We start from the raw sequence: 362,956 nt of genomic DNA on the forward strand, positions 1-362,956 counted from the left end.
CTCGAGCGGGGCGTGGCCCCCCGGCCCGTGTCGCCCGCCGGGCATATTGTTACCGTGGTGGGGCGGGCCGCCCCCCCCCCCCCCCCAACGACTCACCACTCGCGGGCTTGAACGGGTTCGGGGCCGGGGTCGTTCGCGGGCGGGGTGCCGTGGACCGTCCGCAGCATCGCCGTGACCATGGCGTTGGCGACGGCGATGAGCGGCACGGCGAACAGCGCGCCGGGGATGCCCGCGATCCCCGTGCCCGCGGCGACGCCGATCACGACGGCCAGGGGATGCACCTTCACCGCTCCCCCGACCAGCAGCGGCTGCATGACGTGGGCCTCGAGGAGGTGCACGAGCAACACCCCGGCGAGCATGATGATCGCCTGCACCGGCCCGGCGAAGACGAGCGCGATGACGACCGCGATGATGCCGGAGACGATCGCGCCGATGACGGGGATGAACGAGGCGAGCAGCACGACGACGCCGATCGGGATGGCCAACGGCAGCCCCAGGAAGAACGCGACCAGCCCGATCCCGACGCCGTTGACCACGGCGACGAGGATCTGCACGCGCACGAAGCTCGTCAGCGTGGTCCAGCCCGCGTCGCCCGCGGCGGAGATCGCCGGACGGCCGGTGCGGGGGAACAGCCGGGTGATCCAGCGCCAGATCCCGCCGCCGTCGATCAGCATGAAGATCGTGGCGAACACGGCGATCAGGCCGCCGGCGAGCAGATGCCCGGTGGTCGAGCCGACGCGCACCGCTCCCCCGATGATCTGCGAGCTGTCCTTCGAGATGAGATCGCCCGCGCTCGAGAGGTACCCGGCGAGCTGGGTGTCGCTCACGCTCCACGGCGGCGCGCGCAGCACGTCGCGCGCGCGGTCGTAGGCGGCGACCGACTCGCGCTCCAGCTGCGGGAGACCCGCCCGCACCTGCCAGACGACGAGCGTGACGAGCGCGGCGACCACGGCGGCGAAGGCCACCAGGGTGACCACGATCGCCAGCCACTTCGGCCAGCGGCGGCGGACCAGGGAGGCGACGGCCGGCTGCAGCAGCGCCGAGACCAGCAGGGCGACCAGCAGCGGGATCACGATCTCCTGGAACAGGATGACCAGGTAGATCACGACGGCGGCCAGCCCGATGATCACGAGCAGACGCCACGACCATTCCGACGCCGACCGCACCCCGCTCGGGACGGTCGGGCTCGAGGCCGTGCCGCCTCCCGGCCGCGGACGATTCCAGCGCAGCTCCATCCGTGGTCTCCTCTCCGCGTTCAGGAGTCCCTGCCCACCGCGGGCTCGCCCACGAACTGGTGCGCCTCGGCCGCGAGCTCCGGCCAGTCCTCGGTGGCGGCGACCCGCACCCAGGCGCCCTTCGCCTCCGCGCGTGCAGCGGGGACTCGTGAGGCGACCTCCCGGCCCACGAGGTCGCCGGCGCGATCGTGCGGCAGGTCGACGGCGAGCTCGTCCCCGTCGAGGTAGGCGAAGAGCTGTCCGCGCACGTGCAGGCCGGTGGCGGTCACCGAGACATCGAGGTCGGGGTCCTGCAGCAGCTGCGTCGAAAGCAGGTCGAACGAGGTGGTGGGGCTGTCGGTCATGCGATTCCTCTCGTCGGATTCACCCCCATCCAACCCGTCGGAGCGCTCGTTGCACAGCATCAGATGTCGAGAACCCCCGCTGCGTCCGTCACGGATGCCGCGGGGGTTCTCTCCGGGTGGTGCTTACTCGCCGTAGAAGACGCCGTGGCGGCGCTTGGCGAGGAGGTACAGCACGAGGCTGATCGCGCAGAGCACCGCGACGTAGATCGGGAACACGCTGCCGAGCCCGACGCTCTGCAGCCAGACGAAGAGGTACGAGGCGGTGCCTCCGAAGAGGGCGACGCCGACTCCGTAACCGATGCCGACGGCGGTGCCACGGCAGTACTGCGGGATGAGGGAGTTGGCGACCGTGTTGTAGATCGTGAGGTTGAGCAGGAGCACGAGCGAGCCGCCGAGCATGACCGCTGCGAGGGATCCGACGCCGTTTCCGGTGTAGATCATGACGAGGAAGATGGTCGGGATGGCCAGCGCACGGCCGAGCACGAACCAACGCGAGAGCGCCCACTTGTCCAGGAAGCGGCTGAGGACGAGCGCACCGATGGTCAGGACGATGCTCAGGCTGGTGCTGATGGCGAAGACGCTGGTCGGGTCCCCCCCGTACGAACCGGTCGCGAGCGACGGCAGTCCGGAGAGCCAGGTGTAGTTGTAGGCCTGGATCGCCCCGACGACGAAGATGACCGCGACGATGCTGAGCCAGTAGTGCTTGACGCCGCGCCAGACGCGGATCGACTCCGTACGGGTCGCGATGGTGCCGGGTTCGGCCGGGCCGTCCTCCGAGCCCAGGGTCTCGGGCAGCGAGCGCCGCAGCCAGAGGACGATGAAGCCGAGCAGGCCGCCGACGATGAACGGGATGCGCCAGCCGTAGGCCGTCATGCCCGCCGGGCCGAGCAGTGCGCTGGCGGTGAAGGCCGTGAGGGGGGCGAGGAGGTTGCCCAGGTTGTTGAAGAACGCCATGAACCCGGCGACGTAGCCGGGCCGATCGGGCACCAGCTCCACGCCGTACGCGTTGGAGAGGGGGGCCTCGATGCCCGTGGAGAAGCCCTGCACGAGGCGCAGGATCAGCACGATGACGCCGGCCCAGATGCCGAGCACCTCGTGCGTGGGCAGGAAGCCGATGATCAAGCTGGCCAGCGCGGTCGCCCCGACCGCCCAGAGCATGACCACCTTGCGACCGATCCGGTCGGCCACCAGGCCGAAGACGACGCCGCCGACTGGCCGGGCGACGAATCCGACCGCGAACACGGCGAGCGAGTTGAGGGTGGAGGCGGCAGGGCTGGAGCCGGGGAAGAACGCGTTGCCGATGTAGACGGACAGCAGCCCGAACATCGCCCAGTCGAACCACTCGAGCGCGTGTCCGGCGCTCAGGGCGAACAGGTTGCGCGTGGTGTGCGGCCGGGACGCGGCAGGGGTGGCGGAGGTCGCGGGTGCCGCGGTGTCCTGGTTTTCCAACATTCTGTGAGCTCCTTCGCTCAGGTGCAGATCGGGGGATGGAGGGGTGGCTTCAGGGGGAGGTGGCCTCGCCTGTCAAAACTATAGTATAGCGACAACATCACCAAGAGAAAGGGACCGACGATGGTTCAGACGATCACGGCGACGGACGAGGAACTGATCGCGGAGGCCTCCGCCGCACTGCTGCGGACGCACGATGCCACCACCACGCGCGTGGCTGCGGCGGCGCTGGGGGCGTCGGGAGCGGTGCATCTCGGCCTCAGCCTCCGCTCCCCCCCGCGTGAGCGTGTGTGCGGAGAGCACAGCTGTCGCCAACGCGAAGCTCGCAGGCGAGGAGGGCATCGTCACGATCGTGGCCGTCGGCCTCGGTGAGGACGGCGTCCCGCGCGTGATCAACCCGTGCGGTGTGTGCCGCGAGCTGGTCCCCTCGATCGCTCCGGAGGTGCGCGTGCTCGTCGACGGCGGCGACGGCACCGTGGTGGCCGTCGCCTCCCCCGAGCTCCTGCCGATGCCGTGGGTGCGGGCGCGCTCTTACGACTGAGCCCGCCCGCCCGGCCGGCAGGGGCTCACCGCCAGGGAAGCGGCTTGCGCAGCACATCGCCGATCAGCTCCAGGACGCCGTCGAAGTCCATGTCGAAGATCACCCGGTGGAGTGGACGAGTCTCCCCCTTCACCGGGTGCACGCCGGCCAGGTAGCGGTCGCCTGTCTGCGGATCCTCGAACGTCTGCAGAGGGCGCTGGACGGACCCGGCCACCAGCTCCGGGCGCAGCAGGCTCGCCACCGCGAGGGAGTCGTTGATGCCCATGATGCGCTTGCCGTCGGACTGCGGGTACGAGCGGGTGTAGAAGCCGGCGTAGTCGGCGCTGATCCGTGTGATCAGTTCGGCCGGGGCGTTGCCGGTGGAGGCGGCGATCTCGAGGAAGAAGTCCTCCGGCACCATCGCCTGGCGGGTCACATAGGGGCCGCACCAGGTGATGTCGCCCTCGCGCTTCGCGACCTCCTGTGCCGCATCGATGTCGAAGGACACGTTGGGGTCGCGCGAGACGCGGAAGCGCCGATCGGCCCACGGCTCGGTGTCGTGGTACAGCGCCGGTCCGAGCGTTCCGACGATGGTCGTGCTCCGCAGACGCTGCATGAGGGCGGGGTCGGTCTGCAGGGCGATCGCGAGGTTCGTCTGCGGCCCGAGCGCCACGTAGTCGATCTCGCCCTCGTGCGCGTCGACCAGGTCGAGAAGGATCGGGATGCCGCTCGGCTCGGCCGGTACGGCGGTGCGCGGCCGGAGGCCGGTGTTGCCGAAGCCGTCCTCGCCGTGGATCCCGGCCGAGAGCCGCAGCTCCTGCTTCAGCGGAGCGTCCGCACCCCGGTACACGGGCACATCCTCGCGGCCGCAGGTGTCGAGCACATAGCGGGCGTTGTCGGCCGCGCGATCGCCGTAGGTGTTGCCGAAGACGCTCAGCACGGCCAGGATCTCCACGTCGGGATCGGCCGCCAGCAGCATCAGCGCCAGGGCGTCGTCCACGCCGGTGTCCGTGTCGACCACGACTTTTCTCATCGTTCCTGTTCCTTCTCGTTCGGTTCTGTTCGGTGGAAGCGCGCGGCGGGGATCAGGGTCTGCTCAGCCCGGCCGCGGCGAACGCCTCCTGGGCGGATGCGCCGGACAGCGAGCGGGCGAAGTCCATCGCCGCGTCGGGCGCGCCGGTGCGCGCGCCGATCGCGAAGCGCGCATACGCCTGCAGGTCGTGCGGGATCGGCTCGACGAGGTGCGGTCCGGCGACGGAGCGCAGCTCGCTGACCTGCTGCACCGCGACGTCGGCGCGTCCGTCGACGACCGCTTCGGCGGTCAGTCCCGACTCGAAGCGCACGGCGCGCTCGTCGATCCGTTCGAGCAGACCGCGGCGGCGGAGCACGTCCATGAAGTGCAGCCCGCTGGCGCCCGACAGCGTGTAGGCGACGGCGCGTGCCGCCAGCAGGTACGCCAGGAAGGCGTCCGCGCTGTCGTCCACGGGAGCCGAGGAGTGCGGCAGTCGCGCGAAGCCGACGGCGGAGACCGCGATGTCGGCGATCGCCCCCCGGTCGACGACGCCGGAGTCGGCGAGATCGTGCACCGACGACGAGACCCCGAGCACGAGGTCGGGGCGTTCACCCGCGCCGATGCGCTCGAGGAGCTTGGTGGTCGGCTCGAACGTCGCCAGCACCGGGATGCCGGTCGCCGACTCGAACGCCGGGATGACGGTGTCGACGAGCGGCTGCCGGACGACGAGTCCGCTGTAGAGGGTGATCATGGCGTCGGAGCCTTTCCGGTCCGGGCGCCCGGGTGCAGGGCGGCGGCCTGGGTGTCGGACAGCGGAGCCGTCCGGTGGGCGTGGGTGAGGAAGAAGAGCTGCGCTGTGTGCTCGAGCTCTTCGAGGGCGTCGAGCGCCGCATCGAGGTCGGCACCCGCCACGACGGGGCCGTGGTTGCGCAGGAGCAGGGCGTGGGAGTCGCGCGCGGCCCGCTCGATCGTCGCTGTCGCCTCCGGATCGCCCGGAGCAGAGTAGGGCAGCAACCGCAGGGCGCCGACGCGCATCGCGTAGTAGGCGGTCAGCGGGGGCAGCGGCCGCTCGGTGTCGAGTCCGTCCAGGCACGAGAGGGCGGCCGAGTGCACGGAATGGGTGTGAACGACGGCGTTGACGTCGGGGCGCACCCGCAGCATCGCGACGTGCAGGAAGGCCTCCTTGGTCGGCCGCGGCCCGGCGAGATGCCGGCCGTCCGCATCCAGCACCGAGAGCGCGTCCGCCTCGACCGCCCCGAGGCTGACGCCCGTGGGGGTCACCAGCACGCGCTCCCCCTCACGGACGGCGAGATTACCGGTCCGGCCGTGGGTGAGACCGCGGCGATGGATGTCGTGCGCCACCCGTTCGACGGCCCGGGCGGCGGCAGTGGGCGCGGTCACGAGCGCGCCTCGACCGCGTCGCGCAGGGCGACGTCGACGAACAGGTCGGGGTCGCCGAAGTTGCCCGATTTGAGCACCAGGTGGAGGTCGCGCGCGACATCGTGGATCCAGGGCGCACCGAGCGCGGCCTCCTCCCCCACGACCGCGACCCGCGTCCCGAGGGCCTGGATCACGGCGCCGGAGGTCTCGCCCCCGGCGATCAGCATCCGGGAGACCCCGCGGGCGGCGAGCCCGTCGGCGATCAGTCCCGCGACCTCCTCGTAGAGCTCGGCGGCACCCGCGATCGACGCCTCGCGTTCCTCCGCCGTGCTGGAGGAGTAAAGAAGTCCTGAGGCTTCGCCGGGCTGCGCGTCCCACCAGGCGAGGGCCCGCCCGGCCAGGCCGGTCGCGGTGTCGCCGGGCGCCGCGACGACCTTGTACGCCGGGGCGCCCTCGTCGCGGAAGCGGGCGATCTGCTCCAGCGTGCGGCGTGAGCAGCTGCCCGCGATGATCGCCGTCCGCGAGGCGGGCGGACCCGTGACCGCAGCGTCGGAGGGCGGGCGGCGACGGGCGATCTCGCCGATCAGCCCCGCGGATCCGGCGACCAGCGGTGCGTCGTCGAGCGCTTCGGCGAGCGCCGCGAGGTCGTCCGCCGAGACCGCGTCGGCGACCAGATGCGCCGTGCCGTCCGTGTGCGCCGCCTCGATCCGTTCCCGGATGCGCGCAGCGCCGTGCCGGACGATCTCGAGGGGCAGGAGGCCGACCGTGCCGCCGACCTGCGGCGTCAGCAGGCGTGGCACCGACGAGTCCCGCATCGGGGTGATCGGGTGCTCGCGCATATGCGTCTCGTCGAGCAGTGCGTCTCCGACGAAGAGATGCCCCTGGTAGACGGTCCGGCCGTGCAGCGGGGCGGCGGGCGTCGTCACGACGGTCCGCGCCCCGAGCCGCACGGCCAGAGCTTCGGTGACCGGCCCGATGTTGCCCTCCGCCGTGGAGTCGAACGTCGAGCAGTACTTGAGATAGAACCGGTCAGCGCCGAGGTGCTGCAAGGCGTCGAGCGCGGCGAGGCTCCGGTCGACGGCCTCGGCGGCCGGGAGGGAGCGTGTCTTCAGCCCGATCACCACGGCATCCGCACCGGAATCGGCCTCGTGCGCGCCGATGTCCTCGGTGAGCGACAAGAGGGTGCGCAATCCGGCGCGGCTCAGCGCGGCGGCGACATCGGTCGCTCCCGTCACGTCGTCGGCGATGACGCCGATCATCGTGCGCGCCTGGCGATCTCGGCGCTCAGTCGACGGGCGGCGGCGCTCGGGCCGTCCAGCACCGGTACGCCGAACCGTTCGGCGAGGGCACCGGCCGCGGCGGCAAGCGAGTACTGCGCCAGCACGACCAGCTCGTACGGCTCCGTGACCGTGGCGATGGCCGTGCCCAGCACCTGGTCGAGACTCTCGCCCTGCGGGGGTCGGGCCGCGGTGGGGACCACCAGCGGCGCAACAGTCGCGGTCGCACCGGCGGCGGCGAGGACGGCGGAGAGACGCTCGGTGCTGTCGGCGGCCGCGGACTCGAGGGAGGCGACGAGGAGCACCCGGGCGGGCCTGCGCTCGGCCACCTCGGCGAACAGCGGGCCGTCCGCGGACAGGACGGCGGCCGGGTCGGCCGCACGGTCTCGCACCTCGGCGCGGGTGCCGAACTGCGAGCAGGTCAGCAGCACCCCGTCGGCCCCTCCGGCGAGCGCGAGCTCGATCAGGTCGTCCATCCGCACGGCGAGCGGGTCGGTGATGCCGCCCTGCTGCTCGGCGTCGGCGAGCAGCCGGTCGTCCAGCAGGTTCCACACCGTGCTGCCGGGCAGCGCATCTGCGACCGCGGCGGCGGCCGGCGGGATGGCCAGCGGCGTCGCGCTGATCAGGGCGATCTTCACAGGAGCCGTCGGCTTCACAGGCACAGTCGAATTCGCGGGGGTCATCGGGCGATCCTCTCGGTCCAGGCGAGCCCGGCGCGCGTGTCCGCGACCGGGCCGTACTCGCAGCCGATCCAGCCGTCGTACGTACTGGCGGCGATCCGGGCGAGGACGCGGTCGTAGGCGATCTCGCCGGTGCCGGGTTCGCCGCGGCCGGGGTTGTCGGCGATCTGGATGTGCGCGATGAACGGCAGTAACCGCTCGAAACGCTCGATCAGGTTCCCGCCGTCGACTTGCGCGTGATAGACGTCGAAGAGCACGCCGACCGTCTCGGGGTCGACGGCCTCCGCCACGGCGGCGGCGGTCTCCATCGTGGCGAGGCCGTACCGGGGCTGGTCGCGCTTGTTGATCGCTTCCAGCGCGATGCGCACGCCGGTGCCCCGCGCCTGCTCGGCGGCCCAGCCGATGTTGGCGACGTAGGTCGCGAAGGCGTGCTCGGCGTCGGCCTCTGCGGGGCGCAGTCCGGACATGACGTGGATCACCGACGTGCCGAGCACGGCCGCGTACTCGAGGGCGAGACGCACTCCCTCGCGGAACTCCTGCTGCGCTCCCGGCACGTACGCGGCGCCCATCGCCGTCGGGGAGCCGGCCGGGCCAGCGGGCGTGTTGATCAGCACCTGCTCGAGACCGGCGGCGTCCAGGAGCCCCCTGACCGTCTCGGCAGGGAGACTGTACGGCGACGCGAACTCCACGCCGGTGAACCCCGCCTCCGCCGCGGCGTCGAAGCGCTGCTCGAACGGGAGCTCGGTGAAGAGCCATTTCAGGTTCGCGGCCAGGCGGACGGGACCGCCGGCGGTCTCGACGATCACGCCGGGACCCCCTGATAGTCGGGGTTGACCACGAACTGCGGAGCCTGGCCGGCGAGTACTCCGATGACGTTCGCGGCCGCCATCCGGCCGGATTCGCCGCGCGCCTCGCGGGTCGCGCCTGCCACGTGCGTCGTGGCGAGGATGCCGGGAGTGTGCAGCAGCGGGCTGTCGGCGGGCAGCGGCTCGGCGGCGAAGACGTCGAGCGCGGCGCCGCCGATGACACCGTCGCGCACGGCCTCGACGAGCGCCCGTTCGTCGACGATGCCCCCGCGCGCCGTGTTCACCAGGATCGCGTCGTCCTTCATCGCGGCCAGCCGGCCGGCGTCGATCAGGTTGCGCGTCGAGTCGTCGAGGAAGAGGTGCAGCGTGATGAAGTCGGCCTCAGCCACGACCTCGTCGAGGCTCGCGCGACGGATGCCGTTGGCGACGGCGAACTCCGCATCGAAGTAGGGGTCGTAAGCGATGACGTCCATCCCGAATCCGCGGGCGATCCCGGCGACGGCCTTGCCGATCGATCCGAGACCCAGGATGCCGAGGGTGGCGCCGCGCAGCTCACGCCCGGTCAGCTGCTGCCAGCTGCCCGCCGCGAGGTTGGCGATGTTCTCGGGCACGCGCCGCGCGACGGCGAGCATCAGCGCGAAGACATGCTCCGCCACAGCCTGCCGGTTGGCGCCGGCCGTCACGCAGACGGGCACGCCGCGGTCGGTCGCGGTGGCGACGTCGACGCTGTCGTAGCCGACGCCGGTGCGCACGACGATCTCGAGGTTCGGCGCCTGCTCCAGTACGTCGGCGCGCAGCGGCTGGGTGCCGGCGATGATGGCCCGCACCCGCGAGAGGAGGCGCGCGCGCTCCTCGGCTGGCAGCGCAGTCAGATCCGGCTCGTGCCGGGTGCGCAGGCCGGCCGCGCGCAGCGTCTCGTCGACCTCGTCGCCGGGAAGCAGGAATGCGGTGGTAATCAGGACATCGGTGGATTCGGCGTCGCTCACCAGATCCCTCCCTCGTAATCGGATGCGGTGAACGCCCCGCCGTGGAACTGCGGCGCGGCGGCGTCTGAGCTGATGGCGGCGGCGTGGTCGGCGGCGTCGTCCTGCGGCACGTAGCCGATCGCGTCCCACCCGGCTCGGCCGTCCCACCAGCCGTCTGTGTTGGCCGAGCAGCCGTAGACGACCTGGCAGCCGACGGGGCCGCTCTCGATCGCGCAGCGGGTCAGCTCGATGCCGTCGCGCCAGCTCAGCCAGAGGGCGAGCTGGCGGGCGTCCTCCGGCTCGGGGCGGAACGTCCCGATGCGCAGCAGCACCGACTCCACCCCCCACTTGTCGTGATAGAGACGCGCGAGTGCTTCGCCGAAGGCCTTCGAGACGCCGTAGTAGGTGTCCGGGCGCAGCCCGGCGGTCTCGTCGAGCACCTCGGTGGCGGGATGGAAGCCGACGACGTGATTGGAGCTCGCGTAGACGACCCTGCGCACGGCCGCCAGGCGCGCGGCTTCGTAGACGTTGTAGGTGCCGTCGATGTTCGCGGTTCGGATCTCGGTGAACGGCGCCTCGTCTGCCACGCCGCCGAGGTGCACGATGACGTCGACGCCGGATGCGGCCGCGACCAGCGCGTCGAGGTCGGCGAGATCGCCCACGACGACCTCCTCCCCCGCGTGGAGGGGCTCGGTCGGCTCGCTGCGCGCGTAGAGCACGACGCGGTCGTACCGGCCGGCCAGCCCGTCGCGGATCACGCGGCCCATGCGTCCGGTGCCGCCGGTGTAGAGCACGGAGGTCATCGTCGTCCTTTCGTCGTCATGCGGCTCATCCGATGCTGCGGTCCTGCTCGTCGCCGTCGCCGTCGGCGAAGAAGCCGATGGCGGCGCGCTGCGGGCGCACCCGTTCGACGGACCGGCCGTCGAGCCGCAGGCCGACGTCGTGGCCGGGCACCAGCACGCCCGCGGTGTCGGTCAGCAGGGAGCGCAGCCGGTCGATGGTCGCGACGCTGGCGTCGGCGTCCATCGTCGAGTCGGCCTGCGCGGTGGCGAGCTCGTGGATGTTCTTCACGGCGTCGCCGGCGAAGATCAGCCGATCGTCGGTGCGCTCGGCGAAGAACGCCAGGTGGTGGGGGGTGTGCCCCGCGCTGGCCAGCGCGTGGATGCCCGGGAGGACCTCCTGGCCCGGCGCCATCCGCTCGACTCCCTCGGTGCGTCGGAGCAGTTCGCGCACATGCAGGTCCGGGATGAAGGTCGTACCGGCGGGCTGCTGCGCGGCCCAGGCGAGCTCGGCCTCACCCACCCAGGTGGTCGCGTTCTCGAACATGGTGAAGTTCGCGACGTGGTCCCAGTGCAGGTGGGTGATCAGGACGTCGGTGATGTCGGACGCCGTGAGGCCGTGCCGCGCCAGTCCCTCGTGGATCAGCGGGATGTAGGCGGGTTGTCCCGCATCGACGAGGACGCGCCGGACGCCGTCGTCGAGCAGCCACAGGCTGCTCCAGCCGAACGCGCCGTGCGAGTGCGATTTTCCCGGGAACCCGTCGACGATCGGGTGCGCTGCATAGGTGGTCACGCCGTCGTCCTCCCTCCACGCTGATGTCACAACTATAGTATAGCGATTGAAGGGGACAGTCAAAGCCCTCTCGGGCCGGCCTCGGGTCAGCGCGCGAGCAGGCGCTCGGTCGCTCCGGCGATATGCGTGCGCATCGCGGCGTCAGCCGCATCCGCGTCACCCGCGGCGAGCGCGTCGAAGATCTCCCGGTGCTCCGGGGCCGCGCCCTGCGCTCCCGTGCGGCCGAACTTCGAGAACAGCCGGAACCGCTGGATCTGTCCCCCGAGCGCACCGTAGGCCAGCTCCAGGAACTTGTTGCCCGACTGCGCCGCGATGAGCATGTGGAAGCGGTCGTCCGACCGCCAGTACAGGTCGAAGCCCTCGGTCTCGACGTCGGCGACCTCGGCCGAGCGGTCGAAGTCGTCCAGGGTCTCGCGCAGCGCCTCGACGAACGCGTCCGTGCGGCGCGCCGCGGCCTCACGCGCGAGCCAGGGCTCGAGCTGGAGGCGGGCCTCCTTCAGCTGCTCGACCTCGTCGCGTGTCATCGCCGGGGCGACGCGGTAGCCGCGCAGCGCCTCCCGCTCGACGAGACCGGTGTGCTCCAGGCGAGCGAGCGCCTCCCGCAGCGGCGTCTGGCTCACGGCGAGTTCGCGCGACAGGGCACCGATGTTGAGGCTCTCCCCCGCGGCCCGCTCGCCCGACATGAACTGGTGCAGCAACACCTCGTACATCTGATCGGCGATCGGCTGTCTCAGTGTTATCCGCTCAACCATCCATGACCCCTGTTCGAAAATCAGTCGCCGACCGCCCTGGCGGCACCGGCGGACCGGCATCGCCCGATTCTATCGCCGCCGCATTCGGCGCGGACGCCCGCGCGCAGGTGGACGGAGCGAGGGTGGACGGGTCGCGAGTGGGTCAGAAGATCTCCACATACTCCTCGGGAGGCCCGAGCTCGGGCCGCGCGCGGAACTCGATGCGATCGCCCGAGTGCTCGAGTTCGAGGACCGTCACCGTGTTGCCGCCCGCGCGGAGGGCGGGTGCCGGGACGTACAGCGTCACCTGCGGGCCGATCTCCCAGTACCGGCCCAGGAGGAACCCGTTCACCCAGACGAAGCCCTTGCCGAAGCCCGGCAGGGCGAGGAAGGCGTCAGCAGGCTCGTCACGATCGAGCACGAACTCCGCGGTGGAGAACCCGGCCGGTCCGCCGACCGCGATCGGCGCACCCGGCGCGATCGGCCCTCCCGGGTGGACGCGGCGAGCCCGTCGCTCGACCTCCTCCCTCGTCCACTCGTCGAGCGGCAGCGCGGTCGCGGTCCAGCCGTGCACCAGGCGGCGGCCGAGCTGCACCCCGCCCAGGATGCCCTTGCCCTGACCGAGAAGCGGCCCGTAGTTGATGCGACCCTGGTTCTCGACCAGGAGCTGGAGCTCGACCCGCTCGCCCGAACCGGTCACCGGCACGGAGCCGTCCGCGTCCAGGATCCCGGCGAGCACACCGTCGACGAAGACGTGCGCGCGGTCGTGGAGTCCGGTGACGGTGATGGTGCTCTCGCCGAGAGGGACACGCGGCGTCGCTCGGTAGAGCACCAGGCCCGCGGCGATGCCCAGCTCTTCGAAGCTGGGCGGGGTGGCACGCCGTGCGGTGGACGGCACCGAGCCGAGCGCGTCGAGCAGTGCCGCTCCCCGGGCGACCGGGACGGTGCGCGGAGCCAGGATGAGCGGATCCGCCGGAACGGGGAGCGCCCGGCCGCCCGCAGCGACGAACCGCTCCCGGAACGCGTGGAACTTCGGCGTCACCGCACCGTGCTCGGCGATCGGCGCGTCCGAGTCGTAGCTCGTCACGGTCGGCTGCAGCCGGCCGTCGTGGTTGGCCCCGGCCCAGAGACCGAAGTTCGTGCCGCCGTGCGCCATGTAGAGGCTGACGGAGCCGCCGGCGTCGAGGATCTCGCCGAGCGTCGCGTCCGCGCTCGGCACGGTGCGCACGTGGTGCCGTTCGCCCCAGTGGTCGAACCAGCCGTTCCAGAACTCCGCGCACAGCAGGGGCTCCCCGCTGCGGCGTGAGCGCAGCAGGCCGAACGCCTCCTCCGCCCGCGTCCCGAAGGTCGCCGTAGCGAGCACCCCCGGGAGGCTGCCGCCGTCGAGCATGAGGTCGGTCGGACCGTCCGCCGTGTACAGCAGCTCGGTCGCGCCGCGCGAGACCAGCGCCGCGCGCAACCACTCCAGATACTCCGCGTCGTCGCCGTAACTGCCGTACTCGTTCTCGACCTGGAAGGCGACGATCGGGCCGCCCGCCGACACCTGCAGAGCGGCCAGACGCGGCATCAGCTCGTCGAACCACGCGGCGACGGCGGCCACGAAGGCGGGGTCCGAGCTGCGGGCGCGCATCCCGACCCGGCCGGTGAGCCAGGCGGGCAGGCCGCCGTTGTCCCACTCGGCGCAGATGTAGGGGCCCGGGCGCACGATGACGTCGAGCCCGACCTCGCCGGCCAGGGCGATGAACGCCTCCAGGTCGCACCAGCCGTCGAAGGACGCCGGGCGGTCGGGGCGGCGCTGATGGAAGTTCCAGGCGACGTAGGTGTCGACGGTGTTGAGCCCGAGGGCGGCGAGCCGTTCGAGCCGATCCCGCCACTGCGCGGGATGCACCCGGAAGTAGTGCAGGGAGCCGGAGAGCACCTGGTGGGGCGTCCCCGCCCGCAGCAGCACGCCGTCCTCGTATCTCAGCAGAGGGGAGGTCGCGGTCAGGGTCACTTCACGGCTCCGGCGGTCATCCCGGCGCGCCAGAAGCGCTGCAGGGCGAGGAAGGCGATGATCAACGGCACGACGGAGACCAGCGAGCCGATCACGACGAGCGGCGGCGGCACGGCGACATGGCTGGCGTTCCAGCCGACGAGGCCGACCGTGACCGGCTGCATGTGGTCGTCGCCGAGCACCATGGCGGGCAGGAGGTAGTTGTTCCAGATCTCGACGAACTGGAACAGGAAGATCGTCACGAGGGCGGGCAGCATCATCTTCGTCGAGATGGCGCGGAAGATGCGGAACTCGCTCGCGCCGTCGATCCTGCCGGCCTCGATCACCTCGTCCGGCACCGACTGGGCCGCGAAGACGCGCGCCAGATACACGCCGAACGGGCTGACGATGCTCGGCAGCAGCACGGCGAGCGGGTTGTTGATCAGGTGCACCCCCGAGAACATCAGGTAGAGCGGCAGGGTGAACAGGATCTTCGGCACGAGCACCGCGGCGAGGATCACGCCGAACAGCGCGCCCCTCCCGGGGAAGTCGTATTTGGCCAGCGCGTACCCGCCCATCGCGGAGAGCACGGTGCCGATCCCGGCGCCGACGCCGCAGTAGAGGAGGCTGTTGAGCATCCACTGCCAGAAGATGCCGTCGCCCTGCGCCGTGAGCCGGGCGAGGTTGTCGAAGAGCCCGAAGCCGTCGAACCAGAGGCCGTTGCCCGAGAACTGCTGGCCGAACGGCTTGGTCGCCGACACCAGCAGCCACCAGAGGGGGAAGAGGAAGTAGACGGTGGAGACGGCGAGCAGCACCATCACCACGGTGCGGCTCAGCGGGGTGGTGTCCCGTCGCGGACTGAGGAGGGTCACGCCTTGTCCCCTTTGCTGGTGAGTCGGAAGAACACGAACGAGATCACGCCGACGAGCACCGCGAGGATGACCGATTGCGCCGCCGCGTAGGGATAGTTGCCCGCGCCGACGGCGGCCTGCGCCGACATGATCGGGGTGAAGGTGGACGACACTGAGCCGCCGGAGATCGGCTGGAGCACGGTCGGCTCGTTGTAGAGCTGCGCGGAGCCGATGATCGAGAAGACGGCCGTCAGCACGATCGCACTGCGCACCATCGGGATCTTCACGCTCCAGGCGGTACGGAACGCGGAGGCGCCGTCGAGCTTGGCCGCCTCCAGCACTTCGGCCGGGATGGACTGGAGTGCGGCGTAGATGATGATCATGTTGTAGCCGGTCCAGCTCCAGGTGACGATGTTGGCCACCGACCAGAGCACGGTGCCGTCGTCGAAGAAGGGCAGCTGGATGCCGAGCGGCTCCAGCAGGTGGTTGATCGGGCTCGAGGTGGTCGAGTACATGAACGACCAGACGAGCGCCGCGCTCACTCCCGGGATGGCGTACGGCAGGAAGCTCGACAACCGGAAGAAGCCCTTGCCGCGCGCCGACTTCGAGTCGATCAGCAGGGCCAGTGCCAGGGCGAGGCCGAGCATCACCGGCACCTGGACGACGCCGAAGAGGGCGACGCGGCCGAGCGACGCCACGAAGTCCGGGTCGCCGAAGGCGTGCACGTAGTTCGCGAACGGGTCGAACTCCTGGGTCGGCGCGGTCAGGCCGAGGCCGGAGCGCTTGACCGTGAACAGGCTGCTGACGAAGGCGTAGACGATCGGGGCGATGTTCATCGCGGCGAACAGCACGACGAACGGCCCGAGGAACAGCAGCGGCGCGCGCCAGCTGAACGAGCGGCGCGGCCTGTGCGGCTTCCGCGGCCCTCGCGGGGCCGCCGGCCTCGCCGCCGATGGGGTCGCCGGATGCTCGGCGACGGCCTGGTCGGTCACGTTTCCTTCTCTCCGCGCACGGGATGCCGTGCGCCTTCACGACGGGATGCGGCGGTCCGTCCCGAACCGGCCCGCCGCATCCATCGCCCCCGTTGTCGTCCCGACGGCTCCTACTCGGAGACCTTCAGGCCCTGCTTCTTCAGCTCGGCGACGGTCTTGTCCTGCGCGCTCTTCAGCGCGTCGGCGATCGTCCCCTGGCCCGCCCAGGCCTTGCCCAGGCCGTCGTCGAGGTCGGCGGCGGTCTTGGTCATGACCGGGCCCCACGTCCAGTCCGGGTTGACCTTCGGCGCCGCGTCCGCGAACACGTCGAATATCTTCTGGCCACCGAAGTACGGGTCGCCCTCGCTGAGCGCCGGGAGGTCGGTCAGACCGGTGGCGGCCGGGTAGAGGCCGGCCTTCTGCACGAGCGTGTTGTACGTGTCCTTGTCGGTGCTCATCCAGTGGGCGAACTCCCATGCGGCCTTCGCATTGGAGCAGCCCTTGAGCACGGCGGTCGCCGAGCCGCCGGCGTTGCCGACCTGGTCGTCGCCGGCCGACCACTGCGGCATCGGGGCGACCGCCCACTTGCCGGAGCCGTCGGCGGCGCCGCCCTTGATGACGCCCGCCTGCCAGACGGCGCCGACGACGGTCGCGATGCTGCCGTCGCCGAGGCCGGTGTACCAGGCCTGGTCGTACATCGGGGCGCTGCTGATCAGGCCTTCCGAGGCGAGGCCCTGCCAGTAGTCGGCGACCTTCGCGTTGGCGTCGGAGGCCATCGTCACCTTCCAGGAGTCGCCGTCGACGTCGAACCACTTCGCGCCGGTCTGCCAGGCGAGCCCGGCGTAGTCGTAGTCGAGGTACGGCGACGAGATGAACTTCTTCGGGTCGGACGCGTGGATCTTCTCAGCGTCGGCCTTGTACTCGTCCCACGTCGCCGGGGCGCTCAGGCCGAGGGAGTCGAAGAGCTCCTTGTTGTAGAACAGGCCCATCGGGCCGGTGTCGACCGGGGCGCCGTAGACGGCGTCTCCGATGCTCACCGACTTCCACGCCGCCGGCTGGAAGTCCTTCTCGTCGGCCTTCGCATAGCTCGCGACGTCTTCCAGGGCGCCCTGCGCCGCGAAGCTCGGCAGGGTCTCGTACCCGACCTGCGCGAGGCACGGCGCGTTGTTCGCGGTGACCGCGTTGAGCATCTTCTGGTAGCCGCCCTTGGACCCGGGCTGGACCTCCTGGTACTTCACGACCACGTCTTTGTGGGAGGCGTTGAACGCCTTGACCGCGTCGGCGTAGCCCGGGGCCCAGCCCCAGAACGAGACCGTCGCGGGCGTGGACTCGGATGAGCCGGACCCGGATCCGCCGGAGCACCCGGCCAGACTCATCAGGCCGAGCGCGACCGCCCCCGCCGCGCCGGTCAAACGGATTGCTGCTGACTTCTTCACTGCCTCTCCTTTGAACACAGACACCCTTCAGCGGGTTCGAGAAGCGAGTGTCGCACAGAATGATACCGATAACAACCCAAGTCGGAGATTGCAGGGATAGAGGTGCAGAATCTCCGTAGTCAGTGCGATGCGCCCGTTATCATTGCATTCATGACCAGCACCGATTCCCGGGATGCGGCGCCGAAGCCGCCCGGTATGACGGACGTCGCCCGAGTGGCGGGCGTCTCCGCCCAGACCGTCTCGCGCGCACTCAGCGGCCACCCCAACGTGCAGGAGAAGACGCGCGCGAAGGTCCTCGCCGCCGTCGAGCAGCTGGGCTATCGGATGAACAACGCCGCGCGCATGCTGTCCTCCGGCCACAGCCGCACCCTCGGCATCGTGCTCCTGCAGACGGGCTTCTACTCGCGCACGGCGGTGACCGTGGGGGTGGAGGAGGCCGCACGCGACGCCGGCTACTCGGTCAGTTCCGCCACCTGCCCGTCGCTCGAGCCCTCGGCGATCGAGGAGGCGATGTCGCGCCTGGCCGACCAGGGGGTCGAGGGCATCGTCCTGGCGCTCCCGCTCATCCACGTGACCAAGGGCATCGAGGAGCTCACCCGGGCGATCCCGACGATCACGATCGACGGATCCCGCACGTCGACGACCGAGATCGTCGCCGTCGACCAGTCCCACGCCGCCCGGCTCGCCACGCAGCACCTGCTCGACCTGGGTCACGAGACCGTCTGGCACGTCTCCGGCCCGACGGAGTGGCTGGACGCCGTGAGCCGCAGCGAAGGCTGGCGCAGCACCCTGGAGGCCGCGGGGATCACGCCTCCCCCCGAGCTGAAGGGCGACTGGTCGCCGGCCTCCGGTTACCAGAACGGCCTGATCCTGGGCCGGATTCCCGATGTGACGGCGGTGTTCGTGTCGAGCGACGAGATGGCGTTCGGCGTGATCCGGGCGTTCCACGAGCTGGGCCGGCGCATCCCCGAGGACATCTCGGTGGTCGGCGTGGACGACATCACGCTCGCGGAGTACTGCTCCCCGTCGCTCACCACAGTCGCGCAGCCGTTCGGCGAGATGGGGCGACTGGCCGTGGAGCATCTCCTGCGGTACATCACGGATCCCGGGACGACACTGGCGCCCGCGTCGGTCGAGCCGACTCTCGTCGTGCGCGCCTCCACCGGGCCCGCGCCCGCTCGCGACTGACTCCTCGGCTCGCCTGCGAATCCTGCTAGCGATATCAGGGGGTTCCTGTCATCGCTTTAATCGCCTAGTGTTATCGATGCCATACAGGCAATCCTTCCCAACGATGCAGCTAGGTGGACCTTGTGAGCCTTCCTCCCCCGCGCGGATTCCGCGCCCTCTCAGCCGCGATCGCGGCCGCCGCGCTCGTCGCAGCCGGTGCCCTCGTGCCGATCGCCGCCGCTCCGGCCGTGGCCGCCGACGCTCCGGCACCGGCCGGCGCCGCCATCCCGCAGACCCAGTACGCGCTCGTCGGCGTCGACTCCGAGTCGGCACCGTATCCGGCGCCTCCCGCCCTCGACGGAACCGCGCTCGCGGCCTTCGACGGCGACCCGGACACCCAGTGGGCGACGAAGTACAACGGCGGTGCGCCCGACCCCCTCCCGCATTGGATCACCGTCGACGTCGGCGGATCGTTCCCGCTCACGGGCATCCAGTACCAGGTGAAGAACCAGTCGAACGGGCCGGTCGCCGACGTCGAGGTCTACGTCACGGACAGTGCCGCGGTGGCGCAGGACGCCGCCGCGGACTGGGGCACGCCCGCCGCGACCGGCACCTTCCGCCAGCCGGCCTCCGCCACCGATGTGCAGAACCTCGACTTCTCGCAGCCCGTCACCGGTCGCTACGTCAAGTTCGTCGCGACCAGCACCGTCAACGGCAGCGCCAACGTCTCGGCCGGCGAACTGCGCGTCTTCGCGACAGGAGACACGACACCGCCGCCCGTCACTCCCGATCCGCCCACGGACGCCGCGACACCGGTCGCGATCGGCAACGGCTCCGGCCTCACTGTGCAGGTCGCGCGCGAATTCCCCCAGGTCGTCTCCTACGACCTCGGCGGCCGCACGCTCGGCGGACAGGCGCAGAAGCTCGACGCGTTCACGATCAACGGGACCGCGCACGTCGCCACCACGACGATGACCGCCGCGGCGGATGCGGCGACCTACGTCTCGACCTTCGGCGACCTCCCGGACCTGACGATCACGACGACGATCACGGCCACTGCGAAGGACACCGTCGAGTTCGCCGTGACGAAGATCGAGGGCGGAGCGGCGGCGACGGTCGACCAGCTCGCCATCCCGAACCTGTCGCTGGTCTCCGTCGACTCGTCGGATTCGGCCGCGGCTCTCGCGCGCACCCAGATCTCCACCGACTCCACCACCACCGCCGACCGGTTCCTCGCGATCACGGGCGCGACGCCGGTGGACGCGCGCAGCGTCGGCACGCCCTACGGCTTCGTGAGCGACTCCCAGCTCGCCGCGGGCATCATCACCAACGCGACCGACGACGCCGCACAGGACTCCGACACCAACTGGAACACGCGCCTGCAGTCGCAGATCGTCGACGCCGGCAACGGTGCACGCCGCGCCCAGCTCTCGGTCGGCAACTGGACCTACGCCCCGGCCGGCGCCACGGACCCGCGCGTCGCGGTCTACGCGCTCCCCCGCGCGACCGTCGTGCTCTCGGCCGACGCGAACGGCGACGGGAAGATCGACTGGCAGGACGCCGCCATCGCCTACCGCGACGCCGCGACCCGGCCCCTGGGCGCCGACCGCGTGGCCGAGCGGGTCGTCCAGCACATCCCGTTCAACTTCGCCAGCCAGGCGACGAACCCGTTCCTGAAGACGCTCGACAACGTCAAGCGGATCTCGATGACGACCGACGATCTCGGCCAGTGGGTGCTCGACAAGGGCTACGCCAACGAAGGCCACGACTCCGGGCACCCGGACTACGGCGGCGACTACAACACCCGTGCGGGCGGCCTCGCCGACTTCAACACGCTGGTCGAGGACGGCAAGCAGTACAACGCCGACGTCGCCGTGCACGTCAACGCGACCGAGGCGTACCCGCAGGCCAAGACCTTCAGCGACCGGATGGTGCAGGGCCAGGTCAACGGGTGGGACTGGCTGAACCAGAGCTACCACATCGACCAACGCTACGACCTCGGATCGGGCGCGATCGTCGACCGTTTCGCGCAGCTCAAGCAGGAGGTGCCCGACCTGGCCGGCGTCTACATCGACGCCTACTACTCGAGCGGCTGGCTGGCTGACGGCCTCGCGGCCCAGCTCAGCGACCTCGACCTTCAGGTCGCGACCGAGTGGGCGTACAAGTTCGAGGGCTCCTCGATCTGGTCGCACTGGGCCAACGACAAGAACTACGGCGGTGCGACCAACAAGGGCATCAACTCCAACATCGTCCGCTTCATCGCCAACACCGATCGCGACGTGTGGAACGTCGACCCGCTGCTCGGCGGTGCCGACATCAAGGAGTTCGAGGGCTGGACGGGCCAGAACGACTGGAACACGTTCTACTCGAACATCTGGTCGGCGAACCTGCCCACCAAGTTCCTGCAGCACTTCCCGGTGCAGGCGTGGGACTTCGGGAAGTCCGCGACTCTGACCGGCGGAGTGACCGTCTCGATGAAGGACGGTCAGCGCCAGATCGTGATGGACGGCGCGACCGTCGCCTCCGGCGGCACCTACCTGCTCCCCTGGGGCGAGCCGGACGCCGACGGCGTCTCGTCCCCCGCTCACGCCGACAAGATGTACTACTTCAACCCCGCGGGAGGCTCCGCGACGTTCACGCTCACTCCGCAGTTCGCCGGCACGACGGACTTCACCCTCTACACGCTGACCGACCAGGGCCGGGTGAAGGTGTCCGACGTCCACGCGACGAACGGCGCCGTCACGCTCACCGGTGCCAAGGGCGTGCCGTACGTGCTCGCTCCGGCGGACGGTGCTGCTCCTCACGCCTCCGCCGGGTACGGCGCGGGCAGCGGTCTGACCGATCCGGGGTTCAATGCGGGCGACCTGTCGGCCTGGAACGCGACCGGGGGCGCGAAGGTCGCCACGGCCGACAGCGGCGACAACGTCGCCGTGCTCGGGGCGGCCCGATCGTCGATCTCGCAGAAGGTGACCGGGCTCCAGCCCGGTGCGCGCTACTCCTTCAGCGCGAATGTCGAGATCGGCCCCGGCGAGCGGCGCACGACCTCCGTCTCGGTGGATTCCGGCACCGTCGTCGCGAACACGTTCGACATCACCCCGGCCGCCAACTCGATGGCCTCCGACGCGAAGGTGGGCACGTACTCGCAACGCGCCTCGGTGTCCTTCGTCGCACCGGCGAACGGCACCGCGACCGTCGCGATCGGCGCCGTCGCGGGCACTGCCGCCGTCACGCTCGACGACGCACGCCTGATGCTCGACACCTCCACTCCGCTGCCATCGACAGGCGCGGTCATCGCCGCGGACGACTTCGAGGGCGACCAGCCCGGCTGGGGACCGTTCGTCAAGGGCGACGCGGGCGGCGCCACCGACCCGCGCACCTCGATCAGCGAGCTGCACGACCCGTACAGCCAGAAGGCGTGGAAGAACACGCACTCGCCGTACGACTCCGGGGCTCTGAAGGGGCTCGCCGTCGACGACGTGCTGACGGGCGAGCACTCCCTCAAGGCGCACGAGGAGAACACCGGCCTCGTGTACCGGACGGTGCCGGCCACCGTCCCGTTCGTCGCCGGCCACAAGTACCGGGTGTCGTTCGACTATCAGACCAACCTCGACGGCCAGTGGGCCTGGGTCACCGGGGCGGACACGGTCGGCGGCGGCGACGTCTCCGTGGCGGACGTGAACCGGGATGCGCTCGCGCCCGCCCTTGACACGGCGCACTACGCGAAGGACATCGTCGCGGGCTGCGGCGACACCTGGGTCGGACTCCGCAAGCTGGCCGGCGCGAACGGCGCCGACTTCGTGCTCGACGACTTCCGTGTCGAGGACCTCGGCGAGGAGGCCGGCGGCGCGTCCTGCGGGTCGGTGACCGCCCCGGCGAGCACCGACCTGAGCCCCGGAGCGACGGGCTCCCTGGTCACGACCTTCACCAACAACGAGCCGACCGCGGCGACCAACGTCGGTGTCGAGCTCTCCGGGCTGCCCGAGGGGTGGACCGCACAGGTCGCGAAGAAGGACGGCAACCTGTTCGGCAGCGTCGCCCCCGGGAAGAGCGTGACGACCACCTGGCTCGTCACCCCGCCGGCGTCGGCCGCCGGGACGACGGCGACGCTCTCGGTCGTGGCGACCTACGTCAACGACTGCGTCACGAAGTCAGTCTCCGCCGCGGCGAAGACGAGCGTCTCGGACCGGCCGATGCTGTCACCCGGCTCGATGACGGCGACCGCCGACTCCGAGAACCTCTCGTCCGGCCCCGGCGAGGGACCGGTCGGGAACGTGCTCGACGGCGATCCCGCCTCGATCTGGCACACCGACTACACGAACTCGACGGCGCCGTACCCGCACTGGGTCACCCTCGCGCTGGCCGGGCCGTCGACGGTGGACGGCTTCGGGTACCTCGGCCGGCAGGGCGGCGGTCAGAACGGCCGGGTCAAGGGCTACCAGATCGCGGTCTCGGACGACGGCTCCTCGTGGACCTCCGTCGCCTCCGGATCCCTGATCGACGCTCCGACCATGCAGATCGTGCCGTTCGCGCCGGTGACGGCCTCGTTCGTGCGGTTCACGGCGACGAGTGCGCTGAACGGGCAGCCGTTCGCCGCTGCTGCCGAGATGCGGGTCTACGGCGCGGCCGCCGAGGCGCCGACCGGGTTCGCGCCCGGAACGCGCTCGGCGGACGAGCCCTGCGCCGTCGGCACGCCCGCGATCTCGGCTCCGGTGGCGGTCACGGCGGGGCACGAGCTCACGGTCGGCCTGAGCGGGTTCCCGAAGGGCGCGCGCGTCTCCATCGTCCTGCACTCCGATCCGCTGGTGCTCGGCACGGTGACGGCGGATGCGGACGGTGCAGGTCGTCTGACGGCGACGGTCCCGGCCGGCTTCGCCACCGGTCCGCACACGCTGCAGGCGGTGGTGGCCGATGCCGTGGTCGCCGAGCGGGCGATCACGGTGACGGCGGCCGACGTACCGGGGACCGGCGCGGGGAGCGGCGGCGCGGGAGGCGGCGCAGGCGTCGTCCCGCCCGGCCTCGGCGGTCCGCTCGCCTCCACCGGCTCGACCGACCTGGGCTTCGCGGCGCTGATCGCGCTGCTCGCCGCGGTCGGCATCGGAGCCGGCGTGACGCTCCGCCTCCGGCGCACCCGCCGGGCGTAGTCGAGACGACGGTGCCCCGCCTCCCGGTCGATCACCGGGGGCGGGGCACCGTTCGTTCACGCGGGCGTCCCCGCCACATTTGGACCGAATGACGACTTAGAGGCGCGCTTTCACGACATTCGGGCCAAATGTCGCGCGGGTGGGCAGCGGCGGGGTCAGTGGCGGGGCTTGCGCGCGGGGCGGTCGTCGCGGCCACGGTCGTCGCGACCGCGTGACTCGCGCCGCGCTCCCGCGCCACGGTCGGGTCGCAGCTCGATCAGCTTGCCGCTGATCCGCGTGCCCGAGAGCCGGGAGAGCGTGTCGCCCGGGAGATCGGCCGGCAGCTCGACGATGGAGAAGTCGGGCATGATGCGGATGTGCCCGAAGTCGTCGCGGCTCAGGCCGCCCTCGTTCGCGAGGGCGCCGACGATCTGGCGGGGCTCCACGCGCTGACGCTTGCCCACCTCGATGCGGTACGGCGCCATCGGCTTGTCGCTGCGCTCACGCCGTGCGGCGCGCTCGCCTCGACCACGGTCGTCGCGGTCGCCGGCGCGACCACCACGGTCCGACCGGCTTCCGCGGTCCTCGAAGCGGGAGTCGCGCTCGATGCGCTGCGTGAGTGCGTCGTCCCCGCTGAGCAGGAGCGGCTCGTCGCCCTGGGCCACGACGGCGAGCGCCGCCGCGACGTCCGCCTCGGGCACGTCGTGGTGCTCCACGTAGTGCGCGATGATGTCGCGGAACCGCGAGATGCGGTCCTCCTGCGCGAGCGCCCCAGTGATCGCGTCGTCGAAGCGGGCGAGGCGGGTGGTGTTGACGTCGTCCACGCTCGGCAGCTGCATCTGGGTGAGCGGCTGGCGGGTGGCCTTCTCGATGGCGGTGAGCAGGCGGCGCTCGCGGGGCGTGACGAAGCTGATCGCGGCGCCGCTGCGGCCCGCGCGCCCGGTGCGGCCGATGCGGTGCACGTACGACTCGGTGTCGATCGGGATGTCGAAGTTGACCACGTGGCTGATGCGCTCGACGTCGAGACCGCGGGCGGCGACATCGGTGGCGACGAGGATGTCGAGCTTGCCCGACTTCAGCTGGTCGACCGTGCGCTCGCGCTGGGCCTGGGCGACGTCGCCGTTGATGGCGGCCGCGGAGTAGCCGCGGGCGCGGAGCCGCTCGGCCAGCGTCTCCGTCTCGTTCTTCGTGCGGACGAAGATGATCATCCCCTCGAAGTTCTCGACCTCGAGGATGCGCGTGAGCGCGTCGATCTTCTGCGGGTACGACACGACCAGGTAGCGCTGCGTCGTGTTGGCCGACGTGGTGGTCTTCGACTTGACCGTGATCTCTTCGGGATCGTTCAGGTACTTCTGCGAGATACGGCGGATCTGGGCCGGCATGGTCGCCGAGAAGAGGGCGACCTGCTTGTCCTCCGGGGTGTCGGCGAGGATGGTCTCCACATCCTCCGCGAACCCCATCTTCAGCATCTCGTCGGCCTCGTCGAGCACGAGGTACTTCAGCTGGGAGAGGTCGAGCGTCCCCTTGTCGAGGTGGTCCATGATGCGGCCGGGTGTGCCGACGACGATATGGACGCCGCGGCGCAGGGCGGAGAGCTGCACGCCGTAGCCCTGGCCGCCGTAGACGGGGAGCAGGTGCACGCCCTTCAGGTGCGCGGCGTAGCTCTCGAAGGCCTCGGCCACCTGCAGGGCGAGCTCGCGGGTGGGCGCGAGCACGAGGGCCTGCGGGCTCTTCTGCGACAGGTCGAGGCGGGAGAGGATGGGCAGCGCGAACGCGGCCGTCTTACCGGTTCCCGTCTGGGCGAGGCCGACGACGTCGCGGCCGCTCAGGAGGAGGGGGATGGTGGCCGCCTGGATGGCGGACGGCGTCTCGTAGCCGACGTCCTTCAGCGCCTTGAGAACTGCGCTGTCGAGCCCCAGGTCGGAGAAGGTCGTCGTGTTTTCGGTGGTCTCTGCCTCGCTGGGGGCGGAATCGGGCGGGGTCATCATCCAACGGTAGTCCCTGCGGCCCGTATTCGTGCTGCGAGCGGGAAGCGTTCAGCCGCCGATCGTGGCCGCGGTGACGTCGACGACGAAACCGGAACGGCCCGTCGACACCGCCCACTCGCGCACGACGGAGTAGACGCGACGGCAGACCTCGCCCGCGGCCTCGACGCCGTCGACGCCGATCCGCACGCGGATGCGGTCGCCGCTCACGAGCACGGTGTCCGGTCCGACGGCGCCCGGAGCGATGGCGGATCCGATCGCCGCGACCACCTGAGCGACCGGGGAGGCCGCCGGGTAGAGGGTCGCGACGCCGGGCACCGCGAGGATGAGTGCCGAGAGCGACGCCGTGGAGTCGGCGCGGGCGTCGTCGGCGGCGGGCGTCCCGATCATCGCGCGTCCTTTCCGGCGCGGGGTTCCCGCACGTCCGTCACGAGCACGTCGACCGACGCGATCGTGAGCTCGGCGTGCCGGGCGAGTTCGGCGACCACGGCTTTCCGCACGGCTTCGGCGGTCTCGGTCATCGACACCCCGTAGCGCACCGATATCTCGAGGTGGACCGCGACCGGCGCCCCCGGCGTCTCCGCGTCGCCCTCCAGCCGGCACCGGCCGACGAGCACCCCGTCGATGTCGTCGCCGACGCCGCGCACGAGAGCCCGGACGGCCCCTTCAGTCAGAGCCAGGTCGGCGGTGGGGTCGGGATGGGCGATCGGGATGCGGCGACCCGACTGCACGTCCAGCCGGATGCCCGTGAGGATGCGCCCGACCCAGTCGTCGTCGGTGGGGCTGGCCGCCGCCTCCTGGTCGAGGAGGTCCTGGGTGGCCCGGCCGAGGCGTTCGAGCGCGGTCAAGGCTGCTCGGCATTGAGGGGAGCCGTCGATGGACGGGTCGGCCGGCTGCCGCCCGGCGGCCAGGTAGTCGCTCAGCTCGTCGAGCGTGTGCCCGTCGATCAGTTCGTCGGGCGGGAGCAGCGGATCGGTCATCGCCAGTCCTCCATCGCCTCGAGCAGCTTCTTGCGGCCGCGGGCGAGCTGGCCGCGCACCGTCGATGCGGGGACGCCGAGCTCCTCCGCTATGTCGTCGTAACTGTACTGCCCCACTTCGCGGAGCACCCAGCATCGTCGCTGCAGTTCGGGGAGCAGATCGAGAGCCGCGCCGAGCGCCTCCGTCGCAGTGTGCGCCTCCACCAGCCTGCTCGGCTCGTCGCGGGCCGGAGCGGGTGCGTCCAGCTCGGTGACGTCGTCGTGCTCGTGGCGCACGCGGATGCGGTCGATGCACCGCCTGCTCAGGATGCGCATCAGCCAGCTCTTGACCGCCGCACCCTCGTCGAGCTCGCCGAGCCGTCGCCACGCGGTGACGAACGTCTCCTGCACCACGTCGTCGGACTCGTCGGTCGATCCGAGCATGCGGGCGGCATAAGCGCGCATCAGGGGAGAGTGCCGGCGCACCAGCACCTCGAACGCGACGGTGTCGCCGTCGGCCGCGCGACCGGCGAGGAGCCCGTCGGCCGCCTCCCACAGGTCGGACACGCTGGACCTCGCCACCGCACCCCCTCTGCTCGCGGTCTCTTGAGCGACCACACGCATCATGTTAGACAGGCGATCAGCACGCCGAGCGGAGTGCCGACGAAAAAGTTCGTGCGAGAACGTGACGATTGCGCACCTGCGCCCGTCCCAGCAGTAGGAGTCACCACCGTGACCACCGCGGGACGCCCCGCGGACAGAGGGAAGGACCACGCATGGCCAACACAACCACCACCCCCATCACCACCGGATCGGGCGTCGTGCCGGCGCAGGGCAAGACCGTCATCAACGACGCCGTCGTCGCGAAGGTCGCCGGCATCGCGGCCCGCGAGGTCCCCGGCGTGTTCGCGCTCGGCGGCGGGGCCGCCCGTGCCTTCGGAGCGATCCGCGAGGCGATCAACGCGACCGACCTGGGCCAGGGCATCAGCGTCGAGGTCGGCGAGACGCAGGTCGCCGCCGACGTCACCATCGTCGCCGAGTACCCCGTCGCCCTCCAGAAAGTCGCCGCCGACGTCCGCACGGCCATCACCCGCGCGATCGAGCAGATCGTCGGTCTGCAGGTGACCGAGGTCAACGTCACGATCAACGACGTGCACCTGCCGTCCGACGACGATGACGAGCAGGAGGCGCGAGTCCAGTGACCTCCGCCCGCTTCGGCGTCCTGGTCGCCGGCGCGCTCGCCGTCGTCTGGGCCGTCTTCGGTTTCTGGGTGTTCCTCGGCGTGGCCGCCGCGATGCTGGTCGGCTACCTCGTCGGACGCCTGCTCAGCGGCGAGATCGACGTGGCACGCCTGGCCGACGCGCTGCGCGGCCGCCGTTCGTCGTCATGACGGCCGGGCGCGACCGCATCGCTCCCAAGGCGCTGGAACGCGTCGCGCGGGCGGTCGCGGCCGAGGCGCTGGGCGTCCGCGTCGCGGAGACCTCCGTGCGCATCTCGGACACCGGCGGTGCGCTCGCCGTCCGCGTGCAGTCGCCCGTGGCGCTTCCGCCGCTCGGCGACGCGCCCGGCGGCGGGCTGACCGTCCGGCTGGCCGACGCCGCCGCGGAAGCCCGCCGGCGGCTCGCGGAGCTCACGGGCCTGGAGGTCGCACGCGTCGACGTCCGCGCCACGTCCGCCGTCATCACGGAAAGGAGAGTTCGATGAGCGATCCCGCTCCCCGCATCGTGCGTCGTGAGACGCACTCGCCGCGGTCGACGGCCGCCGTGATCGTCGCACTGTGCCTGGCCGTCGTCATCGCCTGGGTGGCGACCGAGGGCGTGCTGTCGCTCCTGGGCCTCCCGGCGCTCCTCCTGTCGCCGCGCGGGATGCTGACCTCCGTCGCCGGTGCGCCCGACGCGTCGGCCGCCTCCGTCATCGCAGTCGCGGTGGCCGCCGGGCTCGTCGGAGTGGTCTTGCTCGCCATCGCGCTGCTTCCCGGCCGGCGGGCACGTCGCCCGCTGCACGCCGAGCACGCGATCGTCGTCGCCGACGACACCATGCTGGCGTCGGCGCTCGCGCGGACCGCCGCCAGGACCGCAGCCGTGTCCGCCGACGCCGTGAGCGTCTCACTCGGGCGCCGGACCGCCACCGTGCGTATCGTGCCGGTCTCGGGCACGCGCGTCGATCGGGATGCGGTCCGCGGCGCGGTCACCGAGGAGTTCACCCGGGCCGCGCCGACTCGGCCGGCGCGCGTCTCCGTACTCGTCTCCCCGGCAGGAAAGGTCGGATCGTGAACAGCACCAACCGCGCGCTCAACCGCGCACTGCTCGCCGTCGTGGGGCTGCTGGCCCTCGCGGTCGCCGCATCCCTCGCCTGGCTGCTCGTCACTCCGAACGGCGCCGAGCTCTGGCGCACCTGGTCGCGCACAGCCGTGGCCTGGACGGACGACGTGTTCGGCCGGCCGCTGTGGAGCGGGACCACGGTCAGCCTGGCGGCGGTCGTCGCCCTGGCCGCCGCTGTGGTGGCCGTCGTCCTGCTTCTCGCTTTCGCGCTCCGGCAGGGCGGAGGCTCCACGGCCACGGTCGTGCGGGCGCGCGGCGACGACGGCGGGATCGAGATCGACACGGCCGTGCCCGCCCGCCTGCTCGTCGAACGGCTGCGCGGCGTGCCGGGAGTGGCGAGCGTCGCCGTCAGCGCGTACCGCGTGCGGCGGCAACCCGCACTCAAGGTCACTGTGGACTGCCGCCGCGGAGCCTCCCCCCGCACCGTCGTCGACGCGATCGACGACGCCGTCCTCCGGCTCGGGCAGGCCCTCGGCACGCGGCCGACCGTCTTCGCGCAGCTGACCGGAGGGTTCCGGGCCCGCGTCCGCACTCCTGTCCGGGTCGACACAGGTGCGACGGCGGTGCATCCCATCCCCTAGCCTGGTTCGCATGACCGTCGCCGTCGAGAACCTGCCCCCGCTGACCTGGAGCACGGGAGTCGGCCACGCCGAGCAGACCGCCGGCGGGGAGCTCGTGGTGACGGCCGCCGCCGGCACCGACTGGACCAACGACGCGTTCGGCGGTCCCCAGCAGCATGCGGCCACCTCACTGGGCTTCGTGCCGACCGAGGACTTCGCGCTCAGCGCGCGGGTGCGGGTCACCTCGCCTCGGACCACCTTCGACGCCGGCGTGCTCGCCATCTGGGGCGACCGGGACCACTGGGCGAAGCTCTGCTTCGAGTTCTCGCCGCAGGGTCAGGCGATGGTCGTCTCCGTCGTCACCAACGGCTACTCCGACGACTGCAACTCGACGCTCGTGACCGACGAGCACGTGTTCCTCCGGGTGATCCGCTCCGGAACGGGCTGGGCGTTCCACTCCTCCCGTGACGGCGAGACCTGGGACTTCGTCCGCGTCTTCCGGCTCGACCACGACGGCCCGGTCACCGTCGGCTTCATGGCGCAGGCGCCGATGGGCGACACCTGCGTCGCCGTCTTCGACGCGATCGAGTACCGCACGGACGTTCCCGGCGACTTCCGCGACGGCTCCTGACGCGCGCCGGCTCCGGGCTCCCGGGGCCTCCGGCTGCGCTCACTCGAGGGCGGTGAAGTCCGCCGGGCGCCAGGTGCCGTCGAAGACCGCCGCCTGCGGCCCGTAGACGCGGAAGTACACGAACCAGCCCCGGCCCGGGATCGTGCGGATCCAGTGGCCGTCGTCGCCCTCCGGTCGCTCCGGGCCGAAGTGCAACGCGATGGACCCCGACGCCGGGGCGTCCCGCAGCTCGAACATCGACCGCAGTGCCGCATACCCCTGGTCGGTCTGGATCTGGCTGCGCGTCTCGGCGTCGTACACGGTGACGCTCCAGAACAGGCCCGCGGGCACCGGGAGGGGCACCTCGAGCCGGTACGTGCGCGAGCCGTCGAGGTACTCCCCCTGATCGTCCCGCGCCCCGAACCAGTAGAGGGAGCCGAAGCCGGCCTGACGGCGGAACATCGCAGGCGACGTGGCGATGGCCTGGAAGAACCACACCTCCCGCGCCACCGTGTCGGTGTAGTCCGGCGTCTGGAAGAACCCGTTCTCGGGCCGCAGCGTCACCCATTCCCACTGGCGGTCGCTCCACACCGAGCGGTCGGGCCGCCGGTCGGCGAACGACTGCACCCGCAGCTGGTCGTTGCCGTCCTCCGCGGCGGCGACGAGGATGCGCCGGAGCCGCTCGTCGGGCTCGAACGGCGTGCCCTTCTCGATGCCCAGCGCGGCGAGGTCGCCGTACGCGGCCCTGGCCTCCTCCAACGCGGGCTCGGTCGAGATGAAGTCGTGCAGCACCCGCCAGAACTCCAGCGTCCGCTCGACCGAGACCGGGGTGGTGTCCTGCGGCTTGCCCGTCAGGTCGATCCACGTCGGCTCCTCCCACGGCGTCGACGGGTCGAGCGGGTGCACCTGCACCGTGGTGAGCAGGTGCAGCGCCGCGGGGACGTCGCCGTCGACGGGGATGGATCGGACCCCGCCCACCACATGGAACGTGCTGGACCGCGCGACGTAGTACCCCTCGGGCACCTCGCCGTCGTAGCCGGGCGGGAGCAGCAGGTAGCGACCGCCCTTGCCGCCATCCGGACCGGGGAGGCCCATGTCGGCCACCCACCGTTGGTCCAGCGCCAGGAACGCCGCGATGATCGGGCCGGCCGGGATCTCCACCACCAGGGGTCCGACCGAGAGGTCGAGCAGGATCGGACCGTACGGGGTGTCGGAGTTGAGGGTGAACCCCACCTGGAGCGGACGCGTGTCGAGCGTCCCGAAGACCCGGTTGTACTCGACGCCGACGGCGAGGGTGCCGCGCGCGATCATCATCCCCGAGACGGCCGGGTAGAAGTACCGGTAGCAGGCGACCGCACGATTGCTGTCGGCGCGATCATATGCGTCCGCGACGGCCGACTCCGTCGGAAACCCCCCGGGAAAGCCTGTCGATGCCATCGTCCCCTCCATCTGCGCAGGCGGGAGCCGAGCGGCTCCCGTTCAGGGACTGTCTAGTCGGTCGGCGCGGGCGCGAACAAGACCCGATCGCCGACGTCTCGAAGGCCCGCTAGAAGATCAGCAGCCCCGCGAGGTAGCTGGCGCCCAGGGTGCCGACCCCGACGGTCAGGGAGCGGGCGATGGTCCGCAGGACCCCGGTCCGCCCGCTGCGTGCGCTCACGATCGACGTGAGGATCAGCGAGGCGACCGCCGCGAGCAGCACCGCCCACGCTTCGAGCTTGCCCGGCACCAGGATGGTGATCAGGAGCGGGACGAGTGCGCCCAGCACGAATGCGGCGCTCGCGGTGACACCGGCCCAGACCGGAGCCGACCGGGACAGCACCTCCCGGATCCCGTGCTCCGCCTCCAGCTGGGCTCCGAGCGCATCCGCCGCCGTCAGCTGCTCGGCGACCTGGAGGGCGAGGTCGGCGGTCAGCCCCTTGCGCTCGTAGTGGCCGGCGAGTTCGGCGACCTCCTCGTCGGGGCTGAGCTCGAGCTGCGCGGCCTCCTCCCGGATCACGCGGAGCTGCGCCTCACGCTCGGCCGCCTCCTCCGACCACTTCGCCCCGCCCAGGCTGAGACCGCCGGCGACCGTCGCGACGATCGCAGCCGTGAGAAGAGTGGAGTCGGAGGCCCCCGCACCCGCGAAACCCTCCAGCACACCGGCCGTCGCGATGATGCCGTCGTTCGCATCGACCGTCCACGACCGCAACGACGCCGCATCCGTCACCGCATCGCGGAACCGGGTGAGCAGACTGGCCATGCGTCATGCTCTCACGAGAGGGGTCGGGCGAAGCGGAGGGCGTGGGATTCGCACCGTTACGGCGGCCTTGCGAACGACCGCGAGGGCTCCGAGATCCGATGGTTCGCAGGATCGGGCCGACGACAGCATTGCTCGATCGCCTTCAATCGCCTCAACGTGTTGCCGGGCGCCTGCGGGCGGTCCCTCAGCCTGCTCGCTGCATCTCCTCCATCCCCCCGACGAATCCGGCGATGACCTGCGCAGCGTCGCCGTTCAACGAGGCCGATCGCGCTGCGAGATGCGCAGGCACTTCGGGATGGCCGCTGCTGACACGGATCAGACGCGACGATGGCAGCGCGGCGGCGATGCTTTCGAGCGGCCGGCGGATCACCTCGGGTGTGCGGAATCCCGATCCGATCTCGAGCACGACGAGATTCTCTCCGTTGTCGGCGGCGGGCTGAAGCCATCGACGCAGGGACTCGCGCTCGAACTCGAAGTGATCGTCGACGAACCATCGCCCGCCGTTCACGTTGAGCTGGACGGCACCGCCGCAGTTCGGGCAGACGGGTACGGCCGACTCCGACGTGGCCCCGGTCTCGGGATCGTAGCCGGCCAGGGCTCGAGCGATCACATCGGTCGAGTCCCAAACTTGGCGGGTGCACGGCGTGCTGCACTGGAAGAGGCCGTAATCGCCTCGCGGGGTGTAGACGAGATCGGGATCGAACCCGTTTCGCAGGAACAACGCGTCCACGTTCGACGTCACCACGAAGTGCTCCTTGTCGCCCACGAGCTCCCGAAGGTCCTGATAGACCGGGTTCTCGTCGGGGCCGAATCGGACATCACTGACGTGCACCCCCCAGAACCCCCATTGGTGCCGGGGTGACAGAGGCTGTCCGATCACCTCGCGTCGCGATGAGTATCCCGCGCGCTTCAGAGCGGGCAACTGCTCGGCGAAGCGATTCGGATCCGAGTAGTCGAACCCCGCCGACGCCGAGAGGCCCCTCCCGGCGCCGATGAGTACCGCGTCTGCTTCACAAAGCCAGACCATCGCGTCGTCGCGGCTCCCGGCTCCGAGAACCGGCTTCTGCGAACTCCGAGTCAATTCAGCGCGTCCGTTCTATCGTCTCTCAGCCCGAGAGGCCACCCGAGAGCGACGCGCTCCGACGAGACCGGCACCGCCCAGGACCGCGCCTCCTGCAGCCAGGGCGAGCAGCAACCAGTCGGAGCTTCCCGTCTCGGCGAGATCACCGCTGACAGTGGGGCCAGGAGCGCCCGGCTGCGACGTCGGCGTCTGCGTCGGACGGATGTCCACCTTCACCGAGATGGATCCGTTGTCCGGCGCGGGATCCGTCGCCGCGCGAGCCGGCCCACCGCCGACCACGGCGAGCAGCACGGCGACGACGAGCGCCACGGATCCTCCGCCGAGCGCATGCCGTCGCAGGCTCGATTCCTCGGCTTCTGCCCGGCCCTCCTGCCGGGCCTGCTCGACGAGCCGCGAGACTTTCGCGTCTCGGCGCCGACGATCACGCCAGAGCCACCAGACAAGGAGTACCGCTATCGCGATCACGATCAATTGCGACCAGGGGACGGCAGGGATCGTTCCGGTCGCAGTGGCCGGCTCCACCGATACCGGAGCGGAACTCGCACCGGCCACTGCTGCCTTCGCCGATACATCCACCGAGTACAGGAACGCGGGCCAGAGGGAGGGGATGGTGACGGCAGCCGTGCGCGTCTCGCCTGGAGCGATCTCGACCACGGTATCGCCGGGGACGCTGACCGAGACCAGCCCGAAGAGGGTGTGCGCGGAGATGACCGGCTTGACCGAGAGTCGGGTGTTGCCGGTGTTGGAGATCGTGTAGGGGAGCTTCAGCGAGCCGGCTTCGAACGGGTTCCACGAGCCGTCGTACGACCCGCCGATCGTGGCAGCGACACGAGGGGTGAGTTCGCCGGCGACTCTCGTCATCACGCGGAATCCGACCCGCGACTCGACGCCGACCTCGTCGTCGGTCCCCGACCGGATGCTCGCTGCGACGCCGGCGGCATGGTCGCCCGGAGTCGCGTTCTCCGGGACCGTGACCGTGAAGGGGACGACGACGTCCGCGCCCGGTGCCACATCGACTGTCGGCTGGATCGTGATCCACGTTCCGGCATCGACCGACTTCCGGTCGGAGGTCAGCATGTTGAATCGGCCGGTGTCGGTGAAGTATCCGTCGGCAGCCGTGAGCGTGAAGGTGACTGGCTTCTTGCTGAGATTGCGGATGAGCAGATGCTCGTCGACCGATGCGCCGGGGTCGAGCTCGTGCTCGACCCACGAGCGGCCGTCCTCTGCGGTGCCGTCGCTGGGTCGCACCATCCAGGTGACGGTGCCGTCCGGCTGCCCGTCGGCGCTCACCGCTGCGGACGCGGCGGCGGCATTCGGAAGGGCGAGGAGGAGGGTCGCGGCGAGCGTGACGGCGATGCGGAGGAACGGTCGAGGCATGGGCGGCTTTCTGGCGGAGCAGGAGCAGGAGCGGGGACGACGGGAGGCGGGGCGGCGCATCGGATGCGCCGCCCCGCCGTCTCGCGACGTGCTATTCGAACAGCGAGAGGGTCAGGACGGAGGTGTAGCTGCCCGGGGCGACGTCGGCGGCGTTGACCTTGAGCTGCAGACCGGCGGTCGCGCTCCACGAGCCGCTGTCGTACGACTCGCGCTGGTCCCAGTTGACGTAGAGCAGCTCGCCGTCGGCGTAGGAGAGGCCTTCGCTGTCGGTGTCGTCCACCACGGTCGGGATGTCGCCGCCGGGCTCGACCGAGGGGCCGTAGTTGCCCGCGAGGGCCGGGGTCCAGCCGAGGTGATCGGCCGAGATCGTGTTCGCGCCGCTGACGAAGTCGCTCGCCGTGCCGAGCACGTACCAGGGCACGTCGGGGACGTCGGAGCGGGTGTCGGTGACCGTCACCTTCGGCAGTGTCCCCGTGAATTCACGGACCATCGGGTCCCCGCTGCTCACCTCCGACAGGGTGCTCTCGTTCCCGTCGACGCTCATCGCGAGGATGCCGTCGGGGTAGCGGTCGCTCACGTTGACCTTGACGTCGACGTCGCTGTTGCCGACGGTGTCGTCGGCGACCGCGACGGCGGTCCCGGCGGAGAGCATCAACAGCACTCCGAAGGCGGTGGCCGCGGACTGCGCGGCAGTGAATTTCTTCATCGATCTTCCTTACATTTCGGGTTCGTGGTCATGGTGCAGGGCGAGGGGCCCTGACCGGTGCGGGGCGCTGTGCACGCCCCACCCCGGTCGTTCGGGGCGGTTCGACGGCTAGGACGTCGGATACGCCGCGTAGGGAGCGGACTTCGTTTCGGTGAGGGATGCGCCGTTGACCTTTCCGGTCACTGCGACACTCGCCGAGCCGGCGGGCACTGTGGCGAGCTTCGAGTTGATCGAGACGCTCACGGTCGTGCCGGGCTCGACCGCGGTGAACGTCTTGTTGCCGTAGGCCGTGGTGATCACGATGTCGACCGAAGTCGTCGCGTTGTTCGTCGCGGCGACCGAGAGGTACGCCTTGCCGGCGAGCGGCTTCACCGTCGTCGTCGCGGACACGTCGAAGTGCGACACGTCGGCGCTGGCCGTGAGCGGCAGGTTGGCGGACGAGCTGCCGATCCAGAACTGGCGGACGCCGGTTCCCAGCTTCCAGCTGTGCGACGTCGAGTCCCAGTACTCGAACTGGTGCATGTCCAGCGGGATCTCGACGACCTTCGACTCACCGGCGGCGAGCTCGATCTTGTCGAATCCGACGAGCTTGCGCTGCGCCTGCTGGGCGGTGACCGTCGGGCTCGCGCCGGCGTACACCTGCGGGACCTCCTTGCCCGCACGGGTGCCCGTGTTGGTCACGGTCACTTTCGCGGTCACCGTGTCACCGTGCTGCACGACGGTGGGCGCGGAGTACGAGAACGAGGTGTAGGAGAGGCCGTAGCCGAACGGGAAGAGCGGAGTGATGTTCTTCGCCTGGTAGCCGCGGTATCCGACATTCACGCCTTCGGAGTAGTCGACGACGTTGCCGACGCCGGGGTACATCGCGGTGTTGCCCGCGAACGGCGTCTGCGTGTCGGAGACCGGGAAGGTCTGCGACAGCTTGCCCGAGGGGTTCACATCGCCGTAGAGCAGCGCCGCGGTCGCCTGGGCGCCGTTCACACCGGGGTAGTACATGTCGAGCACGCCCGCGACCTTGTCGAGCCACGGCATGGTGACCGCGGAGCCCGCGTTCAGCACGACGATGGTGTTCGGGTTGGCCGTGGCCACCGTGTTGATCAGGTCGTTCTGCTGCGTGGTCAGCGAGATGGCACGGTCGGTGGAGATCGTGTCGGCGACGAAGACGATCGCGATATCCGACGCGGCAGCGGCGGTGCCCGCGGCCTGGAGCGCGGTGGGGGTCGTCGGGATCGCGGGGACGGAAGTGACCGTCGCGCCTGCGCCCGCACGCTCGGTGATCGCCTGGAGCGGCGACTTCGCGTTCGGGGACTTGACCTCGGCGCTGAGCACGCCGCTCACCTTCGGGGTCACCGAACCCGGACCGAAGACCGAGATCGTGTGGCCGGCGGTCAGCGGGAGGGCGCCGTTGTTCTTCAGCAGGACCCCGCCCTCCTCGGCGATCTTCTGCGCCATCGCGGCGCCCGTCGCGAGGTCGAACGTCGGGCGGGTGGCGGCCGCACCGTCGAGCAGGCCGACGGCCTCCATCGAGGTGAGGATGCGCCCGACCGAGTCGTTGAGTGCCGACATCGGCACGGTGCCGTCGGTCAGAGCGGTGCGCAGACCGGTGGTGAACTTGGCGGCCTGGATGCCCACCCAGTACATCTCCTGGTCGAGACCCGCGTTCATATCGGTCACGGCGCGCGTGACGCCCCAGTCGGACATGATGTAGCCCTGGAAGTCGAGCTGGGTCTTCAGGATCTGGTTCAGCAGCTCGTCGCTGCTGCACGAGTAGACCCCGTTGACCTTGTTGTAGGCGCACATCGCGGCACCTGCGCCGGCCTTGACGCCCGCTGCGAAGCCCTCGAGCTCGGTCTCGTGGAAGGCCTGCTCGGAGATGTTCGCGGAGACGTTGCCCTTGTTCGTCTCCTGGTTGTTCAGCGCGAAGTGCTTGATCGTCGCGATGACGCCCGCGTCCTGGATGCCGCTGACCTCACCCGCCGCCATCCTCGAGACCAGGAGCGGGTCCTCACCGAACGCCTCGTAGTTGCGTCCGCCCTGAGGGACGCGGATGAGGCTGACCATGGGCGCGAGGAGCACGTCCTGGTTGGCCGCGCGCGCTTCGGTGCCGTACGTGGAGCCGAAGGTCTGGGCCAGGTCGGGGTCGAAGGTCGAGCCGACCATGGTCGACACCGGGTACGCGGTCGCATCGATCGGCAGGCGCAGGCCGGCGCTCCCGTCGGTGTACCGCATCGGGGGGATGGCCAGACGGGGCACGCCCGGCAGGTAGGCGGCCGAGCCCGAGGTGACGGCTCCCGGGTTCAGCGGATCCTTGGACGGCGTGACGAAGCTGAGCTTCTCGTCGAGCGTCATCTGGTTGATCAGCCCCGACACGCGTGCCGAGGGGGTGAAGGCGGGGCGGCCGGCTGTGGCTGCAGCGGACGGATCCGCGGTGGCGAGGGTGGGCACGAGAGCTCCGGTGGCGGCCAGGACGGCTGCCACGACGAGAGCGTTCAGCGTGCGTCCTCTGGGACGCGTGGTCGATGACACTGCTGACTCCTTTGTCTGGTTTCGGGTAGCACCCGTGTTCCGGCGACGGGCGTGCCTGATCGGCACACGGACGCATCGCCGAATTCGGGGGTGTTTCAGATGCTAGGAGGCCGATTCCGGCGGGCACATACGCAATCGCGCGTATTCTGGCCCGTCATTCCGCCCATATCCGTCCGAAAGAGGGCGTGAATGCGAGTTCGACGATCTGCCGCGTATCATCGGCCCGGTCGACGATGTCGTCGGCCGGCAGTACGCGTGACGTCGAGGTCCACCGCTGCCGATCGGAAGGATGATTGTGATTCGTACGCTCGTGGCCGACGACCAGGCGCTCGTCCGCGGACCCCTCCGCCAGATCCTGGGGCGGACCGACGACATCGAGGTGGTCGGCGAGGCTCTCGACGGGCAGGAAGCCGTCGCCCTCGTTCGCGCGCTGCTCCCGGACGTCGTCTTGATGGACATCAGAATGCCGATCCTCGACGGAATCGCGGCTACAGAGCAGATCTGCTCCGACCCTGCCCTGGCCGCCACTCGTGTTCTGGTGTTCACGACGTTCGACGACGACGACAACGTCGCGGCGGCGCTGCGGGCCGGCGCGAGCGGGTTCGTGGGAAAGGCCTCCGATCCCGCGGATATCGCCAATGCTGTCCGAACGATCCACGCAGGGGACGCGCTGCTCTCCCCGAAGGCCACGCGCGGATTGATCTCCCGCTATCTCGGAGCGACGGCACCCGTGCCGCCCGCGGTCTCAACACTCGATGACCCCCTCACCCGGAGGGAGGAGGAGATCCTGACCATGGTCGCGCACGGGATGTCCAATGAAGGCATCGCCGGAGACCTGCACATCTCGCCTCACACCGTTCGAACCCACATCCAGCGGATCATGACGAAGTGCTCGGCGCGCGATCGCGCGCAGCTCGTCGTCTGGGCATACCGATCGGGGCATATGTCGAGCGCTCACGGAATGGACCATCGATGACGCCTCGGCGCGGAAGCGATCCTGACTCCGCTGTGGCGGCCCGCTACGACGGCCGCCTGGTGATCGTGGACCTCATCCGCGAGATGGGAAGCGCAACGCGAACACAGCTCGCCACACGCGCCGGCTACTCATCGAGTTCGGTGACGAGCCTTGTCGCCGGCCTCCTCGAGGACGGGGTCATCGAGGAGACCGACCTCGTCGGCAAAGGCAGAGGATCGGGCAGCGGCAGGCCGGCCCGCCGCCTCCGCTATGTCGGCAGCGGAGCGCATGTCGCCGGAATCGACTTCGGGCACGCGCATCTCAGCGTGGCCGTCGCCGACGCATCCGGTCAGATCCTTCGCACAGCGCGATCGGAGATCGATGTGGACATCCACGCGGAGGAAGCGCTGGACCGTGCTGCGGCGACACTGCGCGAGCTCGAATCCGACCTCGGGCTGGACGGCGTCGCTTCCGTTGTCGTCGGGGTCCCCGGACCAATCGACCGGAACACGGGCGAACTGACATCACCGAGCATTCTCGCCTCCTGGGTGGGGTTGCGCCCACGCGAAGAGCTGGTCCGCAGACTCGGAGTTCCTGTCCACGTCGAGAACGACGCGGTGCTCGGGGCGTACGGGGAAGGGAGGCGCGGTGCAGGGGAACGCTCCGACGACTTCTTGTACGTCAAGGTCTCGCACGGGATCGGCGCGGCGTTGATGCTCGGCGGACAACCGTACCGGGGCGCGACAGGGCTTGCGGGCGAGATCGGCCACACCAAGGTGCCCGGACGTACGGAGCTCTGCCGCTGCGGCGAGCGCGGCTGCATCGAGGCCGCCGTCTCGACCGGGGCGGTGCGAGATCAGCTCGTTCACACGCATCGGGGGGTGATGAACGAGGTCGTTCCGCTGACATTCGCTGCGGATCCCGCCACGTCGCGGCTCATGCAGGAGACAGGGAGAACGCTCGGCTGGCTCTTCTCCACTCTCTGCAACCTCGTCAACCCGTCGGCCCTCATCATCGGAGGCGAGCTGGGGATCGCGCATCCAGGCATCATCGACGGAGTTCGCGAAGCCCTCGAGCGACATGCGCAACCGGCGATCATGGCGTCTCTCGACGTCGTCCCCGCGGAGCTCGGTGAGAGTGCCGAACTCGTCGGGGCGGTACTGATGGCGGCCGAACGCCAGGCGCGCGTCGGCGCGATGAGTGCCCGATGACCGGCCGGAGCGGTTACCGGCGGCGAATCGCGGCAGGGCTGAAGACATTCGTGTGGATCGTCGTGCCCGCGCTGCTCGCCGCGTTCTTCAGTTGGGAACTCGTCGACAAAGCGCCCGGAGCACCGTCGGCGGTCGGCTGGGCCGCCGCACTCGTGCCCGGGATCGCCCTCCTGTTTCGGCGCCGGGCGCCCTGGCTGACTCTCGCCCTCTGCGTGCTCTGCTATGCGATTGCCGCACCGATGGCTCCCGTGACGTTCGGCGCGGCGTATGCGCCGGCCGTGGCGATCTACACGGTGACGCTGTACGTCCAGCGCCGTCGTGCCGTTGCTGCTGCACTCGTCATGATCGTCCTGATGGTCGCCATCGTCCTCGTGTCTCGCACGGCCGATACCGAGCTGGCCGTCTTCCAGGTGGTCGCCACCATCGGATTCGTCGTCGCTCTGGCCGACTCGATCCGGACGAGACGTGAGTTCGTCGCGGAGGTGACCCAGCGCGCGCGGCGAGCGGAGGCCACCCGGGAGGCGGAATCCCTGCGCCGGGTGGCCGAGGACCGGCTGAGGATCGCTCGCGACCTCCATGATGCGGTCGCCCACCAGATCGCGATCATCAGTCTCAACGCGGGTGCTGTCAGCGAGACGCTGGACACCGACCGCCAGGTCGCACTCGACTCCCTGGCGTCGATCCGGTCCGCCTCCCGCACCCTCCTCACCGAGATCGGGGCGCTCCTCTCAACGCTGCGGGTCGATGAGGGCGACGTCGACCGGGACCCGACGACCAGTCTGAACCGGCTCGACGAGCTGCTGAGAGGGTTCGCGGATTCGGGCTTCTCCGTCACCACTCGGCTCGAAGGCGAGTTGTCCTCGCTGTCACCCGCGGTGGATGTCGTCGCCTACCGGGTCGTCCAGGAGGCCCTCAGCAACGCACAGAAGCATGCGGCGTCCAAGGAGGTCGACCTGCAGGTCGTGAACACCCGCGGCCTTCTCCGCATAACGGCCCGGAACCGGGTCAGCGGCGGACCGCCCTCCCGCCGCGGACGCGGCCTCATCGGCATCCGAGAGCGCCTTTCGAGCGTTAACGGGTCCCTCGAGACGTCGCGGGAAGGGGGCGTCTTCAGCCTCCGCGTGACGATCCCGACGGACGGGTGACCGGGCGGATCCCGGGGCATCGGGCAACGATCGCTCCGCCCACGATGAGGACCATGCCGCGCGTCACCTCGGTCGGACCGTCGGCCACTGCGTGCTGATCGACAACAGGTCGTCACGGACGCTCGTCGGCGACTGCGCCACCTGCTGCCTGCTCCTCTGCGCGAGCACCGGGTGATCCGTGACCAAGCCATCGATCCCCTCCCGGAGCAACTCGCGCATCCGGAGGGCTGAGTCGACCGTCCAGGCGTAGATGGCGCGGCCCTCTCGGTGCGCGGCGGTGATCGTGGCGGCGGTGATCGACGCCTGCTCGACGACGTAGAAGTCGCACGGCGTGCCCGGGAGCGGGCCGGAGAGCATGGCGATGGTCAGGCCGACGCGCAGTTCCGGATGGCGCTCCTTGATGGTCCGCACGACGTCCGGATCGAGGGAATGGAACGAGTTGCCGCGCAGACCGTCGATCGTGGCGAGCTCGGAGAGCACGTTCGCGACATAGTCGGGGCGCTCGTGGCCGGTCACTTTGAGCTCGATCAGCAGGGGCAGCTCCAGTGCTCGCGCACGTTCCACATACTCCGCCATGGTGGGGATGGTGTCGCTGTGTCCCTTCATGGTGACGACCGTCGACGTGGCCTGCGCCGTCGTCATGTCGTAGATGTTCTCGTCCTTCCCGGCGAGCACGAGCAGGTTCGTGTCGTGGCTGGCCACGAAGCCGCCGTCGCTCGTCTGCTGGATGTCGACCTCGACGACGTCCGGGTGGTCGCGGGCCGCCGCCTCCAACCCTCCGATCGTGTTCTCGACTCCCCCGGAGTCCTCCCCGCGGTGCCCGATCACCAGGGCACCGCCATCCGCCGTCGGCACCGCGGCGGCCGCGGGCGACGCCGCGAAGGGATTCGCACCTGCGACGGCCACGAGAGCCACCACGACCGCGATCGGGACGGCCTCGCGCACTGGCGCCCGTCGCGGATCCCGCGGTCGCGCGGCAGAGCCGGCCGGCCGGCCGGCCACGGCACGCGCTCGGTCGATGAGCACAATGGCGACGAGCTGGGCGCTGACCAGGCCGAGCACGGCCACCAGGAGCTCCAGGAGGCCCGAGCCGATCGAGGCGAGGAACGGGAGCCGGCTCGCCACGAGGTCGACGGCCGGCCCGACGGAGGTGGCGACGAGCCAGGTCACCGTCGTCGGGGCCGCACACACCATCGTCAACGCCAGAGCGAAACGGGACGCGCCGAGACCGGTCGCCCGCACGCTCGCCGGCAGGGCATGCCAGCCACGGGCCCCGCCCGCGATCGCCAGCGGGAGCACCAGGATCGCCCGATAGCTGGCGTAGATGAGCACGGCGGCGATCGCGCACCAGGCGAACGCCGTCAGGGGTGCCTTGAGGAATTCACGCCCGATGAACGGCGGAAGCAGGAGCCCGGACGTCAGGGGTGCGAACAGTCCGAACCCGATGAGAGGCCCGACGAACGCGAACTGGATCCCGGCGACGAGCCGAGCCGCCGGCGCCGAACGCCTCAGCATCCCCCCTGCCCGCGAGACGACGGTGCGGATCGACGGGTCCGCACCGGAGAGGTGGACATCCACCCCGGCGAACAGGAGGAGCACCCACGCGAGCGTCACGACCAGGATGATTGCGACGACGCCCAGCAGCATCGCCACCGAACCCGGCGAGGCGAGCAGGACGGAGACGTTGCGATCGCTGAGGTACGTGAGCCCGGCCACGGATACGGCCGCGTCGAGCAGGCCTCGCACCGCCGGTGCGATGACCAGTTCGATCGCGGCGAGCGCCAGCGCGTCCAGCGTCCAGTACCGGAAGGGCAGTCGCACGAAATGGGAGAAGAGGGCGCTCCGCCGCGGAGGGGACGACCGTGGGCGATGCGTGTTCGAACGTCCACGCGTCAAGGATCGGGTGTTCATACAACGTTCTGTCGATTCGGGTTGTGTCGCAGAGGCCGGCGACGGATTTCAGCTTCGCACGCGCGCACGATGCGCGAATCGCCCGCTCGCAGCAGAGCGGGTACACCATCTGCAGTACACGAAGATCGTCCCGTCGCGGGACGCGTGTCTCGACGTCCTCGACGAGGCTTGATGCATACCCAGTAGAGAGGGGCGGACATGCACGCACTGACCACACCGGCGGCCGCGGATCCCACGGAGGACGTGACCTGGACGACACCGGAGAGCCGGCTCTGGGTCGCGACCCGCGCATCCTCGTTCGTCGGGCTGATCGAGTTCACCGAGAACCACTTCCTCGTCACCGACTCGACCAGGACCGTCATCGGGACGTTCGCCGGCCTCGCGCAGGCCAAAGCCGCCCTGGAGGGGTGATGGGCGCCGCGCAGGACTCCTGACGGTTGCGGCTCAGGACGTCGGCGCGACCAGGCCCGTCTCGTACGCGATGATCACCAGCTGAGCGCGGTCATGGGCTTGCAGCTTGGCCATGATCCTGTTGACGTGCGTCTTCGAGGTGTGCGGCGAGATGTACAGGGCGTCGGCGATCTCGTCGTTCGAGAGCCCCCGCGCGACGCGGGTCAGGATCTCGACCTCGCGCGGAGTCAGCAGGTCGAGGGACTCCGACGACGTGCGAGGGGACGGGTCGATCGACAGGTAGTGGCCGATGAGTGCGCGTGTCGCGATCGGGGAGAGCAGGGAGTCGCCGTCGTGTACCGCGCGGACGGCACGAGCGATCTCCTCGGGCTCCGCGCCCTTGCCGACGAACCCGCTGGCGCCGGAGCGCAGCGCCGAGAACACGTACTCGTCCTCTTCGAACGTCGTCAGGATGAGCACCCGGCTCCCAGCGAGCTCCGGGTCCGCTCGGATCGACCGCGTGGCCTCGATCCCGTCCATCTCGGGCATGCGGATGTCCATCACGACGATGTCGGGGCGCAGCTCGCGCGTCAGGGACACCGCCTGCAGTCCGTCCGCCGCCTGACCGACGACGTCGAGATCGGCCTCGGCGTCCAGGAGGTGCGAGACGGCGGTGCGGATCAGCGGCTGGTCGTCCGCGATGAGGACGGAGATCATCGGCCGGCCTCTCCGTGGCGCTCGATCGGAAGGAGCGCCTCGAGGCGGTACGACGTACCGTCCTGACCGTAGGTGACCGAACCGCGCACCGACGCGACCCGCTCCGAGATCCCGGCGAGGCCGTGGCCCGCGGGCGAGGGTTCTGAGTCCGCCCCACCGGGTTCCAGCGGGTTCACCACCGCAACCCTCACGTGATGCCCGTCCGCGGCGACGATCACATGCGCGCGGCCGCGCTGTCCGTGCTTCTGGGCATTGGTCAGCCCCTCCTGGATCACCCGGTAGGCGACGACGTCCACGGCGGACGGCAGCGAGGCAGTGTCGCCCTCGAGCCGGATCGTCACCGTGAGCCCGACGGCGCCGAACTCCTTGACGAGCTCGTTGAGCCGTGCGAGCCCGGGGACGGAGGCAGTCGACGCCGTCTCGTCGGGCGACCTCAGAGTGGCGAGGAGGTCGTGGATCTCGCCGAGCGCGGTCCGTGACGCCGATCGGATCGTCGACAGCGCCTCCCGCGCGGTGTCCGGCTGCTTCTGGATGGCGGTGCTGGCCACGCCCGCGTTGAGGCTGATGACGGCGATCTGATGGGCGACGGCGTCGTGCAGGTCACGAGCGATCCGGAGGCGGTCCTCCGCCACGCGCCGCGACGCCTCGGCCTCCCTGGTGGCCTCGGCACGCTCGGCGCGGGCGGTGATCGCCGCGACGTACTCGCGGCGCGTGCGCACGATGTCGCCGATGGCGGCGGCGAAGGCGATGGTGATGATGCTCTGAACGGTGAGCGGATGCAGCAGTGCCCGGCCGCCGATGAAGACGGTCAGCGTCAGCACTGCGATGACGGCCGCAGCCGTGACGATCGCCCAGCGTCGACTGCGAGTGGCCGCGATGGTGTAGACCGCCACGGCGGTCGCGAGCACCGACACGGGGGTGAGGGGAAAGCTCACCGACGCGACGATGAAGCAGGCCACGCACGCTGCCAGCACCACGACGGGCCAGCGGTTGCGGAGGAAGAGCAGGACGACCGGGAGCAGGACGGCGACGAACCCCACCACCGTCTTGGAGCCGTACTGGCCGGGGAAATGCCCGAACGCGGACGCAAGGATCACCATGCCCACGACGATGGTTCCGACCCATCCGGGGATACGGAGGCCGGGATTGGCCTGCTCGTGCGGCTCGCTCACAGCAACCAGTCTGCCGAGATCCGGCGGATCCCGCGTCCCCCTCGCGTACTACCCGCGGATACCCCATCCGCAGTACGAGGTGACCGTGGTCGCTGGATGCCCTCCCGCGGTGCGTCCGCGAGCCTGGACTGACGGCTCCACAGCAGCCGGCGCCGCCGTGGCGGCGAGACAGAACCGGAAGGAATGCACGGTGAGTTCACCCATCATCGCCGTCAGGGACGTGGTCAGATCGTACGGGCGGGGTGCGAACCGATTCGACGCGCTGAAGGGCGTGAGCCTCGAGATCCTCGAAGGCGAGAGCGTCGCCATCATCGGCAAGAGCGGCTCGGGCAAGTCCACCCTGATGCACCTGCTCGCCCTCATGGACGAGCCCACCTCGGGCGAGATCGACCTCGGCGGCACCGATACGCGCACCCTCGGCGGCCGCCGCCTGAACCGGACCAGGAACAAGACCTTCGGGTTCGTGTTCCAGCAGTTCTTCCTCACGCCGAACATCAGCGTGCTCGAGAACGTGATCCTGCCGCTCAAGATCGCGGGCGTCCCCTCCCGTGAGCGCAAGCGCCTCGGGATGGCCGCGCTGAAGCAGCTCGAACTGGACGACAAGGCCAAGAACAAGGCCGTCAACCTGTCCGGCGGGCAGAAGCAGCGAACCGTGATCGCGCGCGCTCTGGTGAACGATCCGCGGATCATCTTCGCGGACGAGCCGACCGGCAACCTGGACACCGCCACCGGCGCCGTCGTCGAGGACATCCTCTTCGGGTTGAACCGCGAGCATGGGATCACGCTGATCGTCGTCACGCACGACGAGGACCTCGCCGCCCGCTGCGACCGGAGGATCCACATCAGGGATGGTCACATCGTCGAGGACGAGCGCACGGAGGTGGCTGCATGAAGACCGTCGATCTGATCGGGACCGCGATCACCAGCACCTTCCGCTCGAAGACCAGGACGGTGCTCACCGTCCTGTCGATCTTCATCGGCGCCTTCACCCTGACGCTCACGAGCGGGCTGGGCACCGGCATCAATCAGTACATCGACACGACGGTCGCCAGCATCGGCGTCAGCAACGTCATGACCGTGACGAAGCAGGCTCCGCAGACCGACGCCGCGTCCCAGCAGTCCCAGGACGGCCCGCGCACGTACGACCCGGACGCGGTCACCCGCGGAGGCGCCGCCGGAGGCGGTGGAACCGTCCAGTACATGACGCAGTCCGACATCGACACCCTCGCGGCGATCGACGGCATCACCGAGGTCGACCCGGTGCGCAACGTGAACCTGGACTACGTGCAGGTGGGCGACGGGACCAGGTACGTCGCGTCCATCGGCGCTCTCATCCCCGGGCAGAAGCTCGAGATGGCCACCGGCAGCGCGCCCAGCACGGCTGCCGACGCGTACGAGGTCGCGATCCCGCCGAGTTACGTCGAGCCGCTCGGGTTCTCCAGCGACGACGACGCGGTCGGCAAGTCGATCGTCATCGCGCTGACGGACGCCACCCACACCCAGCAGACGGTCACCGCGACCATCGCCGGTGTGACGGAGGACACCTTCAACCCGACGGGCACCTCCAGCCTCACCCCCAGCGACGCGCTGACGACCAAGCTGAACGCCCTGCAGAGCGTCGGTCTCCCAGCGGATCAGGTGGACCGGTTCACGCAGGCGAGTGCGACCTTCAGCGCCGACGCGACGGATGCCGAGATCACCGCCCTCAAGAACCGCGTCCACGATGCCGGATACACCGGCACGACGCTGGCCGACCAGCTGGGTTCGTTCAAGACGATCATCGACGCCATCGTGCTCGTGCTCAACGTCTTCGCAGTCATCGCCCTCCTGGCGGCGAGCTTCGGCATCGTGAACACCCTGCTCATGTCGGTGCAGGAGCGCACTCGCGAGATCGGTCTCATGAAGGCGATGGGGATGGGCAGCGTGAGGGTGTTCAGCCTCTTCAGCCTGGAGGCGGCGTTCATCGGATTCCTCGGCAGCGCCATCGGCGCGCTCATCGCGATGCTCGTCGGGACTGCGGCGAGCAGCGCACTCAGCGGCGCCCTGCTCTCCGGTCTGCCGGGGCTCTCGCTCGTGGCGTTCAACCCGGTGACCGTGGTCGGCACGATCCTGATCATCATGCTCGTCGCCTTCTTGGCGGGGACATTGCCGGCCTGGCGTGCGGCCCGGCAGGATCCCGTGGAATCGCTGCGCTACGAGTAGAGGGACTGTGTGCTGGTGGCTGCGACCTTCCTCGTGGCCACCAGCAGCGCGTCGTCTACCTCGGTGGATGGCACGGCGGCCGGCTCACTTCGCAGCGGCGGATTCCCGCAGCCGTGGATCGAAGCGTCGGTAACCGGGTCGCAGTCGGATCGCCTCTGCCGAGACGCGTTCGATATCGTCCCACCGGACGAGGAACGAGCCGCGGTGCCGCCACCGGAGGAAGCGGGCGATGAGCCAGGGCGACGTTTCCTCGTTGCGCTCGTAGCCGAGAAACGAAGAACCGGAGTGGCTGCTCACGACGAAGCCGTCCAGGCGAGCGTGAGCGAGCAATTGCCCGGGGGCGCCGTCGACGACGAAGCGGGCGTCGATCACGCGACCGAGCCGGCTGCCGTCCGGGTCGTAGACCGGCGCCTGCATCAGGTCACTCAGGATCATGTCGGCCCCCCGGGATGCGCGCGACGATGTGGTCGCGCGCCCAGCGCTCGACCCACGTCACATCGAGTTGCTCGCCGCGCACGCCCAACGAGACGACGATGTCGACACGTGCGACGTCCGACCAGGGGATGCGGTTCAGCCGTGACCGCGGCGGTCTGCCTCCGAACATCCGGGTCCACAGGGCAGACCCGCTGAGAAGGTTGTCGATCACCGGCGGCGGGGTCCCCGGTGCGATCGGCTGGTCGAACGGGATGTCGCTCAGCTCGAGGTCGTCGACGGTCACGACGGGCACGTCATCGGTGTCGAGGATCTGCCGGTCCAGGAGATGAAGCTCGGCATCGATGACCTGACCGGCGTAGTCGCCTGTCTGCTCCAGCGGTACGTCCGTCATGCGCCCATCCCCGTCACGATCATCAAGGGGATCGCGGCGACGGAGGCAACCAGGATGATGGCCAAGTAGACCATCGCGAATGCGTTCGTCACCTTTCCGTTCACCGCCTCTCCCATGTACTGCCGGTCGTTGGCGACGACCAGGATCGGCAGATAGGTCAACGGCAACGCGATCGCGGAGAACACCACCGAGAACTCCGTGACCGCCACCGGGTCGACACCGGTGGCGAGAACACCGACACCGATCAGCAAGGCGACGATCATGGTGATGTGGAAGCGCGCCGCCTGCGCCGGGCGGCGGAATTTGCCCCACGACCAGCCGAAGAACTGAGCAAGTGTGTACCCGCTGGAGAGCGTCGTCTCCAGCGCAGCGCCGAACGTCGCTGCGACCATCCCGACGATGACCAACGCCAATGCGAGTTTGCCGCCTGCCTCGGCGACGGGCAGCGCCACCTGAGCGAGCGACGTGACATCGATCCCGCGTGGCAGGAGGACGATCGTTGCGCATGCGGCGATCGCGAGGGAGAGGATCCCTCCGAGGGGGAAGCCGACCATGACATTGAGGCGGGACTGTGCGATGTCCTTCTTCTTCCATTTCTCCTCGACCGCGCCGGAGGAGAAGAAGAACACCTCGTACGGAGTCATCGCCGCACCGAAGAGGGCGATCGCGTAATACCAGTAGGTCGCCCCGTGCTCGCTGGCCGGCACATGCGGCGCGATGGCCTGGCCTGCGAGTTCTGCCCAGTTCGGATGAAGCAGGAACACGGCGACGGCGAAGACGATCAAGGTCAGGCCGAGAAGCCCGGTCACGTTCTCGAGGAGTGAGAACTTCGCCCGCCACACCACCAGCCAGACGGCGAATGCCGCCACCGGGATCCACAACGTCGGCTCGATGCTGCTGGCCAGCTGCAGCGCGAGCGCGATACCGCCGACTTCGGCGGTCAGCGTCAGGAGGTTGATCAGAAACGAGGCCGAGAGGTTGGCGAGACCGGTGCGCGGCCCCAGCCGCTCGCGGATGATCTCGAATGTGGCGCGCCCGCTGACCGCGGCGACCCGGCCAGACATCTGGGCGAACAAACAGATTCCGACGACACCGACGATGACCACCCACGCCAACGACATCCCGAAGCGGGAACCGACGACGGCGTTCGTGACGAGGTCGCCGATGTCGAGGAACCCGCCGATCGCGGTCAGCACGCCGAGCATCACCCCCAGGAGGCGCTTCATTCTCCGGCCTCAGCCTTCTGGAGCTGATCGGAGAGTGTCGCGAGATCCTCGGTCGAGGAACGCAGCGACGTGACGGCTGAGGGTGCGTCCGTCTGGACGGCACGCTGGGCGGCGAGGACCGCGTCCAGCGCACTTCGGATCGCCGCAAGTGTGCGCCTCTGCTGGTTGGTCTCCGTCACCCCTGCAGGCTCGATCCCGCTCGCCGCCTGCTCTGCCGCCCCCAGCTGTGTGATGGCATCGGCGAGAACCGTCTGCGTTGTAGGAAGGAAAGTGCGATCACGTGCTTGCTGCGTCATCGCCAACGTCGCCGCGCTCGCAGCTGATCGCGCGTCGGTCGCCGCCTGGCGCAGGTCGGAGACGCTACTGGAGCACCCGGCGAATCCCGCGACCGCAAGGCTTGCGGCAAGCACCACAGCGGCGACCCGCGGGGACCGCCGACGCGAACGACTCCTGACCATGACCGGACCGTACGCCGGGAGAAAGCTGAACGCAGGGGGTGGGAAAGAGCTTCGGATGCTGCTAGGCCAGGACGAAGGCCGAGGCCGCCGCGCACGTCGACCGCCCAGTCGCGCCAGATGACGAGGGGGTCGCCGAACAGCTGCTCGAGATCGTCGCGTGCCGACCACAGAACGAGCAGAGGCTGTGACAGGCGCCGACCCGCGTCTCGGTCAGCCCCCTCGTCGGCTCGGTCGACCGTGAGGCCGGCGCGGTAGTCCTCCAACATGGCGCGCACCACCCGGGGGGACCGCATCGCATGTCGCCACTCCCCATGGTTCTCCGCACCCATGGCCTCCGGGTCACCCCGGTACCAGCGGTCCGGGTCGGCGAGGATCACGCGTTCCGGAATCTCGGGCTGCATGAAGAAGAACCAGTGCCACCATTGGGTGGCGAACTCCGGACTCATACGCTCCAGGTGCTCGACGATCGGGATGCTGTCGAGCAGGGCGACCCGCCCGACGGCCTCGGGATGGTCCATGGCCATGCGGAAGGCCACGTAACTCCCGCGATCGTGACCAACCACGGTGAAGCGCTCGTATCCGAGGACACGCATCGCCGCGAGCAGCCGCTCAGCGCTGGCGCGCTTCGAATGAGCGGTGTGGTCAGGGCTGGGGTCGGGCGCGAGAGACGCGCCGTATCCGGGCAGATCCGGCACGACCACTGTGCAGCCGAGCGCGAGGAGCCGCCACGCGACGCGATGCCAGGTGGATCCGGTCCGGGGGTGCCCGTGCAGGAGGAGGACGACCGGGCCTGTGCCCGCATGTCGCACGTGTACGGTCCCTCCATCGACGACGACATCCTCCACCACGAAGCCGGAGAAGATCCGATGCTCGCGTTCCGGCGGCACGGGCACCATGGATGTCCTCCTCACTTCCCGCCGTCAGCGTTTCGAGACCGAGAGCCCAGCCTCCACATCAGGGCGTGGGCATACCTCCGTTGACCGAGAGCGTCTCGCCGATCACGTAGCTCGACTCAGGGGAGGCGAGGAAGACGTAGGCGGGAGCGAGCTCGGCCGGTTGGCCGGCGCGCCCGATCGGCGTCTGCGAGCCGAAGTCGGGCAGCTTCTCCGGCGGCTGGCCGGCGCTGGGCTGCAACGGCGTCCAGATCGGACCAGGGGCCACGGCGTTGACACGGATGCCCTTCGGGGCGAGCTGCTGGGCGAGCGCCTTGGTGAACGCGTTGATGGCGGCCTTGGTCGTCGCGTAGTCGACCAGTTGCTCGCCCGGCAGGTACGCCTGCACCGAGGTCGTGTTGATGATGGTCGCGCCGGGCGCCAGATGCGGGAGCGCCGCCTTCGTGAGCCAGAACATCGCGTACACATTGGTCTTCATCGTGAGGTCGAACTGCTCGTCCGGCAGCTCGGCGAGATCGGTGCAGAAAACCTGCTTGCCCGCGTTGTTGACCAGGATGTCGAGGCCGCCGAACTCGGCGACCGTGCGCGAGACCGCCTCGGCCGCGAACGACTTCTCGGTGAGGTCGCCGGGCAGGAGGAGCGCCGAGCGTCCCGCAGCCCGGATCTGCTCGCCGATGGCCTGGGCGTCCACCTCCTCGTCCGGCAGGTAGACGATCGCGACGTCGGCTCCCTCACGTGCGAACGCGATGGCCGCCGCCGCGCCGATCCCGGAATCTCCCCCGGTCACGAGGGCCCTGCGCCCGTTCAGGCGGCCGCTGCCCTCGTAGCTGTGCTCGCCATGATCTGCGGGCGGGTCGAGCTCGCTGTCGCGGCCCGGCTCCGGCACCTGGTCCTTCGGCGGCGAGATGTGCGGGTAGCGATCGACAGGATTGTCGAAGGTGTACTGGTTGTCAGGCATGGCCCCACCGAACCACGGCGATACGGGTGCCGCCACGGGGCTGCCCAAGCGGGCCGGGAGGGGTACCGTGCCTGGGCAACCGGTCCACGCGGCTACTGCGCGTCGGGGTGCAGCAGCACCTTCGTCCACCCGTCCTCGCGGGCGTCGAAGCGTTCGAACGCCTCCGGTGCCTGTTCGAGCGGAAGCTCGTGGGAGACTATCGCGCTGGGGGTCGCCTTGCCGTGGATGATGAGGTCGCGCAGTTCGCGGTTGTACCGCTTGACAGGGCATTGGCCGGTGCCGAACGACAGCCCCTTCTCCCAGGCGGCGCCGAAGCTCCAGGGCACGCGGCCCTCCTTCGACGACTCGTCGGCTGCTCCGGGGTCCTCGGGCACGTAGACGCCGACGATCCCGATGCCGCCCGTGGCGCGCACCACGCTCACCAGGTTGTCGAGAGCGAGCTCGGGATGCTCATGGCCGCTCGCGTCGTGCGCCTGGTAGCCGACCGCCTCCACGCCCCGGTCGACGCCGAAGCCGTCGGTCGCGTCCATGATCGCCTCGACCGGGTCGCCGTCGGCCAGCGAGACCGCGGTCGCCCCGAACGTCTGTGCCAGCGCGAGCCGGTCCGCCTCCTTGTCCACGACGAACACCTGCGATGCGCCGCGCAGTACCGCACTGTGCGCCGCCATCAGGCCGACCGGGCCGCCGCCGAAGATCGCCACCGACTCGCCGGGCCGGAAGCCGGACATCTCCACGCCGTGGTAGCCGGTCGGGAAGATGTCGGACAGCATGGTGAAGTCCGCCTCCCATTGGTCGCCCGCCGGCAGCTCGAGCAGGTTGAAGTCCGCCCACGGCACGCGCAGGTACTCGGCCTGCCCGCCCCGGTAGGGCCCCATCTTCGGGTAGCCGTAGCCCGCGCCGGGATCCCCGGACGGGTTGGCGCGCAAGCACGCGGACGTGTATCCGAGATTGCAGTTGCGGCAGGTGCCGCAGGCCAGGTTGAACGGTACGGAGACCCGATCCCCGACCTTGATGCGGTCGACGCCGGACCCGACCTCGACGACGACGCCCATGTTCTCGTGACCGAACACCATCCCGGCGTCCATCTCCGCGCGGCCCTCGTAGGGATGCAGGTCCGACCCGCAGATGTTGGCGGTGGTGATGCGGATCACGGCGTCGAGCGGCTGCTCGATGCGGGCGTCCTCGACCTCCTCCACCGACACATCGCGCGGTCCGTTGTAGACGACTGCTTTCATCTCTCACACCTCTTGACTGATTTGGATCTCGCTCTTCCCGGGGACGGTACGAGGAGTGAAGCGCCCGGCACAGAGGTTGCCCGATCACGAGATCTGGCGTAGCGAGCGTTCTCCAGCGCGACATCCGTCACGACCTCGTGGGCGCGAAGCGAGCGACGACGTGTCCGGATCACGCCATCACGTACGCGGCGGGATCTCCGTCTGCGTCGTCTCCGACGGCGGGAGGAGTCGCAGCGGCTTCGACCGGCACATGGTGGCTCGTGACGTGTGGGCTGTCTTCGTCTTCCACGACCAGCCCCCGCGAGCTGTCCGCCGAGTCCGCCAGGGTTTCGAGCCAGTCGCGATTGAGAGACGGTGTGCGAGAGCCGTTGAAGTGGAAACGAAGGTTGGTGGCGGGGTGGATCCAGATACTGCTGCGTCCGCTGCCGGCCGCAGCCGTGTCCTTCCAGGACATGGCGAAGCTTTGTCCGTGGCGGAGCTTGTTGATGATGACGATGTGGAGGTGCGCGAGGGTTCGATCGTCGAAGTCGATGTCGTGGTTGTCGTAGCTGAGGTAGCCCATGTTTCCCCTCCTCGGTTTGTCCGGAAGGGGGCAAAAAGTCGGTTGCCAATCGAATCTTCACGTCAACCGGAGGGTGTTGCCCTCAGTGTGACCCCCTTTCAGGCCCACTTCCAGCAGCACGGACCGAATGTCAGGTATGGAGCAAGGAACGATCCACGAGCGCTGGGCCGTCCACCTCTTCAGCAGCAGCTTCTGCGTCGGCGAGCTCGAAATACACGCCGACGACGACAGGCGCCAGCTCGTGGAGAAGCACGACCGCATACACAGGGACGTCCATGACCCCACTCTCCTCCGAGGGCGATGAGGCGGAGGCTCTTGACAGAAGCGACTTCTCGGCCAGTCCGGTGCTCGTAATGGGCCCGGCGTCAAGCCGTTGCAGCCGTCGCCATCGCCCTGTCTACTGGCGTCCTGACGAGAAGGGTGAGCCCATGCGGACGACGCTCGGAGTGGAGGAGGAGTTCGTGCTCCTGGACCCGGTGACGCTGACCCCGGTCGCCCGCGCGGCCGACGCCGTCACGGCGCTGGGCGGGCCCCGCCGCGAAGGCGGCGCGGTGACGCAGGAGTTCTTCCCGTCACAACTCGAATACGCGACCCCGGTCTGCGACACCGCGGCCGAGGCCTCGGAGGCGCTGGAGCAGTTCCGCCGCGCACTGCGCGCCTGGGCCTCAGACGCCGGCCTCCTGGCCGCCGGGGTCGGACTGCCGTACAGGACAGCACACGTCGCGCAGGTGACGGATGAGGAACGGTATCGCGATATCGCCTCCCGATTCGGTCTCGTCGTTCCCGATCACCAGCTCAACGGGTTGCACGTGCATGTGGGAGTCGGCGATCGGGACGAGGCGATCGTCGCTCTCAACCGGCTGCGCCCCTGGCTGCCGGCTTTGCTCGCCCTTTCGGCGAACTCGCCGTTCTGGCGGGCCGAGGACACGGGCTTCGACAGTTGGCGTGCGATTCACAGCCGCCGGTGGACGACGCACGGCATCCCTCCGGCGTTCCTCGATGCCGCCGACTACGACCGCCGCGCCGGGGCGCTGAGCGGTATCGGGGGCACCGTGGATGCCGGCACCCTCAACTGGGTGGTCCGGCCGTCGGAGCGTTACCCGACGGTGGAGGTGCGAGTCTTCGACGCCCAGCTCGACGGGGTGACGAGCACCGCGCTCGCGGCGCTCGTCCGTGGTCTGGTGACGACCCCTCCTGAGGGCGACGTCGACCTGCTCCCGCTCTCGCCCGAACTGCTCGACGCAGCTCACTGGCACGCTGCCCGGGACGGACTCGGCGGCGAACTCGTCAACCCGCTCGACGGGCGGCTGCGCCCTGCCCCCGAGGTCGTGGAAGCGCTTCTCGCCCAGGCTCGGCCGGGGCTCGTGGAGCACGGCGACGCCTCGCTCGTGGCCGCCGCCGTCGCGCGGCTGCTCTCCGACGGGAACGGCGCGACCCGGCAGCGCCGTGCGCTCGCGCAGGGCGGGACCTCCGGCTTGGCCGATCTGGTCTCCGGGTCGGCCGACGCGATGCACGGAAGGGACGACGGGGCAAGCGCTTGATCCGCCCCCACCGACGCGGCACGGTCGAGTCATGACTCCACGCATCACCCCCCGCGGGACGGTCAGCGCGGCGCTCCTGCAGACGCTGCCCCTCGCACCGCAGGACGCGCGCGACGCTGCGGCCGGCATCGTCGAGGAGGTCCGCGCCGCGCTGGACGCCGGGCCCGACCTGCTCACCGACGACGACCTCCAGCTGGCCCTCTACCTGATCTACGGACTCTCCTACGGCGGCACGGTCGACGCCGACGACGAGTGGGAATGGGACCCCGACATCGTGGTCGCACGTCGGCTGATCGAGCGCCGATTCGAGGAGCAGCTGCGCGAGCGCATCCCGGTCGGCGATCTACCGGAACCCGACGCCGAAGCAGTCGCCGCGCACCTCTTCTCCCTCACCGCCGAGGACGGCGGCCCGAGCCTCTCACGCTTCATCGCGAAGAAGGCAGGCGACGAGCAGCTACGGGAGTTCGTCATCCAGCGCTCGATCTACACGCGCAAAGAGGCGGACCCGCACTCGTGGGCCATCCCGCGGCTCACCGGGCGCGCGAAGGCGGCACTCGTCGAGGTGCAGTCGGACGAATACGGGGGCGGGCGCCCCCACCGCATCCACGCCGAGATCTTCGCTCGCACCATGCGCGGGCTGGGCCTGGACGACACATACGGGGCGTACGTCGACCAGGTGCCCGCCATCACGCTGGCCTCCTTCACGATGATGTCGATGTTCGGGATGAATCGACGCCTTCGTGGGGCGATCGCCGGCCACCTCGCCGCGTTCGAGATGACCTCCTCGATCCCCAACCGCTTCTACGGCAACGGCTTCCGCCGCCTCGGCTACGACGAGGACGTCACGGCGTACTACGACGAGCACGTCGAAGCCGACGCCGTGCACGAACAGATCGCCGGACGGGATCTCGCCGGAGGTCTCGCCGAGGACGAACCCGACCTCCTGCCCGACATTCTCTTCGGCGCCGCGGCCTGCCTCTACGTCGACGGACTGGCCGGGCAGCACATCCTCGACAGCTGGGACGCTGGCCGCAGCTCGCTGCGGACGCTCGAGCAGGTCACCGCGTGACGCGGGACGAAGCGCCCGAGATCGTCGTGTGCCCGAACGGCCCGCTGCTGGTGCGCGGCCGCGTCGACCTCACGACACCGGACGGCGAACCCGTCGAACAACGACGCAAGACCGTCGCCCTCTGCCGCTGCGGAGTCTCCACCATCAAACCGTTCTGCGACGGAACCCACAAAGCGATCCACTTCACCACGGAACCCCCGACCGAATAGGCCGGACACGCGAGCACCGCCGGGTCCAGGCCTGAACGTGCGGCAGAGGCGCCTGGCTTTCGTCGCCGTGAGGCAGGTTGTGCCGGTGCCCTGAGTGGCTCGTTGGGCTTGCGGAATCAGCACCTTCTCCGGGCCATGTCGGTCTGTTATATCAACAAACGGACCTGACTTTCTCAGGTCAACGGCCCCGTGAGATACCGCTGCACGGTCGCTCCGACCGTGTCTATGACCACCTCCTCGTCGAGGTCCACAGCGGGCGCGAAGCGGTAGATGTTGCGAGCGAAGGAGAAACCGAGGATCTGTGACGTGATGAGGGTCGCACGCAGGAGTCGCTCGTCCGTCGGCACGCTCTCCTCGACGGCGTGGATCAGCGTCGACTCGAAGTTGGCACGCAGCAGTTCGAGCGCACGCTCCTCGTGGCCCGCGATGAGGAGCGCGGCCCGGAGGCTCTCGGCGAGCGGGGCGTCCTTCCAGGCCTCGGTGAAACAGCGAACCAGCGCACGGCCGCGCTCCTCGATCGGAGCTTCGAGCGCGGAGCGCACACGTCCGCGGAATTCGTCGGGCACCGTGACCGCGGCATCGAACAGAGCTTCCTTGGTGCTGAAGTAGTAGCGCACGAGCTTGACGTCGACGCCGGCCTCTGCTGCGACGGAGGTGAAGCTGGTGCCGGCGAACCCGTTGACTGAGAACTGGTGACGGGCAGCCCTGATCACGGTGGCAGCGACTTCACCTCGCCCTCCGCGCGGGCCCCGCTTGCCGGCGGCGCGCTGTCGCGTCGGCTCAAGCATGTCGTCTCCGTATCCGTGTGGGTCGTTCAACGACGTCGACCATACCATTTTCTCTCAAAAGGGAAAATACTCTTGCGCGCAGACTCACCGCCGTCATATTCTTCCTTCGCCCACTTATTTCCCTTAAACGAGAAAATAGCGACGAAAGGCATCTCTCATGACCACCCAGCTCACCAACCGCCCTCCCTCAACAGGCACCGCCCTGCGGAGAGCCGCGATCACGCTCCCGCTCTTCCGCCACGCGATCTGGCTGATGCCCGCCGCCTTCGCGTTGCACATCACCGAGGAGTACATCGGTAACTTCCCCGCCTGGGTGACCGAGGACGTCCACGGCAGCTTCGACTACCTCGCGTTCGACCTCAACAACCTCATGTTCATGGCGATCCTCGTCACCCTGGTGTTCCTCAACTCTCGCAAGACCGGTCCCGTGCGTACGTTCGCACTCGTCGCCTTTGCCAGCGGCAACCTGTTCTGGGACGGCCTCTTCCACCTCTTCATGACGCCGGTGCTGCACCAGTACTCCCCCGGGCTCGTCACGGCGATGCTCCTCTACTACCCGATCTGCATCCTGATCGGAATCATCATCGTCAAGCAGGGCATCATGACCGGCCGACGATTCGCTCTCGCCCTCGTCGCCGGTCTCGCCCTCTTCGCCTTCGTCGTCTGGTACGGCCTGTTCCACTTCGCGATCTGACCTCGCCGCACCCAGGAAGCACGCCATGACCACGACAGCGCCCGCCGCGACCGACGTCCTCATCGCCGGCGCGGGACCCGTCGGACTTGCACTCGCCGTCGATCTCGCCCGCCGCGGCATCCCCGTGCGGATCGTCGACACCCTGTCCGCGCCCACCGACGAGTCACGAGCGATCGTCGTGCACTCCCGCACCCTCGACCACTTCGAGACGCTCGGTATGCTGAAGCCGATTCTGGACCGAGCCGTGATCTCGACCGGCATGGAGATCCACGACGACGGCAAGACCGTTGCCTCGGTCGGCTTCGACAGCATCCGCGCCGCGCATCCCTACTCCGTCTCGTTGGTCCAGTCCGAGACGGAGGCGATCCTCGCGGGCCGGCTCGCCGAGTTGGGCGTCAGGGTGGAGCGTGGCACGACGCTCACCGGCTTCACCGGGATCGACGGCGGGATGACGTGCGTCGTGACCGACGCGAACAGCGCAGCCGTAACCATCCGCGCCTCCTATCTCGTCGGCACGGACGGCGCCCGCAGTGCCGTCCGCCACCTCACCGGCGAGAGACTGACCGGCTCGTTCGCCGGCGAGGATGTCGTGCTCGGCGACATCGAGGCCGATCACGACTACGAGCGCTCCCACTTCCACGCCTTCTTCTCCCCCGGCCAGACCAGCGGCCTGCTGTTCCCACTCACCAGCGACCGTGTACGCGTCTTCGCCCAGCTTCCTGACGGCACCGACCCGAAACGAGAGGTGACCGCTGACTGGCTCCAGCAACTCATGGAGGAGCGCGGCATCCGCGCCCGCATCACCGGAACTCACTGGCTCACCCGATTCGAACTCAAACACGGCCAGGTGCCTGACTACCGTCACGGACGGGTGTTCCTGGCCGGCGATGCCGCGCACATCCATAGTCCGGCCGGCGCCCTCGGCATGAACACGGGCATCCAGGATGCGATGAACCTCGGCTGGAAGCTCGCCCGCGCCGTTCGAGATCACGACGGCGAGCGCCTGCTCGACTCCTACCAACGGGAGCGACATCCGGTGGGCGCACACGTCGTCGCACTGACCACCGAGATCACCGACATCGCAACCGTCAGCAACCCCGCCCTGCAGGAACTGCGGAACGCACTCATGCACGTCGGCGTAGAGCTGCGACCCCTGATCGACCGGATGGCCGACGAGATTGAGCAGCAGCGCATCCACTACCGCGACAGCCGGGTCGTCACCGGTTACGGTCGCCGACTTCGCCCGGGCGACTTCCTCTTCCTTGCGAACACCGGGGTCAGTGCCGCCCTGGCCGCGACAGACGACCACGTGATCGTCGCCGTGCCCGAAATGCACGGCGAGCATGCCCTCGCGCCAATCACGGTCGGACTCCCGGTCATTCAGGCCGCTGCATCCGACCTCCCTGCCCTCCGCGAGGCGACCGGCCTCCATCACGGAGGTCTCATCATCGTGCGCCCCGACGGCTACATCGGCAGCATCAGCGCCGACCTCGACCACGCCGTTCCCCAGTACCTCCGCCTCCTCGGCGACAACTGACCGAAAGGATCCCCAGCATGCCTTCCCTCAAGCCGTCCACCTACGGAACCCAGTACGCCGGCTGGACGCCGTCCACCCTCGCGATGCAGGGGCTCGGCAACCGCGTCCTGACCGACCAGCGCATCCCGGTCGCCGGTGCCGAGCTCCACGCCGACGTCTACCTCCCCACTGTCGAGGGCCGGTTCCCTGCGGTGGTCTCGTTCTCCGCGTACAGCACCGAGACACACACCGCCGGCATTCCGACCGGGTCGAACGAGATCGGGTCGCCTCCGGTCTTCACCGATCGTGGCTACGCCCCCGTGATCGTCGAGCGCCGAGGGATGGGGCGCTCGACGGGAGATCAAGGGATGTTCCTCGGCGAGCAGGATGTCGACGACCATCAGGCTGTCATCGCGTGGGCCGCCGCCCAACCCTGGTGCAACGGTGAGGTCGTGCTCTTCGGCACCTCGTATTACGGCATGACCCAGCCCCTCGTCGCGGTGCGCAAACCCCCGGCACTCAAGGCGTTCTTCGGGAACGAGATCTGCACCGACTACTACCGGCAGCTGGCGCAGTTCGGCGGGGTGCCCAACCTCGGCTTCTTCAACGTGTGGATGGGCGCCAACTTCACCCAGGAGCAGTACGACAAACGGTGGTCGCCTCGCAAACGCGCGATCGTGAGTCACGTCACCAACGGGGCCCTCCATCCGTTGGTCGAGAAGGCCGTGCGGGCGAACGTGAACAGGATGTTCGCGAAGTTCACCGCGGCGACACCGGTCGAATCCGTGCGGCGCATCTACGCCGACTGGGTCTTCGGCAGCAAGACCCGCGACGAGCCCGGCACCATCCCGGAAGGGCCGACGCGGATCCTCGACCGTATCGAGATCCCGTTCGCGGTGGTGCAGAACCTGGCAATGTTCAACCTGCACCAGTACGGCAGCTACGACCTGTTCGAGAACGCGGCCACCCGCGCCGACCGCAAATGGCTGATCGTGGCCGAGCACGAGTACGACCTGCCGGCCTACAGTTTCCAGCTGGAGGCGATCGCGTTCTACGACCACATCCTCCGCGGCACCGACAACGGATACGCCCAACGGCCACACGTGCGCTATTGGGTCGACGGCGCCGATCGTTACGAAGGCGCAACCTCGTTCCCGCCGCCCGGCACGACGACGATACGGCTCTACCCGGCCAAGGGTCCTGCCGACCATCACACCCAACCTCTCGCCACGACGCCCTCGCAAGCCGGGTCCGGCACCTGGCACGCCGTACCCTTTGGGGTGCCGATCCTCGGAGGAATAGAGGAGATCGCCAACCAGCTGCTCAGCTACGAATACGCACCGAGCGAGACGGTCGAATTCGCCGGACCCGTCACCGCGAACCTGCGGTTCTCGTGCAACGAGCTCGACTCGTTCGTGATCGCCCGGCTCTCACGCATCGACTCCGCGGGGAAGCGGCACCACCTCTCCATGGGTGTCATCCGCCCCGCCGCGCGCACGATCGAAGCCGACCGCAGCACGAGCGTCGAGATCGCGATCGACACCACCGTCCGCACACCATTGGTGCCCGGCGAACCAGTCACCCTGCGCTTCAGCCTCACCCCAGGTCCCGTGCGCCTCGAGCCCGGCGAACGCCTCCGCCTCGACATCGGCAGCCGCACCGACCTCCTCCGGGAGAGCCCGGCCACCGGATTCGCCCACTTCGAGCTCCCTGCGCCGCCGTACTTCAGCCGCAACACCCTCCACTACGGCGGCGAAAGCTGGATCGAGCTGGCCCAGATGCCCTGAGGGCGTCAGTCAGCGAGATCCTAGGAGCGCGCACGATTCGAACGCTTGTCTCCTGGCTCAGGCAGTGCTTGAACCTCGTTCTCGACCAGGCGTGCTTCATTTGTGCTGAAAATGAGTCACAATATTCGGCTATAAATACCCTTTGATCAGGCATTTAACAGGGCGGAGGGCGTGGGATTCGAACCCACGAGACATTTCTGCCCACCAGTTTTCAAGACTGGCTCCATCGGCCGCTCGGACAGCCCTCCCGGCGCCGGCGGACCGGCGTCGCCCGAGTCTACCGAACCGGGCCGGCGGTCGCCGAGGTTCACGTCGTGGCGGTCATTCCCGCGTAAATGGTCGCCACGACGTGAACTTCGGCGCGCGCGGCGGCGGGTGAGGGCTGCGCTAGTCCTGGAAGGGCTTCGAGCAGGTGACCTGCGCCGCCGTCTGGCCGTGCACGTCCGACGGCAGCGTCACGGAGCTGTCGGTGGCGGCGTCGGTCGAGCCGTCCGTCGGCGCCTGCGTGGCGGTGTCGGTCGGTGCTGCGGGTGCCTGCGTGGCCGTGTCGGTGGGTGCCGCCTCGGAGCCGACGCCGGTGTCGCCGGAGAGGGTCACGGGCTGGTCGTTCTTCAGCGCGGACATCAGGGTGTCGGCCGCGTCGACCGTCGGTGCCACTCCGCCGTCGACGTAGTGGTTCGGGTACTGGACGAAGACGACCTTGCTGATGTCGATGTCCTTCAGCGCGACGGCCATCGAGGCGATGGTCGTGACGTTCTGGAGGCTGGCGGAGAGCTGGATGTTGCTCACCGCCGCCTTCGCCAGGCCGTAGACCTTGAGAGGGTTGGTGAGGGTGTCCGCGCTCTTGATCGTGCGGACCAGGGACGACAGGAACACCTGCTGGTTGCTGATGCGGCCGAGGTCGGAGCCGTCGCCGACGCCGTGCCGGGTGCGGAGGAAGGCGAGGGCCTGCGAGCCCTCGAGGGTGTTGTCGCCGGCCTTCACGTCGAGCCCGGTGTACGGGTCGGTGATGTCGCCCGCGACACAGACGGGCACGCCGCCGACCGCGTTCGACATCTCGATCACGCCGTCGAACTCGATGACGCCTGCGTACGGGATGTCGAGGCCGGTGAGCTTCTCGACCGTGAGCACCGTGCAGGCCAGGCCGCCGTAGCTCAGGGAGCTGTTGATCTTCTGCCGGCTCATCGCGTCGAAGCTGCCGCCCTTGGGGTCGGGGCACGAGGGGATGGAGACGAACATGTCGCGCGGGAGGCTGATGACGGTGGCGTTCTTGTGGTCCGAGGAGACGTGGAGCACCATCGTCACGTCGTTGAGCACTTCGCCGCGGTCGCCATAGGCGGCGTTGCCGCCGCCGCTGTCGGAGCCCGCGAGGAGCACGTTGAACGCGCCGTCCATCGCACCGACCTTGGGGACGACCGCGTTGCCCTTCTCGTCGACGAGGGTGACCGCCTTCTGAGCGGTCGCCGTGCCGGTGACGTCGAGGACCGCGTAGGCGGCGACGCCCGCGGTGGAGACACCGAGCACGGCGATGACGGCGACGAACACCCCGAGGATCGTGCGGAACGGGTGGTGCTGCTTCAGGCGGCCGTGGCGGGCGACGGTCGGTCCTGCGGACTTCTCCTGTGCTCGCGCCTGCGCGCGGGTGGGCACCTCGTTCATTCACTTCCTTCCAGGGATTGCCGGCTTCCAGGGATTGCCGGCTTCCAGGGGTCGCCGGGCACACTATCCCCCAGCTTCGCAGAGGACCCTGGCAGAAATCTGGACGACGCGGGCGAAAGTGCTGATCCGATGCCGGAATCGCGCGATCAGAGGCTGTCGAGCAGCTCCGCGAGACCGTCTTCGACGACCGTTCCGACCACGCGGGAGGCGACCGCTTTGACCTCGGCCGGCGCCTGCCCCATGGCGGCCCCGACACCCTGCGACGCCGCCCAGGTGAGCATGTCGATGTCGTTGCGGCCGTCGCCGACGGCGACGACGTCGGCGGCGGGGATGCCGAGGGCGGCACGCACGCGCTCGAGCGCGGTGGCCTTGTTGACCCCGTCCGGGGCGATGTCGAGCCAGGCCGTCCAGCCGATCGCGTAGCTGACCTTGTGGAGGCCCATCCGCTCGACGATCGAGAGGAACTGCTCCTCGTCGTGCTGCGGCGACACGACCACGACGCGCGTCGCGGGATGGTCGGAGAGCTCCTCGAACGAGACCTCCTCGGCGTTGACCAGCTCCCAGTCGGTCATCCCGGCGGTGTAGCGGCGGAACCCGGTCGGGTCCTCCACCATGAAGCTGCCGCTGGGCAGGTGTGGGCGGATGGTGCGGAGGACCTCGGTCGGGTCGAAGGTCTCGACGAACTCGCGCCGGTAACCCTCTTCGACGGTGTCGTCGCGACGCATGGTGAGCGCACCGTTCGCGCAGACCACGAACTCGCTGTCGAGGCCGAAGGTCTCGTGGATGGGCTTCGCGGTCTCCCAGCTGCGCCCGGTGGCGAGCATGACCTCGTGGCCGGCCTCCCGCGCACGGGTCACCGCCGCGCGGACGGCGTCGCCGAGGGTCTCGTCCTCGTGGATGAGCGTGCCGTCGACGTCGAGCGCGATGAGCAGGCGGCGACCGGGGCCGCCGGGAGCGGAGGCGTTCACCGGGCGATCGGCTCCAGCACCTCGAGGCCGCCGAGGTACGGGCGCAGCGCCTCGGGCACGCGCACCGAACCGTCCTCCTGCTGGTGCGTCTCGAGGATGGCGACGATCCACCTGGTCGTCGCGAGCGTGCCGTTGAGGGTCGCGACCGGCGAGGTCTTGCCGCTCTCGCCGCGGTGGCGCACCTCGAGGCGACGGGCCTGGAAGGTGGTGCAGTTGGAGGTCGAGGTGAGCTCGCGGTAGCGGCCCTGGGTGGGGATCCACGCCTCCACGTCGTACTTGCGCGCCGCACTGGAGCCCAGGTCGCCGGCGGCGGTGTCGATCACGCGGTAGCTGAGACCCAGCTCCTGCATCATCTCCTCCTGCCAGCCGAGGAGGCGGGCGTGCTCGGCCTCCGCCTTCTCGGGCAGGGTGTAGACGAACATCTCCAGCTTGGTGAACTGGTGCACGCGGATGATGCCGCGCGTGTCCTTGCCCGCCGAGCCGGCCTCGCGCCGGTAGCAGGTCGACCAACCGGCGTAGCGCAGGGGTTCGGTCACGTCGATGATCTCGTCGGCGTGGTAGCCGGCGAGCGCGACCTCGCTCGTGCCGGTGAGGTAGAGGTCGTCGGCGGGGAGGTGGTAGACCTCGTCGGCGTGGGCCCCCAGGAACCCGGTGCCCTGCATGATCTCGGGCTTCACCAGCGTCGGGGTGATCATCGGGATGAAGCCGTTGCCGACCGCCTTGTCGAGCGCCATGTTCATCAGCGCGATCTCGAGCCGGGCGCCGATGCCGCGCAGGTACGAGAACCGGGCTCCGGCGACCTTGGCGCCGCGGGCCATGTCGATCGCGCCCAGCAGCTCGCCGAGCTCCAGGTGGTCGCGCGCCTCGAAGTCGAAGGCGGGGATCTCGCCGACGGTCTTCAGCACGACGAAGTCGTCTTCACCGCCGGCGGGCACGCCGTCGACGATGGGGTTGCCGATGCGGCGGAGCACCTCGTCGAAGCGGGTCTCGGCGTCGCCCGCGGCGCGCTGCGCCTCCTTCACCCGGCCGGCCAGTTGCTGCGCCTGGGCGACGAGCTCCTTCTTCTGCTCCTTGGGCGCCTGGGCGACCTGCTTGCCGAACGCGTTCTGCTCGGCGCGGAGCTCTTCGAACGCGGTGATGGCGGCGCGACGCTCGATGTCGGCCTGCAGCGCTTCGTCGACGACCTCCACGGAATCTCCGCGCGCCTCCTGCGATCGGCGGACGACATCGGGGTTCTCGCGGAGCAGGACTGGATCGATCACGTGCCCCAGCTTATCGAGCGCGCACCCGCGTCTCGAAGGTTCTGCACAGGGAACAGGTAGCGTGAACCCCGTGAACGGTCGGGGAGAGGCGCGGGACGCCACGGTCGCGGTGGTCTACAACCCGGTGCGCATCGACGTGCCGCGGGTCCGCGCCGCCGTCGAGGCCGCCGCCGCGCGCGCCGGCGGGGTCGAGCTGATCTGGCTGGAGACGACGCCCGAGGAGGGCGGCCAGGCGCAGGCGCGGGAGGCGCTCGAGCGCGGCGCGACCCTCGTGCTCGCCGCGGGCGGCGACGGCACGGTCCGTGCGGTCGCCGAGTCGCTGCGGGATCGGCAGGCGACCCTCGGCCTGCTGCCCTCCGGCACCGGCAACCTCCTCGCCCGCAACATCGGAGTGCCGTACGCGAACGTCGAGGAGGCGTGCGCCGTCGCCTTCGACGGCGAGACGCGGGCGATCGACCTGGGCGTCGCCACCGCCACGCGGGCGGACGGCGAGCGTTCGGAGCACGCCTTCCTCGTCATGGCGGGCGTCGGGATCGACGCGACGATGATCGCGAACGCCCGGCCCGAGCTGAAGCGACGGTTCGGCTGGCTCGCCTACGTCGACGCCGGGTTCCGCGCCCTGCCCAAGGCGCGCAAGGTGCGCATCCGGTACCGCCTCGACGCCGGGCAGGAGCGATCGGCGCACGTCAGCACCATCCTGATCGCCAACTGCGGCACACTGCCGGGCAACATGGAGCTGATCCCGGACGGAGCGGTGGACGACGGGCTGCTCGACGTCGCCATCCTGCAGCCCGAGTCGGTGTTCGGCTGGCTCGCGATCTGGCGCAAGGTGACGTGGGAGAACCGGGTGCTGCGCAAGAGCGCGCTCGGCCGGCGCATCATCCGCTTCACGGACCGTGCCGTGCGCACCCGGCTCAGCTACCTGCAGGGGGCGGACGTCCGCCTGCGCGTCGAGCAGCCGGAGCCGTTCGAACTGGACGGCGACGCGTTCGGCGAGGTGACCGCGCTCGATCTCGCCGTCGACGAGGGCGGCCTGCGCGTGCGGGTGCCGCGCCGCTGAGCGCTCCGGGCCCGGCTAGAGCTCGTCGTCGTCCGCGTCGAAGTCGCCATCGACGTCGGCCGGAACAGGTGCGCGACGGCGCCCGACGATCGCGCTCAGGAACAGCAGGGCGACCATCGTCAGGATCCCGATCGTGATCATCGGGCCGGCCAGCACCCAGCCGATCTGGGTCAGCACCTGCATGCCGACGTCGCCTCCCGAACCCGTGTAACTGGTCGTGTAGGAGGCGTTGACGGCGACCGCGTAGATCACGACGCCCAGCACCACGAGGCCGGCGCCGACGATCCAGAGGGCCAGCATGAGCGGGTTGCGTCGCGGAGAGAGCTCCGCCCCGGCGAGGATGCCCGGCCCGTACACCGCAGGGGCGGACGCAGGCTCCGCGGAGGCAGCGGTCGACGGCGCCGCCAGGACGTACGATGCCGTCGCCGGGAAGGACGGCGAGGAGAGGTCGGGCGCGACGGACGTCGTCGCCTCCCATGCCGAACCGGCTGAACCGGCCGTCTCGGAGAAGAGGTCGCTGTCGTCTCCCAGGTCGGCTCGCGACCGTTCACGGGCCGGCGCCGTCGTGGTCGCCGGTGCCGCGGCGCGCACCCGGGTGCGGGGCCGTTCGCCGGGCTGCGGCTGATAGCCCCGCTGGAAGGCCGGGTCGTAGCGCGGGTCGATCCCGCCGGGGCGGGCGGTGTCCTGCTCGTCGTCCGCGATCATCGTCGGCCTCCTTCTGCTGCGCAGCCTACCCCTGCGGGGTCTCCTCGGCGGTGCTCTCGGTGAGCGACGCGAGCCACTGCCGCGCCTCCGTGAAGACCTCGTCGCGGTACCGCTGGTCGAAGTCCACCGGCACGCGATCGGCACGAGGGTACGAGCCGAGGAACATCACCGACGGGCTGAAGCGGCGCAGGCCGAGCAGCGCATCCGCGACGCGCTCGTCGTGGATGTGGCCGTCGGCGTCCATCACGAACCGGTACCGGCCGAGGGCGTCGCCGATCGGCCGCGACTCGATGAGGCTCAGGTTGATGCCCCGGGTGGAGAACTGCTCCAGCAGGTCGAGCAGCGATCCCGGGCGGTCGTCCGGCAGCTCGGCGATGAGGCTCGTCTTGTCGGCCCCCGTCGCGGCCGGGACGGTGCGCGCAGTGCTCACCAGCACGAAACGGGTGACGGCGTTGGGGTTGTCGCCGATGTTCTCGGCGAGCACGGTGACGTCGTGGTGGTCGACGATCCCGGGCGGGGCGACGGCCGCATCCGCCGTGCTCCCCTCGAAGAGCGAGGCCGCGGCGGCGACGTTGCTCGACGCCGGCAGGTGCCCGTGCTCGGGCAGGTGGGCGTCCAACCACTGGTGGCACTGCGCATAGGCGACGGGATGGGCGTTGATCGTCCGCACATCGGCCAGCGTCGTGCCGGGCCGGGCCACCAGCACGAAGTTCACGGGGACGAGGTACTCCCCCACGATCCGCAGCCCGGGCACCGTCGCCAGCGCGTCCTGCGCGACGGAGACGCCGCCCTCGATCGAGTTCTCGATCGCGATCATGGCGGCCACGCTGCGCCCGGCGACCACGTCGGCGAGCGCCTCCCCCACGTTGTTCACGGCCCGCCACGCCTTGCCGCGGGCCTCCGGGACCTGCGCGAGCGCCGCCTCCGTGAACGTGCCCGACGGCCCCAGGAAGCTGTAGACCTCGTCGACGGACGCGGGCAGCTCGGCGGTGGGCTCGGCGGGGGGTGTGGACATGGCGTTCAGCTTAGCGAGACGGCGCCGCGCCGCCCGACTGCGCTGCGGCGGTACGAATGCGGCGCGGCGCGAGCGCGCAGTCGTACCAGCGGAGCGCACTCCCCTCTCCCCTCCACCCCGCGACCGTGGAAGCATAGGGGCATGGATCCCCGAGCAGGCACCCCCGCGCAGCCCTCCGACCTCATCGACGTCGACGCCCTCCGGCGGGCGTACTACGAGCTCAAGCCCGATGCGAGCATCCCCGAGCAGCGCGTGGTGTTCGGCACCTCCGGGCACCGGGGCAGCTCGCTCAACACCGCGTTCAACGAGGATCACATCGCGGCCACGACGCAGGCGATCGTGGAGTACCGCACCGGTCAGGGCATCACCGGTCCGCTGTTCATCGGCGCGGACACGCACCTGCTGAGCGAGTTCGCGATGACGACGGCGCTGGCCGTGCTCGTTGGCAACGAGGTGCGCGTGCTCGTGGACGAGTTCGACGACTGGGTGCCGACGCCGGCGGTGTCGCACGCGATCATCGCGTACAACAAGGCCGGGCACCCCGATCAAGCGGACGGCATCGTCGTGACGCCGAGCCACAACCCGCCGGCGGACGGCGGCTTCAAGTACAACCCGCCGCACGGCGGACCGGCCGACACGGATGCGACCAGCTGGATCGCGGCGCGCGCGAACGAGATCATCGCCGGCGGCCTGAAGGACGTGCGCCAGGCCGAGCCGAGCGGCGTCGAGACGTACGACTTCCGCGGAAAGTACGTCGACGACATCGAGAACATCATCGACGTGAAGGCGATTCGCGAGAGCGGGATCCGCATCGGCGCCGACCCGCTCGGCGGGGCGAGCGTGAACTACTGGCAGGCGATCGCCGAGCGCTACGAGCTCGACCTGACCGTGGTGAACCCGCAGGTCGACCCGGCATGGGGCTTCATGACCCTGGACTGGGACGGCAAGATCCGGATGGACCCGTCCAGCCCGTCGGCGATGGCGTCGGTGGTCGAGCGGCGCGCCGACTACGACATCCTGACCGGCAACGACGCGGACGCGGACCGGCACGGCATCGTCACGCCCGACGGCGGCCTGATGAACCCGAACCACTACCTCGCGGTCGCGATCGACTACCTGTTCCGCACCCGCACGGGCTGGCGGGAGGACGCCGCCGTCGGCAAGACGCTGGTCTCGTCCTCGATCATCGACCGGGTGGCGGAGTCGCTCGGGCGACGGCTGTGGGAGGTCCCGGTCGGCTTCAAATGGTTCGTCCCCGGACTGATCGACGGCTCGGTCGGCTTCGGCGGCGAGGAGAGCGCAGGCGCCAGCTTCCTGCGCTTCGACGGCTCGGTCTGGACGACGGACAAGGACGGCATCCTGCTCGCCCTGCTCGCCAGCGAGATCCGCGCGGTGACGGGCAAATCCCCCTCGGAGCTGTACCGCGAGCTGACCGAGCGCTTCGGCGACCCGGTGTACCAGCGCGTCGACGCCCCGGCCACCCCGGCGCAGAAGGCGGCCCTGGGCAAGCTCGACGGCGACGCGATCGCCGCGACCGAACTGGCCGGCGATCCGATCACCGCGAAGCTCAGCCGTGCTCCCGGCAACGACGCACCCCTCGGCGGCGTGAAGGTGCAGACCGCGAACGCCTGGTTCGCCGCGCGCCCGAGCGGCACGGAGGACGTCTACAAGATCTACGCGGAGAGCTTCGTCGGCGAGGACGACCTGCGCAAGGTGCAGGAGGAGGCCAAGCGGATCGTGGGCGACGCGATCGCCTGAGCGGCACGACCCGCCGGAGACACGACCCGGAGAGTCAGGCGCGGCGCACGAGGATGGCGAGCGCATCGCCCACGGGCGCCGCGCCGTTCTCGTCGCGGGCGGCGCCGACGATGCGGGAGACCGCACCGGCCGACGTCGCCGAACCGCGCACCCGGGACTGCAGCACACCGAGGCCGGTCTCACCGCCGAGCGCGTCGAACACGGCGTCGCTGATGACGAGCAGCGCCTCCCCCGCGGCGAGCGCCACGGAGCGTTCGGGGCGTTCGGCGCCGGCGATCCCGAGCGGCAGAGTGGAGGTCTCGAGCCGCTCGATGTCGCCCGTGGCCCGCACGATGAACGCCAGGCCGTGACCGGCGTCGACGAAGCGCACGACCCCGTCGCCGTCGACGCGGGCGTGGAAGACGGAGGTGTACGCGGCGAGGCGGTCGAGCTCCTCCTCGACCATGCGCGACGCCTCGGCGACCGCGGGCACGAGGTCCGCGAAGGCGGAGGCGCTCCGCAGCGCGGCACGCACCGAGGCGGCGATGATCGCGATGGGGCTGCCCGTGCCGACCACGTCGCCCACGGTCACGTGGAACCCGCCATCGGCGTCGTACCAGTCGTAGAAGTCGCCCGCGATGCGCTCGCCCGGCTCGCAGGCGGCCGCGACGTCGTAGCCGCTCGCGGTCGGCTTGCGGCGCGGCAGGAGGGCGCGCTGCACCACGGCCGTCCGGTCGAGCTCCTCGTCGCGGTCCAGCTCGGCCTGCACCCAGTCGGCGAGGTCGCGCAGCAGTCGCAGCTCGCCGGCGGTGAGGATGCGCGGCTCGGTGTCGACGACGCAGAGGGTGCCGACGGCCTCCCCTCCGGGCGCGTGGATCGGCTCACCGGCGTAAAAGCGCAGGTGCGGGTCGCCGGCGACGAACGGGTTGTCGCGGAACCGGTCGTCGGCGATGGTGTCCGCGATGATCACGGGAGAGTCGGTGCGCACGGTGAGATCGCAGAAGGAGTCGGCCCGCGGAGCCTCCCGGGTGAGGCCGAGGTGCGACTTGCGCCACTGGCGGTCGTCGTCGAGCAGGGTGATGCTGACCATCGGGACGCCGAAGAGCTGCTGCGCCATCCGGGTGATCCGGTCGAACCGGTCCTCCGGGGCCGTGTCGAGGATCTCCAGCGCCTCGACCGCACTCTGCCTGCGCAGCTCCGACTCCAGCGCCCCTACCGCCTCGATGGTCATCCCGCCTCCCGTCATCACGTCCTCCAACCCTATCGACGGGAGGTTCGGAACGCGGCGGCCCTGCGGATGTCAGTGGTACTCGGCGCCGCCCGCGCAGTGGAAGAACTCCTCCAGCGTCGTCACCCCGGTTGCGTGCATCTGCGTCGCCAGCGGGACCCCGACGAACCGGAAGTGCCACGGCTCGAACGTGAAGCCGGTGACGGCGACCTTGTCGGCGGGATAGCGCAGCAGGAACCCGAAGCGCCAGGCATTGGCGGCCAGCCACTGGCCCTGCGGGGTGTCGGCGAAGCAGGCCGCGAGGGAGCAGCGCGCCGGGACAGCGCTGATGTCGACGGCGAGTCCGGTCTGGTGCTCGCTGTGGCCGGGACGGGCCGTGTCGGTGTCGGCATACGCCTGCCCGTTGCGGGCGACGTCGTCGTCGTAGACGCGGGTCTGGGAGTCGAACGAGCGGTAGGCGCTCTGCACCGAGAACCCGAGCCCGGCCTCCTGCGTGCCCGCGTGGAACATCGCGACGAGGGCGTCGGCCACCTCGGGTCGCATCGGCTGACGGTTGACGTAGGAGACGTCCGGGTACACGAGCTCGGGAGGCGTGAACGCGAGCGGCTGGAGGGCGCGGGGCTTGTTCACGACCACCCAGCTGCTCGCCGGGTCGTCGAACGAGTGGGCCGTGGCGTCGAAGCCCACGGCGGCCGGGGTCGGAACGGTGCTCGGCGTCGGCCGGGGGTGGGGATGCGCTTCCGGCGACGGCGGGTCGGCGTGCGGTCGGTGCTGGCCGGATCGCCCGCCCGCCACCGCGGACGGATCGGCCGCGCAGCCCCCGAGCGCGAGCAGCACCGCGACAGCGCCGGCGGCCGCCGCAGCGCCCAGCGTCGTCGCCCGTAGGCGGAGTCCCCCCGAGATCACGCGCTGAGCATATCTCCTCCGCGCCGGGAGGTTCCTGCGCGCCGGGCGGCTACTTCGACAGGCTCCAGAAGTGACCGATGGCACCCGGGTGGTCGACGGTGATGGTGGTGTCGAGGTCGCGGTAGTCGGTGTCCTCGTTGTGGCCGACCATCTTGATCTTGATCTGGCCGTCCACGTTCTCGACGGCCGAGACGATCTGCACGTGGTCGAGCGAGTCGTTGTCGTTCCAGTCGAACATGACGATGTCGCCGACCTTGATCTTGTCGCGCTGGTCGAAGGAGTACTCGGTGAGGCCAAGAGCGGCGGCGTTCTCCTGGAAGTACGCGTCCATCGACGGGACGTAGCCCCACGCGGGGCTCCAGTCGGCCGCGGCGTTCTTGTTGTACCAGTCGTCGTTCATCGTCCAGCCGCGGGCGATGAGGGTCTGGCTGACGAAGTTGGCGCAGTCGCCGCCCACCGAGTTGAGGTCGCCCCACTCGGCCGAGTTGTAGTTCTTCCAGTACGTCATCGCGTAGGCGAGCTGCTTGTCGACGGGCGTCTGCACCTGGTAGTCGTACGTCTTGCCGTCGGTGGCGACGGTCTTGCCGGACTTGTCGGTGACGGCGATCGGGACGGCGCCGGCCTGGAAGCTCTGGGATGCGGGCACGGCGACGGTGACCTTGCCGGCGGAGGCCGCGGTCACGACGGCGGGCTGGCTGCCGATCTGCACGCTGGCGACGTTCTCGAGGTTGGACCCGGTGAGTGTGATCGTCCCGCCCGAGACGCTGCCCGCGGCGGGCTCGACCGCCGAGACGCTCGCGGTGTCGGGGGTGGCTTTCGTCGTCGCCCCCACGAGCGCCTTCGTCGCGGGCGACGGCTCGCCGGCGCATCCCGTGAAGAGGAGCGCAGCAGCGGCCGCTACGGCGACGACGGAGGCGATCCGGCGTCGGGAGCGGTGGGGCGGGCGTCCGGGGGAACGCTCGGGGGAGGTGTGTTCAGGGGAGATGAGAGAACTCATACGGCCTTCGGAGGGGATTCGGAGGGTGACGGGTTCGGGTAACGCACACGGTACGCCTCCTACCTATGCGCCACCTGGACGGGGGACATCCGGCGGCGTACCGTCGCGAGAGTTCCGCATGATCACGCGGATCGTGCGCGCGCGTTCGCCCCTCGCGAACGCGCCGTCGAGTGCGATCCCCGCGTTGCCGAAAGACGCGCACCGGGTGTAACTTTGCACCCTCCGCAAAAATCTTCACGACTCTCACACCGGTGTGACGCCCGAGCGCCGGGCGTCCCCATTCGCTCTCGACTCGGAGTTCAATGTCCAGCACTGCCCCCGCGGCCCCGCCCGCACCCAAACCGATCATGTCGCACCGGCAGATCCTCTTCGTGATCTTCGGTCTCATGGCCGGCATGTTCCTCTCGGCCCTCGACCAGACGGTCGTCGGCACAGCCATCCGCACCATCGGCGACGACCTCCACGGCCTCAGCCAGCAGGCGTGGGTGACCACCGCGTACCTGATCGTCTCCACGATCGCAACGCCCATCTACGGCAAGCTCTCCGACATCTTCGGCCGGCGTCCGCTGTTCATCTTCGCGATCGTCGTCTTCATCATCGGCTCGATCCTCGCCTCCTTCTCGACCTCGATGGTCGAGCTCGCGGCGTTCCGCGCCATCCAGGGCCTCGGCGCCGGTGGCCTGATGTCGATGCCGCTGGCGATCATGGGCGACATGCTCGCCCCCCGCGAGCGCGCCAAGTACCAGGGCTACTTCCTCGCCGTCTTCGGCATCTCGAGCCTCATCGGCCCGCTGGTCGGCGGCCTGTTCGCCGGAGCGGACCAGATCCTGTGGATCGCCGGCTGGCGCTGGGTGTTCCTGGTGAACGTTCCGATCGGCCTCATCGCGCTGGCGATGGTCCTGCGGTTCCTGCACCTGCCCAAGCACGAGCGCGGCTCCGCCCGCATCGACTGGTGGGGCGCGACGGCCGTCGTGGTCGCCCTCGTCCCGCTGCTCCTCGTCGCCGAAGAGGGTCGCGACTGGGGCTGGGACAGCCCGGGCGCCATCGGCTGCTACGTGCTCGGCGCGATCGGCATCCTGGCCTTCATCCTCATCGAGATGCGCATGAAGGACGACGCGCTCATCCCGCTGAAGCTGTTCCGCTCGAACACCTTCTCGATGGCGACCATCATCGGCGTCTTCGTCGGCTTCGGGATGTTCGGCGCCATGCTGACCCTGCCGCTGTACCTGCAGCTGGTGCTCGGCGCGACGCCGACCGAGTCGGGCCTGCAGATGCTCCCGATGATCCTCGGTCTGATGATCTCCTCGATCGCATCGGGTCAGATCATCGCCCGCACCGGTCACTACCGCCAATTCCCGATCATCGGCACGGCGCTGCTCTCCGGCGGCTTCTTCTACCTGACGTTCGTCAAGTACGACGGCTCGTACTGGTTCATCGCGGGCGCCATGCTGCTGATCGGCCTCGGCCTCGGCCAGCTGATGCAGACGCTCACCATCGCCAGCCAGAACTCGGTCGGCGTGCGGGACATGGGCGTCGCGACCAGCGCCTCCACGTTCTTCCGCCAGATCGGTGGAACGCTCGGCACCGCGGTGCTGCTCTCCCTGCTGTTCACGGTCATGCCGGGCAACGTCAAGACGTCCCTCGCGGACGAGCCGACGCTGAACAGCGCGCTGAACGCCGCTCTCGACCCCTCGGTGGCCCAGGCCCCCGAGAACAAGAAGATCATGGAGCAGAGCTACAACAAGATCGTCTCCGAGCTGACGGACAAGACGACGTCGGGCATCCAGGCCAACGTCACCAAGGCCCAGGACGCCGCCAAGCAGGCCGTCGCCGACGCGGTGGCAGCGGGGCAGATCCCGGCCGCCGCCCAGGAGCAGGCGACGACCGCCGCCGTCGACAAGGCGACCGCCGCAGCGGGCGCCGCGATCACCGCGAAGGCGCCGTACGCGTCGGTCGCACCCGACGGCACGGTCACGCTGGACTTCTCGAACGACACGGTCCGCCAGGACTTCGTCGACTCGGTGGCACCGACCCTGTCCAGCACTCTGAAGAAGTCGACGAGCGCGAACGCAGGCAGCGGCAACCTCGACGACACGTCGTTCCTGAACGACGCCGACCCGCGCCTGTCCAAGCCGTTCCTCGTGGGCTTCAACGCCTCCGCGGTCCAGGTCTACTGGGTGGCTCTGATGGTCGTGCTGATCGCCTTCGTGCTCACGTGGTTCTTCAAGACCCCGCCGCTGCGCGCGAAGTCGGCCCTCCAGGAGGCGGCGGACGACGCCGCGGAGAAAGATGCGGCCGCCCGGCGCGAAGAGGAGAACGAGGATGTCGGCATCCTCGCCAGCCGTGCTGCCGCCGAGGTCGGAGCATTGATCGAGCCGGGCGCGGACACCGCGTCCGTGCGCGCTCAGCGCCCGCAGGCCTCCGCCGGCGAGTAGCCCCGCACCAGCGCGTCACCCACGACGGCCGTCGTCCTCCGGGACGGCGGCCGTCGCCGTCGGGGCCGGCGGCGGCATCCTCCGCAGCACGAAGGGCGCGGCGACGCCGTGGAGGAGGATGCTGCCCACGACGGTCAGGACGGTGACGGCGAGCACATCCCCGCTGACGGACTCGGGCAGCTGGTTGAAGGCCAGGAGGCCGAACACGATCGACGCCGTCCCACGTGGCCCCATGAGGCCGAGGTAGGTGCGGTCCTTCCAGCCGACGGGCGAGCCGAGCATCCCCACGTAGACCGGGACGGCGCGGAACACGGTGAGGGCGAGCACGGCGACCACCAGAAGTCGCCAGTCGATCCCGTCCGCGATCACCGCCGTGGTCATTCCGCCCAGGATGAACCAGACGAAGTTCGCCGCGACGGCGCTGGCCTCCTCCACGAGCAGCAGCTCTTCGTGCGGGACGGCCCGCAGCTCGGTGCGTCGTGTGCGCGCGACCCGGTAGATGACGCCGGCCACGAATGCCGCGACGAAGCCGTTGGCGGCGAGCTCGTGCACGGTGGCTATGCCGAAGGCGAGCAGGGGCGTCAGCAGCGTGACGAACCGGATGCCGGTCGCGTCGGCCCACCCGCGGCGCGCGGCCCAGCGGGTGAGGAAGCCCAGCGCCCCGCCGAGCAGCACGCCGATCAGGATGGCGATGACCGTCGCGGGCACCGCCCCGAAGAAGGCCTGCAGGAGGTCGGTGATGTTCTTCTCCAGCTGCGCTTCGTCTCCGGTGGCCTCGGTGCCGGTCTCGGCGATGTGGATGAGCGTGGGCAGCGCGACGGCGACGGCCAGCGAGATCCCGAACACGGGCGAGATGAGGCCGTCGTTGTAGCCGCTCTCGACGTTCAGGATGCGCCGCACGCGCGCCGGGATGCGCTCCGACCGGAGCAGTGCGGTCGCCGGTGCGAAGTCGGTCGGCATCACGATGCAGGCGATGACGATCAGCACGAAGACGCCGATCTGGGGCAGGAGCCACACGCCGACGAGCACGACCAGGACGAGCGAGAGCGGCAGGGCGATGAGCACCAGTCGCGCCAGCGAGCGGCCCTCGCCGCCGAAGAGGCCGCCGCGCACCTCGCACGCGTCGACGAACAGCAGGACGGCCAGGATGAGCTCGACCACGTGCTCGGAGACGTCGCTGTCGATGGCGGCGGTGAAGGCGGGCACGGCCGGGATGACGACCGGGGCGCCGAGCGCGGCGAGGCCGGCGGGACCGGCGATCCCGACGCGCTCGAAGCGGTGGGCGACGAGCGACCAGAGCGCGACCGCGGCGAAGCCGATGAGGATGATGACGGGCATCCGGCCCCTCCCCTCGGCATCCGCCCCGACGGTCGGGGAGGTGTCCAGTCTGGTCGGAGCACGGGAGCCGCCTCCACCGGGACACGTGGTCGATCAGGTAACGATTAGATCACGGCGCGAGCGTGCGACCGGGTGAGATCCGCGGAATCCCGCGGCGGAGGAAACCCCGGAATCCCGGGCGTGAGAGCGCGATCACGGATCGGCTTGACATCGTCGCCGGACTCGTTCTAGATTCTCCAACAACGCGTGAGAGCGCTCTCACGGTCGCGAACTGAGAGCGCTCTCACAGCGCCTCATCAGACCCAGCACACACCACAAGGGAGTGAACCGTGAAGCTTTCACGACGCACCAAGGTCGCGGCCGCCATTGCCGGCGCCGCGTCCTTCGCCCTCCTCGCCGCCGGCTGCTCTTCGAGCGGCAGCGACAGCGGGAGCAGCTCTGACCCCATCACGCTGACCGTCACGACGTTCGGCACGATGGGCTTCGACAAGCTCTACTCGGAGTACGAGAAAGAGCACCCCAACATCAAGATCAAGGCGACCAACATCGACACCGGTGACAACGCCCTGACCGACTGGCAGACCAAGCAGGCGGCCGGCAGCGGCCTCCCCGACGTCCAGGCCGTCGAGGAGGGCTGGCTCTCCAAGGTCATGCAGGTCTCCGACCAGTTCAACGACCTCAAGGACTACGGCGCCGACGCGATCAAGGACCGCTGGGTCGACTGGAAGCTGAAGCAGGCCACCGACAAGGACGGCCGCATCATCGGCTACGGCACGGACATCGGACCGGAGGGCCTCTGCTACAACAGCAAGCTCTTCGCCGCCGCCGGCCTGCCGAGCGACCGCGACTCCGTCGCGAAGCTCTTCGGCGGCGACAACGCCACCTGGGCCGACTACTTCAAGGTCGGCGAGCAGTACAAGGCCGCCACCGGCAAGGCGTTCTACGACCAGTCCGGCTTCCTCTGGAACGCCATGGTGAACCAGCAGCCCGAGGGCTACTACACCAAGGCCGGCAAGCTGAACATCGAGAACAACTCCGACCTGAAGGCGCTGTGGGGCCAGCTGGCCGCAGGCGCCGCAGCCGGGCTCTCCTCCAACCAGACCCAGTGGGACTGGGGCAAGGGCAAGGCGTTCACCGACGGCTCGTTCGCCACGTTCGTCTGCCCGGGCTGGATGCTCGGCGTGGTCAAGGGCCAGGTCGAGGCGGGCGGCGGCAACGCCGCCACCGGCTGGGACTTCGCCAACGTGTTCCCGGGCGGTGCGGCCAACTGGGGCGGCTCGTTCCTGACCGTGCCGAAGCAGTCGAAGCACCCGAAGGAGGCCGCCGACCTCGCCGCCTGGCTGACCACCGCCAAGTCGCAGGTCGCCACCTTCCAGGCCGCCGGCACCTTCCCGTCGGTCACCGCGGCGCAGTCCGACCCCGGCGTGACCGGTGAGAGCGACCTGACGAAGTTCTTCAACAACGCTCCGGTCGGGGAGATCCTCGCCCAGCGCGCGAAGGGCGTCGTCGCCCAGTACAAGGGCCCGGACGACTCGGTCATCCAGTCGCAGGTCTTCGGCCCGTCCGTCCAGGAGCTCGACTCCGGCAAGGCGAACGGCGACCAGGCCTGGGCCAACGCCATGACGCTGCTGAACCAGCTGGTCGTCAACAAGTAGCACCGACCCACCCGGGCCTCCGCCGCTCACCGGCGGCGGGGGCCCGGACCTGCACCGACCCGACCACCTCCGGAGATCCGCATGACAACCGTCACCCGCCCCGAGACCGCCAACGCGGTCCGGAGCGACCGGGATGCGCGCAAGGCGCTCACCTTCAAGCAGAAGCTCAACCGCTTCGACGTCAAGGCGTCGCCGTACTTCTACGTGGCGCCGTTCTTCGTCCTCTTCGGGCTCGTCGGGCTGTTCCCCCTCGTCTACACGTTCGTCGTCTCCCTCAACAACTGGAACCTGCTCACGGGCCCCGGTGAATGGGTCGGCTTCAGCAACTACCTCACCGAGCTGAAGGACCCGTTCTTCTGGAACTCGCTCTTCAACACCGTCAGCATCTTCCTGCTGTCGGCCATCCCGCAGCTCATCGCCGCCGTCTTCATCGCGGCCATCCTCGACCAGAACATCCGCGCCAAGACCTTCTGGCGCATGAGCGTCCTGCTCCCCTACGTCGTCACGCCGGTCGCCGTCACGCTGATCTTCTCGAGCGCGTTCGACGAGAAGTACGGGCTGATCAACAACATGCTCCAGGCGATCGGCCTGGACCCGGTGATGTGGAAGACCGAGACCTTCCCGTCGCACATCGCCATCGCGACCATGGTCAACTGGCGCTGGACCGGCTACAACGCGCTCATCCTCCTCGCCGCCATGCAGGCTGTGCCGCGCGACATCCACGAGTCCGCCGCCCTCGACGGCGCCGGATCGTTCCGCCGCTTCTTCTCGATCACGCTGCCGAGCATCCGCCCGACCATGATCTTCGTCATCATCACGGCGACGATCGGCGGCCTGCAGATCTTCACCGAGCCGAAGCTGTTCAACCCGTCGAGCGCCGTCCCGGGAGGCCCGCAGCGGCAGTACCAGACCACCGTGCTCTACCTGTGGGACATGGCCTTCAACCGGCAGAACTTCGGCAAGGCCTCCGCGATCGCGTGGATGCTGTTCCTCCTGATCGTGCTGTTCGGCCTCCTGAACTTCCTGATCTCGCGGCGGATCGCGTCCACCGAGGCGCGGCTCCATACGAAACGGACCGCCAAGCGGCTCGCCCGCAGCCGGGCCGCGGCGTCCACCACCGACCTCGACAGCCGGGAGGCCACCGCCGAAGGGGCTCGCGCCCTGGCCGCGGCCAGTGAGGAGAAGAACCTGTGACCACCGTCGCCAAGCAGCGCGCGAACACCGCGCAGCGCGACCCCAAGCGCCGCGCCCTCGGCATCGACCGCCGCCCCGGATTCCTCACCTACGGCATCCTGCTCGTCATCTTCGTCGGCGGCGCCTACCCGCTCTGGTGGTCGGCCGTGGCCGGCTCCAGCGACAGCACCGTGCTGACCGCCACCTGGCCGCCGCTGCTGCCGGGCGGCCAGTTCTGGAAGAACGTCGGCGAGGTGCTCGGCACGGTGCCCTTCTGGCAGGCGCTCGGCAACTCGATCATCGTCTCCACGGTCATCACCGCCTCGGTCGTCCTCTTCTCGACCCTCGCGGGCTACGCGTTCGCCAAGCTGCGCTTCCGCGGCCGCGAAGGCCTCATGGTGTTCGTCATCGCGACGCTCGCCGTCCCGACGCAGCTGGGCATCATCCCGCTGTTCATGGTGATGAAGCAGTTCGGCTGGACCGGGACGCTGGGCGCGGTGATCGTGCCGACCCTCGTCACGGCGTTCGGCGTGTTCTTCATGCGGCAGTACCTCGTCGACGTCATCCCGGAGGAGCTGATCGAGGCGGCCCGCGTCGACGGCGCCAGCATGATCCGCACCTTCTGGCACGTCGGCGTCCCGGCGGCACGCCCGGCCATGGCGATCCTCGGCCTCTTCACCTTCATGACCGCGTGGACCGACTACCTCTGGCCCCTGCTCGTCGCCCCGCAGAACCCCACCCTGCAGGTCGCACTGAGCCAGCTGCAGTCCGCGAAGTACGTCGACTACTCGATCGTGCTCGCCGGCGCGGTGCTCGCCACCATCCCCCTGCTCATCCTCTTCGTGCTCGCCGGCCGGCAGCTGGTCTCCGGCATCATGGCCGGCGCGGTGAAAGGCTAAGAATGTCCGACTACCGCTGGCCCGACGGCTTCCTGTGGGGTTCCGCCACGGCCGCCGCGCAGATCGAGGGCGCCGCCCACGAGGACGGCAAGGAGGACTCCATCTGGGATGCCTTCGCCCGCGTCCCGAACGCGATCGCCGGCGGCGACACCCCCGAGCGCGCGGTGGACCACTACCACCGCATGCCCGAGGACGTCGCCCTGATGGCGTCCCTCGGCCTCCAGTCGTACCGCTTCTCGACCTCGTGGGCCCGCATCGTGCCGGGCGGCCGCTCGGTGAACCCCGCCGGCCTCGACTTCTACAGCCGGCTGGTGGACGAGCTGCTCGGCGCCGGCATCCTGCCCTGGCTGACCCTGTACCACTGGGACCTGCCGCAGGCGCTGGAGGAGAAGGGCGGCTGGGCGGACCGCGACACGGCGTACCGCTTCCGCGACTACGCGCTCGCGGTCTACGACGCGCTCGGCGACCGGGTCGACCACTGGACGACCTTCAACGAACCGCTGTGCTCCTCACTGATCGGCTACGCCGCGGGCGAGCACGCGCCCGGGCGTCGGGAGCCGGCCGCGGCGCTGGCCGCCCTGCACCACCAGCACCTGGCGCACGGGTTGGCCGCGCAGGCCATCCGCGAGCGGGCGACGATCGCCTCCGTGGGTGCGGCAGGTGACCCGGGACGACCCGACCGCCTGCGGCTCGGGATCACGCTCAACCTCACCACGGCCGTCCCGAACGACCCGGCCGATCCGGCCGACCTCGACGCCGCCCGCCGCATCGACGGGCTCTGGAACCGCATGTACCTCGAGCCGCTGCTGCTGGAGGCGTACCCGGCCGACGTGCTCGACGACCTGCGAGAGCACCGCTTCGAGGAGCTCGTGCACGACGGCGACCTCGCGACGATCGCCCAGCCGATCGACTTCCTCGGCGTGAACCACTACCACGACGACAACGTCAGCGGGCATCCGCTGCCCGCCGGCTCTCCGGCTGCCGTGGTGCCCACCGATCGGCCGAAGTCGTCGCCGTTCGTCGGCAGCGAGTTCGTCACCTTCCCCTCGCGGCACCTCCCGACCACGGCGATGGGCTGGGAGGTCAACCCCGACGGCCTGCGCGCCCTGCTCGTGCGTCTCACCGCCGACTACCCGACCCTCCCGCCGCTTTACATCACCGAGAACGGCGCCTCCTACGACGATGCGACCGACCCGGACGGACGCATCCGCGACACGGAGCGGGAGGCCTACATCCTGGCCCACATCGACGCCGTCGCAGCGGCGATCGACGAGGGCGCCGACGTGCGCGGCTACTTCGTGTGGTCGCTGCTCGACAACTTCGAATGGGCCTGGGGCTACGAGAAGCGGTTCGGAATCGTGTCGGTGGACTACGAGACGCAGCTGCGGACGGTGAAGGAGTCGGGCCACGCGTTCGCCCGCCTCATCGCCGGCGCGCGGGCGGCGGAGTCGTCCGGCGTCGGTGCCGCGGCGGCCCGCGCCTAACATGGACGACGGACGAGAAGGAGACCGATGACCACGGAATCGGCGGACGCCGTGGCCGTGCCCACCCTGGAGGCAGTGGCGGCACGCGCCGGCGTGTCGCGCGCCACGGTCTCCCGCGTGGTCAACGGCTCGACCAAGGTCACCCCCGAGGTCGTCACCGCGGTCACCGCCGCCATCGCCGACCTCAACTACGTGCCGAACCGCGCCGCGCGCTCGCTGGCCTCGCGCCGCACCCAGGTGATCGCCCTGGTCGTGCCGGAGTCGACGGCCAAAGTCTTCGCCGACCCGTTCTTCGCGTCCATCGTGCAGGGCGTGGCGCTCAGCCTCGCCGACACCGAGTACACGCTGAACATGGTCATCTCGTCCGAGACCAACCCCGACAAGACCCGTCGCTACCTCATGGGCGGCAACGTGGACGGGGCGCTCGTCGTCTCGCACCACTCCGGCGACCACTCGTATGTGGAGCTCGGCGCCTCCCTCCCGATCGTCTTCGGCGGCCGGCCGGTGGGCGACGAGACCGGGGAGTCGTACTTCGTCGACGTGGACAACGTGTCCGGGTCGGCCGGGGCGACCGAGCACCTCATCGCCCGCGGACGACGGAACATCGCGCTCATCACCGGGCCGCAGGACATGCCCGCCGGCCTCGACCGGCTCACCGGCTGGCAGAGGGCGCTCGACGCGCACGGCCTCGACGCCTCCCTCGTCGAGCTCGGCGACTTCTCCCCCCTCTCGGGCAAGGAGGCCATGCGCCGGCTGCTCGCCCGCGGGGTGCCGATCGACGGGCTCTTCGCCGCGAACGACCAGATGGCCGCGGGCGCCTATTCGGCGATCCGGGAGGCCGGACTCCGCATCCCGGACGACATCGCCGTCGTCGGGTACGACGACGACAACTTCGGCATCACCGCCGCGCCGCCGCTGACGACCGTGCACCAGCCGTCGATCGGCCTCGGCGAGGCGATGGCGCAGGTGCTGGTCCGCCGCATCTCGGGCGAGCCCGCCGAGCGCGTGACGCTGCTCCCGACCGAGCTGGTCGTCCGCGAGTCCACCTGAGGCGGCACATTCGTGCCGAATGTGGGCTTAGCGCCGCGCTTTCACAACATTCGGCACGAATGTACGCGGGCTCAGCGCAGGAAGGCGGCGAGCTCGGCGGGGGTCGGGTAGGAGGCCTGGGCTCCGGCGCGAGAGGCGGCGAACGCGCCGACTCCGACGGCGAAGCGCGCGGCATCGAGCAGGGCGTCGCCCGCAGCGAGACGCAGCAGCAGCGCGCCCATGAACGCGTCACCGGCGCCGGTCGTGTCGACGGCATCCACACGGACGGCGGGCACGGCCACGGGATCGGCGGAGCCGTCGACGACGACACACCCGTCGGCACCGCGCGTCACGACGGCGCGGATCACGCCGAGCGCGGCGAACCCGTCGCGCAGCGCCTCCGGCGTCGCGTCCTCCGCCACTCCGAGCAGCGCGGCGGCCTCCCCCTCGTTGACGAGGAGGACGTCCACGAGCGGCAGCAGGCCGCGCGCGCCGTCGCGGAACGGGGAGGGGTTCAGCACGACCGTGAGCCCGGCGGCGCGGGCGCGCTCGGCGGCATCCACCACCACCGGCTCCGGCACCTCGAGGCAGAGCCCGAGGGCGGCGGCGCCGGCGAGCACCGCGTCGCCGAGGTCGGCGGGAGTGAGCGTGCCGTTGGCGCCGGGCGAGACCACGATCGTGTTCTCGCCGCGGGCGTCGACGGTGATCAGCGCGGTCCCGGTGGCCACGCCGTCGCGCACCGCGACCGACGAGACGTCGACCCCGGAGCCGGCGACGGCCGAGCGGAGGAGGTCGCCGTGCGCGTCCGCCCCCACGGCGCCGACGAGCGTGACGGCACCGCCGAGCCGCCCGGCCGCGACGGCCTGGTTCGCGCCCTTGCCGCCCGCGCCCGTCGAGAGGTCGCCTCCCGAGACGGTCTCGCCCGGTTTCGGGAAGGCGGCGGTCTGCACGACGAGGTCGGCGTTCAGCGAGCCGACGACGACGATGCGACCGCCGTCCAGGGCCCCGGTCATCGGGAGCCCGCCGGGGCGCTGGACACCTCGGCCGATTCGGGACGGGGGATCAGGAACGACACCGCGAGGGCGACGGCGGTGATGGCGGCTCCGAGCATCATCCCCGCAGAGTATCCGGTCGTGGAGTCCGGTGCCGCCGAGGTCGCCACCTGGAGCGCCGGCAGCAGCGCGAAGCTCAGGCCGGCACCGAGGTTGAACGCACCGGCGTTGAGGCCCGGGAGGAAGCCCGGGTTCTCGGCCGGCGACAGCACGATGCCGAGGCCGTTGAGCATGATGTTGCCGATGCCCGCGTAGCCGATCCCGATGACGACGGTGGTCGCGATGAGCACGGGCAGGGAGTGCACGCCCACGAACGCCATCACCACGGTCGCGACGATCGTGCCCGAGAGGCCGATGCGCAGGATGCGACGGTAGCCCAGCACGGGCGCGAGGCGGCCGGCCAGCGGGCCGACGATCCAGCCGACGATCGCGTACGGGGTGAGGAAGGCGAGGGAGGCCAGGTCGGGCGCCATCCCGAAGCCCGCGTCGGCGTTCTGGGCGAGGGAGGTCACCAGGCCGTTCACGACCGCGAACACGCCCGTCATCGTGAGGAGGGTGGTGGCGAGCAGCGCCCAGGTGGAGCGGCGACGCAGCAGCGGTGTCGGGACGAGGGGTTGCGCGACCCGGTTCTCCACGCGCCAGAAGACGGCGAAGGCGATGACCGCGACGGCGAGAGACAGCCCGACGAGCACCCAGTTCGCGGCGGCGAGACGACCCGCCTCGTTCAGGCCGGTGAGCAGCGCGCCGATCGAGACGACCAGCGGGAGCACGCCCCACCAGTCCATCCGCACACCTTCCGACGGCCGCGACTCGGCGCCCCAGACGACCACCATCACGGCGGCGACGACGGTCACGATCGCGATCGCCCAGAACACGGAGCGGAAGCCGAACGTCGTGGCCAGCCAGCCGCCGGCGATCGCGTCGATGCCCGCGATGCCGCCGTTGACGGCGGTGAGGAGGCCCATCGCCGCTCCGTACTTGCGCGGGTCGGTGATCTCGGCGCGCAGCATGAGGAGGCAGATGGGGACGACCGGGCCGGTGACGCCCTGGATCAGACGGCCGGCGAACAGCATCCCGACGTTCAGGGCGAGTGCGGCGACGATGCTGCCGACGAGCATGACCACGAGCATCGCCAGGAGCACGCGCTTGCGGCCGACGATGTCGCTCAGTCGCGGCAGGAACAGCGAGAACAGGGCCGCGATCGTGAAGAAGAGGGTCTGCGAGAGGCCGATGGTGGCCTCGTCGGTGTTCAGCTCGTGCGCCATCGTCACCAGCACCGGGCTGAGCATGCTCGCGTTGAGCTGGAACGCCACGCAGGCGGCGAGCAGGGCCGCGGTCAGGGCGGCGATGCGGACGGGGCGCCCGGGCGACGTGGAGACGGGGGTGGGGGCGGTGGCGCTCACGCGGCGGCTCCACCGGTCGTGGCGGGCGCGGTCGCGGCGGGCGCGGCCTCGGGGTCGCCGATGCGCTCGAGCGCGTCGACGACGAGACCCCAGAAGCGCTCGTGGTCGAGCTCCATCGCCGCCCAGGTCGGGCAGTCGGCCGGCGGGGCGGAGCGGAGGTCGGCGACGGTCATCCCGGTCGTCAGGCGCCCCTGCGTCTCGATCGCGATGGGCATCTGCACGGCCCGGACGACGGTGGGGTCGATGACGTAGGCGACGGCGACCGGGTCGTGGACCGGCGGGCTGTCGAAGCCCTGCACGTCGGCGTAGGTGCGGCCGAAGAACTCCAGCAGCTCTCCGACGAAGCGCGCGGGGGCGGTGCCGACCTGCGCGATGCGCTCGGCGACCTCGGGGGTCGCGAGCGCCTGGTGCGTGACGTCGAGGCCGCACATGACGACCTTCCAGCCCGCGCGGAACACGATGTCGGCCGCCTCGGGGTCGATCACGATGTTGTACTCGGCGACGGGGCTCCAGTTGCCGACGTGGACTCCCCCGCCCATCAGCACGACCTGCTTGACGCGCTCGACGAGTCGCGGCTCCTGCCGCACGGCGAGGGCGATGTTGGTGAGCGCGCCGGTCGGCACGAGGGTGACCGTGCCCGGCTCGTGCGCCATCACGGTGTCGATGATGAGCTGGACCGCGTGCCGCCCGTCGAGCTCCAGCGCGGGCTCGGGCAGTTCGGGGCCGTCGAGGCCGGACTCGCCGTGGATGCTCGGGGCGACCTCCACCGGCCGGGTGAGCGGACGGTCGGCGCCGGCGGCGAACGGCACGCCCGCGATGCCGGCGACGCGTGCGACGGCGAGCGCGTTGCGGGTCACCTTCTCGAGGGTCTGGTTGCCTGCGACGGTGGTGACCGCCAGCAGGTCGATGTCGGGATTGCCGTGGGCGAGCATGAGCGCGATCGCGTCGTCATGCCCCGGGTCGCAGTCCAGGATGATCTTCTCCATGGGGAGCCTTCCGCTTCGTCGGGGACGTCAAACGCTTGACACCCTAAGCGTAAAGCGCTTGACGCCGCAAACCGACGGCACTGCCCCGATACCATCGAGACCATGTCCTCGCCCCCGACCGCACCGCGCCGCGTGACGGCCGCGATGGTCGCGGAGCGTGCCGGCACGAGCATCGCCACCGTCTCCCTCGTCGTCAACGGCAAGGCGCGCGGACGCATCTCGGACGAGAACGCCGCACGCGTCCTCGCCGCCGTCGCCGAACTCGGCTATGTCGTCGACGGGGCGGCGAGCGCCCTGGCCCGCGGAACGAGCGACATCGTGGTGCTGCTGGCCCCCGACCTCCCGAACCCCTTCTTCGGCCGGGTGATCAAGGGCGTGCAGGAGGAGCTCGGCTCGCGCTATCAGCTGCTGCTCTCCGCCGCGGCGAGCGGGGCGCAGCCCACGGCGACCGACGTGCGCCGGCTCGCCTCGCTGCGACCGGCGGGGCTGCTCGTCTCGGCGCCCGGCGCCGACTTCTTGGACGACATCCCCGCGGGCAGTCCCCTCGTGCTGCTGGACGCGCCCGGATTCGAGACGCGCGCCGCCGTCGTCAACTACGACCTGGCGCCCGGGGTGGAGGCGCTCGCACGGCATCTCGCCGAGCGCGGGCACCGCACCATCGGGTACCTCGACGGCGCCACCCCCGCCGCGACCTACACGCTGCGCCGGGACCTGCTGCGGGAGGCTGCGGCCCGGCACGGCATGACCCTGCTCGCCGAACCGGATGTGCGCAGCGGCCCGGACCTCGCCGAAGCGGCGGCGGCGACGCTCGAAGCACTGCCCTCCTGGCGCGCCGCCGGTGCGACGGCGATCGTGGCCGCCGCCGACACGCTGGCCCACGGCGTGCTGGCCGCCTGTGCGCAGGCGGGGCTGCGGGTGCCGCAGGACATCGCGGTCGCCGGCTTCGACGACCTCCCGGCGTCCGCCGTCACCGCGCCCAGCATGACGAGCGTCGCCCTCCCCGGCGACGCGCTGGGCCGCGCGGCCGCGCACCGGCTGCTGGCCCTGGTGTCGCCCGAGACCGGGGACCCGGAGGCCGACGCCCCGGAGGCGCCTCCCGCCCCCCTCGCGGCGACGCTCACCATCCGCGCCTCCACCTGACACCCATCGCGCCGCGACATTCGTGCCGGATGTGAGGAATGGCAGCGCTATTCGCGACATTCGGCACGAATGTCGCGAGGGGGTGACGCTAGGCGAGCGCGCGGTACACGCGGTTGCCGAGCACCGCGAGCAGGAGTCCCGTCGCGACGATCGCGGCCACCCCGCCCGCGTACGCGATGAAGAGGTGGGACGCGCCCTGCTGGGCCGAGAAGTAGGTGACCAGCAGCGACACGAGCGCCCCGACGGCGCAGACCGCGGCGATCCACACGAGCGGCCACAGCTTGGTGCGCACCGGAGGGTCAGCGGGTCGCAGCCGCAGACCGCTCAGCACGAGACCGGCGATGCAGCCCCAGAAGGCCACCACCAGCATCCCGGCGATCACGTCGCTCGGCCGGTGCCACTGCTCGACGAGGGTGGAGGCTCCCGCCGCGATCGTGAAGACGACCCCGATCACGGCCGCCAGCGGGCGGAAGCGCGGCGACGCGACGAGGAAGACGACGAGCGCCGCCGATGCGGCGACCGACGTGTGGCCGGAGGGCAGCGAGTTGGAGAGGCCCGCATCCACGCCCTTCTCGGGCCGGGACAGGATGGAGTACTTCAGGATCTGGGTGCTCACGTTCGCGCCGATCGCCGCGCCGACGGCCACCGCGAACACCAGCCAGTTGCGGCGGACGATCACCACGATCAGCGCGATGACCGCCCCCACGAAGACGGCCGCGATCGGCAGCGCGTTGAGGAAGGTGTGGGCGAAGTCGATCAGGTCGCCCTTCCAGGCGTCCGCTCCCGCGAAGGCGCGCTCGTCGATGACCTGACCGACATAGCTGCGCACGAACAGCAGGTAGACCCCGGTGAAGGCGAGCGCGGTCCCGATCGCGCCCCACAGGAAGGGCAGGGCTCGCAGGACCGGTCGCATAGTCACCAACCCTTCCACACGCGGCTCGGAAAACTCCGGACGGTGGCCGGGAAGGCGCTTCAGCCGATGAACCGCACGTCGCGGTCGTCGCGGTCGAACCGCTCGCGCATCACCGCGACCGCGTCCGGGTTGCTGTCGACGAGCAGGAACCGCCGCCCGAGTGCCGCGGCGACCGCTCCGGTCGTGCCGCTGCCGGCGAAGAAGTCGAGCACCCAGTCGCCCTCGCGACTCGAGGCCTGCACGATGCGCCGCAGCACGCCCTCCGGCTTCTGCGTCGGGTACCCGGTCTTCTCGCGGCCGGTGGGCGAGACGATGGTGTGCCACCACACGTCGGTCGGCAGCTTGCCCAGCTCGGCCTTCTCGGGCGTGACGAGGCCGGGAGCCATGTACGGTTCCCGGTCGACGGCGGAGGAGTCGAAGTAGTACCCCGAGGGGTTCTTCACGTACACCAGGATCGTGTCGTGCTTCGCGGGCCAGCGGGTCTTCGACTTGGCGCCGTAGTCGTACGCCCACACGATCTCGTTGAGGAAGCTCTCACGGCCGAAGAGCGCGTCGAGCAGCACCTTGGCGTAGTGCGACTCCCGGTAGTCGAGGTGCAGGTACAGGGTCCCGTCGTCGGCGAGCACCCGCCACGCCTCGATCAGCCGCGGCTCGAGGAACTCCCAGTAGTCCTCGAACCGGTCGTCGTAGCTCAGGAGGTCGCCCTTGATGCGCTCGTAGCTGCGGCCTTTGAACCCGATCACGCTCCCGTCCGCGCCCGGCTCGGACCGCACCGCCTTCATCGCGCGGCGCGCCTGCGAGCGCCCGGTGTTGAAGGGCGGATCGAGGTAGATCAGGCGGAACGCCTCGTCGGGCAGGGCGGCGACGACATCGAGGTTGTCGGCGTGCACGACGGTGCTCGGTGCGGCGGGGTGCCACAGGGGCGCCGCGGCGTCGGCGGCGGGGACGGTCTCGAGCATGGGTCCATTCTCGCAGCGCCCCCGCCGCTCGCGCCCGCTCAGAGCGAGGTGACGACGACCCGGGTGATGTTCGGGTCCTTCAGCGCCTCGTAGCCCTGCTCGATCTCGTCGAGCGCGATCTCCTTCGACAGCAGCGCGTCGAGCTCGAACCGGCCCTCCAGATAGAGCTTCGCGTAGAGCGGGATGTCGCGCTTGGCGGTCGTCGATCCCATGTAGACGCCCTGGATGCGGCGCTGCGAGCCGATCAGGCCGACCTGGTGGACGGCGATCTCGGAGGTCGGGTCGATGACACCGATGAGGTAGAGACCGCCGCCGGGGGCGACCATCTGGAGGCCCTGCTCGGCCACCTGCTTGATGCCGACGAAGTCGAACACGGCGTCGGCGCCGCGTCCGGTGATCTCGAGCACGGCGGCGACCGGGTCGCCCGCCGACGAGTTGACGACGTGGGTCGCGCCGAAGCTGCGCGCCTTCTCGAGCTTGTCGTCGGCGATGTCGACGGCGATGATGGTCGTCGCGCCGGCGACGACCGCGCCGTTGATGGCGTTGAGGCCGACGCCTCCCGCACCGATCACGACGACCGAGTCGCCCGCCTGCACGTCCGCCGTGTTGATGACGGCGCCCGCTCCGGTGACCACGCCGCAGCCGAGCAGTGCGGCCTGGGCGAACGGGATCTCGTCCGGGACCTTCACCAGCTGGTTCTCGTGGATCAGGGCCTGCTGCGCGAACCCGGCGAGGCCGAACGCCTGGAAGACGGGGGCGCCGTCCTCGGTCAGGCGGGAGGGCTCGCCCTCGGCGCGGAGCGTCTTCTCGGGGTGGAGGCACTGGTACACCCGGCCGGAGAGGCACTTCTCGCACGCGCCGCAGTACTGGACCAGGCAGCCGACCACGTGGTCGCCGACGGCCAGCTCGGTCACGTCCGGGCCCAGCGCGGTCACGACGCCGGCGACCTCGTGGCCGAAGACCGCGGGCAGCGGGTTGCCCATCTCGTAGCGCGACATCGTGAGGTCGGTGTGGCAGAGCCCCGACGCCTTGACGTCGAGCAGGACCTCCCGGCCCAGCGGCGCCGCGATCTCGAGCTCCGCGGTCTCGAAGCCCGCGCCGATCTCGCGTACGACGACTGCTTTCATGAGTGGTTCCTTTCGGGTGGGATGTCGCCGGCGTCTCCGGCGGCGCGGTGCCCGGCGTGCATCCACGCGGGCATCAGCTGGAGCAGGTGGCCGGCGAGCTGCTGCGGCTCGGCGTCGACCTCGCCGAGCACCCACGAGACGAGCAGGCCGGTGGCCGCGTTCGCGATGTAGGTGGCGGTGAGGTCGAGGTCGAGACCGGCGGGCAGCGTCCCGGCGTCCTGGATGTGGGACCGGATGCTGCCGGCCATGACCCACGCCACGCGCGCCTGCACCCCGCGGCCGGCCGGGAGGCGGTAGACGGCCGCGTAGAGGGCGCGGTGGTCGGCGTAGTGCTCGACGAGCAGGCGCTGCGATTCGAACATCGCCGCGGTGTGGTCGCCGTCGTGGCCGTCGCGCTCGGCGGCGGCGATGGCGTCGAAGGCCGACTCCTGCATCCGGAGCGCGAGCTCGTCGATGTCGGCGAAGTGCGTGTAGAAGGTGGCCCGGCTGACGCCGGATTCGGCGACGATCGCGCTGACCGTCACCTCGCCCGGCTGGGCGGAGAGCCGTTCGACCGCGTCGAACAGCTTCTGGCGGGTGCGCTGGACGCGCGGGTCCGCCGAGTCGCGCAGTCCGCCGCGCACGGCGGCGAGGGCGGGCTCGGACGGCGTCGTCCTTTCGGAGGGGGTCACGGGGTCACTCTACGCCTCTTCTAGACACTCGTCCAGAAAGTCTGTGGCGGGCGCCGGGTGGCGACCGGACGCGGAGTAGCCTGGCCGTCATGAGCCTGACGGTGCAGAACGAGCCCGACGAGTCGCGATACGCGCTCTACAAGGACGGCGAGCGCATCGGCGTCGCCGAGTACGACCTCCGAGACGACGCGATCGTGTTCACGCACACCGAGGTCGACCCCGAGAAGCGGGAGAAGGGGATGGCGTCGACGCTCGTCCAGACCGCCCTCGACGACGTGCGCGACAACTCCGAGCGTCGCGTCGTCGCCTCATGCCCCTACGTGCGGAGCTGGATCAGCGAGCATCCCGAGTACGCCGCCCTGCAACGGCGGTAGCCCGGCCGTCGTCGGTGACCGCGCGCCCCTCGGCGCGCTGGCCGTTGCCCTGGGAGCCGACGTCGATCGTGATCTTGCCGCCCTCCCAGACGCCCTTGTCGCCGTCGCCGGGGAGCGGGGCGGGGGCCGGCAGGATGGACTGCCGGTCGAGCTCCTGCTGGGCCTCGTGGCGGGTGGGGGCGAAGATCTCGTCGAACGAGCCGCCGATGGCGCCGCTCATCGTTCCGGAGCCGCGCTGCGCCTTGTTGGAGAGGTCGATCCAGCCGAGCCTGACGGCCACGACGATCACCACGACGAACGCCACGACGACGCCCACGACCCACCAATTCACCCCTCGATGGTACCGGAGGGTCGCCGGACGCCCTGTGGACGCACAGGAAGCACCAAGGGTGCGCCGCTCTGCGGATGCGGGATGACATCCACGGGATACGCGTAGACGTCGGCCACCCGCTCGGCCGTCAGGACCTCGTCGGGTGGCCCGTCGGCGACCACGCGCCCGTCGCTCAGGAGCACCACGCGGTCGGCGTAGGCGGCGGCGAGGTTGAGGTCATGCAGCACCGCGAGGACGGCGGACCCGGCCCGGGCGAGCTCGGCCGCGAGCGTGAGGACCTGCTCCTGGTGACCGAGGTCGAGCGCGTCGGTCGGTTCGTCGAGAAGCACGATCGGGCAGCGCTGGGCGAGCACCCGCGCGAGCGAGACCCGGGCGAGCTCTCCGCCGGAGAGGGTGGTGACGTCCCGGTCGGCCAGGTGGGCGGTCGACGTGCGCTCGAGCGCGTCGGCGACGATGGCCTCGTCGTCGTCGCTCTGCGGGGTGCGCGCCCACGGCATCCGCCCCATCGCGACGACTTCGCGGACGGGATACGAGAACGAGACGCCCTTCTGCTGCAGGAGCACGGCGCGCAGCCGGCCGAGTTCGGCGGCCTTCATGCGGTGCGCTTCCCGGCCGTCGACGAGCGCGGTGCCGCTGTCCGGCACGGTGTCGCCGGCGAGTACTCCGAGCGCGGTGGACTTGCCGGCTCCGTTGGGGCCGATGAGGGCGACGAGCTCGCCCGCTCGCACGGCGAGGTCGACGCCGTCGAGGATGCGGCGGCCGGCGATCGTCACGCCGACGCCCCGCAGCTCGGCCCCGACCGGGGTGGCCGTCGCGGCGGTCATGCGCTCTCTCCCGAGGCCACGGTGCGGCGCAGCAGGATGAAGAAGACGGGGCCTCCGACGAGGGCCGTGAACATCCCGATCGGGAGGTCGGCAAACGGGATGGCCGTGCGCGCGACGACATCGGCGATGGAGATCAGCAGGGCTCCGCCCAGGGCGCTCGCCGGCAGCAGGGCGCCGTGCCCCGGTCCGATCAGGAGGCGCAGAAGGTGCGGCACGATGAGGCCGACGAAGGCGATGATCCCGGCGAACGACACGGCGACCGCGGTCAGCAGGGCCACCAGGAGGATCGAGATCAGCCGGACGCGCTCGACCGGCACACCGAGGTGGCGGGCGCTGCGATCGCCGAGCGCCAGCGCATCCAGCCGGCGCGACATCAGGCAGGCGCAGACGACGCCGACGATCAGGAGCGGGAGCGTCACGCTCACGGCGGACCAGGTCGCGCCGTTGAGGGAGCCGAGCTGCCAGAACATGATCTGCTCGCGGCTGGCCGTGTCGGCGAGGAAGACGAAGAGCGCGATCACCGCGTTGGCGATCGCGTTCACCGCGATGCCGGTGAGCACGAGCATCAGAACGCGGGTGCGGCCGCGCGCACGCGCGAGCACGTACACGAGGACCGTCGTGATCACCCCCGAGATGAACGCGGCCGCCGGGACGGTGGCGGCGCCGAACGTCTGCAGGCCGAAGACGATCGCGGCGCACGCTCCGACCGCGGCGCCGGCCGAGACGCCGACCACGGCGGGTTCGGCGAGCGGGTTGGCGAACACGCCCTGCATGAGCGCCCCCGCGACGCCGAGGGCCGCACCCACGACGAGACCGAGGACGATGCGCGGGAAGCGCACGTTCCACAGGGCCCCGTCGGCGTACGCGTCGGCCGGGGCGGTGGGCGCGAGCCCCAGCCTCCGGGCGAACGAGGCGAAGATCTCGGCCGGTGAGAGCGAGAACTGCCCGAGCGCCGACGAGGTCAGCACGACCGCCAGCAGCAGCACGATCATCGAGCCGATGACGAGCGTGCGCCGACCCCGTGCCCGGGTCACGGCCGCGACGGCGGGCCGGTCGGCGCGGGAGGCGCGACCGGGGCGACCTGCGCGACCGGCCCGTTCCGTCCGGGTGGCGTGGGCGGTCATCCCGTCGCCTCGGGCCGGTACAGCGCGTCGGCCAGCGAACGCAGCACCGCGGGGGTGGTCGGGCCGAAGGAGAGGATCTGCCCGTCGGACATGTCGACGATGCGCCGGTGCTGACCGGCGAGCGTGTCCGCGACGCCCGGTCGCTTCAGCAGGCCGTCGACGCCGCCGGTCGACTCCAGCCCGTCGGTCATCATCAGGAAGACGTCGGGATTGGTCGCCAGCAGAGCCTCGCTGTTCGCGGGTTTCGCGCCGGTGATGCCCGCCGCCGAGGCGACGTCCACCGCGCCGACGCCCGAGATCAGATCGTCGGCGCCCATCCCCTTGCCGAAAAGGAAGAAGACGCCGGCCGTGCCGCGGACGTACAGGAAGGCGACGCGCAGCTTGTCGGCGTCGGACGCCGGGGCGAGCTTCGCGATGTCGGCCTTCGCCGTCGCCAGCTCGGCGTCGGTCCGCTTCACCAGCGCGTCGCCGACCGCGTCGAGGCCGACCGCGTGCGCGACCGCCTTCGTCTGCGCGCCGATCGTGGCGACGCTGCGCTTCGGGTCGAAGAACACGACCGGGACTCCGGAGGCGCGCAGCTGATCCTGCACCTCGCGCGGGCCGAGCGTCGTGTCCGTCAGCACGAGCGTGGGGCGCAGGGCGAGGATCGCCTCGCCGTTCAGCTCGTGGCCGTTCTGGGTCACGAGCGGCAGGTCCTTCATCACGTCGAGCGTGTTGGAGGAGCCGCGCCCGACAAGCTTGTCGCCGAGTCCGAGGCCGACGACGGTCTCGGCGAGCGTGCCGTAGATGTCGAGGGCGAGGATGCGGCTGGTGTCGGTGATCGTCACCGACGTGCCGGTCGCGTCCGTGACGGTGACCGGCAGCTTCGGCTTCGGGCTCTTCTCGACGGGCTCGATCTGCGCGATCGAGGCCGCGGTCGAGGGGCCGGTGATGGTTCGCGGATCGGGCAGCGCCTCGCCCGTGGTGGTCGCGGAGGCCGTCGGGCTCGCGCTCGACGGCTTGGCGGCGGGCGCACCGGCCGCACAGCCGGTCAGGACCGCCACGAGAGCAGCGACGGCGACGGCACGGGAGGCGCGCCGCCGCAGGGTGCGGGAACGCCCATGGGCGGCGCCGGAAGCGCCGCCCATGGTCGAGGTGTCGCGGACGATCACGCAGCCTCCACGTCCGCACGCGCTGCCCGGCGGCGCACGACCGCCACCGCGGCGATGCCCGCGAGGATCAGCAGCCCGCCGAGCAGCGGAACCGGGCCGGACCCGGTGCTGCCGGTCGAGGCGAGACCCGAGGTGGTGGTGCTGTCGCACTCCACCTCGGCGCCCAGCGGGAACCGGAACGAGATCGGGTCGAGCGCGTCGCCGGCCTTGTAGAAGCCGGCGAACGCCTGAGCGCCGTCCGCGGTCAGCGCGGTGGCCGCGCCGTCCACCGCGAAGGCCGAACCGGAGGCCGTTCCGCCGCCGAGCGCGATCGTCGCGAACGAGACGCCCGAGTAGTCGCTCGGCTTGCCGCCCATGTCGGTCGAGTGGACGTCCGCGATGAGCGTGGCCTGCGTCGGGCTGGTCACCCGGATCGCGAGGTTCGAGAGCACCAGGTTCAGCACCCCGTCGTGTCCCGTGAACGAGACCGAGCCGGAGTACCGCACGAGACCGCGGGTCTCATCCGGGTTGAAGGTGCCCGTGCCGCCGGTCCAGCCGTACTGGCCGCCGGAGTAGGTGACGCCGGCGAGGGTCCACGAGCCGTTCGCGATGCCGCCGCTGATGTAGTTGCGGAAGCTCGTCTTCACGCCCCAGTCGAGGCTCGCGTCGCCCACGGCGCGCGCCACGCAGGTCGGCTGCGCCGCGGCCACGGGGGCCGGGGCCTCCGGGGTGACGACGGCCGCGGGGACGATGACGACGTTCGTGGGAGGCGAGACAACCGGCGTGAACAGGCTGAGGTCATCCGGGGTGAAGCTGGCCGTGAAGGCGTGCGTGCCGGACGTCAGTCCGGGCACGCGTGCCGACACCGACGACGAGCTCGCGGCGAGGGCGGCGAAGGCCGCGACTCGGGCGACCGGCGCAGGCAGGTCGGGGACCAGGCGCAGGTTGCTGGCGACGACCGTGCCGTTGTCCCGGATGGTGATGGTGCCGTCCGCTGCCGGGGTGACCCGCACGGTGACGTCGACCGGGTCGCCGGCGTTGCCGGTGCTGCTCGATGTGGAGACCGCGATGGTCGGGGTGACAGCGGTGCCCGCCGGGGCGTAGCCCACGGCCGTGATGGTGTTCTGCGACGGGTCCGCGAAGCCCTGACCGTGCGCCTTCGACGTGTAGATCGCGTAGGCGGGTGTCGTCGTGCTGGGCGCGGGCACGGTGATCGTGACCGAGAAGGTGCCGTCGGCGTTCATCGGGGCGGTACGCGCGGTGCCCGTGGGGACCGAGGTGTTCCCGACCGCGATCCAGACCGTCTCGGTCGGGATGAGGTCGGCCGCGCCGGCGTAGAAGCCGGCGAGGCCCGCCGGGCCGAGCGCCAGGTAGACGCCGGGGGCCGAGGTCGCGAAGCCGCTGCCCGTGACGGTGATCGCACCGCCGCCGGCCGGGACCTGCGGGACGTTCACGGTCGGGACGCCCGCGGCGTTCACCGTGACGCTCGTCGCCGGGGAGGTGGCCGGGGCGGCCACCGTCGCGTCGGTCGGCGTGAAGACCGCGGTGACGGCGTGGGCGCCCACCGCGAGCGAACTTGTCGCCAGCGAGGCGGTTCCGGCGGTGGCCGTGCTGGAGCCGAGCGACGTCGCGCCGTCGAAGAACTCGACGGTGCCGGCGGCCGCGGGCGAAACGGTGGCCGTGAAGGTGACCGAGGTGCCCGCCGTGGTGCTGGAGGCGCTGCTCGTCACCGACACCGACGTCTGGGCCGGGGCGGCGAAGACGACCGGCGTGTAGGTGTCCTGGCTGCGGTCGGTCGAGCCGTGCGCGGCGAACGTGAAGACGCCGCACTCGACAGCGGCGCAGTCGACGGAGACACCGTTGGAGGTGAACACGCGCTTGAGACCGGAGAGCGCGATCGTGAACGACCCGTCGGCGTTGATCTTCGCTCCGTACGTGCCGGCCGAGGTGGCCCACTTGACGCCCTGGTAGTAGTTCGCCTTCACGAACCAGTCCGCGTTGTCCTTCGCGGACTTCGGGCCGACGCCGATGTAGAAGCCGTTGCCTGCGGTGGCGAAGCCGGTGCCGCTGACCGTGACCGAGCCGGCGGCCGGGTCGATCCCGGTGGTCGGGCTGACGACGACGGCGGGCGTGGCGACGGCGGTCACCGTGACGGTCGTCGCGGCGGCGGTCGACGGTGCTGCGACGGTCGCGTCGGCCGGCGTGAAGGTCGCAGTGATGTCGTGCGTCCCGACGGCGAGCGAGCTGGTCTCGAGCGTGGCCGTGGTGCCCGTCGTGATCGCGGACGTGCCGAGCGAGGTGGTGCCGTCGAAGAACTCGACGGAGCCGACGGCGGCCGGAGAGACCGTCGCCGTCAGGGTCACCGCGGTGCCGGTGACGACGGAGGCGGCGCTGCTCGCGACCGAGAGCGTGGTCGTCTTCGGGGCGGCGAACGCGATCGGCGTGTAGGTGTCCTGGCTGCGGTCGGTCGAGCCGTGCGCGGCGAAGGTGAAGACGCCGCACTCGACGGCGGCGCAGTCGACGGAGACGCCGTTGGAGGTGAAGACCCGCTTGAGTCCGGAGAGCGCGATGGAGATCGAGCCGTCGGCGTTGATCTTGGCGCCGTAGGTGCCGGCCGTGGTGGCCCACTTGACGCCCTGGTAGTAGTTCGCCTTCACGAACCAGTCCGCGTTGTCCTTGGCGGACCTCGGGCCGACGCCGACGTAGAAGCCGGTGCCCGTGGTCGAGAACCCGGTGCCGTTCACCGTCAGGGTGCCCGCGGCCGGGTCGATCCCGGTCGTCGGCGCGACGGTGACGGACGGACCGGTCGGCTGGGGAGCGGCGGTGACCGTCACGGTCGTCGACGGCGACGTCGATCCGGAGTAGGCGGCGGTGTCGCTCGGCGCGAAGGTCGCGGTGATGCCGTGCGCGCCGACGGCGAGCGTGCTGGTGGTGATCGCCGCGGAACCGTCCGACACGGACTGCGTGCCCAGCGTGGTCGAGCCCTCCGCGAAGGTGACGGTTCCGGCAGCCTCAGCCGGCGAGACGGTCGCGGTCAGAGTGACGGTCGCACCCTCCTGAACGCTGGCGGCATCGCTGGTCAGGGTGACGGACGTGTTCGTCGGCTCGGGAGCCGCGTAGGTGAGCGCCGTGATCGAGTTCTGCGACGGGTCGGCGAAACCCTGTCCGTGCGCCTTCGAGGTGTAGATCGCGTAGGCGGGAGTCTCGGCGGTGGCGGCGGGCACGGTCAACGAGACCGTGAACGACCCGTCCTGCGCCATCGGCTCCTGGCGCGCGGTGCCCGAGGAGACCTGCTCGTTGCCGGGTGCGATCCAGACGGTCTCGGTCGGCAGGAGGCTCGAGGCGCCCTGGTAGAACCCGCCCAGACCGGCCGGCCCCACGGCCAGGTAGATGCCCGGGGCGGTGGCGGCGAAGCCGCTGCCGGTCACCGTGATCGTGCCGCCGGCCGCGGGGACCGCGGGAGCCGAGACGGCGGGGCCCGCGGCCATCGCGGGTGCGGCGCCGATGGCGCTCAGACCGGCGGCGGCGAGGAGGGTCGCGAGGGCTGCGGCGAGGACGCGGCGCGCGCGGTGCGGCGCGCGCCTCTCGGGATCTGGGGCTGTCGAAGCATTTCGGGACGCTGTCATGGCACTCCTGGCAGCGGTCGGCACGGGCCGATCCGCAGCGATCTCTGGGGGTGAGGTTTAGGTAAGGCTCAGCTAACTAAGCCTTGGCTAACCTAACAGACCTCTCAGCCCCCGACGCAAGTGGGCCACAAGAAAAAACCCGTATGCCGCGAACGGCATACGGGCTCCCCGCTCGCTCGGCGACCGCTACGGCACGCGGTACAGCCACTCGTCGGTGCCGAATTTGTCCACGACGAGGCGCTCCGCCTCCGCGTACTCCTCGTCGGTGAGGCCACCCTCCGTCGCGCCGTACAGGCTGGTGAAGGTCTGCTTCATCCGGTCGATGATCTCGGCCCGGCTGAGGCCCGTCTGGCTGCGCAGCGGGTCGACGCGCTTCGCGGCGCTCGTGATGCCCTTGTCGCTGATCTTCTCGCGGCCGATGCGGAGCACCTCCGTCATCTTCTGGCCGTCCATGTCGTAGCTCATGGTCACGTGATGCAGCACCGCACCCGATCCCAGGCGCTTCTGCGCGGCGCCGCCGATCTTGCCGGTGGGGCTGGTGATGTCGTTGAGCGGCTGATAGACCGCGTCGATGCCGAGCGACTTCAGCGCGACGATCGCCCACTCGTCGAGGAACGCGTAGCTGTCGGCGAAGCTCATCCCCTGCACGAGGTCCGCGGGAGCGTAGATCGAGTAGGTGACGACGGAGCCGGCCTCCATGAACATCGCGCCTCCGCCGGTGATCCGGCGGACGACCTGGATGCCGTACTTCTCGGCGTTCACCGGGTCGACCTCGTTCTTGACCGACTGGAAGCTGCCGATGACCACGGCCGGCTCGTCCCACTCCCAGATGCGCAGGGTCGGGCCGCGGCGACCGTCGCCGACCTCGTTCGTGAGCACTTCGTCCAGAGCGAGATGCATCAGCGGCGAGACGGCCTTGGCGTGCACGATCTCCCACGGGTAGTCGCGCCAGCTCGTCGCCTTGGCGAGCGCGCGGCGGATCGCGACGGCGACCGCGTCCGGCGAGAAGCCGAGCAGGATGGCGCCGTCGGGCAGCGCCTCCTTGACCGTGGCGGCGATCGTCTTGGCATCGGATTCGGCCGGGAGGCCGTTCACCGCCGCGTCGATCGCCTCCAGCGCCGTGTCGGGCTCGAGGAAGAAGTCTCCGGCGAGGCGGAAGCCGTCGATACGGCCGTCGACGACCTCCAGGTCGACCACCACGAGCTTCCCGCCCGGAACCTTGTACTCACCATGCATGCCCCCAGCCTAATTCCGCGAGGGTCGCGCGCGTCGAGTGGTCGAATAGTCCGCCGCCTCGGCTGATTTAAGTGCACTTTGCGCCGCCTCAGCCGCGGGGCTAGACGCGGGAGGGGAGGCGGGTGTCGAGCCAGGAGGTCAGGTCGGCGATGACCTCGGCGCGGTTGGTCTCGTTGTAGATCTCGTGGCGGGCGCCGGGGTAGACGATCGTCGTGACGTCCGTGAGGCCGGAGCGTTCGCGGTAGGCGCGCTCCAGCTTGCGCGCCGATGCCTCCCCACCGAGCGGGTCGTCGCCGCCGACCTGGATGAGCAGCGGGAGGTCGCGGGCGAGGTGCCGCGCCGGCCGGCCGAGCAGCCGCGCGGCGTCCGCCAGCCCGAACAGCTCCTGCAGCGGTGTCAGCGTGGTGAGCGGGTCGTCCACGAACTCCTGCGCGACGCGTGGGTCGCGGCTCAGCCACTCGGCGCCGGTCGTGCCGAGATGCGCGTGCTTCTTGTTGAGGTCGCCGCTGTTCATCGAGCCCACCATCCGGTACGCCGTGCCCGAGAGCACCGCCGCGTCGTACTCGTCGCTGTGGCGGTTCAGGAGGATCTGGCCGATCAGCGAGCCCCAGCTGTGCCCGAGGTACACCAGCGGCAGCCCGGCGTTCTCGGCGCGGATCAGCCGGCTGAAGGCGCGCACGTCGCGCACCGCGGCGCGCAGCCCGCCCGGCCCGAGCCGCCCGATCTTGGAGGCGTCGCCGCCCCACTGCTCCATGCCCGTGCGCCCGTGGCCGCGGTGGTCGTCGGCGTAGACGGCGTACCCCTCGCCCGTCAGGTGCTCGGCGAGGGCCCGGTAGCGGGCGGCATGCTCCCCCACCCCGTGCGCGATCTGCACGACGGCGCGCGCGGTGCCGCGGGCCGGGTACACGTCGTAGTGGATCCGGATGCCGTCGTCGTCGGTGAAGGTCGTCACGGGCCCATTCTGCTGTACGCGCAGAGCGGACGGGATTTGTTTAGCAAGCCTAAATTGCTAGGCTAAGTATTCATGGCCTCCTCCCGTCTCTCGACGCACGATCTCAGCAGCGCGCTGCGGATCTCCGTCGCACGCCTCTCGCGCCGCCTGCGCGCGGAGAAGGAGGACGACGAGCTCAGCGACTCCCAGACCTCCACGCTGGCCTTCCTGGTGCGCGAGGGATCCGGCACGATCGGACGGCTGAGCGAGCACGAGCGTGTGAAGCCCCCTTCGATGAACCGCATCGTCAACCACCTCGAGCAGGCCGGCTACGTCGAGCGCACCGCCGACGCCGAGGACGGCCGCAAGGTCGTCGTGGTGCCGACCGATGCGGGCCGCGGACTGATCGCCGAGACACGGCGGCGCCGCGATGCGTGGCTGCACCTGCGCCTGCGCGCCCTCTCGCCCGAGCAGCGCGCAGTGCTCGCCGAGGCCGCGACGATCATGCGGGAGGTCGCCGACTCGTGAGCGCGATGTTCCGTTCGCTCGCCGGCGTCAACTACCGCATCTGGGCGGCCGGCGCCCTGGTCTCCAACGTCGGCACGTGGATGCAGCGCACCGCGCAGGACTGGATCGTCCTCACCCAGCTGACCCACAACAACGCCGCCGCGGTCGGATTCGTCATGGCGCTGCAGTTCGGCCCGCAGCTGCTCCTGCTGCCGGTGACGGGATGGGCGGCCGACCATCTCGACCGTCGCAAGCTGCTCATGGCCACGCAGGGGGCGATGGGCGTGCTGGGCCTCGGGCTCGGCCTCCTGACCGTCACCGGCGTCGTCGAGCTCTGGCACGTCTACGTGTTCGCCCTCCTGCTCGGAGTCGTGGCGGCGTTCGACGCTCCGGCGCGGCAGACGTTCGTCTCCGAGCTGGTGACAGGCCCGAACCTCTCCAACGCGGTCGCCCTCAACTCCGCATCCTTCAACGCGGCGCGCCTCCTCGGTCCGGCCGTCGCCGGCCTGCTGACCGCGGCCGTCGGCGCCGGGTGGGTCTTCCTGATCAATGCGGCGACCTTCGGCGCGGTGCTGATCTCGCTGATGACCCTGCGCCGCGAGCAGCTCTACCGCACCGAGCGGGCCAAGCGGACGCGCGGCGGCCTCGTCGAGGGATTCCGCTACGTGCGCCGGCGCCCCGACATCATGGTCATCCTCATCATGGTGTTCCTCATCGGCACGTTCGGCCTGAACTTCCCGATCTTCATCTCGACGATGTCGGTGACCGTCTTCCATCAAGGGGCCGGCGAGTACGGGCTCCTGTCGTCGGTCATGGCGATCGGCTCGGTGGTGGGCGCCCTGCTCTCGGCGCGCCGGGAGCGACCGCGCGTCGCACTGCTCTTCGTCGGAGCTGCGCTGTTCGGCGCGGGGTGCACCATCGCCGCCGTCATGCCGACGTACTGGCTGTTCGCGATCGCGCTCATCCTCGTCGGGGTCTCGTCCCAGACCCTGATGACCACCGCGAACGGCACCGTGCAGATGACGACCGATCCCGTCCTGCGCGGCCGCGTCATGGCCATCTACATGGCGATCTTCATGGGCGGCACCCCGGTCGGCGCTCCGATCGTCGGCTGGGTGGCCGACACCTTCGGCCCGCGCTGGGCGATGGGGGTCGGCGGCGCGAGCGGGTTCGCCGCCGCCCTGGTCGGCGTCTTCTACCTGGTGAAGTACCGCGGCCTCCGCGTGCGGTTCAGCGGGATGCGCCCGCGCGTCACCGTGAACGCGCGCGAAGAGGTGCGCGAAGAGCTCGCCGACACCGAGGCCACGGCCACCCGCACCTCCTGAGCGGACGTCACGGGCGCAGCGGATAGTCCTCGATGCGCCATTCGTCGTGCCAGTCGATGACGGGCCGGTCGCCGTCGAAGCGGATGGGCAGCCAGACGTAGTCGGCGACGGAGGTGTCGACGTCGAGGAACTCGAGCTCCCGCGCGTCCCCCTCAGGCGCGAACATCCGGTCGAACTCGGCGACGCGGTTCGACTCCTCCGGCGGCAGCCCCGGAATCCATCGATCGGCCACGGCGATCAGGAGGTCGCGTTCGGGATGCCGGAAGACGCTGCTGATCTGCGAGCGGAACGACGTGCCGTGCGGGTCTCCCGGGTGCGGGTCCCCGAGCACCGTCCAGGGACCGTGCGGATCGTCGGCGACGGCGGCCTCCGACGGATTCGGGAAGTACCAGGTCGTTCCCGAGGTGATCAGATAGTGCCTTCCGTCGTGCTCGAAATGCGCAGGAGCCTCCCGGACGAACGGCGGCCGCTCCCGCGGGAAGTGGGAGGTGTGCCGCTCCGCGACGCCCGTGTAGTCGTCGGTCAGGTCGGCGCAGACCAGTTCCGTGTGGACGCGATCGAAGTAGTAGTGGGCCGCTCCGGTCTCCGGGTCGATGGCGATGTCGAAGTCTCCCGCGTTCATCCCGTACGGCCGGAAGTCCTGCTGCGCGATCGCGTACGGCCCGAGGAACCGGTCGGCCACCAGCGTCGTCGTGAGCTGGGTGTCGCCGCCTCCCATGACCTTGATCCAGCAGACGTACTTCCCCGTCGCCGCGTTGCGGACGATGTGCGGGCGGTCCAGCTGCCGTTCCGGGTGCAGCGGCGAGCTCGGGTCGTCCGTATCGGGCGGGACGATCAGCCCGAGGTCGGTCCAGTCGTAGAGGTCCGTCGACGAGTAGCAGCGGATCCCCCAGTGCCAGATGCCGCTGCCCGGCGTCGTGCGCTCCTTGTTCTCGCCGTACCAGTAGTAGACGCCGTCTTCGAAGAACAGGGATCCCCCGTGCGCCTGGATGCGCTCGCCCGCCGTGTCGAGCCACACCTCGCCGGGCGTGATGGCCGCCTTCACCCCTGTCAGCCCTTCACCGAGCCGGCGGCGAGGCCCTTCATCACCCGCTGGTTGAGGAAGAGGTAGAGCAGAAGCGTGCCGAAGATACTGACGCAGATCGCGGCGAACAGGGGGCCGTACTGGATCGCGCCGTACTGGCCGGTGAAGTTCAGCAGGCCGACCTGGATGGTGCGCAGGTCCTCGCTGTTGGTGAAGGTCAGCGCGATCAGCAGGTCGTTCCACAGGAAGAAGAACTGCACGAGCCCGACGGTCAGGATCGCGTTGCGCACGATCGGGACGCCGATGGACCAGAACTGGCGGAAGACCCCGGCCCCGTCGATGGTGGCGGCCTCGAACATCTCGCGCGGCACCGCACGGAAGTACGTCGCGATCATGAACACCGTCAGCGGGAGCCCCGAGGCGGCGTAGGTGATGATCAGCGGCCACAGCGTGCCGGTCAGGTGCAGGTTGAAGTAGATCGAGAACAGCGGCAGCAGGACCATCTGCCCCGGCACCATGATGCCGGCGAGGAAGAGCAGCAGGATGGGCTTGCGCCCCTTCCAGACCAGCACCTCGAGCGCGAACGCCGCCGCGACGCCCAGCACCAGGGTGATGGCGAGCGCGGGGAAGACGGTGAGGACGCTGTTCAGGATGTACCGGCCGAGGTTTCCGGTCGTGAACGCGCTGATGTAGTTGTCGAAGTTCCAGTTGGTCGGCAGCGCCCAGAACGGCTGGCTGAGGAACTCGGGCTGGGTCTTGAACGAGCCGAGCAGGATCCACACCAGCGGATAGATCTCGACGACCAGCAGGATGCCGACCAGGATCAGGACGGGCAGCCGGCGCAGGAAGCGTGCTGCCGAGCCCGCGCGCTTCTCGGCGGGCCGCTTGAAGGAGATGTCGCGGTCGAGTTCGTCGGTGACGGCGGTCATGGGTCAGCCCTTCGTCAGGTCGCGCTGCGAGCCGCGGAAGATGAACACGGTCACGATGAGGCACAGGATGGTCAGCATCAGCGCGATGGTGCTGCCGTACCCGTAGTCGCCGTACGTGAACGAGGTCTGGAACATGTAGAGGGTCAACGGCGTCGTGGCGTTGCCCGGGCCTCCGTTCGTCAGGGCGACGACGGAGTCGAAGACTTTGAGTGTGCCGTTGATGCTGAAGATCGCGGAGGAGAGCAGGACGGGCGCGGACAGCGGCAGGATGATGTTGCGCACGAGCTTCCAGCCGCCCGCGCCGTCGAGACGGGCCGATTCGATCAGCTCGTCCGGGATGTCGACCAGGCCGGCGTAGAGAAGCACGGCGTAGAAGCCCATCGACCGCCAGATGTCCATCAGGATCAGGACCCAGAACGCACCGGTCGGCTGCCCGAGGAAGTCGGTGCCCGCGCCGCCGAAGAGCTGCACCAGCGCGTTCGCCGGGCCGGCCTGGGGCGTCAGCTGGAACATCTGCTGGAAGAGCAGGGAGACGGCGACGGTCGGGAGCACGACGGGGAAGAACACGACCGTGCGCACGAAGCTCGACGCCTTGCGCAGGAAGAAGACGTACATCAGCGACAGCAGGTACCCGATGGCGACCTGGCCGATGGTCACCACGATCGCGTACTTCAGGGTGAAGCCGAGGGCGTTCCAGGCGTTCGGATCGGTGAAGAAGTTCTGGAAGTTCTTCAGGCCGGCGAAGGTGAAGCCCTGGATGAGGCCGCCCGAGAAGAACGTGTAGCCGAACGACCACACGATCGGGATCAGGGTGATCGCCGTGTAGACGAAGAGGGCGGGCCCCACCAGCAGGAGGGCGGTGCGTCTGCTTCCGAGCACGGAGTTCATGACGGTGCTTTCTGGTCGGGGGCGGGGGTGCGGCCGGAGCCGGACGCACCCCCGCTGGACTTCTGGATCGGCGGGTCGTTACTGACCGAGAGCGGTCTGGACCTGCTGCATGAAGTCCGCGCCGGAGAGCGAACCGTTTCCGAGCGAGCCGCCGTTGGTCTGGCTGGCGGTGGTGGCCTTGGAGCTGAAGAGCGCCTCGAACCAGAGGACGGCGGACTTCGAGTTCGTGATCGTGTCCTGGACGCCCTTCGTCAGGGCGGAGACGTCGGAGTGGTCCTTGCTGAGCTTGAAGCCGGAGACGACGCCCGACTTGCTGAGCACCTCGTCGCCGTAGTTCTGGGCGATGCACTTCAGCCAGGCGGCGGAGCCGTCGTTGTAGGCGGCCTTGCTCATCATGAGCGGCTGCCCGACGTTGGCCGGCGTCTGGTCGATGCTGCCCTTGCCGCCCGAGACGGCCGGGAACGGCATGAACCCGATGTTGTCGGCGCCGATCTGGTTCTGCGTCTTGTCGTTGAAGTTGGAGACGATCCACGACCCCATGTAGAACATCGCGGCCTTGCCGGTGAGGAACTGGTTCGTCGCACCGTTGTAGTCGGTGGAGGCCACTCCCGCGCCGAACGCGCCGGACTTGCCGAGCTTGGAGACCTCGTCGGCCGCCTTCACGTAGTCGGCGTCGGTCAGCTTGGCCTTGCCGTCGGCGACGGCCTGCATCGCGTCGGGACCGAGGTCGCGGAAGATGTACGCACCCACGAGGCGGGTGATCGGCCAGCCGTCCTTGCCGTCTCCGGCGAAGGGCTGGATGCCCTTGGCGAGCAGCTTGTCGCTCGCCGCGGTCAGCTCGTCCCACGTGCCCGGGACGTCGATCCCGTTGTCCGTGAAGATCTTCTTGTTGTACCAGATGCCTTCGATGTTGAGCTCGTTGGGCAGGGCGTAGAGGTCCTTCTCGCCGTAGAGCTTCTGCATGGTGGAGGCGGCGACGGGCAGGATCTGGTCTTCGAGGCCGGCCTTCTTGAGCTCGGTCGAGATGTCGACGAGCTTGTCGCCCGTGATGAACTGCTTCGCCAGCGCGGGGGTGCCGACGCCGACGAACAGGCTCGGGAGCGCGTTCTGGCCGGCGAGCAGCTGGAGCTTCTGGTCGTGCTGCGTCTGGTCGTCGGCGTCCGTCTTGATCGGCGCCGCCTTCTGGGCGGCGTCGCACGTGCCGGTGCTGAGCGCCTTGAGCGTGTCGTTCGGGGTGGTGTTGCTGGTGAGGCCGAGGGTCGTGAAGTTGCCTCCGCTGCTGCTGCCTCCTCCGCCTCCCGTGCCCGAGCACGCGGTCAGAGCGAGTGCTCCGGCGGCGAGGACGGCGCCGATGACGGCGATGCGCCGGTGGCGTCGATGTGCTGTGATCACTTTTCCTCCTTGAAAAGGGTCGCGTCCGGAGTCGCGAACGTGATTAGAACGTTTCAACGGGTATGAAAGCACACGCTTCGCCGGAGTGTCAACAGGTCCACCGGTCGAATGGTGCAGCCGCATCCACCGACTGGCGTAAATCCCTTGAAACGTTCTAAGGTTGCCGGAACCACCACTCGAGGAGGAGTACATGACCGTCGTCGTCGACCGGCCGCGCTTCGAACGCCGCGCCGCCAGCCCCGCTCGCACGCTCGGGATCGGCGTCGCCGCCCCGCGTCTGAGCTGGCGATCCTCCTCCCCCGACCCCACGTGGACCCAGGCCGCCTACGAGGTGGAGGTCGCACGCGCCGGCCGCATCGAGGTGTTCGCCGTGGCATCGGCCGAGTCGGTCTTCGTCCCGTGGCCCGCCGCACCGCTGCGATCGCGCGAGGAGGCCGAGGTGCGCATCCGCGTGCGATCCGACGACGACGCGCCGTGGTCGGAGTGGTCTGCGCCGGCGCGCGTGGAAGCCGGAGTCCTCGACGCCGGCGAATGGACGGCGCTGGCCGTCGGACCCGGGCGTCAGCCCTCCGACAGCGACGGCCGTCCCGCGTTGCTGCGACGGGAGTTCGACGCCCCCGCCGGACTCGCCCGGGCCGTGCTCCGCGCCACGGCGCACGGCGTCTTCGAGGCCGAGATCAACGGTCGCCGCGTGGGCGACGACGCACTCGCGCCCGGCTGGACGGCATACGAGCACCGGCTCCGCGTCGCCTCCTACGACGTGACCGACCTGCTGCAGCCCGGGCGGAACGCCATCGGCGCGTGGCTCGGCGACGGCTGGTACCGCGGACGCATCGGCTTCGAGGGAGGGGTGCGCGAGCTGTACGGCGAGCAGACCGCCTTCTTCGCCGAACTCGAGCTGACCACGACCGACGGGGCGACGCAGGTCGTCACCACCGACGCGTCGTGGGCGACCCATCCCTCCCCCATCGTCACCTCCGGGCTCTACGACGGCGAGCGTTTCGATGCGCGCGCCCAGCTGCCCGGATGGTCGCGGCCCGGGTTCGACGACGCGGCGTGGTCTCCGGTCACCGTGACGGACCTCGACACCGGACTGCTGGTCGCTCCGGACGGCCCGCCGGTCCGCTGCACCGGCGAGCGGGCGCCCGTCTCGATCACGCCGCTCGACGGCGGTCGCCTCCTGCTCGACTTCGGCCAGAACCTCGCAGGCCGGCTCCGGCTGCGGGCCGCGTCGTCGGCCCCGGGCGAGACGCTCACCCTGCGTCACGCCGAGGTGCTGCAGGAGGGCGAGCTCTACACCCGGCCGCTGCGGCAGGCGGCGTCGATCGACGAGTACATCGCGGACGGCGGCCCGATCGACTGGGAGCCGCGCTTCACCATCCACGGCTTCCGCTACGCCGAGGTCGCGGGCTGGACGGGCGACCCGCGCGACCTCGAGGTCGTCGCCCGCATCCACCACTCCGACATGACGCGCACCGGCACGTTCGAGTCGTCGAACCCCCTCGTGAACCGTCTGCACGAGAACGTGCTGTGGAGCATGCGCAGCAACTTCGTCGACATCCCGACCGACTGCCCGCAGCGCGACGAGCGTCTCGGGTGGACGGGAGACATCCAGGTCTTCACCCCGACCGCGGCCGGCCTGTTCGACGTCTCCGGATTCCTGTCGTCCTGGTTGAAGGACGTCGCCGCCGAGCAGCTGCCCGACGGGACCGTGCCCTGGTACGTCCCCGTCGTCCCGGGCGGGCCGTACTGGACCCCGATCCGCCCGGGAGCGGTCTGGGGGGACGCCGCCGTGCTCACCCCGTGGGACCTCTTCCAGCACTACGGCGACCGGCGGGTGCTGGCCGACCAGTACGACAGCGCACGGGCCTGGGTCGACCTGGTCGAGCGCGAGGCCGGCCCCTCCCGGCTGTGGGAGTCGGGCCAGCAGCTCGGAGACTGGCTCGACCCGACCGCGCCCCCGGAGGATCCGACCGTGGCGAAGACGGACAAGTACCTCGTCGCCACCGCGTACTTCGAGCACTCGGCGCGGACGCTCGGGCGGATCGCGGCCGAGCTCGGCCACGATGCGGACGCCGCGCGATACACCGCCCTGGCGGACGAGGTCCGCGCTGCATTCCGGAACAAGCATGTGCGCCCGGGAGGCTCCCTCGTCAACCACGCACAGACGGCGTACGCCCTCGCGATCGCGTTCGGCCTCTTCGACGACGAGGAGGTCCCGCTGGCCGGCGAGAGCCTGCGCGACCTCGTCGCCGAGAACGGCTACCGCATCGGGACCGGCTTCGCCGGGACGCCGCTGATCGCGGGCGCGCTCAGCGCCGCCGGCCAGACGGCCGCCGCGTACCGGCTGCTCCTGGAGCGCGAATGCCCGTCGTGGCTGTACACCGTGCTTTCGGGAGGGACGACGATCTGGGAGCGGTGGGACAGCCAGCTGCCCGACGGCACCGTCAACCCGGGCGACATGACCTCGTTCAACCACTACGCGCTCGGCTCCGTCGCCTCGTGGATGCACGACACCGTCGCGGGCGTCTCGCCGCTGGCGCCGGGCTTCCGCCGGTTCCGCGTCGCCCCGCAGCCGGGCGGCGGTCTGACCTGGGCGCGACGCACGCTCGAGACCCCGTACGGCCCGATCGCCTCCGCCTGGACGCTCTCGGACGGGGTGTTCGACCTCGTCGTGGACGTGCCGACCGGTACCACCGCCGAGATCGTCCTCCCGAGCGGCGACGCCATCGAGGCCGCGCCCGGTCGCCACCGCTTCGCCGAGCCGGCCACCGCCGTGGAACCGGTCCCCGTGCCATGACCTGGTACTACCCGCCTCATCAGCGCGAGCTCGGGATGCTGCACACCCTGGTCCGCGCCGGCTTCGCCGCCAACCGCAATGTCGACTACGCACTGAACTTCGCGAGCACCGCGCGTGCCGCGGAGTTCCGTGTCGACGGCGGGGCGCCGATCCTGGTCGAGGCGGAGGAGGGCGAGCCTCCCGCGCTGTATATGCCGCATCCTGCATCTCTGGTGGAGACCCGCGAGCCGGGCACGTCGGCCTGGATGGCGGCATCGCCGGTGAGCGGCGACGAGGAGGCTCCCCCGCACGTGGTCCTCGAGCCGCGGGTGCCGATCCCCCTGACCCTGCGTGACGGGCTCTGGGAGTCGGACCGGCCGGTCCTCGGCCGCCCGGTCCTCCGCAGCGCGGCCCGGCCGCTCGTGTCGTCGGGCGAGTCGCGGGAGGAGGCCCTCGCCGATCCGGACGCGGCCGAGACCCGCCACGATGTCGTCGCACTGGGCGACGGGCGATGGACCACGGCGCACCAGCTCGGCTTCCGCTACTTGCGGGTGGAGTCCCCGGCAGACGACGTGGCGGAGGTGACGGTCCATGCGTCGCAGCGCCCGATCGCGCGCGCCGGCTCGTTCACCTGCTCCGACGACACCCTCACCCGGATCTGGCAGGTGAGCGCCGACACGCTGCACGCCTGCATGCACGGCCTGATGATCGACGGCGTGAAGCGCGACCGGATGCCCTGGATCGGCGACCAGGCCCTGAACACCCTCTCGAACGGTTACGCGTTCGGCGACCGCGGCATCGTCACCGACGGCCTCGTCGCACTGGGCCGTCCGCGTCACGGGTACGTGAACGGCATCGCCGACTACTCGCTCTGGTGGCTGATCGGCACCGCACTCCTCGCACGCACCTTCGACGCCGCCGACTACCTCGCCGCCGAAGCCGGCCACATCCACGCCTTCACCGAACGTCTCGCCGCGGACGCCGGAGCGGACGGGCTCTTCCGTCCGCAGGCGACGGGCGACGACTTCCATCGGCTGGTGTTCATCGACTGGGGGGTCGAGACCGATCCGACACGGGATTCGACCGCCCTGCAGATCCTCTGGCTCTGGGCGCTGCGCTCCGCCGCCTCGACCCTCTCGAACGCCGGCCACGACGGCGCCGCCCGCTGGGCGGGTCTGGCCGACACCGTTCTGGCCACCCTCCGCGCGACGGCGTGGGATCGGGATGCGGGCGCGTGGCGCGAATACGCCGATCGCGGCTCCGCGCCGTCGCCGTACCCGAACCTGCTCGCCGTCCTCGCCGGCCTGAACGGCGCCGACGACGCAGGGATCCGGGCACTTCTACTCGCCACGCCGCGTGCAGGCACCCCGTTCATGACCGCGTTCCTGCTGCGCGCCCTCATCGAGCTCGGCGAGTCCGACGCGGCTCTCGAGCGCATCCGCTCGCTCTGGGGCGGCATGCTCGACAGCGGCGCCCGCAGCTTCTGGGAGGAGTTCGGCGACGACGGGCCGGCGTACGCGATGTACGGCCGCCCCTTCGGCAAGAGCCTCTGCCACGCCTGGTCGTCGGGACCGGCCGCGCTGCTGCCCGACGCCGTGCTGGGGATCCGCCCGCTGGCGGACGGCTGGTCGAGGTTCGCCGTCGCTCCCCGGCTCGGCGCACTCGCCTGGGCCGAAGCGAGGGTCCCGGCCCCGCAGGGCGACATCATCGTGGCCGCACAGGGCCGCACCGTCACCGTGGAGGTGCCCGCGGGCGCGACGCTCGTGACCGGGGGCGCAGAGCATCCCGGACCGGCCTCGGTGGGGTGGACCGTGCCCTAGCATGATCGACATGACGCGGAGCCCCTCCGCCCGGGCCGAGACCTCGGGCCCACCCAACATGCACCACGTGGCCGAACTGGCCGGGGTGTCGGTGGCGACCGTCTCGAACGTGCTCAACCATCCCGAGAAGGTGGCGGAGTCGACGCGCGCCAAGGTCGAGGGGGCCATCGACCAGCTCGGCTTCACGCTCAACCAGACCGCGCGAGCGCTCCGATCGGGCGAGGCGCACACCATCGGGCTCGTCGTCATCGACCTGACCAACTCGCTCTTCGTCGACGTCGCCCGCGGCGCGCAGAGCCGGGCGCAGTCGAGCGCCTTCAGCCTCCAGCTCGCCAGCGCCAACAACGACCTGCGGATGCAGGACGACCACCTGCAGTTCTTCGACAGCGCTCGGGCGTCCGGCATCATCCTGGCGCCGATGCAGGAGTCGGACGACCAGATCCGCCGCGTGCGTCGCCACGGCCGACCGGTCGTCGTGGTCAACTTCGACTCGCACCTCACCGACTCCTGCCGCGTGCTCATCGACAACGAGCGCGCCGGCTACGTCGCCGCCAAGCACCTCATCGACCAGGGACGCACGCGCATCGCCTTCGTCGCCGCACGCGACGACTACCAGCCCGTGCGCGATCGGCGGCGCGGCGCCCGTGCGGCGGTCGAGGAGGCGGGAGGCTCCGTCGAGCTCGTCGAGGTGCAGACCACCGACCTCGACCCGCCCGGCGGCGTCGACGCCGGCAAACGGCTGGCCGCGATGCCCGACGCGACGCGCCCCGATGCGGTCCTCGCCGTGACCGACCTGCTCGCGATGTCCATCATCAACGAGCTCACGAACACGGGCGTCCGCGTCCCGGAGGACGTCGCGGTCATGGGCTGCGACCACAACTCGGCGGCGTGGGGCGGGGCCATCCCGTTGAGCTCGGTCGCCATGCAGGGCGAGGAGATGGGGCGTGCCGCCGTCGACCTCCTGCTCGGCGAGCTGCGGGACGGCCAGGAGGGGCACGTGCACCGCCGCGTGCTGCTGCAGCCGCACCTCGTGGTGCGGGAGTCGACCGTCGGCCGCGACCGCGTCGCCTCCGCGGCGGCCACCTGACCCGATCCGTCCCACGCGCCGCTGCCCCGGCGGGCGGGGGCGATACGATTGCTGATCGATCCGCCGGACGGGGGAAGGAGCACCGATGGCCGCAGCCAAGCGCCCGAGCGTGAAGGACGTCGCCGCGCTGGCCGGCGTGGCCGTCGGCACGGTCTCCAACGTGCTCAACCGGCCCGACATCGTCGCCGAGCCCACCCGTCGCGCCGTCGAGGACGCGATCGCGACCCTCGGCTTCACCCGCAACGAGTCGGCCCGTCAGCTGCGCGCCGGGGCGAGCCGCAGCATCGCGATGGTCGTCATGGATGTCGCCAACCCCTTCTTCACCGACCTCTACGTGGGCGCCGAGAGCTTCGCCCTCGAGCGCGGCTACTCCATCCAGCTCGGCAACAGCGGCAACAGCGGCGACCGGGAGCAGCAGCAGCTCGCGGCATTCGAGCAGCAGCGCGTGCGCGGGGTGCTGCTCGCCCCCATCGCGGGCGCCGAGTCCGTCGTCGAGCGATTGCGCGAGCACGGCATCCCGACCGTCCTGGTCGACCGCGTCGCCTCCGACCTCGAAGCCTGCTCGGTCGCGGTGGACGACGTCGAGGGCGGCAGGCTCGCCGTCGGCCATCTGATCGCGGAGGGCCACCGCCGCATCGCGTTCGTCGGCGGCCCGGCCGATCTGCAGCAGATCCGGGATCGCGTGGAGGGCGCCCGCCGGGCGGTCGCCGAAGCGGAGGGCACAGCGGAGGGCGCTGGATCCGGCCCGGTCGAGCTCGTCATCGTGCCGGTCGAGCGCCTCGACGCCGGAGACGGCCGCGACGCCGCCGGGCGGATCGTCGCCCAGCCCGTCGGCGAGCGCCCCACCGCCGTCTTCGCCGCCAACGACCTCCTGTCGCTCGGCCTGCTGCAGGGCTTCGTCGCCGGCGGCCTGCGCGTGCCGGAGGACATCGCGCTCATCGGCTACGACGACATCGACTTCGCCGCCACCGCCGCGGTGCCCCTCTCGGCGGTGCGGCAGCCGCGCCGAGAGATCGGGTACGCCGCAGGGGAGCTGCTCTTCCGCGAGATCGAGGACATGGAGGCCGGCGCGCCGCACGTGCACCAGCACGTGCGGTTCGTGCCCGAGCTCGTGGTGCGCCGCTCCTCCTCCGCCGAGGCCCCTGCCGCGTAGCCGAGGCATATCACAAAAGAGCCGACATCGGAGGTATTGTGATAGATGGTGATACTGGCAGGGAGGTGCGGCGGTGGCGGATCTGACATCGTCGGAGGTGGCGCGGCGCATCGCGGTCGGTGAGCGGTATGTGCGCGAGCTGCTGACCGAGCGGATCCTCTCGGGGCGCCGCCTGCCCTCCGGCGAGTGGCTGATCGACAGCGACTCCGTCGCGCGGTTCGAGGTGAGTCGACGGCCGGCCGGCCGTGCACTGAGTCCCGGGGCGGCGTGGGCGGTCGTGTTCGAGCTGTCCGGCGTGCGGCCGCCGACACCACTGCCGAGCGCGACGTATGCGCGAGTGCGGCAGCGGATCCGGGCCTCCTCGGCGCTGACGCTGTCACTGGTGGTCGCCGGGCGCACCAAGCGGCACCAGTACCGTTCGGCGAATTCGGCGCTGGCGCAGGCCGGCCTGATCGCGACCGCACGCGCCGCGTCCGGGGCCATCGACAGCGGACTCCTGTCGGATGACCGGCGTGTGGCTGGATACGTTCCGATCGGGGTGAGCGTGGAGGACTACGCGCGATCGCACTTCATGGTGCCCGACCCGGCTGGTCCGGACACCCTCTACGAGAACACCGCGCCGGGTGGACTCACGGCGGTGCTGCCCGGCGTCGTGGCTGCCGACCTCTCCGTTTCGACGGACCAGCGCGAGCGCGGTTCCGGCTTGCGGGTCCTGGACGAACTGAGGGACGCATGGCTGCAGGCACACACACGCTGAATCTCGGCGATGACGAGCTGCTTCCGGCGTGGAAGTCCGTCATCGAGCTCTCCGGCGCCATGGAGACCAGCGAGCTGACGATCATCGGCGGCCTGATGGTCTACCTGCACGCGAGCAGGGGCGGCGTCGCGATGCCGCGTTCGACCGACGACGCGGATTTCCTCGTGGATGCGCTCGTCAACAACGCGGGCCTGATCGCGTTCGCGGCCGCGGCACGCACACTCGACTTCGAGCTGAAGGTCAACGGGCGCCATGCGTACCGCTTCGTTCACGCCGATGGGCGGAAGCTCGACGTGATGGTGCCCGATCACCTGCCCGAGCGGATCCGGCCCCGGCTCTCTCGACTGCCGGCCCTCGAGGCAGCCGCCGGACAGCAGGCGATCGACCGCCGCGATCTCTACGAGCTCGGCTTCTCTTCGGGCCGCAGGGTCGTCATCGGCGTTCCCGATGAGCTCGGCGCACTCGTGGCGAAGGGCGCCGCGTTCCTCATCGATCAGCGCGACCCGGAACGGCACGTGCAGGATGCCGCAACCATCCTCGCGTCGATCACCGACGCCTCGGTCCTCGACTACGGCCGATCGACGAGATCGGATCGACAACGCCTCCGCGTGCTCGGCACGCAGCTGAGCGACTCCGCGTCTCGGCACTGGGTCGGACTTCAACCCGACGATCGCAGCCGCGGCCTCCTGAACCTCGCGCTCGTTCTGAGAGCGATGCGCGCCGACTAGCCGCAGTTCCCCGACGCGTTTCGGCGGGCGGTCAGGGGCCGCTTGTGCGTCTGTGAACTCCACGCTAGTCTTGAATCGTTTCAGAGCCGCATGACGAAGGAGTCCCCGTGTCCGAATCCCGCCGCGTCTGCTTCACCATGCGGCTGAAGCCGGAGCGCATCGACGACTATCTCGCCGCCCACACCACCGTCTGGCCCGAGATGCTCGACGCCCTCCGCGAGACCGGCTGGCACGACTACTCGCTCTTTGTCGACGCGGCGAACGGGCTCGTCGTCGGCTACCTCGAGACCGACGACTTCGAGGCCGCGACCGCCGGGATGAACGCCCGCGAGGTCAACGACCGCTGGCAGGCCGGGATGGCCGAGTTCTTCGCCGAGGAGACCGCGCCCGACAGCACGATGAACCGGCTGACCGAGTACTTCCACCTCGACTGAGGCGACCGCCTCCCTCCGACACCGATCCGTCCGACAGAAAGCGATATCCATGACCCTCACCGACGACATCCGCTCGCAGCTCGCGCTGCAGGCGATCGAGCTGCCGAGCTGGGCGTTCGGCAACTCGGGCACCCGCTTCAAGGTGTTCAGCACCGCCGGCACCGCGCGCGACCCGTTCGAGAAGATCTCCGACGCCGCCCAGGTGCACAAGCACACCGGCCTGGCGCCCTCGGTCGCGCTGCACATCCCGTGGGACAAGGTCGACTCGTACGCCGACCTGCGCAAGCACGCCCAGGACAACGGCGTCGAGCTCGGCACCGTGAACTCGAACACGTTCCAGGACGACGACTACAAGTTCGGCTCGGTGACCCACCACGACGACCGGATCCGCCAGAAGGCCATCGACCACCACTTCGAGTGCATCGACGTGATGAACGAGACCGGCTCGCGCGACCTGAAGATCTGGCTCGCCGACGGCACCAACTACCCCGGCCAGGACTCGCTGCGCGCCCGCCAGGACCGCCTGGCCGACAGCCTGCAGAAGATCTACGAGCGCATCGGCGACGACCAGCGCCTCGTGCTCGAGTACAAGTTCTTCGAGCCGGCTTTCTACCACACCGATGTTCCGGACTGGGGCACCAGCTTCGCCCAGACCTCCGCCCTCGGCGAGCGGGCGCTCGTCTGCCTCGACACCGGCCACCACGCGCCGGGCACGAACATCGAGTTCATCGTCATGCAGCTCCTGCGCCTCGGAAAGCTCGGCTCGTTCGACTTCAACAGCCGCTTCTACGCCGACGACGACCTGATCGTGGGCGCGGCCGACCCGTTCCAGCTGTTCCGCATCGTGTTCGAGGTGATCCAGGGCGGCGGCTACGCCAACCCGGACGTCGCTTTCATGCTCGACCAGTGCCACAACCTCGAGGCGAAGATCCCGGGCCAGATCCGTTCGGTGCTCAACGTGCAGGAGGCCACGGCCAAGGCCCTCCTGGTCGACACCGAGGCCCTCGCCGCCGCTCAGCGCGCGAACGACGTGCTCGCCGCCAACACGGTGTTCATGGACGCCTTCAACACCGACGTGCGCGCCGACCTCGCCGCCTGGCGCGAGACGCGCGGCCTCCCGGCCGACCCGATGGCCGCCTACAAGGCGTCGGGCTACCAGGAGGCGATCGAGGCCGAGCGCGTCGGCGGCACCCAGGCGAGCTGGGGAGCCTGACCTCCGTGACCGACATCGTCATCCGGGACTCCGTGGCCGAGGGGCCGCACGGCGCCATCCCGATCCGGGTGTACACCCCGGCCGAGGGCGGCACGCGCCCCGGCTTCGTGTGGAACCACGGCGGCGGGTTCGTCGGCGGCGACCTCGACATGCCCGAGGCCGACTGGGTCTCCCGGTCGCTCGCGGAGCGGGGCTTCGTCGTGGTGTCGGTCTTCTACCGTCTGGCCGTCGACGGCGTGCACTTCCCGGTGCCGTCGGACGACGTCGTCGCCGCCTTCCGCTGGGTCGCCGCCCACGCCGCCGAGCTGGGCATCGATCCCGGCCGGCTGACGATCGGCGGCGCCTCGGCGGGAGGCGACCTCACAGCGGGTGCGCTGCTGCGGCTGCGCGACGAGGGCGGTCCGCTCCCGGCACGCGCGCTGCTCGCCTACCCGATCGTGCATCCCGAGCTGCCGCCGTTCTCGGCCGAGCTGGAGGCCGCGGTCGCGCTGCACGAGCCGGACGACCCGCGTTTCGAGCGCGACGCCGTCCGCGAGATGAACCTGAACTTCGCCGGCGACGAGGCCACGATGGCGGATCCGTACGCCTTCCCTGGCCTCGCGGACCCGACGGGCCTGCCGCCGGTCTTCGTCCTCAACTCCGAGGTGGACACCCTCCGCGCGTCGGGTGAGGCGTTTGCCGCCTCCCTCGCCGCACACGGGGTCACCGTGCTCTCGCTGTTCGAGCCCGGCAGCAGGCACGGCCACCTCAACCGTCCCGATGAGGCGGCCGCGCGCCGCAGCATCGAACGCATCACCGCGTGGCTCTCCACCCCCGCGCTCCCCTGAACCCCGACCACCTCCCTCCTCGCTAAGGAATCACGCATCATGACGAACGAGACCGTCGCGGCGCTCATCGCCCGCTCGAACCGCCTCGGCGCCGACCCGAAGAACACGAACTATGCGGGCGGCAACACGTCCGCGAAGGGCGTCGAGACCGATCCCGTGACCGGTGAGCCGGTCGAGCTGCTCTGGGTGAAGGGCTCGGGAGGCGACCTCGGCACCCTCACCGAGTCCGGCCTGGCCGTGCTGCGCCTGGACCGCCTGCGCGCCCTCCAGGGCGTCTACCCCGGCCTCGACCGCGAGGATGAGATGGTCGCCGCGTTCGACTACACGCTGCACGGCAAGGGAGGCGCGGCCCCCTCCATCGACACCGCGATGCACGGACTGGTGGATGCGGCCCACGTCGACCACCTGCACCCCGACTCCGGCATCGCCATCGCGACCGCCGCCGACGGCGAGGAGCTGACGAAGACGATCTTCGGCGGCAAGGTCGTCTGGGTGCCCTGGCGCCGTCCGGGCTTCCAACTGGGCCTGGACATCGCCGCGATCAAGGCCGCGAACCCGCAGGCCATCGGCACGATCCTCGGCGGCCACGGCATCACCGCGTGGGGCGACACCAGCGACGACGCCGAGGCCAACTCGCTCTGGATCATCGAGACCGCGGCCGACTACATCGCCGCCAACGGCCGCCCCCAGCCCTTCGGAACCGCGTTGGCCGGTTACGGGGCCCTTCCCGAGGCGGAGCGCCGGGCGAAGGCCGCAGCCCTCGCGCCGCACCTGCGTGCCATCGCCTCCACGGACCGCGTGCAGGTCGGGCACTTCACCGACTCCGACGTCGTGCTCGACTTCCTGGCCTCCAGCGAGCACCCGCGGCTCGCCGCGCTCGGCACCTCCTGCCCGGACCACTTCCTGCGCACCAAGGTGAAGCCGTTGGTCCTCGACCTCCCGGCCACCGCCTCCGTCGAGGAGTCGGTCGCCCGTCTCGAGGAGCTGCACGAGCAGTACCGCACCGACTACCAGGCCTACTACGACCGTCACGCCACCCCCGACTCCCCCGCGATCCGCGGCGCGGACCCGGCGATCGTGCTCATCCCGGGCGTCGGGATGTTCTCCTACGGCACGAACAAGCAGACGGCACGGGTCGCCGGCGAGTTCTACGTCAACGCGATCAACGTGATGCGCGGCGCCGAGGCCCTCTCGACCTACGCGCCGATCGACGAGTCCGAGAAGTTCGCCATCGAGTACTGGGCGCTGGAGGAGGCCAAGCTGGCCCGCCTGCCCAAGCCCAAGCCCCTCGCCGGCCGCATCGCACTGGTCACCGGCGCCGCCTCCGGCATCGGCAAGGCCATCGCCACGCGTCTCGCCGGCGAGGGCGCGTGCGTCGTCATCGCCGACCTCGACCTCGAGAAGGCCCAGGCCGCCGCCGCCGAGATCGGAAACACGGACGTCGCCATCGGCGTGGTCGCGAACGTGACCGACGAGGACGCCGTGCAGGCCTCCATCGACGCCGCCCTGCTCGCCTTCGGCGGCATCGACCTCGTCGTCAACAACGCCGGCCTCTCCATCTCCAAGCCGCTGCTGGAGACCACGACCGCCGACTGGGACCTCCAGCACAACGTCATGGCCAAGGGGTCGTTCCTCGTCTCGCGCGCCGCGGCGAAGGCGCTGATCGACCAGAAGCTCGGCGGCGACATCGTCTACATCTCCTCGAAGAACTCGATCTTCGCCGGCCCGAACAACATCGCGTACTCCGCGACCAAGGCCGACCAGGCCCACCAGGTGCGCCTCCTCGCCGCCGAGCTCGGCGAGTACGGCATCCGCGTCAACGGCATCAACCCCGACGGCGTCGTGCGCGGCTCCGGCATCTTCGCCGGCGGCTGGGGTGCCAAGCGCGCCGCCGTCTACGGCGTGCCCGAGGAGGAGCTGGGCCAGTACTACGCCCAGCGCACCCTGCTCAAACGCGAGGTGCTGCCGGAGCACGTCGCCAACGCGGTGTTCGTGCTCTGCACCAGCGACCTCGACCACACGACGGGCCTCCACATCCCCGTGGACGCGGGCGTCGCGGCGGCCTTCCTGCGATGAGCGCCGCCTCGCGCACGGGCGCCGTCGCGGCCGTCGACCTGGGGGCCACCAGCGGGCGTGTCATGCACGCCCGCGTGGGCGCGGACACCCTGGAGCTGACGGAGGCCGCCCGCTTCCTCAACACGCCCGTGCGGCTGTGGGAGGGCGATCGGTCCGCGTTGCACTGGAACCTCGCCGGCCTGTTCACCAGCATCCTGGACGGACTCGGCGCGGTCGCGCGCACGGAGCCCGGTCTGGCGAGCATCGCAGTCGACTCGTGGGCGGTCGACTACGGTCTGCTGCGCAGCGGGCGACTGCTCGGCGAGCCGTACCACTACCGCGACGAGCGGTCCGCCCTCGGCGTGGAGCTCGTGCACGCGGCCATCGCCCCGGACGAGCTGTATCGGGAGGGCGGGCTGCAGTTCCTGCCCTTCAACTCCCTGTACCAGCTGGCGTCCGACCGCGCGGCCGGCAACCTGGACGACGCCGACCGCTTCCTCCTGGTGCCCGACCTGGCGACCTACTGGCTCACCGGGCACGAGCTCGCCGAGCGCACCAACGCCTCGACCACCGGCCTGCTCACGGCGGACGGCGCGTGGAACGACGCCCTCATCGAGCGCCTCGGACTGCCGCGCGGCCTGTTCGCGCCGCTGCTCGACGCCGGGACCGCCGTCGGCCCGCTGCTGCCGTCGCTCACCGCCGACCTCCCCTTCGCCGGCTCGGGGCCCACCGTCACCACGGTCGGCTCGCACGACACCGCCTCCGCGGTCGTCGCCGTGCCGATGGACGCCTCCCGCGCCGCCTACATCTCCTGCGGCACCTGGGGTCTCGTCGGGGTGGAGCTGGAGCACCGCGTCGTCAGCGACGAGGGCCGCGCGGCCAACTTCACCAACGAGGGCGGGGTGGACGGCCGCATCCGCTACCTGCACAACGTCATGGGCCTCTGGCTGCTCAGCGAGTCGCTGCGGGAGTGGCAGCGGCGCGGCCTGCACGTCACGCTCGAGTCCCTGCTCGCCGAGGCCGCGGGCCTGCCGCGTCCCACCGACCTGTTCGACGCCGACGACCCGCGCTTCCTGGCGCCCGGCGACCTCCCGAGCCGCATCGGCGACTGGTTCGCCGAGCACGACCGCCGCGCGCCCGCGAGTCCGGCCGGAATGGTCCGGGTGATCATCGAGAGCCTCGCGGAGGCGTTCGCGCGTTCGGTGCGGCGCGCGTCTGAGCTCTCCGGCGTGCCGGTCGAGACGATTCACATCGTCGGCGGCGGCGCCCGCAACGCTCTGCTCTGCCAGGCCACCGCCGACCGTGCCGGCGTCCCCGTGCTCGCGGGCCCGGTGGAGGCGACGGCCCTGGGCAACGCCCTCATCCAGGGGCGGGCCGCCGGGCTGCTGGGCGGCGACCTCGAGACGCTGCGGGCGCTGGTCGCGCGCCACTTCGCACCGGTGCGGTACGAGCCCGCGCTGCGGGCGGCGGGGTGAGCGCGGCCTCCGCACCCTCCGCTTCGTCCTGCACCGCCGGCCGCACCGCATCCCCCAAGATGGACGGATGACCCTCGACGACCTCGTGCACCGTGCCCTCGCCCTCGCCCCGGAGGGCACGCGGGCCGTGCTCGGGGTCGCGGGGAGCCCGGGGTCGGGCAAGACCACGCTCGCCCGCGCCGTCACCGAACGGGTCAACACGTTGGCGGGCGACGGGATCGCCGTGCACGTCCCGATGGACGGGTTCCACCTCGCGAACGCCTCCCTCGACACGCTCGGCCGGCGGGACCGCAAGGGGGCGATCGACACCTTCGACGCCCGGGGATACGTCGCCCTGCTGCAACGACTCGCGACCGAGCAGGGTCACGCCGTGTACGCCCCGGCGTTCGAACGGGCGGTGGATGAGCCGGTCGCCGGATCCATCGCGATCGGCCCCGAGACCCGTCTCGTCGTGACGGAGGGCAACTACCTCCTCGTGGACGCCGAGCCGTGGGCGCGCATCCCGTCGCTCCTCGCCGAGAGCTGGTTCGTGGCGACCCCCGCGGCCGAACGGGAGGCGCGGCTGGTCGATCGGCACACCCGCCACGGCCGCACCCCGGAGGCGGCGCTCGCCTGGGCGCGCGATGTCGACGGCGCGAACGCCGACGTCATCGAACCGACCCGCGGGCGGGCGACGCTCGTGGTGGACGGAATGCTCCCAGGGATCGGCGCTTAGGCTGGCGGGATGACCGACACGTTCGACAAGGTGACCATGTTCGGCGCGGACTGGTGCCGCGACTGCATCCGCTCCAAGGCTCTGCTCGACCGGCTGGGCGCCGACTACGAGTACATCGACCTCGTGGCCCGCCCCGAGGAGGCCGACCGCGCCCAAGCCATCAGCGGCCGCACGAACATCCCCGTCGTGGTCTTCCCCGACGGACGCCACTTCACCGAGCCCTCCGACCAGGAGCTCGAGGCGGCGCTGGCGCAGTAGCGCCCGGACTCACTCCGAAGCGGCCAGCACGCGCAGCCGCTCCAGCACCCGGCGCACGCGCTCGGCCAGCGGGCCGGGCGCGTCGTCGCCGATCCATGCCGCGAACGCGACCTTGAAGGCGGCCACCGCCGTCTCGGCCGCGATCGACGCCTCCGGTTCCGCCACCCCGCGCTCGCGCAGCGCGGCCGCGACGGCCTCCCCGAGCTGGGCGAGCTTCAACAGCTCCCGCTCCTGCAGGCTCGCGTTCGCCGCGATCGCCGCCGCCCGCCGCCCCGCGTACTCGCGGCGGTCGTCCAGCAGGGCCGTGCCGTCGGCGAGCGCCTCCCCTGCCGCCTCCAGTGCCGGGAGGGACGGGTCGGCCGAGGCGAGCACCGCGAGCACGTCGTGCTCCATCTGCCCGGTCGCGTCGAAGAGCACTTCGCGCTTGTCGGTGAAGTAGCGGAAGAAGGTGCGTTCCGTCACGCCGGCGCGCTCGGCGATGTCGGCGACGGTCGTCTGCTCGAAGCCGGGGTCGAGGTACAGCTCGAGCGCGGCGAGGCGCATGCGCCCCTGCGCGTCCGGCTCCCAGCGTCCCATGCTCACAGTCTAGTGATGACAGACCCTGACATCGGTGCTACTGTCGATGTCAGTCACTGACATGACCTGAAAGGGATGATCCCATGCGCGTATTCGTCACCGGAGCCTCCGGCTGGATCGGCTCGGCCGCCGTACCCGAACTCCTCGCCGCCGGACACGAGGTGGTCGGCCTCGCCCGGTCGGACGCCTCGGCCGCGGCCCTCCGCGACGCCGGCGCCGAGGTGCGCACCGGCAGCCTCGACGACCTCGACAGCCTCCGCGCCGGCGCCGCCGACGCGGACGCCGTCGTCCACCTGGCCTTCAAGCACGACTTCTCGGACTACCAGGGCGCCGGCCGCACAGAGCGCGCCGCCGTCGAGACGATGCTCGACACGCTCGCCGGCACCGACAGCCCGTTCCTGCTCGCCTCCGGCATCGCGATGCTCGCTCCGGGACGCGTGGCCACCGAGACGGACGCCGCGCACTCCTCCGACCCGGAGTCGCCGCGCGGAGGAGCCGAGGGCTTCGCGCTCGCGTCGGCGGCCCGTGGCATCCGTCCGGTCGCCCTGCGCTTCGCCCCGACCGTGCACGGCGTCGGCGACCACGGCTTCAGCGCGGTCCTCGCCGGCATCGCCCGCGAGAAGGGTGTCGCCGGCTACGTCGGCGACGGCGCGAACCGCTGGCCCGCCGTCCACCGCTCCGACGCCGGGCGCCTCATCGCCCGCGCACTCGACGCGGCTCCGGAGGGCGGAGGCGTCGTGCACGCCGTCGGCGAGGAGGGCCTCCCGGCCCGCGAGATCGCCGAAGCGTTCGGACGCGCGCTCGGCGTCCCGACGGCCTCCATCGCCCCCGAGGACGCGGCGGCCCACTTCGGCTGGATCGGCATGTTCTTCGGCGCCGACATCCCCGCCTCCAGCGCCCTCACCCAGGAGCGCTACGGCTGGACCCCGACCGGCCCGACCCTCTTCGAGGACATCGCGGCGGGCGCATACCCGGGCGCCTGACCCGGCAACGGCCCGGCCCCGCCACTCCGGGCGCGCCTCTCCGGTCGCGGGCAACGGAGGAGTTCAGTCCGCCCTCGCGCCCTGAACTCCTCCGTTGCCGGTCACGACGCGGTGTGTCGCGACGCATCCCCTCCGCTGCCGACCAGCCGATCCGGCGCCCCGTGCCCCGGGCACACCAGCCGGGGCCGGGAGGCCGCGATCGCGGCGAGCGTCGCGTCGGCCTGAGTGCGGTCGCTGATCAGGAATCCCGGAAAGTGCACGAGCTCTCCGTGGGAGATCCGTGCGGCGTCGCCGATGAGCGAGACGCCGCGCCAGCGCACGAGATGGTGACCGGGCGTGTGTCCCGGCGCGGGGACGGCCACGACGCCCGCGGCGATCTCCACCTCGGCATGACCAGGCAGCTCGTGCAGACCGGCAGGGACCTCGGGACGCCCGAGCCAGCCGAGACGCTGCATCGTGCGCCGCGTGCGCGTCGGCGGCTCCTGCTCTCCGCGCAGGATGCGCGCATCGGCCGCTCCGATCCACACCCGCGCCCCGGACGCCCGCTGCACGGCGGCCGCGGCTCCGGCGTGGTCGGGGTCGTAGTGGGTGAGCACCACATCCGTCACCGGTGGGATGCGGGCGGCGGCGAGCTCGGCGACCAGCGCCCGCGCCCCGGACGCGAGACCGGTATCGACCAGCACCGAGCGACCGCCCTCCTCGATGAGGTACGCGTTGCCGGCCCGAGCGCTCTCGAGACGGAACAGACCGTCGATCAGCTGCTTCATAAGGGGATGCTATCCCCGCGCCCGGATTGACAACCTCCATCGAACAATCCCATTTGCACCCCCTGTTGGACTTCCCGCGCGCGGAGGCGGAAGCTGACGACATGGAGTACACCCAGCTCGGCCGGTCCGGCCTGAAAGTATCCCGCCTCGTCCTCGGAACGATGAACTTCGGCCCGCAGACGTCGTCGGAAGACGCCCACACGATCATGGATGCCGCCCACGAGGCCGGCATCAACTACTTCGACACCGCGAACGTCTACGGGCAGCACGTGGGCAAGGGGGCCACCGAGTCGATCCTCGGCGACTGGTTCACCCTCGGCGGCGGCCGCCGCGAGCGCACCGTGCTCGCGACGAAGCTCTACGGCGAGATGGGCGACTGGCCCAACGAGGGCCGCCTGTCGGCGCTCAACATCCGGCGCGCCCTCGACGCGAGCCTGAAGCGGCTCCAGACCGACCACATCGACATCTACCAGTTCCACCACGTCGACCGGAACACGCCGTGGGACGAGATCTGGCAGGCGATCGAGACCGCCGTCGCGCAGGGCAAGATCCTCTACACCGGCTCGAGCAACTTCGCCGGCTGGCACCTGGCGACCGCACAGGCCGAGGCCCGCAAGCGCAACCTCCTGGGACTGGTCAGCGAGCAGTCGATCTACAACCTCCTCACCCGCCAGGTGGAGCTGGAGGTACTGCCGGCCGCACAGGCGAACGGCATCGGGGTGATCGCCTGGTCGCCCCTCCACGGCGGACTGCTCGGCGGCGTGCTGCGCAAGCAGAACGAGGGCAAGCGACGGCTGGAGGGCCGCGCGGCCGACACGCTCGCGAAGCACCGCGACGCGATCGAGGCCTACGAGGCGTTCGCCGACGAGCTCGGACAGGAGCCCGGCGACATCGCCCTGGCGTGGCTGCTGAGCCGGCCCGGCGTCACCGGCCCGATCATCGGCCCGCGGACGCTCGACCAGTTGAACGCCGGCCTGCGTGCGCTGCACGTGGAGCTGGACGACGCGGCCCTGGCGCGTCTCGACGAGATCTTCCCGGGGCACAAGACCGCCCCCGAGGACTACGCCTGGTGAGCGCCCCGCGCACGACGACCACGACAACCACCCAGAGAGGAACAGAGTGAAGACACGCAGGATCGCCGACGTCGAGGTGAGCGCGATCGGCCTGGGCGGCATGCCCATGTCGATCGAGGGCCGCCCGGACCGCGAACGCTCGATCCGCACGGTGCACGCCGCGCTCGACGCCGGCGTCACATTCATCGACACCGCCGACGCCTACCACCTGCACGCGGACGAGGTCGGCCACAACGAGGAGCTCATCGCCGAAGCGCTGCGCTCGTGGAGCGGTGACGCCTCCACGGTGCTCGTCGCGACGAAGGGCGGTCACCTGCGGCCGGGCGACGGACGCTGGACGCTGAACGGCCGTCCCGAGTACATCAAGGAGGCCGCCAAGGCGTCGCTCGCGCGGCTCGGCGGCGACGCGATCGGGCTCTACCAGTTCCACCGCCCCGACCCCGAGGTGCCGTACGCCGACTCCGTGGGCGCCGTGCGCGACCTGCTCGACGAGGGGGTGATCCGCCTCGCGGGCATCTCGAACGCGAACCCGGAGCAGATCCGTCTCGCGCAGGACATCCTGGGCGGCAGGCTCGCGTCGGTGCAGAACCAGTTCTCGCCCGCGTTCCGCTCGAGCGCGCCCGAGCTGGAGCTGACCGGCGAGCTCGGCATCGCGTTCCTCCCGTGGAGCCCGCTCGGCGGCATCACCAGCGCCGCCGACCTCGGCTCCCGGTTCGAGCCGTTCAAGGACGTCGCGGATGCGCGCGGGATCAGCCCGCAGGTCGTCGCCCTCGCGTGGCACCTGGCGCAGGGCCCGCACGTCATCCCGATCCCGGGCTCCTCGCGTCCCGAGACGATCCGCGACTCCGTCACGGCCGTCGACGTGATCCTCACCTCCGACGAGCTCGCGCGTCTTAACGCCGCCTGACCCGCCGCCGAGAGGGCGAACCATTCGCCCTCTCGGCGAAAAAGCGTGCACTTCTTGCCGCCTCGGTGGCGGTCAGGAGGCGATGGTCGCGGTGAGGTCGGCGAGCTCGGCCTCGCGGTCGGCGCGGTCGCGCGGGGCGCCGGGGATGCCGGGGCGCTGCTGCCACGGCATCGGGCCGTCCGCGCGGCGGTACTCGACCCCCACGGCGTCGAGCCGCTCGAGGTGGGCGTCGAGCCGGGGCGCGAACGCGTCCCACGACCGCTCCCCCGCGGCATCGGCGGTCCACAGCGCCTCGGCCAGCGCCGCCAGCCGCGGGAACGCGAAGTAGTCGAGGCCGCGCGGCTGGTCGATGTACTCGGTCCACAGGTTGGCCTGGGCGCCCAGCACGTGCCTCCGCTGCTGTGGCGTCAGCCCGGACGGCACCGGGTCGAGCTCGTACACGTCGCGCACCGTCGTGACCGTGACCAGCGGGATGGGCTCCTCCGGCGACTCCGACTGCCGGTAGTTGAAGTACAGGACGCGGTCGGGGCAGAACACCACGTCGTGCCCGTGGCGCGCGGCAGCGACGGCACCCGTCTCCCCGCGCCAGCTGGCGACGGTCGCCCCCGGCGCGAGTCCGCCCTCGAGTATCTCGTCCCAGCCGTACGACCGGCGGCCCCGGGCGGTGAGGTGCTCGTCGATCCGGCGGACGAACCAGCTCTGGCCCTCCTCCTCCGACGCCGCACCGATCTCGCGCAGCCGCTCCTGGGTGCGCGGGTCGGCACGCCACTGGTCCTTGCGGCACTCGTCGCCGCCGATGCCGATGTACACCGAGGGGAACACGTCGACGACCTCGTCGAGCACGTTCCGGAAGAACTCGACCGTCGACTCCTCGAGGTTGAGCACGTTGCGGCTGATCCCGTAGCGGGTCCAGACCTCGCGCGGCTCGTCGCCTCCGGCCACTCCGAGCTCGGGATACGCAGCGATCGCCGCCTGGACGTGCCCGGGCGACTCGATCTCGGGGATCACCGCGATGCCGCGGGCGGCGGCGTAGGCCACGATCTCGCGCAGGTCGTCCTGCGTGTAGAAGCCGCCGTGCGGGCGTCCGTCGGCCGGGGCGTCGGGCCCGAAGCCGACCTGCGACTCCCGTCGCCACGCACCGACCTCGGTGAGGCGCGGATAGCGGTGGATCTCCATCCGCCAGCCCTGGTCGTCGGTGAGGTGCAGGTGCAGCACGTTCATCCGGTGCATCGCGAGCAGGTCGACGAAGCGCAGGATGTCGTGCTTCGGCAGGAAGTGCCGGGCCACGTCGAGCATCATTCCGCGCCAGCGGAACGCCGGGCGGTCCTCGATCAGGCACGCGGGGGCCGCCCAGCGGATGTCGTCGAGCGCTCCGCGCCGATACACCGCGGAGGGCAGCAGCTGAAGGAACGTCTGCGCTCCGTGGGCGAGCCCGGCGGCCGAGCCGGCCCGGATGCCGACGCCCGACGACTTCACGTCGAGCCGGTACTCCTCCTCCGCGAGGGCGGGATCGGCGGCGAGGGTGATCGCGCCGACGCCCTCGCCGCCCGTCTGGTCGGCCAGCGGCAGCCCTGTCGCCGCCGCGAGCTGCGCCCGGAGCCACGCCGCGATCGGCGCGCCCGCCTCGTCGGCGACGACGCACGTGCCGGTGCCGAGCACGAAGTCGCCCGGGTGCTCCTCCACGCTCGCAGGGCACGGGAGCAGCCGGTCGACGAGAGCCCCGCTCATCGCTCGGCGCGCTCGGGACGCGCGGGACGCTGACTGCGCACCGCCTCGTACGTGAGCCGCAGGGACTCGGTCATCCGGTCGTGCATCTGCTGGGCCACGCGCACGAAGAGGAAGTCGACGAGGGCGAGCTGGGCGATGCGGCTCGACATCGCGCCCGAGCGGTAGAGGCTCTCGCGCGCCTGCGTCGTCAGCACGTGATCGCTGACGCGCCCGATGCTGGAGTCGGGGAAGTTCGTGACGGCGACCGTGGTCGCGCCCGCCGCGTGCGCGACCGAGAGCGCGTGACTCGTCTCGATGGTCTCGCCCGAGTGGGAGAACCCGATGGCGACGTTGCCGGGCTTCTGCAGCGCGGCCGACGCCAGCGCGAGGTGCGAGTCGACCGAGCAGAACGCCGTCAGCCCGATGCGGGAGAGCTTCTGCTGGAGGTCCTGGGCGGTGAGGCTGCTGGAGCCGACGCCGTAGAGGTCGATGCGCTCGGCGGCGACGATGGCGGAGACGACGCGGTCGAGGGCCTCGAGGTCGAGCTCGCGGGCGGTCTGCTCGACGGCGAGGGCGTCCTGGTAGGCGATCTTGGCGACCACCTCCTGCACGCTGTCGGTCGGGTCGACCTCACTCTCGGTGAGCGCGAACCGCTCGCGCGCGGCCTGCTCCCGGCTGGTCGCGGCGGCGACGGCGAGCCGGAACTCCCGATAGCCGGTGAACCCGATGCTCTGGCAGAACCGGGCGATGGTCGCCTGGGAGGCGTCGCACACGGCGGCGAGCTCCGAGATCGTCAGGTCGACGACGTGCTCGGGATGCTCGATCACCACCTGGGCGATGCGCGCCTCCGTCGCACTCAGCCGCGGCACCGCCTGGCGGACCGCGGAGAGGACGTCAGCCACCATGCTCGACCCGCGCGGTCTCGGAGAGGGCGTCGCGCAGCCGCCCGCCGTGCTCGGCGAGGAGCCGCACGGCGGCATCCGCGTCGAGGGTCGTCTCGCTCATCAGGATCGCCGCCTTAATCCACCCACCGGTCGCGTCGAGCACCTCCGCTGCCTGCTGCGCGTCGGTGCCCGTCGCCAGCATAACGGTCCGCTCGGACCGGGCGCGCAGCTTGGCGTTGGTGGCCCGGAGGTCGACCATCAGGTTGCCGTAGACCTTGCCGAGCCGCACCATCGCGCCGGTGCTGATCATGTTGAGGACGAGCTTCTGCGCGGTGCCCGCCTTGAGCCGGGTCGAGCCGGTGAGGATCTCGGGTCCGACGACGACCTCGATGCCGACCTCGGCGTCCCGGCCGAGCGGGGAGCCCGGGTTGCAGGCGAGTCCGACCGTGAACGCGCCCGCGCGACGGGCCTGGTCGATCGCACCGAGGACGAACGGCGTGCGTCCCGATGCCGAGATGCCGACGAGGGCGTCGAGCGGGCCGATGGTGATCCCGCGGACCGCCGCACGTCCGGCCTCCTCGTCGTCCTCCGCGTTCTCGACGGCGGTGTGCAGTGCCTCGGGGCCGCCCGCCATCAGGCCGACGACGAGCTCAGGAGGGGCGCCGAACGTCGGCGGGATCTCGCTGGCGTCGAGTACGCCCATCCGGCCGGCCGTTCCCGCGCCCGCGTAGATCAGGCGGCCGCCGCGGCGCATCCGCTCGGAGACGCCGGTCACGGCGGCGACGATGCTCGCGCTCTCGCGCGCGACGGCGACGGGCACCTCGGCGTTGGCGACGTTCATCGCGTCGACCAGCTCTTCGATCGACATGATGTCGAGGTCGCCGGTGGAGTCGCTCACCGCCTCGGTCGCGAGCGTCCCGAGCGTCTCGCGGAGGTCGGCGAGGGGATGCGGCTCAGCCACGGATGGTCCTTTCGTCGGTGCGTCGGTCACCTGCCACCGCCAGGGCGGGGTCGGCGGCCAGTGTCAGCCCGGCGACACCGCGCAGGCGGCGGCCGGGGACGGAGTCGGGGGCGAGGGTCAGTCGGCCCAGGACGCGCGCGCGACCCGCTGGGGTTCCCGGGAGGTCGGCGGGCACGCCGTGCCAGCTGAGGAAGCCGACGAACGCGAAGAGCAGCGACTCCTTGTGGTCGGCGTCGATGCCGAGCGCGTCGCTGCTCGTCACCGCGACGCCGTGCAGCCCGAGGACCGCGGCGAGGGCGCGCATCAGGGCCGGGTTGCGGGTGCCTCCGCCGGAGACGATCGCCCGGCTCGGGATGTGCGACGACGACGAGCGCACCGCGTCGGCGACGGTGCGCGCCGTCAGGGACGTGAGGGTCGCGACCAGGTCCGGGAGGGCGGGCTCGGCTCCCACCCGCGCGGCCGCCGCATCCACCAGCGCAAGGTCGAAGGTCTCGCGGCCGGTGCTCTTGGGCAGCGGGGCCGAGAAGTAGGGGTGGTCGAGCAGCTCGCGCAGCAGGCGCTCGTCGACCCGGCCGGTGGCGGCGAGCAGGCCGTCGGTGTCCTGGCCCTGGCGTCCGCCGGTGGCGCGGGAGACGGCCGCGTCGATGAGCGCGTTGGCCGGTCCGCTGTCGAAGGCGATGAGGCCGCCGTCCGGCTCGACGATCTGCACGTTGGCGATGCCGCCGAGGTTGACGGTCGCGACGGGGCGCCCCTCGCGCGCGGCCTCGCCCGCGAGCCACGCGCGGTCGAAGAGCCCCATCAGCGGTGCGCCTTCGCCGCCGGCCGCGATGTCGGCCGACCGCACGTCGGAGAGCACCGGGACGCCGAGTCGTTCGGCGATCCATGCCGGCTGGCCGACCTGGAGGGTCCCGCGGGCGTGTCCGTCCTCGACCCAGTGGTGCAGGGTCTGGCCGTGCGAGACCGCCAGCTCGACGCCGCCGGCCTCCTCCGCCGCGACGGCCGCGGCCTCCGCGAACTCCTGCCCGGCGAGGGTGTCCATCCGCACGAACTCGGCCGGCGTCAGGCTGCGGCCGTCGACGGCGGCCAGCAGCAGGGCGCGCGTCGCGTCCGACCAGGCGACGGTGCGGGCGACCACAGGGGTCAGCCGCACGACCGGCCGATCGCTCTCATCGACGGGGTCGATGTCGACCACGGCGACGTCGATCCCGTCGACGCTGGTCCCCGATTGCAGCGAGAGGATCCTCATACCGCCACCCCCGTGAGCGTCTCGGCGACGACCGCGGCGGTCGCACGGCTGGAGCCGTAGGTGTCGAGGCCGGGCAGCACAAGAGCGTCGGGAGCCGGGAGCCCGGTGTTCACGACCACCGCCGAGGGACGCGCGACGGCGAGGATGCCGAGGGCGCGGCGCTGCGACGATCCCGGCTGCACCGCGTCGACCAGGGCGATCACGGCGCCGTCCTCAGGAATCTGCCCGAGGGCGTCGCTCATCACCGCGACCGCGTCGCGCGTGCCGAGAGGCCCGGCGACGACCCGTTCGGCGCCGAGAGCGACGCTGAACGGTTCGGCGGTCGAGGCGACGGCGGCACTGGCCCGGTCGCGCAGATCGAGCACGACGCGGTCCCCGGCCGGAACGGAGACGGAACCGCGCACGGCGATCGCCTCGCGGACGACCCGTGCCGTGTCGAAGGCTTCGCCGTCGTCGCTGGACGCGCCTCCCGCGCGCGACGCCGCCTCGGTCCACTCCGAGAGTCCGGCGACCGAGCGGGACGCGCGTTCGAGCGCGGCGATCGGCAGCGTTCCGTCGTCCACCGCCGCGAGGAGCGCGTCGCGCACCTCCGCGTAATCGTCGAGATCGCTCGTCGAACCGTGCTTGGGGCCGAGGTCCGAGGGGTTGCCGATGCAGAGCAGATCGGCGCCGGCGAGGATCGCCCGCACCGCGCCGGCGCCCGCGCCGAACTCGGCGCGGATGGCGGCCATGTCGAGCGCGTCCGTGATGATCGTGCCCGAGAACCCGCGCTCGCGCAGCATCCCGAGCACCCGGGGGTCGAGTGTGGCCGGGAGGTCGCCGAACGCGTCGACGACCACGTGCGAGGTCATCACGGCGGCGACGCCCGCGTCGATCGCGGCCTGGAACGGCGGCAGGTGCTCCGACTCGACGACGGCCGCCGGGAGGGTCACGTGCGGCAGCCCCAGATGCGAGTCGACCGCGGTGTCGCCGTGACCGGGGAAGTGCTTGACGCAGGCGGCGATGCCCCCGGCCTGGATGCCCGCCACCATCGCGGCGACGTGCCGACCGACCAGCTCGGCCGTCGCGCCGAAGGCACGGGTGCCGATGACGGGATTGCGCGGGTTCGTGTTGACGTCGGCCACCGGCGCCAGCGCCACCGTCGCACCGGAGGCGCGCACGCGGCGCGCGAGCTCGACGCCCGCCGCACGCGTGATCGTGGTGTCGTCGACCCGGCCGAGCTGCGATGCGCTGGGCAGGGTCGAGCCGGTCGCGGCCTCGAGCCGGGTGACCGGTCCGCCCTCCTCGTCGATGCCGAGGAGGACGCCGGGGCGCGCCTCGCGCAGCCGTGCGGAGAGGGCGGGCAGCTGGGCGGCGTCCGTCTGGTCGATGTTCTGGCCGAAGTAGACCGCGCCGGCGAGACCCTCGTCGAGGGCGTGCAGCAGCCAGTCCGGTGCCGTGCGCCCGCTGAAGCCGGGCCACAGCACGCTCGCGACCAGCGAGCGGACGCCGGGATCGGAGCTCGCGCTCATCCTGCCTCCCCTAGCCCTTCACGGCGCCGGCGACGAGGCCGCTCGACAGGCGGCGCTGGACGAGCACGAAGAACACCATGACGGGGATCGTGATGATGGTCGATGCCGCCATCACGTAGCCCCACTCGTTCGTGTGCTCGCCGAAGAACTGCTTGAGGCCGATCGCGACGGTGTAGTTGTCACTCGCGCCGCCGAGCAGCGTCATCGCGAAGATGAACTCGTTCCACGCGGTGATGAACGAGAAGACGCTCGTCGCGACGAGGCCCGGCATCACGAGCGGCAGCAGCACCGAGCGGAACATCCGCCACCAGCTGGCGCCGTCGAGATACGCGGCCTCCTCCAGCTCGACCGGGACGGCCGCGACGAAGCCGCGCAGCATCCAGATGCCGAAGGGCAGCGACAGCGCGACGTACACGACGATCAGGCCGAGCAGCTGGTTCAGGAGGCCGAGGTCGCGCACCTGCACGAACAGCGGGATGACGAGCGCCTCGAGCGGGACCATCTGGACCGTGAGGATCATGAACAGCATCGCCGTGCGGAACTTGAAGTTGAAGCGCGCGACCGCGACCGAGGCCAGAAGGGCCAGCACCGCCGAGATCACCACGACCGCGACCGCGACGATCAGCGAGTTGCGGAGGAAGACGTCGAAGCCGCCCTTGGTGAGCACGTACGCGAAGTTGTCGAACGTGAACTCCTGCGGCACGAGCGACTGGCCGCCGCTCGACGCGCGCTTGTCGAACGCGCTCGACAGCATCCAGTAGACGGGGAAGAGCGTGAAGACGAGCAGCAGGGCGACGAGCACGCCCTTGCCGATCCTGCCGCCGACCGAGCGCTTCACAGCTTGTCCTCCTTGAGCATCGTGCGGACGTAGACGACGGTGATCGCGAGCAGGACCAGGGTCAGGAGCACCGCGATCGCGGACCCGAACCCGTAGCGGTTCTGACCGAACGACTCGACGTACGACCACACGCCGAGGTTGAGCACCTGGCGGTTGGAGCCGGAGCCTCCCGGCATCAGGTAGACCTGCGCGAAGACCTTGAAGTCCCAGATCGTGGACAGGATGATCACCACGGCGAAGACCTGCTTGAGCGACGGGACGATGATCGAGAAGAACCGGCGGACCGCGCCGGCCCCGTCCATCGCGGCCGCCTCCAGCATCTCCTTCGAGACGCCGAGCAGCCCGGCGAGGACCGTGATCGCCACGAACGGGAAGCCGTGGTGGATGATGTTGAGCAGCACGATGCCGTAGAACGTGAACGGGTTGGTGAACCAGTTGAACGACTCGTGCATCAGCCCGAGGTTCTTGAGCACCTGGTTGACGATGCCGTTGTCGGCGTCGAAGATCCAGACCCAGACGTAGGTGCCGGTCACGGCGGGCATCGCCCAGGCGATCATGATCGCGCTGCCGACGATGGTCCGCCAGGTCGGGCCGAGGCTCTGCATCAGCAGGGCGACGAGCGTTCCGAGGGCGACGGTTCCGGCGACGGACAGGATGGCGAACACCACGGTGTTCGGCAGCGCGACCGTCCACAGCGTGGAGTTGCCGAAGATCTCGGCGTAGTTCTCGAGGCCGATGAAGTTCGTCTTGCCGCTGACGATCTCGCGCAGACCATAGTCCTGCAGGGAGATGATCACCACGCGGATGAGGGGCCACAGCAGCAGCCCGGCGAGCACGACCAGCGCGGGCGCGAGCAGCAGCCACGGCCGGCTCACGGCGATGAGCGAGCGCTTGCGCTTCGGGGCGGGGGCGCCGGGGCGCCGGCCGCGCGCGGTGCGCACGGCCGGCGTCTCGGGACGAACGTCGATGGCCATCGGGCTACTTGTCGTTCAGCAGCTGGGTCATCTCCTTGGCCGCGTCGGTCGTCGCCTGGTCGACCGTCTTCTGCCCGGAGAGGATGGACTGGATCATCGAGTTGGTCGTCTGCTTCGCCTGCACGGCGCCGAACTGCGGCGTGACCGGCACGGATGCGCCGCCGTCGACCATCTGCGTGGCGAACGGCTTGACCAGCGGGTCGTCCGACTCCATCGCCTTCTTGACCAGCGAGTTCAGGCCGGAGAAGTAGCCGGTCTGCGACGCCCACTCCTCGGCGAACTTGCCGGTGGTCATCAGCTCGACGAACTTCCAGGCCAGATCCTTGTTCTTGGCCGTGTTGAAGACGCTCAGGTGCGAGCCTCCCAGCACGGAGGGGCTGATGCCGCCGTCCTTGCCCGGGATGGGCGTCGCGGCGATCTTGCCCTCGAGGTCGGGGGCCTTCTGCACGATCGTGGCCGGGGTCCAGGAGCCCTGGATGGCCATGGCCACCTTGCCCTGGTTGAAGTTGTCGAGCACGTCGGTCTCCTTCCAGGTGGTGGCGCCGGAGGTGGAGAAGCCGTACTTGGTGGCGAGGTCCGTGTAGAACTGGATGCCCTCACGCGACTTGGCGCTGTCGAGACCCGAGGTCCAGGTGCCGCCCTTCTCGGTGGCGACCTGGCCGCCGGCGCCCCAGACCCACGGGTACACGCCGAACTCGGCGGTGCCGGGCACGGCGAAGGGGATCATGTCCGGCTTGGCGGCCTTGATCTTCTCACCCGCGGCGACGATGTCGTCCCAGGTCTTGGGAGCCTCGATGCCGAGCTCCTTGAAGACGTCGGCGCGGTAGACCAGCGAGCGGACGCCGGCGTACCAGGGCATGCCGTAGAGCTCGCCGTCGTAGGTGCCGGACTCCTTGAGGCCCTTCACCAGGTCGTCCTCCAGGCCGGCCTTCTTGACGTCGTCGCCGATCGGGGCGAGGGCGCCCGCGTCGGCGAACTCCGCGGTCCAGGTGGTGCCCGTCTCCGCGACGTCCGGCGTGGTGTTGCCGGCGATGGAGGTGACGAAACGGTCGTGCGCGTCGGCCCACTGGACGAACTGCACGTCGAGCGTGGCTCCGGTCTCCTTCTTGAACTCGTCGCCGACCTCCTTGAAGAAGGCCGTGGAATCGGGGTTGGTGCCCTGCATGATCCACACGCTGAGCTTCTGGCCCTTCGCGTCGACCGAGCCTCCATCGCCGCTGCCACCGCTCGAGCAGGCCGTGAGGGCCAGCGCGGCGATCGTGACTGCGGCGACGGAGAGGTAGCGCTTCTTCATGGTGCTGTCTCCTCTTCGAAACCGGGAATGTGTCGATGGACGCTGGTGCGTCCGGTATGAAACTATCCTTCACACATCGGTGTGTGCGTGCAAGTTATTTCCACTCTACACATGTAAAAGGTATGTAACAGCCCAGGACCGAGGCCGTGGAACCGATCTCAGGCGATGCTGACCTGCCGCAGGAACGCCGCCGCCGCCGGGCTGGGCTCCTCTGCCGCCGCCACCGCCACGTTCCACTTCGGCACGTCGCCCGACAGGGGAACGGCACGCAGCAGGTCGGGGCGCTTGCGCGCGAAGCTCGTCGGCACGACCGCCACCCCGAGGTCGTAGCCGACCAGGTCGAGCAGCGGGTGCACGTCGTTGACCTCCATCGCGGGGCGGTAGTCGAGACCGGCCGCCGCGAACGCCCGGCGGGTCAGAGCCTGAGCGCCCCACCCCTCCTGGAACCCGATCATCGTCTCGCCGCGCAGGCTCTCGATCGGGAGACTCTCCTCACCGGAGTAGCGGTGGTCGGGGTGACAGAGCACGAGCAGATCCTGCGTGCTCAGGCGGCGCAGCCGCACCCCGGCCGGAGTGTGGCCGGTGTCGACGACGAGGGCGACGTCGACCTGGCCGTTCCCGACGGCGTCGACCAGGTCGACGGAGCCCGTCTGCCGGAGGCGCACCTCCACCCCCGGGTTGGCGGTGCGGAAGGCCGCCAGCTCGGCCGGGAGGTCGACGGAGCCCAGGCACGGCTCCGCTCCGATCGTCAGCCGGCCGCGCTGCAGCCCGCGCACCGCGGCGACGGCGTCGCGGGCGGCCGCGGCACTGGCCAGCGTGCGCACCGAGTCGGCCAGCAGCGCCTGGCCGGCGGTCGTGAGCTCGACGCGTCGCGTGCTGCGGACGAAGAGCGAGGTCCCGAGCTCCTGCTCGAGGGAGCGGATGGAGGCGGAGAGCCCCGACTGGGAGATCTGCAGGAGCTCCGCCGCCCGGGTGAAGTGCCGCTCCTCCGCGACCGTGACGAAGTGCTCGAGCTGACGCAGTTCCATTCAGCAAGGATACTGCTGAATGGATCACCCTCCATCTGCTCGAGTCATGCGGGCACCGGGGCGGCGTCCCGCGTCAGCGGTCCTCAGCGCACTCCGCGCATCATCCGGAGCACCCAGGGGCTGAGCAGCGCGAGCACGGCACCGATCGCGACCGCGACGCCGCCGATGATCCCGAAGTAGATGCCCTCCGTGGCCGGAGCGTACAGCTTGGCCAGCTGCCCGGCCATGGCCGTCCCGAGCGCGACGGACAAGAAGTAGAGGGCGACCATCTGAGCCTGGAAGGCACGGGGGGCGAGCTTGGTGGACGCGGACAGCCCGACCGGGGAGATCAGGAGCTCGGCGACGGTGAACGCGAACAGGATGCCCACGATCGCCAGCAGCGGCGTGCTGTTCTTGCCACCGCCGGCCCAGAACAGGAACAGCCAGAAGGCCAGCCCCATGAGGATCGTCCCCGCGGCGAACTTCAGGGGCGTCGAGGGCTGCTTGTCCCCCCACTTGGTCCAGATCGCGGCGAAGACGCCCGAGAGGATGATGATGAAGACCGGGTTGATCGACTGCACCCACGAGACGGGGAACTCCCAGCCGAACAGGTTCCGGTCGAGTCGCTCGTCGGAGTAGATCGTGAGCACCGTGAACTGCTGCTGGTAGAGCGACCAGAACGCCGCGTTGGTGATGAAGAGCGGGATGAAGGCGACGATGCGGCTGCGTTCCTCGCCGTTCACCAGCCGAGACGACAGGATGACCGCGAAATAGGCGACGGCGGCCGCGATCGTGAGCGCGATCACCACGAGGGCGAGGTTCTGCGCCGTGATCACGCCGGTGAGCACCAGGGCGAGCACGATGACCAGGCCCGCGACGGCGATCCCGATGACGAGGGGGTAGCGCTTGGCCGGGAGCGGGTTCGGAATCTGCTTCGCCTCGGCCGGGAGCCGCTTGCGGCCGATCGAGTACTGGATGAGCCCGATGGCCATGCCGACGGCGGCGAGCCCGAATCCGTAGTGGAAGCCCCACGTGGTCTGCAGGAGCCCGGTGAGCAGCGGGCCGAAGAACGCGCCGAGGTTGATGCCGAGATAGAAGAGCGAGAATCCCGCATCCCGGCGCGAGTCGTGCTCGTCGTACAGGGTGCCGACGATGCGGGTCGCATTGGCCTTCAGCCCGCCGCTGCCGACGGCGACGAAGATCAGGCCGACGATGACACCCGCGAACCCGGGAAGGAGCGCCAGCGCGACGTGGCCCGCCATGATGACGACGGCGCTCCAGAACAGCACCCGTTCCGACCCGAAGAGACGGTCGGCGAGCCACGCTCCGAGGATGGTCGACAGGTAGACCGCGCCTCCGTAGGCGCCGACGATCCCCGCGGCCGTGGCCTGGTCGACCCCGAGGCCGCCCTTCTCCGCCGAGTAGTAGAGGTAGATGAGCAGGATGCCCTGCATACCGTAGAACGAGAACCGCTCCCACATCTCCACGCCGAAGATGTTCGCCAGCGCACGGGGCTGGCCGAAGAACCCGTGGCTCTCCCTGTCGTCCGGCCGCGGTGCCGGCTTCAGTTCGCTGGTGTCGCTCATGCCCACATGGTCCCACCGCGCCCCTGCATGCGGGAGGGCGTGTCACCCGAATGAATGCATTCGGCGAGGGCCGTCTGCGCGGGATGTCATCCCGCCCGGAGCTCCGTCAGCACCTGCTCGAGCTGCTCCACGGCCCAGTCGAGGTCGGCCGGGTCGATGACGAGCGGCGGCGCGAGCCGGATCGTGGATCCGTGCGTGTCTTTGGCGAGCACGCCGCGCTCGAGGAGCAGCTCGCACACCTCCCGACCCGTCGCGAGGGCCGGGTCGATGTCGATTCCCGCCCACAGTCCGGCGCCGCGCACCTCGAGCACGCCGTGCCCGACCAGCCGTCCGAGCCCGGCGTGGAGCCGCGCGCCGAGGAGGCGGGCACGCTCCTGGGGCTCGCCGGTCGCGAGCAGAGCGACGACCGCGCGCCCCACCGCGGCGGCCAGCGGGTTGCCTCCGAACGTCGAGCCGTGCTCGCCGGGGCGCAGCACGCCGAGCACCGCCCGGTCTCCGACGACCGCCGACACGGGCACGATGCCGCCGCCCAGCGCCTTCCCCAGCAGATAGAGGTCAGGGACGACGCCGACGAGATCGCAGGCGAACGTCGCGCCGGTGCGGCCCAGTCCCGACTGGATCTCGTCGGCGATGAAGAGGACGCGGCGCTCGTCGCACAGCGCCCGCACGGCGGGCAGGAAGCCGGCCGGCGGGACGACGATGCCGGCCTCCCCTTGGATCGGCTCCAGGAGGACGGCGACCGTGTCGTCGTCGACGGCGTCGGCGAGAGCGGCGATGTCGCCGTAGGGGACGGACCGGAAGCCCGGCGTGTACGGCCCGAAGCCGTCCCGGGCGTCCGGGTCGTCGGAGAAGCTCACGATCGTCGTCGTGCGGCCGTGGAAGTTGCCCGCCATCACGATGATGTTCGCCGCGCCGTCCGGCACCCCCTTGACGCGGTATCCCCAGGCGCGCGCCACTTTGATCGCCGATTCGACCGCTTCGGCGCCGGTGTTCATCGGGAGGATCATGTCCTTGCCCGCGAGTGCGGCGAGCTCGTCGGCGAACGGGCCGAGCTGGTCGTTGTGGAAGGCACGGCTGGTCAGCGTGATCCGTTCGAGCTGCGCCCGGGCCGCATCCAGCAGCACCGGGTTCGAGTGGCCGAAGTTGATGGCCGAGTACGCCGCGAGGCAGTCGAGGTAGCGACGGCCGTCGACATCGGTGACCCACGCCCCGTCGCCCTCCGCGACGACGACCGGGAGCGGATGGTAGTTGTGGGCGGTGTGCGCGTCCTCGCGCTCGATCGCCGATTCCTGGCGCGCACTCGGAGCGAACGCACGCGGGTGGACGCGGTGGGCCACGGTCTCTCCGTCGCTCGTTGTGGGCGTCATCGCCATCCTCTCCGCGGTGGCCCGAGGGCATGGCCCGGGGACAGTGCCCGGGATGGGATACCGGATAGTGTCACACACGAATGTCGGCGATTGGATGCGTTCTCACGCACGAAATCACCGTAATCGGCAAGGAGGTGCCGGTTCATTGCACGATGGCTAAGCCGGCGGGAGGGGCGCTCGAGACGTCGACCACCAGGGCGCGCACGATTCCCGCGTAACACTCCCGTCGACGCAACGATCCACCCTATGCTTGCGCCGTGGACAACCTCGATCGCAGCATCCTCGACCTCCTCCGCCAGAACGCGCGTGCAGGGTACGGCGACATCGGCTCGGTCGTCGGGCTGTCCGCCTCCGCCGTGAAGCGCCGCGTCGACCGCCTGGTCGCCGACGGCGTCATCCGCGGCTTCACCATCCAGGTCGACCCCGCGATCGACGGCATGAGCACCGAGGCGTACGTCGAGCTCTTCTGCCGCGGCACGGTCTCGCCCGAGGAGCTGCTGCGGATCCTGTCCGCGGTGCCGGAGGTCGTGGACGCCGGGACGGTCACGGGGAGTGCCGACGCGATCGTGCACATCCGCTCGCGCGACATCCCGAGCCTGGAGGCCGCTCTCGAGAAGGTGCGCCTGGCGCCCAACGTCGATCACACGCGCAGCGCGATCGTGCTGTCGCGGCTGATCAACCGCGGCAACTCCTGATCCCGAGGGCTCGCGGCGCATCCTGAACGTCTTCTGCGAGATTCCTCAGCCCGGGCGCCCTCCAGGAACCTCGGAATCGAGCGCCGCCACGGCGAACAGTGGCACGATGGGCGCATGAAGCTGCTCGTTGTGGAAGACGACCCGGACATGGGAGGCCTCGTCCAGCGCGGTCTCGCCGCCGAAGGATACGACGTCACCCTCGTCACCAACGGTGTGGATGCACTCATCGCGCTGCGCAGCGATGCCTACTCGGCCGCGGCGATCGACGTGATGCTCCCCGGGATGAGCGGCTTCGAGCTGTGCCGCCACATCCGCGAGGCGGCGAACCCCATGCCGATCCTGCTGCTGACCGCGCGGGATGCCATCGAGGACCGCGTCCACGGCCTCGACTCGGGCGCCGACGACTACCTGACCAAGCCGTTCGCATTCGCCGAGCTCGCCGCCCGCGTGCGCGCGCTGCTGCGCCGCGAGCCGACCGGGATGCGCCCCCAGGTCACGGTCGGCCGGCTCACCGTCGACTCGCACGAGCACCAGGCGCTCGTCGACGGCCACGAGATGCCGCTGAGCCGCCGGGAGTTCACCCTGCTGCGCCTCTTCGCGACGAACCCCGACAAGACGCTCTCGCGCGCCGACATCCTCGAGTCCGTGTGGGGCACCACCGAGAACATCGGCACCAACGTCATCGACCAGTACGTCTCGTACCTGCGCAAGAAGCTCGACCTCGCCGAGGCCGGCCTCTCGATCGTCACCGAGCGTGGCCGCGGCTACCGGCTCGACGCGAAGAACGCGCTCGATGCGAAGGCGGCTGCGGAGGTCAAGCAGGACGAGAAGCTGGAGAAGTCGACGTCGTGAGCTGGCTGCGGCGGCTGTCGATCACGGCGCGCATCACCATCGGCAGCCTCCTCGTCGCCTCCCTCTTCGGCCTCGCGGCGGTGGTCGTCATCCGTATCGGGGTCGCCTCGATCCTTCACAACGCGACCGTCACGCTGCTCGACAACGACATCGCCGGCCCGGCGGAGTCGGTGCAGAACGATCCGCGCGGCCCGTTCGACCTCCCCGGAGGCGGGCAGGAGCTCGCCGTGGTCGACGCGAACGGCAACCTCCTCGCCTCCACACTGCCCGCCGCCATGGAGCCGAAGGTGGACAAGCTCATCTCGTTCGGGAACACCCCGACGATGTTCCAGCTCGGCGACGACCAGTACCTGGTGCTCACCGAGACGGTGACCACCTCCGACGGGGTGGTCCACATCGTCGCCGCGCGCAACGACGAGACGACGGCGCTAATCCTTGACCGGCTGACGGCCGCCCTCCTCATCGGCGCCGGCGTGCTCATCCTGGGGTTCGGCGGCGCCTCGTGGCTCCTCGCCCGCGCTGCACTGCGGCCCGTCAGCCGGATGCGCGAGCAGGCCGAGCTGATCGCCGGGGAGGAGCGCTCCGGCCAGGAGGCGTCGACCGGTGTGCTCACGGTCGGCCCGGCCCGGGACGAGCTCTCCGAGCTCGCCACCACGCTGAACGACCTGATCCGGCGCCTGCGTGCTTCCGCCGATCGCGAGCGGCAGATGGTCTCGGATGCCAGCCACGAGCTGCGGACCCCGCTCGCCGTGCTGCGCGGTCAGCTGGAGCTCGCCGAGCTCGACGCCGGCGACCCCCACGCCCTCCTCGACGACATCCGTTCCTCGCACGCGACCGCACTGCGTCTGGGACAGCTCGCCAACAACCTGCTCGAGCTGTCACGGATCGAGGCGGGACCGACGAGCGGGCGCATCGACTGGCGCACTCTCGTCGACGAGCTCACCGACGCGATCGACCGGGCCCGGCTGCTGGCCAGTGGAGACGACGACGCGGGCAGCATCTCCGTCGACTTCGCCTACGACCCGCGTCGTCGGCCCGACGCGGAGTCCCGGATCGCGCTCAGTCCGACCGATGTCGGACGCATCCTGGACAACCTGCTCGGCAACGCGATCACCGCCATCCGTTCCGTGCCCGCGCACGGCGACGCGACGGTCACCGCCGAGGTGGCCGTGGCCGGCGATCGCGTCGTGCTCACGGTGCACGACACCGGCCCTGGGATGCCGGAGGAGTTCATCCCTGTCGCCCTCGACCGCTTCACGCGGGCGGATGGGGCGCGCACCTCGACGTCGGGAGCGGGAGGCGGGCTCGGCCTGGCGATCGTCGCCGCTCTCGCCGGCGCGGCAGGCGGGGACGTCGTCCTCGCCAACGCGCGACCGAGCGGGCTCATCGTGACGGTGTCGCTCCCGCTCGTGCGCGCGATCGAGTAGCGCTGCGGTCGGTCTGCGCTGCGGAGGGCGACGGCTGCGTTCAGTGCCCGCTGCGGTCCGAGTCGACGCCCGCGTCCGGGCCCTCGTCGAGGGTGTCGAGAGCGGCGAGGTCGTCGGCGTCCAGCGAGAATCCGAAGATGTCGAGGTTCTCGGCCATCCGCTGCGGGTTCGCCGATTTCGGGATGACGACCAGACCGTTCTGGACGTGCCACCGCAGCACCACCTGACCGGGGGTGCGGTCGTGCTTCTCGGCGAGACGGGCGAGCACGGCGGACGACAGCAGATCGCCCGACCCGCCGCCGAGAGGACTCCACGACTCGGTGAGGATCCCCTGCTCGGTATCGTATGCGCGCTGTTCGCGACGGGTGCTGGCCGGGCTGAGCTGGATCTGGTTGACGGCGGGCACGACCCCCGTGGCGCCGATCAGCTTCTCGAGATGCGCCGACTTGAAGTTCGAGACGCCGATGGCCCGCGCCTTGCCGGCGTCGCGCAGGCGGATGAACGTCTCCCAGGTCGACACGAACTCGTCACGCCCCGGCAGCGGCCAGTGGATGAGCAGCAGGTCGACGTAGTCGAGCCCCAGGCGGTCGAGGCTCGCGTCGAGTCCGGCGACGGCGCGGTCCTGCCCCTGGTACTCGCCGTCGAGCTTCGTGGTGACGAACCACTGGTCGCGCTCGAGGCCGCTCGCCGCGAGACCGCGGCCGACGCCGACCTCGTTGCCGTACTTCACCGCGGTGTCGACGTGCCGGTAGCCGAGCTCGGCCGCGGCGACGATCGCCTTCTCGACCGCCGCGTCGTCGAGCGGCCAGGTGCCGAGCCCCAGTTGCGGGATGCTCCCACCCGAGTTGAGGGAGAGGGACGGCACGGCGGACGGGACGGAGGCGGGGGTCGTCATGGGTTCAGCCTACGCGCGCGTCAGATCGCGTCGTCGGAGAACGTGGTCGGGTTGCCGAATCGGTGGTGGGTGATCGAGATGGCCTGTTCGTGGAGGAACGGGAGCACCTCGATCCGACCGGACGGGGTCACGGCGCCGGAGTAGACGGCGACGTCCGGGCTCCCGTCGAGCGCCGTCGAGAGCGCGACGGCGTCACCGCCGATCAGGCGGATGCGATGTGCGTGCACCGTGCCGGCCCGCACGCGCGCGAGCCATTGCGCGTCGCCCTCCACCGTGACCTCGATCTCACGCTCGCGCAGCAGCTGGTGCGTTGCACGCGGCAGCTTGATCGCCGAGCTCACCGCGAACGGAGCGCGGGCGATGGTGCCGGCCGCGACGATGCGGAGCAGCTCGGCGAGCGTGCTCCCCTCGGACAGCCGGATGGTGACCGGGACGGGACGGTAGCGGAAGAGGTTCCGCTCGACACCGAGCGCCGAGACGTCCGTGACCTGCCGGTACTCCGTCGCCACCGCGATCGTGTCGCTGAGGGCGGACCGTCGGACCAGGTCGAACGCCGCGTAGTCCATCGACGACTGGCCGGACTCGATGAGGTCCGAGACCCGGTCCTCGAGGCCGCGGAGGTGGAGGCTGGCACTGGATCTGCCCGTCTCGGGAAGCCAGTCCCCGAGCCCGATCAGGTAGTTCGGCCCTCCCGCCTTGGTCCCCGCGCCCACGGAGGACCGCTTCCAGCCGCCGAACGGCTGGCGCCGGACGATCGCGCCGGTGATCCCGCGGTTGACGTAGAGGTTGCCGGCCTCGACGGTGTCGAGCCATTCGTGCAGCTCGTCCTCGTCGAGGGAGTGGAGGCCCGCCGTCAGACCGTACTCGACCGCGTTCTGGTAGCGCACCGCCTCGTCGAGGGTCCGAGCCGTCATGATCCCGAGCACCGGGCCGAAGAACTCGGTGAGGTGGAAGTACGATCCGGGCTGCACGCCGGTGCGGATGCCGGGCGACCAGAGGCGGCCGGTGTCGTCGAGCCGCTCCGGCTCCACGAGCCACTCCTCGTCCGCACCCAGGGTGGTCAGTGCGTGCAGGAGCTTTCCCGCGGCCGGTTCGACGAGCGGGCCCATCTGGCTTGTCGGGTCGGCCGGGTAGCCGACGCGCAGGCTCGTGGTGGCGTCGACCAGCTGGCGCCGGAATCGCTCCGAGCGCGCTACGGATCCGACCAGGATGACGAGGCTGGCGGCGGAGCACTTCTGTCCGGCATGGCCGAACGCGCTCTTCACGATGTCGGACACGGCGAGGTCGTAGTCGGCGCTGGGGGTGACGATGATCGTGTTCTTGCCACTGGTCTCGGCCAGGAGCGGCAGGTCCGGTCGCCACGACCGGAAGAGCTTCGCCGTCTCGTAGGAGCCGGTGAGGATCACCCGGCCGACGCGAGGATCCGCGACGAGCGCGCGGCCGAGGTCGTTCTCGGGGACGTCGGCGAGCGCGAGGAGTTCGCGCGGGATGCCCGCCTCCCAGAGCGCCTCGACGAGCACGGCTGCGCAGCGTCGGGCCTGCGGTGCCGGCTTGATGATCACGCCGCTGCCCGCGGCGAGCGCCGACAGCACCGAACCGGCGGGGATGGCGACCGGGAAGTTCCAGGGCGGTGTCACGACCGTGAGCGGGTGGGGGACGAATCGCGCCCCCTGCACCGCGTCCAGATCGCGCGCGAGCGCGGCGTAGTAGTGGGCGAAGTCGACGGCCTCGCTCACCTCCGGGTCGGCTTCCGCGATGGTCTTGCCCGTCTCGGCCACCATGATCTCGATCAGCCGGTCCCGGTTGGCCTCCAGCGAATGGCCGGCCCGGTCGAGCACTGCGGCGCGGTCGTACCCGCTCCGCGCACCCCAGGCGGAGCCCGCGGCCGCGGTCTGCCGGAGAATGGTCTCGAGCCGCCGGGCGTCCGTCACCGCTGCGGCCTCGATCGTCACGATGCCGAGGTCGGACGCGGTCGAGCGGCTGAGGATGCGGCGCCCCCACGCGCGGTTCGCCGCGATCGAGGGGTCGGTGTCGGGGGCGTTGCGGAACGCCGCTGCCGCTGCGCCGGGCGGGGCGGCCGGAACGGGTGCGGGCTCTGCAGAGGGGAGCGCGGGGTCCTCGATGTCGAAGAGCCCGCCGCCCGACGAACCGCGGGAGAGTCCGAGCACCACGCTCGTGAGTCCTTCGTCGGGCTGCGTCGCGGCGTGCCCGGCTGGGGGGCGGGTGAACGACGGAGCGGTCGCCTCCTCCCATTCGCGGGTGCGGTCCTGCTGGCGGTGCGGCACGGGAGCGGCGCCGCGCGGGAGCTCATCCGCTTCGAATGCCGCGACCGAGGCGAGGAAGCGGTCCTTCTCCCGCTCGAACAGCGCCGGATCGGCGTCGAGCTCGAACACGGCGGACATGAAGTTCTCCTGGCTCGCGTTCTCTTCCAGTCGGCGGATGAGGTACGAGATCGCCACGTCGAACTCGCCGGGGTCGACCACCGGCGTGTACAGGAGGAGCTCCCCCACCGTGCGCTTGACGGCCTCGGCCTGTGCCGTCGCCATCCCGAGGAGCATCTCGAAGTCGATGCGCGAGGTGACGCCCCGTTGCGATGCGAGCAGCCAGGCGTATGCGACGTCGAAGAGATTGTGGCCCGCCACGCCGATCTTCACGGCGTCCGTGTGCTCGTGGGTCAGCGCCCAGTCCAGCACGCGCTTGTAGTTGGTGTCGGTCTCGAGCTTGCTGCCGTAGGTGGCGAGCGGCCAGCCGTGGATGGCGGCGTCGACCCGCTCCATGGCCAGGTTGGCGCCCTTGACGACGCGGACCTTGACGGGGGCCCCGCCCTGGGCCCGGCGCTGCGATGCCCACTCCGTGAGTGTCTGCAGAGCATCGAGGGCGTCGGGCAGGTAGGCCTGGAGGACGATGCCGGCCTCGAGCCCGCGGAGGGCCGGCTGTCCGAGGATGCCCGTGAACACCGCGATCGTCAGGTCGAGGTCGCGGTACTCCTCCATGTCGAGGTTGATGAACTTCGGCGTCGGGGACTCCGCGGCCAGCTCGTAGAGGGGCGTGAGCCGCTCGATCACCCGCCGAACCGTCTCGTCGAACGACCACATGGACAGCTGCGACGCGATCGAGGAGACCTTGATCGAGACGTAGTCGACGTCGTCACGGGCGAGCAGGGCTCTAGTGCCCTCCAGCCGCCTGGCAGCCTCCGCCTCGCCGAGCACGGCCTCGCCCAGCAGGTTCAGGTTGAGTCGCGCACCGTGGCCCTTCGGGTCGGCGGGCGCGCGCAGGTGTGCGATCGCCGGCCCGAGCCTCTGCGGCGTCGCGTCCACCACGAGGTGGCCGACCATGCTGCGGAGCACCCGGCGGGCGATGGGGATCACGATCCACGGCAGCACCGGCCCGAAGACGCCGCCGAGCCAGATCGCGAGACGCATGTACCAGGGCAGGAAGCGCGGGATGCGCTTGGCGACCCGTTGGAGGTTGTATCCCGCGACGAAGAGGTCTTGCGGGCGGGCGACGCCGTCCACGAACCCGACGGCGAAGTCGAGCCCGTCGGGGTCTCCGAGGACGCCGGCCAGTCGCTCCGCCGCCGGGTCCTGTCGCACGCCCTCGCCTCCACGTGCACTCTCGGCGAGCCAGACGCGCACCAGCTCGACGGCCTCGTGGGCCAGCTGAGCGGGGCGCGGGTCCGCGCCGTCCGTGTCATCCACCATGACCACGACTGTAACGACCTGGGCCGAGCGGATGCCGACGGCGCTCGAACATGTGGAGAAGTCGCAGCAGCGCGAGGCGTTGTGGAGAGCATTCGTCTCGCCGGAGGCGTCCCCTAGGCTCTCTGGCATGACGGACAGCGCACCCACTTCTCCCGCCGCGACGCACGACGTCGTGATCGTCGGCGGCGGCCACAACGGGCTCACCGCCGCCGCCTATCTGGCGAAGGCGGGCAAGAGCGTGATCCTCCTCGAACGGCTCGACGACATCGGGGGTGCGGCCGTGAGCGCCCAGGCGTTCCCGGGCGTGGAGGCACGACTCTCCCGCTACTCGTACCTCGTCAGCCTGCTCCCCGAGCGGATCATCGACGACCTGGGGCTGGACATCCGTCTCGCCCGCCGCCGCTACTCGTCGTACACCCCGGTGCCGGGCGCCGCAGACGGCGCAGGGCTGCTCATCGACAACACCGACGAGGAGGCCACCGCGGCCTCGTTCGCGCGCATCGGCGCTGCGGACGACGCCGAGGCCTTCACCGCCTTCTACGAGTCCACGGGCGAGGTCGCCCGCGCGCTCTGGCCGACGGTGACCGAACCGCTGCTCACACGCTCCGAGGCGCGCACCCTCGTCGGCGACGACGAGCTCTGGGACGCCCTGATCGAGCGACCCATCGGAGGGTTCATCGAGTCGCGGCTGACGAGCGACCTGGTCCGCGGCGTCGCGGCGACGGACGCCCTCATCGGCACCTTCGCGAGCGTCTCCGACGAATCCCTCGATCAGAACCGGTGCTTCCTGTACCACGTCATCGGCCAGGGGACGGGCGAGTGGGATGTCCCCATCGGCGGCATGGGCGCGGTCACGGGGGAGCTCGCCCGGGCGGCGCGCGAGGCCGGCGCCCGCATCGTGACCGGTGCCGAGGTGACAGGGATCCACCCGGACGGGTCCGTGGAGTACCTGCGCAACGGCCACGAACGGCACGTCGTCGGGCGGCACGTGCTGGTGAACGTCGCTCCGGAGGTCTTCGACCGCCTTCTCGTGGCCGACCCGTCCGACCCGGCGCGCACCTCCGCAGACACCCCCGACCGCCCGCGCGCCGAGGGCGCCCAGGTCAAGGTCAACCTGCTGCTGAGCCGACTCCCGCGTCTGCGGGACGAATCCCTCGACCCGCGGGCGGCATTCGGCGGGACGTTCCACATCAACGAGACGTACACGCAGCTCGAAGCGGCCCACTCCGGGATGCTGAAGGGCGTCATGCCCGAGTTCCTCCCCTGCGAGATCTACTGCCACACGCTGGCCGACCCGAGCATCCTCGACCCGGAGCTCGCCGAGAGCGGCGCACAGACCATCACGGTGTTCGGCCTCCACACCCCGGACCGATGGCTGACCGACGAGAACAACGACGCGACCCGCCAGCGGCTCCAGGATGCGGTGCTCGCCTCCCTCGACTCCGTGCTCGCCGAGCCGATCGAGAGCCTGCTGCTCACCGACGGCGACGGCAACCCGTGCATCGAGACGAAGACCACGCGCGATCTCGAGCGCGCCCTGAACATGCCGGGTGGCAACATCTTCCACGGCCCGCTCTCCTGGCCGTTCGCCGAAGACGACGAGCCGCTCGACACCCCGGCCCAGCGCTGGGGCGTCGCGACGCCGCACCCGCGGATCCTCATCTGCGGGTCGGGCGCGCGACGCGGAGGCGCGGTGAGCGGCCTCGGCGGGCACAACGCGGCCATGGCCGTCCTCGAAGGCTGAGGAGACGGACGCGACGGTCTGAGCGATGCGGCTGCGGGCTGAGAGGACTCGCACCGACCGCCCACCGTGCGCCCAGCGCCCCCACTGCCGGAACCGCCTGGCGATGACTATGGTGAGGGACACGAGGGTCGGACTCTTTTGGAGGTCATCATGACACCGCAGCCGACGGGAAGACTGGTCAGGAAGGACGACGGGGTCTACGTGGTCCTCGACCGCATCGTCCATGCTCCGATCGAGGAGGTGTGGGCCTACTTCAGCCGGTCCGCGTACCTCAGCAAGTGGATCGGCGAGTTCACCGGCACCCCGTCGACCGGGGCCGTGAAGTTCCGGATGAACGCGGAAGGCGACGGCGCCGCCTGGGAGAACGTCACGATCCGCCTGTGCGAAGCACCGCACCGTCTGCACGTCGACGTCGGGACGGACCCGGCCCGTCGCATGTTCGTGCATCTGACCCAGTCGAGCGGGCACACCACGATCACGTTCGGCGACCTGCTGCACACGGTCGCCGAGGGCGCGGACTACGGCGTCGGCTGGGACTACTACCTCGATCGGATGATCGCCGCGCACGACGGCAAGCCGCTGCCCGTCTGGGACGACTACTACCCCGACTTCCTCGACCACTACGCGACGCTGTGCCGCGAGCTCGACCACGATCTGAAGGTGGAGCACGCCGAGGCGCTGCGCAACGGCACGACCGGCTGAGTGCCGACCTCCCGCTCCCGGAGACGACAGGGCGCTCAGTGCCAGCGGTGGTCCTGCACGGCCATCCGCGGGCCGCGCCGCTCGAAGCGGAAACCGCTCGCGAGGATCAGCCGCACCACGCGCTGGCGGTGCCCGGCGTAGGGCTCGAGGAGCTCGAGCATCCCGTCGTCGTCCACCCGCCTCCCGATGAGCGCCTCCCCGACGTAGTGGGCGAGGTGGTAGTCGCCGACGCTGACGAGATCGGGGTGCGCGTGCGTGCGCTGCAGGGTCTCGGCCGTCGTCCACAGGCCGACGCCCGGAATCGTCCGTAGCGCGTCGGCCGCGGCCTGAAGGGTCTGCGCGCGTTCGGTCGCGCGCTCCAGCGAGGTCGCCACGGCGAGCACCGCCTGCGCCGCGCGCGCCCGCCGCGGGTCGACGCCCGCCCGATGCCAGTCCCAGGAGGGGATGCCACGCCACTGCTCGATGGTCGGGATCACGCGCATGCCGTCCGGAGCGGGTCCGGGCGCCGGTTCGCCGTACCAGCGGAGCAGCCGTGCCCACGACCGGTAGGCCTCGAGGCTGGTGACCCGCTGCTCGATGATCGCGGGCAGGAGCGCCTCCAGTAGGCGTCCCGTTCGCGCGAGCCGGAGCCCCGGGTTGCGGTGGAGGCTGCCGCGGAGCAGTGGATGCGCGCTCACGTCGAGCCCGGACCAGTCGTCCTCGCGGCCGAGCAGCGCAGGCACCGCCTCCACGGCCCAGGCGGCGCCGGGCCCCCAGGCGTCCGCCCCTACCGACCCGTCGCCGGCGGGCCGGTGGACCCGCAGGGTCGCCGGTCCCGCCGGTGTGCGCCACGTGCGCCAGACCCCGCCGAGGTCCCACTGGGTGGTGGGGTCGTAGGGTCCCCGCCCGAGGAGGGCCAGCGTTCCGGGGAGGTCCACCGGGACCTCGGGCCGGTACACCGTCCGTGCGTCCGGGGGCGCGTGCCGTCCCGCGGCGACGGGCAGCACGGTGGTCATGCCGGAATGCTACGTCCTCCGCCTGACAGCGCCGACCGGCCCGGGCCCCTTCCCGCGTGTCGGCGGTGTGCCCTACATTCGGCGCCATGGGAATCGAACTCGACGACGAACTCGTCGCGCAGCTGCGCGGATCCGTCCGCGGCACCGTCCTCCTCCGCGGCGACGACGGCCTCGCCGCCGAAGCCGCGTGCTTCAACCCGACCATCCGGCACGACCCCGACATCCTGGTCGCCGCCCGCGACGAGGCCGACGTTGTCGCCGCCGTGCGGTTCGCGCGTGAGAACGACCTGCCGCTGCGCATCCAGGCGACCGGCCACGGCTCCGAGGCACCGATCTCGGGGGGTCTGCTGCTGATCACCCGTGACCTCGACACCCTCGACGTGGATGCCGACGCGCGTCGCGTCCGCATCGGCGCCGGCCTGCGGTGGGCTCCGGTGATCGCGGCCGCCGCCGAGCACGGCCTCGCCCCGGTCACCGGGTCGTCGACGAGTGTCGGCGCGGTCGGGTACACGCTCGGCGGCGGCCTCGGCCCGCTCGCCCGTAGTCACGGCTTCACCGCCGACTGGGTGCGCGGCTTCCGGGTCGTCACCGCCGACGGCGAGCTCGTCACCGCCGATGACACCACGCATTCCGAGTTGTTCTGGGCACTGCGGGGAGGCAAGGGCGGCCTCGGCGTCGTCACCGAGATGACGCTCGAACTCGTCCCGCTCGCCACCCTGTACGGCGGCAGCGTGTTCTTCGAGGGCGACGCGATCGACGACGCCTTCCGGGCGTGGGTCGACTGGTCGTCCGAGCTCGCCGACGAGGCGACCACCTCGGTGGCGTTCCTGCGCATCCCCGACATGGAGGGGCCTCCCCCGCCGTTGCGCGGCCGGTCGCTCCTGAACGTGCGGTTCGCCTACCCGGGCGCTGCGGAGGAGGGCGAGCGGCTCTTCGCCCCCATGCGTGATGCAGCACCGGTGTACCTCGACTTCGTCGCCGAGATGCCGACGACCGCCGTGGCCACCATCCACAATGACCCGGAGGAGGGCGGTCCGACCTGGATCCGCGGGCACATGCTCGACTCGTTCGACCGCGAGCTCGCCGAAGCGCTCCTCCCCTTGATCGGGCCCGGCGCGGAGTCGCCGTTCCTCGCCGTCGAGGTGCGCCAACTGGGAGGCGCGACGCATCGCGATCCCGCCGACGGCACCGCGGTCGGCGGCCGTGCGAGCTCGCACACCTTCAGTTCGATCGCGGCCGACCCGTCGACCTTCGCGGAGGCTGCGCCGGCCCACGCGGAAGCGATCGCGGCGGTGCTGGGCGACCGGGTCTCCGCCGTCACGAACGTCAACTGGGTCACGGATCTGAACGATCCCGTCCAGTTCGAGGGGATGTGGCCGGAGGAGATCTTCGACCGGCTCTCCACGACCCGCGCTCAGTGGGATCCGGAGCGCGTGTTCCCGTTCGGCCCGGCGTAGGCCGGACCGAACCGGCCGGGCCCGGCCGTCGCGGCCGTGCCCGGCGTCACTCGTTCCAGACGCTGGGCGCGGAGGCCCGCGTGGACGGGAGGGCGGCGTCCGCACCCCATTCGATGAGCCAGTCGGGCACGGCGACGTCGGACGGCGCCGTGCCCACGGCCTCCAGCAGCTCGTCGATCGTCACGATTCCGCCGCCGCGCTTGAGGAACCGGCCGCGGATGAACGCCTGCGTGTAGATCTCGCCGTCGACCGTGAAGCGCTGCTCGACGTAGACGGCCTTCTCGTCGAAGCCGAGGATGCGCGACTCGACGACGAACGGCTGCCACAGCTCCAGCGACTTGCGGAACGAGATCGTCTCCGACGCCACGACCGGGTACCAGCCGCGCTTCTTGAAGACCGCCCACACCCCGTTGCGACTCAGCAGGTCGAAGCGCCCGATATCGGCGATCGACAGGTACACCCCGTTGTTCATGTGCTTGAGGATGTCGAGGTCGGTCGGCACCACCCGGAACTTCGTGCGCGCCACATCCCAGTGCCCGAGCCGCGGGCCGAAGCGGGAGAGCCAGAAATGGAGCATCGTCCGGAAGATCATGTGCACCGAGCCAGAGTAGCCACCGGCCAACGATCCTGCGCAATCGTTGTGCCCGACCTCCAAGTCCAGTCAGGCCACGGTCTTCCCGCGTTGTGCGATGTCACGCGGGTAGCCGCCCGAGGTTCGTCGCGCTGTCACCGGCCACCACGTCGCCGACGCGTGCGCGCGGCTCGCCAGACGCCACCCACGGCGGTCACGACTCCCGCCGCTCCCAGGGTCACGCCGAGCACCATCGTCGCCGCTTCCCCCGAAGCGACACCGAGCCAGAGCAACGCGGCACCGCCGGCAGCGGCCAGCGCTCCCGCGCCGATCCAGACGACCGGTCCCGGAGTCGGCTGATGCTCGTAGTCCACCATGGTGGCCCACCTTAGCCGCCCGTCGCGGCGGCACCCAGCGCTGCCGTCACGCGCAACCACCGTGCGCGTCCAGGACAGCATCTCCGCGCACCCTGCCGTAGCGTCGCACCATGACCACCGCACCGGCGCGCGCGGCCCGCACGGCGCCTTCGGCGAGCGCCCTCGCGTCGGCGGTCGCGGTCGTGTCGCTGCTGGCGACCGCGGCCATGTCGGCGCGGTTCCCGATCGTCCCGCCTCTCGCCTGGGCCGGTGCTCTCATCGGCATCGCCGTGGGATGCGCCATTGCGGCACGGACGTCACGCGCCGCCCCGACGGCTCACCTCGCGGTCGAGCCGTTCGCGATGGCGCTCATGGTCGTGCTCGATCTCATCCACTCCCACGGATCGGCGGCCACAGCCGCGACGGCGACGGCGGCTCATGTGGGCCACGAGGGCTGGCTCCCCGTCGTCGTGCAGCTCGCGGTGGCGGTGCTGGCGATCGTGTGCCCGCTGCTGGCCGTGCGCCACGCCACGAGGGTCGGCCTCGCCCGCGGAGCGCTCCCCCTCGTCGCCGCGGCAGCGATGGCGGTCATGGCCGCCGGGATGCTCCTCCCGCACTGACCACCGCCCTCAGTGCTCGCCCCTCAGTGCTCGCAGCTGCACTCCCGGCCCGCACAGCAGCTGCCACCCGCGGCGGCGCCGTCGGGCAGGTCCAGCGCCGGGTTCCGGTCGAGGAACCCGTAGGGCTTGAAGTGGAAGCCCGAGTAGTCCACGGGCATGATCGGCCAGTCCTCGGGGCGCGGGATGTGCGTCGGCCCGAAGACGTGCCACAGCACCAGGTCGGTCTCCTCGAGCGAGCGATCTGCCGCTGTCCACGCAGGCAGCCCGGCTCCGCCCGCGTGCGCGTTCGGGTAGTCGCCAGAGGGGAACCGCTCGGCCGGGTCGAACGGCGTCGCCCAGAGGTGCTTGGTCGCGAACGTCGCACGCCCCCACACCGTCGACTCCGGCTGGGCGAGCAACGTCGCGCTCGGCTGCGGGAGGAGGTGGTAGGCGGTAGGGGCGCCGACGGCGTTGGTGCGCGATGCGCTCCGCACCTCCCACACCCGCGCCCGAGACGGATCGGCGAGACGCTGGGCCTCCGACTCGCTCGTGAGCGGGGTATTGGTCCAGGTGAAGGCGTTGCCGTGAGGGTTGTCCGGGCCGATCGGGATGCCGACCGCGTCGATCTCGGAGAGCGAGTTCGCCTCGCCGTCGATGGCGACATCGAGTCGCGCGCAGAACAGGTGCTGGTGCACGGGGGCGAAGAGCCCCGGGGCGATCTCGGGCGCGTGCGGATCGGTCGAGCCGGGGATCCCCGCGCCCGCGAAGACGATGCCGGTGGCCTTCGCCTCCACCTGGATCGTGCCGTCGAGGTAGAGGTACCAGAAGAAGCCGTAGTCGTAGTTGCCGATGGTCGAGAAGTACGAGATGACGAGGCGGCGGGAGCGCCGCACCTCGGTCTTGCCGTCGAGGTCGGTGTGCTTCCAGAGGATCCCGTAGTCCTCCTCGTGCATGCAGACGACCTGCGGGATGGTCACCGGGTTGCCGTGGTCGTCGGCCACGACGCCGTCGAAGTAGTGGATGACGCCGAGGCAGTCGCAGCCGAGGGTCAGGGTGTTCGCGTTCTTGCCCAGCAGGTACTCGCCGGCGTCGAAGTAGCTGATCCAGAACCGAGTGGACGTCGTGTCGCCGTAGGGGACGACCATCTCGGGCACCGAGCCGCGGTAGAGCACGGAGCGGTCCTCGTCACCGTCGCGGAACGTCACCTGGTTGAGCACGAGCCCCTCGCGGGCGTTGAAGCCGACGCGCAGCTTCCAGTTCTCCCACTCGACGTGCTGCCCGTCGACGCGGAAGCTCGGCCCCTCAGGCTGGGAGATCTCGATGGGCTTGAGGGAGGTGCGCGCGGCGCCGATCGTCGCAGCGTCGTAGTTGCCGTCGAGGTCGGGGACGGGCACGTCACCATCGTCCTCGACCCGCAGCACCTCCCCGGTCGTGAGGTCGATGTGCACGATGAGGCCCTCGACCGGGTGCGACCAGGGAGAATCGGCCGGGGTGGAGCGCAGGAAGGTCAGCGAGCGGATGACGCGCCGCCCGGTCTCCTCGGCGCGGTTGTGGAAGCCGGGGGCGAGAGGGGCGCAGAAGGCGAGCTCGATGCGGTCCTCTAGGCCGCGCCGGGCCATCGCCGCCCGCCACTGGGGCGATGCCTTCGCGATCTCCTCGGCGCGTTCGTACTCCTCGAAGAGGTACTGCGGCTGGCCGTAGGGCGCCTCCGCGGTGGACAGGGGGCGGTGCTCGACGAGTTCGCGCGTGGTCACCGAGACGATCGCCTCGGCCGACGCGCCGGTCGCGGTGTCGAGCAGCACGAACAGGAGTCGGCGATCGATCGCATCGCCCTCCTGGAAGCTGGCGACGGCCTCCTTCGACGGCTCGACGGGCAGCACCGACGGGAACCGCGTCGTCTCCCCCACGAGGCCCGCCGCCACCAGGATGTCCCGGCCATCGGCGATCTCCTGCGCGGTCAGCGCGTCGAGGGGATGCCGGACCTCGGTCGGCGCCGTGGTGGTGGAGGTGTGCTGGTGGGACATCGGTGTTCCTTACGTCGAGCTCGTCCGTTCAGTATCCGGGGTCGCCGCCACGAGCCGGAAGGCGCGTGCGGCCGACCGTTCCGATTCAGACAACCGCTCTGCGTCGCACGCCAACCCCGGCGGGCCCGCACCCTGTTCAATCGTCAGCAATCGCGCATCCCCTGCTCACCCTTCCAGCGCGCCGATCGAGGAGAATCCGTTGACCTCCACCCAGTTCGCCGACACCGCCGTCGGCACCCGGACCGCCGCCCACCGCCGTCTGGGCGTCCCCGCCGTCACGTTCATGATCGTGGCGGCCTCCGCACCCCTCACCGTTCTCGCGGGCGGCGTGACGACCACGTTCGCCGTCACCGGCGTGCTCGGCGTACCCCTGTCGTTCCTCATCCTCGGCGCCACGCTCGCGATCTTCGCCGTGGGATACGCGGCCATGAGCAGATTCGTCACGAATGCGGGCGCCTTCTACTCCTATGTCGCGCAGGGCCTCGGCCGGCCCGGCGGTGTCGGGGTGTCGATCGTGGCGCTCATCTCGTACAACGCGATGCAGATCGGCGTGTACGGGATGTTCGGCTTCCAGGTGTCGTCCCTGCTGTCCAGCAAGTTTGGGTGGGACGTGCCGTGGTGGATCCCGGTGCTCGTGTGCATCGCTCTCATCGCTGTCCTCGGGGTCAATCGCGTCGACCTGTCGGCCAAGGTCCTCGGTGTGCTGGTCGCGCTCGAGTTCGTGGTCGTGATCGTCTACGACATCGCCTCGTTCATCGTCGCGCCGGAGGGCGTGAGTGCGCAGGCGCTCAGCCCGTCCTCGCTGTTCGTGCCCGGGATCGGAGCGGTGTTCGCGTTCGGCATCGCCGCGTTCATGGGCTTCGAGTCGGCGGCCATCTACGGGGAGGAGTCGAAGGACCCCAAGCGCACGGTCGCCCGGGCCACCTACACGGCCGTGGGCGTCATCGCGATCTTCTACGCGCTGTCCTCCTGGGCCATGACCGTCGGCACGGGCCCGAGCGCCGTGATCAAGGCCTCCACCGAGCAGGGCCCCGACCTCATCTTCAACTTCCTCTCGTCGCACATCGGCGTGGTGATCAGCGACATCGCCCAGCTGCTCTTCATCACCAGCCTCTTCGCGTCGCTGGTCAGCTTCCACAACGCCGTCGCCCGGTACTTCTTCTCGCTCGGCCGGGAGGGCGTGCTCCCGGTGCGGCTGTCACGCATCCGCGCGAAGAGCGGCGCCCCGTGGGCCGGCTCCCTGACCCAGACGGTGCTCGCCGCCGTCGTCATCATCGCCTTCGCCATCGCCGGCGCGGGATGGACTCCGCCCGAGGGTGCCCCGGCCGCCTTGTTCCCCGTTCTCACGCTCTTCTCGTGGCTCACGAACAGTGGCGCTCTCGGGCTGGTGCTCCTCATGGCGGTCGTGTCGTTCTCGGTGATCGGGTTCTTCCGTCGCAACGGCTGTGGTGTCGGGCCGTGGCAGCGGATCGTCGCGCCGGTGGTGTCGGGAGTCGCGCTGACGGTGGTGTTCGCGCTCATCCTGATCTACTTCAACACGCTGCTCACGAGCGACCCCACGGCGCCGCCCACCGCGACGACGTTCATCCTGCCGGCGATCGTCATCGTGCCCGGGATCATCGGCGTCTTCTGGGGCATGGCGCTGAAGCGGCGCAATCCGAAGGTCTACGCCCAGATCGGGCACGGGACCGAGGAGGCCGGCGCTCCCGAGCTCGGCGCCGACGACGACTGACCCTCCCGGTCGCGCAGCCGCCGGTCGACACAGAGGCGCCCTCCGAGGAAGGCGCCTCTATCGTGGTCGCGGCCGGTTTCGTGGTCGCAGCCGGCGGTCAGACCCGCGCCGCGGCGCGGACGTCCGACGGCGACTCGGAGTACGCCGCCTTGAAGACGCGGCTGAAGTGCGCCGCGTCGACGAATCCCCACCGCGAGGCGATGGAGGCCACGGACTGGTCGGCGTGCAGCGGGTCGACCAGGTCGCGCCGGCAGCGCTCGAGCCGCCGAGTGCGGATCCACGCGGAGACCGTGGTGCTCTGCTCCTGGAAGAGTCCCTGCAGGTGGCGGGTGGAGATGAAGTGGGCGGCTGCGATCTGCGTCGGCCCGAGGTCGGTCGACGCGAGATTCGCGTCGATGTACATCCGGATGCGCTGCATGAGGGCACGATGCGGGTCGACCGTCTCGGTCCGCGCGTCGAGCTCGTCGGCGAAGAGGGTGGTCACGAGGTCGATCGCGCTGTGCGCCAGGCGGGTGCCCGTCGGCCCGGAGAGCTGGTCGAGGTTGCCGACCAGCTGCGCCAGGAACGGGACGATGATGCCGCCGACGCCCGAGCGTCCATCGAAGCGCACTGCAGTGAGCTGCGCGACGAGCTCCCGCGGGAGGTCGATGAGGTTCTTGGGGAACATGACGACCATCGTGCGGAAGTCGTCGTCGAAGACGAGCGAGTACGGCCGGTGGGTGTCGTAGACGGCGAGATCGCCGGGGCGCAGCACCGCCTCCCGGTTGTCCTGGATGAGCAGTCCGGTGCCCGAGAGCATCATGCTGAGCTTGTAGTAGTCGCGGTCGGACCGGGCGATGAGCTCCGGGGTGCGCTCGACGACGTGCTGCGACGCACTCACCTCCGAGACGTGCACGGTATCGGCGGTGGCCATCCTGATGCGCCCCCAGAAGGGGTCGGGTCGCTCGCTGGTCACGTGCAACGGCACGAACGACTCCGAGACGGCGGTCCGGAACGCGCTGAAATCGCGCGTCGCGCTCGATGAAATCCTGCTCTCTGCGGAGCGGACGGGTGCCTGCGGCTGCTGGGCGATGATCACGGTCGACCTCACTGCGGATCGGGGACGACGTTGTATACGATCCGTGATGTGGACCGTATCATCCCGTCCTGGGCAGGTGCCAGGACGTCGAGCGGACCCGCTCGTCCAGGTCTGCACCGCGCGTCATCGGCCGTGCGTGCACGGTCAAGCGGCTCGCAGGCCCCGGATCGAGACTGGACCGAGGACCGTTCCACTGGAGGAGACCCGATGTCGGATTACACCGAACTGCTCGCCCGCGTCAGCGCGCCGGAGGGATCGGGCCGACCGATCCACGATCCCGCGACCGGCGCCGAGCTCGGCCGCGCCCCCGAGGCGACCGTCGACGAACTGGATGCCGCGATCGCCCGCGCCCGCGCCGCCCAGCCCGACTGGGAAGCGCTCGGACACGAGGCGCGCACGGAGATCCTCCTGCGCGCCTCCGACGCCATCGATGCGAACGCGGAGGCGCTCGCGCAGCTGCTGTCGCGCGAACAGGGCAAGCCGCTCAACGGCCCGAACGCACGCTTCGAGATCGGCGCCTGCTCTGCCTGGCTGCGCACGTCGGCGACGCTTCCGATGGAGGCCGAGGTCATCATCGACGACGGCGAAGTCCACGCCGAGCTCCAGTACCGGGCGATCGGGGTCGTCGGGGCGATCGGCCCGTGGAACTGGCCGCTCATGATCGGCATCTGGCAGCTCGCTCCGGCGCTCCGGATGGGCAACACCGTCGTGCTCAAGCCGTCGGAGTACACCCCGCTCAGCGTCCTGGCGCTGGTGAGCGTGCTGAACGAGGTGCTCCCCGCCGACGTGCTCATCGCCGTCTCCGGCGGCCGCGACGTCGGTGCCCGGCTCGCGAGCCACCCCGACGTCGACAAGATCATGTTCACCGGGTCGACGGCGACCGGCCGCCGGATCATCGAGAGCTCGGCCGGCAACCTCGCCCGGCTCACCCTGGAGCTCGGCGGCAACGATGCCGGGATCGTGCTGCCCAGTGCGGACCCTCAGGCCATCGCGCAGGACCTGTTCTGGGGCGCGTTCATCAACACCGGCCAGACCTGCGCCGCGCTCAAGCGGCTGTACGTGCACGACTCGATCTACGACGCGACCGTGGATGCGCTGGCCGAGATCGCGCGGTCCACTCCGATGGGCAACGGCCTCGACGAGCAGAACGTGCTCGGCCCGCTGCAGAACAAGCAGCAGTTCGACATCGTGAACCGTCTCGTCGAGGACGCGAAGGCGAAGGGCGGCCGCATCGTCACCGGCGGGGCACCCGCGACCGAGCTCGGTGAGCTCTTCTACCCGATCACCCTCGTCGCCGACATCGCCGACGGCACCGACCTCGTCGACGAGGAGCAGTTCGGTCCGGCGCTGCCCATCATCCGCTACACCGAGGTGGCCGACGCCGTGGCCAGCGCCAACCGGCTCGACGTCGGTCTCGGCGGCTCGGTCTGGGGCGACCGCGACGAAGCCCTCGCCGTCGCCTCCCGCATGCATGCGGGCACGGTCTGGATCAACTCGCACGGCGGTGTCCACCCGATGATCCCGTTCGGCGGCGTGAAGGGCTCCGGCTACGGCCTGGAGTTCGGCGTCGAAGGCCTGAAGGCGGTCGCCGTCCCCCGCATCATCAACGGCTGAGCGGGACCTCGACGATGCTGACGTCCGCGGGCGGAGCGGAGAGCGCCTGGTCGAGCTCGCCCTTCGTCCGCGCGGCGCGGTACTCCCAGCCGTAGGCCGCGGCGAGCGCACGCACATCCACGTCGTGAGGCGTGTAGAGCACCCGGTCGAACGCGGCGGTCCCCGCGGTCGATGCGACCTCGAGTCCGTCGAAGATCGTGCCTCCGCCGTCGTTGCCGACGACGAGCTGCAGGTGCGGGCGCTCCTCGCCCGCCGCGCCGAGCAGGGCGCCGGCATCGTGGAGGAGGGCGAGGTCGCCGAGCAGGACCCGTGTCACGCCCGCCGGATTCCCCGCCTCCGCCGCAGCGGCCTGGCTGGCGATCGCGATGCCCGTCGCCGTGGCGATCGTCCCGTCGATGCCGGCGAGGCCGCGGTTGGAGTGCACGTGGATCTTCTTGCCCGGCACGATCCGGTCGGCGTCGCGGATCAGTCGTGACGCCGCGAGGACGAGACGGTCGTGCGGCCACGAGTACCGCCAGAGCGCCTCTGCGAGCAGGGGACGCGTGATCGGGGCGCGGACCGCGGCGAGCTCCGCCTTGGCGAATGCGAGTGCGTCGGCGGGATCGTACGAGCGCGCCTTGTCGACATCGGGTGCGATCGCCGCCGGGTCGGCCGCGCGCTCCGCTTCGTCGATCAGCCGACGGCTCGCGAAGACCCAGCTGCCGACCCAGCCGCGCACCTCCGGCGAGCGCAGGTCGATGCCGGCCGGTGCGTGCACTCCGCCGACGATGCGGGCCCGGTGCCCGGGGTCGTAGGCCTGCGCGCCCGTCGGGGCCACGACGATCAGCTCGACGTCTTCACGGGTGAGGAGCGCCGGGACCTCCCGGCTGAGCGTCGGGTGACCGAAGACGATCGCGCGTTCGACCCGCCCACCGAAGGCGTCCTCACGCAGGAGCTCGCGGTAGGCGACCACCAGGTTCGGCCCGAATCGCGCGCCGCTCGAGACCTCGGCGAGGAGCGGGTAGCCCGCCTCCCGGGCGAGTTCCTCTGCTGCCGGCCCGGCGTCCGCCCCGGCGACGACGACGGTGCGGAGCCGGTCGGACAGCTCGACGATCTCGCGTCCGAGCGCCTCCGGGCCCGCGGTCGTGGGGAGTTCTCCGGCGATCGGCTCGAGGAGCGTGGGGGCTGCGACGGACAAAGGCTCACGGAAGGCGACGTTGAGGTGGACCGGTCCCGGGTCGGCGGTGTCGGCGCCGACGGCGGCTCTGACCGCAGCGGCGGCCACGGCCTCCGCTGCCTCTGCCTCGGCGGCGCGCCCGGCTTCGTCGGTGGCTCCGGGAGCGTCGACGTCCTGCGACCAGCGGACCGCGACGCCGTAGAGGCCGTCCTGCCGGGTGGTCTGGTTGGAGCGGATCCCGCGGAGCTCTGCGGGCCGGTCCGCCGTGAGCACGATGAGCGGGATGCCCGCCTCGTGCGCTTCGAGCACGGCCGGGTGGAGGTTGGCCGTGGCCGTCCCGCTCGTGGTGATCACGACGGCCGGCGCTCCGGTCTCGCGCGCGAGGCCGAGAGCGAGGAATCCGCCGACCCGTTCGTCGATCCGCACGTGCAGGCGCACGTGTCCGCTGTGCTCGAGTCCGGCGGCGACGAGCGCGAGCGCCTGCGACCGGGAGCCGGGGCTCACGACGAGGTCGCGCACTCCGTTGCGCACGAAGGCTCGCAGCAGTGCCGTCGAGTAGTCGGTGGCGGGATTGCCCGTCGTTCCCTCCTCGGACGCGAGGAGGGGGTCACCCATCCCGTCGGCCGGTTTGGTCGGTGTCGGGTCCGTTGTCGTCGAGATCGGCGAGCTCCTTCTCGAGCTGCCGGATGCGCTCCTCCTGGTCACGGTCGAGCTTGAGCTTGCCGAGGAACTCGGGGTCATCGTCCGGGGCGACCAGTCGTCGGTCGCCTGCGCGTCGCCGGCCCCGGCCGATCAGGAACCAGAGGATCCCCCCGATGACCGGGAACAGGATGATGATGAGCAGCCAGAGCGGCTTGGGAAGGCCGCGCACTCTCGTTCGATCGAAGAGCGCGCAGTCCACCACCGAATAGATGTAGAAGACCGCGGCTGCGACGCCGAGGACTATCCAGAGGCGAACCATGGGTCAATCGTAACTCTCAGAGTCCGTCTCTAAGCTGGGAGGGTGAAGCGGATTCCCTCTTGGTTGACTTACACCGTCCTGCGCCTGCTGGTGTTCGCGATCCCGCTCGCCGTTTTGCTGCTCCTGGGCATCGTGTGGTGGGCGTCGGTGATCGCCGCTGCGCTCATCGGTCTCTGCCTGTCGTACATCTTCCTCAGCAAGCCGCGGAACGCCGTCTCGACCGACCTCTACGAGGTCCGGCACCGTGAGAAGCCGGTCCCGTCCGTCGACGACGAGGTGGAGGACGCCGCTGTCGACTCCGTTCAGCCGGCAGCCGACTCGGACTCGAAGCCTCCGGCCGCCTGACCGCTCCCCCGCTCAGAAGCGCCCCTGTCAGACGCTCCCCTGTCAGACGCTTCGGTCAGAACGCGAAGGCCACGCCCAGCGCGATCCCGACCAGGAGTCCGGTGATGCTGGTCAGCTGCAGCGCCGTGATCAGCTCCCGCGAGGTCTTGGCGAACAGGGTGATGGCGCACGCCGGCAGGGCGGCGAGCAGCGCGAACATCCCGAACCAGGCGAGCGGATAGAAGAGCGCCAGGAGCGCGACGATCGCGAACGGCACGAGCAGCAGCACGCAGAACACGATCCGCGATGCGACGTTGCCGATGAGCACGGCGAGCGTGCGCTTGCGAGCCGCCTTGTCGGGGGTGATGTCGCGGATGTTGTTGACCATGAGCACCGCGCACGCGATGAGGCCGGCCGCGACGGCTCCGTACCAGGCCTCCTGGTTGACGGTCCCGGCGAGCATGTACGTCGTACCCGCAGTGGCCACGAGCCCGAAGAACACGAAGACGAAGAGCTCACCGAGCCCGAAGTAGCCGTAGGGCCGCTTGCCGCCGGTGTAGAACCATGCGGCGGCGATCGCTGCCGCACCGACCAGCAGCACCCACCAGTGCTGGGTGAGGATGACGAGCACGAGACCAGCCACCGCTGCGAGCCCGAAGAACACGAGGGCGACGGTCAGCACCTTCTTGGGGGAGGCCTTGCCCGATCCGGTCAGACGACCCGGGCCGACCCGGTATTCGTCGGTGCCTCGGATGCCGTCGGAGTAGTCGTTCGCGTAGTTCACGCCGATCTGCAGCAGCACTGCGACCGCGAGGCAGAGCAGGGAGCGCACCGGGTGCCAGACTCCGGGGTCCTCGGCGACCTTCGCCGCACCGACACCGATGAGCACCGGAGCGATGGCGAGGGGCAGGGTGCGGAGGCGGGCACCGGCGATCCAGTCGGCCGCGGTCGCGGGTCGCGCCGCCGCCACTGCCTTCGCGCCCGGGCGGCCGCTCTTGCCGCCGCGGGGTCCGCGTGCCTGGGGCGGGGCCATTCTCTGCATCCGTGGCTTGTTCTCGCTCATCACAGTGCGAATCTTAACAACATCGGCTATGCCTCGTTCGCGCTCGTGGCTGCGGCCGTGTCCGCGTCCGTGTCCGCGACGATCAGGGCGGCCGCCCTCCGGTCGGGTTTCCCACTGCTCAGCAGGGGCAGCTGGTCGACGGCGACGATTCGAGCGGGGGCCGCTGCGCGGCCGACGCGCTCGGCGACGGTGCTCCGCACTTTCCGGAGAGCATCAGGGCCGGCCCACCGGCGTGCGTCAGCTGCCACCACGACGACAGGGACCTGACCCCATTCGTCATCGTCCGACGCGACGACGATCGCGGCATCGAGGCCCGGGATGCTGCGGACCGTGAGTTCGACGGAGTCCAGCAGCACCTTCTCCCCTCCGGAGATGATCACGTTGTCCGCTCTGCCGAACACGGTGACGCGACCGTCGTCCACTCGACCCAGGTCTCCCGTGCGGTACCAGCGATGGCCGTCGGCCTCGTGGAAGGTCGCGCGCGTCCGCCCCTCGTCGCCGAGGTAGCCTTCCGCGAGGGTGGGGCCGCCGATCTCGAGCAGCCCGCCGACCTCCCGCACCGTCGTCGTACCGATCGGGACCCCGTCGTACACGCAGCCCCCTGCCGTCTCGCTCGATCCGTACGTGCTCAGGATGCGTGCGCCTGCGCGCTCCGCGCGCTCCCGCAGCTGTGACGTGAGGGCCTGACCGCCGACCAGGATCCCGTCGAACTGTCTGAGCGCACCTGCGACGTCCGTGGCCCCTTCCTCGACCGCCTCCACCAGCCGCGCCAGCTGCACCGGGACGAGCGACGTGTAGCGCAGATCGTGCGTGAGAGCCGCGGCGAGAGTCGCGAACCGCACCGCATCGAAGTGCCCTGGCCCGTAGTAGAGCGGTTCGGTCTCCGCCGCGAGGGATCGCACCAGCACCTGTGCTCCGGCGACGTAGTGGGCGGGGAGGGCGAGCAGCCACTGCCCCTGTCCACCCATCGCTCCGGCGGATGCGGCCGCGCTCGCCAGGAGCGCGTCGGCCGAGAGCGCAACGCGCTTCGGCACCCCCGTCGAGCCGGAGGTCTCGATCACGAGGGCGACGTTCTGAGGCACGGTGTCCGGTTCGGCCTGCTGGTTCTGCTTGTTCGTGGCCTCCTGTCCGTTGAGCGATTCCGCGGCCTCTCGCGGCACGACCGCCGGTCCGGAACCGGCCAGCGCATCGCGTAGCGCTTCGAAGACATCCCGCGGCTCGCCTGCATCCACCGCCCGCACCGTGCGCGTCATGCCGAGCCTCAGTACTGCCAGGGGAAGGGCGACCAGTCCGGTTCGCGCTTCTGGAGGAAGGAGTCCCGCCCTTCGACCGCCTCGTCGGTGCCGTACGCAAGACGCGTCGCCTCACCGGCGAACACCTGCTGGCCGACCAGTCCGTCGTCGACGGCGTTGAACGCGAACTTCAGCATCCGGATGGCCGTCGGCGACTTGGTCAGGATCTCCCGGGCCCACTCCAGAGCCGTCGCCTCCAGCTCCGCGTGGGGAACGACCGCGTTGACCGCCCCCATCTCGTAGGCACGCTGGGCGGAATACTCGCGAGCGAGGAAGAAGACCTCGCGGCCGACTTTCTGGCCGACCTGGCGTGCGAAGTACGCGCTGCCGTATCCGGCGTCGAAGGATCCGACGTCGGCATCCGTCTGCTTGAAGCGGCCGTGTTCCTCGCTCGCGATCGACAGGTCGCAGACGACGTGGAGCGAGTGCCCGCCTCCCGCAGCCCAGCCCGGCACGACGGCGATGACGACCTTGGGCATGAAGCGGATCAGCCGCTGCACCTCGAGGATGTGCAGCCGGCCGCTGCGGGCCGAGTCGATCCCGGCCGCGGTCTCCCCTTCGGCGTACTTGTAGCCGTCGCGCCCGCGGATGCGCTGGTCGCCTCCCGAGCAGAACGCCCAGCCGCCGTCCTTCGGGCTCGGCCCGTTGCCGGTGAGGAGCACCACACCGATCCTCGAGTTGGTCCGTGCGTCCTCCAACGCCGCGTAGAGCTCGTCGACGGTGTGCGGTCGGAAGGCGTTGCGCACCTCGGGCCGGTTGAATGCGACGCGAGCGATCCGCCCGGACACGTCGTGATGGTAGGTGATGTCCGTGAGCCCGCCGAAACCGGGCGCCTCCACCCACTGCGTCGGATCGAAGATCTCTGAGATTGCCGCTGCCATGCATCAAGCCTATGGTCGGCGGCCTCATCGGGGGTCGGCCGTGCGAAACTTGTGGAATGGTGCCGGAGCTGCGCGACGTGTTGATGACAGCGCGCGTGGTGAGCGTGCCGATGACCTCCCGCTTCCGCGGTATCACCGTGCGCGAGGCAGTGCTGTTCGAGGGCCCGGAGGGCTGGACCGAGTTCTCGCCGTTCGTGGAGTACGCGGACGAGGAGGCCGCGGCCTGGCTGCACGCCGCGATCGACTTCGGCTGGCGTCCCGCACCCGCACCGCTGCGCACCCGCGTCCCCGTCAACGCGACCGTGCCCGCCGTCCCGGCCGCCGAGGTCGACGCGGTCCTCGACCGCTACCCCGGCGCGCGCACGGCGAAGGTCAAAGTCGCCGAGCCCGGCCAGGCCCTCGCCGACGACGTCGCCCGCGTGAGGGCCGTCCGCGAGAGGCTCGGCCCTGAGGGGCGGATCCGGGTGGACGCGAACACGCTCTGGAACGTCGATGAGGCCGAGCACGCCATCCATGCCCTCGCGCCGTTCGACCTCGAGTACGTCGAGCAGCCGTGCGCCACCGTCGAGGAGCTCGCCGAGATCCGCCGGCGCACCGCGTACATGGGCATCCCGATCGCCGCCGATGAGAGCGTCCGCAAGACCGATGACCCGCTCGCCGTCGCCCGTGCCGGTGCCGCCGATCTGCTCGTCGTCAAAGCCCAGCCGCTCGGAGGCATCCACTCCGCTCTGCGGATCGTCGCCGAAGCCGGACTTCCGGTCGTCGTGTCCAGCGCCATCGACACCTCGATCGGCATCGCGATGGGGGCGCATCTCGCCGCCGCGATCCCCGAGCTGGAGTACGACTGCGGTCTGGGGACCGTGGCCATGTTCGTCCAGGATGTCGCGATCGAGCCGCTGCTCCCGGTCGACGGATTCATCCCGGTCGTACGGCCCCGAGTGGACGAGTCTCGTGCCGCCGCCATGGACGCGCCCGCCGATCGCCGGGACTGGTGGCTCGAACGCATCCGCCGGTGCTACCGCATCATCGAGCACGCGACGGCGCTCTGACGAAACGACCGATCGGGCCGATCACATCGAGCCTGCCGTTCGGACCGGTCAGGCGTACAGCCGCTCCGGCACTTCCAGCCCGTAGATCGCACGTCCCGAGTTCCAGATCGCGGCGCACGCGGCCCGGAGCAGGTTGAGCGCGTCGGAGCCCTCCGCGCGGATCCGGACGTCGTTCCCCTCGATCGCCACGGTCGCATCGCCCACGGTCACTGCACCGTCGCGCGCGATGGTGGCCGCGGGATACGGCTGGGCCAGCCCGCGAAGGTCGTCGAGGATGTAGGTCGGACGGGAGTTCGCATCGGCTGCGATGAGCTGTTTCGCTCCGTCGATCCCGGTCAGGACGAGCACCGAGTCGATCCCCGCACGGTTCGCACCGAGGATGTCCGTATCGAGGCGATCGCCGATGAAGAGGGGCTTCGCGGCACCGAAGCGCGACACAGCCTCCTCGAAGATCGCCACCTCGGGCTTGCCCGCGACCAGGGGAAGCCGGCCGGCGGCCGTGTGAACGGCGGAGACGAGCGTCCCGTTGCCGGGGGCGATGCCGCGCGCCACGGGAATGGTCCAGTCCGTGTTCGTCGCGATCCATGGCCGTTCGGTGTCGGAGCGTCCTTGCAGCGCGAACGCGGCCTCGGCCAGCTGGGCCCAGCCCACCTCCGGCGCGAATCCCTGGATGACCGCGGCTGGGTCGTCGTCGGCAGACCGCGTGACCGAGAATCCACCCTTCTGCACCTCGTCGACCAGCCCGTCCCCGCCGATCACGAGGATCGTCGATCCCGGTTCGACGTGGGAGCTCAGGAGGCGCACGGCGGCCTGTGGCGACGTCACGACGTCGCTCGGCTGCACGTTCAGGCCCAGTTCGCTGAGGTGAGTGGCGACCGACGCGTCCGTGCGCGATGCGTTGTTCGTGATGTAACCCACACGAACGGTATCAGCGGCAGCGTTGAGGCTGTCGACGGCGTGCGGGATGGCGCTGGCGCCCTTGTAGACCACGCCGTCCAGGTCGGCGAGCACGACATCCACTCCATCGAGCGGGGTGGTTGCGTCAGTGCTCCGTCGGAACAGCGCCATCGTCGGGCTCGCCCTTCTCCTCATCGGCCACGACCTCGTCGTCGACTTCGGCCGCACTCTCAGCGTCATCATCGGCTTCGGCATCGGCTTCGGCGTTTGCCGGCTCCTCGTCGTCAGCGAGCAGCTCGTCCACCTCCGCCTCGATGGACACCGCAGAGAAGTCGCCCGGATCGAGGAAGATCTCTTCCTCGATCACGTCGATGGTCTCGTGTTCGTCGATGTCGAGCGCGTCGGCGAGTGCCTCGTCCGCACGGTCCGCGCGCTCACGCCAGGACGCCGCCTGCTCGTCGCGCCCGAGTTCTTCGAGGACTTCGGCGTACGCGTGGAACAGGTCGGGGCTCCAGCTGAACGCGCGGTCGGGGTCGAGCTGGGGGATCTCGAGCTCGGCCAGCGCCGCTTCCGGCTGTCCGAGGTCGAGGCGCGCACCGGACATCGCGATCGCCAGCGATACCTGGACGTCGGCGGCGAGCGTCGCCTTATCGACGGAGCGTCCGAGCTCGAGCGCACGGTCCGGACGGCCGACGCCGCGCTCGCTGTCCACCATGAGCGGAAGCTGGTCGTTCGACCCGGAGATACGTCGGTAGGTGCGGAGCTCGCGAAGGGCGAGGGCGAAGTCACCGGTCGCATACGCAGTGATCGCAAGCGTCTCGCGCACGACGCCGATACGCCCTGCTCGACGCGCAGCCGAGAGTGCGTGGCGATGCGCCTGGTCGGGGTCGCTCTCGATCAGGCGCGACACCATGACGAGGTGCTGCGCGACCCACTCCGCGTTGTCCTTGGACAGAGTCTTGAGCTCGACACGCGCCGGCCCCGGGAGATCGCGGGCGACGACGCCTTCGGGGATCTCTGGGTCGTCGTGGTGGGGCCGTACCGACCGGAGTTCGCGCGAACGCTCGATCTCCTCGTCGCTGCGCAGCTCGCGCTCGCGCGCGTCCCGATCACCCCGGGCCGGCGCACCATCGCGGGTCCACAGCTTCTCATCACGTCCACCACGATCGCCGTCGCGGCCGCGATCATCACCGGAACGCCGTCCGGTCGGACGCTGTCCATCGCGCGAGTACCCACCGCGCTCACCACCGTAACGCTGACCGTCACGCGAGTACCCACCACGCTCACCACCGGAACGCTGTCCGCTCGGGCGCTGACCGTCACGCGAATACCCACCACGCTCACCACCGTAACGCTGTCCGTCACGCGAGTACCCACCACGCTCACCACCGGAACGCTGACCGCCCGGGCGCTGACCGTCACGCGAATACCCGCCACGCTCACCACCGTAACGCTGTCCGTCACGCGAGTACCCGCCACGCTCACCACCGGAACGCTGACCGTCACGCGAGTACCCGCCACGCTCACCACCGGAACGCTGTCCATCGCGCGAGTACCCACCACGCTCGCCGCCGGAACGCTGACCGCCCGGGCGCTGACCGTCACGCGAGTACCCGCCACGCTCACCACCGGAACGCTGTCCATCGCGCGAGTACCCACCACGCTCGCCACCCGGGCGCTGTCCGCTCGGGCGCTGACCGTCACGCGAATACGCGCCACGCTCGCCACCGGAACGCTGACCGCCCGAAGACTGGCCATCGCGCGAATACCCGCCGCGATTCGAGCCCCCGCCGCGCTCGGCGTCCTTGCCATAGCTGCGGCCGGCGCCGTTCGCGCGCTGGTCTCCTCGACCGGAAGCTCCTGCTCCGCGGCCGCCCTGACCAGAGGAGGGTCGTCGTCCATCGCCGCTCGATGCAGCTCCGCGATCGCTACGCCCCTTGTTCCGGGCGTCCTTGTCATCTGGTGTATCGCTCACGACGTCTCCTGTCGGATGGCGGACTATCGAGCCCAGCCTACGTTGGGTGTTCACGCGCGGGTCTGCGAGCGCGGAAAAGGACTTGTTAACGCGAAATGGCCACCCATCACTGGGTGGCCATCTCACAAAGAAGTCCGGCGGTGTCCTACTCTCCCACAGGGTCCCCCCTGCAGTACCATCGGCGCAGAGAGTCTTAGCTTCCGGGTTCGGAATGTAACCGGGCGTTTCCCTCTCGCTATGGCCGCCGAAACACTATTGATGTATCAAAGTGAACGAACAATCATCACGATTGTTTCAGTTCTCGACCGTACATCGAGAACCACATAGTGGACGCAAGCAATCTTGGCTCCTCATACCAGCCTTACAACAGTATGAAGATAGTGATTATCAAATTATCGGCTTATTAGTACCGGTCAGCTCCATGGGTCTTTAGTCCCCACTTCCACATCCGGCCTATCAACCCAGTAGTCTAGCTGGGAGCCTCTCGCCCGAAGGCATGGAAATCTCATCTTGAGGCCGGCTTCCCGCTTAGATGCTTTCAGCGGTTATCCATCCCGAACGTAGCTAATCAGCGGTGCTCCTGGCGGAACAACTGACACACCAGAGGTTCGTCCAACCCGGTCCTCTCGTACTAGGGTCAGATCCTCTCAAATTTCCTGCGCGCGCAGCGGATAGGGACCGAACTGTCTCACGACGTTCTAAACCCAGCTCGCGTACCGCTTTAATGGGCGAACAGCCCAACCCTTGGGACCTACTCCAGCCCCAGGATGCGACGAGCCGACATCGAGGTGCCAAACCATGCCGTCGATATGGACTCTTGGGCAAGATCAGCCTGTTATCCCCGAGGTACCTTTTATCCGTTGAGCGACAGCGCTTCCACAAGCCACTGCCGGATCACTAGTCCCGACTTTCGTCCCTGCTCGACTTGTCAGTCTCACAGTCAAGCTCCCTTGTGCACTTACACTCGACACCTGATTGCCAACCAGGTTGAGGGAACCTTTGGGCGCCTCCGTTACTTTTTGGGAGGCAACCGCCCCAGTTAAACTACCCATCAGGCACTGTCCCTGAACCGGATTACGGTTCTAAGTTAGATATCCAGAGTGACCAGAGTGGTATTTCAACATTGACTCCACGAACACTGGCGTGCCCGCTTCAAAGTCTCCCACCTATCCTACACAAGCCACACCGAACACCAATACCAAACTATAGTAAAGGTCACGGGGTCTTTCCGTCCTGCTGCGCGTAACGAGCATCTTTACTCGTAGTGCAATTTCGCCGAGTTCGCGGTTGAGACAGCTGGGAAGTCGTTACGCCATTCGTGCAGGTCGGAACTTACCCGACAAGGAATTTCGCTACCTTAGGATGGTTATAGTTACCACCGCCGTTTACTGGGGCTTAAATTCTGAGCTTCGCCGAAGCTAACCCTTCCTCTTAACCTTCCAGCACCGGGCAGGCGTCAGTCCGTATACATCGTCTTGCGACTTGGCACGGACCTGTGTTTTTAGTAAACAGTCGCTTCCCACTGGTCTCTGCGGCCTTCAAACGCTCCAGGAGTAAATCCCTTCACGCCTCAGGCCCCCCTTCTCCCGAAGTTACGGGGGCATTTTGCCGAGTTCCTTAACCACGATTCTCTCGATCTCCTTGGTATTCTCTACCTGACCACCTGAGTCGGTTTGGGGTACGGGCGGCTTGAACCTCGCGTCGATGCTTTTCTTGGCAGCATAGGATCACTGAATTCGCCTTGACGGCTATGCGTAAGATCTCAGGCTGTATGAGAGACGGATTTGCCTATCTCTCGCCCTACATCCTTGCCCCGGGACAACCATCGCCCGGTACAGCTACCTTCCTGCGTCACACCTGTTAATACGCTAGCCGCACCAGCATGGGGTCGAGCGTTAGGCCAGGAGCGTCACCCCGAAGGGATCAGTCACCTGGATTAGGACTCTTAGCACCACTGGATTAGCTTGGGCGGTTCTTCGCCGGTACGGGAATATCAACCCGTTGTCCATCGACTACGCCTGTCGGCCTCGCCTTAGGTCCCGACTTACCCAGGGCGGATTAGCCTGGCCCTGGAACCCTTGGTCTTTCGGAGGACGGGTTTCTCACCCGTCTTTCGCTACTCATGCCTGCATTCTCACTCGTGTGGCCTCCACGGCTGGTTTACACCGCCGCTTCGCTGGCCACACGACGCTCTCCTACCCATCAACACGGCTGGACCACGAAGGCCTACCAATAATGTCAATGCCACAACTTCGGTGGCGTGCTTGAGCCCCGTTACATTGTCGGCGCGGAATCACTTGACCAGTGAGCTATTACGCACTCTTTCAAGGGTGGCTGCTTCTAAGCCAACCTCCTGGTTGTCTGTGCAACTCCACATCCTTTCCCACTTAGCACGCGCTTAGGGACCTTAGTTGGTGGTCTGGGTTGTTTCCCTCTCGACGATGAAGCTTATCCCCCACCGTCTCACTGCTGCGCTCTCACTTACCGGCATTCGGAGTTTGGCTGACGTCAGTAACCTTTTGGGGCCCATCGGCCATCCAGTAGCTCTACCTCCGGCAAGAAACACGCAACGCTGCACCTAAATGCATTTCGGAGAGAACCAGCTATCACGAAGTTTGATTGGCCTTTCACCCCTATCCACAGCTCATCCCCTCAGTTTTCAACCTAAGTGGGTTCGGTCCTCCACGACGTCTTACCGTCGCTTCAACCTGGCCATGGATAGATCACTTCGCTTCGGGTCTAGGACATGCGACTGAATCGCCCTATTCAGACTCGCTTTCGCTACGGCTACCCCTCACGGGTTAACCTCGCCACATATCGCTAACTCGCAGGCTCATTCTTCAAAAGGCACGCTGTCACCCCTACAAGGAGGCTCCAACGGTTTGTAAGCAAACGGTTTCAGGTACTATTTCACTCCCCTCCCGGGGTACTTTTCACCTTTCCCTCACGGTACTTGTCCGCTATCGGTCATCTGGGAGTATTTAGGCTTATCAGGTGGTCCTGACAGATTCACACGGGATTTCTCGGGCCCCGTGCTACTTGGGATACTCTTCACGCCATTGGACCATTTCGGTTACGGGGCTGGCACCCTCTGTGGCTGGCCTTTCAATGCCATTCACCTATGATCCTTTGTAACGTTCGCTGTTCGGCAGAAGCAGCAGAAAAGTCCCACAACCCCGACCATGCAACGCCTGCCGGCTATCACACATGATCGGTTTAGCCTCTTCCGGTTTCGCTCGCCACTACTAACGGAATCGCTTTTGCTTTCTCTTCCTGTGGGTACTGAGATGTTTCACTTCCCCACGTTCCCTCTACCCGCCCTATATATTCAGGCGGGAGTCACTGGGTCACCCAAAGGGCCCAGCGGGGTTTCCCCATTCGGAGATCCTCGGATCAAAGCTCGTTTATCAGCTCCCCGAGGCTTATCGCAGATTACTACGTCCTTCTTCGGCTCCAGATGCCAAGGCATCCACCGTTTGCTCTTAGAAATTTGAAATCACATGAGTTTGAATCGATCGGCTCACCTAAGTGAGCAGATTGACCAATGATCTAATAAATCAGATCATCTTTTGTGATCCGAACCCGAAGGTTCGAATCTAAGATGCTCGCGTCCACTGTGTAGTTCTCAAAGTACGGGCGGTACCTTCTCCGCCGGCCGAGTTATGGCCGACAAGAAAAGGTCCAGAGGATTCGGTACTCATTCATTCGAATGAGGTCCGGTCCCTCAGGACCCAACAGCGTGCATGTGCGGGGCTTCCGGGTCCGAACCGTTCCTATCTACAAGAGATGTACTGAGTTCGAGCCGTTCGGCTCCGCACCAATGTCAATGTTCCACCCATGAGCTAACCGGCTGAGACGTTCGCTCAGATCCGGCGCCTGGACACCCGAGGGTGCCAGATGCTCCTTAGAAAGGAGGTGATCCAGCCGCACCTTCCGGTACGGCTACCTTGTTACGACTTAGTCCTAATCACCGATCCCACCTTCGACGGCTCCTTCCACAAGGGTTAGGCCACCGGCTTCGGGTGTTACCGACTTTCATGACTTGACGGGCGGTGTGTACAAGGCCCGGGAACGTATTCACCGCAGCGTTGCTGATCTGCGATTACTAGCGACTCCGACTTCATGAGGTCGAGTTGCAGACCTCAATCCGAACTGAGACCGGCTTTTTGGGATTCGCTCCACCTTACGGTATTGCAGCCCTTTGTACCGGCCATTGTAGCATGCGTGAAGCCCAAGACATAAGGGGCATGATGATTTGACGTCATCCCCACCTTCCTCCGAGTTGACCCCGGCAGTCTCCTATGAGTTCCCACCATTACGTGCTGGCAACATAGAACGAGGGTTGCGCTCGTTGCGGGACTTAACCCAACATCTCACGACACGAGCTGACGACAACCATGCACCACCTGTTTACGAGTGTCCAAAGAGTTGACTATTTCTAGCCCGTTCTCGTATATGTCAAGCCTTGGTAAGGTTCTTCGCGTTGCATCGAATTAATCCGCATGCTCCGCCGCTTGTGCGGGCCCCCGTCAATTCCTTTGAGTTTTAGCCTTGCGGCCGTACTCCCCAGGCGGGGCGCTTAATGCGTTAGCTGCGACACGGAAACCGTGGAATGGTCCCCACATCTAGCGCCCAACGTTTACGGCGTGGACTACCAGGGTATCTAATCCTGTTCGCTCCCCACGCTTTCGCTCCTCAGCGTCAGTTACGGCCCAGAGAACTGCCTTCGCCATCGGTGTTCCTCCTGATATCTGCGCATTCCACCGCTACACCAGGAATTCCATTCTCCCCTACCGCACTCTAGTCTGCCCGTACCCACTGCAGGCCCGAGGTTGAGCCTCGGGTTTTCACAGCAGACGCGACAGACCGCCTACGAGCTCTTTACGCCCAATAATTCCGGACAACGCTCGCACCCTACGTATTACCGCGGCTGCTGGCACGTAGTTAGCCGGTGCTTTTTCTGCAGGTACCGTCACTTTCGCTTCTTCCCTACTAAAAGAGGTTTACAACCCGAAGGCCGTCGTCCCTCACGCGGCGTTGCTGCATCAGGCTTTCGCCCATTGTGCAATATTCCCCACTGCTGCCTCCCGTAGGAGTCTGGGCCGTGTCTCAGTCCCAGTGTGGCCGGTCACCCTCTCAGGCCGGCTACCCGTCGTAGGCTTGGTGAGCCTTTACCTCACCAACTACCTGATAGGCCGCGAGTCCATCCTTGACCGAAGTTCTTTCCACCCGCTGGAGATGCCTCCGCGGGTCGTATCCGGTATTAGCTTCCGTTTCCGGAGGTTATCCCAGAGTCAAGGGCAGGTTACTCACGTGTTACTCACCCGTTCGCCACTAATCCCCAAGAGCAAGCTCCTGGTTCATCGTTCGACTTGCATGTGTTAAGCACGCCGCCAGCGTTCGTCCTGAGCCAGGATCAAACTCTCCGTAAATGTTTAGCTCCACAGTCGCAAGCGACTGGGAAACATTGTGCAGGCAGGACAGGAAATGTGTCCAAGCACTGCGAGTTTGTCTTGACTAGTTTCGAATATCTACTGACATTCTGTTCTAATCCAAAGGAATCTCGTATCGACCTTCAGACCGAAGTCTTTCGAGTCAATACCGAGGTTATTTGGCATTTGACATTGTGCACGCTGTTGAGTTCTCAAGGATCGGACGCTCTCACCTTTCACCCTCTCGGGCTGCTCTGTGAGGCAACTTCTCTACCTTACCACTCTCAGTCAGTTTGTCAAGTCGGCCGTTTCGCGCTCTCTCGTTCATCCATCGTGGGATACATCCGATTTGCACGAACCGAACCGGTTAGACCTGCTCAGTGAGTGGGGTGTTAATCCTAAGCGCAACAAAGGAACTCTTACAAGTTCAGATTTGCCGCTAGGCTTAGGATTTGGTCCCTCTTGAGGCCGGGAAGCTCTTCCGCTTCCCGCACCTTTGGGGTGACAAGTAAGTACTTTACGCAGGTCCCCGGGAGCGTGCAAATCTCGGGTTCATCCCGGGCGTGTCGCGCTTGACTTCCGCGGAATCACGCGGATTTCTCCCGGCCCTGCCATCGGCGACCGGCGGCTCGGGTATCCGTTCGCGCGGCCGAACTGGGACCGAGATGCAGAAAGCGCCGGCCGGAATCCTCTGCAGGATTCCGGCCGGCGCTTTTCTCGTGGGCGACGCGTGCCCGGGTCACAGACCCGAGTACGCGTGCAGTCCCTTGAAGAAGACGTTCACGACTCCGAAGTTGAACAACACTGCCGCGAAACCGATGATCGCCAGCCAGGCCGACCGCGATCCCCGCCATCCCCGGGTGGCGCGCGCGTGGATGTATCCCGCGTAGATCACCCAGATGATGAACGTCCAGACCTCTTTCGTGTCCCAACCCCAGTACCGGCCCCACGCCTTCTCCGCCCAGATCGCCCCGGCGATCAGAGTGAAGGTCCAGGCGATGAAGCCCACGATGTTGATCCGGTAGGCGAGGTTCTCGAGCGCGACCGAACTCGGCAGTGTCGCCAGGAAGCGGAACTGCTGCGGACGGGACTCCGCGACCTGGCGCTCGCGTCGGTACTGGAGCAGCTGCAGACCAGACAAGGCGAAGCCCAACGCGAAGAACGCCGTGCCCAGCACGGCCACGATGATGTGGATGACGAGCCAGTACGACTGCAGCGCCGGCTGCAGCGGCACCACAGGCACGTAATACCTGAGCAGCGCGATCCCCTGCAGGACCAGTACCAGCCCGAGGATGAACGTGCCGAGGTACTTGATGTCCCACTTGAGGTTCGCGACCAGGAAGACGCCGATGATGACCAGGGTCCCGGTCATCGAGAACTCCCACATGTTGGCCCACGGCACCCGGGCGGCAGCGATGCCGCGGAGCACTGTGGCCACGAGGTGGAACGCGAAGCCGATGATCGTGAAGGTGAACGCCCATCGGATCGACACCGACGACACGGATCCGTTCATCACGTCGTCTTCGATGCGGGTGCTGATCCGTGACGAGAACCGGCCGAGTGCCGAGCTCGGCGGCGGGTCCGTCACCGAGGGACCGCCGGATTCCGCGGTGATGGTCGTCCGGGCGCCGACCTGCGCCGGCACCGCCGATCGTCGCGCCACGGCGCTCGGCACCGATGCCGCTTCGACGGCGGTCACGCGCGCTCCGCGTCTGGCGAGATCGAGTGCGAACGCGATGAACGCGGCGGCATAGACCCCCATCGCCACGTAGATGAAAACGGTGGAGAGCTGGGACAGGGTCTCGGTCACGATGACAGCCTAATTCTTGTGTTGGCGGGTGAGGGAGGCCGCATGTTCGTCGGCGACGGCCGAGACAGCGGCGATCAGGTTGGGGTCCTCACCACGGGCGAGGCCAGCGTACTCCAGGGTGAGGGAGCCGTCTTGATTCTCGACGGTCTTGACCCAGATCCGGCGTCGCGGGACGAACAGGGCGGTCAGCAGTCCGGCGAAGATCAGCACCGCGAAGGCGAGCACCCATCCCTGCGCAGGGTCGTGGTGCACGTCGAGCGAGGCGTAGCGCTTCACGTTGTCGAGCGAGATCGTGCCGAGTCCGTTCGGCAGCTCGACGGTCTCGCCCGGGCGGAGCTGCAGAGCCTTGGTCTTGGTCGGCGGCCCGGCCAGCTGCTTGAGCTTGTCGGTGTTCAGGCTGTAGACGGACTGCGGCACGCCGCTGTCGACTCCGAGGTCGCCCACGTAGACGTTGAGACTCAGGAGCGGATCGTTCAGTCCGGGGAACGTCGAGGTGAGCGCGCCGCTCGCGGTCTGGCTGTCGCCGACGGTCGGATAGAAGAAGCCGATCATGCCGAGTTGCTGTGCGAGCCCGTCCGGCACCTTGATGAACCCGAGCGAGGTGAGCCGGGCGTCCTGGGGCAGGAACGGCACGGAGTCGGTGAACACGACGTCCCCCGCAGGGTTCCGGACGGTGATCGTCGGCGCGTATCCATTCCCCAGGAGGTAGACGTTCGTCCCCCCGATGGCCAGCGGCTCGTTCACTTTGATCGTGGTCGAGCTCGAGGCATCCCCCGGACCCGTCGTCGTGACGTGCGCGGTGTAGTCGAGCGGCGTACCGACCGCGTTCTCGTTCTTGGTCTCGTAGGAGACGTCGAGCTTGTCGACCCGGATCGAGAACGGCTCGAGTGCCGCATCGCTGAAGAACCGGCCGGGGTTGAACGAGTTGTAGGACGGCAGGCTGTTGACAAAGCTCTGCCCCTCGACGACGACCTTCTGGCCTGTGTAGCCGAAGCCGCCGCCCACTCCGATCGCGACGAGGACGCCGAGCAGGGCGATGTGGAACACGAGGTTGCCGCTCTCGCGCAGGTAGCCCCGCTCGGCCGAGACCGACACGGACCGGCCGTTCTCGTAGATCGCCGTCCGGTACCGGGCCTTCCGCAGGACCTCCTGAGCGGCGGCGATGGGCTCGGGCGCTCCGTCCCGCAGGTCCGCGGGCAGAAGGCGGGCCTGGAAGCCGGCCATCCTGGTCAGCCGGACCGGCGTCTTCGGGGGCTTCGCACGCATCGCCTGGAAGTGGTGCTTGGTGCGCGGGATGATGCAGCCGATGAGCGAGGCGAAGAGCAGTAGATAGATGGCCGAGAACCACGACGAGGTGTACACGTCGAAGAACTGCAGCTTGTCGAGCACCGGTGCGAGCTGCGGGTTGGCGGTGAAGTACTGGGTGACACCGTTCGGGTCCGAGCTCCGCTGCGGGACCAGCGAGCCGGGCACGGCCGCGATCGCGAGCAGGAGGAGCAGGAACAGCGCGGTGCGCATGCTCGTGAGCTGGCGCCAGAACCAGCGCAGCCATCCGAGCGGGCCCAGCTTCGGCTGGACGACGTCGGGGTCGACGTGCGGAGGCGCGGAGTCGATGTGATCAGAGGGCCGGCTCAAAACCTTGGATCACCGCCAAGAACTGGGACATGATGGCGCTCCACAGGCCAGAGGCCATCAGCACGCCGATGACCACCAGCAGGACACCGCCGATGATGTTGATGGTGCGGATGTGCCGCTTGACGAAAGCGACGGACCCGGCGACCCAGTCGAAGCCGAGGGCGACGAGGAGGAAGGGGATGCCGAGGCCGATGCAGTAGAAGAGCCCGAGGAGGGCTCCGCGCCACGGCGAACCGGTGCCGACACTGAGCGCACTGATGGCGGCGAGCGTCGGGCCGATGCACGGCGTCCAACCCAGGCCGAAGACGATGCCGAGAAGAGGGGCGCCGATCAGTCCGGTCGCTGGTCGCCAGCCGGGCTTGATGGTGCGCTGCAGGAACGAGAACTGCCCGATGAACACCAGGCCCATCACGATGACGAGGACTCCGAGGATCCGGATCACCGTCTCCTGCCAGCGCACGAGCCAGAGCCCGAGGGCACCGAAGGCGGCGCCGTACGCGATGAAGACGATGGCGAAGCCCAGGATGAACAGGGCGACACCCGTGATCACGCGGGAGCGGTCGCGCTTGGCCCCCGGGTCGCTGATCCCCCCGACGTACGCCAGGTAGCCGGGGACGAGCGGAAGCACGCACGGCGACGCGAACGACACCAGCCCGGCGAGCAGCGCGATCGGCAGCGCCACCACGAGCTGGCCGCTGAAGACGATCTCTCCGACGCCCACGTCAGTTCTCGGCAACGGCGTCGGAGATCAGCGAGTCGAGGATGCTGCGGTCGGGAATGGCACCCAGGATGCGCGCGGAGACGCGCCCCTTCTTGTCGATGACGAGGGTGGTCGGAGTCGCCTTCGGCGGGACCGTCTTGCTGAAGGCCAGGAGGACGGAGCCGGTGTCGCGATCGAGGACGGACGGGTACGTGACGCCCTTCTCCTTCTCGAAGCTCTCCGCGGTGCTGGCCGAGTCGTAGAGGTTGACGCCGAGGAAGCCGACGCCCTCCGCCTTGTACTTCTGGTAGAGCGCCTCGAGGTCCGGGGCCTCGACGCGGCAGGGCGGGCATCCGGCGTACCAGAAGTTCACGACCAGGACATCGCCGCTGTAGTCCTTGGAGGAGACCGGGGAACCGTCGGCGAGTGTGCCCTGGAAGCTCACCGCATCGCCGCGGTTGTTCGCCGCGAACTCGCTCACGGTGCCGTCACCGGCGATGTAGTTCTGCCCGCTGCCGGAGCGGTACTGCTTCGCGAGGCTGTCGTCGGCCGTGCAGCCGCTGAGCAGCAGGGCGGTCGCGGCCGCCAGTGCGGGCAGCGCCAGCGTCATGCGCCGTCGGATTCGAGACGTCGGTGTGCGCATCACACGGCTCCCACATCGGTCGCCGAGGCGTGCAACTCGGAGGCGGGCTCGACGTACCCGACCTCGATGAGGCGAAGGACTGGGGCTGCGACTTCGGGGGCCCCGATTTTCGACTCGGGCTGTTCGACCGATCCGGGCTGGTCGACCGATCCGGGCTGGTCGACCGGCTCGGTCGTGCGCTCGAAGGTGGTGATGCTCGACAGCGCGCACCGTCGGGACCGGGGATCGTGCCAGAAACGCTCGCCCGCGACGGAGAGGTGCGAGATCCAGATCGGGAGTTGATGGCTCACCAGCACGACATCGCCCGCGTCGACGGACTCGAACGCGTCGTCGATGGCCGCTCGCATGCGCTTCTCGATGCTCTGATAGGCCTCGCCCCAGCTCGGGCGCAGCGGGTTGACGAGGAACGGCCAGTTCTGCGGCTTCTTGAGCGCGCGCCGCATCACCGTCCCCTCGAAGTGGTTCGTGGGCTCGATGATGCGGTCGTCGATCGTCGGCTCCATCCCCATCGCCGCCAGGATCGGCGCCGCCGACTCCCGGGTGCGCTGCAGCGGGGAGACGCGGACGGACGCGACCGGGCGGCCGCGCGAGACGATCTCGTCGGCCGCGGCCTGCGCCATGCGGTGACCGAGCTTGGAGAGGCCAAAGCCCGGCAGCCTGCCATACAGGATGCCGTCGGGATTGAACACCTCGCCATGGCGGACGAGATGAACCTGGCTTGCTACCACAGCCCCAGTCTACGGAGGCGTTTCCCTTGAATTCACTGAGCGCGGGCACGGGCGCCCGCTTCGGGCCTCGTCTGAGCGGTAGATGCGGGCGGTAGGCTTGCTGATCGTGACCGAACGCGTTTTGATCAAGGACCTTGCCGCCCACCCCGACGGCCCCGTCAGCGTCGCCGGATGGGTCGAGACCGTCCGGGACCAGAAGAAGGTGCAGTTCGTCGTGCTGCGCGACGAGTCCGGGGCGGTGCAGCTCGTCAATCCGAGGACCGTCGCGGAAGACGGCACGGTCGTCGCAGACGAGCCGGCCACGACCATCTCCGGTCTTTCTCAGGGAAGCTTCGTGCGGGCCTCCGGCGAGCTGAAGCACGATGAGCGCGTCAAGCTCGGCGGCATCGAGATCAAGCTGAGCACGCTCACGGTCGAGACCGCCGCCATCCCGGAGACTCCGATCGCCGCGGACAGCGGTATCGACAAGCGCATGGACTGGCGCTTCCTCGACCTGCGCGAGCCGAAGAACAACCTCATCTTCCGCGTGCAGACCACGTTCGAGCACGCCCTGCGTCAGTACTGGGTGGAGAACGGGTTCGTCGAGATCCACACCCCCAAGCTGATGGCCTCCGCCTCCGAGTCGCGAGCGGAGCTCTTCGAGCTCGACTACTTCGAGACGACGGCCTACCTCGCGCAGAGCCCGCAGATCTTCAAGCAGATGGCACAGGCCGCCGGCTTCGGCAAGGTGTTCGAGATCGGCCCGGCGTTCCGCGCCGACCCGAGCTTCACCAGCCGCCACGCGACCGAGTTCACGAGCATCGACACCGAACTCAGCTGGATCGACAGCCACGAGGACGTCATGAAGGTGCACGAGGAGCTCCTCGTCGCCGGCTTCACCGCGGTGAAGGAGAAGCACGGCGAGGAGATCGAGGCGCTGTTCGGCGTCGAGGTGACCGTGCCGTCGACCCCGTTCCCCCGGATCCCGCTCGCCGAAGCGAAGCGCATCGTGGCCGAACGCGGCTACGAGGTGCCGCGCGACGACGACGACATGGACCCGGAGGGCGAGCGTCAGATCTCCGCGTACGTGCAGGAGGCCTACGGACACGAGTTCGTCTTCCTGACGGACTACGCGTCGACCATCCGGCCGTACTACCACATGCGTCATGAGGACGACGAAACGATCACCAAGAGCTACGACCTCATCTTCAACGGGGTCGAGATCTCCACGGGTGCTCAGCGTGAGCACCGTGTCGACGTCATCGAGAAGCAGGCCCGGGAGAAGGGTCTCTCCGTCGAAGAGCTGGAGGACGTGCTCGCGTTCTTCCGCTACGGAGTGCCGCCGCACGGCGGTTTCGGGATGGGTCTCGCCCGGGTGCTGATGCTCATGCTGCACCTCTCGAACCTGCGCGAGACGACCTACCTGTTCCGTGGGCCGACCCGCCTGACCCCGTAACGGCTGCTCCGTTGGTCGCGATCGCCGCCCAGCGGTCGCCGGCGACCAGGATGTGACCGAGGAACCGGAGCCCCATCGTCGCTGCGGCTTGATCGAGCCTCCGGGTGAGTACTAGGTCGGCGACGGACGGGTCAGTGACGCCGGACGGGTGGTTGTGCGCGACGGCGAACGACCTCCCGCCCCGCGTGAGGACCGACTGGAGCACATCCGCAGGCTGGATCCGCGAGTCGTCGACCCCACCGTCGCGTAGGAGTACCAGCTCGAGCGGTCGAGCGGCACGGTCGGCGACGACCACCAGGAATCGCTCGCTGTCGCGATGGAGGAGCTCCGGCCTGACGATGTCGGCCACGGCTCGATCGTCGACGAGGCGCGTCCAGGAGGACGACGCACCGGCCCGTCGCCAGATCTCGATGATCGCGACCAGGCGCCCGGCGGTCGCCGGACCGACGCCGGGAAGCGTCTCGAGGCGCGCGAAATCCATCGTCGCGAGCCCGGGGAAGCCGCCGGTGCGCCGAAGGATCGAGCGGGCGAGAGCGCGCACGCTCCGGCCGGTCTGACCGGAGCCGAGCACGAGTGCGAGAACTTCGTCGTCGGTGAGCGCCCCGACGCCGAGCCGCCGCATCCGCTCGCGCGGGCGATCGTGAACGGGGACATTCGCAAGGGACTCCTCCTCGTCAGGTGCATCGTGGGTCATGCGATCACGCTACGAAGCACACGGAACCCCGAGACCTACATCTGCGAGATCTGTGGACAAGTCGACCTTCGGCCGAGCCTGTGGAGAACGCGACGAAATCTCTCCCCAACCGTGTGGATGAGCGATCTGTCCACGGATTCTGTCGATCCTCGGAGCGCCGACCATCCCGGAGACACAATGGAGTCACGCACGCAACACGAAGGAGCAGCACATGGCCAGCCCGGACGACGTCGTCATCCTGTCCTCCGCCCGAACCCCGTTCGGCAAGATCAAGGGCGCACTCGCATCGCAGAGTGCAGTGCAGCTCGGAGCGGTCGCCCTCGCCCGCGCCCTGGAGCGCTCGGGCCTCGATGCCGGCACTGTCGATGCGGTGATCTTCGGACAGGTCCTCCAAGCGGGCGCCGGACAGAATCCCGCCCGTCAGACCGCCATCGCGGCAGGGATCGGCTGGGACGTCCCGGCGATCACCATCAACAAGGTGTGCCTGTCTGGACTCACGGCCGTCATCGATGCCGCGCGGCTTATCCGGACGGGTGAGGCGACGGTCGTCGTCGCCGGCGGCCAGGAATCGATGACCAATGCGCCGCACGTTCTGCCCGGCTCCCGTATGGGCTGGACATACGGTTCCATCCAAGCGCTGGACTCGGCTGCCCATGACGGGTTGACCGACGCGTTCGAGGGCATCTCGATGGGCGCCTCGACGGAGAAGTACACAGAGCGCCTGGGTCTCACGCGAGAAGCGCAGGACGCGTTCTCCGCCTCCTCTCACCAGCGGGCCGGGGCGGCCGCGGCAGCGGGTGTGTTCGACGAGGAGATCGCCCCCGTCAGCATCCCCCAGCGCAAGGGCGACCCCGTCGAGGTCACCGCCGACGAAGGCGTGCGACCCGATTCGACGGCGGAGACACTCGCCCGGCTGTCGCCGAGCTTCGCCGAGGGGGGCACTCTGACGGCGGGGAACTCGTCGCCGCTGAGCGACGGCGCCGCCGCGCTGGTACTGACGACTCGGGCGAACGCCGAGCGGCTCGGTCTCGAATGGCTGGCCGTCGTCGGGGCGAGCGGTCAGGTCGCGGGCCCCGACAACTCGCTGCACTCGCAGCCGTCCCACGCGATCCAGGCCGCGCTGTCACGGGCCGGCTGGGAGACCGAGGAGCTCGACCTCATCGAGATCAATGAGGCGTTCGCTGCGGTCGCGCTGCAGTCGATGGCCGACCTCGGAGTGGACGCAGAGAGAGTGAACGTCCACGGCGGGGCCATCGCTCTCGGCCACCCGATCGGCGCGTCGGGCGCGCGGCTGGCCGGCCATGCGGCCCATGAGCTCGCGCGACGGGGTTCGGGTCGCGCGGCCGTCGCCCTCTGCGGAGGCGGCGGACAGGGCGAGGCACTGCTGCTCTGGCGCTGAGAGCTCCCCCGGGCCGGTGGTCGATGTGGCGGCCGCCACGATTCAGCGGTCGAGGTGGCGCTCGTCGGGGCCGGTGTACTGGGAAAGGGGGCGGATGAGGGAATTGGCGGCGTACTGCTCGAAGACATGGGCGGTCCAGCCCGTGACGCGTGCAGCAGCGAAGAGGGGGGTGAAAGTGTCGGTGTCGAAGCCCATGAGGTTGTAGGCGGGCCCGGACGGATAGTCGAGGTTCGGCTTGATGTTCTTGCGCTCACCCATCGCGGCCTCGAGAGCGTTGTAGAGGTCCAGCATCTCCTGGCGGTCGTAGTGCTCGACGAGGGCTTCCAGGGCGGCCTTCATGGTGGGGACCCGCGAATCGCCGTTCTTGTAGACGCGGTGACCGAAGCCCATGATCTTGCGCTTCTCGGCCAGAGCGGAGTCGAGCCAGGACTCGGCGCGGTCGGCGGTGCCGATCTCGTCGAAGGCGTGCATGACGGCCTCGTTGGCTCCTCCGTGCAGAGGACCCTTGAGAGCGCCGATCGCGCCGGTGACGGCGGAGTACACGTCAGAGAGAGTGGAGGCGATCACGCGGGCAGTGAAGGTCGAAGCGTTGAAGGAGTGCTCGGCGTACAGGACCAGGGAGACGCGGAACGCATCGACGACCACGTCGTCCGGGACCTCCCCGAACGTGAGCCAGAGGAAGTTGCGGGAGTAGTCCAGGTCATCGCGAGGCTCGACCGGCTCGAGGCCGCGACGACGGCGCTGGATGTACGCGACGATGGTGGGGAGCTGGGCGAACAGGTAGATCGCGCGGCCGGCGTTCAGTTCGGGGTCGAGGATGCCATCGGTCTGCTGGAGGGTGTCGTCCAGACCGCCGAGCTGGCTGACCGCGGTGCGGAGAGCATCCATCGGGTGCGCCGACGCGGGGATGTCGTCGAGCGCTCGGCGCGTGCGATCGTCGAGGCGACGGAGGGAGCGCTCCTGCGACTCGAACGCCTCGCGCTGATCCGGGGTGGGCAGTTCGCCGTTCCACAGGAGGTACGCAACCTCCTCGAACGAGCACTGGGCGGCCAGCTCCTGCACGGGGTAGCCGCGATAGAGCAGCGAATTGGTCTCCGGGTTCACGGACGAGACGGTGGTCGTGTCCACCACGACGCCGGCGAGGCCCTTGTGGATCTGCGGATCGGTCATGTGAGCTCCTTCGCTACAGCTGCCTGGCAGGTGAGGTGGCACCGCACCGGCGGTTCGCACCGCCGGCCGGGGTGTGTGGCTAGCGGCGCACGTCGAAATTGAAGACGGAGGTGTCGAACGCGTTGTATCCCTCGTAGTCAATCAGGTCGTACAGGTCGGCGCGATGCTGCATCTCGCCAAGCATCGGCTTCAGCGTGCCCTCGCCGAGAAGCTGGTCGAGACCGCGCTCGGCGGCGCCCATCGCGAGACGAAGCAGAGACACCGGCCAGATGACGATGTTGACCCCGACATCCCGGAGCTGGTCGACGGTGAAGAGGTCGCTCTTACCGAACTCGGTCATGTTGGCGAGCATCGGCACATCGATGGCGGCACGGACGGCCTCGAACTCGGAGAGATCGGCCATCGCCTCCGGGAAGATGGCGTCGGCACCGGCATCGACAAGTGCTTTGGCCCGGTCGATCGCAGCGGCCAAGCCGTCGACGGCACGGATGTCGGTGCGCGCCATGATCAGCAGGTTCGGGTCGCGCCGGGCGTCGGCGGCGGCGCGGATGCGCTTGAGAGCGGTGTTCTCGTCGACGACCTGCTTGCCGTCCAGGTGGCCGCAGCGCTTGGGGTTGACCTGGTCCTCGATGTGCAGGCCGGCGACGCCGGCATCTTCGAGGGTCTGCACGGTGCGGGCGACGTTCATGGGCTCGCCGAAGCCGGTGTCGGCGTCGACCAGGGCCGGCAGGTCGGTCATCCGCGCGATCTGGGCAGAACGGCCGGCGACCTCGGTCAGAGTGGTCAATCCGATGTCCGGGAGGCCGAGGTCGGCCGAGAGCACCGCACCCGAGATGTAGACGCCCTCGAACCCCTTGCGCTCGATGAGCCGAGCCGACAGCGGGTTGAACGCCCCGGGCATCCTGACCAGCTCGCCCGACGCCAGACGGGCACGGAACGCCGCACGCTTCTCGTGGGCGGGAACGGAGGAGTAGAGCATCAGAAGAGTCCCTTCGGCGTGGGCACGGACGCGAGCACCCCCGGCGCAGCGGTGATGGTGAGGCCGCCGAGCTCGGCGGCCGACAGCTCGGGCAGGCGCTCGGCCAGAGCGAGAAAGCGTTCGACCTCCGCCTCTTCCAGCACGCCCGTCGCGAGCGCACGGAACTTGGCGACGTAGTCGGCGCGGGCGAACGGCCGGGCTCCGAGCGGGTGGGCGTCGGCGACGGCGATCTCATCGGTGATCATGCGGCCGTCGGCGAGGCGGATCTCCACGCGCCCGCCGAAGGCCTTCTCGGCGGGATCGATCGAGTGGTAGCGGCGCGTCCACTCCGTGTCCTCCGTCGTGGTCACCTTGCCCCACAACGCGACGGTGTCGGGCCGGGCGGCGCGGGACGGCAGGTACGACTCCAGGTGATGCCACCCGCCGTCCTGCAGGGCGACGGTGAAGATGTACGGGATGGAGTGGTCCAGCGTCTCCCGCGACGCCGTCGGATCGTACTTCTGCGGGTCGTTCGCACCCGAGCCGATCACGTAGTGGGTGTGGTGCGACGTGTGGATGAGGATCGACTCCACCCGCGACGGATCCGCGGCCTCGGGGTGCTCCCGATGCAGCTTGCGAGCCAGGTCGATCCAGGCCTGCGCCTGGTACTCCGCCGAGTGCTCCTTGGTGTACGAGTCGAGGATGGCGCGCTTGGCCTCCCCGGCCTCCGGCAGCGGGACGTCGTACGACGCGGAGGGACCGTCGAGCAGCCAGGCGATGACGCCGTCCTCGCCCTCGTAGATCGGCGTCGGACTGGTCTCGCCGCGCATCGCCCGGTCGATCGCCTCGACCGCCATCTTGCCGGCGAAGGCGGGGGCGTGCGCCTTCCAGCTGGAGATCTCGCCCTTGCGGGACTGCCGGGTGGCCGTCGTGGTGTGCAACGCCTGCCCGATGGCCTGGAAGATCGTCTCGGGCGGCAGGCCGAGCAGCGTCCCGATGCCCGCCGCGGCGGACGGCCCCAGGTGCGCGACGTGGTCGATCTTGTGCGCGTGCAGGCTGATCGCCTTCGCCAGGTCGATCTGGATCTCGTACCCGGTCGCGATGCCGCGCACGAGGTCGCGGCCCGTGAGGCCGAACGCACGGCCGGCGTGCTGCGCCACGGCGGTGATCGGCGGGATGTTGTCGCCGGGATGCGAGTACTCCGCGGCGAGGAAGGTGTCGTGGTAGTCGAGCTCCCGCACCGCGACGCCGTTGGCCCAGGCTGCCCACTCGGGCGAGACGCGCAGAGCCTCCTGCTCGCCGAACACGGTCGCGCCGTCCTGGGGGCGGTCGGCGGCCTCGGCCAGCTCCTCGAGCTGACGCTGCGGCAGCGGGTGAGCCAGCGCCTGAGACCGTGCGGAGACGACCGGCCGGCGGGTGAGCGAGGCTGCAGCGACCGCCGCGTTGTCGATCACCCGGTTGATCACCATGTCGGCGACCTCGCCGTCGACCTCCACCGGGTCGGCGGCGACCTGGGCGATCTTCCAGGCGAGCTGGTCCTGTCGGGCGAGGTTCTCATCGCTGCGGTGCACACGGACGTTGTGGATCTTCACGTATCGAACCTACCTCGCTACGCTCTGCTCATGGTTCCCGCACCGTCGCTCCTGGCGTTCGCGCTGGCCTCGGTGGCGCTCATCGTCATCCCCGGGCCGAGCGTGCTCTTCGTCATCGGCCGCTCCCTCGCGCTGGGCCGCGCCGGCGGTCTGCTCAGCGTGCTGGGCAACGCCCTCGGGATGCTGCCCCTGGTGGCCGCCGTCGCCCTCGGGATCGGCGCGGTCGTCGCGCAGTCCGCGGTCGTGTTCACGGTGATCAAGCTCGCCGGAGCGGCCTACCTGGTGTACCTCGGCATCCAGGCCATCCGGCACCGTCGGCACACCGCCGTGACCCACGAGGCCGCACCCTCCCGTTCCCCCTGGCGCATCCTGGGCGAAGGATTCCTGGTCGGACTGACCAACCCGAAGACCCTGGTCTTCTTCGTGGCCGTGCTGCCCCAGTTCGTCGACTACCGGGCGGGGGCGATCCCCGTGCAGCTGTTCGAGCTCGGAGTGGTCTTCCTCGTGCTCGCTCTGCTCTGCGACAGCGTGTGGGCGCTCGTGGCGGGGACCGCGCGCGCGTGGTTCGGCCGATCGCCGAAGCGGGTGGAGCGCCTCGGCGCGGCCGGCGGCGTGATGATGATCGGGCTGGGCGGCGTGCTCGCCCTCACGGGCAGCAAGAGCTGACGCGCCGCACGAGCGGACGGTCAGATATCCCCTGCGGTCGCGACGGGGGTGAGCACGGCGCGCGCGAGGGTGTGGAAGTGCGCATTGAAACCCAGCACCGCCGGCGTCGACTCGGGGTCGAGATCGAGGTGGTCGACATCCAGGGCGTGCACGACCACGTGGTAGTGGTGGGTGCCCGTCCCGGGCGGCGGGCCGGCTCCGGTGAAGCTCTTCGAACGCAGCTCGTTCGAGAGCATCGCGGCTCCCTGCGGCAGGGCCGCCCCGCCTTCCGCTCCGGCTCCCGCCGGAAGTGACGTGATGTCGGCCGGGATATCGAACACGGCCCAGTGCCAGAAGCCGGACCCGGTCGGGGCGTCCGGGTCGTGGATGGTCACGGCGAAGCTCCGGGTCTCTGCGGGGAATCCGCTCCAGGACAGCTGCGGCGAGATGTCTCCGCCGCCTCCGCCCGCGCCCCACTGCTCACGGGAGAGCGGCCGATCGTCGGCGATGTCGTCGCTGGTGAGGGTGAACCGGGGGACGGCGCCGAAGCGCTCCAGGGGATCGTTCGAGGTCATATCCGTAACCTACGCTCAGGCGACGGCAGGCGTGCGGGCGATCTCAGACGCGTTGAGCGGATTCGGAGACGGCGGACGGAGCCGGGCGGCGGCGGAACCGCGCGGGGAGCCCGGTGATGCCCCATCCCGTGACCCGGAGCATGGCCTCGGCCACGATCCCCCCGGTCATCTTCGAGGCACCGTGTTCGCGCTCCACGAAGGTGATCGGCACCTCGGCGACGGTCAGGCCCGCACCGTAGGCGCGACGCAGCATGTCGATCTGGAAGCAGTAGCCCTGGCTCTCCACATCGGCGAAGTGGATGCGGCGGAGGGCGTCGGCGGTGAACGCGCGGTACCCCCCGGTCACGTCGCGGGCCGGGACACCGAGCGCGATCCGGGAGTAGGCGCTCCCGCCACGCGAGAGCAGGCGTCGCCGGGCCGGCCAGTTGACGACGCCGCCGCCGGCGACCCAGCGCGAACCGAGCACCACGTCGGCACCCGCACCGGCCGCCTCCGCACCGGCCGCCTCCGTCCGCAATGCGTCCAGCAGGCGCGGGAGCTCTTCGGGGCGGTGCGAGCCGTCCGCATCCATCTCGACGATGCGGTCGTACCCCGCGTCGAGCGCCCAGCGCATCCCCTCGCGATAGGCGGCGCCGAGGCCGTCCTTGCCCGCGCGGTGCAGCACGTGCACGTTGGAGTCGGTGGCCGCGAGGGCGTCCGCGATCTCCCCGGTGCCGTCTGGAGAGTTGTCGTCCACCACGAGCACCTCGACCGCGGGGACGGACGCACGCACCCGACCGACGATCGGGCCGACGTTCTCCCGCTCGTTATAGGTGGGGATGATGACGAGGGTTCGCAAGGAACCGCCTTTCTGCCGGAGTGCGCGCCTGGGACGCTACTCCCACCTTGCCGGAACTGCCTGAACAGTTGGCGAACGAAACTTCGGGCGTTCGAAGTTTCGCGCGCGCGGCCCACTGCCCGACGGGTCGCCTACCATCGATGGGTGCCCGTCCCCAAGATCCTGCTCTACTACGCGTTCACGCCGCTCGCCGACCCCGAGGCGATCCGGCTGTGGCAGCGCGATCTCTGCGAGGGGCTCGGGCTGCGCGGCCGGATCCTGATCTCGAAGGACGGCATCAACGGAACGGTCGGCGGGGAGCTCGACGCGGTGAAGCGCTACCTGCGCTCGACGCGCGAGTACGCAGGGTTCCGCGGCCTGGATGCGAAGTGGAGCGAGGGATCCGGTCTCGACGAGGACGGCCGCAGCCTCGACTTCCCGCGCCTCTCGGTGCGGGTGAGGGACGAGATCGTGTCGTTCGGCGCTCCCGGCGAGCTGCAGGTGGACGCGTCCGGGGTCGTCGACGGCGGCGAGCGCCTCGCCCCGTCGGAGCTGCACCGGCTGCTGGAGGAGCGCGACGATGTGGTGCTCTTCGATGGGCGCAACCGCTTCGAGGCCGAGATCGGGCGCTTCCGCGGAGCGGTCGTGCCGGACGTGTCGAACACCCGCGAGTTCGTCGCCGAGCTGGAGAGCGGCGCGTACGACCACCTCAAGGACAAGCCGATCGTCACCTACTGCACAGGAGGGATCCGCTGCGAGGTGCTGTCGGGCCTGATGAAGTCCCGCGGGTTCGAGGAGGTGTACCAGCTCGACGGCGGCATCGTCCGGTACGGGGAGACGTACGGCGACGAAGGTCTCTGGGAGGGTTCGCTCTACGTCTTCGACGGGCGCGGCTCGATGACGTTCGGTGCGCAGCCCGCGGTGCTCGGCCGGTGCGCGGGCTGTGGGGCCGCCACCAGCCGGATGCGCAACTGCGCCGACCCGTCGTGCCGCGAGCAGCTCGTCGTGTGCGAGGGGTGCGACGTGCTGCGGTGCCCCGCGCACGCCTGACGCTCCGCATCTCTGAGGGCGAACGGGTTATCCACCGACTCGCGGGAACCATTGCTGGTCTCTTCGCGTTGCGGCCATCATGAACAGCATGGATCCGGTAGCCGCCATCGTCTGGATCGTGTCGTTCGTCCTCGTCACGGTCACCGTCACCGGCCTGTCCCGCCGCGTCGGCTGGTCGGCCCCGGTGGTCTTGGTGGTCGTCGGCGCCATCGCGTCGTTCATCCCCGGTGTGCCGCAGATCGCCCTGGAGCCCGAGGTGGTGCTCTTCGGGCTCCTTCCTCCGCTGCTGTTCGCCGCGGCCATCCAGACGTCCATCGTGGACGTGCGGGCCAGGCGCGACGGCATCCTGCTGCTCTCGGTGGGACTCGTCGCGTTCACCGTGATCGTCGTCGGGTTCGCGACCTGGCTGGTCGTGCCGGCCATCACGCTGGCGGCGGCGTTCGCGTTCGGGGCGGTCGTCGCACCGACGGACACGGTCGCGGTGACGGCGATCGCGGGACGCGGGCACCTCCCCCGCCGGCTCGTGACGGTGCTCGAGGGCGAGAGCCTGCTCAACGACGCGACCGCGCTCGTGGCCCTGAACGCCAGCATCGCGGCGATCGTCAGCGTCATCAACCCGTGGGCGATCGCGGGCGAGTTCGGTCTCGCCGTGGTCGTCGGCATCGGGGTCGGGCTCGCCGTCGGCTGGGTGCTGGCGATCATCCGCAAGCAGCTGCGCTCCCCCGTGCTCGACACCTCCCTCGGTCTCATCACGCCGTACCTGGCGTTCATCCCGTCGCAGTTCCTGCACGGGTCCGGGATCCTCTCCGTGGTCGTGGCCGGCCTCTACCTCGGCTACCGGTCGCCGACTATCCAGACGGCGGAGGCGCGCATCGCCGAGACGATCAACTGGCGCACCATCCAGTTCCTGCTCGAGAACGCGGTGTTCCTGTTCATCGGGCTGGAGTTGTCCAGCATCCTGAACGGCGCGTTCCGCTCGGGCATCACCGTGTGGGAGACGGTCCTCATCAGCGTGGTGGTGCTGCTGGCCCTGTTCCTGGCCCGGTTCGCGTGGATGGTCGGCACGACCGCCCTCTACCGCTACGGCCCGCAGAGGCTGCGCGAGCGCGGCTGGTCGTGGCCGACCGGGATCGCCGTGTCGTTCGCCGGCATCCGCGGGGTGGTGACGCTCGCGGCGGTCTTCCTGCTGCCGACCGGGACGCCGCACCGCGAGTTCCTGCAGTTCCTGGCGTTCGTGGTCGTGGTCGCGACCCTGCTGGAGGGGCTGGCCCTGCCGTGGATCATTCGCCGCCTGCACCTCCCTGCCCCCGACTTCGCCCAGGAGGCCAGCGAGATGCAGCGCCTTCTCGCCGAAGCGCAGACCGCAGGGCTCGAGCACCTCGACAGCCAGGTGACGGGCAACGAGGATCAGCGCGTGATCGAACGGCTCCGGATCAACGCCGTGTTCCTCTCGGACGCCCTGGAGAACCCGTCCCCCGACGAGAACGAGGACACCCCGCTCGAGTACCGTCACCTGCGCCGCACCATGATCACGGCCGAACGGCAGGCGGTGCTGAGCGCCCGGGCGGAGGGCCGCTACCAGGAACCCGCCGTGCGTTCGGTGCTGGCCTTCCTCGACGCGGAGGAGGCGGCGCTCAAGTCGTCCGGCCCGGGAGGCAAGAAGACGTTGATGTAGGGGCTGGCGCGGAGGCGCCGCCTATGCGGTGGTGGTGTCGTCCGCGGGCGCCCGGGCCGCGGCGAGCGCCTGCGCTTCCGCCGCGGCGGTGCCGGTGCGGCGCGATCCACGCGGGCGGCGCGCCCACTGGCGAGCCCGCTGCGACGACAGCGCCAGCACGACCAGGATGTCCAGCGGCAGGCCGAACAGGTTGTTGCGGAGCGAGATCTGCGGGCCCCCGTTGAAGAAGTCGATCGCCGCGAACACGATGAGCGCCGAGCTGAACGACATCGAGGCGATCCGGGCCCAGTTGCTGCCGAAGAACACCAGGAGCGCGAGGAGGAAGTAGAAGACCAGGCCGGCGCCGAAGATCCCGAGCAGCACTCCGAAGACGACGTCGGCCTGATGCCGGTCGACGCCGACGAGGTCACCGGAGGCATACAGCGAACCCACCCAGACGCGCCAGCTCAAGACGGTGAGCACGATGAACAGCACGCCGGCCCCCACGCGCAGGAGCATCAGGAGGAAGCCGAGGGCGGTCGGTGTGGGGCGGCGCTCGGCCAACGCGATCCGCCGGGCCTCCGCCTGCTGGACGATCCGCTCGGCCTCCGCGTCGACGGGTACGCGTCCCAGATCGATGATGGGGAGGTCGCCGTCGGTCTCGATGCTGTCGCCGCCGCCGTTGCGCGAGTGATAGCCGGTCGAGAAGTCGCGGATGACCTCCACCTCCACCCCGATGTCGGCCGCACGGAGGGTGGAGACGATGTGATCGCGCTCGATGTCGGTGTTCGCGTCGATCTTGTGCGTGATCTGCAGGGTGAACAGCGAGAAGCCGACCGATTTGTCGAACGTTCCCGCCGCCAGCCAGTCGACCTGGTGGCCGCCCGGGAGGAGCCAGCCCTCCGGGCACTTCCAGAAGCGCACATGGTGACGCTTGGCCGGATTGCCCAGCACCTCCTGCTGATAGGCGGCATCCTGCTGGTGTCCGAACAGGAACAGCGGGCTCACGGGGGCTTCGTCGTAGCTGCGCCGCAGCAGGGTCGAGGTGACGATGCGGCGACTCGACGCCAGCGTCACGTCGTCGGCCCGGGTCCAGCCGGCGGCACGCATGGCGTCGTCGAGCTGCTCCTCCGAGCCGAGCAGGGCGAGGTTCACCGGATCGCCCAGCAGGCCGTCGCTCGTCCGGGCGCGGCCGATGAAGTAGTCGGGCACGTAGATCTGGGTCAGGATGCGATGCAGCCGCGGCAGCACCAGGTACGCGAGCACCAGCCAGAACAGCACGAAGAACAGGACCAGGAACCAGCCCCAGCCGAAGCTCTCGGTGAGCACCAGCCACGCCAGCCAGACGGCGGAGACGCCGCCGAAGATGAAGAAGGCGTAGTCGAGAACGGCATTGACGGAGACGCGACGGGCCGTCGCCGAGCGGGTCTTGCGACCCTCCGCCGGGGCGTCGCGAGGCGCTGGGCCGGGAGCCTCCACCTGCGTCATGGGGACATCCTAGAGGGCACGGGCGCACCGTCGTAGGGTGGCGGCATGGCCACCATCACCGAACGCGGCACCGAGCTGCGCCGCCTCCACCACGCCCCCGAACTGCTCCAGGTCGTCAACGTGTGGGACGCGATCAGCGCCTCCGCGATCGCCGCCCTGCCCGACACCCGCGCGCTCGCGACGGCCAGCCACTCGATCGCGGCGACCCTCGGCTACGAGGACGGCGAGAAGATCCCGCTCGATCTCATGCTCGACATGGTGGGACGGATCGTCGCCGCGACCGATCTGCCCGTGAGCGCGGACCTGGAAGGCGGTTACGGCGACGCCGGCGAGACCATCCGCCGGGCGATCGGCGTCGGCGTGGTGGGCGCGAACCTGGAGGACAGGATGCGGCCCTTCGACGAGGCGGTGGCCGTCGCCCGCGACGCGGTGCAGGCTGCGGACGCGGAGGGTGTGCCGTTCGCGCTGAACGCGCGCACCGACGTCTTCCTGCGCGACGCGCACCCCACGGTCGAGGAGAAGATCGAGGAGGCGGTCCGACGCGGTCGCGCCTTCCTCGACGTCGGGGCCACGAGCGTCTTCGTGCCCGGACTGCTCGACGAGCCGACGGTTTCAGCGCTCGTCGCAGGGCTGGGCGAGCGCACGCTGAGCGTCATCGCCGTGCCGGGTTCGCTCGCACCCGCTCGCCTGCAGGAGCTCGGTGTCGCCCGCGTCTCGTACGGCCCGTGGACCCAGCGGGTCGCGTTGACCGCGCTGCAGGACGCCGCACAGGCGATCTACGCCGGCGGAGCCCTCCCCGAAGGCACCCGTGCACTCAACTGACGTCCGCCGCCCCGCGAACACCACGAACGCCCCGCGTAGGCTGCCGTCATGAGCGACTTCCGGGCGATCGTGATCGAGCAGGAGATCGAGGGCGGCGCGATCGTCGCCCACACGGCGGAGGTGCGCCGGGTGACCGACGCGTTCCTGATGCCGGGCGACGTGACGGTCGCCGTCGAGTACTCCGACCTCAACTACAAGGACGGCCTCGCCATCGGAGGCCGCCCCGGAGTCGCGCGCACGTCGCCGCTCATCCCGGGCATCGACCTGGTGGGCACGGTCGAGAAGAGCGACGACCCGCGCTGGCGACCGGGCGACCGCGTCGTGCTGAACGGCGACGGCATCGGGGAGTCGCATCACGGTGGTCTGGCCGAGCGCGCCCGGGTTCGCGGCGACGCGCTCGTGCGCATCCCGGACGCGATCTCGTCGGCGCAGGCGGCCGCGATCGGCACGGCCGGATTCACCGCGATGCTCTCCGTGCTGGCCCTCGAGCGCAACGGGGTGGACCCGGAGGAGGTGCGCGCAAGCGGCAGCAGCGTGCTCGTCACCGGAGCGGCAGGAGGCGTCGGCTCGGTGGCCATCGCGGTGCTGGCCGGGCTCGGCTATCCGGTGACCGCCTCCACCGGTCGCACGGACGAGCTCTCGGGATATCTCACCGGCCTCGGGGCGACGTCGATCATCGACCGGGCGAAATTGAGCGACCCGGGGCGGCCCCTGCAGAGCCAGCGCTGGGCCGGCGTGGTGGATGCCGTGGGCAGCCACACCCTCGTGAACGCGCTCGCGCAGACCCGCTACGGCGGCACGGTGACGGCGTGCGGGCTGGCGCAGGGAGCCGACCTCCCGGGGACGGTGCTCCCGTTCATCCTGCGCGGCGTGACCCTGGTGGGGATCAACTCGGTCGAAGCGCCCGCCGCGCTGCGCGAGACCGCGTGGCGCCGGCTCGCGACCGACCTGGAGGAGGAGACGCTGGCGGCGATGACCAGCGTCATCCCGCTCGCGCAGGCCGTCCCCGCCGCCGACGAGATCCTCGCCGGCCGGCTGCGCGGCCGCACCGTGGTCGACGTGCGCGCCTGACGACGCATCCGCCCGGCGTCCCCGTATGCTGGCGGCATGATCGTCCTCGCCACCGTCGTGGTCACGCTCGCCGCCGCCCTGCACGTCGCGATCTTCTTCATGGAGAGCGTCGCCTGGGGCCGCCCGGCGGTGTGGAAGCGCTTCGGGGTCGCCGACCAGCAGGCGGCCGACACCACGAAGCCGATGGCGTACAACCAGGGCTTCTACAACCTGTTCCTCGCGATCGGCGCGGTCGTCGGGCTGATCCTCTACGGCGTCGGGCTGCACCCGGCCGGGCTGGCGCTCATCCTGTTCACGATGGCGTGCATGTTCGCGGCGTCGGTCGTGCTGCTCACCACCGGCAAGGGGTACTGGCGCGCCGCCATCACGCAGGGGACGCTGCCGCTGATCGGCTTCATCCTGATGCTGCTCTCCTAGCGACTGTCCTAGCGACTCCTGGAGACTGCTAGCGTCTCCTGGCGCAGCTCGGGCAGCACCGACTCCGGCCGCAGCCCGCGCCCGATCAGCCGCGCGGTCACCCGCTGCAGCACAGGGGTCGCTGCGGCGAGCGCCGCCCGCACGGCCGGCGGCAGCGGGTCGGGCAGCCCCTCCGGCCCGCCGGGGCGCGCGATACCGCGATGCGCGGCGAGCTGGATGCGCTGCATCGTGGCGACGGGCGGCAACCGGCGACCCTGGATGCCGTCGAGCACGCGCAGGTCGACCTCGCCCACGCGCAGGGGCGCGACGAGCGCGTTCGCCGCGGCCACCGCATCCTGCACGGCGTAGTTCACACCGACGCCGAACGCCGGCGACATCGCGTGTGCGGCGTCGCCGATCGCGAGGAAGCCGCGGCGGTACCAGCGGTCCAGCCGGTCGATCTGCACGCTCAGGAGCTTGACGCCGTCCCAGTCGTCGATCATCTCCAGGGGCTCGCGGAGGAAGGGCGCGGCCGCGGCCACCGCATCCCGGAACGCGGGCAGCCCGGCCGCCTTCAGCTGGTCGATGCCGCCCTTCGCGATGACGAGGCCCGTCTGGAAGTAGTCGCCGCGGTCGATGGTGATGACCATCGACCCGTGCCGCAGATAGGCCAGGGTGCTCGGCGGGGTCTCCGCCGGCTTCGGGACCCGGAACCAGAGCACGTCGATCGGCACTCCGAACCGCCGTGGCCGCAGACCGGCCGCCTCGCGCAACGCCGAGTCGCGCCCGTCGGCCGCGACCGTCAGCGGCGCGGCGATCGCCAGCTCGCCTTCCGGACCGGTCGCCGTGAGTCCCGACACGGCTCCTTCGGACCAGGTGAGTCCGGTCGCCGTCGTCTCCATCAGCAGCCGGAACCCGGGACACCGGGCGCCCTCCGCGGCGAGGAAGGACAGGAAGTCCCACTGCGGCGCCAGCACGAGGAAGTCGTCGGGCGGGCCGAGCCGCGCGAAGTCGACGGGATGCAGCCGCGTGCCGCTCACGACGGCGTCCAAGGTGCGCACGCTCGTGTGCGGCAGACCGAGGAACCGTTCGCGCAGCCCCAGCTCCCCGAGCACGCCGACGGTGGAGGGATGGATGGTGTCGCCGCGGAAGTCGCGGAAGAAGTCCGCGTGCTTCTCCAGCACGACGACATCGAGCCCGTTGCGGGCGAGGAGGAGACCGAGCATCACGCCGGCCGGACCGCCTCCCGAGATCACGCAGTCCGCCTGAAGCAGTTCCATGCCTCCGCAGCGTATCCTCCCGCCATGGCCATCGTTGCGTCCGTGTTCGTCTCACTCGCTGCGATCGTGCATCTCGCCGTGTTCGCATCGCAGACGATCGCGTGGTCGACTCCGGCCGTCTGGCGCCGCTACGGCGTGGCGTCGCAACGGGACGCCGACGTCACGCGACCCCTCGCCTACACGCAGGGATTCCACAACCTGTTCCTGGCCGCGGGAGCCGTGGTGGGGCTGGTCCTGTACTGGACCACCCTGCATCACGTCGGCTTCGGGCTGGTCTTCTTCACGTGCACCTGCATGGTGCTCGCCGCGGTCGTGCAGCTGACCGTCGGCGGCCGCACGCCGTCGGCCGCGCTGGTGCAGGGGCTCCCCCCGCTCATCGGGCTGGTGCTGTTCGTCGTCGCACAGGCCGGTTGACCCGCGGTCTACTCGATGATCTCGCCCTCGGCGGGGATGTCGCCGACGTCGACCCGGAGCGCTTCGACGAGCTTCGCGGCGTGCGGCGTCGAGACGATCACCCGCGAGTAGTCCTCGCCGTCGAGGTCGATCACAACGGCGGCGCGCTGCTTGCCCTTGATGAGCAGGAAGTCCTGGCCTCCGTGGAACTTCCAGGTGCCGACCGACAGCGTGAGCGGCACGGCGGCGCCGGGTGCGCGGATGCCGCGGATCCAGATCCACGGGTCCTCCGTGATGGCGACCGAACGGATACTCTCGCGCGGGATGACCAGGTCGTCGCGTTTGAGCGCGAGCACCTTCTCCGCTCGCGTGAGATGGATCTCCAAGCGATCGGGGTGAACGTGCAGGTCGGCCATACGTCTATCCTGCCAAGCACTCGGAGCGTGCGGCAGTGCCGAACCTCACAAAGCCATAACCGTTGGCTTGTGGGCGACGGGTCCGAGCGCCGACGCTGCATGTATCCTTCTCGTCGTGGCAACCCAGAGACGGACTCCGGGCTCGCAGACTTCACTTCGTGAAGCCAACCGGGCTCGAATCGTCGACGCCATCAAGAAGCACGGCGGCCTGACGCAGGTCGAACTCGCCGGAGCGACCGGCCTCTCCCCCGCCACGGTGTCGAACATCGTGAAGGAGCTGTCGACCTCCGGCGTGCTGCACACCACCCAGAGCATCCGCAGCGGCCGGCGCGCCCAGCACGTCACCCTGGCGCACGCGCTCGGACTCGTCGTCGGCGTGCACTTCTCCACGCGTCACATGCGCGTGGCACTCGCCGACGTGGCGCACACGGTCGTGGCGGAGAACCACATGCCGCTCGCCCGCGACCACCGGGCCGACAACGAGCTCGACAAGGTCTCGATGCTGCTGAGCGACATGCTCGACTCGGTGGAGGCGTCGCGCGACGAGGTGCTCGCCGTCGGCATCGCGCTCCCCGCCCCGCTCGATCGCGCGAGCGGCACCATCGCGCGCAGCGGGATCATGCGCGGCTGGGACGGCGTGGTCGTCGCCGAGGCCATGGAACGCCGCGTCAAGCGTCCCGTCTTCGTCGACAACGCGGCGAACCTGACGGCGCTCGCCGAGTCCCGGTTCGGCGCGGGCCGGGGCAAAGGCAACTCCATCACCCTCGACGTGGGCGACGGGATCGGGGCCGGGCTGCTGCTGAACGGCCAGCTCTTCCGCGGGAACAACGGCGTCGCCGGCGAGTTCGGCCACACGACCATCCGCGAGAACGGGCCGCTCTGCCGGTGCGGCAACCGCGGCTGCCTGGAGGCGATCGCGGGCGGTCCGGCCATCCTGGACGAGCTGCGCGACCACCTGGGCAGCCTCAAGCTGGGCGATGTCGTCCTGCAGGCGATGGCGGGGGATGCGCGCTGCATCCGTGCCATCGCCGACGCGGGAAAACACATCGGGGTGGCGACGGCGAACCTCTGCAACCTGCTCGATCCGGAACGGGTCGTCGTAGGCGGCGAGCTGGCACGGGCGGGCGAGCTGTTGCTCGGGCCGATGCGGCACGCGGTCGAGCGTTCGATCATCGTCGGCGAGGAGCTCATGCCCGACATCGTGCAGGGGCAGCTCGGCACCCGGGCGGCCACCCTCGGGGCCGTGGCGTACGCGGTCGACCGGGTCTCCCTGACGCCCCAGAGCGCCTCCAACTGACCACCCCCACCGCACTGCCCCCCACTGTCCCCCAAACGTGACGAACCGTTATCGAATGCGTTGGCTTCAAGTATTGACGCCAAGACTCGCACCTGACACACTCAACCCAGCCGCCAAGGACGGCGGGCTCGAACCGGAGGTTTTTCAATGAAGATCGCCACCAAGAGAGGAATGATCGCGGCGTCCGCGGTCCTCCTCGCAGCACTCAGTCTCACCGCGTGTTCGAACGGCTCCGGCAGTGGAAGCTCCTCCACGGCGGACGCCTCGAAGGCCCAGATCGGCCTCCTCCTCCCTGATTCCGTGACCGCCCGCTACGAGGCGGCCGACAAGCCCTTCTTCGAGGCGAAGATCAAAGATCTCTGCCCCGACTGCAAGGTCCTCTACGCGAACGCCGACGGCGATGCGAGCAAGCAGCAGCAGCAGGCGGAGTCCATGCTGACCCAGGGCGTCAAGGTCCTCGTCCTCGACCCGTTCGACGGCGAGGCCGCGGCCTCCATCGTCGGCGAGGCGAAGGCCAAGAACATCCCGGTCATCTCCTACGACCGCCTCATCAACAGCAAAGACGTCGACTACTACATCTCCTTCGACAACGAAGAGGTCGGCAAGCTGCAGGCCACGGCCCTCGTCGACAAGCTCAAGAAGGACGGCGTCGCCGCCGGCAGCGGGATCCTGATGGTCAACGGATCCCCCACCGACAACAACGCCACCCTGTTCAAGAAGGGCGCGCACAGCGTGATCGACTCGAGCGGCTACAAGGTGCTCGCCGAGTACGACACCCCAGGATGGGACCCGGCGCAGGCCCAGAACTGGGTGTCCGGCCAGATCACGCAGTTCGGCAGCCAGATCAAGGCCGTCTACGCGGCCAACGACGGCACCGGCGGCGGCGCGATCGCCGCGCTCAAGGCGGCCAACGTCTCGCCGATCCCGCCGGTCACCGGTCAGGACGCCGAACTCGCGGGCATCCAGCGCATCCTCGCCGGCGACCAGTACATGACCGTCTACAAGGCCATCCAGCCGGAGGCCGAGAAGGCGGCCGAGCTCGCCATCGCGCTCACCAAGGCCCAGAAGCCGGCCGGTGACACGAGCGTCGACACCGCGGGCGGCGCGAAGATCGCGTCGTTCCTCCTGAAGCCGGTCGCGGTCACGACCGACAACATCGAGAGCACCGTCGTCAAGGACGAGTTCTACGGTGCCGACTCCGCGGCGAAGATCTGCACCGCGGACTACAAGGCGGCGTGCGACAAGTACGGAATCAAGTAACGCCTAGCAGCGCGGCCCTCCAGATGCGACCGAACGCACCTGGAGGGCTGCGTGCACCCGCCCTACGATTGACCCGAACCACCCAGCTCACCTCGAAGGAGAGAACGCCGTGACCATGGAAACCGCGATCGCCGAGGAGGAGCGGACCGATCGCCGGCCCGTGCTCTCGCTGAGCGGCGTCTCGAAAGGCTTCGGCGCCGTGCAGGCGCTCACCGACATCCACCTCGACGTCTACCCCGGCGAGGTCGTCGCCCTCGTGGGCGACAACGGCGCAGGCAAGTCCACGCTCGTCAAGATCCTCGCGGGTGTGCACCCGCAGGACTCGGGCACGGTCACCTTCGACGGGCAGGACGTCAGCATCCCGTCGCCCGCCGCATCGCGCGAGCTCGGCATCGCGACCGTGTTCCAGGATCTCGCGCTCTGCGACAACCTCGACGTGGTCTCCAACCTCTTCCTGGGCCGGGAGATCACCCATGGCACCCTCGACGAGGAGGAGATGGAGAAGCGCTCGTGGAGCCTGCTCCGGCAGCTCTCGGCGCGCATCCCCTCGGTGCGGATCGCGGTCGCCTCGCTCTCCGGAGGCCAGCGCCAGACGGTCGCCATCGCCCGCTCGCTGATCGGCGACCCGCGCGTCGTGATCCTCGACGAGCCGACCGCCGCCTTGGGCGTCGCGCAGACCGCCGAGGTGCTCAACCTCATCGAGCGTCTGCGCGAGCGAGGGCTCGGGGTGCTGCTCATCAGCCACAACATGGCCGACGTCCAGGCCGTCGCCGACCGTGTCGCAGTCCTGCGGCTCGGACGCAACAACGGCGATTTCCATGTGGCGGACGTCAGCTACGAGGAGATCATCTCCGCGATCACCGGCGCGACGGACAACGTCGTGAGCCGCCGTGCCGGCCGCGCCGTTGAACCCGACATCAGCGAAGGGAAGGCCGACGCATGACGAAGACAACAGCGGAGACCCCCGCGGAGGCCGCGGCCGACCTGCAGGACGAGCGCCTGATCCGCGACGAGGGGCTGGGCGGCGCCATGCGCGCCTTCGGGCGCCGGGTACGCGGAGGCGACCTCGGCTCGCTGCCGGTCGTCGTCGGGCTCGTCGTCATCTGGGTCGTGTTCCAGGTGCTCAACCCGAACTTCCTGAGCGCCAACAACCTGGTGAACCTCACCCTGCAGTGCGCGGCCATCGGCACGATCTCCATCGGCATCGTCCTGGTGCTGCTCCTGGGCCAGATCGACCTGTCGGTCGGATCGGTGAGCGGCGTCTCGGCCGCCATCCTCGGCGTCGGCTTCACCCAGCTGCACTGGCCGCTCTGGGCGACCGTGATCGTCGCGATCCTCGCCGGCGGTCTCATCGGCTACGTCTACGGGCTGCTCTTCACCCGATTCGGCGTCCCGAGCTTCGTGATCACACTCGCCGGCCTCCTCGGCTTCCTCGGGGTGCAGCTGTGGATCCTTGGCCCGAACAGCTCGATCAACATCCCCTACGACTCGTGGATCGTGCAGTTCGCCCAGCAGACCTTCCTGCCGCCGTGGGCGGCGTACGCCCTGGCGGTCATCGCGGCCGGAGGGATGTTCCTCGCCGACTGGCGGCGCAATACGCGTCGTCGCCGCGCGGGACTCTCCGAAGGCTCCGCCTCCGTCATGATCCTGAAGGCCCTCCTGCTGCTCGTCGGCCTCTGCATCGCCGTCTGGTATCTCTCCACGGACCGCGGCACGGGCGCGATGTTCCTGTTCTTCGTGATCCTCGTGATCGTGATGAACTTCTTCCTCACCCGCACCCGATGGGGACGCTCCGTGTTCGCAGTCGGCGGCTCGGTCGAAGCGGCGCGGCGAGCCGGTATCAAGGTCAACCGCGTGTTCATCAGCGTGTTCATCCTCTGCTCCACCTTCGCAGCGGTGGGCGGCCTTCTCGCGGCGGCCCGGCTCGCATCCGTCGGCGCCGGATCCGGCGGCACGGACACGAACCTCAACGCGATCGCCGCGGCGGTCATCGGCGGGACGAGCCTCTTCGGCGGGCGCGGATCCGCGTGGTCGGCGCTGCTCGGCATCCTGGTCATCCAGTCCATCTCGAACGGCCTGACCCTGATGAACCTCGACTCGTCGTACCGCTTCATGATCACCGGCGCCGTGCTGCTGCTCGCGGTCATCATCGACTCGCTGTCCCGCAGGTCGAGGGCCTCGCACGGCCAAGCCTAGGCGGAGGCGGGTGTGAGAAGGTGGTCCGGTGACCCGCACCACCACCTTCCGCGCCCGCCTTCTGCGTGAGGGCGAGACACCGCGCACGGTGACCGAGCGCGCCCCGTCGGACGTGCCGCCCCGCACGCTGCGCCGGAGCGCATCCGGAGGCGGCATCTACGACATCTACGCCCTGCTCGACGCCGACGGCTGGCCGGCGACGGCGACCTACAGCTACGTGCAGACGCTCTCCCCGCCGCGCTCGGCGGCGGACGACTAGACGGCCGGCGCCGTAGCCGCCGCGGCAGCCCGGGCCGCACCGGGGAGCGCGTCCAGGATGCGGCCGACCGCGGCGTCGTCGTGGGCCGCGGTCACGAACCACGCCTCGAAGACGCTCGGCGGGAGCGAGACCCCCGCGTCGAGCATGGCGTGGAAGAACGCACGGTAGCGGAGCGCCTCCTGCGTCTGCACCTCGGCGTAGGTCCGCGGGGCCGCGGGGAAATCGCCGAAGACGAAGCTGAACAGGTTGCCGGCGTGCTGCACGCGATGCGCGACCCCCTCGGCCGCGAGCGCGTCGGAGACGGCCGATGAGACGGTCTCGGCGACCACGTCGAGCCGGTCGTAGACGGCCTCGTCGGCGTGTGCGAGGGTCGCGAGTCCCGCAGCGACGGCGACCGGGTTCCCGGAGAGGGTGCCGGCCTGGTAGACGGGGCCGGTCGGCGCGAGGAAGTCCATCAGCTCGGCACGACCGCCGAGTGCCGCGAGCGGCATCCCCCCGCCGATGACCTTGCCGAACGTGACGAGATCGGGCGTGTAGCCCCGATCGAGACCCCAGAACCCGGCCTCGCTGACCCGGAAGCCGGTGAGCACCTCGTCCAGGATGAGCAGCGCGCCGAACTCGTGCGCGAGGTCGGCGAGGGCGGCGTTGAAGCCGGGATCCGGCGGGACGACCCCCATGTTCGCCGCCGCCGCCTCGGTGATGACCGCGGCGATGTCGGGACCGTTCGCCTCGAAGGCGGCGCGGACCGCGTCGAGGTCGTTGTACGGCAGCACCAGGGTCTGGGCGGCGGTCGCCTCGGTCACGCCGGCCGAGCCGGGGAGCGACAGCGTCGCGAGGCCGGAACCGGCCTCGGCGAGGAGGCCGTCGGAGTGGCCGTGGTAGTGACCGGCGAACTTGATGAGCAGCGGGCGCCCCGTGAAGCCGCGCGCGAGACGGATGGCCGTCATCGTCGCCTCCGTGCCGGTGGAGACCATGCGCAGCTTCTCGATGAACGGCACGCGGCCGAGCACGGCCTCCGCCAGTTCGGTCTCGGCCGGGGTCGACGCGCCGAACGAGAGGCCCTTCGCGGCGGCCTCCTGCACGGCGGCGACCACCGCCGGATGGGCGTGGCCCAGGATGGCCGGGCCCCACGACGCGACGAGGTCGACGTACTCGCGACCTTGCGCGTCCGTGATGTACGGCCCGCGGGCCGAGACCATGAAGCGCGGCGTGCCGCCGACGGACCGGAACGCGCGCACCGGCGAGTTCACGCCACCGGGGATCACCCGCTGCGCACGCTCGAACTGTGCGAGGTTCACGTCGCCGAGTGCTGCCCCGTCGGCGAGACCCTGGATGTCTCCGCCATCGATGGATCCGCCATCGATGGATCCGCCCTGGTCGTCGCGTGCGTGCTCGTCGCTCATCGCAGCCATCCCGCCACCTCGGTCGCCCAGTAGGTCATGATCGCATCGGCTCCCGCTCGACGGGCGCCGATCAGCGTCTCCTCCACGATGCGGCGACGGTCGATCCAGCCGTGGGCGGCCGCGGCCTCCACCATCGCGTACTCGCCCGACACCTGGTACGCCCAGACCGGCACGTCGCTGATCGCGGCCACATCGCTGAGCACATCCAGATAGCTGAGTGCGGGCTTGACCATGAGGATGTCCGCGCCCTCGTCGAGGTCGAGCCGGGCCTCGCGCAGCCCCTCGCGGCGATTGGCCGGATCCTGCTGATAGGCGCGGCGGTCGCCGGAGAGCTGGGAGTCGACGGCCTCGCGGAAGGGGCCGTAGAAGGCGGACGCGTACTTCGCCGCATAGGCGAGCAGCACGACGTCGTGCCGGCCGGCGGCGTCCAGCGCCTCGCGCACCGCGCCGACCTGACCGTCCATCATCCCGGAGAGCCCGAGCAGCTGCGAACCGGCCTCCGCCTGGGCGAGGGCCATGTCGCGGTAGCGCTCGAGGGTCGCGTCATTGTCGACGTGGCCTGCCGCGTCGAGCACGCCGCAGTGGCCGTGGTCGGTGAACTCGTCGAGGCACAGGTCGGTCTGCACCACGAGCGCGTCGCCCACCTCGGAGACCAGGGCGCGGGTGGCGACGTTGAGGATGCCCTCCGGGTCGGTCGCGGAGCTGCCGACGGCATCCCGCACCTCCGGGACGCCGAAGAGCATCACGCCGCCGACGCCGGCCTCGGCCGCAGCGACCGCGGCCCGCTTGAGGGAGTCGATCGAGTGCTGCTGCACCCCCGGCATCGAGCCGATCGGGACGGGCTCGTTCGTGCCCTCGCGGACGAACATCGGCAGGATCAGCTCCGCCGGGTGGAGCCGCGTCTCCGCGGTCAGGCGACGGAGGGCCGGAGACTGCCGGAGGCGACGCGGGCGGATGACGGGATGCAGCTCACTCACTCTCACAACCCTACGCCCGTGCGGCTGTGCGCCTGCCGGGGACGTGGGGTCAGGAGGCGCGGGTGACGGCCACAGCGGCGACCGCGTCGATGAGCGAGGCGGCGGTGCGCTCCTCGGCGATGACGTCGACGCGGAGGCCGAAGGAACGGGCGTCGCGGGCGGTCTGGGGGCCGATCGCGGCGACGAGGGTCGTCTCGGGCACCGGGCCGAGCTGGAGCTGGACCTGCTCCGCGACGGAACCGCTGGTGACGAGGATGGCCTGCACGAGCCCGTCGTGCACATCCGTCACCACGTTCTCGGGGACCGAGACGCCGACGGTTCGGTAGGCGACGACGGACTCGACGTCGTGCCCGATTCGCTTCAGGCCCTCGGTGAGCAGGGGCTTCGCGATCTCGGAGCGGAGGGTGAGGATGCGCAGCGGCACGACACCCTGCGTGGCCGCCTCCCACTCCTCCAGGAGGCCGCGGGCGGAGTTGTCCTCCGACGGCACGAGGTCGACCTTGTAGCCGGCAGCCGCGAGAGCCGCGGCGGTGGTCTCGCCGACGGCGGCGACGCGGGTGGTCGGGGGGACGACCACGCGGGAGGCGCTCAGCACGTCGACCGTCGTCGCGCTGGTGACGGTCATCCAGTCGAACCCGCCCGCGGCGAGCCGCTCCAGCGCGCGCTCCAGCGCCGGCGCATCGGCCGTGGGGGCGAAGTTGATCATCGCTGCGACGACCGGGGAGGCGCCCTTCGAGCGCAGGTCCGCCGCGACGGAGTCACCCCAGGGGCCGCCGCGCGGCACGAGCACGCGCCAGCCGGCGAGGGGCTTGGGGGCAGCGGACGGCTGGGTCATCGGGTACTCCCCAGGGGGGCCAGGCCGGCGGCCCCGGCGCCGAGCAGTTCGGAGACGACGCGCTCCCCCACGTCGCGCGCGGCGGCGTCGAGGTGGCCGGCGCTGAGCGAGTCGGGAGTCGCGGCGTGGGAGGCGGTGATCCGCTCGGAGCCGTCCGGCCGGTAGACCGAGGCGGTGAGGAAGAGCAGGCCGTCGTCGACGAGGGCGGTCGCGCCGATCGGGGCGGCGCAGCCGGCCTGCAGCCCCGCGAGCACGGCACGTTCGGCGGTGACGACGGCATGGGTGGTGACGTGGTCGACGGCGTGGAGTGCGCGGGCGATCGGGCCGCGGCCCTTCTCGTCGCCGGCCCGCACCTCGAGGGCGAGAGCCCCCTGACCCGGGGCGGTCGGCATCTGCGAGAGGGCGAAATAGTCGGTGACCGCTTCGAGGCGGCCGAGGCGGCCGAGTCCGGCTGCGGCGAGGACCACCGCGTCGAGGTCGCCCTCGGCGACCCGGCCGAGGCGGGTGTCCACGTTGCCGCGGATGTCGACGATCTCGAGGTCCGGGCGCTGGGACTTCAGCTGGGCGATACGGCGCGGCGAGCCGGTGCCCACCCGTGCACCCTCGGGCAGGTTCTCGAACGTGAGGCCGTCGCGGGCGCAGAGCGTGTCGCGGGCGTCGGCGCGCTTGGGGACGGCGCCGATGACGAGGCCGGGCGCGGCCGCGGTGGGCAGGTCCTTGAGGGAGTGGACCAGGAGGTCGCACTCGTCGGCGAGCAGGGCCTCCCGCAACGCCGTGGCGAAGACGCCGGTGCCGCCCAGCTCGGAGAGCGATTCGCGCGAGGTGTCGCCGTGCGTCGTGATCGTGATCAGCTCGACGTCCAGCCCGGTCGCACGCGCGATCGCCTGGGCGACCACCGTCGTCTGGGCGACGGCCAGTGCGCTGCCGCGCGTTCCCACGCGCAGCACGCCCTCGCGACGCTCGGCCGCCCCGTCGGCACGGCGCACGGCGCCGGTCACGGCGCGAGTCCCGCAGCGGCGGGCTTGAACCCGAGGCGGACGTTCTCGCAGCAGCCCGGGCGGCAGACGTCGTACCAGGGGCCGAGCGCCGTCATCGCGGGACGCTGGCCGACCGGGACGCCGTCGCGGCGCTCCAGCACGAGATCGACGAGCCCCTTCACGTACTTCGCGTGGGTGCCGGGGGTGGGCACCCGCACGGCGACGAGCCCGTTCTCCTCGCTCGACTCCATCGCCTCGTTATCGAGATCCCAGAGGACCTCCATGTGGTCGCTCACGAAACCGAGCGGCACGATGATGACGGCCTTCACGCCCAGGGCGGGCAGCTCGGCGATGCGGTCGTTGATGTCGGGTTCGAGCCACGGCATCGACGGCGGACCGGAGCGCGACTGGTAGACCAGGTCCCACGCGATGACGCCGTCGGTCGCCGCCTGCGTCACGACCTCCGCCACGGCGAGATGCTGAGCCGCGTAGGCGCCGCCCTCGCCGAAGCCGCGCTCCGCCGGCCCGGACTTCGCGGCGTCCGTCGACGGGATGGAGTGCGTCGAGTACAGGATGCGGATCTCGGTCGCCGGGTCGATGCCCGGGATCTTCTGCTCCAGCTCCGCGACCGCGTTCCTCACGCCCTCGATGAAGGGCTCGACGAAACCGGGGTGGTCGAAGAACTGGCGGACCTTGTCGATCTGGATGGTGCCCTCGAGGCCCGTCTCCTCCAGCACGCGCGCGAAGTCCTCGCGGTACTGCCGGCAGCTGGAGTACGAGGAGTAGGCGCTCGTGGCGATGGCGATGAGCTTCGTGAAGCCCTGCTCCTGCGCCTCCTTGAGCGCGTCCTCGATGTAGGGGTCCCAGTTGCGGTTTCCCCACAGCACGGGCAGGTCGATGCCGCGGGAGGCCAGCTCGGCCTCGAGCGCCGCCTTGAGCTCGCGGTTCTGGTCGTTGATCGGGCTCACGCCGCCGAAGTGGCGGTAGTGGTGCGCGACCTCCTCGAGGCGCTCCTCCGGGATGCCGCGACCGCGGGTCACATTGCGGAGGAACGGGATGACGTCGTCCTGGCCCTCGGGGCCGCCGAAGCCGGCGAGCAGGATGGCGTCGTACGCGACCGGTTCGGTGACGTGCTCGGGACCGTCGGCAGCGGCGGGCGTCGCGCCGATCACGCGCGCGGCGGTCTCGGCGCCGCTCACTGCAGGACCTCCACGACCTCGGCCGGCTCGATGCGGCGTCCGGTGAAGAACGGCACCTCTTCGCGCACGTGCAGGCGGGCGTCGGTCTGCCGCAGGTCGCGCATCAGGTCGACCAGGTCGACCAGCTCGTCGGACTCGAGCGGGAGGATCCACTCGTAGTCGCCGAGGGCGAACGACGCGACCGTGTTGGCCAGGACCGTGCGGAACGCGGCCCCCTTGCGGCCGTGCTCGGAGAGCATGCGCCCGCGCTCCTCGTCAGGGAGCAGGTACCACTCGTAGCTGCGCACGAACGGGTAGACGCACAGCCAGCCCTTCGGCTCCTTGCCGCGCAGGAAGCCGGGCACGTGCGCCTTGTTGAACTCGGCGTCGCGGTGCACCCCCATCGCGTTCCAGGTCGGCAGGAGCGCCTTCAGCAGACGGGTGCGCCGCAGCTGGCGGAGCGCCCACTGCAGCCCTTCGGCGTCGGGGCCGTGCAGCCAGATCATGAGGTCGGCGTCGGCGCGGAGGCCGGAGACGTCGTAGAGGCCGCGGGTGGTCACACCCTGGAGCGTGATGTCCGCGATCACGCCCTCCAGCTCGGAGACGGCCTTGGGCACGTCGGTGCCGTCGAGATCGTCGGGACGGGCCGGGTCTCGACGGAGCACCGCCCAGAGGGCGAAGCCGGTCGGAGTGTCGCTGGATTCTTCGGGGGCGGTCGACTCTGCCGGTGCGGCAGCCGGGGTACTCATACCCACAGTCTCTCTCTCAATCCTGAGAAGGCCAAAACCACGCGGCCGATCCACGGGAGGGACGGCCCGCGGGAGGCGCGTCAGCGTCGAGTGAGCCGGACGATGCCCCAGACGACGCCCGCCACGGCGGCGGCCGCTCCCACCACGACGCCGGTGAAAGCGAGCGGGTTCTGCGTCGCGAGGGTCTTCACCCGTTCAGTGGCACGCTTGGGGGCGTTCAGCTTGTACTGGATGGCGTCGAGGGTCGCGGCCAGCTCGGCGCGGGCGGCGTCGACGTCGCTGCGGTCAGTGGTCATACTTGCCCAGTCCCTTCAGAGCGTCGGCGTCTTCCTTGATGCTGTCGATCGTCTTCTGCGGCGCGACGCCCTGGATCTTCTTCAGCGAGCCGACACCCAGCAGCACCAGCAGCGCCGCCAGGATCAGGAGGGCACCGAAGACGATCAGCGCGGCCGCCCATCCCGGCAGCACGACGGCGAGACCCAGGATGGCCGCGGCCACCAGCACGCCCAGCGCGAAGAACAGGAAGGCGGCGGCGACGGCGAACAGGCCTATGCCCACCCCGGCATACTTCGCCTTGGCCGCGAACTCCGCCTTCAGATGAGCGAGCTCCGCCTTGATCAGGTCGATCAGCAGACGGGGCAGGTCCGAGATCAGCTCGACGAGGGATTTCGTGCGGGCACTGTCACGATCGGTCATTCCGCTCACTCCTCTCGGACGGGCGCGCTCACGCGTCCCGTTCGGCTCGCAGTGCGGCTTCGGCGGCCGGGGACGGATACGTCTCGCGCGACTCGCGGCGGCGCTCGTTGGCCCGGACGACGAACTTCTTGACGGTCACGAACACCGTCTCGGGGAACTCGCCGACCTTCTCGGCGACGAAGTCCTCGACCGCGTGCACCTGCTTCTGCACGCCCGGCGACTCCCAGACCTTCGTCGCGGCCGACTTCATCTGGTCGTAGCGCTTGCGGCCGGCGCGCGTGCCGAGCACGTAGCCCACGGCCGCACCCGTGACGAAGAGAAGCTTTCCGCGCATGTGGTCCCCTTTGCTCGGCCTACAGGTTGTCGGTCAGTGCCTTCCAGCGTAGACCCCGTGCGTTCTCGGCGACCCGGCGTGCATCCGGGACGACCGAGGCGAGGCCCGTACCGGTCAACCAGGAACCGGTGACCTCGAGGCCCTCGACGGCATCGGCTCCCTCGCGGACCCGCTGGATGCGGTCCCGCTGCCCCACTGTCGCATAGGGAAGGGCGTTCGTCCAGGGGGTGCGGGCGAATGCGACGAGATCGGATGCCCGGAGCGGAATATTCAGCAATCGGCCGGCATCCTTCAGCGCGAGCTCGCGCAGTTCGGCATCGCCGAGCGCGCGCGATTCGGCGGGCCGACCGGCGCGGCCGTAGGACAGCCGTACGACATGGCGTCCCTCCCCCGCCGCCTCGGCCACCCACGCCCACTTGGCGCTCGAGTGGGTCATCGCCTTCGCGGTGACGTCGGCGTCGGCGGTGTCGGCGACGAGCACTCCTGTCCCCTGCGGGGCCGCGGCCAGGCGGTCGTCGGCGAGCACGAGGGTGACGAGCTCGACGCTGGACCCGGCGGGCCATTCCAGTGTCGCCAGCTCCGCGAGGGCGGGGTCCGCGGTCGCGAGGAGCTCGAGCGCCGGGTCGGCGGGCGCGGCGACCACGACGACATCGGCGGGGATCTCCTCCCCGCCGGCGAGACGGACCGTCCAGCGGGCGGGCGACTCCATCTCGTCTCGTGCGGTGGATTCGAGGGCGCCGGGTTCGAGGGCGCCGGGTTCGAGGGCGGCGTCGACGGCATCCGCCGCGAGCTCCTCCTCGGAGCGCATCGGGTACGGGTCGATACCGGCCACGGGCGCGTCGACGCGGACGACGCCGCCGCGCTTCTCGATGTCGGCGGCGAGCGCCGCCGGCAGACGCCACATCCCGCCGCGGATCCCGCCGACGGCGCTGCCTGCCTTCGCCGTCGCGCGCAGCTCGCCGACGGCGCCGGAGAGGGAGCCGAGACGGGTGAGGGCGGCGTTCAGGCCGGGGGCCACGACATCCACGTCGAGATCGTCGGGGCTCGCGGAGTACACGCCCGTCACGACGGGGGCGACGAGCAGTTCGAGCACCTTGTCGCCCATCCGCGAACGCACGAGGTGCCCCAAGCGCTTCTCCTGGCCGATCTTGAGCACCGGCTTGAGACGGTCGAGGTACGCGCGGAAGGCGCCGCGCCTGCCGATCGCCGCGACGACGTCGCTCGCCAGCGGAGAGCTCGGGATGCCGAGCAGGCCGGCCTTCGGCAGCGGGACGGAGCGGCTCCCGTGGCGCACCCAGGCGCCCGCCGCGGCCGGCTGCACGATGTCGTCCGACAGCCCGAGCGATTCCAGCAGCTCGGCGACGTGGCCGCCGCGCGTCGCGAAGCTCTCGGCGCCGGCGTCGAGGGTCAGGCCGTCGAGCTCCAGGGGGGCGACCGATCCGCCGACGCGGCCGGAGGCCTCCAGCAGCGTGACCGCGAAGCCGGGTCGCGCGCACTCGCGGGCGACGACGAGGCCGGCGACCCCGCCGCCGACGACGACGATACGGGTCGGCGGCGCCTCGACGGCGTGCCGGATCTCGTCGGCGAGCGCGTCGCCGCTCATTCGGGGCGCCAGCTGTGCACGTACTCGACCAGGCGCGTCAGCACGGTCGGATCGGTCTCGGGCGGGACGCCGTGGCCGAGGTTGAGGACGTGCGACGGGGCGTCGCGCCCGCGCTCGAGCACATCGGCGACGTGCGCCTGGAGCACCTCCCACGGCGCGTCCAGCATCGCCGGGTCCACGTTGCCCTGCAGCGGCACCACGTGCCCGAGGCGACGGCTGGCCTCGTCGAGCGGGATGCGGTAGTCCACGCCGACCGTGTCGGCCCCGACGTCGTGCATCGCCTTGAGGAGCTCGCCGGTGCCGACGCCGAAGTGGACGATCGGGACGTTGCGGGGCTCGGGCTCCCCCGCGGCATCCGCATCGCCGCTCGGGACGTCGTACGTCAGGTCGCGCACGTGCGACAGGGCGCGCGCCGACGCCGGGGCGACGTGCTGCACGTAGTCGTGCAGCGACAGAGAACCGGCCCAGGAGTCGAACAGCTGGGCGGCGCTCGTGCCGGCGAGGACCTGCGCGCGCAGGAACGCGCCGGTGATGTCGGCCGTCCAGGCCATGAGGCGGGCCCAGGCGTCCGGATCGGCATGCATCAGGGTGCGGGCCCGGATGTGGTCCTTGGACGGGCCGCCCTCGACCAGATAGGCGGCGAGGGTGAAGGGCGCGCCGGCGAAACCGATCAAGGGGGTTTCACCGAGCTCGGCGATGGTGAGGCGCACGGCCTCGGCGATCGGGGCGAACGCGTCGAGCCCGAGGGCGACCGGGTCGACCGCGGTCAGCCGGTCGACGTCGTCCGCCGTCCGCACCGCCTGCGCGAAGACGGGCCCCTTACCGGGCTGGATCTCGACCTGCACGCCCGCGAGCTTGAGAGGGACGACGATGTCGCTGAAGAAGATGCCGGCATCCACGCCGTGACGGCGCACCGGCTGCAGCGTGATCTCGCTCGCCATCGCCGGGTCGAGGCAGGCGTCGAGCATGTCGGTGCCGACGCGCAGTTCCCGGTACTCCGGCAGCGAGCGCCCGGCCTGACGCATGAACCAGACGGGCGTGGTCTCGGGACGATCGGCCTGATAGGCGCGGACCAGCCGGCTGGAGGCGGTGAGGCCGGAGGCGAGGGGGTGGGCGGGGGCGAGTGCGGTCACCCCCTGATTCTGCCAGGGTGCAATCTGCCAATCCCCCGGGAATCCGCGCGACGGCTCGGACGGAGGGCTTCTCGGATTCGAGGTTCGCGCCGAGCGAGCGTAGGCTTCCGTCCGTGCTTCTCTGCTTCTCGTCGAGCCACCGGACGGCGGATTTCGACCTCCTCGAACGGCTCGAGCGATCCGCTCCAGCCGTCACCGCGGCGCTCGCGGAGCACAGCGAGCTCGTCGCCGGATCGGTGGTCGTCGCGACCTGCAACCGCTTCGAGGCCTACCTCGACATCGACGACCCGCTGCCGTCGGCCCGCGCGGTGTCGTCCGAGACCGTGATCGACGCCGTCAGCGCCGCCAGCGGCATCCCCGCCGACGAGCTGCGCCGGGCGAGCGCCGTCTACTGCGACCACTCCGTCGCAGAGCACCTCTTCGCCGTCTCCAGCGGACTCGAGTCCGTCGTCGTCGGCGAGGGCGAGATCGCCGGCCAGGTGCGGCGCTCGCTCGAGTCCGCCCGCGCCGCCGGCACCGTGACCAGCGACCTCGAGCGGCTGTTCCAGGTCGCCTCCCGCACCTCCCGGGGCGTGAAGAACCGCACCGGCATCATGACCGCCGGCCGATCCATGGTCCGCCTCGCGCTCGACCTGGCCGAGAGCCGGGTCAGCGACTGGGCCGGGACCCGCGTGATGCTCGTCGGCACCGGCAAGTACGCCGGCGCCAGCCTCGCCGCGCTCCGCGACAAGGGCGCCGAGGACGTGCGGGTGTACTCCGCCTCGGGCCGTGCCGCGAAGTTCGCGCTGTCCCACGACGTGCGGCCGGTGGTCGAAGGCGGCCTGCTGGAGGCGCTCGCCCGCGCCGACCTCGTCGTCACCTGCACGACGGTGACCGACTACGTGCTCACGCGCGAGCTGCTCGCCGAGGCCCTCGCGCAGCCGGGAGCCGCCGAGCGTCGCCTCGTCGTCGACCTGGGTCTGCCCCGCAACGTCGACCCCGCCGTCGCCGAGCTGGACGGCGTCGAGCTGCTCGATCTGGAGACCATCAGCATCCACGCGCCGCTCGAGGAGCTCTCGGCCGCCGACGACGCCCGCAGCATCGTCGGCGAGGCCGCCGCCGAGTTCGCCGCGCAGACGGCCGAGCAGGCCGTCACGCCGGCCCTCGTCGCCCTGCGCAAGCACGTCTTCGACGTGCTCGACGCCGAGATCGAGCGCGCCCGCTCCCGCGGCGCCGACGAGCAGACCGAGATGGCCCTGCGCCACCTCGCCGGCGTGCTGCTGCACACCCCGTCGGTGCGCGCGAGGGAGCTGGCCCGCGGAGGCGACGCCGAGGCGTTCGTCGCCGGTGCCGCCGCGCTCTTCGGGCTCGAGATCGACACAGAACCCGCACGACCGCGCCTCAGCGCGATCGACGACCAGACCGCCTGACCCACCCCGAACCGGAGGATCCGTGAGCAACGACGCCGCAGCCCCCACCGAGACCCTCGAGCCGCACGGCGCGACCGGCCTCCCCTACGCCGCGCAGGAGCTGCGCACCGAACGACTCGTGCTGCGTCCGCTGAACACCGGCGACCTGGACGACGTGCACGCCTACCAGAAGCTCAAGGACGTCGTGCGCTACCTCTACTGGGAGGTGCACGACCACGAGGAGTCGGCGAAGCACCTGCGCAAGCGCATCGCGATGAACCGCCTGGAGAAGGACGGCGAGGGCATCGTCTACGCCGTCGAGCTGCCGGACCCGGCGGGAGGCCACGGCCGCGTCATCGGCGACATGAGCGTCTTCCTGAAATCGGCGGCGTGGGGCAAGTTCGAGATCGGCTGGGTGTTCCATCCCGCCTTCCATGGCAACGGCTTCGCGAGCGAGGCGGCCGAGGCGATCCTGGGCCTGTGCTTCGACACCCTCGGCGCGCACCGCGTCTTCGCCCAGCTCGACGCCCGCAACGAGGCGTCCGCCCGGCTCTGCGAGCGCATCGGGATGCAGCAGGAGGCACTGCTGCGCGAGACCCAGATCTTCAAGGGCGAGTGGTCCGACACGGCCGTCTACGCCCTGCTCGAGCAGGAGTGGCGCTCGCGCTGAGCCGGCCGCCCGGCGCGGGCACCGGCGCATCCTCGTTAGGATGGTTGCGGAGTTCTCCACCCACCCGCACCGACCCCACGAGCAGGGAGCACCATGGCCGCCACGTCGAAGCTGGATTCCGTCATCACGCTGGCACAGCACCGCGGATTCGTCTTCCCGTCCGGTGAGATCTACGGCGGCACCCGGTCGGCGTGGGACTACGGCCCCCTCGGCGTGGAGCTGAAGGAGAACATCAAGCGCGAGTGGTGGAACCGCTTCGTGCGCGGCCGCGGCGACATGGTCGGCCTCGACTCGGCGATCATCCTGCCGACCGCCGTGTGGGAGGCCTCCGGCCACGTCAAGGTGTTCAGCGACCCGCTCACCGAGTCGCTCATCACCCACAAGCGCTACCGCGCCGACCACCTCTTCGAGGCGTACGAGGCGCAGCACGGCCACCCGCCGGTGAACGGACTGGACGACATCGCCGACCCGGACCACCCGGACAAGGTGGGCCAGTGGACGCCGATCCGCCAGTTCTCCGGCCTGATGAAGACCTACCTCGGCGTCGTCGACGACGAGTCCGGCCTGCACTACATGCGGCCCGAGACGGCTCAGGGCATCTTCACCGACTTCGCCTCGGTGCTGCAGACCGCGCGCAAGAAGCCGCCGTTCGGCATCGGCCAGATCGGCAAGGCGTTCCGCAACGAGATCACGCCCGGCAACTTCATCTTCCGCACCCGCGAGTTCGAGCAGATGGAGATCGAGTTCTTCGTCGAGCCCGGTACGGACGAGGACTGGTTCCAGACCTGGATCGACCTCTGCTGGGACTGGTTCGTCGACCTCGGCATCGACCCGGCGAACATCCGCCGCCTCGAGCACCCGAAGGACAAGCTCGCGCACTACTCGAAGCGCACCATCGACATCGAGTACAAGTTCGAGTTCGCCGGCAGCGAGTGGGGCGAGCTCATGGGTGTCGCCAACCGCACCGACTACGACCTCAAGACGCACATCGAGAACTCCGGCAAGGACCTCAGCTACTTCGACCAGAACAAGAACGAGCGCTACGTGCCGTTCGTGATCGAGCCGTCGTTCGGCCTGACCCGCGCCCTCATGGCGTTCCTGGTCGACGCGTACGACGAGGAGGAGGTGCCGAACGCCAAGGGCGGCACCGACAAGCGCACGGTGCTGCACCTCGACCCGCGCCTCGCGCCGGTCAAGGTCGCCGTGCTGCCGCTGTCGCGCAACGAGGCCCTGTCGCCGCTGGCCCGCTCGCTGGCGGACCGGCTCCGCCAGCGCCGCAACGTCGACTTCGACGACTCCGGCGCGATCGGCCGCCGCTACCGCCGCCAGGACGAGATCGGCACGCCGCTCGCGGTGACCGTCGACTTCGACTCGCTCGAGGACGACGCCGTGACCGTGCGCGACCGCGACACGATGAAGCAGGAGCGCATCCCGCTCGAGGGCCTCGAGCGCTACCTCGCGGAGCGGCTCCGCGAGATCTGAGACGCCCTGCGGCGACACGCGACGGCGCCGTCGACGATAGGCCGGCGGCCCGCCTCGGGCCATACTCGTCATCAAGGATCCGCTGAGGGTCCGCCCGCCGACGACCGGAACCGAGCATGAGCAGCGCACCTCCCGCGAGCGACCGACGCGCGGACGCCGAACCGGCGCCCGTGCCGCCGGGCCGCGACCGCAGGCCTCCTGCGGCGTTCTGGGTGGCGCTCGGCCGCTTCTCGCGCGTGGCGCCGGCGAGCATCGTGCTCGCGCTCCTGACGACCGTCACGTCCGTCGTGACCGGGACGATGTGGAGCCCCGCCGCCGAGAGCGGCACGGCCCTGGTCTGGGCGGCCGGTGTGACGACGACGATCCAGGGCGGCTTCTGGTGGACGCCGCTCACGGCGCTCTTCGTGCCGGAGAACACGGTGCAGCTCGTGGTGGCGGTCGTGCTGGCCCTCACCCTGATGGCCGTCGCGGAGCGGCTCCTGGGCACGCTCCGCGCCTCCCTCGCGTTCCTCGTCACCGGGGTACTCGGCATCACCATCGGCGTCGTCGGGCAGTGGGCGGCGGCCAGCATCGGCGAGCTGTGGGCGTCGGCCACCGAGTACGACTTCACCCTCGACCCCACGATCGGCATCGTCGGCGCCCTCGTCACCGCGAGCGCCTTCGCCTCGGCTCTGTGGCGCCGGCGCATCCGCCTGCTGACCTTCGCGACCGTGCTCGCCTTCGTGCTCTACAACGGCGACCAGAACAACGTGTACCGGCTCTTCGCGGCACTGCTCGGTCTGGCGCTCGGCGCGATCCTGCGCGGCGGGCGCATCCAACGCATCCGGCGCAGCTCCCACGGGGAGACGCGCAACCTGGTGGCGGCGATCGTCGCGATCACCGCGCTCGGGCCGCTCGTGGCGCTGCTGCCGCCCGGCGGCCTCGGGCCGTTCTCGTTCATCGCCACACTGTTCCAGCACCAGCAGCTCGACGCGGCGACCGTGCTGAACCAGTGCGACCAGGTGTACACCTCGAACTGCCACCTCGAACTGGCGGTGGTGTCGGTGCAGGGGCTCGGCCCGCTGCTGCTGACGCTCCTCCCCCTGGTGCTGCTGCTGGTCACCGCGATCGGCCTGCGGCGCGGGCGGCATTTCGCGCTCATCCTGGGCATCGTCGTCAACGCGGGGATGCTCGTGCTGCCGTTCACGGCCCTGCCGGACGGCGACCTCCGCATCGATGTCGACGGCATCGACGCCCTCGCACCGGCGATCGAGGCGCTGGCGTGGCTGCTCGCTGTCGTCGTGGTGCCCCTCGCCTCGATCGTGCTGCTGGTGCTCACCCGACGGCAGTTTCAGATCCGTGCCCCGCGCGACGCCGTCGTGCGGTTCACCCTTCTGACGGTCTCGTCCTTCGTGCTTCTCGCCGTGGCCTACCTCATCGCCGGACTCGCCTCCCTGGTCGAGTTCGTCCCGGACGCGACGATCGGCGACGTCTTCGCCTCGACCGTGCGGCGGTTCGTGCCGTCGGGCTTCGAGTCGGTGCTCGGGCAGGTCATCGTGCCCACCTCCCCCCTCGTCATCGTGCTGTACCAGTGGGTCGGACCGGTCTTCTGGCTGATCTTCGTGCTGGCCACCCTGCGGCTCTACCGTGCGACGTCGACCGGCCGCACCATCGGGGACGAACTGCACTTCCGCGAACTGCTCCGTGCGGGCGGCGGTGGAACACTGGGCTTCATGGGCACCTGGCCCGGCAACGTCTACTGGTTCAGCGAGGAGAACGACGCCGCGGTCGCCTACCGGGTCATCAACGGCATCGCCATCACGCTCTCGGACCCGGTCTGCCACCCCGACCGCGCCGAGCGCACGATCATCGAGTTCATCGGCTTCTGCGACGCGAACGGCTGGACGCCCGTGTTCTACAGCGTCCACGGCCAGTACCTCCCGGTCTTCGACTCCCTCGGCTGGCAGTCCGTGTCCGTCGGCGAGGAGACGCTGATGCACCCCCAGACCTTCGACATGCAGGGCAAGCCGTGGCAGAAGGTGCGTCAGGCCCACAACCGCGGGCTCAAGGAGGGCATCACGACGGTCTGGTCCACGTGGGAGGACCTGCCGCCGCTGCACCAGACCCAGATCGCCGCGATCAGCGAGCAGTGGGTGGCCGAGAAGGAGCTGCCCGAGATGGGCTTCACGCTCGGCGGGATGGCCGAGCTCAAGGATCCGGACGTCAAGCTGTACCTCGCGTTCGACCCCTCCGGCGGCCTGCAGGCGGTCACGAGCTGGATGCCGAGCTGGCGGGACGGTCATGTGGTCGCCTACACGATCGACTTCATGCGCCGGGCCGACGGCAGCATCCCCGGGATCATGGAGTTCACCATCGCCTCCGCCGCGCTCCGCATGCGCGAGGACGGCGTCGAGGTGCTCAGCCTCTCGGGCGCACCCCTCGCCAGCAAGCCGCTCGCGCCCGGAGAAGAGCCCGGCGAGCCCGACACGATGGATCGCCTCCTCGGCTTCCTCGCGCGCACGCTGGAGCCCGCGTACGGCTTCGCCTCGCTCTTCACATTCAAGAGCAAGTTCAATCCGACCTACGAGACCATCTACATGGCCTATGCCGACCCTCTGGCCCTCCCGGCCATCGGCAACGCCCTCGGCAAGGCGTACCTGCCCGACGCGAACGCGCGCGAATACGTCGCGCTGGCCCGCACGCTGCTTCGCTGACGGCAGACGCCGCTCCTGCGCCGCTCGGCCCGGCGTACGGTGGTGCCATGTCGGACACCACGCGCACGGCCATGCTCATCGGTGGCACCGGTCAGATCGGCTCGGCCGTGGCCAGGAGGCTCGTCGCCGACGGCTGGTCGGTGCTCGTCGCCCACCGGGGTGAGCACCACGGCGACACCGAGCTCGCCGAACACGACGTCACGAGCATCCGGCTCGACCGCGACGACACGGACGCGCTGATCGAGCGGGCACGCGGCCACGACCTCGTGCTCGACACCGTCGCGTACGAGCCACGTCACGGCGAGCAGCTCGCGCGCCTCGCCGGGGAGGTCGGCTCGCTCGTCGTGATCTCGACCGGCTCGGTCTACACCGGGCGCGAGGGCGGCTACCTCGACATCGTCACCGGGCCGGACGACTTCCCCGACTACCCGGTCCCGCTGCGCGAGACGGACCCCACGATCGACAACGCCGAGCGCACGTATTCTCCGCTCAAGGCGGCGCTGGAGCGCACGCTGCTCGCCGTCGACGACCTGCCGGTCAGCATCCTGCGCCCCGGCGCGGTGTACGGACCCTTCAGCCCGGCGCTCCGGGAGTGGTACTTCATCAAGCGGGCGCTCGACGGCCGCGACCGCGTCGTGCTCTCCGACGACGGGGCCAACCGGTTCAGCACCTCCTCGACCGTCAACATCGCCGAGCTCGTGGCCCTGTGCGCCGATCGGCCGGGCACGCGCGTGCTCAACGCCGTGGACACCGACGACCTCAGCGTGGCCGACATCGCCGGCGCCGTGTACCGCGCACTCGACCGCGACCTGGAGGTCGTCGGCTTTCCCGGTCCCCCGGTCGACGGCGTCGGGAGCACGCCCTGGACCGTCGCACGCCCGCTGCTCCTCAGCATGGCGGGAGCGACGGTCGAGCTCGGCTACCGCCAGCAGGTCCACTACGAGGAGGCGGTCGCGGCCGCCGTCGACTGGGCGGTGCGGGAGGTCACGGCGGCCGAGCGGCGCCAGGAGGACTGGACGGCGGCCTTCCCCGGGCTCGCTAAGCGGGCGGAGGCCGACCGCTGGTTCGACTACGCGGCCGAGGACGCGTTCGTGGCGGCCCGCTGAGCGGGCACGGCGCACGCGCTCAGAACACGTACTCCAGCAGATCGATGCCGACGGTGCGCATGCCCTCGATCACCGCGAGGCGGTCGGGGAGCTCGGTGTCGTCGAAGTACGTCGAGACCGCGTAGGTCACGCCGGCGTTCGGGCCGCGCAGCACACCCACCTCGCTGCGCACCCCGGCGTCGATGCCCGTCTTGTTGACGAGCAGGATGCCGTGCTCGGCCGTGCGGTGCGAGTGCGGGTCGAGACCGAACGCACTGGAGACGAGCGAGAAGTCGCTGTTCAGGGAAAGCCAGGAGATCACGCGCTGACTGGTCGCGGCGTCCACGATCTCCCCGCGCGCCAGCGACGAGAACAACCAGGTGAGCTCGTTCGCGCTGCCGACCGACAGCTGCGGGGCGTCGTCCGGGCCCCGGTGGTCGCGCACCAGGTCGAGCAGGCCGGTACGGGTGAGTCCGAGGGCCTCCGTGCGCGCGCTGACCGCTTCCAGCCCCACGCGGCGCAGCAGGACGTTAGTGGCGAGGTTGTCGCTCGACGCGCCCACGAGCGCGGCGAGATCGGCCACCGGGAGCGCCGGCACCTGGAGGTGCTGCCAGATGCCCGAGTCGCCCGCGGCGTCCTGCGGCAGGCGGTCGAGCTGGGCGAGCGGGCTGAGCTGGCCGGACTCCAGACGTGCGGCGACCTCCACCAGCAGGAGCACCTTGCCGATGCTCGCGGTCGGCATGACGACGTGATCGTCGACCGAGAAGAGCACGGCGCCCGTGCTCAGATCCGTCGCGCGGGCCGAGACCTGAACGCCCTGCAGGGCGAGCTGACCGAGGCTGTTGAAGCTGCGCGAGAACGGGTCGTCGGACGTCGCCGGTCCGCGGTGACGCGCACGCCGGGCGGTGGCGTGGCGCCGGCGGCGCTCGGACTCCTGGGTCTGCATCGTCACGTGGTTCGGGTTTCTCCTGCGAGCGTTCGTCGGGTTCGCGCGGTCCCCCCGAACCCGCGGCTGGGGTCGATGCTACCCCGATCAGGGGACACGTGCGTCGCCGGCCGGCGACGCACGCGCCCACCTCACCAGATGGTGACGCGCGACTCGGGGTCGAGCCAGAGGGCGTCGCCCGCCACGACGCCGAACGTGTCGTAGAACGCGTCGATGTTGCGGACGATCTGGTTGCAGCGGAACTCGTTCGGCGAGTGCGGGTCGATCGCGAGGAGGCGGATCACCTCGGCGTCGCGTCCCTTCTGCTGCCAGGCCTGCGCCCACGAGAGGAAGAACCGCTCCGCGCCGGTCAGACCGTCGACGACCGGCGGCTCCTGGCCGTCGAGGGAGAGCAGGTACGCCTTCCACGCGATGCCGAGACCGCCCAGGTCGCCGATGTTCTCGCCGATCGTGAGCGCGCCGTTGACGTGGTGCTCGGGCACCTGGGCCGGGGCGAGCGCGTTGTACTGCTCGATCAGGCTGCTCGTGCGCTTCTCGAACGCGGCACGGTCGGCGGCCGTCCACCAGTCCTCGAGCCGGCCGTCGCCGTCGAACTTGGACCCCTGGTCGTCGAAGCCGTGTCCGATCTCGTGGCCGATCACCGCGCCGATGGCGCCGTAGTTGGCCGCCGCATCCCGCGTCTCGTCGAAGAACGGGTACTGCAGGATGGCCGCGGGGAAGACGATCTCGTTGAAACCGGGGTTGTAGTACGCGTTGATCGTCTGCGGGGTCATGAACCACTCGTCGCGATCCAGGGGCTTGCCGATCTTGCCGAGCTCGCGATCGAACTCGAAGAGGGCGGCGGCGCGCACGTTGCCGACGAGGTCGGTCGGGTCGATCTGCAGGGCGGAGTAGTCGCGCCACTTCACCGGGTAGCCGATCTTGGGCGTGAACTTGTCCAGCTTGTCGAGGGCGCGGTCGCGGGTGTCCTCGCCCATCCACTCCAGCGTGCGGATGCTCTGGCGGTAGGCCTCGATCAGGTTCGCGACCAGCGCGTCCATCGCCTCCTTCGCCGCGGGCGGGAAGTGCTTCTCGACGTAGATGCGACCGACGGCCTCGCCCATCGAGCCCTCTACCAGCGAGACGCCGCGCTTCCAGCGGGCGCGCATCTGCGGCGTGCCGGTGAGCGTGCGGCCGTAGAAGTCGAAGTTCGCGTCGACGAAGTCGCCCGGCAGGTAGGGGGCGGCGCCGTGGATGATCTGCCAGGCGAGCCAGTCCTTCCACGACTCGAGACGGGAGTCGGTGAGCAGGCCGGCCAGGCCGGAGGTGAACGACGGCTGGCGCAGCACGACCTCGGCGAGCGCACCCTCCGGGGCGCCCAGAGCGGTGGCCCACAGGTCGAGGCTCGCCGCCGGGTCGCCGCCGCCACCGGCGAACAGCGCGTCGGCGTCGGCCCAGCTGAAGAGGTTGTAGGTCTTCTCGGAGTCGCGCGAGGTCACGTTGTCCCAGTGCTGCGCCGCGATCTCGGTCTCGAGGTCGAAGACGCGCTGGGCGCGCTCCGGGGCGTCCTCGAGCCCGGCGAGCTCGAACAGGCGCTGGATGTGCGCGAGGAAGGCCTCGCGGATCGGCGCGAAGCGCTCCTCGCGGAAGTACGACTCGTCGGGCAGCGAGATGCCGCCCTGCTCGGCGAACACCAGGTAGCGCTCCGGGTCGCCCGGGTCGTTGTCGACGAACAGCTGGTAGAAGCCGCCGACACCGTGGCGCTCCAGCCGCCCGAGGGTCTGCAGCAGCTCGGAGACCGAGCTCACGTCGCTCGCGAGCGCGAGCTGCGCGTCGATGGGAGCGGTGCCCAGCGACTCGACGCGGTCCTCGTCCATGAAGCTGGCGAACAGGTCACCGAACTTGCGCTCCTCGGTGCCCTCCGGGGCGGTCTGGGCGGTCTCGATGATCGCGCGCACCGCCGCTTCGGACTGCTCGGCGAGGACCATGAACGAGCCCCAGCGGGCCTTGTCGTCGGGGATCTCGGTGCGGTCGATCCACTTGCCGTTCACGTGGCGGAAGAGGTCGTCCTGCGGGCGGATCGTGGGGTCGAGTTCGTCGGAGGCGATACCGGAGGCGAGCGTCATGCCCCCAGCCTACGGCTCAGGCCGGGACGCGGGCCAGGGCGCGCAACCGCGTCGCCGAGGTGAGGAACAGCGCGGCGAGCGCGGCCTGCCCGAGGATGGACACCCAGCCCGAGACGCTGCCGAAACCGGCGAACGAGAAGAACGCGTTCGCGATCGCCGACACCGCGTAGACCGCACCGAGCACGCCCGACAACAGTGGCCGGTTCGTCATCCGCCACCAGGGCCGCGCGGCCTCCGGCGGCTCCCCCGGGCCGCGGAACACGCGCGTGGCGAGGTACCAGCCGAGCACCTGCAGCACGGTGAGGGCGATGGATCCCGCCTCCGAGTGCAACGCGTCGAACAGCAGCACGAGCAGGATGTCCACCGCGACCAGGACGGCGATGACGATCGCCTTCTGCGTGGGCGTGGTGAAACGCATGGGTCCCCCTGGATGGTGCGATGGTGCCTGGTGCGATGAAGCCTGGTGCTCCGTCCAGTCTGGCGGATGGGAGGCCTCCCGCCCGGGAGGCGGGCCGTCAGCTCGTCGTCAGGTCCTGCGCCAGCATGACGATGATCCCGCTCGGCCCGCGGAGGTAGGTGAGCTTGTAGACGTCTTGGTAGTTCGCGACGCCGCGCAGCGGGAGGCAGCCGTGCTTCGCGGCGATCGCGAGCGCCTCGTCGATGTCGTCGACCGAGAAGGCGACACGGTGCATGCCGATCTCGTTGGGCCGCGTCGGCTCCGTCTCGATCGCGTCCGGGTGGATGTACTCGAAGAGCTCGAGCCGACCGTGACCGTCCGGCGTCTGCAGCATCGCGATCCTGGCGTGGTTGCCGTCGAGGTCGACGGCCGTGTCGGCCCACTCCCCGCTGATCGTGTCGCGGCCCACGACGGTGAGCCCCAGGTCGGTGAAGAAGGCGATCGTGGCGTCGAGTTCGCGCACGGCGATCCCGACGTTCTCAAGTGCGATGGACATGCGGTGGATCGTACGCCGCGCGCACGCCCTCCCATTCTCCGATCAGCTCCGGGAGGCGGCCCTGCAGGAACCGGTAGAAGCCGGCCATGTCGCGCAGCCGCTCGGTGGCCGGGGACTCCGGGTCGCGGACGGCGGCCAGCCCGAGGTCCGCCTGGTCGGCGAGTGCTGCGTAGATCGGGCTGTTGCGCACCATGAGCGAGTACCAGTCGGCGGGCAGTTCGTAGCGGTCGCGGCGGCTGGTGGACTGCGAGACGCGGCGGATGATGCCGAGGGTCTGCAGGTAGCGGACGGCGCCGGAGATCGCCGCCGCGCTCGCGGAGAGGGTCTCGGCCAGCTCGGCGGCGGTCAGCCCCGCCTGCTCGGTGACGGTGAGGGCCATGAGCACCCGGGCCGGCATCTTCGGGAAGCCGGCCGCGGTGAGGATCGCTGCGGAGTGCTCGCGCACGTCTCCGAGGGCGATCGGGTCCTTCGCCATGCCTGCTCCTTATCCGATCGCGACGTCGCGGCGGCGGATGAGCACGGCGGCCGCGGCCAGGGCGACGATCGCGATGCCGAACATCCAGTATCCCCCGCTCCAATCCACGTCGCCCACGACGACGGGGGCATCGGCGAAGGGCGACAGGTGCCGGATGGGGTCGGGCAGGTCGATGAGCCCGCCGAAGATGCCGATGAACGCGCCGAGACCGAGGGTCGCCCAACCGACGGCGACGGTCCAGCTCGGGAGGACGACGAACACGAGCGTCAGCACGCCGAGGTAGACCAGGGCTACCGGGAGCTGTGCGGCCGCAGCGACGAACGAGTCGCCGATGCGGGCCGCATCCTCCCCCGCTGCCAGCGCCGAGAGCCCGGAGGCGAGCGCGGCCGCCACCAGCACCAGCACCACGGCGACGACCCCGACGAGCACGAACGAGAGCAGCCAGCGGATGCGGGACACCGGCGTCGTGAGGAGGACCTCCGCGGTGCCCGCGGCCTCCTCCTGCCGCAGCCGGATGACGGACTGCACGGCGCACGCGGCCGCCAGAACACCGGCGATCGCGAAGATCGCCGAGATGAAGAGCTGGGTGAGCGGCCCCGAGCCGCCGGCGCCGATGCGGCCGATCGCGGAGCGGATGTCCGCGAGGCTGGGGTCGTCGGCGATCGAGTTGCTGACCACGCTGCCGAGGGCGCCGGCGAGGACGCCGGTGAATGCTCCCCCGACGGTCCAGCCGAGGATGACCGGCCACTGCAGCCGCCAGGCGAGGCCGAGCGGGCCGCGCAGCATCGGGAGGGCGTCGCGGCGCCCCGCCCGCTCCGGGATGACGCCGGCACCGGAGTCGCGCACCGTCTGGATCCAGAACGTCACGGCGAGGAGCACGGCGGCGAAGCCGAGCTGCAGCAGCAGCGGCCACCAGTTCGCTCCCGAGTACGGGGAGAACTGCTCCCCCCAGCCGATCGGGCTGAGCCAGCTGAGCCATCCGGTGACCATGTGCGTCCCGTCGCCGACGACCGTGCCCGTGGCGTCGCCGATGCCGCGGAGCACGTAGGCGAGGACGACGAGGGCGGCCGCGAACCCGTTGGCACCGCGGGACGTGCTCATGATCTGCGCGAGGAGCAGACCGACGGCGAGGAAGACGATCCCGACGCCTCCGGTCGCGGCCCCGGCTGCGAGCGATCCGCCGATCGGGAGGCCCGCCGCGATGAAGCCCAGAGCCGTCACGAGCGCCAGGGCGATGTCGGCGAGGACCCCGTGGACGACCGTCGCGACCGTAGGCAGCAGGCGCCCCGCGGGCGTCGAGCCGATCAACTCGGCCCGGCCCGACTCCTCCTCCGCCCGCGAATGCCGCACGGCCAGGAACGTGTTCATCAGGCCCGCGAGCAGCGCGAGGAAGGTGAAGATCTCGAAGAAGGTCAGAGCCGCGAGACCCGTGCCTTCCGGGAGGCCGCGCAGCAGCAGCACGGTCGGGTTGGCGATCGCCAGTCGCACCAGCTCGGTGCGGCTCGCCTCGTCCCCGTAGGTCTGCTTGATCGCTGCCGCCGAGAAGAGGGCCAGGACGGCGATGCTGACGAGCCAGATCACCAGCTGCCAGCGGTCACGGCGCAGCCGCTGCCGCAGCAGCGCGGCGAGAGTACGGCCGGCGCCGCCCGGGTGGGCGGAGGGAGCGGCGGCGTGGTGCCCGGCCGGACGATCGGTCGCGGTCGCGGCGCTCATCGCCCCGTCGCCTCCTCCGCGTCGTAGTGCCGCAGGAACAGCTCCTCCAGCGAGGGCGGCGCGACCGTCAGGCTCTTCGCGTCCAGCGCGGCCAGCGCCGTGAGGACCGGCGGAAGGGCATCGCTGTCGGCGGTGAAGGTGACGCGCCCGTTCTGCACGCGCAGATCGTGGGCGTCCGGGATGCTCGCGAGCGACGCCTCCGCGACGCCGTCGGCCGCGAACGACACCTCGGTACGGGTCAGGTGCCGCAGCTGGTCGAGGGTCCCGGTCTCGACCGTCCTGCCCGCCCGGATGATGCTCACGCGATCGCAGAGCTGCTCCACCTCCGAGAGGATGTGGCTGGAGAGCAGCACGGTCGCGCCCTCTCGGGCGATACGGGTGATCTCGGCGTCGAACGTCGCCTCCATCAGCGGATCGAGACCGCTGGTCGGCTCGTCGAGGATGTAGAGGTCGGCCGGGGTGGCGAACGCCGCCACGAGGGCGACCTTCTGCCGGTTGCCCTTCGAGTACGCGCGTCCCTTCTTCGTCGGGTCGAGCTGGAAGACGTCGATCAGGCGCTTTTTGCGCTCGGTGTAGGCGGCGCGGTCGGCTGCTCCCCCGCGCAGGCGCGAGAGGAGGTCGATGGCCTCGCCTCCGGAGAGGTTGGGCCAGAGGTTCACGTCGCCCGGCACGTACGCGATGCGCCGGTGGAGGTCGACCGCGTCGGTCCACGGGTCGCGGCCGAACACCGTCGCCGTGCCGCCCGAGGGGCGGGCGAGGCCGAGCAGGATGCGGATGGTGGTCGACTTGCCGGCGCCGTTCGGGCCGAGGAAGCCGTGCACCTCGCCCGCTGCGACGGACAGATCGAGCCCGTCGAGGGCGCGCACGCGCCCGAACCGCTTCTCGAGGCCGGCGGCCGTGATCACTGTGTCCATGCGCGGGACTTTACGCTTGTTTCAGTAATTTGTGAAAAGTTCTAACGGAATTCTTACGGGGCGGCCCTGCGGTGCATCGGCGTGTGTCTCACGTCCCGCAGTCGATCGCGTCGATGCTCGCGTACTGCCGGTTCGAGGCGTCGTACGGCACGGAGTAGATGTGAGGCTGCCCGGCGACGAGCGGGACGGTGTCGGTGAACTGCTCCTGCGACGGACCGCTCTCGTCGTCACTGAACCCGACGGTCACCGTGGCGGCCGGGCAGTCCCGCGGGGAGGTGAGCGTGAAGTCCCAGCCGTCCTCGTTGTACTGCACCCGCACGCCGTCGACGTCGTACTCGCCGGACGCCGACGTGCTGTATCCGCCGCCCGCATCGCTCGATGGCGCCTGCGACGCGACGGAGCCGACGATCACGACGACCGCGACCACCACCAGCACGAGGAGCACGGCGAAGCCGCCGAGCACCCAGCCGACGATCGCACCCGTGGAGGGCCCGCGGCGCGGCGGTGCGTATGGCGGGTAGGGCTGGGCGGGTGGATAGGGCTGGGCCTGCGGATAGGGCTGGGCCTGCGGATAGGGCTGGGCCTGCGGATAGGGCTGGGCCTGCGGATAGGCGGGTGCGTAGCCCGGGTGGGACGCCGGCTGGGCGGGGTAGGGCTGGGACGGATACGGCTGCTGCTGCGGATACGGCTGCGACGGCACCGGATACGGCTGCTGCTGCGGCGGCGCGGCCACCGGCTGTCCCGGCGCGACGCCGGGCGCCTGCCACCAGGCCGCGGCGACGAGGGCGTCTCGCGCGGCGGTGAGGCGGTCGCGCGCCTCGATCTCCGACTCCGGCACGAGGCTCAGGCGGGCGACGTACGCGCTCTCGACGTCGTGAGGGGCGGCGGACGGGCTCACTCCGAGGAGCGCCGCGGCCTCGACAGGGCTCAGCATGGCTCGATGCTAGTGGCCGGGGCGGGCGGACATCCGCTGCCGCGTCAGAACGATTCCGGCCACGACCGCGATCGCTCCGATCGCCGCCACCGCGACGCCGATCCAGAGGCCGGTGTAGTCCGGCGCGACCAGGCGCTGGGTGTACTGCGTGTACACGAACACCGGGAGGGTCCGAGGGGCCCCGTCCTGCGACAGACGGGCGGCGGACGTCGCGACGATGAGAGCGCCGGCCACGCCTCCGATCGCCAGCACCGCGCCGAGCGCCACGAGGAGGACGGCGGCGGGGCTCCAGCGCCCGAGCGGGGCGTGCGCGCCACTCTGGCCGCTCTCACGAGGTGCGTCGGTCATGGGATGACGCTAGACGATCGCCCGGCGGTGGGCACACCCCCGAAAAGTGACATCCCCGATCAGGGCGGCGAGCGTCAGCAGGCGGCGAGTATGCGGTCGAGCGCCGCGCGCTCGGCCGGCACGACCCACAGAGCGTAGGCGGCCTTCACGGCCACCTGCCGTGCGGCGTAGGTGCAACGGTACGCCTTCGCGGGCGGCAGCCAGGTGGCCGCGTCTCCCGCGCCCTTCCTCTGGTTGGTCGGCCCGTCCACCGCGACCAGGTTGAGCGGGTCGTTCGCGAGCCGCACCCGTTGCTCCTGGGTGAGCGCCCGGGCCCCCGTGCGCCAGGCGTCGAGCAGGGGGACGACGTGGTCGATCTGCACCCGCGCGGAGGTCTCGGGCCCCCGGGTGAAGGCGATGCGCGTGCCCGTGTACGGGTCGTCGAGCGTGCCGGAGACCACGGTGCAGTCGCCGCTGCGGACGACGTCCACCAGGTCGCGGGCCAGGATGTCGTCCCGGGTTCCGCAGCCGTTGCCGTCGACATCCCGCCACGCCTCGCCGAACCGTGCGACGCGGTCGTAGCCGGTCTTCGGGGCGCTTCCCTTGACCGGCAGGCCGGCCAGGAGGGCGCGCGCGTCGGAGGCCGTCGGCACGCCGGCGTCCCGCGCGGCGGGATCGGACGCGACCGCTGCACCTCCCGCAGCTCCCGCACTTCCCGCACCTCCTGCACTGACGACCGCGTACCCGCAGAGACCGAGCACGGCGGCAAGAGCCATCCCCGCCAGGGTCGTCACGAGCCGGGCGGGGGAACGCCGCCGCGTCACCGGAGGCTGTCGCTCGGGATGCCGCGGTGCAGGCCGCGGCCGCCCAGGTGCACGCCCGGTCGCTCGCTGGTGGCGATCTCGCCGAGCTCGCGCATGACCCGGCCGTAGTAGGGGGCGGCCTTCGGGTTGCGGTACGCGCCCGGGTGCAGATCGGCCTCGTTGCGCAGACGGATCTCGGCCCGAGAGGCCTCGACGGGAGCGATCACCTTGGCGCCGCTGCGGTAGCGGATGAGACGGTGCACCCACTCGTCGAGCATCTCGGGCAGGCCCGCCGGAACGCGATCGTGCTCGGCTGCGAGCGAGACACGGCCACGATCGCTCGACGCGGTCACCGCACCGTCCCCCTCGCGCCGTCGGCGCTCGGTCGAGAGCACGGACAGCAGGTCGTCGCGCCGGTTCTGCTGCTGCGAGAGCACTTCGAGTGCCTCCAGGGCCGCCGCGTAGTCCTCCGCGTAGTCGGCATAGGACTCGGGCTGCGCGGCGCGGTCGTTGACCAGGTCGACGCGGGCGGTCCGGGCTTGCGAGCGGCTGAGGATGGTGCGCCCACTGCTCACGCGCTCCAGACGCCAGGTCCAGGTGGCGAGGAGTTGCGGCATGAGGGTGCTCATGACTCCACTGTAGGAAGGTCCACCGACATCGGCACCCCCGACACGACAGCGGCCGCGACCGTGCCCCCGAAGCGCGCGGATGCGCGGCGGACCGCCTCGTCAGGGGCGAGCCCGAGAGCCAGGTGGATCAGCAGCAGGCGCTTCGCACCCGCCCGCTCGGCCAGCTCGCCGGCCTCCTCCGGCGTGAGGTGCACGGGCATTTCGCCGGGCGCGCGGCGATCCGTGCCGGCCTCGCTCACCAGCAGGTCGCAGCCCTGCGCGAGCTCGTCGAGCGCGGCGCACGGCGCCGAGTCGCCGGTGTAGACGAGGGAGGCGCCCCCGCCCTCGGCACGGAGGGCGAAGCCCGGGGCGTCGTGGCGCACGGCGGCCCAGCGGAGCGCCAGGCCGTCCGGGCTCGTGGCCGGGACCTCCGTCCGGCCGCCGTCGGAAAGCGGATCGAACGCGAACACCCGATCGAGCTCCGGCGGCGACGACGGGCCGAGGAACCCGGCGAGGCGGCCGCGCACATCCTCCGGCGCGAGGACGGGAAGGGCGGCCCGGGCAGGCACGTCGCCGTAACGAAAGGCGTAGAAGGCGGGGAGCAGATCGGCGGCGTGGTCGGCGTGCCCGTGCGAGATCCACACGGCCGAGAGGTCCTCCAGCGCGACGTGCCGCTGCAGCTCGGCGAGGGTGCCCGGACCGGCGTCGACCCAGACCGAGGCGCCGCCGTGCTCCAGCAGCAACCCGGTGCAGGGGGCGCCGGGCTTCGGGTAGTGGCTGGAGACGCCGAGGATGGTGAGCCGCATCGGGCGATCGTACCGGGCGCCCGGTCGTCGAGCGGGCCGGATGTCGGGGTTCCGCGCTAGCGTGGACCTCGCCGTGAAAGCCGTCCTCCGCCGCCCGGTCGACCGGGAGATCCTCCGCCTCGCCGTCCCCGCGCTCGGGTCGCTGATCGCGGAGCCCGTCTTCCTGCTCGCCGACTCGGCGATGGTCGGGCATCTCGGGGTCGCGCCGCTCGCCGGGCTCGGCATCGCCAGCGCGGTGCTGCAGACGATCGTCGGGCTGATGGTGTTCCTGGCCTACTCCACGACGCCCGCGGTCGCGCGCCGGCTCGGAGCAGGCGACGAGCGCGGCGCCGTCGCAGCGGGCGTCGACGGGACGTGGCTGGCGCTCGGCCTCGGCGTGGTACTGGCGGCGGCGGGATGGTTCGCCGCACCGGCGCTCGTCGGTCTCTTCGGCGCCTCCGCCGAGATCTCCGCGCAGGCGACGCGCTACCTTGAGCTCTCGATGCTCGGCCTGCCCGCGATGCTGATCGTCTTCGCGGCGACCGGCCTGCTGCGCGGGCTGCAGGACACCCGCACTCCGCTGGTCGTGGCGGTCGCGGGCTTCGCCGCCAACATCGTGCTGAACTACCTCTTCATCTACGTCGCGGGCTGGGGCATCGCCGGGTCGGCGGCCGGCACCGTCGCCGCCCAGTGGGGGATGGTCGCGATCTACGTGATCGTCGTCGCGCGCCACGCGCGGCGAGCGGGCGCCCCGCTCCTCCCCCACCACTCCGGCATCGGCCGCAGCGCCCGAGCCGGCGGCTGGCTGCTGCTGCGCACCGCGAGCCTGCGCGCCGCGATGCTGCTCGCGGTCTTCGCAGCGACCCGTCTCGGGCCGGACGAGCTGGCCGCGTTCCAGGTGACGATGACGATCTTCGCGACGCTCGCCTTCGCCCTCGACGCCCTGGCGATCGCGGCCCAGGCGCTGATCGGCAAGGGGCTCGGCGCCGGCGACCTCGAGCAGGTGCGCGCCGTGCTGCGCCGCTGCCTGCAGTGGGGCGTCGGCGCGGGGGTTGTCCTCGGGGCGGTGACCGTGCTCCTCAGCCCGATCGCGGCCGGGCTGTTCACGAGCGACGCGACAGTCGCCTCCCTGCTCCCCGTCGGCCTCGCCCTGGTCGGGATCAGCGCACCGCTCGGCGGGTACGTGTTCGTGCTCGACGGGGTGCTGATCGGCGCCGGGGACGCCCGCTATCTCGCCCTTACGGGGCTCGCGAACGTGGCCGTGTTCGTTCCCCTGGCGCTCGCGGTCGTCGCGTGGGGCGGCCACGATGCGGCCGGCCTGGCCTGGCTCACCGCGGCGTTCGTGTTCGGCTATCTGGGCGCGCGCGCCGTCACGCTCGGGCTCCGCGCCCGGGGGCGCGTCTGGATGCGCGCGGGCGCGGAGCTCTAGCGAGCGCCGGCGGGGGTCAGCCCAGCCACTCCCGCGCGGCCACGACGAGGGCGCGGACCCCGGTCGGGATGGTCGGCTGCGCGAGCGGCGCGAAGTGCGGCGAGTGGTTCGAGGGGATGTCCGTGTCGACCGTGCCCGCCGCGATCGCCGCCTGGACGACCTCCGGGTCGCCTCCGCCGAGCATCCAGTACACGAGCGGCGCGCCGGCCGCGGTGGCGAGGTTGCCGACGTCTTCGCTGCCCGAGAGCGCACCGGGGTCGAAGATGCGGTCGGCGCCGAACTCGGCGGTGAACGCCGCCGTCACCCGAGCAGTCGCCTCCGGCTCGTTGACCGTGACGGGGTAGCGCTCGCCCCACACCAGATCGGGGGCCTTCGGCGCACCGGAGGCATCGGACTCCGCGCGCAGGATGCGGTCGACGGCCCCGAGCACACGCTCCCGCACCTCTTCGTTGAAGCTGCGCACGCTGATCCCGAGAGTGGCCTCGGCCGCGATGATGTTGTTCTTGGTGCCCGCGTGCAGGGTTCCCACGGTCACGACCGCGGTGTCCTGCGGGGCGATCTCGCGCGAGACGACCGTCTGCAGGCGCATCACGGCCGAGGCCGCCATCACGACCGGGTCGATCGTCGTCTCGGGGCGGGAGCCGTGCCCGCCGCGACCGTGGAGGGTGACCTCCATGGTGTCGACGGCCGCCATGGCCGCGCCGGAGTGCGCGCCGAGCATGCCGGCGGGCAGCGGGGTGACGTGCTGGCCGAGGACGACATCCGGCGTCGGCACGGTGTCGTACAGGCCGCTGTCGACCATCACCTGCGCGCCGCCCCCGTGCTCCTCGCCGGGCTGGAACACGGCCACGAGCGTGCCGGACCAGGCGTCGCGCGAACCGGCCAGCTCCTCCACCGCACCCAGCAGGCACGTGATGTGGATGTCGTGGCCGCACGCGTGCATGACGGGGACGGGGTGTCCCGTCTCGTCCTCGGCGGTGACGGTGGAGGCCCAGGGCAGGCCGGTCTGCTCGCGGACGGGCAGGGCGTCCATGTCGGCGCGCAGGAGCACGGTCGGGCCCTCGCCGTTGCGGAGCACGCCCGCGACGCCGGTGCCGCCGATGCCCGTGTGCACCTCCACCCCCAGTGCGGTCAGGTGGTCGGCGACGATGCCGGCGGTCCTGTGCTCGGCGAACGAGAGCTCGGGGTGGGCGTGGAGATCGCGGTAGAGGGCCTCAAGATCCATACCCCTCACCCTACGCACCCCCGTGTGCACCTCGTCAGGGAGCGCACATTTGGACCGAATGTCGACTTAGGGGTGCGCTTTCGCGACATTTGGTCCAAATGTCAGCGGGTGGAACGGGGCAGCGGTGGGAGGGAGGTCAGCGGCGGGCGGGGGCGGCGGTCGTGTTGCCCTGGTGGAACTCGGAGGTGAACGACTCGGGAGTGATCTCGCGCCCCTCGAGCATGTCGACCACGGCGCGGCCCGCGGCCCGTCCCTTGTCGACGGCGGGCTGGACGAGCGTGGTGAGGTCGTAGGGCCACAGGCCGTCGACCCGCACGCCGTCGAAGCCGACGACGCTCACATCCCACGGGACCTCGAGGCCGAGCTCCTCGGCCGCGCGGATGACGCCGGCCGCGAGGAGGTCGCTCTGCGCGATGATCGCGGTCGGGCGCCCCTGCGCCTTCTCGAGCAGCGCGGCGCCGGCGATCCGGCCCTCCTCGACGAACGATCCTCGGGTGACCCAGCCCTCCACCCCGGGGAAGACGTCCTGCGCGCCGGCGAGGCGGTCGACGGCGGTGGTCGAGCTGGCGGAGCGGGCGGACTCGGTCGTGAACCGTCCGCGCGCGCGGTCGCGGGTGAGCGGCAGGGCGACCACGGCGACATCGCGATGGCCGAGGTCGTGGAGGTGCTGCGCGGCGATGCGCGTCGCCTCCCGGTTGTCCTGGCCGATGACGGGCACGCCGACGGCGGGGTCGCCCTCGATGGCGATGAGCGGGATACCGCGCTGGCGCAGCATCCCGACCGACTCGTCGAGTCGCGGGCTGCAGCCGACGAGCACGACGGCGTCCATCGGGGCGTCCTCGATGCGCTGGGCTCCGTCGCCCGCGTCGGTGAGGATGAGGAGGCCGGCGTCGATCGCGCCGATCTCCTCCGTGATGCCGTCGAGCAGAGCGATCTTGATCGGGTCGCGGAAGGCGTCGCCGACGCGCTCCTCCATCACCACGCCGACGATGCCGGAGCGGCCACGACGCAGCGAGCGGGCACGCGGGTCCGGGCCCGCGTAGTTGAGCTGCTTGGCGGCCGCGAGCACGCGGTCCCTGGTCGTATCGGAGACCGGGCCGGTGCCCGAGAACGCGAGCGAGGCGGTCGAATTGGAGACGCCGGCCAGGCGCGCCACCGCGGCCAGCGTCGGCCGGGCGGGGGCTGTGCTGCTTTCCTTCACGTGTGCTAGCTTAGTCGAATCGTTTCGATCGAAACGATTCGACAGCACAAAACCCGCCCCAGACCCCTCGATCACCAGGACAGCCGATGACGCAGCCGACCCCGACTCCCTCCTCCGCCGCACCGGCCCGCAGCCGCCGCGCACTCGTCGCCTGGCGCAACGCGATCTTCGCCGTGTTCGTGCTGAGCGGGCTCGCGACCGCGACCTGGGTCGCCCGCATCCCCGGCGTCCGCGACGACCTCGGCCTCGGCAAAGACCCGTCCTCCATCGGACTGCTCATCCTGGGCATGTCGGCAGGCGCGATCCTCGGCCTCGTCATCTCCTCCCTCGTGCTCGTGCGCTTCGGTCCGCACAAGGCGATGTTCGGCTCGCTGGCGATCGCCGCGGTCGGCACGGTGGTCCTGGGCCTCGGCTCGACGGTCTTCCACGCCGTCCCGGTCGTCGCGGTGGGGCTCATCCTGCTCGGCTTCGGCAACGGGATGCTCGACGTCATGATGAACGTCGAGGGGACCGCCGTCGAGCGCGAGATCGGCAAGACCCTCATGCCGCTGATGCACGCCTGCTTCAGCCTCGGCACGGTCTTCGGGGCGGGCATCGGCGCCGCCGCCGCGGCCCTCCACGTCTCCGTCGCCTGGCACCTGGCCGGCATCGCGGTCGTCCTGGTGGTCGGCATCGCGGTCGCCATCCGCTTCATCCCGCGCGAGGCCGACCTCGGCGACGAGGTGGAGGCCGAGAAGCCGCGCGTCCCCTTCGGCGACCGTCTGCGCGCCGCGCTGTCGGTGTGGGCGGATTGGCGCCTCATCCTCATCGGCGTCGTCATGCTCGGCATGGCGTTCGGCGAGGGGTCGGCGAACGACTGGATCTCGCTGGCCGTCGTCGACGGTCACGGCCAGGCAAACTCCACCGGCGCCGTCGTCTTCGGCTGCTTCGTGGCGGCCATGACCGTCGGCCGCGTCGCCGGCGGCCCGGTCGTCGACCGCATCGGGCGCGTCAACGCCATCCGCATCACGGCCGGGATGGGCGTGGCCGGGCTGCTCCTGTTCATCCTCGGCGGCCCGATGTGGGTCGTCGTGATCGGCACGGTGCTGTGGGGCTTCGGGGTCTCGCTGGGCTTCCCGCTCGGGATGTCCGCGGCCGCCGACGGCGCGAAGAACCCGGCCGCGCGCGTCTCCGCCGTCGCGATCATCGGCTACTGCGCGTTCCTCGTCGGGCCGCCGGTCATCGGCTTCCTCGGCAAGGACTTCGGGCTGCTCAACGCGCTCTACCTGATCCTGGCCCTGCTGCTCGCGTCGTTCCTGGCCGCACCGGCCGTTCGCCCGCAGAAGGAGCGCGCGGCGGCCTGACGGCCGCAACGCTGAGCCGGTCGGCAACGGAGGAGAATCTCGGTCTTTTCCGCCCGACACGCGCGGAACGGAGGGGATCTCGGCTGACGTAGCCGGGATCCCCTCCGTTCGTTGCGGGGCTGTGGGTCGGCGGGCCGGGTCAGACGAAGGCCAGGCACACCGGGGTCGGGACGGGCGACGCGCCCACGAAGCGGAGCACCCGCGTGCGCGCGTCGAACGCGAAGATCGTGACCTCGTCGCTGTCCTGGCACGCGACCAGGACGCGGTCGCCCTCGGGGGCGACGACGAGGTCGCGCGGGGCCCGGCTGCGTGCCGGCTCCGCCGCGACCAGGGCCGCGCGGGAGACGTCGGCGTCGAACGAGAAGACGGCGATCGTGTCGTCGCCGCGGTTGGTGACGAGCACGGTCCCGCCGTCGTCGGTGACCCGCACGGCGGCGGGCAGGTTCTGCCCCGTCGCACCCGGCTCGCGCGTCGAGACGGTGGAGACCCGCACGAAACGGTCGCCGTCGCGGCGCAGCACGTCGAGGGTGCTGTCGAGCTCGTTGAGCACGAGGGCGTGGCGGCCGTCCGGATGGAACGCGAGGTGCCGCGGGCCGGCCGCACCGGAGGAGATCGTGGCCTCGGGGCGCAGCACGAGCCCGCCGTCGTCGTCGAGGGCGTACCAGCGGGTCTCGCCGAGACCGAGATCGACGACCACGACATCGCCCGACACGGGATCGACGCTCAGCTGGTGGACGTGCGGGGCCTCCTGGCGCGCATCGTCCGGCCCGCGGCCCTCGTGCTGCACGAAACCGGTGCGGGCGCCGATCGACCCGTCGCCGTTCAGGGCGAAGACCGAGACCGTCCCCCCGCTGTAGGTGCCGGCGATCAGATACGCGCCGGAGGGGTGGAGGGCCAGGTGCGCCGGATCCGCGCCGCCGCTGGAGACCTCGCCGAGCAGCCGGAGCGTGCCGTCGCCCCCGCGGGCGAAGGCGAGCAGGCCGCCGTCCGGACCGGTCTCCGAGACCGCATAGACGCGGGTGCCGTCCGGGCTCACGGCCACCCACGACGGGTTGCGCACCCGGGCGGCGACCGAGAGACCCGAGACCTCCGCACCGTCGAACCGGGCGGCGAGCACGCCCTCGGCGTGACCGTCGACGTGCGGGAGCTGCTCGGTGTACGTGCCGATGACGAGATCGTGAGGCATGCCCCCATCCTGCCAGGGCGCCCCCGTAGGATGTTCCGGTGCGTCTCGTCATTGCCAACTGCTCCGTGGACTACGCCGGTCGCCTGAGCGCGCACCTGCCGCTGGCGAAGCGACTGCTCATGCTCAAGTCCGACGGGAGCCTGCTCGTCCACTCCGACGGCGGGTCGTACAAGCCGCTCAACTGGATGAGCCCGCCGTGCACTCTCGCGGTCGGCGAGCCGGACGAGCTGCAGCGGGAGGCCGGCGTCACCGAGGTCTGGCGCGTCACCCAGGCGAAGACGGCCGACATGCTGATCGTCTCGATCCACGAGGTGCTGCACGATTCGGCGCACGAGCTCGGCATCGACCCGGGTCTGCAGAAGGACGGCGTCGAGGCGCACCTGCAGAAGCTGCTCGCCGAGCAGATCCACCTCCTGGGCGACGGCCACGTGCTGGTCCGCCGCGAGTACATGACGGCGATCGGGCCGGTCGACATCCTGGCCCGCGACGCGGCGGGCGCCTCGGTGGCGGTCGAGCTGAAGCGCCGCGGCGACATCGACGGCGTCGAGCAGCTGACCCGCTACCTCGAGCTGATGAACCGCGACCCCCTCCTCGCCCCCGTCTCCGGCGTCTTCGCCGCGCAGGAGATCAAGCCCCAGGCGCGCACCCTCGCCGAGGACCGCGGCATCCGCTGCCTGGTGCTCGACTACGACGCGATGCGCGGCATCGACGACAGCGACAGCAGGCTCTTCTGATGGCACCCGCCCCCCGCTTCCCGCAGACCTACGAGAACACGCCGGTCCGCACGGCGCTCGCGACCATCGCCGCCGAGCCCACCCTCCCGAACCTGGAGGCGCTGCTCGCCGCCGCGGTGAAGGGCGGACTGGTGGTCGACGTCACCGGATCCACCCCCGAGGACACCCGCCTGCGCACGATCAGCTCGACCGCGGGCGAGCCGGTGCTGCCGCTCTTCACCTCGATGAAGGCCCTGCGCTCCGCGGTCGGGCAGACCGCCGAAGGGGCGGGGACGAAGGTGCAGGCGGTCATCGTCCCGGCCGTCGAGGCGCTCGGCTTCGTGCGCACCGCGGAGTTCGTCGCCGTGCAGTTCGACCCGGGTTCCGAGCAGACCATGGTCGTCGCCCGTTCGCACATCGAGACGGCACTCGGCGACCGCTGAGCGAACGTTCACAAACGCCGCATACGATGGGTGGGCTATGACCACCCCCATCACCCCCACCGTCACTCGGACGTGGACCTGCGTGCTGTTCGACCTCGACGGCACCCTCACCGACTCCGCACCGGGCATCACCGGCTCCCTCGTCAGCATGTTCGAGGAGCTCGGCCGCCCGGTCCCCACCCCCGCCGAGCTCGTCGAGTACGTCGGCCCGCCGCTGCTGGACTCTCTCGAGAAGTTCGCCGGCATGGACGAGACCGAAGCCCGCGCCGCCCTCGCCGTCTACCGCACCCACTACGCCGCGCACGGCGCGTTCGACAGCGCGGTCTTCCCCGGCATCCGCGGGCTGCTCGAGCGCCTGCAGGCCTCCGGGATCCCGCTCGCCATCGCGACCAGCAAGCCCGAGTCGCAGGCGACGCGCATCCTGGAGCACTTCGACCTGGCGAAGTACTTCACCGTGATCACCGGCGCGAGCGAGGATGAGTCCCGCAGCGCCAAGGCGGACGTCGTCGAGGAGGCGCTGCGCCGTCTCACCGCGGGGGGCGTCGACCTCGACCACACGGTCATGGTCGGCGACCGCCAGTACGACGTGGAGGGCGCGGGCGCCCACGGGCTGCCGACGATCCTCGTCGAGTGGGGCTACGGCTCCCCCGCCGAGGCCGCCGGAGCGATCGCGGTCGTCCACTCGGCCGACCAGCTGCGGAGTCTGCTGCTCGGCTGAGCGGAGGCAGGGGCGCGATCGGGGCGCGAGTACGCTGGAGTGTTGTTGCAACACCGCACCACCCAGACATACAGCACTAGGAAGATCATGCGCATCCGTACCACTCTGCTCGCACCCGCCGCCCTCGTCGCGGCCCTCTCCATCGCCACCCTCGCCGGCTGCTCCAGCACCGGATCGGACTCCTCGTCCACCCCGAGCTCGTCGCAGACCCAGGCCTCGGCCTCGCTGCCCTCGGACTTCCCGAAGAGCGACGTCCCGCTCGTCGACGGCCAGATCGTCGTCGCCCGCGGAGACAAGGACAACGGCTGGTCGGTCACCGTCCAGCCCACCACCAAGACCGGCTTCGCCGACGCGTCCGCCGCGCTCGAGAAGGCCGGCTTCACCAAGCAGGCCGGCTCGACCGACTCGAAGGCCGTGTACACGAGCGACAAGTACACCGTCTCCGTCGGCACCCCCGGCGTCTCGGTGACGTACACCGTCACGGCGAACTAGGCTTCGCGCCTCCCTCGCTCCCGGACCGCCGGTCGCCTCGCGCGACCGGCGGTTCGTCGTCTCGGCGGGCGTGCGACGGTCGTCAGGTGTCGATGATGCGGACGAGCTCGTCGATGAAGGCGGTGAAGGTGTCGGCGCGGCGGATCAGGCCGAGCACGGCCTCCCGGTCGCCGAAGACCTCGACGAACTGATCGAACACCGTCTGGAACGACGCCCGCCCGCCCGCGTCGAAGGCGATGAAGGCGATGACGTTCACGCGCGCATCGCCCCAGTCCATCGCCGTGTCGTTCACGACGATGGCGATCGCGGTGCGCTTGGCGCTCATGGTCATCGCGTGCGGAACGGCGAGGGAGTCGGTGAAGGCCGTCGACGACATCTGCTCGCGCTCGATCGTCTGATCGATGTAGTCCTGGTCGATCGCGCCGGCGGCGATCATCCGGTCGCCCAGTGCCCGGATCATCGTGATCGCGTCGCGCGCGTAGAAGTTGCGCAGGAACAGGCTCTCGTCGAAGTACTCGAGCAGGTCGTTCTTGATGCGCGCGCGGCGGCGCTGCCGGCGGATGCGCGCGACGGCCTGCCGGATGTGCTCCACGTCCGTCTCGGTCACGAACGGCTGCACGATGACGGCGTTCTCGCGGCGGCCCCGCGGGTCGATCGTGGTGAGCACGAGGTCGGCGTCGATGGCGGCCCAGTCGGCGTCGGCCGTGGTGATGACGCTCGTGACGTCGAGGTCGTCGCCGAGGGCGCTCTCGAGCCGGTCGCGCAGCAGGATGTGCATGTCGTAGTAGTTCGGGCACACCACCGCGCAGGTCACGGCGTCGCGTCGCCGGGACTGCTGCTCCAGATACGCGCCGACGTGCATGGCGATGTAGGCGATCTCGTCCTCGTTGACCTCGATGCCCTCGGCCGCCTGCAGCCGGCTCGCGATGTACACGGCGAGCTCGTAGATCATCGGGTACGAGCTCTTGATGGAGCGGGTCAACGGGTTGCGGGAGTACGACTTCTGGTGCGCGCGGGCCACGAGGTTCTGCACGTGCAGGGTGAGGCGCACGATGAAGTTCTCGTCGCGCAGGTCGACCAGGTACTCGGTGGAGGCGCGCGCGACGATGCCGCGCACCACCTCCAGGTCGGCCTCGCTCACGAACTCCTCGACCGTGTCGCGCCCGGCGCCCGGCGCGATGACGCGCGTGCGGAGCAGGATGGCCAGGTAGCGCAGCTCGGTCGGGTCGAGCACCACGTCGAAGTGCTTCGCGACGAGCCCGCCGAGGTCGTCGGCCAGGGAGCGGATGGTCTCGCTCACCTCCGGGTCGCCGGCCGCGGGCAGCACGCGGTCCTTGGCGACCCGGTCGAGGGCGACGGCCATGTGCAGGAGCACGTCGTTGATGCCGTACTCGTTGACGAAGAAGCCGCGGGAGTCGAGCATCCCGACCAGGTCCGACTTGAACTCGGTCAGACCGCGGGAGGAGAACGCCTCCTGGATGCGCGCGATGTCGACGACGCCCTGCCGCATCTCGTCGCGGAACAGCCGGCTGATGAGCTTGCGGCGGGCGATCTCCGGGCCGGTGAGCTGCACGACCGGCCCCTGCCGCTGCAGCGCGAGCTCCGTGTCGGCGAGGATGCCGCGCAGCCGGGTGAGATCGGATTCGATCGTCGACTCGCTGACGAACAGGCTCTCGGCCGCCTCGTAGACGTCGACCCCGTCGGGCTCGTCGAGCAGGCGACGTGCGACGAAGACCAGGCGCTCCTGCGGCGAGCCCGCGCCCGGGTCCGTCGGAGACCCGCCGTCGAGGTGGGCCGCGTACGCCTCCGGTCGCACCCGGTAGCCGCTGGCGCCCGATTCGACCAGGTCGCCCAGCGCGGCCGAGTAGGTGCGGATGCTGCGCGTGGTGACGCCGAGGTCGTGCGCGAGCTCGGCGGCCGTCACCCAGGCAGCACGGCGCACCAGGATGTCCAGCATCCTCGTCTGCTGTGCCGAGAGCGCCACCCGCACCACCTTCCGCCTACGAGTCAATCACCTACCGCACCGTAGACCGAGGCGCATCCCACCGATCTTCCTGTCCCCCCGGAAGCCGGGCAGGGGCGGCTCGGCCTTCCGCAGGGCTTCCGCACCCCCGGAAGAAACCCTGCTGGAGGCGGCGGCCGAACGGGACGACCATGGCAGACGATCCACCGGAACCACCAGATCCCTCCGCTCCACCCAGCAACTCCGCGTTACCGAAAGGCACAGGTCGATGAAGATCGTGGTCGTCTGCGGCGCGGGTGCCTCGAGCACCTTCGTCGCCGTCAAGCTCCGCAACGCGGCAGCCGCGCGCGGCATCCCGGTGACCGTCGAGGCGGGCAGCGTCTCGCAGCTCGACTCCCTGGACGGCATCGACGTGATCCTCGTCGGCGCACATCTCGAAGCCTCGGTCCCCGCCCTGCGCGACCGCGCCGCCGCTTCGGGGACCGCGGTCGCCGTGCTCCCGCCGATCTCCCCCGCCGCCCTCGACGGCGCCCGGACGCTGGACCTGGCTCTCGACAGCCGGACGACGGCACTATGAGAGCACGAGCCTTCCCGGTACCCCGGGGCATCGAAACATCGAAGGAGAACACCCATGGCTGAGCGGATCATCACTGTCGGATCGACCCACGGACTGCACGCACGACCGGCGAAGCTCTTCGTCGAGGCCGTCAAGAGCTCCGGAGCCTCCGTGCAGCTGTCGAAGGAGGGCGGCAAGTCCGTCGACGCCGGGAGCATCCTGGGCGTGATCTCGCTGGGCATCGACCACGGCGACAAGATCGTCCTCACCACCGACGCGGCCGACGCGGATGCGGTGCTCGACGACCTCGCCGACATCCTCACCACGGACCACGACGCCTGATCATGTCGACCGTGCCGAACGAATCCGCGACCGCGCAGCTCACCGGCGCCGGAATCGGCCAGGGCGTCGCCCTCGGCCGGGTCCTGCGCATGTCCGACCCGCTCCCCGAGCCGGCCGAGACCCCCAGCACCCGCACCCCCGACGAGGAGAAGGCGCGTGTCGCCGACGCCGTCGCGACCGTCGCCGCCGATCTGCGGTCCCGCGCCGCGAAGGTCACCGGCATCGCCGCCGACGTGCTCGAGGCGCAGTCGATGATGGCGGAGGACTCCACCCTCGCCGACGACGTCGCCACCCGGATCGACGGCGGCACCACCGCCGAGCGCGCCGTGTTCGAGGGCTTCGCGGTGTTCCGCGACATGCTCATCGGCCTCGGCGGCTACATGGGCGAGCGCGCCACCGACCTCGACGACGTCGCCCAGCGCGTGATCGCCGCACTCTCGGGCCGGCCCGCTCCCGGCGTCCCGGAATCGGACGAGCCCTACGTGCTCGTGGCCCACGACCTCGCGCCCGCCGACACCGCCCTGCTCGACCTGGGCAAGGTCCTCGGGCTGGTCACGCGCGAGGGAGGCCCGACCTCCCACACCGCGATCCTCGCCCGCGAGAAGGCCATCGTCGCGATCGTCGGCGTGGCCGGAGCGGACACGCTCGCCGACGGCACCGAGGTCATCGTCGACGCGGCCTCGGGCACCGTCACGGTCGCGCCGTCCGACGACGCACGCACGGATGCGCAGCGGCGCATCGAGGAGCGCGCGGCGGCCCTGTCCGGCGGCCTCGAGCCCGGCGCCCTCGCCGACGGCACGGCGATCCCCCTGCTCGCCAACCTCGGCTCGGCGGAGGGCACCCAGAAGGCGCTCGACGCGGGAGCGGAGGGCGTCGGCCTGTTCCGCACCGAGTTCCTCTTCCTCGACCAGCGCATGGCCCCGACCGTCGAGCAGCAGCGCGAGCACTACATCGCGCTCCTCTCGGCCTTCCCCGGCAAGAAGGTGGTCGTGCGCGTGCTCGACGCCGGCGCCGACAAGCCCCTCGCGTTCCTCAACGACGCGCACGAGGACAACCCGGCGCTCGGCCTCCGCGGCCTGCGCGCGCTGCGGGCCAACGAGGATCTGCTGCGCGAGCAGCTCACGGCCCTGGCCGAAGCGGACGCCGCCACGGAAGCCGACCTGTGGGTCATGGCGCCGATGGTGTCGACCGTCGAGGAGACCCGCTACTTCGTCGAACTCGCGAGCGGGTTCGGGCTGAAGACCGTCGGCGTGATGGTGGAGGTCCCCTCCGCCGCACTGCTCGCCGACCGCGTGCTGCAGACGGCCGCGTTCGCCTCCATCGGCACGAACGACCTGACGCAGTACACGCTCGCCGCCGACCGCCTGCTGGGCTCGGTCGCCGGCTTCCAGGACCCGTGGCACCCCGCCGTCCTCCGCCTCATCGGCGAGGTCGGCGCTGCGGGCGCGGCACAGGGCAAGCCGGTCGGCATCTGCGGCGAGGCCGCCGCCGACCCGCTGCTCGCCGTCGTGCTCGTCGGCCTCGGCGCCACCACCCTCTCGATGTCGCCGGCGGCACTCGCCGACGTGCGGCTCTCCCTCACCCGTCACACCCTCGCCCAGGCCCGAGCCCTGGCCGAGATCGCCTTGGCCGCCGACGGCGCGGCCGAAGCCCGGGACGCGGTCCGTGCGGCCGCCTCCCTCTCCCCGCAGTGACACCTCCCCGGTGATCACCGACAGAAACGAGGCCCCATCATGACATCGGCGACAGAGACGTCGGCGACGGCGTCGACCCCGAAGAAGCCCGGCGGCGCCCGCGTCGCCGTGCAGCGCTTCGGCACCTTCCTCTCGAGCATGGTGATGCCGAACATCCCGGCATTCATCGCGTGGGGCATCATCACCGCCCTGTTCATCGCCGAGGGGCCTCTCCCGAACAAGGACATCGCCAGCCTGGTCGGCCCGATGATCACCTACCTGCTGCCGCTGCTGCTGGCGAACACCGGTGGACGCCTCGTCTACGGCGTCCGCGGCGGCGTGGTCGGCACGATCGCGGCGATGGGCGTCATCGTCGGCTCCGACATCCCGATGTTCATCGGTGCGATGATCATGGGCCCGCTCGGCGGCTACCTGATGAAGCTGGTCGACAAGATCTGGGAGGGGAAGATCAAGGCGGGCTTCGAGATGCTCGTCAACAACTTCTCGGCCGGCATCCTCGGCTTCATCCTCGCGATCGGCGCCTTCTTCGGCATCGCGCCGCTGGTGGAGGGCCTGAGCAAGGCGCTGGAGGCCGGGGTCAACTGGCTCGTCTCGGTGCACCTGCTGCCGCTGGTCAGCATCCTGGTCGAGCCCGGCAAGGTGCTCTTCCTCAACAACGCGATCAACCACGGCGTCTTCACCCCGATCGGCACGCTCGAAGCGCAGCAGACCGGCAAGTCGATCCTGTTCCTCATCGAGACGAACCCCGGCCCCGGCGCCGGAATCCTGCTCGCGTGGGCGATCTTCGGTCTCGGCGCCGCCCGGGCGAGCGCTCCCGGAGCGTTCATCATCCAGTTCTTCGGCGGCATCCACGAGATCTACTTCCCGTACGTGCTGATGAAGCCGATCCTCATCATCGGCGCCGTCCTCGGCGGCATGACCGGTGTGGCGGTGAACGTCGCCTTCCAGACCGGCCTGCGGGCGCCGGCGGCGCCGGGATCGGTGTTCGCGATCTTCGCCCAGGCACCGGTGGCGAACATGTTCGGCATCGCGGTCTCGATCGTCGCCGCCGCGGCCGTCTCGTTCGCCTTCAGTGCGATCGTGCTGCGCTCCACCCGCAAGCGCGACCTCGCCTCCGGCAACGCGGGCGACCTCTCGGCAGCGGTCGCGCAGACCGAGGCCAACAAGGGCAAGTCGTCCAGCGTCCTCGAGGGCCTGGTCAACGAGGGCGAGCACGACACCGGAGACGCCCAGGGCGACGCCACCGATCGACTGGTGCGCAACATCGTCTTCGCGTGCGACGCTGGGATGGGCTCGAGCGCGATGGGCGCATCCGTCCTGCGCAACAAGATCAAGAAGGCCGGAGTGGAGGGGGTCACGGTGACGAACCAGGCCATCGCGAACCTCGACGGCACGGCCGACCTCGTGATCACCCAGCAGCAGCTGACCGATCGCGCGAAGGGTCAATCGCCCGACTCCGTCCACGTGTCCGTGGACAACTTCATGAACAGCCCGCGCTACGACGAGGTCGTCGACCTCGTCAAGACGCAGCAGGCCCAAGCAGCACCGGAGGACGCCAGCAAATGACCGACACGATTCTCGACCGGGCGAACGTCGTGGCCGCGGGTTCCGCGACCACGCGGGAGGACGCGATCCGCGAGGCGGGCGCGCTGCTGGTGAACGCCGGCGCCGTGCTCCCCGGGTACGTCGACTCGATGCAGGACCGCGAGGACACGGTCTCCACCTTCATGGGGAACGGGCTCGCCATCCCGCACGGCACCAACGAGTCCAAGGACGAGATCACCCGTTCGGCGCTCTCCTTCATCCGCTACTCCTCGCCGCTCGACTGGGGCGGCGAGGAGGTGCGGTTCGTCGTGGGCATCGCCGGGCAGAACAACGAGCACCTCGAGATCCTGTCCAAGATCGCCATCCTCTTCTCGGAGGAGGACGACGTGCAGAAGCTCATCGACGCCCCGGACGCGGACGCCCTGTTCGCGCTCCTCGGCGACGTGAACGAGTGAGGTGACCGAACGCATGAAGGCCGTCCATTTCGGAGCCGGCAACATCGGCCGCGGCTTCGTGGGGCTCCTGCTCCACGAAGCCGGGTACGAGGTCGTGTTCGCCGACGTCAACGCCGAGCTGATCGACGCGCTGGCCGCGGCCGACTCGTACGACGTGCACCTGGTCGGCGAGCAGTCGCAGACCAGGACCGTGACCGGGTTCCGCGCGATCAACAGCGCGACCGACGAGGAGGCGCTGGTCGCCGAGATCGCGACCGCGGACGTGGTCACCACCGCGGTCGGCCCGCGCATCCTGCGCTTCGTCGCCCCGGTGATCGCGAAAGGCCTCGCGGCGCGCGCGGACGACGCGACCCGGCTCGCCGTCATGGCCTGTGAGAACGCCATCGGCGCGACCGACCTGCTGGCCGCCGAGCTGATGGACGGACTGCCGGACGACGAGACGCGGGAGGCGCTGGGCGCCAAGGCGGTCTTCGCCGACACCGCCGTCGACCGGATCGTGCCCGCACAGGATCCCGGCGCGGGCGTGGATGTGACGGTCGAGACGTTCTACGAGTGGGTGGTGGATCGCAGCCCCTTCGCCGGTCATGAGCCGGTCATCCCGGGCGCGCACTTCGTCGACTCGCTGGCGCCGTACATCGAGCGCAAGCTCTTCACGGTGAACACCGGCCACGCCACTGTCGCCTACACGGGCTTCCTGCAGGGCGCCACCACGATCAGCGAGGCCATCGCCATCCCGGCCGTGCGTCAGGCCGCCGAGTACGCCCTGCTCGAGACCTCCGCGGCGCTCGTCGCCAAGCACGGTCTCGACGAGGACGAGATGGCCGCGTACCGCGCGAAGATCCTGGACCGCTTCACCAACCCGCACCTGGTCGACGAGGTCACGCGCGTCGGCCGGGAGCCGCTGCGCAAGCTCGGCCGCAACGACCGGTTCATCGGGCCGGCCATCGACCACGTCGCCTACGTGGGGACGGTGCCACAGGCGCTGCTCGCCGCCGTCGGCGCCGCCCTGCGCTTCCGCGTGCCGTCGGACACGCAGAGCGTCGAGCTCACGCACCTCCTCGAGGAGGCGTCCGCAGAGGACATCGTCACCGAGGTGACCGGCGTCATCCCGGGCGAAGTGCTCTACGAGCCGCTCGTCGCGATCGTGCGCGAGGTGCAGGGCTGAGTTCGGCCCTGTCGAGACGACGGAGGCGCTCCGGCCATCGCGGCCGGGGCGCCTCCGTCGTTCCGGTCAGCGGGGCTGCAGCGTGGTGGTCGGGTCGAAGCACCACGCCAGCATCGACGGCCATTCGCCGTAGCCCGCGCTCAGCTCGAGATGGCCGCCGCCGGGGATGACCTGGATCGGGATGCCCAGCGGCGCACCGTAGGCCGCCTGCGCCCCCTCGGGGCAGAACGGGTCGTCATCGGAGGCGACGATGGTCGTCGCGTAGGCGGGACGTGCCGGGTCGGGCGAGGCGAACGCGGCGATCTCGGGGATGCCGGCCACGACCTCCCGCGACGGGGGCGCGACCAGGACCACACGGTCGACCGCGGTGTCCAGCGGGCGCGCGCCGAGCCACAGCAGGCACGCGAGGCTGTGGCAGACGACGGTCACCTCGGCCCCGTCGGCGGCGGCCGCACGCAGCGACACCGCGGCTGCATCCCGCCATGCCGCGACCGACGGTGCGGCCGCACTCGGGAGCTGCGGATACTCGACGCGCTCACCGCGCGCCCGCAGGGCCGTCGCGAGCTCGTGCTGCCAGTGCCCGGGCGGTCGGTGGTTGTCCCAGCCGTGCAGGATCAGGAAGCTGCGCATGCCGTCGAGCGTAGCGCGCGGTTCAGGTCCCGCCCGAGGCGTACCGGTAGCCCTCTTCTACGGTGAACCCGTCGCCGAGCTCTACTCTGAGATCGTGTGCGAGACGGCCCCCTTCGGCCAGCCACGCTCTTCCGAGGTCGGGATCATCCCATCCACCGTCGGGATTGAAGTGGTCGAACCATTCGTCATACCACCGCCGCATTCTCACGGTGAGGCCCGGCGACAGGCCGTAGTCCTCGGGGGACATGTCCGGCCCCGGCTCGGCCTCCCACAGCGGCCACCGGTGACCCCAATCGGGGAAGAGGCGGACATCCCGCGGCTTCTGTTCCATCGGCTGCCTAACTGCAGAAGGATCCGCCGTCTTTCAATGGGAGGGCTGTGATCACGCGGTCATTGCTGTTGGAGGCGACCGCTCGAACGTTGTAGGCGTCGAGCAGCACGTTGTTCTGATTGTAGAAGCCCATGACGTAGCGCGCGGCCTGGGCGGGACCCGGTCCGCTGCCCGTCCGCGAGGACCGCCTCGCCCGCGACGAAGACCCAGGGGATACCGGTCGCCTGCCGCCGGGGCTCGGCGAACGTCGCGCGGTCGGCGACGGTCGACGGGTCGAAGAGCACGACGTCGGCGACCATCCCGGGCGCGATGCGGCCGCGATCGGCGAGGCCGAGGAGGGCGGCCGGGCGCGCGGAGAGGTGGACGATCGCGTCCTCCAGCCGTAGCACCCCCTCGTCGCGGACGTAGTGGCCGAGGTAGCGCGGGAAGGTGCCCCAGGCGCGGGGATGCGGCTTGTCGCCGACGAGGATCCCGTCGCTGCCGCCCGTGTGCCGGGGATGCGCCATCATCGTGCGCACGTTGGCCTCGTCGCCGACGTGCTGCAGGATGCCGGTGCCGAGCCGGTCGGCGACGAGGAGGTCCAGTGCGACGGTGGAAGCCGGGTGGCCCGACTCGATCGCGAGGGCGGCGACGGTGCGGCCGACCCGGCCGGAGAGGGCGGGGTCGCGCACCCCGGAGATCTCGATGGTGTCCCACTCGACCGGCACGCCGTGGCAGCCGTCGCTGCCGACGACGTCGAGCTCGTATGCGATGCGCTCGCGGGCCGCAGGGTCGAGCAGGCGGTCGAGGGTCGCCGCAGGGCCGTCCGCTGCGGCCCACGACGGCAGCAGGGCGGCGAGAGTGGTCGAGCCCGGGAGGTACGGGTAGGTGTCGAACGTGAGGTCGACGCCGGAGGCGACGGCGTCGTCCAAGAGCGCCACCAGCTCTCGCGCCCGGCCCCGGTTGACGCCGAAGTTCATGGTGGCGTGCGCCAGGTGCAGGGCGACGCCGGAGCGGCTGGCCACCTCGATCATCTCGGCGTACGCCTCCAGCGCGCCGGCGCCGTAGGACCGCTGGTGGGGGACGTAGACGCCGCGGTGGGCGGCGACCACCTCGCAGAGCGCCACGAGCTCGTCCGTGCCGGCGAACATCCCGGGCACGTAGGTGAGGCCGGACGACATCCCGAACGCCCCGTCGCGCATGCCCCGGTCGACGACCGCGCACATCGCGGCGATCTCGGCGGCGGTGGCGGGGCGGTCGGCGGTGCCCACGACGTCCAGTCGCACGGTGCCCTGCGGCACGAGCGCAGCGACGTTGGCCGCCGGTCGCGCCCGGTCGACCGCGTCGAGGTAGCCGCCCACCGTCTCCCAGCCGAGGTCGAGACCAGGCGGGATGCCGTTCCAGCCCGCGAGCTGCTCGCGCAGCACGTCGATCGCCGCCGGTGTCGCGGGCGCGTACGAGAGACCGTCCTGCCCGACGACCTCGGTCGTCACGCCCTGCGAGACCTTCGCGAGATGGACGGGGTCGGTCAGCACGGCGAGATCGGAGTGCGCGTGCATGTCGATGAGCCCGGGGGCGATCGCGAGGCCGTCGGCGTCGATCACCTCGGTCGCGGAGGCGCGCAGCTCATCGAGGCGTCCGCCGACCCGCTGGATGCGCCCGTCGGCGAGCAGCACATCCCCGGTCTCACCGGGACGGCCGGTGCCGTCGAGCACCAGGGCGCCGCGGATGAGCGTGGGCGCCGGCCCGGTCATGCGCCCGTCGCGGCGGCGCCGAACTCCCGCGCGCGCTCGGTCACGGAGCCCCAGGCCGCCGCCTCGATGTCGGCGGCGCTCACGACGCTGGAACCCGCGGTGACGGCCAGGGCGCCCGCATCCATCCAGTGCCGCGCGCTGTCCGCGTCGAGGCCGCCCGACGGCACGAAGGGGACGCCCGGGAAGGGCCCGCGCAGGTCGCGCAGATAGCGGGGCCCGACGAGCGAGGCCGGGAAGACCTTCACCGCCGCCGCGCCCAGCTCGACGGCGCGCATCACCTCGCTCGGGCTCAGCGCGCCGAGCAGGATGGGCACACCGGCCTCCCGCGCCACCCCGGCCGCGCTCTCGCTGAGACCGGGCGTCACCAGGAAGCGCGCGCCCGCGGCGATGGCCGCTTCCGCGGTGCGCGCGTCGGTCACGGTGCCGGCGCCGACGAGGGCGTCGTGCTCTCCCGCAACGGCTGCAGCGATCACGTCTTCGACGCCTGGAGTCGTGAAGGTGAACTCGACCGTGCGGATGCCGCCCGTCGCCAGCGCGCGGCACAGCGCGACGGGGTCGTCGATCCGCGGCGCGCGCACGACGGCGAGCGCGCGGTCGGTGCGGAGGGTGTCGATGAGCATGCGGGGTCCGTTCAGCCGAAGGCGGTCTCGAGCAGGCCGGTGACCCGCGGCTCGGCGGCGAGCGCGTCGTCGACGACCGCGAGGGCGCGCCACTTGTCGAAGGTCGTGCACGGGTGCGAGAGACCGAAGCGGATCACGTCCCCGACCTCCACGCGGGCATGGGAGGGCAGGCGCACGAAGGTGTGCTGGTCGTTCATCGCGGTGACGACGGCGCCGGCGAGCGGGAGGTCGCGTTCGGTGCCGAAGGGGCGCACCGCCTGCGGGACGGGCATCCCTTCGTCGTAGGGGAAGTCGCGCTTGCCGGCGTCGACGAGCGCGAGCCCCGGCTCCGGACGCGACACGACCGTGGCCCAGCCGTGGATCGCCGAGCGGAACTCACCGCCGCCGACCCGGCCGAGCGGCGTGATCACGCTGTAGAAGCCGTCGTCGTGCGTGATGTAAGCGCCCGAGCGCAGCAGGATCTCGACGACCCGGCCGCCCGCGCCGTCGAGGTCGCGGCGGGGCGCGAGCACCTCGGCGACGACATCGAAGTAGGCGCTCCCCCCGGCCGTGAGGACGACGGACGCACCCGGCGGGTAGAGGCCAGCCGATTCGAACCCGTCGTGCAGGGCTCCGAGGGTCTCGAGGTAGGCACGCACCGTCGCGAGGGCCTCGGGACGGGCGTCGTGCGCGAGCGCGCCCTCGTAGCCCGCGACCCCCGCGAGCCGGAGCGCCGGAGAGGCGGCGACCGCGCGCCCGACGGCGAGCGCCTCGTCGATCGTGCGAGCGCCCGTGCGCCCGCCGGGTGCGCCGAGCTCGACGAGCACGGCGAGCGGCTCCGGGAGGTCGAGGCCGGTCAGCGACTCGGTCATGATCTCGACGGCGCGCAGGGAGTCGGCCCAGACGGTCAGCCGATCGGCGTCGGGGGCGAGGGCGCGCAGCGCGGACGGCTGCACGAGGGCGTTGGCGAGCAGCACGCGCGGGACGCCCCAGCCGAGGGCGACGGAGGCCTGCCACGGGGTCGCGACGGTGATCCCCCAAGCACCGGCGTCGAGCTGCCGCTGCCAGAGCTCCCGGCTCATCGTGGTCTTGCCGTGCGGAGCGAGCCCGACGCCCGCGTTGCGGCCCCACTCGGCCATCGTCGCGAGGTTGTGCGCGACGGCGCTCTCGCTGAGCGTGACGAGCGGGGTGGGGAAGTCGTGCAGCGGCGGTCGAGACTCGCCGAGCGCGGCGACCTCGGCGGCGGCGTAGCCGAGGGGCACGGCCTTGTACTCTCTCACGTCGATCCTCCGGGATAGGCGTCGTTGCGTATGTTGCAACGCTCGTTGCAGTGTGTGCTCGTTCTGTTCTAGCATGCCTCTGGACGTCCGCCAAGACGACGTCCGCCGCCGAGAGACGCCGCAGAGAGGAGGGGCCGTGCCGTCACCCCTGCTCGTCACCCTCGGCGAAGCGCTCGTGGCGCTCTACCCCGACCGGCACCGCCCGCTCGCGGAGGCGGAGACCTTCGGCTCCGACGTCGGCGGCGCCGAGTTCAACGTGGCGACCTCCCTCGCCCGGCTCGGACTGCCGACGGCCTGGATCTCCCGGCTCGGCGCGGACGGCTTCGGCGAGCGCATCCGCCGGGTCGCCGCCGAGGCCGGACTCGACACCGCGGCCGTGGAGGTCGACGAAACACGCCCCACCGGCCTCTACATCAAGGAGTCGACGCCCGGAGCCGACGGCATCGCCACGCGGATGCACTATTACCGCCGCGACTCCGCCGCTTCGGCCCTCGGACCGGACACGCTCCGCGCCGCTCCGGCCGCCGGCCTGCTGCACCGGGCGAGCCACCTCCACACCAGCGGTATCACGGCCGCTCTCTCGCCGAGCACGGCGGAGGCGGTGGCCGGACTCCGAGCCACCGCCGGCCCGGACGCCCTCATCAGCGTCGACCTCAACTTCCGCCCCCGGCTCTGGCACGACCGCGACACCGCACCGCTCGACGCCCTCGTCGGACAGGCCGATCTGCTGTTCGCAGGCCACGACGAGGCGGCCGCCCACTTCGGGCACACCGACCCCGCCCGGTTCTTCGCCGCCTTCCCCCACCTCGACGCCCTCGTCCTCAAGGAGGACGCGCACCGCGCCTCCGTGCACCGCCGCGACGGCCGCGAGACACACGTGGCCTGCCTGACGGTGGAGGTCGTGGAGCCGGTCGGCGCGGGGGACGCGTTCGCGGCGGGCTTCCTCGCCGGGCTGGCCGACGGCCGCGACGACGAACAGGCGCTGCGTCTCGGGCACGCTCTCGCCGCCCTGACCCTGATCGGGCACGGAGACCGCCCGGTCTCCGTGCCCGCACCGGCCGAGCGCGCGACCATCGCCGACGCCGCCGACGCCGCCTGGGCCGGGTGGCACGTGCATCCCGGCGAGATCCCCTGGAGGTCCGCATGAGCCAGTCCCTCGCCCGCGCCCTCGACGTGCTCGATCTGGTCTCGCGCGGTGTCGCCACCCTCGACGCCCTGGCCGAGCAGGTCGGCGTGCACAAGACCACCGTCCTCCGCCTCCTGCAGACCCTGGAGCAGCGCGGATTCGTCGGCCGCGACCGTTCGCACCGCTACCACCTCGGCCCGGCCGTGTTCGCCCTCGCCGAGAGCGCCCTCGACGCCCGGGACGTGCGCTCGGCCGCCTCCGCCGCGCTGCGGGAGCTCGCCGCCGAGACCGGGCAGACGGTCCACCTCGCGACCTACCAGGACGGCGTCGTCACCTACATCGACAAGGTGGAGTCGCGCCAGCCGTTGCGCATGTACTCCCGCGTCGGCCTCCCGGCCGCCCTGCACGCGACCGCCGTCGCCAAGGTGCTCCTCGGCGGCCTCGAGGCGACCGAGCTCGACCGCATCGCCTCCGGAGTCGACTTCGAGAAGTACACGGAACGCACCATCGCCACCCCCGCCGCCCTCGTCGACGAGGTGCGCCGGAGCGCGGAACGCGGCTGGGCCGAAGACCACGAGGAGCACGAGACGTTCATGAACTGCGTGGGCGCCCCCGTCTTCGGCGCCGACGGACGGATCGCCGCGGCCGTCTCGGTCTCCGTGCCGAACGTCGTGCTGCCCTACGACGGGGTCCTCGGGCTGCTCCCCGCCCTCCTCGCCGCCACCTCCCGCATCTCCGCCGAGCTGGGGGCGCCCGCCTCCGGCCTCCCGACCGTCTCGAAAGGCACCCCATGACCGACCGCATCGCCGTCTCCACCGCCGACGCCCCGGCTCCCGCCCACACCTTCTCGCAGGGCGTGCGGCGCGGACCGTTCCTGCAGGTGTCGGGACAGGGGCCGGTCGACCCGGCCACCAGCGAGTACCTGCACCCGGGCGATGTGAAGGCGCAGACCATCCGCACCCTCCAGAACGTCGAGGCCATCCTCGCCGCGGGCGGCGCGACGTTCGACGACGTCATGATGCTGCGCGTCTACCTCACCACCCGCGACGACTTCGGCCCGATGAACGACGCGTACGGCGAGTTCGTCGGCGCGCGCGTCGCCTCGGACGTGCTGCCGGCGCGCACCACCGTGTTCACCGGGCTGCCGCGCGCGGAGATGCTCGTCGAGATCGACGCGCTGGCCGTCCTGGCCTGAGGCCGTCGCGATCATTCGTGCCGAATGTCGCGAAAGCGGCGCGCTGAGCCCGCATTCGTCACGAATGATCGCCCTCGATGTGAGGCGGCCGTGAGCGACCGTCGCCGGGCGCGCCCCGGGTGTACGTTTCGCATGTGAGCCGAATCGTGTCGGTGGCGCCGGTGCTCCCGGCCCGCAGCTACCCCCAGCAGGAGATCACGACCGCGCTGCTGGGGATGATCACTCCGGACCCGCAGCGCCAGGCCGTGATGCGCCGCATCCACGCGTCGAGCGGGGTGGAGACGCGCAGCCTGGTCATGCCGCTTGAGCGGTACAGCTCCATCGCGTCGTTCCAGGAGTCGAACGACTTCTTCATCGCCGAGGGAACCACCCTCGCCGAGCGCGCCATGACAGGCGCGCTCGCGTCGGCCGGTCTCGAGCCCGCCGACGTCGACTTCCTGCTCTTCACCTCGGTGACCGGTATCGCCGCGCCGTCCATCGACGCCCAGCTGGTCGCCCGGCTGGGGCTGCGGCCCGACGTCAAACGGCTGCCCAGCTTCGGCCTCGGCTGCGTCGCCGGGGCGGCGGGAATCGCCCGCGTCCACGACTATCTGACCGGGCATCCCGGGGAGGTCGCGGTGCTGCTGTCGGTGGAGCTGTGCTCCCTGACCATGCAGGCGAGCGACGACTCGATGGCCAACATCGTCGCCAGCGGGCTCTTCGGCGACGGGGCGGCCGCTGTCGTGATGGTCGGCGACGAGAAGGCGGCGACGCTCGGCCTCGCGGGACCGGAGGTGGTGGACACGCGCAGCCGCATCTACCCCGACACGGCCGACGTGATCGGCTGGGACATCGGAGGGACGGGGTTCCGCATCGTCCTGAGCGCGGGAGTGCCCGCCGTGATCGAGAGCAACTTCGCCGGCGACGCCCGGGGCATCCTCGCCGCGCACGGCCTCGACGTCGCCGACGTGGGAGCGTGGGCCGCGCATCCCGGCGGACCGAAGGTGCTCGAGGCGTTCGCGCAGGCCCTCGACCTGCCCGAGGGAGCACTCGACGCCAGCTGGAGGTCGCTGGCGCGGGTCGGGAACCTGTCGTCCGCCGCGGTGCTGCACGTGCTCGCGGAGCAGCTCGACGCCCACGAGCCCGGCACCATCGGGCTGCTGTTCGCCCTCGGCCCGGGAGTGACGAGCGAGCTGGTGCTGCTGCGCTGGGCCGACGGCGCACCGCGGGTGCACGACGCGATCGGCGCGGCCGCGTGAGCCGGGCGGCGCGATGATCTGGGCAGAACGATGATCTGGTATGGCATCCTCGTCCTGGCGACCGGCGGCGAGCGCATTGCGGAGCTGGTCGTCTCAGCCCGCAACGCCCGCTGGTCGTTCGCGCGCGGCGGCGTCGAGTTCGGGCGCGGGCACTTCCCCCCGATGGTCGCGCTGCACACCGGCCTCCTGCTCGCCTGCCTGGCCGAGGTCTGGTTCGGCGACCGCCCGTTCCTGCCGTGGCTCGGCTGGCCGATGCTCGTGCTCGTTCTCGCCAGCCAGGCGCTGCGCTGGTGGTGCATCGCCTCCCTCGGGCCGCGCTGGAACACGCGCGTGATCATCGTGCGCGACCTCCCCCTGGTGGAGCGCGGGCCGTACCGCTGGCTGAAGCACCCGAACTACGTCGCCGTGGTCGTCGAGGGCTTCGCCCTCCCGCTCGTGCACACCGCGTGGATCACCGCCATCGCCTTCACCGTGCTGAACGCGGTGCTCCTGCTCGCGGTGCGCATCCCGTGCGAGGATCGGGCACTGGCCACCGTCCTCCCCGCACGGGCATGAGCGCACCCGACCTGGTCGTCATCGGCGGCGGACCGGTCGGACTGGCCTGCGCGATCGAGGCGCGCCTCGACGGGATGGACGTGCTGGTCGTCGAGCCGCGATCCGGCCCGATCGACAAGGCCTGCGGTGAAGGCCTCATGCCGGGTGCGCTCGCGGCGCTCCACCGCATCGGGGTCGACCCGCAGGGGCACCCGCTGGCCGGCATCGCGTATGTGGACGGCTCCTCCCGGGTCGAGCACCGGTTCGCCGAGCGACCGGGTCGCGGCGTGCGGCGCACCGTCCTGCATTCCGCCCTCGAGGCACGCGCGGAGCAGCTGGGTGCACGACGTGCGGAGGGACGGGTCGTCGGCCTGGACCAGCAGCGCGACCGCGTGAGGATCACTCTCGCCGACGACACCGTGCTCGACACCCCCTGGGCGATCGCGGCCGATGGCCTGCACTCGCCGGTGCGCCGCCTGCTCGGGCTCGAGAGACGGCCTCAGGTCGAGTCGCGACGGCGATTCGGCGTGCGCAGGCACTACGCCATCGCGCCCTGGAGCGATCTGGTCGAGGTGCACTGGTCCCCGCTGGCAGAGGCGTACGTCACCCCGGTCGACGAGCACACCGTCGGAATCGCCGTCCTGGGGCGCCGCCCGCTGGATCAGGAGGCAGTGCTCGCGTCGCTTCCCGCGCTCGCCTCCCGGCTCGACGGCGCCGAGACCGTCGGGTCGACCAGGGGCGCCGGGCCGCTGCTGCAACGGGCGCGGTCGCGGGCGTCCGGCCGCACTCTGCTCGCCGGGGACGCCTCCGGCTACGTCGACGCCCTCACCGGCGAGGGGATGCGCGTCGGGTTCTCGCAGGCCCGCGCCGCCGTCGCGGCCGTTCGCGCGGGCGACACCGAGCAGTACGAGCGCGCCTGGCGGGCCACGACACGGGACTTCCGGATGCTCACCTCGGGCCTCGTGATCGCGGCGCGCTCCCGATTTCGGTCGCGGATCGTGCCGACCGCGGCGGCCCGGCCCGAGCTGTTCGGCTCGATCGTCGAGCGCCTTTCGCGCTGAAAATGCATGCATAGGACAGCGTCAAGGGTGTATTCGACCGGCATCCCTGCGTAGAATGTAGACGACTTACCATCACGTACTGATATTTGCGAGGTCTTCATGAGCCGCTCCGCCGACGAGAGTTCACCAGCCCGTCGCCGCACGTCTCCCGAGGCCTCACCCTTCCGCGCCCAGCCGAGCGCGGTCGGCGGCCCGACCGCCCGGAACCGCACCACCATCACGTTCTACTTGACCGAGGCGCTGCGCAACCGCGCCCGGTCGGTCTATCGGGCCACGTCGTTCGCCGAGCGCGACAGCAGTTGGTCCGAGATGCTCACCAAGGCGCTCCTCGCCGAGGTGGAGCGTCGAGAGATCGCTCACAACGACGGCGAGAGCTTCACCGTCACCGACGAGCCACTGACTCCCGGCAGACCCATCGGGTTCTGACCGGGACGAGAGGGCGTCTCGCGGGGATCCCCCCAACTACGCCGCGAACGCCCTCTCACTCACCGGTCGGCACGCTCAGCCCTTGGCGAGCGTGCCGACCTTCTCTCCGCCGTTCGCATAGACGACGAGGTCGCCGTCGGAGATCTTGGCCGTGTTCGCGCGGCTCAGCCACGGGTTGACGCCGTCGCAGGCTTTGAGCGTGGAGGCGAAGGGCCCGAACGTGAACGTGTCTCCGCTGATCGTTCCCTTGCCGGACATGGCGTTGCAGCCGTCGGTGCCGCTGAACGACCCGTCGTCCGTGATCGTGAGGTTGGGCTGGCCCGAGCTCGACGATCCCCAGGTCCCGGTGAAGGACGACGCGGACGACGAGCATCCGCTGAGGGCGACGACCGCGGCGACGGCGGCGAGGGCGAGGGCGGCGCGGGCAGGTCGCAGGCTCATCATGACTCACACCGTAGTGGTCGGCGGACGACGGGCGGAAGAGGGATCGCCGACGCCTCCCGGGCAGCGCGGAGCGGGCCGCCGATGCCGGATGGACCGGCGGCCCGCTTGCCGTGCACGCGCGACTACCGCGTGCGGTTGTGCCGCCGCTCCCGGCTGGCAGCCATGAAGAGAGCCAGCACTCCGATGAGAGCGAGCAGTGCGGCGAGGCCGCCGACGGCCAGCTCGTTCGAGCCGGTCGAGGCGAGCATCGCCGAACCGCCCGAGCCCAGGGCGACGACGGCACCGACTGATGCGGTCGTCATCCCGGCACCGATGCTCCCTCCACCGGGGACGACCGGAGTCGTCGGGGTGGTGGGGGTGGTCGGCGTGGTCGGCGTGGTGGGCGTCGTCGGGGTGGTCGGGGTCGTGGTCGACCCGGTCGTCCCGCTGTCGCCGACGACGCTGATCGCGTTGCCGCCGAGGGTCACGGGGATGCCCGCGTCGATCGGCAGCTGCACCCCGCCGACCAGACCGCCCAGCAGGCCGCCTCCCAGGAGGCCGCCCCCGGTTCCCGAGCCGGTCCCGCCGCTGGTCGCGGTGGTCCCGCCGGCCGCGGGAGGAGCGGTGGTGGTCGAACCGGTGGAGGACGAGTCGCCCAGCACACTGATCGCGTTACCGCCGGCGGTCACGGGAACACCCGCGTTCACCGGAGCCTGCACGTTCCCGAGCAGACCGCCCAGCAGACCCGAATCACCCGAGCCGGAGGCCGGCCCGGTCGACGTGACGGTCGATCCGGGAGTCGCCGCCGGAGCGGACGTCTGCGAACCCGCCGACGACGAGTCGCCCAGCACACTGATCGCGTTACCGCCCGCGGTCACCGGGACACCCGCGTTCACCGGCGCCTGCACGTTCCCGAGCAGACCACCCAGCAGACCCGAATCACCCGAACCGGAGGCCGGCCCGCTCGACGTCACCGTCGAACCGGGAGTCCCCGCCGGAGCGGACGTCTGCGAACCGGACGACGACGAGTCACCCAGCACACTGATCGCGTTACCGCCCGCGGTCACCGGGACACCCGTGTTCACCGGAGCCTGCACGTTCCCGAGCAGACCACCCAGCAGACCCGAATCACCCGAACCGGAGGCCGGCCCGCTCGACGTCACCGTCGAACCGGGAGTCGCCGCCGGAGCGGACGCGTGCGAGCCGGCCGACGACGAATCGCCCACCACACTGATCGCGTTACCGCCGACCGTGACAGGCACGGCCGCATTCACCGGCGCCTGCACGGCGCCGACCAGGCCCCCGTCGCCCGACGAATCGACGGCGGTGGCAGCCGGCGCCGGGGCCGCGGCGGCGGGTGCCGTCTGCGACTGGGCACTGCCGGCATCGCCGACCACGCTGATCGCGTTGCCGGTGACCGTCACCGGCACCGCGACGTCGGCGACCGCCTGGGTGCCGTCGAGGACGCCGCCGACGGCGGACGGGTCGATGGTGAGCGACGGCGCCGCCGCGGGCGCCGGAGCGGCCGTGGTCGCCCCCGCCGAGGAGGAGTCCCCCAGGAGGGAGATGCCGTTGCCGGAGATCGTCACCGGCACGGAGAGCCCGACGACCGCTTGGGCGCCGGAGCCGGCGCTGTCGCCGGTGGGAGCCTCGGCGGCGTTCGCGGCCGCGGTGCCCGCCAGCCACAGCCCGCCGGCGCAGAGGGTGATCCACAACCCTCGCGAGACGTACTTGTTCATGGTTCAGCCTTTCGAATGAGTGATGTCGCCTCCGGAGGGGAGGCATGGTCGCGTTCTGCCCGAGGGCAGACGGGACCCACTCAGTCGGGGCTGGTGTCGTGGTCGGCGACGGGGGACGCCGGGATCCGGTCGTCCGAGACGGCATGGTTCGAGGCTCCGAGGGCCCGCGCGGGCAGGGCGCTGCTGTCGGCGACGGCCGACAGCGCGAGTCCCCCGCCGGCCGCCGAGGCGGAGCCGGCTCCGGCGCTTCCCGCGGGCACCGCGGGCGGCGGCGCCTGGCCGTTCCCGCCCGGCTGTCCCGGCGAGGGCGCCGCGGGATCCGCGGTTCCGCCGGACGCCGCGCCGTTCGGCACGGCCGCAGCGTCCGTTGCGGCCGGGTCACCGGCGGATCGGGCGGCGAGCGGCCCGCTGACGGTCGCCGCAGGCGAGCCCGCAGCGGTGGGCGTGGTCGAGGTGGTCGCGATCGCGCCTGGTCCACCGTTCCCGGCGGGCGGCTGCGACACGACGGGCGGCCCGGAGACGCCGGGCGCGAGGGGGGCGACGGCATCGGTGACGACGCCTGCGACACCCGAGACCGTCTGATCGACGAGTCCGGTGACCGGAGCGGTGACCGACTGGACCGGGGTGCCGCTGCCGAGCAGGCCGGTCACCACGTCGCCGACGACCGGTGTCGAGGTGACCACCGTGTCCACCGCCGACGCCACGGGCTGCACCACGGCGGCCACCGGGGCCGAATCGGCGATGCCCGAGACCGCGGATGTCACCGGGGTCACGACCGCGGAGACGACCTGCTTCACCGGCTCCGGGAGCACGGGCGCCACGCTCGACGTCACCGCGCCGACCGTCTGACCGAGCCCGCTCGTCAGCCCCGTGACGACACCCCCGAGTCCGGAGGACGCAGCGGGCGGAGGCGGCGGTGGCGCAGTCTCGTCGGCATGCGCGGAGCCTCCGCCGAACAGGAGTCCGAGGGCGATCAGTCCCGCTCCGCCGATGACGGAGCCGAGGAGGACGCGGAGGGGAAGGCGCGAGGGGAGTAGGTCATCAGCCGCATCCACCATCACGATCACCCCCTGATCGTCACGCTGTTCGGTACTTCAGGGATGTCCAGTTCGTTCGAGACACCGGTGAGTGTACGCCTCCGTCTACTAGACGGGAAGGGTCACTTCCGCGGCCCCCTGCGCTGCGGATCGGCGACGGGAGGCGGCGGACGACCCGGCGGCGATCGTCACGACGACGACGGCCGCCACGGTCATCCCCGCTCCGACCCAGAGCGGAGAGGTGTAGCCGAGCCCTGCAGCGATGGTGAGTCCGCCCAGCCACGCGCCGATCGCGTTGCCGACGTTGAAGGCGGCGATGTTCGCCCCCGACGCCAGAGTCGGCGCGTGATCGGCGTAGGTCAGCACCCGCAGCTGCAACGCGGGGACGGTCGCGAACCCGGCAGCGCCCATCAGTACGAGGGCGATGACCGCCGGGACGGGCATCCCGGCCACGAGTGCGAATCCGACGAGCACGAGCGCGAGCACGGAGAGCAGCACCAGGAGCGTCCGGTCGATCGAGCGATCGGCGAGGCGTCCGCCGACCCAGTTGCCGACGAAGAGGCCGAGGCCGAAGAGGATGAGCAGCCACGGGACGGCGCTCGCCTCGAACCCGGAGACCCCGGTGAGCGTGTACGCGATGTAGGTGAACGCGCCGAACATCCCGCCGAAACCGAGCACCGTGGCGACGAGGGAGAGCCAGACCTGACCCGAGCGGAACGCGCTGAGCTCGCGACGCAGGCTGGTGCCGCCGGCGTCCGCCGCATCCCGTGGCACGAGCACGGCCACACCGATCAGGGCGATCACTCCGATACCGGTGATGGCCCAGAACGTGGAGCGCCACCCGGCCGCCTGGCCGAGCAGGGTGCCGAACGGGACGCCCAGGACGTTCGCGGCGGTGAGGCCGGTGAACATGATCGCGATGGCACGCGCGCGCTTCTCGGGCCCGACGAGCCCGGCCGCGACGACCGAGCCGATGCCGAAGAACGCGCCGTGGCAGAGCGCGGCGACGACACGGCCGCCGAGCATCATCGCGTAGGTGGGTGCGAGGGCCGAGAGCAGGTTGCCGATGATGAAGAGCACCATCAGGCCCAGTAGAGCCGCCTTGCGCGGGATGCGGGTGGCGGCCGCGGTCAGGGCGATCGCGCCGACCGCGACGGCGAGCGCGTAGCCGGAGATGAGCCATCCGGCGGCGGCTTCGTCGACGTGGAAGTCGGCGGCCACCTCGGGCAGCAGCCCGGCGATGACGAACTCGGTCAGGCCGATGCCGAATCCGCCGAGTGCGAGGGCGATCAGGCCAGCAGGCATGTGAAGACTCCGTGAGTGAGGGGGGTGGGTGGGAAGAACGCGTATCCTGTTAGTTGCAGACGCGCTATAAATAGTTGCACGTGCAAGTACATTGCGCAAGCCCGGCGCGTCGGCTTCAGCAGACAGGAGACCCCGTGGGGATCGGAGACGACGCGGTCGAGGTGCGCGCCCAGGGGTGGCGCACCCTCGCCGCACTGCACAACTTCATCGAGAACGGGCTGGAGCGCGCGCTGACCCGCGACGCCGGCCTCTCGGTCGTCGAGTACACCGTGCTGGATGCCCTCAACCGGCAGGACGGCTGGCACATGCGCATGCAGCAGCTCGCCCGGGCGAGCGCCCTCAGCCCCAGCGCCACCACGCGCCTGGTCAACCGGCTGGAGGAGCGCGGCCTGCTGACCCGCGTCGACTGCCTCGACGACCGCCGCGGCACCTACACCGAGCTGACCCGCGCAGGCCACGCCCTGCTCGACCGGGCACGACCGGTGCACGATGCCGCGCTCGAGCACGCCCTGGCCGAGGCGACCGACCTCCCCGAACTGGCAGCGCTGGTGGCGGCCCTGCCGCAACTCGCGCTCGCGACCCGCTGAGAGGCCCGGCCATGCTCCGCACGATGTTCACCTCCAAGATCCACCGCGCGACCGTCACCCACGCCGACCTGCACTACGTGGGCTCGCTCACCGTCGACCTCGACCTCCTCGACGCCGCCGACCTGCTGCCCGGGCAGCAGGTGTCGGTGGTCGACATCGCCAACGGCAACCGGTTCGAGACCTACCTCATCCCCGGCGAGCGCGGCAGCGGGGTCATCGGCGTCAACGGCGCGGCCGCGCACCTGGCCCACGTCGGCGATCTGGTGATCGTGATGGCCTACGGGCAGATGGACGAGGACGAAGCCCGTTCGCACATCCCGCGCGTCGTGCACGTGGACGAGGCCAACCGCATCGTCGCCGTCGGCTCGGACCCGGCCGAGGCTCTCACGCCGGGCGTCGAGACGCCGCCCTTCGCGCTCCGCTGACACCGCGCGGCACGGTCAGCGCAGCACCTCGATCAGCGCCACCCAGGAGAAGAGCACTGTGGCGATGATCGCGAGGATGGTGGCCACCCCCACGAGCACGAGCCCCACGCCGGGCTCGGCGATCAGCAGGAGCACGCCGCCGGCGAGGTAGGCCAGCAACGGGATCACGAACGGGACGATCTGCGTCGCGTCGTACTGGTGGTACCCGGACCGCGTCTCGTCCTGGCGGATCGCGCGGGCCGCGAGCACGGCGACGATCCCGCAGGCGAGCGCCCCGGCCAGCACCTGGATCCCGAACCCGGTCGCGCTCTGACCGGGTATCAGCGCGAGGCAGCACAACGCGACGCCCAGGATGAGCGAGGCGATGGAGGCGCCCGCCCGGGCCGCGAGTCCGCGCGACTCCGCGATCTGCTTGATGTTGACGGACAGGGCGACGATGAGCAGGCCGCCGAGCGCCGCTCCCGCACCCGCGACGGCGGTGTTGAAGGCCGCCCACTCCTCGAACGTCGGGGTCATGGCGCATATCGTATCGATCGCCCGTGCGCCAGGCTGGCGGGTCGGGGCGGGCAGGGCGTATAACGGGGACATGGCCGACGCGATCACCCGCTGGATCGACGACTACCGACGCGCGTGGGAGACGAACGACCCCGACGACATCCGGGGGCTCTTCACCGAGGACGCGAGCTACCGCACCGAGCCGTTCGCCGAACCATGGGACGGCCACATCGAGATCGTCGAGGGCTGGCTGGACGCCCGCGACGAGCCCGGCGCCGCCTCGTTCGAGTGGCGGCTGGTCGGTCAGGACGGCCCGCAGTACTTCGTCGAAGGCGTCACGGACTACCGCGACGGCCCGACCTACAGCAACCTGTGGATCATCCTGCTGGCGCCGGACGGCCGCGCCGAGGAGTTCACCGAGTGGTGGATGGAACAGGACTCCACCGAGGAGTGAGCGCCGCGGAGTAAGCGCCGAGGAGTGAGCCTCAGAGCTCCCCGAGCCACAGGCCGAGCCCCGCTGCGGCGAGCGCGAGCAGCAGCATCCCGACGCCGTTGAACGCGGCCGCGCGGTACCGGCGCTGCTGCGCGAGCCGCACGGTCTCGAAGCTCGCCGTGCTGAAGGTCGTGTAGCCGCCGAGGAACCCGGTGCCGAGGATCGCGCGCCACTCGGCGGGCAGGCCGTTCGCGAGGGCCAGCCCGGTGACGAGGCCCAGCAGGAACGAGCCGGTCACGTTGATGACCGTGGTCCCGAGCGGGAAGTTCACGCGCACCAGGCTGCGGGTGACCCCGTCGAGCACGAGGCGGGCGACCGCGCCGAGGCCGCCGGCCACTGCGACGGCGAGGACCAGCAGCGGCGTCACGCGTCTCCCTCCGGGCGACGGAGGCGCTCGGCGCGGCGGCGGCCGAGGGCGGCGCCGACGGCGATGCCCGCGATCGAGGCGAGCGCGCCGACGGCGATCGTGGCCACCGCGTAGACGATGCTCCCGCCGAGGTTCTGCGCCACGATCAGGCCGTCGGTGTCCACGGCGAACGCGCTGTACGTCGTGAAGCCGCCCAGGATGCCGGTGCCGACGAAGAGGCGCAGGGAGCGCCGGCGGCCCTCGTCGGGGCCGCGCAGCGCCAGCGCCTCCAGCAGCCAGCCGAGGACGAACGCACCGACGACGTTGATGCCGAAGGTCGCGAGCGGGAGCCCGAGCACCGGGGGAACGGCTGAGGAGATCAGGTACCGCACGGTCGTTCCGACGGCGCCGCCGACGAAGACGAGCAGCACGGAGCGCCAGTGCAGGTGCACGGGGACGGGGGTTCGCGGCGTCACTTCGTCGTGGGGTCTTCCCACGGCAGCGTCTCGGCGCCCGGCACGGGCGCGAGCGGCACCACGATCACCGGGCGGTGCTGGCGGTGGGCCAAATGCACAGCGACCGAGCCGTTGAAGAACTCGCGCAGGCTGCCGCGCAGGCCCGCCTCGCGGGTCCCGACCACGATGTACCGGGCGTCGATCTCGTCGGCCAGCCGGGTCAGCGCCCACGCCGGGTCTCCGGCCAGCTGCCGGAGCGCGAACGGGACGCCGCGACCCTCCAGCACCGTCCGGATGCGCTCCTCCAGTTCGGAGTCGAACTCCTCCTCCTCGGCCTCGGGGAGGTCGGGGTCGTACGGGAGGGCGACGACTGTGCCGTCCACGTAGTTGGAGACGAGGTAGCGGTTCGGGTCGACCGTGGCGCACACCAGCGGCACGTGGAGGTCGGTCGCCAGCCGGGCCGCCTGCTCGAGCACCGCGACGGGCTGCCCGGCGACCACCGCCACCAGCACGCCGCCGCGACCGAGGGAGTCGTTGCCGCTCATGTCCCTAGTGTGCACCATCCCATCGGGGTACGGTCGGCGTACAGCGAAAGGTGAGACGACACAGGATGAGTCACGACAGCACGAGCACCGGCGGCCCTTCGGCGGGGTCCGCCTTCCCCCGAGAGCGGCGGCGCACCACCCGCGGCCTGAGGCCCCTGCCCGAGCTGACCCGCGACCTGGTCGCGCAGCTGAAGCGGCTGGTCACGGCCGAGCTCGCGCTGTTCAAGGCGGAGATGTCGGCCAAGGCGAAGGCCGCGGGCATCGGCGCCGGCCTGCTCGTGGGCGCCCTCGTGTTCGTATTCTTCGCCCTCGGCGTGCTGGTCACGGCCGCGGTGCTCGCCTTCGCGCTGATCGTGCCCGGCTGGCTGGCCGCCCTGATCGTGGCGGGCATCCTGATCGTGCTCGCGATCATCGCCGCGCTGATCGGCCGCGCCAGCCTCAAACGCGGCGTCCCGCCGATCCCCGACGACCTCGGCTCCGAGCTGCGGGCGGACGCCCACGCACTGAAGGGGGAGCAGGCGTGAGCGCACCCACCGCATCCACTTCTTCGGCCGGTTCCGCCGCGTCCGCTTCCGCGCGCCCGCCGCTGCCGAAGGGCGCCGGGATGAACACCATCCAGCTCGACCTGGAGGTCACCCGCAGCGAGCTGGCGCACACGCTGGACGACATCTTCGCGACGTTCAATCCGCGCATCCAGATCCGCTCGCACCCGGTCGCAGCCGGCGGGGCCCTCCTGGCCCTCGCCGCGGCAGCCGCCGGAGTGGCGGCGCTGCTGATCCGGAAGCGCCGGCGTGACGGCTGAGCGCACCGCGATCCCGTGGATCCGGCTCCCCTGGGGCTTCATCCTGAAGGGCACGCTACGCGGCTTCTCCCGCGACGCCTGCACCGACCTCGCCGCCGGGCTCACCTACTTCGGCGTGCTCTCGCTCTTCCCGGCGATGATCGCGCTGGTCAGCATCCTGGGGCTGGTCGGGCAGAGCAAGACCGGCATCGACGCACTTTTCGGGATGGTGAACGAACTGGCGCCGGGAATGCTCGACGTCGTCCGCGGGCCGATCGAGGCCCTCGCGGGCTCCCCCGCCACCGGCCTCGCACTGGCCATCGGAATCGTCGGCTCGATCTGGTCGGCCTCCGGGTACGTCGGCGGGTTCGGGCGGGCGCTCAACCGGATCTACCACGTGCAGGAGGGCCGCACGGCCTTCGCCCTGCGCCCGGCCCAGCTCGTGGTCACCGTCGCCGCCCTCGCGCTCGTCGCCATCGTCGCGATCCTCCTGGTCGTCTCGGGCCCGATCGCGCAGGCGATCGGCGACGCCATCGGATTGGGCGATGCCGCTCAGACCGCGTGGTCGATCCTGCGCTGGCCGGTCGTCGTCGTCGCCCTCGTCGTGCTGGTGGCCCTGCTCTACGGGGTGTCGCCGAACGTGCGCTACCCGCGGCTGCGCTGGCTGACCACCGGGTCCATCGCCGCGATCGTCGTCATCGGCATCGCATCCACCGGCTTCGCGTTCTATGTCGCCAACTTCGGCAGCTACGACAAGACCTACGGCGCCCTGGCCGGCATCATCGTCTTCCTGCTCTGGATCTGGATCGCGAACGTCGCCCTGCTGCTGGGCGCCGAGCTCGACCGCGAGGTGGAGCGCGCCCGCGAGATCCTCGCCGGCGAGGAGGCCGAGTACGGCCTGAGCCTCCCCCTCAAGTCCGACGCTGCGATCGTGAAGGCGCGCGACGCCGAGGCCGGCGCCATCCTCGCCGCCCGCGCCCTCCGCAAGCACGCCCGCGCCCTCCCCCACCGAGACGGCGAATAGTCCGCCCTCTCGCCTGTTTTCGCGGCAGTTCGTGCCGCCTCGGCGGCCGCTAGGCTCGGGGATGTGAGCGATGCGCGCCGAGGACACGACGAGCCGGACGGCCGCGGGCGCACGGGGCTGCACCGAACCGGTCGCGACCTGACCGGCAACCCGGACGTCCGCGTCCGCGACGTCGAGGTCACCTCCGACGGCTGGCACGTTCTGCGGCGCACCACCTTCGACTACCGGGGCCGCGACGGCTCCTGGACCACCCAGTCCCGCGAGACCTACGACCGCGGCAACGGCGCGACCGTGCTGCTCTACGACCCCGCGGCCCGCACGGTGCTGCTGACCCGCCAGTTCCGCCTCCCCGTCTACGTGAACGGGCACCCCGACGGGATGCTGGTGGAGGCCGCGGCCGGCCTGCTCGACGGCGACGCCCCCGACGAGGCGATCCGGCGCGAGGCCGCAGAAGAGCTCGGTGTGCGCATCGGCGAGCTCGAGCACCTCTTCGACCTCTACATGAGCCCGGGCTCGGTGACCGAGCGCGTCCACTTCTACGCCGCCCCCTACCGCCCGGCCGACATCGAGGGCGGCGGCGGCGTGGAGGCCGAGGGCGAGGAGATCGAGCCCGTCGTCGTGCCGTACGACGAGGCCCTCGCGATGGTCGCCGACGGCCGCATCGCGGACGGAAAGACGGTCATCCTGCTGCAGTGGGCGGCGCTGAACCTGTTCTGAGGAAACACAATCCTGGACACCGACACGCCCGGGCGTGTATGTTCGGTCTCCTGCGCCGATCGGCGCAGACGCCCCGATTCCACGGAATCAGCCGACCGGAGAGGACACGCAGTCATGGCGAGCAAGCCCAGCCTGCAGCGCGAACAGCGCACCTACCGGACGCTCGAGACCGTTCGGGGACTGTAGAGACCGCATCCGCCCGGATGCCGCAGCCCCGTCCACTCGAGGACCGGGGCTTTTTCTCTGTGTGCCGTCATCGTGCGGGATGCGTGGGCCGCCCCGGCCGCACCCTTCACGAAAGACGAAAGGATCATGGAGAGAATCTCGAACCGCCTGCTGAACTGGGCCTCCCTGTTGGAGGACTCCACGCGAGCGCAGGCGGTCACCACATCGACGATGCCGTTCATCCACCCGCATCTCGCCCTCATGCCGGATGCCCACCTGGGCCTCGGCGCGACGGTCGGATCGGTCATCCCCACCCTCGGCGCGATCATGCCGGCCGCGGTGGGCGTGGACATCGGCTGCGGGATGATCGCGGTGAGGACCGGCTTCACGCGGGAGGACGTCGCGGCACGGTCCGGCGTCGCTCCGCTCGCGGAGCTGCGCCGCCAGATCGAGCGCGCCATCCCTCTGTCGGCCGGCGGCCGCAACAACAAGGTCGTCGCCACTGCGGAGCCGCGCCTGGAGGAGCTGACGCGGATGGCCGACGCCATCGGCCTCGAGCCCGGCGCCCACGCCAAGGCGTGGGAACTGCAGCTCGGGTCGCTCGGATCGGGCAACCACTTCATCGAGGTGAGCCTGGACGAGGAGGACGCCGTCTGGCTGTTCCTGCACTCCGGATCGCGCGGGGTGGGCAACCGCATCGCGGGACACCACATCCGCGTCGCGCAGGAGCTGATGAAGAAGTGGTGGATCGAGCTGCCCGACCGCGATCTGGCGTACCTGGTCGAGGGTACGGCGGAGTTCGACGCGTACATCGCCGAGCTGCGCTGGGCTCAGCACTTCGCGCTGCTCAACCGTGAGGAGATGATGGACCGCGTGATCCGCCAGACCGCCGAGTACTTCGGCGAGCCGGTGGAGGAGCTCGAGCGGATCAACTGCCACCACAACTTCACCGAGCGCGAGAGGCACTTCGGCAAGGACGTCTGGCTCTCCCGCAAGGGTGCGATCTCGGCGAAGGCCGGCCAGCCCGGGCTGATCCCCGGGTCGATGGGCACGGCGTCGTACGTGGTGTCGGGTCTCGGCAACCCGCTCGCCCTGGAGTCGTCGCCGCACGGCGCCGGGCGGCAGTTCTCGAGGTCGGCGGCGCGCAAGCGCTTCACGGTGGAGGAGCTGCGGGAGGCCATGGCCGGCATCGAGTTCCGCGACACGGACGCGTTCCTCGACGAGATCCCGCAGGCCTACAAGCCGATCGACCAGGTCATGGCCGACGCCGCGGACCTGGTGGAGGTGCGCCACACGCTGCGCCAGATCGTCAACGTGAAGGGCGACTGAGCAGTGAAGGGCGACTGAGCAGTGAAGGGCGACTGAGCAGCGGACGTCGACCTCGGAGGTGGGTCGCGTCGCTCCGGCGGCGCGGCCCCGACCCGGTCAGTACTTGATCGTCGTGCCCTGCGAGTTCAGGAAGTCGATGTGCACGTGGTTGCACGTGTCGTCGAACGGCTTGAAGTTGTCGAGCCCGATCGAGCTGCGGCAGTTGAGCTGGCCGAGTCCGGTGCCCGCAGGGACGATCGGGTCGAGCAGGCGGATCAGCTCGAGCGACTTGGCGTCACCGCCGGTCAGCGGGGAGCCGTTGAGCAGGTAGAAGTCGAGGGCGTGACCGCCGCCGTCGGCATAGTGGGCCGACTCGGTTCCGGCGCCCTCGATCTGGCCGGTGCAGCGCCGGTTGATGTCCGAGACGCCGACCTGGCTGTAGTGCGCGAGGGCGAACGAGATGGTCTGGAGGACGCGGTAGTCGATCCCGCAGCCCTGGACCGCCTTGCCCTCGGCGAGGTTCGCGATCTCGGGGAGGTGGTTCGGCGTGGAGCCGACGAGCCGACCGGAGGCGACCGCGCCCATCAGCTGGATCGCGAGGGCCTGGACCGTGGGCGACACCGTCGAGTTGGTGGTCGAGTCGAGCGCCTGCGGGCTCTCCTGGATGTCGACGCCGTCGCGAGCGACGACCTGAGTGGCGTCGGCCTTTCCTCCGGTCAGGGTCTGCACGGCGAGAGCGGTGCGGGCGGCGCCCACCGGCGAGGCTTCGCTCGTCGTGGCGTACGCGGGAAGGGCGGCGGTGCCGAAGAAGGCGGTCAGAGCGAGCATCACGACGACGTGGAAGCCACGGCGGCGGTGCTCACCGGGGCGGCCGGTGCCGCGCAGGAGACGGAGGATGCCACCGCGGGGGGCGGGGGCCGTCGCGACGGCCTTCTCTCGCGGGGCGGCCGCGACGGCGGGGCGACGGGGACCGGTGGTGGGCTTGACGACCACGCGCTCCCGCTTGCGGGGACGCGCGCGCTCGGCCTCGAGACGGGCGCGCCGGCTGCCGAAGACCTGCTCGGCCGGTGCCTCCCCCGCGGAGAGGTGCTCGCCGCGGGTGAAGTCCTCGACCGGATCCGCCGTCAGCTCCGACTGCCGTTCCACATCCACCACGAGGGGTGCACGAGACCCGCGGCGAGGCCGCGGGGAGGCAGTGGAACGGGGCAAGCTGATCTTCCTGTGGGGGCAGGGGCGGGGACGTACCCGATCATTTCTACCCCATTTCGCCTGAACGTTCTATCAATGCAGACGAATGGATTTCACATTCCTACGCATGGACCCCGGCGCAAAGCGGCGTCGGCCCCGGTGCGGGGGCGCATCCCGCACGTTCGGGTCGTGCGGAAGCGCCCCGGCGCGGATGGTGCGCGGAAGCGGGGCTCCGATGGTCAGAACCTATTCCGGCGGACCCGGGCGGGGCGGGCTCCAGTACGGCTGCTACGACAGGGATTCAGGGGACCACGACGGCGAGTTCGACGCGCCCGTCGAGCTCGCTCAGCTCGACGGAGGCCTGCTCGGAGAGCTGGCGCAGGCCGATCCCCGACGAGGCGACCGCGAGGGCCCCGCCCGAGGAGACGACGACGGACACCCCCGCCGCATCCGTCGGGCGGACATCCAGCGTGACCGGGCTTCCGTCGCCGTGGCGGACCGCGTTGGCGAGCCCCTCCGAGATGGCGTCGACGACGGTGTCGCATCGTGCCGGCTCGCGGAGGCGATCCCAGGCGTCGGGCGCGACACTCGCCTGCAGCGCGATGGCCGAGCGCCAGCTCTCCACCAGGGCGCGCACCCGGGCTTCGGGATCCGGGGCCTCCGGCGGTGCCAGGAGCTCGCTCCGGATGCGGTCGACCACACGGCGCAGTTCGCCGGAGGCGTCCTCCCCGCCACCGGCGCCGAGGGCGAGGGCGGCGGCGATGAGCTCGGACTGCACTCCGGAGTGGAGCAGACGCGCGAGGGTCGCCCGCTGGTGCTCGTAGTCCGCGCGGAGCCGGGCCGCATCGAACACGCTCGCCTGCACGGCCGCTTCGAGCCCCTGCTGGTCGAGGCGGATGCGTGCGGAGAGGGACACGACGAGGGCCATCCCGAGCGCGATCAGCGGGAACGTCCCCGCTTCGAACCAGATGAAGTGCGGTTCGAGGCCCTGCGACCGGATCGCCAGGTCGGTGGTCAGGGACAGCACCGCACCGACCACGACGTAGCCGACGACCAGCACCCCTGCACGGAAGCGCCGGGCGGAGCCCTCGGCGACGCGTGAGACGGCCAGATTGCCGGCGGCGACGACGATCAGACCGCCGACGATCGCCGGCAGACAGGGCAGGAGACCGTATTGCGACAGTCCGAACGGCGTCACGAGCGCCGCGAAGAGCACGGCGAGCAGGAGGGGCGGCGCCGGCTGCATCCCGCCGAGGACCGAGACCACCCAGTCACGCCTGCGCACCTGCGGAGCGTCCGCATCGACCACCGCGGGCAGCTCCTCCGGCTCGTACAGCCAGTGGCTCACCGGCCGCACGACGTCGGCCGCGAGTCCGCGCAGCACGCGGGCGGCCTCGCTCGGCCGCAACGGGGCGTCGGCGACCGCGGCGGCACGTTCGATCTCGGCGAGCACATCGTCGACCGCGGCGTGCCGGAGGCTGCTGACCCGCAGCGCCGCGCGCTCCGCATCCAGCTCCGACGCGCGCTGGGCCGCCCGCAGGCGGCGGAAGACGCCGAGGTGGTCGCGGACGAGGTCGACCCCGACCGCGATGAGGGTGAAGATGGTGACCGTCGTGACGACGTTGATGCCGATCCGGCCGCCCAGGTCGCCCGTCTGCACCCCGATGCCGAGCAGCTGCCCGACCGCGAGGAAGAGCAGCGGACGCAGCACGCCGATGACGGCGAACAGGACGAAGACCGTGGCGACGCGGATGCGTTCGGGGGTGACGCGCAGCAGCGCCCACGCCGCCGCCAGCAGGAGTCCCACCGCGAGATGCTGGGTGATCGAGAGGGCGAGCACGGCACCGGGGCCGCCATCGACGTACTGCAGCCCCGACATGACGGTGAGGGCGAACGGTGCGGTGATGGCCCACGTCCACACCGTGATGGCGGAGCGGCCGGTGGCCCGTGCGAGCAGCCGGCGCGCGCGCACCCGGGGGAGGTCGGTCACAGGCCCGAGGCGGGATCGCCGAACGTCGTGACGTACAGCGTGGCGGCGGCGACGCGTGGAGTCGTGCCCTCGCCCGCGGAGAGGCCGAGGGCGTGGAAGACGCGTTCGACGCTCTTCTCGACGGCGCGCACCGAGATGCCCCGGCGCCGCGCGATCTCGGCGTTGGTCAGCCCCGCGGCGAGCAGTCGCGCGGTCTCGAGCTGCGCCTCGCTCAAGCGCAGGAGCGCCTCCCGCTGATCGGTGCCGGCCCGGTCGTGGGACACCGGGCGATCGGCGAGCACGGCCTCCGCGGCATCCACCAGTTCGTCGACCGACTCGACGGCCGACTTGTTGACGTACGACGCGTCCGCCACGGTGTCCTTGGCTCGGGAGGCGGCCGCCTCGCGGGAGAGGTTGCTGAGGAAGAGCACCGCCACGTGCGGCGCCCTTTCCCGGACGATGGTCGCCAGCTCCACCCCGTTGGGGCGCTGTCCCAGGTCGATGTCGGTGACGAGGAGGTCGGGGTCCACCTGGTCGAGAGCGGCGAGCGCCTCCGGAGCCGAGGCCGCCGCCGTCGCCTCGAAGCCGCGCTGCCGGAAGGCGTCCGCCACGAGCGAGCGCATGAGAGCGTGGTCCTCCACCACGAGCACCCGCCTGCTCCACACGCCCTTGCTGCTCTCCTCGGCCATCCTGCACAGGATAACCGGCGCGACGCCGGCCGACCGCGCGCATCGCACCCCCTATAAGAGGAGCACGCGCCGCGCGGGGACGCCGTCAGCCGCCGAGCTCCCCCAGCACCGCCGCGACGCGCCGGGCGCGGGTGTCCGCCGCCTTCGCACCCTCCACGGCGAGCGCATGGCGCTTGCGGTTGCTGGGCGAGAGCGCGTCGAATCGTTCGCGGACCCCGGCGGCGTCGAGCGCCGCGGCCAGGTCGTCCGGCACCTCGACGGTGCGCGGCTGGTCGTCGCGGACCAGTTCGACCTCGACCTCGTCCCCCGCGGCGATGCCGGCCCGAGACCGGATGTCGGCGCTGACCGGCAGCTTCGCCTCGCCTGCCCGCATCGCGATCGTGCTGGGGTACTCCACGCCGGCGACGGTCGCGCGCACGGCGATGCGGCCTCCGCCGCCGAGTGCCGCCACCACCTCGGGCGGGACGACGATCCCGGTCGCGGTCTTGCCGTCGAGCTGCAGCAGGGCTCGGAATGTCATGCGGCCACCTCCACGATCCGCACGATACTGCCGCAGCGCGGTGGGCCACCACCCCCGAGCGGTCCGCGACGATCCGTTCCGTAGACTTGCTCCGAACGCCCCACGACAGTCGAGGGCGGCCCACGAGGGCGACGAGTGAGGACGGACCGATGGGATCGAGGCCGGCGCGCGCGATGCGCGGCACCCTCGCGTCCGCCGTCGCGATCTTCGTCGCAGCCCTCTTCCACGTCGCGGGAGGGGGCGCCGCCCCCGGTCTCGTCCCCGTCGCCCTGAGCCTGGCGTTCGCGACCCTGGCCTCGATCGCGCTCACGGCACGGAAGCTGTCGCTCTGGAGGCTGACCCTCTCGGTCGTGCTGAGCCAGTTCCTCTTCCACGCCCTCTTCAGCCTGGGCGACGGCACAGCGCGCTTCGCCGCCGCGGACGGCGGCCCCGCACTCGACCATCTGCACACCGGCGCCCATCTGACGATGACCGCGGCCGCCATGCCGGCCGCGCACGCCGATCCCGCAGCCCCCTCGATGTGGCTGACCCACGCCACCGCGGTGCTCGTCACCGTCGTCGCGCTCCGATTCGGCGAGCGCGCGTTCTGGAGTCTGTTCGTGACGGCCCGCGTCGGGGTGCTCCGCTTCGCCCGGCTCATCGCGGGGGCCGCCCCCGTTCCGGTCCTGGTCGTCGCCGTCGTCTCCGCCGTCGCCGCGGCCGAGCCGGCCCGGCTGCGCGACCTCGGCCTCCCGCTCGCCCGTCTGCGGCATCGCGGTCCTCCGGCTCTCGCCGGCGCGTTCTGACGGACACCCCGACCGCGGTCGGGGGCGCCCGCGCACGCGCATGCGCATCCAGACGACCCTGCAGACAATCAAGGACCCTCATGAAGAAGACGACCTTCGCCGCCTCCGTCGCGGCGACCACCACCGCCCTCCTGCTGCTCGCGGCACCGATCGCCGCCAGCGCCCACGTGCACGTCACCCCCGACTCGGCGACCCCGGGCAGTTACGCCACCCTCACGTTCAAGGTGCCCACCGAGTCCGCCACCGCGGGCACGGTCAAGCTCGTGGTCGACCTGCCGACCGAGACGCCGTTCACCTCGGTCAGCTACCAGCCGATCCCGGGATGGACCGCGACGGTCGACACCGAGAAGCTCGCGACCCCGGTCAAGACCGACGACGGCACGATCACCCAGGCGCCGGTGCGCATCACGTGGACGGCCGAGAGCGGCACGCAGATCGCTCCCGGTCAGTTCCAGGAGTTCACGATCTCGGCCGGTGCCGTCCCCGACACCGGATCGGTCGTGCTCCCGACCCATCAGTACTACTCGGACGGCAGTGTGGTCGACTGGGCGGAGCCGACCCCCGCCTCGGGCACGGAGCCGGAGCACCCCGCGCCGACGCTCTACATCAACGATCCGGCGCCGGCGGAGGACGGCGGCACCATGACCACGCAGGTCGCGACGAGCACGTCCGCACCCGACCCGGCGGCGGGCACCACCGCGACAGCCGTGTCGATCGGTCTCGGGATCGGCGGGCTCGCCCTGGGCGCGATCGCCCTGGTGATCTCGGTGCTGGCGCTGGTGCGCCGCGGTAAGGTGCGGGCATGATCCGCCGCACCCTCGCCGCGTCGGCCGGCCTCGCCGCCGCCATCGCCCTCGCCCTGCTGCCCGCCGTCGCCGCGTCGGCTCACGACTACCTCGTGGGCAGCGATCCGGCGGCGGACTCGACGGTCACCGCACCGCCCAGCACCGTGACCCTGACGTTCAACGACCGCGTGCTCGACCTGGCCGGCGACGGCTCGAGCACGCTGCTGACGGTCACCGGTCCCGATGCGGCCACGCGCCACTTCGAGACCGGGTGCGCGACGGTCGCGGACGTCAACGTCAGCACTCCCGTCGCGCTCGGTGCCGCGGGTTCGTACACGGTGACCTACCAGATCGTGTCCGCCGACGGCCACACGGTGTCGAACTCGTACGCCTTCTCCTACCAGCCGCCGGCCGGCACGGTGGAGGCGCAGGGCACGGAGAAGACCGCCTGCGGCGCCGCCTCGACCACCCCGGCGACGGAGAGCCCTGCGGCCTCCGACCCGGCGACGCCGGAGGCGACCACCGGAGGCTCGGAGCCCCTGGTCACCGCCTCGACCCCGCAGCCGACCCAGGCGGCGAACGACTCGGGACTCGGGCTGGTCATCGGAATCGGCATCGCGATCGTCGTGCTCGCGATCATCGGCGTCGTGATCGTGATCCTCACCGCCCGGCGCAAGCCGCCGGTCAGTGCGACGGATGCCGCGGAGGAGGCGGACGCGCCTCCCGCATCCGACGACGACACCGCGAAGTAGGCCCCGCGGAGGAGGCGGGCTCGCCGTCTCCTCCGCGGCCCGGGATGCTCGGAGCCGAAGGCCAGAGGATGCTCACCCGGGGTTGAGCCTCCGCACAGCCTGGTGGGGCATCGTAATGCGGGTGGAGATCGTGGTCGACGTCGTGCTGCTGGTGCTCGGCGTGCTGGCCGTCGTCGCCGGCTACAGCAACGGCGCCATCCGCGCGGCCGGCTCCCTCGTCGGCCTCGGCTGCGGCATCGCGCTCGGCCTCTTCCTCGCCCCGACCGTCGTCGGCTGGGGGGTCTCGTACGGCCTCACCGGCGTCACGCAGCGTTCGATCGTCGCCGGTGTCACCATCCTGATCTGCGCCGGCGTGATCTACGCCATCGCCGGGGGGATCGCCGCTCTGCTCGGCAAGGTGCTGCGGCGCGGTCCGATCCGCTGGCTCGACTCGCTGATCGGCGCCGTGCTGGGCCTCGCGACCTGGGCCGTCGTCGTCTGGCTCGTCGCCGCCTTCGCGATGTCGACGAGTCTGGCGACCGTCGTGCAGGCGGCGAACTCGTCCCGGGTGGTCGCGACGCTCAACGGGATCGCCCCGATCCCCGCCTCCACCGTGCTCGGCGCGATGGACGACGCGCTCGCCAGCGCGGGCCTGCCGAAGGTCTTCGAGGGCGACGAGTCGATCAAGACCATCTCGGCGCCCGACCCCTCGGTGCCGGCCGACATCGCGAAGTCGGAGCAGTCGGTCGTGACCGTGCTCGCGTCGAAGCCCGCGTGCGGCGTCGACTCCGAGGGCAGCGGGTGGGTGGTGCAGCGCGGCCGGGTCGTCACCAACGCGCACGTCGTCGCCGGCGCCTCCTCGATCGTGGTCCGCGAGTCCGGCAGCAACACGGTCGACCGTGCCACGCTCGTCGCGTTCGACCCCTCCCGCGATCTGGCCGTGCTCGACGTGACCGGGCTCGGCGCCCCGGCGCTCGACATCGGCCAGGACCTCGCCTCGGGCGCCCAGGCCTATGCGGTCGGCTATCCGGGCGACGGCCCGTTCACCGTGAGCCCGCAGCGTGTGCGCGACCAGCTCGTCGCCCGCGGGACCGACATCTATCAGAGCGGCTCCGTGGAGCGCGAGATCTACTCGTTGCGCGGCACCATCCGCCCGGGCAACTCCGGCGGGCCCCTCCTCGACTCGGCCGGGGATGTGGTGGGCGTCGTCTTCGCCCGCTCGACCGTCGATCCCGATACCGGGTATGCGCTCGCGCTGTCCGAGTTGCGGCCCGTGCTCTCCTCCGTCGGCAGCGCCCCGATCAGCTCGGGGGCGTGCTCGGCGGGCTGACCCGTGGTTGGCTAGGGGCATGCAGGCTGTCACGTACTCCTCCACCGGCGACTCCGACGTTCTCGTGCTCGGCGAGCGGGACGAGCCGCACGCCGGCCCCGGCCAGGTGCGCGTGCGCATTCACGTCTCGGGCGTCAACCCGACGGACTGGAAGTCGCGTCGTGGCGGCGGCGACCCCGCGCCGCTCCCCCGGCCGCAGGTCCCTAACCAGGACGGCGCCGGCGTCGTCGACGAGGTCGGCGACGGGGTGACCGGGCTGCGCGCGGGCGACCGGGTCTGGGTGTGGGATGCGGCCTACCAGCGGCCGGACGGCACGGCGCAGGCGCTCGTCGTCCTGCCCGAGCGGCAGGTCGTCGCCCTGCCGGACGAGGTGGGCTTCGACGTCGGGGCGAGCCTCGGCATCCCGGCGCTCACCGCCCATCGCGCCCTCACCTCGTACGAGCACGCGCCCGCCGAGCTCTCGCGCGGCAGCCTCGACGGGCGCACCGTCCTCGTGGCCGGGGGCGCCGGAGCGGTCGGCCACGCAGCGATCCAGCTGGCGGTCTGGGCCGGCGCGACCGTCGTCTCCACCGTGAGCAGCCACGAGAAGGCAGAGCTGGCCCGTGCGGCCGGCGCCCATCACGTCGTCGACTACACGGACGGCGACACCGCCCGGGCGATCGGCGCCCTCGCCCCGCGCGGCGTCGACATCGTGGTGGAGGTGAACCCGGCCGCCAACGCCGGGCTCGACGTCCGCGTCGCGGCGACCGGCGCCACCGTGGCGATCTACGCGGACACCCCCGGCGAAGCCGAGGTGAGCGTGCCGGTGCGCCCCAGCATGTCGAAGAACCTGCGCTGGCAGTTCGTGCTCACCTACACGACGGCACCGGAGGTGAAGGATGCCGCGGTGCGGGCCGTGAGGGCCGCCGTCGCCGACGGCGCCCTGCCCGTCGGCGCCGAGCACGGCCTCCCGCTCACCCGGTTCCCGTTGGCGGAGACGGCCGCCGCCCACGACGCCGTCGAAGGCGGCATCGTGGGCAAGGTGCTCATCGACCTGACGTGAGGTCCTTCCGCACCCGGACCGCCTGGACGACCAGCGCGACGATCGCCGCTGCCGCGATCGCGACGGAGTAGCCGAGCACCGTCGGCAGCAGTCCGACGGTCGCGATCAGCTCGCCCGCGACGAGCGCGGGCACGCCGTAGGCGAGGTAGCTGACCAGGAAGATCCCCGCGAAGAGCTCGGCCCGCTTGTCGTTGGGCGCGAGCGGCGCGAGGATGCGCAGCATCGCCGAGAACCCGGCGCCGAAACCCGCTCCCGCGACCGTCGCACCCGCGAACAGCAGCGGGAGGACGGCGCCAGCGATCCCGACGCCCGCGAGCACGATCCCGGCGACGATCGCGGCCATCGCCCACACGGTGGTCCGGCGGGCCGGCGCCCGGGTCAGCGCGAGCCCCGCCACGGCCCCGACGGCGGGAGGGACCGCGACGATCGCGCCGTTCAGCAGCCCGCTGTCGAGGTGGAAGACCCCGTGCAGGATGGACGGCGAGAGTCCGATGAAGAGCCCGGCGAGCATCCAGGTGGCGAGGAAGAGCGGGATGGCTCCGGCGAACTCCCCGCGAGCGGCCCGTGGGATCACGAGCCGGGGCACGAGCGACCGCACCGCTCCCGCGCGGCGGCGGACCGTCTCGGGCGACGCCGCGACCACGAGGATCCCGGCGGCGAAGAGGAGCGCGAGGGTCACGAAGACGAGCGTCGTCGGGGCGGAGGTGAACTGCACGGCCAGACCCGTGAAGAACGCACCGAGTGCGATGCCGCCGACGGGCGCGGTGCTGCCGATGGTCGCGCCGAGCTTCTTCTGCCGCTCGGGCGCGAGCTCCACCAGCGCAGCGGTGAAGGTGCTCATGGCCGCGCCGGTTGCGACGCCCTGCACCGAGCGGGCCGCGATGATCCAGCCGATGTCGCTCGCGAACAGGAACATCAGCATCGCCACGACCTGGAGCGCCAGCGCTCCGATCAGCACGGGACGGCGCCCGATGTGGTCGGAGAGCGAGCCCGCCACCAGCAGGGTGATGAGGAGGGTGACCGCGTAGATCGCGAACGCGACCGTCAGCAGCCACGGCGCGAAGCCCCACTCCTGCTCGTAGAGCACGAACAGCGGGCTGGGCGCCCCGACCGCGAGGGCCACGGCGACGAACGCCAGGGCCGTGCCCGTGAAGGCGGCCACCGGTCGCAGCCGGAAGGCGCCACGGGATGCCCGCGCGGCGCCGGGCTGGGCGGCGGTGGCGCCGGTGGCGCAGATCTCGTCCGCAGTGGTCATGACTGCCTCCTTAAAGCAAATACGGTTGCTTTAGTGGACTCTAAACGTTCGATCGAGTTAAAGCAACGGAATTTGCTTTAAGCTATTCCCATGTCCGAATCGACCATCGACGAGGCCGCCCCCAAGCGCACGGGCGGCCGGAGTGCAGCGGTCATCCACAACGTGCGCACCGCGGTCGAGGAGCTCGTCAAGGAGAAGGGCAGGTATCGCGTCACGGTCCCGATGATCGCCGAGCGCGCCGGGGTCAACCCCACGAGCATCTACCGTCGCTGGGGCGACCTCTCCACCCTGATCAACGACATCGTGACGTACCAGCTCGACCCCGAGCGCCCCCTCCCCGCGACCGACAGCCTGCACGACGACCTGGTCGGCTGGGCGCGGGAGATCGTCGCGCACTACCGCAAGCCGGTCAACGCGGCCCTGCTCCGCGGCGGCGCATCCGGTGCGGGCGAGCGGCAGTCCGACTGCCTCCGCAACCGGCGCGCCGAGGCGGGGATGCTGCTGGCACGGCACCCCGACGCGACCCAGACCGTCGACGACATCGTCGACGTGGTCGTCGCTCCCATCGTCTACCGGGTGATCTTCCTGCCCTGGACGCTCGACGACACGACCGCCGACCAGGTCGTCGCCCGGCTGTTCCGCTAGCCGTACGATCGGGCGGGCGAGCCCGCGCACGTCGCGCTAGTCTCGCAGGATGGCCGGCGATCGCTCCCCCGAGGTCCGCAGCGCGGCGCGCTCGGGCTGGGCGGTCGGACTCGCGACGGCCGCCTACGGGATCTCGTTCGGCGCCCTCGCCACCGCGTCGGGCCTCGACGTCTGGCAGGCGTGCGTCCTCAGCCTGGTGATGTTCAGCGGCGGATCGCAGTTCGCGATGATCGGCGTGCTGGCCTCCGGAGGCGTATCGGCCGGCGGTACGGCGATCGCGAGTGCGGCCCTGCTCGGCGTGCGCAACTCGTTCTACGCGCTGCGCCTCTCGCGCATCATCGGCCCCGGGTTCTGGCGGCGCTCGGCCGCGGTCCAGCTCACCATCGACGAGTCGACCGCGGTCGCGACCGCCCAGTCCGATCGACGCGCCCAGCGGATGGGCTTCTGGGTCACCGGGCTGGTGGTCTACGTGGGCTGGAACGTGATGACGCTGGCGGGCGCCCTCCTCGGCAACCTGATCGGCGACGTGCGCGCCTACGGACTCGATGCCGCGGCCGCCGCCGCCTTCCTCGGGCTGCTCTGGCCCCGGCTCAAGGCGCGCCAGACCCAGGCGGTCGCCGTAGCGGCAGGATTCGTCGCGACGCTGCTGACCCCCTTCATCCTTCCGGGGCTCCCGGTGCTCGCGGCCGCGGCGGTCGCGATCGTCGTGGGCGTGCTCGACCTGTTCGGGAGGCGCGACGACCCGCCGCATCCCGAAGCGATCCCGATGGAGCGGGAGGTCGAACCATGACCACCTGGAACATCATCCTGCTCGGCTCCATCGCGGTGCTCGCCCTCAAGGCCGTCGGCTGGCTGGTGCCGCCCAAGGCGCTGGACCACCCCACCGTCGCCCGCGTCAGCGATCTGCTGACCGCAGCACTCCTCGCGGCCCTCATCGCGGTTCAGACCTTCGGCGCAGGCCAGTCGCTGCAGCTGGACGCCCGCCTGCCCGCCGTGGCGATCGCGGCGGGGCTCTACGCGCTGCGCGTCCCGTTCATCGTCGTGGTGCCGGCAGCGGCCGTGGTGGCCGCGCTCATCCGGCTGTTCACCTGAGGCGGTGTCGGCGGCCTTCCGTACAGTTTCGCCGTGACCGCATCCTGGCATCCCGTGGCGAACGCGCATCCCACCGAGTGGGTGCTGCGCCAGGGGGCCGCGGGCGAGGCCTACGCGGTCGTCCGCCGTTTCGCCTTCGGCGATCCGGGCCGTCCCGACGTCTGGTTCCGGGTGGTCACCTGGGCGGCCGCCTCGGCGCAGCGGGAGCTCATCGGCTGGTGCCGCACCCTCGAGGCCGCCGCGAAGGTGGCATGGGACTACCGCTGCGCCGCGGAATCGTGGCGGCATCACATGGCCTCGCGCAGGACCGACGCGGTCGCGATGGCCGCTCAGCGCCCCAGCGCGACCGAACTGGTGCGCTTCTACCGCGCCTCGATGGAGCGCGCGGCGTCGTCGAGCACGTCCTCGACGATCACGGCGGCACGTTCGTCGCGATCGCCGAGCGCGGCGGCGAACCCGAGCACGCGTTCGCGCGTCAGCACTCCGGCGGCCTCCGGGACGAGCCGCAGGTAGCGCAGCACGCGCAGGTGCACCGTGTCGATCGTCTCGACGAGCACCCCGTTGGACAGCGCGTCGAGGAGTACCTGCACGATCCGCCGGAACGTGTCGACGGGATTCTGATCCGGGGCGCGCTCGAGACGCCCGGCGAGCAGCCCGATCTCGAGCTCTCTGTCCGCGTCGAGTTCGCCGATGCCGTCACGGATCGCATCCGGGTAGAGCCGGCGGAGCACGCCGACCGCGTCGGCGGCGTCGCTGTCGACGAGGGGAGCGACGATCGTGTACCGGTTGGGAGACGTCTCGACGAGTCCGATGGCGCTCAGCCTCCCGAGCGCCTCGCGGACCGGGGTGCGCGACACCCGCAGCCAGGCGGTCAGATCGGAGTCTTTGAGCCGGGAGCCCGGCTCGAGCGAGCCCTCCATGATGCGCTCCAGGAGCATCTCGAAGACGTCGTTGCGCAAGAGGCGCCGGTCGGGGATGCGGGTCGGCGGGAGGTGCGGAGGGGTGGCGCTGTCGAGGATCATGTCTCGTGCTTTCGCCGGGTGAGGCGGTCAGGATGCGGGTACCCTGATATATGTTTAGTTCACATCGCGTTGTTCGTCAAAACAAACCTTTCGGTACGGGCTGCCACGGCCACGGAATCCGTGGTGGCCCGGATGCCCGCCCCTCCCCCGCGCTCATAGGGTGGTCACAGGATTTCGGCCAGGGGGACGAAAACAGGGGGATACCGAAAGGGCCGGAGCGACATCGTCGCTCCGGCCCTTCTCGCCTGTCCGCCTCGCGGCGGAAGACCGTTACTGCTTGGTCAGCGGCTCGAGAGTCGGGTCGTTGGCGTACGCCTCGGCCGCGTTCTCCTTGGTCACGACGACCGGGGTGAGCAGGTAGGCCGGGACGACCTTGACGCCGTTGTTGTACGACTTGTCGTCGTTCGTCTCGGGCTTCTCACCCTTCTGCAGGGACGAGACCATCGCGACGGCCTGCTTGACCAGCGCGCGGGTGTCCTTGTTGATGGTCGAGTACTGCACGCCGGCCATGATCGACTTGACCGACTCGGCCTCGGAGTCCTGACCGGTGACGATCGGGACCGGCTTGCCGGCACCCTGGACCGAGGTGATGATCGCGCGGGCGAGGGTGTCGTTCGGCGACAGGACGCCGTCGAGCTCGGTCGACGCGTAGTTGGCCGCGAGGAGCGTGTCCATGCGGGTCTGCGCGTTGGCCGGCAGCCAGCCCTGGGTGGCGGTCTGCTTGATGTCGGTCTGGCCCGAGACGACCTTCAGGGTGCCGTCGTCGATCTTCGGCTGGAGGACCTTCATCGCACCGTCGAAGAAGACCTTCGAGTTGGCGTCGTCCGGCGAACCGGAGAACAGCTCGATGTTGTAGGTCTTCTTGTCCGGGAACTTGGCCTTCATGCCGTCGAGGAGGGCCTGGCCCTGCAGCTCGCCGACCTTCTCGTTGTCGTACGCGACGTAGTAGTCGACGTCCTTCGTGTTGAGGATCAGGCGGTCGTACGCGATGACGACGGCGCCGGCGTCGTGGGCCGCCTTGGCCTGAGCCGCGAGCTGGCCGCCGTCGACGGCACCGATGATGATGACCTTCGCGCCGTTGGTGATCATCGACTGGATCTGCGACTGCTGGTCGGCGACGGCGCCCGAGGCGCCGGCGTACTGCACGTCGCCCTTGAAGCCGGCGTCCTTGAGGTCGTTGGTGAAGAGGTCACCGGCGAGCACCCAGTTCTCCGACGTCTTGGTCGGGAGGGCGACGCCGATCGTGGCGCCCTTGTCGAAGCCGGCAGCCGTCGACGAGCCGGACGAGCCGTCACGGCTCGAGCAACCCGTCAGGGCGAGCGCGGCGGCAGCTGCGACAGCCACTGTCGCGAGTGCGAATTTGCGCATGGCGTTTCTACTTTCTGTGTGTTGGATGGTGCAGGTGGGAGGTGGAAGTCAGTTCGTCAGTGAACGGGACGAGGCCTCGGCGGAGTCGTCGGCGGGGACGACGGCGGGCTGGTCGGCGCCCACGGCGTCGGCCTCCTGCTTCTTGCCGCCGCCGAACATCCGGCCGATCAAGGAGGGTCCGCCGCGACGCTTGGAGTAGACGTCGATGCCGACCGCGATGAGGAGCACGAGGCCCTTGATGATCTGGACCTTGTCGGTGGTAACGCCGAGCAGCTGGAGGCCGTTGTTGAGGACGGCGATGACCAGACCACCGACGATGGAGCCGGCGACCGTTCCGATGCCGCCCGAGACCGCGGCGCCACCGATGAAGACGGCCGCGATCGCGTCGAGCTCCCAGCCGAGGCCGTCCTGCGGGCCGGAGGAGACCGAGCGGGCCACCGAGATCATGCCGGCCAACGCGGCGAGCACCGACATGTTCATCATGACGAAGAAGTTGATCCGCTTGATCTTGACGCCGGACAGCTCCGCCGCGTGCCAGTTGCCGCCGACCGCGTAGATGTGGCGGCCGAAGATCGTGCTGCGCGTCACGAACGAGTACAGGATGATCAGGATGCCGAGGATGACGCCCGAGACCGGGAACGAGGTCCCGACGCGACCGCTGGCGAACAGGAAGGTGAAGTAGATCACGACGGCGTCGAGCACGATCACCTTGAACACGCTCACCCAGAGCGGCGCCTTCTCGGAGCCCATCTTGGTCTGGTTGCGACGGGTGCGGATCTCGAGGACCACGATCACCACGGCGATCACGAGACCGAGCAGCAGGGTCGAGTTGTTGAAGCCGGTGTCCGGCCCCCACTCGGGCAGGAAGCCTCCGCCGATGAAGGTGAAGCCGTCGGGAACGGGGATGGTGTTCGCGTTTCCGATGAACTGGTTCAGGCCGCGGAAGATGAGCATGCCGGCCAGGGTCACGATGAATGCGGGGACGCCGACGTAGGCGACCCACCAGCCCTGCCAGGCGCCGATCACGGCGCCGATCGCGAGACCGAGCACGATGGCGAGCGGCCAGGGCATGTTCCATTGCGTCATGGCCTGGGCCACCACGATGCCGACCACCGCCGCGACCGAGCCGACCGACAGGTCGATGTGGCCGGCGATGATCACCATGACCATGCCGATCGCGAGGATCAGCACGTAGGCGTTCTGGTTGACCAGGTTGATGAGGTTCACCGGGTCGAGCGTCTTGCCGCCGGTGAGGATCTGGAAGAGCACCACGATGACGACGAGGGCGCCCAGGATGCCGAACTGGCGTCCGGTGGACTGGCCGTTGCCGAACATCTTGCCCAGGTCGCGGATGCCCCCGGACTTCTTCTTCTCGGGAATCTGTGTGGTCATGATTATGCGGTCACCCTCTTCTTGGCGGATGTCATGCTCTTCAGGAGCGTCTCGGGGGTCGCTTCCGCGATCGGGAACTCGTTGGTGATCTGACCTTCGAAGATCGTGTAGATCCGGTCGGAGATGCCGAGGAGCTCGGGGAGCTCCGAGGAGATGACGATGACGCCCTTCCCCTGCGCGGCGAGCTGCTGGATGATGCCGTAGATCTCGTACTTGGCGCCGACGTCGATGCCGCGGGTGGGCTCGTCGAGGATCAGCAGGTCGGGGTCGGTGAACATCCACCGGGCCAGGACGACCTTCTGCTGGTTGCCGCCGGAGAGCGTGCTGACGCCGCGGTCGACGTCCGGCGTCTTGATGCGCAGGCTCTTGCGGTACTGCTCGGCGACCGCGTACTCCTGCAGGTCGTCCACGACGCCGCGCTTCGCGATCTTCGTCAGCTTGGCCGCGACGATCGACTGCTTGATGTCGTCGAGGAGGTTGAGGCCGAGCACCTTGCGGTCCTCGCTCACGTAGGCCATGCCGTTGTGGATCGCGTCGGAGACGTTCCGCACCTGGATCTGCTGGCCGTCCTTGTAGATCTCGCCCGAGATGAAGTTGCCGTACGAGCGGCCGAAGACACTCATGGCGAGCTCGGTGCGGCCGGCGCCCATGAGGCCGGCGAAGCCGACGATCTCGCCGCGGCGGACGGTGAAGCTGGAGTTCTTGACGACCAGACGGTCGGGGACCTGCGGGTGCTGCACGACCCAGTCGCGCACCTCGAAGAAGGTCTCGCCGATGTCGGGCGTGCGCTCGGGGAAGCGGCTCTCGAGCGTGCGGCCGACCATCCCGCGGATGATGCGGTCCTCGTCGACGCCGTCGGCCTTGACGTTCAGCGTCTCGATGCTGTGGCCGTCGCGGATGATCGTGATCTCGTCGGCGACGCGCTCGATCTCGTTGAGCTTGTGGCTGATGATGATCGAGCTGATGCCCTTGCTCTTCAGCCCCAGGATCAGGTCGAGCAGGTGGGCGGACTCGGCCTCGTTCAGCGCGGCGGTCGGCTCGTCGAGGATGAGCAGCTTCACCGACTTGTTGAGCGCCTTGGCGATCTCGACCAGCTGCTGCTTGCCGACGCCGATGTTCTTGATCTGGGTCTCGGGGTCGTCCGAGAGGCCGACGCGGGCGAGGAGCTCGACCGCGCGCTGCTTGGCCTCGTTCCAGTTGATGACGCCACCGCGGCCCGGTTCGTTGCCGAGGAAGATGTTCTCGGTGATCGAGAGCTCCGGGATGAGGGCGAGCTCCTGGTGGATGATCACGATGCCCTGCTGCTCGCTGGACTTGATGTCCTTGAAGCGCATCACCTCGCCCTGGTAGACGATGTCGCCGGAGTAGGTGCCGTACGGGTACACGCCCGAGAGGACCTTCATGAGGGTGGACTTGCCCGCACCGTTCTCGCCGCAGATCGCGTGGATCTCATCGGCCTTGACGGTCAGGGACACATCCTCCAGCGCCTTGACACCGGGGAACTCCTTGGTGATCGCGCGCATCTCGAGGATGACTGCGTTCGACGACATCGTCGCTCCTTGGTTTCGGATTCCTGCCACGCATGTTCGGTCATGCGCCTAAGTAGTAAACGCTATGTCTGGTCTTGGCGTCAAATAGTGAAGACAACGAGACGATAACGGTTTTGCGTGACCGGCCCGGAATGCGCGATCGGGAGCGGGCTACTCGGCTCCCGCCAGCGCGTTCTGGATCACCAGGGCAGCCGCCCCCAGGGACTCCGCCCGGTCGCCGAGGGACGACACGCTCACCGTGGTGGTCTCGGCGATGATCGGGATGGCGTTGTGCTGGATGCCGCGCCGGATCGGCTCGAGCAGGGCCTCGCCGAGCCCGACGAGGGGCCCGCCGATCAGCACCAGCTCGGGGTTGATGACGTTGGCGATGCTGCCGATCGCCTGGCCGATCGCCTGGCCGGCGTCGCCGACGACGCGCAGGGCGGCCGGGTCGCGTTCGAGGCCGCGACGCAGGATGTCCGCCGTGGTCACGGGCCCCGTCCCGCTGCGGCCGAGCGATTCGATCATGACGGTCGTGGAAGCCACCGTCTCCAGGCACCCCCGGTTGCCGCACCGGCAGATCACCCCGGGGTCGACGACGGGCGTGTGCCCGAGCTCGCCCGTGATGCCGAGGTAGCCGTAGTAGGTCTGGCCGTTGATGATCAGCCCGGCGCCGATGCCCGAGCCGATCTTGACGAACAGGATGTTGCGGGCGCCGCGATGGGCGCCCCAGGTGACCTCGCCGAGCGCGCCGAGGTTGGCGTCGTTGTCGAGCACGACCGGGAAACGGAAGGCGTTCTCGAGGTCGCGCAGGTTGACGCCCACCCACTCGGGCAGGATCGCCCCCTGCAGCACGGTGCCCGTACGGCGGTCGATCGGGCCCGGGATGCCGATGCCCACCGAGAGCACGGACTCCCTGTCGTGGCCGCCGTCGGCGAGCATGCGGTCCAGCAGGCTCGACGCGTCGGCGACGGCCTCGGTGACGTCGTAGCCGAGCGGCAGCGCCAGCGCCTGCTCGGCCAGCACTTCGTAGCCGAGGGTGCACAGGACGATCCGCACATGCCGGCGTCCGAAGTCGACGCCCGCTGCGATGTCGCCCGTGTCCGTGAGCTGGACGAGCAGGGCGCGACGCCCGCTCGACGTCACCGGCGACGTGGTGACGACGCCCTTGACCGCCATGTCCCGGACGATGTTCGAGACGGTGGCGGTGGACAGCCCCGTCCCGCGCGCCAGCTCAGCCTGGGTGGAAGGACCGTTCGCCAGCAGGAACTCGACGAGCCGCTCCTGGTTCAGGTGCCTCAATGCGCCCTGCGACCCGGGATTGCGAGCGCCACGGGGCGCGAGGCCCGGAGTGGCGGTCATAGGGACAAGCGTGAATCATCCTCGTGTTGGAGTCAAGCTGTGAACGTAACGGTCAGCTGTCACGCTGCTGAGAGAGTTCCCACACCAGCGGCAGCTCCTGGTCGCCGACGCCCGAGCCGAGCTGCTCGAAGTGGTCGACGTGCTGCGTGATGAAGCCCTGCCAGCGCTGGTTGGCCGGATCACCCTCCAGCGCCGCCATCGCCGCGGCGAAGTCGTCGCACTCCACGAGGTGGAAGAGGTGCCGGCCGCTGCGCCAGATCGTCCAGTCGTGGATGCCGAGCCGGTCGAACGAAGCCGCCAGGTCGTCCGGGATGGCGGCGTGCGCCTCGTCGTAGGCGAGCTCGTGGCCGTCGCGGAGGACGGAGTGGAGGGCGATGCGCATGCGATCTCCTTGTGCTTGGATTCCTATAGGAAATAGTAATAGGCTGAACCGTGGTGCCGAAAGGCCGCGAGCGAAAGGACCCTCGATGCGATTCATGCGACTCGGCGAACCGGGCGCGGAGACCCCCGCCCTGACCGACGGCACGACCACCTGGGACCTCCGCCCCCTCACGGCGGACATCGACGGCGCCTTCCTGTCGTCGGACGGCCTCGCCCGTGCCCGCGACGCCGCCGCCGCGGGAGAGCTGCCCGTGATCGACCCCGCCGGCCGACGGGTGGGAGCGCCGATCGCGCGCCCGCAAGCGGTCATCTGCATCGGCATGAACTATGCCGCACACGCCCGCGAGTCGGGCTCCGAGCCGCCGACGGACATCGTCGTCTTCTACAAGCATCCCAACACGGTGGTCGGGCCGAACGACGACATCCTGCTGCCGCCCGGCTCCACCACCACCGACTGGGAGGTCGAGCTCGCCGCGGTCATCGGCCGCCGCGCCCGCTATCTCGCCTCGCCGGAGGAGGCGCTCGACTGCATCGCCGGATTCGCCGTCGCCAACGACGTCTCCGAGCGCGAGTACCAGCTCGAGCGCTCGCTCGGCCAGTGGAGCAAGGGCAAGAGCTTCGAGACCTTCAACCCGCTCGGCCCGTGGCTGGTGCCGACCGCGGAGGTCGGGGACGGCTCCGGCCTGCGGCTGCACTCCGCCGTCAACGGGGAGACCCGGCAGGACTCGACCACGAGCGACCTGATCTTCTCCGTCGCCGAGATCGTGCACCGGCTCAGCCAGTTCACTGTGCTCGAGCCGGGGGACCTGATCAATACCGGCACGCCGGAGGGCGTCGGACTCTCGGGGCGCTTCCCGTACCTCCACGCGGGCGACACGGTCGAGGTCGGCATCGAGGGGCTGGGCGAGCAGCGCAGCACCGTTTGGCCCGCCTGACCCGCCCCTCCCGACATCCGCCGCCGCCCGGGCGGCGACCGACACGCAAGGAGACACCGATGTCCCAGAACTTCGACGGGCTGGTCGCCGCGGTGACCGGCGGCGCGTCCGGCCTCGGCCGCGCGATCGCCGACGAGCTCGCGGCGCAGGGCGCCCGCGTCTACGCACTCGACCTCGACCCGTCGGGCGTGACCGCCCCGCACACGGGCATCCGCTGCGACATCGGCGACGACGACTCGGTCCGCAGCGCGATCGCCGCGGTCGTCGCCGACGCCGGGCGGCTCGACGTCGTGATCGCGAACGCCGGCATCGGCGCGCAGGGCGACGTGACCGCCAACGACGACGCCGAGTGGGCACGAGTGCTCAACGTCAACGTCGTCGGCTCGGCGCGCACCGTCCGCCACGCCCTCCCGCACCTGACCGCCTCGCCCGCGCCGGCCATCGTATTCACCAGCTCGATCGCCGCGTGGGCGGGCCTCCCCCAGCGCGTGCTGTACTCGGCGTCCAAGGGCGCCATCTCGGCCATGACCCTCGCCATCGCTGCGGACTGCCTGCCGCTCGGGATCCGGGTCAACGCCGTCGCACCGGGCACGGCGGACACCCCCTGGGTCGGCCGGCTGCTCGACTCCGCCACCGATCCGGGTGCCGAGCGCGCCGCCCTCGAAGCCCGCCAGCCCAGCGGCCGCCTCGTGCAGCCGCAGGAGGTCGCGGAGGCCGTGGCGTACCTCGCCTCGCCGACCTCCGGCTCCACCAACGGGGCGATCATCCCCGTGGACGGCGGCATGTACTCGCTGCGCCCCCGCCGCTAGCACCGCGCCGCACGCGGAAAGGGCCCTCATTCCCGCGGGAATGGGGGCCCTTCGTGCTCGGGAGGGTTCGACCCGGCGACGGCTCAGGCGAGCGCGGCCGCGGGAAGCGTCACGTCGGCGAACTCGTGCGCGCGAAGGGACTCCGCCAGCATCTCCATGCCGGTCCCGGGGGTCAGCGGCGCGCGGTACCGGCCGCGCACCAGCTCGACCGGGGCGACGAAGTGCTCGTGGAGGTGCTTGGTGTACTCGATCATCCGCCCCTCCTGCGTGCCCGAGACGGCGACGTAGTCGAACATCGAGAAGTGCTGCACCGCCTCGCACAGGCCGACTCCGCCGGCGTGGGGACAGACCGGCACACCGAACTTCGCAGCGAGCAGCAGGATCGCGATGTTCTCGTTCACGCCCGCGACGCGGGTGGAGTCGATCTGGAGCACGGCGGCGGCCTCGGCCTGCAACAGCTGCTTGAACAGCACCCGGCTCATCCCGTGCTCCCCCGTCGCGATGCGCACCGGGGCGACCGCCTGCGCGATGGCGGCGTGGGCGAGGACGTCATCGGGACTGGTGGGCTCCTCCACCCAGGCGAGGTCGAACCGCTCGAGCGCGCGGATCCACTCGATCGCCTGGTCGCGGTCCCAGCGCTGGTTGGCGTCGATCGCGATGCGGATGTCGGGGCCGACGGTCTCGCGCGCGATCCCGAGGCGCCGGATGTCGTCCGCCAGATCGTCGCCCACCTTGAGCTTGATCTGCTGGAAGCCGTCGGCGACGGCCTCGCGCGCGAGCCGCCGCAGCTTGTCGTCGGAGTAGCCGAGCCAGCCCGGAGTGGTCGTGTAGCCTGCGTAGCCGTGGGCGATCAGCTCGGCCTCGCGCGATGCCCGGCCCGGCAGCGCCGCACGCAGGATGCCGAGGGCGTCCTCCGGCGTCAGGGCATCGCTGAGGTAGCGGAAGTCGACCAGCGCGACGATCTCCTCCGGCGACATGCGCGCCAGCAGCTGCCACAGGGGCAGCCCGGCGCGCTTCGCCTTGAGGTCCCAGAACGCGTTCACGACGGCGCCGATCGCCATGTGCATGACGCCCTTCTCCGGGCCGAGCCAGCGCAGCTGCGAGTCGTGGACGAACTCCCGCCAGAACCCGCCGAGATCGTCGAGGATCGCCTCGACATCGCGGCCGATGACGCGATGCGCGACGGCGTCGATGGCGGCGACCTGCACGTCGTTCCCGCGGCCGATCGTGAACACGAACGAGTGCCCCTCGAGTCCGTCCACGTCGTCGGTCGTGACGCGCAGGTAGGCGGCCGAGTAGTCGGGATCGGGGTTCATCGCGTCGGACCCGTCGAGCAGGGCGGACGTCTCGAACCGCACGTCCGAGGTCTCGAAGCCGGTGACGATGCTCACACCGTTGTCCTTTCGTTCGGCTGTTGCCAACATCCTATTGGATATAGGTAGAGCAGCGCCAGTCCGAAGGCGCGGACAGGCTGCGGCCGATGTCGACCACAATGGGCCCTATGAGCGAAGTCGAGATCTATCAGTCAGCCGATGGAGACGTCGTTCTGGAGATCAGATCGGATGGAGACACGCTCTGGTTGACGCAGGCGCAACTCGCGAGCTTGTTCGGCCGCGACAGGTCTGTCATCGCCAGACACATCGCGAACGCTGAGCGCGAGGAGCTGAGCACAATCGCAACTCGTGCAGATTTTGCACAGGTTCGAACGGAAGGCGGTCGCGAGGTAGAGCGTGTCGTCGAGCACTACAACCTCGAGGTCGTTCTCTCGGTCAGACGAGCTCGCGCTTCAGTTCCCCGACGACACTCTGCTCGGCAAGGAGCGCGGTGATGCTTCCGCGGCATCATCGGCAACGTCGAGCAAACCTTCTTCGGTGAACACCTCTACAGGAGCGCGCAAGAAAAGGCTGCCCATTTGCTGTACTTCGTCACCAAGGATCATCCGCTCTCGGACGGCAACAAGCGTTCAGCCGCGGCGCTTTTCACCTGGTACTTAGAACAGAACAGTGCGCTCACCGACGAGGCGGGGATCCCCCTGTTCAGTCCGAAGATGCTCGCTGCTGTCACACTGATGACCGCGATGTCGAGACCGGATGAGAAGGAATCGATGATTCGCCTGATCGGAAATCTGATCTCCCGCTGACGGGGTCTCGGGAGGATGCGGGCCGCTGCTAGTCGGCGGCGCCGGACTCCAGACTGCTGGCGATGCGATGGTACGACCGGGTGATGTGATCGAGCATCGCCGCCTCGGCCGCGGCGCCGTCACCGCTGCGCAGGGCCTCCAGCACCGTCTCGTGCTCGCCAGAGGTCTCGTCGACCACACCGTGCTTGAAGTAGATCCGGTACTGGTGCATGTGCGACCGCAGGCGCGAGATCGCGTCCGAGAGCAGCACGTTGCCCGAGTGCTCGGCGATGATGCGGTGGAAGTCGGAGTCCTGGTTGGCGAAGTCCTTGTAGTCCTTGAAGCGGTCCTCGCCCGTCTGCGCCGCCTCGCCGCTGCGGTGCATGGCCTCGCACAGCTCCTCGAGCTGGTCGAGGGTGCGGTCGTCGAGCTCGCCGGCGGCGTTGCGGGTGGCGTAGGGCTCGAGCAGCCGGCGCATCTCGAACAGCTCGCGCAGACCGTCGCTGTCGAGCAGCGGGGCGGCCGTGTAGCCCTTGAGCGCCTTCTTGACGACGAGCCCCTCGGACTCCAGTCGCGCGAGCGCCTCGCGGACGGGCGTCGGAGAGACGCCCAGCTGCCGGGCGATGCCGTCGATGCTCGCCCGGCTGCCCGGCTCGATGACCTGGTCCATGAGCAGACCCAGGACCGCGTCGTAGACGTCGTCGGCGAGGGCCCGGCGGGCGGGCAGGAAGTGCTCGCCCGAGACCTCGCGCGTGGTGTCGGGTTCGATGCTCATGTGCACATCCTAGGACTCGGGGTGTCGTGCCAAGAGGATAGAGGATGGAGGATCCGCGTCACAGCACCCCTTCTGCGGCGAGCTCCGCCCACAGGTCGTCGGGCACCGGGGCATCGGCCAGGGAGGCGTTCCGCTCGATCTGCGCGGCCGAGTCGGCGCCCATGACCACGGTGGAGACGGCCGGGTTCCGGAGGGGGAACTGCACGGCCAGCTGCGGCACGGTGACGCCGTACGGCTCGGCGATGTCGGCGATGCGGTCGGCGCGCTCGACGAGCGCGGCCGGTGCCGCACCGTAGTCGAACCGTGCGGTGGCCAGCGGCCGGTCGGTCGCGAGGATCCCCGAGTTGAAGACCGCGGCGACCGCGACCGAGACACCGCGCTCGAGGGCCGCGGGCAGGAGGTCGGCTTCCGCGCCGTGGTCGAGCAGCGTGTATCGTCCGGCGCACATGACGATGTCGAGATCCGTCTCCCGGACGAAGCGCGTCAGCATGGCCGACTGGTTCATCCCTGCCCCGTATGAGCGGATGACGCCCTGCGAGCGCAGCTCCTCGAGCGCCGGGAACGCCCCGTCGAGCGCCTCCCGCTCGTGCTCGTCGGGATCGTGGACGAACAGCACGTCGATCCGGTCGACCCCGAGCCGGCGCAGGGAGTCCTCGACCGACCGCAGCACCCCGTCGCGCGAGTAGTCGAAGCGGCGCCGGAGGGTGGCCGGGGTCGCGAACAGGTTCGCGATGTCGGTGTCGCCCGGGCGGTAGTCGGGATTCGGCTCGAGCACCCGTCCGACCTTGGTCGACAGCACGTAGTCGTCGCGGGGATGCTCGCGGAGCCCGGCACCGAGGCGCTCCTCGGACACTCCGAGGCCGTAGTGCGGCGCCGTGTCGAAGTAGCGGATGCCCGCCTCCCACGCGGTCGGGACGATCCGGGGCCACTCGTCGGCCGGTCGCGGCTCGTACAGCTCGCCGAGGGCGGCGGCGCCGTAGCCGATCGGCCCGACCTCCAGTCCGCCGCGGCCGTAGGCCCTCGTGCCGGTTCGTGTCTGCGTCATGCCACCCGCCTGTCCTCGATCGCGTCGAGATCCCACCGTATGCCGAGGCCGGGCTCGTCGGACGGCACGCCGTGCCCGTCGCGGATGGTCATCTCGGCCGTCGTGATCGCGCGCAGCTGGGGGATGTGCTCCAGATAGAGCGCGTTGGGCACCGCGCAGCACAGCGACACGTGCAGCTCCATCAGGAAGTGCGGGGCCACGGCCACGTTGAACGCCTCCGCCAGATGCGCCACCTTGAGCCACGGCGTGATGCCGCCCACTCGCGCCACGTCGACCTGGACGATCCCGGCGGCGCCGGCCTGCAGGTACTCGCGGAAGTGCCCGACCGAATACATCGACTCGCCCACGGCGACGGGCACGCTCGTCGACTCGGCGAGGCGGCGGTGCCCGGCGACGTCCTCCGCGGGCAGCGGCTCCTCGAACCAGAAGATGTCGAGCTTCTCGAACAGCGCCGCGCGGCGGATCGCCTCGGCGGCGGTCATCGACTGGTTGGCGTCGACCATGATGTCGAGGTCGGCGCCGACCGCGTCGCGCACGGCGGCGAGACGCTCGAAGTCCTCGTGCCCGCGCGGCTTTCCCACCTTGATCTTCACGCCGCCGAGACCACGGGCGCGCGACTCGAGCGCCTGAGCGACGAGCTCCTCGGTCGAGAAGTGGAGCCAGCCCCCCTCGGTGTCGTAGAGCGGGATGCTGGGCCGTGCGCCGCCCGCGGCGACCCACAGCGGCAGGCCGGCGGCCTTGCTGCGGGCATCCCAGACCGCGGTGTCGACCGCGGCGAGCGCGAGCGACGTGATCGGGCCGACGGTCGTGGCGCGCGTCGAGGCGAACATGGCCCGCCACACCGCCTCCGGGCGGTTCACGTCGAGCCCGACGACGGCATCCAGCAGCGTGTCGCGCAGCAGGGCGAGCACCGCGGTGCCGCCGGTGCCGATCGTGTAGCTGTAGCCGAGGCCGTCGGCGCCTTCCGCCGTGCGCAGCCGGACGAAGATCGTCTCCTGCTTGAGGAAGGACTGCACCGCGTCGGTGCGCACGGTCTCCACCGCGAGGTCGCTCAGCCAGGCTTCCGCGCTGACGATGGTTCCGCCGGCCGCGGTGCGGACGTCGGGCGGGGCGAGGGTCATCGTGACTCTGCTTTCTCTCTGGATCGGGGTCGTCGTCGGCGTGGGGGTCAGCGCCCGCCGAAGCCGCCGAGCGCGACGCCCTTGATGAGCTGGCGCTGGAGCACGGCAACGATGATCAGCGACGGGATGATCGCGAGCGTCGAGGCCGCCATCATCAGGCTCCACTGGGTGCCGTGCTCGCCGGTGAACATCGAGAGGCCGAGAGGCACGGTCGCCAGGTCCTGGCTGTTGATGATGATGAGCGGCCAGAGGTACGAGTTGTAGTAGCCGACGAACGAGAACACACCGAGCACCGACAGGGGCGCCGCGAGCTGGGGCAGCAGCACCGACCACAGCGTGCGGAACCGGGAGGCGCCGTCGATGATCGCCGCCTCCTCGTACTCGATGGGGATGGTGAGGAAGAACTGCCGCAGCAGGAACGTCCCGAACGCGGTGAAGGCGAACGGCACGATCAGGGCGACGTACGTGTCGACCAGGCCCAGCTGGTTCATCATGATGAACAGTGGGACGACCAGCACCTCCTGCGGCAGCACGAGCGTGAACACGTACAGCAGGAAGATGCGGTCGCGGTACTTGAACCGCAGGCGCGAGAACGCGTACGCGCTCAGCACGGCGACGATCACGGAGAGCAGTGCGCCGCAGATCGCGACGAAGAACCCGTTGAAGATGAACCGTCCGAACGGCACCAGCGTCCATGCGTCGACGAAGTTGGACCACTTCACCTCCGACCCGATGAAGGACGGTTTCGGCGAGAAGACCTCGTTCTCCGGCTTCAGGGCGGAGAAGAACATCCAGATGAAGGGGAAGGTGAAGGCCAGCGCCACGATCGCGAGCACGAGGGTGTTGAGCCAGGTCTTGGCGACCACGGCCTTCTGCGCTCGGCGCAGACGCGGCCGCGGGCGGCGAGTGTCGGGGCGCTCGACGGTGCCGATGTCACTTGTCATAGTTGACCCACCTCTTCTGTCCCGCGAACTGCAGCGCGGTGATGAGCATGACGACCACGAACAGCATCCACGCGAGGGCGGAGGCGTAGCCGAGCCGGTCGAAGACGAAGCCGTTGCGGTAGAGGTACAGCACGAACGTGTTGGTCGACTCGCCCGGGCCGCCCTGCGTCAGGATCTGCGGTTGGACGAACACCTGGAACGCTCCGATCATCGTCATCGTCATGGTGAAGAACAGCGACGGCGAGAGCATCGGCAGGATGATCGACTTGAGCCGCTGCCAGGCGCTGGTGCCGTCCATCCGCGACGCTTCGAGGATCTCCTTCGGGATGCCGCCGAGGCCGGCCGAGAGCACGATCACGTTGTAGCCGAACGACTGCCACACCGACATCGCGATGACGGAGGCGAGAGCGAAGCGGGAGTCGGAGAGCCAGCTCGGCCCGTCGATCCCGATCGAGGCGAGGGTGGAGTTCACGATGCCGTTGTCGCTGAGCAGCAGCCGCCAGACGAGGGCGTTGGCGACCATCGGCGTGATGGCCGGCAGGAAGAAGATCACCCGCCAGAACCCCGCGAACTTGACCCGGGTGTTGAGCCACAGGGAGATCGCCAGCGCCAGCGCGAGGTTGAGCGCGGTGTACACGAACGCGAAGATCACCGTGTTGAAGAGGACGGTGTAGAACGTCGGGTCCGAGAAGAGCTTCTGGTAGTTGGCGAGGCCGATGAAGGTCGGCGAGCCGAACAGCGGCCACTCGAAGAGGCTGATGACCAGCGACCCGAGCAGCGGCACGACGATGAAGAAGACGAAGCCGGCGAGCCCCGGCCAGAGGTAGGCGAGGGCGGTCAGGCCGTCGCCGCGGCGCTTCTTGCCGTTCTTGCGCGGCGGGGAGGGGTGGGGCACGTGGAACGGGCGCGTCTCGGGCGCGGCGGGCGCCGCCGTCTCGTTCGAGACGGCGGCGCCCGTGATCAGCGGGGAGGCCATGCTGTTACTGCCCCACCGAGTTCTGGATCGTGTTCAGCACGTCCTTGGCGGTCTTGTCACCTCGGTAGCCCTCGACGCCGTACTGGGTGAACAGGGTCTCCACCTGGTTCCAGGTGGGCGTGGTGAGCTGCGCGGTGGCGTTCTTCAGCAGGGCCTGCACGGCGGCGTACGCCTCCGGCGACTTGCCCTCGGCCCAGGCGGACTGCGCGTCGGCGCGGGAGGGGACGATGCCGCGCTTCTCGGCCTGACCCTTCAGCACACTCGTGTCGGTCATCGCGACGATGGCCTTGAACGCGCCGTCCGGGTCCTTGCAGTTCTTCGCGATGCCGAAGCCGGAGCCGGCGGTCATGCCGTGCGCGTCGCCCGAGGTGCTCGGGACGATCGTGACGCCCAGGTCGAACTTGGCCGCGTCGGCGAAGGTGCCGTACATCCACGGGCCCTCGATCAGCATGTCGACCGCGCCCGAGGTGAAGGCCGCCTGCGAGGCGTCGGAGGCGTCGGCGGCCTCGGGGGCCTTCGCGATGCCGTCCTTGCTCACCAGGTCGAAGTACGACTGCACCTGGTCGACGAGCTTCGAGTTAGTCAGGTCGAGCTTGCCGCTCTTGACCGCCTCGGCGCCGTCGGCGATGGCCCAGGCGTTCGGGATGAAGAAGCCTGGGGCGATGGCGAGCGCCTTATGGTCGGCGGTCGTGAGCTTCTTCGCGTCGGCGATGAACTGATCGCGCGTGTAGGTGGTGCTGGGCAGGTCGAGGCCGGCCGCCGTGAACGCGTCCTTGTTGTAGTAGAGGACGATCGGCTCGGCGTCGTAGGGGATGGCGCGGATGGTGCCGTCGACCGTCATGCCCTTGAGCATGGAGGAGTCGAAGGCCGACGTGTCGAGCTTGTACTTCTTGATCAGGTCGTCCAGCGGCATGAGCAGCCCCGAGAGCTCCTGCGCCCGCGCCGCCTGCGTGGTGAGGAGGCAGGGCGGGTTGGAGCCGCTGAGGCGGGTCTTGACCTTGGTCCAGTAGTCGTTGAAGCTCGGTCCCTCGATGGTGACGTCGAGGCTGGGGTCGACCTTCTTGCCGAGGTCGATGAACCCCTGCCACTGATCGCGGTCGCTCTGGCTGCTGACCCAGGTGTACATGGCGATGGGGCCGCCGGTCGTCGCTCCGCTGTTGCCGCCGGAGCATCCGGCCAGAGCGGCGAGGGCTCCCGCCATGAGGATGGCGGTTCCGACCCGGAACGCCGTGCGCTTGCTTCGTGGTGTCACTTGCTGTGCCTCCTTCATTGGATTCATCACTGTGATCGCCTACCGTGCCTGCCGGTCCGCGGGCCTTCGGGTGGTGCGTCGTCGCTCCCGAAGTCTCCGTGATCCTATAGGGTCTATGATATAGGTTAATCGGAGCATATGGGTTCGCTCCACGGCGGTCAAGTAGGCGGTTCGGTCTACGCGAAGTCGATCGCGATGACGTCGATGGGCGCACCGGATGCGCGCGGTGCCGGGATGATCAGCTCGCCGAGCGGATCCTCGCCCGGCGCGGGCTGCTCGTGCACCTCGAGGTTCACGTCGTACGACAGCTGCTCGCCGGTCGCGAGCAGGCGCGCCCCCGTCACGCGCCCGACGGGGATCCCCCGCACGACCAGCTGCTCGATCGGCCGCATCACGAGGTGCAGGTAGAGCGTGCCGGGGCGCGCGGTCGACGGGCCGTAGAAGTCGACGCCCTGCGTCGGCGAGACGCCCACCACGCTCTCGGCGTGCACGTCCATCCACGCGCCGATCTGCTCCAGCGTCCGCACCTGCGACTCGTTGAGGCTGCCGTCGCCCTTCGGGCCGATGTTGAGCAGCAGGTTGCCGCCACGGCTCGCGACCTCGATCAGCGTCGTGATCAACGACGTGGTGCTCTTGCTCTTGGTGTCGCCCGGACGCCATGCCCACATCTGGCCGATCGTCAGGCAGAGCTCCCACGGGCCCGAGGGCGCCGTGACGGGGAACCCCTGCTCGGGCGTCTTGTAGTCACCCTGGCCGAGCAGCCGGTCGTTGATCACGACGTCGGGCTGCAGCGACTTGATGAGGGAGCGCAGCCCTGCGCTGTCCCACTCCTCCTCCGACCGCTCCCACTCGCCGTCGAACCAGAGCAGGTCGATGGTCCCGTAGCCGGTCAGGATCTCGGTGAGCTGCGCCCGCAGGTAGTGCTGGTAGCGAGCCCACTGCTCGGGGGTCGCGCGGCGGTGGCGGTCGTCGGCGATCGCGCGGCCGACGTTGGCGGGGTCCCCGGCGGCCGGCCAGTGCTCCTCGGCATAGGGACGGTCCGCCATCGTGAACGCGGGGTAGTCGGGGTGGTTCCAGTCGGGGAGGCTGTAGTAGATCCCGACGCGGATCCCTTCGGCGCGGATCGCCTCCACGAACTCCCGGGTCACGTCGCGGCCGAACGGCGAGTGCTCGATCCCGAAGTCCGATTCCGCCGTGTGGAACATCGAGTATCCGGCATGGTGGCGCGCGGTGAAGACGACGTAGCGGGCGCCGGCGCGCTTGGCGAGTCGCGCGAGGGCGACCGCATCCCACTCGACGGGGTCGAAGGTGGGAGCGCTCGACTGGTAGCCCTCGACGGTCACGGAGTCCTCGACGGCGTCGGAACCGGGGATGATGGAACGACCGACCAGCGGCCAGGAGATCTCGATCCCCTGCTGGCTGGCGTGATCCCAGTGCACGAACAGGCCGAATCCGGCGCCGATGAACCATTCGCCGCCGGGAAGGGTGAAATCGGTGGGGCGTATGAACGATGCGGGTGCGGGGGCAAGCGCGGTGGTCACAGCGAGGCTCTCCTTTGAGTCGAATGGCTATTGCCTATAGGATATGTGAATACCGCAATCCACACAATGCATTCAATGAAGAAGGAGCATCCGAGCGTGGCCATGTTCAAAGACGACCCCGTCCGCCCTGAGAACTACCGTCGCTTCGAGCGCGACGTGCCCGAATGGTTCACGGATGCCAAACTCGGCGTCTTCGTGCACTGGGGCCCCTACTCCGTCCCCGCCTGGGCCGAACCGATCGGCGAGCTCGGCACCATCGAGAAGCAGTACTGGTTCGCCCACAACCCCTACGCCGAGTGGTACTACAACACCATCCGCATCGAGGACAGCCCGGCGGCCGAGCACCAGCGCGAGGTCTACGGCGGCGCCCCCTACGACGACTTCATCGACCAGTGGGACCCGGCCGAGTTCGATCCGGACGAGTTCCTCGCGCTGGTCAAGAGCACCGGTGCCGGCTACTTCGTCCCGACCACCAAGCACCACGATGGCGTGACGCTGTGGGACGCCCCGGGCACCGACGGCCGCAACACGGTCGCCCGCGGGCCGAAGCGCGACCTGATCGGCGCGTTCGAGAAGGCCACCCGCGACGCCGGCCTGCGCTTCGGCGTCTACTACTCCGGCGGGCTCGACTGGCACTTCTCGCAGCTGCCGCCGATCACGGACGAGGGTCAGGAGTTCGGCCGGCCGGTCGACGCCGCCTACGCCGAGTACGCCTACGACCACGTCGTGGACCTCATCGACCGGTACTCCCCCGACGTGCTCTGGGGAGACATCGAATGGCCGGACGCCGGCAAGCCGTCCGGTGCGTTCAGCATGGAGAACCTGTTCGAGAAGTTCTATGCCGCGCGTCCGGACGGCGTCGCGAACGACCGCTGGGGCGAGACGCACTGGGACTTCCGCACCAGCGAGTACCAGAACGGCACGAGCGTCGAGGGCACGGGGGCGTGGGAGAACTGCCGCGGCATCGGCTACTCGTTCGGCCACAACACGCAGGAGGACGAGCGCCACCTGCTGAGCGGGCCCGCCGCCGTCGCCTCGTTCGTCGACATCGTGTCCCGCGGCGGCAACCTGCTGCTCAACGTCGGCCTCACCGCACGCGGCACCGTTCCGGACCTCCAGCGCCGCACCCTCGAGCACCTCGCCGCCTGGAACGCGGTGAACGGCGACGCCGTCTTCGGCAGCCGGCCGCTGGACGCGTCGATCGCCGCCCCGGCGGACGAGCCGTGGCTGCGCTGGACCCGCACCGGTTCGACGGCGAACGCGTTCGTCGACGCGGTCGGCGACGTGCGCCTGCCCGGCGTCTCGGATGCCGTGGATGCGGCGAGCGCCCGCCTCGCGGACGGCACGCCGCTCACGGTCGGGCGCGACGGCGATGCCCTCGTCGCGACCCTCGCGGAGCCGGCCGTCGCCGGTCCCGTGCTCGTCCGTTTCGACCTGGCCGGCTGAGATGACGGTCGACGCCCACCTGCACCTCTGGGATCTCGAGCGGGTCGAGTACCCCTGGCTGACCTCCGCCCTCGCTCCGATCGACCGCACCTTCGCGTTCGACGAGGTGGAGCCGCAGCTCGCGCAGGCGGGCGTCGACCGGGTCGTCCTGGTCCAGGCCGCGAACTCGGTGGAGGACTCGGCGGCGATGTTCGCCGTGGCCTCCCCACGGGTGGCCGGCGTAGTCGCCTGGGTCGACCTGCTCGTCCCCTCCTCGGTCGCCCGGCAGCTGGAGGAGTGGAGTGCGCACCCGACGCTCGTCGGCATCCGTCACCTGATCCATGACGAGCCGGACGCCGACTGGCTCGCCCATCCTCCGGTCCGCCGATCGCTTCGCCTGCTGGCCGAGCGCGGCCTCGCCTTCGACGTGATCGGTGTGCTCCCCCGGCACCTCGAGCACGCCGTCGCGATCGCGGACGAGCTGCCGGAGCTGCAGCTCGTCATCGATCACCTGGGCACTCCACCGGTCGGTGCGGCGTCGCGCGAACCGTGGGCCGGGCTCATCGCCGCGCTCGCGGAGCGCCCCAACGTCGCCGTGAAGCTCTCCGGCCTCACCACGCTCGGGCCGGCCGGACGTGCCTCCGCCGCGGACCTCCGGCCCCTCGTCGATCACGCCCTGGCGGCTTTCGGCGCCGACCGCGTGCTGTACGGCGGCGACTGGCCGGTCTCCACCCTGGCCGGACCGTACGCCGAGACCTGGGCCACGGTCACGGAGCTGATCGACGGCCTGAGCGACGGCGAGCGCGCCCAGGTGCTCGGGGGTGCGGCGGAACGCGCCTACCGGCTCGGCGCTCGCTGACGGGCTCGGCACCGACCGGCTCGGGGATACTGGACGGGTGAACGATCGACTGGTCCGCAACATCCCCGTCCAGACCGCGCTGGAGGCCTGGGCCGACACCAAGGACGCCCGAACCTTCGCCGGCGTGCTGCGGCAGTGCGTCGCCGGCGAGCTGCTGCTCGACATCAGCGCCTCCGTCTTCGCCGACCCCGCGGCGGGATTCCAGCAGGGCGACACCCTCGCACTCGGCAAGCAGACCGACGCGGCGGGCAAGGACCTCCTCGTGGCCTTCACCAGCAACGAACGTCTCGGCGCGTACCGTCGCGGGGAGCCGTACCGTTCCCTCGCCCAGCCCGCCTGGTCGGTGCTCGCCGAGGCGATGACGCGTGCAGACGGCATCGCGATCGATCCCGGCGACGACGCCCTCTGCATCGCCTACGCCGACGAGCTGCGCGCCCAGGTCACCGACGAGCCCGGCCGGAACGCCGCGCTGAAGAACGCCCTGGTCGACCGCGATCTGCCCTGGCCCGCGTTCCTCGAGCTCGTCGCCGCCGCGCCGGTCGTCTACGTCGGCCTCGACGAGGGCCAGGGAGCGATCCCCTCCGCCGTCGGCCAGGAGGGCGATCTGCTCCACCCCGTCTTCACCTCCCCCGCCGAGGTCTTCGCGTGGTCGCCCGGGCTCACCGCCCGCGGCACGACCGTCGCTCAGGTCGCCCGCGTCGCAGCGGAGGACGGCTATGCCGGCCTCCTGCTCGATCCGGCCGGTCCCTCGGCCGTCCTGCGACTGGACGAGCTGGCCTGACGGGGCTCTAGGATCGTCGCATGACGGCGCTCTCGATCCTGGCGTTCGCCGGGCTCTGCCTGGTGCTCGCGCTCACTCCCGGCCCCGACACGTTCCTCGTGCTGCGGTACAGCATGGGCCGGGCGCGCGACGGGTTCGCGGCGGCCGCGGGATGCGCGGCCGGCTCGCTCGTCTGGGCGGCCCTCGTCTCCGTCGGGCTGGCGACGCTGCTGGAGCAGTCGGCCGAGCTGTTCCGCATCGTCAAGATCGTGGGCGGCCTGTACCTCATCTATCTCGGGGTGACCGCCTTCCTCGCCACGCGCCGCAGCGCACGGGCGGCCGCGGCGGCACCAGCGGAATCGCACGACGCCGACGCGACCGCCGAGACCGCTCCGGCCGGCCGGCGTCGCTCCACCTCCAGCCTCCTCGCCGGACTGCTGTCGACCCTGCTGAACCCGAAGGTCGGGCTCTTCTTCCTCGCCGTCGTACCCCAGTTCGTGTCGGCCCATGCCGGGTTCGGCGAGACGATGCTGCTCGGAGCGGTGGATGCGGTCGTCGGCGGCCTCTACCTCGTCGCCATCACCCTCCTCGCCTCGCGGATGGTCGCCTGGCTCAAACGCCCGCGGGTCACGCGTGTCATCGAGCGGGTCTCGGCGGGCATCCTCGCGGCGCTCGGCATCGGCACGGTGGTCGCCGGCGCCGAGGGGTGAGCCCCGCGGGCGCGCCTGCGACAATGAACCCATGCCCATCCTGAACAAGGACATGCAGGTCTGCATCTCGCTGGCCGCCCGTCCGAGCAACATCGGCACCCGGTTCCATAACTACCTCTACGACGAGCTGGGCCTGAACTTCCTCTACAAGGCGTTCACGACGAGCGACCTGGAGGGAGCCGTCCGCGGCATCCGCGCCTTCGGCTTCCGCGGCTGCTCGGTGTCGATGCCTTTCAAGGAGGCGATCATCCCGCTGGTCGACAACCTCGAGCGGTCGGCGGTCGCCATCGAGTCCGTGAACACCGTCGTCAACGAGGACGGCCTGCTCACCGCCTCGAACACCGACTACGAGGCGGTCGCCCAGCTGCTCGCCGAGCGCGCCGTCGACCCCGCGCAGCGCGTGCTGCTGCGGGGGTCGGGAGGCATGGCGAAGGCCGTGGTGGCGGCGTTCCGCGGCGCCGGCTTCGACGACCTGACCGTTCTCGCGCGCAATGCGGAGGCCGGCCAGGCCCTCGCCGCGCGCTACGACTACGCCTGGACGCCCGACGAGCCCGCAGCCGAGCACGACGTGATCGTGAACGTGACGCCGCTCGGGATGCGCGGCGACCACGAGCACGCCCTCGCGTTCGGCGAGGCGCAGATCGAGCGAGCCACGACCGTCTTCGACGTCGTCGCCTTCCCGTCCGAGACCCCCTTGGTCCAGGCGGGACGCGCGGCCGGCAAGACCCTCATCACGGGAGCCGAGGTGATCGCCCTGCAGGCCGCGCGCCAGTTCGAGCGCTACACCGGTGTCGCGCTCACGGCCGATCAGGTCGCCCGCGCCTCGGAGTTCTCGCGAGCCGAGTGACGCGTGCGCCGGGCGGCGCAGACGATGAGCGCGCCCGCTCCGAGCAGCCCCGCGGCGATCAGCCACGCCGGCTGCACGTCGGCGCCGGTGTCCGCGAGGCGGCTCGTGCTGAGCGCCGCCGGCTCGCCGCCCGCGCCCGTCCCACCGGGTTGCGCAGGGACGGTCGGATCGGTCGGATCCGTCGGATCGGTCGGATCGACCGGGCCTGTCGGCTCGAACGACACGCGCGCGGTCTCGTTCATCGCCCGGTCGAGCGCGGCCACGCTCACGGCACCGGATGCCCGGGGTGCGCGCGCCGTGACGGCCGTCAGCGAGTACTCCGGAGAGCCGTCCGCGTAGATCACGGCGCGCAGCCCGCCGTCCGCGTAGACGGCGAAGGCGCGCGTCGCCCCCGCTGAGCCGTCGGTCCAGGTGACCGTACCGGTCGCGGGGTCGTCCCCCGTCACCACCGGCGCACGCAGAGCCGGCGAGGCCTTGCGCGGATCCGCCGGCGGCAGCACCGGTTCGGTGAGCAGGTCGCCGAAGATGCGGACGAGCGAGGCGTTCTTCGCCTCCATCGCCGTGAGTGCGGCCCCGGTCAGACCGTCGGTCGCACCCGGCACGATGTCGTTGTAGCCGTAGAAGACCTCACCCGAGACTCCGGGCAGCGTCTGGTCGAACAGCAGCTGATTCGGCACTTCGTCAGGGTTGGCCCACGCCGCCTCGGTCGCGGAGCTCTGCAGGTGCTTGTAGTCGGCGTGCCCGATGTAGAGCCGGACGTCGGTGCCGCTGACCGTGTCGCTCCACCATCGGGCGATCTCGCCGTACGGCGCCGCCGCCTGATCGAAGCTCCAGTAGACCTGGGGGACGATGTAGTCGATGAGCTCGTCCTTCACCCACGCTCGCGTGTCGGCGAACACCGCGCGCGAGTAGGTCGACGACGACGAGGCGGGTGTGTTCGAGCCGCGGGGGTCGACGGCGGCGTGCTCCCAGATCCCGAACGGACTCACGCCGAACTGCACCGCCGTGCCCCGCTCGGCGTTGAGCCGATCGAGGGCATCGTGCACCCCGGAGACCAGCGCCGTCACGTTGTCGCGCCGCCAGCGGGCGATCTCGTCGGCGGTGTCCGCGTACCCGGCCGACAGCCCGTACTGCTCGAACGTCGCACGGTCCTCGCCGGCGTCGCCGAAGTAGACCGTCGTTCGATACGGGTAGAAATAGTCGTCGAAGTGGATGCCGTCGATGTCGTAGTTCGCCGCGATCTCCGCCACGGTGTCGATCACGTGCTGCCGTACGGCCGGCTCGCCCGGGTTCAGGAAGAGCGTCCCGTTGAACATCAGCACCTGGTCCGGATGCTGCACCGCGTAATTGCCCGCCGCCAGCAGCCCGGCTTCCGCGAGCGCCTGCACCGCTTGCGCCGGCGTCAGGGCGCGCGCCTCGTCCGCCGTCATCCCGATCGCGGTGAGGACGGCGGCCGAGGTGATCGCCGTGGTGGTCACGCGGTACGGATTGAGCCACGCGTGGTACTCCATCCCGCGCGCATGGGTCTGCTCGACCATCCAGGCGAGCGGGTCGTAGCCCGGGTCGACGCCCTGCGTCCCGCTGAGGAACTGCGACCACGGGTTGAGCGCCGACGGGTACCACGCGTCCTGCGCCGGACGCACCTGGAAAATCATCGCGTTGAGCTGCGCCTCGTCGAACCGGTCGAGGATGCGCGTGTACTGCGCCTGGAAGTCGGCTTCGCTCGTGGGCTTGGCGACGTTGAGATTGCTGACGGTCGCGACCCATGACGAGCGGAACTGCCGATCCGGCTGAGCGTAGGTCGTGGGGATGCGCACCTGTTCCGTCGACCCGGGGTGCAGCATCACCGGCTGCGCCGGGTCGTACCCGTAGCCGTCGGCGGTCTTCACCCACTTCGTCAACGGGACCGAAGTGTCGGCCGCCGCGGACGTCCCTCCGATCGCGACAGCGGCGATGGCGGTGGCGAGGCCCACGGCACTCCATCGTGAAACGAACTTCCTTGTTCTGCTCATTCAATGAAACTAACATTCATGAGAGAAGGGGACAACACCGGGCATCGACTCCCTCCCACCTAGACTGTCCCCGTGTCCGATGACCTTCTCGCCCTGGAGAACCAGGTCTGCTACGGCCTCGCCGTGGCGGCCCGGAGTGTCATCGCGCTGTACCGCCCGGTGCTCGAGCCGCTGTCTCTGACCCATCCGCAGTACCTCGTGATGCTCGCCCTCTGGGAGCGGGAGCCGCGGTCGGTGAAAGATCTGAGCGAGGCGCTCCAGCTGGAGCCGGCCACCCTCTCGCCGTTGCTCAAGCGCCTCGAGACCACCGGTTACGTCGAGCGCAAGCGCAGCACATCCGACGAGCGCGCTCTGGAGGTGCGGCTCACCCCGGCCGGGCGCGAGTTGCGCACCGAGGCGGAGAAGATCCCGCACCGCATCGTCGAGCGGCTCGGCCTCCCGATCAGCGAGCTCGAGAGCCTGCGCGGGAGCCTGCACGGGATCATCGCGGCGGCCACGCGCACGCCGTGACGCGCGCCGGGTCGGTCAGGCGGCGCCCTGTGCCTCCGGGCACACCAGTCGGGTGGCATCGCGCTGACCGCCGGGACGCAGCACGGTGTGCTCGGTCATCGGGCGTCCGCACATCGGGCACGGCGCCGCCGGCGAGCGGTGGTCGGGCCCTTCGGGGTGGCCGGCGCCGAGCTGAGCGGGACCGGCGACGCGGATCAGCTTCTCGTTCCATCGCGCGTACCACCGCGCGAAGCCTCCGGACATGTCTCCTCGATTCATTAGGGCACTAACTAATAGTGTAGCGCCCTTGACCCTGCCCCTGGGGGCCGGGTCTACGCTGTGGGCGGAGGCTCCCATGCAGATCAGCGAGCTCGCCGGCCGGGCGGGCGTGACGGTGAAAGCGGTGCGGTACTACGAGCAGCTCGGCCTCGTCGAGCCCGAGCGGCTGCCGAACGGCTATCGCGACTACGGCGACGAGCAGCTGAGGGCCGTGGTCGAGATCCGGGATCTCGCAGCGACGGGCATCCCTCCGGGCAAGGCCGCGCCGTTCATCGACTGCCTCGGATCCGGCCATGCGCGCAGCGACGAATGCCCGGCATCGGTCGCCGCCTACCGCGACGGCATCGCCGAACTCGACGCCGCGATCGCCGAGCTCGAGCACCGGCGCGCGCAGCTCGCCCGGCGCCTGGCCGAGCGCGACGACAGCATCCCCGCCCCCGGACTGGGCTGCGGCTGCGAGGTCAGTTCCAGGTGATCGACTGGAACTGGGCGCCTCCCGCGCCGATCGTGAGGATCGAGCCCTTCACCTCGACCTCGCCGGGTGCATCCGAGTAGATCTCACCCGTCTCGCCGGTCGCCGGGACGCTGTAGTCGGCGTGGAAGTCCGCCGTCCCCGTGGTCGTCGTGGTCACCGGCCAGCAGCCCGGGGTCAGGATGGTGCCCTGCGTGCAGTCGAAGTCCCAGGCGCCGAACGCCACCGCCGGCGCCGCGGTGAGCTCCCAGCGCAGGTTCGTCCAGCTCTCCCCGTCGGGCTGGCCGGCGTTCAAGCCGAACGAGCACCCCTTCGGCTGGGCCCCTCCGGCCAGGCAGGTGTTCACCCAGGCGTTCGTCGCCGCGGTGGCGGCCTCGACTCCGGCCGGTGTCAGCATGCTGCTCGCGCGCAGGGCGACACCCTGGCCGAATCCGCTGATCGAGGCGTCCGCGCCCGAGATCGTGTACCAGGGGTCCGCGCTCGCCACGGACAGCGCGTAGCGGCCGGGGAAGGCGAGGAGCTGCCGGACCTTGCCGTCCCAGTGCAGCGTCGCGCCGCCGATCGTCGCGTCGACGGCGTCGTGAGTGCCGATGGCCACCGTCACCGTGGAGAGCGGGACGGGCTCGAGCTTCCAGGCGTGCACCCCGAGCCAGCCGACCGGCCCGTCGTCGCCGTGCCGGAGCGTGAACGACACCGACTTCTTCGTGCCGCCGGCGACGGTCACCGCATCCACCCGCACCCGGTCGGAGCCGGCCGAGCGCACCCGCTCGATCCGGAACGACGACAGCTGTTCCGAGACCTTCGCGTACGCGTCGTCCGTGAGGAGCACCTGCGCGGGATCGGCCTTCCGCCCTTCCAGCTTCATCGCGGCCTGGATCTCGCCGTGCTGCACGTAGGTGAGATAGCGCGAGACGAGCGCCTCGGGCCGCGCGGCGTCCCGCGCGTTGGAGTACAGGGCCAGCGTGGTCGCTCCGAGCCCCAGCACCAGCGCAGTGCCGACGGCGACCACCGCGATCCACAGCGGCTTGCGTGATTTCATCGGCGCCCCCTCGCTCGTGCGCCCCAGCCCACCGGCGCACGAGGAATCATACCGAGGGATGACCCGATACCGACCCCGGGGTGGATGCCCCGCGAGCCGCGCCCGGCTTGACTGGATTCATCGGCCGGACGGGGGTCCGGCCGCTTCCAGGGGGAAGCAGGGAGAGACATGATGACGACACTGGACCACCGCCTCACGGCGACGTCGCCCGTTCCGCGGGTGAGCGCGCCAGGCCGCCGGGCACGAGGGGTGCTGGCGGCCGTGGCGGAGAACGCCTATCTCAGGCTGTTCGCGGTCCTCGTCGTCATCGCGGTCGGCGCCGCGCTGCTCACCGTCGGGATCGCGATCACGATCGATCTGATCGTGCCGCTGTTCTTCGGCGAGCAGTTGACGGCGCTGGCCGCGCTCTTCCCGCGCGTCGGCGGCTAGGGGTGGCCGCAGGCGGCCTGCGCGTCCTAGGGTCGGCGCATGGGCCGCCTCCTCTTCTCCACGAGCGTCTCGCTCGACGGCTACACCTCCGACGCCTCCGGCTCGTTCGACTACGCGGCGCCCACCGCAGACGTGCACGCGTTCATCAACGACCGCGAGCGGACGGTCGGCACCTACCTCTTCGGTCGTCGCATGTACGAGACCATGCGCGCCTGGGACGATCTGCCCGGCCCGGGCGATCCGGAGGTCGTCGCCGGGTACGCCGCCGCCTGGCGCGACATCGACAAGGTCGTGTACTCGTCGACCCTCCCCGCGATCGAGATGGCGCGCAGCCGGCTGGAGCGCACGTTCGACCCGGTCGCCGTCCGCGCGCTCGTCGAAGCCTCCGACCGTGATGTCTCCGTGGGCGGCCCGACGCTGGCCGCTGCGGCATTCCGGGCGGGTCTCGTCGACGAGGTCTCGCTGTTCGTCGTTCCCGTCAGCGTCGGCGGCGGCACACCGGCCCTCCCGCGGGCCCTGTCGCTGCGGCTCGACCTGCTCGAGGAGCGCTCCTTCTCCGGAGGGACCGTCCTGCTGCGCTACCGGGTCAACGGATCCGCAAGGTGACGCTCGGCCGGGCGAGGCTGCGCTCCAGCTCATCCAGCGTCACGCCGTGCTCGCCGAGGATGGCCACGGGATAGTAGAAGGAGTCGAGTCCGTGCGGCGCTCCCGACCCGAGGGAGCCGTCGCGCTCGAACGGCAGGGGGTCGCCGGCCGTCCGGGTCACCAGGTCGCCGTCGTCGCCGAGCTCCACGGAGACCGAGCGGACGGGCATCCCGCCCTCCAGATACGCCCAGCTCATCGCCGGCAGTCGGACGTCGATCATCGCGCGGTAGACATCACGCCGCTCGCTCAGCTCGGCCGCCGCGGCCCCGACGGTCTCGCTGGCGCCGTGCAGCAGCATCCACCCGTTCATGGGCGAGGTGAGGACGACGACCGGACCGCCCTCCCCGATGTGCGGATTCTCGCCCCACGCGAACTGGTCGTCCACGATGTCGGCCGAGAGCTCGGCCGCGATCGACCGCACGGGAGCGGCGGGGAGGAAGACCCAGCTTCCCGCACCGAACACCTCGAAGAGCTCCTCGCTCGACGCCGGCATCCCTTCGGTCACCTGCCGATTCTACGAGTCGGCGCACGTGTGAACACTGCGTGAACGATCGTTTCATAGCTCGGATTTTCATGAACGGAACGTTCATAAAGGCCTAGGCTGCTGAACGTGATCGACCGAGACACCCCTCCCCTGCCCCTGCTCGTCCTCGACTTCGACGGGACGGTGTGCATCGGCGACGCCCCCGTGTGGGCCTACGCGGAGGCGGTCATCGCGGGGATCCTCGACCGCGACGACTCCGCGGGCTCCGGTCTCGACGCCGGGCTGCGCGCACGTCTCGGCGCCTTCCTCGACGGTGAGCCCGGCTCGCCCGCCTACGCCGACGGCTACGCGGCGGTCGCCCAGCTCGCCGCCGGTCACGCGGACGAGGAGCTGCTCCAGCGCGCCTACCAGCGCAGCCGCCGCGAGCTCGCCGGCGGCGGACTCGACGTCTCGGCGCCCGTCGGCCTCGCCGACTTCTTGGACGGGCTCGCCGGCACGGCCGAGCGCGTGCTCGTGACCAACGCCCCGCTCGACGGCGTCGTCGAGACGCTCGGAGCACTCGGACTCGCCGGCGCGATCGACCGCATCCACGCCGAGGCCGGCAAGCCCGCGGGCTGGACGGGCCTGCTCCCCCGGCTGCTCGACGGCCGCGACCCGCGCGCCCTGCTCTCCGTCGGCGACATCTGGGGCAATGACCTCGCGGCACCCCTGGCTGCGGGATGCGCGACCGCCCTGATCGACCGCTTCGGGCACCGCGCGGGGCCGGCGCACCTGGTCGCGCCCTCCTTCCCCGAGCTCTACCCGGGCATCGCGGAATGGGCGCACGACCCGCTCGGCTTCGCTGCCGCCCATCCCACGGAGGGCGCCGTGCCCTCCACCGTCGCCACCTCCTGACCTCTTCTCCACCGATCCGCTCCACCCGCACTGCTCGACCCCACCACCGCACAGAATGGGAATCGCAATGAAACTCCGCACGACCGCCGCCGCGAGCGCCACCGGCCTCGCGCTCCTCACCGTCTTGGCCCTCAGCGGCTGCGGCGTGAGCCAGCAGACCGCCGCAGCCGGCGCCTCCAGCACCCCGGCCTCCGTCTGCTCCGGCAGCGCGGACGACAAGGCGTCCGACCCCACGCAGCTCACGCTCGCCCTCGTCCCGTCCGGCGACGCCAGCAAGCTCGTCGAGACGGTCAAGCCGCTGGAGGACGCCCTGACCCAGCGCCTCGGCATCCCCGTCAAGGGCGTCATCACGCAGGACTACCAGGCCGCCGTCGAGGCCATCGGCAGCAACCAGGCGCAGATCGGCATGCTCCCGAGCCTGCAGATGAGCCAGGCGTGCGACAAGTACGGCGCCGTGCCGGCGCTGCAGACCCAGCGCAACGGCAAGAGCACCTACGCGGCCCAGTTCTTCACGAACGACCCCGACAAGTACTGCTCCGACAAGCCGGTCGCCGGCGCCAACGGCATGCTCTACTGCAACGGCACCGAGAAGGGCACGGGCCTTGCCGGGCTCGACAGCATCACCAAGATCAAGGGCGCGACCGTCTCACTCCTGCAGGCGGCCTCCCCGGCCGGCTACATCTTCCCCGTCGCGGCGATGAAGAAGGCGGGGCTCGACGTCGACAAGGACATCAAGACCGTCCAGGTCACCGCGAACGACGCGAGCGTGCTCGCGGTCTACAACGGCGACGCCGAGGTCGGCACCAGCTACTGGGACGCCCGCAGCGTCGTCGCGAAGGACACCCCCGACGTCGGCCAGAAGGTCGTCGTCTTCGCCCTGACGGACGAGATCCCGAACGACGGCGTCTCGATCACCGGCAAGCTCAGCGCGAAGTGGCAGTCCAAGATCGCGGACGCGATGAAGGACTACGCCGGCACCGAGGAGGGCGTGAAGGCGCTCACCGCGATCTACCAGATCACCGGTCTCGTCGACGCGGACCCGGCCAGCCTGAAGAAGACCCAGGAGGCCGCGGCCAGCATCGGCCTCGGCTGAGCTCGACGACGGCCCCGCCGGTGCAGCTCGCGCCGGTGGGGCCGTTCCCCCACGAGCACCACGAAGACGAACGAGAAGAGGGAGAGAGTGACCGCATCCACCGTTGCGCCCAACGCTGCGTCCACCGGCGCCGGCATCCGGTTCGAGAGCGTCGGGGTCACCTACCCCAACGGCTACGTCGGACTCCGTGACGTGAGCCTCGACATCGCCCCGGGCGAGATGGCCGCCGTCGTCGGTCTCTCGGGCGCGGGCAAGTCGACCCTCATCCGCACCATCAACGGACTCGTCCCGATCACGTCGGGCGAGATCACCGTCGGCGACGCGCGCCTGCGCGGGCTGCGCGGCCGCAAGCTGCGGGAGCTGCGCAGCGATGTCGGGATGGTCTTCCAGAGCTTCAACCTGGCCAAGCGCACGACCGTCCTCAACAACGTCCTGATGGGCCGGCTCTACCACACGTCCGCGTGGCGGGCCCTGCTCGGCGCCTGGGCGAAGGACGACGTGGAGCTCGCGATGCAGGCCCTCGAACGCGTGGAGATCGTCCCCAAGGCCTACGCCAACGCCTCCGAGCTCTCGGGCGGCCAGCAGCAGCGCGTCGCCATCGCGCGCACGCTCGCGCAGCGGCCGAAGGTCATCCTCGCCGACGAGCCGGTGGCCTCCCTCGATCCCCCCACCTCCCACGTTGTCATGCGCGACCTGCAGCGCATCAACGCCGAGCTGGGCATCACCGTCGTCGTCAACCTGCACTTCCTCGACCTCGCGCGCCGCTACGGCTCGCGCCTGATCGGCCTCCGCAGCGGCGAGATCGTCTTCGACGGCACCGGGGCCGACGCCGACGAAGCCGTCTTCGAATCCATCTACGGCCGCTCGCTCACGGCCGACGACGTGCTCGACGCCCCGACGGTGCAGCTGTGACGACGGCTCCCGGCACGATCCGGCCGACCCGCCCGCGCACCGGCTGGAAGGCCCTGGTCGCGGTCGTCGTCGTCGCGGGCATCACGGTGTGGTCGGCCATCGCGGTCCAGGTCGACATCGGGGCCCTGTTCGCCAACGCGCAGAACGCCTCGAACACGTTCGTCCAGCTCTTCCAGCCGGACTACTCGTTCTTCCCCGAGACGCTGCCCGCCCTCCTGCAGACCGTCCAGATGGCCGTCATCGCCACCGCCGTCAGCGTGGTGATCGCGTTGCCGCTGTCGTTCCTTGCCTCGCGGGCGACCAACCCGAACGGCCCCGTGCTCGCCGTCGTCCGATTCGTGATGAACATCGTGCGCAGCGTGCCCGACCTGCTCTACGCGTCCCTCTTCGTGACCGTGGTCGGCACGGGGGCGCTCTCGGGCATCCTGGCGCTCGTGCTGTTCAACGTCGGCATCCTGGTCAAGCTCGTCTCCGAAGCCCTCGACGGCCTCGACCGCGGAGGACAGGAGGCCGCCCTCTCGTCGGGAGCCACCTGGTTTCGCGCCAATCGGGCCGCGATGGTTCCCGAGGTCGCCCCCACCTATCTCTCGCAGACGATCTACGTTCTGGAGCTCAACATCCGCGCGTCGACGGTCATCGGCCTCGTCGGGGCCAGCGGCCTCGGCATGCTGATCGACAAGGTGCGGACCTTCTACCAGTACCACTACCTGAGCATGATCATCCTCGAGATCCTCGTGCTCGTCGTGCTGCTCGAGCTGCTCAGCTCGTTCGCCCGCAGGAGGCTGCTCCGATGACCGCGCTCACCGACACCGGCTCGCCGTCGGGCGCCGCCCCCGGCACCGCACCGGGCATCCCGCGCCGCCCCGGGCAGGAGCGCCCGAAGCGTCCCCTGCGGGTGGGCCGCGCCATCGTCTGGACCCTCGTCACGGTCATCGTCGTGGCCGCCTTCTGGGGAGTCGACATCTCGTGGGACGCGCTGCTGCAGCTGCCGCAGAAGCTCGCCCACTACCTGGGCCTGATGTTCCTCCCGCCGGCGTGGTCCAAGCTCCCGGACGCCCTCTCGGCCACGATGCTGTCGGTCGCGATGGCCTGGTTCGGCACGGTGCTCGGCGTCATCGTCTCCTTCCCCCTCAGTCTGCTGGCGACGCGGGGCCTCACGCCCGGGATCGTGCGCTGGCCGCTCCGCGCCGTGTTCGCCGTCCTCCGGGCGGTCCCCGAGGTGGTCATCGCGGTGCTGATGCTCTCGGTGACGGGGCTCACCGCGTACACCGGCGCGCTGGCCATCGCCATCGGATCCATCGGCACCCTGGGCAAGTGGGGGTACGAGAGCTTCGAGTCGGTCGACCGCGGACCCATCGAGGCCGCGATCGCCGCCGGCGCCTCCCGCGTGCGGATCATGCGCTGGGGCGTCTGGCCGAGCGCCAAGCCCGACGTGCTCGCGTTCTGGCTCTACCGCTTCGAGATCAATGTGCGCGCGTCCGCGATCCTCGGCCTCATCGGTGCGGGCGGAATCGGCAAGATGCTCATCGACAACATCCAGTTCCGGGTGTGGGACGTCGTCGGCATCCTCATGCTCGTGGTCGTCGTCGTCACCATGGTCATCGACCAGCTGTCCGGGATGGTGCGGCACCGCATCATCGCCGGCCGGTGGGAGCTCCCGCTGGTCTCCGCGCTGCGCCGCCGAGCCAGTAGGGTGACCTCGTGACCCTCGCCGAGACGCCCGCCGGCCTCCGCATCCTGCACCTGAGCGACACCCACCTGTTCAGCGACGACAGCCTCCACTACGGCCGGGTGGACACCCTCGCCTCCCTGGACTGCACCCTCGCGCGCGCGGCCTCGATCGAGGCGCTCGACGTGGTCGTCGCGACCGGAGACCTCTCGGACGACGGCGGGGAGCAGAGCTATCGACTGCTCGCCTCGCGACTCGCGCCGTTCGCCGCCGAGCGGGGCGCCGACCTCGTCTACACGATGGGCAACCATGATCTGCGGAGCGGCTTCGAGGCCGTGCTCGGGGCGCGCGAGACGGTCACCCTGCGGGGCGGATTCCGGATCGTCGCACTGGACACCTCGGTTCCGGGAGCCGGCTACGGCTCCCTCGATGCCGAGCAGCTCGACCGGCTGGCCGCGATCCTCGCCGTCCCGGCGCCCCACGGAACCGTCGTCGCCCTGCACCATCCACCGGTTCCCGCGGCGAGCGCCCTTCTCGCCGCGCTGGAGCTCGGCAACCCGGAGGTGCTGCTCGACGTCTGCGCCACCGGCGACGTGCGCCTCATCCTCGGCGGCCACTATCACCACGCCTTGTCGGCGGAGGCCCGGGGCATCCCCGTCGTCGTCGCGCCTGGAGTCGCGAATAGCTCCGATCCGATCGCCCCCGCCGGCACCGAGCGCGCCATCGCCGGCTCGGGTCTCGCCGTCGTCGACCTGCCTGCTGAGGGAACGCCGCGCACGGTCTTCCTCCCGGTCACCGGACCGGACGACGGCGCCGAGATCTTCGACCTCGACTCCGCCGAAGTCGAACGCATCGCCGTCGCAGCCGGGAGCGGCGCATGAGCGAGCAGCAGCGGCCGGGCGCCGTCATAGCGACAATCCGCAGCCTCCTCCCGTCCCTGTTGCCCACCGAGCGGGCCGTCGCCGCCGTGCTGCTCGAGCGCTCCGCCGAGATCGTCGAGCTCAGCTCCCAACAGGTGGCCGACCTCTCCGGAGCCTCCCGTGCCACCGTCGTGCGCACCTGCCAGAGCCTCGGCTTCACCGGCTACCAGCAGCTCCGCGTGCTGCTCGCCCGGGATGCCGCCGCCCTGCCCGCGTCCGCCGCCGCCTCTCCCACCGGAGCCGCCGGCATCGTCGCGCACACCTTCACCCAGCTCGCCGAGCGCGTCTCCGACATGCTCGCCCTCCTCGACCCCGCATCGATCGAGCAGGCCGTCACTCTACTCGCCGGCGCCCGCCGCGTCGTGGTCGTCGGCAACGGCCTCTCGGCCCCGCTCGCCTGGGATGCCGCCGCCCGCCTGACCAGCATCGGCCGCGCCGCCGAGGCCCAGTCCGACGTCATCGGCCAGCAGATCACCGCCCGCCTCCTCCAGCCGGGCGACCTGCTGCTCGTCATCAGCGGCAGCGGCTCCAACGCCGTCACCCTGCGCACCGTCGCCGCCGCGAAGGCCGCCGGCGCCGACGTCATCGCCGTCACAGCCTTCGGCCGCAGCCCGATCGCCCAGGCGGCCACCCTGACCCTCGTCGTCACGATGCCCGATCTGACCTTCCGCGACGAGATCACGCTCGCCTCGCGGCTCCCCCAGGCCATCCTCATCGAGGGTCTGGTCGCCGCCACCACCGACCACCTCGGCGACGCGGCCGTGCAGGCCAAGAGCCTCGCCCTCGACGCGATCAGCACCAACCTCGCGGAATAGCCGGAACAGAGCGGCGGTGCATGCAAAAGGGCCGGTCCGACGTTTCCGTCGTACCGGCCCTTCGTTCGTGCGCGAGGGGGGACTTGAACCCCCACGCCCTTTCGAGCACTGGCACCTGAAGCCAGCGCGTCTGCCAATTCCGCCACTCGCGCGAACCAAGGAAGACTAACACGACAGCCGCGCCGACCACGAATCCGCGGGGCGTGGAGGGCTCGCGCGACTCCACCCTGAGGTGTATCTTCACCGGACGGTCAGGCGCACGGAGGGCTCTTCGCAAGGGTTCCGACTAACATGCATGTAGCTGGCGAGCCGGGAGCGGGAGACTGTGGGCATACTGGACAACTTCGAGCGGGGGCTCGAGCGCGCTGTCAATGGCGCGTTCGCGAAGACCTTCCGTTCCGGTCTGCAACCGGTCGAGCTCACCAGCGCGCTGCGCAAGGAGCTCGACACGAAGGCCGCCGTCGTCGCGCGCGACCGGGTGCTCGCGCCCAATCGTTTCGTGCTGCGCATGTCGCCCGCCGACTACCAGCGGATGCGCTCGATGGGCGCCGCGCTGACGGACGAGCTCATCGGTTTCGTGCAGAAGCACGCGACGACCCAGCACTACCAGTTCGCCGGCGGCATCTCGATCGAGCTCGCGGAGGACAAGGACATCTCGGTCGGGATGTTGCAAGTGGACTCCGAGAACGTGAAGGGCGACGTCGCCTGGACACCGGTGCTCGAGATCAACGGCACGCACTACCCGATCACGCGCGCCCGCACGGTCGTCGGGCGCGGCGGCGACGCCGACATCACCGTCGACGACACGGGCATCTCGCGCCGGCACGTCATGATCACGTGGGACGGCCACCGCGCCCAGGTCGAGGACCTCGGGTCGACCAACGGTTCGAAGCTCAACGGCGAACCGGTGCGCAAGGGCATCCTGGAGCCGGAGTCCGTCGTGACGATCGGCCGCACCCGCATCGTGTTCCGGGTCCTCCCGCAGGCCGCCCCGGGTCGCCCGCAGGCGCCCGTCGACGACACGACGCGCCGTCACGACGTCGGCAACTTCTGGAGCACCTCGTGAACCCGAGCGAGCTGACGCTGCTGGTGCTGCGTTTCGGCTTCCTCCTGCTGCTCTGGCTGTTCGTCTTCGGCATCGTCTACGCGCTCCGCACCGATCTCTTCGGCCAGCGCGTCCGCAAGCTCCCCGAGGCGCAGGCGGCGGCGACGCCCCCGTCGCCGTTCCCCGCCGGTCCGCCGGCGGCAGCGGCGGCCGCAGCGGTCACCGAGCCGGTCCAGCGCCACGCTCCCGTGTCCAACCTCCCCTCGGGCGCGAACACCGTGAGCGGCGGCACCAACGCCAGCGTGCAGACCGCCCACCGCCTCGTCATCACCTCCGGCCCGCGCGCCGGCACCGAGCTCCCCCTCGGCCGCGACCCGATCACGATCGGCCGCTCCAGCGAATCCGGACTGGTCATCCGCGACGACTACACCTCGACCCACCACGCCCGGCTCCTGCTCTGGAACGACGAGTGGATGATCCAGGATCTGGACTCCACGAACGGCACGTTCCTCGATGGGCGCCGTGTGACGGTCCCGACCCAGGTCCCGCTCGACACCCCGATCAAGATCGGGACGACCACGTTCGAGCTGCGACGGTAGCCGTGGCATCCACGAACCGAGCGGCGGCGCTCTCGCACGTCGGCAAGATCCGATCGAACAACCAGGACTCCGGCTATGCGGGTCACGGGCTGTTCGTCGTCGCCGACGGGATGGGCGGCCACGCCGGCGGCGACGTCGCCAGTGCCATCGCGGTCAACCGCATCCGCGAGGCCGACACGGACTACGCCACGGCGACCGAAGCCGAGTTCGCGCTGCAGTCCGCCCTGATCGCCGCCAACTCGCTGCTCGCCGAGACCGTGTTCGAGCATCCCGAGCTCACCGGCATGGGCACCACCGTCAGCGCGATGATCCGCGTCGGCGACCAGATCGCTCTCGCCCACATCGGTGACTCCCGCATCTACCTCTTCCGCGAGGGCGAGCTGAAGCAGGTCTCGATCGACCACACCTTCGTGCAGCGCCTCGTGGACAGCGGCCGCATCACCGAGGAGGAGGCGATGGTCCACCCACGCCGCTCGGTGCTGATGCGCGTGCTCGGCGATGTGGACGCATCGCCCGAGATCGACACCTGGGTGCTCGACACGCGCCCGGGCGACCGGTGGCTGATCTGCTCGGACGGCCTCAGCGGCGTCGTGAAGAACGACGACCTCCAGGCGGCCCTGGCGACACGGGACGCGCCCAAGCAGGTCGCGGAGAAGCTGCTCAAGCAGAGTCTCGACGCCGGTGCGCCCGACAACGTCACGGTCGTCATCCTCGACATCGCCGACGTGGCGCCGGGCGACGTGGTGAAGGAGCCCGTGACGGTCGGCTCCGCAGCCGCCCCGTTGCAGTTCGGCGACCCGAAGCCGGCGACCCGGGCCTCCCGGCTCCCGACCCTGCGGCTGCACCCGGTGCGGCCGTCCTCCGGGCCGACGCACTTCGAGCCGCAGTCCGACGACTACCTCGACGAGCTGATCGAGGAGGACGCCCGCCGCGCCCGCCGACGCCGCGTCACCTGGATGGTCGGTCTCGTCGTGCTCGTCCTGGCGATCGTCGCCGCCGCGTTCATCGGCTACCAGTGGACCCAGTCCCGCTACTTCGTGGGCTCGTCCTCGACCGGCAAAGTCGCCATCTTCCAGGGTGTGCAGCAGGATCTCGGGCCGATCAGCCTCTCGCACGTCTACGAGGAGACGACGGTCGCCGTCAACGATCTGCCGGAGTACGACAAGCAGCTGGTGAAGCAGACCATCAACGCGGACGACCTCACGGCGGCCCGATCGATCGTGGAGCAGTTGAGCGATGCCGTCAAACAGTAGCGTCGCGGAGTCCCGCTCGTCCGCCCGCGCCGCCTCGAAAGCGGCCACCGGGCCGATCAAGCGGCTGCGCCTGCCCGCCAAGCTCCGCAACCTCGAGCTCTTCCTGCTGCTCATCGCCTGCGCGATCAACGCCGCGGCGGTGGTCCTCGTGCAGCTCGGCGCGCTCGGCCATGTCGACCTGACGCTCGTCTACCTCGGCGCCGGGCTCTCGGCGCTGGTGATCGGGATGCACATCGCGCTCCGGTTCGTGGCGCCGCAGGCCGACCCGTTCCTGCTGCCGATCGCCACAGTCCTCACCGGCCTCGGCATCGCCGAGATCTACCGCATCGACATCCACTACGGCGACGCCGGGTGGGACAGCGCCGGGGTCAAGCAGATCGCGTGGACGGCGATCGCCATCGTCTGCGCACTAGCGGTCATCATGGTGATCCGCAACCACCGCGTGCTGCAGCGGTACACCTACATCTTCGGGTTCGCGGCGCTCATCCTGCTGCTGCTGCCGATGCTCCCGGGCATCGGCCGCGAGATCTACGGCGCCCGCGTCTGGATCGGGATCGGGCCGTTCAGCTTCCAGCCCGGCGAGATCGCCAAGCTGTGCCTGGCGATCTTCTTCGCCGGCTACCTCGTGCAGGCGCGCGACTCGCTCTCCATGGTCGGCAAGAAGTTCCTCGGGATCCGCTTCCCGCGCGCCCGCGACCTCGGGCCCATCCTCATCGTCTGGCTGATGTCGATGGCCGTGATCGTGTTCCAGCGCGACCTCGGCACCGGTCTGCTGATCTTCGGCCTCTTCCTCGTGATGCTCTACGTCGCGACCGCACGCATCAGCTGGGTCATCCTCGGCCTGCTCCTCATCGTGGGCGGCGCGATCGTGGCCAGCCAGGTGCTCGTCTACGTGCACGACCGGTTCGAGAACTGGCTCAACCCGTTCGCCCAGAAGGTCTACGACGCCGACGGCGGCAGCTTCCAGCTCGTGCAGGGGCTCTTCGGTCTGGCGCACGGCGGCCTCATCGGCACGGGACTCGGTCAAGGCCAGCCCTGGGTGACCCCCGTCTCCCAGAGCGACTACATCATCGCGAGCATCGGAGAAGAGCTCGGTCTCGCCGGACTCTTCGCGATCTTCGCCCTCTACCTCGTGTTCGTCGCACGCGGGCTGCGCATCGGCTTCGCCGGTCAGGACGACTTCGGCAAGCTCCTCGCGGTCGGCCTCGCGTTCACCGTCGGCCTGCAGTGCTTCATCGTGATCGGCGGTGTCACCCGTGTCATCCCGCTGACCGGTCTGACCACCCCGTTCCTCGCCGCCGGCGGGTCCTCGCTGGTGGCCAACTGGATCATCGTCGCCCTGCTGCTGCGACTGTCCGACACGGTGCGGAATCAGCCCAGACTGGTGGTGAGCTAGCCCATGAACCGTGAGATCAAGCGCGTCAGCACGATCGTGCTGGCGATGTTCGTCGCCCTCCTGGTGTCGACGTCGATCCTGACCGTGTTCCAGGCCGACTCGCTCTCGGCGGACGCCCGCAACACCCGCGCACGCAACGACAGCTACGCGGCCCAGCGCGGGGCGATCCTGGTCGCCGGCCAGCCGATCGCCCAGTCCGTCGCCTCGAACGACGTCTACAAGTGGCAGCGCGTCTACAGCAACGGGCCGCTCTACTCGGCCGTGACCGGCTTCTACCCGATCAACGGAGAGGCGACGGGGCTGGAGGGCGCGCTCGACCAGCAGCTGAGCGGATCGTCGAACTCTCAGTTCTTCGACCGCATCAACTCCATCCTGACCGGCAAGAACCCGCAGGGCGCGACCGTCGAGACCACCATCGACCCGGTCGCGCAGCAGGCCGCGTGGGACGCCCTGGGCGACTACCAGGGCGCCGTTGTGCTCCTCGAGCCGAAGACCGGCCGGATCCTCGCGATGGTCTCCAAGCCGAACTACGACCCCAACGTGCTCGCCTCCCACGACACGGCCGCCGTCAACGCGACCTACCAGCAGCTCCTCGACGCGTCGGGCGACCCGCTCATCAACCGGACGATCGGCGGCGACCTCAACCCGCCCGGGTCGACGTTCAAGCCGGTCATGAGCGCCACCGCCTTCGGCACGGGCAAGTACACCAAGGACAGCCAGCTGCCGAACCTCTCCTCGCTCCCGCTCCCCGACTCGCCCACCGTGGTCAAGAACGACTCGCTGACCACCTGCGGTCCCGGCGAGACGGTCTCCATCGCGACGGCGCAGATCCTCTCGTGCAACATCCCGTTCGCCGAGCTCGGGATGCAGCTGGACCCGCAGGTGATCAAAGACCAGGCGGACAAGTTCGGCTTCAACCAGGCGCTGAAGATCCCGATCCCCGTCGAGAAGAGCGTGTACCCGCTGTACGAGAACGACGCCTACCGCGCGCTGGGGTCGTTCGGTCAGAAGGACGACAAGGCGTCGCCGCTGCAGATGGCCATGGTGTCGGCCGCGGTCGCCAACGGCGGCAAGCTGATGTACCCGAACCTGGTCGACTCGATCCGCTCGTCCGATCTGCAGACGATCGAGAGTTTCCAGCCGAAGCAGCTGTCCGAGCCGATGAGCCAGGAGAATGCCGACACGATCAAGCAGATGATGGTGGATGGCGTCAATGAAGGCGTGGCCAGCAATGCAAGAATAGGTGGGGTCCAGGTCGGCGGGAAGACGGGGACGGCGCAGAACGGCGACGATGAGCCGTACACGCTCTGGTTCACGGGGTTCGCGCCGGCGAACGATCCTCAGTTCGCTGTAGCGGTAGTCGTTGAAAATGGCGGTGGACGCGGTCAGAGCGGCACGGGTAACTCCATCGCCGCCCCGATCGCGAAGAAAGTACTAGAGGCGGTGCTGAATAAATGAGACCCACAGCAGGGCTCACCTTCGGAGGACGTTACGAGCTGCAGTCGCGCATCGCGATCGGCGGCATGGGCGAGGTGTGGCAAGCCACCGACCTCGTGATCGGCCGTACGGTGGCGATCAAGATCCTCAAGGACGAGTACCTCGGCGACCCGGGATTCCTCGAGCGCTTCCGCGCCGAGGCCCGCCACGCCGCGCTCGTCAACCACGAGGGCATCGCCAACGTCTACGACTACGGCGAGGAGGAGGGCAGCGCCTTCCTCGTCATGGAGCTCGTCCCCGGCGAGGCGCTCTCGAGCATCCTCGAGCGCGAGCACGTGCTCAGCACCGACCGCACCCTCGACATCGTCGCGCAGACCGCCGCGGCGCTCCACGCCGCGCACGCCGCGGGCCTGGTGCACCGCGACATCAAGCCCGGCAACCTGCTGATCACCCCCGACGGCCGCGTCAAGATCACCGACTTCGGCATCGCCCGGATCGCCGACCAGGTGCCGCTCACCGCGACCGGTCAGGTCATGGGCACGGTGCAGTACCTATCGCCCGAGCAGGCCTCCGGTCACCCGGCGTCGCCCACGACCGACATCTACTCGCTCGGCATCGTCGCGTACGAGTGCCTCGCAGGCCGCCGCCCGTTCACGGGCGAGTCGCAGGTCGCCATCGCGATGGCGCAGATCAACGAGGCGCCCCCGGAGCTGCCCGCGACCGTCGCGGAGCCCGTCCGCAACCTCGTCTTCGCCTGCATCGCGAAGAACCCGGCGGACCGCCCCGCCAGCGCCGCCCACCTGGCGCGCGCCGCGCAGGCGCTGCGACGCGGCGACGTCCGCGCCGCCGCCGCGTCGGTCCCCGCCATCCTCGGCGGCGCGGCCGCGACCGACGCCGCCACCATGCTGATGCCGTCGCCCGCCGGCTCCCCCACTCAGGCGACGACGGTGCTCCCGTCCGCCGCTGCCGCTCAGGCCGCCGAAGACGCGCCGGAGGAGCCGGTCGAGTCGAAGAAGCGGAGTCCGTGGACGTGGCCGCTCATCGCGCTCATCGCCCTGCTCGCGCTCGTGCTCATCGGCACGATCATCGCGCTCGTCGCCCAGCCGAGCGGCACCAAGCCGACGCCGACGGCCTCCAGCCAGACGCCGACGCCCAAGCCGACGACTCCGACACCGACGCCGACGCCGACCTCGAACACTGCTCAGATCACCGAGAGCGAGTTCCTCGGCAAGACGGCAGACGAGGCCCGGCAGATGCTCCAGGGCCTGGGCATGGTCGCCGACGTGCAGACGGGCTCCCCGGCCACGTCGAAGGGTGCCGTCAACACGGTCTATCGCGTCAACCCGACCGGCCCCGTCCCGAAGGGCTCGACCGTCACGGTCCAGGTCTACGGCGACGTGGCAGCCATCCCGACGCCGACCGACACCGTCTCGGCCAACCCGTCGTCGCCGCAGCAGCTCCAGAACCCGGCGGCCCAGATCACGGTGTCCTTCGGTTCGGCCGGCTGCCCCGCCGGGCAGAACCTCGTCGGGCGCGCGCTCTATGTGAACGGCGCCCAGCAGACTCCGACGTCCGGCAACTCGACGGTGTGGGCACCCACCACCGCCGGCACCTACAAGCTCTCGTACACGATCTTCTGCGGCGAGTCGGTGGAGTCCGGCCAGTCGCCGACCGTCGACTACGTGATCAGCCCGAGCAGCACCACGGGCCCCAACCCGTGACCCTGTTCGCCTGACCCCCGCACGAGGGAGATCTTCAGAAACAGCCCGATACACTGTCCGACAGTCACCACCTGAGAAGGAGTCCGCATTGAGCCCAGATAGCCGCCTGCTCGCAGGCCGATATCAGCTGGGCGAACTGGTCGGGCGCGGGGGCATGTCGGACGTGCATCGGGGCACCGACACGCGCCTCGGCCGCACGGTGGCGATCAAGCTGCTGAAGCCCTCGCTGGCGACCGACCCGGCCTTCCGGACCCGGTTCCGTCAAGAGGCCCAGGCCGCTGCGCGCATGGCGCACCCGACGATCGTCCGCGTCTTCGACGCCGGCGAGGAGACGGTGCGGGAGCCGAACGGTCACGAGGCCCAGCTGCCGTTCATCGTGATGGAGTTCGTCGACGGCATCCTGCTGAAGGACCTCATCAAGAAGGGGCCCCTCGAGGTCTCCGAGGCCGTGCGGATCACCGAAGGCATCCTGACCGCGCTGGAGTACTCGCACCGCGCCGGCGTCGTGCACCGCGACATCAAGCCGGGCAACGTCATGATCACCAAGACCGGCCAGGTCAAGGTGATGGACTTCGGCATCGCCCGAGCGATCAGCGACTCGTCCGCGACGGTGGCCCAGACCACCGCCGTGCTCGGCACCGCCAGCTACTTCTCGCCGGAACAGGCGAAGGGCGAGTCGGTCGACGCCCGCACCGACCTGTACTCGACCGGTGTCGTGCTGTTCGAGATGCTCGCGGGCCGTCCGCCGTTCCGCGGCGACACCCCGGTGGCGGTCGCGTACCAGCACGTGAGCGAGGCGCCCGTCGCCCCCAGCACGTTGAACCCCAAGGTCTCTCCGGCGATGGATGTCGTCGTCGCCCGCGCGCTGACCAAGGACCGCTTCGAGCGGTACCAGACCGTCGCCGAGTTCCGGGCCGACCTCGAAGAGGCTGCCGCGGGCCGTGTGCCCGTCCACAAGGAGTCCGACGACTTCTCCGAGACGCTGTTCGGCGCACCGCCGAGCTCGGTCTCCGGTCCGGAGGCCGCGTTCCGCCAGCTCGCCGAGGACCAGACGATGACGCGAACCCAGCGGCGTCCTCCGGTCATCTGGATCTGGGCCGGGATCGCGGTGATGGCGGTCGTCATCGTCGCCGTGCTCGCCTGGGTCCTCCGGCTCGCTCCGGCCACGACGATGCCCGAGACCTCGCGCACCGTCCCCACCCTGGCCGGTCAGACGGTCGACGAGGCGACGGCGACGCTCGAGAAGATGAAGCTCAAGTGGACCCAGACCACAGAGACCTCCGCGACGTACCCCGAAGGGCAGATCGTCCGCAGCGACCCCGGCGCCGGGATCGTCGTCGCGACGGGCGACACGATCAACCTCTACGTCTCGACCGGCAAGAAGACCGTCTCGGTCCCCGATGTTCACAACATGACGGTGGATGCGGCCAAGGCCGCCATCACCGCAGCCGGCCTCACCGTCGGCCCGGTCACGACCGAGAACTCGTCCTCGGTAGCGGCGAACATCGTGATCTCCACCGACCCCGCCGCCACCGGCAAGGCGCACGAAGGCGATCCGATCTCGCTCACGGTCTCCAGCGGCAAGGTCACTCTCGCGGATCTCACCGGTCAGACCATCCAGGCGGCGACGGGCATCCTGTCGCAGCTGGGCCTCACCGCGAACCCGAAACCCGATCCGTCGTGCCCGCAGGACACCGGTGCTCCGTTGGTGCACGCGCAGTCCGTCGCGCCCGGCGACGTGCCCCAGGGCTCGACCGTCGATCTGACGTACTGCTCCGGCTGATCCGCCGGCGTCGGTCCGTCAGCGCCGACCTCCCAGCGCCGGTCCGTCGAAGCGGATCCCCGCTCAGCCCAGCTTGACCAGCGGGTTCAGGTCCCGTGCCGCCTCGGCGGCGCCGGGCAGCCCCGCGACCTCGAGCCAGTTGCCGAGCATCCGGTAGCCGCCCTCGGTGAGCACGGACTCGGGGTGGAACTGCACGCCGTAGATCGGCGCCTCGCGGTGCTGCAGGGCCATGATCACGCCACCCGCTGTACGGGCGGTGACGACGAGCTCGTCGGGCAGCGTGCCGTCCACGACGGCGAGCGAGTGGTACCGGGTGGCCGTGAACGGCTGGGGCACCCCCTCGAAGAGCGTGCTGTCGTCGTGGCCGACCTGTGATGTCTTGCCGTGCATCAGCTCCTCGGCGTTGGTGACAACGCCTCCGAACGCCTCGGCGATCGCCTGGTGCCCGAGGCACACCCCGAGGAGCGGCTGCCCCGTCGACAGGGCCAGCTCCACGACGGGGACCGAGACGCCGGCATCGGACGGCTTGCCCGGGCCGGGCGAGATCAGCACGGCGTCGTACTCGGCGAGACGGGCGGGGAGGTCCTCCACCGCGATGTCGTCGTTGCGCACGACCTCGGTCTGCGCGCCGAGCTCCCGGAGGTAGCCGTTCAGCGTGTAGACGAAGCTGTCGTAGTTGTCGATGACGAGTACGCGGGTCACGGGCCCACGGTACCTTCCTGGGGACCCAGGAGCGAATCCACCCAGGGGAACGCCCACGTGACGAGCACGAAGAGCACGGCCGCCACCAGGACGAGCAGGATGATGATGCGCAGCCAGACCGGGCCCGGCAGGATGCGCCACAGCGCGGCGTACATGTCAGCCTCCCTGGCTGGTGTTGAGGACGCCGGCGAGCTCCGTCGGGATGTCCTGCGGCGGGGCGAAGGTGTCGAACACGTTGTAGGCGATCAGGCGCTCTCCTGCCGCGAACGGCGGGTTGCACGTGGTGATCGTCATCAGACGCTCGGTGGGGGTGGCCTCCGGCTGGCGCGGGACGGGCAGCAGCACCTGCACGGCGGAGGGCTGCACGTACTCGAAGTTGCGGAAGGTGTACGTGTACCAGCCGTCTTTGGTCTGCACGTAGATGTGGTCGCCGATGTGCAGCTTGGAGAGGTCGATGAAGGTGTTGCCCCATCCGCTGTCGTGGCCGGCCACGGCGAAGTTGCCGACCTGGCCCGGCATCTGGGTGTCGGAGTAGTGTCCGACGCCCGCGGTGTAGCTGTTGAGCACCTTCTCCACGTCGACCGTCTGACGAATGGTGCGCTTCCAGTCGGCCCCGAGCCGGGGGATGTAGATGACCGCGAACGCCTCGTAGTCGGCCGGCTGTGCCATCACCGGGATGTCGGTGACGCCGTTCGCATCGGGCGTGGGCGTCGGGCGCGGCGCCTTCATGGCGTCGTCGATCCACTTCTGGCTCTGGGTCGCCGCCGCCGAGCTCTGCTGGTTGTCGACGACGAGGTTGTTCCACCACATCTGCCAGCCGAGGAAGAGCAGGACGAGCACACCGGCCGTGATCAGCACTTCGCCGAGCACACCGACGACGGTCGGACGGCGATGCGGCTTGCGCTCCTTCGACCCCCGGTTCCGTCCGCTGCGGCGGTCTGCTCCACGCGGGCGACGCAGCTCGGGTTCGGTCGGGTCGGCCATATGACAGATTCTAAAAGGAAAAGCTGGCGGAACGCCCAGACCTGTCCCGCTACACTGTGGTGCTATGGCACGCAGCAAGTCGAAGATCAAGCCCGAGCGCACCGAGCGGACCGCAGCCGCCTCCGGAGAAGAGGCGCCCAACCCCGTCTGGTTCAAGCCGGTCATGTTCGGCTTCATGCTGCTCGGGCTCGTCTGGATCATCGTGTTCTACGTCAGCCAGAACCAGTACCCCATCCCCGCCCTCGGCGCGTGGAACATCCTCGTCGGCTTCGGCATCGCCTTCATCGGCTTCCTCATGACCACACGGTGGCGCTGACGCCCCTCCCGTCCCCTGACGCTGCGCGTCGAGAAGCCCGGTCCGAGTCGGACCGGGCTTCTTCCGTTTCCACAGTTATCCACAGTTGCTTATCCACACTGGGGACAGAGGCTCGTGAGCCGTTCTCCCCAGTGTTAATAAGCCTGTGGAGAGTTACAACCGTGTAATTATCCCCACTGTTAACAACCCTGTGGATAACTTATCCACGCCGAGCGCACAACGGGGAGCAAGACGGTTACAGGAAGCGGATCAGGCTCAACGCGATCAGCAGCACGCTCAGGATGATCACGAGCGGCAGCTGCAGCGCCCGCCGAGAGGCCGAGCGGGTCTCGACGTAGATCAGGCCCACGAGCACGCCGCCCACCAGGCCGCCGACGTGCGCCTGCCAGGCGATGTTGAGGCCCGGGAGGAACCCGATCGCGATGTTGAGGGCCACGAGCACCAGGATCTGGGTGGCGTTGCCGCCCAGGCGCCGCTGGATGATGAAGAACGCCCCGAACATGCCGAAGATCGCTCCGGAGGCTCCCACGACCGGTTGAAGCGGGCTGCCCAGGAGCAGCACGCCGAGCGATCCGGCGAACCCGCTGATCAGGAACAGGGCGAGGAACCGGAGTCTCCCCAGCATCGGCTCGAGGATGCTGCCGAAGATCCACAGCGTGTACATGTTGAGCGCGATGTGGATGATGCTCGCGTGCGCGAACACCGACGTGAGCATCCGCCACGGCTCGAAGGCCCGCGGATCGGAGTACACGCCCGCGTACTGGATCGCCAGGGTGACCTGGCCGCCGATAACCGGGAGGGACTGGAGGATGAACACGACCACGCAGAGCGCGATGATCGCGTACGTGACGACCGGAGCGCCCTGCCCCGTCAGCCGCGGGATCCAGGCCGGCTTGGTCTTCGGCGCGGTCGCGCGCTGCTGGGCCATGCACTCCGGGCAGACGAAACCGACTGCGCCGGGGGTCTGGCATTCACCACAGATCGTGCGCCCGCACCGCTGGCACAGCACGTAGCTGACCCGGTCGGGGTGACGGTAGCAGTAGCTCGCTCGGGCGTCGACGGGCTGAGACATTCTTCTGACTCGCCCGTCCGGTCTCAGACCTGCTCGATCTCGACCGACTCGATGACGACGTCGTCGAGCGGCCGATCGCGGGCGTCGGTCGGGACCTCGGCCAGCTTGTCGACGATCTTGCGGGACGCGTCGTCCGCGACCTCGCCGAAGATGGTGTGCTTGCCCTGCAGCCACGTGGTCGGGCCGACGGTGATGAAGAACTGCGACCCGTTGGTGCCGTGACCGCCCTGGATGCCGGCGTTCGCCATCGCGAGCATGTACGACTGGGTGAAGTCGAGCTCGGGGTTGATCTCGTCGTCGAACTGGTAGCCGGGGCCGCCGATGCCCTGACCGAGCGGGTCGCCGCCCTGGATCATGAAGCCCGGGATGATGCGGTGGAAGATCACGCCGTCGTAGAGAGGGGTGTTGGTCTTCTCGCCGGTCGCGGGGTGGGTCCATTCGGTCTCACCGGTCGCCAGGCCGACGAAGTTGCGTACCGTCTTCGGCGCGTGGTTGCCGTAGAGGTTGACCTTGATGTCTCCGTAGTTGGTGTGGAGCGTGGCGACAGCGGTGTGCTTAGACATGGCCCAATTCTTGCACAGGGGGTTAGCTGGTTATCGGCAGAGGACTTCACCTCTCGGTCCATCCCCAGCCCTTTCGGTGGCAAGATGGAGACGGTTCGCTATTCCGACGCAATGGAGGTCCAGAATGAGCCTGACACGGAAGCGCAAGAAGGAGCTCAAGCGACTGCGCAGCAGCGCGGAGGAGCTGTGGGGAAAGCAGCAGGAGGTGCTCGTCAACGCGAACGCCGTGGCTGCCGAAGCCCGCAAGCAGGCCGCCTACTACACCCGCGAGGAGATCGCACCGCGCGTCCGTGACGGCTATGACTCCTACGTCCGACCCGCCGCCCAGTCGGCCGCTCAGACCGCCGGCCATGTCGCCGGTGTCGCACGCGACCGCATCGTCGGCGACGTGATCCCGGCCGTGGGCTCCGCCGTCGGCACCGCCTTGTCGGTGGTCGACCACGCTCGTGCCGCCCGTGCGGCCGCGTTCAACGGCGACTTCACGAAGGCGCGCAACGAGCTCACCCGCAAGGTGAAGGTCGCCCCGCAGAAGTCCGGGCCGGGTGCCGGCACGATCATCGCGGTCGGCCTGGGTGTCATCGCAGCGGTCGGCGTGCTCTACGCGGTCTGGCAGACGTTCCGTGCCGACGACGAGCTGTGGGTCGCCGACGAGGAGCCCAGCGCACCCGCAGCAGAGTAGCGGGCTTCCCTCTGCTTCGGGGGAACCCCGGGGTGGATTGGGGGGTTTCCCCGATGGTCGCCGGCCACGTGCGCGGCGATGCTGGAGTCATGAACATTCTCCAGCGTCCACTCCGGGGTCGGATCTTCGGCGGTGTCTGCGCGGGACTCGCGCAGCGGTTCGGGCTCACGCCCACCACGGTCCGTGTGCTCTTCGTGCTGTCGTGCCTGCTGCCGGGCCCGCAGTTCATCGCCTACATCGCGATGTGGATCATCATCCCCAGCGAGCGCCGCGACGTCGTCACGGTGTGACGCGGTTCAGCGCAGGCCCGCCATCGCGAGCGCGACGTCGACGAGGTCGACCCGCCGGTTCGGGATGGCATCCAGCCGGAACCATGCCGCCTCGTCCGTCGATCCGTCCAGCTCGTTCGTGAGCTTGCCGCCCACGACCGACGCCCGGTAGATGATGCGGAGTGCATGCAACGGGCCGGAGTCCGGCGTGAAGCGCTGCTCCGCCGGAACCACTTTGGAATCGATGCCCAGGAGGTCGCCCGCCTCGGCCGTGTAGCCCGTCTCCTCCGCGATCTCCCGCACGACCGCGTCCACCGGGTCTTCGCCGGGGTCGATCCCGCCGCCGGGGAGCGTCCAGCCGGATCGGCCGCCCTCGTTCCAGTGGGCGAGCAGGATGCGGCCGTTGTCGACGATCACGCCGTATGCAGCGACCCTGATATCCATGCGGACACCCTACTGCCGTTGTCGGAGGACCAGGGCAGACTGGGGTGGTGCCCGAACTTCCGGAGGTCACAGCACTCGCCGCGGATCTGAACGCCCGGCTGGCCGGTCGTGTCATCGACCGGCTCTCCATCGCGGCGTTCGCCGCCCTCAAGACCTTCGACCCACCGGTCGACGCCCTCCGCGGCCTGACGATCGCCGGGGTGTCCCGTCACGGCAAGTTCCTCGACATCGCCGCAGGCGACCTCCATGTCGTGATCCATCTGGCCCGGGCCGGATGGATCCGCTGGCGCGACGGGCCGCCTCCGGCGCCCACCGGCCGCCCGGGCAAGGGTCCGCTGGCCGCACGGCTCGTCCTCGACGGCGGCAGCGGTCTGGACATCACCGAAGCCGGGACCAAGAAGAGTCTCTCGATCTCCGTAGTGCGCGCCCCCTCCGACGTCCCGGGTGTGGCACGACTCGGACCGGATCCGCTGGACGCCGCCTTCACGCGCGACGTCTTCGCCGGGATCCTCGCCCGGCAGGGGCGAGCGCAGATCAAGGGCGTCCTGCGCAACCAGTCCCTGATCGCCGGCATCGGAAACGCCTACTCCGACGAGATCCTCCACGTGGCGAAGATGTCGCCGTTCAAGCCGGCCGCGATGTCGGCGGACGAACTCGACCGGCTCTATGGCGCCGTCCAGTCCACGCTCCGCGATGCGCTCGCCCGGGCGGGCGGCCTGGCCGCCTCCGAGCTGAAGAGCGAGAAGAAGTCGGGCCTGCGCGTGCACGGCCGCACGGGCCAGGCGTGCCCCGTCTGCGGCGACACGATCCGCCAGGTGATCTTCGCCGACTCGACGCTGCAGTACTGCCCGACCTGCCAGACCGGCGGCAAGCCGCTGGCCGATCGTGTGCTCTCCCGCCTCCTCAAGTAGCCGGCTGGACCGTCCTCAGCACGCGCAGCTGACACCGTCCACCGGCGCGGTCAGTGGATCGGCGGCACGCGTGATCACGCCGTGGTCGTCCTCGACCGGCAGACCTTCGCGCGCCCAGTACTCGAAGCCGCCGATCATCTCGCGCACGTCGTACCCCAGGAGGCTGAACGCCAGCGCGGCCTTCGTCGATCCGTTGCATCCCGGGCCCCAGCAGTAGACGACGACCGGCGTCCCGGCGGGAACGACCGTCGCCGCGCGCTCGGCGATCTGCGCCGTCGGCAGGTGCACAGCGCCCGACGCGCGGCCCTGGCGCCAGGCCGCCTCCCCGCGGCTGTCGACCAGCACGAAGCCGTCGCCGGCCTGCTGCGCCGCACGGACGTCCGACGGGTCCGTCTCGAAACGGAGCTTGGCGGCGAAGTGTCGAGAGGAATCGGTGGCTGCTGTCATGCACCCCAGATTACGAAAGCGGATGGGCGATCTGAACGGATCATCCACGGCATACAGAGGCCTGGGCCGTGATTCTCGTGGAAGAATCGCCGCATGCCCGCGAATCCCCCATTCATCGCTGATTCCGTCGATCGCGCCCTGCTCGCCGAGCTCCAGCGGGACGGCCGTCTATCGATCGCCGAGCTCGCCCGAACGGTGCACATGTCCGGGAGCGCAGTGACCGAACGGGTGCGCCGGCTCGAGGAGGCGGGGGTCATCGGCGGATACCGGGCGCTCGTCGACCCGGAGCGGCTCGGCTACGGGATTCTCGCGTTCCTGCGGCTCCGCTACCCGAGCAGCGTGTACGGGCCTCTCCACGAGCTCCTCGCGGAGACGCCGGAGGTCGTGGAGGCGCACCATGTCACGGGCGACGACTGCTTCATCCTGAAAGTGGTCGCGACATCGATGCGGCACCTGGAGCAGGTCAGCGGCAAAGTCGGGACCCTCGGAAGCGTGACGACGAGCGTGTCGTACTCGAGTCCGTTCCCGACGCGGGCGATCGTCCCGCCGAGTGAGTGAGTGTGGAGCCTAGGAGATTCGAACTCCTGACATCCTGCTTGCAAAGCAGGCGCTCTACCAACTGAGCTAAGGCCCCGGGAGGGTGAATGGTGGGGATACGAGGACTTGAACCTCGGACCTCTTCGTTATCAGCGAAGCGCTCTAACCGCCTGAGCTATATCCCCGAATGGGCAACAGATTAGAGGGTACCTGATCTGTCACCGCAAACGAAATCGAGAGAACCCGATCGTCAGTTGTTGGTGAAGCCGACGAGCAGGCCGCCGGTGATCTTCACGGAAAGGTTGTAGAGGAGCGCGAAGACCGCGCCGAGAGCGGTGACCACGACGATGTCGAGGACGGCCACCACGAGCGAGAAGCCCATCACCTGGCCGAGGCCGAGCACGGCGCGCAGGTCGCCGCCGCCCGCTCCGGAGATGTCCTTGACCAGGCTGTTGACCTGGTCGAAGATCCCCGTGCGGTCCAGCACGGTCCAGATCAGGAAAGTCCCGACGATCGCGATGATCGCGAGGCAGATGCCGGCGAGGAACGAGAGCTTCACGGTCGACCAGAAGTCGATGTACACCAGCTTGAGCCGCACCTGCTTGGAGGATGCGGGCCGGCGTGACGACTTCTTGGCCAGTTTCTCGGCGACGCTACTGCTCATCTACGGTCTCTTCCTTCCCGACGGCCTCCGATTCTGACCCATCAGTCTGGTCATCCGCTGGATCCTGCGAATCGAGGTTGCGTTCGGTGTTCTTTGCCAGAGCGATGATCTTGTCGGTCTCGGCGAAACGTGCAAAGACGACACCCATGGTGTCGCGGCCCTTGGCAGGTACCTCGGCCACGGCAGAGCGTACCACCTTGCCGCTGGCAAGAACCACCAAGACCTCGTCGTCCTCGTCGACGATCAGAGCGCCAACGAGGTCCCCTCGATCGTCGCTCAACTTGGCCACCTTGATGCCCAGGCCGCCGCGGTTCTGCAGGCGGTACTGATCGGCGGAGGTGCGCTTCGCGTAGCCGCCCTCGGTGACGACGAAGACGTAGCCCTCGTCCGAGACGACCGACGCGTCGAGCAGGCTGTCCTCGCCGCGGAAGTGCATCCCGATGACGCCCGACGTCGAGCGGCCCATCGGGCGCAGCGCGTCGTCGGAGGCCGTGAAGCGGATGGACATGCCCTTGCGCGAGACGAGCAGCAGGTCGGAGTCCTCCTCCACCAGCAGCGCCGAGACGAGCTCGTCCTCGTCGCGGAGCTTGATCGCGATGATCCCGCCGGAGCGGTTGGTGTCGTATTCGCTCAGCGCGGTCTTCTTGATCAGACCGTCGCGGGTCGCGAGCACCAGGTACTTCGCGGCCTCGTAGTCGCGGATGTCCAGGATCTCCGCGATCTCCTCGTCCGGCTGCATCGCGAGCAGGTTGGCGACGTGCTGGCCCTTGGCGTCGCGGCCGGCCTCCTGCACCTCGTACGCCTTGGCGCGGTAAACGCGGCCCTTGTTCGTGAAGAAGAGGAGCCAGTGGTGGGTGGTCGTGACGAAGAAGTGGTCGACGACGTCCTCGCCGCGCAGCTGTGCGCCCTTGACTCCCTTGCCGCCGCGGTGCTGCTGGCGGTAGTTGTCGCTGCGGGTGCGCTTGATGTAGCCGCCGCGGGTGACGGTGACCACCATCTCCTCTTCGGGGATGAGGTCTTCGACGCTCATGTCGCCATCGAAGCCGAACATGACCTCGGTCCGGCGGTCGTCGCCGAAGCGGTCCACGATCTCGGTGAGCTCTTCGCTGACGATCGTGCGCTGGCGCGTCGGGTCCGCGAGGATCGCCTTGAGCTCGGCGATGTCGAGCTCGATCTGGTCGTGCTCCTCGATGATCTTCTGACGCTCGAGTGCGGCGAGGCGCCGCAGCTGCATGGTCAGGATGGCGTCCGCCTGGATGTCGTCGACATCCAGGAGGTCCTTCAGCCCTTCACGCGCGTCGTCCACGGTGGGCGACCGGCGGATGAGCGCGATGACCTCGTCGAGCGCGTCGAGCGCCTTGAGGTAGCCGCGCAGGATGTGCGCCCGCTCCTCCTTCTTGCGCAGGCGGAACGTCGTGCGCCGCACGATGACCTCGATCTGGTGATCGACCCAGGCCGTGATGAAGCCGTCGAGCGCCAGCGTGCGCGGGACCTTGTCCACGATCGCGAGCATGTTCGCGCCGAAGTTCTCCTGCAGCTGCGTGTGCTTGTACAGGTTGTTGAGCACGACCTTCGCGACCGCGTCGCGCTTGAGCACGATCACGAGTCGCTGACCGGTGCGGCCGGAAGTCTCGTCGCGGATGTCCGCGATGCCGCCGACCCGGCCGTCCTTCACCAGCTCGGCGATCTTGATGGCGAGGTTGTCCGGGTTGACCTGGTACGGCAGCTCGGTGACGACCAGGCACACGCGACCCTGGATCTCCTCGATGCTCACCACGGCGCGCATCGTGATCGAGCCGCGGCCCGTGCGGTACGTGTCCTGGATGCCCTTGACGCCCAGGATCTGCGCACCGGTCGGGAAGTCCGGGCCCTTGATCCGCTTGATCAGCTCTTCGAGCAGCTCCTCGCGGGAGGCGTCGGGGTTGGCGAGGTGCCACAGCGCGCCGTCGGCCACCTCGCGGAGGTTGTGCGGCGGGATGTTCGTGGCCATGCCGACCGCGATGCCGACGGAACCGTTGACCAGCAGGTTCGGGAACCGGCTCGGGAGCACGGCCGGCTCCTGCGTGCGGCCGTCGTAGTTGTCCTGGAAGTCGACGGTCTCCTCGTCGATGTCGCGGACCATCTCGAGCGCGAGCGGCGCCATCTTCGTCTCGGTGTACCGGGGTGCGGCCGCGCCGTCGTTGCCCGGCGAGCCGAAGTTGCCCTGGCCGAGCGCGAGCGGGTAGCGGAGGCTCCACGGCTGCACGAGGCGCACGAGGGCGTCGTAGATGGCCGTGTCGCCGTGCGGGTGGAACTGACCCATCACGTCGCCGACAACGCGGGCGCACTTCGAGAACGCCTTGTCGGGACGGTAGCCGCCGTCGAACATGGCGTAGATCACACGGCGGTGCACGGGCTTCAGGCCGTCGCGGACCTCCGGCAGTGCGCGGCCCACGATGACGCTCATCGCGTAGTCGAGGTACGACCGCTGCATCTCGGACTGGAGGTCGACCTGGTCGATCTTGCCGTGGACGCCGAAGGCGGCGCCGGCGTTCTCTTCGTCGGTCACGATGTTGTCTCCCGAGGTTCCGGTCTCTTCGGATCCGGAGTTGTCAGATGTCAAGGAACCGCACGTCCTTCGCGTTCTTCTGGATGAACGAGCGGCGCGACTCCACGTCTTCGCCCATCAGCGTGGCGAAGATCTCGTCGGCGGCCGCCGCGTCGTCGAGCGTCACCTGGAGCAGCGTGCGCGTCTCCGGGTTCATGGTGGTCTCCCACAGCTCCTTGTAGTCCATCTCGCCCAGACCCTTGTAGCGCTGCACGCCGTTGTCCTTCGGGATCCGCTTGCCGGCCGCGAGGCCGTCGGTGAGAAACGCGTCGCGCTCCCGGTCCGAGTAGACGTACTCGTGCTCGGCGTTCGACCACTTGAGACGGTAGAGCGGCGGCTGCGCGAGGTACACGTAGCCGAGCTCGATGAGCGGGCGCATGTACCGGAACAGCAGCGTGAGCAGCAGCGTGGTGATGTGTTGGCCGTCGACGTCGGCGTCGGCCATGAGCACGATCTTGTGGTACCGGGCCTTCTCCGGGTTGAAGTCCTCACCGATGCCGGCGCCGAACGCCGTGATCATCGCCTGCACTTCGTTGTTCGCGAGCGCGCGGTCGAGGCGGGCCTTCTCCACGTTCAGGATCTTGCCTCGCAGGGGCAGGATCGCCTGCGTCTCGGGATTGCGGCCCTGGACGGCGGATCCGCCGGCCGAGTCACCCTCGACGATGAAGATCTCGGAGAGCGTCGGGTCCTTCGACTGGCAGTCCTTGAGCTTGCCGGGCATCCCGCCGCTCTCGAGCAGACCCTTGCGGCGCGCGGTCTCGCGGGCCTTCCGGGCGGCGATACGGGCGGTCGCGGCCTGGAGCGCCTTGCGGATGATCTCCTTGGCCTGGTTCGGGTTGCGATCGAACCAGTCGGCGAGCTGATCGCCGACGACCTTCTGCACGAACGCCTTCGCCTCGGTGTTGCCGAGCTTGGTCTTGGTCTGGCCCTCGAACTGCGGCTCGGACAGCTTGACCGAGATGACGGCGGTGAGGCCCTCGCGCACATCGTCGCCGGAGAGGTTGTCGTCCTTCTCCTTGAGGATGTTCTTCTCGCGGGCGTACTTGTTGACCAGAGTGGTCAGTGCCGCACGGAAACCCTCTTCGTGGGTTCCACCCTCGTGGGTGTTGATCGTGTTGGCGTAGGTGAAGACGCTCTCGTTGTAGCTGGTGGTCCACTGCATGGCCACCTCGAGGGCGATCTTGCGCTCGGTGTCCTCCGACTCGAAGGAGATGATCTCGTCGTGGACGACCTCGGCCTTCTTGGCCGAGTTGAGGTAGTGCACGTAGTCGGTCAGACCCTGCTCGTAGAGGAACACCTCGCTGCGCGGCGTGAACTCCTCGTCGACCTCGCCCTCCACCGGCTCGATCTCGCCGATGTCGGTCCGCTCGTCCGTGATCGCGATGCGCAGACCCTTGTTGAGGAAGGCCATCTGCTGGAAGCGCGTGCGAAGCGTGTCGTAGTCGAAGATGGTGGTCTCGAAGGTCTCGGGGCTCGGCCAGAAGGTGATGGTCGTTCCGGTCCGCTCCGACGCCTCGCCCTGCTCCAGCGGAGCCTCGGGCACGCCGTTGCGGTAGCTCTGGCGCCAGACGGAGCCCTGGCGGTAGACCTCGACGTCCAGCCGCGACGAGAGCGCGTTCACCACCGAGCTGCCGACGCCGTGCAGACCGCCGGACACCGCGTATCCGCCGCCGCCGAACTTTCCTCCGGCGTGCAGGATCGTCAGCACGACCTCCACGGTCGACTTCTTCTGCACGGGGTGCTCGTCCACGGGGATGCCACGACCGTTGTCGATGACGCGCACGGCGCCGTCGGCCAGGATGGTGACCTCGATGTTGTCCGCGTGCCCCGCGAGCGCCTCGTCGACCGAGTTGTCGACGATCTCGTAGACCAGGTGGTGCAGACCTCGCGGACCGGTGGAGCCGATGTACATCCCGGGTCGTTTGCGGACGGCTTCGAGACCCTCGAGGACCTGGATCTCATTCGCGCCGTAGTCGTGTTCCGCCTCGGCCCCGTTCGGTTCCATCGTCATATGAAATTAGGCTCCTGACCGCACTCAACAGTGACTCCTCAGTCTACCAAGGGCGGAGTGGAGAAATGGCGGAAAATGCCCTTCTGACGCGTTTTCTTCGCTCGGGTTACCTCTTTTGTGCACTCAACCGTAAGTATCGCGTGGGCCACGCCCTGGAATCGACCTGGGACCGCGTTTCCAGGTGGGGGCGTCCGGCCCTTGAAAGCGGATCGATTGGATGTCCGCTTCGGGGAACCTCTCGCCGATGCGTGCGAGGAGCTCGGATCGCATCATCCGCAACTGCGTCGCCCAGGCCGTCGACTCGCATCGCACGACCAGGACCCCGTCCGTTATCGCGTCGGGGATCGCATGCTTGGCCGTCTCGTCGCCGGCCAGTTCGCGCCATCCTTCGAGCAGATCCGACTGCGCGAGAGCCGAGGTCCAGCCTAGCTGCGCCGCGAGCGCGTCGACCACGTCGCCGAGCCCGCGCGGATCGCGTCCGGCGCTGAACGGCTTGCTTCCGCCGACCTCGTCGGGGCGGACCTTCGTACGCCGCCCGCGGGAGGAGGTCCCCGTGAAGAGCTCCTTCATCCGGAGATAGACGAGGCTCGCCTCGCTCGGTCCGGTGCGCTCAGGCATCCGTGGCCTCCACCACCGCCCCGGCCTCGATCCGGACCGTGTGGGCGGCGAGCTCCGGCGGGACGTCGTCGTAGACGGCGGCCGTGATGAGCACCTGCTCGTAACCAGCTACGGCGGTTGCAAGCATGCGTCGCCGCGTCTGGTCGAGTTCTGCGAAGACGTCGTCGAGGATGAGCACCGGATCGCCCGTGCTGGACTCGCGCCGGAGGAGCTCCGCGGCCGCGAGTTTGAGCGCGAGCGCGAACGACCACGACTCGCCGTGGCTGGCGTAGCCCTTGGCGGGGAGTCCGTTGAGCTCGAAGAGCAGGTCGTCGCGATGCGGGCCGACCAGCGTCAGACCCCGCTCGAGCTCCTTCGGCCGCACGGCTGCGAGACCCGCACGGAAGACGCCGGCCGTATCGACACCGGACGAGTCGGTTACCGGCTCGGAGTCGTCGTCTTCGTCGTCCTCGACATGAGCACCGCGGATCGTCAGCTGCGGCAGCAGCCGGGGATGGTGGTCGTCGCCCGCAACGGAACGATAGGCCGTGACCAACGGATCGCTGAGGCGCGCGACGAGGTCGAGCCGAGCATCGATCAACTCCGAACCGAGTGCGACGAGCCTGTCGTCCCAGATGTCGAGTGTCCCGAGCTGATCCGCCTTGATCCGCGAGGCGCGCGCCGACTTCAGCAGGGTGTTCCGCTGTTTGAGCACGCGCTCGTAGTCGGCGATCACCGCGGCGTATCGGGGATTGCGCTGAACCAGGAGCTGATCGAGGAAGCGCCGGCGGATCCCGGGTTCACCGCGGATGAGGGCGAGGTCTTCCGGAGCGAAGAGCACGCTCGAGAAGTAGCGGGGCAGTTCGCGCGGCTTGATGGCGCCCCGATTGACCTGTGCCCGGTTCGGAGCGCCTCTGTTGAGCTGCACCTCCACGAGGAGCTCGCGCTCTTCGTGCTGGATGCGGGAGCGGACGATCGCCGATTCCGCTCCCTTGCGGATCATGGCCTGGTCGCTCGACACCCGATGCGACCCGAGGGTGCTCAGGTAGCCGAGCGACTCGACCAGATTCGTCTTTCCCTGGCCGTTGCGGCCGACGAAGAGATTCGCGCCGGCCGCGAACGGCACCTCCGCAGTGCGGTAGTTGCGGAAGTCGGTCAGGGAGAGATGTGTAACTCGCACAGAGGGTTAGCTCGTCAGTCGACGGCCTTCACCGCGTGGCCGCCGAACTGGTTGCGCAGCGCGGCGACGGCCTTCATGGCAGGCGAGTCCTCCTGGCGGGAGACGAAGCGGGCGAAGATCGACGCGCTGATCGTCGGCACGGGGACGGCGTTGTTGAGCGCCTCCTCGACCGTCCAGCGACCCTCGCCGGAGTCCTGCACGAAGCCCTCGATGTGCTCGAACTCGGGGTCCTGCTCGAGCGCGCGGACCAGCAGGTCGAGCAGCCAGGAGCGCACGACCGTGCCGCGCTGCCATGCCTTGAACGTGCCGGTGACGTCGTGGATGATGTCCTTGCGCGTGTCCAGCAGCTCGTAGCCCTCGGCGTATGCCTGCATCAGCGCGTACTCGATGCCGTTGTGCACCATCTTCGCGTAGTGTCCCGCGCCGACGTCGCCGACGTGGACGAAGCCCTCTTCGCGCGGTCCCTCGGGCCGGAGCGCGTCGAAGACGGGCATGACGCGCTCGACCTGCTCCTTGCTGCCGCCGACCATGAGGCCGTAGCCGTTCTCGAGACCCCAGATGCCGCCGGAGACGCCGGCGTCCATGAAGTCGATGCCCTTCGGTGCAAGCAGCTCGGCGTGCGTGAAGTCTTCGGTGAAGCGCGAGTTGCCGCCGTCGATGACGAGGTCGCCCTTCTCCAGCAGCGGCTCCAGGTCACGGATGACGGAGTCGGTGATCTCGCCGGCCGGCACCATGACCCAGACCGTGCGCGGCGCGGGGAGCGCGGCGACCAGGTCGGCGAGGGTGGCGACATCCGACACCTCGGGGTTGGTGTCGTAGCCGGTGACCTCGATGTCGTTCTTCTCGAGACGGGCACGCATGTTGTTGCCCATGCGTCCGAGACCGATGAGGCCGATGTGCATGATTGTCCTTCTTCTCTCGTGGAGTGGGACCGTTCCTAGCGCAGGAGCAGGTTGGGCTGCAGCAGGTACTTGTAGGAGTCCGAGCCCGCCTGGTCCTTGGAGGTCTGGCTCGTGATGAGCACAGGTCCCGGTTTGTTGGGGTTCTCGGTCTTGGTGAAGGAGATGCGCACGAATTCGGAGTGCACTGCACCGAGACCATCGAGCAGGAACTGCGGCTTCAACGAAACCACGGTCTCCTGGCCTGTGAGGAGAGCGTCGATGCTCTCGGATGCTTGAGCCTGCTCGGAGCCGATCGCTTCCAGCGTCAGTCCGTCGGCGGTGAAGGTGTAGCGGAGTGCTGCTTCGCGCTCCAGGACGAGCGCGACGCGACGGGTAGCCTCGATGAGCTCGGCGGTGTTCAGCACCGCGTAGTTGTCGACCTGCTCGGGGAAGAGCCGGCGCACGGGCGGGAAGTTGCCCTTGATCAGGAGGGAGGTCACGGTCTTCTTGTCGGCGGTGAAGGCGATGAGCTCGCGATCGTCCCGGCTGGTGATGGCCACGGAGACCGTGCCGCTGTGACCGAAAGTCTTGCCGATCTCGGTCAGGGTGCGGGCGGGGACCAGCGCCGTGTGCGTCTCGCCCGAGGTGGTGCCGTTGTCCCAGTCGATCTGGCGGATGGCGACGCGGTACCGATCGGTGGCCACGAGTCCGAGCGTGTTGTCGCCGACCTCGAGTTGCACTCCCGTGATCACGGGGGTGACGTCGTCGCGGGAGGCGGCGACGCCGACCTGGGCGACGGCTTCGGCGAACTCCTCCGCCGGGACGAGCCCCGCTTCGGCGTCCACCTGGGGGATGCTCGGGTATTCCTCGACGGGCATGGAGAGCAGCGTGAAGTTCGCGGATCCGGCGCGAACACTGATCTTGGACTCGTCCGTCGAGAACTGCACCGGGGCGTTGGGCAGCTTGGCGGCGATCTCCGCCAGGAGCCGGCCGGAGACGAGGACGCGACCGGGTTCTTCGACCTCCGCCGGGATCTGGGTCTGGGCCGAGACCTCGTAGTCGAACGACGACAACTGCAGGCCGGTGTCCGTCGTCTCGATGAGAACGCCGCTGAGGATGGGCAGTGTCGTCCGCTGCGGGAGGAGCTTCACTGCGAAGGAGACGGCCTCGCTGAAGACATCCCGGTTTGCTTGGAACTTCACGAAGACACCCCTGCCAGCTGACGGATACGGATCGAAAGAATCCTAGCGCTTGCCCTCTGGGCACGAAGTTGTCATTCGATCGAGCGCTTGAGGTTGTCGGCCGCCCTTAACTGAGAAGAGTTAATGATTAATCGTGTTAACCGCTGTGGAAACTGTGGATAACTCTGTTGAGGGCAGGAAATCACAGGGAACTACAGCCATGGGACATGTTGATGACCTGAGGAATCCGCGTGTTGACAAGCATCGCGGCTGGAGGCGTCGGGAGGCCCTTTTCACAGGCTGCGGTCGTTCGTCCCCATTAAACGAAGGAGTTTCCGGAACTTCTCCACAAGTTATCCACACGTGTTAATAACGATCTCTCCCCACGCTGGGGATGAAATTGTGGATAACTGATCCGAGAACGACGGCGTGGCGCCCCCGACGGCTACTTGCCGTAGCGGTGGTTCTGCTTGATCCGGCTGGTCAGCTCGGTGACCTGGTTGTAGATCGAGCGACGCTCCTTCATGAGCTCGCTGATCTTCTTGTTCGCGTACATCACGGTGGTGTGGTCGCGGCCGCCGAACAGCTGGCCGATCTTCGGCAGGGAGAGGTTCGTCAGCTCGCGGCACAGGTACATCGCGATCTGCCGGGCGGTGGCGACGGCCTGGGACCGGCTCGAGCCGTAGAGGTCGTCGACGCTGAGCTTGAAGTACTCCGCGGTGTTGGTGATGATGTCCGTCGGCGCGATCACGTTGTCGTCGTCGAGCGTGATCAGATCCTTCAGCACGGTCTGGACGAGGGGCATGTCGACAGGGGTCCGGTTGAGGCTCGCGAACGCGGTGACGCGGATGAGCGTCCCCTCCAGCTCACGGATGTTGCTCGAGACCTTCGACGCCATGAACTCGAGGATGTCGTCGGGCACCTGGATCTTCTCGCTCTGCGCCTTCTTGCGCAGGATGGCGATGCGGGTCTCGAGGTCGGGCACCTGGACGTCGGTGATGAGCCCCCACTCGAAGCGCGAGCGCATGCGGTCCTCGAAGCCGGTCAGATGCTTCGGCGGCAGATCGCTGGTGATGACCACCTGCTTGTTGTGGTCGTGGAGCGTGTTGAACGTGTGGAAGAAGGCTTCCTGCGTCTCGACCGCCCGCTGGAGGAACTGGATGTCGTCGATGAGCAGGATGTCGATGTTGCGGTACCGGGCCTGGAACGAGGATCCGCGGTTGTTGGCGATCGAGTTGATGAAGTCGTTGGTGAACTCTTCGCTCGACACGTACCGGACCCGGATCCCGGGATAGAGGCTCATCGCGTAGTGGCCGATGGCGTGGAGCAGGTGGGTCTTGCCCAGACCCGAGTCGCCGTAGATGAAGAGCGGGTTGTAGGCCTTGGCGGGCGCCTCGGCCACGGCGACCGCGGCCGCGTGGGCGAAACGGTTGGACTGGCCGATGACGAAGTTGTCGAAGCTGTACTTGGAGTTCAGCCGGGTGTCGCCGTTGCGCGGAGGCGCCGTGATCTCGGTGGGCGGCGACACCATCGGCGACGCGGTGTCCAGGTACGGAGCCGGTTCGGGCTCGGCCGGCCCGGCCATCGTCTCCTGCTGGATCTCGGGATTGACGACGATCGCGAAGGTGTTGACCTCCAGTGCCGCGTCGAGGGCGCCGATGGCGCTGAGGAGGGGGACGCGGCTGCGCTGCTCGATCATCCCGCGCGTGAACTCGTTGGGGACCTCCAGATAGAAGGTCCCTGCCATGATGCCCTTGGGCTCGACCAGGCTGAGGAATCCGTAGAGCTGCGGCGTGATGCGGTCGTCCGTCTCCAGCTTCCCCAGCACGGATCTCCATGCCGTGGAAATGGACTCTTCGCCGCCTGCCATCGTTCCCCGTCTTCGCTTTCGTCTGGATGCCGTCGCCCGACGGAGACGAGTCGTCCCCCGGAGGGCTCGAGTCAGGCGAGCGGCACGAGGGCCGCCGGTGGGTATTCACAGGGTTATCCACCGCTGTGTTTGCAATACCGTAGTGATCCTCGGCCTTTTTGGGACAGACTGGGGATAACTTTCGCCCTCACGCTAACTTGTCCACAGGATGTGGATCAAATTCGACTGACGGAATACGTCCACGACACACGGCGCGTCGTCTCGATCGATGCTGCTAATCCCGTGCATAATCAGTGGATTTGAGTCGTTCGGTTTGACCTCGGTCCTTTATAGGCCGTAGTTTTAATCAGTTGACTTCAGCCGTTCAGGCTGCCCTGAAACTTTTCTGGCCTCCCCGTGCTGGCGATATCCATCAGCACCGGCCTGCGAAGAGACCACCACGGAGATAGAGATTATGAGCAAGAGAACGTTCCAGCCGAACAACCGCAAGCGCGCCAAGACCCACGGCTTCCGCCTCCGCATGCGCACCCGTGCGGGTCGCGCCATCCTGGCGCACCGTCGTTCCAAGGGCCGCGAGAAGCTCTCGGCGTAGTACCGCCCGGTGCTCGCGAAGGCCAATCGCATCACGCGGGGGGCGGACTACCGGGCGACGGTGCGCAAAGGTGCCCGCTTCACGGCGGACAACACCATCGCGTACGTCCGTCCGAACGCCGACCCCGACGTGGTGCGATTCGGTTTTATCGTGAGCAAGTCGGTCGGTAACGCTGTGCGCCGCAATCTCGTGCGCCGGCGGCTCAAAGCCGCCGCCTACGAGGTGCTCCCCACGCTCCGCGAGAGCGCAGGGGCGGTGGGCGGAGTGGACATCGTGATCAGAGCATTACCAGCTTCTGCGGAGGCCCGGTGGGCTACCCTGCACGAAGAGGTCACCCGAGCCGTCAGCCGCTACGTCCGTCGTAGTTCCACCAGATAAGGGCCACGTCCGTCCATGTACGCCGCGATCACCGCAGTTCTGCTCGTTCCGCGGAACATCGCCGTGCTGATCCTGCGGGCGTACAGAGCGGTCATCTCCCCTCTGTACGGAGACGTGTGCCGCTACTACCCGTCGTGCTCGGCCTACGCACTGCAGGCCATCCAGCAGCACGGGGTGGTCATCGGGAGCGTTCTGGGTGTGCGCCGCATCGCCCGCTGCCATCCGTGGGCGGCGGGAGGGGTCGACGACGTCCCCGTGAAGAAGCACCAGCGCTACCGGGTCACTCCGTTCGGATTCGTCGTCGCCACGGGCGCCGGCAGCTTTAGCCAGAGAAGGGCCTAGCAAGCAGACATGGACATCATCGGTACGATCCTCTGGCCCATCAAATGGGTCGTCGAGCTGATCCTGGTCGCCTTCCACTGGCTGTTCTCGCAGATCGGGCTCGACCCGGCCGCCGGCCTCACCTGGGTGCTGTCGATCGTCGGACTCACCGTCGTCGTCCGTGCTGCGCTCATCCCGATCTTCGTCCGCCAGATCAAGAACCAGCGCCGGATGCTCGAAGTCGCGCCCCAGCTGAAGAAGATCCAGGACAAGTACAAGGGTAAGAAGGACCAGTTCTCTCGCGAGGCCATGTCTCGCGAGACGATGGAGCTCTACAAGAAGACGGGCACCAACCCGCTGAGCTCCTGCCTGCCGCTGCTGTTGCAGATGCCTATCTTCTTCTCGCTCTTCCAGGTTCTGAACGGCGCTCAGAGCGGCCACGCCGGCGTCGGCCCGCTCAACGAGGCGCTCGCCGTGCAGTTCGGCGGTGCGAGCCTCTTCGGCGTGGCACCGCTGCACCAGAGCTTCCAGGGGGCGATGAACGCCAACCCGCCGCAGGTCGTCGTCATGGTCATCGCGGCCGTGATGGTCGTGCTCATGACCGGCTCGCAGTTCCTGACGCAGCTCCAGATCGTGTCGAAGAACATGTCGCCCGAGACCAAGGCGAGCCCGCAGTTCAAGCAGCAGCGCATCCTGCTCTACCTGCTCCCCTTCGTCTTCCTGTTCTCGGGCTTCGCCTTCCCGCTCGGTGTCATGTTCTACTGGCTGACCTCGAACATCTGGACGATGGGACAGCAGTTCCTCGTCATCCGCAACATGCCGACTCCCGGCTCGGACGCCGCGAAGGCTCGTGAGGCCCGCCTGGCGAAGAAGGGCAAGCTCGTCGCGCAGGACGGCTCGATCGTGCTGAGTGTCGAAGAGGCCCAGCCCGCGAAGCCTGTCACGACCCAGCGCGTGCAGCCGGTGAACAAGAACCGCGCCAAGAAGCAGGCCGGAAAGAAGTAGGGACAGCCATGACCGACGTGCAGACCGACACGACCTCCTCCCCCGCCGCCGAGTTCGAGGACGCCGAGAACCAGGCCCCGGCGATCGAGACCGCGGAGACCGACGGCGCAGAAGCCGGCGCAGCGGGATCGCACGCGGAGCCGACCGCGGGTGAGCTCGACCGCGAAGGCGACATCGCCGCCGACTACATCGAGGAGCTCCTCGACATCGCCGACATCGACGGCGACATCGACATCGACGCGCGCAACGGCCGCGCCTACATCTCGGTGAATGCAGAAGACGGGACCAACCTCCAGTTGCTCTCCAAGCCGGACACGGTGGCCGCGCTGCAGGAGCTGACGCGTCTCGCCGTCCAGAACCAGACCGGCGGCTTCTCGCGCTTGATCCTCGACATCGCCGGTTCGCGCGATGCACGGCAGGAGGAGCTGGGCGAGCTGGTCGCGCGCGCGATCGTCCGCATCGAGGAGGGCGCCGCAGAGGCCGCGCTGCCCCCGATGTCGTCGTACGAGCGCAAGCTGGTTCACGACATCGTCTCGGAGCGTGGGTTCGTCTCGAACTCGCGGGGTGAGGGCCGGGACCGTCACACGGTCATCACGGCCGCGTAGTTCCACGTGAAACCGTGACGGACACTCTGGAAATCGAGCCGCCCGCTGCAGCAGTCCTCTTTGGAAGTCGACTGGATGTTGCACGAGCGTTCACTGAGAACCTTGCGGCTCAGGGCGAAGAGCGGGGGCTCATCGGACCGCTCGAGTTGCCCCGACTCTGGTCCCGCCACATCCTGAACTGCGCGATCGTCGCCCCGCTGCTTCGGCCCGGTCTCGTCGGCGACATCGGAAGTGGTGCCGGCCTGCCCGGGTTGGTCCTCGCGATCGCGCGACCTGACGTGTCATTCGTGCTCATCGAGCCGATGGAGCGCCGGATCGCCTGGTTGGACGAGCAGGTCGACGAACTCGGCCTTTCGAACGTCACGGTCATGCGTGCCCGCGCTGAGGATGCTCGGCTCGACGTCCCGCTCGACCAGGTGACGGCGCGCGCGGTCAGTGCGTTCCGGAAGCTTCTCCCGTTGACCGCTCCCCTGCTCAGGAATGGTGGCGAGCTCGTCCTCATGAAGGGCGCCGGCGCTCAGGCAGAAGTGGATGCCGCCACCAAGGAGATCCGCCGGTACAAGATCCACGATGTGGTCGTCGAGACTCTCGGCGAGGGCGTCCTCGATGAGGTGACCCGGGTCATTCGCGCCACTGTGCGCTGAATTCGGCGTGGCTTGTCGTCGATCAGGCCTCGTGTTCGCCGGTTCGACGCTCGAGCGGACGGCCTCTCGGCCTCGGAGGATCGCTCTGACAGCACCGAAACAGGGTGCTTCGGCGCTGAGAGAGGCGTCCTAAGGCGCAGTGCGCCGGTGCGGTCCGGCCGATTTCAGCGCCCGGATCGCAGGTTTCGCCGCGGATTTCGACGATTTCGACGTGTTCGGCAGGTTCGGGATGTTGGACGGCGATCGAGTCCGCGCCGAGTCGCCGCGTCGGTGGAAGGTTGCTGTTGAGATGGGGATGTCGCGCAGGACCCGGTCTGGTGATGTTCGCGATGTCCCGAGTGAGGGTTCGGTCGACTCCGACGAGCGAATCGTGTAGGTCGGAGTGGTCCGTTGTGTCGATTGCTGCCGCGGGCCGCCGATCACTCTCCGTCCAGTGGCACTCGGAGTTCTGGCGTCGCGCCGCGGCCGGCTGCACCGCGCTCCGATCTCTGGGCGCCGGGTGAAGCGGGAGCAGATGGGGGCGCGATCCGGCCCAGGTGACTTCGCTTCCGTCGGACGAAGCCGCCCCGAGAGGGTGGCGGGTTGCTCGTATTCACTCCCCCGCGAGAGCCTCCAGGTCGACCAGCTCTCACTCTGTTTCACCTGAACGCGAAGCGCGGGCGGACCGCTGAGTCCTTCACGGTGGGGACAGGCGGCCGGGCGCATCCCGTCGTCGCGGCGTCGACGAGTTCGTGCGGGCCGTACCGGTCGGATGTTGCGACGATCCGCCCGATGGCGCTCCGCCACGAGGCCTGCCCCGACAGATACATTCGGTGGGGATCGAGCGTCTGTCACCGATGGACCAGGATCGGCAGCGGCGGTATTCGATGGAGCCTGAAGGGCGTGGACGTGCGGCACCCGTATCGATGCCGTTTCACGTGAAACCAGGGTGGTCTCGGTTGACTACGATACGGTGCCGATACCGACCCCCGGGATGTGCATCAGGCGAAGGTCTCGCCTTCTCGCTCGGCCGCGGCCGCGCTCTCGTATAGTCCCGTGCTCGCCCATACCCGAGCTCCTTGATACAGGCTCGCTCCCTGCACCGGAGATCCGCCGAGGCGGCCAACGGCCCTGATTCACATGAATGGCGCGCTGGGGTGCCGTTGACCTTGGCTTCGTCCTCTGACTGGTGTCACAGGGATACCCTCGGGGCGCGCTGCGTGCCGTTTGCCGTGCGCGGTGTGCGGTCCAGCTTGTCCGACAGAGCCACCGGCGCCGCTCGGCTGTTTCACGTGAAACGTGGTTCCACCGCCTCCTCTGAGCAAGATGGGCTCCTGCGGCGCGGACGCCGCAGGCTCGGCGCGAGGCTGTGCGTCCCTCACCGCGTCACCCCGCCACGAGACGTGCAAAGTGGTTTCACGTGAAACGCCGCGAGTGGGAGCATCACCCGCTCCACCCGGGCAGTCGGGAGCGACCGCGTTGACGAGTGGCTTGAGCGCGCACTCCGAAGATCGACCGGCGGTCGGCCTGGGCGTCTGGACCCGACGTGTGACAGGGCGTCCTCCCGCTCACCAGAAGCGGCTCTCGGAAGACCCGCCAGGGTGCCCAGACCACGATGTTTCACGTGAAACCGACGAGGGATCCACGCCGGAGCCGGCAAGCGGCCTGCGGGTCGAGCGGAGAGCGCGGAGGGTCGAGTCGGATGTGCAAGCTAGAGTTGGACCAGGCGCAATCGACGGCGCCGACCCGACCAGAGCGGTGCCGTGCACCAGATCGAGCGACGAGGATTCACGTGAAACAACCGGACCAGGATCCGTCCATCGAGGCGGAGAATCCCGCCTTCGATGAATCGACCCCCCTGGCCCGAGAACTCGAGGATCTCGCGCGGAGGAGACAGGCGATAGCGTCGACCACCCTCCCCCTGCCCTCCCGGACCCGCGTCTTCACGATTTCCAATCAGAAGGGTGGCGTCGGCAAGACGACCACCGTCGTGAACCTCTCGGCCGCGCTCGCGAAGTCGGGTGCGCGCGTGCTGGTGATCGACCTCGACCCGCAGGGCAACGCGTCGACCGCCCTGAGCGTCGAGCACCGCGAGGGTACGCCGAGTGTCTACGACGTCATCGTGAACGACAAGGAGCTCGAGGAGGTCATCCAGAAGAGCCCCGAGTTCGACGGCCTCTTCGTCATTCCAGCGACCATCGACCTGGCTGGCGCTGAGATCGAACTCGTGTCGATGGTGGCCCGTGAGCAGCGCCTCGAGCGCGCTCTGAAGCGATTCCTCGATGAGTACGACATCGACTACGTCCTCATCGACTGCCCGCCCTCGCTGGGCCTGCTCACCATCAACGCCTTCGTCGCCGCGACCGAGGTGCTCATCCCCATCCAGTGCGAGTACTACGCCCTGGAGGGCCTGAGTCAGCTGCTCAAGAACATCCAGCTGATCGAACGCCATCTGAACCCGAAGCTGCGGGTGTCGACCATCCTGCTGACGATGTACGACTCCCGCACGAACCTGGCCCACCAGGTCGCGGCCGACGTCCGAGACCACTTCCCCAACGAGGTGCTCGACACGATCATTCCGCGCTCGGTCCGGATCTCGGAAGCGCCGAGCTACGGCCAGAGCGTCATCAGCTACGACGCAAACTCGTCCGGCTCGCTCTCGTACCTCGAGGCGGCCGCAGAAATCGCACGAAGAGGAGTACCCCGCTAATGGCAACGAAGCGCACCGGTCTGGGCCGCGGCATCGGGGCCCTCATCCCGACGTCCGATCAGGCGGCGAGGCCTGTGGACGTGTTCTTCCCGGATTCGAACGCTGCGGCGCCCGACGGCCTCGTCGCCGTGCCGGGGGCCCGGCTGGCGTACCTCTCCCCCGCCGACATCGTGCCGAACCCGGTGCAGCCGCGGACCGAATTCGATCAGGACGCGCTGGAGGAGCTGGTCGCCAGCATCCGCGAGGTGGGCGTCCTTCAGCCGGTCGTCGTCCGTCCACTCGCGGGGCAGCCCGACAAATACGAGCTCATCATGGGCGAGCGCCGTCTGCGTGCGACCAAGGAGCTCGGACTGGCGAACATCCCGGCCGTGGTGAAAGACACGGCCGATGATGCGATGCTGCGGGATGCGCTGCTCGAGAACCTGCACCGCTCGCAGCTCAACCCCCTCGAGGAGGCCTCTGCGTACCAGCAGCTCCTCGCCGACTTCGGGATCACCCAGGAGGAGCTCGCCACGCGCATCGGCCGCTCCCGTCCGCAGATCACCAACACGATCCGCTTGCTCAAGCTGCCCGCCCCGGTGCAGAGCCGCGTGGCCGCCGGCGTTCTGAGCGCCGGGCACGCTCGCGCCATCCTCTCCCTGGGCGAGGGCGAGGAAGCGATGGTGAAGCTCGCCGACAAGATCGTGAACGAGGACCTCTCGGTGCGCGCGGCAGAGGCCGTCGCGAGCAAGGCACCGAAGCCGGTCCGCTCCAAAGCGACCCCCGGAAAGCACCGCGGGCACCTGGACGAGATCGCCGAGAAGCTCGGTGATCGGCTGAACACCCGGGTGAAGATCAGCCTCGGCGCACGCAAGGGTCAGATCGTGGTCGACTTCGCCACGATCCAAGACCTCAACCGGATCCTCGACGAGATCGGCCAGCCCAGCTACAACGGCTGAGAAGGGTCCGTCGACGCGGCCGGGCGCACGAGAGATCGTGGACCCGGCCGGATCGTCAACCGGACGAGCTAGCCCTCGGCGATGGCCGTGACGGCCAATGCGGCGTAGACCTCGCCGAGATCACGACCGGACGCCGCGATCGCCTGCGGCATGATCGACGTCTCGGTCAGGCCGGGCAGCACATTGGCCTCGAGGAACCACGGAGTCCCGGCGGCGTCCACGATGAGGTCGATGCGCGACAGATGCCGCAGGCCCAGCGCGATGTGCGCGGTCGTGGCCGCCTCGGCGACGGCGGCAGCGACGTCGGGAGCGAGTCGAGCCGGCACATAGAAGCGGGTCTCCCCCGCGTTGTACCGCGCGTCGAACGTGTACGCCCCGTCGACCGGCTCGATCTCGACCGCGGGGAGGGCCTCCGGACCGTCGCCGGTGTCGATGACCGCGACGGACACCTCCACCCCGTCGACCTTGCGCTCGATCAGAGCGATCTCGGAGTAGGTGTACGCGTCGACCATCGCCCGCGGCAGCTCCTCCGCCGTCGCCACGATCGTGACGCCCTGCGCCGAGCCGCCCTGGGCTGGCTTCACGACGACGGGCATGCCGAGACCATCGATGATGGTCGGGAGGACGCTGTTGGCGCCGAGCTCGCGGAACGTCTCCTTGGGCAGTGTCACGGAATCCGGGGTGGAGACACCGGCGCGGGCGACGATCGCCTTCGCCGTCGGCTTCGACCAGGCCAGTCGCGACGAGTCGGTCCGGGAGCCGACGAAGGGGATCCCGGTCAGCTCCAGCAGGGCACGCAGGGCGCCGTCTTCCCCGCTCGCGCCGTGAAGCGCGGGCCAGACGACATCGGGGCGCGTGTCGACCAGGAACCCGAGCAGGGCTCCGTCCGGCTCGCGGACACTGACGCGGTGGCCCAGCGAGTTCAGGCCGTCGGCGACCCGGCGGCCGCTGCGCAGCGAGATGTCCCGCTCGTGCGAGATCCCGCCGGCGAGCACGACGATATCGAGGGCTTCGGAGGCTGCTTTTTCTGCCATGATCAGCTCTTTTTCGTGATTCGTGCGCTCAGCGCAGGTCGGTGGGAGGGTTGGCGCTGGTCCGGCTGGGACGGGCGGCGGTGAGGGGACCGGTACCCGCGAAGGTATCGAGCAGATCCTGTTCGCCGTTGATCACATTGGCGAGCCGGCGGATACCGACCCGGATGTTCTCCGGGGTCGGATAGCAGAACGAGAGGCGGATGTTCTGGGCTCCGGAGCCGTCCGCATAGAAGGCGGTGCCCGGTGTGTACGCGACCAGCTCGGTCACGGCGCGCGGGAGCATCGCCTTCGAGTCGAGATGCGACGGGAGGGTGAGCCACACGTAGAAGCCGCCGTTGGGGTTCGTCCAGCTCAACTCGGGGAGGTGCTCCTCCAGTGCGGAGATCATCGCCTCCTTGCGTTCGCGGTACACGCCGCGGAAGGTGTCGATCTGGCCCTTCCAGTCCGCGTCGCGCAGATACTCCGAGATCACGAGCTGGCTGAACGAGCTCGGGCTCAGCACGGCCGCCTCGTTGGCGAGGATGAGCTTCTCGCGGATGGCGTGGGGTGCGAGCGCCCAGCCGACGCGGAAGCCCGGAGCGAGCGTCTTCGAGAACGTGCCCAGGTAGACGACGCCCTCCTTCTCGACCGAACGCATCGCCGCCGGCGGTCGGTCGCCGAAGTAGAGGAGCCCGTACGGGTTGTCCTCCAGCACGAGGATGTCGTTCGCCCGCGCGATCTCGAGGATCTCGAGCCGTCGCTCCCATGTGAGCGTGACTCCGGCCGGGTTGTGGAACGTCGGGACGGTGTAGAGGAACTTCACTCGTCGGCCCGCCGCCTTCAGGCGTGCGATGTGCTCGCGCAGCGCCTCGGGGATCAGACCGTGCTCGTCCATCGGGACGTGGTCGACCTCGGCCTGGTACGACCGGAAGATCACCATCGCGGTGACGTAGCTCGGCCCCTCTGCGAGGACGACGTCGCCCGGGTCGATGAAGAGCTTGCTGAACAGCTCGAGCGCGTGCTGTGACCCCGTCGTGATCACGACGTCGTCCGCGCTGCCGCTGATGCCCTCGAGCGCCATGACGTCCAGGATCTGCTCGCGGAGGGCGGGGACGCCCTGACCGGAGCCGTACTGGAGGGCCACGGGCCCCTGCTCGCGCATGACGCGGTCCATCGCTCCGACCACCAGATCCTCGGGCAGAGCGGCGACGTACGGCATCCCGCCGGCGAGTGAGACCACCTCGGGCCGGCTGGCCACGGCGAACAGGGCTCGGACCTCACTGGCGGCCAGGCCGCTGGTGCGCTGCGCGTAGTGGCTGTACCACGGGTCCAGATTGTTGCCCCGCTGCGGCGGGATGCCCTGTTCGGTCACGAGTCATTCCATTTCTAGTGGCGTTTAGTCATGCTATTTGGGTCGTGCGCCCTGCGAAGAATCGAGGGTGCGGCGGATACGAAAAAGACCCGCCCGGCGGGTGAGCGCCGGACGGGTCTGCGAAGGAGCAGGTCGGCTACGCGAGGTAGGCGGCCAGGTCGGCTTCGAGGGCGGGCTTCGGCTTGGCGCCGATGACGGTCTTGACGACCTCTCCGCCCTGGTAGACCTTCATCGCGGGGATGGAGGTGATCTGGTACTTCGCAGCGGTCTGCGGGTTCTCGTCGACATTGAGCTTGACGATCTCGATCTTGTCGGAGTGCTCCGCCGCGATCTGGTCGAGGATCGGGCCGACGGCGCGACACGGGCCGCACCACTCTGCCCAGAAGTCCACGAGGATGGTCTTCTCGTTGTTAAGGACGTCCTGCTCGAACGTCGCGTCCGTGACCGAACGTGCTGCTGACATTGTCTGTATCTCCTTAGACGGTGGTCGAGAGTGAAAGGTCGCTGGAGGCGGGCTCGACCGCCTTCTCCAGCAGGTTCTGGGGGAGGGACGCGAGGAAGTGCTCCGCGTCGAGCGCGGCGACGGTCCCCGACGCCGCAGCCGTGACGGCCTGACGGTAGGTCGGGTCGATCACGTCACCGGCGGCGAAGACGCCGGAGAGGTTGGTCTTCGACGTGCGGCCGTCGACGGCGATGGTGCCCTCCGCGGTCAGGTCGAGCTGTCCGTGCACGAGGTGCACGCGCGGGTCGTTGCCGATCGCGATGAACAGTCCCTGCAGGTCGAGCTCGCTCTCGGCGCCGGTCTCCAGGTTGCGCAGCGTCACGTGCTGCACCTGCTCGGAGCCGCCGATGCCGATGACCTCCGAGTCCCAGATGAACTCGATCTTCTCGTTGGCGAAGGCGCGGTCCTGCATGATCTTGGAGGCGCGGAGGCTGTCGCGACGGTGGATGACGTACACCTTGTCGGCGAAGCGCGTGAGGAAGTTGGCCTCCTCCATCGCGGAGTCGCCGCCGCCGACGACGGCGATGGTGCGCTCGCGGAAGAAGAAGCCGTCGCAGGTGGCGCACCACGAGACACCGTGGCCGGACAGACGCTCCTCGTCCTCCAGGCCCAGCTTGCGGTAGGCGGAACCGGTGGCGAAGATCACCGAGAGGGCCTCGTGCACGGCGCCCGAGCCGAGGGTGACGGTCTTGACCTCACCCTTCAGGTCGACAGAGACGACGTCGTCGAGCACGACCTCCGTGCCGAACTTCTCGGCCTGGGCCTGCATCTTGAACATGAGGTCGGGGCCCATGATCCCGTCCGGGAATCCGGGGAAGTTCTCGACCTCGGTGGTGTTCATCAGCTCGCCGCCCGCCTCGACGGAGGAGGCGATCAGCAGCGGCTTCAGATTGGCGCGGGCCGCATAGATGGCCGCGGTGTAACCGGCAGGGCCGGAACCGATGATGATGATCTGCCGCACGGCGGAACTCCTTGACTGTCTGCAGTGCCCCCGGGACCGGAGGCACCGACCTGTAGAACACATCCTAGGCGGATGGTATTCCGTGTCATCCGCTGTGGGGAGTTCGGCGCCGAAGGCGGTCGAGGATTGGTCCGACTCCCGCTTCCAGGTCGCTCGAACGGAAGATCGCGAGGAACCCGACGTACACGATCAGCATGACCACCCCGACGACGGCGGACGACACGATTGCACCCACGACGCCGCTGACGGGGAACGCGCCCGGCTCCACTCCCCCGAGCAGCACGAGGAACCCCGCACCGGCGACCATGGCGGCGAGGGCGGCGAGCAGGAACCGCCAGAGTCCGCTCGCGATGCGGCGCCCATCCACCCCGCCCACACGACGTCGCAGGAGCGCGAACGCGAGCACGGCCTGGATGACGCTGGCGATCGACACGACGAGGGCGACCGCGGCCGCACGCATCTCGGGGCCGACCGAGAAGCAGGCGAGGACACCGATGATGATGACGACGACCTGCGCAAGCGTGAACAGGAACGGCGTGCGCGTGTCGCCCAGGGAGTAGAAGGCCCGCTGCGCCATGAAGACCAGCGAGAAGGGCACGAGGCCGACCAGATACGCGATGAGCACGAGCCCGAACGATTCGAAGCTCGACGTGAAGACGCGGGCGATGGGGAAGGCGACGACGATCATCGTGGCCGAGGAGAACACGATGAGGAACATGATCGAACGCGCCGCACTCGAGAAATCTGCTCGGAAGTCGGCGGTGGCACCGCGATGGGCATGCTCCGCCATCCGTGTGTAGTACGCCGTGACGATCGAGACGGCGATGATGCCGTGCGGGAGCATGAAGATCAGCCAGGCGTTGTTCATGACGAACGAGCCGGCATAGCCCTCCCCTGCCGAGTTCGAGACGTTCAGCTCGATGAGACCGGCGATCTGGGTCGCGATCAGCATCCCGAACGTCCAGCCCGCGGCCTTGCCCGCGCTCCCGAGGTTCACGCCGCGCCACCCGAAGTCGAACCGGAAACGGAGGCCGATCCGGCGCCAGAAGACGAAGAGCACGAGCGCTTGCACGGCGATGCCGAGGGTCGCGCCTCCGGCGAGCAGGGCGATCATCCCGATCGACCAGGTGTCGTGCGGGTTGCCAGACTTGGAGTACGTGCCGAAGAGCAGGATGAAGCCGCCGAGCATCGCGATGGCGATGATGTTGTTGATGACCGGCGCCCAGGTGAACGGTCCGAACGACTTGCGGGCGTTCAAGACCTCGCCGAGAAGCGTGTAGAGGCCCAGGAAGAAGATCTGCGGCAGCGACCAATATGCGAAGGTCGTCGCGAGCTGCGCCTGCTCACCGCGGAGGCCGTAGAGGGTCATCAGGAGCGGCGCGGCCACGGTCGCGACGACGGCGACGCCGGCGAAGACGACCATCCCCAGGGTGACCAGCTTGTTGATGTAGGCCCGGCCGCCATCGGCATTGACGGACGCGCGCACGATCTGGGGGACGAGGATGGCGTTCAGGATGCCCTGGGCGATGATGGCGTACAGGCTGTTCGGTACGGATGTCGCCGTGCCGTACGCGTTCGCGGCGAGGCTCAGCGTCCCGATCGCCTGCACCAGCAGCCACGCCTTCGCGAAGCCGAGGATGCGCGAGACGAAGGTGCCCGAGGCGAGCATGGCGCTCGCGCGCCCGATGCTAGCCACGCGGGTCGTCCTCCGCGGCGGGCGGATCGACGGGAGGATCGGCGGGCGGCTCGGGCGGCGCATCCACCTCGTGCTCGTCAACGGAGGAGGTGGCGCCATCGCCCTCGCCGTCGTCGGACGGGCTCTCCCCCGCCTCCTCCGACTGGCGCTCTTTGCGCTTGCGGAGGATGTTGCGCACGATCCCGAACCCGAAGAGCAGCACGAGCAGCACCCCGAGGATCAGGGCGCCGATCCCCTCCCAATCGGCATGGACGTCCACCGTCACCGACGTCGGGTCGCCGATCGGCACCCCGGTCGGGCTGTAGAGGCGCAGCGAGAGGACGACCTGCCCGTTGCCGACCTTCGCCTTGACCGGGATGAGCACCGTCGCACGGGAGTCCTGGGGGATGCGTTTGGTCGTGGTGTCGTCGATCTCCAGCCGGCTGTTCGAGGGAGCGGCGGTGAGGGCGACGGTCGCCGCCTCCCCCGTCAGCTCGTTGCTGACCGTGAAGGGGATGGAGCCCTGCGCGCTGACGAGGTTGATGTTCTCGGTCGGCAGGATGCGGATGGAGTGCAGGGTCTTGACCGTCGCCTCGTGCGAGGCGGCGACCGCGGCAGACCAGTCCGTGCGCGGGTTCTGCCACGAGACCGCGAGCAGCGTCAGCAGCTGGGCGCGCACACGTCCGGTCAACGTCTCCGGGGCGTCGAGGACCGAGGAGAAGGCGCCGAGGGAGGTCTCGTCGGAGAGCAGCGCGCGGATGGAGTCGATGCGCGCCTGCGATTCGGGGGCGTCGGTGAGGCTGAGCCCCGCCGATGCACCGGCCGATCGCACCGACACGAGAGTCGACGGCGACACCCACTGCGACGAGAACAGGGCGTCGAGGGTGCGCTTCAGCTGGGTGCCGCTCGACGGCCATGAGCGGTCGAGGCCGATGAGGAGGTGCCGGGCGTCGCCGCCCTCCGCGCTGATCAACTGCAGCTGGGCGTTGAGCTTGCCCATGGCCGTGTTCCAGGCGACATCGCTCGGCGCGGAGATCGCGGCGCGCAGTGCATCCGAGAGCCTCTGGTCGGACGCGACGACCTGGCTGCCGGCTGCGGGGACGGAGGCGTTGGGCGTCGTATCGAGATCGGAGGCGTTGGTGTTGTCTCCCGAGACGAGGACGGTCGAGAGGCCGGCGCCCGCGAGCGGCGCCAGATCGGCTGCTCGAACGGTCTTGTCGCCGGGCCAGGCGATGCCTTTCATGGTGAAGTCCCAGGCAGTGAGGTCGTCGAGCGAGGGCAGTGCTGGGCCTGATGTGGGCGTCGGCGTCGGCGTGGATGTCGGACCGCTCGGGCCGGTCTCGGTGGCGGGCGGCGCGGGCTGGCCGATCGACGTCGGGGTCGGGGAGAAGTTCTTGGAGTCCAGTGCGTAGACCAAGGACGTCGGGGCCAGCGGCGCGCTGGCACCCGATTGGATCTGCCCGGTCGGATCGGCATCGCCGTAACCGAGAGAGAAGGTTTCATTGGGCAATGCCGAGAGTCGCACCAACCAGTCGGTCGCCGTCGCCGGCGCGGCATTACCGAGCACCCTGATCGACGCGATGATCATGGGATCGATCCCGACCGTGACCGCAGCGTGCCCCTCCAGCCCGTCGAGATCGCGGGTCAGGACACCGTTGGCCGCCGTGTACGTCGTGAGATCGGCGGCGGAGATGAGGCCGTCGGAGGTGGAGGGGCTCACGATCGGCATCACGACGCCGACGCTCGAACGCGGACCGGCATCCGCCGCGCTCCACACGACCGACCCGCGGGCCTCGGTCGTGTCGCCGCTCGTCGAGACGGTCGCCCCGATTCCGAACACCGTGGATTCGGCGAGCGTCCCGAACGGCACCGACGCGGCCGGGACGGTCACGCGAACCACGGTGCTCGAGCCGCTTTCGAGCGGGGGGAGTGCGACCGTGCCCAGCGTCGTGGCGCCGGAGACCGGATCCGCCGAACCGAGCCAGTCGGTGAGCGACCCCCGGGAGGTCATCGCGTGCGGGTCGAGCCACACGGTCGCCGTCCCCGTGGCGACGGCGGTCTCCGTCGGATTCGAGACCGTTACGGCGACGGTGAGGTCCTGCCCCGCAGCCAGGACGCCTGCGTTGTCGGTCGTGACGCCGGCCGTGAGGCCGGATCCGGAGTCGGCGGCGGCGACGGTCGCCGGCGCGGCGAGACTCCCCGGCGCGGCGGATGCGGCTGTGGGCGTGCCGGACAGCAGGGCGAGCGCGGCGGCGGAGGCGACGACGGCCAGACGGCCGCTCGCGCGCCGGAGTCGGGCACCCCGTAGGAGGGTGGGGTCGGCTGCGCTCATGCGTCGACGCGCGATCCCTGCTCGGCCTCCATGTCGACGATTCTAGATGCCACCCCCTGAGAGCCCGGCGAGGACGCCCGTAAACTGGATCACCATGCAGAGCGTCGCCGAATCCCTCGAACGTCTCGGCGACCTCGCGGCTTCGCCGACGGTCGCCCGAGTGGCCACCCTCTTCGCGGCGGCGGGATTCGAACTCTCCCTCGTCGGCGGACCGGTTCGCGACGCCTTGCTCGGGCGGGCCGTGCACGATCTCGACTTCACCACCGACGCCCGCCCGGACGACATCCTGGCGATCGTCTCCCCCCACGCCGATGCCGTGTGGGACATCGGCCGACAGTTCGGGACGATCGGCGCGCGCTTCGGCGACGACACGGTCGAGATCACGACCTACCGCACCGACAGCTACGACGGCGAGACCCGGAAGCCCGACGTCGTCTTCGGCGACTCGCTCGAGGGCGACCTCCTGCGTCGCGACTTCACGGTGAACGCGCTCGCCCTGCGCGTGCCCGAGGTGCGACTCGTCGACCCGTCCGGAGGCGTGGACCACCTGCTGACACGGACGATCACCACACCGTCGAGCCCGGAGATCTCGTTCGGCGACGACCCGCTCCGCATGCTGCGGGCGGCGCGCTTCGCCGCGCAGCTCGGTTTCGTCGTCGACGACGACACCGTCGAGGCGATGGCGCGCATGGCCGAGCGCATCCGCATCATCAGCGCGGAGCGCGTGCGCGACGAGCTCACCAAGCTGCTCTGCTCCGACGACCCGCGGCCCGGCATCGAGCTGCTCGTGGGCACCGGCCTCGCAGACGAGGTGCTGCCCGAGGTCCCCGCCCTGCGATTGGAGGTGGACGAGCACCATCACCACAAGGACGTCTACCAGCACAGCCTCACCGTGCTGGAGCAGGCCATCGGCTATGAGAAGGAGCGCCACCCGGGTGCGGCGCCCGATCTCGTCCTCCGGCTGGCGGCCATCCTGCACGACATCGGCAAGCCGGCCACCCGCCGGTTCGAGACGGGCGGAGCGGTCAGCTTCTACCACCATGACGTCGTCGGGGCGAAGCTGGCGAAGAAGCGGCTGACCGCACTCCGCTTCGACAAGACGACCATCGAGGCCGTCGCGCGCCTGATCGAGCTGCACCTGCGCTTCTTCGGCTACGCCGACGCGAGCTGGACGGACTCGGCCGTGCGCCGCTACGTGCGTGACGCGGGCGATCAGCTCGAGCGGCTGCACATGCTCACCCGTGCCGACGTCACCACGCGCAACAGGCGCAAGGCCGATCGGCTCGGCTTCGCCTACGACGACCTCGAGCAGCGCATCCGGGAGCTCCAAGAGAAGGAGGAGCTGGATGCGGTCCGGCCGGACCTCGACGGGCAGCAGGTCATGCACATCCTCGGGATCACCCCGGGGCGCGATGTCGGACGCGCGATGAAGTTCCTCCTCGACCTCCGGCTCGACGAAGGACCGTTGGGCGAGGAGGAGGCGACGCGCCGTCTGCTCGCCTGGTGGGCGGACCAGTGAGGTACTGAATCCTCCACAGGACGTCTGGAGGGTGGGTTTCCCACCGTTCTGAGGCCGTACCGTCGGCGCCCTCCCGCGGCGGTCAGGCTGGCGTCATGACCACTCTTCTCGACGCTCCCGCCCCGCTCCGCACCGACGCCGGCTGGAGAGTTACTCCCCCGTCCGCTACCATAGGAAAGTTGCCTGGGCAGAATTCTGCCCGCACAACCGATGTACAACCCTCCTGCTGCAGAAAGTCTGCAGCCGCTGAGACCAGAGGAGGTGGGTTAGTCATGCATCAGTACGAGCTGATGGTCATCCTCGATCCAGAGATCGATGAGCGCACCGTTGCTCCCAGCCTTGACAAGTTCCTCAACGTCGTTCGTAACGACGGTGGAACGATCGACAGCGTCGACATCTGGGGTCGCCGTCGCCTGGCCTACGAGATCAACAAGAAGTCCGAGGGCATCTACGCGGTCGTCCAGCTGACCGCCACCGGTGACACCACCAAGGAGCTCGATCGCCAGCTGAAGCTCAGCGAGGCCGTCATGCGCACCAAGGTCCTCCGCGCTGAGGAGGGGATCGCTCAGGTCGCCGCCGCTCAGAAGCGCGCCGACGAGAAGGCTGCCCGCAAGGCCGCCTCCGCCGGTACCGAGAAGGCCGGCGCCTAGTCCGATGGCCGGCGAGACCATCATCACCGTGGTGGGGAACCTCACGGCCGACCCCGAGCTGCGCTATACGCAGAACGGGCTGGCCGTCGCCAACTTCACCATCGCGTCCACTCCCCGCACGTTCGACCGTCAGGCGAACGAGTGGAAGGACGGTGAGGCTCTGTTCCTCCGGGCGAGCGTCTGGCGTGAGTTCGCCGAGCACGTCGCGGGCTCGCTGACCAAGGGGTCCCGCGTCATCGCGCAGGGGCGGCTGAAGCAGCGCTCCTACGAGACGAAGGAAGGCGAGAAGCGCACCTCGATCGAGCTCGAGATCGATGAGATCGGGCCGTCGCTGCGTTACGCCACCGCTCAGGTGACCCGTGCTCAGTCGTCCGGCGGGCCTCGTGCCGCGGGTGGATTCGGTGGCGGGGCTCCCGCGGTCGAAGAGCCCTGGGCCGCCTCCGCCCCCGCGGACCCGTCCGCGGGCGCCGACGTCTGGAACACTCCGGGTTCCTACAACGACGAGACCCCTTTCTAAGGGCCCTCTTACATTCATCAGCCCTCCCGGTGCGATCGGGACGGGCAGAAAGCAAAGGAAATCATGGCTGGAAAGTCGAGCGGCGACCGCCGCAAGCCGATCCGCAAGGGCAAGGACGGCAAGAACGCCGCTCCCGCGAAGTCCGTTCGCGTCGGTGTCATTGACTACAAGGACGTCGCAACCCTGCGTAAGTTCATCTCGGAGCGTGGAAAGATCCGCGCCCGCCGCATCACCGGTGTCTCCGTCCAGGAGCAGCGCCTGATCGCCCGCGCAGTCAAGAACGCGCGCGAGATGGCACTTCTCCCCTACGCCGGCTCGGGCCGTTAAGGAGATCACCCATGTCGAAAGTAATTCTGACGCACGAGGTCACCGGCCTCGGATCGGCCGGTGACGTCGTCGACGTCAAGAACGGCTACGCGCGCAACTACCTCGTTCCGAAGGGCTTCGCGATCACGTGGAGCCGCGGTGGCGAGAAGCAGGTCGAGCAGATCAAGGCGGCTCGCGCCGCTCGTGAGCTCCACACGGTCGAGCAGGCCCAGGACCTCAAGGCGAAGCTCGAGGCCACGAAGGTCAAGCTGGTCGTGAAGGCGGGCCGCGAGGGCCGTCTGTTCGGCTCGGTCAAGACCAGCGATGTCGCCGACGCCGTCAAGGCGGCGGGCATCGGTGAGCTCGACAAGCGCAAGATCGAGCTCCCCAACGCGATCAAGGTCGTCGGCGACCACGAGGCGACCGTGCGTCTGCACGACGACCTCTCGGCCGTCATCACGCTCCAGGTGGTCGCTGCCAAGTAGGCGACGAAGAGAAGTCAGTGTAGCGGGGGGGGGCGGCCCCCCCCCCCCCCCCCGTAATGGGACGTTTGCCCCGGGTTGGTAAAAGGTGGGCACGCCCCGACATAATCAAAGTACACACAAGCGGAAGAAGTTTGTTAAA

The 362,956-nt window shown here is 70.0% G+C and carries 351 protein-coding genes, 4 tRNA genes and 3 rRNA genes; 159 read left to right on the forward strand and 199 right to left on the reverse strand.

Going from position 1 to position 362,956, the window contains the following annotated elements:
- Nucleotides 1-92: 92 nt before the first annotated feature.
- The 3 genes from ACFVU2_RS02950 to ACFVU2_RS02960 all read right to left on the reverse strand — a co-directional run bounded on the left by ACFVU2_RS02950 (nucleotide 93) and on the right by ACFVU2_RS02960 (nucleotide 3,031).
- Entirely contained in the window at nucleotides 93-1,235 is a 1,143-nt protein-coding gene (locus ACFVU2_RS02950; RefSeq protein ID WP_387870765.1) for an AI-2E family transporter, read from the reverse strand.
- 20 nt (nucleotides 1,236-1,255) lie between these two features.
- The gene (locus ACFVU2_RS02955; protein WP_387870768.1) at nucleotides 1,256-1,579 is read right to left on the reverse strand and encodes a hypothetical protein; all 324 of its coding nucleotides are present in this window, start codon (nucleotides 1,577-1,579) and stop codon (nucleotides 1,256-1,258) included.
- A 123-nt stretch (nucleotides 1,580-1,702) separates the two neighbouring features.
- Entirely contained in the window at nucleotides 1,703-3,031 is a 1,329-nt protein-coding gene (locus ACFVU2_RS02960) for an MFS transporter (protein ID WP_387870771.1), read from the reverse strand.
- A gap of 277 nt (nucleotides 3,032-3,308) precedes the next feature.
- On the opposite strand from ACFVU2_RS02960, the gene ACFVU2_RS02965 reads away from it, so the two are divergent.
- Entirely contained in the window at nucleotides 3,309-3,569 is a 261-nt protein-coding gene (locus ACFVU2_RS02965; RefSeq protein ID WP_387870773.1) for a hypothetical protein, read from the forward strand.
- A 25-nt stretch (nucleotides 3,570-3,594) separates the two neighbouring features.
- On the opposite strand, the gene ACFVU2_RS02970 is transcribed toward ACFVU2_RS02965, so the two are convergent.
- The 14 genes from ACFVU2_RS02970 to ACFVU2_RS03035 all read right to left on the reverse strand — a co-directional run bounded on the left by ACFVU2_RS02970 (nucleotide 3,595) and on the right by ACFVU2_RS03035 (nucleotide 17,201).
- Nucleotides 3,595-4,581, reverse strand: coding sequence for a nucleoside hydrolase (locus ACFVU2_RS02970; RefSeq protein ID WP_387870776.1), 987 nt, complete (start codon nucleotides 4,579-4,581; stop codon nucleotides 3,595-3,597).
- A 52-nt stretch (nucleotides 4,582-4,633) separates the two neighbouring features.
- Nucleotides 4,634-5,311 (reverse strand): substrate-binding domain-containing protein, encoded by a 678-nt coding sequence (locus ACFVU2_RS02975; RefSeq protein WP_387870778.1) that lies wholly within the window; start codon nucleotides 5,309-5,311, stop codon nucleotides 4,634-4,636.
- Nucleotides 5,308-5,961, reverse strand: a complete 654-nt coding sequence (locus tag ACFVU2_RS02980) for a class II aldolase/adducin family protein (RefSeq protein WP_387870780.1) — start codon at nucleotides 5,959-5,961, stop codon at nucleotides 5,308-5,310. The genes ACFVU2_RS02975 and ACFVU2_RS02980 overlap by 4 nt, the downstream gene beginning before the upstream one ends.
- A complete protein-coding gene (otnK, locus tag ACFVU2_RS02985; RefSeq protein WP_387870783.1) occupies nucleotides 5,958-7,199 on the reverse strand; it encodes a 3-oxo-tetronate kinase in 1,242 nt (413 codons plus the stop codon). Before otnK ends, ACFVU2_RS02980 begins: the two co-directional genes overlap by 4 nt.
- Entirely contained in the window at nucleotides 7,196-7,900 is a 705-nt protein-coding gene (locus ACFVU2_RS02990; protein ID WP_387870786.1) for a hypothetical protein, read from the reverse strand. Before ACFVU2_RS02990 ends, otnK begins: the two co-directional genes overlap by 4 nt.
- A complete protein-coding gene (locus ACFVU2_RS02995; RefSeq protein ID WP_387870788.1) occupies nucleotides 7,897-8,703 on the reverse strand; it encodes a hydroxypyruvate isomerase family protein in 807 nt (268 codons plus the stop codon). The genes ACFVU2_RS02990 and ACFVU2_RS02995 overlap by 4 nt, the downstream gene beginning before the upstream one ends.
- The gene (locus ACFVU2_RS03000; RefSeq protein WP_387870790.1) at nucleotides 8,700-9,689 is read right to left on the reverse strand and encodes a phosphoglycerate dehydrogenase; all 990 of its coding nucleotides are present in this window, start codon (nucleotides 9,687-9,689) and stop codon (nucleotides 8,700-8,702) included. Before ACFVU2_RS03000 ends, ACFVU2_RS02995 begins: the two co-directional genes overlap by 4 nt.
- Entirely contained in the window at nucleotides 9,686-10,471 is a 786-nt protein-coding gene (locus ACFVU2_RS03005; RefSeq protein WP_387870793.1) for an NAD-dependent epimerase/dehydratase family protein, read from the reverse strand. The genes ACFVU2_RS03000 and ACFVU2_RS03005 overlap by 4 nt, the downstream gene beginning before the upstream one ends.
- A gap of 25 nt (nucleotides 10,472-10,496) precedes the next feature.
- A complete protein-coding gene (locus ACFVU2_RS03010) occupies nucleotides 10,497-11,240 on the reverse strand; it encodes an MBL fold metallo-hydrolase (RefSeq protein WP_387870796.1) in 744 nt (247 codons plus the stop codon).
- Nucleotides 11,241-11,326: 86 nt separating this feature from the next.
- Entirely contained in the window at nucleotides 11,327-11,992 is a 666-nt protein-coding gene (locus ACFVU2_RS03015; protein ID WP_387870799.1) for a GntR family transcriptional regulator, read from the reverse strand.
- Between the two features lie 142 nt (nucleotides 11,993-12,134).
- Entirely contained in the window at nucleotides 12,135-13,964 is a 1,830-nt protein-coding gene (locus ACFVU2_RS03020; RefSeq protein WP_387870802.1) for a glycoside hydrolase family 35 protein, read from the reverse strand.
- Nucleotides 13,961-14,815: a carbohydrate ABC transporter permease gene (locus tag ACFVU2_RS03025; RefSeq protein ID WP_387870804.1), complete on the reverse strand. Its 855-nt coding sequence runs from the start codon at nucleotides 14,813-14,815 to the stop codon at nucleotides 13,961-13,963. Before ACFVU2_RS03025 ends, ACFVU2_RS03020 begins: the two co-directional genes overlap by 4 nt.
- Entirely contained in the window at nucleotides 14,812-15,786 is a 975-nt protein-coding gene (locus ACFVU2_RS03030; protein WP_387870807.1) for a carbohydrate ABC transporter permease, read from the reverse strand. The genes ACFVU2_RS03025 and ACFVU2_RS03030 overlap by 4 nt, the downstream gene beginning before the upstream one ends.
- Before the next feature lie 110 nt (nucleotides 15,787-15,896).
- Entirely contained in the window at nucleotides 15,897-17,201 is a 1,305-nt protein-coding gene (locus ACFVU2_RS03035; RefSeq protein WP_387870809.1) for an extracellular solute-binding protein, read from the reverse strand.
- Between the two features lie 150 nt (nucleotides 17,202-17,351).
- Here ACFVU2_RS03035 and ACFVU2_RS03040 point away from each other — a divergent pair, with 150 nt between their 5' ends.
- Nucleotides 17,352-18,389, forward strand: coding sequence for a LacI family DNA-binding transcriptional regulator (locus tag ACFVU2_RS03040; RefSeq protein ID WP_387870811.1), 1,038 nt, complete (start codon nucleotides 17,352-17,354; stop codon nucleotides 18,387-18,389).
- 122 nt (nucleotides 18,390-18,511) lie between these two features.
- On the forward strand, nucleotides 18,512-23,509 hold the full coding sequence (locus tag ACFVU2_RS03045; protein ID WP_387870813.1) for an endo-alpha-N-acetylgalactosaminidase family protein: 4,998 nt from the start codon (nucleotides 18,512-18,514) through the stop codon (nucleotides 23,507-23,509).
- 155 nt (nucleotides 23,510-23,664) lie between these two features.
- Here ACFVU2_RS03045 and ACFVU2_RS03050 read toward each other — a convergent pair whose 3' ends face one another.
- Genes ACFVU2_RS03050 through ACFVU2_RS03065 form a run of 4 tightly spaced genes read right to left on the reverse strand, consistent with a single transcriptional unit; the run spans nucleotide 23,665 to nucleotide 27,013 of the window.
- Nucleotides 23,665-25,473 carry a DEAD/DEAH box helicase gene (locus ACFVU2_RS03050; protein WP_387870816.1) on the reverse strand — a complete coding sequence of 603 codons (1,809 nt, stop codon included), beginning with the start codon at nucleotides 25,471-25,473 and terminating at the stop codon, nucleotides 23,665-23,667.
- A gap of 51 nt (nucleotides 25,474-25,524) precedes the next feature.
- Entirely contained in the window at nucleotides 25,525-25,863 is a 339-nt protein-coding gene (locus ACFVU2_RS03055) for a hypothetical protein (RefSeq protein ID WP_387870818.1), read from the reverse strand.
- A complete protein-coding gene (locus ACFVU2_RS03060; RefSeq protein ID WP_387870821.1) occupies nucleotides 25,860-26,453 on the reverse strand; it encodes an Asp23/Gls24 family envelope stress response protein in 594 nt (197 codons plus the stop codon). The genes ACFVU2_RS03055 and ACFVU2_RS03060 overlap by 4 nt, the downstream gene beginning before the upstream one ends.
- Nucleotides 26,450-27,013, reverse strand: coding sequence for an RNA polymerase sigma factor (locus ACFVU2_RS03065; protein ID WP_387870824.1), 564 nt, complete (start codon nucleotides 27,011-27,013; stop codon nucleotides 26,450-26,452). Before ACFVU2_RS03065 ends, ACFVU2_RS03060 begins: the two co-directional genes overlap by 4 nt.
- 194 nt (nucleotides 27,014-27,207) lie before the next feature.
- Between ACFVU2_RS03065 and ACFVU2_RS03070 the strand changes: the two genes are divergently transcribed.
- The 6 genes from ACFVU2_RS03070 to ACFVU2_RS03095 are packed head-to-tail and all read left to right on the forward strand — an operon-like array spanning nucleotide 27,208 to nucleotide 29,943.
- Entirely contained in the window at nucleotides 27,208-27,633 is a 426-nt protein-coding gene (locus ACFVU2_RS03070; RefSeq protein ID WP_387870827.1) for an Asp23/Gls24 family envelope stress response protein, read from the forward strand.
- Entirely contained in the window at nucleotides 27,630-27,821 is a 192-nt protein-coding gene (locus tag ACFVU2_RS03075; protein WP_021765496.1) for a hypothetical protein, read from the forward strand. The genes ACFVU2_RS03070 and ACFVU2_RS03075 overlap by 4 nt, the downstream gene beginning before the upstream one ends.
- Nucleotides 27,818-28,135 carry a hypothetical protein gene (locus ACFVU2_RS03080; protein ID WP_387870830.1) on the forward strand — a complete coding sequence of 106 codons (318 nt, stop codon included), beginning with the start codon at nucleotides 27,818-27,820 and terminating at the stop codon, nucleotides 28,133-28,135. Before ACFVU2_RS03075 ends, ACFVU2_RS03080 begins: the two co-directional genes overlap by 4 nt.
- The gene (locus ACFVU2_RS03085) at nucleotides 28,132-28,704 is read left to right on the forward strand and encodes a DUF6286 domain-containing protein (RefSeq protein WP_387870833.1); all 573 of its coding nucleotides are present in this window, start codon (nucleotides 28,132-28,134) and stop codon (nucleotides 28,702-28,704) included. The genes ACFVU2_RS03080 and ACFVU2_RS03085 overlap by 4 nt, the downstream gene beginning before the upstream one ends.
- Nucleotides 28,701-29,333 carry a hypothetical protein gene (locus ACFVU2_RS03090; protein ID WP_387870835.1) on the forward strand — a complete coding sequence of 211 codons (633 nt, stop codon included), beginning with the start codon at nucleotides 28,701-28,703 and terminating at the stop codon, nucleotides 29,331-29,333. Before ACFVU2_RS03085 ends, ACFVU2_RS03090 begins: the two co-directional genes overlap by 4 nt.
- 10 nt (nucleotides 29,334-29,343) lie before the next feature.
- On the forward strand, nucleotides 29,344-29,943 hold the full coding sequence (locus ACFVU2_RS03095; RefSeq protein ID WP_387870838.1) for a DUF1349 domain-containing protein: 600 nt from the start codon (nucleotides 29,344-29,346) through the stop codon (nucleotides 29,941-29,943).
- 39 nt (nucleotides 29,944-29,982) lie between these two features.
- Here the strand turns inward: ACFVU2_RS03095 and ACFVU2_RS03100 are convergent, their stop codons facing one another.
- From ACFVU2_RS03100 to ACFVU2_RS03125, 6 genes are all read right to left on the reverse strand, one after another.
- The gene (locus tag ACFVU2_RS03100) at nucleotides 29,983-31,359 is read right to left on the reverse strand and encodes a DUF1254 domain-containing protein (protein ID WP_387870841.1); all 1,377 of its coding nucleotides are present in this window, start codon (nucleotides 31,357-31,359) and stop codon (nucleotides 29,983-29,985) included.
- Between the two features lie 109 nt (nucleotides 31,360-31,468).
- Nucleotides 31,469-32,161 carry a VIT1/CCC1 transporter family protein gene (locus ACFVU2_RS03105; RefSeq protein WP_387870843.1) on the reverse strand — a complete coding sequence of 231 codons (693 nt, stop codon included), beginning with the start codon at nucleotides 32,159-32,161 and terminating at the stop codon, nucleotides 31,469-31,471.
- Between the two features lie 184 nt (nucleotides 32,162-32,345).
- Complete coding sequence (locus tag ACFVU2_RS03110) at nucleotides 32,346-32,927, reverse strand: hypothetical protein (protein WP_387870846.1); 582 nt, start codon at nucleotides 32,925-32,927, stop codon at nucleotides 32,346-32,348.
- 330 nt (nucleotides 32,928-33,257) lie between these two features.
- The gene (locus tag ACFVU2_RS03115) at nucleotides 33,258-34,619 is read right to left on the reverse strand and encodes an LPXTG cell wall anchor domain-containing protein (protein WP_387870849.1); all 1,362 of its coding nucleotides are present in this window, start codon (nucleotides 34,617-34,619) and stop codon (nucleotides 33,258-33,260) included.
- 91 nt (nucleotides 34,620-34,710) lie between these two features.
- Nucleotides 34,711-35,325 carry a hypothetical protein gene (locus tag ACFVU2_RS03120; RefSeq protein WP_387870851.1) on the reverse strand — a complete coding sequence of 205 codons (615 nt, stop codon included), beginning with the start codon at nucleotides 35,323-35,325 and terminating at the stop codon, nucleotides 34,711-34,713.
- A gap of 108 nt (nucleotides 35,326-35,433) precedes the next feature.
- Nucleotides 35,434-37,851, reverse strand: coding sequence for a beta-glucosidase (locus tag ACFVU2_RS03125; protein WP_387870853.1), 2,418 nt, complete (start codon nucleotides 37,849-37,851; stop codon nucleotides 35,434-35,436).
- Between the two features lie 289 nt (nucleotides 37,852-38,140).
- On the opposite strand from ACFVU2_RS03125, the gene ACFVU2_RS03130 reads away from it, so the two are divergent.
- The 3 genes from ACFVU2_RS03130 to ACFVU2_RS03140 are packed head-to-tail and all read left to right on the forward strand — an operon-like array spanning nucleotide 38,141 to nucleotide 41,162.
- Nucleotides 38,141-38,827, forward strand: coding sequence for a response regulator (locus ACFVU2_RS03130; RefSeq protein WP_387870855.1), 687 nt, complete (start codon nucleotides 38,141-38,143; stop codon nucleotides 38,825-38,827).
- Entirely contained in the window at nucleotides 38,824-40,017 is a 1,194-nt protein-coding gene (locus tag ACFVU2_RS03135; RefSeq protein ID WP_387870858.1) for an ROK family protein, read from the forward strand. Before ACFVU2_RS03130 ends, ACFVU2_RS03135 begins: the two co-directional genes overlap by 4 nt.
- Nucleotides 40,014-41,162, forward strand: coding sequence for a sensor histidine kinase (locus ACFVU2_RS03140; protein ID WP_387870861.1), 1,149 nt, complete (start codon nucleotides 40,014-40,016; stop codon nucleotides 41,160-41,162). The genes ACFVU2_RS03135 and ACFVU2_RS03140 overlap by 4 nt, the downstream gene beginning before the upstream one ends.
- Before the next feature lie 63 nt (nucleotides 41,163-41,225).
- Here ACFVU2_RS03140 and ACFVU2_RS03145 read toward each other — a convergent pair whose 3' ends face one another.
- Entirely contained in the window at nucleotides 41,226-43,073 is a 1,848-nt protein-coding gene (locus tag ACFVU2_RS03145; RefSeq protein WP_387870864.1) for a glycerophosphodiester phosphodiesterase family protein, read from the reverse strand.
- 198 nt (nucleotides 43,074-43,271) lie between these two features.
- On the opposite strand from ACFVU2_RS03145, the gene ACFVU2_RS03150 reads away from it, so the two are divergent.
- Complete coding sequence (locus tag ACFVU2_RS03150) at nucleotides 43,272-43,484, forward strand: hypothetical protein (RefSeq protein ID WP_387870867.1); 213 nt, start codon at nucleotides 43,272-43,274, stop codon at nucleotides 43,482-43,484.
- A 33-nt stretch (nucleotides 43,485-43,517) separates the two neighbouring features.
- Here the strand turns inward: ACFVU2_RS03150 and ACFVU2_RS03155 are convergent, their stop codons facing one another.
- On the reverse strand, nucleotides 43,518-44,180 hold the full coding sequence (locus ACFVU2_RS03155) for a response regulator (protein WP_387870869.1): 663 nt from the start codon (nucleotides 44,178-44,180) through the stop codon (nucleotides 43,518-43,520).
- A complete protein-coding gene (locus ACFVU2_RS03160; protein WP_387870872.1) occupies nucleotides 44,177-45,352 on the reverse strand; it encodes a sensor histidine kinase in 1,176 nt (391 codons plus the stop codon). The genes ACFVU2_RS03155 and ACFVU2_RS03160 overlap by 4 nt, the downstream gene beginning before the upstream one ends.
- Nucleotides 45,353-45,542: 190 nt before the next feature.
- Between ACFVU2_RS03160 and ACFVU2_RS03165 the strand changes: the two genes are divergently transcribed.
- Nucleotides 45,543-46,244: an ABC transporter ATP-binding protein gene (locus ACFVU2_RS03165; protein ID WP_387870875.1), complete on the forward strand. Its 702-nt coding sequence runs from the start codon at nucleotides 45,543-45,545 to the stop codon at nucleotides 46,242-46,244.
- Nucleotides 46,241-47,554 carry an ABC transporter permease gene (locus ACFVU2_RS03170; RefSeq protein ID WP_387870877.1) on the forward strand — a complete coding sequence of 438 codons (1,314 nt, stop codon included), beginning with the start codon at nucleotides 46,241-46,243 and terminating at the stop codon, nucleotides 47,552-47,554. Before ACFVU2_RS03165 ends, ACFVU2_RS03170 begins: the two co-directional genes overlap by 4 nt.
- An 84-nt stretch (nucleotides 47,555-47,638) precedes the next feature.
- Here the strand turns inward: ACFVU2_RS03170 and ACFVU2_RS03175 are convergent, their stop codons facing one another.
- The 9 genes from ACFVU2_RS03175 to ACFVU2_RS03215 form a co-directional block, all read right to left on the reverse strand.
- Nucleotides 47,639-47,989: a PRC-barrel domain-containing protein gene (locus ACFVU2_RS03175; RefSeq protein WP_387870880.1), complete on the reverse strand. Its 351-nt coding sequence runs from the start codon at nucleotides 47,987-47,989 to the stop codon at nucleotides 47,639-47,641.
- The gene (locus ACFVU2_RS03180) at nucleotides 47,976-48,380 is read right to left on the reverse strand and encodes a hypothetical protein (RefSeq protein WP_387870882.1); all 405 of its coding nucleotides are present in this window, start codon (nucleotides 48,378-48,380) and stop codon (nucleotides 47,976-47,978) included. The genes ACFVU2_RS03175 and ACFVU2_RS03180 overlap by 14 nt, the downstream gene beginning before the upstream one ends.
- On the reverse strand, nucleotides 48,377-49,606 hold the full coding sequence (locus ACFVU2_RS03185; RefSeq protein ID WP_387870885.1) for an NRAMP family divalent metal transporter: 1,230 nt from the start codon (nucleotides 49,604-49,606) through the stop codon (nucleotides 48,377-48,379). The genes ACFVU2_RS03180 and ACFVU2_RS03185 overlap by 4 nt, the downstream gene beginning before the upstream one ends.
- Nucleotides 49,603-49,902 carry a hypothetical protein gene (locus ACFVU2_RS03190; RefSeq protein WP_387870887.1) on the reverse strand — a complete coding sequence of 100 codons (300 nt, stop codon included), beginning with the start codon at nucleotides 49,900-49,902 and terminating at the stop codon, nucleotides 49,603-49,605. Before ACFVU2_RS03190 ends, ACFVU2_RS03185 begins: the two co-directional genes overlap by 4 nt.
- Entirely contained in the window at nucleotides 49,899-50,960 is a 1,062-nt protein-coding gene (locus ACFVU2_RS03195; RefSeq protein WP_387870890.1) for an alpha/beta fold hydrolase, read from the reverse strand. The genes ACFVU2_RS03190 and ACFVU2_RS03195 overlap by 4 nt, the downstream gene beginning before the upstream one ends.
- A 58-nt stretch (nucleotides 50,961-51,018) precedes the next feature.
- The gene (locus ACFVU2_RS03200; RefSeq protein WP_387870893.1) at nucleotides 51,019-51,915 is read right to left on the reverse strand and encodes an SDR family oxidoreductase; all 897 of its coding nucleotides are present in this window, start codon (nucleotides 51,913-51,915) and stop codon (nucleotides 51,019-51,021) included.
- A 92-nt stretch (nucleotides 51,916-52,007) separates the two neighbouring features.
- Complete coding sequence (locus tag ACFVU2_RS03205) at nucleotides 52,008-53,150, reverse strand: glutathione-independent formaldehyde dehydrogenase (protein ID WP_387870895.1); 1,143 nt, start codon at nucleotides 53,148-53,150, stop codon at nucleotides 52,008-52,010.
- Nucleotides 53,151-53,319: 169 nt separating this feature from the next.
- Nucleotides 53,320-53,712, reverse strand: a complete 393-nt coding sequence (locus ACFVU2_RS03210) for an ATP-dependent DNA ligase (protein ID WP_387870897.1) — start codon at nucleotides 53,710-53,712, stop codon at nucleotides 53,320-53,322.
- A 130-nt stretch (nucleotides 53,713-53,842) separates the two neighbouring features.
- Nucleotides 53,843-53,989 carry a hypothetical protein gene (locus ACFVU2_RS03215; protein ID WP_387870899.1) on the reverse strand — a complete coding sequence of 49 codons (147 nt, stop codon included), beginning with the start codon at nucleotides 53,987-53,989 and terminating at the stop codon, nucleotides 53,843-53,845.
- 151 nt (nucleotides 53,990-54,140) lie between these two features.
- Here ACFVU2_RS03215 and ACFVU2_RS03220 point away from each other — a divergent pair, with 151 nt between their 5' ends.
- The 3 genes from ACFVU2_RS03220 to ACFVU2_RS03230 are packed head-to-tail and all read left to right on the forward strand — an operon-like array spanning nucleotide 54,141 to nucleotide 56,531.
- The gene (locus ACFVU2_RS03220) at nucleotides 54,141-55,253 is read left to right on the forward strand and encodes a YbdK family carboxylate-amine ligase (RefSeq protein ID WP_387870902.1); all 1,113 of its coding nucleotides are present in this window, start codon (nucleotides 54,141-54,143) and stop codon (nucleotides 55,251-55,253) included.
- A gap of 31 nt (nucleotides 55,254-55,284) precedes the next feature.
- Nucleotides 55,285-56,322 carry an iron-containing redox enzyme family protein gene (locus ACFVU2_RS03225; RefSeq protein WP_387870905.1) on the forward strand — a complete coding sequence of 346 codons (1,038 nt, stop codon included), beginning with the start codon at nucleotides 55,285-55,287 and terminating at the stop codon, nucleotides 56,320-56,322.
- The gene (locus tag ACFVU2_RS03230) at nucleotides 56,319-56,531 is read left to right on the forward strand and encodes a CDGSH iron-sulfur domain-containing protein (protein WP_387870908.1); all 213 of its coding nucleotides are present in this window, start codon (nucleotides 56,319-56,321) and stop codon (nucleotides 56,529-56,531) included. The genes ACFVU2_RS03225 and ACFVU2_RS03230 overlap by 4 nt, the downstream gene beginning before the upstream one ends.
- 173 nt (nucleotides 56,532-56,704) lie before the next feature.
- On the opposite strand, the gene ACFVU2_RS03235 is transcribed toward ACFVU2_RS03230, so the two are convergent.
- The gene (locus ACFVU2_RS03235) at nucleotides 56,705-57,244 is read right to left on the reverse strand and encodes a TetR family transcriptional regulator (RefSeq protein ID WP_387870910.1); all 540 of its coding nucleotides are present in this window, start codon (nucleotides 57,242-57,244) and stop codon (nucleotides 56,705-56,707) included.
- A gap of 232 nt (nucleotides 57,245-57,476) precedes the next feature.
- Between ACFVU2_RS03235 and ACFVU2_RS03240 the strand changes: the two genes are divergently transcribed.
- Genes ACFVU2_RS03240 through ACFVU2_RS03250 form a run of 3 tightly spaced genes read left to right on the forward strand, consistent with a single transcriptional unit; the run spans nucleotide 57,477 to nucleotide 61,316 of the window.
- The gene (locus tag ACFVU2_RS03240) at nucleotides 57,477-58,013 is read left to right on the forward strand and encodes an HXXEE domain-containing protein (RefSeq protein WP_387870913.1); all 537 of its coding nucleotides are present in this window, start codon (nucleotides 57,477-57,479) and stop codon (nucleotides 58,011-58,013) included.
- A 25-nt stretch (nucleotides 58,014-58,038) separates the two neighbouring features.
- Nucleotides 58,039-59,550: an FAD-dependent monooxygenase gene (locus ACFVU2_RS03245; RefSeq protein ID WP_387870916.1), complete on the forward strand. Its 1,512-nt coding sequence runs from the start codon at nucleotides 58,039-58,041 to the stop codon at nucleotides 59,548-59,550.
- 17 nt (nucleotides 59,551-59,567) lie between these two features.
- The gene (locus ACFVU2_RS03250) at nucleotides 59,568-61,316 is read left to right on the forward strand and encodes a CocE/NonD family hydrolase (RefSeq protein ID WP_387870919.1); all 1,749 of its coding nucleotides are present in this window, start codon (nucleotides 59,568-59,570) and stop codon (nucleotides 61,314-61,316) included.
- A 163-nt stretch (nucleotides 61,317-61,479) separates the two neighbouring features.
- Here the strand turns inward: ACFVU2_RS03250 and ACFVU2_RS03255 are convergent.
- From ACFVU2_RS03255 to serS, 4 genes are all read right to left on the reverse strand, one after another.
- Nucleotides 61,480-61,564, reverse strand: a tRNA-Ser gene (locus ACFVU2_RS03255).
- A 139-nt stretch (nucleotides 61,565-61,703) separates the two neighbouring features.
- Nucleotides 61,704-62,975: an LCP family protein gene (locus tag ACFVU2_RS03260; RefSeq protein WP_387870922.1), complete on the reverse strand. Its 1,272-nt coding sequence runs from the start codon at nucleotides 62,973-62,975 to the stop codon at nucleotides 61,704-61,706.
- Nucleotides 62,976-63,121: 146 nt separating this feature from the next.
- Nucleotides 63,122-63,943, reverse strand: a complete 822-nt coding sequence (locus ACFVU2_RS03265) for an HAD family hydrolase (RefSeq protein WP_387870924.1) — start codon at nucleotides 63,941-63,943, stop codon at nucleotides 63,122-63,124.
- A complete protein-coding gene (serS, locus tag ACFVU2_RS03270; RefSeq protein ID WP_387870927.1) occupies nucleotides 63,940-65,205 on the reverse strand; it encodes a serine--tRNA ligase in 1,266 nt (421 codons plus the stop codon). The genes ACFVU2_RS03265 and serS overlap by 4 nt, the downstream gene beginning before the upstream one ends.
- Before the next feature lie 70 nt (nucleotides 65,206-65,275).
- On the opposite strand from serS, the gene ACFVU2_RS03275 reads away from it, so the two are divergent.
- Complete coding sequence (locus tag ACFVU2_RS03275) at nucleotides 65,276-66,265, forward strand: diacylglycerol/lipid kinase family protein (protein ID WP_387870930.1); 990 nt, start codon at nucleotides 65,276-65,278, stop codon at nucleotides 66,263-66,265.
- Between the two features lie 15 nt (nucleotides 66,266-66,280).
- Here ACFVU2_RS03275 and ACFVU2_RS03280 read toward each other — a convergent pair whose 3' ends face one another.
- Together ACFVU2_RS03280 and pheA are read right to left on the reverse strand one after the other, a co-directional pair.
- A complete protein-coding gene (locus ACFVU2_RS03280; RefSeq protein ID WP_387870933.1) occupies nucleotides 66,281-66,970 on the reverse strand; it encodes a hypothetical protein in 690 nt (229 codons plus the stop codon).
- Between the two features lie 25 nt (nucleotides 66,971-66,995).
- Entirely contained in the window at nucleotides 66,996-67,985 is a 990-nt protein-coding gene (pheA, locus tag ACFVU2_RS03285) for a prephenate dehydratase (RefSeq protein WP_387870936.1), read from the reverse strand.
- Between the two features lie 141 nt (nucleotides 67,986-68,126).
- On the opposite strand from pheA, the gene pgm reads away from it, so the two are divergent.
- Entirely contained in the window at nucleotides 68,127-69,743 is a 1,617-nt protein-coding gene (gene pgm, locus ACFVU2_RS03290) for a phosphoglucomutase (alpha-D-glucose-1,6-bisphosphate-dependent) (protein ID WP_387870938.1), read from the forward strand.
- A gap of 34 nt (nucleotides 69,744-69,777) precedes the next feature.
- Here the strand turns inward: pgm and ACFVU2_RS03295 are convergent, their stop codons facing one another.
- The 3 genes from ACFVU2_RS03295 to ACFVU2_RS03305 all read right to left on the reverse strand — a co-directional run bounded on the left by ACFVU2_RS03295 (nucleotide 69,778) and on the right by ACFVU2_RS03305 (nucleotide 72,853).
- The gene (locus ACFVU2_RS03295; RefSeq protein WP_387870940.1) at nucleotides 69,778-70,953 is read right to left on the reverse strand and encodes a PP2C family protein-serine/threonine phosphatase; all 1,176 of its coding nucleotides are present in this window, start codon (nucleotides 70,951-70,953) and stop codon (nucleotides 69,778-69,780) included.
- 69 nt (nucleotides 70,954-71,022) lie between these two features.
- A complete protein-coding gene (locus ACFVU2_RS03300) occupies nucleotides 71,023-71,856 on the reverse strand; it encodes a M15 family metallopeptidase (RefSeq protein ID WP_387870943.1) in 834 nt (277 codons plus the stop codon).
- A gap of 49 nt (nucleotides 71,857-71,905) precedes the next feature.
- Entirely contained in the window at nucleotides 71,906-72,853 is a 948-nt protein-coding gene (locus ACFVU2_RS03305) for a DUF1287 domain-containing protein (protein WP_387870946.1), read from the reverse strand.
- Between the two features lie 302 nt (nucleotides 72,854-73,155).
- On the opposite strand from ACFVU2_RS03305, the gene ACFVU2_RS03310 reads away from it, so the two are divergent.
- Complete coding sequence (locus ACFVU2_RS03310; protein ID WP_387870947.1) at nucleotides 73,156-75,288, forward strand: MDR family MFS transporter; 2,133 nt, start codon at nucleotides 73,156-73,158, stop codon at nucleotides 75,286-75,288.
- Nucleotides 75,289-75,303: 15 nt separating this feature from the next.
- Here the strand turns inward: ACFVU2_RS03310 and ACFVU2_RS03315 are convergent, their stop codons facing one another.
- A complete protein-coding gene (locus ACFVU2_RS03315; RefSeq protein ID WP_387870950.1) occupies nucleotides 75,304-76,626 on the reverse strand; it encodes a cation:proton antiporter in 1,323 nt (440 codons plus the stop codon).
- Nucleotides 76,627-76,955: 329 nt separating this feature from the next.
- Between ACFVU2_RS03315 and ACFVU2_RS03320 the strand changes: the two genes are divergently transcribed.
- From ACFVU2_RS03320 to ACFVU2_RS03340, 5 genes are all read left to right on the forward strand, one after another.
- Nucleotides 76,956-78,281 carry an extracellular solute-binding protein gene (locus ACFVU2_RS03320; protein ID WP_387870953.1) on the forward strand — a complete coding sequence of 442 codons (1,326 nt, stop codon included), beginning with the start codon at nucleotides 76,956-76,958 and terminating at the stop codon, nucleotides 78,279-78,281.
- Between the two features lie 81 nt (nucleotides 78,282-78,362).
- Nucleotides 78,363-79,475, forward strand: a complete 1,113-nt coding sequence (locus ACFVU2_RS03325; protein ID WP_387870955.1) for a carbohydrate ABC transporter permease — start codon at nucleotides 78,363-78,365, stop codon at nucleotides 79,473-79,475.
- Entirely contained in the window at nucleotides 79,472-80,353 is an 882-nt protein-coding gene (locus tag ACFVU2_RS03330; RefSeq protein WP_387870959.1) for a carbohydrate ABC transporter permease, read from the forward strand. The genes ACFVU2_RS03325 and ACFVU2_RS03330 overlap by 4 nt, the downstream gene beginning before the upstream one ends.
- A 2-nt stretch (nucleotides 80,354-80,355) precedes the next feature.
- Entirely contained in the window at nucleotides 80,356-81,837 is a 1,482-nt protein-coding gene (locus ACFVU2_RS03335) for a GH1 family beta-glucosidase (RefSeq protein WP_387870963.1), read from the forward strand.
- A 27-nt stretch (nucleotides 81,838-81,864) separates the two neighbouring features.
- Nucleotides 81,865-82,887, forward strand: coding sequence for a LacI family DNA-binding transcriptional regulator (locus ACFVU2_RS03340; protein WP_387870965.1), 1,023 nt, complete (start codon nucleotides 81,865-81,867; stop codon nucleotides 82,885-82,887).
- Nucleotides 82,888-82,958: 71 nt separating this feature from the next.
- Here ACFVU2_RS03340 and ACFVU2_RS03345 read toward each other — a convergent pair whose 3' ends face one another.
- The 3 genes from ACFVU2_RS03345 to ACFVU2_RS03355 are packed head-to-tail and all read right to left on the reverse strand — an operon-like array spanning nucleotide 82,959 to nucleotide 86,307.
- Nucleotides 82,959-83,879, reverse strand: coding sequence for a ribokinase (locus ACFVU2_RS03345; protein ID WP_387870968.1), 921 nt, complete (start codon nucleotides 83,877-83,879; stop codon nucleotides 82,959-82,961).
- Nucleotides 83,876-85,321 (reverse strand): MFS transporter, encoded by a 1,446-nt coding sequence (locus ACFVU2_RS03350; protein WP_387870970.1) that lies wholly within the window; start codon nucleotides 85,319-85,321, stop codon nucleotides 83,876-83,878. The genes ACFVU2_RS03345 and ACFVU2_RS03350 overlap by 4 nt, the downstream gene beginning before the upstream one ends.
- Complete coding sequence (locus tag ACFVU2_RS03355) at nucleotides 85,318-86,307, reverse strand: nucleoside hydrolase (protein WP_387870973.1); 990 nt, start codon at nucleotides 86,305-86,307, stop codon at nucleotides 85,318-85,320. Before ACFVU2_RS03355 ends, ACFVU2_RS03350 begins: the two co-directional genes overlap by 4 nt.
- A 102-nt stretch (nucleotides 86,308-86,409) precedes the next feature.
- On the opposite strand from ACFVU2_RS03355, the gene ACFVU2_RS03360 reads away from it, so the two are divergent.
- Entirely contained in the window at nucleotides 86,410-87,447 is a 1,038-nt protein-coding gene (locus tag ACFVU2_RS03360; RefSeq protein ID WP_387870976.1) for a LacI family DNA-binding transcriptional regulator, read from the forward strand.
- Nucleotides 87,448-87,535: 88 nt separating this feature from the next.
- Here ACFVU2_RS03360 and ACFVU2_RS03365 read toward each other — a convergent pair whose 3' ends face one another.
- Genes ACFVU2_RS03365 through ACFVU2_RS03380 form a run of 4 tightly spaced genes read right to left on the reverse strand, consistent with a single transcriptional unit; the run spans nucleotide 87,536 to nucleotide 91,117 of the window.
- A complete protein-coding gene (locus ACFVU2_RS03365) occupies nucleotides 87,536-88,360 on the reverse strand; it encodes a phosphatase PAP2 family protein (protein ID WP_387870979.1) in 825 nt (274 codons plus the stop codon).
- A gap of 59 nt (nucleotides 88,361-88,419) precedes the next feature.
- Complete coding sequence (locus ACFVU2_RS03370) at nucleotides 88,420-89,319, reverse strand: DNA-methyltransferase (RefSeq protein ID WP_387870982.1); 900 nt, start codon at nucleotides 89,317-89,319, stop codon at nucleotides 88,420-88,422.
- A 38-nt stretch (nucleotides 89,320-89,357) separates the two neighbouring features.
- Nucleotides 89,358-90,446 carry a zinc-binding dehydrogenase gene (locus ACFVU2_RS03375; RefSeq protein ID WP_387870984.1) on the reverse strand — a complete coding sequence of 363 codons (1,089 nt, stop codon included), beginning with the start codon at nucleotides 90,444-90,446 and terminating at the stop codon, nucleotides 89,358-89,360.
- Nucleotides 90,443-91,117, reverse strand: coding sequence for a TetR/AcrR family transcriptional regulator (locus ACFVU2_RS03380; protein WP_387870987.1), 675 nt, complete (start codon nucleotides 91,115-91,117; stop codon nucleotides 90,443-90,445). The genes ACFVU2_RS03375 and ACFVU2_RS03380 overlap by 4 nt, the downstream gene beginning before the upstream one ends.
- A gap of 89 nt (nucleotides 91,118-91,206) precedes the next feature.
- Between ACFVU2_RS03380 and ACFVU2_RS03385 the strand changes: the two genes are divergently transcribed.
- Entirely contained in the window at nucleotides 91,207-91,491 is a 285-nt protein-coding gene (locus ACFVU2_RS03385; RefSeq protein WP_387870990.1) for a GNAT family N-acetyltransferase, read from the forward strand.
- On the opposite strand, the gene ACFVU2_RS03390 is transcribed toward ACFVU2_RS03385, so the two are convergent.
- From ACFVU2_RS03390 to ACFVU2_RS03420, 7 genes are all read right to left on the reverse strand, one after another.
- Entirely contained in the window at nucleotides 91,451-91,822 is a 372-nt protein-coding gene (locus tag ACFVU2_RS03390; RefSeq protein WP_387870993.1) for a hypothetical protein, read from the reverse strand. The genes ACFVU2_RS03385 and ACFVU2_RS03390 overlap by 41 nt on opposite strands.
- Nucleotides 91,819-92,646, reverse strand: coding sequence for a heme ABC transporter ATP-binding protein (locus tag ACFVU2_RS03395; RefSeq protein WP_387870996.1), 828 nt, complete (start codon nucleotides 92,644-92,646; stop codon nucleotides 91,819-91,821). Before ACFVU2_RS03395 ends, ACFVU2_RS03390 begins: the two co-directional genes overlap by 4 nt.
- Nucleotides 92,643-93,770 (reverse strand): FecCD family ABC transporter permease, encoded by a 1,128-nt coding sequence (locus tag ACFVU2_RS03400; protein ID WP_387870999.1) that lies wholly within the window; start codon nucleotides 93,768-93,770, stop codon nucleotides 92,643-92,645. The genes ACFVU2_RS03395 and ACFVU2_RS03400 overlap by 4 nt, the downstream gene beginning before the upstream one ends.
- Nucleotides 93,767-94,921 (reverse strand): ABC transporter substrate-binding protein, encoded by a 1,155-nt coding sequence (locus tag ACFVU2_RS03405; RefSeq protein WP_387871002.1) that lies wholly within the window; start codon nucleotides 94,919-94,921, stop codon nucleotides 93,767-93,769. The genes ACFVU2_RS03400 and ACFVU2_RS03405 overlap by 4 nt, the downstream gene beginning before the upstream one ends.
- Nucleotides 94,918-98,526: an HtaA domain-containing protein gene (locus ACFVU2_RS03410; protein ID WP_387871005.1), complete on the reverse strand. Its 3,609-nt coding sequence runs from the start codon at nucleotides 98,524-98,526 to the stop codon at nucleotides 94,918-94,920. The genes ACFVU2_RS03405 and ACFVU2_RS03410 overlap by 4 nt, the downstream gene beginning before the upstream one ends.
- Nucleotides 98,527-98,712: 186 nt before the next feature.
- A complete protein-coding gene (locus tag ACFVU2_RS03415) occupies nucleotides 98,713-99,762 on the reverse strand; it encodes a biotin/lipoate A/B protein ligase family protein (protein ID WP_387871007.1) in 1,050 nt (349 codons plus the stop codon).
- A gap of 100 nt (nucleotides 99,763-99,862) precedes the next feature.
- Nucleotides 99,863-100,714, reverse strand: coding sequence for an alpha/beta hydrolase (locus tag ACFVU2_RS03420; RefSeq protein ID WP_387871010.1), 852 nt, complete (start codon nucleotides 100,712-100,714; stop codon nucleotides 99,863-99,865).
- Between the two features lie 72 nt (nucleotides 100,715-100,786).
- On the opposite strand from ACFVU2_RS03420, the gene ACFVU2_RS03425 reads away from it, so the two are divergent.
- Both ACFVU2_RS03425 and ACFVU2_RS03430 read left to right on the forward strand, forming a co-directional pair.
- Entirely contained in the window at nucleotides 100,787-101,221 is a 435-nt protein-coding gene (locus ACFVU2_RS03425; RefSeq protein WP_387871013.1) for a MarR family winged helix-turn-helix transcriptional regulator, read from the forward strand.
- A gap of 5 nt (nucleotides 101,222-101,226) precedes the next feature.
- The gene (locus tag ACFVU2_RS03430; protein ID WP_387872382.1) at nucleotides 101,227-102,525 is read left to right on the forward strand and encodes an MFS transporter; all 1,299 of its coding nucleotides are present in this window, start codon (nucleotides 101,227-101,229) and stop codon (nucleotides 102,523-102,525) included.
- 7 nt (nucleotides 102,526-102,532) lie between these two features.
- Here the strand turns inward: ACFVU2_RS03430 and ACFVU2_RS03435 are convergent, their stop codons facing one another.
- The 4 genes from ACFVU2_RS03435 to ACFVU2_RS03450 all read right to left on the reverse strand — a co-directional run bounded on the left by ACFVU2_RS03435 (nucleotide 102,533) and on the right by ACFVU2_RS03450 (nucleotide 106,758).
- Entirely contained in the window at nucleotides 102,533-103,570 is a 1,038-nt protein-coding gene (locus ACFVU2_RS03435) for a family 43 glycosylhydrolase (protein ID WP_387871016.1), read from the reverse strand.
- 5 nt (nucleotides 103,571-103,575) lie between these two features.
- The gene (locus ACFVU2_RS03440; protein ID WP_387871019.1) at nucleotides 103,576-104,478 is read right to left on the reverse strand and encodes a carbohydrate ABC transporter permease; all 903 of its coding nucleotides are present in this window, start codon (nucleotides 104,476-104,478) and stop codon (nucleotides 103,576-103,578) included.
- A 3-nt stretch (nucleotides 104,479-104,481) separates the two neighbouring features.
- Complete coding sequence (locus ACFVU2_RS03445; protein ID WP_387871022.1) at nucleotides 104,482-105,366, reverse strand: carbohydrate ABC transporter permease; 885 nt, start codon at nucleotides 105,364-105,366, stop codon at nucleotides 104,482-104,484.
- Between the two features lie 78 nt (nucleotides 105,367-105,444).
- The gene (locus tag ACFVU2_RS03450; RefSeq protein ID WP_387871025.1) at nucleotides 105,445-106,758 is read right to left on the reverse strand and encodes an ABC transporter substrate-binding protein; all 1,314 of its coding nucleotides are present in this window, start codon (nucleotides 106,756-106,758) and stop codon (nucleotides 105,445-105,447) included.
- A 190-nt stretch (nucleotides 106,759-106,948) separates the two neighbouring features.
- On the opposite strand from ACFVU2_RS03450, the gene ACFVU2_RS03455 reads away from it, so the two are divergent.
- From ACFVU2_RS03455 to ACFVU2_RS03515, 13 genes are all read left to right on the forward strand, one after another.
- A complete protein-coding gene (locus tag ACFVU2_RS03455) occupies nucleotides 106,949-109,558 on the forward strand; it encodes a family 78 glycoside hydrolase catalytic domain (RefSeq protein ID WP_387871028.1) in 2,610 nt (869 codons plus the stop codon).
- Complete coding sequence (locus ACFVU2_RS03460; RefSeq protein ID WP_387871030.1) at nucleotides 109,555-111,357, forward strand: alpha-L-rhamnosidase C-terminal domain-containing protein; 1,803 nt, start codon at nucleotides 109,555-109,557, stop codon at nucleotides 111,355-111,357. The genes ACFVU2_RS03455 and ACFVU2_RS03460 overlap by 4 nt, the downstream gene beginning before the upstream one ends.
- A gap of 10 nt (nucleotides 111,358-111,367) precedes the next feature.
- Nucleotides 111,368-112,444 carry a LacI family DNA-binding transcriptional regulator gene (locus ACFVU2_RS03465; RefSeq protein WP_387871032.1) on the forward strand — a complete coding sequence of 359 codons (1,077 nt, stop codon included), beginning with the start codon at nucleotides 111,368-111,370 and terminating at the stop codon, nucleotides 112,442-112,444.
- A gap of 85 nt (nucleotides 112,445-112,529) precedes the next feature.
- Complete coding sequence (locus ACFVU2_RS03470; RefSeq protein ID WP_387871034.1) at nucleotides 112,530-113,597, forward strand: LacI family DNA-binding transcriptional regulator; 1,068 nt, start codon at nucleotides 112,530-112,532, stop codon at nucleotides 113,595-113,597.
- 73 nt (nucleotides 113,598-113,670) lie between these two features.
- On the forward strand, nucleotides 113,671-114,354 hold the full coding sequence (locus tag ACFVU2_RS03475; RefSeq protein WP_387871037.1) for a hypothetical protein: 684 nt from the start codon (nucleotides 113,671-113,673) through the stop codon (nucleotides 114,352-114,354).
- Nucleotides 114,330-115,082 carry a hypothetical protein gene (locus ACFVU2_RS03480; protein ID WP_387871040.1) on the forward strand — a complete coding sequence of 251 codons (753 nt, stop codon included), beginning with the start codon at nucleotides 114,330-114,332 and terminating at the stop codon, nucleotides 115,080-115,082. The genes ACFVU2_RS03475 and ACFVU2_RS03480 overlap by 25 nt, the downstream gene beginning before the upstream one ends.
- Before the next feature lie 107 nt (nucleotides 115,083-115,189).
- Entirely contained in the window at nucleotides 115,190-115,516 is a 327-nt protein-coding gene (locus ACFVU2_RS03485; RefSeq protein ID WP_387871043.1) for an L-rhamnose mutarotase, read from the forward strand.
- A 49-nt stretch (nucleotides 115,517-115,565) separates the two neighbouring features.
- Entirely contained in the window at nucleotides 115,566-116,729 is a 1,164-nt protein-coding gene (gene rhaI / locus ACFVU2_RS03490; protein ID WP_387871045.1) for an L-rhamnose isomerase, read from the forward strand.
- Between the two features lie 5 nt (nucleotides 116,730-116,734).
- Nucleotides 116,735-117,556 (forward strand): alpha/beta hydrolase, encoded by an 822-nt coding sequence (locus ACFVU2_RS03495; RefSeq protein ID WP_387871048.1) that lies wholly within the window; start codon nucleotides 116,735-116,737, stop codon nucleotides 117,554-117,556.
- 39 nt (nucleotides 117,557-117,595) lie between these two features.
- On the forward strand, nucleotides 117,596-119,632 hold the full coding sequence (locus tag ACFVU2_RS03500) for a bifunctional aldolase/short-chain dehydrogenase (protein ID WP_387871051.1): 2,037 nt from the start codon (nucleotides 117,596-117,598) through the stop codon (nucleotides 119,630-119,632).
- A complete protein-coding gene (locus ACFVU2_RS03505; protein WP_387871054.1) occupies nucleotides 119,629-121,086 on the forward strand; it encodes a rhamnulokinase family protein in 1,458 nt (485 codons plus the stop codon). Before ACFVU2_RS03500 ends, ACFVU2_RS03505 begins: the two co-directional genes overlap by 4 nt.
- A 67-nt stretch (nucleotides 121,087-121,153) precedes the next feature.
- Nucleotides 121,154-121,801 carry a nucleoside/nucleotide kinase family protein gene (locus ACFVU2_RS03510; RefSeq protein ID WP_387871057.1) on the forward strand — a complete coding sequence of 216 codons (648 nt, stop codon included), beginning with the start codon at nucleotides 121,154-121,156 and terminating at the stop codon, nucleotides 121,799-121,801.
- Between the two features lie 9 nt (nucleotides 121,802-121,810).
- Nucleotides 121,811-122,059 carry a glutaredoxin family protein gene (locus ACFVU2_RS03515; protein ID WP_387871059.1) on the forward strand — a complete coding sequence of 83 codons (249 nt, stop codon included), beginning with the start codon at nucleotides 121,811-121,813 and terminating at the stop codon, nucleotides 122,057-122,059.
- 9 nt (nucleotides 122,060-122,068) lie between these two features.
- Here the strand turns inward: ACFVU2_RS03515 and ACFVU2_RS03520 are convergent, their stop codons facing one another.
- Entirely contained in the window at nucleotides 122,069-122,635 is a 567-nt protein-coding gene (locus tag ACFVU2_RS03520) for a TetR family transcriptional regulator (protein ID WP_387871062.1), read from the reverse strand.
- An 83-nt stretch (nucleotides 122,636-122,718) separates the two neighbouring features.
- Between ACFVU2_RS03520 and ACFVU2_RS03525 the strand changes: the two genes are divergently transcribed.
- Complete coding sequence (locus tag ACFVU2_RS03525) at nucleotides 122,719-123,618, forward strand: SDR family oxidoreductase (protein ID WP_387871065.1); 900 nt, start codon at nucleotides 122,719-122,721, stop codon at nucleotides 123,616-123,618.
- A 101-nt stretch (nucleotides 123,619-123,719) separates the two neighbouring features.
- Here the strand turns inward: ACFVU2_RS03525 and ACFVU2_RS03530 are convergent, their stop codons facing one another.
- Entirely contained in the window at nucleotides 123,720-124,385 is a 666-nt protein-coding gene (locus ACFVU2_RS03530; protein ID WP_387871068.1) for an MBL fold metallo-hydrolase, read from the reverse strand.
- Nucleotides 124,386-124,486: 101 nt separating this feature from the next.
- Here ACFVU2_RS03530 and ACFVU2_RS03535 point away from each other — a divergent pair, with 101 nt between their 5' ends.
- Entirely contained in the window at nucleotides 124,487-125,458 is a 972-nt protein-coding gene (locus ACFVU2_RS03535) for an aldo/keto reductase (RefSeq protein WP_387871071.1), read from the forward strand.
- Nucleotides 125,459-125,504: 46 nt separating this feature from the next.
- Nucleotides 125,505-126,365, forward strand: coding sequence for an aldo/keto reductase (locus ACFVU2_RS03540; protein WP_387871073.1), 861 nt, complete (start codon nucleotides 125,505-125,507; stop codon nucleotides 126,363-126,365).
- Between the two features lie 72 nt (nucleotides 126,366-126,437).
- Here the strand turns inward: ACFVU2_RS03540 and ACFVU2_RS03545 are convergent, their stop codons facing one another.
- From ACFVU2_RS03545 to rocD, 11 genes are all read right to left on the reverse strand, one after another.
- A complete protein-coding gene (locus ACFVU2_RS03545; protein ID WP_387871076.1) occupies nucleotides 126,438-128,093 on the reverse strand; it encodes a beta-N-acetylhexosaminidase in 1,656 nt (551 codons plus the stop codon).
- Entirely contained in the window at nucleotides 128,090-128,977 is an 888-nt protein-coding gene (locus ACFVU2_RS03550) for a MurR/RpiR family transcriptional regulator (protein WP_387871078.1), read from the reverse strand. Before ACFVU2_RS03550 ends, ACFVU2_RS03545 begins: the two co-directional genes overlap by 4 nt.
- The gene (gene murQ / locus ACFVU2_RS03555; protein WP_387871081.1) at nucleotides 128,967-129,917 is read right to left on the reverse strand and encodes an N-acetylmuramic acid 6-phosphate etherase; all 951 of its coding nucleotides are present in this window, start codon (nucleotides 129,915-129,917) and stop codon (nucleotides 128,967-128,969) included. Before murQ ends, ACFVU2_RS03550 begins: the two co-directional genes overlap by 11 nt.
- A complete protein-coding gene (locus ACFVU2_RS03560; RefSeq protein WP_387871084.1) occupies nucleotides 129,910-131,163 on the reverse strand; it encodes an anhydro-N-acetylmuramic acid kinase in 1,254 nt (417 codons plus the stop codon). The genes murQ and ACFVU2_RS03560 overlap by 8 nt, the downstream gene beginning before the upstream one ends.
- Complete coding sequence (locus ACFVU2_RS03565; protein WP_387871086.1) at nucleotides 131,160-132,674, reverse strand: glycoside hydrolase family 3 protein; 1,515 nt, start codon at nucleotides 132,672-132,674, stop codon at nucleotides 131,160-131,162. Before ACFVU2_RS03565 ends, ACFVU2_RS03560 begins: the two co-directional genes overlap by 4 nt.
- Before the next feature lie 10 nt (nucleotides 132,675-132,684).
- On the reverse strand, nucleotides 132,685-133,512 hold the full coding sequence (locus tag ACFVU2_RS03570; RefSeq protein WP_387871089.1) for a carbohydrate ABC transporter permease: 828 nt from the start codon (nucleotides 133,510-133,512) through the stop codon (nucleotides 132,685-132,687).
- Nucleotides 133,509-134,486, reverse strand: a complete 978-nt coding sequence (locus ACFVU2_RS03575) for a carbohydrate ABC transporter permease (protein WP_387871092.1) — start codon at nucleotides 134,484-134,486, stop codon at nucleotides 133,509-133,511. Before ACFVU2_RS03575 ends, ACFVU2_RS03570 begins: the two co-directional genes overlap by 4 nt.
- Before the next feature lie 4 nt (nucleotides 134,487-134,490).
- Nucleotides 134,491-135,780, reverse strand: a complete 1,290-nt coding sequence (locus tag ACFVU2_RS03580) for a sugar ABC transporter substrate-binding protein (protein WP_387871094.1) — start codon at nucleotides 135,778-135,780, stop codon at nucleotides 134,491-134,493.
- Between the two features lie 158 nt (nucleotides 135,781-135,938).
- Nucleotides 135,939-136,808: a LysR family transcriptional regulator gene (locus ACFVU2_RS03585; RefSeq protein WP_387871097.1), complete on the reverse strand. Its 870-nt coding sequence runs from the start codon at nucleotides 136,806-136,808 to the stop codon at nucleotides 135,939-135,941.
- Nucleotides 136,809-136,891: 83 nt separating this feature from the next.
- Entirely contained in the window at nucleotides 136,892-138,373 is a 1,482-nt protein-coding gene (locus ACFVU2_RS03590) for a peptide MFS transporter (protein ID WP_387871100.1), read from the reverse strand.
- A gap of 86 nt (nucleotides 138,374-138,459) precedes the next feature.
- Nucleotides 138,460-139,740 (reverse strand): ornithine--oxo-acid transaminase, encoded by a 1,281-nt coding sequence (gene rocD, locus ACFVU2_RS03595; protein ID WP_387871103.1) that lies wholly within the window; start codon nucleotides 139,738-139,740, stop codon nucleotides 138,460-138,462.
- Between the two features lie 257 nt (nucleotides 139,741-139,997).
- Between rocD and ACFVU2_RS03600 the strand changes: the two genes are divergently transcribed.
- The 3 genes from ACFVU2_RS03600 to ACFVU2_RS03610 all read left to right on the forward strand — a co-directional run bounded on the left by ACFVU2_RS03600 (nucleotide 139,998) and on the right by ACFVU2_RS03610 (nucleotide 142,714).
- Entirely contained in the window at nucleotides 139,998-140,435 is a 438-nt protein-coding gene (locus ACFVU2_RS03600) for an Lrp/AsnC family transcriptional regulator (RefSeq protein WP_021763688.1), read from the forward strand.
- Between the two features lie 114 nt (nucleotides 140,436-140,549).
- A complete protein-coding gene (locus ACFVU2_RS03605) occupies nucleotides 140,550-141,287 on the forward strand; it encodes a response regulator transcription factor (RefSeq protein WP_387871107.1) in 738 nt (245 codons plus the stop codon).
- Nucleotides 141,284-142,714, forward strand: coding sequence for a sensor histidine kinase (locus tag ACFVU2_RS03610; protein WP_387871110.1), 1,431 nt, complete (start codon nucleotides 141,284-141,286; stop codon nucleotides 142,712-142,714). Before ACFVU2_RS03605 ends, ACFVU2_RS03610 begins: the two co-directional genes overlap by 4 nt.
- Nucleotides 142,715-142,754: 40 nt before the next feature.
- On the opposite strand, the gene ACFVU2_RS03615 is transcribed toward ACFVU2_RS03610, so the two are convergent.
- Nucleotides 142,755-143,609 (reverse strand): aldo/keto reductase, encoded by an 855-nt coding sequence (locus ACFVU2_RS03615; RefSeq protein ID WP_387871112.1) that lies wholly within the window; start codon nucleotides 143,607-143,609, stop codon nucleotides 142,755-142,757.
- Nucleotides 143,610-143,629: 20 nt separating this feature from the next.
- A complete protein-coding gene (locus ACFVU2_RS03620; RefSeq protein WP_387871115.1) occupies nucleotides 143,630-147,310 on the reverse strand; it encodes a proline dehydrogenase family protein in 3,681 nt (1,226 codons plus the stop codon).
- A 127-nt stretch (nucleotides 147,311-147,437) separates the two neighbouring features.
- Here ACFVU2_RS03620 and ACFVU2_RS03625 point away from each other — a divergent pair, with 127 nt between their 5' ends.
- Both ACFVU2_RS03625 and ACFVU2_RS03630 read left to right on the forward strand, forming a co-directional pair.
- Nucleotides 147,438-149,054: a phytoene desaturase family protein gene (locus ACFVU2_RS03625; protein WP_387871117.1), complete on the forward strand. Its 1,617-nt coding sequence runs from the start codon at nucleotides 147,438-147,440 to the stop codon at nucleotides 149,052-149,054.
- 150 nt (nucleotides 149,055-149,204) lie between these two features.
- Entirely contained in the window at nucleotides 149,205-149,756 is a 552-nt protein-coding gene (locus tag ACFVU2_RS03630; protein ID WP_387871120.1) for an SRPBCC domain-containing protein, read from the forward strand.
- Between the two features lie 35 nt (nucleotides 149,757-149,791).
- Here the strand turns inward: ACFVU2_RS03630 and ACFVU2_RS03635 are convergent, their stop codons facing one another.
- A complete protein-coding gene (locus tag ACFVU2_RS03635; protein WP_387871122.1) occupies nucleotides 149,792-150,751 on the reverse strand; it encodes a DNA-3-methyladenine glycosylase family protein in 960 nt (319 codons plus the stop codon).
- Nucleotides 150,752-150,837: 86 nt separating this feature from the next.
- Here ACFVU2_RS03635 and ACFVU2_RS03640 point away from each other — a divergent pair, with 86 nt between their 5' ends.
- Entirely contained in the window at nucleotides 150,838-152,208 is a 1,371-nt protein-coding gene (locus ACFVU2_RS03640; RefSeq protein WP_387871125.1) for an FAD-binding oxidoreductase, read from the forward strand.
- A 46-nt stretch (nucleotides 152,209-152,254) separates the two neighbouring features.
- Here the strand turns inward: ACFVU2_RS03640 and ACFVU2_RS03645 are convergent, their stop codons facing one another.
- Nucleotides 152,255-152,800 (reverse strand): thioesterase family protein, encoded by a 546-nt coding sequence (locus ACFVU2_RS03645; RefSeq protein WP_387872384.1) that lies wholly within the window; start codon nucleotides 152,798-152,800, stop codon nucleotides 152,255-152,257.
- A 134-nt stretch (nucleotides 152,801-152,934) separates the two neighbouring features.
- The gene (locus ACFVU2_RS03650) at nucleotides 152,935-153,156 is read right to left on the reverse strand and encodes a hypothetical protein (protein WP_387871127.1); all 222 of its coding nucleotides are present in this window, start codon (nucleotides 153,154-153,156) and stop codon (nucleotides 152,935-152,937) included.
- A gap of 110 nt (nucleotides 153,157-153,266) precedes the next feature.
- Between ACFVU2_RS03650 and ACFVU2_RS03655 the strand changes: the two genes are divergently transcribed.
- Nucleotides 153,267-153,755: a hypothetical protein gene (locus tag ACFVU2_RS03655; protein ID WP_387871130.1), complete on the forward strand. Its 489-nt coding sequence runs from the start codon at nucleotides 153,267-153,269 to the stop codon at nucleotides 153,753-153,755.
- Between the two features lie 23 nt (nucleotides 153,756-153,778).
- Here the strand turns inward: ACFVU2_RS03655 and ACFVU2_RS03660 are convergent, their stop codons facing one another.
- Nucleotides 153,779-155,758 carry a primary-amine oxidase gene (locus ACFVU2_RS03660; protein ID WP_387871133.1) on the reverse strand — a complete coding sequence of 660 codons (1,980 nt, stop codon included), beginning with the start codon at nucleotides 155,756-155,758 and terminating at the stop codon, nucleotides 153,779-153,781.
- 199 nt (nucleotides 155,759-155,957) lie between these two features.
- Here ACFVU2_RS03660 and ACFVU2_RS03665 point away from each other — a divergent pair, with 199 nt between their 5' ends.
- Nucleotides 155,958-157,490: an APC family permease gene (locus ACFVU2_RS03665; protein ID WP_387871135.1), complete on the forward strand. Its 1,533-nt coding sequence runs from the start codon at nucleotides 155,958-155,960 to the stop codon at nucleotides 157,488-157,490.
- A 97-nt stretch (nucleotides 157,491-157,587) separates the two neighbouring features.
- Here ACFVU2_RS03665 and ACFVU2_RS03670 read toward each other — a convergent pair whose 3' ends face one another.
- Nucleotides 157,588-158,568 carry a helix-turn-helix domain-containing protein gene (locus ACFVU2_RS03670; protein ID WP_387871138.1) on the reverse strand — a complete coding sequence of 327 codons (981 nt, stop codon included), beginning with the start codon at nucleotides 158,566-158,568 and terminating at the stop codon, nucleotides 157,588-157,590.
- 207 nt (nucleotides 158,569-158,775) lie between these two features.
- On the opposite strand from ACFVU2_RS03670, the gene ACFVU2_RS03675 reads away from it, so the two are divergent.
- The gene (locus ACFVU2_RS03675; protein ID WP_387871141.1) at nucleotides 158,776-160,182 is read left to right on the forward strand and encodes an aldehyde dehydrogenase family protein; all 1,407 of its coding nucleotides are present in this window, start codon (nucleotides 158,776-158,778) and stop codon (nucleotides 160,180-160,182) included.
- On the opposite strand, the gene menD is transcribed toward ACFVU2_RS03675, so the two are convergent.
- Nucleotides 160,172-161,953: a 2-succinyl-5-enolpyruvyl-6-hydroxy-3-cyclohexene-1-carboxylic-acid synthase gene (gene menD, locus ACFVU2_RS03680; RefSeq protein WP_387871144.1), complete on the reverse strand. Its 1,782-nt coding sequence runs from the start codon at nucleotides 161,951-161,953 to the stop codon at nucleotides 160,172-160,174. The genes ACFVU2_RS03675 and menD overlap by 11 nt on opposite strands.
- Nucleotides 161,946-162,299: a PLD nuclease N-terminal domain-containing protein gene (locus ACFVU2_RS03685; RefSeq protein ID WP_387871147.1), complete on the reverse strand. Its 354-nt coding sequence runs from the start codon at nucleotides 162,297-162,299 to the stop codon at nucleotides 161,946-161,948. Before ACFVU2_RS03685 ends, menD begins: the two co-directional genes overlap by 8 nt.
- Nucleotides 162,300-162,362: 63 nt before the next feature.
- Between ACFVU2_RS03685 and ACFVU2_RS03690 the strand changes: the two genes are divergently transcribed.
- On the forward strand, nucleotides 162,363-162,644 hold the full coding sequence (locus ACFVU2_RS03690; protein ID WP_387871150.1) for a DUF4229 domain-containing protein: 282 nt from the start codon (nucleotides 162,363-162,365) through the stop codon (nucleotides 162,642-162,644).
- 55 nt (nucleotides 162,645-162,699) lie between these two features.
- On the opposite strand, the gene ACFVU2_RS03695 is transcribed toward ACFVU2_RS03690, so the two are convergent.
- Genes ACFVU2_RS03695 through ACFVU2_RS03705 form a run of 3 tightly spaced genes read right to left on the reverse strand, consistent with a single transcriptional unit; the run spans nucleotide 162,700 to nucleotide 165,859 of the window.
- Nucleotides 162,700-163,686, reverse strand: coding sequence for a 1,4-dihydroxy-2-naphthoate polyprenyltransferase (locus tag ACFVU2_RS03695; protein WP_387871153.1), 987 nt, complete (start codon nucleotides 163,684-163,686; stop codon nucleotides 162,700-162,702).
- Between the two features lie 26 nt (nucleotides 163,687-163,712).
- The gene (locus ACFVU2_RS03700) at nucleotides 163,713-164,939 is read right to left on the reverse strand and encodes an AMP-binding protein (protein WP_387871156.1); all 1,227 of its coding nucleotides are present in this window, start codon (nucleotides 164,937-164,939) and stop codon (nucleotides 163,713-163,715) included.
- 8 nt (nucleotides 164,940-164,947) lie between these two features.
- A complete protein-coding gene (locus ACFVU2_RS03705) occupies nucleotides 164,948-165,859 on the reverse strand; it encodes a 1,4-dihydroxy-2-naphthoyl-CoA synthase (RefSeq protein ID WP_387871159.1) in 912 nt (303 codons plus the stop codon).
- Nucleotides 165,860-165,915: 56 nt separating this feature from the next.
- Between ACFVU2_RS03705 and ACFVU2_RS03710 the strand changes: the two genes are divergently transcribed.
- Entirely contained in the window at nucleotides 165,916-166,908 is a 993-nt protein-coding gene (locus ACFVU2_RS03710) for an o-succinylbenzoate synthase (protein WP_387871162.1), read from the forward strand.
- Between the two features lie 48 nt (nucleotides 166,909-166,956).
- Here the strand turns inward: ACFVU2_RS03710 and ACFVU2_RS03715 are convergent, their stop codons facing one another.
- The 10 genes from ACFVU2_RS03715 to ACFVU2_RS03760 all read right to left on the reverse strand — a co-directional run bounded on the left by ACFVU2_RS03715 (nucleotide 166,957) and on the right by ACFVU2_RS03760 (nucleotide 180,728).
- Nucleotides 166,957-167,976: an HAD-IIA family hydrolase gene (locus ACFVU2_RS03715; RefSeq protein WP_387871165.1), complete on the reverse strand. Its 1,020-nt coding sequence runs from the start codon at nucleotides 167,974-167,976 to the stop codon at nucleotides 166,957-166,959.
- Complete coding sequence (locus tag ACFVU2_RS03720) at nucleotides 167,951-169,780, reverse strand: hypothetical protein (protein ID WP_387871168.1); 1,830 nt, start codon at nucleotides 169,778-169,780, stop codon at nucleotides 167,951-167,953. The genes ACFVU2_RS03715 and ACFVU2_RS03720 overlap by 26 nt, the downstream gene beginning before the upstream one ends.
- A gap of 132 nt (nucleotides 169,781-169,912) precedes the next feature.
- A 5S ribosomal RNA gene (rrf, locus tag ACFVU2_RS03725) occupies nucleotides 169,913-170,029 on the reverse strand.
- A gap of 134 nt (nucleotides 170,030-170,163) precedes the next feature.
- Nucleotides 170,164-173,276, reverse strand: a 23S ribosomal RNA gene (locus ACFVU2_RS03730).
- Nucleotides 173,277-173,688: 412 nt separating this feature from the next.
- A 16S ribosomal RNA gene (locus ACFVU2_RS03735) occupies nucleotides 173,689-175,212 on the reverse strand.
- The 16S, 23S and 5S rRNA genes sit together here, the layout of an rRNA operon.
- Nucleotides 175,213-175,951: 739 nt before the next feature.
- A complete protein-coding gene (gene ccsB, locus ACFVU2_RS03740; RefSeq protein WP_387871171.1) occupies nucleotides 175,952-177,022 on the reverse strand; it encodes a c-type cytochrome biogenesis protein CcsB in 1,071 nt (356 codons plus the stop codon).
- Between the two features lie 9 nt (nucleotides 177,023-177,031).
- The gene (locus ACFVU2_RS03745) at nucleotides 177,032-178,657 is read right to left on the reverse strand and encodes a cytochrome c biogenesis protein ResB (protein ID WP_387871174.1); all 1,626 of its coding nucleotides are present in this window, start codon (nucleotides 178,655-178,657) and stop codon (nucleotides 177,032-177,034) included.
- Nucleotides 178,641-179,378, reverse strand: coding sequence for a cytochrome c biogenesis CcdA family protein (locus ACFVU2_RS03750; protein ID WP_387871177.1), 738 nt, complete (start codon nucleotides 179,376-179,378; stop codon nucleotides 178,641-178,643). The genes ACFVU2_RS03745 and ACFVU2_RS03750 overlap by 17 nt, the downstream gene beginning before the upstream one ends.
- A 1-nt stretch (nucleotide 179,379) precedes the next feature.
- Nucleotides 179,380-179,967, reverse strand: a complete 588-nt coding sequence (locus ACFVU2_RS03755) for a TlpA family protein disulfide reductase (protein ID WP_387871180.1) — start codon at nucleotides 179,965-179,967, stop codon at nucleotides 179,380-179,382.
- Nucleotides 179,968-179,999: 32 nt separating this feature from the next.
- Nucleotides 180,000-180,728 carry a histidine phosphatase family protein gene (locus ACFVU2_RS03760; RefSeq protein WP_387871183.1) on the reverse strand — a complete coding sequence of 243 codons (729 nt, stop codon included), beginning with the start codon at nucleotides 180,726-180,728 and terminating at the stop codon, nucleotides 180,000-180,002.
- Nucleotides 180,729-180,834: 106 nt separating this feature from the next.
- Between ACFVU2_RS03760 and aspS the strand changes: the two genes are divergently transcribed.
- Nucleotides 180,835-182,163, forward strand: coding sequence for an aspartate--tRNA(Asn) ligase (gene aspS / locus ACFVU2_RS03765; RefSeq protein WP_387871186.1), 1,329 nt, complete (start codon nucleotides 180,835-180,837; stop codon nucleotides 182,161-182,163).
- Here aspS and ACFVU2_RS03770 read toward each other — a convergent pair.
- On the reverse strand, nucleotides 182,093-182,857 hold the full coding sequence (locus tag ACFVU2_RS03770; RefSeq protein ID WP_387871188.1) for a RadC family protein: 765 nt from the start codon (nucleotides 182,855-182,857) through the stop codon (nucleotides 182,093-182,095). The two genes, aspS and ACFVU2_RS03770, sit on opposite strands and share 71 nt — an antisense overlap.
- A 211-nt stretch (nucleotides 182,858-183,068) precedes the next feature.
- Here ACFVU2_RS03770 and ACFVU2_RS03775 point away from each other — a divergent pair, with 211 nt between their 5' ends.
- A complete protein-coding gene (locus ACFVU2_RS03775; protein WP_387871191.1) occupies nucleotides 183,069-184,256 on the forward strand; it encodes an acetyl-CoA C-acetyltransferase in 1,188 nt (395 codons plus the stop codon).
- 42 nt (nucleotides 184,257-184,298) lie between these two features.
- On the opposite strand, the gene ACFVU2_RS03780 is transcribed toward ACFVU2_RS03775, so the two are convergent.
- The 3 genes from ACFVU2_RS03780 to ACFVU2_RS03790 all read right to left on the reverse strand — a co-directional run bounded on the left by ACFVU2_RS03780 (nucleotide 184,299) and on the right by ACFVU2_RS03790 (nucleotide 187,976).
- Entirely contained in the window at nucleotides 184,299-185,426 is a 1,128-nt protein-coding gene (locus ACFVU2_RS03780; RefSeq protein WP_387871193.1) for a bifunctional 2-methylcitrate synthase/citrate synthase, read from the reverse strand.
- A gap of 79 nt (nucleotides 185,427-185,505) precedes the next feature.
- On the reverse strand, nucleotides 185,506-186,405 hold the full coding sequence (prpB, locus tag ACFVU2_RS03785; RefSeq protein ID WP_387871195.1) for a methylisocitrate lyase: 900 nt from the start codon (nucleotides 186,403-186,405) through the stop codon (nucleotides 185,506-185,508).
- Nucleotides 186,405-187,976: an MmgE/PrpD family protein gene (locus ACFVU2_RS03790; protein WP_387871197.1), complete on the reverse strand. Its 1,572-nt coding sequence runs from the start codon at nucleotides 187,974-187,976 to the stop codon at nucleotides 186,405-186,407. Before ACFVU2_RS03790 ends, prpB begins: the two co-directional genes overlap by 1 nt.
- A 30-nt stretch (nucleotides 187,977-188,006) precedes the next feature.
- Here ACFVU2_RS03790 and ACFVU2_RS03795 point away from each other — a divergent pair, with 30 nt between their 5' ends.
- Nucleotides 188,007-188,642: a LysE family translocator gene (locus ACFVU2_RS03795; RefSeq protein WP_387871199.1), complete on the forward strand. Its 636-nt coding sequence runs from the start codon at nucleotides 188,007-188,009 to the stop codon at nucleotides 188,640-188,642.
- A 20-nt stretch (nucleotides 188,643-188,662) separates the two neighbouring features.
- On the opposite strand, the gene ACFVU2_RS03800 is transcribed toward ACFVU2_RS03795, so the two are convergent.
- Nucleotides 188,663-189,196, reverse strand: coding sequence for a YbhB/YbcL family Raf kinase inhibitor-like protein (locus ACFVU2_RS03800; RefSeq protein WP_387871202.1), 534 nt, complete (start codon nucleotides 189,194-189,196; stop codon nucleotides 188,663-188,665).
- A gap of 43 nt (nucleotides 189,197-189,239) precedes the next feature.
- Nucleotides 189,240-190,034: a polyprenol monophosphomannose synthase gene (locus ACFVU2_RS03805; RefSeq protein ID WP_387871205.1), complete on the reverse strand. Its 795-nt coding sequence runs from the start codon at nucleotides 190,032-190,034 to the stop codon at nucleotides 189,240-189,242.
- A gap of 144 nt (nucleotides 190,035-190,178) precedes the next feature.
- Between ACFVU2_RS03805 and ACFVU2_RS03810 the strand changes: the two genes are divergently transcribed.
- Complete coding sequence (locus ACFVU2_RS03810) at nucleotides 190,179-191,063, forward strand: rhodanese-related sulfurtransferase (protein ID WP_387871207.1); 885 nt, start codon at nucleotides 190,179-190,181, stop codon at nucleotides 191,061-191,063.
- Nucleotides 191,064-191,151: 88 nt separating this feature from the next.
- Nucleotides 191,152-192,738, forward strand: a complete 1,587-nt coding sequence (locus ACFVU2_RS03815; RefSeq protein ID WP_387871210.1) for a Na+/H+ antiporter — start codon at nucleotides 191,152-191,154, stop codon at nucleotides 192,736-192,738.
- A 21-nt stretch (nucleotides 192,739-192,759) separates the two neighbouring features.
- On the opposite strand, the gene ACFVU2_RS03820 is transcribed toward ACFVU2_RS03815, so the two are convergent.
- The gene (locus ACFVU2_RS03820; RefSeq protein ID WP_387871212.1) at nucleotides 192,760-194,205 is read right to left on the reverse strand and encodes an LssY C-terminal domain-containing protein; all 1,446 of its coding nucleotides are present in this window, start codon (nucleotides 194,203-194,205) and stop codon (nucleotides 192,760-192,762) included.
- Nucleotides 194,206-194,250: 45 nt separating this feature from the next.
- On the opposite strand from ACFVU2_RS03820, the gene ACFVU2_RS03825 reads away from it, so the two are divergent.
- Genes ACFVU2_RS03825 through ACFVU2_RS03835 form a run of 3 tightly spaced genes read left to right on the forward strand, consistent with a single transcriptional unit; the run spans nucleotide 194,251 to nucleotide 196,515 of the window.
- Complete coding sequence (locus ACFVU2_RS03825; protein ID WP_387871214.1) at nucleotides 194,251-195,027, forward strand: isocitrate lyase/phosphoenolpyruvate mutase family protein; 777 nt, start codon at nucleotides 194,251-194,253, stop codon at nucleotides 195,025-195,027.
- Nucleotides 195,028-195,075: 48 nt separating this feature from the next.
- The gene (locus ACFVU2_RS03830) at nucleotides 195,076-196,098 is read left to right on the forward strand and encodes an MDR family oxidoreductase (RefSeq protein WP_387871216.1); all 1,023 of its coding nucleotides are present in this window, start codon (nucleotides 195,076-195,078) and stop codon (nucleotides 196,096-196,098) included.
- A 36-nt stretch (nucleotides 196,099-196,134) separates the two neighbouring features.
- Complete coding sequence (locus tag ACFVU2_RS03835; RefSeq protein WP_387871218.1) at nucleotides 196,135-196,515, forward strand: DUF1304 domain-containing protein; 381 nt, start codon at nucleotides 196,135-196,137, stop codon at nucleotides 196,513-196,515.
- Between the two features lie 8 nt (nucleotides 196,516-196,523).
- On the opposite strand, the gene ACFVU2_RS03840 is transcribed toward ACFVU2_RS03835, so the two are convergent.
- Nucleotides 196,524-197,774, reverse strand: coding sequence for an FAD-dependent oxidoreductase (locus ACFVU2_RS03840; protein WP_387871220.1), 1,251 nt, complete (start codon nucleotides 197,772-197,774; stop codon nucleotides 196,524-196,526).
- A gap of 24 nt (nucleotides 197,775-197,798) precedes the next feature.
- Here ACFVU2_RS03840 and ACFVU2_RS03845 point away from each other — a divergent pair, with 24 nt between their 5' ends.
- Complete coding sequence (locus ACFVU2_RS03845) at nucleotides 197,799-198,188, forward strand: DUF1304 domain-containing protein (protein WP_387871222.1); 390 nt, start codon at nucleotides 197,799-197,801, stop codon at nucleotides 198,186-198,188.
- Between the two features lie 8 nt (nucleotides 198,189-198,196).
- On the opposite strand, the gene ACFVU2_RS03850 is transcribed toward ACFVU2_RS03845, so the two are convergent.
- Nucleotides 198,197-198,583, reverse strand: coding sequence for a hypothetical protein (locus ACFVU2_RS03850; RefSeq protein WP_387871225.1), 387 nt, complete (start codon nucleotides 198,581-198,583; stop codon nucleotides 198,197-198,199).
- Between the two features lie 115 nt (nucleotides 198,584-198,698).
- On the opposite strand from ACFVU2_RS03850, the gene ACFVU2_RS03855 reads away from it, so the two are divergent.
- The 5 genes from ACFVU2_RS03855 to ACFVU2_RS03875 all read left to right on the forward strand — a co-directional run bounded on the left by ACFVU2_RS03855 (nucleotide 198,699) and on the right by ACFVU2_RS03875 (nucleotide 203,595).
- Nucleotides 198,699-199,880, forward strand: coding sequence for an ROK family protein (locus ACFVU2_RS03855; RefSeq protein ID WP_387871227.1), 1,182 nt, complete (start codon nucleotides 198,699-198,701; stop codon nucleotides 199,878-199,880).
- A 147-nt stretch (nucleotides 199,881-200,027) separates the two neighbouring features.
- Nucleotides 200,028-201,140 carry a sugar ABC transporter substrate-binding protein gene (locus ACFVU2_RS03860; protein ID WP_387871230.1) on the forward strand — a complete coding sequence of 371 codons (1,113 nt, stop codon included), beginning with the start codon at nucleotides 200,028-200,030 and terminating at the stop codon, nucleotides 201,138-201,140.
- A 115-nt stretch (nucleotides 201,141-201,255) separates the two neighbouring features.
- Entirely contained in the window at nucleotides 201,256-202,083 is an 828-nt protein-coding gene (locus tag ACFVU2_RS03865) for an ATP-binding cassette domain-containing protein (protein ID WP_387872386.1), read from the forward strand.
- Nucleotides 202,080-203,336: a sugar ABC transporter permease gene (locus ACFVU2_RS03870; RefSeq protein ID WP_387871232.1), complete on the forward strand. Its 1,257-nt coding sequence runs from the start codon at nucleotides 202,080-202,082 to the stop codon at nucleotides 203,334-203,336. The genes ACFVU2_RS03865 and ACFVU2_RS03870 overlap by 4 nt, the downstream gene beginning before the upstream one ends.
- 28 nt (nucleotides 203,337-203,364) lie before the next feature.
- Entirely contained in the window at nucleotides 203,365-203,595 is a 231-nt protein-coding gene (locus ACFVU2_RS03875; protein WP_387871235.1) for a hypothetical protein, read from the forward strand.
- Here ACFVU2_RS03875 and hemL read toward each other — a convergent pair.
- The 11 genes from hemL to hemE all read right to left on the reverse strand — a co-directional run bounded on the left by hemL (nucleotide 203,592) and on the right by hemE (nucleotide 213,480).
- Nucleotides 203,592-205,007 carry a glutamate-1-semialdehyde 2,1-aminomutase gene (hemL, locus tag ACFVU2_RS03880; RefSeq protein WP_387871237.1) on the reverse strand — a complete coding sequence of 472 codons (1,416 nt, stop codon included), beginning with the start codon at nucleotides 205,005-205,007 and terminating at the stop codon, nucleotides 203,592-203,594. The genes ACFVU2_RS03875 and hemL overlap by 4 nt on opposite strands.
- A complete protein-coding gene (hemB, locus tag ACFVU2_RS03885) occupies nucleotides 204,995-205,966 on the reverse strand; it encodes a porphobilinogen synthase (RefSeq protein ID WP_387872387.1) in 972 nt (323 codons plus the stop codon). The genes hemL and hemB overlap by 13 nt, the downstream gene beginning before the upstream one ends.
- Before the next feature lie 58 nt (nucleotides 205,967-206,024).
- Nucleotides 206,025-206,810, reverse strand: coding sequence for a uroporphyrinogen-III synthase (locus ACFVU2_RS03890; RefSeq protein WP_387871240.1), 786 nt, complete (start codon nucleotides 206,808-206,810; stop codon nucleotides 206,025-206,027).
- Nucleotides 206,807-207,808, reverse strand: a complete 1,002-nt coding sequence (gene hemC / locus ACFVU2_RS03895) for a hydroxymethylbilane synthase (protein WP_387871243.1) — start codon at nucleotides 207,806-207,808, stop codon at nucleotides 206,807-206,809. The genes ACFVU2_RS03890 and hemC overlap by 4 nt, the downstream gene beginning before the upstream one ends.
- Nucleotides 207,805-208,986: a ferrochelatase gene (locus ACFVU2_RS03900; RefSeq protein ID WP_387871245.1), complete on the reverse strand. Its 1,182-nt coding sequence runs from the start codon at nucleotides 208,984-208,986 to the stop codon at nucleotides 207,805-207,807. The genes hemC and ACFVU2_RS03900 overlap by 4 nt, the downstream gene beginning before the upstream one ends.
- Complete coding sequence (hemQ, locus tag ACFVU2_RS03905) at nucleotides 208,983-209,714, reverse strand: hydrogen peroxide-dependent heme synthase (protein WP_387871248.1); 732 nt, start codon at nucleotides 209,712-209,714, stop codon at nucleotides 208,983-208,985. Before hemQ ends, ACFVU2_RS03900 begins: the two co-directional genes overlap by 4 nt.
- Nucleotides 209,715-209,794: 80 nt before the next feature.
- A complete protein-coding gene (locus tag ACFVU2_RS03910; RefSeq protein WP_387871251.1) occupies nucleotides 209,795-210,010 on the reverse strand; it encodes a DUF3618 domain-containing protein in 216 nt (71 codons plus the stop codon).
- Nucleotides 210,000-210,410, reverse strand: a complete 411-nt coding sequence (locus ACFVU2_RS03915; RefSeq protein WP_387871254.1) for a phage holin family protein — start codon at nucleotides 210,408-210,410, stop codon at nucleotides 210,000-210,002. The genes ACFVU2_RS03910 and ACFVU2_RS03915 overlap by 11 nt, the downstream gene beginning before the upstream one ends.
- Nucleotides 210,411-210,438: 28 nt before the next feature.
- Entirely contained in the window at nucleotides 210,439-210,744 is a 306-nt protein-coding gene (locus tag ACFVU2_RS03920) for a hypothetical protein (RefSeq protein ID WP_387871257.1), read from the reverse strand.
- 19 nt (nucleotides 210,745-210,763) lie between these two features.
- Nucleotides 210,764-212,347: a protoporphyrinogen/coproporphyrinogen oxidase gene (locus tag ACFVU2_RS03925; protein ID WP_387871259.1), complete on the reverse strand. Its 1,584-nt coding sequence runs from the start codon at nucleotides 212,345-212,347 to the stop codon at nucleotides 210,764-210,766.
- Nucleotides 212,344-213,480: a uroporphyrinogen decarboxylase gene (hemE, locus tag ACFVU2_RS03930; RefSeq protein WP_387871262.1), complete on the reverse strand. Its 1,137-nt coding sequence runs from the start codon at nucleotides 213,478-213,480 to the stop codon at nucleotides 212,344-212,346. Before hemE ends, ACFVU2_RS03925 begins: the two co-directional genes overlap by 4 nt.
- Nucleotides 213,481-213,593: 113 nt before the next feature.
- Here hemE and ACFVU2_RS03935 point away from each other — a divergent pair, with 113 nt between their 5' ends.
- The 5 genes from ACFVU2_RS03935 (at nucleotide 213,594) to ACFVU2_RS03955 (ending at nucleotide 220,819) form a co-directional block, all read left to right on the forward strand.
- A complete protein-coding gene (locus ACFVU2_RS03935) occupies nucleotides 213,594-214,889 on the forward strand; it encodes a glutamyl-tRNA reductase (protein ID WP_387871263.1) in 1,296 nt (431 codons plus the stop codon).
- A gap of 22 nt (nucleotides 214,890-214,911) precedes the next feature.
- Entirely contained in the window at nucleotides 214,912-215,538 is a 627-nt protein-coding gene (locus ACFVU2_RS03940; RefSeq protein ID WP_387871266.1) for a GNAT family N-acetyltransferase, read from the forward strand.
- Nucleotides 215,539-215,631: 93 nt separating this feature from the next.
- Nucleotides 215,632-217,020: a glycine--tRNA ligase gene (locus ACFVU2_RS03945; RefSeq protein WP_387871269.1), complete on the forward strand. Its 1,389-nt coding sequence runs from the start codon at nucleotides 215,632-215,634 to the stop codon at nucleotides 217,018-217,020.
- Between the two features lie 116 nt (nucleotides 217,021-217,136).
- Complete coding sequence (locus tag ACFVU2_RS03950; RefSeq protein ID WP_387871272.1) at nucleotides 217,137-219,713, forward strand: bifunctional lysylphosphatidylglycerol flippase/synthetase MprF; 2,577 nt, start codon at nucleotides 217,137-217,139, stop codon at nucleotides 219,711-219,713.
- A 47-nt stretch (nucleotides 219,714-219,760) separates the two neighbouring features.
- A complete protein-coding gene (locus tag ACFVU2_RS03955) occupies nucleotides 219,761-220,819 on the forward strand; it encodes an NAD-dependent epimerase/dehydratase family protein (RefSeq protein ID WP_387871275.1) in 1,059 nt (352 codons plus the stop codon).
- A 19-nt stretch (nucleotides 220,820-220,838) separates the two neighbouring features.
- Here the strand turns inward: ACFVU2_RS03955 and ACFVU2_RS03960 are convergent, their stop codons facing one another.
- From ACFVU2_RS03960 to ACFVU2_RS04015, 12 genes are all read right to left on the reverse strand, one after another.
- Complete coding sequence (locus tag ACFVU2_RS03960; RefSeq protein WP_387871277.1) at nucleotides 220,839-221,750, reverse strand: serine hydrolase; 912 nt, start codon at nucleotides 221,748-221,750, stop codon at nucleotides 220,839-220,841.
- Between the two features lie 125 nt (nucleotides 221,751-221,875).
- On the reverse strand, nucleotides 221,876-223,849 hold the full coding sequence (locus ACFVU2_RS03965; RefSeq protein WP_387871280.1) for a M13 family metallopeptidase: 1,974 nt from the start codon (nucleotides 223,847-223,849) through the stop codon (nucleotides 221,876-221,878).
- A 16-nt stretch (nucleotides 223,850-223,865) separates the two neighbouring features.
- Nucleotides 223,866-224,267: a hypothetical protein gene (locus tag ACFVU2_RS03970; protein WP_387871282.1), complete on the reverse strand. Its 402-nt coding sequence runs from the start codon at nucleotides 224,265-224,267 to the stop codon at nucleotides 223,866-223,868.
- Nucleotides 224,268-224,364: 97 nt separating this feature from the next.
- On the reverse strand, nucleotides 224,365-224,802 hold the full coding sequence (locus tag ACFVU2_RS03975; protein ID WP_387871284.1) for a VOC family protein: 438 nt from the start codon (nucleotides 224,800-224,802) through the stop codon (nucleotides 224,365-224,367).
- Nucleotides 224,786-225,277 (reverse strand): GbsR/MarR family transcriptional regulator, encoded by a 492-nt coding sequence (locus ACFVU2_RS03980; protein WP_387871287.1) that lies wholly within the window; start codon nucleotides 225,275-225,277, stop codon nucleotides 224,786-224,788. The genes ACFVU2_RS03975 and ACFVU2_RS03980 overlap by 17 nt, the downstream gene beginning before the upstream one ends.
- 9 nt (nucleotides 225,278-225,286) lie before the next feature.
- Nucleotides 225,287-226,990 carry an ABC transporter permease gene (locus ACFVU2_RS03985; RefSeq protein WP_387871290.1) on the reverse strand — a complete coding sequence of 568 codons (1,704 nt, stop codon included), beginning with the start codon at nucleotides 226,988-226,990 and terminating at the stop codon, nucleotides 225,287-225,289.
- The gene (locus ACFVU2_RS03990; protein ID WP_387871292.1) at nucleotides 226,987-227,904 is read right to left on the reverse strand and encodes an ATP-binding cassette domain-containing protein; all 918 of its coding nucleotides are present in this window, start codon (nucleotides 227,902-227,904) and stop codon (nucleotides 226,987-226,989) included. Before ACFVU2_RS03990 ends, ACFVU2_RS03985 begins: the two co-directional genes overlap by 4 nt.
- An 88-nt stretch (nucleotides 227,905-227,992) precedes the next feature.
- Nucleotides 227,993-228,838, reverse strand: coding sequence for a hypothetical protein (locus ACFVU2_RS03995; RefSeq protein WP_387871295.1), 846 nt, complete (start codon nucleotides 228,836-228,838; stop codon nucleotides 227,993-227,995).
- Between the two features lie 9 nt (nucleotides 228,839-228,847).
- Nucleotides 228,848-229,186, reverse strand: coding sequence for a hypothetical protein (locus ACFVU2_RS04000; protein WP_387871297.1), 339 nt, complete (start codon nucleotides 229,184-229,186; stop codon nucleotides 228,848-228,850).
- Nucleotides 229,187-229,260: 74 nt separating this feature from the next.
- Nucleotides 229,261-229,941 carry an HNH endonuclease family protein gene (locus tag ACFVU2_RS04005; RefSeq protein WP_387871299.1) on the reverse strand — a complete coding sequence of 227 codons (681 nt, stop codon included), beginning with the start codon at nucleotides 229,939-229,941 and terminating at the stop codon, nucleotides 229,261-229,263.
- Nucleotides 229,942-229,985: 44 nt separating this feature from the next.
- Nucleotides 229,986-230,597, reverse strand: a complete 612-nt coding sequence (locus ACFVU2_RS04010; protein WP_387871302.1) for a hypothetical protein — start codon at nucleotides 230,595-230,597, stop codon at nucleotides 229,986-229,988.
- A complete protein-coding gene (locus ACFVU2_RS04015) occupies nucleotides 230,594-231,382 on the reverse strand; it encodes an MBL fold metallo-hydrolase (RefSeq protein ID WP_387871304.1) in 789 nt (262 codons plus the stop codon). The genes ACFVU2_RS04010 and ACFVU2_RS04015 overlap by 4 nt, the downstream gene beginning before the upstream one ends.
- Before the next feature lie 73 nt (nucleotides 231,383-231,455).
- Between ACFVU2_RS04015 and ACFVU2_RS04020 the strand changes: the two genes are divergently transcribed.
- A complete protein-coding gene (locus tag ACFVU2_RS04020) occupies nucleotides 231,456-232,790 on the forward strand; it encodes an MATE family efflux transporter (RefSeq protein WP_387871307.1) in 1,335 nt (444 codons plus the stop codon).
- 16 nt (nucleotides 232,791-232,806) lie between these two features.
- Here ACFVU2_RS04020 and ACFVU2_RS04025 read toward each other — a convergent pair whose 3' ends face one another.
- Together ACFVU2_RS04025 and ACFVU2_RS04030 are read right to left on the reverse strand one after the other, a co-directional pair.
- Nucleotides 232,807-234,015: an amidohydrolase gene (locus tag ACFVU2_RS04025; RefSeq protein WP_387871310.1), complete on the reverse strand. Its 1,209-nt coding sequence runs from the start codon at nucleotides 234,013-234,015 to the stop codon at nucleotides 232,807-232,809.
- Between the two features lie 136 nt (nucleotides 234,016-234,151).
- Nucleotides 234,152-235,216: a LacI family DNA-binding transcriptional regulator gene (locus ACFVU2_RS04030; protein ID WP_387871313.1), complete on the reverse strand. Its 1,065-nt coding sequence runs from the start codon at nucleotides 235,214-235,216 to the stop codon at nucleotides 234,152-234,154.
- An 86-nt stretch (nucleotides 235,217-235,302) separates the two neighbouring features.
- Here ACFVU2_RS04030 and ACFVU2_RS04035 point away from each other — a divergent pair, with 86 nt between their 5' ends.
- Nucleotides 235,303-236,559, forward strand: coding sequence for an MFS transporter (locus tag ACFVU2_RS04035; protein ID WP_387871315.1), 1,257 nt, complete (start codon nucleotides 235,303-235,305; stop codon nucleotides 236,557-236,559).
- A gap of 139 nt (nucleotides 236,560-236,698) precedes the next feature.
- Here the strand turns inward: ACFVU2_RS04035 and ACFVU2_RS04040 are convergent, their stop codons facing one another.
- The gene (locus ACFVU2_RS04040) at nucleotides 236,699-237,745 is read right to left on the reverse strand and encodes a lactonase family protein (protein ID WP_387871318.1); all 1,047 of its coding nucleotides are present in this window, start codon (nucleotides 237,743-237,745) and stop codon (nucleotides 236,699-236,701) included.
- 38 nt (nucleotides 237,746-237,783) lie between these two features.
- On the opposite strand from ACFVU2_RS04040, the gene nucS reads away from it, so the two are divergent.
- From nucS to ACFVU2_RS04060, 4 genes are all read left to right on the forward strand, one after another.
- Nucleotides 237,784-238,479, forward strand: a complete 696-nt coding sequence (gene nucS, locus ACFVU2_RS04045; RefSeq protein WP_387871321.1) for an endonuclease NucS — start codon at nucleotides 237,784-237,786, stop codon at nucleotides 238,477-238,479.
- A complete protein-coding gene (locus ACFVU2_RS04050) occupies nucleotides 238,479-238,901 on the forward strand; it encodes an SseB family protein (RefSeq protein ID WP_387871323.1) in 423 nt (140 codons plus the stop codon). The genes nucS and ACFVU2_RS04050 overlap by 1 nt, the downstream gene beginning before the upstream one ends.
- Nucleotides 238,902-238,938: 37 nt before the next feature.
- Entirely contained in the window at nucleotides 238,939-239,619 is a 681-nt protein-coding gene (locus ACFVU2_RS04055; RefSeq protein WP_387871325.1) for an HAD hydrolase-like protein, read from the forward strand.
- Between the two features lie 87 nt (nucleotides 239,620-239,706).
- On the forward strand, nucleotides 239,707-240,111 hold the full coding sequence (locus ACFVU2_RS04060) for a hypothetical protein (protein WP_387871328.1): 405 nt from the start codon (nucleotides 239,707-239,709) through the stop codon (nucleotides 240,109-240,111).
- 82 nt (nucleotides 240,112-240,193) lie between these two features.
- On the opposite strand, the gene ACFVU2_RS04065 is transcribed toward ACFVU2_RS04060, so the two are convergent.
- Nucleotides 240,194-242,095: a BglG family transcription antiterminator gene (locus ACFVU2_RS04065; RefSeq protein ID WP_387871330.1), complete on the reverse strand. Its 1,902-nt coding sequence runs from the start codon at nucleotides 242,093-242,095 to the stop codon at nucleotides 240,194-240,196.
- A gap of 247 nt (nucleotides 242,096-242,342) precedes the next feature.
- Here ACFVU2_RS04065 and ACFVU2_RS04070 point away from each other — a divergent pair, with 247 nt between their 5' ends.
- The 6 genes from ACFVU2_RS04070 to ACFVU2_RS04095 are packed head-to-tail and all read left to right on the forward strand — an operon-like array spanning nucleotide 242,343 to nucleotide 247,831.
- Nucleotides 242,343-242,651 (forward strand): PTS sugar transporter subunit IIB, encoded by a 309-nt coding sequence (locus ACFVU2_RS04070; RefSeq protein ID WP_387871333.1) that lies wholly within the window; start codon nucleotides 242,343-242,345, stop codon nucleotides 242,649-242,651.
- A gap of 54 nt (nucleotides 242,652-242,705) precedes the next feature.
- A complete protein-coding gene (locus ACFVU2_RS04075) occupies nucleotides 242,706-242,972 on the forward strand; it encodes an HPr family phosphocarrier protein (protein ID WP_387871336.1) in 267 nt (88 codons plus the stop codon).
- A 2-nt stretch (nucleotides 242,973-242,974) separates the two neighbouring features.
- The gene (gene ptsP, locus ACFVU2_RS04080; protein WP_387871339.1) at nucleotides 242,975-244,666 is read left to right on the forward strand and encodes a phosphoenolpyruvate--protein phosphotransferase; all 1,692 of its coding nucleotides are present in this window, start codon (nucleotides 242,975-242,977) and stop codon (nucleotides 244,664-244,666) included.
- Between the two features lie 39 nt (nucleotides 244,667-244,705).
- Nucleotides 244,706-246,232, forward strand: coding sequence for a PTS mannitol transporter subunit IICB (locus ACFVU2_RS04085; RefSeq protein WP_387871342.1), 1,527 nt, complete (start codon nucleotides 244,706-244,708; stop codon nucleotides 246,230-246,232).
- Entirely contained in the window at nucleotides 246,229-246,666 is a 438-nt protein-coding gene (locus tag ACFVU2_RS04090) for a PTS sugar transporter subunit IIA (RefSeq protein WP_387871345.1), read from the forward strand. The genes ACFVU2_RS04085 and ACFVU2_RS04090 overlap by 4 nt, the downstream gene beginning before the upstream one ends.
- A gap of 13 nt (nucleotides 246,667-246,679) precedes the next feature.
- Complete coding sequence (locus ACFVU2_RS04095; protein WP_387872389.1) at nucleotides 246,680-247,831, forward strand: mannitol-1-phosphate 5-dehydrogenase; 1,152 nt, start codon at nucleotides 246,680-246,682, stop codon at nucleotides 247,829-247,831.
- A gap of 66 nt (nucleotides 247,832-247,897) precedes the next feature.
- On the opposite strand, the gene ACFVU2_RS04100 is transcribed toward ACFVU2_RS04095, so the two are convergent.
- From ACFVU2_RS04100 to ACFVU2_RS04120, 5 genes are read right to left on the reverse strand one after another with little or no spacing between them, the layout of a single operon-like run.
- Nucleotides 247,898-248,461 carry an RBBP9/YdeN family alpha/beta hydrolase gene (locus tag ACFVU2_RS04100; RefSeq protein ID WP_387871348.1) on the reverse strand — a complete coding sequence of 188 codons (564 nt, stop codon included), beginning with the start codon at nucleotides 248,459-248,461 and terminating at the stop codon, nucleotides 247,898-247,900.
- A 22-nt stretch (nucleotides 248,462-248,483) separates the two neighbouring features.
- The gene (locus tag ACFVU2_RS04105; RefSeq protein WP_387871351.1) at nucleotides 248,484-248,792 is read right to left on the reverse strand and encodes a hypothetical protein; all 309 of its coding nucleotides are present in this window, start codon (nucleotides 248,790-248,792) and stop codon (nucleotides 248,484-248,486) included.
- 59 nt (nucleotides 248,793-248,851) lie between these two features.
- Complete coding sequence (locus ACFVU2_RS04110) at nucleotides 248,852-250,525, reverse strand: amidohydrolase family protein (RefSeq protein WP_387871354.1); 1,674 nt, start codon at nucleotides 250,523-250,525, stop codon at nucleotides 248,852-248,854.
- Nucleotides 250,522-251,145 carry a bifunctional 4-hydroxy-2-oxoglutarate aldolase/2-dehydro-3-deoxy-phosphogluconate aldolase gene (locus tag ACFVU2_RS04115; RefSeq protein ID WP_387871357.1) on the reverse strand — a complete coding sequence of 208 codons (624 nt, stop codon included), beginning with the start codon at nucleotides 251,143-251,145 and terminating at the stop codon, nucleotides 250,522-250,524. The genes ACFVU2_RS04110 and ACFVU2_RS04115 overlap by 4 nt, the downstream gene beginning before the upstream one ends.
- Nucleotides 251,146-251,156: 11 nt before the next feature.
- Entirely contained in the window at nucleotides 251,157-252,404 is a 1,248-nt protein-coding gene (locus tag ACFVU2_RS04120; RefSeq protein ID WP_387871359.1) for an alanine racemase, read from the reverse strand.
- A gap of 136 nt (nucleotides 252,405-252,540) precedes the next feature.
- Here ACFVU2_RS04120 and ACFVU2_RS04125 point away from each other — a divergent pair, with 136 nt between their 5' ends.
- From ACFVU2_RS04125 to ACFVU2_RS04155, 7 genes are all read left to right on the forward strand, one after another.
- Nucleotides 252,541-253,551 carry a sugar kinase gene (locus ACFVU2_RS04125; protein WP_387871362.1) on the forward strand — a complete coding sequence of 337 codons (1,011 nt, stop codon included), beginning with the start codon at nucleotides 252,541-252,543 and terminating at the stop codon, nucleotides 253,549-253,551.
- A complete protein-coding gene (locus tag ACFVU2_RS04130; RefSeq protein WP_387871365.1) occupies nucleotides 253,548-254,324 on the forward strand; it encodes an IclR family transcriptional regulator in 777 nt (258 codons plus the stop codon). Before ACFVU2_RS04125 ends, ACFVU2_RS04130 begins: the two co-directional genes overlap by 4 nt.
- Complete coding sequence (locus ACFVU2_RS04135) at nucleotides 254,321-254,725, forward strand: RidA family protein (protein WP_387871367.1); 405 nt, start codon at nucleotides 254,321-254,323, stop codon at nucleotides 254,723-254,725. The genes ACFVU2_RS04130 and ACFVU2_RS04135 overlap by 4 nt, the downstream gene beginning before the upstream one ends.
- Before the next feature lie 134 nt (nucleotides 254,726-254,859).
- The gene (locus tag ACFVU2_RS04140; protein WP_387871370.1) at nucleotides 254,860-255,963 is read left to right on the forward strand and encodes a type III polyketide synthase; all 1,104 of its coding nucleotides are present in this window, start codon (nucleotides 254,860-254,862) and stop codon (nucleotides 255,961-255,963) included.
- A gap of 30 nt (nucleotides 255,964-255,993) precedes the next feature.
- Complete coding sequence (locus ACFVU2_RS04145) at nucleotides 255,994-256,518, forward strand: isoprenylcysteine carboxyl methyltransferase family protein (protein WP_387871372.1); 525 nt, start codon at nucleotides 255,994-255,996, stop codon at nucleotides 256,516-256,518.
- Nucleotides 256,515-257,558 (forward strand): NAD(P)/FAD-dependent oxidoreductase, encoded by a 1,044-nt coding sequence (locus ACFVU2_RS04150; protein WP_387871375.1) that lies wholly within the window; start codon nucleotides 256,515-256,517, stop codon nucleotides 257,556-257,558. The genes ACFVU2_RS04145 and ACFVU2_RS04150 overlap by 4 nt, the downstream gene beginning before the upstream one ends.
- A 99-nt stretch (nucleotides 257,559-257,657) precedes the next feature.
- Nucleotides 257,658-257,984, forward strand: a complete 327-nt coding sequence (locus ACFVU2_RS04155; RefSeq protein WP_387871378.1) for a hypothetical protein — start codon at nucleotides 257,658-257,660, stop codon at nucleotides 257,982-257,984.
- A 75-nt stretch (nucleotides 257,985-258,059) separates the two neighbouring features.
- On the opposite strand, the gene ACFVU2_RS04160 is transcribed toward ACFVU2_RS04155, so the two are convergent.
- From ACFVU2_RS04160 to ACFVU2_RS04175, 4 genes are all read right to left on the reverse strand, one after another.
- The gene (locus tag ACFVU2_RS04160; RefSeq protein WP_387871380.1) at nucleotides 258,060-258,428 is read right to left on the reverse strand and encodes an META domain-containing protein; all 369 of its coding nucleotides are present in this window, start codon (nucleotides 258,426-258,428) and stop codon (nucleotides 258,060-258,062) included.
- Between the two features lie 122 nt (nucleotides 258,429-258,550).
- Nucleotides 258,551-260,146, reverse strand: coding sequence for a hypothetical protein (locus ACFVU2_RS04165; protein ID WP_387871383.1), 1,596 nt, complete (start codon nucleotides 260,144-260,146; stop codon nucleotides 258,551-258,553).
- 80 nt (nucleotides 260,147-260,226) lie between these two features.
- Complete coding sequence (locus ACFVU2_RS04170; protein ID WP_387871386.1) at nucleotides 260,227-261,213, reverse strand: hypothetical protein; 987 nt, start codon at nucleotides 261,211-261,213, stop codon at nucleotides 260,227-260,229.
- A 78-nt stretch (nucleotides 261,214-261,291) separates the two neighbouring features.
- Entirely contained in the window at nucleotides 261,292-262,488 is a 1,197-nt protein-coding gene (locus tag ACFVU2_RS04175) for an MFS transporter (RefSeq protein WP_387871389.1), read from the reverse strand.
- Nucleotides 262,489-262,622: 134 nt separating this feature from the next.
- On the opposite strand from ACFVU2_RS04175, the gene ACFVU2_RS04180 reads away from it, so the two are divergent.
- Nucleotides 262,623-263,075, forward strand: coding sequence for a MarR family winged helix-turn-helix transcriptional regulator (locus tag ACFVU2_RS04180; RefSeq protein WP_387871392.1), 453 nt, complete (start codon nucleotides 262,623-262,625; stop codon nucleotides 263,073-263,075).
- Nucleotides 263,076-263,086: 11 nt separating this feature from the next.
- Nucleotides 263,087-263,500 carry an aspartate 1-decarboxylase gene (panD, locus tag ACFVU2_RS04185; RefSeq protein WP_387871395.1) on the forward strand — a complete coding sequence of 138 codons (414 nt, stop codon included), beginning with the start codon at nucleotides 263,087-263,089 and terminating at the stop codon, nucleotides 263,498-263,500.
- Between the two features lie 15 nt (nucleotides 263,501-263,515).
- Here the strand turns inward: panD and ACFVU2_RS04190 are convergent, their stop codons facing one another.
- The gene (locus ACFVU2_RS04190) at nucleotides 263,516-264,016 is read right to left on the reverse strand and encodes a hypothetical protein (protein WP_387871397.1); all 501 of its coding nucleotides are present in this window, start codon (nucleotides 264,014-264,016) and stop codon (nucleotides 263,516-263,518) included.
- Between the two features lie 70 nt (nucleotides 264,017-264,086).
- Between ACFVU2_RS04190 and ACFVU2_RS04195 the strand changes: the two genes are divergently transcribed.
- On the forward strand, nucleotides 264,087-264,449 hold the full coding sequence (locus tag ACFVU2_RS04195) for a nuclear transport factor 2 family protein (protein ID WP_387871400.1): 363 nt from the start codon (nucleotides 264,087-264,089) through the stop codon (nucleotides 264,447-264,449).
- 31 nt (nucleotides 264,450-264,480) lie between these two features.
- Here ACFVU2_RS04195 and crcB read toward each other — a convergent pair whose 3' ends face one another.
- From crcB to ACFVU2_RS04210, 3 genes are read right to left on the reverse strand one after another with little or no spacing between them, the layout of a single operon-like run.
- Nucleotides 264,481-264,855 carry a fluoride efflux transporter CrcB gene (gene crcB / locus ACFVU2_RS04200; RefSeq protein ID WP_387871403.1) on the reverse strand — a complete coding sequence of 125 codons (375 nt, stop codon included), beginning with the start codon at nucleotides 264,853-264,855 and terminating at the stop codon, nucleotides 264,481-264,483.
- On the reverse strand, nucleotides 264,852-265,310 hold the full coding sequence (locus tag ACFVU2_RS04205; RefSeq protein WP_387871406.1) for a fluoride efflux transporter FluC: 459 nt from the start codon (nucleotides 265,308-265,310) through the stop codon (nucleotides 264,852-264,854). The genes crcB and ACFVU2_RS04205 overlap by 4 nt, the downstream gene beginning before the upstream one ends.
- Entirely contained in the window at nucleotides 265,307-265,834 is a 528-nt protein-coding gene (locus tag ACFVU2_RS04210) for a universal stress protein (protein ID WP_387871408.1), read from the reverse strand. Before ACFVU2_RS04210 ends, ACFVU2_RS04205 begins: the two co-directional genes overlap by 4 nt.
- Nucleotides 265,835-265,899: 65 nt before the next feature.
- On the opposite strand from ACFVU2_RS04210, the gene ACFVU2_RS04215 reads away from it, so the two are divergent.
- The 5 genes from ACFVU2_RS04215 (at nucleotide 265,900) to ACFVU2_RS04235 (ending at nucleotide 269,850) form a co-directional block, all read left to right on the forward strand.
- Nucleotides 265,900-266,358: a phage holin family protein gene (locus ACFVU2_RS04215; RefSeq protein ID WP_387871411.1), complete on the forward strand. Its 459-nt coding sequence runs from the start codon at nucleotides 265,900-265,902 to the stop codon at nucleotides 266,356-266,358.
- A complete protein-coding gene (locus tag ACFVU2_RS04220; protein ID WP_387871414.1) occupies nucleotides 266,355-266,636 on the forward strand; it encodes a hypothetical protein in 282 nt (93 codons plus the stop codon). The genes ACFVU2_RS04215 and ACFVU2_RS04220 overlap by 4 nt, the downstream gene beginning before the upstream one ends.
- Complete coding sequence (locus tag ACFVU2_RS04225; protein WP_387871416.1) at nucleotides 266,626-267,639, forward strand: YihY/virulence factor BrkB family protein; 1,014 nt, start codon at nucleotides 266,626-266,628, stop codon at nucleotides 267,637-267,639. Before ACFVU2_RS04220 ends, ACFVU2_RS04225 begins: the two co-directional genes overlap by 11 nt.
- A gap of 63 nt (nucleotides 267,640-267,702) precedes the next feature.
- The gene (locus ACFVU2_RS04230; RefSeq protein WP_387871419.1) at nucleotides 267,703-268,356 is read left to right on the forward strand and encodes an NUDIX domain-containing protein; all 654 of its coding nucleotides are present in this window, start codon (nucleotides 267,703-267,705) and stop codon (nucleotides 268,354-268,356) included.
- Between the two features lie 312 nt (nucleotides 268,357-268,668).
- Nucleotides 268,669-269,850 (forward strand): RtcB family protein, encoded by a 1,182-nt coding sequence (locus tag ACFVU2_RS04235; protein ID WP_387871421.1) that lies wholly within the window; start codon nucleotides 268,669-268,671, stop codon nucleotides 269,848-269,850.
- 96 nt (nucleotides 269,851-269,946) lie between these two features.
- Here the strand turns inward: ACFVU2_RS04235 and ACFVU2_RS04240 are convergent, their stop codons facing one another.
- From ACFVU2_RS04240 to ACFVU2_RS04255, 4 genes are all read right to left on the reverse strand, one after another.
- Nucleotides 269,947-270,984: a hypothetical protein gene (locus ACFVU2_RS04240; protein ID WP_387871424.1), complete on the reverse strand. Its 1,038-nt coding sequence runs from the start codon at nucleotides 270,982-270,984 to the stop codon at nucleotides 269,947-269,949.
- Between the two features lie 334 nt (nucleotides 270,985-271,318).
- On the reverse strand, nucleotides 271,319-273,007 hold the full coding sequence (locus ACFVU2_RS04245; protein WP_387871427.1) for a hypothetical protein: 1,689 nt from the start codon (nucleotides 273,005-273,007) through the stop codon (nucleotides 271,319-271,321).
- Nucleotides 273,004-273,675, reverse strand: coding sequence for a response regulator (locus tag ACFVU2_RS04250; protein ID WP_387871430.1), 672 nt, complete (start codon nucleotides 273,673-273,675; stop codon nucleotides 273,004-273,006). Before ACFVU2_RS04250 ends, ACFVU2_RS04245 begins: the two co-directional genes overlap by 4 nt.
- Before the next feature lie 85 nt (nucleotides 273,676-273,760).
- Nucleotides 273,761-274,195 carry a YdeI/OmpD-associated family protein gene (locus ACFVU2_RS04255; protein WP_387871433.1) on the reverse strand — a complete coding sequence of 145 codons (435 nt, stop codon included), beginning with the start codon at nucleotides 274,193-274,195 and terminating at the stop codon, nucleotides 273,761-273,763.
- A gap of 149 nt (nucleotides 274,196-274,344) precedes the next feature.
- Here ACFVU2_RS04255 and ACFVU2_RS04260 point away from each other — a divergent pair, with 149 nt between their 5' ends.
- The 5 genes from ACFVU2_RS04260 (at nucleotide 274,345) to ACFVU2_RS04280 (ending at nucleotide 278,868) form a co-directional block, all read left to right on the forward strand.
- Complete coding sequence (locus ACFVU2_RS04260) at nucleotides 274,345-274,980, forward strand: hypothetical protein (protein ID WP_387871436.1); 636 nt, start codon at nucleotides 274,345-274,347, stop codon at nucleotides 274,978-274,980.
- 80 nt (nucleotides 274,981-275,060) lie between these two features.
- Nucleotides 275,061-275,786: a YcnI family protein gene (locus ACFVU2_RS04265; protein WP_387871438.1), complete on the forward strand. Its 726-nt coding sequence runs from the start codon at nucleotides 275,061-275,063 to the stop codon at nucleotides 275,784-275,786.
- A complete protein-coding gene (locus ACFVU2_RS04270; protein WP_387871441.1) occupies nucleotides 275,783-276,517 on the forward strand; it encodes a copper resistance CopC family protein in 735 nt (244 codons plus the stop codon). The genes ACFVU2_RS04265 and ACFVU2_RS04270 overlap by 4 nt, the downstream gene beginning before the upstream one ends.
- 82 nt (nucleotides 276,518-276,599) lie before the next feature.
- Nucleotides 276,600-277,826 (forward strand): MarP family serine protease, encoded by a 1,227-nt coding sequence (locus tag ACFVU2_RS04275; RefSeq protein WP_387871444.1) that lies wholly within the window; start codon nucleotides 276,600-276,602, stop codon nucleotides 277,824-277,826.
- A 19-nt stretch (nucleotides 277,827-277,845) separates the two neighbouring features.
- Nucleotides 277,846-278,868, forward strand: coding sequence for an NADPH:quinone reductase (locus tag ACFVU2_RS04280; RefSeq protein WP_387871447.1), 1,023 nt, complete (start codon nucleotides 277,846-277,848; stop codon nucleotides 278,866-278,868).
- On the opposite strand, the gene ACFVU2_RS04285 is transcribed toward ACFVU2_RS04280, so the two are convergent.
- Entirely contained in the window at nucleotides 278,852-280,123 is a 1,272-nt protein-coding gene (locus ACFVU2_RS04285) for an MFS transporter (protein ID WP_387871449.1), read from the reverse strand. The genes ACFVU2_RS04280 and ACFVU2_RS04285 overlap by 17 nt on opposite strands.
- 90 nt (nucleotides 280,124-280,213) lie before the next feature.
- Here ACFVU2_RS04285 and ACFVU2_RS04290 point away from each other — a divergent pair, with 90 nt between their 5' ends.
- The 3 genes from ACFVU2_RS04290 to ACFVU2_RS04300 are packed head-to-tail and all read left to right on the forward strand — an operon-like array spanning nucleotide 280,214 to nucleotide 281,860.
- A complete protein-coding gene (locus tag ACFVU2_RS04290; RefSeq protein WP_387871450.1) occupies nucleotides 280,214-280,768 on the forward strand; it encodes a TetR/AcrR family transcriptional regulator in 555 nt (184 codons plus the stop codon).
- 49 nt (nucleotides 280,769-280,817) lie between these two features.
- Nucleotides 280,818-281,558: an AzlC family ABC transporter permease gene (locus ACFVU2_RS04295; RefSeq protein WP_387871453.1), complete on the forward strand. Its 741-nt coding sequence runs from the start codon at nucleotides 280,818-280,820 to the stop codon at nucleotides 281,556-281,558.
- Complete coding sequence (locus tag ACFVU2_RS04300) at nucleotides 281,555-281,860, forward strand: AzlD domain-containing protein (protein ID WP_387871456.1); 306 nt, start codon at nucleotides 281,555-281,557, stop codon at nucleotides 281,858-281,860. Before ACFVU2_RS04295 ends, ACFVU2_RS04300 begins: the two co-directional genes overlap by 4 nt.
- 362 nt (nucleotides 281,861-282,222) lie before the next feature.
- Here ACFVU2_RS04300 and ACFVU2_RS04305 read toward each other — a convergent pair whose 3' ends face one another.
- The 6 genes from ACFVU2_RS04305 to ACFVU2_RS04330 all read right to left on the reverse strand — a co-directional run bounded on the left by ACFVU2_RS04305 (nucleotide 282,223) and on the right by ACFVU2_RS04330 (nucleotide 288,915).
- On the reverse strand, nucleotides 282,223-282,882 hold the full coding sequence (locus ACFVU2_RS04305) for a GntR family transcriptional regulator (RefSeq protein ID WP_387871458.1): 660 nt from the start codon (nucleotides 282,880-282,882) through the stop codon (nucleotides 282,223-282,225).
- A gap of 270 nt (nucleotides 282,883-283,152) precedes the next feature.
- Entirely contained in the window at nucleotides 283,153-284,250 is a 1,098-nt protein-coding gene (locus ACFVU2_RS04310) for a substrate-binding domain-containing protein (RefSeq protein WP_387871461.1), read from the reverse strand.
- A gap of 48 nt (nucleotides 284,251-284,298) precedes the next feature.
- Complete coding sequence (mmsB, locus tag ACFVU2_RS04315; protein WP_025156110.1) at nucleotides 284,299-285,642, reverse strand: multiple monosaccharide ABC transporter permease; 1,344 nt, start codon at nucleotides 285,640-285,642, stop codon at nucleotides 284,299-284,301.
- A gap of 2 nt (nucleotides 285,643-285,644) precedes the next feature.
- Nucleotides 285,645-287,192: a multiple monosaccharide ABC transporter ATP-binding protein gene (mmsA, locus tag ACFVU2_RS04320; protein WP_025156109.1), complete on the reverse strand. Its 1,548-nt coding sequence runs from the start codon at nucleotides 287,190-287,192 to the stop codon at nucleotides 285,645-285,647.
- A gap of 150 nt (nucleotides 287,193-287,342) precedes the next feature.
- The gene (locus ACFVU2_RS04325; RefSeq protein WP_387871464.1) at nucleotides 287,343-288,533 is read right to left on the reverse strand and encodes an ROK family transcriptional regulator; all 1,191 of its coding nucleotides are present in this window, start codon (nucleotides 288,531-288,533) and stop codon (nucleotides 287,343-287,345) included.
- A gap of 52 nt (nucleotides 288,534-288,585) precedes the next feature.
- Complete coding sequence (locus ACFVU2_RS04330) at nucleotides 288,586-288,915, reverse strand: L-rhamnose mutarotase (RefSeq protein WP_387871466.1); 330 nt, start codon at nucleotides 288,913-288,915, stop codon at nucleotides 288,586-288,588.
- Nucleotides 288,916-289,000: 85 nt separating this feature from the next.
- On the opposite strand from ACFVU2_RS04330, the gene ACFVU2_RS04335 reads away from it, so the two are divergent.
- Together ACFVU2_RS04335 and ACFVU2_RS04340 are read left to right on the forward strand one after the other, a co-directional pair.
- The gene (locus ACFVU2_RS04335; RefSeq protein ID WP_387871468.1) at nucleotides 289,001-289,849 is read left to right on the forward strand and encodes a fumarylacetoacetate hydrolase family protein; all 849 of its coding nucleotides are present in this window, start codon (nucleotides 289,001-289,003) and stop codon (nucleotides 289,847-289,849) included.
- Nucleotides 289,850-289,908: 59 nt separating this feature from the next.
- Nucleotides 289,909-290,658, forward strand: a complete 750-nt coding sequence (locus tag ACFVU2_RS04340) for an SDR family NAD(P)-dependent oxidoreductase (RefSeq protein WP_387871470.1) — start codon at nucleotides 289,909-289,911, stop codon at nucleotides 290,656-290,658.
- 83 nt (nucleotides 290,659-290,741) lie between these two features.
- Here the strand turns inward: ACFVU2_RS04340 and ACFVU2_RS04345 are convergent, their stop codons facing one another.
- Nucleotides 290,742-292,049 carry an enolase C-terminal domain-like protein gene (locus ACFVU2_RS04345; RefSeq protein WP_387871472.1) on the reverse strand — a complete coding sequence of 436 codons (1,308 nt, stop codon included), beginning with the start codon at nucleotides 292,047-292,049 and terminating at the stop codon, nucleotides 290,742-290,744.
- A gap of 110 nt (nucleotides 292,050-292,159) precedes the next feature.
- Between ACFVU2_RS04345 and ACFVU2_RS04350 the strand changes: the two genes are divergently transcribed.
- Together ACFVU2_RS04350 and ACFVU2_RS04355 are read left to right on the forward strand one after the other, a co-directional pair.
- Nucleotides 292,160-292,486, forward strand: a complete 327-nt coding sequence (locus tag ACFVU2_RS04350; RefSeq protein ID WP_387871473.1) for a hypothetical protein — start codon at nucleotides 292,160-292,162, stop codon at nucleotides 292,484-292,486.
- A gap of 15 nt (nucleotides 292,487-292,501) precedes the next feature.
- Nucleotides 292,502-292,798 carry a type II toxin-antitoxin system death-on-curing family toxin gene (locus ACFVU2_RS04355; RefSeq protein WP_387872390.1) on the forward strand — a complete coding sequence of 99 codons (297 nt, stop codon included), beginning with the start codon at nucleotides 292,502-292,504 and terminating at the stop codon, nucleotides 292,796-292,798.
- 28 nt (nucleotides 292,799-292,826) lie between these two features.
- On the opposite strand, the gene ACFVU2_RS04360 is transcribed toward ACFVU2_RS04355, so the two are convergent.
- The 7 genes from ACFVU2_RS04360 to ACFVU2_RS04390 all read right to left on the reverse strand — a co-directional run bounded on the left by ACFVU2_RS04360 (nucleotide 292,827) and on the right by ACFVU2_RS04390 (nucleotide 300,431).
- Complete coding sequence (locus ACFVU2_RS04360) at nucleotides 292,827-293,552, reverse strand: GntR family transcriptional regulator (protein WP_387871474.1); 726 nt, start codon at nucleotides 293,550-293,552, stop codon at nucleotides 292,827-292,829.
- A gap of 58 nt (nucleotides 293,553-293,610) precedes the next feature.
- The gene (locus ACFVU2_RS04365; protein ID WP_387871477.1) at nucleotides 293,611-294,597 is read right to left on the reverse strand and encodes an aldo/keto reductase; all 987 of its coding nucleotides are present in this window, start codon (nucleotides 294,595-294,597) and stop codon (nucleotides 293,611-293,613) included.
- Nucleotides 294,594-295,718 carry a mandelate racemase/muconate lactonizing enzyme family protein gene (locus ACFVU2_RS04370; RefSeq protein ID WP_387871480.1) on the reverse strand — a complete coding sequence of 375 codons (1,125 nt, stop codon included), beginning with the start codon at nucleotides 295,716-295,718 and terminating at the stop codon, nucleotides 294,594-294,596. Before ACFVU2_RS04370 ends, ACFVU2_RS04365 begins: the two co-directional genes overlap by 4 nt.
- A gap of 47 nt (nucleotides 295,719-295,765) precedes the next feature.
- On the reverse strand, nucleotides 295,766-296,662 hold the full coding sequence (locus ACFVU2_RS04375; protein WP_387871483.1) for a carbohydrate ABC transporter permease: 897 nt from the start codon (nucleotides 296,660-296,662) through the stop codon (nucleotides 295,766-295,768).
- Nucleotides 296,652-297,638 carry a carbohydrate ABC transporter permease gene (locus ACFVU2_RS04380; RefSeq protein ID WP_387871485.1) on the reverse strand — a complete coding sequence of 329 codons (987 nt, stop codon included), beginning with the start codon at nucleotides 297,636-297,638 and terminating at the stop codon, nucleotides 296,652-296,654. Before ACFVU2_RS04380 ends, ACFVU2_RS04375 begins: the two co-directional genes overlap by 11 nt.
- A gap of 4 nt (nucleotides 297,639-297,642) precedes the next feature.
- The gene (locus tag ACFVU2_RS04385; RefSeq protein ID WP_387871487.1) at nucleotides 297,643-298,890 is read right to left on the reverse strand and encodes an ABC transporter substrate-binding protein; all 1,248 of its coding nucleotides are present in this window, start codon (nucleotides 298,888-298,890) and stop codon (nucleotides 297,643-297,645) included.
- Nucleotides 298,891-299,066: 176 nt separating this feature from the next.
- Entirely contained in the window at nucleotides 299,067-300,431 is a 1,365-nt protein-coding gene (locus tag ACFVU2_RS04390; RefSeq protein WP_387871490.1) for an alpha-L-fucosidase, read from the reverse strand.
- Between the two features lie 75 nt (nucleotides 300,432-300,506).
- On the opposite strand from ACFVU2_RS04390, the gene ACFVU2_RS04395 reads away from it, so the two are divergent.
- Genes ACFVU2_RS04395 through ACFVU2_RS04415 form a run of 5 tightly spaced genes read left to right on the forward strand, consistent with a single transcriptional unit; the run spans nucleotide 300,507 to nucleotide 305,032 of the window.
- Nucleotides 300,507-301,877: an alpha-L-fucosidase gene (locus tag ACFVU2_RS04395; protein ID WP_387871492.1), complete on the forward strand. Its 1,371-nt coding sequence runs from the start codon at nucleotides 300,507-300,509 to the stop codon at nucleotides 301,875-301,877.
- A gap of 1 nt (nucleotide 301,878) precedes the next feature.
- Entirely contained in the window at nucleotides 301,879-302,715 is an 837-nt protein-coding gene (locus tag ACFVU2_RS04400) for an amidohydrolase family protein (RefSeq protein WP_387871494.1), read from the forward strand.
- Nucleotides 302,716-302,752: 37 nt separating this feature from the next.
- Nucleotides 302,753-303,496 carry an SseB family protein gene (locus ACFVU2_RS04405; protein ID WP_387871497.1) on the forward strand — a complete coding sequence of 248 codons (744 nt, stop codon included), beginning with the start codon at nucleotides 302,753-302,755 and terminating at the stop codon, nucleotides 303,494-303,496.
- Nucleotides 303,497-303,516: 20 nt separating this feature from the next.
- Nucleotides 303,517-304,185, forward strand: coding sequence for a LysE family translocator (locus ACFVU2_RS04410; protein WP_387871500.1), 669 nt, complete (start codon nucleotides 303,517-303,519; stop codon nucleotides 304,183-304,185).
- 31 nt (nucleotides 304,186-304,216) lie between these two features.
- A complete protein-coding gene (locus ACFVU2_RS04415) occupies nucleotides 304,217-305,032 on the forward strand; it encodes a shikimate 5-dehydrogenase (RefSeq protein WP_387871501.1) in 816 nt (271 codons plus the stop codon).
- On the opposite strand, the gene ACFVU2_RS04420 is transcribed toward ACFVU2_RS04415, so the two are convergent.
- Nucleotides 304,993-307,005 carry a glycoside hydrolase family 10 protein gene (locus ACFVU2_RS04420; protein WP_387871504.1) on the reverse strand — a complete coding sequence of 671 codons (2,013 nt, stop codon included), beginning with the start codon at nucleotides 307,003-307,005 and terminating at the stop codon, nucleotides 304,993-304,995. The two genes, ACFVU2_RS04415 and ACFVU2_RS04420, sit on opposite strands and share 40 nt — an antisense overlap.
- Before the next feature lie 111 nt (nucleotides 307,006-307,116).
- Between ACFVU2_RS04420 and ACFVU2_RS04425 the strand changes: the two genes are divergently transcribed.
- Nucleotides 307,117-307,554 (forward strand): MarR family winged helix-turn-helix transcriptional regulator, encoded by a 438-nt coding sequence (locus ACFVU2_RS04425; RefSeq protein ID WP_387871506.1) that lies wholly within the window; start codon nucleotides 307,117-307,119, stop codon nucleotides 307,552-307,554.
- Between the two features lie 15 nt (nucleotides 307,555-307,569).
- Here ACFVU2_RS04425 and ACFVU2_RS04430 read toward each other — a convergent pair whose 3' ends face one another.
- The gene (locus ACFVU2_RS04430; RefSeq protein ID WP_387871508.1) at nucleotides 307,570-307,797 is read right to left on the reverse strand and encodes a hypothetical protein; all 228 of its coding nucleotides are present in this window, start codon (nucleotides 307,795-307,797) and stop codon (nucleotides 307,570-307,572) included.
- A 91-nt stretch (nucleotides 307,798-307,888) separates the two neighbouring features.
- Between ACFVU2_RS04430 and ACFVU2_RS04435 the strand changes: the two genes are divergently transcribed.
- Nucleotides 307,889-308,287, forward strand: a complete 399-nt coding sequence (locus ACFVU2_RS04435) for a MerR family DNA-binding transcriptional regulator (protein ID WP_387871510.1) — start codon at nucleotides 307,889-307,891, stop codon at nucleotides 308,285-308,287.
- Here the strand turns inward: ACFVU2_RS04435 and ACFVU2_RS04440 are convergent.
- Nucleotides 308,274-309,323 (reverse strand): hypothetical protein, encoded by a 1,050-nt coding sequence (locus tag ACFVU2_RS04440; RefSeq protein WP_387871513.1) that lies wholly within the window; start codon nucleotides 309,321-309,323, stop codon nucleotides 308,274-308,276. The two genes, ACFVU2_RS04435 and ACFVU2_RS04440, sit on opposite strands and share 14 nt — an antisense overlap.
- A 168-nt stretch (nucleotides 309,324-309,491) precedes the next feature.
- Between ACFVU2_RS04440 and ACFVU2_RS04445 the strand changes: the two genes are divergently transcribed.
- Together ACFVU2_RS04445 and ACFVU2_RS04450 are read left to right on the forward strand one after the other, a co-directional pair.
- Nucleotides 309,492-309,752, forward strand: coding sequence for a hypothetical protein (locus tag ACFVU2_RS04445; RefSeq protein WP_387871516.1), 261 nt, complete (start codon nucleotides 309,492-309,494; stop codon nucleotides 309,750-309,752).
- Nucleotides 309,753-309,791: 39 nt separating this feature from the next.
- On the forward strand, nucleotides 309,792-310,358 hold the full coding sequence (locus tag ACFVU2_RS04450; RefSeq protein WP_387871519.1) for a dihydrofolate reductase family protein: 567 nt from the start codon (nucleotides 309,792-309,794) through the stop codon (nucleotides 310,356-310,358).
- On the opposite strand, the gene ACFVU2_RS04455 is transcribed toward ACFVU2_RS04450, so the two are convergent.
- Entirely contained in the window at nucleotides 310,339-310,902 is a 564-nt protein-coding gene (locus tag ACFVU2_RS04455; protein WP_387871522.1) for a hypothetical protein, read from the reverse strand. The two genes, ACFVU2_RS04450 and ACFVU2_RS04455, sit on opposite strands and share 20 nt — an antisense overlap.
- Before the next feature lie 105 nt (nucleotides 310,903-311,007).
- On the opposite strand from ACFVU2_RS04455, the gene ACFVU2_RS04460 reads away from it, so the two are divergent.
- The 7 genes from ACFVU2_RS04460 (at nucleotide 311,008) to ACFVU2_RS04490 (ending at nucleotide 317,184) form a co-directional block, all read left to right on the forward strand.
- On the forward strand, nucleotides 311,008-311,775 hold the full coding sequence (locus ACFVU2_RS04460) for an HAD family hydrolase (RefSeq protein WP_387871524.1): 768 nt from the start codon (nucleotides 311,008-311,010) through the stop codon (nucleotides 311,773-311,775).
- 67 nt (nucleotides 311,776-311,842) lie between these two features.
- Nucleotides 311,843-312,868, forward strand: a complete 1,026-nt coding sequence (gene phnD, locus ACFVU2_RS04465) for a phosphate/phosphite/phosphonate ABC transporter substrate-binding protein (RefSeq protein ID WP_387871527.1) — start codon at nucleotides 311,843-311,845, stop codon at nucleotides 312,866-312,868.
- Between the two features lie 87 nt (nucleotides 312,869-312,955).
- A complete protein-coding gene (gene phnC, locus ACFVU2_RS04470; RefSeq protein ID WP_387871529.1) occupies nucleotides 312,956-313,780 on the forward strand; it encodes a phosphonate ABC transporter ATP-binding protein in 825 nt (274 codons plus the stop codon).
- Complete coding sequence (gene phnE / locus ACFVU2_RS04475) at nucleotides 313,777-314,574, forward strand: phosphonate ABC transporter, permease protein PhnE (RefSeq protein WP_387871532.1); 798 nt, start codon at nucleotides 313,777-313,779, stop codon at nucleotides 314,572-314,574. The genes phnC and phnE (ACFVU2_RS04475) overlap by 4 nt, the downstream gene beginning before the upstream one ends.
- Nucleotides 314,571-315,485, forward strand: coding sequence for a phosphonate ABC transporter, permease protein PhnE (phnE, locus tag ACFVU2_RS04480; RefSeq protein WP_387871533.1), 915 nt, complete (start codon nucleotides 314,571-314,573; stop codon nucleotides 315,483-315,485). Before phnE (ACFVU2_RS04475) ends, phnE (ACFVU2_RS04480) begins: the two co-directional genes overlap by 4 nt.
- The gene (locus ACFVU2_RS04485; RefSeq protein WP_387871536.1) at nucleotides 315,482-316,330 is read left to right on the forward strand and encodes a metallophosphoesterase family protein; all 849 of its coding nucleotides are present in this window, start codon (nucleotides 315,482-315,484) and stop codon (nucleotides 316,328-316,330) included. The genes phnE (ACFVU2_RS04480) and ACFVU2_RS04485 overlap by 4 nt, the downstream gene beginning before the upstream one ends.
- Complete coding sequence (locus tag ACFVU2_RS04490; RefSeq protein WP_387871539.1) at nucleotides 316,327-317,184, forward strand: MurR/RpiR family transcriptional regulator; 858 nt, start codon at nucleotides 316,327-316,329, stop codon at nucleotides 317,182-317,184. The genes ACFVU2_RS04485 and ACFVU2_RS04490 overlap by 4 nt, the downstream gene beginning before the upstream one ends.
- 68 nt (nucleotides 317,185-317,252) lie before the next feature.
- Here the strand turns inward: ACFVU2_RS04490 and ACFVU2_RS04495 are convergent.
- A tRNA-Leu gene (locus ACFVU2_RS04495) sits at nucleotides 317,253-317,336 on the reverse strand.
- A gap of 173 nt (nucleotides 317,337-317,509) precedes the next feature.
- Between ACFVU2_RS04495 and ACFVU2_RS04500 the strand changes: the two genes are divergently transcribed.
- The 7 genes from ACFVU2_RS04500 (at nucleotide 317,510) to pknB (ending at nucleotide 326,418) form a co-directional block, all read left to right on the forward strand.
- A complete protein-coding gene (locus ACFVU2_RS04500; RefSeq protein WP_387871541.1) occupies nucleotides 317,510-318,250 on the forward strand; it encodes an FhaA domain-containing protein in 741 nt (246 codons plus the stop codon).
- Nucleotides 318,247-318,828 (forward strand): FHA domain-containing protein, encoded by a 582-nt coding sequence (locus ACFVU2_RS04505; RefSeq protein ID WP_387871542.1) that lies wholly within the window; start codon nucleotides 318,247-318,249, stop codon nucleotides 318,826-318,828. The genes ACFVU2_RS04500 and ACFVU2_RS04505 overlap by 4 nt, the downstream gene beginning before the upstream one ends.
- Nucleotides 318,829-318,830: 2 nt before the next feature.
- Complete coding sequence (locus ACFVU2_RS04510) at nucleotides 318,831-320,081, forward strand: PP2C family protein-serine/threonine phosphatase (protein WP_387871545.1); 1,251 nt, start codon at nucleotides 318,831-318,833, stop codon at nucleotides 320,079-320,081.
- Nucleotides 320,065-321,477, forward strand: coding sequence for an FtsW/RodA/SpoVE family cell cycle protein (locus ACFVU2_RS04515; RefSeq protein ID WP_387871548.1), 1,413 nt, complete (start codon nucleotides 320,065-320,067; stop codon nucleotides 321,475-321,477). Before ACFVU2_RS04510 ends, ACFVU2_RS04515 begins: the two co-directional genes overlap by 17 nt.
- Nucleotides 321,478-321,480: 3 nt before the next feature.
- Nucleotides 321,481-322,935: a peptidoglycan D,D-transpeptidase FtsI family protein gene (locus ACFVU2_RS04520; RefSeq protein ID WP_387871551.1), complete on the forward strand. Its 1,455-nt coding sequence runs from the start codon at nucleotides 321,481-321,483 to the stop codon at nucleotides 322,933-322,935.
- Nucleotides 322,932-324,635: a serine/threonine protein kinase gene (locus ACFVU2_RS04525; protein ID WP_387871553.1), complete on the forward strand. Its 1,704-nt coding sequence runs from the start codon at nucleotides 322,932-322,934 to the stop codon at nucleotides 324,633-324,635. The genes ACFVU2_RS04520 and ACFVU2_RS04525 overlap by 4 nt, the downstream gene beginning before the upstream one ends.
- Before the next feature lie 127 nt (nucleotides 324,636-324,762).
- Nucleotides 324,763-326,418, forward strand: coding sequence for a Stk1 family PASTA domain-containing Ser/Thr kinase (gene pknB / locus ACFVU2_RS04530; protein ID WP_387872392.1), 1,656 nt, complete (start codon nucleotides 324,763-324,765; stop codon nucleotides 326,416-326,418).
- 63 nt (nucleotides 326,419-326,481) lie between these two features.
- On the opposite strand, the gene ACFVU2_RS04535 is transcribed toward pknB, so the two are convergent.
- The 3 genes from ACFVU2_RS04535 to ACFVU2_RS04545 are packed head-to-tail and all read right to left on the reverse strand — an operon-like array spanning nucleotide 326,482 to nucleotide 328,104.
- Nucleotides 326,482-327,120: an anthranilate synthase component II gene (locus ACFVU2_RS04535; protein ID WP_387871556.1), complete on the reverse strand. Its 639-nt coding sequence runs from the start codon at nucleotides 327,118-327,120 to the stop codon at nucleotides 326,482-326,484.
- On the reverse strand, nucleotides 327,117-327,275 hold the full coding sequence (locus ACFVU2_RS04540) for a hypothetical protein (protein ID WP_387871558.1): 159 nt from the start codon (nucleotides 327,273-327,275) through the stop codon (nucleotides 327,117-327,119). The genes ACFVU2_RS04535 and ACFVU2_RS04540 overlap by 4 nt, the downstream gene beginning before the upstream one ends.
- Before the next feature lies 1 nt (nucleotide 327,276).
- On the reverse strand, nucleotides 327,277-328,104 hold the full coding sequence (locus ACFVU2_RS04545) for a class E sortase (RefSeq protein WP_387871561.1): 828 nt from the start codon (nucleotides 328,102-328,104) through the stop codon (nucleotides 327,277-327,279).
- A 64-nt stretch (nucleotides 328,105-328,168) separates the two neighbouring features.
- Here ACFVU2_RS04545 and ACFVU2_RS04550 point away from each other — a divergent pair, with 64 nt between their 5' ends.
- Nucleotides 328,169-328,420, forward strand: coding sequence for a cell division protein CrgA (locus ACFVU2_RS04550; RefSeq protein WP_387871563.1), 252 nt, complete (start codon nucleotides 328,169-328,171; stop codon nucleotides 328,418-328,420).
- A 235-nt stretch (nucleotides 328,421-328,655) separates the two neighbouring features.
- Here ACFVU2_RS04550 and ACFVU2_RS04555 read toward each other — a convergent pair whose 3' ends face one another.
- Both ACFVU2_RS04555 and ACFVU2_RS04560 read right to left on the reverse strand, forming a co-directional pair.
- The gene (locus ACFVU2_RS04555) at nucleotides 328,656-329,492 is read right to left on the reverse strand and encodes a rhomboid family intramembrane serine protease (protein ID WP_387871565.1); all 837 of its coding nucleotides are present in this window, start codon (nucleotides 329,490-329,492) and stop codon (nucleotides 328,656-328,658) included.
- Nucleotides 329,493-329,515: 23 nt separating this feature from the next.
- The gene (locus tag ACFVU2_RS04560; protein ID WP_387871567.1) at nucleotides 329,516-330,055 is read right to left on the reverse strand and encodes a peptidylprolyl isomerase; all 540 of its coding nucleotides are present in this window, start codon (nucleotides 330,053-330,055) and stop codon (nucleotides 329,516-329,518) included.
- A gap of 124 nt (nucleotides 330,056-330,179) precedes the next feature.
- Between ACFVU2_RS04560 and ACFVU2_RS04565 the strand changes: the two genes are divergently transcribed.
- Both ACFVU2_RS04565 and ACFVU2_RS04570 read left to right on the forward strand, forming a co-directional pair.
- Complete coding sequence (locus ACFVU2_RS04565; RefSeq protein WP_387871568.1) at nucleotides 330,180-330,734, forward strand: hypothetical protein; 555 nt, start codon at nucleotides 330,180-330,182, stop codon at nucleotides 330,732-330,734.
- An 89-nt stretch (nucleotides 330,735-330,823) separates the two neighbouring features.
- On the forward strand, nucleotides 330,824-331,024 hold the full coding sequence (locus ACFVU2_RS04570; RefSeq protein WP_387871570.1) for a PspC domain-containing protein: 201 nt from the start codon (nucleotides 330,824-330,826) through the stop codon (nucleotides 331,022-331,024).
- Between the two features lie 6 nt (nucleotides 331,025-331,030).
- On the opposite strand, the gene ACFVU2_RS04575 is transcribed toward ACFVU2_RS04570, so the two are convergent.
- Nucleotides 331,031-331,447 carry an NUDIX hydrolase gene (locus tag ACFVU2_RS04575; protein ID WP_387871572.1) on the reverse strand — a complete coding sequence of 139 codons (417 nt, stop codon included), beginning with the start codon at nucleotides 331,445-331,447 and terminating at the stop codon, nucleotides 331,031-331,033.
- Between the two features lie 47 nt (nucleotides 331,448-331,494).
- On the opposite strand from ACFVU2_RS04575, the gene ACFVU2_RS04580 reads away from it, so the two are divergent.
- Nucleotides 331,495-332,358 carry an Fpg/Nei family DNA glycosylase gene (locus ACFVU2_RS04580; protein ID WP_387871575.1) on the forward strand — a complete coding sequence of 288 codons (864 nt, stop codon included), beginning with the start codon at nucleotides 331,495-331,497 and terminating at the stop codon, nucleotides 332,356-332,358.
- A 15-nt stretch (nucleotides 332,359-332,373) separates the two neighbouring features.
- Here the strand turns inward: ACFVU2_RS04580 and ACFVU2_RS04585 are convergent, their stop codons facing one another.
- Nucleotides 332,374-332,805 (reverse strand): rhodanese-like domain-containing protein, encoded by a 432-nt coding sequence (locus ACFVU2_RS04585; protein WP_387871577.1) that lies wholly within the window; start codon nucleotides 332,803-332,805, stop codon nucleotides 332,374-332,376.
- 93 nt (nucleotides 332,806-332,898) lie between these two features.
- On the opposite strand from ACFVU2_RS04585, the gene ACFVU2_RS04590 reads away from it, so the two are divergent.
- On the forward strand, nucleotides 332,899-333,363 hold the full coding sequence (locus ACFVU2_RS04590) for an Lrp/AsnC family transcriptional regulator (protein ID WP_387871580.1): 465 nt from the start codon (nucleotides 332,899-332,901) through the stop codon (nucleotides 333,361-333,363).
- A gap of 3 nt (nucleotides 333,364-333,366) precedes the next feature.
- Here ACFVU2_RS04590 and ACFVU2_RS04595 read toward each other — a convergent pair.
- The 10 genes from ACFVU2_RS04595 to dnaA all read right to left on the reverse strand — a co-directional run bounded on the left by ACFVU2_RS04595 (nucleotide 333,367) and on the right by dnaA (nucleotide 344,313).
- Nucleotides 333,367-333,439: transfer RNA gene (locus tag ACFVU2_RS04595), tRNA-Ala, on the reverse strand.
- 11 nt (nucleotides 333,440-333,450) lie between these two features.
- Nucleotides 333,451-333,527, reverse strand: a tRNA-Ile gene (locus ACFVU2_RS04600).
- A gap of 65 nt (nucleotides 333,528-333,592) precedes the next feature.
- Nucleotides 333,593-334,006, reverse strand: coding sequence for a DUF3566 domain-containing protein (locus tag ACFVU2_RS04605; protein WP_387871583.1), 414 nt, complete (start codon nucleotides 334,004-334,006; stop codon nucleotides 333,593-333,595).
- Complete coding sequence (gene gyrA, locus ACFVU2_RS04610; protein ID WP_387871586.1) at nucleotides 333,996-336,554, reverse strand: DNA gyrase subunit A; 2,559 nt, start codon at nucleotides 336,552-336,554, stop codon at nucleotides 333,996-333,998. Before gyrA ends, ACFVU2_RS04605 begins: the two co-directional genes overlap by 11 nt.
- Before the next feature lie 43 nt (nucleotides 336,555-336,597).
- Nucleotides 336,598-338,604 carry a DNA topoisomerase (ATP-hydrolyzing) subunit B gene (gene gyrB / locus ACFVU2_RS04615; RefSeq protein ID WP_387871589.1) on the reverse strand — a complete coding sequence of 669 codons (2,007 nt, stop codon included), beginning with the start codon at nucleotides 338,602-338,604 and terminating at the stop codon, nucleotides 336,598-336,600.
- A 123-nt stretch (nucleotides 338,605-338,727) separates the two neighbouring features.
- The gene (locus ACFVU2_RS04620; protein WP_387871591.1) at nucleotides 338,728-339,222 is read right to left on the reverse strand and encodes a DUF721 domain-containing protein; all 495 of its coding nucleotides are present in this window, start codon (nucleotides 339,220-339,222) and stop codon (nucleotides 338,728-338,730) included.
- Nucleotides 339,215-340,381 carry a DNA replication/repair protein RecF gene (gene recF, locus ACFVU2_RS04625; protein WP_387871594.1) on the reverse strand — a complete coding sequence of 389 codons (1,167 nt, stop codon included), beginning with the start codon at nucleotides 340,379-340,381 and terminating at the stop codon, nucleotides 339,215-339,217. The genes ACFVU2_RS04620 and recF overlap by 8 nt, the downstream gene beginning before the upstream one ends.
- 14 nt (nucleotides 340,382-340,395) lie before the next feature.
- On the reverse strand, nucleotides 340,396-341,283 hold the full coding sequence (gnd, locus tag ACFVU2_RS04630) for a phosphogluconate dehydrogenase (NAD(+)-dependent, decarboxylating) (RefSeq protein ID WP_387871597.1): 888 nt from the start codon (nucleotides 341,281-341,283) through the stop codon (nucleotides 340,396-340,398).
- Between the two features lie 35 nt (nucleotides 341,284-341,318).
- Nucleotides 341,319-342,464, reverse strand: coding sequence for a DNA polymerase III subunit beta (gene dnaN, locus ACFVU2_RS04635; RefSeq protein WP_387871600.1), 1,146 nt, complete (start codon nucleotides 342,462-342,464; stop codon nucleotides 341,319-341,321).
- 424 nt (nucleotides 342,465-342,888) lie between these two features.
- Entirely contained in the window at nucleotides 342,889-344,313 is a 1,425-nt protein-coding gene (gene dnaA, locus ACFVU2_RS04640; protein ID WP_387871603.1) for a chromosomal replication initiator protein DnaA, read from the reverse strand.
- A 454-nt stretch (nucleotides 344,314-344,767) separates the two neighbouring features.
- Between dnaA and rpmH the strand changes: the two genes are divergently transcribed.
- The 8 genes from rpmH (at nucleotide 344,768) to ACFVU2_RS04680 (ending at nucleotide 351,485) form a co-directional block, all read left to right on the forward strand.
- Entirely contained in the window at nucleotides 344,768-344,905 is a 138-nt protein-coding gene (rpmH, locus tag ACFVU2_RS04645; RefSeq protein WP_387871605.1) for a 50S ribosomal protein L34, read from the forward strand.
- Between the two features lie 9 nt (nucleotides 344,906-344,914).
- The gene (rnpA, locus tag ACFVU2_RS04650; RefSeq protein WP_387871608.1) at nucleotides 344,915-345,283 is read left to right on the forward strand and encodes a ribonuclease P protein component; all 369 of its coding nucleotides are present in this window, start codon (nucleotides 344,915-344,917) and stop codon (nucleotides 345,281-345,283) included.
- 15 nt (nucleotides 345,284-345,298) lie between these two features.
- The gene (gene yidD, locus ACFVU2_RS04655) at nucleotides 345,299-345,625 is read left to right on the forward strand and encodes a membrane protein insertion efficiency factor YidD (RefSeq protein ID WP_387871611.1); all 327 of its coding nucleotides are present in this window, start codon (nucleotides 345,299-345,301) and stop codon (nucleotides 345,623-345,625) included.
- Nucleotides 345,626-345,634: 9 nt separating this feature from the next.
- Nucleotides 345,635-346,609 carry a membrane protein insertase YidC gene (yidC, locus tag ACFVU2_RS04660; RefSeq protein WP_387871614.1) on the forward strand — a complete coding sequence of 325 codons (975 nt, stop codon included), beginning with the start codon at nucleotides 345,635-345,637 and terminating at the stop codon, nucleotides 346,607-346,609.
- Between the two features lie 8 nt (nucleotides 346,610-346,617).
- Nucleotides 346,618-347,214 (forward strand): protein jag, encoded by a 597-nt coding sequence (locus ACFVU2_RS04665; RefSeq protein WP_387871617.1) that lies wholly within the window; start codon nucleotides 346,618-346,620, stop codon nucleotides 347,212-347,214.
- A gap of 14 nt (nucleotides 347,215-347,228) precedes the next feature.
- A complete protein-coding gene (gene rsmG / locus ACFVU2_RS04670) occupies nucleotides 347,229-347,858 on the forward strand; it encodes a 16S rRNA (guanine(527)-N(7))-methyltransferase RsmG (RefSeq protein WP_387871620.1) in 630 nt (209 codons plus the stop codon).
- A gap of 1,771 nt (nucleotides 347,859-349,629) precedes the next feature.
- Nucleotides 349,630-350,547 carry a ParA family protein gene (locus ACFVU2_RS04675; RefSeq protein WP_387871622.1) on the forward strand — a complete coding sequence of 306 codons (918 nt, stop codon included), beginning with the start codon at nucleotides 349,630-349,632 and terminating at the stop codon, nucleotides 350,545-350,547.
- Complete coding sequence (locus ACFVU2_RS04680) at nucleotides 350,547-351,485, forward strand: ParB/RepB/Spo0J family partition protein (protein ID WP_387871624.1); 939 nt, start codon at nucleotides 350,547-350,549, stop codon at nucleotides 351,483-351,485. Before ACFVU2_RS04675 ends, ACFVU2_RS04680 begins: the two co-directional genes overlap by 1 nt.
- Before the next feature lie 68 nt (nucleotides 351,486-351,553).
- Here the strand turns inward: ACFVU2_RS04680 and ACFVU2_RS04685 are convergent, their stop codons facing one another.
- The 6 genes from ACFVU2_RS04685 to ACFVU2_RS04710 form a co-directional block, all read right to left on the reverse strand.
- Nucleotides 351,554-352,519 (reverse strand): D-alanine--D-alanine ligase, encoded by a 966-nt coding sequence (locus tag ACFVU2_RS04685; protein WP_387871627.1) that lies wholly within the window; start codon nucleotides 352,517-352,519, stop codon nucleotides 351,554-351,556.
- Between the two features lie 28 nt (nucleotides 352,520-352,547).
- Nucleotides 352,548-353,870, reverse strand: a complete 1,323-nt coding sequence (locus ACFVU2_RS04690) for a PLP-dependent aminotransferase family protein (protein ID WP_387871629.1) — start codon at nucleotides 353,868-353,870, stop codon at nucleotides 352,548-352,550.
- A gap of 136 nt (nucleotides 353,871-354,006) precedes the next feature.
- Complete coding sequence (trxA, locus tag ACFVU2_RS04695) at nucleotides 354,007-354,333, reverse strand: thioredoxin (protein ID WP_021763557.1); 327 nt, start codon at nucleotides 354,331-354,333, stop codon at nucleotides 354,007-354,009.
- 13 nt (nucleotides 354,334-354,346) lie between these two features.
- Nucleotides 354,347-355,333 (reverse strand): thioredoxin-disulfide reductase, encoded by a 987-nt coding sequence (trxB, locus tag ACFVU2_RS04700; RefSeq protein ID WP_387871632.1) that lies wholly within the window; start codon nucleotides 355,331-355,333, stop codon nucleotides 354,347-354,349.
- An 85-nt stretch (nucleotides 355,334-355,418) separates the two neighbouring features.
- Nucleotides 355,419-357,029: a murein biosynthesis integral membrane protein MurJ gene (gene murJ, locus ACFVU2_RS04705; RefSeq protein WP_387871635.1), complete on the reverse strand. Its 1,611-nt coding sequence runs from the start codon at nucleotides 357,027-357,029 to the stop codon at nucleotides 355,419-355,421.
- Nucleotides 357,022-359,340 carry a DUF6049 family protein gene (locus ACFVU2_RS04710; protein WP_387871638.1) on the reverse strand — a complete coding sequence of 773 codons (2,319 nt, stop codon included), beginning with the start codon at nucleotides 359,338-359,340 and terminating at the stop codon, nucleotides 357,022-357,024. The genes murJ and ACFVU2_RS04710 overlap by 8 nt, the downstream gene beginning before the upstream one ends.
- Before the next feature lie 94 nt (nucleotides 359,341-359,434).
- On the opposite strand from ACFVU2_RS04710, the gene ACFVU2_RS04715 reads away from it, so the two are divergent.
- The 5 genes from ACFVU2_RS04715 (at nucleotide 359,435) to rplI (ending at nucleotide 362,817) form a co-directional block, all read left to right on the forward strand.
- Nucleotides 359,435-360,859, forward strand: a complete 1,425-nt coding sequence (locus ACFVU2_RS04715; protein WP_387871641.1) for a CCA tRNA nucleotidyltransferase — start codon at nucleotides 359,435-359,437, stop codon at nucleotides 360,857-360,859.
- 272 nt (nucleotides 360,860-361,131) lie between these two features.
- The gene (gene rpsF / locus ACFVU2_RS04720; RefSeq protein WP_387871644.1) at nucleotides 361,132-361,509 is read left to right on the forward strand and encodes a 30S ribosomal protein S6; all 378 of its coding nucleotides are present in this window, start codon (nucleotides 361,132-361,134) and stop codon (nucleotides 361,507-361,509) included.
- 4 nt (nucleotides 361,510-361,513) lie between these two features.
- Nucleotides 361,514-362,026 (forward strand): single-stranded DNA-binding protein, encoded by a 513-nt coding sequence (locus tag ACFVU2_RS04725; protein WP_387871646.1) that lies wholly within the window; start codon nucleotides 361,514-361,516, stop codon nucleotides 362,024-362,026.
- Nucleotides 362,027-362,089: 63 nt separating this feature from the next.
- Nucleotides 362,090-362,353, forward strand: a complete 264-nt coding sequence (gene rpsR / locus ACFVU2_RS04730; RefSeq protein WP_018189012.1) for a 30S ribosomal protein S18 — start codon at nucleotides 362,090-362,092, stop codon at nucleotides 362,351-362,353.
- Nucleotides 362,354-362,364: 11 nt separating this feature from the next.
- Entirely contained in the window at nucleotides 362,365-362,817 is a 453-nt protein-coding gene (gene rplI / locus ACFVU2_RS04735) for a 50S ribosomal protein L9 (protein WP_387871649.1), read from the forward strand.
- Nucleotides 362,818-362,956: the final 139 nt, after the last annotated feature.

The sequence above is a fragment of the Leifsonia sp. NPDC058194 genome (assembly GCF_042883605.1).
GTDB lineage: Bacteria > Actinomycetota > Actinomycetes > Actinomycetales > Microbacteriaceae > Leifsonia.

Excerpts from the sequence above, each read along its gene's own strand:
- ACFVU2_RS02950 (WP_387870765.1), bottom strand. The coding sequence starts at position 1,235 with ATGGAGCTGCGCTGGAATCGTCCGCGGCCGGGAGGCGGCACGGCCTCG.
- ACFVU2_RS02955 (WP_387870768.1), bottom strand. The coding sequence starts at position 1,579 with ATGACCGACAGCCCCACCACCTCGTTCGACCTGCTTTCGACGCAGCTG.
- ACFVU2_RS02960 (WP_387870771.1), bottom strand. The coding sequence starts at position 3,031 with ATGTTGGAAAACCAGGACACCGCGGCACCCGCGACCTCCGCCACCCCT.
- ACFVU2_RS02970 (WP_387870776.1), bottom strand. The coding sequence starts at position 4,581 with ATGAGAAAAGTCGTGGTCGACACGGACACCGGCGTGGACGACGCCCTG.
- ACFVU2_RS02975 (WP_387870778.1), bottom strand. The coding sequence starts at position 5,311 with ATGATCACCCTCTACAGCGGACTCGTCGTCCGGCAGCCGCTCGTCGAC.
- otnK (WP_387870783.1), bottom strand. The coding sequence starts at position 7,199 with ATGATCGGCGTCATCGCCGACGACGTGACGGGAGCGACCGATGTCGCC.
- ACFVU2_RS02990 (WP_387870786.1), bottom strand. The coding sequence starts at position 7,900 with ATGACCCCCGCGAATTCGACTGTGCCTGTGAAGCCGACGGCTCCTGTG.
- ACFVU2_RS03005 (WP_387870793.1), bottom strand. The coding sequence starts at position 10,471 with ATGACCTCCGTGCTCTACACCGGCGGCACCGGACGCATGGGCCGCGTG.
- ACFVU2_RS03015 (WP_387870799.1), bottom strand. The coding sequence starts at position 11,992 with ATGGTTGAGCGGATAACACTGAGACAGCCGATCGCCGATCAGATGTAC.
- ACFVU2_RS03040 (WP_387870811.1), top strand. The coding sequence starts at position 17,352 with ATGACCAGCACCGATTCCCGGGATGCGGCGCCGAAGCCGCCCGGTATG.
- ACFVU2_RS03050 (WP_387870816.1), bottom strand. The coding sequence starts at position 25,473 with ATGACCCCGCCCGATTCCGCCCCCAGCGAGGCAGAGACCACCGAAAAC.
- ACFVU2_RS03055 (WP_387870818.1), bottom strand. The coding sequence starts at position 25,863 with ATGATCGGGACGCCCGCCGCCGACGACGCCCGCGCCGACTCCACGGCG.
- ACFVU2_RS03060 (WP_387870821.1), bottom strand. The coding sequence starts at position 26,453 with ATGACCGATCCGCTGCTCCCGCCCGACGAACTGATCGACGGGCACACG.
- ACFVU2_RS03070 (WP_387870827.1), top strand. The coding sequence starts at position 27,208 with ATGGCCAACACAACCACCACCCCCATCACCACCGGATCGGGCGTCGTG.
- ACFVU2_RS03080 (WP_387870830.1), top strand. The coding sequence starts at position 27,818 with ATGACGGCCGGGCGCGACCGCATCGCTCCCAAGGCGCTGGAACGCGTC.
- ACFVU2_RS03085 (WP_387870833.1), top strand. The coding sequence starts at position 28,132 with ATGAGCGATCCCGCTCCCCGCATCGTGCGTCGTGAGACGCACTCGCCG.
- ACFVU2_RS03095 (WP_387870838.1), top strand. The coding sequence starts at position 29,344 with ATGACCGTCGCCGTCGAGAACCTGCCCCCGCTGACCTGGAGCACGGGA.
- ACFVU2_RS03100 (WP_387870841.1), bottom strand. The coding sequence starts at position 31,359 with ATGGCATCGACAGGCTTTCCCGGGGGGTTTCCGACGGAGTCGGCCGTC.
- ACFVU2_RS03105 (WP_387870843.1), bottom strand. The coding sequence starts at position 32,161 with ATGGCCAGTCTGCTCACCCGGTTCCGCGATGCGGTGACGGATGCGGCG.
- ACFVU2_RS03115 (WP_387870849.1), bottom strand. The coding sequence starts at position 34,619 with ATGCCTCGACCGTTCCTCCGCATCGCCGTCACGCTCGCCGCGACCCTC.
- ACFVU2_RS03120 (WP_387870851.1), bottom strand. The coding sequence starts at position 35,325 with ATGAAGAAATTCACTGCCGCGCAGTCCGCGGCCACCGCCTTCGGAGTG.
- ACFVU2_RS03130 (WP_387870855.1), top strand. The coding sequence starts at position 38,141 with ATGATTGTGATTCGTACGCTCGTGGCCGACGACCAGGCGCTCGTCCGC.
- ACFVU2_RS03135 (WP_387870858.1), top strand. The coding sequence starts at position 38,824 with ATGACGCCTCGGCGCGGAAGCGATCCTGACTCCGCTGTGGCGGCCCGC.
- ACFVU2_RS03140 (WP_387870861.1), top strand. The coding sequence starts at position 40,014 with ATGACCGGCCGGAGCGGTTACCGGCGGCGAATCGCGGCAGGGCTGAAG.
- ACFVU2_RS03145 (WP_387870864.1), bottom strand. The coding sequence starts at position 43,073 with ATGAACACCCGATCCTTGACGCGTGGACGTTCGAACACGCATCGCCCA.
- ACFVU2_RS03150 (WP_387870867.1), top strand. The coding sequence starts at position 43,272 with ATGCACGCACTGACCACACCGGCGGCCGCGGATCCCACGGAGGACGTG.
- ACFVU2_RS03155 (WP_387870869.1), bottom strand. The coding sequence starts at position 44,180 with ATGATCTCCGTCCTCATCGCGGACGACCAGCCGCTGATCCGCACCGCC.
- ACFVU2_RS03170 (WP_387870877.1), top strand. The coding sequence starts at position 46,241 with ATGAAGACCGTCGATCTGATCGGGACCGCGATCACCAGCACCTTCCGC.
- ACFVU2_RS03175 (WP_387870880.1), bottom strand. The coding sequence starts at position 47,989 with ATGATCCTGAGTGACCTGATGCAGGCGCCGGTCTACGACCCGGACGGC.
- ACFVU2_RS03180 (WP_387870882.1), bottom strand. The coding sequence starts at position 48,380 with ATGACGGACGTACCGCTGGAGCAGACAGGCGACTACGCCGGTCAGGTC.
- ACFVU2_RS03185 (WP_387870885.1), bottom strand. The coding sequence starts at position 49,606 with ATGAAGCGCCTCCTGGGGGTGATGCTCGGCGTGCTGACCGCGATCGGC.
- ACFVU2_RS03190 (WP_387870887.1), bottom strand. The coding sequence starts at position 49,902 with ATGACGCAGCAAGCACGTGATCGCACTTTCCTTCCTACAACGCAGACG.
- ACFVU2_RS03195 (WP_387870890.1), bottom strand. The coding sequence starts at position 50,960 with ATGGTGCCCGTGCCGCCGGAACGCGAGCATCGGATCTTCTCCGGCTTC.
- ACFVU2_RS03200 (WP_387870893.1), bottom strand. The coding sequence starts at position 51,915 with ATGCCTGACAACCAGTACACCTTCGACAATCCTGTCGATCGCTACCCG.
- ACFVU2_RS03205 (WP_387870895.1), bottom strand. The coding sequence starts at position 53,150 with ATGAAAGCAGTCGTCTACAACGGACCGCGCGATGTGTCGGTGGAGGAG.
- ACFVU2_RS03210 (WP_387870897.1), bottom strand. The coding sequence starts at position 53,712 with ATGGGCTACCTCAGCTACGACAACCACGACATCGACTTCGACGATCGA.
- ACFVU2_RS03215 (WP_387870899.1), bottom strand. The coding sequence starts at position 53,989 with ATGGACGTCCCTGTGTATGCGGTCGTGCTTCTCCACGAGCTGGCGCCT.
- ACFVU2_RS03220 (WP_387870902.1), top strand. The coding sequence starts at position 54,141 with ATGCGGACGACGCTCGGAGTGGAGGAGGAGTTCGTGCTCCTGGACCCG.
- ACFVU2_RS03225 (WP_387870905.1), top strand. The coding sequence starts at position 55,285 with ATGACTCCACGCATCACCCCCCGCGGGACGGTCAGCGCGGCGCTCCTG.
- ACFVU2_RS03240 (WP_387870913.1), top strand. The coding sequence starts at position 57,477 with ATGACCACCCAGCTCACCAACCGCCCTCCCTCAACAGGCACCGCCCTG.
- ACFVU2_RS03245 (WP_387870916.1), top strand. The coding sequence starts at position 58,039 with ATGACCACGACAGCGCCCGCCGCGACCGACGTCCTCATCGCCGGCGCG.
- ACFVU2_RS03250 (WP_387870919.1), top strand. The coding sequence starts at position 59,568 with ATGCCTTCCCTCAAGCCGTCCACCTACGGAACCCAGTACGCCGGCTGG.
- ACFVU2_RS03260 (WP_387870922.1), bottom strand. The coding sequence starts at position 62,975 with ATGAACGAGGTGCCCACCCGCGCGCAGGCGCGAGCACAGGAGAAGTCC.
- ACFVU2_RS03280 (WP_387870933.1), bottom strand. The coding sequence starts at position 66,970 with ATGATCGCGGACGACGAGCAGGACACCGCCCGCCCCGGCGGGATCGAC.
- pheA (WP_387870936.1), bottom strand. The coding sequence starts at position 67,985 with ATGTCCACACCCCCCGCCGAGCCCACCGCCGAGCTGCCCGCGTCCGTC.
- pgm (WP_387870938.1), top strand. The coding sequence starts at position 68,127 with ATGGATCCCCGAGCAGGCACCCCCGCGCAGCCCTCCGACCTCATCGAC.
- ACFVU2_RS03295 (WP_387870940.1), bottom strand. The coding sequence starts at position 70,953 with ATGACCATCGAGGCGGTAGGGGCGCTGGAGTCGGAGCTGCGCAGGCAG.
- ACFVU2_RS03305 (WP_387870946.1), bottom strand. The coding sequence starts at position 72,853 with ATGAGTTCTCTCATCTCCCCTGAACACACCTCCCCCGAGCGTTCCCCC.
- ACFVU2_RS03310 (WP_387870947.1), top strand. The coding sequence starts at position 73,156 with ATGTCCAGCACTGCCCCCGCGGCCCCGCCCGCACCCAAACCGATCATG.
- ACFVU2_RS03315 (WP_387870950.1), bottom strand. The coding sequence starts at position 76,626 with ATGCCCGTCATCATCCTCATCGGCTTCGCCGCGGTCGCGCTCTGGTCG.
- ACFVU2_RS03325 (WP_387870955.1), top strand. The coding sequence starts at position 78,363 with ATGACAACCGTCACCCGCCCCGAGACCGCCAACGCGGTCCGGAGCGAC.
- ACFVU2_RS03335 (WP_387870963.1), top strand. The coding sequence starts at position 80,356 with ATGTCCGACTACCGCTGGCCCGACGGCTTCCTGTGGGGTTCCGCCACG.
- ACFVU2_RS03340 (WP_387870965.1), top strand. The coding sequence starts at position 81,865 with ATGACCACGGAATCGGCGGACGCCGTGGCCGTGCCCACCCTGGAGGCA.
- ACFVU2_RS03345 (WP_387870968.1), bottom strand. The coding sequence starts at position 83,879 with ATGACCGGGGCCCTGGACGGCGGTCGCATCGTCGTCGTCGGCTCGCTG.
- ACFVU2_RS03355 (WP_387870973.1), bottom strand. The coding sequence starts at position 86,307 with ATGGAGAAGATCATCCTGGACTGCGACCCGGGGCATGACGACGCGATC.
- ACFVU2_RS03360 (WP_387870976.1), top strand. The coding sequence starts at position 86,410 with ATGTCCTCGCCCCCGACCGCACCGCGCCGCGTGACGGCCGCGATGGTC.
- ACFVU2_RS03365 (WP_387870979.1), bottom strand. The coding sequence starts at position 88,360 with ATGCGACCGGTCCTGCGAGCCCTGCCCTTCCTGTGGGGCGCGATCGGG.
- ACFVU2_RS03370 (WP_387870982.1), bottom strand. The coding sequence starts at position 89,319 with ATGCTCGAGACCGTCCCCGCCGCCGACGCCGCGGCGCCCCTGTGGCAC.
- ACFVU2_RS03375 (WP_387870984.1), bottom strand. The coding sequence starts at position 90,446 with ATGAAAGCAGTCGTCGTACGCGAGATCGGCGCGGGCTTCGAGACCGCG.
- ACFVU2_RS03385 (WP_387870990.1), top strand. The coding sequence starts at position 91,207 with ATGAGCCTGACGGTGCAGAACGAGCCCGACGAGTCGCGATACGCGCTC.
- ACFVU2_RS03395 (WP_387870996.1), bottom strand. The coding sequence starts at position 92,646 with ATGACCGCCGCGACGGCCACCCCGGTCGGGGCCGAGCTGCGGGGCGTC.
- ACFVU2_RS03400 (WP_387870999.1), bottom strand. The coding sequence starts at position 93,770 with ATGACCGCCCACGCCACCCGGACGGAACGGGCCGGTCGCGCAGGTCGC.
- ACFVU2_RS03410 (WP_387871005.1), bottom strand. The coding sequence starts at position 98,526 with ATGACAGCGTCCCGAAATGCTTCGACAGCCCCAGATCCCGAGAGGCGC.
- ACFVU2_RS03415 (WP_387871007.1), bottom strand. The coding sequence starts at position 99,762 with ATGCATGGTGAGTACAAGGTTCCGGGCGGGAAGCTCGTGGTGGTCGAC.
- ACFVU2_RS03425 (WP_387871013.1), top strand. The coding sequence starts at position 100,787 with ATGGCCTCCTCCCGTCTCTCGACGCACGATCTCAGCAGCGCGCTGCGG.
- ACFVU2_RS03430 (WP_387872382.1), top strand. The coding sequence starts at position 101,227 with ATGTTCCGTTCGCTCGCCGGCGTCAACTACCGCATCTGGGCGGCCGGC.
- ACFVU2_RS03440 (WP_387871019.1), bottom strand. The coding sequence starts at position 104,478 with ATGACCGCCGTCACCGACGAACTCGACCGCGACATCTCCTTCAAGCGG.
- ACFVU2_RS03445 (WP_387871022.1), bottom strand. The coding sequence starts at position 105,366 with ATGAACTCCGTGCTCGGAAGCAGACGCACCGCCCTCCTGCTGGTGGGG.
- ACFVU2_RS03455 (WP_387871028.1), top strand. The coding sequence starts at position 106,949 with ATGACCGTCGTCGTCGACCGGCCGCGCTTCGAACGCCGCGCCGCCAGC.
- ACFVU2_RS03460 (WP_387871030.1), top strand. The coding sequence starts at position 109,555 with ATGACCTGGTACTACCCGCCTCATCAGCGCGAGCTCGGGATGCTGCAC.
- ACFVU2_RS03465 (WP_387871032.1), top strand. The coding sequence starts at position 111,368 with ATGACGCGGAGCCCCTCCGCCCGGGCCGAGACCTCGGGCCCACCCAAC.
- ACFVU2_RS03470 (WP_387871034.1), top strand. The coding sequence starts at position 112,530 with ATGGCCGCAGCCAAGCGCCCGAGCGTGAAGGACGTCGCCGCGCTGGCC.
- ACFVU2_RS03480 (WP_387871040.1), top strand. The coding sequence starts at position 114,330 with ATGGCTGCAGGCACACACACGCTGAATCTCGGCGATGACGAGCTGCTT.
- rhaI (WP_387871045.1), top strand. The coding sequence starts at position 115,566 with ATGACCCTCACCGACGACATCCGCTCGCAGCTCGCGCTGCAGGCGATC.
- ACFVU2_RS03500 (WP_387871051.1), top strand. The coding sequence starts at position 117,596 with ATGACGAACGAGACCGTCGCGGCGCTCATCGCCCGCTCGAACCGCCTC.
- ACFVU2_RS03505 (WP_387871054.1), top strand. The coding sequence starts at position 119,629 with ATGAGCGCCGCCTCGCGCACGGGCGCCGTCGCGGCCGTCGACCTGGGG.
- ACFVU2_RS03510 (WP_387871057.1), top strand. The coding sequence starts at position 121,154 with ATGACCCTCGACGACCTCGTGCACCGTGCCCTCGCCCTCGCCCCGGAG.
- ACFVU2_RS03515 (WP_387871059.1), top strand. The coding sequence starts at position 121,811 with ATGACCGACACGTTCGACAAGGTGACCATGTTCGGCGCGGACTGGTGC.
- ACFVU2_RS03520 (WP_387871062.1), bottom strand. The coding sequence starts at position 122,635 with ATGGGACGCTGGGAGCCGGACGCGCAGGGGCGCATGCGCCTCGCCGCG.
- ACFVU2_RS03525 (WP_387871065.1), top strand. The coding sequence starts at position 122,719 with ATGCGCGTATTCGTCACCGGAGCCTCCGGCTGGATCGGCTCGGCCGCC.
- ACFVU2_RS03530 (WP_387871068.1), bottom strand. The coding sequence starts at position 124,385 with ATGAAGCAGCTGATCGACGGTCTGTTCCGTCTCGAGAGCGCTCGGGCC.
- ACFVU2_RS03535 (WP_387871071.1), top strand. The coding sequence starts at position 124,487 with ATGGAGTACACCCAGCTCGGCCGGTCCGGCCTGAAAGTATCCCGCCTC.
- ACFVU2_RS03545 (WP_387871076.1), bottom strand. The coding sequence starts at position 128,093 with ATGAGCGGGGCTCTCGTCGACCGGCTGCTCCCGTGCCCTGCGAGCGTG.
- ACFVU2_RS03550 (WP_387871078.1), bottom strand. The coding sequence starts at position 128,977 with ATGGTGGCTGACGTCCTCTCCGCGGTCCGCCAGGCGGTGCCGCGGCTG.
- ACFVU2_RS03560 (WP_387871084.1), bottom strand. The coding sequence starts at position 131,163 with ATGAGGATCCTCTCGCTGCAATCGGGGACCAGCGTCGACGGGATCGAC.
- ACFVU2_RS03565 (WP_387871086.1), bottom strand. The coding sequence starts at position 132,674 with ATGAGCGCGAGCTCCGATCCCGGCGTCCGCTCGCTGGTCGCGAGCGTG.
- ACFVU2_RS03575 (WP_387871092.1), bottom strand. The coding sequence starts at position 134,486 with ATGGCCATCGACGTTCGTCCCGAGACGCCGGCCGTGCGCACCGCGCGC.
- ACFVU2_RS03580 (WP_387871094.1), bottom strand. The coding sequence starts at position 135,780 with ATGAAGAAGCGCTACCTCTCCGTCGCCGCAGTCACGATCGCCGCGCTG.
- ACFVU2_RS03585 (WP_387871097.1), bottom strand. The coding sequence starts at position 136,808 with ATGGAACTGCGTCAGCTCGAGCACTTCGTCACGGTCGCGGAGGAGCGG.
- ACFVU2_RS03590 (WP_387871100.1), bottom strand. The coding sequence starts at position 138,373 with ATGAGCGACACCAGCGAACTGAAGCCGGCACCGCGGCCGGACGACAGG.
- rocD (WP_387871103.1), bottom strand. The coding sequence starts at position 139,740 with ATGACGCCCACAACGAGCGACGGAGAGACCGTGGCCCACCGCGTCCAC.
- ACFVU2_RS03605 (WP_387871107.1), top strand. The coding sequence starts at position 140,550 with ATGAAGCTGCTCGTTGTGGAAGACGACCCGGACATGGGAGGCCTCGTC.
- ACFVU2_RS03615 (WP_387871112.1), bottom strand. The coding sequence starts at position 143,609 with ATGACGACCCCCGCCTCCGTCCCGTCCGCCGTGCCGTCCCTCTCCCTC.
- ACFVU2_RS03620 (WP_387871115.1), bottom strand. The coding sequence starts at position 147,310 with ATGGTGGATGACACGGACGGCGCGGACCCGCGCCCCGCTCAGCTGGCC.
- ACFVU2_RS03625 (WP_387871117.1), top strand. The coding sequence starts at position 147,438 with ATGACGGACAGCGCACCCACTTCTCCCGCCGCGACGCACGACGTCGTG.
- ACFVU2_RS03630 (WP_387871120.1), top strand. The coding sequence starts at position 149,205 with ATGACACCGCAGCCGACGGGAAGACTGGTCAGGAAGGACGACGGGGTC.
- ACFVU2_RS03635 (WP_387871122.1), bottom strand. The coding sequence starts at position 150,751 with ATGACCACCGTGCTGCCCGTCGCCGCGGGACGGCACGCGCCCCCGGAC.
- ACFVU2_RS03640 (WP_387871125.1), top strand. The coding sequence starts at position 150,838 with ATGGGAATCGAACTCGACGACGAACTCGTCGCGCAGCTGCGCGGATCC.
- ACFVU2_RS03645 (WP_387872384.1), bottom strand. The coding sequence starts at position 152,800 with ATGATCTTCCGGACGATGCTCCATTTCTGGCTCTCCCGCTTCGGCCCG.
- ACFVU2_RS03650 (WP_387871127.1), bottom strand. The coding sequence starts at position 153,156 with ATGGTGGACTACGAGCATCAGCCGACTCCGGGACCGGTCGTCTGGATC.
- ACFVU2_RS03655 (WP_387871130.1), top strand. The coding sequence starts at position 153,267 with ATGACCACCGCACCGGCGCGCGCGGCCCGCACGGCGCCTTCGGCGAGC.
- ACFVU2_RS03660 (WP_387871133.1), bottom strand. The coding sequence starts at position 155,758 with ATGTCCCACCAGCACACCTCCACCACCACGGCGCCGACCGAGGTCCGG.
- ACFVU2_RS03675 (WP_387871141.1), top strand. The coding sequence starts at position 158,776 with ATGTCGGATTACACCGAACTGCTCGCCCGCGTCAGCGCGCCGGAGGGA.
- menD (WP_387871144.1), bottom strand. The coding sequence starts at position 161,953 with ATGGGTGACCCCCTCCTCGCGTCCGAGGAGGGAACGACGGGCAATCCC.
- ACFVU2_RS03685 (WP_387871147.1), bottom strand. The coding sequence starts at position 162,299 with ATGGTTCGCCTCTGGATAGTCCTCGGCGTCGCAGCCGCGGTCTTCTAC.
- ACFVU2_RS03695 (WP_387871153.1), bottom strand. The coding sequence starts at position 163,686 with ATGAGCGAGAACAAGCCACGGATGCAGAGAATGGCCCCGCCCCAGGCA.
- ACFVU2_RS03700 (WP_387871156.1), bottom strand. The coding sequence starts at position 164,939 with ATGACGCGCACGGTGCGGGCGGTGGATGCAGGCGAGCCGCGGGATGTC.
- ACFVU2_RS03705 (WP_387871159.1), bottom strand. The coding sequence starts at position 165,859 with ATGGCAGCGGCAATCTCAGAGATCTTCGATCCGACGCAGTGGGTGGAG.
- ACFVU2_RS03710 (WP_387871162.1), top strand. The coding sequence starts at position 165,916 with ATGGTGCCGGAGCTGCGCGACGTGTTGATGACAGCGCGCGTGGTGAGC.
- ACFVU2_RS03715 (WP_387871165.1), bottom strand. The coding sequence starts at position 167,976 with ATGGCGCTGTTCCGACGGAGCACTGACGCAACCACCCCGCTCGATGGA.
- ACFVU2_RS03755 (WP_387871180.1), bottom strand. The coding sequence starts at position 179,967 with ATGACGCTGGCGCTGCCCGCACTGGCGGCCGCGACCGCCCTGCTGCTC.
- ACFVU2_RS03770 (WP_387871188.1), bottom strand. The coding sequence starts at position 182,857 with ATGACCCACGATGCACCTGACGAGGAGGAGTCCCTTGCGAATGTCCCC.
- ACFVU2_RS03775 (WP_387871191.1), top strand. The coding sequence starts at position 183,069 with ATGGCCAGCCCGGACGACGTCGTCATCCTGTCCTCCGCCCGAACCCCG.
- ACFVU2_RS03780 (WP_387871193.1), bottom strand. The coding sequence starts at position 185,426 with ATGACCGATCCGCAGATCCACAAGGGCCTCGCCGGCGTCGTGGTGGAC.
- prpB (WP_387871195.1), bottom strand. The coding sequence starts at position 186,405 with ATGCTCTACTCCTCCGTTCCCGCCCACGAGAAGCGTGCGGCGTTCCGT.
- ACFVU2_RS03795 (WP_387871199.1), top strand. The coding sequence starts at position 188,007 with ATGGTTCCCGCACCGTCGCTCCTGGCGTTCGCGCTGGCCTCGGTGGCG.
- ACFVU2_RS03800 (WP_387871202.1), bottom strand. The coding sequence starts at position 189,196 with ATGACCTCGAACGATCCCCTGGAGCGCTTCGGCGCCGTCCCCCGGTTC.
- ACFVU2_RS03815 (WP_387871210.1), top strand. The coding sequence starts at position 191,152 with ATGGATCCGGTAGCCGCCATCGTCTGGATCGTGTCGTTCGTCCTCGTC.
- ACFVU2_RS03820 (WP_387871212.1), bottom strand. The coding sequence starts at position 194,205 with ATGACGCAGGTGGAGGCTCCCGGCCCAGCGCCTCGCGACGCCCCGGCG.
- ACFVU2_RS03825 (WP_387871214.1), top strand. The coding sequence starts at position 194,251 with ATGGCCACCATCACCGAACGCGGCACCGAGCTGCGCCGCCTCCACCAC.
- ACFVU2_RS03830 (WP_387871216.1), top strand. The coding sequence starts at position 195,076 with ATGAGCGACTTCCGGGCGATCGTGATCGAGCAGGAGATCGAGGGCGGC.
- ACFVU2_RS03835 (WP_387871218.1), top strand. The coding sequence starts at position 196,135 with ATGATCGTCCTCGCCACCGTCGTGGTCACGCTCGCCGCCGCCCTGCAC.
- ACFVU2_RS03840 (WP_387871220.1), bottom strand. The coding sequence starts at position 197,774 with ATGGAACTGCTTCAGGCGGACTGCGTGATCTCGGGAGGCGGTCCGGCC.
- ACFVU2_RS03845 (WP_387871222.1), top strand. The coding sequence starts at position 197,799 with ATGGCCATCGTTGCGTCCGTGTTCGTCTCACTCGCTGCGATCGTGCAT.
- ACFVU2_RS03850 (WP_387871225.1), bottom strand. The coding sequence starts at position 198,583 with ATGGCCGACCTGCACGTTCACCCCGATCGCTTGGAGATCCATCTCACG.
- ACFVU2_RS03860 (WP_387871230.1), top strand. The coding sequence starts at position 200,028 with ATGAAGATCGCCACCAAGAGAGGAATGATCGCGGCGTCCGCGGTCCTC.
- ACFVU2_RS03865 (WP_387872386.1), top strand. The coding sequence starts at position 201,256 with ATGGAAACCGCGATCGCCGAGGAGGAGCGGACCGATCGCCGGCCCGTG.
- ACFVU2_RS03870 (WP_387871232.1), top strand. The coding sequence starts at position 202,080 with ATGACGAAGACAACAGCGGAGACCCCCGCGGAGGCCGCGGCCGACCTG.
- hemL (WP_387871237.1), bottom strand. The coding sequence starts at position 205,007 with ATGGCTGCGATGAGCGACGAGCACGCACGCGACGACCAGGGCGGATCC.
- ACFVU2_RS03890 (WP_387871240.1), bottom strand. The coding sequence starts at position 206,810 with ATGACCCAGCCGTCCGCTGCCCCCAAGCCCCTCGCCGGCTGGCGCGTG.
- hemQ (WP_387871248.1), bottom strand. The coding sequence starts at position 209,714 with ATGAGTACCCCGGCTGCCGCACCGGCAGAGTCGACCGCCCCCGAAGAA.
- ACFVU2_RS03910 (WP_387871251.1), bottom strand. The coding sequence starts at position 210,010 with ATGACCACTGACCGCAGCGACGTCGACGCCGCCCGCGCCGAGCTGGCC.
- ACFVU2_RS03915 (WP_387871254.1), bottom strand. The coding sequence starts at position 210,410 with ATGACCGATCGTGACAGTGCCCGCACGAAATCCCTCGTCGAGCTGATC.
- ACFVU2_RS03920 (WP_387871257.1), bottom strand. The coding sequence starts at position 210,744 with ATGCGCGGAAAGCTTCTCTTCGTCACGGGTGCGGCCGTGGGCTACGTG.
- ACFVU2_RS03925 (WP_387871259.1), bottom strand. The coding sequence starts at position 212,347 with ATGAGCGGCGACGCGCTCGCCGACGAGATCCGGCACGCCGTCGAGGCG.
- ACFVU2_RS03945 (WP_387871269.1), top strand. The coding sequence starts at position 215,632 with ATGGCCGCCACGTCGAAGCTGGATTCCGTCATCACGCTGGCACAGCAC.
- ACFVU2_RS03950 (WP_387871272.1), top strand. The coding sequence starts at position 217,137 with ATGAGCAGCGCACCTCCCGCGAGCGACCGACGCGCGGACGCCGAACCG.
- ACFVU2_RS03955 (WP_387871275.1), top strand. The coding sequence starts at position 219,761 with ATGTCGGACACCACGCGCACGGCCATGCTCATCGGTGGCACCGGTCAG.
- ACFVU2_RS03965 (WP_387871280.1), bottom strand. The coding sequence starts at position 223,849 with ATGACGCTCGCCTCCGGTATCGCCTCCGACGAACTCGACCCCACGATC.
- ACFVU2_RS03970 (WP_387871282.1), bottom strand. The coding sequence starts at position 224,267 with ATGCGTTTCACCACGCCCACGCAGAAGGCGATCGTCATCGCCGTCCTG.
- ACFVU2_RS03975 (WP_387871284.1), bottom strand. The coding sequence starts at position 224,802 with ATGTCCATCGCACTTGAGAACGTCGGGATCGCCGTGCGCGAACTCGAC.
- ACFVU2_RS03980 (WP_387871287.1), bottom strand. The coding sequence starts at position 225,277 with ATGGCGAAGGACCCGATCGCCCTCGGAGACGTGCGCGAGCACTCCGCA.
- ACFVU2_RS03985 (WP_387871290.1), bottom strand. The coding sequence starts at position 226,990 with ATGAGCGCCGCGACCGCGACCGATCGTCCGGCCGGGCACCACGCCGCC.
- ACFVU2_RS03990 (WP_387871292.1), bottom strand. The coding sequence starts at position 227,904 with ATGGACACAGTGATCACGGCCGCCGGCCTCGAGAAGCGGTTCGGGCGC.
- ACFVU2_RS03995 (WP_387871295.1), bottom strand. The coding sequence starts at position 228,838 with ATGCTGAGCCCTGTCGAGGCCGCGGCGCTCCTCGGAGTGAGCCCGTCC.
- ACFVU2_RS04000 (WP_387871297.1), bottom strand. The coding sequence starts at position 229,186 with ATGACCGACGCACCTCGTGAGAGCGGCCAGAGTGGCGCGCACGCCCCG.
- ACFVU2_RS04005 (WP_387871299.1), bottom strand. The coding sequence starts at position 229,941 with ATGGCTCTTGCCGCCGTGCTCGGTCTCTGCGGGTACGCGGTCGTCAGT.
- ACFVU2_RS04010 (WP_387871302.1), bottom strand. The coding sequence starts at position 230,597 with ATGAGCACCCTCATGCCGCAACTCCTCGCCACCTGGACCTGGCGTCTG.
- ACFVU2_RS04015 (WP_387871304.1), bottom strand. The coding sequence starts at position 231,382 with ATGCGGCTCACCATCCTCGGCGTCTCCAGCCACTACCCGAAGCCCGGC.
- ACFVU2_RS04025 (WP_387871310.1), bottom strand. The coding sequence starts at position 234,015 with ATGGATCTTGAGGCCCTCTACCGCGATCTCCACGCCCACCCCGAGCTC.
- ACFVU2_RS04035 (WP_387871315.1), top strand. The coding sequence starts at position 235,303 with ATGACGCAGCCGACCCCGACTCCCTCCTCCGCCGCACCGGCCCGCAGC.
- ACFVU2_RS04040 (WP_387871318.1), bottom strand. The coding sequence starts at position 237,745 with ATGCCTCACGATCTCGTCATCGGCACGTACACCGAGCAGCTCCCGCAC.
- ACFVU2_RS04050 (WP_387871323.1), top strand. The coding sequence starts at position 238,479 with ATGGCACCCGCCCCCCGCTTCCCGCAGACCTACGAGAACACGCCGGTC.
- ACFVU2_RS04055 (WP_387871325.1), top strand. The coding sequence starts at position 238,939 with ATGACCACCCCCATCACCCCCACCGTCACTCGGACGTGGACCTGCGTG.
- ACFVU2_RS04060 (WP_387871328.1), top strand. The coding sequence starts at position 239,707 with ATGCGCATCCGTACCACTCTGCTCGCACCCGCCGCCCTCGTCGCGGCC.
- ACFVU2_RS04070 (WP_387871333.1), top strand. The coding sequence starts at position 242,343 with ATGAAGATCGTGGTCGTCTGCGGCGCGGGTGCCTCGAGCACCTTCGTC.
- ACFVU2_RS04075 (WP_387871336.1), top strand. The coding sequence starts at position 242,706 with ATGGCTGAGCGGATCATCACTGTCGGATCGACCCACGGACTGCACGCA.
- ptsP (WP_387871339.1), top strand. The coding sequence starts at position 242,975 with ATGTCGACCGTGCCGAACGAATCCGCGACCGCGCAGCTCACCGGCGCC.
- ACFVU2_RS04085 (WP_387871342.1), top strand. The coding sequence starts at position 244,706 with ATGACATCGGCGACAGAGACGTCGGCGACGGCGTCGACCCCGAAGAAG.
- ACFVU2_RS04090 (WP_387871345.1), top strand. The coding sequence starts at position 246,229 with ATGACCGACACGATTCTCGACCGGGCGAACGTCGTGGCCGCGGGTTCC.
- ACFVU2_RS04095 (WP_387872389.1), top strand. The coding sequence starts at position 246,680 with ATGAAGGCCGTCCATTTCGGAGCCGGCAACATCGGCCGCGGCTTCGTG.
- ACFVU2_RS04100 (WP_387871348.1), bottom strand. The coding sequence starts at position 248,461 with ATGCGCAGCTTCCTGATCCTGCACGGCTGGGACAACCACCGACCGCCC.
- ACFVU2_RS04105 (WP_387871351.1), bottom strand. The coding sequence starts at position 248,792 with ATGGAACAGAAGCCGCGGGATGTCCGCCTCTTCCCCGATTGGGGTCAC.
- ACFVU2_RS04110 (WP_387871354.1), bottom strand. The coding sequence starts at position 250,525 with ATGACCGGGCCGGCGCCCACGCTCATCCGCGGCGCCCTGGTGCTCGAC.
- ACFVU2_RS04115 (WP_387871357.1), bottom strand. The coding sequence starts at position 251,145 with ATGCTCATCGACACCCTCCGCACCGACCGCGCGCTCGCCGTCGTGCGC.
- ACFVU2_RS04130 (WP_387871365.1), top strand. The coding sequence starts at position 253,548 with ATGAGCCAGTCCCTCGCCCGCGCCCTCGACGTGCTCGATCTGGTCTCG.
- ACFVU2_RS04135 (WP_387871367.1), top strand. The coding sequence starts at position 254,321 with ATGACCGACCGCATCGCCGTCTCCACCGCCGACGCCCCGGCTCCCGCC.
- ACFVU2_RS04145 (WP_387871372.1), top strand. The coding sequence starts at position 255,994 with ATGATCTGGTATGGCATCCTCGTCCTGGCGACCGGCGGCGAGCGCATT.
- ACFVU2_RS04150 (WP_387871375.1), top strand. The coding sequence starts at position 256,515 with ATGAGCGCACCCGACCTGGTCGTCATCGGCGGCGGACCGGTCGGACTG.
- ACFVU2_RS04155 (WP_387871378.1), top strand. The coding sequence starts at position 257,658 with ATGAGCCGCTCCGCCGACGAGAGTTCACCAGCCCGTCGCCGCACGTCT.
- ACFVU2_RS04160 (WP_387871380.1), bottom strand. The coding sequence starts at position 258,428 with ATGATGAGCCTGCGACCTGCCCGCGCCGCCCTCGCCCTCGCCGCCGTC.
- ACFVU2_RS04165 (WP_387871383.1), bottom strand. The coding sequence starts at position 260,146 with ATGAACAAGTACGTCTCGCGAGGGTTGTGGATCACCCTCTGCGCCGGC.
- ACFVU2_RS04175 (WP_387871389.1), bottom strand. The coding sequence starts at position 262,488 with ATGCCTGCTGGCCTGATCGCCCTCGCACTCGGCGGATTCGGCATCGGC.
- panD (WP_387871395.1), top strand. The coding sequence starts at position 263,087 with ATGCTCCGCACGATGTTCACCTCCAAGATCCACCGCGCGACCGTCACC.
- ACFVU2_RS04190 (WP_387871397.1), bottom strand. The coding sequence starts at position 264,016 with ATGACCCCGACGTTCGAGGAGTGGGCGGCCTTCAACACCGCCGTCGCG.
- ACFVU2_RS04195 (WP_387871400.1), top strand. The coding sequence starts at position 264,087 with ATGGCCGACGCGATCACCCGCTGGATCGACGACTACCGACGCGCGTGG.
- ACFVU2_RS04210 (WP_387871408.1), bottom strand. The coding sequence starts at position 265,834 with ATGAGCGGCAACGACTCCCTCGGTCGCGGCGGCGTGCTGGTGGCGGTG.
- ACFVU2_RS04215 (WP_387871411.1), top strand. The coding sequence starts at position 265,900 with ATGAGTCACGACAGCACGAGCACCGGCGGCCCTTCGGCGGGGTCCGCC.
- ACFVU2_RS04235 (WP_387871421.1), top strand. The coding sequence starts at position 268,669 with ATGGAGAGAATCTCGAACCGCCTGCTGAACTGGGCCTCCCTGTTGGAG.
- ACFVU2_RS04250 (WP_387871430.1), bottom strand. The coding sequence starts at position 273,675 with ATGGCCGAGGAGAGCAGCAAGGGCGTGTGGAGCAGGCGGGTGCTCGTG.
- ACFVU2_RS04255 (WP_387871433.1), bottom strand. The coding sequence starts at position 274,195 with ATGACATTCCGAGCCCTGCTGCAGCTCGACGGCAAGACCGCGACCGGG.
- ACFVU2_RS04260 (WP_387871436.1), top strand. The coding sequence starts at position 274,345 with ATGGGATCGAGGCCGGCGCGCGCGATGCGCGGCACCCTCGCGTCCGCC.
- ACFVU2_RS04265 (WP_387871438.1), top strand. The coding sequence starts at position 275,061 with ATGAAGAAGACGACCTTCGCCGCCTCCGTCGCGGCGACCACCACCGCC.
- ACFVU2_RS04270 (WP_387871441.1), top strand. The coding sequence starts at position 275,783 with ATGATCCGCCGCACCCTCGCCGCGTCGGCCGGCCTCGCCGCCGCCATC.
- ACFVU2_RS04280 (WP_387871447.1), top strand. The coding sequence starts at position 277,846 with ATGCAGGCTGTCACGTACTCCTCCACCGGCGACTCCGACGTTCTCGTG.
- ACFVU2_RS04285 (WP_387871449.1), bottom strand. The coding sequence starts at position 280,123 with ATGACCACTGCGGACGAGATCTGCGCCACCGGCGCCACCGCCGCCCAG.
- ACFVU2_RS04290 (WP_387871450.1), top strand. The coding sequence starts at position 280,214 with ATGTCCGAATCGACCATCGACGAGGCCGCCCCCAAGCGCACGGGCGGC.
- ACFVU2_RS04295 (WP_387871453.1), top strand. The coding sequence starts at position 280,818 with ATGGCCGGCGATCGCTCCCCCGAGGTCCGCAGCGCGGCGCGCTCGGGC.
- ACFVU2_RS04300 (WP_387871456.1), top strand. The coding sequence starts at position 281,555 with ATGACCACCTGGAACATCATCCTGCTCGGCTCCATCGCGGTGCTCGCC.
- ACFVU2_RS04305 (WP_387871458.1), bottom strand. The coding sequence starts at position 282,882 with ATGATCCTCGACAGCGCCACCCCTCCGCACCTCCCGCCGACCCGCATC.
- ACFVU2_RS04310 (WP_387871461.1), bottom strand. The coding sequence starts at position 284,250 with ATGCGCAAATTCGCACTCGCGACAGTGGCTGTCGCAGCTGCCGCCGCG.
- mmsB (WP_025156110.1), bottom strand. The coding sequence starts at position 285,642 with ATGACCACACAGATTCCCGAGAAGAAGAAGTCCGGGGGCATCCGCGAC.
- mmsA (WP_025156109.1), bottom strand. The coding sequence starts at position 287,192 with ATGTCGTCGAACGCAGTCATCCTCGAGATGCGCGCGATCACCAAGGAG.
- ACFVU2_RS04325 (WP_387871464.1), bottom strand. The coding sequence starts at position 288,533 with ATGACCGCCACTCCGGGCCTCGCGCCCCGTGGCGCTCGCAATCCCGGG.
- ACFVU2_RS04330 (WP_387871466.1), bottom strand. The coding sequence starts at position 288,915 with ATGCGCATCGCCCTCCACTCCGTCCTCCGCGACGGCCACGAGCTCGCC.
- ACFVU2_RS04335 (WP_387871468.1), top strand. The coding sequence starts at position 289,001 with ATGCGATTCATGCGACTCGGCGAACCGGGCGCGGAGACCCCCGCCCTG.
- ACFVU2_RS04340 (WP_387871470.1), top strand. The coding sequence starts at position 289,909 with ATGTCCCAGAACTTCGACGGGCTGGTCGCCGCGGTGACCGGCGGCGCG.
- ACFVU2_RS04350 (WP_387871473.1), top strand. The coding sequence starts at position 292,160 with ATGAGCGAAGTCGAGATCTATCAGTCAGCCGATGGAGACGTCGTTCTG.
- ACFVU2_RS04360 (WP_387871474.1), bottom strand. The coding sequence starts at position 293,552 with ATGAGCATCGAACCCGACACCACGCGCGAGGTCTCGGGCGAGCACTTC.
- ACFVU2_RS04365 (WP_387871477.1), bottom strand. The coding sequence starts at position 294,597 with ATGACGCAGACACGAACCGGCACGAGGGCCTACGGCCGCGGCGGACTG.
- ACFVU2_RS04370 (WP_387871480.1), bottom strand. The coding sequence starts at position 295,718 with ATGACCCTCGCCCCGCCCGACGTCCGCACCGCGGCCGGCGGAACCATC.
- ACFVU2_RS04375 (WP_387871483.1), bottom strand. The coding sequence starts at position 296,662 with ATGACAAGTGACATCGGCACCGTCGAGCGCCCCGACACTCGCCGCCCG.
- ACFVU2_RS04380 (WP_387871485.1), bottom strand. The coding sequence starts at position 297,638 with ATGGCCTCCCCGCTGATCACGGGCGCCGCCGTCTCGAACGAGACGGCG.
- ACFVU2_RS04395 (WP_387871492.1), top strand. The coding sequence starts at position 300,507 with ATGAAGAAGGAGCATCCGAGCGTGGCCATGTTCAAAGACGACCCCGTC.
- ACFVU2_RS04400 (WP_387871494.1), top strand. The coding sequence starts at position 301,879 with ATGACGGTCGACGCCCACCTGCACCTCTGGGATCTCGAGCGGGTCGAG.
- ACFVU2_RS04410 (WP_387871500.1), top strand. The coding sequence starts at position 303,517 with ATGACGGCGCTCTCGATCCTGGCGTTCGCCGGGCTCTGCCTGGTGCTC.
- ACFVU2_RS04415 (WP_387871501.1), top strand. The coding sequence starts at position 304,217 with ATGCCCATCCTGAACAAGGACATGCAGGTCTGCATCTCGCTGGCCGCC.
- ACFVU2_RS04430 (WP_387871508.1), bottom strand. The coding sequence starts at position 307,797 with ATGTCCGGAGGCTTCGCGCGGTGGTACGCGCGATGGAACGAGAAGCTG.
- ACFVU2_RS04435 (WP_387871510.1), top strand. The coding sequence starts at position 307,889 with ATGCAGATCAGCGAGCTCGCCGGCCGGGCGGGCGTGACGGTGAAAGCG.
- ACFVU2_RS04440 (WP_387871513.1), bottom strand. The coding sequence starts at position 309,323 with ATGAAATCACGCAAGCCGCTGTGGATCGCGGTGGTCGCCGTCGGCACT.
- ACFVU2_RS04445 (WP_387871516.1), top strand. The coding sequence starts at position 309,492 with ATGATGACGACACTGGACCACCGCCTCACGGCGACGTCGCCCGTTCCG.
- ACFVU2_RS04450 (WP_387871519.1), top strand. The coding sequence starts at position 309,792 with ATGGGCCGCCTCCTCTTCTCCACGAGCGTCTCGCTCGACGGCTACACC.
- phnD (WP_387871527.1), top strand. The coding sequence starts at position 311,843 with ATGAAACTCCGCACGACCGCCGCCGCGAGCGCCACCGGCCTCGCGCTC.
- phnE (WP_387871533.1), top strand. The coding sequence starts at position 314,571 with ATGACCGCGCTCACCGACACCGGCTCGCCGTCGGGCGCCGCCCCCGGC.
- ACFVU2_RS04490 (WP_387871539.1), top strand. The coding sequence starts at position 316,327 with ATGAGCGAGCAGCAGCGGCCGGGCGCCGTCATAGCGACAATCCGCAGC.
- ACFVU2_RS04515 (WP_387871548.1), top strand. The coding sequence starts at position 320,065 with ATGCCGTCAAACAGTAGCGTCGCGGAGTCCCGCTCGTCCGCCCGCGCC.
- ACFVU2_RS04520 (WP_387871551.1), top strand. The coding sequence starts at position 321,481 with ATGAACCGTGAGATCAAGCGCGTCAGCACGATCGTGCTGGCGATGTTC.
- ACFVU2_RS04525 (WP_387871553.1), top strand. The coding sequence starts at position 322,932 with ATGAGACCCACAGCAGGGCTCACCTTCGGAGGACGTTACGAGCTGCAG.
- ACFVU2_RS04540 (WP_387871558.1), bottom strand. The coding sequence starts at position 327,275 with ATGTACGCCGCGCTGTGGCGCATCCTGCCGGGCCCGGTCTGGCTGCGC.
- ACFVU2_RS04545 (WP_387871561.1), bottom strand. The coding sequence starts at position 328,104 with ATGGCCGACCCGACCGAACCCGAGCTGCGTCGCCCGCGTGGAGCAGAC.
- ACFVU2_RS04550 (WP_387871563.1), top strand. The coding sequence starts at position 328,169 with ATGGCACGCAGCAAGTCGAAGATCAAGCCCGAGCGCACCGAGCGGACC.
- ACFVU2_RS04555 (WP_387871565.1), bottom strand. The coding sequence starts at position 329,492 with ATGTCTCAGCCCGTCGACGCCCGAGCGAGCTACTGCTACCGTCACCCC.
- ACFVU2_RS04560 (WP_387871567.1), bottom strand. The coding sequence starts at position 330,055 with ATGTCTAAGCACACCGCTGTCGCCACGCTCCACACCAACTACGGAGAC.
- ACFVU2_RS04565 (WP_387871568.1), top strand. The coding sequence starts at position 330,180 with ATGAGCCTGACACGGAAGCGCAAGAAGGAGCTCAAGCGACTGCGCAGC.
- ACFVU2_RS04570 (WP_387871570.1), top strand. The coding sequence starts at position 330,824 with ATGAACATTCTCCAGCGTCCACTCCGGGGTCGGATCTTCGGCGGTGTC.
- ACFVU2_RS04575 (WP_387871572.1), bottom strand. The coding sequence starts at position 331,447 with ATGGATATCAGGGTCGCTGCATACGGCGTGATCGTCGACAACGGCCGC.
- ACFVU2_RS04585 (WP_387871577.1), bottom strand. The coding sequence starts at position 332,805 with ATGACAGCAGCCACCGATTCCTCTCGACACTTCGCCGCCAAGCTCCGT.
- ACFVU2_RS04590 (WP_387871580.1), top strand. The coding sequence starts at position 332,899 with ATGCCCGCGAATCCCCCATTCATCGCTGATTCCGTCGATCGCGCCCTG.
- ACFVU2_RS04605 (WP_387871583.1), bottom strand. The coding sequence starts at position 334,006 with ATGAGCAGTAGCGTCGCCGAGAAACTGGCCAAGAAGTCGTCACGCCGG.
- gyrB (WP_387871589.1), bottom strand. The coding sequence starts at position 338,604 with ATGACGATGGAACCGAACGGGGCCGAGGCGGAACACGACTACGGCGCG.
- ACFVU2_RS04620 (WP_387871591.1), bottom strand. The coding sequence starts at position 339,222 with ATGCCTGAGCGCACCGGACCGAGCGAGGCGAGCCTCGTCTATCTCCGG.
- gnd (WP_387871597.1), bottom strand. The coding sequence starts at position 341,283 with ATGCACATCGGCCTCATCGGTCTCGGACGCATGGGCAACAACATGCGT.
- dnaA (WP_387871603.1), bottom strand. The coding sequence starts at position 344,313 with ATGGCAGGCGGCGAAGAGTCCATTTCCACGGCATGGAGATCCGTGCTG.
- rpmH (WP_387871605.1), top strand. The coding sequence starts at position 344,768 with ATGAGCAAGAGAACGTTCCAGCCGAACAACCGCAAGCGCGCCAAGACC.
- yidD (WP_387871611.1), top strand. The coding sequence starts at position 345,299 with ATGTACGCCGCGATCACCGCAGTTCTGCTCGTTCCGCGGAACATCGCC.
- yidC (WP_387871614.1), top strand. The coding sequence starts at position 345,635 with ATGGACATCATCGGTACGATCCTCTGGCCCATCAAATGGGTCGTCGAG.
- ACFVU2_RS04665 (WP_387871617.1), top strand. The coding sequence starts at position 346,618 with ATGACCGACGTGCAGACCGACACGACCTCCTCCCCCGCCGCCGAGTTC.
- ACFVU2_RS04680 (WP_387871624.1), top strand. The coding sequence starts at position 350,547 with ATGGCAACGAAGCGCACCGGTCTGGGCCGCGGCATCGGGGCCCTCATC.
- ACFVU2_RS04685 (WP_387871627.1), bottom strand. The coding sequence starts at position 352,519 with ATGGCAGAAAAAGCAGCCTCCGAAGCCCTCGATATCGTCGTGCTCGCC.
- trxA (WP_021763557.1), bottom strand. The coding sequence starts at position 354,333 with ATGTCAGCAGCACGTTCGGTCACGGACGCGACGTTCGAGCAGGACGTC.
- ACFVU2_RS04710 (WP_387871638.1), bottom strand. The coding sequence starts at position 359,340 with ATGAGCGCAGCCGACCCCACCCTCCTACGGGGTGCCCGACTCCGGCGC.
- ACFVU2_RS04715 (WP_387871641.1), top strand. The coding sequence starts at position 359,435 with ATGCAGAGCGTCGCCGAATCCCTCGAACGTCTCGGCGACCTCGCGGCT.
- rpsF (WP_387871644.1), top strand. The coding sequence starts at position 361,132 with ATGCATCAGTACGAGCTGATGGTCATCCTCGATCCAGAGATCGATGAG.
- ACFVU2_RS04725 (WP_387871646.1), top strand. The coding sequence starts at position 361,514 with ATGGCCGGCGAGACCATCATCACCGTGGTGGGGAACCTCACGGCCGAC.
- rpsR (WP_018189012.1), top strand. The coding sequence starts at position 362,090 with ATGGCTGGAAAGTCGAGCGGCGACCGCCGCAAGCCGATCCGCAAGGGC.
- rplI (WP_387871649.1), top strand. The coding sequence starts at position 362,365 with ATGTCGAAAGTAATTCTGACGCACGAGGTCACCGGCCTCGGATCGGCC.